The sequence below is a fragment of the Ignavibacteriales bacterium genome (assembly GCA_015709675.1).
Lineage (GTDB): Bacteria > Bacteroidota > Ignavibacteria > Ignavibacteriales > Ignavibacteriaceae > H2-BAC3.
Window position 1 is genome coordinate 461,371 of sequence record CP054182.1, and the last position, 461,373, is coordinate 922,743.

The 461,373-nt window shown below is 45.0% G+C and carries 350 protein-coding genes, 1 tRNA gene and 3 pseudogenes (1 of these 354 only partly in view); 180 read left to right on the top strand and 174 right to left on the bottom strand.

Going from position 1 to position 461,373, the window contains the following annotated elements; all coding sequences use genetic code 11:
* Positions 1-77: 77 nt before the first annotated feature.
* Positions 78-2,057, bottom strand: coding sequence for an acetate--CoA ligase (gene acs, locus HRU80_01570; GenBank protein QOJ27622.1), 1,980 nt, complete (start codon positions 2,055-2,057; stop codon positions 78-80).
* Positions 2,058-2,374: 317 nt separating this feature from the next.
* Between acs and HRU80_01575 the strand changes: the two genes are divergently transcribed.
* From HRU80_01575 to HRU80_01585, 3 genes are all read left to right on the top strand, one after another.
* Positions 2,375-3,421, top strand: a complete 1,047-nt coding sequence (locus HRU80_01575; GenBank protein QOJ27623.1) for a T9SS type A sorting domain-containing protein — start codon at positions 2,375-2,377, stop codon at positions 3,419-3,421.
* A 461-nt stretch (positions 3,422-3,882) separates the two neighbouring features.
* Entirely contained in the window at positions 3,883-5,172 is a 1,290-nt protein-coding gene (locus HRU80_01580) for an ATP-binding protein (protein QOJ27624.1), read from the top strand.
* Position 5,173: 1 nt separating this feature from the next.
* Positions 5,174-5,851 carry an RloB domain-containing protein gene (locus tag HRU80_01585; GenBank protein QOJ27625.1) on the top strand — a complete coding sequence of 226 codons (678 nt, stop codon included), beginning with the start codon at positions 5,174-5,176 and terminating at the stop codon, positions 5,849-5,851.
* A 341-nt stretch (positions 5,852-6,192) separates the two neighbouring features.
* Here HRU80_01585 and kynU read toward each other — a convergent pair whose 3' ends face one another.
* Together kynU and HRU80_01595 are read right to left on the bottom strand one after the other, a co-directional pair.
* Positions 6,193-7,467 carry a kynureninase gene (gene kynU, locus HRU80_01590; protein QOJ27626.1) on the bottom strand — a complete coding sequence of 425 codons (1,275 nt, stop codon included), beginning with the start codon at positions 7,465-7,467 and terminating at the stop codon, positions 6,193-6,195.
* Positions 7,464-8,147, bottom strand: a complete 684-nt coding sequence (locus HRU80_01595) for an SGNH/GDSL hydrolase family protein (GenBank protein QOJ30424.1) — start codon at positions 8,145-8,147, stop codon at positions 7,464-7,466. The genes kynU and HRU80_01595 overlap by 4 nt, the downstream gene beginning before the upstream one ends.
* 158 nt (positions 8,148-8,305) lie before the next feature.
* On the opposite strand from HRU80_01595, the gene HRU80_01600 reads away from it, so the two are divergent.
* The 5 genes from HRU80_01600 to HRU80_01620 all read left to right on the top strand — a co-directional run bounded on the left by HRU80_01600 (position 8,306) and on the right by HRU80_01620 (position 11,572).
* A complete protein-coding gene (locus HRU80_01600; protein ID QOJ27627.1) occupies positions 8,306-9,358 on the top strand; it encodes a hypothetical protein in 1,053 nt (350 codons plus the stop codon).
* Between the two features lie 89 nt (positions 9,359-9,447).
* The gene (locus HRU80_01605) at positions 9,448-10,179 is read left to right on the top strand and encodes an MgtC/SapB family protein (protein ID QOJ27628.1); all 732 of its coding nucleotides are present in this window, start codon (positions 9,448-9,450) and stop codon (positions 10,177-10,179) included.
* Positions 10,166-10,588, top strand: coding sequence for an META domain-containing protein (locus HRU80_01610; protein ID QOJ27629.1), 423 nt, complete (start codon positions 10,166-10,168; stop codon positions 10,586-10,588). The genes HRU80_01605 and HRU80_01610 overlap by 14 nt, the downstream gene beginning before the upstream one ends.
* A 33-nt stretch (positions 10,589-10,621) precedes the next feature.
* Positions 10,622-11,044 (top strand): DUF3293 domain-containing protein, encoded by a 423-nt coding sequence (locus HRU80_01615; protein QOJ27630.1) that lies wholly within the window; start codon positions 10,622-10,624, stop codon positions 11,042-11,044.
* A 9-nt stretch (positions 11,045-11,053) separates the two neighbouring features.
* Positions 11,054-11,572, top strand: coding sequence for an LOG family protein (locus tag HRU80_01620; protein QOJ27631.1), 519 nt, complete (start codon positions 11,054-11,056; stop codon positions 11,570-11,572).
* A gap of 229 nt (positions 11,573-11,801) precedes the next feature.
* Here HRU80_01620 and HRU80_01625 read toward each other — a convergent pair whose 3' ends face one another.
* A complete protein-coding gene (locus tag HRU80_01625) occupies positions 11,802-12,284 on the bottom strand; it encodes a DUF4920 domain-containing protein (protein ID QOJ27632.1) in 483 nt (160 codons plus the stop codon).
* Between the two features lie 42 nt (positions 12,285-12,326).
* Entirely contained in the window at positions 12,327-12,524 is a 198-nt protein-coding gene (locus tag HRU80_01630) for a hypothetical protein (protein ID QOJ27633.1), read from the bottom strand.
* Positions 12,525-12,560: 36 nt separating this feature from the next.
* On the opposite strand from HRU80_01630, the gene HRU80_01635 reads away from it, so the two are divergent.
* From HRU80_01635 to HRU80_01685, 11 genes are all read left to right on the top strand, one after another.
* Positions 12,561-15,023 (top strand): sigma 54-interacting transcriptional regulator, encoded by a 2,463-nt coding sequence (locus tag HRU80_01635; protein ID QOJ27634.1) that lies wholly within the window; start codon positions 12,561-12,563, stop codon positions 15,021-15,023.
* Positions 14,998-16,959 (top strand): T9SS type A sorting domain-containing protein, encoded by a 1,962-nt coding sequence (locus HRU80_01640; GenBank protein QOJ27635.1) that lies wholly within the window; start codon positions 14,998-15,000, stop codon positions 16,957-16,959. The genes HRU80_01635 and HRU80_01640 overlap by 26 nt, the downstream gene beginning before the upstream one ends.
* 481 nt (positions 16,960-17,440) lie before the next feature.
* On the top strand, positions 17,441-18,262 hold the full coding sequence (locus tag HRU80_01645) for an abortive infection family protein (GenBank protein QOJ27636.1): 822 nt from the start codon (positions 17,441-17,443) through the stop codon (positions 18,260-18,262).
* A 60-nt stretch (positions 18,263-18,322) separates the two neighbouring features.
* A complete protein-coding gene (locus HRU80_01650) occupies positions 18,323-19,900 on the top strand; it encodes an SAM-dependent DNA methyltransferase (protein QOJ27637.1) in 1,578 nt (525 codons plus the stop codon).
* A complete protein-coding gene (locus HRU80_01655) occupies positions 19,897-20,820 on the top strand; it encodes an ORF6N domain-containing protein (GenBank protein QOJ27638.1) in 924 nt (307 codons plus the stop codon). Before HRU80_01650 ends, HRU80_01655 begins: the two co-directional genes overlap by 4 nt.
* On the top strand, positions 20,817-22,085 hold the full coding sequence (locus HRU80_01660) for a restriction endonuclease subunit S (protein QOJ27639.1): 1,269 nt from the start codon (positions 20,817-20,819) through the stop codon (positions 22,083-22,085). Before HRU80_01655 ends, HRU80_01660 begins: the two co-directional genes overlap by 4 nt.
* Positions 22,086-22,099: 14 nt before the next feature.
* Entirely contained in the window at positions 22,100-22,555 is a 456-nt protein-coding gene (locus tag HRU80_01665) for a hypothetical protein (GenBank protein QOJ27640.1), read from the top strand.
* Positions 22,555-25,479 carry an HsdR family type I site-specific deoxyribonuclease gene (locus HRU80_01670; protein ID QOJ27641.1) on the top strand — a complete coding sequence of 975 codons (2,925 nt, stop codon included), beginning with the start codon at positions 22,555-22,557 and terminating at the stop codon, positions 25,477-25,479. The genes HRU80_01665 and HRU80_01670 overlap by 1 nt, the downstream gene beginning before the upstream one ends.
* 2 nt (positions 25,480-25,481) lie before the next feature.
* Positions 25,482-25,847, top strand: a complete 366-nt coding sequence (locus tag HRU80_01675) for a M48 family metallopeptidase (GenBank protein QOJ27642.1) — start codon at positions 25,482-25,484, stop codon at positions 25,845-25,847.
* Between the two features lie 163 nt (positions 25,848-26,010).
* Positions 26,011-27,081, top strand: a complete 1,071-nt coding sequence (locus tag HRU80_01680; protein QOJ27643.1) for a hypothetical protein — start codon at positions 26,011-26,013, stop codon at positions 27,079-27,081.
* A gap of 370 nt (positions 27,082-27,451) precedes the next feature.
* The gene (locus HRU80_01685; protein QOJ27644.1) at positions 27,452-29,503 is read left to right on the top strand and encodes a Type 1 glutamine amidotransferase-like domain-containing protein; all 2,052 of its coding nucleotides are present in this window, start codon (positions 27,452-27,454) and stop codon (positions 29,501-29,503) included.
* 55 nt (positions 29,504-29,558) lie between these two features.
* Here the strand turns inward: HRU80_01685 and HRU80_01690 are convergent, their stop codons facing one another.
* The 13 genes from HRU80_01690 to galE form a co-directional block, all read right to left on the bottom strand.
* Positions 29,559-31,565, bottom strand: coding sequence for a TonB-dependent receptor (locus HRU80_01690; protein ID QOJ27645.1), 2,007 nt, complete (start codon positions 31,563-31,565; stop codon positions 29,559-29,561).
* 48 nt (positions 31,566-31,613) lie between these two features.
* Positions 31,614-32,414, bottom strand: a complete 801-nt coding sequence (locus tag HRU80_01695; GenBank protein QOJ27646.1) for a FixH family protein — start codon at positions 32,412-32,414, stop codon at positions 31,614-31,616.
* Between the two features lie 717 nt (positions 32,415-33,131).
* Positions 33,132-35,006 carry a membrane protein insertase YidC gene (gene yidC / locus HRU80_01700; protein ID QOJ27647.1) on the bottom strand — a complete coding sequence of 625 codons (1,875 nt, stop codon included), beginning with the start codon at positions 35,004-35,006 and terminating at the stop codon, positions 33,132-33,134.
* Between the two features lie 42 nt (positions 35,007-35,048).
* A complete protein-coding gene (yidD, locus tag HRU80_01705; GenBank protein QOJ27648.1) occupies positions 35,049-35,261 on the bottom strand; it encodes a membrane protein insertion efficiency factor YidD in 213 nt (70 codons plus the stop codon).
* Complete coding sequence (gene rnpA, locus HRU80_01710) at positions 35,258-35,662, bottom strand: ribonuclease P protein component (GenBank protein QOJ27649.1); 405 nt, start codon at positions 35,660-35,662, stop codon at positions 35,258-35,260. The genes yidD and rnpA overlap by 4 nt, the downstream gene beginning before the upstream one ends.
* 2 nt (positions 35,663-35,664) lie before the next feature.
* Entirely contained in the window at positions 35,665-35,814 is a 150-nt protein-coding gene (gene rpmH, locus HRU80_01715) for a 50S ribosomal protein L34 (GenBank protein QOJ27650.1), read from the bottom strand.
* Between the two features lie 360 nt (positions 35,815-36,174).
* The gene (locus HRU80_01720; protein ID QOJ27651.1) at positions 36,175-37,500 is read right to left on the bottom strand and encodes a UDP-glucose/GDP-mannose dehydrogenase family protein; all 1,326 of its coding nucleotides are present in this window, start codon (positions 37,498-37,500) and stop codon (positions 36,175-36,177) included.
* A gap of 336 nt (positions 37,501-37,836) precedes the next feature.
* Positions 37,837-38,241 carry a type II toxin-antitoxin system VapC family toxin gene (locus HRU80_01725; GenBank protein ID QOJ27652.1) on the bottom strand — a complete coding sequence of 135 codons (405 nt, stop codon included), beginning with the start codon at positions 38,239-38,241 and terminating at the stop codon, positions 37,837-37,839.
* On the bottom strand, positions 38,238-38,477 hold the full coding sequence (locus tag HRU80_01730; protein QOJ30425.1) for an Arc family DNA-binding protein: 240 nt from the start codon (positions 38,475-38,477) through the stop codon (positions 38,238-38,240). The genes HRU80_01725 and HRU80_01730 overlap by 4 nt, the downstream gene beginning before the upstream one ends.
* A gap of 452 nt (positions 38,478-38,929) precedes the next feature.
* Complete coding sequence (locus HRU80_01735; GenBank protein QOJ27653.1) at positions 38,930-41,410, bottom strand: glycogen/starch/alpha-glucan phosphorylase; 2,481 nt, start codon at positions 41,408-41,410, stop codon at positions 38,930-38,932.
* 89 nt (positions 41,411-41,499) lie between these two features.
* Entirely contained in the window at positions 41,500-42,048 is a 549-nt protein-coding gene (gene rfbC / locus HRU80_01740) for a dTDP-4-dehydrorhamnose 3,5-epimerase (protein QOJ27654.1), read from the bottom strand.
* A 12-nt stretch (positions 42,049-42,060) separates the two neighbouring features.
* Positions 42,061-42,930 (bottom strand): glucose-1-phosphate thymidylyltransferase RfbA, encoded by an 870-nt coding sequence (gene rfbA / locus HRU80_01745; protein ID QOJ27655.1) that lies wholly within the window; start codon positions 42,928-42,930, stop codon positions 42,061-42,063.
* 18 nt (positions 42,931-42,948) lie between these two features.
* Positions 42,949-43,917 carry a UDP-glucose 4-epimerase GalE gene (gene galE, locus HRU80_01750; protein ID QOJ27656.1) on the bottom strand — a complete coding sequence of 323 codons (969 nt, stop codon included), beginning with the start codon at positions 43,915-43,917 and terminating at the stop codon, positions 42,949-42,951.
* Positions 43,918-44,643: 726 nt separating this feature from the next.
* Between galE and HRU80_01755 the strand changes: the two genes are divergently transcribed.
* From HRU80_01755 to HRU80_01765, 3 genes are all read left to right on the top strand, one after another.
* A complete protein-coding gene (locus HRU80_01755; protein QOJ27657.1) occupies positions 44,644-45,627 on the top strand; it encodes a site-specific DNA-methyltransferase in 984 nt (327 codons plus the stop codon).
* Positions 45,624-46,238 carry a restriction endonuclease gene (locus tag HRU80_01760; protein QOJ27658.1) on the top strand — a complete coding sequence of 205 codons (615 nt, stop codon included), beginning with the start codon at positions 45,624-45,626 and terminating at the stop codon, positions 46,236-46,238. The genes HRU80_01755 and HRU80_01760 overlap by 4 nt, the downstream gene beginning before the upstream one ends.
* A gap of 340 nt (positions 46,239-46,578) precedes the next feature.
* The gene (locus tag HRU80_01765; protein QOJ27659.1) at positions 46,579-46,944 is read left to right on the top strand and encodes a DUF2200 domain-containing protein; all 366 of its coding nucleotides are present in this window, start codon (positions 46,579-46,581) and stop codon (positions 46,942-46,944) included.
* 540 nt (positions 46,945-47,484) lie between these two features.
* On the opposite strand, the gene HRU80_01770 is transcribed toward HRU80_01765, so the two are convergent.
* The 5 genes from HRU80_01770 to recG all read right to left on the bottom strand — a co-directional run bounded on the left by HRU80_01770 (position 47,485) and on the right by recG (position 54,115).
* Positions 47,485-48,660 carry a KamA family radical SAM protein gene (locus HRU80_01770; GenBank protein ID QOJ27660.1) on the bottom strand — a complete coding sequence of 392 codons (1,176 nt, stop codon included), beginning with the start codon at positions 48,658-48,660 and terminating at the stop codon, positions 47,485-47,487.
* A gap of 9 nt (positions 48,661-48,669) precedes the next feature.
* On the bottom strand, positions 48,670-49,149 hold the full coding sequence (locus tag HRU80_01775) for a GNAT family N-acetyltransferase (GenBank protein ID QOJ27661.1): 480 nt from the start codon (positions 49,147-49,149) through the stop codon (positions 48,670-48,672).
* A complete protein-coding gene (locus HRU80_01780; GenBank protein QOJ27662.1) occupies positions 49,124-50,188 on the bottom strand; it encodes an ATP-grasp domain-containing protein in 1,065 nt (354 codons plus the stop codon). Before HRU80_01780 ends, HRU80_01775 begins: the two co-directional genes overlap by 26 nt.
* Entirely contained in the window at positions 50,185-51,057 is an 873-nt protein-coding gene (locus tag HRU80_01785; GenBank protein QOJ30426.1) for an ATP-grasp domain-containing protein, read from the bottom strand. Before HRU80_01785 ends, HRU80_01780 begins: the two co-directional genes overlap by 4 nt.
* A gap of 769 nt (positions 51,058-51,826) precedes the next feature.
* A complete protein-coding gene (recG, locus tag HRU80_01790; protein ID QOJ30427.1) occupies positions 51,827-54,115 on the bottom strand; it encodes an ATP-dependent DNA helicase RecG in 2,289 nt (762 codons plus the stop codon).
* A gap of 113 nt (positions 54,116-54,228) precedes the next feature.
* Here recG and HRU80_01795 point away from each other — a divergent pair, with 113 nt between their 5' ends.
* Positions 54,229-55,098: a hypothetical protein gene (locus tag HRU80_01795; GenBank protein QOJ27663.1), complete on the top strand. Its 870-nt coding sequence runs from the start codon at positions 54,229-54,231 to the stop codon at positions 55,096-55,098.
* Between the two features lie 149 nt (positions 55,099-55,247).
* Complete coding sequence (gene prfA, locus HRU80_01800; GenBank protein ID QOJ27664.1) at positions 55,248-56,327, top strand: peptide chain release factor 1; 1,080 nt, start codon at positions 55,248-55,250, stop codon at positions 56,325-56,327.
* Between the two features lie 518 nt (positions 56,328-56,845).
* Here prfA and rseP read toward each other — a convergent pair.
* The 3 genes from rseP to HRU80_01815 are packed head-to-tail and all read right to left on the bottom strand — an operon-like array spanning position 56,846 to position 59,864.
* Positions 56,846-58,207, bottom strand: a complete 1,362-nt coding sequence (gene rseP, locus HRU80_01805; GenBank protein ID QOJ27665.1) for an RIP metalloprotease RseP — start codon at positions 58,205-58,207, stop codon at positions 56,846-56,848.
* A 19-nt stretch (positions 58,208-58,226) separates the two neighbouring features.
* On the bottom strand, positions 58,227-59,369 hold the full coding sequence (locus tag HRU80_01810) for a 1-deoxy-D-xylulose-5-phosphate reductoisomerase (GenBank protein ID QOJ27666.1): 1,143 nt from the start codon (positions 59,367-59,369) through the stop codon (positions 58,227-58,229).
* Between the two features lie 9 nt (positions 59,370-59,378).
* Positions 59,379-59,864: a hypothetical protein gene (locus HRU80_01815; GenBank protein ID QOJ27667.1), complete on the bottom strand. Its 486-nt coding sequence runs from the start codon at positions 59,862-59,864 to the stop codon at positions 59,379-59,381.
* Between the two features lie 232 nt (positions 59,865-60,096).
* Between HRU80_01815 and HRU80_01820 the strand changes: the two genes are divergently transcribed.
* The 3 genes from HRU80_01820 (at position 60,097) to HRU80_01830 (ending at position 64,313) form a co-directional block, all read left to right on the top strand.
* Positions 60,097-60,690 (top strand): type IV toxin-antitoxin system AbiEi family antitoxin domain-containing protein, encoded by a 594-nt coding sequence (locus tag HRU80_01820; GenBank protein ID QOJ27668.1) that lies wholly within the window; start codon positions 60,097-60,099, stop codon positions 60,688-60,690.
* The gene (locus HRU80_01825) at positions 60,687-61,610 is read left to right on the top strand and encodes a nucleotidyl transferase AbiEii/AbiGii toxin family protein (protein ID QOJ27669.1); all 924 of its coding nucleotides are present in this window, start codon (positions 60,687-60,689) and stop codon (positions 61,608-61,610) included. The genes HRU80_01820 and HRU80_01825 overlap by 4 nt, the downstream gene beginning before the upstream one ends.
* A 624-nt stretch (positions 61,611-62,234) precedes the next feature.
* A complete protein-coding gene (locus HRU80_01830) occupies positions 62,235-64,313 on the top strand; it encodes a VWA domain-containing protein (protein ID QOJ27670.1) in 2,079 nt (692 codons plus the stop codon).
* 146 nt (positions 64,314-64,459) lie between these two features.
* Here the strand turns inward: HRU80_01830 and HRU80_01835 are convergent, their stop codons facing one another.
* The gene (locus HRU80_01835; protein ID QOJ27671.1) at positions 64,460-65,062 is read right to left on the bottom strand and encodes a hypothetical protein; all 603 of its coding nucleotides are present in this window, start codon (positions 65,060-65,062) and stop codon (positions 64,460-64,462) included.
* Between the two features lie 10 nt (positions 65,063-65,072).
* The gene (locus HRU80_01840) at positions 65,073-66,806 is read right to left on the bottom strand and encodes a hypothetical protein (GenBank protein ID QOJ27672.1); all 1,734 of its coding nucleotides are present in this window, start codon (positions 66,804-66,806) and stop codon (positions 65,073-65,075) included.
* A 134-nt stretch (positions 66,807-66,940) separates the two neighbouring features.
* Here HRU80_01840 and HRU80_01845 point away from each other — a divergent pair, with 134 nt between their 5' ends.
* Both HRU80_01845 and HRU80_01850 read left to right on the top strand, forming a co-directional pair.
* The gene (locus tag HRU80_01845) at positions 66,941-67,477 is read left to right on the top strand and encodes a hypothetical protein (GenBank protein ID QOJ27673.1); all 537 of its coding nucleotides are present in this window, start codon (positions 66,941-66,943) and stop codon (positions 67,475-67,477) included.
* Between the two features lie 111 nt (positions 67,478-67,588).
* Positions 67,589-68,350: a carboxypeptidase-like regulatory domain-containing protein gene (locus tag HRU80_01850; GenBank protein QOJ27674.1), complete on the top strand. Its 762-nt coding sequence runs from the start codon at positions 67,589-67,591 to the stop codon at positions 68,348-68,350.
* Between the two features lie 346 nt (positions 68,351-68,696).
* Here the strand turns inward: HRU80_01850 and HRU80_01855 are convergent, their stop codons facing one another.
* Together HRU80_01855 and aceE are read right to left on the bottom strand one after the other, a co-directional pair.
* Entirely contained in the window at positions 68,697-70,343 is a 1,647-nt protein-coding gene (locus HRU80_01855; GenBank protein QOJ27675.1) for a 2-oxo acid dehydrogenase subunit E2, read from the bottom strand.
* A gap of 145 nt (positions 70,344-70,488) precedes the next feature.
* Entirely contained in the window at positions 70,489-73,164 is a 2,676-nt protein-coding gene (aceE, locus tag HRU80_01860) for a pyruvate dehydrogenase (acetyl-transferring), homodimeric type (protein QOJ27676.1), read from the bottom strand.
* Between the two features lie 339 nt (positions 73,165-73,503).
* Between aceE and HRU80_01865 the strand changes: the two genes are divergently transcribed.
* Both HRU80_01865 and HRU80_01870 read left to right on the top strand, forming a co-directional pair.
* Positions 73,504-73,845 carry a type II toxin-antitoxin system RelE/ParE family toxin gene (locus HRU80_01865; protein ID QOJ27677.1) on the top strand — a complete coding sequence of 114 codons (342 nt, stop codon included), beginning with the start codon at positions 73,504-73,506 and terminating at the stop codon, positions 73,843-73,845.
* A gap of 3 nt (positions 73,846-73,848) precedes the next feature.
* Positions 73,849-74,175, top strand: coding sequence for a helix-turn-helix domain-containing protein (locus tag HRU80_01870; GenBank protein ID QOJ27678.1), 327 nt, complete (start codon positions 73,849-73,851; stop codon positions 74,173-74,175).
* 88 nt (positions 74,176-74,263) lie between these two features.
* Here HRU80_01870 and HRU80_01875 read toward each other — a convergent pair whose 3' ends face one another.
* The 9 genes from HRU80_01875 to HRU80_01915 all read right to left on the bottom strand — a co-directional run bounded on the left by HRU80_01875 (position 74,264) and on the right by HRU80_01915 (position 91,809).
* A complete protein-coding gene (locus HRU80_01875; protein ID QOJ27679.1) occupies positions 74,264-76,633 on the bottom strand; it encodes a PAS domain S-box protein in 2,370 nt (789 codons plus the stop codon).
* Between the two features lie 1,766 nt (positions 76,634-78,399).
* Positions 78,400-81,207 (bottom strand): PAS domain S-box protein, encoded by a 2,808-nt coding sequence (locus HRU80_01880; GenBank protein ID QOJ27680.1) that lies wholly within the window; start codon positions 81,205-81,207, stop codon positions 78,400-78,402.
* A gap of 176 nt (positions 81,208-81,383) precedes the next feature.
* Positions 81,384-82,379 (bottom strand): PorV/PorQ family protein, encoded by a 996-nt coding sequence (locus tag HRU80_01885; protein ID QOJ27681.1) that lies wholly within the window; start codon positions 82,377-82,379, stop codon positions 81,384-81,386.
* A 7-nt stretch (positions 82,380-82,386) separates the two neighbouring features.
* The gene (locus HRU80_01890; GenBank protein QOJ27682.1) at positions 82,387-85,158 is read right to left on the bottom strand and encodes a hypothetical protein; all 2,772 of its coding nucleotides are present in this window, start codon (positions 85,156-85,158) and stop codon (positions 82,387-82,389) included.
* A gap of 19 nt (positions 85,159-85,177) precedes the next feature.
* Positions 85,178-87,643 carry a TonB-dependent receptor gene (locus HRU80_01895; GenBank protein QOJ27683.1) on the bottom strand — a complete coding sequence of 822 codons (2,466 nt, stop codon included), beginning with the start codon at positions 87,641-87,643 and terminating at the stop codon, positions 85,178-85,180.
* 16 nt (positions 87,644-87,659) lie between these two features.
* The gene (locus HRU80_01900; protein ID QOJ27684.1) at positions 87,660-88,517 is read right to left on the bottom strand and encodes a MurR/RpiR family transcriptional regulator; all 858 of its coding nucleotides are present in this window, start codon (positions 88,515-88,517) and stop codon (positions 87,660-87,662) included.
* Between the two features lie 71 nt (positions 88,518-88,588).
* Positions 88,589-89,683: a T9SS type A sorting domain-containing protein gene (locus HRU80_01905; GenBank protein QOJ27685.1), complete on the bottom strand. Its 1,095-nt coding sequence runs from the start codon at positions 89,681-89,683 to the stop codon at positions 88,589-88,591.
* An 80-nt stretch (positions 89,684-89,763) separates the two neighbouring features.
* The gene (locus HRU80_01910; protein ID QOJ27686.1) at positions 89,764-90,612 is read right to left on the bottom strand and encodes a cyanophycinase; all 849 of its coding nucleotides are present in this window, start codon (positions 90,610-90,612) and stop codon (positions 89,764-89,766) included.
* A gap of 105 nt (positions 90,613-90,717) precedes the next feature.
* On the bottom strand, positions 90,718-91,809 hold the full coding sequence (locus HRU80_01915; protein QOJ27687.1) for a M20/M25/M40 family metallo-hydrolase: 1,092 nt from the start codon (positions 91,807-91,809) through the stop codon (positions 90,718-90,720).
* 312 nt (positions 91,810-92,121) lie between these two features.
* On the opposite strand from HRU80_01915, the gene yfcC reads away from it, so the two are divergent.
* A complete protein-coding gene (yfcC, locus tag HRU80_01920; GenBank protein QOJ27688.1) occupies positions 92,122-93,531 on the top strand; it encodes a putative basic amino acid antiporter YfcC in 1,410 nt (469 codons plus the stop codon).
* Positions 93,532-94,469: 938 nt separating this feature from the next.
* Positions 94,470-97,250: an excinuclease ABC subunit UvrA gene (gene uvrA, locus HRU80_01925; protein ID QOJ27689.1), complete on the top strand. Its 2,781-nt coding sequence runs from the start codon at positions 94,470-94,472 to the stop codon at positions 97,248-97,250.
* 95 nt (positions 97,251-97,345) lie between these two features.
* Here uvrA and HRU80_01930 read toward each other — a convergent pair.
* The 4 genes and pseudogenes from HRU80_01930 to HRU80_01945 form a co-directional block, all read right to left on the bottom strand.
* Positions 97,346-98,044, bottom strand: a pseudogene (locus tag HRU80_01930) (transposase).
* A gap of 183 nt (positions 98,045-98,227) precedes the next feature.
* Positions 98,228-99,625, bottom strand: coding sequence for an alpha/beta fold hydrolase (locus HRU80_01935; protein QOJ27690.1), 1,398 nt, complete (start codon positions 99,623-99,625; stop codon positions 98,228-98,230).
* Between the two features lie 32 nt (positions 99,626-99,657).
* The gene (locus HRU80_01940) at positions 99,658-101,820 is read right to left on the bottom strand and encodes an alkaline phosphatase D family protein (protein ID QOJ27691.1); all 2,163 of its coding nucleotides are present in this window, start codon (positions 101,818-101,820) and stop codon (positions 99,658-99,660) included.
* A 40-nt stretch (positions 101,821-101,860) separates the two neighbouring features.
* Positions 101,861-104,548 (bottom strand): immune inhibitor A, encoded by a 2,688-nt coding sequence (locus tag HRU80_01945; protein QOJ27692.1) that lies wholly within the window; start codon positions 104,546-104,548, stop codon positions 101,861-101,863.
* A 171-nt stretch (positions 104,549-104,719) separates the two neighbouring features.
* Between HRU80_01945 and HRU80_01950 the strand changes: the two genes are divergently transcribed.
* From HRU80_01950 to HRU80_01990, 9 genes are all read left to right on the top strand, one after another.
* The gene (locus HRU80_01950) at positions 104,720-105,172 is read left to right on the top strand and encodes a hypothetical protein (GenBank protein QOJ27693.1); all 453 of its coding nucleotides are present in this window, start codon (positions 104,720-104,722) and stop codon (positions 105,170-105,172) included.
* A gap of 15 nt (positions 105,173-105,187) precedes the next feature.
* Positions 105,188-105,820, top strand: a complete 633-nt coding sequence (locus HRU80_01955) for a M15 family metallopeptidase (protein ID QOJ27694.1) — start codon at positions 105,188-105,190, stop codon at positions 105,818-105,820.
* Positions 105,821-105,830: 10 nt separating this feature from the next.
* On the top strand, positions 105,831-108,110 hold the full coding sequence (locus HRU80_01960; protein QOJ27695.1) for a T9SS type A sorting domain-containing protein: 2,280 nt from the start codon (positions 105,831-105,833) through the stop codon (positions 108,108-108,110).
* Between the two features lie 606 nt (positions 108,111-108,716).
* A complete protein-coding gene (locus HRU80_01965; GenBank protein QOJ30428.1) occupies positions 108,717-109,955 on the top strand; it encodes an alkaline phosphatase family protein in 1,239 nt (412 codons plus the stop codon).
* A 146-nt stretch (positions 109,956-110,101) separates the two neighbouring features.
* Positions 110,102-111,931 carry a hypothetical protein gene (locus HRU80_01970; GenBank protein QOJ27696.1) on the top strand — a complete coding sequence of 610 codons (1,830 nt, stop codon included), beginning with the start codon at positions 110,102-110,104 and terminating at the stop codon, positions 111,929-111,931.
* Between the two features lie 16 nt (positions 111,932-111,947).
* Positions 111,948-112,553 (top strand): helix-turn-helix transcriptional regulator, encoded by a 606-nt coding sequence (locus HRU80_01975; GenBank protein QOJ30429.1) that lies wholly within the window; start codon positions 111,948-111,950, stop codon positions 112,551-112,553.
* A gap of 88 nt (positions 112,554-112,641) precedes the next feature.
* Complete coding sequence (locus HRU80_01980; protein QOJ27697.1) at positions 112,642-112,866, top strand: heavy-metal-associated domain-containing protein; 225 nt, start codon at positions 112,642-112,644, stop codon at positions 112,864-112,866.
* The gene (gene cadA / locus HRU80_01985) at positions 112,863-115,091 is read left to right on the top strand and encodes a cadmium-translocating P-type ATPase (protein QOJ27698.1); all 2,229 of its coding nucleotides are present in this window, start codon (positions 112,863-112,865) and stop codon (positions 115,089-115,091) included. Before HRU80_01980 ends, cadA begins: the two co-directional genes overlap by 4 nt.
* A 415-nt stretch (positions 115,092-115,506) precedes the next feature.
* A complete protein-coding gene (locus HRU80_01990; protein ID QOJ27699.1) occupies positions 115,507-115,884 on the top strand; it encodes a GxxExxY protein in 378 nt (125 codons plus the stop codon).
* A gap of 236 nt (positions 115,885-116,120) precedes the next feature.
* Here HRU80_01990 and HRU80_01995 read toward each other — a convergent pair whose 3' ends face one another.
* Positions 116,121-116,918, bottom strand: a complete 798-nt coding sequence (locus HRU80_01995; GenBank protein QOJ27700.1) for a class I SAM-dependent methyltransferase — start codon at positions 116,916-116,918, stop codon at positions 116,121-116,123.
* A 104-nt stretch (positions 116,919-117,022) separates the two neighbouring features.
* Positions 117,023-117,445 (bottom strand): hypothetical protein, encoded by a 423-nt coding sequence (locus tag HRU80_02000; protein ID QOJ27701.1) that lies wholly within the window; start codon positions 117,443-117,445, stop codon positions 117,023-117,025.
* Between the two features lie 114 nt (positions 117,446-117,559).
* Here HRU80_02000 and tkt point away from each other — a divergent pair, with 114 nt between their 5' ends.
* From tkt to HRU80_02030, 6 genes are read left to right on the top strand one after another with little or no spacing between them, the layout of a single operon-like run.
* Entirely contained in the window at positions 117,560-119,569 is a 2,010-nt protein-coding gene (gene tkt, locus HRU80_02005; GenBank protein ID QOJ27702.1) for a transketolase, read from the top strand.
* A gap of 51 nt (positions 119,570-119,620) precedes the next feature.
* Complete coding sequence (locus HRU80_02010) at positions 119,621-119,785, top strand: hypothetical protein (protein QOJ27703.1); 165 nt, start codon at positions 119,621-119,623, stop codon at positions 119,783-119,785.
* A 2-nt stretch (positions 119,786-119,787) separates the two neighbouring features.
* Complete coding sequence (locus HRU80_02015; GenBank protein ID QOJ27704.1) at positions 119,788-120,525, top strand: reverse transcriptase-like protein; 738 nt, start codon at positions 119,788-119,790, stop codon at positions 120,523-120,525.
* 29 nt (positions 120,526-120,554) lie between these two features.
* Entirely contained in the window at positions 120,555-121,817 is a 1,263-nt protein-coding gene (hflX, locus tag HRU80_02020; protein QOJ27705.1) for a GTPase HflX, read from the top strand.
* Positions 121,810-123,378: a histidine ammonia-lyase gene (gene hutH, locus HRU80_02025; protein QOJ27706.1), complete on the top strand. Its 1,569-nt coding sequence runs from the start codon at positions 121,810-121,812 to the stop codon at positions 123,376-123,378. The genes hflX and hutH overlap by 8 nt, the downstream gene beginning before the upstream one ends.
* Positions 123,379-123,389: 11 nt before the next feature.
* The gene (locus tag HRU80_02030; protein ID QOJ27707.1) at positions 123,390-123,881 is read left to right on the top strand and encodes a DUF1579 domain-containing protein; all 492 of its coding nucleotides are present in this window, start codon (positions 123,390-123,392) and stop codon (positions 123,879-123,881) included.
* Positions 123,882-124,008: 127 nt separating this feature from the next.
* Here HRU80_02030 and HRU80_02035 read toward each other — a convergent pair whose 3' ends face one another.
* A complete protein-coding gene (locus HRU80_02035) occupies positions 124,009-124,209 on the bottom strand; it encodes a hypothetical protein (GenBank protein ID QOJ27708.1) in 201 nt (66 codons plus the stop codon).
* A gap of 150 nt (positions 124,210-124,359) precedes the next feature.
* Positions 124,360-125,829 carry a glycogen synthase GlgA gene (glgA, locus tag HRU80_02040; GenBank protein ID QOJ27709.1) on the bottom strand — a complete coding sequence of 490 codons (1,470 nt, stop codon included), beginning with the start codon at positions 125,827-125,829 and terminating at the stop codon, positions 124,360-124,362.
* 275 nt (positions 125,830-126,104) lie between these two features.
* Here glgA and HRU80_02045 point away from each other — a divergent pair, with 275 nt between their 5' ends.
* Entirely contained in the window at positions 126,105-126,569 is a 465-nt protein-coding gene (locus tag HRU80_02045; GenBank protein QOJ27710.1) for a hypothetical protein, read from the top strand.
* A gap of 32 nt (positions 126,570-126,601) precedes the next feature.
* Here the strand turns inward: HRU80_02045 and HRU80_02050 are convergent, their stop codons facing one another.
* Positions 126,602-127,780 (bottom strand): carbohydrate porin, encoded by a 1,179-nt coding sequence (locus tag HRU80_02050; GenBank protein QOJ27711.1) that lies wholly within the window; start codon positions 127,778-127,780, stop codon positions 126,602-126,604.
* A gap of 410 nt (positions 127,781-128,190) precedes the next feature.
* Between HRU80_02050 and mfd the strand changes: the two genes are divergently transcribed.
* Positions 128,191-131,541 (top strand): transcription-repair coupling factor, encoded by a 3,351-nt coding sequence (gene mfd / locus HRU80_02055; protein QOJ27712.1) that lies wholly within the window; start codon positions 128,191-128,193, stop codon positions 131,539-131,541.
* 60 nt (positions 131,542-131,601) lie between these two features.
* Positions 131,602-132,819, top strand: coding sequence for a hypothetical protein (locus tag HRU80_02060; protein ID QOJ27713.1), 1,218 nt, complete (start codon positions 131,602-131,604; stop codon positions 132,817-132,819).
* 47 nt (positions 132,820-132,866) lie between these two features.
* Here the strand turns inward: HRU80_02060 and lpdA are convergent, their stop codons facing one another.
* Positions 132,867-134,282, bottom strand: a complete 1,416-nt coding sequence (gene lpdA, locus HRU80_02065; protein QOJ27714.1) for a dihydrolipoyl dehydrogenase — start codon at positions 134,280-134,282, stop codon at positions 132,867-132,869.
* Positions 134,283-134,339: 57 nt separating this feature from the next.
* Positions 134,340-135,617, bottom strand: a complete 1,278-nt coding sequence (serS, locus tag HRU80_02070; protein QOJ27715.1) for a serine--tRNA ligase — start codon at positions 135,615-135,617, stop codon at positions 134,340-134,342.
* A gap of 356 nt (positions 135,618-135,973) precedes the next feature.
* Here serS and HRU80_02075 point away from each other — a divergent pair, with 356 nt between their 5' ends.
* Together HRU80_02075 and HRU80_02080 are read left to right on the top strand one after the other, a co-directional pair.
* The gene (locus tag HRU80_02075) at positions 135,974-137,989 is read left to right on the top strand and encodes a RecQ family ATP-dependent DNA helicase (GenBank protein QOJ27716.1); all 2,016 of its coding nucleotides are present in this window, start codon (positions 135,974-135,976) and stop codon (positions 137,987-137,989) included.
* A 40-nt stretch (positions 137,990-138,029) separates the two neighbouring features.
* Entirely contained in the window at positions 138,030-138,953 is a 924-nt protein-coding gene (locus HRU80_02080; protein ID QOJ27717.1) for a DNA-processing protein DprA, read from the top strand.
* 208 nt (positions 138,954-139,161) lie between these two features.
* Here HRU80_02080 and HRU80_02085 read toward each other — a convergent pair whose 3' ends face one another.
* Positions 139,162-140,076, bottom strand: a complete 915-nt coding sequence (locus HRU80_02085) for a TIGR01777 family protein (GenBank protein ID QOJ27718.1) — start codon at positions 140,074-140,076, stop codon at positions 139,162-139,164.
* Between the two features lie 67 nt (positions 140,077-140,143).
* Between HRU80_02085 and HRU80_02090 the strand changes: the two genes are divergently transcribed.
* From HRU80_02090 to HRU80_02100, 3 genes are read left to right on the top strand one after another with little or no spacing between them, the layout of a single operon-like run.
* Positions 140,144-141,274, top strand: a complete 1,131-nt coding sequence (locus tag HRU80_02090; GenBank protein QOJ27719.1) for a DUF1624 domain-containing protein — start codon at positions 140,144-140,146, stop codon at positions 141,272-141,274.
* 20 nt (positions 141,275-141,294) lie between these two features.
* Positions 141,295-142,113, top strand: a complete 819-nt coding sequence (locus HRU80_02095; protein QOJ27720.1) for an SDR family NAD(P)-dependent oxidoreductase — start codon at positions 141,295-141,297, stop codon at positions 142,111-142,113.
* Positions 142,089-142,754: a phosphoribosylanthranilate isomerase gene (locus HRU80_02100; GenBank protein ID QOJ27721.1), complete on the top strand. Its 666-nt coding sequence runs from the start codon at positions 142,089-142,091 to the stop codon at positions 142,752-142,754. The genes HRU80_02095 and HRU80_02100 overlap by 25 nt, the downstream gene beginning before the upstream one ends.
* A gap of 529 nt (positions 142,755-143,283) precedes the next feature.
* Here HRU80_02100 and HRU80_02105 read toward each other — a convergent pair.
* Together HRU80_02105 and HRU80_02110 are read right to left on the bottom strand one after the other, a co-directional pair.
* Positions 143,284-146,325 (bottom strand): T9SS type A sorting domain-containing protein, encoded by a 3,042-nt coding sequence (locus HRU80_02105; protein ID QOJ27722.1) that lies wholly within the window; start codon positions 146,323-146,325, stop codon positions 143,284-143,286.
* 300 nt (positions 146,326-146,625) lie between these two features.
* Complete coding sequence (locus HRU80_02110; protein QOJ27723.1) at positions 146,626-148,353, bottom strand: T9SS type A sorting domain-containing protein; 1,728 nt, start codon at positions 148,351-148,353, stop codon at positions 146,626-146,628.
* A 403-nt stretch (positions 148,354-148,756) separates the two neighbouring features.
* Here HRU80_02110 and HRU80_02115 point away from each other — a divergent pair, with 403 nt between their 5' ends.
* The gene (locus HRU80_02115) at positions 148,757-149,881 is read left to right on the top strand and encodes an ATP-binding protein (protein QOJ27724.1); all 1,125 of its coding nucleotides are present in this window, start codon (positions 148,757-148,759) and stop codon (positions 149,879-149,881) included.
* Between the two features lie 190 nt (positions 149,882-150,071).
* Here HRU80_02115 and HRU80_02120 read toward each other — a convergent pair whose 3' ends face one another.
* The 3 genes from HRU80_02120 to HRU80_02130 all read right to left on the bottom strand — a co-directional run bounded on the left by HRU80_02120 (position 150,072) and on the right by HRU80_02130 (position 153,731).
* A complete protein-coding gene (locus HRU80_02120) occupies positions 150,072-151,418 on the bottom strand; it encodes an ATP-binding protein (GenBank protein QOJ27725.1) in 1,347 nt (448 codons plus the stop codon).
* Positions 151,419-151,857: 439 nt separating this feature from the next.
* Positions 151,858-152,202 carry a rhodanese-like domain-containing protein gene (locus HRU80_02125; protein QOJ27726.1) on the bottom strand — a complete coding sequence of 115 codons (345 nt, stop codon included), beginning with the start codon at positions 152,200-152,202 and terminating at the stop codon, positions 151,858-151,860.
* An 86-nt stretch (positions 152,203-152,288) separates the two neighbouring features.
* Positions 152,289-153,731, bottom strand: a complete 1,443-nt coding sequence (locus tag HRU80_02130) for a T9SS type A sorting domain-containing protein (GenBank protein ID QOJ27727.1) — start codon at positions 153,729-153,731, stop codon at positions 152,289-152,291.
* 644 nt (positions 153,732-154,375) lie between these two features.
* Here HRU80_02130 and HRU80_02135 point away from each other — a divergent pair.
* The 4 genes from HRU80_02135 to HRU80_02150 all read left to right on the top strand — a co-directional run bounded on the left by HRU80_02135 (position 154,376) and on the right by HRU80_02150 (position 159,266).
* Positions 154,376-155,344, top strand: coding sequence for a glycosyltransferase family 9 protein (locus HRU80_02135; protein QOJ27728.1), 969 nt, complete (start codon positions 154,376-154,378; stop codon positions 155,342-155,344).
* A complete protein-coding gene (locus HRU80_02140) occupies positions 155,344-156,633 on the top strand; it encodes a 3-deoxy-D-manno-octulosonic acid transferase (GenBank protein ID QOJ27729.1) in 1,290 nt (429 codons plus the stop codon). Before HRU80_02135 ends, HRU80_02140 begins: the two co-directional genes overlap by 1 nt.
* Before the next feature lie 617 nt (positions 156,634-157,250).
* The gene (locus HRU80_02145; protein ID QOJ27730.1) at positions 157,251-158,558 is read left to right on the top strand and encodes a cold shock domain-containing protein; all 1,308 of its coding nucleotides are present in this window, start codon (positions 157,251-157,253) and stop codon (positions 158,556-158,558) included.
* 120 nt (positions 158,559-158,678) lie between these two features.
* Positions 158,679-159,266 (top strand): RNAase, encoded by a 588-nt coding sequence (locus HRU80_02150; GenBank protein QOJ27731.1) that lies wholly within the window; start codon positions 158,679-158,681, stop codon positions 159,264-159,266.
* Positions 159,267-159,626: 360 nt separating this feature from the next.
* Here the strand turns inward: HRU80_02150 and HRU80_02155 are convergent, their stop codons facing one another.
* Positions 159,627-162,095, bottom strand: a complete 2,469-nt coding sequence (locus HRU80_02155) for a leucine--tRNA ligase (protein ID QOJ27732.1) — start codon at positions 162,093-162,095, stop codon at positions 159,627-159,629.
* A gap of 564 nt (positions 162,096-162,659) precedes the next feature.
* On the opposite strand from HRU80_02155, the gene HRU80_02160 reads away from it, so the two are divergent.
* On the top strand, positions 162,660-162,914 hold the full coding sequence (locus HRU80_02160) for a DUF2442 domain-containing protein (protein QOJ30430.1): 255 nt from the start codon (positions 162,660-162,662) through the stop codon (positions 162,912-162,914).
* A 467-nt stretch (positions 162,915-163,381) separates the two neighbouring features.
* On the opposite strand, the gene HRU80_02165 is transcribed toward HRU80_02160, so the two are convergent.
* The 4 genes from HRU80_02165 to HRU80_02180 form a co-directional block, all read right to left on the bottom strand.
* Entirely contained in the window at positions 163,382-165,718 is a 2,337-nt protein-coding gene (locus HRU80_02165) for a SpoIIE family protein phosphatase (GenBank protein QOJ27733.1), read from the bottom strand.
* 483 nt (positions 165,719-166,201) lie between these two features.
* Complete coding sequence (gene menC / locus HRU80_02170) at positions 166,202-167,338, bottom strand: o-succinylbenzoate synthase (GenBank protein ID QOJ27734.1); 1,137 nt, start codon at positions 167,336-167,338, stop codon at positions 166,202-166,204.
* The gene (locus HRU80_02175; GenBank protein ID QOJ27735.1) at positions 167,335-167,895 is read right to left on the bottom strand and encodes a hypothetical protein; all 561 of its coding nucleotides are present in this window, start codon (positions 167,893-167,895) and stop codon (positions 167,335-167,337) included. The genes menC and HRU80_02175 overlap by 4 nt, the downstream gene beginning before the upstream one ends.
* A 282-nt stretch (positions 167,896-168,177) precedes the next feature.
* On the bottom strand, positions 168,178-170,520 hold the full coding sequence (locus HRU80_02180) for a PIG-L family deacetylase (protein QOJ27736.1): 2,343 nt from the start codon (positions 170,518-170,520) through the stop codon (positions 168,178-168,180).
* Between the two features lie 283 nt (positions 170,521-170,803).
* Here HRU80_02180 and HRU80_02185 point away from each other — a divergent pair, with 283 nt between their 5' ends.
* Genes HRU80_02185 through HRU80_02195 form a run of 3 tightly spaced genes read left to right on the top strand, consistent with a single transcriptional unit; the run spans position 170,804 to position 173,627 of the window.
* Positions 170,804-172,363 (top strand): N-6 DNA methylase, encoded by a 1,560-nt coding sequence (locus HRU80_02185; protein QOJ27737.1) that lies wholly within the window; start codon positions 170,804-170,806, stop codon positions 172,361-172,363.
* A complete protein-coding gene (locus HRU80_02190) occupies positions 172,360-173,316 on the top strand; it encodes a restriction endonuclease (GenBank protein ID QOJ27738.1) in 957 nt (318 codons plus the stop codon). Before HRU80_02185 ends, HRU80_02190 begins: the two co-directional genes overlap by 4 nt.
* Positions 173,316-173,627, top strand: coding sequence for a nucleotidyltransferase domain-containing protein (locus HRU80_02195; GenBank protein QOJ27739.1), 312 nt, complete (start codon positions 173,316-173,318; stop codon positions 173,625-173,627). Before HRU80_02190 ends, HRU80_02195 begins: the two co-directional genes overlap by 1 nt.
* A gap of 152 nt (positions 173,628-173,779) precedes the next feature.
* On the opposite strand, the gene HRU80_02200 is transcribed toward HRU80_02195, so the two are convergent.
* From HRU80_02200 to mnmG, 6 genes are all read right to left on the bottom strand, one after another.
* On the bottom strand, positions 173,780-174,961 hold the full coding sequence (locus tag HRU80_02200; protein QOJ27740.1) for an MFS transporter: 1,182 nt from the start codon (positions 174,959-174,961) through the stop codon (positions 173,780-173,782).
* Positions 174,962-175,126: 165 nt separating this feature from the next.
* Positions 175,127-177,514 (bottom strand): T9SS type A sorting domain-containing protein, encoded by a 2,388-nt coding sequence (locus tag HRU80_02205; protein QOJ27741.1) that lies wholly within the window; start codon positions 177,512-177,514, stop codon positions 175,127-175,129.
* Positions 177,515-177,604: 90 nt separating this feature from the next.
* Positions 177,605-178,390, bottom strand: a complete 786-nt coding sequence (locus HRU80_02210; protein QOJ30431.1) for a hypothetical protein — start codon at positions 178,388-178,390, stop codon at positions 177,605-177,607.
* A gap of 45 nt (positions 178,391-178,435) precedes the next feature.
* Positions 178,436-178,792, bottom strand: coding sequence for a four helix bundle protein (locus HRU80_02215; protein QOJ27742.1), 357 nt, complete (start codon positions 178,790-178,792; stop codon positions 178,436-178,438).
* 50 nt (positions 178,793-178,842) lie between these two features.
* Positions 178,843-179,532: a 16S rRNA (guanine(527)-N(7))-methyltransferase RsmG gene (gene rsmG / locus HRU80_02220; protein QOJ27743.1), complete on the bottom strand. Its 690-nt coding sequence runs from the start codon at positions 179,530-179,532 to the stop codon at positions 178,843-178,845.
* Between the two features lie 25 nt (positions 179,533-179,557).
* Positions 179,558-181,432 carry a tRNA uridine-5-carboxymethylaminomethyl(34) synthesis enzyme MnmG gene (mnmG, locus tag HRU80_02225; protein ID QOJ27744.1) on the bottom strand — a complete coding sequence of 625 codons (1,875 nt, stop codon included), beginning with the start codon at positions 181,430-181,432 and terminating at the stop codon, positions 179,558-179,560.
* A gap of 659 nt (positions 181,433-182,091) precedes the next feature.
* On the opposite strand from mnmG, the gene HRU80_02230 reads away from it, so the two are divergent.
* The 3 genes from HRU80_02230 to HRU80_02240 all read left to right on the top strand — a co-directional run bounded on the left by HRU80_02230 (position 182,092) and on the right by HRU80_02240 (position 184,411).
* Positions 182,092-182,553, top strand: coding sequence for a hypothetical protein (locus HRU80_02230; protein QOJ27745.1), 462 nt, complete (start codon positions 182,092-182,094; stop codon positions 182,551-182,553).
* 137 nt (positions 182,554-182,690) lie between these two features.
* A complete protein-coding gene (locus HRU80_02235; protein QOJ27746.1) occupies positions 182,691-183,029 on the top strand; it encodes a GIY-YIG nuclease family protein in 339 nt (112 codons plus the stop codon).
* 479 nt (positions 183,030-183,508) lie between these two features.
* Positions 183,509-184,411: a T9SS type A sorting domain-containing protein gene (locus HRU80_02240; GenBank protein QOJ27747.1), complete on the top strand. Its 903-nt coding sequence runs from the start codon at positions 183,509-183,511 to the stop codon at positions 184,409-184,411.
* A 571-nt stretch (positions 184,412-184,982) separates the two neighbouring features.
* Here the strand turns inward: HRU80_02240 and HRU80_02245 are convergent.
* Positions 184,983-185,408: a DUF1801 domain-containing protein gene (locus HRU80_02245; GenBank protein QOJ27748.1), complete on the bottom strand. Its 426-nt coding sequence runs from the start codon at positions 185,406-185,408 to the stop codon at positions 184,983-184,985.
* A 68-nt stretch (positions 185,409-185,476) separates the two neighbouring features.
* The gene (locus HRU80_02250) at positions 185,477-187,204 is read right to left on the bottom strand and encodes an ATP-binding protein (protein ID QOJ27749.1); all 1,728 of its coding nucleotides are present in this window, start codon (positions 187,202-187,204) and stop codon (positions 185,477-185,479) included.
* Positions 187,205-187,348: 144 nt separating this feature from the next.
* On the opposite strand from HRU80_02250, the gene HRU80_02255 reads away from it, so the two are divergent.
* The 4 genes from HRU80_02255 to HRU80_02270 all read left to right on the top strand — a co-directional run bounded on the left by HRU80_02255 (position 187,349) and on the right by HRU80_02270 (position 191,436).
* The gene (locus HRU80_02255) at positions 187,349-188,158 is read left to right on the top strand and encodes a PhzF family phenazine biosynthesis protein (protein QOJ27750.1); all 810 of its coding nucleotides are present in this window, start codon (positions 187,349-187,351) and stop codon (positions 188,156-188,158) included.
* 366 nt (positions 188,159-188,524) lie between these two features.
* Positions 188,525-188,956: a DNA mismatch endonuclease Vsr gene (gene vsr, locus HRU80_02260; GenBank protein ID QOJ27751.1), complete on the top strand. Its 432-nt coding sequence runs from the start codon at positions 188,525-188,527 to the stop codon at positions 188,954-188,956.
* Positions 188,957-188,975: 19 nt separating this feature from the next.
* The gene (gene dcm, locus HRU80_02265; GenBank protein ID QOJ30432.1) at positions 188,976-190,166 is read left to right on the top strand and encodes a DNA (cytosine-5-)-methyltransferase; all 1,191 of its coding nucleotides are present in this window, start codon (positions 188,976-188,978) and stop codon (positions 190,164-190,166) included.
* Entirely contained in the window at positions 190,135-191,436 is a 1,302-nt protein-coding gene (locus HRU80_02270) for an MvaI/BcnI restriction endonuclease family protein (protein QOJ27752.1), read from the top strand. The genes dcm and HRU80_02270 overlap by 32 nt, the downstream gene beginning before the upstream one ends.
* Positions 191,437-191,496: 60 nt before the next feature.
* Here HRU80_02270 and HRU80_02275 read toward each other — a convergent pair whose 3' ends face one another.
* Positions 191,497-191,802, bottom strand: coding sequence for a hypothetical protein (locus HRU80_02275; GenBank protein ID QOJ27753.1), 306 nt, complete (start codon positions 191,800-191,802; stop codon positions 191,497-191,499).
* A 137-nt stretch (positions 191,803-191,939) separates the two neighbouring features.
* Between HRU80_02275 and HRU80_02280 the strand changes: the two are divergent.
* A pseudogene (locus HRU80_02280) lies at positions 191,940-192,402 on the top strand (SAM-dependent DNA methyltransferase).
* 74 nt (positions 192,403-192,476) lie between these two features.
* Here HRU80_02280 and HRU80_02285 read toward each other — a convergent pair.
* The 10 genes from HRU80_02285 to HRU80_02330 all read right to left on the bottom strand — a co-directional run bounded on the left by HRU80_02285 (position 192,477) and on the right by HRU80_02330 (position 203,959).
* Positions 192,477-193,064, bottom strand: a complete 588-nt coding sequence (locus HRU80_02285) for a hypothetical protein (protein QOJ27754.1) — start codon at positions 193,062-193,064, stop codon at positions 192,477-192,479.
* A 109-nt stretch (positions 193,065-193,173) separates the two neighbouring features.
* Positions 193,174-194,373: a hypothetical protein gene (locus HRU80_02290; GenBank protein ID QOJ27755.1), complete on the bottom strand. Its 1,200-nt coding sequence runs from the start codon at positions 194,371-194,373 to the stop codon at positions 193,174-193,176.
* Positions 194,361-194,771, bottom strand: a complete 411-nt coding sequence (locus HRU80_02295; protein QOJ27756.1) for a hypothetical protein — start codon at positions 194,769-194,771, stop codon at positions 194,361-194,363. Before HRU80_02295 ends, HRU80_02290 begins: the two co-directional genes overlap by 13 nt.
* Before the next feature lie 762 nt (positions 194,772-195,533).
* Entirely contained in the window at positions 195,534-198,725 is a 3,192-nt protein-coding gene (locus tag HRU80_02300; protein QOJ27757.1) for a PD40 domain-containing protein, read from the bottom strand.
* 323 nt (positions 198,726-199,048) lie between these two features.
* On the bottom strand, positions 199,049-199,663 hold the full coding sequence (locus HRU80_02305; GenBank protein QOJ27758.1) for a DUF2652 domain-containing protein: 615 nt from the start codon (positions 199,661-199,663) through the stop codon (positions 199,049-199,051).
* A 392-nt stretch (positions 199,664-200,055) separates the two neighbouring features.
* Positions 200,056-200,670, bottom strand: a complete 615-nt coding sequence (locus HRU80_02310) for an NAD(P)-binding domain-containing protein (GenBank protein QOJ27759.1) — start codon at positions 200,668-200,670, stop codon at positions 200,056-200,058.
* 35 nt (positions 200,671-200,705) lie between these two features.
* On the bottom strand, positions 200,706-201,356 hold the full coding sequence (locus HRU80_02315; protein ID QOJ27760.1) for a two pore domain potassium channel family protein: 651 nt from the start codon (positions 201,354-201,356) through the stop codon (positions 200,706-200,708).
* Entirely contained in the window at positions 201,356-202,291 is a 936-nt protein-coding gene (locus tag HRU80_02320) for a hydrogenase (protein QOJ27761.1), read from the bottom strand. The genes HRU80_02315 and HRU80_02320 overlap by 1 nt, the downstream gene beginning before the upstream one ends.
* 9 nt (positions 202,292-202,300) lie before the next feature.
* On the bottom strand, positions 202,301-203,083 hold the full coding sequence (locus HRU80_02325; GenBank protein ID QOJ27762.1) for a DUF481 domain-containing protein: 783 nt from the start codon (positions 203,081-203,083) through the stop codon (positions 202,301-202,303).
* A 114-nt stretch (positions 203,084-203,197) separates the two neighbouring features.
* Positions 203,198-203,959: a type 1 glutamine amidotransferase domain-containing protein gene (locus HRU80_02330; protein QOJ27763.1), complete on the bottom strand. Its 762-nt coding sequence runs from the start codon at positions 203,957-203,959 to the stop codon at positions 203,198-203,200.
* A 217-nt stretch (positions 203,960-204,176) separates the two neighbouring features.
* Here HRU80_02330 and HRU80_02335 point away from each other — a divergent pair, with 217 nt between their 5' ends.
* A complete protein-coding gene (locus HRU80_02335; protein QOJ27764.1) occupies positions 204,177-204,530 on the top strand; it encodes a helix-turn-helix transcriptional regulator in 354 nt (117 codons plus the stop codon).
* Positions 204,531-204,761: 231 nt separating this feature from the next.
* On the opposite strand, the gene HRU80_02340 is transcribed toward HRU80_02335, so the two are convergent.
* From HRU80_02340 to HRU80_02355, 4 genes are all read right to left on the bottom strand, one after another.
* On the bottom strand, positions 204,762-205,313 hold the full coding sequence (locus tag HRU80_02340) for a DUF1697 domain-containing protein (protein QOJ27765.1): 552 nt from the start codon (positions 205,311-205,313) through the stop codon (positions 204,762-204,764).
* Between the two features lie 24 nt (positions 205,314-205,337).
* On the bottom strand, positions 205,338-205,694 hold the full coding sequence (locus HRU80_02345) for a nuclear transport factor 2 family protein (GenBank protein ID QOJ27766.1): 357 nt from the start codon (positions 205,692-205,694) through the stop codon (positions 205,338-205,340).
* 126 nt (positions 205,695-205,820) lie between these two features.
* On the bottom strand, positions 205,821-207,179 hold the full coding sequence (gene mnmE / locus HRU80_02350; GenBank protein ID QOJ27767.1) for a tRNA uridine-5-carboxymethylaminomethyl(34) synthesis GTPase MnmE: 1,359 nt from the start codon (positions 207,177-207,179) through the stop codon (positions 205,821-205,823).
* 430 nt (positions 207,180-207,609) lie between these two features.
* Positions 207,610-207,849 carry a hypothetical protein gene (locus tag HRU80_02355; GenBank protein QOJ27768.1) on the bottom strand — a complete coding sequence of 80 codons (240 nt, stop codon included), beginning with the start codon at positions 207,847-207,849 and terminating at the stop codon, positions 207,610-207,612.
* Between the two features lie 124 nt (positions 207,850-207,973).
* Between HRU80_02355 and HRU80_02360 the strand changes: the two genes are divergently transcribed.
* Complete coding sequence (locus tag HRU80_02360) at positions 207,974-208,321, top strand: hypothetical protein (GenBank protein ID QOJ27769.1); 348 nt, start codon at positions 207,974-207,976, stop codon at positions 208,319-208,321.
* Between the two features lie 75 nt (positions 208,322-208,396).
* Complete coding sequence (locus HRU80_02365; GenBank protein ID QOJ27770.1) at positions 208,397-212,404, top strand: PAS domain S-box protein; 4,008 nt, start codon at positions 208,397-208,399, stop codon at positions 212,402-212,404.
* Positions 212,405-212,879: 475 nt separating this feature from the next.
* Here HRU80_02365 and HRU80_02370 read toward each other — a convergent pair whose 3' ends face one another.
* The 3 genes from HRU80_02370 to HRU80_02380 form a co-directional block, all read right to left on the bottom strand.
* Positions 212,880-213,278, bottom strand: a complete 399-nt coding sequence (locus HRU80_02370; GenBank protein ID QOJ27771.1) for a DUF1761 domain-containing protein — start codon at positions 213,276-213,278, stop codon at positions 212,880-212,882.
* Between the two features lie 351 nt (positions 213,279-213,629).
* Complete coding sequence (locus HRU80_02375) at positions 213,630-213,911, bottom strand: T9SS type A sorting domain-containing protein (protein QOJ27772.1); 282 nt, start codon at positions 213,909-213,911, stop codon at positions 213,630-213,632.
* A gap of 1 nt (position 213,912) precedes the next feature.
* Positions 213,913-214,053: a hypothetical protein gene (locus tag HRU80_02380; GenBank protein QOJ27773.1), complete on the bottom strand. Its 141-nt coding sequence runs from the start codon at positions 214,051-214,053 to the stop codon at positions 213,913-213,915.
* 231 nt (positions 214,054-214,284) lie between these two features.
* Here HRU80_02380 and HRU80_02385 point away from each other — a divergent pair, with 231 nt between their 5' ends.
* The 4 genes from HRU80_02385 (at position 214,285) to HRU80_02400 (ending at position 216,390) form a co-directional block, all read left to right on the top strand.
* Positions 214,285-215,118 (top strand): DUF3078 domain-containing protein, encoded by an 834-nt coding sequence (locus tag HRU80_02385; GenBank protein ID QOJ27774.1) that lies wholly within the window; start codon positions 214,285-214,287, stop codon positions 215,116-215,118.
* Positions 215,119-215,138: 20 nt separating this feature from the next.
* Positions 215,139-215,537, top strand: coding sequence for a large-conductance mechanosensitive channel protein MscL (gene mscL / locus HRU80_02390; protein QOJ27775.1), 399 nt, complete (start codon positions 215,139-215,141; stop codon positions 215,535-215,537).
* A 75-nt stretch (positions 215,538-215,612) separates the two neighbouring features.
* A complete protein-coding gene (locus tag HRU80_02395; protein ID QOJ27776.1) occupies positions 215,613-215,945 on the top strand; it encodes a helix-turn-helix transcriptional regulator in 333 nt (110 codons plus the stop codon).
* A gap of 76 nt (positions 215,946-216,021) precedes the next feature.
* Positions 216,022-216,390, top strand: coding sequence for a co-chaperone GroES (locus HRU80_02400; GenBank protein ID QOJ30433.1), 369 nt, complete (start codon positions 216,022-216,024; stop codon positions 216,388-216,390).
* A gap of 238 nt (positions 216,391-216,628) precedes the next feature.
* Here HRU80_02400 and pyk read toward each other — a convergent pair whose 3' ends face one another.
* The 9 genes from pyk to HRU80_02445 form a co-directional block, all read right to left on the bottom strand.
* Complete coding sequence (gene pyk / locus HRU80_02405) at positions 216,629-218,071, bottom strand: pyruvate kinase (GenBank protein ID QOJ27777.1); 1,443 nt, start codon at positions 218,069-218,071, stop codon at positions 216,629-216,631.
* Between the two features lie 182 nt (positions 218,072-218,253).
* Positions 218,254-218,910 carry a sugar transferase gene (locus HRU80_02410; GenBank protein ID QOJ27778.1) on the bottom strand — a complete coding sequence of 219 codons (657 nt, stop codon included), beginning with the start codon at positions 218,908-218,910 and terminating at the stop codon, positions 218,254-218,256.
* A 273-nt stretch (positions 218,911-219,183) separates the two neighbouring features.
* The gene (locus tag HRU80_02415; protein QOJ27779.1) at positions 219,184-219,681 is read right to left on the bottom strand and encodes a DUF4199 domain-containing protein; all 498 of its coding nucleotides are present in this window, start codon (positions 219,679-219,681) and stop codon (positions 219,184-219,186) included.
* Positions 219,682-219,719: 38 nt separating this feature from the next.
* Positions 219,720-220,364, bottom strand: a complete 645-nt coding sequence (locus HRU80_02420) for a carbonic anhydrase (protein ID QOJ27780.1) — start codon at positions 220,362-220,364, stop codon at positions 219,720-219,722.
* Positions 220,365-220,734: 370 nt separating this feature from the next.
* The gene (locus tag HRU80_02425) at positions 220,735-221,655 is read right to left on the bottom strand and encodes an NAD(P)-dependent alcohol dehydrogenase (protein ID QOJ27781.1); all 921 of its coding nucleotides are present in this window, start codon (positions 221,653-221,655) and stop codon (positions 220,735-220,737) included.
* A gap of 491 nt (positions 221,656-222,146) precedes the next feature.
* Positions 222,147-223,661, bottom strand: a complete 1,515-nt coding sequence (locus HRU80_02430) for a hypothetical protein (protein ID QOJ27782.1) — start codon at positions 223,659-223,661, stop codon at positions 222,147-222,149.
* A 59-nt stretch (positions 223,662-223,720) separates the two neighbouring features.
* Positions 223,721-224,164, bottom strand: a complete 444-nt coding sequence (locus tag HRU80_02435) for a hypothetical protein (GenBank protein ID QOJ27783.1) — start codon at positions 224,162-224,164, stop codon at positions 223,721-223,723.
* A 35-nt stretch (positions 224,165-224,199) separates the two neighbouring features.
* On the bottom strand, positions 224,200-224,904 hold the full coding sequence (locus tag HRU80_02440) for a hypothetical protein (protein ID QOJ27784.1): 705 nt from the start codon (positions 224,902-224,904) through the stop codon (positions 224,200-224,202).
* 4 nt (positions 224,905-224,908) lie between these two features.
* Positions 224,909-225,529 (bottom strand): hypothetical protein, encoded by a 621-nt coding sequence (locus tag HRU80_02445; protein QOJ27785.1) that lies wholly within the window; start codon positions 225,527-225,529, stop codon positions 224,909-224,911.
* 216 nt (positions 225,530-225,745) lie between these two features.
* Between HRU80_02445 and HRU80_02450 the strand changes: the two genes are divergently transcribed.
* The gene (locus HRU80_02450) at positions 225,746-227,023 is read left to right on the top strand and encodes an ATP-binding protein (GenBank protein ID QOJ27786.1); all 1,278 of its coding nucleotides are present in this window, start codon (positions 225,746-225,748) and stop codon (positions 227,021-227,023) included.
* A gap of 61 nt (positions 227,024-227,084) precedes the next feature.
* On the opposite strand, the pseudogene HRU80_02455 reads toward HRU80_02450, so the two are convergent.
* From HRU80_02455 to HRU80_02465, 3 genes and pseudogenes are all read right to left on the bottom strand, one after another.
* A pseudogene (locus HRU80_02455) lies at positions 227,085-227,996 on the bottom strand (restriction endonuclease).
* A 346-nt stretch (positions 227,997-228,342) separates the two neighbouring features.
* Entirely contained in the window at positions 228,343-228,996 is a 654-nt protein-coding gene (locus HRU80_02460) for a hypothetical protein (GenBank protein QOJ27787.1), read from the bottom strand.
* A gap of 157 nt (positions 228,997-229,153) precedes the next feature.
* Positions 229,154-229,444 (bottom strand): hypothetical protein, encoded by a 291-nt coding sequence (locus HRU80_02465; GenBank protein QOJ27788.1) that lies wholly within the window; start codon positions 229,442-229,444, stop codon positions 229,154-229,156.
* 206 nt (positions 229,445-229,650) lie between these two features.
* Here HRU80_02465 and HRU80_02470 point away from each other — a divergent pair, with 206 nt between their 5' ends.
* The 3 genes from HRU80_02470 to HRU80_02480 all read left to right on the top strand — a co-directional run bounded on the left by HRU80_02470 (position 229,651) and on the right by HRU80_02480 (position 232,443).
* Positions 229,651-231,114 carry an aminotransferase class I/II-fold pyridoxal phosphate-dependent enzyme gene (locus HRU80_02470; GenBank protein QOJ27789.1) on the top strand — a complete coding sequence of 488 codons (1,464 nt, stop codon included), beginning with the start codon at positions 229,651-229,653 and terminating at the stop codon, positions 231,112-231,114.
* Entirely contained in the window at positions 231,107-231,841 is a 735-nt protein-coding gene (locus HRU80_02475) for an ABC transporter ATP-binding protein (protein QOJ27790.1), read from the top strand. The genes HRU80_02470 and HRU80_02475 overlap by 8 nt, the downstream gene beginning before the upstream one ends.
* A 140-nt stretch (positions 231,842-231,981) precedes the next feature.
* Positions 231,982-232,443: a VOC family protein gene (locus tag HRU80_02480; GenBank protein ID QOJ27791.1), complete on the top strand. Its 462-nt coding sequence runs from the start codon at positions 231,982-231,984 to the stop codon at positions 232,441-232,443.
* 56 nt (positions 232,444-232,499) lie between these two features.
* Here HRU80_02480 and HRU80_02485 read toward each other — a convergent pair whose 3' ends face one another.
* The 3 genes from HRU80_02485 to HRU80_02495 all read right to left on the bottom strand — a co-directional run bounded on the left by HRU80_02485 (position 232,500) and on the right by HRU80_02495 (position 234,006).
* The gene (locus HRU80_02485) at positions 232,500-233,390 is read right to left on the bottom strand and encodes a HipA domain-containing protein (GenBank protein QOJ27792.1); all 891 of its coding nucleotides are present in this window, start codon (positions 233,388-233,390) and stop codon (positions 232,500-232,502) included.
* Positions 233,391-233,476: 86 nt separating this feature from the next.
* The gene (locus tag HRU80_02490) at positions 233,477-233,806 is read right to left on the bottom strand and encodes a HipA N-terminal domain-containing protein (protein ID QOJ27793.1); all 330 of its coding nucleotides are present in this window, start codon (positions 233,804-233,806) and stop codon (positions 233,477-233,479) included.
* The gene (locus tag HRU80_02495) at positions 233,803-234,006 is read right to left on the bottom strand and encodes a helix-turn-helix domain-containing protein (GenBank protein QOJ27794.1); all 204 of its coding nucleotides are present in this window, start codon (positions 234,004-234,006) and stop codon (positions 233,803-233,805) included. The genes HRU80_02490 and HRU80_02495 overlap by 4 nt, the downstream gene beginning before the upstream one ends.
* A 527-nt stretch (positions 234,007-234,533) precedes the next feature.
* Here HRU80_02495 and HRU80_02500 point away from each other — a divergent pair.
* The 10 genes from HRU80_02500 to HRU80_02545 all read left to right on the top strand — a co-directional run bounded on the left by HRU80_02500 (position 234,534) and on the right by HRU80_02545 (position 250,754).
* On the top strand, positions 234,534-236,318 hold the full coding sequence (locus HRU80_02500; GenBank protein QOJ27795.1) for an SAM-dependent DNA methyltransferase: 1,785 nt from the start codon (positions 234,534-234,536) through the stop codon (positions 236,316-236,318).
* Complete coding sequence (locus HRU80_02505; GenBank protein ID QOJ27796.1) at positions 236,318-238,180, top strand: putative DNA binding domain-containing protein; 1,863 nt, start codon at positions 236,318-236,320, stop codon at positions 238,178-238,180. The genes HRU80_02500 and HRU80_02505 overlap by 1 nt, the downstream gene beginning before the upstream one ends.
* Complete coding sequence (locus HRU80_02510) at positions 238,173-239,426, top strand: restriction endonuclease subunit S (GenBank protein QOJ27797.1); 1,254 nt, start codon at positions 238,173-238,175, stop codon at positions 239,424-239,426. Before HRU80_02505 ends, HRU80_02510 begins: the two co-directional genes overlap by 8 nt.
* Positions 239,417-240,451, top strand: a complete 1,035-nt coding sequence (locus HRU80_02515; GenBank protein ID QOJ27798.1) for an SIR2 family protein — start codon at positions 239,417-239,419, stop codon at positions 240,449-240,451. The genes HRU80_02510 and HRU80_02515 overlap by 10 nt, the downstream gene beginning before the upstream one ends.
* Before the next feature lie 18 nt (positions 240,452-240,469).
* The gene (locus HRU80_02520; GenBank protein QOJ27799.1) at positions 240,470-242,191 is read left to right on the top strand and encodes a DUF87 domain-containing protein; all 1,722 of its coding nucleotides are present in this window, start codon (positions 240,470-240,472) and stop codon (positions 242,189-242,191) included.
* Complete coding sequence (locus tag HRU80_02525) at positions 242,191-245,199, top strand: type I restriction endonuclease subunit R (GenBank protein QOJ27800.1); 3,009 nt, start codon at positions 242,191-242,193, stop codon at positions 245,197-245,199. Before HRU80_02520 ends, HRU80_02525 begins: the two co-directional genes overlap by 1 nt.
* Before the next feature lie 317 nt (positions 245,200-245,516).
* A complete protein-coding gene (gene fumC, locus HRU80_02530) occupies positions 245,517-246,911 on the top strand; it encodes a class II fumarate hydratase (protein QOJ27801.1) in 1,395 nt (464 codons plus the stop codon).
* A gap of 17 nt (positions 246,912-246,928) precedes the next feature.
* Positions 246,929-247,165 carry a CDGSH iron-sulfur domain-containing protein gene (locus HRU80_02535; protein QOJ27802.1) on the top strand — a complete coding sequence of 79 codons (237 nt, stop codon included), beginning with the start codon at positions 246,929-246,931 and terminating at the stop codon, positions 247,163-247,165.
* 273 nt (positions 247,166-247,438) lie between these two features.
* Positions 247,439-249,610, top strand: a complete 2,172-nt coding sequence (locus tag HRU80_02540; protein QOJ27803.1) for a TonB-dependent receptor — start codon at positions 247,439-247,441, stop codon at positions 249,608-249,610.
* 520 nt (positions 249,611-250,130) lie between these two features.
* Entirely contained in the window at positions 250,131-250,754 is a 624-nt protein-coding gene (locus HRU80_02545) for a nitroreductase family protein (GenBank protein ID QOJ27804.1), read from the top strand.
* A 20-nt stretch (positions 250,755-250,774) separates the two neighbouring features.
* On the opposite strand, the gene HRU80_02550 is transcribed toward HRU80_02545, so the two are convergent.
* The gene (locus HRU80_02550) at positions 250,775-251,302 is read right to left on the bottom strand and encodes a hypothetical protein (protein QOJ27805.1); all 528 of its coding nucleotides are present in this window, start codon (positions 251,300-251,302) and stop codon (positions 250,775-250,777) included.
* A 381-nt stretch (positions 251,303-251,683) separates the two neighbouring features.
* Between HRU80_02550 and HRU80_02555 the strand changes: the two genes are divergently transcribed.
* Positions 251,684-252,823 carry an OmpA family protein gene (locus HRU80_02555; protein ID QOJ27806.1) on the top strand — a complete coding sequence of 380 codons (1,140 nt, stop codon included), beginning with the start codon at positions 251,684-251,686 and terminating at the stop codon, positions 252,821-252,823.
* A 582-nt stretch (positions 252,824-253,405) separates the two neighbouring features.
* Here HRU80_02555 and HRU80_02560 read toward each other — a convergent pair.
* From HRU80_02560 to HRU80_02580, 5 genes are all read right to left on the bottom strand, one after another.
* A complete protein-coding gene (locus HRU80_02560; GenBank protein ID QOJ27807.1) occupies positions 253,406-254,098 on the bottom strand; it encodes a response regulator transcription factor in 693 nt (230 codons plus the stop codon).
* A complete protein-coding gene (locus tag HRU80_02565) occupies positions 254,095-255,243 on the bottom strand; it encodes a hypothetical protein (GenBank protein ID QOJ27808.1) in 1,149 nt (382 codons plus the stop codon). Before HRU80_02565 ends, HRU80_02560 begins: the two co-directional genes overlap by 4 nt.
* Positions 255,243-255,809, bottom strand: a complete 567-nt coding sequence (locus HRU80_02570) for a hypothetical protein (protein ID QOJ27809.1) — start codon at positions 255,807-255,809, stop codon at positions 255,243-255,245. Before HRU80_02570 ends, HRU80_02565 begins: the two co-directional genes overlap by 1 nt.
* A gap of 590 nt (positions 255,810-256,399) precedes the next feature.
* A complete protein-coding gene (locus HRU80_02575; GenBank protein ID QOJ27810.1) occupies positions 256,400-258,571 on the bottom strand; it encodes a TonB-dependent receptor in 2,172 nt (723 codons plus the stop codon).
* Between the two features lie 534 nt (positions 258,572-259,105).
* Positions 259,106-259,609, bottom strand: coding sequence for a hypothetical protein (locus HRU80_02580; protein ID QOJ27811.1), 504 nt, complete (start codon positions 259,607-259,609; stop codon positions 259,106-259,108).
* A 121-nt stretch (positions 259,610-259,730) separates the two neighbouring features.
* On the opposite strand from HRU80_02580, the gene HRU80_02585 reads away from it, so the two are divergent.
* Entirely contained in the window at positions 259,731-260,642 is a 912-nt protein-coding gene (locus HRU80_02585; protein QOJ27812.1) for a DUF4097 family beta strand repeat protein, read from the top strand.
* A 94-nt stretch (positions 260,643-260,736) separates the two neighbouring features.
* Here HRU80_02585 and HRU80_02590 read toward each other — a convergent pair whose 3' ends face one another.
* From HRU80_02590 to HRU80_02615, 6 genes are all read right to left on the bottom strand, one after another.
* Entirely contained in the window at positions 260,737-261,075 is a 339-nt protein-coding gene (locus HRU80_02590; GenBank protein ID QOJ27813.1) for a hypothetical protein, read from the bottom strand.
* A 29-nt stretch (positions 261,076-261,104) separates the two neighbouring features.
* Positions 261,105-261,524, bottom strand: coding sequence for an META domain-containing protein (locus HRU80_02595; protein ID QOJ27814.1), 420 nt, complete (start codon positions 261,522-261,524; stop codon positions 261,105-261,107).
* 16 nt (positions 261,525-261,540) lie between these two features.
* A complete protein-coding gene (locus tag HRU80_02600) occupies positions 261,541-262,653 on the bottom strand; it encodes a glycosyltransferase family 4 protein (GenBank protein QOJ27815.1) in 1,113 nt (370 codons plus the stop codon).
* A 3-nt stretch (positions 262,654-262,656) separates the two neighbouring features.
* Positions 262,657-263,937 carry a diaminopimelate decarboxylase gene (gene lysA, locus HRU80_02605; GenBank protein ID QOJ27816.1) on the bottom strand — a complete coding sequence of 427 codons (1,281 nt, stop codon included), beginning with the start codon at positions 263,935-263,937 and terminating at the stop codon, positions 262,657-262,659.
* Positions 263,938-263,997: 60 nt separating this feature from the next.
* Positions 263,998-265,179 carry an ATP-binding protein gene (locus tag HRU80_02610; GenBank protein ID QOJ27817.1) on the bottom strand — a complete coding sequence of 394 codons (1,182 nt, stop codon included), beginning with the start codon at positions 265,177-265,179 and terminating at the stop codon, positions 263,998-264,000.
* A gap of 174 nt (positions 265,180-265,353) precedes the next feature.
* Positions 265,354-265,851, bottom strand: coding sequence for a hypothetical protein (locus HRU80_02615; GenBank protein QOJ27818.1), 498 nt, complete (start codon positions 265,849-265,851; stop codon positions 265,354-265,356).
* Between the two features lie 57 nt (positions 265,852-265,908).
* Here HRU80_02615 and HRU80_02620 point away from each other — a divergent pair, with 57 nt between their 5' ends.
* From HRU80_02620 to HRU80_02635, 4 genes are all read left to right on the top strand, one after another.
* On the top strand, positions 265,909-266,877 hold the full coding sequence (locus HRU80_02620) for a hypothetical protein (GenBank protein QOJ27819.1): 969 nt from the start codon (positions 265,909-265,911) through the stop codon (positions 266,875-266,877).
* An 82-nt stretch (positions 266,878-266,959) separates the two neighbouring features.
* The gene (locus HRU80_02625; GenBank protein QOJ27820.1) at positions 266,960-268,189 is read left to right on the top strand and encodes a hypothetical protein; all 1,230 of its coding nucleotides are present in this window, start codon (positions 266,960-266,962) and stop codon (positions 268,187-268,189) included.
* Complete coding sequence (locus HRU80_02630; protein QOJ27821.1) at positions 268,173-269,060, top strand: hypothetical protein; 888 nt, start codon at positions 268,173-268,175, stop codon at positions 269,058-269,060. Before HRU80_02625 ends, HRU80_02630 begins: the two co-directional genes overlap by 17 nt.
* A gap of 137 nt (positions 269,061-269,197) precedes the next feature.
* Entirely contained in the window at positions 269,198-270,127 is a 930-nt protein-coding gene (locus HRU80_02635) for a hypothetical protein (GenBank protein QOJ27822.1), read from the top strand.
* Between the two features lie 531 nt (positions 270,128-270,658).
* On the opposite strand, the gene HRU80_02640 is transcribed toward HRU80_02635, so the two are convergent.
* Positions 270,659-271,177, bottom strand: coding sequence for a DUF1648 domain-containing protein (locus HRU80_02640; protein ID QOJ27823.1), 519 nt, complete (start codon positions 271,175-271,177; stop codon positions 270,659-270,661).
* 117 nt (positions 271,178-271,294) lie between these two features.
* On the opposite strand from HRU80_02640, the gene HRU80_02645 reads away from it, so the two are divergent.
* Positions 271,295-273,322 (top strand): acetate--CoA ligase family protein, encoded by a 2,028-nt coding sequence (locus HRU80_02645; protein ID QOJ27824.1) that lies wholly within the window; start codon positions 271,295-271,297, stop codon positions 273,320-273,322.
* A gap of 113 nt (positions 273,323-273,435) precedes the next feature.
* Here the strand turns inward: HRU80_02645 and HRU80_02650 are convergent, their stop codons facing one another.
* The 3 genes from HRU80_02650 to HRU80_02660 all read right to left on the bottom strand — a co-directional run bounded on the left by HRU80_02650 (position 273,436) and on the right by HRU80_02660 (position 274,939).
* Entirely contained in the window at positions 273,436-273,801 is a 366-nt protein-coding gene (locus tag HRU80_02650; GenBank protein QOJ27825.1) for a cyclic nucleotide-binding domain-containing protein, read from the bottom strand.
* 86 nt (positions 273,802-273,887) lie between these two features.
* Positions 273,888-274,259 (bottom strand): cyclic nucleotide-binding domain-containing protein, encoded by a 372-nt coding sequence (locus HRU80_02655; protein ID QOJ27826.1) that lies wholly within the window; start codon positions 274,257-274,259, stop codon positions 273,888-273,890.
* Between the two features lie 320 nt (positions 274,260-274,579).
* Positions 274,580-274,939, bottom strand: coding sequence for a cyclic nucleotide-binding domain-containing protein (locus tag HRU80_02660; protein QOJ27827.1), 360 nt, complete (start codon positions 274,937-274,939; stop codon positions 274,580-274,582).
* Positions 274,940-275,152: 213 nt separating this feature from the next.
* Between HRU80_02660 and HRU80_02665 the strand changes: the two genes are divergently transcribed.
* Positions 275,153-275,863: a YebC/PmpR family DNA-binding transcriptional regulator gene (locus HRU80_02665; GenBank protein QOJ27828.1), complete on the top strand. Its 711-nt coding sequence runs from the start codon at positions 275,153-275,155 to the stop codon at positions 275,861-275,863.
* Between the two features lie 58 nt (positions 275,864-275,921).
* Here HRU80_02665 and HRU80_02670 read toward each other — a convergent pair whose 3' ends face one another.
* The 4 genes from HRU80_02670 to HRU80_02685 all read right to left on the bottom strand — a co-directional run bounded on the left by HRU80_02670 (position 275,922) and on the right by HRU80_02685 (position 279,982).
* On the bottom strand, positions 275,922-277,442 hold the full coding sequence (locus HRU80_02670) for a MarR family transcriptional regulator (GenBank protein QOJ27829.1): 1,521 nt from the start codon (positions 277,440-277,442) through the stop codon (positions 275,922-275,924).
* 260 nt (positions 277,443-277,702) lie between these two features.
* Positions 277,703-278,542 carry a TonB family protein gene (locus HRU80_02675; GenBank protein QOJ27830.1) on the bottom strand — a complete coding sequence of 280 codons (840 nt, stop codon included), beginning with the start codon at positions 278,540-278,542 and terminating at the stop codon, positions 277,703-277,705.
* An 11-nt stretch (positions 278,543-278,553) separates the two neighbouring features.
* A complete protein-coding gene (locus HRU80_02680) occupies positions 278,554-279,132 on the bottom strand; it encodes a hypothetical protein (protein ID QOJ27831.1) in 579 nt (192 codons plus the stop codon).
* Complete coding sequence (locus tag HRU80_02685) at positions 279,092-279,982, bottom strand: rhodanese-related sulfurtransferase (GenBank protein ID QOJ27832.1); 891 nt, start codon at positions 279,980-279,982, stop codon at positions 279,092-279,094. The genes HRU80_02680 and HRU80_02685 overlap by 41 nt, the downstream gene beginning before the upstream one ends.
* 687 nt (positions 279,983-280,669) lie before the next feature.
* On the opposite strand from HRU80_02685, the gene HRU80_02690 reads away from it, so the two are divergent.
* Positions 280,670-282,961, top strand: coding sequence for a T9SS type A sorting domain-containing protein (locus HRU80_02690; GenBank protein QOJ27833.1), 2,292 nt, complete (start codon positions 280,670-280,672; stop codon positions 282,959-282,961).
* A gap of 308 nt (positions 282,962-283,269) precedes the next feature.
* Here HRU80_02690 and HRU80_02695 read toward each other — a convergent pair whose 3' ends face one another.
* The 10 genes from HRU80_02695 to HRU80_02740 all read right to left on the bottom strand — a co-directional run bounded on the left by HRU80_02695 (position 283,270) and on the right by HRU80_02740 (position 305,291).
* The gene (locus HRU80_02695; GenBank protein QOJ27834.1) at positions 283,270-283,767 is read right to left on the bottom strand and encodes a TlpA family protein disulfide reductase; all 498 of its coding nucleotides are present in this window, start codon (positions 283,765-283,767) and stop codon (positions 283,270-283,272) included.
* 83 nt (positions 283,768-283,850) lie between these two features.
* Entirely contained in the window at positions 283,851-284,432 is a 582-nt protein-coding gene (locus HRU80_02700) for a thioredoxin family protein (protein ID QOJ27835.1), read from the bottom strand.
* Between the two features lie 92 nt (positions 284,433-284,524).
* Positions 284,525-286,918, bottom strand: coding sequence for a PAS domain S-box protein (locus HRU80_02705; GenBank protein ID QOJ27836.1), 2,394 nt, complete (start codon positions 286,916-286,918; stop codon positions 284,525-284,527).
* 57 nt (positions 286,919-286,975) lie between these two features.
* Positions 286,976-288,172 (bottom strand): ATP-grasp domain-containing protein, encoded by a 1,197-nt coding sequence (locus HRU80_02710; GenBank protein ID QOJ30434.1) that lies wholly within the window; start codon positions 288,170-288,172, stop codon positions 286,976-286,978.
* A 1,223-nt stretch (positions 288,173-289,395) separates the two neighbouring features.
* Positions 289,396-292,122: a PAS domain S-box protein gene (locus HRU80_02715; GenBank protein QOJ27837.1), complete on the bottom strand. Its 2,727-nt coding sequence runs from the start codon at positions 292,120-292,122 to the stop codon at positions 289,396-289,398.
* 87 nt (positions 292,123-292,209) lie between these two features.
* Positions 292,210-297,084, bottom strand: coding sequence for a PAS domain S-box protein (locus HRU80_02720; GenBank protein QOJ27838.1), 4,875 nt, complete (start codon positions 297,082-297,084; stop codon positions 292,210-292,212).
* Between the two features lie 337 nt (positions 297,085-297,421).
* Entirely contained in the window at positions 297,422-298,456 is a 1,035-nt protein-coding gene (locus tag HRU80_02725; protein QOJ27839.1) for an LD-carboxypeptidase, read from the bottom strand.
* Between the two features lie 24 nt (positions 298,457-298,480).
* Positions 298,481-301,201, bottom strand: a complete 2,721-nt coding sequence (locus HRU80_02730; protein QOJ27840.1) for a patatin-like phospholipase family protein — start codon at positions 301,199-301,201, stop codon at positions 298,481-298,483.
* A 231-nt stretch (positions 301,202-301,432) separates the two neighbouring features.
* Positions 301,433-302,785 carry a sigma-54-dependent Fis family transcriptional regulator gene (locus HRU80_02735; protein ID QOJ27841.1) on the bottom strand — a complete coding sequence of 451 codons (1,353 nt, stop codon included), beginning with the start codon at positions 302,783-302,785 and terminating at the stop codon, positions 301,433-301,435.
* A complete protein-coding gene (locus HRU80_02740) occupies positions 302,778-305,291 on the bottom strand; it encodes a hypothetical protein (protein QOJ27842.1) in 2,514 nt (837 codons plus the stop codon). The genes HRU80_02735 and HRU80_02740 overlap by 8 nt, the downstream gene beginning before the upstream one ends.
* 306 nt (positions 305,292-305,597) lie before the next feature.
* Here HRU80_02740 and HRU80_02745 point away from each other — a divergent pair, with 306 nt between their 5' ends.
* From HRU80_02745 to HRU80_02765, 5 genes are all read left to right on the top strand, one after another.
* Positions 305,598-309,533, top strand: a complete 3,936-nt coding sequence (locus HRU80_02745; GenBank protein ID QOJ27843.1) for a T9SS type A sorting domain-containing protein — start codon at positions 305,598-305,600, stop codon at positions 309,531-309,533.
* Positions 309,534-310,071: 538 nt separating this feature from the next.
* Positions 310,072-311,244 (top strand): ATP-binding protein, encoded by a 1,173-nt coding sequence (locus HRU80_02750; GenBank protein ID QOJ30435.1) that lies wholly within the window; start codon positions 310,072-310,074, stop codon positions 311,242-311,244.
* A gap of 157 nt (positions 311,245-311,401) precedes the next feature.
* Positions 311,402-313,813 carry a signal peptide peptidase SppA gene (gene sppA / locus HRU80_02755; GenBank protein QOJ27844.1) on the top strand — a complete coding sequence of 804 codons (2,412 nt, stop codon included), beginning with the start codon at positions 311,402-311,404 and terminating at the stop codon, positions 313,811-313,813.
* Positions 313,814-314,360: 547 nt separating this feature from the next.
* Positions 314,361-315,491, top strand: coding sequence for a DNA recombination protein RmuC (gene rmuC, locus HRU80_02760; protein QOJ30436.1), 1,131 nt, complete (start codon positions 314,361-314,363; stop codon positions 315,489-315,491).
* Positions 315,492-316,124: 633 nt separating this feature from the next.
* On the top strand, positions 316,125-317,219 hold the full coding sequence (locus tag HRU80_02765; protein QOJ27845.1) for a T9SS type A sorting domain-containing protein: 1,095 nt from the start codon (positions 316,125-316,127) through the stop codon (positions 317,217-317,219).
* A gap of 501 nt (positions 317,220-317,720) precedes the next feature.
* On the opposite strand, the gene HRU80_02770 is transcribed toward HRU80_02765, so the two are convergent.
* Positions 317,721-319,988, bottom strand: coding sequence for a choice-of-anchor A family protein (locus HRU80_02770; GenBank protein QOJ27846.1), 2,268 nt, complete (start codon positions 319,986-319,988; stop codon positions 317,721-317,723).
* A gap of 714 nt (positions 319,989-320,702) precedes the next feature.
* On the opposite strand from HRU80_02770, the gene HRU80_02775 reads away from it, so the two are divergent.
* From HRU80_02775 to HRU80_02805, 7 genes are all read left to right on the top strand, one after another.
* The gene (locus HRU80_02775; GenBank protein QOJ27847.1) at positions 320,703-320,978 is read left to right on the top strand and encodes a DUF4160 domain-containing protein; all 276 of its coding nucleotides are present in this window, start codon (positions 320,703-320,705) and stop codon (positions 320,976-320,978) included.
* Positions 320,975-322,495 carry an ImmA/IrrE family metallo-endopeptidase gene (locus HRU80_02780; GenBank protein QOJ27848.1) on the top strand — a complete coding sequence of 507 codons (1,521 nt, stop codon included), beginning with the start codon at positions 320,975-320,977 and terminating at the stop codon, positions 322,493-322,495. The genes HRU80_02775 and HRU80_02780 overlap by 4 nt, the downstream gene beginning before the upstream one ends.
* Positions 322,496-322,507: 12 nt before the next feature.
* Positions 322,508-323,119: a DUF4186 family protein gene (locus HRU80_02785; protein QOJ27849.1), complete on the top strand. Its 612-nt coding sequence runs from the start codon at positions 322,508-322,510 to the stop codon at positions 323,117-323,119.
* On the top strand, positions 323,106-324,113 hold the full coding sequence (locus HRU80_02790) for a radical SAM protein (GenBank protein ID QOJ27850.1): 1,008 nt from the start codon (positions 323,106-323,108) through the stop codon (positions 324,111-324,113). The genes HRU80_02785 and HRU80_02790 overlap by 14 nt, the downstream gene beginning before the upstream one ends.
* Positions 324,114-324,274: 161 nt before the next feature.
* Positions 324,275-325,381 (top strand): hypothetical protein, encoded by a 1,107-nt coding sequence (locus HRU80_02795; protein QOJ27851.1) that lies wholly within the window; start codon positions 324,275-324,277, stop codon positions 325,379-325,381.
* Positions 325,356-325,883 (top strand): hypothetical protein, encoded by a 528-nt coding sequence (locus HRU80_02800; protein ID QOJ27852.1) that lies wholly within the window; start codon positions 325,356-325,358, stop codon positions 325,881-325,883. The genes HRU80_02795 and HRU80_02800 overlap by 26 nt, the downstream gene beginning before the upstream one ends.
* 62 nt (positions 325,884-325,945) lie before the next feature.
* A complete protein-coding gene (locus HRU80_02805; protein ID QOJ27853.1) occupies positions 325,946-326,431 on the top strand; it encodes a hypothetical protein in 486 nt (161 codons plus the stop codon).
* A gap of 81 nt (positions 326,432-326,512) precedes the next feature.
* On the opposite strand, the gene HRU80_02810 is transcribed toward HRU80_02805, so the two are convergent.
* The 11 genes from HRU80_02810 to HRU80_02860 form a co-directional block, all read right to left on the bottom strand.
* Entirely contained in the window at positions 326,513-327,079 is a 567-nt protein-coding gene (locus HRU80_02810; protein ID QOJ27854.1) for a hypothetical protein, read from the bottom strand.
* Between the two features lie 876 nt (positions 327,080-327,955).
* Positions 327,956-329,050 (bottom strand): magnesium/cobalt transporter CorA, encoded by a 1,095-nt coding sequence (gene corA / locus HRU80_02815; protein QOJ27855.1) that lies wholly within the window; start codon positions 329,048-329,050, stop codon positions 327,956-327,958.
* A 356-nt stretch (positions 329,051-329,406) separates the two neighbouring features.
* The gene (locus HRU80_02820) at positions 329,407-329,814 is read right to left on the bottom strand and encodes a (deoxy)nucleoside triphosphate pyrophosphohydrolase (protein ID QOJ27856.1); all 408 of its coding nucleotides are present in this window, start codon (positions 329,812-329,814) and stop codon (positions 329,407-329,409) included.
* Positions 329,815-329,865: 51 nt separating this feature from the next.
* Complete coding sequence (locus HRU80_02825) at positions 329,866-333,237, bottom strand: PAS domain S-box protein (GenBank protein ID QOJ27857.1); 3,372 nt, start codon at positions 333,235-333,237, stop codon at positions 329,866-329,868.
* 103 nt (positions 333,238-333,340) lie between these two features.
* Entirely contained in the window at positions 333,341-333,685 is a 345-nt protein-coding gene (locus tag HRU80_02830; GenBank protein QOJ27858.1) for an STAS domain-containing protein, read from the bottom strand.
* Between the two features lie 242 nt (positions 333,686-333,927).
* Positions 333,928-334,659, bottom strand: a complete 732-nt coding sequence (locus HRU80_02835; GenBank protein QOJ27859.1) for an SIMPL domain-containing protein — start codon at positions 334,657-334,659, stop codon at positions 333,928-333,930.
* A 548-nt stretch (positions 334,660-335,207) separates the two neighbouring features.
* Positions 335,208-336,479 carry a HipA domain-containing protein gene (locus tag HRU80_02840; protein ID QOJ27860.1) on the bottom strand — a complete coding sequence of 424 codons (1,272 nt, stop codon included), beginning with the start codon at positions 336,477-336,479 and terminating at the stop codon, positions 335,208-335,210.
* Positions 336,472-336,783 carry a helix-turn-helix transcriptional regulator gene (locus tag HRU80_02845; protein QOJ27861.1) on the bottom strand — a complete coding sequence of 104 codons (312 nt, stop codon included), beginning with the start codon at positions 336,781-336,783 and terminating at the stop codon, positions 336,472-336,474. Before HRU80_02845 ends, HRU80_02840 begins: the two co-directional genes overlap by 8 nt.
* 590 nt (positions 336,784-337,373) lie before the next feature.
* Positions 337,374-338,528, bottom strand: coding sequence for a hypothetical protein (locus HRU80_02850; GenBank protein QOJ27862.1), 1,155 nt, complete (start codon positions 338,526-338,528; stop codon positions 337,374-337,376).
* A gap of 16 nt (positions 338,529-338,544) precedes the next feature.
* On the bottom strand, positions 338,545-339,903 hold the full coding sequence (locus HRU80_02855; GenBank protein ID QOJ27863.1) for a hypothetical protein: 1,359 nt from the start codon (positions 339,901-339,903) through the stop codon (positions 338,545-338,547).
* A 215-nt stretch (positions 339,904-340,118) separates the two neighbouring features.
* Entirely contained in the window at positions 340,119-342,218 is a 2,100-nt protein-coding gene (locus HRU80_02860) for an RICIN domain-containing protein (GenBank protein ID QOJ27864.1), read from the bottom strand.
* Positions 342,219-342,929: 711 nt separating this feature from the next.
* Here HRU80_02860 and HRU80_02865 point away from each other — a divergent pair.
* Complete coding sequence (locus tag HRU80_02865; GenBank protein ID QOJ27865.1) at positions 342,930-343,937, top strand: cytochrome C; 1,008 nt, start codon at positions 342,930-342,932, stop codon at positions 343,935-343,937.
* A 228-nt stretch (positions 343,938-344,165) separates the two neighbouring features.
* On the top strand, positions 344,166-346,787 hold the full coding sequence (locus HRU80_02870; protein QOJ27866.1) for a glucosidase: 2,622 nt from the start codon (positions 344,166-344,168) through the stop codon (positions 346,785-346,787).
* A 5-nt stretch (positions 346,788-346,792) separates the two neighbouring features.
* On the opposite strand, the gene msrA is transcribed toward HRU80_02870, so the two are convergent.
* The 12 genes from msrA to HRU80_02930 all read right to left on the bottom strand — a co-directional run bounded on the left by msrA (position 346,793) and on the right by HRU80_02930 (position 358,188).
* Positions 346,793-347,443 carry a peptide-methionine (S)-S-oxide reductase MsrA gene (gene msrA, locus HRU80_02875; GenBank protein QOJ27867.1) on the bottom strand — a complete coding sequence of 217 codons (651 nt, stop codon included), beginning with the start codon at positions 347,441-347,443 and terminating at the stop codon, positions 346,793-346,795.
* 325 nt (positions 347,444-347,768) lie between these two features.
* Positions 347,769-348,209 carry an IS200/IS605 family transposase gene (gene tnpA, locus HRU80_02880; GenBank protein ID QOJ27868.1) on the bottom strand — a complete coding sequence of 147 codons (441 nt, stop codon included), beginning with the start codon at positions 348,207-348,209 and terminating at the stop codon, positions 347,769-347,771.
* A 4-nt stretch (positions 348,210-348,213) separates the two neighbouring features.
* Complete coding sequence (locus HRU80_02885; GenBank protein ID QOJ27869.1) at positions 348,214-348,792, bottom strand: GNAT family N-acetyltransferase; 579 nt, start codon at positions 348,790-348,792, stop codon at positions 348,214-348,216.
* Between the two features lie 194 nt (positions 348,793-348,986).
* Positions 348,987-350,135, bottom strand: a complete 1,149-nt coding sequence (locus tag HRU80_02890) for a lamin tail domain-containing protein (protein QOJ27870.1) — start codon at positions 350,133-350,135, stop codon at positions 348,987-348,989.
* Between the two features lie 32 nt (positions 350,136-350,167).
* Entirely contained in the window at positions 350,168-350,947 is a 780-nt protein-coding gene (locus tag HRU80_02895; GenBank protein ID QOJ27871.1) for an SdiA-regulated domain-containing protein, read from the bottom strand.
* A gap of 51 nt (positions 350,948-350,998) precedes the next feature.
* The gene (locus HRU80_02900; GenBank protein ID QOJ27872.1) at positions 350,999-351,922 is read right to left on the bottom strand and encodes a lamin tail domain-containing protein; all 924 of its coding nucleotides are present in this window, start codon (positions 351,920-351,922) and stop codon (positions 350,999-351,001) included.
* A gap of 18 nt (positions 351,923-351,940) precedes the next feature.
* Positions 351,941-353,239: a hypothetical protein gene (locus HRU80_02905; protein QOJ27873.1), complete on the bottom strand. Its 1,299-nt coding sequence runs from the start codon at positions 353,237-353,239 to the stop codon at positions 351,941-351,943.
* 17 nt (positions 353,240-353,256) lie between these two features.
* Positions 353,257-354,804, bottom strand: a complete 1,548-nt coding sequence (locus HRU80_02910; GenBank protein QOJ27874.1) for an inorganic phosphate transporter — start codon at positions 354,802-354,804, stop codon at positions 353,257-353,259.
* A gap of 2 nt (positions 354,805-354,806) precedes the next feature.
* The gene (locus tag HRU80_02915) at positions 354,807-355,451 is read right to left on the bottom strand and encodes a DUF47 family protein (protein ID QOJ27875.1); all 645 of its coding nucleotides are present in this window, start codon (positions 355,449-355,451) and stop codon (positions 354,807-354,809) included.
* Positions 355,452-355,483: 32 nt separating this feature from the next.
* The gene (locus HRU80_02920; protein QOJ27876.1) at positions 355,484-357,082 is read right to left on the bottom strand and encodes a DASS family sodium-coupled anion symporter; all 1,599 of its coding nucleotides are present in this window, start codon (positions 357,080-357,082) and stop codon (positions 355,484-355,486) included.
* A 44-nt stretch (positions 357,083-357,126) separates the two neighbouring features.
* Positions 357,127-357,594: a CYTH domain-containing protein gene (locus HRU80_02925; GenBank protein ID QOJ27877.1), complete on the bottom strand. Its 468-nt coding sequence runs from the start codon at positions 357,592-357,594 to the stop codon at positions 357,127-357,129.
* 9 nt (positions 357,595-357,603) lie between these two features.
* Positions 357,604-358,188: a hypothetical protein gene (locus HRU80_02930; protein QOJ27878.1), complete on the bottom strand. Its 585-nt coding sequence runs from the start codon at positions 358,186-358,188 to the stop codon at positions 357,604-357,606.
* 263 nt (positions 358,189-358,451) lie between these two features.
* On the opposite strand from HRU80_02930, the gene HRU80_02935 reads away from it, so the two are divergent.
* Genes HRU80_02935 through HRU80_02945 form a run of 3 tightly spaced genes read left to right on the top strand, consistent with a single transcriptional unit; the run spans position 358,452 to position 362,199 of the window.
* Positions 358,452-359,387, top strand: coding sequence for a phosphate/phosphite/phosphonate ABC transporter substrate-binding protein (locus HRU80_02935; protein QOJ27879.1), 936 nt, complete (start codon positions 358,452-358,454; stop codon positions 359,385-359,387).
* Between the two features lie 6 nt (positions 359,388-359,393).
* Complete coding sequence (locus tag HRU80_02940) at positions 359,394-360,881, top strand: hypothetical protein (GenBank protein QOJ27880.1); 1,488 nt, start codon at positions 359,394-359,396, stop codon at positions 360,879-360,881.
* On the top strand, positions 360,862-362,199 hold the full coding sequence (locus tag HRU80_02945; GenBank protein ID QOJ27881.1) for a sigma-54-dependent Fis family transcriptional regulator: 1,338 nt from the start codon (positions 360,862-360,864) through the stop codon (positions 362,197-362,199). The genes HRU80_02940 and HRU80_02945 overlap by 20 nt, the downstream gene beginning before the upstream one ends.
* Positions 362,200-363,104: 905 nt before the next feature.
* Here the strand turns inward: HRU80_02945 and HRU80_02950 are convergent.
* Complete coding sequence (locus HRU80_02950) at positions 363,105-363,734, bottom strand: LexA family transcriptional regulator (protein QOJ27882.1); 630 nt, start codon at positions 363,732-363,734, stop codon at positions 363,105-363,107.
* 105 nt (positions 363,735-363,839) lie between these two features.
* Between HRU80_02950 and HRU80_02955 the strand changes: the two genes are divergently transcribed.
* The 3 genes from HRU80_02955 (at position 363,840) to HRU80_02965 (ending at position 365,123) form a co-directional block, all read left to right on the top strand.
* Entirely contained in the window at positions 363,840-364,334 is a 495-nt protein-coding gene (locus tag HRU80_02955; GenBank protein ID QOJ27883.1) for a lytic transglycosylase domain-containing protein, read from the top strand.
* On the top strand, positions 364,324-364,587 hold the full coding sequence (locus tag HRU80_02960; protein ID QOJ27884.1) for a hypothetical protein: 264 nt from the start codon (positions 364,324-364,326) through the stop codon (positions 364,585-364,587). Before HRU80_02955 ends, HRU80_02960 begins: the two co-directional genes overlap by 11 nt.
* 62 nt (positions 364,588-364,649) lie before the next feature.
* Positions 364,650-365,123 (top strand): CoA-binding protein, encoded by a 474-nt coding sequence (locus tag HRU80_02965; GenBank protein ID QOJ27885.1) that lies wholly within the window; start codon positions 364,650-364,652, stop codon positions 365,121-365,123.
* Between the two features lie 56 nt (positions 365,124-365,179).
* Here HRU80_02965 and HRU80_02970 read toward each other — a convergent pair whose 3' ends face one another.
* The 5 genes from HRU80_02970 to HRU80_02990 all read right to left on the bottom strand — a co-directional run bounded on the left by HRU80_02970 (position 365,180) and on the right by HRU80_02990 (position 377,618).
* A complete protein-coding gene (locus HRU80_02970; protein ID QOJ27886.1) occupies positions 365,180-365,971 on the bottom strand; it encodes a LytTR family transcriptional regulator DNA-binding domain-containing protein in 792 nt (263 codons plus the stop codon).
* Positions 365,972-365,989: 18 nt separating this feature from the next.
* Positions 365,990-367,066, bottom strand: coding sequence for a response regulator (locus tag HRU80_02975; protein ID QOJ27887.1), 1,077 nt, complete (start codon positions 367,064-367,066; stop codon positions 365,990-365,992).
* A gap of 16 nt (positions 367,067-367,082) precedes the next feature.
* Complete coding sequence (locus HRU80_02980) at positions 367,083-370,604, bottom strand: PAS domain S-box protein (GenBank protein ID QOJ27888.1); 3,522 nt, start codon at positions 370,602-370,604, stop codon at positions 367,083-367,085.
* A gap of 323 nt (positions 370,605-370,927) precedes the next feature.
* A complete protein-coding gene (locus tag HRU80_02985; GenBank protein ID QOJ27889.1) occupies positions 370,928-373,402 on the bottom strand; it encodes a T9SS type A sorting domain-containing protein in 2,475 nt (824 codons plus the stop codon).
* A gap of 118 nt (positions 373,403-373,520) precedes the next feature.
* Complete coding sequence (locus HRU80_02990) at positions 373,521-377,618, bottom strand: response regulator (GenBank protein ID QOJ27890.1); 4,098 nt, start codon at positions 377,616-377,618, stop codon at positions 373,521-373,523.
* A 1,081-nt stretch (positions 377,619-378,699) separates the two neighbouring features.
* On the opposite strand from HRU80_02990, the gene HRU80_02995 reads away from it, so the two are divergent.
* A complete protein-coding gene (locus HRU80_02995; protein ID QOJ27891.1) occupies positions 378,700-379,077 on the top strand; it encodes an endonuclease domain-containing protein in 378 nt (125 codons plus the stop codon).
* Between the two features lie 288 nt (positions 379,078-379,365).
* On the opposite strand, the gene HRU80_03000 is transcribed toward HRU80_02995, so the two are convergent.
* Both HRU80_03000 and HRU80_03005 read right to left on the bottom strand, forming a co-directional pair.
* Positions 379,366-379,821 carry an SRPBCC domain-containing protein gene (locus HRU80_03000; GenBank protein ID QOJ27892.1) on the bottom strand — a complete coding sequence of 152 codons (456 nt, stop codon included), beginning with the start codon at positions 379,819-379,821 and terminating at the stop codon, positions 379,366-379,368.
* Positions 379,822-379,834: 13 nt separating this feature from the next.
* Positions 379,835-380,242, bottom strand: a complete 408-nt coding sequence (locus HRU80_03005; protein ID QOJ27893.1) for a VOC family protein — start codon at positions 380,240-380,242, stop codon at positions 379,835-379,837.
* 243 nt (positions 380,243-380,485) lie between these two features.
* Here HRU80_03005 and HRU80_03010 point away from each other — a divergent pair, with 243 nt between their 5' ends.
* The 13 genes from HRU80_03010 to HRU80_03070 all read left to right on the top strand — a co-directional run bounded on the left by HRU80_03010 (position 380,486) and on the right by HRU80_03070 (position 392,803).
* A complete protein-coding gene (locus HRU80_03010) occupies positions 380,486-381,226 on the top strand; it encodes a hypothetical protein (protein QOJ27894.1) in 741 nt (246 codons plus the stop codon).
* A 27-nt stretch (positions 381,227-381,253) separates the two neighbouring features.
* Positions 381,254-382,351, top strand: coding sequence for a nucleotidyl transferase AbiEii/AbiGii toxin family protein (locus HRU80_03015; GenBank protein ID QOJ27895.1), 1,098 nt, complete (start codon positions 381,254-381,256; stop codon positions 382,349-382,351).
* A 466-nt stretch (positions 382,352-382,817) separates the two neighbouring features.
* Positions 382,818-384,260, top strand: a complete 1,443-nt coding sequence (locus HRU80_03020) for an SDR family oxidoreductase (GenBank protein ID QOJ30437.1) — start codon at positions 382,818-382,820, stop codon at positions 384,258-384,260.
* Positions 384,261-384,579: 319 nt separating this feature from the next.
* Complete coding sequence (locus HRU80_03025; protein ID QOJ27896.1) at positions 384,580-385,311, top strand: class I SAM-dependent methyltransferase; 732 nt, start codon at positions 384,580-384,582, stop codon at positions 385,309-385,311.
* Positions 385,304-385,720, top strand: coding sequence for an acyl-CoA thioesterase (locus tag HRU80_03030; GenBank protein QOJ27897.1), 417 nt, complete (start codon positions 385,304-385,306; stop codon positions 385,718-385,720). The genes HRU80_03025 and HRU80_03030 overlap by 8 nt, the downstream gene beginning before the upstream one ends.
* Before the next feature lie 19 nt (positions 385,721-385,739).
* Positions 385,740-386,942: an aminotransferase class I/II-fold pyridoxal phosphate-dependent enzyme gene (locus tag HRU80_03035; GenBank protein QOJ27898.1), complete on the top strand. Its 1,203-nt coding sequence runs from the start codon at positions 385,740-385,742 to the stop codon at positions 386,940-386,942.
* Between the two features lie 98 nt (positions 386,943-387,040).
* Positions 387,041-387,502, top strand: a complete 462-nt coding sequence (locus HRU80_03040) for a PaaI family thioesterase (GenBank protein QOJ27899.1) — start codon at positions 387,041-387,043, stop codon at positions 387,500-387,502.
* 344 nt (positions 387,503-387,846) lie between these two features.
* Positions 387,847-388,677, top strand: coding sequence for a hypothetical protein (locus tag HRU80_03045; GenBank protein ID QOJ27900.1), 831 nt, complete (start codon positions 387,847-387,849; stop codon positions 388,675-388,677).
* Positions 388,678-389,001: 324 nt separating this feature from the next.
* A complete protein-coding gene (locus tag HRU80_03050; protein QOJ27901.1) occupies positions 389,002-389,898 on the top strand; it encodes a hypothetical protein in 897 nt (298 codons plus the stop codon).
* Between the two features lie 65 nt (positions 389,899-389,963).
* Entirely contained in the window at positions 389,964-390,776 is an 813-nt protein-coding gene (locus tag HRU80_03055) for a hypothetical protein (GenBank protein QOJ27902.1), read from the top strand.
* A 289-nt stretch (positions 390,777-391,065) separates the two neighbouring features.
* Positions 391,066-391,926, top strand: coding sequence for a hypothetical protein (locus tag HRU80_03060; GenBank protein ID QOJ27903.1), 861 nt, complete (start codon positions 391,066-391,068; stop codon positions 391,924-391,926).
* 101 nt (positions 391,927-392,027) lie between these two features.
* The gene (locus HRU80_03065; GenBank protein QOJ27904.1) at positions 392,028-392,483 is read left to right on the top strand and encodes a hypothetical protein; all 456 of its coding nucleotides are present in this window, start codon (positions 392,028-392,030) and stop codon (positions 392,481-392,483) included.
* An 11-nt stretch (positions 392,484-392,494) separates the two neighbouring features.
* A complete protein-coding gene (locus HRU80_03070; protein QOJ27905.1) occupies positions 392,495-392,803 on the top strand; it encodes a hypothetical protein in 309 nt (102 codons plus the stop codon).
* 146 nt (positions 392,804-392,949) lie between these two features.
* Here HRU80_03070 and HRU80_03075 read toward each other — a convergent pair whose 3' ends face one another.
* Entirely contained in the window at positions 392,950-394,893 is a 1,944-nt protein-coding gene (locus HRU80_03075; GenBank protein ID QOJ27906.1) for a tetratricopeptide repeat protein, read from the bottom strand.
* Positions 394,894-395,188: 295 nt separating this feature from the next.
* On the opposite strand from HRU80_03075, the gene HRU80_03080 reads away from it, so the two are divergent.
* The 7 genes from HRU80_03080 (at position 395,189) to HRU80_03110 (ending at position 399,718) form a co-directional block, all read left to right on the top strand.
* The gene (locus HRU80_03080; protein ID QOJ27907.1) at positions 395,189-395,755 is read left to right on the top strand and encodes a DNA-3-methyladenine glycosylase I; all 567 of its coding nucleotides are present in this window, start codon (positions 395,189-395,191) and stop codon (positions 395,753-395,755) included.
* Positions 395,756-395,790: 35 nt separating this feature from the next.
* Positions 395,791-396,213 carry a BLUF domain-containing protein gene (locus HRU80_03085; GenBank protein QOJ27908.1) on the top strand — a complete coding sequence of 141 codons (423 nt, stop codon included), beginning with the start codon at positions 395,791-395,793 and terminating at the stop codon, positions 396,211-396,213.
* 191 nt (positions 396,214-396,404) lie between these two features.
* Positions 396,405-397,208 (top strand): hypothetical protein, encoded by an 804-nt coding sequence (locus HRU80_03090; protein QOJ27909.1) that lies wholly within the window; start codon positions 396,405-396,407, stop codon positions 397,206-397,208.
* A 9-nt stretch (positions 397,209-397,217) separates the two neighbouring features.
* A complete protein-coding gene (locus tag HRU80_03095; protein ID QOJ27910.1) occupies positions 397,218-398,048 on the top strand; it encodes a hypothetical protein in 831 nt (276 codons plus the stop codon).
* A 160-nt stretch (positions 398,049-398,208) separates the two neighbouring features.
* Positions 398,209-399,030: a hypothetical protein gene (locus HRU80_03100; protein ID QOJ27911.1), complete on the top strand. Its 822-nt coding sequence runs from the start codon at positions 398,209-398,211 to the stop codon at positions 399,028-399,030.
* A gap of 12 nt (positions 399,031-399,042) precedes the next feature.
* Positions 399,043-399,228 carry a hypothetical protein gene (locus HRU80_03105; protein ID QOJ27912.1) on the top strand — a complete coding sequence of 62 codons (186 nt, stop codon included), beginning with the start codon at positions 399,043-399,045 and terminating at the stop codon, positions 399,226-399,228.
* Positions 399,164-399,718: a DUF4256 domain-containing protein gene (locus HRU80_03110; GenBank protein ID QOJ27913.1), complete on the top strand. Its 555-nt coding sequence runs from the start codon at positions 399,164-399,166 to the stop codon at positions 399,716-399,718. The genes HRU80_03105 and HRU80_03110 overlap by 65 nt, the downstream gene beginning before the upstream one ends.
* A 291-nt stretch (positions 399,719-400,009) precedes the next feature.
* On the opposite strand, the gene HRU80_03115 is transcribed toward HRU80_03110, so the two are convergent.
* Entirely contained in the window at positions 400,010-402,742 is a 2,733-nt protein-coding gene (locus HRU80_03115; protein QOJ27914.1) for a T9SS type A sorting domain-containing protein, read from the bottom strand.
* Positions 402,743-402,940: 198 nt separating this feature from the next.
* On the opposite strand from HRU80_03115, the gene HRU80_03120 reads away from it, so the two are divergent.
* The 5 genes from HRU80_03120 to HRU80_03140 all read left to right on the top strand — a co-directional run bounded on the left by HRU80_03120 (position 402,941) and on the right by HRU80_03140 (position 410,423).
* Complete coding sequence (locus HRU80_03120) at positions 402,941-404,164, top strand: U32 family peptidase (GenBank protein ID QOJ30438.1); 1,224 nt, start codon at positions 402,941-402,943, stop codon at positions 404,162-404,164.
* 449 nt (positions 404,165-404,613) lie between these two features.
* Positions 404,614-404,823: a hypothetical protein gene (locus HRU80_03125; protein ID QOJ27915.1), complete on the top strand. Its 210-nt coding sequence runs from the start codon at positions 404,614-404,616 to the stop codon at positions 404,821-404,823.
* 584 nt (positions 404,824-405,407) lie between these two features.
* Positions 405,408-407,003: an OmpA family protein gene (locus tag HRU80_03130; protein QOJ27916.1), complete on the top strand. Its 1,596-nt coding sequence runs from the start codon at positions 405,408-405,410 to the stop codon at positions 407,001-407,003.
* A gap of 696 nt (positions 407,004-407,699) precedes the next feature.
* The gene (locus HRU80_03135) at positions 407,700-409,961 is read left to right on the top strand and encodes an aconitate hydratase (protein ID QOJ27917.1); all 2,262 of its coding nucleotides are present in this window, start codon (positions 407,700-407,702) and stop codon (positions 409,959-409,961) included.
* A gap of 87 nt (positions 409,962-410,048) precedes the next feature.
* Complete coding sequence (locus HRU80_03140) at positions 410,049-410,423, top strand: DUF3127 domain-containing protein (protein QOJ27918.1); 375 nt, start codon at positions 410,049-410,051, stop codon at positions 410,421-410,423.
* 281 nt (positions 410,424-410,704) lie between these two features.
* Here the strand turns inward: HRU80_03140 and HRU80_03145 are convergent, their stop codons facing one another.
* Both HRU80_03145 and HRU80_03150 read right to left on the bottom strand, forming a co-directional pair.
* Positions 410,705-412,498 (bottom strand): patatin-like phospholipase family protein, encoded by a 1,794-nt coding sequence (locus tag HRU80_03145; GenBank protein QOJ27919.1) that lies wholly within the window; start codon positions 412,496-412,498, stop codon positions 410,705-410,707.
* A gap of 64 nt (positions 412,499-412,562) precedes the next feature.
* Positions 412,563-413,399, bottom strand: coding sequence for a hypothetical protein (locus tag HRU80_03150; protein QOJ27920.1), 837 nt, complete (start codon positions 413,397-413,399; stop codon positions 412,563-412,565).
* Positions 413,400-413,555: 156 nt separating this feature from the next.
* Between HRU80_03150 and HRU80_03155 the strand changes: the two genes are divergently transcribed.
* The gene (locus tag HRU80_03155) at positions 413,556-416,138 is read left to right on the top strand and encodes a T9SS type A sorting domain-containing protein (GenBank protein ID QOJ27921.1); all 2,583 of its coding nucleotides are present in this window, start codon (positions 413,556-413,558) and stop codon (positions 416,136-416,138) included.
* Between the two features lie 672 nt (positions 416,139-416,810).
* Here HRU80_03155 and HRU80_03160 read toward each other — a convergent pair.
* Positions 416,811-417,869, bottom strand: coding sequence for an IS110 family transposase (locus HRU80_03160; GenBank protein QOJ27922.1), 1,059 nt, complete (start codon positions 417,867-417,869; stop codon positions 416,811-416,813).
* 438 nt (positions 417,870-418,307) lie between these two features.
* Here HRU80_03160 and HRU80_03165 point away from each other — a divergent pair, with 438 nt between their 5' ends.
* From HRU80_03165 to HRU80_03180, 4 genes are all read left to right on the top strand, one after another.
* Entirely contained in the window at positions 418,308-418,556 is a 249-nt protein-coding gene (locus HRU80_03165) for a hypothetical protein (GenBank protein QOJ27923.1), read from the top strand.
* Positions 418,557-418,627: 71 nt separating this feature from the next.
* Positions 418,628-419,896, top strand: a complete 1,269-nt coding sequence (locus HRU80_03170) for a TolC family protein (protein QOJ27924.1) — start codon at positions 418,628-418,630, stop codon at positions 419,894-419,896.
* On the top strand, positions 419,893-421,062 hold the full coding sequence (locus HRU80_03175; protein QOJ27925.1) for an efflux RND transporter periplasmic adaptor subunit: 1,170 nt from the start codon (positions 419,893-419,895) through the stop codon (positions 421,060-421,062). Before HRU80_03170 ends, HRU80_03175 begins: the two co-directional genes overlap by 4 nt.
* Entirely contained in the window at positions 421,062-424,157 is a 3,096-nt protein-coding gene (locus HRU80_03180) for an efflux RND transporter permease subunit (protein ID QOJ27926.1), read from the top strand. The genes HRU80_03175 and HRU80_03180 overlap by 1 nt, the downstream gene beginning before the upstream one ends.
* An 83-nt stretch (positions 424,158-424,240) precedes the next feature.
* On the opposite strand, the gene HRU80_03185 is transcribed toward HRU80_03180, so the two are convergent.
* On the bottom strand, positions 424,241-426,112 hold the full coding sequence (locus HRU80_03185) for an ATP-binding cassette domain-containing protein (GenBank protein ID QOJ27927.1): 1,872 nt from the start codon (positions 426,110-426,112) through the stop codon (positions 424,241-424,243).
* Positions 426,113-426,342: 230 nt separating this feature from the next.
* On the opposite strand from HRU80_03185, the gene HRU80_03190 reads away from it, so the two are divergent.
* The 10 genes from HRU80_03190 (at position 426,343) to HRU80_03235 (ending at position 440,974) form a co-directional block, all read left to right on the top strand.
* Positions 426,343-427,047 (top strand): prephenate dehydrogenase, encoded by a 705-nt coding sequence (locus tag HRU80_03190; GenBank protein QOJ30439.1) that lies wholly within the window; start codon positions 426,343-426,345, stop codon positions 427,045-427,047.
* Positions 427,048-427,821: 774 nt separating this feature from the next.
* Entirely contained in the window at positions 427,822-431,046 is a 3,225-nt protein-coding gene (locus tag HRU80_03195; GenBank protein ID QOJ27928.1) for a T9SS type A sorting domain-containing protein, read from the top strand.
* Between the two features lie 706 nt (positions 431,047-431,752).
* Positions 431,753-433,315: a T9SS type A sorting domain-containing protein gene (locus HRU80_03200; protein ID QOJ27929.1), complete on the top strand. Its 1,563-nt coding sequence runs from the start codon at positions 431,753-431,755 to the stop codon at positions 433,313-433,315.
* 530 nt (positions 433,316-433,845) lie between these two features.
* Positions 433,846-435,876: a S9 family peptidase gene (locus HRU80_03205; GenBank protein ID QOJ27930.1), complete on the top strand. Its 2,031-nt coding sequence runs from the start codon at positions 433,846-433,848 to the stop codon at positions 435,874-435,876.
* A gap of 28 nt (positions 435,877-435,904) precedes the next feature.
* A complete protein-coding gene (locus HRU80_03210; GenBank protein ID QOJ27931.1) occupies positions 435,905-436,261 on the top strand; it encodes a DUF1232 domain-containing protein in 357 nt (118 codons plus the stop codon).
* A 31-nt stretch (positions 436,262-436,292) separates the two neighbouring features.
* Entirely contained in the window at positions 436,293-436,826 is a 534-nt protein-coding gene (locus HRU80_03215; GenBank protein QOJ27932.1) for an NUDIX hydrolase, read from the top strand.
* Positions 436,827-436,842: 16 nt separating this feature from the next.
* Positions 436,843-438,543: a DNA repair protein RecN gene (recN, locus tag HRU80_03220; protein ID QOJ27933.1), complete on the top strand. Its 1,701-nt coding sequence runs from the start codon at positions 436,843-436,845 to the stop codon at positions 438,541-438,543.
* Between the two features lie 27 nt (positions 438,544-438,570).
* Positions 438,571-438,789, top strand: a complete 219-nt coding sequence (locus tag HRU80_03225) for a hypothetical protein (protein QOJ27934.1) — start codon at positions 438,571-438,573, stop codon at positions 438,787-438,789.
* A gap of 100 nt (positions 438,790-438,889) precedes the next feature.
* Positions 438,890-439,243: a four helix bundle protein gene (locus tag HRU80_03230; GenBank protein QOJ27935.1), complete on the top strand. Its 354-nt coding sequence runs from the start codon at positions 438,890-438,892 to the stop codon at positions 439,241-439,243.
* Between the two features lie 126 nt (positions 439,244-439,369).
* On the top strand, positions 439,370-440,974 hold the full coding sequence (locus tag HRU80_03235; protein QOJ27936.1) for a peptide chain release factor 3: 1,605 nt from the start codon (positions 439,370-439,372) through the stop codon (positions 440,972-440,974).
* Between the two features lie 214 nt (positions 440,975-441,188).
* Here the strand turns inward: HRU80_03235 and HRU80_03240 are convergent, their stop codons facing one another.
* Positions 441,189-442,226, bottom strand: coding sequence for a PorV/PorQ family protein (locus tag HRU80_03240; GenBank protein ID QOJ27937.1), 1,038 nt, complete (start codon positions 442,224-442,226; stop codon positions 441,189-441,191).
* A 413-nt stretch (positions 442,227-442,639) separates the two neighbouring features.
* Between HRU80_03240 and HRU80_03245 the strand changes: the two genes are divergently transcribed.
* From HRU80_03245 to HRU80_03275, 7 genes are all read left to right on the top strand, one after another.
* A complete protein-coding gene (locus tag HRU80_03245) occupies positions 442,640-443,431 on the top strand; it encodes a hypothetical protein (GenBank protein QOJ27938.1) in 792 nt (263 codons plus the stop codon).
* Complete coding sequence (locus HRU80_03250; protein ID QOJ27939.1) at positions 443,403-444,863, top strand: sigma-54-dependent Fis family transcriptional regulator; 1,461 nt, start codon at positions 443,403-443,405, stop codon at positions 444,861-444,863. The genes HRU80_03245 and HRU80_03250 overlap by 29 nt, the downstream gene beginning before the upstream one ends.
* Positions 444,864-445,031: 168 nt before the next feature.
* A complete protein-coding gene (locus tag HRU80_03255; protein ID QOJ27940.1) occupies positions 445,032-445,187 on the top strand; it encodes a hypothetical protein in 156 nt (51 codons plus the stop codon).
* Positions 445,188-445,502: 315 nt separating this feature from the next.
* Positions 445,503-446,099: a class I SAM-dependent methyltransferase gene (locus HRU80_03260; GenBank protein ID QOJ27941.1), complete on the top strand. Its 597-nt coding sequence runs from the start codon at positions 445,503-445,505 to the stop codon at positions 446,097-446,099.
* On the top strand, positions 446,081-447,367 hold the full coding sequence (locus HRU80_03265; GenBank protein QOJ27942.1) for a glycosyltransferase: 1,287 nt from the start codon (positions 446,081-446,083) through the stop codon (positions 447,365-447,367). Before HRU80_03260 ends, HRU80_03265 begins: the two co-directional genes overlap by 19 nt.
* A 356-nt stretch (positions 447,368-447,723) precedes the next feature.
* On the top strand, positions 447,724-448,011 hold the full coding sequence (locus HRU80_03270; protein ID QOJ27943.1) for an HU family DNA-binding protein: 288 nt from the start codon (positions 447,724-447,726) through the stop codon (positions 448,009-448,011).
* A 115-nt stretch (positions 448,012-448,126) separates the two neighbouring features.
* Positions 448,127-449,317, top strand: coding sequence for a T9SS type A sorting domain-containing protein (locus HRU80_03275; GenBank protein QOJ27944.1), 1,191 nt, complete (start codon positions 448,127-448,129; stop codon positions 449,315-449,317).
* Between the two features lie 46 nt (positions 449,318-449,363).
* Here the strand turns inward: HRU80_03275 and HRU80_03280 are convergent, their stop codons facing one another.
* On the bottom strand, positions 449,364-449,867 hold the full coding sequence (locus tag HRU80_03280; GenBank protein ID QOJ27945.1) for a hypothetical protein: 504 nt from the start codon (positions 449,865-449,867) through the stop codon (positions 449,364-449,366).
* A 76-nt stretch (positions 449,868-449,943) separates the two neighbouring features.
* Here HRU80_03280 and HRU80_03285 point away from each other — a divergent pair, with 76 nt between their 5' ends.
* A complete protein-coding gene (locus HRU80_03285) occupies positions 449,944-450,681 on the top strand; it encodes an NRDE family protein (GenBank protein ID QOJ27946.1) in 738 nt (245 codons plus the stop codon).
* A gap of 224 nt (positions 450,682-450,905) precedes the next feature.
* On the opposite strand, the gene HRU80_03290 is transcribed toward HRU80_03285, so the two are convergent.
* The gene (locus HRU80_03290; GenBank protein ID QOJ27947.1) at positions 450,906-452,012 is read right to left on the bottom strand and encodes a response regulator; all 1,107 of its coding nucleotides are present in this window, start codon (positions 452,010-452,012) and stop codon (positions 450,906-450,908) included.
* Positions 452,013-452,220: 208 nt separating this feature from the next.
* On the opposite strand from HRU80_03290, the gene HRU80_03295 reads away from it, so the two are divergent.
* From HRU80_03295 to HRU80_03330, 8 genes are all read left to right on the top strand, one after another.
* Positions 452,221-452,294: transfer RNA gene (locus HRU80_03295), tRNA-Arg, on the top strand.
* Between the two features lie 202 nt (positions 452,295-452,496).
* On the top strand, positions 452,497-453,564 hold the full coding sequence (locus tag HRU80_03300) for a site-specific integrase (GenBank protein QOJ27948.1): 1,068 nt from the start codon (positions 452,497-452,499) through the stop codon (positions 453,562-453,564).
* On the top strand, positions 453,561-454,340 hold the full coding sequence (locus tag HRU80_03305) for a hypothetical protein (protein QOJ27949.1): 780 nt from the start codon (positions 453,561-453,563) through the stop codon (positions 454,338-454,340). The genes HRU80_03300 and HRU80_03305 overlap by 4 nt, the downstream gene beginning before the upstream one ends.
* A gap of 116 nt (positions 454,341-454,456) precedes the next feature.
* Positions 454,457-454,717 (top strand): helix-turn-helix domain-containing protein, encoded by a 261-nt coding sequence (locus HRU80_03310; protein ID QOJ27950.1) that lies wholly within the window; start codon positions 454,457-454,459, stop codon positions 454,715-454,717.
* A complete protein-coding gene (locus tag HRU80_03315) occupies positions 454,714-455,370 on the top strand; it encodes a hypothetical protein (protein QOJ27951.1) in 657 nt (218 codons plus the stop codon). Before HRU80_03310 ends, HRU80_03315 begins: the two co-directional genes overlap by 4 nt.
* A 72-nt stretch (positions 455,371-455,442) precedes the next feature.
* Complete coding sequence (locus HRU80_03320) at positions 455,443-456,363, top strand: hypothetical protein (GenBank protein ID QOJ27952.1); 921 nt, start codon at positions 455,443-455,445, stop codon at positions 456,361-456,363.
* A 992-nt stretch (positions 456,364-457,355) separates the two neighbouring features.
* Positions 457,356-459,731, top strand: a complete 2,376-nt coding sequence (locus HRU80_03325) for a T9SS type A sorting domain-containing protein (GenBank protein ID QOJ27953.1) — start codon at positions 457,356-457,358, stop codon at positions 459,729-459,731.
* 209 nt (positions 459,732-459,940) lie between these two features.
* Positions 459,941-460,621: a hypothetical protein gene (locus HRU80_03330; GenBank protein ID QOJ27954.1), complete on the top strand. Its 681-nt coding sequence runs from the start codon at positions 459,941-459,943 to the stop codon at positions 460,619-460,621.
* A 192-nt stretch (positions 460,622-460,813) separates the two neighbouring features.
* Here HRU80_03330 and HRU80_03335 read toward each other — a convergent pair whose 3' ends face one another.
* A protein-coding gene (locus HRU80_03335; protein QOJ27955.1) for an STAS domain-containing protein crosses the window boundary here: on the bottom strand, positions 460,814-461,373 show its 3' portion. It continues 370 nt past the right edge of the window; only the last 560 of its 930 coding nucleotides appear in the window; the start codon falls outside the window, past its right edge; its stop codon occupies positions 460,814-460,816.

Genomic DNA, 461,373 nt, shown 5'->3' on the forward strand with positions numbered 1-461,373 from the left:
ATCAATTCTGATCTAGAAATTTTCCAGACTTCGTAGCGACACGCCGCGGCGTGTCGTTACAAATTTAGTATGGTGTATTAATCCTCATCTCTAAGCTTTTCGAGCACGGAAAAATCCTCCAGCGTGGAGGTATCTCCCACAATGTTTCCGCTGGTAGCTATCTCACGCAGCAGACGCCGCATAATCTTTCCGCTCCGTGTCTTTGGCAGAGCATCAGAGAAACGTATCTCATCCGGTTTTGCAATGTGACCAATTTCACTTGCAACATGATTTCGCAGCTCTTCCTTCAGCAGCAGTGAGGGCACCTTGCCTCCTTCAAGAGAAACAAATGCCACGATAGCGCTTCCTTTAATTTCATCCGGACGAGCAACCACGGCAGCTTCTGCCACATCATGATGACTCACTAATGCACTCTCAATTTCAGCGGTACCAAGACGGTGGCCGGAAACGTTAATCACGTCATCAACACGCCCCATTACCCAGAAGTAGCCGTCTTTATCCCGCCGCGCGCCGTCACCGGTGAAGTAGAAGCCCTTATACTCAGACCAGTATTGCTTTTTGAACCGCGGTTTATCGCCGTATATAGTCCTGAGCATGGAAGGCCAGGTATCTTTTATGATAAGATAACCGCCGCTTCCGGGAGGAACGGGTTTGCCGGATTTATCCACCACCTCAGGCATCACTCCCGGCATGGGGAAGGTGCAGCTTCCGGGTTTGGTTTGAGTTGCGCCGGGCAGCGGTGAAATCATAATGGCGCCGGTTTCGGTCTGCCACCAGGTATCCACAATCGGGCAGTTCTGTTTGCCCACAATCTTATGATACCACATCCAGGCTTCCGGATTAATCGGCTCACCAACGGTACCAAGCAGGCGCAGCGATGAGAGATCATGCTTAAGCACCCACTGTTCACCCCAGCGGATGAATGCACGGATTGCGGTCGGGGCGGTATAAAATATATTAACTCGGTATTTATCAATAATGCGCCAGAAACGGTCCGGTTCAGGATGATTGGGCGCGCCTTCATACATCAGGGTAGTAGCACCGTTGAGCATCGGGCCGTAAATCACATAGGAGTGTCCTGTTATCCAGCCCACATCAGCCGTGCACCAGTATATATCCTCATCCTTCAGGTCAAACACCAGACGTGTGGTTAGATAGGTATTCACCATATATCCGCCGGTGGTGTGCATAATTCCTTTCGGCTTGCCGGTAGTGCCTGAGGTATAGAGGATAAACAGAGGATGTTCCGAATCAAGCTCTTCAGCGGGGCACTGGTCATTAACAGACTGCATAATTTCATGCCACCAGTGATCGCGTCCGGCGCTCATGGCTACTGTATGATCAGCAACACGTTTGTATACAATCACATTCTGCACGGTGGGGGTATGCTCCAGCGCTTTATCTACTGCGGGCTTAAGGGGAACAATGGAACCGCGGCGTATTGCTGCATCAGAGGTTACAACAAGCTTCGCCTGTGCATCGTTAATCCTGTCTTTAAGCGCCTCGGCAGAGAATCCTCCGAAGACCACCGTGTGCACCGCACCGAGCCGCGCGCAGGCAAGCACCGCTATGGCCAGCTCCGGAACCATGCCCATATATATGGCCACCCGGTCTCCTTTTTTGATGCCCATCTTTTTGAGCACATTGGCAAATTTGGATACTTCCCTGTGCAGCACCTGATAGGTAAGGATGCGGGTTTCCCCCGGCTCACCTTCCCAGATAATGGCTGCCTTGTTCCGGCGCCAGGAGGTAAGATGCCGGTCAACACAGTTATAAGCGATGTTGGTTTTGGCACCCACAAACCACTTTGCGTCGGGGGCTTTCCACTGCTTCACCTTGCTCCAGTGCTTAAACCAGTGAAGCTGATCGGCAACCTCGCCCCAGAATTTCTCGGGGTTCAGCAGCGACTCTTTGTACATTTTTTTGTACTGCTCGATGGATTTTACATGCGCCTGCTTTGAAAACTCCGGCGGGGGAGCAAAAACGCGGTGCTCTTCCATGACCGAATCGATGCTCTCATGGCTCTGATTTTCCGCTTTTTTGGTGATTTTCTTCATTAGTATCCTCTGAATTGATCTGATATTTATCCGGGCAAAATAGAAAAACCCCCTGTAACTACAAAAGAGGGACGCCAACAAATATCGGAGAATTTTAGCCGTTAGTGCAGCCATGGGACCCCTCCGGATGAGTGGTTTAATTCCCCCCGTTCCCTGGCCCGTTGCGGTCAGGAACAGAGAGGTAATGTCTTTCATACCGCCGTATCAATAATTCATCCCCCGGATTTGCCGTTCCTCCCGAAATTCCTGCACGGCGCACGCCCCCTCCGTAATTTTGCTCCTGTGATTGTATATTTTACCAGGAAAAAGGACACAGAATGAAGAAAAGCTTATATATATTCTTACTGCTCACGGCAGCGGCGTTCGCGCAGGTAACACTTGACTCACGGAAAATACCGGCGGCAGGTGACCGTGTGTATATCATTGAGGCCGATGAAAGCGGGGTTGACAGCATGGCCGGAGGAGCAAATAAACTCTGGGATTTCAGTTCGCTATATATCTCAGATAATTTTGTCACCATGAAATATGTTACCCCGGCTGAAACTCCTTTTAGTGATGAATTCCCCGGAGCAAACCTTGCGGCATATACCGAAGAACTCGCCGAGTTAGCCGGATATCTTTACTATTACGGAACCACCTCCAATCTTGACCTTATCGGCATCAGAAGCGTGCTCTATCCGGAACGCTACGAAGACGCAAGCAGGCTGTTAAACGCACCATTCGGTTACGGCTCATTGCTCTCCGACGAATACGCCACGGAAGCGGAGCTTGAAGGTGTTACCATTATTAAAAGAGGAACAAGAACTCTCACCGGTGATGCTTACGGCACACTCATCCTCCCCGGTAAGGAGCCTGTTGAAGTGCTCAGAGTAAAATCAGTTGATGAAGTAAAGACCATGTACTATTACGGTGAACTTGAAGTCGGTTCGGATAATCTGCTTTCAACCAGCTATACCTGGTATGATCAGAGCGGAAAATTCCCCCTCTTAAACGTTATCGAAACCGTAAGCTGGAATGATGAAGATACCCTTACTTCACGTTATGCTGAAGTATATACAGAAGATACCCCAACCAATGTAAAGGAGCCGGAATTGTTTCCGATGAAAGCTGAATTACGGCAGAATTATCCAAATCCGTTTAACCCCGCGACCGAGATCAGATTCTCTGTTGACCGTCCGGGCAATGTATCACTGCAGGTATATGATATACTGGGCAATAAAGTAGCAGATCTGGTGAACGGATACCATGAGGCTGGCAACCACAGCGTGCGCTTTGACGCAAGCGGCCTCAGCAGCGGAACCTACTTCTATGTTCTGAACGCAAGCGGTACCGTCCTCAGCCGCAAAATGGCGTTATTGAAGTAAGAATTATGAAGTATGAACGGGGGAAGTTTAATAAGCTGAGTTTGATTTAGTGGATTGATTGAACCCGAGAACCTCCGGGTTAGTGAATGATCGCCTCCGGGAAAGTTATCCTTCCCGGAGGTCTTTTGTTTTATAAACCAACGATGAGGATAACCCGCGGATTGTCATATCGTGTACCTTGTTTTCCCCAGCCGCATACATCTGGACGGGTCACGGCCTGAGCCAAATTGATCAGTGCAATAATCCTACCCAAAACCCAAGTTTTACCCAAAAAATCGTTCGTCAAACTCAATTTTCAAATGCCCAATGCTAAAATTTACTTGCCTTTTTTGAAAAAAAACATTATTTTTTGCCATGAATGTGAAAAAATCACATTAACAATCGTTAAATAAAGGCCTTTTGTGTTAATTCGATATACTATTGAGAATTTTTTGAGCTTTGGGGAGAAATGCTCTTTTTCAATGATTCCCGGACTGATTCGTTCGCATCCGTCCCATAAAACCAATTTTCCGAACAGAAATGAAATAGACATCCTCAAATTGGGGATTATTTATGGAGCGAATGCCTCAGGGAAATCAAATCTTATTAAGTCCTTGCGTTTCCTGCAACAACTTGTATTGGAGGGCACCAAACCAGAGCAGAGTATTAATCTGACTCCACATAAATTACATGCTGATTACATCAAAAAGCCCTCTCGTTTTGAGGTGGAATTTAGAAAGAACAGTAAAAACTATGCATACGGTGTAATTTTAAACTCAACGGGAATTATTGAAGAATGGTTGTATGAAATCAATAAAACTTCCGATATACCCATTTTCGAGAGAATAAAAACTGAAGATGATCTGTTTGAAACACATTTCAAGAGCATCAAATTTAAATCAAATAAAGAAAAGGAGTTTCTTAATTTTATAGCCCGGGGAACAAGAAGCAATCAATTGTTTTTAACTGAATGTTTTCAAAGAAATGTAAGCAAAAATGTTCAGGGCATTAAACCGATAACCGATGCAATATCATGGTTTAATAATAGTTTAACAATCATTTTTCCTTCGACAAAGTTTGGAGGACTTCTCTTTGAATTGGAAAGTAACGAAGATTTCAGATCAGCACTTCAAAAATATCTGAAGAATTTTGACACGGGAATAGATGGCATAGAATTAATGGAAGTGGATTTTTATTCGCTCAAGGATTTTCCTGGTGAATTAAAAAAAGAAATCGCAACTGAATTAAAACCCGGCTCACGAAGTCTGATTTCGAATCCTGAAAGACAAACCTATTCTTTAACAAAGAACAAGGATGGTACGGTTAATGCTAACAAGGTTATTATAAAACACAAAATAAGTAATTCAAATGAATCTATTCATTTTGAACTATCTGAAGAGTCAGACGGCACTCAGCGCCTGATTGATTTAATTCCCGCTTTAATTGATGTTTCAAAATCTGAAAGGGTATTCATCGTTGATGAGTTAGACAGAAGTCTTCACCCCAATCTATCGAGAAATTTTTTAGGGCTGTTCCTTGAATTATCAAAAGGGCTCGAGTCTCAGTTAATTGTAACAACACATGATGCCAACCTGCTTGACCTTAAATATTTCAGAAAAGATGAAATCTGGTTTGTTGAAAAAAGCACAGCCAATCAATCCAAGCTATTTTCATTAAATGACTTTAACATCAGATTTGATAAAAGAATTAGAAATGATTACTTGCTGGGAAGATTTGGCGCAACCCCTCATATCAAGCATGCAATAAAATAATATGGGGAGAGAGCGTGTAGAATACAAACGAACAGGCTTTAAGCGTGAGTATAAAAAGCTCTTTATTATTGCGACCGAAGGAGAAAAAACTGAAAAGGTTTATTTTTCCAATCTCTTTGATAGTGAACTCGTAAATTCAAATTCGTATTATATCGAAATTCTTCCGGCATCTGATGGCAAAAGCAGCCCAAGAAATGTAATAAAGCGTTTAGACAAGTTTAAGGAAGAATACAAATTATATCAGGAGGATGAACTCTGGATGTTAATTGATCGTGATTCCTGGGATGCAAAACAACTAAATGAAATTGCCAGGGAGTGTAGTCAAAAAAGCTATAATTTGGCAGTAAGCACACCTTGTTTTGAGTTATGGTTATTGCTTCACAAAAAAGATGTTTCAATGCTTTCCCGGGACGAAAAGCAAAAACTACTCGATAATAAAAAGGTGAATAAGAACAGGACTTACATTGAGACACAGATTATTGAGGAATTTGGAACATATAATAAATCAATGCCAAATTGTTCATTGTTCTTACCACATATTAATACTGCGGTTTCTAATTCAATCAAACTTATAACAAATCCAAAAGCAAGGTGGTCGGAGGAACTTAGCACCTATGTTTATAAATTGGTAGTTAAGCTCCTGAAAATACCAACTTCGGAAATTAACAGAACAATCTGAAATAGTTTCTAAAGTTCTTCCCATTTAAGGTGAATAGTACAGATTACGACATGACCCCATAAAATCATTATCGCTGTTGGGACAAACCGCGAGTTGTTCTATCCTATAAATTGTTTGCTCCAGCCTGCATTCATCAGGACAGGTCACGACCTGTCCCTACGGATTTGATATTCTTCTTTGCGTCTTGGCGCGAAATTTTTAGAGACGAATGTGTTTAAAGCTTTACGTTAAAATTCTTTTTCTGCAAGTTTAACCGGAACTCTTCGGCCACTGGGTTCTACTTAGAATCTTCCGGATATTATTCGGAAGGAATTAACGTACATTCAATATGTGTAAATGCTTTATGTTACCGCATCCTTCTGAAAAGGAATTTGTTCATAAAGCCGTTCCGAGATAATCTTTACCAGATTCTCGACTGTTACTACAAGTTCTTCATGCGTATTATAAAGCGGACTGATGCCAAAGCGGATGTTATCAGGCTCTCTGAAGTCAGGAATAATAACCTCCCCGCCCAGTCCCTGAATAAGCGCTTTGCAGATTCTGTAGCCTTCCGGATGACGAAGCGAAATATGGGAGCCCCGTTCATTTTCATTTTGCGGAAAACCGGCTGAAAAACCGAGCGGATACAGATACTTTTCACTGAGCGAAACCAGGAAGCCGCAAAGCGCTTTACTCTGTTTTCGTATCTGATTAATGCCCGCCCTGCTGATCATTTCAAGCGAAATCTCAAGCGGTATCAGAGAGAGCACCGGCGGAGTTCCGGTCATAAATTTGCGGATCCCCTGAGCCGGTTTATAAGAAAGCGAGAATGCAAAAGGATCAGCATGTCCGAACCATCCCTGAATGGGGGGCTCAAGTTCCGGCAGCAAATCTTGGCGTATATACAGGTACCCCGGCGCGCCGGGTCCTCCGTTCAGATATTTATAGGTGCACCCCACCGCCATGTGGGCGCCGCTCTCATTAAGACGGCATGGTACCGCGCCCGCGGCATGGCTCAGATCCCAGATAACAAGAGCTCCCTTGCTGCGTGCATACTCATTTACTCTTTTCATATCATACATGAATGCACTCTTAAACGCGACGAGTGATAAAACAACAAGAGCCGTATCTTCAGTTATCAGTTCAAAAAGATCATCATAGGATACCGAAATTCCGTCCCTGCTCCCGGCTATCCGGAGCGAATGATGTCCGCCGTGATTTCTCACCAGCCCTTCAAGGATATATATATCCGAAGGAAAGTTAAGGGAATCGGTAACAATAGTGCTTCTCCCTGATTTCATCCGCAGCGCGGCATCTGCAAGTTTATAGAGGTTTAATGACACCGTCCCCGTTATCAGTACCTCACCGGCTTCTGCGTCTATAACCGGAGCCAATTGAGCGGAAAGTTTTTCGGGCATGGTGTACCACCCCTCATTCCAGCCGCGTATAAGCCGTTCCCCCCATTCCCCTTTTACCGCGCGCTCCATTCTGCTGATGGTTTTAAGGGGAAGGCGTCCAAGCGAGTTGCCGTCCAGATAGATACATTCAGGAGTTCCATGAAAAAATTCTGCTCTGAATTCTTTCAGCGCGGAGTTACCGTCAAGTTCCCTGGCTTCAGTCTTTTCCGGTAAACTCATTGCAGTCTGGCCGCTATCTGCACAACCGCGGGCATCATACGCTCAACCCAGAGTGCATACATTGCACCCGATGGATGAAGTTTATCCCCCGCGAGCAGTGAGGGAACCTCCGCTGCCGCACGGCTGATATCCGTTATATAAAAATACGGGCAGCCGGCCTTTGTTGAAAGCTCCGCCTTGATTCTGTTATATATATCAATTTCCGCTGCAATACGCTCCCTGTTTCTTCCCGCGGCAAAGGGAGTAACGCCCCAGTCCGGTATTGAAACAATCAGCACACGGTCCGGTGAGCCGGCAAGTATCACCGCTCTTCTGATAAGCATTTCCAGTTCGCTGCGGTAAAGCGTGGTATCATATCCCCGGTATTGGTTGTTCACCCCGATCAGCAGAGTGACCAGGTCATACCGTTCTTTAAGCTCTGAGCGGTCCATCCCCGCGCTGAGATCGCCGGTAGTCCATCCGGTTACAGCTATAATCTGAGGCGGCGCCGGCGTGAAACCTCTCGCCCTTAGTGAATCAGCAAGCTGCTCAGGCCACCGTTCGGATGAGGCAACCCCTTCCCCTATTGTATATGAATCACCAAGCGCGAGAATGCTAATTTCCCTTTTTTCAGTCACGCGTGTTCCTTCCGGTTCTCCCGGTTTTGAACAGCCCTGAAGCCCGGCTGCTATATATATCATAATCAGTAAAACTTTCATCTGCCTTCTGTTGTTTTTCTGGTAAAACCATCTTTTCTGCCAAACCGTTCACAGAGAACATTTCTTTCATTTTTCCCAATATAGTCATTTCACCGTTTAAGAGACTTGCCTTGTGAGCAAAAGTTTATCATTTTGAGTTTATGAAAGAAAAAATATTGCAGCACCGCGCCTGGTATTTTATTCCGGGCATTTTGTTTCTGGTTTCCGGAATTTCAAAACTCTTTCCCATTCACTCTTTTGAACTGCTGATGGTTAATCAGGGACTTAGCACCTGGGAACTGGTTCCCTGGATGTCGCGCCTGATTATCCTTGCCGAACTTATCCTTGGTGCCGGATTCTTCATCGGCGGATATTACCGGAAATTTTATCTCCCCGTTTCATTTTTGATGCTGACAGGATTCAATATCCATCTTGTTTACAGCATTGTTACGGCAACCGGCGGAAGCAACTGCGGATGCTTTGGTGAGCTGATTCCCATGACACCGCTCGAGGCACTGATAAAAAATATCCTGCTGATGGCGCTGCTGGTATATCTCTGGTTCAGAAAGCAGGAGAAGAGCCGGCCGCTTCACTTTCATATAATTCCCCCGGTTCTGCTGGCCATAATGCTTTTTCTCCTCCTTCCGGTCACCCGGTACCAGAAGCCTGAACTCACAAAAAACATCGTTACGGAACCGGCGGAAAAGCCCGACCGGCCTCTTGATCCGGTGGTTGAAGCTGAAAAAACTCCTGATAAATACGCCCTTGAAACAGCTCCCCCGGAGGAAGTCACTCCATCAAAACCGGAACGGGCTGCTGACGATCTTCCGAAGAAGACCTCCGTTTTTGCAAAGTATAAAAACTTTAATGCCCATGGCACCACAGACCTTGATTCCGGAGCGAAACTGGTTGCTCTCTTCAGCCTTGACTGCGACCATTGCATGGAAACAGCCAAAACCTATCTGACTCTTAAGAATCAGGGAACAAAACTTCCGCCGGTTTTTATCCTCTTCTTCGGTGAGGAGTGGCAGGTTGCCCCTTTCTTTGAATATGCAGGAGGTGAGCTCCCCTGGTCAATCATTCCGGTTGAGGAGTTCTTTCCGATGCTCACAGCAAGCCCGCCCAGAATCGTCTTTATGAAGAACGGAAATATCATTAAAGACTGGGACAGCTCCGTTAACTTCAAGGATGAGTTCCTTAATCTGAAGTGGTAAAAGCAATCGGGTAAGGGTTTACTTCCGGTATCCTTCCCCGCGGACCCCGCAATAAATCTTTTGGAAATTAGCGGGATTTTATCTAAATCATGGTGAATAAAATTCAGATTACTATGGAATTCACCGAGTATTTTACCAACATCATGGCCGCCCTTATTTTCGGATCTCTCATCGGGCTTGAACGTCAGTTTCAGTTAAAGGAAGCAGGGCTGCGCACCAATGCGCTTGTTGCTCTTGGTTCCTCCATGTTTATTTCAATGACATTTTTATTTCCCGGCAATCCTGATGTCACGCGAATAGCGGCACAGATTGTTACCGGTATTGGTTTTCTTGGCGCGGGTATTATGTTTAAGGAAGGCGCAACCGTTAAAGGCCTTAACACTGCTGCCACCGTCTGGTGCACCGCGGCAATCGGCTCACTTGCAGGTGCGGGATTTATCCGCCATGCAGCAGCAGCAACCGGTCTGATTATCATCACGCATATTATTCTTCGCCCCCTTGCAAACAAAATAAAAGGAACACACGGTAAAGAGACCGGCGTGGGGTATCAGTATTTCATCAACACCCATTGCGTTAAAGCCCAGGAGATGTCCGTGCGCACCTTCCTGCTCCGCGCTGTGGTTGATCAGGATATACTGCTTCAGTCAATCGAAACCAAAAAAACTCCTGATCCCGGCACCATGGAAGTAAATGCAGTTGTGTATCTGCGTCACCGCAATGATGATGAGATTGAAAAACTGCTCGCAAAAATGATGATTGAGCCGGGTGTGGTCAGCGTGAAGTGGACTTCAGAGGAGATAGGGCAGAATGATGATATTTAGCAAATCCGGCGCGGCATTGCTGCTTCTTGCCGCGGCAGTATATATCACCGGCTGTATCTCATCCAGGCAAAACGAAACCCCCGTTCCTTTCGGAGGAAAATGGCTCCTGATAGAAATGAAAGAACGGGCGGAAATTCCGCAGGGTACCTTCCTCTTTGTAAATACAGAAAGCTCCTCATTTCAGCTGTCGGCGGGATGCAACTCCTTTAACGGAGGATATCAGACCGAAGGAGAAAAAATAACCTTTGAACCGCCGGCCGGCACAAAAAAATTCTGCGGAGAGCTTACGGAGTTTGAATCATTGTATGTGCGTCTGCTTACCAGCGCGGCCGAAGCCCAGATTAAACGGAACGTACTGCAGCTTTATCTGAACGGCGAACTGGTTCTTGCTTTCAGGAAAGATGATTAACGGATTAACCCGGCAGGAAAGGAATCAGTCCGCGTGACAGAAGAAAGAAAAAAATGGGAGGATATATACCGGGCCACTGATTACGTCTGCCCCGAAGCGGGCATCACCCTGATTCCGGGAGAGCCCTGCGCAATCCTCGGACAGCTCACCTCCGGCTTTGACGAAAAAGGGTATGCTTTTATTACCGCCTGGAATCCGGGTTCGGAGCCCGTTTCATCAGCACAAAACCGGAAGCAAAATTCTCTTCTTGAAGAAAGAATCACGCAGGGGCGGTATATATACTTTGAGGGAAAAGGCATTCCGCGTGAAGAAGGATGGGAGCCGGAAGACAGCTATCTGATACTCGGCATTAAAAAAAATGAAGCTCTGGCACTGGGAAAAGAGTTCGGTCAGAGAGCAATTCTCTGCGGCTATGGCAGCGGAAAAACCGAGCTGCTCTTTATCGAAGATTTTTGAGGAAAACACATGAGGTACATAACACTTTTTGGCAGCTCCCTTCCTTCCGAAGGGGATGAACAGTACACCATCGCTTATGAAACAGGACGGAGGATTGCTGAAGCGGGATTTGGAGTCTGTTCCGGCGGCAACAAAGGCATCATGGAAGCAGCCTCCCGCGGGGCTGTTGAGGCTGGAGGTGAAGCATTGGGTATAACAGTTTCAGCTTTTCCGAATTCAAACCCATATCTCACATCAAAGATTGAGTGCCCCTCCCTTTTTGAACGCATTACCAGACTTATAGAATATGGCGATGCATATATCATTCTGCAGGGGGGAACCGGCACCCTGCTTGAGCTTTCAGCCGTGTGGGAACTGATTAATAAAGGCCTCCTTCCGAGAAAACCCGCGGCGGCACATTCCCCTCTCTGGAGCAATATCATCCCCCTGATGGAAGAACAGATAATCCGCGAAGGCAGGTTAACAGGATTGGTCAGAACATTTGATGATCACCGCGCAATGACGGAATATATACTCGGTGAATTATGAAGTATGAAGTATGAATTATGAATTTCCGGGGTATCGTATTCTGCGATAGCTTCTTCCTCTGCGTTAATCTGCGAAATCTGCGGGAAAATTCTTCCTCTGCGTTAATCTGCTTTAAACTTCTGCCTCTGCTATACTCTGCAAAACAACCTGCTTACTCTGCATGTAATATCCCTAAAACAAAAAACCCCGGCTCTTTGGGAACCGGGGTTTTATCATAAATAATACGTTCTTATTTCAAATCAGCAATTTCAGCGCCGATACCTTTTATCTGATAGATAACCATCGGACCGGTAACGGTTGAAGGATCAAAATCTTTTCCTGCATCTTCAGCGAGGTGCTGCATATATTCAATTGCGGATTCATGGTCAAGGTCAATCTTATAGACAAGCCCTTCAACCAAAGCTTTTTTTCCTGCTGCTTCCATCGGGAAAACAATTTCACCGTCTTTTACTTTAATTTTAATTTTGCCGTCTTTGTCGCTTTTTAATTCCATCCAGCATCCGGCAGCTGAGCAGACATCAATTACTTCCCCTTCAACAAGAACTTTTTTTCCGACAAATGACTCAGGGTCAGCCAGAATATCAGAAATTTTTGTTTTTTCGGTCATGGTAATCTGTTCGCCGAATTTCTTGCTGTCTCCGGTTAAATTGCACGCGGTGGTAAAGGTGAAGGTGAGAATAAGAAAAGTAAAAAGAGAAAAAAGTGTTTTCATTGGTATTTCCTGAATTTTAGACTGGAAATATACCCAAATCCCCTAATATGGACAATGCCGGCAGCCGGAATTGCAGCATGCACCCCTCCGCCGGTGAAACAGCTCGGTGAAAACGCTGAATCCGGTTACCGGATCCTTATAGGTAATCTCCCCCTGCTCAACCGCCTCCCGGTGCAGCCGTTCTATTTCCTGCTGCCGGGTGTCCTGTTTCTTTTGTTGATCGCTGTTGTTCTTATCCATATCCTGAGGAAAAATAACTGATTTTTATAGTAAATTGTGAAAGTAATTTATAAAGAGATTCCGGAATTCTTCAGAGTGACGAATAATTTTTCTTCTGCCGGCAGTACTTCACTGCGGATTATTCCTGCTGTTATTATTACACTCTTTGTCCTTCTTTTCAGAACTTCATTTGAGCCGTCCGACCTCACTCTTTCCTCTTCCTTAACACCCGGCTTTATGAAAAATGTTCCCGATACCAATATCGTGGTCATAACCATCACCGGAACGGATATTGACGGACTCGGGGGATTTCCCCTCAAGCGCAGCTATTATGCACTCCTGACCCGCACCCTCAAGAAATATGAGGTGAAAACCATAGGATTTGAGCTGCTTTTCGCCCGGTCAGCCACAGAGACTGATTACTATGACCAGCTTTTTCAGCAGGAGATAACTGCCGCGGGGAATGTTGTTCTATCAGCTTTTGCCCCTGACAGCCGGATAAGCGGCGGAAAGGTTACCGCGGATTCACTCATCCTGCCGGCTTTTAAAGCAGCAGCTTCCGGACATCTGAATTACCAACAGGAACCCACCGCCTCCATTCCCGTGAATCTGATTTCAGGCAATATCCTTATCCCTTCTTTTTCCTCAGCTGTTACCGGAGCTGCGGACAAGGATGATATGCTGCAGGTAAATTTCTTCAATACGTTTTCCTCGTTCCGGCGGCTTTCATTGCTGGAGTTTTTCCGCCTTGATACCTCAAACCCCGACTCTCTTTCTTTTCTGAAAGACAAGATTATCCTGACCGGTGTTACCGATGAAAAGTTCACCGCTAAGATTCACTCCTGGCAGGAAGGGGATGTGCCGGGACTGGCGCTTCACGCATTCGCCGCCGACAATCTGCTGAACAGCAGGGCTCTGAACGGAAGTATATATATACCTCTGCTTATTCTCGCGGGCATTCTCTTCCCCGGCATCTGGTTCCTGAGCATGAACAGGAGTCTCCGCGTCCGGCTGGCCGTTCTCTTCGGTTCTGCCGCCATTCTTGCGGCCCTCTTTGTGATTCTGGCCTCATCCGTATATATTGTTCCCCTCACGGCATTAGTTATATATACCGTTACAGCGGCCGGAGGAGAACTGATTATCTCCCTGTTCCGCGAGAAGGAATCGGCCCGCGCGTCTTTGGGCGAGCTTGAAAGTCTGCGCCTGCTCCTTGACCGCAAAACCCGCCAGCTTGAGCAGCTTGAGGCCGGTTCTTCAGAAAAGCAGGATACCGGCAGCCATGAACTTATCGCTTCTCTTAAATCGGAAATCGAAAAACTCCGCTCTTCGGTCAGGGATGAAGAAATAGCCGAACCCGGCTCCGCGGATCAGCAGTATATATCATTTGAAGGAATGGTCTTCCGCTCCCAGGCGATGAAGCAGACGGTGAACCTGATTAAGAAATTCGCGCCGTCGGATGAAACGGTGCTGATTATCGGGGAAAGCGGAACGGGAAAAGAACTCACCGCAAAAGCACTGCATACTCTTTCCGCCCGAAGTTCGAAACCCTTTTTGGCGGTCAACTGCGGCGCGTTATCAGAATCCCTTCTGGAAAGTGAACTCTTCGGCCATGTGAAAGGGGCCTTCACCGGAGCCGCGGCTGATAAGCCGGGCAGGTTTGAAACAGCCGACCAGGGTACCATATTTCTTGATGAGATAGGCGAGATATCAGAAAATTTTCAGGTGAAACTTCTCCGTGTGCTTCAGGAAGGAACTCTTGAGCGGGTCGGCTCTTCAAAAACAATTAAAGTTGATGTCCGCGTAATAGCCGCCACCAATAAAAATCTTGAGCGGGCCGTTAAAGAAGGAAAATTCAGACAGGATTTGTATTACCGCCTGAACATCCTCCGGATAAATCTTCCGCCGCTGCGCGAAAGGAAGGAAGATATATATCCGCTGGTGCAGAACTTCATAGCGCAGTCAGGGCAGGAACTGAAGATCTCCGTTGCCGCCTCGGAAGCGCTTCAGGCAGGCGAATGGCACGGCAATGTGCGGGAGCTGGAATCCGTCATCAAACGCGCGCTGGTATTTGCCCGCGGAGAAAAGAAATCAGTAATTACTCTAGCTGATCTTCCGCCTGAATTAACAAAAAACTTTTCCCTAAGCTATGAGGAAATTGTTCTGCAGTCTCTGCGTGAAAAAGGATTCGGCCATTCATCATTCACGGAAACAGCAAAAGAACTGGGCACCGGCAGAACACTTATCAACGAACATTTCCGCGGAGTGGTCCTCAGAACGCTCTCAGAACAGCAGTATGATATTGGTAAAACAGCTTCTCTTGTTGCTGATACCCCGGATCAGGCAGTGATAGAAAAAGTCCGTGATAAAATTGATACTATTCTGGAAAACATCCGGCAGGATGCAGCCCCTCTGAAGGGTATGCACCTCTCGGAAGTTAAATCTAAGCTCAGCGCTAAATACCGGAATCTCCCGAAAAAATTCCATGAGTATCTGGATGAAACTGTTCAGCGGTATATATAGCGCCGGGCTGATACTTCTCCTGCTGCTGAGCCCCACTCTCTCCGCGCAGACACTCTCTGTAGGAGCGGGCGATATTCACTGCTTTAAATTACACCCCTCGCCTCCGGCCTCTGTGCCGCAGGGTGACCCTAATATTGACGCGGTCTATTACGCTATTAATATGGATATTGATTATCCCGCAAGAAGAATAACCGGTTCAACCAGTATCGGCTTTAAGGCGCTTGTTCCGGGACTTCAGGAGATATATATTAATCTGACGAATACTCTGGCGTGTGACTCTGTTATCTGGCAGAATACCTCGCTTCCTTTTACTCATAGTTCGGATAAAGTCAGTTTCACTCTTCCCTCACCCCTTTCCCTGAACGAACGGACTGATGTTACCATCTACTATGACGGCGTACCTTCTTCAACCGGATTCGGCAGTTTCACTTTCGGCAGTATGTATAATCATCCCTCAGTCTGGTCACTCAGCGAACCCTACGGCTCATCGGACTGGTGGGCTAATAAAAATTCCGTGGATGATAAGGCAGACTCGGCAGATATCATAATCATCTGCGATACATCCTTTACCGCGGTTTCAAACGGCCTGCTTATTTCAAAAACCATAACCGGCTCAAAAGCACGCTGGCACTGGAGCACACGCTACCCCATCGCTAATTATCTTATCTCTGTGGCTATCTCTAATTACTCTCTCTATCAGAACTGGTTCAGATATACTGCAAACGATTCACTCCCCATTGTTCACTATCTTGTCCCTGAGATCATTAATGACCTGATACCCCAGCTTGACAAAACCGTTGAGATGATGAAACTTTTCACCGGACTGTTTGGCGAGTACCCGTTCATCAGGGAGAAATATGGCCATGCACAGTTCGGCAGGGGCGGAGGCATGGAGCATCAGACCATCTCATCCATGGCGCGGTTTGATGACGGCATAATCGCCCACGAACTCGCGCATCAGTGGTATGGCGATAAAGTCACCAACCGGACCTGGCAGGATATCTGGCTGCATGAGGGTTTTGCCACCTACTCGGAAGGTCTCTGGTATGAATATCTAAACAAAGAATGGCTTAAGGAGTATATGTCTCTCAGGGCAGTGCCCGCCCGTGCGGCAGAAGGGACTATTCTTGTTCAGGATGTGCAGAATGTGTTTTCCATATTCGACTTCAACCGCACCTATGCAAAAGCATCATGGGTAGTTCACATGCTGCGCACTATCACCGGTGACAGCGCATTCTTTCAGATAATCAGAGAGTTCCACAATGCACCGGGACTGGCATACGGAAACGCATCCACTTCCGATCTTGAACAAATCGCCACTCGTATATACGGCTCATCACTTGCGTATTTCTTTGATCAATGGATAACCAAACCCGGCTACCCGAAATATCTTGTTACCTATAACACTTCCCGTCTGATGACCGGAGGATCTAAAACGAGCATCACCATAGACCAGACAGCCAATACCGCAGGCGTGGTATTCCGCATGCCGCTCGATATAACCCTCAGCACTGCCTTGGGAGATACAACCCTTACGATTGATAACAACACCGCCATCCAGAGCACAGATATTATAACTCCTGCAGAACCCTTTCTTGTTCAGATAGATCCTGAAGAGAAAATCCTGAAAGAAGTAAACATCACACGCCGCTACCCGGATGAACTCTTGCGTGACGGAATTCAGCTTTACAAGCCGTGGCCAAATCCGGCATCGGATAACATCAGCATCGGGTTTGAACTGATACAGACAAAGAAAATAACCGCGCGGATTTATTCACTGACGGGTGAACTGATCGCTGAATTAGCCAATGAAGAGCTCCCCGCCGGAGTATATACCTATCCGCTTACAGCCCGTACTATTTCGTCAGGAATATATATTATCCAGCTTTCCGCTGACGATAAGCAGTACCGCCAGAAAATAGCAATTATCAGATAATTTTGCCGCACCCGCAGAGACAGGGCTCGGTGAGTCTCGGATATAACCTGGGCAGCCGGTGACCAATCAAGAGAATATCAGTTCAATCATAATTCATGCAAACCCGCGCAGAGGGTGACCATTTAATTGGGAAATCCTTAACCTGAAACTCGGCAGCGGGTGCGCTGGAAGACTCTCCTACTATGCAGAGCATTATGGCAGTCGCGAACATATCCCATTTGATTCCCCCCCCCGACTATATTTATTAAACGAACCATCATCACAGCCGTAATAGCTGCTATCTTTTGCCGAAAAATCGGAATTTTTACTTATTTTTCATTACGGGTTTGAAGCCGGTTCTCAGAGTTCCTGCTTGGTTTGGCTGGGTGTTCCCCTGGTTAACCCTCAAAAAATAGTGGAACTTATCGCTGTTTGGACTCCCAATTGAACAGGTCTTCTTTACCAGATTTTCAGAAAAATCAACTTTTAAAAACAGTTTAGAATGTCCGATCTTACATTTATAGAAAAAAAGCATCTTGAAGATTTGCTCGTAATGCATTCAGGATATGTACTGGATTTCTCTGACCGGACATTTCGCGAATTCATTATTGATACTATTGGTTTGGATGTTTATGACGATAAATATTTGGGTGTCTCAGGGTCAAAGGCAAATCGGTTAAGACAATTAATTAAAATTGAACCGAATAATATTGTGGGAAAGTTACTCTCGGAATTATTAGACTACTGGTTGATACTAGCACAAAAGAATGTCTATGATTATGCTTCTAATGAGGCAACCTATAAGGAGTGTAAAAAAATTGCAGCTCGGCTAAAACAGGATAGTATAGTCGAGAATATTGACGCCATCCAACCCATAAATGATGACGGGGATTTTGACCTTCTTGCCAAATCCATCCGTGAAAGTATTGAAAACAATCAGCCCGAAGCAGCGCTTGACCGCCTGCACACGTACAATGTTAAATTTTTTCGCGGACTATGCGAAAAACACTCTATTTCTTACGAAAAGTCTGATTCCCTTAACGCTTTATATGGTAAATACATAAAGTTTATTAATAGCACTGGATTTATTGAATCTGAAATGGCTGAAAAAATCCTTAAATATTCTATTAATATAATGGACGCGTTCAATGACATCAGAAACTATAGGAGTTTTGCCCATGATAATCGGCTGCTTAATTATGAAGAAAGTCTTTTAATATGCAACAACGTTACAAGCACAATCAGATTTGTAAATTTTATTGAATCCTCTATTGAAAAGCAAAAACCAAAAGAAGAATTTAACATCAATGATTTACCTTTTTAACAAAGCTCTTAATATTAAATTTACATAAAGGAAAGAATTTTTTAACTCTTTACAAACTCTATGGCAAAACAAAACGGAAACGGTGAAAAAATAAAATCCATGGAAGCATGGATCTGGGATGCGGCATGCAGTATTCACGGCGTGGTTGATGCACCTAAATACAAAGATTATATCCTCCCCCTCATATTTGTAAAGCGGCTCTGCGATGTTTTTGATGATGAAGTTGACCGGATTGCTGAGAAAGTAAAGACAAGAACCAAAGCATTACAACTGGTTGAGAAAGATAAGTCTCTTGTCCGTTTTTATCTGCCATTACGGCCAGATGACCCGGAAAAGGAAACGACCTGGGATGTAATAAGAAAACTCAGCGATAAAATTGGCCAGCAGCTTACTGATATTATGCGGGCTGTTTCAAAAGAGAACAACAGCTTAAAAGGGATTATTGACCGGATTGATTTTAATGCTACCACCCATGGTCACCGGGATATTGATGATGATCGCCTGAGCAAACTGATTGAAAAAATCGCCGAAAAACGCCTCGGACTTAAAGATGTAGAGCCGGATATTATTGGAAGAAGTTATGAGTATCTTATCCGTAAGTTTGCCGAAGGAAGCGGTCAGAGCGCGGGTGAGTTTTACACTCCCGCTGAGGTTGGTATTATCATGGCGAAAGTTATGGATGCCGAGCCGGGTATGGAAATTTACGACCCCTGCTGCGGTAGCGGAGGGTTGCTCATAAAGTGTGAGCTGGTTATGGAAGAGAAAATGCGCTTAAAGAGTAAAAGCAAATATGCCCCGCTCAAACTCTTTGGACAGGAGGCAACCCCGACAACCTGGGCGATGAGCAAAATGAATATGGTTATCCATGATATGGAGGGGGAAATTGAAATTGGCGATACATTAAAAACTCCGAAATTCAGATCAAAGAACAATAAAAAGCTCCGCACCTTTGACCGCGTAGTGGCAAATCCGATGTGGAATCAGGGGCGCGACAGTCTCAACTACATTAATGATGATTTTTTTATTAATGATGAAATGGAGCGGTTCCCCGCCGGTAGCTGCGGAGGCAAAATTGACTGGGGCTGGATGCAGCATATATACAGCAGCTTAAAAGATGGCGGAAAAGCTGCAGTCATTTTAGATACCGGAGCCGCAAGCCGGGGAAGCGGCAATCAGGGAAACAACAAAGAAAAAGCATGCCGGAAATGGTTTGTTGATAACGACCTGATAGAAGGTGTTATTTACCTGCCAGAAAACCTCTTTTACAACACTACAGCCCCCGGAATTGTTATCTTTCTGAATAAAGTCAAAACTCATAAGGATAAAATTTTCCTGCTCCATGCAGGCAAAGAGTTTGAAAAAGGAGACCCGAAAAACTTTATTACCGAAAAAGGTATTGAACGCATTGCCGGTACATATAAAGCTTTTAAGGACACAGGAAAATTTTCCCGGTTAGTGGGCAGGGAGGAAATCATAAAGAATGATTACAACATAAGCCCCAGCCGTTACATTCAGGTTACCGAGGCGGAGACCTACCGCCCAATAAGCGAACTGGTGGATGAACTGAAAGAATTAGAAGCAGAATCAGTAAAAATTGATAAAGAGTTAAAAAATATTTTTAAGAAGCTGGGGATATGAACGAAAAATCAATTCAAAAATATCAGCAGCATATTATAAACCTGATTTTTACAATTCGGGGCCAGCAGGTGATGATAGATGAACATCTGGCAGAATTGTATGGCATTGAAACTAAATACCTGAACCGTGCTGTAAAGCGAAACCCCGACAGATTTCCGGAATCATTTATGTTTCAGCTTACAAAAGAAGAGTCCGAAGATTTAAGGTTCCAAAATGGCACCATAGACCCGGATGACTCTTTAAGGTTCCAAAATGGCACCTTACATACCGGAAGGGGAAAACACAGAAAATACCTCCCCTATGCCTTCACCGAACAAGGTGTGGCCATGCTTTCTGCAGTGCTTAATTCTGAAACGGCTGTGAAGGCAAGCGTGATGATTATGGATGCTTTTGTGCAGATGCGGCACGTTTTAATGGAAAATGCCGGTTTATTGAAACGAATTCAGATTGTTGAGTTTAAGCAGTTTGAAACAGACAGCAAGGTGAAACTGCTGTTTGATGCCATGGAAAAAAAGAATCTTAAACCACAGCAGGGTATTTTCTTCAACGGACAGGTGTTTGACGCCTGGTTATTTATCAGTGATTTGGTAAAAAAAGCAAGTAACAGTCTAATACTCATTGACAATTATGTGGACGAAACTGTGTTGTCTCTTTTTGTCAAAAAGAAAAAAGGCGTAAGCGTAAGCATATTTACAACAAACATAAGCCGGGCTTTAGAGGAAGATGCCAAAAAGTTCAATGCCCAACATGGTGGGCTTAGTTTGCATAATTTTAACGCATCACATGATAGGTTTTTGCTGATTGATAAAACAGAAGTATATCATATTGGCGCTTCGCTGAAAGATCTGGGCAAAAAATGGTTTGCCTTTTCAAAAATGGATAAGCATTCATTAGCAATTTTTGAGAGGTTGGGGATATGAATAATACGTGGAGAGATTTTGTACTACTACAAAATCTAAAATATTTTGAATTCGCAAATGGATTGTGGACTGGTAAAAAACCTCCATTCCAGGTTGTTACAGTAGTTCGCAACACCAATTTTACTAATAGCGGCAAAATAGACTATTCAAATGTTGCAATCTTAGCGGTAGAGGAAAAACAGTTCAGTCAGCGCCAACTAATCTTTGGTGATATAATCATTGAACGGTCAGGAGGAGGACCAAAACAACCTGTTGGCCGTGTGGTATATTTCGATAAAAAGGATGGCAATTTTAGTTTCTCTAATTTTACATCCAGAATCAGGGTGGTAAACGATAGCTTTGACACAAAATTCGTTTTCTATTTCTTAATGCATTTTTATGAAGGTGGAAATACTACTGAGATGCAATCTCAGACAACAGGAATCCGAAACCTCGATTTTGCTAAATATAAAAGCAGTGTCCATGTCCCCCTACTACCTCTCCAAGAGCAGCGTAAAATTGCTTATCTGTTAAGTACGGTGCAAAAAGCCATTGAGCAGCAGGAAAAACTCATACGCCACACAACCGATCTGAAAAAAGCCCTTATGCAAAAACTGTTTACAGAGGGCACCCTCGGAGAAAAGCAAAAGAAAACCGAGATTGGCATGGTTCCGGAGAGTTGGGAGGTTGTTGAGATAAAAAGTTTGTTTGAAATACTGCAGGGCAAACAGGTCTCTAAAACAAATCGAATAGGGAAAAATCAAAAACCGTTCTTAAGAACTGCAAATGTATTTTGGGGTAATATTGACTTTTCAGAACTGGATAAAATGAACTTCACAAAAGAAGAAGAAAAAAAATTCAGACTAATAAAAGATGATTTACTTGTCTGCGAGGGGGGTGATATTGGAAGAACTGCAATCTGGGAATATGATCATGAAGAAATTTATTATCAAAATCATTTGCACCGAATGAGAAGAAAGACTGAAAGCATAATCCCAAAATACTTCATGTATTGGATGAGCTTAATTGTACAGGAGACTAGTTACGTAAAGGATGCTGGTAATAGAACAACAATTCCAAATTTATCAAAATCAAGACTTGGCGGTCTCTATTTTCCACTGCCTGGTCTTAGTTATCAAGAAAAGGTTGTTACCACACTTGAAGGGTTAGATAAAAAAATCAATTTCCATGAAAAGAAAAGGAACAGCCTTACAAGTGTCTTTAAAGTTTTACTACATGAATTAATGACAGGCAAAAGAAGAGTTGACAAAATTAAATTTAACTAACCCAGGAGTAATAAATGATTAAAGAACGCGCAAAGAATACTGGACCTAAATCTGAAGTTGGGCAGGCAAGAAAAGAATTATATGCAAATGCTCATTTTAGAATAAAAGAATCCATCGAAAAAGGTTTTTACCTTGAGGCAATCGCTCTTTGTGAGAGTATAATATGTGACCGGTTGGAAGCAAGGATTGCATGGATATCGCCCCAGAAAAAAACAATTTTTAATAACATAGGTAATAACTTGGATTTTCTTGAGCCACGTGAACCGGATACACTACTGAATGATACGTATTTAGAGATTCGTAAATGGGCTAAAGATAGAAATAAAACTCTGCACGAAATGGTGAAACTGGAGTTAATTAATTACGAAGATTGGAATAAAAAGTATGACGAAGCAAAAAAGACTGCTATTCAAGGTTTGCGGATTGCAAAGAAAATCAGCAATCATGTAAAACGAGTCAATAAAATATAATGAGCAAGCCTTCTGAACATAAAAGTGTTCAGGCCCGTATTATTCGGTACGCTGAAGAAATCGGTTGGTCATTTGTTCCGCAGAATGAAGCAGAACAGCGGCGGGAGTTTGATTCTTCTGCCTACTCCCACAGGGAAAAAGCAGCCGGAGCCAGCCGCTTTTTTACTGAAACTTTGATTACTCAGGTAAAGAAGTTTAACCCCCGGTTTAAGGAAAGCAAAAAGGAATTACTCCGCAAACTGGAACTGCCCCTCCCTACTATTCATGGCAACAGAGAGTTTCTCTCCTACCTGAAAGGGGAAAAAACATTTTTCTGCAAAGAAGAAAACCGCGAACTGAATCTTATTCTTATAGATTATGAGAATCCCGCAAATAACATCTTTGAAGTAACTGAAGAATATTATTTTTTTAATGGTCATTATGCAATCCGTGAGGATGTTGTCTTTTTAATAAATGGCATCCCCGTTCTTGTTATTGAATGTAAAAACGCAACCAAGGATGAAGCCATTGCTATTGGCATTGACCAGCTACGCAGATACCACAGGGAAACCCCTGAGGTAATGGTGCCCCAGCAAATCTTTACCGCCACTGAAAGCATCGGGTTTTCATACGGCGTAACATGGAACACCATCCGCAGGAATATCTTTAACTGGAAAGATGAAGAAATTGGGAATCTTGAAGCAAAAGTAAAATCTTTTTGCGGCAGTCAGCACATACTTGATCTGATTCAGCGATTTATCCTTTTCACAGAACAAAACGAAGAGCTCAATAAAATTATCCTCCGGCAGCATCAGAAGAACGCAGTTGATCAGGTGGTTGCACGGGCACTGGATCCTGTTAAGACCAGAGGACTTATCTGGCACACCCAGGGGAGCGGTAAGACCTATACCATGATTAAAGCTGCCGAACTGCTCTTTAAGGCACCCCGTGCTGAAAAGCCCACCATTCTTCTGCTCATTGACCGGAACGAGCTCGAAGATCAGATGCTCAGAAATATGTTTTCACTCGGTATCACAAATGTTGAACCGGCGGATAGTATAAGAGATTTGCAGAAATTGTTAAAAAAAGAATTCAGGGGAATTATTGTGAGCATGGTCCATAAATTCAGAGATATGCCCGCTAATATAAGTGTAAGAAAAAACATCTATGTGCTTATTGATGAGGCACACCGGACCACAGGCGGTGATCTTGGCAACTATCTGATGGCTGCACTGCCAAATGCTACCTTTATCGGATTCTCCGGAACACCTGTTGATAAAACCGTCTATGGCAAAGGAACTTTTAAAACTTTCGGTACTGATGATGATCAGGGCTATTTGCATAAATACTCGATTGCTGACAGCATCCAGGATGGAACCACTCTCCCCCTCTTTTACGGGATGGCACCCAATGATCTGCTTGTTCCTAAAGAAATCCTTGAAGCAGAGTTCCTGCAGTTAGCCGAAGCATATGGCGTTAACGATATTGAAGAATTAAACAAAATACTTGAACGGGCAGTAAACACAAAAAATTTTCTGAAAAGCGCTTCGCGGGTTGAAAAGGTTGCTAAGTTCGTTGCGGAACACTATAAACAAAATGTTGAACCTCTTGGCTATAAAGCATTCTTAGTTGCTGTTGACCGCCCCGGCTGCGCGCTGTACAAAAAAGCATTAGATAAATATCTCCCGGCAGAATATTCAGAAGTAGTTTACACAGGCAACAACAACGATACTGAGGATCTGAAGGCCTTTCACATTGATCCCCGCCGGGAAAAAGAAATCAGGCGTAAATTTACCCGGATTAACGAACAGCCGAAAATCCTGATTGTCACAGAAAAACTTCTTACCGGTTTTGATGCCCCGGTTCTCTATGCCATGTATCTTGATAAACCGATGCGTGATCACACTCTGCTGCAGGCAATTGCGCGGGTGAATCGTCCTTATGAGAATGAAGAGCTCGAAATGGTAAAACCGCATGGCTTTATTCTGGATTTTGTTGGCATATTCGAAAATCTTGAAAAAGCGCTTGCCTTTGACAGTGATGAAATCCAGGCCGTTATTAAAGATATCGAGTTACTGAAACAGCTTTTTAAGTCGAAATTTGATAAAGATATCCCCGGTTATCTGAAGCTGATCAAACATAACTTCAACGATAAGGATACTGATAATCTCATTGAGCATTTCCGTGACAAATCAAAGCGACAAGAGTTTTTTAAGCTCTTCAAAGAAGTTGAGATGTTGTATGAAATCATTTCCCCGGACAAATTTCTTTCTCCTTATATTGATAATTATCATACGCTCACATCAATTTATAACATTGTCCGGAATGCTTACACGAGACGTATTCAGGTTGACAGAGAGTTTCAGCGCAAGACAAATGAATTAGTTCAGAGCAGAATAGACGGCACACAGCCGCAATATAGCGAAGAATATTTTGAGATAAATGAAGAAGCCATAGAGTATATTAAGCAAAAGAATAAGAACGACAACAATAAAGTTATCAATCTTATAAAGAGCATTGAGAGAATAGCTGACGAAAATTCAGATTATCCCTTTTTAATAGGTATAAAAGAGAGGGCAGAAGCTGTTCAGGAACTATACGAAGACAGACAGGTAAGCACACAGGAGGCGCTGGAGGAACTCCGGAAACTCTATGAAGGTGATATTCAGCGCAAGAAGGAACAGGAAGAAAAGGGCTTCGATGGTTTGACATTCTTCATCTACCGAATGCTTGTTGAAAAAGAAATAAACAATCCCGAAGCGATTACCGGACAAATAAAGGAACAGTTTATTAACCATCCGAACTGGAAAACCAGTGAGAAGGAATTGAGAGAACTGAGACGTTCAGTCTATTTCGCATTGCTTGCCGAGGAGGATGATTTTGATAAAGCCACCAATCTTGTTGAAGAATTTTTTAATCTTCTGTTTAAAATGTTTAATATGTAACCATGGCAAAATGGAAAGATAAAGCTGATTTCAAAGAATCGGTTTACAACTACGCAGTAAAGATGGAAATTAAAGTAAAATCTCTGGCTCTCCGACCCATGGCAAACAAATGGGCCTCTTGTTCAACGGACGGAAACCTGAACTTTAACAAAGAACTGCTTGACATTGATAAAAAACTGGGTGAATATGTAATTGTACATGAACTGCTTCACTTTAAGGTACCCAATCATGGAAAACTTTGGAAAAGTCTTATGAGGGCATATCTTGGTGAGTATGAAAAAATGGAAATAAAACTGAAGCAAATCGTTTCCAGACAACAGAGTTTAAACCAAAAACAGAAAACAAAAGCGCCCCATCAGAATAAATAAAAATCAAATTATGGGAAAAAGACATGATAAGGACTCTAAAATACTCTGACCTTGCTGAGAAAATACTGCATGCTAATAAACGGGTAATTTATTCATCAATAAATATTCAGACTGAGGTTGCAATCCCCCTTCTTGAGGCAAAAAAAAGGGTCTGCCGGTTGTTGTGATAATCAATCCTTCTGAAGATAGCTTCAGGAATGGTTATGGTGACATAAAATCCCTAAACGAACTTTTGGCTGCACGTATTGAAGTGCTCGAAATGAAGGGGTATAAAATCAGCTTCCTAATCACTGATGATTCCGGCTGGTTCCTCTTTCCCGAAAGCCATATTTTTCAGTCAGATACCACAGGCCCCAATGCTTTTGAAATGACGAGGGAGAGTATTAATTATATCGTTCAGCAATACTTAAATCCCGAGATTATTATTGAAACACCTCATCCAAAAAAGATCAATACCGAGGAAGTTAAAATTGTAGAGCGTAAGTTACAGGCAAATCCACCTGTCGCCCCCGATATGCGCAGAATTCTGAACATTTATAATGCAAAAATTCAGTTCGTAGAATTCAAATTTGAGGGAGCAAAGCTCTCTGAAAAAACCATAAAAATTCCGCAACAGGCATTACCCATTCATGACAAAAACCTGCAAAAGAGAATAGATTCAACCATTAAGCTGTTCCGTGAGGGTTTTGACAACGAAGTAATAAAGAGAATTTCGGATTTAAGTAACTTTGTTGATTATCTGCGTGCCGGTAAAGGGGATGGCTATCAATCAGGGTATCTGATACCAATCAAGTGCCGCGAAAAAAGCATAATTTTTAAGGATAAAAGAGAAGAGTTTGATAAACATGTAAGAGATATCAGAGAAGAAATAGATAAACTACGAAAAGATAATTCAACCTTATTGCAGGTTGAAGTCCTGAATACCAGGAAGAATTTCAGACAAGAACTCACAAACTATTACAATGAGAACAAAGAAAAATATTTACCAAATGGCGGAAGTGGCATCGAATTATTAATAGAAAAGAAAGTCGATGATATAATCGCTCAGATCCGGTTCCCCGATGACAAAAAGCTTCTATCTAAACTTTCCCTGACCTGTACCTATTACGATCTTACCTACGAAGATTTTAGTGATGAGGAACTTCTGAATGAATTCCTTGAAAAATCAGTAATTACCCAGGCAGATCATACGCAGATAGTTACCTTTATAAAAGGTGTAGAATTGTTTAAATAACATTTAATTTCGGAAAAAACTTTTGATCATATACTCCTAAACCCTCCCGGATTAACCACCGGCAGAATAGCATGATGCAGGCGGGTTCCCTTAAATGTCGCAAACATTATTCCGCGGGTTGTTGATAATACAAAAGAATTTCAATCATACAGCTTGTTTCTAGAAATCCCTCCTTCTTTGTGTTTTTGCACGAATTTGTTCTTTTAGAGTTTTCCGGAAAATGAAATTAAGACTTTATTATTCTGGTCCGTTCTCATCCGCTGCCCTGGCATCCGTAAAATCCGCGTACAAATTGGGTGGCGGGTCTGGATTCTTTTTTCCCCGCTTTTGTGTAAATTAAACAACTGATTCCACTAATTGCTTATACAGAATGTTCTCATGTTCAGCCGGATTTTTCCGGATTCTTTTCTTTTTTCTGCTCTTTTCCTCTGTTCAAAACAGAGCACAGGGCTATATTTGCGCAATCGGCGGAGGTTCGGAGAATTATAATTCCTGGAGTGATGCCCCTTACCGCTGGATAGTGGAAAAATCTGACAGCGGTAAAATTCTGGTGCTCTCCGTTAATGATGAGAGTAACTGGATTCCCGATTATTTCGTGTCTCTCGGCGCTTCACAGGCGCAAAACCTTAAAATCAATTCCCGCACGCTTGCCGACCAGCAGTCCGTCTATGATCAGCTTATTTCCGCAAAAGCAGTATTCATCAAAGGAGGCGATCAGTGGAATTACATAAACTACTGGAAGGGCACCAAAACCGAAGCCGGCATCCGATATATATTTGATAACGGCGGAGTGGTTGCCGGTACCAGCGCGGGACTCGCCATTCTCGGCGATGTTGATTTTACCGGCCGGTACGGCTCTGCTGTTTCACGCAGCAGTCTCATGAATCCTTTTATCTCCGCTATCAATCTGGAAGATAACTTCCTGAACCTGGTTCCTGATGTTTTGTTCGATTCCCATTTTATTGAACGGGGCAGATTCGGCCGGCTAATTGCCATGCTTTTTAATTACTATCATGCTTCCGGAAGAAACATACTGGGAGTCGGGGTTGATGACAGAACCGCTGTCTGCATTGATCAGAACGGCATCGGAACCGTGATGGGAAGCGGGGCAGCCGCGATATTCAGGAAAGATGACCGCACTGAGTATATTCGCTCTGGAAACAGTTATACGATCAATAATCTGCTTTGCGATCAGCTTACTCACGGCTGGCAGTATGATTTTGTTAACAGAAGAGTAAACTCGGTGCCTCCGACGGCAAAGCAGGTTGATACCTCCCGTGTGGCTGAATTCCCCCTCAGCGGTATTTGGCTCAGCGGAAGCAATAACATTCAGAGTCATACCGGCACAGCACTGGCTGATTTCCTTTCAGAAATACAGCCTTCAAAAATCGGTGTTATCTATAATCAGGGATATCAGTCATCCATAGCCCCGTTAACCACTGCTCTTGAGGCGGGAGGTTATGCTTACTACATATTTCCGCTCAACAGCGCGTCGGTCAGTCTTCAGGCCTATGCGGATTCAATCAATGGCAGTTCTGCTTTTATCATTCTGGGAGATTCCCTCACGGTTATCAGCCGCATTGCTGACACTTCAGTGACTGCCGGTCGGGCGTTTATGAATAAAACCCGCGCAGGTAATACACCCGTATATATGATCGGCAACAGCGGTAAAACCGCGGGAAGTTTTTTTATTGACCGAACCGAGGTAAACGCTTATATGTCCTACCGCGGTTTAATGACCAGCAATACCGGGCTCGGTCTTTTCCCTGACCTGATATTCCAGCCCCTTATCTTTGATAACGCTGATTATTATGAAAACCGCACTTCGGCTCTGCTATGGGGTATGATGCTACACAGGATACGGACAGGCATCTATCTTGATAACAGTGATTATATACGGATCAATCCAAACGGAAGCACCATTACCTCAAACGGACCAATGCCGGTTATGATTGTTGACGCTCGGAATACCACTTTGGTTGATTCTTCTGTATTCGTTGCCGGAGCGGGTTATAAAACCAGGCAGGTTGTGGCTATGAATAATCTCCGTTATTTTGTCTCCACTCTGAATAAAACCTATTCGCTTGCCTCAAACAACATACTTCTCCATTCGCAGGAGAAACCCGATAACCCTTCAGCACAATGGAGTTTCGCCATTGAAAATAATTACCCGAATCCCTTTAATGCAATGACACGCATACGATTTACTGCCATGCGGGAGTCTTTCATTGAAATTTCTGTGTTTAATGCTGTCGGGGCGAAAGTTAAAAACCTCTCGCGGGATATTTTCCCCGCCGGCCAGTATACGCTTCATTGGGATGGTACTGATGCAGAGGGAATGGTCATGCCCACAGGAGTGTATTTCTGCAGAATATCTTCACCCGGTCAGTCACAAACCATAAAGCTTCTGATGCTTAAATAACCGGAGACCTGATTCCCCTTTTTCTTAAAATGATGATTGGCCTTGGAAAGACCTGCTATTCATAACTCAGCCGGACTCCCAGCCGCGCATTCCTGCCCCTTGCGGGAAAGTTGTTTACGCTGAAACGGGTGACGTAATAAGCATCTGTCAGATTTTCGGCTGTTATATATATCATCAGCAGGTCAGACATGGTGTATGCGGCTTCCGCGCTTAAGATAAGATGTCCCGGCAGTTCTTTTTCATGGGAAAGTACCGAAGAAACTCTTTTCTGTCTGAGTGTTCCCGCTGACTGCAGTTTTACATACCATTTTTCTTCTGAGTAGCGGAGCGCCATTTCCGCGGTAACAGGTGCCATAAAAGGAAGATTGTCCTTAAAATATTCCGAATACCCCTCCTGCCATGTTACGGAAACAGCCCCGTCCAATGTATGATAATCAAATTCAGCAGAAGCAGTTATGCCGTTTGTGTAAGCGCTTCCTGCATTGATGTATTGCTTGAACGGAATGATTCCGACATTAAACTCTTTGTCCGGCAGAAGTTCACCCGCTATATAATCAAAAAATCTCAGATGAAATGCTTTTATTGATAGATCAAGATGTTCAAATGAACGGACGGTTTCTAATCCTATTCTTAAACTCTGTTCTTTCCTGAGGCGTGAGTTGCCGGCATAAAAAGCATTATCCAGCGGACTGAAAAGGAAGTAACCATAGCTCTCGGTAAAAAGAGGCGCGCGGGTGTTATAGGAAAGCTGCATCCCGGCAGTCAAGTCTGAGGAATAGATGTATTTCAGATCTGCCGAGGCCGAGGGAAGAAAATACTCCGCTTCCGGAGTAAAACCGGGTTCATAAATAGTGTTCAGGTCTGCCGCATCTTTGCGGGCCAGTTTCCTGAAAGTCTTTTCCGCGCTTCCGGAAAGAGTAATATATATATCCTCAAAGAACTCCCTGTTATAGGAAGCTGAAAGCAGGGCGCTCTGCTCGCGGGCATCCCCCAGATTCAGCAGATACATCTCCGGAATCCATGGTCCGGTGCTTATCATCTTCATATCCGCAAATGAAAACTGGCTGGCGAGCCCCAGATTAACCGAAAGCACCGACTGCGCATCCGTTATCACGGTTCCGTAAAGAAGTCCGGCTGTCTCAAACCGCCCGGTCATTGGCATATACATTCCGGGCATAACTATTCTGCTGTTGATTTCTGACAGAGGCCGGCTGAAGTCATCCATCACATGATTGACCGAATTGAAGTAGAGCCGGAATGAGTTCTTTCCCGGAAACGGAGACCAGCTTTCCCCGCTCAGGTCAATACTTACAAGCGATGCCTTTGCGGAACGGGCATCCATAATCAGGGCAGGGTAGCCAACATCACGGGCATCATCAGCCAGGTAACTGAGAGTAAGAATATCATCTTCCGAAATCCTGTACGCGGCATCCGCCTTGTAGTTCAGTTTGGTAAAAGATGAGTTACGTATATATATATTCTTCCCCGCGGAGTAGTCGGATGCCTGCCGCCAGGTAAAAGATGAGCGGAGCGCAAAATCTCCTTCAGAGAAATTCAGCACGGTACCGGTTTTGCTCCCATCTCCGTTTGATTCATAATAATTATCGCTGATAACTGAAAACGGTGTTGCGAAATCCGGCTTCAGCGTCACAAAGTTAATAGCGCCTGCTGTTCCTGATGCCGTCCCTGCCTGAGAGCCTGAAGTAACTGCTGCGATTTTTCCGAGATTTTCCGGCTCAATATACGATGAGACCGGATCCATTTTATCCACACATGCGCCGTGCATCTTCATGCCGTCAACCGTGACCGTTACGGGACCATCCCCGAAACCGTTAATCAAAGGTTCAAGCCCCAGAGGCCCCCTGGAAATCAGGTTAATCCCTGTCAGCTTTTCAAGTGCTGATTCAGGGCTGTGGTACGGTATTTTATCCTTCCGAGTATCACTTTTGCCGTAGATGATCACCTCATCCGTTTTATACTCAGGGACGTACGCCGTATCAGGATTGACAGACTGAGCCTGTATATATACCACGGCCAGGAAAAATATGGTCAGAATCTTCATATCCGGTCAGTTAGGAGCGGCCCATGGAAAGAGCCGCTCCAATATAAATCAGAAATTAATGTTAAAAGAAGATGTAAAGAGGGAGTCACTGCCGGAATTCACCTGACAGGTTATCCGCCACTCCCCGGTCATGGTGAAGTTGACTTTTCCTTTATATTCACCATTCTGTGCATGAACCGGATTCACGTTATTCGGAGAACCGTGCCCCATGGATGGCATATCCGGTGTCATAATAATCTGGGCATTGGTAACTGCAGGCCACTCCATCATCGTCTCACGTTTATGCAGGTAAAAAGATATATCATTTATTCCCACCTTCGGTGTTTTGATTGGCACATAGGTAAGCACATACGATGTTCCGTCACTTCCGGTTACCACCTTAACATTTGATGTATTAAGAACGGTAACAGGCATAGAACCTATTTCCGTGCGGTTAAGAGCGCGGTTAGTAAGCGTAAACCGCAGAGACCACTCTCCCATATCTCCTGACGGCATCTGGAAAACCCCGCCAAAGGGGGAGAGTCCGCACGTACAGATTTCCGGCTGAATTATTGGTGAGCTGTGCGTGTGCGTCATCATATGCATTACCGGGGTTACCTGAAGTTCCACATCACTTAGTATTGAGCCGCGGGCAGAATCAGCGATTTTTAGATATAATTTGTTATAGCCGGCCCGCAGAGAGTCATCTGCATATAATGTCAGCTTTGCACCCGCCAGAAACATTTCACCTGCCTTGAATGCCGGCAGCTGTTCTTCAATTACCGGCGGTACCGGGTTGGAGTCATCCTTGCATCCGGCTGCTGTCAGAATCAACAGCAGTATCAGCGTTGATGTAATAATTTTTTTCATGACTGTTCTTCCTTTCTGATTAAAGAAGCATAACAAAGGAATAATGTTTTTCAAAAACGGTGATATATATGATACCATTCCCTCCTGCAGGGTTCAGGTACTTTGTAAACCACAGTGAATGGTATCCTGGTGTTCCGGTATTCATACGGTGAGTGATCAGATTACAGGGGTAAGCAGACAGCAATAGCGATAAATTGCTTTGAATTATGATACATGTGAAATGCTTTTTCTGATGAACATGCGGGGGGATACAGAATTTATACATGACCGGTAGTGTACATATTCCACCTTCATCTGCTCGCTGAGCCGAAACTGGACGTGTGCTGAAATCTGAGGAAACAATCAGCACGCTGTAAACCGGGAAACCTGACCGTGGCAAATTTTTTCCTTTTTGCTTATACTAACTTACCCCTTTCCGCAGACGGAATCAATAAAAACAGCTTTAACAACCATAAAATGACTCTTTTGTCACAGTTTCCGCCTTTAAAAAGCCGTTTTACTACCTTTTCGAAGGTGTAATTCTTAATCTCATCGGGCTGAATAAGGAGCACCGCCAAATGGATGTTTAGCCGTAAACTGCCGGTTAAAAGAATTGGAATCAGGATAAATAAAAAAGGGACACCTGTTAAGATGTCCCTTAGAAAAAATGATGAATTTTATTTTACCGAAGTATTACCCAATTCATACTTCACAATTTATCATTCATAATTATTTAAGCTATTTCCTTTTTTTTGCTGCTGCCTGCTGCTGCTTGGCCTTTTGCTCTGCTGCGGTCATCAGTTTCTGGAAGAAACCTCCTTTTGCTTTCGGCGGTACAGGCACCAGTTCAACCGGCTTGCCGTATTTGGTAACATACCACTGCTGGCCGATTGAGAAAAGGTTAAAGAGGAAATAATAGAGGTTAAGTCCTGACGGAAAACTCATAAAAAGAATGGTGAGCATCACCGGCATGATATATAACAATGGCGCCTGTGAAGGGTCCTTTGCAGCGCCGGACATCTTCTGCTGCAGATAGGTGGTAATACCCATCAGTATTGCAAGACCGCTGATTTCCTGCACACCAAAAAGCGGTATCTTAAAACCAAGATCAAAAATCACATCCGGACGGGAAAGGTCAGTAATCCACCATACAAACGGCTGCTGACGAAGTTCAACCGCGGTCTGGAAGGTACCCCAGAGCGCAATAAAGATCGGCATCTGAAGCAGCAGCGGCAGACATCCTCCGAGAGGATTGATGCCGTAGGTACTGTAAAGTTTCATGGTTTCAGACTGCTGTTTCTGTGGATCGTCCTTGAACTTCTCCTTCATCTCATCAATTTTCGGCTTCAGCGCCTGCATTTTTTTCATTGAGTCCATGGTCTGCTTGGTGAGCGGATTCAGGAGCACCTTGATAATCAGGGAGAAGATGATAATAACCAGACCGTAATTCTTTATCAGATCATACAGAAAGTTAAAGAGAGGAAGCAGTATATATTCCGCGATGGGGCGGACAATCATCTTCAGGCCGAAAAAGCTTCCGAAATCAACAATGGTGGTCAGTCCGCGGTTATAGCTGTCCAGGATTTCATACTTCACCGGTCCGATATATACCATAAAGCTGCTGGTTTCTGCCTTGCCCCCCTTAAAAGGCATTTTCAGATGTGCTGAATAAAACTCCCTCACGCCCCCCTGCTCGTATCCGCCCGCCTTGCCTGATATATACGCGCCGTCAACCCCTTTTGGATTATCCGGCACCATAACGGCGGCGAAATATTTATTGCGGACGGTGATCCAGTCCACTCGTCCGTTAAAATCCTGCTCAACGGTTTCACCCGGGCTGGCAGCGTCCACGATTACCTGTTCGTCACCGTAATAAACGCTGGCGTTGGCCGCGGTTGCTTCATCCACGGAATTTTCCTCTACAAACCGGATACCGCCGCCCCATACGATATCATAAGCCCGATTTGAAATAACATCGTCTAGGTTGTTAAGCTCAAGCGTAAAGCGGCTGTCATAACGGTTGCCGTAAATAACAAAATTCTTTATAATGCTTCCTTTCCCGTCGGCGGTAGGAAGAGTATAACTCAGGACAAGAGAATCATTCCCCTTCAGCGTATAATTGCCCGGGGCAAGCGATGAAGCAAATCGTATATCGCCGGTGGAAATTTTTCTGCCGTCGGTGGTTATAAAGCTCAGGTCAAAACTGCTGCCGCGGTTGGTGTTAAGAAGCTGAATGTTTTTCTGATAATAGGGGGCATTCTCCGGAAGATCGTCTATATACCAGTTGTTAAACTCTTTCAGGAAGTACTTATAAAACTTTCCTCCCTTTTCGCTCATTTCGATATATAAAAGATCCGTCTCAATGCGGATAAGACCAGGGGTGCCGGAGTTGTTGGCGAAGTGCTTTCCGAAAGGCATTGAATCATTTTCAGCGGGAACCTGAGCCGTAACCGGTTTTTCCTTTTCTGCTGCTTTGGTGCCGTTGAGCGAATCAACCGTCTGTTCTTTTGACTGATCCTGAGGAGGCGGCTGCGGGGGAGGGGTCTGTATATAGAGCCACACCATCAGGATAAGTCCTATAAGCAGGAACGCTAAGGTGGTTTGTCTGTCCATAAGGGGTATTTCCGGAATTAAATCTTTTTTGGTAAAACTTGGTTATTTAACGGGATCATAGTAGTCACCCTTATAAAATGGATGACACCGAAGTATCCGCCTGACAGCAAGATAACTGCCCTTAAGAAATCCGTATTTAGTGAGTGCATCAACTGCATACTGCGAACAGGTAGGATAAAAGCGGCATGACGGGGGCAGCAGAGGTGATATCAGTTTACGGTATATCTGTATGATAAAGATTGCTATGGACTTCATGCAGCAGCCATTTGACTGAGTTTTTCCAGCACTGAGCGCACGGCGGGTTCTATCATCGCCAGCGTTACCTCTCTGTGCGTGCGGCTGTTATATGCATAAAGTGAAAATACCACGAGCAGCGGCCGCTCATTCTGCGATAATGCTTCCGTATATATATGCTTGTTGAGCCGGTATGCTTCCCTGATCAGCCGTTTTACCCTGTTTCGCCAGACAGCATTGCCTGATTTTTTAGAAACCGCGGCGGCAATCCGGACGTGCTCCCCTTCTCCGGCTTCTCCTGATATATAATACGCTTTTAATACCCTGTCCTGGGAAAACAGCGTTTTCCCTTCTTTAAATATTTTTTCAAATGTGGTTTTTCCCCTGAGCCTTTCATCTTTTGAAAGGGTAAACCTTGCCACATTTAGCGTCTTTCGTCGCTCACGGTTAACTTTTTTCTGCCTTTAGCTCTTCTTCTGGCAAGCACTTTTCTGCCGTTGGCGGTAGCCATTCTCTCACGGAAGCCGTGCTTATTCCTTCTTTTTCTTTTGCTCGGCTGATACGTTCTTTTCATCTTACTTCCTATTATTTAAAACAGACCCCAAAAATAACATTATACCGCCAAATTTCCAACGGGAAAACCAATTCCGGGGGGCTGACATGCTGATGGCAGCCCCCTTATGATAAAAGAGCAAAAATTGCCATTATTTGATAAAATAAGGTTTTTTTTTGCTGTTTTTTGCCATTTTTAGGCAAAAAATGCTAAAAAAGGCGTGGTTTTACCCCTTTTCCAGAAATCTGGGCTGGGCTGCTGTTCCCGCCATGGACATCAAAAACAAAAGGGACAATTAGGCCACTTTTGCAGGGAGAGCTTTACTTGCGTCCTTGAACGCTAGTAAAACCCCGGCAGCAGCCAATTGTTCATTGTAATTTGTTAATTAACCTTTGGTCTTCCGATGCTGTAATAGGTAAACCCGAGCTCCCTCATCTTGGAGGGCTCGTAAACATTCCTTCCGTCAAAGATCAGCTTGTTTTTCAGCCCGTCGTAAAGCTTTTTATAATCAGGGTTGCGGAACTCATTCCACTCCGTCAGTATCAGCAGGGCATCAGCATCCTTAAGCGCGTCATACTCATTCTCTGTATATATAACTGAGTCACCAAGGAAAAATTTCGCCTGCTCCATAGCAGCGGGATCGTATGCTTTAATCACCGCGCCCTCAGAGAGCAGTTTCTGAATAATCGGAATTGACGGAGCCTCGCGCATGTCATCGGTATTTGGTTTGAATGCCAGTCCCCATACAGCCAGCGTCTTACCCTGCAGAATACCGCCGAAGTGATCAAGCACTTTCTTTGGAAGAACCAGTTTCTGGGCATGGTTTACTTCATCCACCATGGTCAGTACTCTCAGCGGTACTTCATTATCACCCGCCGTTTTAATCAGAGCGTTTACATCCTTTGGAAAACATGATCCGCCGTAACCGATTCCGGGGAAAAGAAAACGCTTGCCGATGCGGTTATCGGTACCTATTCCCTTACGGACGTTATCCACATTAGCCCCGACTTTTTCGCAGAAATTCGCCATTTCATTCATGAAGGTAATACGCATTGCCAGGTAAGAGTTCGCCGCGTATTTTGTTACTTCAGAACTGCGGGTATCCATTTCAAGGATCGGGTTACCCTGACGTACGAATGGTTCATAAAGCTCCCGCATTACTTTCATTGCTTTCGGAGTGTTTGCGCCAATTACGATGCGGTCCGGTTTCATGAAGTCTTCAACAGCGTATCCCTCCCGCAGGAATTCCGGATTGGAAACCACTTCAAAATTTACAGCTCCCTGTTCCTTAATAGCGTTCGTTACCAGATCTGAAGTTCCGACCGGAACGGTGCTTTTATTTACAATTACCTTAAACTCCTTATCCCCGAGCTCTTTCAGGAAACGGCCAGTATCACCCGCGGCCTGAAGGACGTACTGCAGGTCGGCAGAACCATCCTCCCCCATCGGAGTGGGAAGACAGAAGAAAACAATATCGGAATTCTGCAGGGCATACTTCAGGTCATCGGTAAAGGCAAGGCGCTTTTTTTCAATATTCCGTTCAAAGAGAAGCTCAAGTCCGGGTTCATATATCGTGACCTGACCCGCGCGGAGCTTTTTCAGTTTTTCAGGATTATTATCAACGCAGATAACATCATTGCCCATTTCAGCAAAACAGGTTCCCGAAACAAGACCTACGTAACCGGTACCAATAACCGACAGTTTCATATAACAGAACTCCAGAATTTATATAATTTACTCATCAAATATACGAAAGGGGGAATTGTCCGGAGAAGAGAATCGGCGCTATTGCTGATTGAGTAAGAGCGAATGATACCGGGCGGCCGGGGCAGTTAGAAGTTAAAAGAGAAAAGTTAAAAGTTTATGGTGATGTATAACCCGGAACTCATTTCCGATCTGTGCTCATCCGCGGTGCTTTAGCATCCGTTTAAATCCGCGGGCGATTGGCGGGTACAAAGACAGCAAGGACAGCTTTTAAATAAAGACTATTATTAGCCCGTCTTTAAATCCGCAATATTTTTTAAAGTCACAGGACAGAAGATCTTAAACGGATAAAAAATCTGCTATTTTTATGGCCCTGGATGGAAACGCACGCAATAATTGCTTGTCATAAGTTATAAGCTTTGTTTTAAGGTATATTGCCGTCGCAGCATACTCACAGTCATATGCAGTACATCCGGACTCTTCGGCCAATTCAAGAACATTTTCTGAGTGTGGTGAAAACTCTTTATCCTTCATAAGATTCAGTGCAATACTCATAATAGCCTTGCTCTGCTTAAGATTAATTAGCTTTTTTCTCTGATGATTCACCAGAATGTTTCTTAATTCACTGCGCCATAAATATGGAGCCCACCAATCAGAATCTTTTTCGTAGAGCGCCTCAGCCTGCTCTTGATAATCTGAATTTAATAAAAAGTACGCCAGAATATTTGAGTCAACAACAATCATGGACGGCCAGATTTTTTGAAATCGTCGATTTCTTTAATGTTTTTAATCTTGGGAAGAGTTGCTCTTAATAAGCGTATGCTCTCAAGGATCTTTTTCTTATCCTGCCCTTCCGTTTTATCAGAATTCTCAAGAACATAGAGAATCTCACTATTAATACTGCGTTTGTTTTTCTTTGCTCTTTTTTTTACTTTACTATAGAGAGAGTCCGGTATGTTTTTTAAGGTTATTGTCGGCATAGCAATGGTTCCGTTTTGGTTTCTAACTGGAACCAAACTTATGAAATTCCTGCCTTAAATTCAAGGGGGCTTTTCGGTGGTAGCTAGGTTGGCTATAAATTAAAAGTTTGGGAAATGGCGGGGTCGTTCATTTCATTTTCGATCCGGTTTGCCTCAGCATCTCCTTTAAAATCTTTGGGGCATCTCTGTTTCTGCGTTAATCTGCGGGAAATTTCTTATCCGGCCTTGGCAAGGTGACAAAAAGTTCTTCCGATCCGTGCTCATCCGCGCTGTTTTAGCATCCGTTAAAATCCGCGGGCCATGTGCGGGTAGAAGGACTCGAAGGACAGCAAGGCCTTGAAGGTCAGAGTTTAATCTTTGGGATTCAGCTCCTTTGCACGAACCGCTAAGCTGGCAATATAAATAACATGAAGCATTCCCCCATTCATACTTCATAATTCAATATTCATACTTCAGACGATATCTATCTTAACCGGCTTAACCTTCCAGATATCGTTTGCATAATCCATAATAGAACGGTCGCTTGAGAATTTACCCACACGCGCCACATTCAGCACGGATTTCCTGGTCCACTCATCCTTGTTCTTATAGAGCTCGCTTACTCTGTCCTGGCAGTCTATATATGCACGGTAATCAGCAAAAAGCAGATAATAGTCAATGCTCATCAGACCGTCAATCATCGGCTTAAACAGTCCGGGTTCAAGACGGTTAAAGTAGTTGTGGGCTATCATATCAATCACACGCTTCAGCTCAGGATCTTTTTCATAATATTCACGCGGATTGTAGCCATTTTTCTTCATTGCCGCTACTTCATCAGAAAGCAGACCGAAAATGAAAATGTTATCATCACCAACTTCTTCGCGGATTTCAACATTCGCGCCGTCCATGGTGCCGATAGTCAGCGCACCGTTAAGCGCAAATTTCATGTTGCCCGTGCCTGATGCTTCAAGTCCTGCCGTGGAAATCTGTTCTGAAAGATCTGCCGCCGGAATTATTTTTTCAGCAAGCGTAACCGAATAGTTCTTCAGGAAGATTACTTTAAGCTTATCACCGATATCCGGATCATTGTTAACAACATCACTCACGCAGTTGATCAGCTTAATCACCTGCTTTGCCTGGAAGTAAGCCGGAGCGGCTTTACCGGCAAAGATTACCGTGCGCGGAACAATATCAAGATTCGGATTGTCTTTAATTCTGTTGTAAAGCGTTATAACATGCAGCACATTAAGGAGCTGGCGCTTATACTCGTGGAATCTCTTTACCTGAACATCAAACATTGAGTCAGGATTGATAACCACATAATGCTCCTTCTGTATATACTCAATAAGCTGCTGCTTGTTGCTCCATTTCACGCTTCTCCAGCTTTCGAGGAACTGCTTATCCTTTGTGAGTTTTTCAAGCTTCTTCAGCTGATCAAGATGGGTAATCCATTCATCCCCGATCTTTTCGGTGATTACCTGAGCCAGATACGGATTGGCGGTTTTAAGCCATCTTCTCGGAGTAATGCCGTTGGTAACATTCTTAAACTTCTCCGGGAAGAGAGCATAAAAATGGGCAAAGATGGTTTTCTTCAGAATTTCCGTATGCAGAGCCGCAACACCATTAATAGAATGGCTTCCCACAATTGCAAGGTTTGCCATGCGGACCCGCTTTTCATCCCCCTCTTTGATGATCGAAAGTGCCTTGATAATGTCATCATCCTGTGTATATCTCATTCTTACATCATCCAGGAAGCGCTGATTGATTTCGTAAATAATCTGCATATGCCGCGGCAGAAGATCCTGCATGATGGCAACTGACCACTCTTCAAGAGCTTCCGGAACCACAGTATGGTTTGTGTAGGCAAATACGTTTGTGGTGATTTTCCAGGCTTCATCCCAGCCAAGCCCCTCCTGATCAAGCAGAATGCGCATAAGTTCGGGTATGGCAATTACCGGATGCGTATCATTAAGCTGAATTGCCGTCTTTTCCGCAAACTGTCTGTAATCATTATGGTTAATCTTATACTTGCGGATTATATCCTGCAGCGAAGCTGATACGAAGAAATATTGCTGCTTCAGCCGGAGAAACTTTCCCTCAACATAGGTATCATTCGGATAAAGCACCTTTGATATATTTTCCGATTCATTCTTTGCTTCAACCGCTGCAAGATAATTACCCTGGTTAAAATCCTTAAAGTCAAATTCCTGTGTAGCCTTTGCAGCCCAGAGACGCAGGTTGTTTACGGTATTATTATTATATCCAGGAACCGGAACATCATACCCGACCGCAAGCACATCATCGGTATTAACCCAGTTGAAATGCAGTCTGCCATTTTCATCGGTGAAAACTTTAACCTCACCAAAGAACTGAACGCGGTAAGTAAGCTCCCGTCTTAAAATTTCCCACGGATTGCCGTAGCTAAGCCAGTTATCAGGATGCTCTACCTGATTGCCATTTTCAATGTCCTGGCGGAAGATACCGTACTCATACCGGATGCCGTATCCGAATGCCGGCAGTTCACGGGTTGCCATTGAATCAAGATAACACGCAGCGAGGCGGCCAAGACCTCCGTTGCCCAGAGCCATATCATGTTCAATTTCTATGATATCTTCAAGTTTGTTTTTATCCCGGAGCAGAATATCATGGCACTCATCATAAAAGCCCATGTTGATAAGCGCATTGCCCATCAGACGGCCCATCAGAAACTCAAGCGAAAGATAATAAACCCGCTTGGTATCCTGCTGTTTATATATATGCTGGGTACGGAGCCACTTTCTGATGAGACGATCGCGTATGGAAAGCGCTAATGAGTAGTAATAATCTTCTTTTGTGGCGGTAAAGCGGTCTTTAACGAGTATAAATTCGAGATGCTCTGCAAACTGGTTAGAAAGTGAGTAGCTTTCAAGCGTTTCACTGTCAGTAAAAAATATCGAGGTGTCTTCCTTCTTCATCGTAATCCTTTCTTACACTATGGATGATGTCCTGTTCCTGTAAATACAAAGTAACGCCCCCTAATTTAGTAATCTTTGACCTTTAAAAACTACCAGACAAAATCTTTTTCAATTTGCGAAAATGGCGTGGCTTCTTTATCTTTATCCGAAACCAGCGGCTCTTCAGCCTGCCAGTCTATTCCCAGATCCGGGTCAGAAAAAAGAATAGCCCTTTCATCCGGTTTACTATATCGTGCAGTGCATTTATAGTAAAAAACTGCCTCATCGCTCAGCACCGAAAAACCGTGGGCAAAACCGGGCGGTATCCAGAGCATGGTAGCGTTTTCAGCGGAAAGCTCCACCGCGGCATATTTTCCGAACGTCGGAGAACCAAAGCGGATATCCACCGCCACATCCATCACCTTTCCTTGAAGCACCTGGCAGAGTTTCCCCTGCGCATTCTGCCCCACCTGGTAATGGAGTCCGCGGACTGTCCCTTTTTTGGATTTAGATATATTATCCTGAAAAAACTGATCCGGAATACCGGCTGCTGCAAAACGTTCTTTATGAAAACATTCAAAAAAATAGCCGCGGCTGTCGTTATATACGGTATGCTTAATAACTTTAAGACCGCTGATTTCTAAATCGGTAACCTGCACTTCTTTTCCTTCTTATTCCGCTTCAGCGAGAACCCGCTCAAGATAGGAGCGGTACATACTCTTGGGGGTTGATTCAATTAATGCTGCGAATTCAGCTTTGGTAATAAATCCTTTATAGAATGCTATCTCTTCAATGCAGGCAATCTTGAGACCCTGACGTTCTTCAATAACACCAAAGAAATTTGATGCCTGCAGAAGCGCCTCCGGAGTTCCCGTGTCAAGCCATGCAACACCGCGCCCTATCTTTTCAACACGGAGCTCACCCATCTCCAGATAGGTTCTGTTTACATCCGTAATTTCAAGCTCTCCGCGTCCTGAGGGCTTCAGATTCTTTGATATATCAATAACCCGGTTATCATACACATAAAGGCCCGGTACCGCAAAGTTTGATTTCGGCTTAAGCGGCTTTTCTTCAATGGAAAGCACTTTGCCCGACTGGTCAAACTCAACAATACCATAGCGCTCAGGATCAGTAACCCTATATCCGAATACTGTTGCGCCGGGTGCTGTGTTTGCAATACCACGGTAAAAAAAGTCGAGGTAGCCATAAAAGATGTTGTCACCAAGAATCAGCGATACGGAATCTTTTCCGATAAACTTTTCTCCTATGATAAACGACTCCGCAATGCCGTTCGGTGCTGCCTGGCGGGCATATTCGATGTTAAGACCAAACTGGTTTCCATTGCCGAACAATTTCTGATACAGCGGTATTGTTTCATCGTTTGAAATAATCAGTATATCCTTGATTCCCCCGAGCATCAGCACGGAAAGGGGATAGTAAATCAGCGGCTTATCATAAATTATGGTAAGCTGCTTGCTGTAAACTTTGGTGATGGGATAAAGGCGTGATCCTGATCCGCCCGCGAGTATGATGCCTTTCATGTTCTTTCCTTATATATATTAATAGCGTTTATTTTGCAGCCAGTTCCAGGCGTGAGTGAGAATATCTTCGATGTTATATTGGGGTTTCCAGCCGAGTTCATTCACCGCGTTTTTGTTATCCGCAACCAGAACAGCCGGATCACCCGGTCTGCGCGGAGCGAGTTCCGCTTTAACCGCTCTGCCGGAAATTGCTTCACTGCGTGTGATAATTTCCTTTACTGAGTTCCCCGCTCCGGTTCCCAGATTGAGCACAAAATTCTTCTTTTCGTTAATCACTTTTTCAACCGCCAGTATATGCGCTGAAGCTAGATCATCAATGTGTATATAATCTCGGATGCAGGTACCGTCCGGTGTGGGATAGTCATCGCCGAAAATTTTAACGGAAGTGCCATTCTGTGCCGCCATAAGCACCAGCGGTATCAGGTGCGGTTCCGGGTCATGGCTTTCTCCCATTGAGCCGTCAGGGGCTGCTCCGGCTGCATTAAAATAGCGGAGCGCGGCATAGTTGAGCAGTCCGGCTGCTGAGCAATCCTCAAGCGCTTTTTCAATCTGTGCTTTGGTGACTGCATAGGTATTCATCGGCTTAACCGGTTCTGCTTCTGTGATGGGAACCGTGACGGGGTTGCCATAGAGTGAACAGGTTGATGAAAAGACGATATTCCGGACACCGGCCCGGGTCATGCTATCCAGAAACCGGATAGTAGCCGCGGTATTATTACAATAGTATAAGAGGGGCTGGGTATTGGACTCCCCAACATAAGCATAAGCCGCAAAATGGATGACTGCATCGGGGCGGTAGGTCGCAAAAACCTTATCCATAGCCGGATCTTCGATCGCCATCTCTACAAAATGAGCACCATCGGGAATAGCCGGCTTATTACCGCGGGAAAGATTATCCACCACAACCACATCATACCCCTTTTTCAGCAAAAAAAACACCGTCCGCGAGCCGATATAACCGGCACCACCCGTAACCAGAATTGTCATAAAAACTCGATTATTTTTCGATTTATACTGCTAAAATAGAGAAAAGAGGACTATTTTCAACTGTAATTGATAATGGAAAATGGGGAAAGAAGAAGGACGGATTTTGGTGGTCTCAATTCCTCTTTGCCCTTTTCACCTTTGCGGGAGTCTAATACGCATCCTATGTACGATGAATTAGCAAAAGGGAGTTGCCTCTTTAAGCTCTCACAAAACTTTATGTTATAGTTTCCTATTAAATGGATCTTGTTCTCTTTTCACCTCTCAAAACATGAACATCAGAAAAGCAAAAAACTTTAATGTGTTATTGGACGATAAATACTGAAAATAGGCACTGAAAAACGTGGAATGTTTAAGGAGAAGGTTTAATCTCAAATCGAGTATCCCTAAACAACCGCCACTAACAGAATATTTCCAGCACCCTTGGTTCACTTTCTGAAAGGGGACCATAAGTTGAGATGCTGGAAAAACTACCCGATGCCAAAACCCATTCCCATTAATTGTACAACATCTAAGTCTTTTGACGGTAAGCAATTGATCAATAACTTAGGTCAATTTCGGTTGGAATGTCTTTACGAAACAGACAACATATTTTGAGATAATTACTTATATTTGCGTAAAGACAATTGTTACCGTTAAAACTAACGGATAGAACAGTGAATAATTTGATCTTAATTTTAACGATTTCCTCAACACTATTAATTTAATTTGGATTACAATATTAGGACAATGAAAGTAAAAGAGCCATTATTTGACTATATTAGCCCAGGCACTAATTATCAAATTAAAAAGGGCGACTGCTTGACGGTTCTTCAAAAAGTTGAAGACGGTAAATTTGATCTAATTTTAACCTCACCGCCTTACAACGTTGGCAAGTCATACGAGACTAAGACGAGCATTGAAAAATATTTAGAAACACAGGAAGAAATCATTGCAGAACTTATTCGGACTCTTTCCGACAAAGGGAATATTTGCTGGCAAGTAGGAAACTATGTTAACAAAGGAGAAATCTTCCCCCTTGATATTTTTTATTACCAAATTTTCAAAAAACATGGATTAAAACTTCGCAATCGTATCATCTGGCATTTCGGACATGGACTGCACGCCAGTAACCGATTTAGTGGACGTTATGAAACATTATTATGGTTCAGCAAGACAGACAACTATATTTTTAATCTTGACGATGTAAGAGTTCCATCAAAGTATCCAGGTAAACTACATTTTAAAGGACCAAAAAAAGGACTACCTTCAGGTAATCCACTGGGAAAAAATCCAAGCGATGTTTGGGAAATTATTCAACAGGACTGGGAAAAAGGTATGTGGAACATTCCAAATGTAAAATCTAATCATCCTGAAAAAACAAATCACCCTTGCCAATTTCCAATAGAGCTTGTTGAGCGTTGTGTTCTTGCTTTAACGGATGAAAACAGTTGGGTTCTCGACCCATTCTCTGGTGTAGGTTCGACAGTTCTCGGAGCAATAAAAAATAATCGAAATGCATTGGGAATAGAAAAGGAAGAAGAGTATTGCAATATTGCTAAGCAGAGAATTAAAGATTACAATGAGGGTAATCTAAAGATCAGACCTATTAATAAACCAATCCATAAGCCCACAGGAAATGATAAAATTTCTCAAATCCCCAAAGAATGGTTGGAGTTTGAACAGCTTAAAAGCAATGCGAAATCAAACCGCTTAAATGGAAAACTCTTATGAAAATAGCACAAAAATATTCACATTTAAACGGTGAGGAATATCTAATTGTTCATCACAAGAAACTGTACAAAGAAATTATCGAAACTATTGAGTGTATTGATGCTTCAAAGTTTATGTCCAAAGAGAGCAAAGAGAAAACTATGAGCGGAAGAATGCTTTATAGTCCCATCGAACTGAATAAAGCATTCAATGCTATATTCAATAAACTTGGATGGAATGAAAGTCGCTATCAATATTACATAACGACAGACCAAAAATTATTGCCCGAATTGATTCTCTTACCTTATGAGGAACAGAAAAGATTTCTTATTTCAAAAGGTATTAAGTCTCCAATATCTTCTTACAAGCAAACAGATTTTGTAAAGAATCAAATTGCAGTAGAGGTTCAATTTGGCAAATATGCTTTTGTTGCATTTGACTTATTCGTGAAGCATTTACTTTTTTATTCTGGCGGTGTAATTAATCTTGGTATTGAAGTTTTGCCAACTAAGAAAATGCAAGCACAAATGAGTAGTGGTGTTGCCTACTATGAAGGTGAAGTTTATAATGTTTTGCGACACGGAAGAAATAATCCGCCCGTTCCTTTACTCATTCTAGGAATAGAACCATAACTAACAGATAGAAGTCTTGCCTTAAATATTTATTTGGCAAAATGGAGAACAACATGATTCTGTGACCGTTCAGTGGTTCATTAAATTTCTTTTTAATACTCATTAGCGCTTCAATATCATTCGCTGTTCATAGCAAAGACTACTAGTACCAATTGTATCCAACCACTCAATCTTACATTATGTAAAGTCCTCGGACTGTTCGCCAATGAACTTGATTTGCGAACAACCAAAATTTTGCACGACCACCATATATGGATTTTCAGATGCCGGCATAATAGTTGGCTGCTTCAAACAAAAGTGAGAAATATACTTTGAATCAAAAAACAATACGGAATTAAATATGATAACAACTCCCGAACATGATGAGAAAATGGCAAAAATGACTTTTGTTACGGTGTATCCGCACTATGTTACAAAGGTTGATAGAAAAGGCAGAACAAAGAAAGAATTATTTAAAGTAATTGAATGGCTCACCGGTCTTTATAACAAAATACTTCAAAAACTGATTGATGAAAAGGTGCTTTTTGAAACATTCTTTGACCATGCAAAACAAAACCCAAATGCCCAACTTATTAAGGGCGTTATATGCGGCTATCGGGTGGAGGAAATAACAAATCCGTTGACACAAAAAGTTCGATATTTAGATAAGCTGGTGGACGAACTGGCTAAATGGAAAAAGATGGAAAAGGTACTGAGGACTTATTAGAACAAATAAGGAACAAAAGAAACTTAATCTCACCAAAAGGTCTCACTCCAAATAGGCCAAGTGCCACTTTTCGACTAAAATCACATAAAATTACTTCTCAAAACCTTATCTATGGCTGGTCTTGGACTATTGGGGTAATAAACTAAGGACGGAAAAGCCAATAGTGGCAACAAGCACTTCCTCCGATATTCTTGGCGCATTTGCGCGAACTTATACTCCGCCCATGGACACGGATGATACAGATGCTTCGCAACGCGGATTTTCACTGATCAGAAAACTCTGCGCTCATCTGCGCAATTTGCGGGAAATTTCCTCCGGTGAGAAGGACTAAAATAGCCGTATAGCCAGAGCCCAATTGCCCTTTGCCCGATAAATATTCAAAAGCAACGGCACACAATTGCGCCCACTTGTACATTGTTCATTGTAAATTGTACATTCCCCTCTCCCCATTACTAATTACTAATTCCTCATTACTAATTAAAAAAATGCCCCTCCAAAGATAATCTCTCTGAAGGGGCAAATATTTCTAAGAAAGCTGATCTACACCGCTATATCTTCTATCTTCGGTGTTACGATCTTCCTTACCGAGGCGCGGGTTTTTTTGCGCGGGGGTTCCGGTTTGGGAAGCTCCTGCGGTATCTCGCCGCCGGTTTTGCGCACCGACTTGCTGTTCTTGTCCTTTACGTTCCGGTAGGTATATACCTTCTTCTTATAGTTGCGGAGGACAACCTTCTCTTCATCATGATGCAGCACATAGTTCGGCAGAACGGGAATCTTTCCGCCGCCGCCGGGAGCATCAATTACAAAGTGAGGTATTGCCAGTCCTGAGGTCCAGCCGCGCAGGTGTTCGATGATATCCAGACCCGTCTCAAGTGAGGTACGGAAATGGTTTGCGCCTTTGGTCTCGTCTGCCATATACATATAGTAGGGGCGGACTCTCATCTTCAGCAGTTTCTGCATCAGTTCTTTTACCACTGCCGGATCATCATTCACACCCTTCATCAGAACCATCTGATTTCCTACCGGGCATCCCGCATCCGCAAGCATGGTGCATGCCTTCATGCTTTCGGGGGTTATCTCCCATGGATGGTTAAAGTGGGTGTTTACATATACCGGATGATATTTCTTAATCATCTCAACAAGCTTTGGGGTGATGCGCTGAGGAAGCACGCATGGCATCTTGGTTCCAAGACGGATAATTTCGATATGGGGAATCTGACGGAGGCGCGCCAGTATTTTTTCCAGCATCACATCAGTAAGCATAAGCGGGTCACCGCCGGAAAGGATCACATCACGGATCTCTGTATGCTGCTCAAGATATCTGAATGCAGCTTCCAGTCCTTTCATGGAAATCTTTTCCGAATCACCGACTTTTCTTTTGCGGGTGCAGAATCTGCAGTAGAGGCCGCACTGGCTTGTTGTCAGAAATAACGCGCGGTCAGGATAGCGATGGGTGATATTAGGAACCGGACTCATTGCATCCTCCATCAGAGGATCTTCCGGACCGTCTATATCATCAAGCTCCTGAACATCAGGCACGCACTGAAGCCAGATCGGGTCACCCGGATATCTGATTAAACTCAGATAGTAGGGGTTTATCCGCACCTGGAAAAAATCATTTAACCGCTCGGCAACATTCCGATCTATATTGAACTTCTCCACAAGCTGGTCAACAGTATGAACACTGTCTCTCAGCATCTGTTGCCACATCTCCATAAATTCTCCTTAAGAATTTAACATAAAATATTTTCCGAACACCAGTAATGAGTCGTCCACTGCGTAGAAATGTTTTATTTCTGCTAACAAAGAATACTCATTCTTTTCATAAAAAGCACGCGTCCTGCCGTAATTTTCTTTTGAAGAAGTTTCAGCAAGAATCAGGCGCCCGCTCTGATCTTTAACAAACTCTTCAGCATGCTGAAGCAGTTCCTTTCCGAAGCCCTTACCCTTAACAGCAGCATCAACCACAATCCAGTAAAGATCAAACACGGCATCAGTCATCGGGCGTCTGCCTGTGCAGTAATAGCCCATTACCTGACGATCATGCTCCTTCACAAAGATGTGATAGTCCTGCTGACCGGGAATGTTGATTGTTATATCAATCAGTTCCATTGCCACGCTGACCTCCTCAGCAGTAAACTGCCCGGTGGCGTCTAATATCTCTTTCAGCCGTTCTCTGTCAGACGGCTTCAGTGTACGTATCAATGTTCCTTCTTTTGAGTGCAAGTGATATCAGCGTATGCAGCATTTTGGGATAATCAAGTCCGGAGGTTCTTGCGGCGCGGAAGAATCCTGAATCGGATGATATATCCGGATTCGGGTTCACTTCGATGACATAGGGCGTTCCCTCTTTGGAAAGCCGGATATCAACGCGTGCATAGTCCCTGCATTCAAGCGCTTTAAATGACTGCATTGCTGTTTCGGTGACTTTTTTCAGCGCGCGCTGCGAAAGTTTCGCCGGGCAGACACCCTGCGTTCCTTTGTAGTACACGCTCTCAGCCATCCATTTGCCTTCGTACGTAACAATCTTCGGAAGATCTGGCGGGAGCTTCTTAAAACTGATCTCAGATACCGGCAGCGCCTTATCACCCAGTATTGCCACGTTCAGTTCTCTGCCGTCAATATATTCCTCTACAAGAATATCCTGCTGATAGGTCTTGCGGAGGAAGTTTAACTGCCTGCGCAGAGCTGCAAAATCATGAACCACTGAGTTTTCGGAAATGCCGATGCTTGCATCCTCTTTAAGAAGCTTCGTTATGACCGGAAAACGTAATGTAAAACTTTTTTCAGTGACACGCTGACCAGGTTTAATAACCATGAATTCAGGTGTCTTTATGTTATGTGCTGAAAGAATTTTCTTCGTGAAAGATTTATCAAGGCAGTTGCCCAGCGTCTGCGGTGCATTTCCTGTATAGGGAATGCCCAGCAGAGGGTAAAGCCCTGCATGATATGCCTCAAACGAAGCAATTCCTTCTATGGATTCAACAAAATTTAAGATAACATCCGGCGATGCTTTGCGGATTGCCCTGATATTTTCATGAACATCCCGTCCAATCGCAAGCAGTTCAATGCGCGAATAGTATTTCTTAAGGGATGACTGAATCAGATGCATTTCTCTCAGCAGCGAGGTCTCAGAAAGATCTTCTCCTGCCACGGCTCCGCCTGCAAGCGGCTTTCCGCTGTAAACTTCATATACTGAAGCGGGACTGTTATAACAGACCAGCAATTTAATCGCTTTGCTCATGCAATGCCATATCTTTCAGCACCGAGCCATGCAACACGGTTAATCAGTGCACTGTAATTCATTCCGGCAGAGCGCGCTGCCTTAGGAAAGCATGAATTGTCCTCGGGATTCGGAAGAATGCCCGGAAGTGGATTGATTTCAATAATATTTGGCGTGCCTTCTGCATCAAGGCGGACATCAATGCGCGACCAGTCACGGCAGCGAAGCACCTTATATGCTTTTTTGCAGATGGTTTCAATTCTGTTTTTTAAATCATCATCAAGATGGGCCGGACAACTGAAGATATCAAGCGGATTTTCCTTTGTATCAAAGATCCACTTGGCTTCAAAGGAATAAACGGGCGCCAGATGAGAGGGGAGTTCCTGAAAATTTATTTCAACTATCGGAAGTACTTCCACGTTATCGCCATTGCCCATCAGAGCTACGGTAAACTCCCGGCCGCTCAGATATTGCTCAACCAAAGCCGGCTGATGATACTCATTGATGATTTTTGCAGCTGCTTTGGTCAGCTCTTCTGCATTATGCACCAGCGATGCATTAAATATTCCTTTACTGGAACCTTCTCCGTTGGGTTTCACGAATAAGGGGAATGAAAATTTTGAGGCATCAAGTTCATCAAGAGATGAAATCACCTGAAAATCTGCCGTGGGAATGCTGTGATACTTGAGAATTTCTTTTGTGCGGGCTTTATCTAAACAGATAGAGAGAGTAAGAGGATCTGATCCCGTGTAAGGAATCCGCAGCATATCAAGGATTGCAGGGATTTGTGCCTCGCGGCTAATGCCATGCATTCCCTCTGCAATATTAAAGACCAGATCGGGTTGTAACATCTTCAGTTTTTCAAATGCTTCAGTATTTGCCTCAATCATGTGAACCTGGTGATATTCCGCAAGAGCATCACGCACTGCGTTTATCGTTTCCCAGGTATCCCATTCCGCGTACTCATCAATCGAACTCTTATCATCCGGCACTGATTCAGAAGTAAGAGGAGATTCATTTTCATCGGCTGGTGCTTCCGGCTTTACATTAAAGACCAGAGCCAGTTTCAATTTCCTGCTGAATGAAAATGTTATAAAAAAATCTCCGTTGGTTGTTACTTCTTAAAGAAAAAACTTTTTTTTCTGCCCAAATATAATTAATAAAAACAAAAATACAATTTTCAAGAAAAATTATGAATTGATAATTGAGAAATGAAAGTTGAGAACTGAAAGGTTCCTCATTGAAATGATGAGGGATGAACTTACCGATTCTCCGGAGAGAACATGCTCTCGCAAAGAATTACATCGAAGTTTGAATTTTCCCGGATGTATTCTCAACCCCTAACCATCCATGATTCCAAAAATATTTTCCCCCGCTTCGAACAGACTGATGAAATTCCGTCTCAAAAGAAAATTCTGCCGGTTGAAGACAGATTGTGATTTGTCTCAACAAGAATTGATGAATTCGTACAGACTGATAACAATCCGTCTCAAAAGAAAATCCTGCCGATGGAAGACAGATTGTGATTTATCTCAACAAGAATTGATGAATTTGTACAGACTGATAACAATCCGTCTCACATGAAAATGCTGCTCAATGAAGACTGATTGTCATCTGTCTCTGCATTCACATTACTAATTACTAACTGCTAATTACTAATTAAGCAATGTGTGCATAACGCAGTGATTCAGAATAATGCGCGCGGAGGTGCGATTTTATTGGGTGAAACTGATGCTGCTGCAGATGCGGATCATGCGCAATAATTTCAAATGCATCACGCTGTGCGCTGATGAGTATCTCTGTGTCTTCGGTTAACACTGCATATTTCAATTCCGGATACCCGCTCTGTCTGATGCCGAATATATCTCCCGGCCCGCGGAGCTTCATATCAATATCCGCAATCTTAAATCCGTCCGTATGCTGAACCATTGCTTCAAGGCGGATTGCCGATTTAAATTTTTCCATCATCCAGGCAGGCATCCGGTCAAGCTGTCCGCGGAACCGTGAAGCTGATGCAGCAGTCTCATCCTTGGTGACCAGAATGCAGTACCCCTGCTTCTCGCTCCTGCCAACTCTTCCCCTTAGCTGATGAAGCTGAGAAAGTCCGAACCGGTGCGCTTCGTTGATGATGATGATATTAGCATCCGGAATATCAATCCCCACCTCAATGACCGTTGTGGCAAAAAGAATGTCAAACTCTTTGTCCGCAAATTTTTTCATAATGGATTCCTTTTCGCTCCACTTCATCCTGCCATGGACAAGTCCGGTCCGGCAATCCTGCAGATACGTTGCTGAAAGTTCTGCATAATTTTCCTCCGCGGCTTTCAGATCAAGTTTTTCTGATTCTTCCACCAGCGGATAAACAATAAATGTCTGATACCCGTCTTTAATTTTCTCTTTCGCGAATTCAAGTATTGCCGGAAGCCTGGATTCACCCCTCAATGAAGTTGTAATCGGGATTCTGTTCGCCGGCATTTCATCTATAACAGAGTTATCAAGGTCTCCGTACACGGTTAATGATAAAGTTCTTGGTATTGGTGTGGCGGACATCACAAGGACATCAGGATTTAATCCTTTATTCATGAGTCTTGCCCTCTGCACCACTCCGAAACGGTGCTGTTCATCAACTACAACCAGTCCCAGTTTGTTAAAGAGTACTTCCTCTTCAAATAATGCATGAGTTCCGATAACAATCTGCGATGATCCCGTTGCAATTGCATTCAGATGTTCAGTGCGGACAGATTTTTTTTGTCCCCCAATTAACAATGACACATTAACCATTCTTTCAGGAAATGTTTCGCAATATCTTTTTATGAGTTTGCTGATATTCAGGTAATGCTGATTGGCAAGAATTTCAGTCGGCGCCATCATTACTGCCTGATATCCGTTTTCAACAGCAAGAAGCATGGCGATAAGGGCAACAATGGTCTTTCCGCTGCCAACATCCCCCTGAAGCAGACGGTTCATAGGTTTTGGTGTAAGCATATCCCGGAAGATTTCACGCGAAACTTTTTTTTGTGCCTGTGTCAGTTCAAAAGGAAGCGTGGTCATAAATTCCCTGATCATTTCAGTCTTATTTTCAAACTGAATGCCCGGCAGTTCTTCCTTCACGTTCCTTTTTCTCATGGCAATCAGGATTTCCAGATAAAAGAGCTCCTCATATTTCAGCCGCCGATGGCATTCCTCTATTTCATCCATGGAAGCCGGATAATGCACCTTTCGCACAAGTTCGTTCAGAGGCAAAAATTTATATTTCCTGATAATTGAGTCCGGAAGCGTTTCGGGAATATATACAGCATACTGGTCAACCGCTGCCATTGCCATTCGCCTCAGACTCATATCTCCGATGTTTTTCTCCTTCAGCTCTTTGGGAAGCCGGTAAACGGGGAGTATTTTTCCTGTATTGTAAAACTGCTGAGTTTCATCTTCAGTAATCTTATCATAATCAGGATGAGGGAACTGCAGATTCCCAAATTTTGAAAACGCCGGCTTTCCTGATATGGCAAACGTTTCCCCGATAACAAACTTATTAATATGGTAACGGGCTCCCTGAAACCAAACTCCCTCAAAAAATCCCCCTTTATCCCGGAAGTTAACAATCAGAATTTCTCTTCCTCCGAATCGTTTGCTCTCTTTATTATACACCGTCCCGATGATGGTAACTTCAGAGTCATTCCCCTCACGGATAAACTGGGCTAACTGGCTGCTGTTTACAATAGTTGACCGGTCAAGATATCGTGCCGGAAAATAAAAAAGCATATCGCGGATCGTCTTAATCCCGATCTTTGCAAACGGAACCGCTCTTTTGGGACCGATGCCCGGAAGATATTGTATGGATGAATCTAAATTCGCGAAGGACATAATTCTGAACTTTTCATGATGCAATTTAAGAATTCCCTTATGCAAAACCGGAACGGCAGCTGCCGGGTTATTTCTTTCTTTAATCATCCTGGCTAATGTTGTTTCCTTTCCGTCTGTCATTTCTTTTGAAGAGTTTATCATCTTCCTTCCGGGTTCCTCAGCTGCACTCGTTAGATTGCATGCTTAACTAAAGAGGACTGATGAAAAGACTTTCACTTTTTCCGCTATTTCTGCTTCTGGGATTATTAACTACAGGATGCGGTATCATCTGGACTTCTCCTGCTTATTACACCCCGTCAGCAGAGGTTGAACTCCTCGCGCCCATTATGAGCAGGGAGGGATATGACTCTGTGCACGCTTATTTTACCCGCCCCTATATCGTATATATTGAGGGGGAGCGTTCCGCGCTTGTGTTCGGAGCGTCTCACACAAAAGACCCTGACGACCCCCAGTTTGCAAAAATTGACTCACTCTGGCATGCATTTAATCCTGATGCCGCTCTGGTTGAAGGAAGACTCGGTTTTTTACTCAAAGGACTGATGGACCCTGTTGTTAACCATGGGGAAGGGGGTTACGTATATAATCTTGCCAGGCAAAAAGGAATTGAAGTCTATTCATGGGATCCTGCAATTGACCAGGATGTAAAGAATACCCTGCGTTATTACACACCCCGGCAGACTGCCCTCTTTTATGTTCTTCGCCCGTATTTTTCCAATATCAGATTCGGTAAGCCGGATGACCCCGATGCTTTTGTTGAGGAGTTCAGAGCAAAGCGGACAAAAATTCCCGGACTTGAAGGATCACTTAACAGCATTGCGGAAATTGATTCGATATGGGCCGCAGATTTTAAGGGACTTCCTGACTGGCGCGAGACCTCAGATGCTTACGGGCTTCCTCTCTATCTTGGCTCTATTGCCGCGCTTTCAAATAACTACCGTGATGAGCATTTTGTAAAAACCATTGCCGATCTCACAAAAAAAGGTAAACGGGTATTTGCCGTTGCCGGATCAAGCCATGCGGTAAAAATCGAAAAAAGTCTGAAGGAAACCCTATCATCAAAACAGCCATAAATCATACGCGCTTTTTATTCTCCTGAAAAGTTTTCTCCCGCTTCCTCCGGATGCTGATTCCGGAGGAAGCCGGCTTTTACCACACCAGACCACTCCGGAAGGCACCCCCTTTTTTCGTATATTTGCATCAGTAAATTTATTATGAGTGCATGGATTTATTTAGCAAGATATCGAAGATTAAAGAGAAGTACGACCGCATAACCGAGCAGCTCTCCGATCCTCAGAACCTTAACAACAATGAAAAACTGATTCAGCTAAGCCGGGAGCGGAGTGATCTCACTCCCCTGATTGAATCGTTTGCCCGTTATACGAAAGTATTAAATGACATCACCGGCAATAAAGAACTGATTGACTCCGGAGATAAAGATTTTGCGGAAATTGCACAGGCAGAGCTGGCCTCCCTGAATGAGCAAAAAGAAAAACTTGAAGAAGAACTGAAAATCCTCCTTCTCCCTAAAGATCCCAACGACAGCAACGATGTAATCATGGAAATCCGTGCAGGCACCGGCGGTGATGAAGCCGCTTTGTTTGCCGGTGATCTTTTCAGAATGTATTCCCGTTACTTTGAAACCCGCGGATGGAGAACTGAAATAATTGACGTGAGCGATACCGGCATTGGAGGTTATAAAGAAATTGTCATGTCGGTAACCGGAGAAAATGTTTACGCCGACCTGAAGTTTGAAAGCGGCGTTCATCGTGTGCAGAGAGTTCCGGCCACTGAAGCAAACGGAAGAGTACACACTTCTGCTGCATCAGTAGCAGTACTGCCCGAAGTTGAAGAAGTGCAGGTGGATATAAATCCCGCCGATCTTAAAATTGATGTGTACCGGAGCGGCGGTGCGGGAGGGCAGAACGTAAATAAAGTTGAAACTGCAATCCGCATTACTCATTTGCCAACCGGATTGGTTGTACAGTGCCAGGATGAACGCTCACAGTTAAAGAACCGCCAGAAAGCAATGAAGGTATTGCGCGCTCGTCTTTATGAAGCAAAGATGAAAGAGCAGAACAGTGAAATAGCCGCGCAGAGAAAACTTATGGTGCGCAGCGGCGACAGAAGCGATAAGATAAGAACGTATAACTTTCCCCAGAACAGAATCACCGATCACCGGATAGGGCTTACCTTATATAACTTAGCCGGAGTAATCAACGGCGACTTAAACGAACTCATCGAGCAGCTTAAAATTGCCGACCGCGCAGAGCGGCTGAGGATGGATTTAGAACTGGCATAGTCCGGCGCTGGTTCGTTCCTTAAGAACTGCAAGGACAAAATAAGCTGATGCATATATCTTTCGTACCGACAGATGACAATCTGTCGTGCAGTAAAGTCCCAAATTTCTTTCAACTATCGAGTTGCGCCGGATAATCATCCGGCGGTACGAATCCTTAGATTCAATTCGTTTAATATCAATCTTTACTAAACATCCTTTGTTCCGACAGATCACAATCTGTCGTACAGTAAAGCCCCCACTTTCTTTGAATAACCGGGTACTCAGGATAATCATCCTGTGGTACGAATCATTAGGGTCAATTCATTTAATATCAGTATTTATTAAACATCCTTCGTACCGACAGATGACAATCTTCCGTGCAGTAAAGTCCCAAATTTCTTTCAACAACCGAGTTGCGCAGGATAATCATTCGGCCTAACGAATTATTTAAAATGAGTTAACTTCTTATTCCCCCTCTTTAAAACAAAAAACCGCTTCCCCTTTGAAAAGAGGAAGCGGTTTTAATTTTTAATTATGTATTAAAGACTAAGAATATCATTATATAAAATAAACGCCATCAGTACCAGAAGCAGCACAAAGCCGGCATTCTGGATAACAATCTTCGTCTTAAGCGGAATCTCACGCTTCATTGCACCTTCAATCAGAATCATCACCAGATGACCGCCGTCAAGTGCAGGGAAGGGGAGGATGTTCAGCAGTGCAAGACTTAAGCTGAGCAGCCCGAGGAACATGAGAAAACTCTGCAGGCCGCTATCCGCTGAGCGCGCCGCAAACTGCGCAATCTTAATCGGTCCGCCGAATGCACGCTTAAACTCAACATCTCCGGTTATCACACGCTTCAGCATGATGAAGGTGAGCGCCGACATATTGCCCATATCACGGAAGCCCAGCCCCACCGATTCAAAAAATCCGTAGGTGATATTCTCTGTTTCACCGAGGTATATATATCCGCCCAGAATGACGCCTATCTTGCCGTCACTGCCGGGATTGATGGTAAAGCCAAGTGTGTCCTTTTCACCGCGGAGCACCTTGAGGGTAATATCGCGGTCAGCAGCATTGGAGATCATCCCTATGGTCTGCTGAACAGTATATATGGAAGTATCGTTAATACTTAAGAGGATATCTCCGGTCTTAATGCCTCCCTTGTCAGCTTCCGCGTCTTTCAGCAGGTCGCTCACAACCGGCTTCAGATTCTCCGTAAGGAGAAAAGGCCCCTGCGACTCATCCTTCGGAACCTGGTTGCGCGGAACGGTAATCACTGTTTTTTCAGCATTGCGCTCAACATCAAACTTCAGATCAAGACCCATACCTGCAACAAACACTTCATTGCGAATATCTTCCCAGTATTTCATTTCTTTGCCGTTAATGGCAAGAATTTTATCTCCTGCCTGAAAGCCGAGTGAATCGGCCAGACTCTGTTCAGCTACATAGCCGACTGTGGTGGTCTTGCTGAACGTTTTTCCTTCAAAATAATTATTGCCCCAGAATACTGCCAGGGCAAGAAGCAGATTCATCAGCACACCGCCGGTGATAACAAATACTTTTGCAAGTGTTGACTTTGACCTGAACTCATGCGGCTGCGGCGGTTTTGAAGCAAAATCGGTATCCATGCTCTCATCAACCATGCCTGCTATCTTCACATATCCGCCAAGGGGGAGAAGATTAATCTTATAGTCAGTATGTCCCTGTAAATCGGTATCCTTTGGGAGCTCACCAAAAGTGAAGCCGGTTACCTTGTTCCATCCGAACAGGCGGTAGCCGAATCCGATAGCAAATGCATCCGTCTGTATTCCGCAGAGACGGGCAGCAGCAAAGTGCCCGAACTCATGGATAAAAACCAGAATGCCAACAGTGATGATAAAATAAAGTAGTGCGTCCATGCAGTATATATATCTATTATTAAACTAATGAAGCCGCGTAGCTGCGGGTTGTCTGATCACAATAAATAAGCGTTTCAAGATCCGGGCGGCTGGTGTTTTGAATGCTGTCCAGCGACCGGCTGATAATCTCCGGTATCTGCTGAAAGCCAATTTCGCCATTAAGGAATCTTGCCACTGCCACTTCATTAGATGCATTCAGGATGCAGGAAGTTGTGCCTCCGGTATCAAGTACATCAAACGCAAGTTTAAGGCAGCGGAATTTCTGATAATCAGGTTCAAAAAATGTCAGATTTCGTATTGAGGGCAGATGTGTGGTTACATACTTTGCCGGAAGCCGTTCCGGATAGGTCAGGGCAAGCTGAATCGGAATCTTCATATCCGGCGTGCTTAACTGTGCCTTAATTGATCCGTCAACAAATTCAACCATTGAATGAATCACCGACTGCGGATGAATCACCACTTCAATCTTTTCTTTCGGAAAATTAAAAAGCCAGTGCGCCTCAATCACTTCAAGACCCTTATTCATCATAGAAGCTGAATCAATCGTGATCTTTGATCCCATCTTCCATGTGGGGTGGTTAAGCGCCTGAGCAACCGTTACGGATGCAAGTTCGTCTGCTGAAAGATTCAGGAACGGTCCGCCGGATGCAGTGAGTATTAGTTTTTCAACTTCCTGAATATTCTCGCCAATAAGGCACTGGAAGATTGCGCTGTGTTCTGAGTCCACAGGCAGCAGTTCAGCATGATACTTCAGGCAAAGGTCTTTAACCAGTTCACCGGCAACAACAAGTGTCTCTTTATTAGCAAGAGCGATTCGCTTACCGCGTTTGATTGCCTCGATAGTCGGCTGAAGTCCGGCAAAGCCCACCATAGCACCGGTAAAAATATCATAGTCGGCCGTGCGTGCGGCTTCATTCAGCCCCTCATCCCCTTCAAGGACGGTCAGGCCGTATATATTGTCACCCCTCAGTTCTTTTGCTTTTGCGGGATCACGGACAACTGCAACTTTAGGACGGAATTCCGCAATCTGTTTCCTCAGCAGATCAATGCCGGTATTAACGCAGAGCACCTCCACGCTGAAGCGGTCAGGGTACTGCCTCACAACATCAAGCGTTGCTGTACCTATTGAGCCGGTTGATCCAAAAAGGGCTATCTTTTTCAATGAAATATCTTACTGCCCCATCAGGCGGCGTGAGTAAGCAAAAAGGAAGTTCAGCACAATCATAACGCCGGATATATATGACCACTTTACCAGCTTTGCCACCTGGCTCAGCACCTCATCTGATACTGAAGCGGCATTTGCTTCAAGGCCGGCCTTAATTTTTTTACTGGCGGGAATCACAACCGCAAATACAATAACCAGCAGGAATACCATCAGGAACTGCTTTGAGGTGAGCCAGTGGTTTCCGTCAAACTGGAAAAACGAGTAATAACCGAAGGTCAGCACCATGATGATTCCGGTAATCAGAACACCGTTACCGCCTATGTTACCGGCAAAGCCGATGAACTTAACCAGGGAGCGGATCAGTCCCGGAGCAGCCGGAGTTTTGGCTGATGCCTTAATCTCCTTATTCAGGATCATGGCAGCCGGAATGACGCTCAGCCAGAGCGCGGCAGAAATAACATGAAGTGCTATCCAAAGGGTATTTTGAAGCATGAAATCCTCAGAAAATCAAAAATAGTTGGTAAAAATACGAAAAAAAGCCCCCACGGTAAGTAACAATTCTTTCCCCCGGGAGGTTCAGTCTTAATTGAGAATTGATAGTGGAGAATGGAGAATTTGAGGGTTTTTAAGAGCAAATCTTCTTCACCACGGGTTCTGAAGGAAAGAGAATTTGGTTCATATTGTCTATATTATTGCTATATTTGCAGACATAATGAACCAGGTTATGCAAAAAATACTTACACTATTCAATAACAATCATGGCTATGCAAAGATGCAGGAATTGAAAGATGCCGGCATCCACACCCGCGATGTGGCCTCAGCGCTTCAAAGCGGAGTTATTGAAAAGTTCGCACCTGGAAAATATAAACTCATAAACTATCCCTGGGATGAATTCAGCAGTTTTACCGATATCGCCTTTGTCAGGACTGATGCGGTGGTGTGTCTTCAATCAGCTGCGGAATATCATGGGCTGACCACCTATAATCCTTCAGTGGTTGCGGTTGCGGTACCGAAGGGGAGCCGCGGAATTTCTCTAAGTCATCCTCCCGTGAGTGTTCATTTTTTTTCTCCGGATCAATACAAAACAGAAATTCTTACTGTTAAAGCTGCCGGTGGTGAGTTTTCAGTTTATTCAATGGAAAAAACTGTTGTTGATCTTTTTAGGTTTCGAAATAAGGCTGGTATGGATCTGGTACTTGAAGTCCTGAAAAGTTATCTTAGCAGAAAAGACCGGAACATAAATCTGCTGCTGCACTATGCCAGAAAATTCCGTGTTTACTCAATACTTAACGCTTCTGTGAAAGCCATGGTTGTATGAGTAACCGTGAATTAAACAATCTGCATGTTTCGGTGAGGCAAAGACTTTATACGGTTGCAAAGAAAAGAGGTGAGGATTTTAACTCACTCTTACGTAGATATTTTCAGGAACGATTTCTTTACAGAGTGTCGGTTTCAAATTATGCGAAATTTTTTATCCTTAAGGGTGCCCAGCTTATTATAGCCCATCAGATTGATCCTCTGAGAACAACAAAAGATATTGACTTTCTGGGAATCAACTTTCCCACCCGGAGGGAGGACATCTCCACCGCTATCAGAGAAATCGCAACCATTAGCTACCCGGACGGAGTTGTTTATTCACTTGATGAGCAGCGAACAGAAGATATTCTTGAGGGAAAAGCATATAAGGGGGTTCGTTTTCATCTGATTTGCCGCCTCGGCACAGCAAAAAGCAACATTCAAATTGATATCGGTTTTGGAGATGTAATAACCCCACATCCTGATATTCTTGATTTTCCTGTTGTATTGCCCTATGATAATCCGCGGCTATTCGTATATACACTTGAATCTGCAATCGCGGAAAAATTTGAAACAATTGTGGTTTTGGGGCTTGCAACCAGCCGTATTAAAGACTATTTTGATCTCTACTATCTTGCGAAAAACAAGCATTTCTCCATGAGCCGGCTTAAATCAGCCGTGGCAGAAACTTTTCAGAACAGGAACACACCTCTCACCGCCGCAACAGCGATTCTAACTCCGGAAATTGCTTCGGATGAAGAACTAATAAAATTGTGGAACTCGTATCTTAAGCGAAACCCACACATATCTTATCTGCCCTTTAGCGAAGCACATCATATCATTTCAAAATTTCTCTTCGGAATATTAGAGAATGCCGGCCAGCAAAAAGTAGAGCTGTTCTGGAATCCTGATGTGTTAGAGTGGCTTCCGGATATTGAATGAAATTCCTTAGAGATATTTTTCCCTGCTAAAACCAAAAAACCACTAAAAATTTCCTCAAGATCTGGGGTAGCTCTTAGCGGCTTTGCGCGAGGTGACCGTTTATAAGGACAAGAAGGATACCAAGGACAGGAAAGACAACCGCTATTGGGATGGTTTCATTAACATCGAAAATTTTAATCCGGTTTTCAATAGCCCGGGATTAATCCCGGGGCTATTGAAGCATAACCACCTCTAAACGACACGTTGTTTTCTGCGATAATCTGCGGGAGACCTTTGCCCCAACGAGCAATTCAAAGGACATTAAGGACAATAAGTGAAATCAGCGTATTTTTTAAACATTTTGGAGGTGTGTTTATTGATTTGCCATTCTTTCCCGAAATTCTTACTTTTCTAATGGTATAATTTTATGTTCTATCCGGCTTCTGTTATTTGAGAATCAGAGTCTCAGGATGATAAATACACACTTTAAAATAACCCCCTCTCGGAAGGGATTTTTCCGGAGTCTCAGAACTTCTTCTGATATTTATGCCTCTGCCTCATATTTTATTCATCAACTTCAAAACCTGCGTTCAGCTCTCCGCTACTTTATTGGGGAACTAAATACGCACAGGAGGAGAAATTACCATGAAAAGCTCATGCCTAACCTTGCTTGTATTTTTTCTTTTAACTTTAGCAGCGTACCCTGGCGGTGCGGCTATCATCAATGGTCCGAATAAAATCGTCCTGCATCTAGATTCAACAAAGACACAGGCAACTGTAGAAAGCCAGATTTCTACAACTATCACCACTCAATACTTCACCAATCAGCACCCGAATGCTCAGGTCACCTATGCTTTCCCGCTTAATGAAAATGCAAGTGCCGTGCGGCTAAGATGGTATATTAACGGTGACTGGCATACTGCTTCTGTAGCAGGGACTCCGCAGGATACCACACTTCCCGGGGGCGGCACACCTCATCCGGACATTGTTAATTATCTTGGGAAAACCCCGCTCTTCTTCTCAATACCTCAGCCGGTTTCGCACGACTCCACACTCATTGTTGAACTTACCTATGTTGAGCTTCTTCCTTATAAATATGGAAAGGTGACCTATGACTTTCCGGGGAACTATCAGTATATACAACCAGGAATGCTGCCGCTGCAGGAACTGCTCTTTAATCTTTCATCACCGCGTACTATAGACAGTATCTGGATGATAAGCGCCCATCCTGTTCAAAACATAACCAATAGCGGCAACAGCGCATCAGTTTCCATAAGAATGCATGAACAGCCGGCAGAACATAATTTCGCCATCGGTTATGCCCTGAATTCCTTACAACTCGGACTTTTCGGCTACAGTTCATTTCAGCCGGATACTCTTGTTCCTGATTCACTCGGCCGCGGATTCTTTACTTTTATAGCAGAACCGCCGCAGAGCAGTACTGCTGCATCCATTAACAAAGTATTTACTTTGATTATTGACAGATCAGGGAGTATGTATGGAAGCAAAATGGTTCAGGCAAAAAATGCTGCCAGCTTTATTGTGTCAAATCTGAACGAGGGGGATATGTTTAATCTGATAGATTTTGATAACATTATCACTTCTTTCAGACCGGCACATATTCCTTTCACCCCTACTAACCGGGATGCAGCACTGTCTTATATATCAACCCTTTCTGATCGCGGAATGACTAATATTTCAGGGGCATTCTCCGTGGCTGTCCCCCAGTTTGCTTCTGCAAATGACAGCACAGCAAATATTATTATCTTTTTTACCGACGGAGAGGCAACCGTAGGCATTACGAATACAGAGCAGCTTGTTAGTCATATTGACCAGCTTATTCAGTCAACAGAGACAAATATATTTCTCTTTTCATTCGGAATCGGATCGTCCGTGAACAATCAGCTCCTCACCCTTATTTCAAGCCATAACAACGGCATTGCCGAGTTCCTTGGCAATGATGAGCTGTATTCACGAATCACCGACTTCTATCTCACCATCCGGAATCCTGTTATGCTTAACAGTCAGGTTAATTTTAATCCTCCGGTTATCAGTCAGGTCTTTCCCGAATATCTTCCTAATCTCTACAAAGGAAAACAGATGATACTCGCCGGAAGATACAGCCAGCCGGCTTCGGTTCAGGTTACCTTAAGCGGAGAGGCATTTGGTCAGCCTGTTAGTTATCAGTACACACTTCCGTTAGCTGAAATTTATAATGAGCAATATCAGTTTCTGCCTAAAATCTGGGCAAAGAGAAAGATTGAAACTCTGCTGATACACTACTACTCATTTAATCCTTCATCTCCTGAAGCGCTGGCCCTTAAAAATGAAATCATTGCAATAAGCAAAGCGTACGGAGTGATTACTATCTTCACCAGTTTCAGCGGAGGCGGCGGAACGGGAGTTGAGTCAGATGAAAATAAATCCATCAACGGACCTGCTTCATTTGAACTGCTCGGTAATTATCCGAATCCATTCAACAGCAGAACCGTTATCAGCATAAGAATTCACGCCGCATATTCCGGACCTGTGAGCGTCAGGATATATAACAGTCTTGGACAGCTTGTCAGAATCCTTTACCTTAACGCAGAAGGAGTGGGAGTATATTCCTTGCCTTGGGATGGCATGGGTGAGGGAGGAATGACACTCTCCTCTGGTGTTTATTTTTATGGAATTGAAATTGAAAATATGGTTTTGGTCGGCAAGATGAATATGATAAAATAATTCAAGGTGAATTGATATTAATAGGTTTTCAATAGCCCCGGGAAAAGAATATCAGGATTTCAATAGCCCCGGGATTAATCCCGGGGCTATTGAAGTTGCGATAATCTGCGATCCGCGGCGGACAGCGAATGACTCTTAACCCGGGTTCAGAAATTGTTCATTGTACATTGTACATTAACTTCCGCCATTAATTCTCTTGTCTCTCCCCCGTCCCCGCTGCTGAGGTAGTAGCATTCAAGAGTAAAGGGCAATGTTTCGGGACGGGTAATAGAAAGCGCTTTGCCTAGAATTTCGGCTGGTATTTTCATAGACTCTTCGGAATAATGAAGCTGCGATTCAAAATACCAGTAATTGCTGCCGTCTCTGCCTTTCCCATGAAAAAGCTTTATGCGGTAATCTAAAAGCTTCTGTTCATGGTTCAGGAACGCTGCCACAAGATCACCCGCAATAAGATGAAGATACCGCGACAGAAAATCCCACTGATATTGCTCCGGAAAATGCGGTGTATGTTTTTTCAGAATCAGCCGCCAGATTTCAAGGGCTTCTTGATTCCTCGTTAACCCGAAAAGCGCCATGGTTTTTATATATAGCAGCGTCACCGTCGCGGGAGCGAAAGCATGATCAAGGGTAAGACCGGCATCGGCGCAAACCAATGCATCGGCAAACCGGTTTTGTTTAATGGTCTCCTCCGCCAGTTTTCGCAGTTTCGGCTGGCGCATGGTGTCTGTTATATATCGCAGAAGAGACATCGCGGTATGTTTAGTTAATCTTTTCTCCCGGTTTGACCGTTGTTAAAGCTTTATTCCAGTCAGCGTCAACGGATTTAGCAATACAGCGTTCTGATGCTTTGCGGTCATTAAACCAGGTCATCCATACCATTGCTAAGTTTTTTAAGTCCTCTGCATTTACTGCCAATTTCTCCCCTTTTCTAAGCGCTTTTTTTGCCTCTTCTTTCCTGTCCATCTCCATCCACGCACCGGCAATATTCAGAAGAGCATCAGCATCATCTGCCAGTTCATAAGCCGTGCGCAAATGGCTTTCAGCATATTTCGTTTTATGGTTTTGCGAAAGGAGGATTCCCAGATTCATATGGTCAATGTAATGCTCACATAATTCAGAAGCCTTTCGCAGTAATTCACCTGCTTCCCGCTCTTTTGACGGATCAGCCTCAAGCGCCCAGCGGGCAAGGGAGATAAAGTCTTCTGCTTCTTCAGCGCGTTCTTTTGCAGTATGATAAAAGATATCAAGATCATCAGCCAGGGTATTATAACTTATCAGCACCATGGCAATATCAATCAGGTCAAACGAGGGCATATCTGTTTTAACAAGTTCCTGAACGACACGGTTATATTCCGGCACATCACCCGAGAGATACTTTACATTACGCAGATACAGAGCTATATAAATATTGTTGTCCGATAAATACGGGGGATATTTTTTAGCGAGTCCGGCAGCAAATTCTCTTTCTTTTCCTGTCCGGGCTGCGTACCAGCTGAAGCTTACTGCCCAGTCCAGATTGTCTGCTTTTTCCTTCGCAGCGGAAAGCAGCTTATCCGCCGCGGATATATTTCCAAGGATAAACTCAGCATATATTGCCGCGGTCAGCACACTGATGGGCTGGGATAATTGTTTTACTCCTTTTTTCCACAGATCAGCCGCATAGTTCGTATCAAAATACATCGAAAGAAAAAGAAGATCATTAAGAAAAACTTCCTGATCCCCCGCGGAAGCAAAACATGCCTGAAGAATCTCAGCATTTTCCGTTTTTTTGCCAAGTATATATTTCTGCACCGCGGCACTTTCGGTATGATTTCTTCCGGCCCCTTCAGTTTGTGCGAGAAATTTAAAGAGTCTCTCCGCGGATTTTTTATCTCCGAGTATCAGAGCCGAGATTTTTACCATCTCGAGCAGTTCATCATAACTGAACGACTCATCAGCATCGGCAATAAGGTTTCCCATATACTTATCAGCAAAATCCTTATCCCCAATGCGCATGGAAATCAGTTTTACCACAGCAATGTGATGCTGAACTGTATAAGTTTCCATTTTCTCAAGATTTCGCTCAAAATCTTCCCCGTCATGCAATACATCCCGTTCAAGAAGTTCAAACAGAGAATTATCTCCTGTGAAAGGATCTTTTCTGAGGTGCGGGGCAGCTTTTATTGCTTCATACACCGACATGCTGACCGACTGCCTTCCAAGCATCATCATGTCATCAATGCAGACCCGGCAGTATATTTTTCCGTCAAAGAAATCAACATCACTGACCAGATAGTTATCAATGAAAATATCCCTGTCAATCCCCTCATCAAGCCGGATGTATTTTCCGTTTGTGCGGTCATGAAGGCAGATACCTTCCGCTACAGTTTTTTCACGAAGAAAATCCCGGAAAAGTTCGGTCACGGGGTACCATTTGAAAGGGAGTCCGCTGTTCAGTGTATTCAGATTATGGAAGTTGCTCATACGATGTAAGATGGTGAATTGATAAGTCAAATATACTAACTCCGGACCGGATGCGGGTACGGGAAAATGTTGTCCGCGGGGTGTTTTTCCTTCGCCAATCGTTCACCACCGCTCCCCCTTAGCTATATTTGTAATCAAAAACACCGGATTTTTAGCCAAATACCATGAATCTGCGCGATTTCAGTCTCTCCAATAAGGTGAGGATTCTCCTCTACCTGGCCGTGCTGCCTCTCCCCTGGCTTACGGAGGCAGTACTGCAGTTTCCCCTCTACTCTGCTTCGGGGGAAAACGGCGGGCAGTATGTTGTGGCAATCGAGGGAATGCGTTCAGCCCTGAACCACGAGCCGGTCTGTTCATGGGAAAACTGCGGGGGGAGAGAAAAAGGGGGCTCAGGCATGCTTTTAACAGCCAAATCTCTCATAGAAGTTCTTTTCCCCGTATCAATCGGTTTTCTGTTTTTTGCGGGGATCTCCCTGATAAAAGGAATCTCCATAAAATACCTTAAGGCCGTTAAGGGGATAATGCTTGCAATGCTGCTCACCGGCTACGGTCTGGCGCTGTACGGCATAAACCAGCTCCCTGAAAATCTCACCGGGATAACACTGACCGGCGGCGTCCGGACGGCTGATGCAGTGGTGATATATATAACGCTTATTCTTCTTGTCAGAATCATTTTCTTTAAGAAGCAGAGCGGAGACTGAATTTTAATGAATAATGAAGAATTAAGAATGGCTGAGATTCGAAGGGGATTTTTAGGGGTTTTGCCGGGCAGATAATTTTTCATAAGTTTCGGGAAACAATTCAGGTGAGCCATGTCCCTTCTGCGTATTCTCAGGGTCCGGGCAGCTGGCTTAATAGCAGCTGCTGTAATTCTTCCTCTTTTATCATCCTGCAATGATGATACGGTTATTCCTCCGTCAAAACCAGAAGTTCCTGTGCTGGTATCCATCTCAGGTACTGTTACCGATTCTCTTGCGGGGAATGTCCTTGATAAAACTGAAGTCATTGTTAACGGAACAGATTTTTCAGCAGTGACCTCCTCAGACGGTAGTTTTTCTCTTACCGGTATCCCAAAGCAGAGCAGTTACTCCCTTTCATTCAGAACAACCGGGTATGTATTAAAGCAGGTAACCATAAGCACTAAGGATACTGCTGTAAAAGATCTTCAGGTTAAAATGCACAGAAGAACTTTTAATTACGGCCTGCTTGATTTTTCTGAAATGCCCGATTTTAACGGGGTTGATCCCGATTTATATTACACCCAGGTTTTCTTTCATAAGAGACATTCTTTTGAATTTGGCGGTCCATATTGGGATTCGACAGAGGTCACCCGTTTTATTGATTCGGTAATGATCGCTGTTCTGCGCAGCGGTGCGAATCTTCATGCCCTTTGGTTTCAGTCATATATGTCGCAATGTTCACACCCTGCCATTAGTTATACCGTCACCATATCGCTTTTAATGAAGAGTAAGTCTTATTTGCCGTCATCCCTGGGGTTTGAACATTATAAACCAGGGTGGTCTGTTTGTCCTCAGAAGCCGATGCAGTATCGGATATATAGCAAATTTAATTAGGGGGCTGCTGTAGGGACAGGTCGCGACCTGTCCTAATGCCTGCTAGGTGTGGTATTGCCGTGGACGCGATAGGACAACTCACGAGTTGTCCCTACGAAACCCAAAATCCATTTTCCCAAAAAAACAAAAACCCTGGCTGCATATATACAACCAGAGTCGATTGTAATCTGTCTGTACGAAAACAATTTGTTTTACGTAGGGACAGGTCGCGACCTGTCCTTACGAAGTCAATTTGCGAATCTGTAGAGACGATGCATGCATCGTCTCTACGAAAAACCATTTACCCATAAAACAAAAAACCCCGGCTGTATATACAACCGGGGTTCTCTGCAAACAATTACTGCTTTTATCCCTCAACCAATAATTTCATTGGCTGTTCCAGCGCTTCAATCATCCAGCGGAGGAAACGGATTGCATCCGCGCCGTCAATCAGACGGTGATCGTACGAAAGGGAAAGCGGCAGCATCAGACGCGGGACAAACTCACCGTTCTTATATACCGGCTCATATGCTCCGCGGGAGACACCAAGGATCGCCACTTCCGGTGTGTTAACAATCGGAGTGAAATAGGTTCCGCCGATTCCGCCTAGATTGGATATGGTAAAGCACGCGCCGGAAAGATCATCCGGGCTTACCTTGCGCTGTTTTGCTTTATCGGCAATCACAGCCAGATCCTGCGCGATTTCGGTGATGTTCTTCGTATCAGCATCGCGGATAACCGGAACAATCAGTCCGCGGTCGGTATCAACAGCAACGCCGATGTTGAAGTACTTCTTATAGATAATCTCTTTCTTCTCCATATCAACCGATGCGTTGAACTGCGGGAAGTTTTTCATTGCTGACGCGGCTATTTTAATAAGGATTGCAGTAACGGTCAGCTTTGCGCCTTTAGCTTCAACTTTTGGTGAAAGGGCTTTTCTTACCGCCTCAAGATCGGTGATATCGGCTTTATCAAACTGTGTTACATGCGGTACCGATGCCCATGCATAACTGAGATGCTCTGCTGTCTTTGCGCGGACGTTGCTCATTGCAACGCGCTCAACCTGGCCGAACTTTGTAAAATCAGGAAGCGCTTCTGCTTTAATGCCGAAGAATCCTCCTGAAGAAGCACCGCCGCCTGCAGCACGCTCCGTGTTAATCTTCTTCATGTATGTTTTAATATCATCAATGGAGATTCTTCCGCCAGGACCGCTTCCCGGTACCAGATTGATATCAACGCCGATTTCACGTGCGAATCTTCTTGATGACGGAGCGGCAGGTGCAGGATTAGAAGATATAGCTGACTGCATATCAACAAGCACGCTCTTTGCTGATCCTGTTTCCTTCGGAGCCGGCGCTTCAGCCGGTTTAACAGGCTCCTGTTTAACTGCAGGAGCAGATACAGCAGCGGGTGCACTTTTAACCGGAGCCGGTACTGATGCAGTGCCTCCTTCTGCCTTAAATACCACCTGCCCAACGGAAACTTTATCCCCTTCCTTTATATATACGTCCAGAACTTTGCCCGCCACGGTGGAAGGCACTTCAATAGTCGCTTTATCAGTTTCAATTTCAAGAACAGGATCATCAATCTTCACTTCCTGTCCGGGGGCTACAAGCACTTTGAGCACTGATGCCGAGGCAATATTCTCGCCAAGATCAGGCACGGTGAACTCTTTTGAGCCGGGCACAGATGCTTTCGGCTCTTCAACTCTGAATTCAGGCGCCGGAGCTTTTACCGGTTCAGGTGCTGCGGGAGCGGGGGTTGCGGCAGATGCGCTTCCCTCTTCAACGGTAAAAGCAGCATCGCCGACTTTTACCTTTGATCCCTCTTTGATCATCACTTTGGTTACTTTACCCGCAACGGTGCTGGGTATTTCAATCGTAGCTTTATCTGTTTCAATCTCAATGACCGGCTGATCAACTTCAACCACATCGCCTTCTTTAATCAGGACTTTAAGGACATCGGCGCTGGCAATGTTTTCGCCCAAATCCGGTATGATAAAATCTTTTGTCATGGTCAATATTTACATTAATATATATAAAATTTTCATTATTCCCTGCAGAGACGATGTCTCGACAGGTATGGGTAGAGACGATGCATCCCGATTGCATCGGGACAAGTGCATCGTCTCTACGGTAAATCGTTTTTACAACTGATGACTACGCAATATGCGGATTCAGCTTATCCGGATTGATATCCAGATCTTTCATCGCTTTTTTAACATCCGCCATTTTGAAGCGGCCTTCTTTTGCGAGAGCATAAAGCGCGCCAAGAACGACATATCTTCTGTCAACTTCAAAGAAATCACGCAGTTCTTTTCTGCCTTCGCTTCTTCCGAATCCGTCCGTGCCGAGCGAAACAAGCTCTTTCGGCAGCCACTTGGAGACTGAATCCGGCAGTGCCTTCATATAGTCGGAGGATGCCACAAACACGCCGTCATCTTTGGTGAAGAGTGATGATATATACGGCACCTTCGGCTTATCGGAAGGATGCAGCAGATTCCAGCGTTCGGTCTCAAGTGCGTCACGGCGGAGCTCCTTGTAGCTTGTTACGCTGTATACATCAGCAGCCACTTTATATTCTTTTTCAAGAATTTCAGCGGCTTTAATTACTTCGTTCAGGATGGTTCCGCTTCCGAACAGATTTGCTTTCAGCTTCTTATCCTTCATGGTTGATGTCTTAAAGCGGTACATTCCTTTCAGAATACCCTCTTTCACTCCCTCAGGCATTTCCGGCTGAGGATAGTTTTCATTCATCACCGTGATATAATAGAAAATGTTTTCCTGCTCTTCATACATCCGGCGGATACCGTCGCGGATAATAACAGCAAGTTCATACGCAAACGCGGGATCATAGGTAACCAGATTCGGCACAGGATACGCAAGCAGATGCGTCTGGCCGTCCTGATGCTGCAGGCCTTCGCCGTTGAGCGTGGTTCTTCCCGCAGTACCGCCAACAAGGAATCCCTTGGTGCGCATATCAGCGGCAGCCCATATCAGATCGCCTATTCTCTGGAATCCGAACATGGAGTAATATATAAAGAACGGAATAGTGTTCACGCCGTGGGTCGCGTAAGCAGTACCGGCGGCAATGAATGAAGACATTGAACCGGCTTCGGTAATGCCTTCTTCAAAAATCTGTCCGTTGCGCGCTTCTTTGTAGTAGAGAAGCGAATCTTTATCAACCGGTTCATAGAGCTGACCCACGTGGCTGTATATACCAACCTGTCTGAAGAGCGCTTCCATACCAAAGGTACGGGCTTCATCGGGAACGATCGGCACAATAAGCTTTCCTATTTCCTTGTCACGCAGCAGTTTGGTAAGTATGCGCACGAAGACCATCGTGGTTGATACATCTCTGCCTTCTGAACTAGTGTAAAACTCTTTGAATACTTCTTCAGGAGGAGTTTTGATCGGGCGGACAACCACTCTTCTCTCAGGAACTGACCCTCCGAGCTGTGCACGTTTTTCTTTAAGATATTTTATTTCAGCAGAATCTTCATCCGGCCTGTAGAACGGTACTTTTTCAATTTCAGCATCGGAGACAGGAATACCAAAACGCGTTCTGAATTCCTTAAGCTCATCTTCATTCAGCTTTTTCTGCTGATGAGTTATGTTCTTTCCTTCACCGCTTTCACCAAGTCCGTAACCCTTAATGGTTTTTGCGAGGATAACTGTGGGCTGACCCTTATGTTCAACAGCGGCTTTCATAGCAGCATAGACTTTTTCAGGATCATGGCCTCCGCGCTTCATCTTTCGGAGCTGTTCATCGCTCAGATGTTCTGCCATTTCAAGCAGTTCGGGATCAACACCGAAGAAATCCTGACGGAAATAAGCGCCGGACTCAACCGAGTACTTCTGATACTGGCCGTCAACAATTTCGCTCATTCTTCTGACGAGCTTTCCTTTGCTGTCACGGGCAAGAACCGGATCCCAGTCGCTTCCCCACACCACTTTAATCACGTTCCATCCTGCACCGCGGAAAGCTGCTTCCAGCTCCTGAATAATTTTTCCGTTACCGCGAACCGGTCCGTCAAGGCGCTGCAGGTTACAGTTGATCACAAAGATCAGGTTGTCAAGTTTTTCACGGGAAGCAAGAGTAATAGCTCCCAGGGTTTCAGGCTCATCTGTTTCACCGTCACCGAGGAATGCCCAAACACGGCTGCTTCCGGTTTTCTTAAGGCCGCGGTCTTCCAGATAACGGTTAAAGCGCGCCTGATAAATTGCCATGATTGGTCCAAGACCCATGGATACCGTCGGGAATTCCCAGAAATTCGGCATCAGCCAGGGGTGCGGATATGAGGAAAGCCCTTTTCCATCTTTTAATTCTCTTCTGAAGTTATTCAGCTCTTCCAGACCGATTCTGCCTTCGAGGAATGCGCGGGCATAGATACCGGGAGAAGCGTGTCCCTGGAAGTAAATCTGATCGCCATCCATATCTTCACCTTTACCGCGGAAGAAGTGGTTGAACGCAACTTCATAAATGGTTGCCGCGGATGCATAGGTGGAGATGTGACCGCCGGGGGCTGCTTCATCCTTATTTGCTTTTACCACCATTGCCATAGCGTTCCAGCGGAGGATGGATTTTATCCTTCTTTCAATTTCACGGTCGCCGGGGTACGGGGGTTGCTTTTCGCGGGGAATGGTATTAATATAAGGGGTATTTGCGGTAAATGGGATTTCAACTCCGGCTTTCTGGGCGCGGATCTGGAGCTGCTGCAGGATTTCTATTACTCTGCGGGGGCCGCCGTTTTTGAGTACATAGTCTAATGAATACAGCCACTCTTCATTTTCTAATTCTTCAATTTGTCTTTGCGTCAGATTCTCTTCCGCCATAGAATTTCCTTACTTCTAAATATATTCGCTAAATATCATACACAACTAAGAAACAATTAACCCGTTTTTACTGATTGTCCGGGGTTTAGAGGACATTTTTGAGGAAAATTACAAATTTTCAGCATGCAAATCTACTTAAATTGAGGAAAATTAACAATTTTAGCGGTAAAACAGGCGGGTTGGGGGTGGATGTAACGAATAAGACCCGCGGGGGACTCTTCGTTGCGGCAGGTGTTAAAGAAAAATTTCACTTAGTTAAAAGATACAAACATTCATACAATATAAGTTTCCACATAAGGAAACTTTTCGTATTTTTGGCCATCCAATTGTTGCAATTGAATGAGATATTTTCAGACGATATTTTTAAAAGAAGCTGATATTTTTCTGGGTAGTCTTGATCCCAAAGCGGTCAGAAAAATTCTTTTTAACGTTGACCTTGCGGAGCAGACAAATGATCCGAGGCTATTCAAAAAACTTCGAAATGATATTTGGGAATTCAGAACGAATTTTATTGGTAACCAAATCCGGCTCCTGGCATTTTGGGATAAAGCAGGTCCAAAAGAAACTCTTGTTATTGCAACACATGAGTTTATTAAAAAGACAGATAAAACTCCGGATAGAGAAATTGAAAGGGCTGTCAGGTTGAGAAATAATTACTTTAAACAGAAAACCGGTGAATAAAACATGAAAACGAACAAAACGAAAACCTTTTCTCTTAATGAGATGAAAGACAAATATATCGGCAAGACCGGTTCAAAAGAACGGGAGTTATATGAGTATGAACTTCGGCTTGAACTCCTTGGTAAAATGATTAAAGCCGCAAGAGTGGAACGGAATCTGACACAGGAAGAACTTGGAAATCTTGTGGGCGTTCAAAAAGCACAGATCTCAAAAATTGAGAACAGTACCAACAGTGCCAGAATAGATACTATTATTAAAGTTTTTCAGGCACTCAAAGCAGAAATACATTTCAATGTAAAACTTGAAAATAACTTTGTGAAGCTTCCCTGACAAGGGCTGCTTCATACCAGAGCCCGCTTATATCGTACAGCAGCTTACCGGTATTTTAATTCTGAGGCACTCGCCTCATTGGGACAGATTATTCCGGCTGCCCGTGCGGTATGGTAACGATAAAGGTTGATCCTCCTCCGGGGGTGCTTTCGGCTCTGATTTCCCCTCCTGTGAGCATTAACATTCGCTGCGCTATGGAAAGACCAAGTCCGGTTCCCTCAAACATACGGCTGTAGCCCTCGCTCACCTGCCTGAAATCCAGAAATATGGTTTCCAGATGCTCATCCGGTATTCCGATGCCGGTATCCCTGATATATATTGCTGCTTTCTCCCCTGCAATTCGTTTTGCTTCAAGTGTAACTCCCCCCGTCCGGGTGAACTTAATTGCGTTATCAGCCAGATTACTCAGCGCCTGCATCAGCAGTTCTTCATCAGAATAAACCGTAAGCATATCATGGTCGGAAATCAGGGTAAAGCTGAGCCCTTTTTCCTCCGCTTCCGGACGGTATTTAGCTGCTATTGATTGAATCAGACGCTGAAGTGATATCTGCTTTTTCCGTGTTTTCATCTCACCGGATTCAAGAAGGGCAAGACTCATTATCGCGTTCAGCGTTGCCATAAGGCGGTTGCCTGACTTCAGAATACTGGCAGTTATCCTTTTCTGTTCCTCTGACAGCGCTTCCTCATGCATAATCTGCGCAAAGCCAAGTATGCCGTTCATAGGAGTGCGCAGCTCATGACTCATATTTTTCAGGAATGCTGATTTAAGCTGGCTGCTCTGTTCAGCATGCGCTTTTGCCCTCAGTAATTCCTGCTCCTGTTCCACCTTCTCCGTAATATCCTCCACGATGGACATTCCGGCAATCACCGTGCCGTCTGAATCGCGGAGAGGCGTGGTGCGCAGCCTCATGATAAACCTGACACGGCTGATAACCGATATATACTCCCCCTCAAATTCCCCCGCCACTCCCTGCAGTGTCTCTGTAAGTATTCTGAGAACTTCATTATGCCGGAGGGAGAGAATCGAAAATCCTGAAATAGTTTCCTGATTAATCTTAAGGATTTCACAAAACTTGTTGTTAGCCGAGATCACCTTCATGTTCCTGTCAAACTGAAGAATCCCCACAGGAGAGCTGTCAAACAGTCCCCGGTAACGGATTTCACTCTCTTCGATCATGGCTCTTGACTTTCTCCGTTCCGTTACATCACGGAAGTTCAGAATAATGCTTCGTACCACCGGATCTTTCAGGCGGTTGCTGAATGAGCACTCAATCCATATATATTCACCCGCCGCGGTCTTAATGCGGAACTCCTCATCCCTGACCTCTTCGCTGTTCTGAACCCTCTGAAGTATTCCGTCAACGCGGGCTGAATCCTCCGGAGCAGTTATATCAAGAAACGGAAAAGTAATGCAAGCGTATTCCTGAAATCCGGTTATCCTTACAAAAGCGGATGAATTAAAAATGATCCTCATGCCTGAGTCAAGCAGCATAATTACATCACTGCTGTTTTCAATAAGTTTCCTGAGCCACTCTTCACTTGCCTTAACGGCATCTTCCTTCTGTTTTCGTGCGGTTATATCCGCTGCCCTGATAAGAGTAAAGCTAACATCATCTGAATAAACATCTCTGACCACAATGGAAGCCCAGAATTCATCTCCCCCTGCTTTTGGCAGTTTGATCTCAACCACCACCGGAGACCGTTCTGCGGTCCTTCCTCTCATGGATTCGAAAAGTTCCCCGGGGATATATTGTATGATCTGCATTGCGTTCAGTTCCGCAAGAGATTTTACGCCGAAGATATTCAGCGCAAAACGGTTGCAGTTTTCAATCCTTCCGGTTATGGGAGAATAGATGAGCAGTGCGTCGGTTGATTCATCAAAAAGCGCCCGCATCGTTTTGTTTCTGAACCGGAGTGCTGAAAATATTTTCCGCAGATTGTTAAGCACCAGTTCAAATATGAGGAAAAGCAGCAGCATGTTCCAAACGAAAATATCCCCGCGGACACCGGAGGCTCCGGAATAGGCGAACCAGAACATGGTCGCCGCAGCCATCACTCCCATATATATACGGCGGAGCAGCGGCTCATGATAGCCCAGCACAACGGCCGAAATAATTGTAATATGTCCGGCTGCATACTCCAGGGAAAAATCATTCATGGTTGTCACCCGCAGCGACCAGAAACTGACCACATAAAACATCCCTTGCATAGCATGGCTGAAATATCGGCTGATGGGCGGCGAGGCTTTATATATGGCGATCAGAATTAACCCGAGCCCTGAAAGAACCATTCTCTCCCACAGGTTATCCTGTACGGCTTCGTTTGCGGCCTTATAAAGATATCCGAAAAGAGGCAGCCCCAGTATTCCTGCAAATAGAAGTGAAAGATAGACCCTTGAATAGCCCGTGGTCAGACTTTCTTCTTCACCGAACAAATTTTTAAGTTCTGATGTCTTCATACCGGATATGGAAAATTGGTTAAATGTGTTAATTATTCATCTCTTAACTTAATTTACATAATCTCTGAAATATAAAAAGTGATGAACTGAATACTGCTCCGGACCAAAGTGACTTATAAAGCTTTATTCTGTTTTCTGCTCAAACGGTGAAGTTTTGTAGCTTCAAAGCAAAACAGCTGAAATCAGGGTGAAATCGATGTTTTTTGCGCGTAATAGAGAGAGAAGAGAGTCCCCACGAAGAAGAAAGAATGTTTTAGAGCACAGGCGAACTCTTCATAAAAAAGACTCTGAAGCAACACGCCGCGGCGTATCGCGACAGACCTCAAATACCCTTAAAACTGAATTTCTTGCAGTGAATAAAATGATTCGTACCGCCGGATAACAATCCGGTGCAGCCGGGATTTTGAGATGGTTTTGCGCGACAGATTATCATCTGTCGGTACGAAATTTTGATCCCTCCCGGCCGATGTCAATTAATACCGCACAAATTTCTCTCTAATTACTTCCCAGATCTCTTATCTTTACAAGGCTTCTCGCTTCCGATTAAATCGCCGGTTGTTCATAACAGGTTCCTGCTCATGCTGAACGGCCTATGGTAAATACATTGCTGATTTTGTGTTTTGATAAATTTTTTTACAAATCAGGCATATATGTAAAATAGTACCGCATAAATACTGCTGTCGTACAAATTACGTTTATCGGAAGAGATGTTGTTTTGGGGCAAAATAAATAAACAATGTAGATTGCTCAATTCCGGAAGCCCCCTCTTTCCAATGCAGATACAACTAAACACTAAAATTACTCTCTGCAGAAACTTTAACGAAGTTAAATCCGGGATTGTCAGGAGAGAGGGGGTTGGGGGTGAGTCAAAAAAGCCCAATCAACGTACCAACCCTATGAACCTAACACAGTATCACAACATCTTGCCTGAAGGTAAAAACGAATTCTTCAATCGAGTTTAATAATCACACCCGGTATCTGTTAAATTCTCTGATTACATTATTACTGCTTTTCATGGCGGACAACAGTAAATACTCCATCTGGGAACATTAGTCACGTTATAGATGAGTAATTATAAAAATTACAAAATCTAAATGGCTTTCAAGACTTTTGCTGATCTGATATTTTTATCTGCATCCTGTTCTAGTGAGCATGTTCGCGATAAAAAAACTCACCCCCCAACCCCCTCTCTTCTGACAGACTGAATTTAACTGTATCCGGATTTTTCAGAGCGCTGTTATTGTGTTTATTGAGCTTTGTATTGAAAAGAGGGGGCTTTGCTCTATAACTTTCTTCTGTGAGATTGTTTGTATATATGAGCGTCGTTTTTCCTAATTAGATAACCCTTTTTAATATGTAATCGCAGATTTATTGATTTTGGTCAAATTATAACTGAAGTCATCAATAACACAGTTCTCTTGCGACACGCCGCGGCGTGGCTGGACAACTTGGTTGAGATTTTGATTTTCTGTTTTGATATGGGATTGTATTGGGAATTTCGCGGACTCATCTGGAACACGGCTCTCTTGCGACACGCCGCGGCGTGTCGGTACAACTTGTTTGAGTTTTCGATTTTCTGTTTAAGAAGATTTGCTTTCGGAATTACCCGGATTCATCAAGAGCACGACCCCGTAGCGACACGCCGCGGCGTGTCGGTACAACTTAGTTGAGATTTTGATTTTCTGTTTTGAAAGGGGATAACATCGGGAATTGCGCGGACTCATCTGAAACACGGCTCTGTTGCAAAACGCCGTGGCGGCATAAGATTAATTATGTTTTTTCTTTTCTTCTCTGCTTTTGCTTGCGGCGGCAACTATTTCGAGAAGCTGATCTTTTTTAAAGGGTTTGCTCAGGAAAAAATCAAAGCCGCCGGTAAGCAGAACTTCTCTTTCATGTTCACCCACATATCCGGTAATTGCAATAATCGGCACTGTTTCATACTCCGGCAGTCTGCGTATCTCTTCTTTTACATCAATGCCATTCATTCCCATGCCGAGATGGATATCCATCAGAACAAGTTCGTAGTTTCTTTTTCTGACTAATTTTACTGCTTCACTGCCGGTCTTTGCTGTATCAATCAGGTACTGATTCCTGAGAGCCCTGTTTACAATCTCGGCATTGATCATGTTATCTTCTACCAGAAGTATCTTCAGCTTCCCGGAATTATCCTCACCGGCTTCCTGCTTCTCATCATGATCATTTGCTTCTTCCACGCTTAATAACGGAAGTTTAATGATGAATGTGGTCCCCTGTCCGACCACGCTCTCCGCTTCAATCTCACAGTCAATAAGAGCAAGCATTCTCTGCACTATGGAAAGTCCGAGCCCTGTACCCTCAAAGTGACGGCTGTAACCCTCGCTCACCTGCCTGAAATCCTGGAAAATCAGTTCCAGATGTTCCTGCGGAATTCCCATGCCGGTATCCTTGATATATATTGCTGCTCTGGAGGCAGAAACAACTTCGAGACTAATTTCAACACCGCCTGATTTGGTGAACTTGATGGCATTATCCAGCAGATGGCTGATTGCCTGGCTCAGAAGTTTTTCATCGGCAAGTACGTCCAGTATATCCGATCCCGCACTCATCGAAAGGGAAAGCCCCTGATCAAGCGCAATGTCATAGTATTTATCCGTAACCATGCGGACTATATCCTGCAGCACAATGCGCTTTTTATTGACCACTACTTCTCCTGACTCCAGCAGCGCAAGATCAAGTATGGAGTTCAGCGTGGTCATCAGCCGCACGCCCGACTTAATAATACTCTCCGACATCTCTTTCTGTTCGGGTGATGATGCTTCCTCGCGGATAATCTGCGCAAAACCGAGTATTCCGTTCATCGGGGTACGCAGTTCATGGCTCATATTGGTGAGGAATGCTGACTTCAGCCGGCTGATCTGCTCAGCGTGTGCTTTTGCTTTTACCAGATCCTGCTCCGCCTGCACTTTCTGGGTAATATCTTCCACAATTGCTATTCCTGCCGCCACGCTTCCGTTTGCCTCGCGCAGCGGTGTGGTCTGCAGTTTCATAAAAAAACGCGCGCCTGAGTTTACCGATGTATATAATCCCTCATACTCTCCTTCAATGCCTTTCAGGGTGTTTGATATAACCGTCAGGACTTTCTGGTCTTCAAGGGTATGAAGCGAAAGACTGGTTATTTTTTGCGGAGGTATTTTCGTTATTTCACAGAATTTTTTATTTGCCGAAATAACGGTCAGATTCTTATCATAAAGCAGTATGCCAACAGGTGAACTGTCAAAGAGACTGCGGTACCGGGTTTCACTTTCGGCAATCATCGCCGTAGCAAGGCGTCTTTCGGTAATATCACGGAAATTGAGAATAATGCTTTTTACGACGGGATCTTTCAGACGGTTGGTAAAAGAGCACTCAATCCATATATACCCGCCCGAGGCTGTGATCAGACGGAACTCCTCATCTTTCACTACTTCATAATCCATCACACGGTCAAGCATTTCCTTCACGCGGAGGGCGTCTTCCGGGACGATAAGATCGGTGAAGGGAGACGTGGTAAACTCGTTTTCACTAAACCCGGTAAAGCGGGCAAAAGCGGCAGAGTTAAAAATAACTCGGGCGCCTGAGTCCAGCAGAGTTATCACATCACTGCTGTTCTCAATCAGTTTTCTCAGCCATTCTTCACTTGCTTTAACCGCATCCTCTTTTTGCTTCCTGGCGGTAATATCTACTATACGGATAAGCGAAAAGCTGATCGTATCAGAGTATATATTCCTCACTGCTACAGAGGCCCAGAACATTTCACCGCCGGATTTTGGTATTCTGCATTCCGCATGCAGCATCCCTTTCTCCGTGGTAAGTCCGGGAGAAAAAGATAACAGTTCCTGCGGTATCTGGCTCAGCAGATTAAGCGCCTCAAGTTCAGCGGGTGATCTGACTCCGAAAAGAGAAAGCGCCTGTTCATTGCAGTTTTCTATCTTTCCGGTTTTCATGGAAAGAATAATCAGCGCATCGGTGGATTCATGATAAAGGGTTCCCATCACCTTATTGCGGAACCGGAGGGCGGTAAACATGGACCGGAGATTGTTAAACACCAGATCAAATATCACGAACATAACAACCATATTCGAAACCAGAATATCTCCGCTGGTGGCGGGGTCCGGGGTAAAAATCATCCAGAGTGCTGTCAGTCCGGTCATAACCGCCATATATATCCTTCTGGCAGTCGGTTTATAATAACCAAGCACCACAGCGGAAATTACCACCAGATGACCTGTTACATAATCCATGCTGAAATTATTATTTGCCGTTACCCTGAGAGACCAGATGCTTACAAGGTAAAACATGAACTGCAGGAAAGGATCAAAATAGCGGCTGATATGAGGAGGAGATTTATAGATTGCAATGGCAATAAGGCCGAGCCCGGCAAGCGCGAACCGTTCCCACAGATTATCCGCTGCTCCCGGATTGGTGTTTTTTAACAGATAGCCGAATACCGGCAATGCGATCATGGCGCCAAACAGCAGATACAGATAAATCCGGGAGTAACCGGTATTTAGCTCCGGTTCGTCCTTAAAAAGGTTCTTCAGTTCTGCGGAAGACATGGAAATACAAATTTGTTACAGCTTTGATCTTGTTAAAATACATCAAATCATGAAATTTACGCAATTATAGAAATTAAAAAGGGGATGAAATTTTCAAAATATCACTGGCAGTGATATTTTTTGAATTCATCCCCGAAATTCGGGTTTTACCGAAAGAATTCTTTACCTGCCGGTTATCAGAATTCCATATTCAGCGAGATACGCTGAATATCAGGCAGAAGATCAAATACCGAATAAGCGTAGTCAAACCTGAGCAGCGCTTCACCAAGGAAGAAAGAGAACCCTGCTCCTAGCGCAACCTGCTCATCATCATAATTATACTTGTACCCAGCCCTCAGGTACAGGCGGTCATAAAAGCTGAATTCAGTGCCGGCCTGCAGCCGTTCGCTGTTGTCATTAGGATGCGTTGCGTCAATACCGCCCCGGATTTTCATAAAGTCTGCCTGATACAAATCCATCGCTAAACCAACCCTGAAGTGAAGCGGCAGAGCGTAGGGATCAGTCTTGAGTGATGCCGGAGCCAGACGGCTCAGCGGATAATTCTCATCACGGCTGAAGACCACGTTCAGATCAGGTCCGTCAAAACGGAGATCGGGGCCGAAGTTGGTCATCGCCATTGCAATGGTCAGATTGTTGAAGTCAAGCCGGTACTGTGTTCCTATATCAAACGCGATGCCGTCAGCCACTTCATTCCATATACGCTGGTATATATACTTCACGCTCACCCCCGCGCTGAATCGGTCCGTGAGGAAGCGGGAATAGGTGATACCCATAGCCAGATCCTGCGCGTCATAAAAGCGGCCGGTTCCGTTTGGTTCTTTTTCCGTGGTGATTTCCACCTTGCCGGAGGAAACCGAGACCAGACTGACTCCGAGCACACCGCTTTCACCAAGCGAATATCCAAGCCCCGCGCCGTTGATATCAAACATATCAAACATCTTCAGATAGGAAAAATGTATATCATATCCCTTAACTGAAGCCAGCCCCGCCGGATTATAAAACATGGAAGAAGCATCCTTCACCAGACCGGCAGCCACGCCCCCCATGCCCGCGGTTGCGGCGCTCAGAGGTATCTCAAGAAACTGTGCGCCTGAAGCACCCAGATTTGAATACTGCGGCAGAATCGCCGTCTGAAAGAGAACAATAAATACTACAATAAACTTTTTCATCATCCTCTCCTTACTTTATCACTGCAAAACGGTGAATATATTCCCCCGCGTCAGACTTGACCATGTAGATATACATGCCCGGGGCTATTTCGCGGCCTCCTTCGGCGCGCAGATCCCACGTTGCCGTGCCAGAAGGACCGTAATGATATATTGTCTTCACCAGATCAGCGTCAAGCGTAAAGATATATATAGTTGCCTCCGGGGGCAGATTAATGAACTGAATCTGCCTAAGCGGTTCCCGCCGCAGTTCGCCGAATTCAGGCTCAAAGAGCGATGAAACAATATACGGATTCGGAACTACTTTGATATTGCTCATGGCTGCTGCCGCGGTCTCTTTGCTGTAAGAGGAACCGGTGAGCGTTATCTGATACCGGTCACGCAGGTTCGGCAGCACGGGGCGCAGCACATCCACAGAGAATGCGTTCCCGACAGCGGGGGCTGTTGTGCTTCTGAAATCAACTCTGCCTCGTATGCCGTCAAACGAGAATACCGCCAGGTTTTCAAGCGTATCCACTCTCAGTACGGGTGTTGCATCGGCGGCATTTACCGAATCAACATATATTGAAACAAACGGATTTCCCGATGGAGTATATCCGCTTCCGGTTACACGAACCAGATACTGTACGGTCTTCAGAAGTGTTTCATCTTCCACACTGAATGCCATGTCAATTTTATCGGTGCCTCCCACGCGGGAAACATCACGGATAATATCCGGTTTTGATACGCTGAAGACAAGACCGTCAGTGGTGGACTGCGGACGGTCAAAAATCAGCGGCCGCGGGGGCGCTACGGTATCAACGCCGTTTTTAATCGCGTGAACAGAAAAGTTAATCTGTATATAGTCCCCTGCCTTTGGCTTCAGTTCAGCCGGAGCATTCGGATCCGGCTCAATAAGACGCAGGCGCATTCCCTGCCCGGCTATGGTAAAGGTGGCATTAGGGCCTGCTATATAACTCTGATTTTCGCGGAGGAAGTCTCCGGTATTCAGATCAATCAGATTAAACACAGTGGGTGACTTGAATTCAATACCCAGTCTTGCGGGAGTATTCCGTGCCGAATCAGTAACCTCTATACGGGCAATGGTATTCAGCTTTCCGCGGATGGTTGTCTGCTGAAATGAAAAACCCACTTCATAGACGTTGTCCTTAAGCTGATCATCATCACGGGGGGTTACTCTCACTTCATAGTTGGATATACCGTTTCCGGTATGGGTTACATTATTAACGCTTACCGGTGTTCTGCCCGCGGCATTGGTAGCCGGTATCAGAGCAATGGTATTTACGCTGGTAAGATTTTTGCCAAGCGGACTTTCGAGCGACTCAATAAGTGAATCGCCTCTGTCATACGCGGTCACCGTGTACCAGTATTCAAATCCGTTGTTAACGGTGGTGTCGCGGTAGCTGTACTGCAGCCCGCGGTCAAGTCCCCGCTGATTCAGCATATCGTAATCTGCAAGCAGGTCCCAGTTGACTCCTTTATCCAGACTGCGGTATATACGGTATCCTTCAAAATCATACTCTCCGGAGAAGTTGTCGCGTGATTTCTCCGCGGCGTTATCCCAGTAGAGAAAATTCTGTTTGTCGGAAGCATAACCCGCCAGTTTTGGAGTAGCCGGCGGTTTGCTTATTTCAAAATCGAACGCCAGAATTTTTTCCGCCTGAGTGAGCGTTGCCATTGCGTCCTGATACGTATCTCCCGCAATAATAGCCGTTACAAAGACTAATGAGTCTCCCGGATTCAGCGTATAAGGGCCGGAGGAAATCGTGGCAACCAGGTCCAGACCTCCCACCGGAATGGTGGCTGTATCGTCAAACCGGAGAGAGCTCTGCGACCCGAGATGGAAATATTTGCTTCCGAGTGATGAATTATACAGGCCCGGCGTGCTTGCCATAATGCCGTATTGTACTGAATCTATATCACGGTCATCGTCATACAAATTATAGTGCATATCGGTAACACCCGCCATAACGCCGTTGATGAGCGGTGTTTTCAGAAAGGCTACGCCAAAGTAACCAGACTCACCCCCCGGCCATTCTGAAGAAAATCCTTTTGCGTCATAGTAGTACACAAAATTCTTTTCGCGGTTATAGCCGAGTTTATCATCAAGATATTCGGGGGTTCCGCCGGAAACGTTTCCGACATCTATATCGGTATATAACCCGAAATAAACACTGTCCAGAAACTTTGTGCCTTCATTTTTCACAACAAAGGTATAGAATATCAGATTCTGCGCGAACTTGACTCCGTACGTATATCCGGTCTGCCCGACTGATACGCCAAGGACTTCCATCGTATTTTTTGCGTCATCATATTTGCAGTAGCTGTCCTGATCAGATTTTATGACCGGGTTGCCGTCCGCATCCTTAAACGGCCAGCCGTTCACCGGATGCCATGTAGCCGGCGCATCGCTGAAGGCAATCTTCGCGAGCTCGGTGTTGTTATAACCCGCAACTGCTTCCCATTCTTCGTTGGTGGTATATCTTCCCTGAATCACGTTTCCGGGAACTCCCACCATCGGGTTGATGCGATATATATAATGCTTTCCGCTGTTGATCGGATATTCACCCGACGGTCCCTGTGAAAGACGGCGGGGGTAAAGCTTTCCGCGGTTTTCAAAAAAGAGCCCGATATTGCTGGCGTTATGTGAGCCGCCCGCGCGGTCAATTATTCCAAATAGTTTTTCGAACGCGTCTTCACGGTAATCTCTGTCTTTTTCCCGCTCCTGAGCAAGAGCCAGAAGAGGAAGCATCAGGAAAACCAGTATGAATTTCTTATACGTCATTGCTTATCTCTGCTCCTTGCTAAAATTTAACTGATGCGCCAAGACGGATGCTTCTGGGCGGTCCGAAATAGGCGGGGTTTTTCATATATTCATCTGAGGCATTTCCCTCATTGGTGAAATCGGGTTCGCCGGTATCACTGTAAACAAACAGAATATTTCTTCTGTCCGTAAGGTTCAGCACCTCCGCAAAGATCCGGAGCCGTACTTCATCATAAAGCTTTATTTCTTTGCCGATCATCAGATCCATTTCATACGTGGCCGGCTGACGCAGCGAGTTTCGGGTTACAAATCCGATATCGCGGCCGCCCGGTGTATACGGATATCCTGATGATGCCTTAAAGATGATGCTGTAATCGGTTTCTTCCAGCCATTTGCTTCCGAAGAGAACCGGTCCTTCATCCTTGCCAAGCTGGAAAGCCAGAGAAGCATTCAGCACATGCGGCTTGTCAAAATCAAGATAGTACAGCTGGGTTGATTCCGAAGTGCCGGGATACTGTTCAGTCTCTGAAGATGCGCTTCCTTTTGCCACTGAATAGGTATAGGTAAGACCGCCGGAGAGATTTTTGTCCGGACGTATATCCAGATTCACTTCAAAACCTTTTATGTTGGCATAATCTTCATTCACATAAAGTGTATATCCTACATATCTTCCGTCAACAAAGGGGAAATAATAACGGGTGCCGATCAGTCCGGTTACATCTTTATAATAGGCAGTTGCGTGAAGCGCTGTCTGCTCGTTAAACTGATGGGAGATACCCACTTCATAAGCAATGGTTCTCTGCGCATCAAGATTTGCCTGCCCCAGCAGCGGTTCGCGCACGTTCATGTCGTACTGATTGTTTTCAAACAGATACTGGAAATCCGGATTCTGGAAAAAATGACCATAGGCAAAATGCAGTTTTGTCCGGTCGGTAATCGGATGCGCTATACCCACTCTCGGACTGAGCTGATAACGCGGTTTGGCTGTTATGATCGTAAGCGGATCAAGCGGATTTTCGCGGTACGTAACGTTTGCGTTTACATAATCAAACCGGAGCCCCAGATTGATAATCAGATACGGCAGTTCAATTTTATCCTGTATATATGCCGCGGCTTCAAACGGTGAGGTGTTGTAATCATTTTTATAGGGATAGTTCCGCTTGGGGTCATATACGTAGAAGAGGCGGAGTTTATGCTGCTGAAACTGGATACCCGCTTTCATTTCATTGTTCTGGCCTATCTGCCAGAGAGCGTCGGCTTTGATATCAACCGTAGCGGTGCGGCTGTCGGTAACTTCTTCAGGATCGGAGATGGCATAAAACTCAAATCCGTTGCCGATATCCTCAAAATAAACGCGCTGATTAATTGAAAGATAATTGGCCGTGTCTTTATTTATTCCTGAATAGTAACCCTGGTTGAAGTACGATACACGCAGGTCATAAAAGAAATTATTCGCTACCGTATGAGTCAGCGTAAAGGTATTCTGCCAGCTGTCCGTCTTGCGGCGCAGATACTGGTCTGGTATATATTTATATGAGTGGCTGTAACTCTGGCGCTCTCCCTGATTGCCCCGGGCGGAGAGGGAAAGTTTCATGTTAGGTAATTCGCTGCTGGAGATTTTAAGAAACCCGGTATGCGCGCGGTTATAGCCGAACGGAAGATAACTTCCGCGTTTATCCTGCTCCGCGGAAAGAAAGAAGCGTGAACGGCTGCTCCAGAGCGGACCTTCAAAACTTCCGTTCAAACGGAGCTCACGAAGCCTGCTGTAGCGCTCAACACCAAATTCACTTGATCGGAGCTCTATCTTTCCCTGATACTTTTCTGAACCGTCACGCGTTACGATATTAACCACTCCGCTGAGTGCATTTCCGTATTCGGCGTTAAAGGTACCGCTTAACAGTGACATTTCCTGAATTGCATCGTTATTGATTGATGCAGCAAGACCGCCTAACAGAGGGTCTTTCACATACATGCCGTCAATCAGATAGGCAACTTCATTTGACCTTCCGCCGCGTATGTGGAGATTGCTTCCGTCCCCAACAACGCCCGCCTGAAGGGAAAGAAGTTCGGTAAATGAGGCAACGGGGAGATTTTCTATCTTCTCTCTGGTTATCGTGCTGATGGTGCTGGTCAGGTCCTTCTGAATCAGCGGCGCTTTAGCCGTGACAACTACTTCATCAACCGTAATGGACTCCGTACTCAGCTCCACATTCAGCGTGGTGGTCTGGTCAACCTGTATTTTAACGTTTTCCACCGTTATGGTTTTATAACCAAGAAAGCTCACGCGCACGGTATATATACCCGGCGGGATATTCAGCAGGGTGTATTCACCCTTGAAATCCGCTGCTGCTCCGAGCGAATGCTTTTCGATAAGCACATTTGCTCCGGGGAGCGGTTCTCCTGTCTGCCGGTCGGTTATCTTACCGGAAAGCTTTCCGGTAACACCCGCAAGAGCGGGAAGGGTGACTATGATCAGTAAGACGAATATCTTTTTTATCATCTGCATTTGATTGATTCCTGTTTCATTCAAGAACGAGGTCAAGTGTTTTAGAAAATTTATCGAGCTTTTCCAGTATCTCATTGCTTTTCCGCTTGTTCTTCAGGGCGCACTCAGTTGCTATGGCATTAATCAGCACTGAAATGGCCGAGAAGGAATTGGTATAAAGCATATTCTCTGAATTAACGGTCAGAACCGTATCAGTATAAAAAGTAAAAGGAGCAGAGTGTTTGTCGGTGATCGCAGTAAATCCGATACCCTGTTCTCTGGCGCACTTTGCTGTTTCAATGGTCTCTTTCGAATACGGCGGAAAGGAGATAAGAATCATGTAGTCTTCCGCGCCTTTATACACAAGTGACTCAGGAAAACTGTTCCAGGTATGGTTCATCACCGAGGCATCCACCCCAACCTGTGTAAGCTGATAGGCCAGAATTTCTGCCAGCAGATATGAGATTCCCAGTCCGCCGGTATATACCCGCTTTGCTTTCAGAATACGGCTTGTGGTGCGGTTAAAGTGGTCACGGTCAATACGGGTGAGCGTATCACCGATATTTTTAATGTCAAGATTCGCAACCGCCGTAAGGGTATCATCCTTAAGATTTGCCGCGTCAAAAAGAGGAAAGATGGATTTGTTTTTAATCTTGTGCTGAAGCGAAAGAGAAATTTTTTCCCGCATTTCAATATAGCCGTCCATCCCGATTCTCTGCGCAAAGCGGGTTATGGAAGCAACACTGGAACTGGTCAGACGTGAAAGCTCATTCACATTGTGAAAGGGTATCTTGTCAAAATTTTCCAGGATATAGTCGGCTATCTTTTTCTGGCTTTTGGGAAGGTCATTGTAGCCTGCCGTAATCAGCTCTTTTACTGAAACTTCTGCGTTCATACGTTTAACAGATTATCAGGCCGCATGCCGCCCGGTTACTGCACACCGGACGGCAAGGGTCTGATAAAAAATTATTTCAGCAGGGACATTTTTTTAACGGCAACATTCTGTCCGGATACCAGGCGGTATACATACATGCCGGAAGAAAGTTTTGAAGCATCAAATTCTGCTTCATGATATCCTTTTTCCATCTGGCCGTTCACCAGAACCGCAACTTCGTTTCCGAGTACATCATAGATACGGAGTGAGGTTTCAGCGCTTTCTTCAAGATAGAAGGAAATTCTGGTTGAAGGGTTAAACGGATTCGGATAGTTCTGCTGCAGAGCAAAGGTATTGGCCGCGGTCATTTCTTCTTTCACACCGACAAGCGCGTTATATGCTGCAACTGCATCGCTCATCTGCTCAAGCATATCAGCTTTGGTCTGTCCGAATGCTATGGCAATATACATATTAAGAGTTGCGCCAGCAGGGAACGGAACTGCTGCCGCGCCTGCAACTGCTACTCCGCCGTCACCGCCGGTTACAACTGAATCTGTAAAGGTGCCGGTTGTCATATAATCGTAAAACAGGGTATCTGTATAGAAGGCATCATACCAGTCAAAAAGTTTTACTGAGGTAAGCGGATGTGAAAGTGATTTGAATCCGACATAGGAAGCGCCTTTGTATGAATAGAAAAGACTGTTGGCAGCATCATAAACAAGGGTTTCGTTTCCGTATGTGCCTTCATTGATCGGAATCATTTCAAATCCGGGAATAGCATCAAATGCCTCAGTGCCGTTATTGGTTACCGCAAATTTGGAAATGGTATATGCGGCATCTGTCCAGCCATAAGCGCTGACAACGGCAGAAACAACAGGAGGCCTGTTTGAATAAGAATTATCAATCCCGACATTGATTTCATGATTTCCCCAGGTTGCCGGAGTTACTGTTGCGGGAGCAGCAATGCCCTCTGCATCTTCCTGATAGTCAAAAACTTCAGTGCGGCTTTTTGCAAGCAGGAAAGAAAGGCGGTCAACCTGTCTTACTGATACATCCGGCGCGCTTACCCGCACACGGCCATATGTACCGAGAACAACATGCAATGCGCCTGTTGCAAATTCCTGTGCCTGAATTCCTGCCGGAAGCGCGAGCAGGACAGCTAAGGTAAAGAGGTAGAATTTCTTCATGGAGATATTCCTTTTTTTATATGGTTGATGTTAGTTTGTTTTCAATCTTATATATCCGGCTGTTATTCTCAGCCGCTGATTTATTTTATTCTCTGTTTTTTGCTGATGCTGTATTTGTCACCGTTTATCAGCAGGTCAATTACCATGCCTTCAGCAGCAAAGTTGCCGTGCTTGTCTGTACGGATATTTTTTGCCTTTGTTGCATTCATTACCATTACCTGGCTTTCACCCAGAACTTCAAACTTGTCACCGCCGGTTACCACTATTGCGGTAGCTTCGTCTATTGCAATGCCAAGCAGTTTCGGGTTTTCATACATGAGGGACATCAGGCGGTTATGGCGTTTCCGTTTTATAAAATGCTGGTCAACAATCACATTCTCAAGAAAGCCGAATCCTTCTTTGGTATCCACATTACCTTTTTCGATCGTGATAAACGCGCTGCTGGAGTCCTTGTTTTTCTTTTCATCTCCGGTGAGCATAATTTTGCTCATGACGGCTGCTCCCGCGCTTGTTCCGGAGATTACTCCCCCCTGCCTGTAAATTTCTTTTATCCTTGCGAGAAATTTTGTTCCGAGCAGATCACGTGTTAATACACTCTGATCACCGCCTGAAAAAAAGATACCGGTTACTCCGTCGAGTTTTGCAAGATTTTCGGGGGTATCCAGTTCTGCCTGTTTTCCGTATATATATGATATATTTTCATAACCGAGCCTGTTCAGCCCCTTTTTCTGGTATTCCGCGGTTTCAACCGGCTCACCGCTTGCGTTCGGGATGATGACCAGTTTCGCTTTTTTTCCCCCGGCCAGCTGCATGATTTTTTCCATGACATAATCAGGCCGGTCGCCGCCGCCGATGATGACAAGACTTCCTTTGGTCTGTGAGGAAACCAGTGAAGCAAAAAGCAGAACAAATGCAATGAAATAGTTCATATCAAAAACTGCAGAAAGATTGTTACGAAAAAAATTTTCCTGAATCCTCTTCCGCCGTTCACGGAAAGGGATAAAACAGAAACTCTACCCTAAAGAGGGTTTACGTTACGGCTGCACCAGCAGCGCCAGAGCAATACCGGTTGCTTTCATCAGGTCGGCCTCCATGATATACTCATCATCAGCGTGCGGGTTCTTCGCTCCGATACCGATATTCACCGAGGGAATGCCGTTCGCGTTAAGGGAGTTGGCATCGCTTCCGCCGAGTGATATAACCGGTTCCGGCTTCATGCCGGCCGCGCTTATTGCTGCTTCAATTGCCGGAATAGTATATACATTGCGGTCAACCGTATACGGAGTGAAATCCCACTCATCAGCAAAGATGAGCGAGCCGCCTGAGTTCAGGGTTTCTGTTTCAAAGACATCTTTCAGCCGTGCAACTTCCTCTTCAACGCGTTTGGTGTCAAAGGAGCGGACTTCACCGTGAAGCACAACGCGGTCGGGAACCACATTCACTGCGCTTCCGCCTTTAATAATGCCGAAGTTCATGGTTGTCTGCTCATCAAGCCGCCCCTGTTTAATCTGCGCAAGCGCTCTGGCGGCAATGGCAATAGCGTTTATTCCCTTCTCCGGTTCTATACCTGAGTGAGAAGCACGGCCGACAATCTCAATACGGATCATTTTTGCTCCGCAGGCGGAATAAATATATCTGCCGGGAAGGTTTGAGGAATCAAACACAAATCCGCCGGCAATAGCCGGATCAAGATTCAGATTTTTTGAGCCGCCGAGTGTGGTTTCTTCGCATACAGTAAAAGCGAGCGTGAAGCCGGGTGCATCGGGCTGATGTTTTATGATTTGTTCAGCGGAGGCAAGAAGAATGGCACATCCGGCGCGGTTATCCGCTCCGAGTATGGTTCCTCCTGATCCGTGGATTTTTCCGTTAGTAATTTGCGGGACAAGATCCCGTGTGGGTCTTGCTGTATCCATGTGTGAAAGAAGCACTTTCCTCCCCCCGTCCTTGTAGCGGGCTATCAGATTGCCGGTATTACTGCCGGTAATTGATGCGGTATCATCCTCGGTTACGCTCATACCCAGCGGTTCAAGAACCGAGCGGATATAGTCTGCCACCGGTTTTTCGTTGCAGGATAGGGCATCTATCCTGATGAGATCGAGAAATAACTCTACTGTCCGGGGTTCCACTGTGTAACCTTCTTTACCGTTTTAGGTGAAAGTGAAAATTCTTTACCTTAAAATTGTAAATTTTATTACCTTTGTCAAGAAAAATCGTTACTATTTTTACACTTTTTCCCGCTTCCCTTTTCCGGACTCACGAGCAGCAGAGCGGGAGGGGGCAGAGAATTTCCGGTTTTTCCCTATGTTGCGCCTCAGAATTCCCGTTCCGCCTGCCCTGAAGCAGGAGAGCCGGAGGCGGAACACTCCCCCGCCGGGGTCCCCCCGGCAGGCAGTATATATCAGTTATATATTATCAACTAACGAAAGCATGATTGCCCTATGAGCAGTACCAAAGCGTTCAGACTGAAGGTGCCCAACACCTATCTCCTCATTTTCCTTCTGCTGGTTTTTATCGCGGCGCTTACGTGGATTATTCCCGGCGGCGAATATGAACGGCAGGAAGTCAACGGCAGAATGGTGGTTGTTCAGAATTCGTTTAAGTTCGTTGATAATGAACCCCAGGGTCTGGTCGCTCTGTTTACTTCGCCCCTCAAGGGATTTGTTGAAGCAGCCATGATTATCGGCTTCATTCTGATAGTCGGCGGTGCGTTTAACGTCCTTGCCGCCACAAACGCCATCACTGCTTTTATAACAAAACTTGCCAAAGCTCATAAACACTCAAAAACGCTGCAGACATTTTTTATTCCCGTACTGCTGCTTATGTTCTCTCTCGGGGGGGCAACCTTTGGTATGAATGAGGAAATTATTCCGTTTGTGCTGATTACCGTTCCCATCTGTCTTGCGCTCGGATACGATTCCATTACCGGAGTGGCAATTCCCCTGGTCGGCGCGCATATTGGATTTGCAAGCGCGTTTCTGAATCCTTTTAACGTAGGTATTGCACAGGGCATCGCTGATGTTCCTCTCTTTTCAGGCATCGGCTACCGGGTTATCTGCTGGGCAATTTCAACTGCAGTGGCCATCTTTTTTCTGCTCTATTATGTAAAGAAACTTTCAAAGAATCCTGAAACCAGCCCGATGTACGCGGAAGATACCGAACTTCGCAAGAGCGGTCACATTGACAATATATACGAAAACCAGATTGAGCTGACCGGAAAACATAAGCTGGTTCTCGCCACCTTTGTTCTCTCACTCGTTATGCTTGTTGTCGGCGTGGTTAAGTTTAACTGGTATATAGAAGAGATTGCCGCAATGTTCTTTGTGATGGGAATAGCGACCGGCATCATTGGCGGACTGAATAGCGACAATCTCATTAAAGCTTTTATTGACGGCGCAAAAGATTTAGTCGGCACTGCACTGATTGTAGCTCTCGCCCGCGCAACACTGGTCATCTCACGCGACGGTCAGATTATTGACACCGTACTATACGGACTGGCTCCGTTTATCGAATCATCCTCCCCGATTTTTGCGTCACAGAAGATGTTCATCGTACAGGCGATAATCAACTTCTTTGTCCATTCCGGAAGCGGACAGGCAGCGCTCACCATGCCTATTATGGCGCCGCTTGCAGACCTGGCCGGAGTTTCCCGCCAGACAGCGATTCTTGCATTTCAGTTTGGTGAGTATACAAACATCATCATCCCAACCTCTGCGGTAACCATGGGTGCATTAGCAATGGCAAAAGTACCCTGGCAGAAATGGGCAAAATGGGTACTGCCCCTGCAGATAATTTTAATGATTCTTGGTCTTCTGCTTCTCATTCCGCCAAATCTGATGGGATGGAGTTAATTAGTAATTAGCAGTTAGTAATTAGTAATGTTAATGTACAATGTATAATTTACAATGTACAATTGATGGCGATATATAGAAGTTTTCTACAATAGTTTTAATGGATTTAATGGCTTCAATAGCTCCGGGCTTAAGCCCGGAGCTATTGATAAACATCTGACAACAAATCCAAAACCGCGTAGCGGTGACATATTAATAACATCACAACCAAACCAGAATCCCTAAACCGCGTAGCGGTGACATATTAATAACACAACATCCAAAGCCCAATCCCAAAACCGCGTAGCGGTGACATATTAATAACACCACAACCAAACCCGAATTCCCAAACCGCGTAGCGGTGACATATTAATAATAACACACAACCAAACCCTAATCCCCAAACCGCGTAGCGGTGGCCCGTTAATAAAACAGAACATAAAATAAATATCCCTGAACCCGCAGCGCGGGTGACCCGTTTTTTTATCTCCTATTGCTACATGGGTCATACGCTCCGCGCATTCAAGAGTTCTGTTCTTTAGGGCTTTCTATTATTGGGTCATACGCTCCGCGCATTTCTTTGAACCCGCAGTACAGATGACCAGTCATCAGTCATCGAACTTTTCTAAAAAGATACAAACCGACCAGCGGTGACATATTAATAACACCACAACCCATTCAACACCCGCCAGTACAATTGATTCAGATATATAAAAGCCTTACTGGCTTCAATAGCTCCGGGCTTAAGCCCGGAGCTATTGATAAAGCTATAAAAATTTGACCCCAAAGAGGGTTGTAACTTTTAGCACCGCAGTCACTTCATATCAATTAAACTCACTCCTTCGCAGACCGCACGAATTCATAATTCATACTTCACAACTCATAATTTTTCTCGATTCTTCATTTTTAATTCTTAATTATATTGATTATACTATCAGGTTTGATAAATCTCTGTATTCATGGCAGCCAAGAGTTCTAAAGAAAAAGTAATAATCATAAAAGGTGCCCGTCAGCATAACCTGAAGAATGTTGACCTCACCATCCCCCGTAATCAACTGATTGTGTTCACCGGAGTCAGTGGCAGCGGTAAATCATCGCTGGTCTTTGACACCATCTACGCCGAAGGACAGCGCCGGTATGTGGAATCCCTTTCCTCCTACGCCCGGCAATTTCTGGAGCGGATTGACAAGCCGGATGTTGACCTCATCCAGGGTATTTCCCCCGCGGTGGCGATAGAACAAAAGACCGGTTCCCGCAACAGCCGCTCAACCGTCGGTACCACCACCGAAGTGTATGACTATCTCCGCCTGCTCTACGCCCGGATAGGCAGAACGTACTGCTTCTCCTGCGCAAAAGAGGTAAAAAAGGCGTCAACCGGTGAAATCTGCGACTGGATTGAGTCACAGACCGAGGGCACGAAGTTCTACCTTACCTTTCCCCTTCATTCCCACGAGGGACGCAGTATGGCCGAGGAGATTGACCTCCTCAGAAAACGGGGCTTCTTCCGCATACTATATAAGAATGAACTGCTTGACCTGAACGAAAAACAGAAGCTGCCCGATGATAAAGCCGGCATAAGAATTCTGACCGAGCGCTTCAAATCTGCCGCAAGCGGCGTGAGGGAGAAGCTCGCCGATTCAATCGAGATCACCTTCAAAGAGGGGGAAAACCGGCTGATTATCATCAACAGTGAAACAGGGGAAGAGCATGAGTTTAACAAGTTTTATGAATGTTGCGGCATCAGGTATGAAGAACCGGAACCGAGATTCTTCTCATTCAACAATCCTTTCGGCGCATGTCCGGTTTGCCAGGGATTCAGCAAAGTAATGGGGATTGACTACGACCTGGTTATCCCTAATAAAAACATGACCCTGATGGAAGGCGCTATTGCACCGTTCCGTTCTCCCAAGTTCAGCCTGCATCAGCGGAATATGGTTGCTGAAGCGCCGAAGTATAAACTTCCGCTCAATGTTCCTTTCAAATCACTGACTGATGATCAGGTTGAACTGGTTAAACGCGGCTTCGGAAAATTCCATGGCATCAACGGATTTTTCTCCGATCTTGAAAAGGATACCTACAAGATGCACATCCGTATTCTGCTCGCGCGGTACCGCGGATATACCACATGCTACGTCTGCAAGGGGGCGCGTCTCCGTAAAGAAGCCCTGCAGGTAAAGGTCGGCGGCAGGAATATATACGAACTCGGGCTACTCCCCATAGCGCAGACACATGAGTTCTTCAAAACGCTTTCACTCAACGAGTATGAACTTGCCATTGCTGACCGCATCATGAAAGAGCTTGATAAACGGCTTTCATTCCTTACCGATGTCGGACTCGGCTATCTTACCCTTGACCGACTCAGTTCAACTCTTTCCGGAGGGGAAACACAACGGATAAACCTTGCAACCGCGCTTGGTTCTGCATTAACGGGAACGCTCTATGTCCTTGATGAACCGAGCATCGGCCTTCATCCGCGGGATAATGCAAAGCTGATTAAAATTCTTAAAAACCTGCGCGATATAGGCAACTCCGTTCTGGTTGTTGAACACGATCCCGAAATGATGCGCGAAGCAGATATACTGGTTGATATGGGTCCTAAAGCCGGACAGCACGGGGGTGAGATTATTGCATGCGGGCCGTATAGTGAACTGGTTAAAAAGTCAAAAAACTCGCTTACCATTCAGTATTTAAGCGGTGTCAAAAAAATTCCCGTTCCGCAAAAAAGGAGAACTCTTGAAACTCAGGTTATTCGTTTGGTGAACGCAACTCAGAACAACCTGAAAAATGTTACCGTTGAAATACCGCTGAAAAAGTTTGTCGTGGTAACCGGAGTCTCCGGCTCCGGAAAGAGCACGCTGGTGCATGATGTCATCTACGGGGGGCTTGCAAAGCAGCTCGGTCTTATTCCGGAGCATATCGGCAGCTTTGATGAGATAACCGGCAGCCAGTATATACAGGGAATCGAAATTGTTGATCAGTCTCCCATTGGAAAATCTCCCCGCTCTAATCCGGCAAGTTATATCAAAGTATTTGAACTGATTCGCGAACTGTTTGCCGGCACGCATCAGGCTAAGGCAAAGGGATATAAACCGGGATTCTTTTCATTCAACATCCCGGGCGGACGGTGTGATACCTGCGAAGGTGACGGTTTTATCAAGGTAGAGATGCAATTCCTTGCCGACCTGTATCTGGAGTGTGAAGACTGCAAAGGCACCCGTTATAAAAAAGAAGTGCGTGATATTACCTACAAAGGAAAAAATCTTGTTGACGTGCTGAACATGACGGCGGATGAGGCAATCGAATTTTTTGAGGGACACTCCAAAATCGTCCGGCTTATCCGGCTGCTTTCTGATGTGGGACTCGGATATATAAAGCTCGGGCAGCCCTCCAATACCCTCTCTGGCGGAGAGGCACAGCGTATCAAACTTGCACTGCATCTTGCCGCACAGCGGGAAGGGCAGCATACCTTCTTCATCTTTGACGAACCCACGACGGGGCTTCATTTTGATGATATATCCAAGCTGCTTAACTGTTTTAACATGCTGCTGGATAACGGCAACTCCGTTCTGATTATCGAACATAACCTGGATGTGATCAAATGCGCGGATTACATAATTGACATGGGTCCGGAGGCAGGTGACAAGGGAGGCGAAGTAGTAGCCACCGGAACCCCGGAAGAAATCGCGCAAATCCCCGCCAGCCACACAGGTTTTTACCTGAAGGATTATTTGGGAATGTAACCATTTTAACAACAATTAAAACAAACAACGACATCGTAGAGACAGGGCATGCCCTGTCTCTACCGCATGCCCTGTCTCTACCACACACCCCGTCTCTATTCGGATTTGTAGAATTTATCTTCCTGCCAGCGGAGAGGATTATTTTGTATATAATCGGAGATGGTTTGAAAGGATTTTTCATCACGGATGATGTGATCATAAAAACGGGTTTGCCATTCAAATGTAAATGCCAAACGGCGGGCGTGTCTGGTAACAGCCGATTTGTAAGATCCGACAATAGATGATATGGAATTATTTCCAATATGTTAAAATCGTTGTTGACCAATGGTTTGAATTGGTTTTCCGCCGGATTGGATTTTGTTGGATGATTCGTTGGATGATTGTAGAGACAGGGCATGCCCTGTCTCTACCGCATGCCCTGTCTCTACCGCATGCCCTGTCTCTACCGCATGCCCTGTCTCTACCACATGCCCTGTCTCTACGGTTCCCGCATTACCAACCCCAATATCGTTATTGTTGGTGTTTTTGGTAATAATCAATATGCCGTGTATATGATTGGGCATTACGACAAACGCGCCTAAATCTGCGTTTCGCGCGTGTTGTGGTATTTGATGCCATAGTATATCCGCAATTACTCCCGTGTGGGATAATTGCATTGCCCCATCAACAATTTCACCAAAATAATGTTTCCTGTTTTGTGTGCAGATGGTTATAAAATACGCACCCGCCCACCGGTAATCCCATTGTTGTAACCGGGTTGATGGTATCCGGTATTTGTTTTTGTATTTGTTCATTTTATGGTTGTAATTGTTGTGGTTATTGTGGTAGAGACAGGGCATGCCCTGTCTCAACGCATGCCCTGTCTCAACGCATGCCCCGTCTCAACGCATGCCCTGTCTCTACGCATGCCCTGTCTCTACGCATGCCCTGTCTCTACGCATGCCCTGTCTCTGTGGATATCCCCACCATAAAAATCGTTATCGTTTTAATATCCAATCTCTCATTATTTGCAATGCCTCCTCTGAAAATGTTTCCTCAATTACTGCGTACTCAGACGGTGCGCCGGTTTTGGCTGTCTGGAATAAATGATTCAGCCCTTTGAATTCCATCACTTTGAAATTTTTATTTCCTGCTTTTGTTAACGCGGCTTCTATTGCTGAAAGATTTTCCTTTGGCGGCACCTGCAAATCCAATTCACCGTTCAGCGCCAGAACCGGTTTAGTTATCTTTGCAAAATCATCAGCAGGGTTATAAACCAGGAAAAAACGGAACCAGTCCGTCCTCAATATCCGTATCTGCTGCTCAATCATCTGTTCGCTGAATTCTGGCTTTTTTCTTTCCTCTTCGCTTAATGTTGCCAGATATTCATCAAATACTTTGCGCAGTTTTTGCTCTGCTTCAGTTGTGTCCTTTGTGCCGGAGACTGCCTCAAAGAGTTTCCGGTTCATCTCAAGTTCTTTTTTAATTTCATCTTCTGAGACACCATTGGCGCGGGAAATAAGTTCACTCTGCAATAGAATAATATCCCGGCCATTCATTCCTGGCCCGGCCAGTGTAACAAGAAAATCCATTTCTTCTGAGCGCGCGCCTACTATCGCCCCGATCAGTCCTCCTTCACTGTGACCAACCAATCCGGTTTTGTTTTTGTTTACTTCCTTCCGGGATTCAAGATAGCGCAGAGCCGACTCAGCATCGGTGGCAAAATCCAATGACGTGGCTGTGCTGTGGTCACCGCCTGATTTTGCAATACCCCTGTCATCATACCGCAAAACAGCAATGCCATTACGGCTCAGGTAATCCGCAATGATCAAAAATGGTTTATGCCCCAGCAGAGACTCATCTCTGTCCTGACCGCCCGAACCGCTTACCAATATCACTGCCGGGAATGGTCCTTTGCCTTCCGGTATGGTTAACGTACCGGCCAGTGTTATGCCAGCATCGGGATTTTCAAACGTTACATCCTCCTGTATATACGGGAATGGGGGCTGCGGGGTCTGAGGCCGTTTCGGCATTTCCACTTTATCAATCCGGCTTATCAGCAGCGGAAAGTCCATTCCCCCTTGTGACCAGTTGCCAAAAATGGTTCCGTCTTTTGGGTCGTATGTCCCGTTAAACTCTGCCGCCAGCGCTTTAAGTTCAACACGCAGTTTATTGTTTTCGAATGTTGTTTTGGTGGTTGGTATTCCCATGGCTCCCTGGTCGGGACTATCCATGGTGGTGGTAATCATTCCGTCATCCGATGTTTTAAAGTGGAAAACAATACGAAGTTTTGCCGCACCCACATCAAGCACCCCCTGCCACATGCCGTCAAGGCGCGTCTCCTGCGCGGAAAGCATTGCTGACAGAAGAACTATATATAATAATATCCGTTTCACTGTTCATCTCCTTATTTTATTTACAAATAACATTACTTCATCAGTATCATCTTGCCGGTCAGGGTTTTACCCCTGGCGGCAATCTGATACATATATACTCCGGATGAAAGTTCGCCTGCATCAAACGGAACCGAATGGTAGCCGGCCTCCATTACTCCTGAAACAAGTTCCCTCACTTTCCTTCCGCTGATATCATACACAGCCGCCGAAACCTCACCGCTCAGCGGAAGCGCAAAACGGATAACCGTTGAAGGATTAAACGGGTTTGGATAATTACCGAGAAGTTCAAACTTCTCAGGCGCGGCATTGTTAAGCACAACCGGCCCGTAGTATGAGTAGGAACCGTCAAAATCAATCTGTTTTAAGCGGTACCTCATTGTGCCGGAGACCGCCATTTCAGTATACTGATATTCTCTGGATTCGGTAGTTGTTCCCGCACCTCGTATATATCCGGTCTGCTCCCAGGCAGTTCCATCTGTTGAACGCTCTACGGCAAATCCGGCATTATTCTGCTCCGTTGCTGTTGACCAGCGAAGCACTGCCTTTCCTCCGTTTATGCTGCCGGTAAATGAAGTAAGTTCAACCGGTATCGGTTCTGAATTTGTGACAGTATGTGTTGCAAAAACAATACCTGTTTCGTCAACCAGACTAAGCCGTACTGAATCGCCGCCAAAAACCTCAACCTTGCCGAATGCATTATTAAATACCTGCGTGGTAATTCCCTGCCCGCCCTTATTCCATATATGTACTCCGAAAGCTGAAAGCAGAGCTACCAGCTTGGAGTTTGTTATATCCAGCCCCCCTGCCATTATCTCCGGAAAACCGGCATTAGTGCCGTCATCAATAGCCGCGGTGTGGGAGTCTCCGCTAAGCACAATCACATTTTTAATCTGATTGTTATTTACAAAATTCAGCACCGTATCCAAATCTTCCGGAAAGCCAACCCATTTATCAGCAAGCTCCATCGCCGCAAAAATACCGCGAGTCCCCGGCGGAAGTTCCTGCAACCCGAGGATGGAATCCTGCAGTGTTATACCCATTTGTATTCCCTGTAACTGACCTTTATTAAACGGAACCGAACTCAATATAAATTTCCATTTAGCCGTGCTGTTCAGAAGCCCGTTCAAAAACCAGGTCAGCTGCGACTCCCCGGTGCCAGGTGCATTATCCCTGCCAAGTATTGAATGTCCCGCGGGAGGAGTAAACTCCCACAAACCTGTTGTTGTATTTTTGTTTATGGAATTCAGATTGGACGAGCGCTGTGCCCGCAAATCAAGTGCAAAAATCTCAACATTGCCGTAGGTGAATTTATGATAGATACCGCGCGACTCATTCACAAGAGGATATCCCGGCATATTCTCCTTATATCCGGTTATACTGTTGGTGCGTGCTCCGGCAGGATTGGTAAATTCAAATTTATAAAAATCATTGCTGAGCGGATTCGGTTTCCATGGAATAAAAAAACTTGAAGTCAATGCCCCGGAGTTGTCATTCATGAAATCATGATCGTCATATATATAATCAACCGGCATCATGCTAATGAGTGTATCCATCAGATAGTTTTTGTCATACTTCACATGGTATGCCCCCTGCACTAATTGCATATTTCCCGCAAAGAAATTGGGGTTAAAAGGGAGATTATCCGTGGTGTCCGGATATCCAAAATCACCTAACTGTAAAAAGAACCGGGGATTATGCTGAACTATCTGCCTGAAAATAGTACCGGGCGGTGTGCCTGAAGGAAGAAAGTTGCCGCTGTTAAGGCAGGAACCGAAAGCGAAGGTGAAGTTCTGACTCGTGCCGGGAACGGGGAAGGTTGAAAAACTCCGCTGCACGTTGTCAGGCGCACCATTGATAATTTTAACCCGGTAGTAATATCTGGTATCGGGCTGAAGTCCCTCTATCTCAACGATGCCGCGCATATATCTTAAACTATTGACGGAAACCGTGTTGGTTGTCAGGACAGAAGTGAAAGCAGGGTCAGTCGAAAGTTCAATATAAAAATCTCCCGGTTCGGTAAGCCGTGCCCAGAATCGGGCTTTGGTATGAGTAACACCCCCTGTCACAACGCTGTTCGCAAGAGCGGGAATACTCCCCTCTGAAACATTCCTTCGTGTATTGCTTTCCTGAGCCACCGGCTGCAGGAACGCTGCAGCCAGGATGAGCGGAAGAATCCGCAGTAATACATTTCTCATACCTTTTGCCTTCTTTTTGTAATCTGTTTATCTACGTTCGTTATCTCATCAGAATCATTTTTTTAACGGCAAGCGAGCTGCCTGAGGTTAATTTATATATATACACGCCTGAAGCCAGTCCGCCGGAGTTAAACGGCACCGAGTGATAACCTGCTTCCATTTTGCCTTCAATCAGTTTTTTAATCTCGTTCCCGTTCACATCATAGACAATCAGCGATACACTGCCTGCTTCCGGCAGACTGAACCGGATGGATGTTTCCGGATTAAACGGATTGGGATAGTTACCAAGAAGCTCAAACTTCTCCGGTGCGGATGCACTCAGGGTAACAGGTCCGTAATATGAGAAGGGGCCGTTATAGTCAATCTGTTTTAAGCGGTAATGTATCGTTCCGCCGGCAACAGGTTCTGTGAACTGATATTCCTTTTGTTCCGTGGTTGTTCCCGCACCGCGTATATAACCTGCCTGTTCCCAGGCAATTCCGTCTGACGAGCGTTCTACTGCAAATCCGGCGTTATTTTGTTCGGTTGCGGTTGTCCATCTCAGCAGTGCGTTGCCGCCGTTGTTTACCGCAGTAAATGAAGTAAGTTCAACCGGAACTATTCCGTAGTAGTATATACCAATATCATCAAGATACCAGCCGTCACGCACCTGAGAAGCGTCAGTTTTCAACTGAAATCTGATAAGGATATTCTGATTAGCAAACTGCTGCAAACTCATCTCCTCATCAAGCCATGAAGATGCTGTTCCGTCATAGATGGGAGTACCTGCCGGAATCTGTGTTCCGCTTCCTGATGCCGGTTTTGTATATTTACCTGTGAGTGCGGTCCAGGTACTGCCGTTATTTGTGCTGACCTGCACAATGGCACAATCCCATCTGGTTTCTATATCATAACGTGTTTTAAATGTTAACACAGGGTAAGATATCCCCTCAAGAGAAACTGGTGCGGATGACTGCAGCGTAACCGTTGCGCTGTTTGCATAACTGCCTGTGCGGCTGTCGGTGTAGGAATTGGGAGCAGAATAAAACAGCGAGGTGGTCGCTTCCCACTTCGGCGAGGTGCCCGGTGTGGCAGTAATGGTCCATAACTGTGCCGGATTATTCGTGGTATCGTTATATACAAACACCGGTGTTCCTATTCTGAATGATGCGGAATCTTTTATCGTATATGTGCCCGCTCCCTGCCCCATAAACAAATCCAAATAGATTTTACCCCTGTAGTCAACCGGCGCTGTCGGCAGCACAGTTATTCCAACTCCCGTTTCGGCAGTACCTCCTGGGGGAATTGCAGACATAAAGGTTGGTATGCCGCTCACAGAAATGTTCGGATCATTACTATGATAATAGTAGCCCCACGACTGTGTGAGTTCAGAAAGTCCGGTATTCTTTATCGTTCCGGTCAGTTCAACGCCGGAGCCGGGATTCAGATACTGCGGTGTAAAGTAATAATTTGAAAGCTGCGGATATCCGCCTGCTATCCATGCAAGATACAAATTAGGCCGTATGTTCTGCTGGGCAAGAGGAATAATTCTGCTCTGGGATGGCCAGAATCCGTCTCCGTCACCGCCGACCTCAAACACAAAACCAAACACTTTTGGTTTTTGTGTCTGCTCTCCGTACATCCAGTCGCGCCCGGTGCCGTTTGAATTATACGCAAGAGTCTGATAACTGGTGCCGTAGGTATATCCGTTGTGCTGCGCCATGGAAGCGGCGAAATCGCGGTACTGATTTGAGTCCGGCGTAAGCGCGTTCGTATATCCCCACGGATATATAATTGAGTTGTTATATGAGTGATAGTTAATATAAGACTTAAACCCTTTTGCAATTGCAAGGTCGCGTATCACCCTTGTTTCCGGTTCGGAAAACGCCGAGGGTCCGCGGTAGGTTTCTGACGACGGGGTACCGCTTGAACCGATATTATCATAAGCCCACATATAACCATAATTGCGGTTCAGGTCAACTCCGTAAACCGTACTACCCTGAGCGTAACGGTTCTTGCGCCACATCCCTCCTCCGTTTGGCGAATTTATCCGGTTCCATTCGTAACCGTCCGGATTAACCACCGGCACAAAATACATCTCCCGGTTATCCACCAGATATTTCACCTCCGGATTAGTGTTATAGTTCTCCAGCAGATAATACATATAATAGATAACGGTGGCCATTGCCTGGGGTTCCCGTGCGTGAATGAGTGCATCATAGAGCACCCTTGGCTCCGGTTCTTCAAGATTCGGGTTGTCGGAAATCTTTACCGCCCAGATCGTCCGCCCCTCTACCGAGGTTCCGATCGAAAATTTCTGGGTAATCAGATTGGGGAACTGTGCAAACAGCGTATCTAACTGGGAAACCACCTCTGCAAAGGTATAATAGCCCCCCATGCTGCCATATCCGAACCCGGTGACTCCGAAAGCATTCCGGCTTTGGGCAAGCTGTTCTGCTTTTTCCGCCTCAGTCATCGCCGGACGGGCATCGTAGTACTGCTTCCAATCCGGAATCAGCACCGAATAGCCAATACCGTTTTGGCTGAGCAGTTCCGCTTCGTCCATGCTGACAAACAGCTCTGCCGAGAGAGATTCTTTATCAATATGAGTGTGCTCTGTTTCTATGCCAAGGGCGGCAATTTTGCGTAAATCTTCATGAGAAGTCAGTGATACTGATATGAGCTGATACTGCTGTGCCTGGAGGGGGAGCATCAGTGCGAGCAGGATGAGGTAAATTTTCCGGATCATGGATATGCCTTTTGTTACATGGGTCAAAAATAAGGAGAATTAAGAAAATACTCCTCCTTCTCCCCCTTTTATTTCCCCCCCTGCCGGATTTTCCTTAATTTTATTCTTTAGAAATCCGATTCTTAAAGAACTGTTTAACATCCGCAGACAAAAAAAGGAGCCGCCAAATCTATGCTGCCAGAAGAACGCCCCCTGATTGAAAAAGAATTAAAGATGCTCGGTATCATCCACGTAGCCATGATGGGGGGAATATTTATTTTCGCCCTGATTATAACGCTTGTTGATGTTTTCCGCGAGGGGCCGCCCCCTGTTCCTCAATCATTCCCTGTTTTTCAGATTCTGGTTCCGGTTTACGGGCTGATGATGATTATTGCAGGCAACCTGGTATATAAAAAACTCATTTCCTCCATTCCTTCTGAGATTTCGATTCAGGAAAAGATGATGAAGTACCGCACCTTCAGTCTGGTGCAGTATGCCATGCTGGAAAGCGCCGCGCTGTTTTCTCTTGTGGTTTTCTTTCTGACAAAGGATTTACTCAGTTTTATTGTTGCAGGTGTTATTCTTCTTGCGTTCTTTTTTTCACGTCCTTCAACGGAAAAATGTTCTGCTGATCTCCGTCTTTGATATAAAGGTGTAATCATGAAACTGCTCGTCATTTGTATGATGTTAACATTCTCCGCCGCCGCACAGTCGGCGCAGGATGAAATTGTTCCCGTCAAAGACCTTATCCCCGATATTGTCTTTGATATACGATACGCCACGGTAAACAACTTTACCGCGCAGAAATTATATACAACAAACGAAGCGTATCTTTCGCTTGGCGCTGTAACTCGTCTGAAATTAGTTCACGACAGCCTGAAAAATATCACTTCGTTTAACGGTACAAACTATCCCGCCGGGCTTGGTCTTAAAATATTCGACGGCTACCGCCCCCGCTCGGTACAGTATCTGATGTTTGAGATTTTCCCCAATCCCATTTTTGTCGCAGACCCGGCCAGCGGTTCAGTGCATAACCGCGGCGGAGCGGTGGATTTATCTCTTGTGGATATGGCAACCGGTAATGAGCTTCAGATGCCGACGGAGTTTGACTGGTTCGGACCTGAGGCAGATCACGGATATATGAACCTTCCCGCTAACGTTATCGCCAACCGTCAGCTTCTGCGTGATATGATGGTTAACGTGGGAGGCTTTACCTTATATATGGCTGAATGGTGGCATTACTCCGCACCGGGAGCAAGCACCCTTCCCCTTTTAGACTTTCAGATGAAGTGAGGAGGATGAAATGAAGCAGATGATCTTCTTACTCATTACCGTATCCCTTTTTGCCCAGCAGGAGTTCCGCGTTAACACCACCACGGACAGCACACAGCGCCAGCCCGCAATTGCCGCGGATGGATCAGGAAATTATGCCGTTGTCTGGAAATCAGAAGCCGGCGCGACCTTCACCGGCAAAAGTGACATATATATTCAATTCTTTACTTCCGCGGATCAGAAATCCGGAGCTGAACAGCGGGTGAACACCACACTCCCCGGTGAGCAGGAGAAACCCGTTATCGCAATGAACGCTTCCGGTACCGCTGTTGTGGTCTGGAGTTCGTATACCGGCACCGCGAACAGTTATGATATATACGGGCGTCTTTATGTGAATAACCTCCCCGCGGGAGATGAATTTCTTATTAATACAACTACTCTTCATACGCAGACTAATCCCTCCGCGGCTTTTGCCAATGATGGTTCCGGCTTTACCGTTGCCTGGGACAGCTGGTATCAGGATGGCGGTGACCGCGGTATCTTCGCCCAGCGATTTCAGATTAACGGAACCAGTGCCGTTAAGTCCGGATCAGAATTCCAGGTAAACGCTGCTGCTGCATACAGCCAGGCTCGTCCTGCAGTCCGCTATCTTGCTGACGGCAGGATTCTTTTCATCTGGGAGTCTTTCCGTCCCGCGCCCCCGTCACCGGCGGGATATGATATATACGGACGGATTTTTTCAGCCGATGGTTCGAATCCCGGCAGTGAATTCATGCTTAACACCTACACTACTGACTATCAGTGGTTTGGCGATCTTACCGTGCTGGATGACGGCTCATTTGCGGCAGTCTGGTGCAGCTGGGAACAGGACGGCGATGACGGAGGTATCTATTATCAGCGCTTTAATTCTGACGGCACAAAACGGGGCGGTGAATTCCGCATTAATAAAAGTACTGCTTATTACCAGTGGCTCCCGAAGATCAGAAAAATAAGCGGAGAGAAATTCGCCGTTATCTGGTCAAGCTGGAAACAGGACGGTAACCGCGAGGGTGTATATACTACTTTTATAGATGAACAGGAAAACCGCTACACGCTCGAAGCCCCGGTTAACCTGACAACGGAATCATTCCAGTGGGAGCCCGATTTTCAGGTGAGCTCCGCCGGTGAAATAATCGCTGTCTGGAGCTCATATAGCAATGCATCCGGATATGATATCATTGCGCGCAGATTTACCCCTCCGCAGCCGGAAGGCGTGGTTAACCCAACCGGATATCTGCATACATCGGGAACAACCACCGGATCGTTTCTTGTGCAAGCAGTCAGTTCCGCGCAAATGACCGGCCATACCTATGAAGTATCGTTTGATACAACTATTAATAAAGATTCCCTGTATGCTACTATTAAGGATCTGAACACATCGCAGACCAAACTGCAGAACTTTCCTCTCAACCGGGGAGCAAATATCGTATATACTACTCCGGTCTTTGACGGAATAGCCGTTGAGTTTAATCCGGTGTACCGTCTTTCCCTCGATGTGCAGGGTTCTTACTTTCGCAATAATTCCGGTTCTACCGTATCGTTCACAGCAGGACTCCCTGCTGCCGGCAGCCGTATGCTTGCCCCGATTGATGTGGCTGTGGTCTGGGGTGTAACCGATACTCTTGCTAACGGTTCCTATGCTGTTCCCCTTGATACCGCACTCGGGCTTAATGGCGTCAGAGAGATTGTTACTCCTTTTTATGCAGTCAATCTGATGACCGGAAACCGCCTGACCATGCTGGTTCGTGAACCAAACACATCCAAGAATAAAAAATGGAACCTTGGCGAGGAAATTATTTTCATAACACCGCCCCCATATCAGGTAACAGCATTTAACACCCACGCGCAGATTGCATCATCAGCTCCGGCGGGTAATGTAGTTCTGCCAACAACCGGCGATACTGTATTTGTCTTAACAAAACGCCCGGTTACACCCAATGATAAATTTACCTTTACCGCTTCTCCGGCTTCTGTGGTAGCAGGCGGGGTTGCCAATCCATATATACCAGAGTCACCGGTACTCAGCCAGAACTACCCGAATCCGTTTAATCCGGAGACCACTATCAGTTTCACACTGCCAAAATCAGGCAGGGCTGTACTTACTGTTTATTCAGTTCTGGGTGAACAGATTGCTGTTCTGGTTAACGAAGTAAAAGATGCCGGTACTTACCGGATTCCTTTTAACGCAAAAAACTTTGCCTCCGGAGTGTATATTTACTCACTCCGTTTTGAAAACGTGGTGCTGGCAAATAAAATGCTTTACCTCCGATGAAGTATGAAATATGAATTATGAAGTATGAATTTTTTTAATATCCACCGGCTTCAGCCCAAAAGTCTGCGGTGTTCAATGCGTCTTTGTTGTCCTTGGCTTTAACTAGGCAATCTCGCGCAAAGACGTAAAGAAAATTCAAATTAATTTCCGGCCCCCTTCTCCTTTCCAAGGAGAAGGGTTGGGGATGAGGTTATTTGCAGAATATAATAAAACCGTGTTAAAACAAATTTCCAACTCCCTTCTCCTTTCTAAGAAGAAGGGTTAGGAATGAGGTTATTTGCAGAATATACAAAAGCCGTGTTAACAGAAATTTTCCAACCCCCTTCTCCTTTCAAGGAAGAAGAGTTGGGGATGAGGTTCTTTGACGAATATATTAAACCGGTATAACCAAAATTTTTCGGCCCCCTTCTCCTTTCCAAGGAGAAGGGCTGGGGATGAGGTTCTTCTGCTATACATAAGATAAGACTCTAAACTATCTTTATTACTAATTGCTAACTAATAACTACTAATTAAAATTTTGGATCAACTTTGAAACGCTACATTTTTCTCTTAGTAATACTATTAACTGCGGCGGCATTTGCTCAGCCCAAACTAAAATCCGGCCCCATGGTCGGCTACTCTGAAATGCGTGAGGTCGGACTCTGGGTGCAGACCACCGAGGCCGCCGATGTGCTTATCGAATACTGGGAGCAGGGCCAGCAGGGAAAGAAATTCCGCACCGATAAGTTCACCACTACCCGGCATAAACACTTCACCGCAAAGCTGATTGCAGATAACGTAGAGCCCGGCAAAAAATATGACTATGCTCTGTATATAAATAATAAAAAGGTAAGCATCAGTTATCCGCTCACATTCCAGACCCAGAAACTCTGGCAGTGGCGTGAAGATCCGCCGCCAGTCACATTTGTAATTGCAAGCTGTATGTATATCAACGAGGAGGTATATGACCGTCCCGGCAAACCATACGGCTCTGACTATGAAATCCTTGACGCGCTTTACAAAACCAAGCCGGATTTCATGCTGTGGATGGGCGACAATATCTACCTCCGCGAAGTTGACTGGAACAGCCGCACCGGTATATACAAACGATACTCCCACATGAGAGCGCTCCCTCAGCTACAGCCCCTGATGGGCTCAGTTCACCACTACGCCACCTGGGATGATCATGACTTCGGCCCGAATAATGCCGACAACAGCTTCACCCACAAGGATAAAACTCTTGAGGCGTTTCAGGATTTCTGGGTAAACCCCTCATTCGGTATCAACGGCAAGCCGGGTATTACCACCCGCTTCGAATGGGCGGATCTTGAGTTCTTCCTGCTTGACAACCGCTACTATCGCAGCCAGAATGAGCGCGTAACAGGAAAGCGCCAGATGTTCGGCGATGAGCAGATTGAATGGCTCATTGACGCACTTAAAAACAGCTTTGCACCGTTTAAGATTGTTGTTGCGGGAGGACAGATACTCAATCCTGTAGCCAAATGGGAAAGCTATTCTATCTTTCCGGAGGAAAAACAGAAACTGCTCAGTTTAATCGAAAAGGAAAAGATTCCGGGAGTTATCTTCTTCAGCGGTGATATACATTCATCGGAGATAACCCGGCTTGAGCGCGAAGGCACATATCCTCTGTATGAGTTTACCGTGTCATCCCTGACCGCCGGAGTATCAAAACCAAAGCCGGAGAACAATACCGCCCGTTTTGGAATTGAAAACCTTGCTGAACACAACTTCGGTCACTTCACCGTGACTGGTCCGCGCAAAGACCGTGTTCTTGAAATGAAACTGATTCTTAAAGACGGCACCGTTGCAAGAACCTTCACGCTTAAAGCAAGCGAGCTTCGATAATTAGTAGTTAGGAATTAGTAATGCCTAAATTCAATCCCGAGGGGATGGAATCTTTATAGAAAACGGTAACAAACACATACCGTAACCCCGCAAGGGTTACATTATAATTTGTACTGAAATGAAATTAATGAAACTGAGCTTAATGAATGTCCCTTATTAAAATTTTTAACGTTCTCTTCTTTGTCGCGGTTGGCGCCAACATACTGCTCGCACAAAATGTTGAACCCGCCGCAACGGTCGGAGGGAGCGCCATTACCAGGGAATATTTTGAAAACCGTTTTAAACTTTCTCCGCAGTTAACGCGTCTTCCCGGGGTTACGGCTGAAAAGGAGCGTTATAATTTTCTCTATACCCTGATCGCCGAAAAACTCTGGTCACGCCACGCATCCGAAATGGGTCTTGATACTGCCGCCCACATGCGGCGGAACTTTCTTCCGCTGGAGCGAATGTATATACGGGACGCACTCTGGCAGCAGGAAATCGCTTCCAACGTGACGGTAACACCGGTTGAAATACTGCAGACCTTCTCCAAAATACGTTATTCGTTAATAACAAAATTTGTTTTTACATCTGATTCTGTTGAGGCTATTTCCTTTTACTATCGTCTGAGCACCGGTGAGCCGATAGACTCCCTTCTTCGCGGCAGGCCTGAAGCTGATTTTCAGAGCGACGGTTTTGAAATTGCATATACCAGGAGTAATGATGCCGCTTTGGAAGAAAAGCTTTATACCCTGAAAAATCCGGGTGACGTCCTGAAACCTCATAAAGATAAAGAAGGATGGTTTGTTTTTCAGCTGCTTGGCATCAAAGATAATATATCCGCGGAAAACACTGCTGAAAAAATGCAGAAAACCGCCAAAGACCTGATCACTTCTATTAAAACTGATTCAGTCTATCAGGCGTTTTATAAAAAATTCTTCCCGGGCATCTCCGTTGAGTCTGATGGTGATCTCTTCTGGTCTCTTCATGCCAAAGTTATCTATATCATGACCCGCGACTCATCAAAGCGGAAAGATAACCGCTACTCAGTAGGTATGGAGTATCTTGACGAACTTGAGAAATCCTTCGGAGCTGATTCACTCCGGCTTCCGTTTCTTACACTCGGTAAAAGAACGGTTCCCTTTTCTGATTTTCTTACCTGGTTTCTCTTTGAACGCTTCTCCGTTTCAACACTTGATCCCCGGACTATCGGTGCATTCATGCAGGATCGCGTTAAATTCATCATTGAGCAGGATCTTCTTTACCATGAAGGCCTCCGGCGCGGTCTGGATAAAAATCCGCGGGTTCATGAAGAAATTACTATGTGGAAAGAATATTATCTTGCCATGAAAGCGAGGGAACTTTACACTGATTCCATCACAATAAGCGGGGATGATGTGCAGGAATATTACCATGATATATCATCAAATCCGCAAACATCCGTAAAGGTAGCGCTTGCACAGTTAATTACCGATTCGCTTGAGGTGGTTCAGTCTGTTCTTGATGCGGTAAAAAATTCGATGGATTTTGTCTCTGTTATTCAGAATCTGGAGAAAAAAGGCTCAGGCGATGCACTGATTAATGACCTGGCAGAAGCGGAGTCTCTCGGTGACGTCGGGTACGTAGCAAAAGTTCTTAATAAAGGAGATGTTTACGGTCCCCTCCGCATTAAAGAACGGTATATATTATTTAAGGTTCTTGATAAACAGGCAGATACCATTCCCCCCGCCGGATTTGATGAGGTGAAAGAAAAACTGACTCCTGCTGTTCTTAAGAAAAAACGTGACTCCGCTCTTGACAAACAAACTGCCGCTCTTGCTGACCGGTATGGTGTTCAAATAAATGAGTCATACATGAATTCTGCAGATGTGGAAAATCTGAAAATGTTCATCTTCCGCTTCATGGGTTTTGGCGGACGCATTGCCGCTTTTCCGGTCACACCGCCATACTCCAGATGGACTGATGAATGGAAACAAAAACCGCAGTCTCTGCCTTAGTCAAAAAAGAGCCATTATGCCGGCAGTAAAGAATAACGATATACCCAAAACAACCCATCTGTTTATCAAGAACATGGTTTGTCCCCGCTGCATAAAAGTAATCCGTGATGAGTTTACCGGGCTTGGTCTTGATATCAGAAGCATAAATCTGGGTGAGGTGGTTGTGAGTGGCAACATCTCCTCTGACGAAATGAACCGGGTGCAGAAAGTGCTTGAGGAAAACGGCTTTGAACTGCTTGAGGACAAACGCGCGCGGCTTATTGAGCAGATAAAACTCGAAATTATTCAAATGGTTAACGAAGACCACACCGAAGGACGTGAGTCACTCACTGCCCGGCTGAAAAAGGCAGTAAATCAGGACTACGTATATATAAGCACTCTTTTTTCATCGGTTGAAAATATCACCATTGAGCAGTTTTATATACTTCAAAAAATAGAAAAAGTTAAGGAACTGCTAAAATACAACGAACTTTCCCTGAGCGAAATTGCCTGGCGGCTTGGCTATAGCAGCGTTCAGCATCTTTCCTCCCAGTTCCGCAAGGTAACAGGGCTCACCCCGACACAGTTTAAATCCGCCGGAATGCGCTCCGGAGCAGGGGGGCACCACGATCATACCTCATAATAAAGTATAACTCTTTCCTAAAAATCTGTAACTCCGGCCCCTTCCCCCCTGCGTAATTTTGTATCACACAAATAAAGGATTACGTACCATGAAAACACTTGAATTCACCATCGAAGGAATGTCCTGCGGCCACTGCGTTATGGCTGTCAAAAAAGAACTCAGCGCGCTGGTTGGCGTTACGGTTAATGAGGTTGTTATCGGACGGGCAAAGGTCACCGCTGATGAAACCAAAGCCGGAGCCGAAAAGCTCACTCAGGCAATTGAAGAGGCCGGTTACTCGGTTTCAGCAGTAAAGCAAGAAGAATCAAAATGAACGCGGAAATAAAAACCCCAACAACCCTTTCCTTCCCCGTTGAGGGAATGACCTGCGCGAGCTGCGTTGCACGGGTTGAGAAAGTAATAAAAAAACTCGACGGCGTTGAATCCGTCTCCGTTAACCTTGCCACTGAAAAAGTTACCCTTAAGGCAGATACTTCCATGGTTTCTCCTGAAAAGATAGCTGAAGCAGTTGAAGGCGCGGGATACAAGCTCCTTCTCCCTGAACCGGAGGGCTCCTCAGCGGAGAACTCCGGCAACGCCCCGGCTGAAAATAGCCATCTGAAAAAAACCGCGCGGGAGTTTTATATCTCTGCCGCAATCTCCCTTCCCGTAATGCTGCTGAGCATGGGGATGATGATTGAAGGCGTGCAGGAATATATACCGCTCGGTTTTGAGCAGATGAATATGATATTCCTCCTGCTCACCACCTACGTTATCCTGGTACCGGGCAGCCGCTTTTTAACCGCTGCCGTTAAAGCCGCGCGCCACCTCACAGCGGATATGAATACCCTTGTGGCCGTTGGCACCTGGTCTGCGTATATATACAGCGCCGTTGGCGTCATTTTTCCCGAGTGGCTGGGACTGCATCATGCCGAACATCTCTACTTTGATACCACCGTGGTCATTATCACGCTCATCCTGATGGGTAAACTGCTTGAAGCCCGCGCAAAGAAACGCACCGGAGATGCAATCCGCAAACTGATGGGGCTTCAGCCCGATAAAGCAATAGTTATTGAAGAAGGTGAAGAGCGCGAGGTCCCGGTGAAATCGCTGGTTACCGGAGACGTAATTCGTATCCGTCCCGGAGAGCGGATTCCTGTTGACGGCATTATTGAATCAGGTTCAGCTTCGGTTGATGAATCCATGATCACCGGTGAAAGTATTCCCGTTGATAAAACCCCCGGCGAAAATGTCTCCGGCGGAACGGTAAACCTCACCGGCAGTTTCACCTTTCGTGCAACTGCAGTCGGGAGTGATACGGTTATTGCCCGTATTATCAGACTGGTTGAAGATGCACAGGGCTCAAAGGCACCTATTCAGGCTCTGGCTGATAAGATTGCTGCTGTTTTTGTTCCGGTTGTGATTTCTATTGCACTGATATCATTTATGGTCTGGTATTTCATTCTTGGCGTACCCTTCAGTGACGCGCTTATATACTTTATCGCAGTTCTGATTATTGCCTGCCCCTGTGCTATGGGACTGGCAACTCCTACCGCCATTATGGCCGGCACCGGACGCGGAGCGCAGCAGGGCATTCTTATCAAAAACGCCGAAAGTCTTGAGCGTGCGCATAAAGTAACCGCCGTGGTATTTGACAAAACCGGAACGGTTACCGAAGGAAAACCGTCTGTAACTGATATATATACCCATGATTCCTTTGAGGAAACGGAAGTTCTGCGGCTTGCCGCTTCAGTTGAAAATCTTTCGGAGCATCCTCTCAGCCGTGCTGTAACAGCTTACGCGCAGAGCAGAGGACTGACAATCCTTCCGGCGGAGAATTTCCGCTCCGTAACCGGTGAGGGCGTTTACGGGATGGTGAACGGTAAAGAAATTTATGCCGGAAAACCATCGACATCCCTTCAGGAGAAAGCCGCCGGACTGGAACAGCAATGGTCATCGGAAGGAAAAACCGTGATTGCTGTATATATAAACGGAGTGTCTGCGGGATTGATTGCAGCGGCGGATACCATGAAGCCGCATATTCCGGAAGTAATTGCTTCACTGCATCACCGCGGCATAAAAACGATTATGATGACAGGGGATAACCGGCATACGGCAGAGGCAATCGCCGCAAAAGCCGGCATACAGCAGTTTTTTTCAGGTATGAAGCCGGAAGAAAAAGCGCTTCAGATAAAAAACCTGCAGGAACAGGGTGAAACCGTGGCGATGGCCGGTGACGGCATTAACGATGCGCCTGCTCTTGCTCAGGCGGATGTAAGCATTGCTCTCGGCACAGGAACGGATATCGCAATGGAAACGGCCGATATTACTCTGACGGGAGGAAACCTTGGCGGTGTATATAAAGCCATTGTTCTCTCGGATAAAACCATCCGTACCATACGGCAGAATCTTTTCTGGGCGTATATATATAATACTATCGGCATCCCAGTCGCGGCTCTCGGACTGCTAAATCCGATGTTCGCGGCATTCGCCATGGCAATGAGCTCCGTAAGCGTTATCAGCAACTCCCTGCGGCTGAGGAAGGCGGAATTAAGCTAAAAATGCCGGTTCCGGCTGCTGCTGATTATCGCCGGGCCCGGCATTTTACCGTAAATTAAATCCTTTTTTCTCCCGCAGATTTCGCAGATAATCGCAGAAAACTTCGCGGAAATCTGCGTGATCTGCGGGAAACTTCCTGGTCCTCTTTATTTTCCTTCAAATGACACTGCCGTTAAACAAGACATCTTATCGTCTAAAGTTCCTTTTTCTCCTGCAAATTTCGCGGATTATCGCAAAAATTCCGCGGAAATCTGCGTAATCTGCGGGAAACTTCCTGGTCCCCTTTGTTGTGATTTCCTATCAAATTTCACAGATTATCGCAGAGAAAACAGGAAAACCCACCTCACAATAAAAACTTTTGTTCTCCGGATAAAAAGTTCCTTTTATATTTTAGCTGTATAATTTTGAGGACTCTATGACAGAAAACGACATTTCTTATAAAATAAGAGGTTCCATCTATAAAGTGTTCAATACATTGGGCCCCGGCCTGTTGGAATCCGCTTATGAAGCCGCTTTGTATTATGAACTGACAACTGTTGGATTGAAAGTCAGGTCTCAGGTAGAGCTTCCATTAATTTACGGGGATAAAAAACTTGAAGCCGGATATAGAATAGATTTACTTGTGGAAGATAAAGTGATAATTGAAATAAAATCCGTAGAGAATCTGGCGGAAGTACATCACAAGCAGTTGGTTACCTACCTTAAGCTTTCAGGAAAAAAACTTGGAATATTGGTAAATTTTAACTGCGTTGATATAAACACATCTATTTATAGAAAGGCCAATGGATTGTAGTTTTTATGAGTGCGAATTACTGCCCTATCGAGAGTTCCTCATATATCTTCAGAAAACCCTTCCCTTAAAAGGGGCGGTCTCCGGCTCCGCTCGGACACCGGGTTTTGAAAACTCATTCTTTTAGTCGGTCTCCGGGCCGGTCCCAGTGTTGGTCTCCTCGACTCCGCTCGGAGACCGGAGTGAAAACGAGAGCGGAATCCCGAGCCGGTCCCCGCTCCGACGTGTCGGAGGGGGGGCTACTTCCTCAGTACCACAAACATTGATTCACACTCCGGACCGGAACTTAACGGAGGTGCCGGGACGGTTATATCTCCAAGAAAATCTATTGACTCAAATGCACCTGATAGCTCAAACAGCATCTTAAACTCCTGTGCCAGATACCACCGGTGAAAACTTTTGCTCTCCGAGGTGACCATTTTCCTGTGCTTCTGCTTAATATCCAGCCGTGTTGTTACGTTCCATACCTGCGTAACCGGATCATATTCATCCTCCGGCAGCCCGAAGAGTATATCCACTTCCGTATCCCCCTCTCTCATGGTCCAGGTATTCGGAAGATTATCAGGAAAGAAAAACTTCGGGTGAGTCCCTTCAATGATATATACTCCCCCTTTCACCATTACGTTTGAGACCGCTCGAAGGTGAGTCACCATTCCCTCGTTGGTTAATATATGTGATATACTTTCAAGCGGATTTGAGACAATAAGCGCTTTTTCTTTTATGTGGAAATCCGTCATATCTTCGGCATAATACTGTATCTCAACTCCCGCTTCCTTATCTTTGCTCCGGGCATATTCAATCATGGATTCTGATAAATCCAGCCCGACAGCCTTCCACCCCTGCTCCGCAAATGTTCGCGCCTGATTTGCCGGTCCGCATGCCACTTCCAGAAATACCTTCTCATAGTTCCAGATGTTCTCAACTTTAGCGAAATTATTAAAACACCAGATCAGAAAATTATACTCGTCCTGATGATCCCTGTCAGAAAAAGCAATATCATACGCATGAGCAAAGCGGTAGAAGTCTTTATTGGCCATAAATCCGTGTATATCAGTAAATCAAAACAACAACGGATGTAAAAATAAGAAAAAGCTATGAGCCCTAAGACCAGCTCTGTTCGATCCTGGAATATTTCTTTTCCTCACCCCGCCCCGTTTACCAGTTTATATGCCTTTGCAACAGCCCGGATCAGAGCAGCGTTTATCTGCCTGCTCTCTGTTATTCTTACGTAATGAACATACTTCTTCTTTGATGCCTGAAAGATTTTTGTTATCCAGGGGTCATCCATTTTTGTATCAAGTGAGAACCAGACATCCAGAAACTTCCTGCGGGGGGAGATGACCAGAAATGACCTTCTGCTTTGAGAATAGAGTGTCACCGATTTCGTTGTCGCTGTTACAATCGTTCTCATTTTCTGCTCAACCCGGTCAAGCAGTATCAGATAAAGAACAAATACCTGCTCCTCTTTTCCGCTGAAAAGCTGCTGCGGATCCACATTTTCACAGATATGGCTCTGGCTTGTTTTGGCAAATTCTTTACTGCACCTGGGGCACTTCCAGAACATAGTCTCCTTTCACCGGTTCTGCTGCCGGAACTGTTTTAACTCGGAATTTCTCGCAAAATCACTGTATATTTAAAGCTAATTTACCAATATTTTAATTTTTCAGACGGAGCTTATTTGGAAAGTACACCGGCTCAATTGGATAATCTGGCAGTTAACACCATCCGCTTTCTTGCTGCAGAAGGAGTTCAGAAAGCCAATTCCGGACATCCCGGAATGCCCATGGGATGCGCCCCCATAGCATATTATCTCTATGCTAAGGAAATGAAGCATAACCCCGCCAACCCAAAATGGCTTAACCGCGACCGCTTTGTCCTTTCAGCCGGACATGGCAGTATGCTGCTTTACAGCATTCTCCACCTTACCGGATACAACCTCCCGATGGAACAGCTTAAACAGTTCCGGCAGTGGAATTCCATAACCCCCGGACACCCTGAATTTGGCGTTACCGACGGCGTGGAAACCACCACCGGCCCGCTCGGCCAGGGTTTTGCAAACGCTGTGGGCATGGCAATGGCTCAGGCTCATCTTGCCGCTATGTTTAACAAACCCGATATAAAACTGCTTGACCATTATATATACGGCATCTGCAGTGACGGCGATCTGATGGAGGGTGTTTCTCATGAAGCTGCTTCACTGGCAGGTCATCTGAAACTCGGTAAAATCATTTTCTTTTATGATGATAACGGCATCACCATTGACGGTGAAACGCATCTTGCTTTCTCAGAAAATATTGAACTCCGCTTTAAGGCATACGGCTGGCACACCGAACATATCAGTGATGTGAATGACTTCGGCCAGATTGAATCAGCTCTTAAAAAATGCCAGGCACAGGATAAACCCTCGCTCATTATTACCAAAACCCACATCGGCTATGGCAGTCCCAATAAGCAGGATACTGAATCCGCTCACGGCTCCCCGCTCGGTACCGATGAAATTAAACTCACCAAGCAGAATCTTGGCTGGCCGTATAAAGAAGAGTTTTATATACCAGAAGAAGTATCCGCGCTTTTTTCATCGCTTAAAAAGAAATATGAAGAGCATGAAAAGAAGTGGAACGTGATGCTCTCCCAGTACCGGGTGAACTACCCGCAGGAGGCTGAACTGTTTGAAAAAGTAATGAGCGGCAGCCACGGCACGGACTGGATGAACGACCTTCCCGTATATAAAGATGACGGCAAAAAGCTCGCCACACGCCAGGCCTCAGGCAACGCCATTAACGCAATTGCAAAAAAGCTCCCCGCGCTTTTCGGCGGCTCGGCTGATCTTGCCCCATCGAACAATACCATGATGAAGGGGGAAAGCGGTTTTTCAAAAGATAACTATGCGGGCAGAAATCTTCATTTCGGCATCCGCGAACATGCCATGGGCTCACTCATGAACGGCATGGCTTATTATGGCGGACTGATTGTGTACGGCGGCACCTTTCTGCAGTTTTCCGATTATCTCCGCCCTGTGCTCCGCCTTGCGGCTCTCAGCCACATCAAGAATATATATATATTTACTCATGACAGCATCGGTCTCGGCGAGGACGGCCCGACCCACCAGCCGGTTGAGCACCTTGCATCACTGCGCGCTATTCCGGGAGTAACGGTTATCCGCCCCGGTGACGCAAATGAAACCTCTGCCGCGTGGAAAGCCGCCATCCTTCATAAAGGAGGTCCGGTGTGCCTTATCCTTTCACGCCAGGGAATGCAGATTCTCGATCAGGAGATCTACCCCAAAGCAGACAATCTGCTTAAGGGAGCATATATACTGAAAGATACCTCCGGAAAACCGGATGTTATTCTGCTTGCCAGCGGCTCTGAAGTCGGTCTGGCGCTGGATTCTCTCGCCTCTCTTGAAAAGGAAGGCATTAAAGCCAGAGTGGTTAGTTTCCCCTGCTGGGAGTTTTTCGAGAAGCAGGATCAGCAATATAAAGATACCGTGCTTCCTCCCGACGTGAAGAACCGCATCGTTATTGAGGCGGGTATCTCTATGGGCTGGTCTAAGTATGCAGGAGATAAGGGTGAATTTATCACCATTGAAAAATTCGGCGCGTCAGCTCCCGAGAAAGTGCTTATGAAAGAATATGGCTTCGCGGTTGAAAATGTTGTTGCAAAAGCTAAAAAACTTACCGGTAAATAACACAATGCGTTTTATTCTGCCCGCGGATGTTTTTTTCATTGTTTCTGGGAAATGAGCAAGTTCCGTAAGAATTTTTCTGAAAAAAAGTGGAATAAGTGCTGCGGCAGCATGTGCAAAGACTGCGATATATATAATGCCTACAGGGAGGAATTTGGCAAAAAAGAAGGCGAAAAAAAATTCCTTAAGGACCATGCCAGAATGTCCGGGAAGAAATAATTATGAAATATAGTAACGAACATGAAATACGGCGCGGTGCGGAAATATGCATCCACGCCCTTAACAAAAACGGGTTCTCAGCTTTTCTGCTGGGAGACTCGCTGCGGGAGTATAGTATTAAAATCGGACTGGTTGCAGAACAGCCGCTCGGCAATATTATCGTTTATTACAGCCCTAAAAAGAAGAAATATTCTCTGGTTACTTCCGAGCTGAATTTTCCGGGTATCTCGGAAAAAGTAAACGATCTCTGCCTTCCGCTGCTTAATTCTGTTCTTTCATTTGAGTCACCACAGCTTGAAGAACCCGCCCACATGGCCCGGATTCCGGAACTCTATGTTGACGGCTCCTACCGCAACGGGCAGACCTCGTATGCTTTTGCACTCGTGCAGGAAAATCAGGTTACTCACTCGGCCAACGGACTTATGACTGCTGAGGATGCGAACGGCACCCATCAGATTGCAGGTGAACTAGAAGCTATCATTCAGGGTCTTGAGTGGTGCAAAAAACATCAGATACGGGAAGTACGTATCTGCCACGACCTTATCAATTCACAGAAATGGGCTACCGGTGAGTTTAAGGCCAATAATCCTGTTACCAGAAGGTATGTATCGTATATACAGCATACTCCGGTGCATATCCGCTGGAAAAAAGTGCTTGCCCACTCCGGAGTTCACTTTAACGAACTGGTTGACCGGCTTGCCTCCGAAGCATTTGCTGACAGCAGCAAAAAAGGTGCCTGACTATAACCCTCTGATACCTACACACCATCATGATTGAACTGCAGAAAGATCCGTTTGAAAAGGCTGTCCTTGTTGCGCTGAAAACCTCCCGGGTTACGCGCGATACCGTGGACGAACATCTTGACGAACTTGAGGAGCTTGCTTTAACTGCCGGAGCTGTTGCGGTTAAGAAATTCATTCAGGACCGCAGTGGTTATGACTCCGCGTACTTTATCGGTACCGGAAAAGTAGAAGAGATTAAACAGTATGTTGAAGATAACAACATTAATCTGGTAATTTTTGATGATGATCTCTCCCCCGTTCAGCTGCGTAATCTTGAAAAGGCGATTAATAAAAAAATAGTTGACCGCAGCGCTCTTATTCTGGATATCTTTGCAAAACATGCCAGCACTAACGAAGCTAAAACGCAGGTTGAACTCGCACAGCTTCTTTACTATCTGCCGCGCCTTACCCGTCAATGGACTCACCTTTCCAAGCAGTATGCAGGCGTGGGAACCAAAGGCCCCGGTGAAACGCAGATTGAAACCGACCGCCGGCTTGTCCGTGACCGTATAGCCATGCTTCGGCAGCGGCTTAAAAAAATCGAAGGCCAACGTGAAACGCAGACAGCGCGCCGCAAGGAACTGCTTCGTATATCACTAGTCGGATATACCAATGCGGGCAAATCCACCCTTTTTAACCTTCTTACCGGAGCCGGCATTCTTGCTGAAGATAAACTCTTCGCCACGCTTGACTCCACCACCCGCACGCTGCAGCTTGAAAACAGCGTTAACGCTATCATCAGCGATACGGTCGGATTCATCCGTAAACTGCCGCATCACCTTGTTGCTTCATTCCGCAGTACGCTGCGTGAGGTGCGTGAAGCTGATATTATCCTTCATATCATTGACGCTTCACACCCGTTTTTTGAAGATCATATTCAGGTGGTGGATGAAACGTTGAAAAGTCTTGAGTGCAATACAAAACCGGTTATAAAAGTCTTTAATAAGATTGACAAGCTGGACAACACCGCTGAACTTGAATATATACGGCAGAATTTTGATCTTTCCGTATCACTCTCCGCTGCTACCGGACTCAACGTTCATGCTCTTATTGAAATGATCTCCTCGCTTGCTACATCCGGATTTGCGGAAGAAACAGTAACACTCCCTATTGAAAAATCTTTTCTTATTGCGCGTATCCGGAATATCGCGGATATCCTGGAAGAAACATATCTTGATACCGGGGTAACTCTGCGGTACCGCGTGAGCAATGCCAATCTTGAAATTGCAAGGAATATACTCCATGGCTGACAAGCAGATCCAGCTTGACGGAAATTCTCTTTCGCTCAGCGACATAGAAAACCTTCTCAAAAAAAATCTTCACGCGGTTCTTACTCCGAAAGCGCTCTCCAAAATGAAAAAATCACGCGCGCTGATTGATAAGTGGATGAAGGAAGATAAGGTCATCTATGGTGTCACAACGGGATTCGGAGAGTTCAGCAATGTGAAAATCTCTCCCGATAAAATAAAAGAGCTTCAGCGAAATCTTATCTTCAGCCACTCAGCCGGAACAGGAAAGCCGCTTCCTCCTAAAATCGTTAAGATCATGATGCTGCTCCGGGTTAATGCTCTTGCCAAAGGGCACTCAGGCATTCGCCCCGAAACTGCCGAAGCGATGCTGGCAATGATGAACAGCGGCATTATACCTGTTGTTCCCTCTCAGGGCTCTGTTGGCTCTAGCGGTGACCTGGTTCAGCTTTCCCATCTGGTTCTTTCGCTGCTTGGCGAGGGCACTGCATATCTTATTAATGAACCGCTCTATACCTTTCAGAAACATACCAAGCCCGCTCCTTCTAAAAAGTATCTTAAGTCCGCGGGCATTACTCCGGTTATTCTTGATGCCAAAGAGGGGCTTGCCCTGATCAACGGAACCCAGATGATGACCTCCTTCGGGGCATATATATCAATCCGCGCGCAAAAACTTAAAAAAGTTGCTGATATTGCCGCCGCACTTTCACATGAAGCGCTCCGCGGAACCGACCGGGCTTACGATGAACGGATTCATAATCTGCGCCCGTATAAGGGACAGAAAGATACCGCGCGGAATATGCTTTCTCTCATACAGGACAGCGAAATCCGCTCCTCGCATCTAACCGGTGATACCCGTGTGCAGGATGCCTATTCTCTCCGCTGTGTGCCCCAGATTCACGGCGCCTCGCGTGATGCCATTGATTACGTGAGTAATATTATCACAACGGAAATTAATTCAGCCAACGATAATCCCCTCATCTTTGCTGATGAAAGTGATCATCTTGAAGGTGGAAACTTTCACGGGCAGCCGGTTGCTCTTGCTATGGATTATATGGCAATTGCGCTTTCTGAATTTGCCAATGTATCTGAGCGCCGGATAGAAAGGATGGTTAATGGTGCGCTCAGCTTCGGGCTTCCCCGCTTCCTTACTAAAGACGGAGGTCTTAACAGCGGCATGATGATTGCCCAGTATACCGCTGCTTCTCTGGTTTCCGAAAATAAAGTACTTGCCCATCCGGCAAGTGTGGATTCAATTCCCACTTCTGCAAATCAGGAAGATCATAACTCCATGGGCTCAATTGCCGCGCAGAAGTGTTATAAGATTCTTAAGAATCTGGAAAATGTTCTTACCATCGAAATACTCACCGCCTGCCAGGCAATTGATTTTCTGAAACCTCTTTCCTGCGGCAAAGGCACTGGCGCTGCGTACAACTTCATCCGTGAACGCATCCCTCATCTTGATAAAGACCGCATCCTGCATGACGATATCGCTAAAGCGCTGCAGTATATAAAGGATGACTCCCTTCTCGCCTCTGTTGAATCAGTTGTTACACTTCAGTAAAGGAAATTTCAATGAGCAAGTTCAAAGAGTCTCTGCAGTCAGGTCATCATAAAAAATTCGCTGATATGTGCGGAACGTGGAAAGGCACATCACGCACCTGGTTTGAGCCGGACAAACTGGCGGATGAGTCTCAGGTGCAGGGGAAGATCTATCAGGTGCTTGGCGGATTGTTTGTAATGCATGAATATACTTCTTCGCTTCAGGGGAAGGAGCATTCAGGGATCATGATTATCGGGGCATCGTTTCCTGAAGAAAAATTTCAGACTGCATGGATTGACAGTTTTCACAACGGAACCAGCATCCTGTTTTCAGAAGGGAAACTTGAGGATGGTGTATATTCTGTACTGGGCAGTTATGCGACAGGTTCCCCCGGTATCCGCTGGGGCTGGCGCACCGCTTTTGAGCAGCCTGATTCCGATACCTTAATAATGACAATGTTTAACATTCCGCCCGGAGAAAAAGAAGCTAAAGCAGTTGAATTTACTTATAAGCGGATAAAATAGCGTTTAATAGTCCGTAACTGACCTGGGGTGGAGAAAACCGCTGAGGATATTTTAGTGAGCCTTGCCGCTTAATGCTGTTTTCTTTGTGAAAGTTTCCCCTCTCCCATTCTCAATAATCAATTATTTTTTAATCTTTGAAAGTCGCGGCGTCATATACTGACCAGATATGAATAATCCAGCCAAGAAACAGAAACCAGAGCACTGAAGCAAGGACAAACTGAATAGCAGCTTTAATCAGTCTCCCCTGCAGCAGCTGCCCAAGTCCCGGAATAAAGAAACTTGCAAGCGCCGCAATAACATTACCCGTCGAACCTCTGCCCTGACTCATCTCTCTCCTTTGTAATTTCCTGTGTATTTAATAATGGTAAACTTTTTTGGTTTTTAGCTTTTTACTCTGAACCGTAATCTAAGTATTTTTATTGTTCATAGTCAATCAAACCCATTCATAATTCATAATTCATACTTCATAATTCATAATTCATCCACGCTTATTCTTCAGCGCATGATGATACAGTTCCTTGTATGTTCGCGCGGAATTCTCCCAGGAGAAATCCTTCAGCATACCGTTAAGGATTATTTTATTCCATAAATCTTTGTCATAATACGCATCCACCGCGCGGCGTACGGTTGAAACCAGCGCGTAGGGAGTGTAGTCATTGAAGGTGAATCCGGTTCCGTCATAGTTACCGCTATAATAGAGCTCATGCCAGTCCTTCACTGTATCCGCCAGACCGCCGGTCTTGCGGACAACGGGAACGGTGCCATATTTCAGACTGTATATCTGATTCAGTCCGCATGGCTCATAGTATGACGGCATCAGGAATATATCAGCGGCCGCCTCAATCAGATGAGAAAGATCATTATTAAATCCGATATAACTGAATACTTTCTGCGGATATACATAGGAAAGGGAGCGGAATAAATCTTCAAACTCATCTTCACCGGTACCGAGCACTGCCCACTGCACATCAAGCTGCATCAGTTCATTAATCCCCCTTGCTATCAGATCAAACCCCTTCTGCGAAACCATTCTGCTCACGATCCCGATCAGAGGAACATTCTCCCGGTAAGGAAGATGTACCGATTCAAGCAGGAACTTCTTGTTTGCTTCTTTTCCGCTCATGTCTGACAGGGAGTAGTGGAACGGCAGGTGTTTGTCCGTCGCCGGATTCCACACATGATAATCCACTCCGTTAAGAATTCCCCAGAAGTCGTTAATGCGGTGGCGGAGAACTCCTTCAAGCCCGGCGCCAAACTCGGAGGTGGTTATTTCGTGAGCGTATGTATAGCTTACGGTATTAATTGCATCAGCATACATCAGTCCCGCTTTCAGAAAACTGATATTGCCCCATACTTCAATCGAACTATTCTGATAAAACAGCTCCGGCCTGATTTCTGCTTTCTCAACGGTATGTTTGCCAAAACGCCCCTGATAGGCAATATTATGTATGGTCATAACCGTGGCAACTCCGTCAAAAAAACGGTCCCAGTTATAATTATCTTTCAGATAAAGCGGAATCAGACCTGTCTGCCAGTCATTGCAGTGAATCACATCCGGTTTCCACTGCAGCCGCTGAAGGGATTCCAGCACACCCTTGCAGAGCATAATAAAACGTTCATCCTCATCCCGGTCATTTGTGTAAATGGTTGAGCGGTTATAGTAATGAGGGCAGTCCAGAAAATAGACATCCACTTCTGAATCGGGCATTATGGAGTGGAAAACATTAACTTTGTGGACGGTTCCGTTAACGCGGATCGGCATTTCGCCTATGGGGTAGCAGTAATCAAGATCGTATTTGGAATGGTCAATTGTGGCATATTTTGGCAGGAAAACCTTGACATCAAAACCCTGTTTTTTAAGAATCTTGGGCAGGGCGCCAAGAACATCCCCAAGTCCCCCGGTTTTTGCGTAAGGAAAAACCTCCGCGGATGCAAACGCAATCCTCATAATCTCTTATCCGTCTGACAAAAATTCAAAATAAGGGGCAATTTACAACGGCAGTGGGAGACTAAAAAGCAAAAAAACAGCCGGCCGGTTAAGGCCGGAGAGGGTGTCTGCCGCGGGCGCCGGACCATATATATTGCCTGTTCCGATGTTCGCCGGCCGGAAAACAAATCAAAAAACCGCTGATACAGTGAATTTTCCGCTTATTCAGTTCTGCATGATTAGGGGGATACCGGGTTCTATTTTTGCACCGTCAAATATTATTATCAAAGGAACAGATGAAACAGATCAGAATGTATGTGTTAACCGTAATTTTTTCGACAGCGGTTTTTTTCAGCGGATGCGGCAAGGATCCCGCCCCCTCAGCACCGGCCGAACTGCCTGTCCGGACTGAGGTGCAGTTCGGTCTCTTTACCGGAAATACGTTTACCGACACCATATATAACAGCGCCGCCCTCTCCGTAACGCTGTTTATCAATAAATCACCCAAGAGCAATCCGGGTCAGACCATTCCGCTTTTTGACACCACGCTCACCATAACCGACATGAAGCAGCTGCCCGCTCTGGCACAGTCCTTCTTACTCACCAGAAGTTCCGGTGATATATACAGTTCATCGGAGATTCTGCGCGCAGGATATTCATTCCGCTATACGGTTCTGGGATACGTGATGCAGTATGGTACGTTTGAAGAAATTCCGGCCGGAACTGTTACCAAAATGGTTACCGTACCTCTTCATCTCTGATGAAGTAATTCGTAATCAGGAGGGGACAGATATCAAAGTGTTACCCCTGCGCGCAAAAGAACAACCACTGCATTATTCAGTTTTTCTGATGCGCTGCCGGGGTTAATTATATACTGCACATCAGGCTGAATAAAAACCTGTTCACTCAGCGAAATTCTCCATGCTAGTTCCAGAATGCTTTCGCTGATGGAATCCTCTGCACCGGCTGAAAAAGTATTCGCGAAACCGAAAGACAGAATATCATCCGGGCGTGCGGCCATAAGTCCGGCAATAGTTATTCCCCCTCCCAGATACGAAAATGACCGGGCGGATAACCGGGTATTTACCGCACCCTGCAAAAATACCCCTGCCGCAGTGCCACCCTGTGATGCATATATATTCTGGTCGGCTATCAGATAGACCGAGGATGTATTCCTGAACCCTTCTGCCTCATCCTCATGTCTTGATGAAGTATGATAGAAGTACCCTGCTTTAACGGACAAGCCTCCGCCATTTTCCGGTGAAACATAGTGGAGTTCGCTGACAGATGTATATCCGTCCTGTTTTGAAAGTTTCCAGTTAAGGTTGAAGCGTTTGTTTTCATAATCATCCGGGCATCCGTCATAAATTGCAGTCTGAATATGGAATGATTCGCTTATCCGGTGCTGTACCGCGGCTCCGAGAGTTGTATGCGGAAATATCGGCATTAAAGCAAGACCCGCAAGGGGAGCCGGTACCCCAAACGTGCTGTTAATGAGCAAACCGGCGTTATCACTGACCAGAAATTCCTTATTTAAATCCTGCAGGCCGGCGGTTATAATGGTACTGCCGAAACGGTGCTGATACCAGAGTTCGTGGATATATATTAACTTTCCCGCTTCAATATTTGAGAGTCCGTGAAAATCCCCCGTCAGGCTTCCGGCGGGAGTTCCCCCTAAGGTCATTGCGGCGTTCACAAAAAATCTGCCCTCTTTCCAGAGAGATGCATAATCGGGATTAATCATCAGACGCAGATTTGCCATCCCCAGGTGTTCGTTTCCCTTTTGCAGCCCCCCGCATAAGTTGGAAACAAATTCGTGCGCATAGGAGAGCTCATGCTGAAACGCGGAAGGTGCCTCCCCGCTCGTCTGGGGGGAGAGGGGACTTATCATACTTAAAGAAAGAATAATGATGAGATAACCGGGAAGAAAAGGATGTAATTGGGTAAGTCTGAAAATGAATTTCTTTTTCATGCAAACTGTCAGGGATATGATTGATGCGGAGAGGGGAGCCGGCTGTTCCGGATACAGAATATCTGAATCACAACATTTTGCCCTTGTCCTGCCGCGCCGGGTATTTCGAGCCCACAGGCCGGTACGGAGACATTACGAGAGAGGAACCACGGGGAAGAGGAAAAAACGGCCATTCTCATCTTAATTATTGTCAGATTTTCTATAACATTTACCTTAAATTTAATTATTATTAAGATTAAATCCAAATAAAGGGTAGGCGGAAATATTCATTCATTATCTTAAACTTGGAGATTTGTAGCTCATGAGCATCCGTTATTAGCTTTACTTTTTGAAATAGTAACCAGTTTCACATTTCTTACTTCACAATTCATAATTCATCATTAGTTTTGTATCGCATTTTATAGAAATTTATGATTCCCGGATTCAGCAAAGCTCTTTCCCCCGTTAAGCAGATTACCTCTCAAATTGCTCATAAACCGGATAAATTTGTCCGCATATCACCTATGTTTGGTGCAGCACGTTCACTGTTCCTCAGGCAGGCAGCATTACAGTTTGGTCACATTCTGGTACTGCTTCCCGATGCTCAGGCGGTGGCTGAGTCAGCAACCGAAATGCGGCTTTCAGACCCTGCCCGCCCGGTGATGGAGATTCCTTCAATTAAACCTGACGAACTGAGAGAAAAAATCACCTCGCTTCAGTCCCTGGAGCGGTGCGTTATCTATGCCGTATATGATATTCTTTTTTCCGGAGTGCCCGACAAAAAGCATCATGAGGAAAATCTCCTCCGCATCTCCATGGATGATAATCCCGGCTACGAGGGAATGGGTGAATACTTCAATCACTTTGTATATACGCGCCAGAAGTTTGTGGAAAACAAAGGCGAATTCTCGCGCCGCGGAGCTATTATTGATTTCTGGTCATGGAGTGAAAACAGCCCAGTGCGCATTGAGTTTGACGGTGATTTCATCGAGTCCATCCGCTACTTTGATCCTGAATCTCAGCGCTCAACCAGCAATGCAGAAATGGTCACCCTTGCGGGTCCTCTTGATGAAGATACAAATGTTCCCCTGATTCCATTTACCGAGTATCTTTCTAACCCGCTCATTCTTCTCAGAAGCGAGGAACTTGCACAGGTGCATCCTGATCTGACAGTCTCTGATTCTTCACGCCAGACGAGCGTTGTCTTTGATGAAGATACCGATATCCCCGTGGAAACCGTTACGGCAAGCGCGGCGGATCCGATTTCGCAGCAGGAGTTCAGCATTCTTAAACCCGAGGATATCTTCGGCTCCTTCAGCGGGAAAATCCTTATTGAAGAACCTTTCACCGGAGACCGCATTGAATCCGGCCTGAAGCCCGCCCCCGCTGTTCACTCGAATTATAAAACCCTTGCTCTTGTTATCAGTGAATATATACAAAAGAATTATTCCGTAGTTATCAGTGCCGAAAATGACATTCAGAAAGGACGGCTTGAGGATATCATCACCGGCCTACATGAAGATTTTGAATCGCTGCTTGATGAAGGGAAAATAAAGATTATCACCTGGCCGGTTAAGGCAGGATTTGTATCACAGGAGGATAACCTTCTGCTGATGACCGATTATGAAATTTTCGGGAAGCCCTACCGCACAAAAGTCAGTTCAAAGCAGCTTAAGAAAAAAGGAAAGAGCAAAGATCTTTCCACGCTTGTGCTCGGTGACTATGTTGTTCACGAGGATTATGGCATTGCCCGCTATCAGGGACTTGAGACCATTAAGATTGGCGACGCAGAGTTTGAAGCAATAAAGCTGATATATAAAAACGGCGGTACCGTTTATGTGAATCTGAACTACCTGAACAAGGTAAAAAAATATTCAGCTTCAGAAGGTGCTGTTCCGCAGCTTTCAACCCTCGGCGGCACTGACTGGGTAAGCGCAAAGAAGAAAGCAAAGAAGCGGATCAAAGAAGCCGCCCGCGAACTGATTCTCCTCTACGCACGCAGAAAAGCATCCAAAGGTTATTCCTTCAGCGCTGATACTATCTGGCAGAACGAACTTGAAGCATCGTTTATATACGAAGATACACCTGACCAGTCCAAAGTCACTGATGAAGTGAAAAACGACATGATGGGGGAAAGCCCGATGGACCGCCTCGTTTGCGGCGATGTTGGCTTCGGGAAAACGGAAATCGCTGTCCGGGCAGCTTTCAAGGCGGTGCAGGATCAGAAGCAGGTTGCTGTATTGGTCCCCACCACTATTCTGGCCGAGCAGCATTTTAACACCTTCCGTGACCGGCTGCAGCAGTTTCCCGTCCGCGTTGAACAGATGAGCCGATTTATGACCAGACAGCAGAATACCGCAGTGGTTAAGGGACTCAAAGAAGGTGTTGTTGATATTGTCATAGGAACACACCGCATTCTCTCCAAGGATGTTGAGTTTAAGGATCTCGGTCTGCTCATCATTGATGAAGAGCACCGTTTCGGCGTTGTGGCAAAGGACAAACTGAAGTTGGTAAAAGCAAATCTGGACACTCTTACACTTACAGCAACCCCCATACCGCGCACACTGAATCTTTCACTGCTCGGGGCCCGCGATCTGTCACTGGTTACCACGCCCCCTCCGAACCGTCAGCCGATATATACCAAAATTGAGGTCTTTGATATTCACAGGATTAAAGAGTGGGTGAATCACGAACTAAGCCGCGGAGGGCAGGTATATATCGTTCACGACCGCGTCCGCTCCATAGAAAACTTTGCCGCCTACCTTTTGCGCTATATGCCCGAGCTGAAGATAGGCATAGCACACGGTCAGATGAAACCGGCTGACCTTGAGGATGTCATCCATAAATTCCTCAATCGTGAGTATAAAGTCCTGATCTCAACCAAGATTATCGAAAGCGGTATTGACATCCCTAATGTGAACACCATGATTGTGAACCGGGCAGACCGTTTCGGGCTGGCCGAACTGCACCAGCTCCGCGGCCGCGTGGGGCGCTCTGACCGGCAGGCGTATGCCTATTTTCTTGTTCCCTCCAAAGAAGCGCTTAATGGCAAGTCGCTTAAACGGCTGCAGGCCATCGAGGAATATTCGGATATCGGAGCGGGATTCAACCTTGCCATGCGCGATCTTGAAATACGCGGTGCTGGGAACCTGCTCGGCACTGAACAGTCCGGAACAATCAATGATGTCGGCTTTGATCTATATATAAAGCTGATCAACGAAGCGGTAGAAGAGCTCAAAGCAGAAGAGTTCCGCGAAGTATTTAAAGACCTGCCTAAGGAGGAGAGGCGGTCAGACCCCGCTGTTGAAACATGGTTTGAAATCGGCATTCCCCATCACTATATGCCGGAGCAGAATGAGCGGTTATATTTTTATACCGGACTTTTCTCGGTTAAAACAGAAGAAGAACTGCGCGAGTATGAGCAGGAGTTTATTGACCGTTTCGGCAAGACTCCGGTCATGGTTAACAGGCTGCTTGCATGCGCGCTGCTAAAGCTGCGAGCATCAGAAGTATTGTTTGAGCGGATTAATATTCAGCGCAAGGTTATTGTAATCACTCTCCCGAAAGGAAAGGATGAGTTCTACGAGGGACAGTTCACTCTGCTGATGCAGTATGTTAACTCCCTTACCGATGAACGCTGCACCTTTAAGCAGGATAAGGAAATTTTGAAACTTATCATTGAAAACCGATTCGAAACCCCCGAGCGCAGCATTGATTTTCTGATGAAGTTTGTCGGCGACACAAAAGCATTGTATTCTCCAAAAACTTCAACTGCAGAATAAAATTGTTTTTACTGCCATTAATTTATATTTGATTTCAACTATGAACTACACCGGAGCATAATGACCGAGGAAATGAAGCGTGCAGTTTTAACTGCAATTGTACCAAGCGGAGCATTTAATAACTGGAATGAAGAAACTATTAACCTGTATCTTGAAGAGTTCAGGAATAAAGGAGCAGAAATTCCGAAGAATATTGACAAAGACCTTATTAAGGAGCATATACTAAACTGGGTGGAATGGTTTGATGATGACCTGACCCTGTTTAAGAGATACAACAAACTGTTTGAATCAACCAGAGTAAAAGTTATCAGTTTGTCTGAATTGGGAGAAGCGGGTGAAAAGATCTTACGGGCCACGGGCAAAAAGTTTGTGCCGGTTCCCTACGACCCTGTATCTGCCGGAACATGGGAAGAGCCTGCATTAGTATACGCCGAGGAGTTAAAAGAGCACTATGAGTTTTGGTTTGCCATAAAAGGGAACAAGGAAGTTTCGCACGCAATTGAGGGAAATGAACTAAGCAACGAAATCCGGACTCAATTAATCGAACAGGTTAAATTGAAGAATCTTGATTTTAAGCATCTTGACAAAATTGTGGTAAAGTATTTCAGCAGTTCAAGAATCATTAACATCGTAAAGATTGATAAAAATGAGGAGCGTATTTCCTTTGCCACAGATATTCCCGCGGTTTCCAATCCCGAAATTGAAAACAGTAAAAAAACGCGCGCTGAAGAAAGAATATACTATGTTCAGGATAAAATTATTGATCATCTCGGTCTGAAAGAAGAGCGAAATGAATTAAAATCCGACTGGAGCAGGGGTGTGCTGGTTAATCAGGAAACCGTTAAAAACATCACAAAACTGGCAACTGATGAGGTTTTAATTATCCCTCACAAACATGAAAGAAGCTTCGAAGAAATTGACGGGCTGAGTGAAAAAAACATAAACATCGGAAGCAGTTTAACGCTAAACGCAGTCAAAAGAGCAGCTAAACAATATTTTGATAAAGAGGGGACCTTCAGGAATTTCTTTAATGAGTATTCACATTTTGACCTGTCTGAGGGGAGAATTGAACAGGAAGTTTCCGCAATTGAGGATATTCAGCTCTCAGCAAAAGGATTTTATATCTGCCTGCTTGATGAAGAGGGACATATAGAGGTTAACAGAATTGATGTGAATTCTACTCTGGCTGTTCTGAAAGTTACAACCGCAAAAGGGGGCAAAAGAGTAGAAGCAGTAACCAGACAACTGAACGCGATATTTTCAAAACAAATTTCCTGATTTAGTAGAGACGATGCATGCATCGTCTCTACAAATCATAATATATATTACCCGCGTTTGGGGCGGTAAAAATGGGATGACTGTCCGAAAAATACTTCGGCCGCTTCCATCACCGTTTCGGACAATGTCGGATGCGGATGGATCGTCAGTTTCATATCTTCAACATTTGCACCCATTTCAATAGCCAGCGTACCTTCGGCAATCAGTTCGCCCGCACCCGGTCCGCAGATGCCAACACCAATCACACGCTGATCTTCCGAACGGACAATCAGTTTTGTAACACCGTCAAATCTGTCTAATGTGGTCGCACGTCCTGATGCCGCCCAGGGGAATTTTGCAACTTCATGCTTAATGCCCAGTTCACGCGCCTGAGTTTCAGTTAATCCAGCCCATGCAATTTCAGGATCGGTAAACACTACGGCCGGGATAGCAAGGGGAGCGAACTCAGCTTTGTGTCCGTTAATCACTTCAACCGCAACACGCGCTTCGTGTGATGCTTTGTGGGCCAGCATCGGCTCACCGGCTATATCACCGATAGCGAATATATTAGGATCGGCTGTGCGGCACTGTTTGTCAATTTCAATCCAGCCGCGTGGTGTTACCTTTACTTTGGTGTTTTCAAGGCCAAGTCCGGCGGTAACCGGTTTTCTTCCTATTGAAACAAGTACGTGGCTATATACGGTTTCTGTTTCGGTTCCATCCTGCGCCTGAATTTTAACAGCCAGACCGTTCTCAACTTCGCGGATACCAAGCACCTTGCTGTTGAGCATAATTTTTTCAAACTTCTTATCAAGCATCTTTGCAAGATGCGCAACCAGATCACGGTCAGCGCCGGGGAGAAGTCCGCCGGTCATTTCAACCACAGAAACCTTTGCGCCAAGCGCCTGATAGACGGAACCAAGTTCAAGCCCTATATATCCTCCGCCGACAACCAGAAGTGACTCCGGAATCTCTGGTAAATCAAGCGCTGAGGTTGAGTTCAACAAACGCTTGCTGTTAATCTCAAATGCCGGTATAGTAGCAATAACCGAACCTGTCGCAATGATGCAATTATCAAACTGCACTTCTTCAGTTCCCCCTTCTGCTTTTGCCACAGAAAGAGTATTGGAGCCGATGAACTGCGCGCGCCCCTGTATATAATTAATTTTTCTCTGCTTTGAAAGCACGCCGAGCCCTCCGGTCATTTTTCCGACCACGCTGGATTTCCAGTTCCGCAGCTTCTCAAGATTGATAACCGGCGGCTGAAACTCAACTCCCCAGTGTGCTGATTCTTTTGATTCATTAATCAGCTTTGCCACATGCAGCAGCGCTTTGGAGGGGATGCATCCCCGGTAGAGACACACTCCGCCCGGATTCTTTTCCATATCAATAAGCGTGACCTGCATTCCCAGGTCAGCAGCGTAAAATGCGGCAGCGTATCCGCCCGGACCCGCGCCAATAACCGTTAACTGTGCTTTTGTCATATATATCTTTTGCTTTGTAAATTAATCATTCTCTCTGAGTATATATAGATGTTCCTGTTACCCGATAATGCTGAAGCCGGTATATTTCTGCAGCGGCTTTGGTATCACAACGGTGCCTTCGGGAGTCTGGCAGTTTTCCAGCAGCGAAACCATCAGGCGGCTGGTGGCAAGCCCGGATCCGTTCAGCGTGTGTATATATTCCAGCTTCTTGTTTTCTTCCCTGCGGTATTTAATATTCGCTCTGCGCGCCTGGAATGCTTCAAAGTTTGAGCAGGAAGAGGCCTCAAGCCATTTCTGCTCGGCGGGTGACCATACTTCTATGTCATAACACTTGGCAGCGGAGAAACTCAGGTCTCCGGTGCAGAGCATCAGAATCCGGTAGGGGACTCTCAGCGCCTGCAGGATATCTTCGGCATCTTTTACCAGTTTTTCAAGCTCGTCATATGATGTATCGGGATGGGCAAACTTCACCATTTCAACTTTGTTGAACTGATGCACGCGAAGGAAGCCCTTGGAGTCTTTTCCATACGAACCCGCTTCACGGCGGAAGCAGGCTGAGTATCCTGCATACTTAACTGGTAAATCTTTTTCCGCAAGAACTTCATCTCTATATATATTGGTAATCGGTACTTCGGCGGTGGGGATAGGGTAGAGCCCGTCCTTTTCGATGAAGTACATATCCTCTTCCATCTTTGGAATCTGGCCGGTGCCTTTCATGGAGTCGCGGTTCACAAGGAACGGAGGGAAAATCTCTTCGTACCCGTGATCGTTAATGTGCATATCCAGGAAGAAGTTAATAAGCGCGCGTTCAAGCGTTGCCCCTTTTCCCTTATAAACCGGGAAACCGGAGCCGGTGACTTTCGCGCCCCGTTCAAAATCAAGGATATTCAGTTTTTTGCCAAGCTGAATATGGTCAAGCGGAGTGAATTCGTTTTCAAACTTGAATCCCTCCGGCAGCCATCTTCTCACCTCCACATTTTCCTCAGCCGACATACCAACCGGAACCGACTCATGCGGCAGGTTAGGTATATATGCCAGGATGTTGTTGATCGCTTCTTCGATTTCGGCTACACGTTTGTCCTTGGCGGTAATCTCATCGGAGACCCCTTTCATTTCAGCCAGCAGGGCGGAGGTGTCTTCACCGGCCTTTTTCATCTGGGGGATTTTAGCCGAGGCCTGATTCTTTTTGGCTTTCAGTTCCTCCACGGCAAAGATGAGGGAGCGGCGTTCTTCGTCCAGGGTGAGGATTTCACCGATGCGGTCCTTTTCCTTCTTTGCGGCAAGGCCTTTTCTTACAAAATCGGGGTTTTCACGTATGAGTTTAATATCGAGCATTGGGTCTTTAAGTAAAATTGCAAAAATGAAGCCCAAATTTAACGATGAAGTATGAATTATGGATTATGAAGTATGAATTTTGGGGTATTTATAGCTTTTTGCGGCTTTACAGCTACGGAGTTGGCTTCTGGAATTTCGGTCTGTAGCCCTTTGCGTATTATCATCTTTACGCAAACCCTTCCGGGGACACTGCTCTTAAAATTCAGCGTAAATCTGCGGAATCTGCGGGAAACCCTTTGCGCGGGGTGTTGGGGCTTTCAGGAGGGGAGCGTTCATGCGTCAGAAAAAACAACCATTAAATTTCGTTTTTCACCTTCTCTTTCATAATTTTCCCATCATTTTTTCCGGGCTCAATTATGACCAGACCTGAAGCGCAGCTGCTTCTAAAACAGCGTTTTGGAATACCCTCTTTTTACGACCGTCAGTGGGAAGCTGTCAGCCGTGTCCTTAAAGGTGAACGTGTCCTTCTGATCGAAAAAACCGGCTTCGGCAAATCACTCTGTTTTCAGTTTCCAGCAACGGTTTTTAGCGGAACCACAGTGATATTTTCCCCGCTTATTGCCCTGATGCGTGATCAGGTGAAAAAACTCTCTTCACTGGGCATTTCCGCGAGGTGTATCAACAGCGAACAGACAGAGGAAGAAAATACCGATATTATCCGGGAGGCAAAAGAAGGGAAAATTAAAATCCTTTACATAGCTCCGGAGCGTCAGGAAAACAGCGAGTGGATTGAAGCCGCGGTCAATATGAATCTTTCCATGGTGGTGGTTGATGAAGCACATTGTATATCCGTATGGGGACATGATTTCCGCCCCGCTTTCCGGCGTATTATCAATCTGGTTAAACTGCTGCCCCCGGGGCTTCCGGTTCTTGCGGTGACTGCTACTGCAACAAAGCGGGTTGAAAAAGATATCGCCGAACAGATCGGCGGTAACCTGACTATCCTGCGCGGTAATCTCCTCCGGGATAACTTTAAACTGTTCGTTGTGCCTGTTTCATCCGATGACGAAAAAATGATCTGGCTCGGCAAGAATATCGAAAAAATGCCCGGCACGGGAATTATATATACGGGTACCCGCACCGATACCGATCTTTATACCAAATGGCTTGAGCGCTGCGGAGTTTCAGTAAGAGGATATAATGCAGGACTTGATGCAGAGTCCCGCGTGGAAATTGAAAACGGGCTGATGTCAAACCGGTGGAAGTGCATTGTTTCCACTAACGCGCTCGGCATGGGTATAGACAAGCCGGATATACGGTTTATCATTCACACCCAGATGCCGCAGTCTCCGGTGCATTACTATCAGGAAATAGGAAGAGCCGGACGGGATGGTGAAACCTCATATATAATGCTCTTCCACGGCCCGGATGACCGCCGGCTGCCCGAATCATTTATAGAAAACGCCCGCCCGTCTGTTCAGAAGTACCAGAAAGTCATTCATGCACTTGAACAGGAAATGCTTACCGAAACGGATATCCTCCGCAAAGTGAATCTGAAACTCAATCAGATACGGGTGATTAAAGCTGACCTGATTGATCAGGGAATTATCCGTGAAGTGCAGTTCGGCAAGCAGAAAATGTATGAGTTGACTGGAAAATCAACCAAAATAGACACCACGTCCTTTGATGAACTCCGTAAAACCAAAATGCAGGATCTTGACCAGATGACCGCATATATACAAACCGGGGAAAGCCGCATGAAATTCCTGTGTGACTATCTGGGGGACAGCTATGATCACAACTACACTAATTGCGACAACACCGGAGAAAGGAAAGTACGTGTGCAGGTTACTCCTGAGTGGACTGAAAAACTTGCTGATTTCAAACTGAATTGCTTTCCGGTAATTGAAATCGAATTAAAAACCTCTAATCTGGTAAGCGGAGTTGCTGCTTCATTTTACGGCTTTTCTCAGGTTGGTAGTGTTCTCCACCGCTGCAAATATGAGCAGGGGGGAGAGTTCCCTGATTTTCTTGTGGAGATGTTCACCCGTGCGGTTAAGCAGCAGTTTGCCGGTACCCGTTTTGATCTTATTCTTTATGTTCCCCCGTCTAATCATGGTGATCTGGTGAAATCTTTTGCTGTGAGGGCTGGTTCAGCACTCCGGATTCCTGTTTATCATGAACTGGTTAAAACCCGCGTCACACAGCAGCAGAAAATCTTTGAAAGCGCAAAACTGAAGTCTGAAAATGTAAAAGATGCCTTTACTCTCATAGCGCCCGGACTGGTAAAAGGAAAGAAAATCCTGCTGATAGATGATATATACGACAGCGGCGCTACCGTAAAGGAGATCGGAAAAATGCTTACCCTGCAGGGGGCTGAACTTATTGCCCCGGCGGTTATTGCCAAAACGGTCGGGGGAGATACCCTCTAATTCACTATATTGCTCCCAATAATTTTTAATACCTGAACCGATGAAAGAAGCTCCTTACTGGATAGCCATTGCACACCTCCCCAGGTGGGGTTATCTTAAAACAAACTCGCTGATCGTGCAATTCCATCATGAAAAAAAGATCGGGATTGAGGAGTTCTTTGCGCTCTCCCCGGAGGAATGGCGCGCTGATTTTGGTCTGGATGAAAAACAAATCCTCGATCTCCGACAGGCAAAGGAGGAGCTTCCCGCTAATGCATTTCTTGCCGAAGCGTTTTTCAGCCAGGGTTATGAAATCATACCCATCACTTCGCCGGAATACTCAAAAACACTGAAGGCCAATCTTAAACTCAACCATGCACCGGCGGTGTTATATATAAAGGGAAATAAACAGATCTTCAGTGAAAAGTCCATTGCTGTTGTTGGCTCCCGTGATGCATCAGAAAAGGCACTGCAGTTTACTGATAACATCGCAAAAATTGCCGCCAAAGAATTCAGGGTAGTGGTCAGCGGATTTGCAAAAGGAGTGGATAAACAGGCGCTTGACTCATCAATCCTTCACAAGGGACAAAGCATTATCGTTCTGCCACAGGGCATTATGACCTTTGCATCCGGATTTAAGCAGTACTATAAACAGATTATTGACGGTGATGTGCTGGTTGTGAGCACGTTCTTTCCCAAGGCCCCATGGCGTTCTGAACTGGCTATGGCACGCAATCCTATTATATACGGTTTTGCGGAGGAGATATATGTTGCTGAGTCGGCTGCCAAAGGGGGAACCTGGTCAGGAGTTACAGACGGATTACGCAAAGGCAGAGTTGTCTACGTCCGCCAGCCCGAAGCCGGTGAAACAAACGCCAACCATCTCCTTATCGAAAAAGGAGCAATACCTGTTTCCTTTGACGGTGTGCCCATGAAACCTCTTCCCCAAAAAGATACCGGTCCGGTTCAGGAGAAGATGTTTTAGAAAATATCCCTTCCGCCCCTTAATTCTTTGCTTGTTCCCCTTTACATCTTAACCCTTTTACGCGGAATCACCCCGTAACAGAGAATTACTCTGCGGACTTTGCGCGAACCTTTGCTTACTTTGCGTTAAATCTTTCCCCTGCTCTGAATTTTCCCGGATACTGACATTTCAGCCATTGTGACAGGTTATAACAGGTCACGACCTGTCATTACTTGTTCAACAGATTCCGCAGCGCCCCGTCTATTTCCGGATAACGGAATTTATATCCTGCATTCAATATTGCTTTCGGTATCACTTTCTGGCTGGCAAGGGCCACGGCTGCTCCTTCGCCAAGTATAACCCGCAGGACAAATCCCGGTACGGGAAACAGCGAAGGCCTTCTCATTACCCTGCCAAGTGCAGAGGCAAACTCCTTCATCCGCAGCGGCTGAGGAGCGGCACCGTTATATGGACCGCGCATTCCGGGATGATCAATTGCGTATATAAACATTGCGGCAATATCCTCAGCGTGAATCCACGGGAACCACTGCCTGCCTGTGCCAAGCGGTCCCCCCACAAAAAGCTGAAACGGCAGCAGCAGTTTTTTCAGGGCTCCGTCTTCGGTGGAAAGCACTACACCAGTTCTTATCTGTACTGACCGCACTCCGGCCTCCTCTGACCGGGCAGCTTCCTTCTCCCATTGAACACATACATCTGCAAGAAAACTATCAGCCGGCTTCACATCTTCGGTCAGTTCCCTCTCACCCGGATCACCGTAATAACCCACCGCTGAGGAGCAGACAAACACTTCCGGTTTTTTCTTCAGATTTTTCATGGCTTCAACCAGCGCGCGGGTAGAGCCGATGCGGCTGTCATAAATTTCCTGTTTGTAAGCCTCATTCCACTTTTTACCGGCAACATTAGCTCCGGCAAGATGAATAACTGCATCCATCCCTTCCAGATCGGCTGTGTAGTCGGCATCATTACCCCGCCACTTCAGATAGCCCGCCGCGCCTGGAATCTTCTTTTTAGCTGATTCCGGATTCCGCGAAAAAAGATACACCTGATCCCCGCGCTGGCTGAACATCGTAAAAAGGATATTCCCGATGAGACCGGTTCCGCCTGTTATAACTATCTTTTTCATTTTCTTTTATCCGTTTTCCTGACAATACTTTAATTTGCACACTTAACTTAAATCATACTCCGGTAATTTGGAAAAAACTTCTCGCCTTGCTTTCATAGACCTTCACCGCGGACTGGTGCTTCTGCTGATGATTGAGGTCCATGTGTTTAACGCGTTCCTGCTGCAGTCCTACCGTCCATCCGGATGGTTCATGATTCTGAACTTCATCAACGGACTGGTTGCGCCGTCTTTCCTGTTTATTTCCGGCTTTGCATTTATCCTTGCAAGCCAAAAAAAGATAAAAGAGTTCCGCACCTTCGGATGGCAGTTTTACCGGCAGGTCGGGCGAATACTGCTTATCCTGCTGGCCGGCTACAGTCTTCATCTGCCGTATTTCAACCTGAGCAAGACGCTGCAAAAATCAACCCCGGAGCAGTGGCGTCATTTGTTTGCCATAGACGTTCTGCAGTGTATTGCCGTTTCTCTGCTTCTGCTCTTTTTGCTCCGGCTGGTGATAACCAATGACCGAGTATTTAAGTATATAACGGCATTCTTCACCCTGGCATTTATCCTTCCCGCGCCTCAGATCTGGGTGACGGATTTCAGCGGCATGCTTCATCCCGCGCTTGCCGCGTATATGAACAAAATGGGGGGTTCGTTGTTTCCTCTCTTCCCCTGGTCAGGGTTTCTTTTTCTCGGAGCGTTTCTTTCCATCATCTTCAGTGAATTCAGGCAGAAAGGCGAAGAGGCAAAATACTTCGGCGCGATGTTATATACCGGAATTATTTTTGTGCTTGCCGGTTCGCTGCTGTATATAGAAGAGTCTCCCCTGCATATGGCAATGATGAAGCCGGAGATCACCTTCTTCTTTCTGCGGGCAGGATATATATTCCTGATTTTCTACGCGTGCTGGCTTTTTGCTAAACAGGGGGAGAGGCCGGCTGTCAGGATTCTTTCCGGATTCGGAAAAGAATCACTGCTGGTTTACTGGCTGCATCTGCAGGTTATCTACCGGAAGATTGGCGGGGAGAGTCTGAACGGCAGTTTTAAATATACTCTGAACGTCATGGAATCCATAGCCGCAACCATACTTCTTGCGGCACTCATGTGGGGTGCTGCTTACGGCTGGTCTGCACTCAAGCAGAACTATCCAAAGGCGTTTCAGTACGGAACCCCGGCTGCAGTCGCGGCTCTAATCATTTTTTATATATCAACGTAACATAACCACGTACAATTATCATGAACAATACCGTTTTAATCACCGGCGGAGCAATGGGCATAGGCCTGGCAACCGCTAAACGATTTCTCAAAAAAGGGGATACTGTTATCCTGTGGGATATCAACAGTACCGCACTCGAAAAAGCCGCCTCTGAACTTGCTCCCCTTGGCAAAATCTACTCATTTTCCTGTGATGTTACAAAAAAGGATGAAGTCTATGAAACCGCACGCAAAACCCTGGAAGCCGCGGGCCGTGTGGATATTCTGGTGAATAACGCCGGATGGGTAATCGGCGGAGATTTCCTTGAACGGAGCGATGAGGAGTGGGAGAAAACCATTGCAATTAATTTTACATCGCTGATATATACAACGCGCGCTTTTCTGCCAGGTATGTATGAGCGCAACCGCGGTCATGTGGTTAATATCTCATCAGCTTCAAGTACGCTAGGTGTTGCCGGACTTGCGGTGTATGCCGGTACCAAATGGGCGGTGCACGGCTTTACCGAATCCCTCCGTTTTGAAGCTTACAATGCAGGCAAGACCGGTGTTAAGTTTTCGACCGTTCACCCGAGCTATATTGCAACCGGACTTTTTGAAGGAGCCGAACTCGGTTTCCCCGCTAAATATATAGCGCCACTGATTAAAAGCCACGATGTTATAGCAAAAGCGATTGTTGAAGATGCTGTGGGCAAAGGAAGGTATTCCCCCAAGCGTCCCATAACCGTGCATCTGAATCCCCGCCTGCGGGCACTGCTGCCGGATTCATGGTTTCAGCGGCTGATTATTCTGCTGGGCATTCATAACAGCATGAAATCATGGAAAGGAAGAAACAGGAACTGATTCCGCGCGTAAAAATCTGCTGTATCTCTTCACCAGAGGAAGCAGCACTTGCAGTTAAATACGGAGCTTCAGCTCTGGGTCTGGTGTCGGAAATGCCGAGCGGTCCGGGAGTAATCAGTCTGGAGCTTATCGCAGAGATTGCCGGCGGGGTTCCTCCGGGGGTTTCAACATTCCTGCTTTCCAGCAAAACCAGTACTGAGGAAATCCTTGCCCAGCAACAAATCTGCCGATGCAGCACAATTCAGTTAACTGATTATACAGCAGCGGAAGTGCATCACGAATTGCGGCGCGCTTTGCCAGGGATAAAAATCGTACAGGTGATTCATGTAACAGGGGAGGAGTCCATATATACTGCGCAAAAATATGCGGAGACCGCTGATGCCCTGCTGCTTGACTCAGGCAATACCAATCTTGCGGTAAAGGAGCTCGGCGGCACAGGCAGAACGCATGACTGGTCACTCAGCCGCCGCATCAGGGAGACGGTTTCCAAACCCTTATTTTTAGCCGGCGGACTCCGCCCGGAAAACGTACGCCAGGCCATTACCACAGTTTCCCCTTACGGATTAGACCTCTGCAGCGGGGTCAGAACAAACGGCTCACTTGATGAGGAAAAGTTAGCACAGTTTATAGCTGCTGTTTAAGCTGCTTTAATCTATATATATTCTCCAAGACTCATTCTCCCCAACACCTAGCGCTAAGACAGCTAAGACGCAAAGAGATTTCCCGCAGATCACGCAGATTAACGCAGAGTTTTAAACCAGCGCCCCAATTGTCCGCCGGAAAATCTCGTGCAAAGCTATAAGGCCGCCAGGAGCTTTCCGATCCGTTTAAATCAGCGCTGCTTGCATCCGTAAAATCTGCGTGCGTTTGCAGAGCCGAACCCCGCGCTTAGCCGCAAAGAGATTTCCCGCAGATCACGCAGATTAACGCAGAGTTTTAAACCAGCGTCCAAATTGTCCACAGGAAAATCTCGTGCAAAGCTATAAGGCCGCCAGGAGCTTTCCGATCCGCGCTAATCAGCGCTGCTTGCATCCGTAAAATCCGCGTGCGTTTGCAGAGCCAAACCCCGCGCTTTGACGCCAAGCCGCAAAGGGCTCCCTCCTGTGCATTGTAAATTATTCATTGTACATTGCTCCTCCCCATTACTAATTACTAACTGCTAATTACTAATTATTTAAGAATGATCATCTTTTTGACGTTTCTGTAGCTGCCGGTCTCAAGAGAATAAAGATATATACCTCCGCCGACACTCTGACCAGCGGAATTTCTCCCGTTCCAGACGAGTGTGTGGTGCCCGGGTTTCAGAATTCCTTTATGCAATGTAACCACGAGCTCACCAAGCAGGTTATACACTTTAACAGAAACAACCGTTTCTTCCGGAATGCCAAACTTAATGGTGGTTTCAGGATTAAACGGATTCGGGTAGTTCTGCTCAAGCGAATATTCAACGGGAATATCATTGAGCATTACTTCCGTCTCGCCGATGATTCTCTCTGTTCCGTCATAATCACTCTGCCGTAGTATATATCGGACCGATCGCGCACCGGATGAAGGAAGATCACCGTCAAAAAATGAATACATAAAGGGGGTCAGGGCTGTGCCGCGGCCGGACACCATTCCAATGATTTCTTCATGATCACCCGCGATGCGCACCAGAGTAAACCGGGCATTGTTTACCTCCGATGCCACATGCCAGAAAAGTTGTACTCCGCCAGAGTCCACAACCGCACTGAACGAAGTAAGTTCAACCGGCACCAGCCCGCTTTCATCAAACGGATTTATAATCGGATGAATAGTATCATTCGGTTCAAGACAAAGCAGGGCTGTATAGTTGCTCACCAGATTATTCTCAACCGCTTTGCTTACGATGCCTGCGGTATCAGTAGGGGTGTTTGCAAACATATACTTCAGTTCTTCATTCCCGATCATTGTTGGAATGATGTTCACCTTAAGCGTTGTATCAAAATAGGGCGTATACGCCATGCTTTTCTGAAACACCTGTGAACTTCCCGTAAACCGGGCTGTTATGTTAGCTGTAATCTGGCTTGAGACTTCCATCTGTCCCATGTAGATAACAGGCTGATCGGGGTTATAAAGGAAATTATTAACCGGCTTAACTGAAATAAGCGAGTCATTAGGCCCGTCAAAAGTAAAATGTAAACTAAGACTGTCAACCATTGGTTTGGTGCCTGGCGCAAGCAGATTGTTAATAGTTGTCCAGTCAGTTATATGAGATTCAAAATGAGCTCCGTACGTTCTTGCGGCAAGCCGGTGCATCAGATAACCGCTGCCGTAAAACTCTTTATCATCTGCATAATAAGCAGGCGGAATAACCTCAACCCCGTCAAGCAGATTAACAGATTTAACAGATAACCTCTCGGTGGTAAGAGGGGTCAGAAATTCGTTTATCCACTCTTCGGTGCCGCTTCCGTTAACCAGAGAGTCAGAGTTCGAATAGACAAGCAGACGGGTTGTGGTATCACCAAGTGCCGCGTTGCGCAGCGTATAAAGCAGGTCCTTCAGCAGATAATTAACTTCAATTGCAGAAGAATTAAGCCCAAGCATCGGAATAGCCATCATTTTTCTCAGCGAAGCATCATCATTAAAAGGCCAGATACCGGTGACCACAAGCAGTCCGCCGTTGCCCATTCTTTTTGATATTACCATTGCATCACCGGTACTGTTCACTAATTCTTTTTTAACCGTTGAATCATTGAACGATAAGAAATACCCTCCATTCCGGTCATGTACCGGCGGAAAACCCCAGCTTATGTTACCATCTTCAGTTCTGAATAAAGTAACAGCATTGTTGGTATTATAAGCAACTCCCAAAGTTGGTATATAATATTTTGCGAGTTTTTCATGCCAGAGTCTGTTCCGGTCATAGTAGGTAAGAAACCTTCCTCCCGCAAGAAAAACAGAATCCAGCCGGACCCGAATTTGCTGTGCCTCATTGTCGGTTAATACATCTTCAAAACCATGATTATACGCGGCAACAGCATCCGCCCAGGTGAGATGATTCAATGCATCCGGTAAATAACTGAAATACATAATATCTGCTACCGAATCAATACCCGGATAACTCCAGATACTTTTCGCCTTAGGGTCACCATACAAAACTCTGCTGCGCGAGCTTACAAATACAGAGTCACCAAAATCACTGTTCACAAACCTGTTAAGCAGCGAGTCAACTTCATCAGGCATGTATGTAACCCAGTTTTCGGTAAGCTCTTTTATTTTTCCCGCACCGGAAACAAATAATCTGAACTGGTCATTGGCGGCAAGAGAAGATTTAATTGAGGCCTTAAGTCTGGGAATTATCAAATAAGAATGTTTCGAAAAATCACCGCTCAGATCAATTCCTATAGCTGTCTTTACTGGCAGCCGTGGAAAACTGTCCACCCCCATCACTTGCCAGGGGATAAACCCAAACTGAAAAAAGTTGCCTTTATCCGGCAGATTGTTGTTATCAAAAAATGCGCCGTTGCTAAAAGAAGTACCGTACTTAATCCGGAACGAACTAAGAGCTTTTACATTTTGCACCGTGTAGCGCTGATATATATAACCCATCGTGTCAGCGAGCGGATTAAATACCGCCTCTGGAATTTCAGGTATGCCGGGCGTACCCCACTGAGGCAGACGCTGTCTGAAAAGAAGGTCTGCGGGAAGCGTAGCTCCTCCGGAAGCAGTCAGATATTTAAGCGGCAGTTCGGCGAAGGCATTTGCAGAGTCCCACCGGGTCGGGATGATGATATTCATCTTAATTTTTCGGGTATGGCCTGAGATAAGCGGATAAATTTTTAATTCATACTGATTACCACGCTTGGTCAGAAAGGCCGGGTCACGCTTCATGGCAACAATACTGTCATAAATTCCGCGGGCAGTCCAGGTGTCCAGTATTATTCCCTTCATAACATCGCTGCCCACCCAAAGCCAGAGGTCATTAACGACCGCTCCTTCAGGAAGCTCAAATCTGTGGATAATTTCAACACTATTTATACCAGGGAAGACTCCGTTATCAGTGTATTCGAGGTATAATGACTGTTCGGTGTAGGCGCCATGAGGTTCAGCAACAATGACAAGGTTTTTTATGTATCCTGGTTTTTGCTGGGTGGTATTAGGCACACGGGTGACGAGAGTGTTATCTGCATGAAGGTGTAGCGAAGTAAGCAAAAAAACACTAATAACAATGAGCACAATTCGCGTGGTCATAGTATTAACTTTCTAATAGGTCCCTGAAGCAGAGCAACTAAAAAATCTGCTTTACAAATTTAAGAATAAAAATTAAAAAAACAGGAGTCCTCAGCATCTCGCGCAAAGAGGCAAAACCGCAAAGAGGTTTCGCAAAGAATTTTCCGATCCGTGAAAATCAGCGCTCCTTGCATCCGTAGAATCCGGGTGCCGTTACAGAACCGAACCTCACGCAAAGCCGCAAAGGGCTCCCTCGTGTACATTGTAAATTATTCATTGTACATTGCTCCCCATTACTAATTACTAACTGCTAATTACTAATTATTTAAGAATGATCATCTTCCTGCTCTGTGTATATACACCGGCAGCAGAAGTTACGGTGATCCGGTACAGATATGTTCCGCTGGCAAGCCCGCTGCCGTTAAAGCTAATCTGATAACTGCCTGCCTCCTGAATTTCATTCACCAGTGCGGCAACTTCTTCTCCGGTTGTATTATAGATTTTTAGCTGAACTATTCCTGATGAAGGCAGGGTATAGCTGATCATAGTCACAGGATTAAACGGATTAGGGAAGTTCTGTTTAAGCTCAAATGATGCTGGCGCACCGGCGGACACATACAGTTCTCCCGAATAACTGAAACTGCCGTCCGAGTCAACCTGTTTGAGGCGGTAGATATAGCCCTGATTGGCTCTGCTGTTATTGTCCCTGTATATATACTGCTTTGGTGAATTGCTGTTGCCGTGACCAGGTACAAAATCAATATTCTCCCAATTGCGGTTTTGTAGAGACGGTGCATGCATTGTTTCTACAGCAGACGCGCGTTCAATTTCAAAGCCGTAGTTGTTCACTTCTGTTGCAGTCGCCCAGCGCAGTTCCACCCCGCCCGAAACCCGCTTTGCGGAAAATGAGGTTAGCTCAACGGGGAGGGGGTTATCAGTGTCGGTAAATTTTGCAATTCTGTTTGCTGTGTTGCCGCCCGCAGATGTGAATGCCCCTCCAACATACATTTCTCCCGCCGTAGTATTTAAAGCAAGCGCAAAAACAGATGAACCAGTACCCGTTCCAACTGTTGACCAGGTTCCACCTGAAAATTTTTTCATTGTTGTATTAGTACCCGCGTATATATCATTTCCTGAGACTTTTATTGCGTAAACAACATCATCGGGTCCGGTTCCTAAGGATGACCAGGATGAACCATTCCACTTTGATATATAACCTGAAAAACTCCCGCCGGCATAAATGTCACTGCCTGATATTTCAATGGCATTTACCGTTCCCCCAAGACCCGAACCCAAAGCAGACCAAGAGGTGCCGTTCCACCTTGCAACATAATCCGCATTAATCCCGCCAGCCTGAGTAAAATTTCCACCAGCATAGATAATTCCTTCTGATGCTGCAATAGTATTAACCTCTTCATTTGTACCGGTTCCAAGTGCAGACCAAGCTGATCCATTCCATTTGGCAATACGGCTTGCTGAGTTTCCTCCTGCCGTAGAAAAAGTTCCACCTGCATACAAATCACCTCCATCCACCACCAGGGCATTTACTTCTCCATTAACTCCGCTTCCAATAGCGGACCACGCTTCTCCGTTCCATTGTGCTATGTTCGCAATAATACTATTACCCCCCGCCTCACTAAATATTCCTCCGGCAATGATTTTACCGTCATAGTAAGCAAGTGCATTCACCGTATTATTAACGCCAACTCCAAGAGAGGAAAATACGGAACCGTTCCATTTTACAATATTATTAACAGTACTTCCTCCCGCACTTTGAAATTTACCTCCAATATAAACATCGCTGCCAATAACAAGTACGGCGTTTACTCTAATACCAGAGCCGCCTGATACACCATTATAATCACCTTGCACCAATGCACTCCACGTTATCGCTTCAGTTTCATTTGGTGTGTTTGCGTATTTAATGCGGGGATTTTCAGAAGTGTTTGTAACTGCGGGTACAGTATTATCCTGACTGCCGGCTTTTTGTGGAAAGAGGGTAACGGCAGAAAAAATTACAGCGAACAGAACCGGCAACATGAATTTCATGTTTCCTCCAATTTGGTTGATGTTGGAAATTTATTTACCGGAAGGAGTCAGAGTTTCCCGCTGGGCCCCATCTATCAGAGCAACCTCAGCACAGCCGTGTGCGAAAAAAATTTGGTTGACGACCAATCCGGTCCCCGCAAAAATAGATAGTTCGCCGCAAAAGGACAAATAAAATTTATAAAAATTGAGACGTTTAATAATAGCGGCATTAGTAAAAAAGCTCTCGCAAAGCCGCAAATAAACCAGGAAAAATTTAACGCAAAGGAGGTAAAGTCAGACGCAAAGCCCCGCAGAGTTTTAGATCGCCATTTACTCATTTCTGATTACTAACTCCTAATTACAAATAACTAATTATATTATTTTGCTAATTTGTTATTATTAATCTGACTAAAATTGGCTGAATATGCTTGAAATAGAACGCCAGCTTCATACTATTGCCAGCAGGTATCTTGGTTCCCGGCGGGTTCTGGTACTTCTCGGTCCGCGGGGAGCGGGGAAGTCTCACCTTCTCCGGCTTTGGGCAGATGAACGGGAGTATGAGGCGCTATTCCTTAACGGTGAAGACCTTCGTGTGCAGGAACTGCTTGACCCGGCAAACTCCGGCCGGTTCATGACCATGCTTGGCAGCAGCCGTTTCTTTATCCTTGATGAAGCCCGCAAGATTCCCGATATAACCGAAACGGTGCTGCGCCTGCTGGATGATGCCGAGGCAGTTAAGATTATCCTTGCCGCTTCCTCTTCCGATGCGTTTGGTGATGACCCCGATGATCCGCTCCGCGGACAAAAATATACCTTCCACCTTTTTCCCCTGGCTGAAAAAGAACTTCCTCCCGGTGATCAGAGCGCTCCTCTTATGGAACGGCTTATCTACGGCTGTTACCCCGCGCTCTTTTCCCTGACAGGCCCAAAAGAGAAAGAGGACTATCTCCGCTCCGTGGTGAATGACTGCATATATAAAGATATTCCCGCTGCCGAAGGGATACGCGTATCAGAAAAAATCGGGCGGCTGATGCTGCTTCTGGCTGAACGTGCCGGAAATGAACTGAGTATGAATGAACTGGGGAAGGAGCTTTCCATCAGCAAAAACACCGCTGAAAAGTATCTTGAGGTGCTCAGCCGTCTCTTTATTATCCATCCGGTTGCGCCTTATGCCGAAGCGGGGAAACGGCACCTTGCCGGGCAGCGGCGCTGGTACTTTCTTGATAACGGGCTCCGCAATTCCCTGCTGAATAATTTTTCTGCTGCCGATAAACGGGATGATATATATATCCTCTGGGAAAACTACCTTATTTCTCAGCGTCTCAAGCAGCAGAGAAATCAGCGCCGTGCAGTTACAAATTATTTCCTGCGCACTTATGACGGACTAAGCATTCCCTGGCTGGAAGACTCCGGCGGAAAGCTGACCGGATATAAATTCACTCTTCGCTCCGCAAAAAAGAAATCTCCCGCGGCATGGCACAAAGCCCTGCCTCAGGCATCGTTCCGTGTGATTACGCCGTCAAACTACAAAGAGTGGCTCGTGGAATAATTAGGAATTAGTAATGAGTAATTAGTAATGAAAGGTGAGTTTAATCTGCGATATACATATTAATGTATAATTTACAATGAACACTTTACAATGGGGAGCACTTTTAGTGCTTTATCTAATTCTGCAAATGTTTTCCTTATGTAACATACAGCCGGGTTACAGCGGATGTACAAACCCCCGATTTTTATACCTATCGGGAGTCTGCCCATCGTAAATAATTGCGCAACTCTCCGGCAAGAAACAGAGGAAGATTCAGCAGCCGGAAACTTTTACCTGCCGGCGTGGTTACTTTTGTATCTGAAAATTCTCCTGAATAAAATCTGACCGCCAGATCATGCGGAGCCTCCTCCATAAACTGATGCAGCGAACGCAGCTTGCCGGACGGACCGGATTTCACTTCAACCGGAATTAGTCTGCCTTCATCAGGAAATATATAATCTACCTCAGCCTGCGATGATTTTTTCTCCCTGGTCCAGAATCCCAGTGTGCTTAATGCGCTTCTTTCGGGAGCAATCATTTCCTGGCCTGTCATGTGTTCAACCGCTTTTCCTCCATATATATGATGTAAATCCGGTGAAAAGAGTATATCCTTCTGTATTCCCAGAAAATAATTCATAAGCCCGGTATCCAAAAGCTGCAGTTTAGGTTTTTTTCTGAGATTTGGCATCAGCGGAAGTGAGGCAGCCGGGTTCGGATATATCAATGAAATAAAAAATGCCTTCTCCAGAGTTCTAAGTGCCTCGCCAATCTCCCGTGAATTGTATGATGAATTGCCAAATCCTTCAAACGTGATTCTGCTTCCTGCCACAGCAAAAGATGATCGTATAACATGACGCAAAATCTCCGTTTTTGAAGGCGAGTGTGCATATTTTTCAACATCATCAATGTAGGAAATAATCAGACTGTCATAAACCGGTTTAAGCTTTACCAAATCTCTTTCTGCTGCGTAAGAGGCAACTATTTCGGGCATTCCACCTATCAGCAGATAAATGGTATATAAATTATTCAATTTTGGGATTACATAATCACGGATAGGAATCTCTTTAAGCTCCTCAAGAGCTGATGTTTCCCCAAGCGCTCCCAGAAATTCCGCAAATGAAACAGGACGAAGCACCATATACTCAACTCTTCCGACCGGAAAGCTTACATTCTTAGTAAAGAGACTTTCCAGCATTGAGCCTGCTGCAATGATGTGAATATCAGGAGCATTCTCATAGAAATACCGGAGCATTCTAAGCGCTTCGGGTACCTGCTGAATTTCGTCAATAAAGATGAGAGTTCGCCTGGTTCTGTCATATTGCTGATTTTTAACAAAGAACATTCCTTTTATCAAATCCTCAATGGTCTTGAAGGTTGAAAACAGTTCTTTGTCCCGTACTGACTCCAGATTAAAGTAGAGGTACGTTTCATAATTACGGGAGAATTGTTTGACAACCGTTGTTTTGCCAACCTGCCGGGCTCCGCGAATTACAAGTGGCTTTCTATCCGGTTTTTTAGACCATGCCTTAAGGTCAGACAGAATAGCTCTTTCAAACATTAGAAATCCTTTAAATATGGTCCAAAGTTACAAATAATCTGCACAAAGTCAGGGCATTTTTGCCTCAAGCTTGCACAAAGTCAGGGCATTTTTGGTAAAAATTTGCACAAAGGAAGGGCAATTTTGGTTTTAACCTGCACAAAGGAAGGGCAATTTGGGGTAAGTTCTGCACAAAGTAAGGGCATTTGCCTGAGAGGGGGCCGAAATTGAGGATTTTTTGGGGTTTTTATAAACCGGCAGAAACCCGGGTTAAGGGGGTCTCTGCCTTAAAGAGAAACTATATCAGAGGGAACTTCTCTGCAGGTCTAAGTCCTGTACGATCCTCTGATGGTGAATTCATTGTGAATCAAACCTACATTGTAAATAGTACATTGTTCATTGTACATTGATATATATCCCCCATTACTAATTACTAACTCCTCATTACTAATTGTTTTTTTTATCTTCCGCTTTCGGTTTTACCGTGCCAGCGGCCGATTCCTGTTGCAAGGTTATAGACATTCTCAAAGCCCATCTGCTTCATGAATTTGGTTGCCTGTCCGCTTCTGCTTCCGCTCTGGCAGTAAACATAGTAGGTCTTTGATTTGTCCAGCTTTTCAATTTTTTCCTTAAAGCTGCGGTCATAAATATCAATCAGTTTTGAGCCGGGTATCCGGATTGCCTGATACTCTTCTTTGGTGCGGACGTCAATCAGAACGCCGTTTTTATCGCTGTTTAATTTTTCTTCGAATGATTTAGAATCCAGATTATTAGAGGAACCTCCTCCGAATAAAGAACCGAACATGTATCTCCTGTTATTAATGAATTTTCAGTCTCGTATGATGCAGTCGGCTGATTGTGGATTCATTCTTTCTCTGCCGGGACTTTCGGCTATTTGAGCAGCATTATTTTAAGGGTCTTCGTGCTGTTTTGTGTCCTTAAAGCTGCAAAATATGTCCCCGAGGGAAGGTTTTCCGCATTAAACCGGATGTTCGTTGTACCCGCCTCCGCCTCTCCTCTGAAGAGAACCTTTACCTGCTCGCCGGCAAGATTATAAACCGAAAGAGTAACAAAGCTTTTCTGACCGAGAGTAATCCCCACGGTGGTTTCCGGGTTAAAAGGATTCGGGTACGCTGACAGAGTAAATAGCCCCGGTGCGGTAATATCTTCCTCTGCTGAAGAGGGGGCCGGAGGGAAAAAATATTCCAGAAGAAAATCTATATTCGCGCGCCAGAGTCCCCAGCTGTGCCCCTCCGGCAGTTCACTCCAGATCAGTTCATTCCCCTTTGCGGTCATCTGATCACGGAAGTTCCGCATATTGGTAAAGAGGGACTCATACGTGCCCCATACCGCCGCAAACTTCACCGGCTTAAAAGGAGCGTTGATAAAAAGATTATATACTTCATAGCTGTTGGGCCAGAACGCACCGGAGTGAAGTCCGCAGAGGCCAAACACTTCCGGGTAGTGGAATGATATATATCCGGAGATATTGCCGCCGAAGGAGTCCCCCGCGGTCATGCGTTTGTTTGCCTGCGCCTGAGTGCGGTACTGGGCATCTATATAGGGGACAAGCTGCTGTGCAAAGAACTCTGCATACTGCGCCCGTTTGCTGCCTGCGTATTCATCGTTCCGGTTATTGGGCCTTACAAAAACCCCGACCAGCGGTTCTATTTTTCCCGCGGCAGTAAGGTTATCCATCACATGTACCGCTGAGGCAAGATCTATATATTCAAATCCGTCATGGAAATAAGCTGCCTGATAGCGTTTCTGCGGGTTATCTCCGTATCCCGGCGGCAGGTAGATCTTTATCTGGAACGTGCCGGCGCCGTTTGAAGCCGTTAACTGTGTTGTGAGCACTGTTCCGTGCGGGATGGCGCTGTTATAGATAATCTCCGGCGGCTGTATATATCCCGGCATGGCAAGCTCCGAGTTCGGCCCGAACCCGCCGGTCACGGTTCTTGGATTATGCGGATCAAGTATCCATGATGACCCGTTACGGACATATTTGTAATCAAGCCGTGCATTATTTTCAAATGCTTTTTTGTAGTAGTAAAGCGTGGAACTGCTCACCCGGGTCATGGTATAACCTGGTGACCACCCGTTAAAATCACCCGCTATCTGTATGGTGTTTGCCGTTCCCCGGTAGATAAAAACCGCGGTATCATTTTCAATGTAGGGTAACTGGCCGCTGTTGGCAGTCATAAAGGAATCAATTGATGCATCGCGCACGGATGAGGGGGCTATATTAAGATAGGTAATCCATTTGCTGAACTGCTGCTGCGCTGAAATCTGGCTGGCGGCAAGCAAAACAAAAAGTAATAGTTTTTGTTTCAAGTAATTTCTCTGTAAATGATATACAAACTTAACCACTTTTCCCTTCCGGTTTCAGATGGTACTCAGAATTCCCCCGGTAAGGCAAAAGTTCGCGCTAAGCCGCAAAGAATTTCCCGCAGATTTCGCAGATTAACGCAGAGAAATATTTCACATAAAACAAACCGTATTCTTCAGCCCCCTCTTTTTCCGAACAGATTATTACTTTTGCACATACATCATAACTCACAAAACAGAAAATAACACAAGATCCGCCAATGACGGAAAGAGAGGGGGTTTGGGGGTGAGTCATGTAATCCACGTCCCGCGCAAAAAACTTTCCCACAGATTTCGCAGATGACCGCAGACAGTTTCCGATCCGTGAAAATCAGCGCTGCGAAGCATCCGTAAAATCCGCGTGCGATTGCTGGGTCGAACCTCAAGCAAAACCACAAATAGCTTTCCCGCAGATTTCGCAGATGAGCACGGAAATCCGCAATTCATACTTCATACCTCATAATTCATACTTCCTTTGTGCGGTTGCAGTACCAAAATTCTCTCTATGCGGTAAAATTACAAATCTCTTATCTCCAAAAAATAATTCATAATTCAACCTTCATACTTCTTAATTCAGGAAGTATCTTTAGGGAAATGAAATTAAAGAATTTTTGAAATCCATACTCATCATCCGGTTCAGCTCTCTCGGTGATATCCTCCTCACCACACCGCTGCTGAGGGTGCTTAGGAAAAAGTACCCGGATGCTCAGGCAGACTATGTCGTAAAGCCGGAATACGCCTCCCTGATCTCGGGTTCTCCTTATATAAACCGGGTTATCCGTTTCAGTAAAGAGACAGCCAGTGATCTGAAGCAGCAGATTGCCGCCGCCGGATATGATATGATAATTGACCTGCAGAACAACCCGAGAAGCAGAAGACTAACCTCAGGACTTTCAGCGCCCGTTCACCGGTTTAAAAAACATAGTCTTAAAAAATGGCTTCTGGTAAACTTTAAATTAAACCGGCTTGACGGACTGCCCCCCATTCCTGAACGGTATATCTTCTCAGTACCCGGACTTGAGCCGGATGAACAGGGTCTGGAATTCCGGTTCACCCCCGTTGATGTCCCGCTCGAAAGAGGTAAGAAATATATCGCCGTTGCACCCGGCTCCAGGCATTTCACAAAAATGTGGGGGGAGAACCGCTTTATTGAGCTAAATAGAGCGTTGGTGCGTGACGGTTTTACGCCTGTTTTGCTTGGCGGTAAGGACGATTTCCCTCTATGCTGCAGAATAGCCAATGCAGTTCCTGAGTCGGTGAATCTCTCCGGCGATCACCCCATTGAGTATGCAGCCACTGCTCTTACTTATTGCCGGGCTGCGGTGTGCAATGATTCCGGTCTGATGCATCTTTCCTGTTCGGTGCAAGTTCCGGTTTTAGTATTTTTCGGTAGTACAGTCCGTCACTTCGGATTTATCCCTTATAAAAACAAATCGGTTATCATGGAAAACAACACGCTTGCATGCAGGCCCTGCTCTCATATTGGACGCGCCTCCTGTCCCAAAGGGCATTTTCTGTGTATGACTGAGTTGAAGCCCTCCGACGCGCTCGCTCACCTGAAACATCTCGCAGAGGCATAATGCAGGCAGTTTACCGGATTATCTATAATCTTCTCATTCCCGTTATCTATCTTCTTTTTAACGCGGCAGCGCTGTTCAATAAAAAGATCAGAAAAGGGCAGAAGGGGAGAAAACGTTTGTTTGAAGAACTGATTCTTAATTCCGCACGGCTGGATAAAACCCGCCCCCTGCTCTGGTTCCACTCCGCGTCACTCGGGGAGTTTGAACAGGCAAAACCAATCATCGAAGAACTGCGGAAACAGAATATCTATAATATCCTGGTGACCTTCTTTTCTCCTTCCGGATATGACAACTCCAGGAAATATAAATTCGCCGATCTGATTTCATATATACCGTTCGACACCGCCTCATCTGCTGAGCGCTTTATTACCATGACTCGTCCCGCGCTGGCGGTTATTATGCGCTATGACTTCTGGCCGAATCATATCTGGGAACTCTCCCGCCGGAATATCCCTATTCTGATTGCTGATGCAACCATGAAGGACGGAAGCAAGCGGGGGATGCCGGGGCTCAGGTCATTTCATGCCGCTCTGTTCAGAAATTTCACAAGAATTCTTACGGTTTCAGAGCGGGACCGTGAGAACTTCCGCCGCTTCGGATGCACGGATAAGCAGCTTGCCCTCGGCGGTGATACCCGCTTCGACCGCGTATATATGCGTTCCCTCGGAGCAAAAGAGCAGAATATCCTCCGCCCCGAAATCACCGCGGGGAAAAAAGTAATCGTCCTTGGCAGTTCATGGGAGGAAGATGAAGAAGTAATGATACCCGCTCTCCTTAAATTGCTCAAATATCATCATGATCTTTTTATTATTATTGCACCTCACGAGCCCGCAATAGAGCACCTCGAAAAGCTTGAAGCTGATTTCACCGGACACACCACCATCCGGTTCAGCCGTCAGAACAGTTATGCCGGTGAACGTATTCTGCTTATTGACGGCATCGGACTTCTGCTCACGCTTTACAGTTACGCTGATATCACGTTTGTCGGCGGGAGCTTTAAGAGCAATGTTCACAACGTTCTTGAAGCCGCGGTTTACAGCGTGCCGGTGCTTTACGGTCCGAAGATATATAACTCCCAGGAAGCCGGGCGCCTTGCCTCTTCCGGCGGAGGCATCATCATCCGCACAAAGAAGGATGCATATATACAACTGAGCCGCCTCCTTAATAACGACGCGGCAAGAAAGGAAAGAGGCCGGGCAGCGGGTGAGTTTGTGCAGTCAAATCTCGGGGCAACGAGCAATATTATTTCTGCCATCGGGGAAATACTTAATAAGAATTATGAAGTATGAAGTATGAATTATGAATTGTGAATGATTTAAGAGTTTGCGGCTTTTAACTAAAATACTGCGGCAAATAAACACAATCAACTGGCTTATAAACAGAATAACCTGCCTTTTTCCCCAATCTCCGGCCGCTGCCAGTTCTGCTCCTTACAGCTTTTTACTTCGATAAGGTATGAGCCTACTGCTCATTATGTATCCTGTTATTGTCTTATTTGAAACGTATTCCGGATTATTTATGCAATTCATGCGGATTTTTGATGCCAGAAACGCTGATTATTCGATTATAATCAGGTTTTTATGATAAACGGCAAAACTTCAGTACAAGAGAAACTTGCTTTCTTTATATTATTTTGTAAATTTATGAAGAGGATTTCCGGCATCTGCCGTTTAACGGCAAATGAGCATTCCGGTTTCTGGCTTAAGAGGGCATTTTGAGTCAGACAGGAAGTGTTTTTTGCCTTAGTCCCCGCTTGATCGCCTCCGTGGCTCCGCGGTTACAGTAATTGTACAGCGAATGCAATAAAAACTCCCGGCATTTTTATGCTCGTTCAACGTGTGTAATTTTTTTGTTTATCTGTTCGCGTCCTTTATTTGGCAAAGGAACGACTAATAGAAGAAGTCTCATGAACACTCATACCCAGGATAGTGATTTCGTTCATCAGCTTAAAACCCTCTCAAGAGAAGGAAAGCATGATGATATCATCCGGATGGTCTCCCCAGTCTGGAATAACGGCGCAACCGACCCGTGGACGGGCTACTACTATGCAGTCTCCCTGAACCGGAAGGGGAATACCAGGAAGGCCTACGATATCGCCTCCTCAATTCTTCACAGCCACCCCGATTTTGAAGATATCATTTCCCCCTATCTTTACTCCTGCTACAAGGTGATGATAGAACCGTTCCGCGAGGCCGGCTCTTCACCTGATCTTGCGCAGCTTGAAGAAACCGTTCAAAGGCTGCTTAAAATTTCCGAACAGCGCCCCACTGAGTTTTTCCGGACCAAATCCATTCTCTGCCTTGCCAGTATATATATACGCCATGCCGAGGCGGATAAAGCGCTTGAGTATCTTGAGCTGATCAATCCTTTTACGCTTGATAAAGAGCACTATAAGTTCGAAAATCAGCGGCATAAAGAAGTGGTGCTCCAATCAGACTTTGAAAAGTTTTACGGCTTTAAGGCAAAAGCATACGAGATGAAAAAGGAGTGGGAAAACTGCCTTCTCATCTGTGAAGAAGCGCTTAAGCAGGGAGTTACCGATATCTGGATCCGGCGCAGGCTGGCTCTCTCCAAAATCAATACCGGCAAAGTGCAGGAGGGGCTTGATGAACTGAAAGAACTTTCGCGTCTTAAAAAAGAGTGGTATATACTCATTGATATCGCCGAAACCAGTTACGCTGCCGGCAAAAATGATGAGGCCCTTGAATATGCAGTCACCGGTCTGATGAGAGGGTGCGGCGGAAGCCATGATGAGTTTATCGTCCGCGGACTTTCTCTGGTATCACAAATCCTCCGTTCCGTCGGAAAACATGAAAACGCCGCGCTTCACGATGCGTATGAAGTGCATGTCCGCCTTTCAAAGGGAATGCCTGTCTCTGATGAACTTTCACTCTCTGCTGCTTCGGCAGGATATCCGGCAAATGAAGAGTGTGATATAACCGGTCTTCTCAGGAAGCTGAACAGTCTCTGGTTTAACATTCTCGGCATCAACGATGAAATTAAAGCCGGAGCTGTCTCAAAAATCCCCGACGGAAAGAAATACGGCTTTATTAAAGGGGAAGATGGTGTGGATTATTTCTTTCTCTTCTCAGAGTTTTTTGACAATCCAAACCGCCTGAAACCCGGCCTTAAAGTGATGTTTCAGGGACGTCACGGCTACGACCCCGTCAAAAAGCGTAAAACCATCGAAGCACTCAAGATTAAGGTTTTATAACAATCCCCATTATTGCGGACTGGTGAAAATCGTGACAGTTCACCTTTCCGCATCTTGCTTTCTTCCTCCTTTTTAAGTAAGATTACTGCCATTCTTTTTATTATTGGATAAGCAGAAACCATGAGCACCGTTTTAACCCGTAATACCTTCTTCGTTAAAGAACATCCCGCCGTTTTTAAGGCAGCCAAATTCTACGATATATACAACCCCGACAGCGGCGAAATGATTATGACCTGCCGCGAGCAGAACCTCAGCTTACTCACCAAATTTTTCCGCTTTTCTGATGCCAGACGCATGACTCCGTTCCATCTTCAGGTAGAAGATAACAGAGGCAACCGTGTTGTAAGTGTTAAGAGGGGTGTCTCCCTGTTTGTTTCAACCGTTGAAGTCTTTGACGGCAAAGATGTGCTGATCGGGCGCTTCAGACAAAAGTTCTTTTCCATCGGGGGGCGTTTTGAATTGTTTGACGCGCAGGATAATCATGTCCTCACCCTGCAGGGGAAGTTTACCAGCTGGGAGTTTAAACTGCTGCGTGACGGGATTGAGTTTGCAACCATATCAAAGCAGTGGGCCGGTCTGGCAAAAGAGCTGTTCACTAGCGCCGATAATTACATGATCCAGATAAGCGACCGCATTCCGCCAGAAAGCCCCCTCCGCCCGCTGATAATAGCAGCTGCGATGTGTATTGATTTGGTTTTTAAAGAATAGAAAGACAATGTACAGTTTACAATGTACAATGAACAATTTTTATCCGTGAGCTGATTCGTGCATTCGTGGCAAGTTGCTAAAGGACATTAAGGACACTAACGTTAAGAAGAACTGCCAAGGACTTAACACTTCGTGTAATTCGTGTTCTTAAATTCGAGTAATTCGTGTTACTGTATTTTTAACTTATGCTTCGCGATATTTAACACGAATTAACACTAATTGTTTCACGAATTCTCACGAATGATAAAATCATTCTTCGTGTAATTCGTGTTCTTAAATTCGTGCAATTCGTGTTACTGTGTTTGTGGCAAACGGTTGACCCGTAAGGACAGGTCGCGACCTGTCCCTACAGTCTGAAATTTACTTCACTACAATATTCAGAATCTTCCCCTTCACAAAAATTTCCTTTACTATTTCTTTACCCGCGATGAACTTTGCCACGCGCTCGTCTGCTTTTGATACTGATTTCACTTCTTCCTCAGCAGCATCTACAGCAAAGGGAATGGTTGCGCGCAGTTTTCCGTTTACCTGTACCGCATAAAGTATAGTATCCTCAGCAATGGCACTCTCGTCCACCTGAGACCAAACCGGTTTCTGGAATAAAGAAGTATCATTGCCGATCATTGCCCATGCTTCCTCCCCAAAATGCGGAGCAAGGGGAGCCAGCATCTGTATATACCGCTCAAGTGTGTATTTGCGCAGTTCCGGTGATACTCCGCCGAGCGCTTCTTTGATCTCGTTCAGCAGTTCCATTAAAGAAGCAATTGCCGTGTTAAACCGGAAGTGCTCAAGCTCAACTTCATATTTTTTAAGAGTCTGGTTCAGCTTGCGGTATATATTCTTTTCAGTCCCCTGAAGCTGTGTTATATCAAACTTAGCCGGAGCTGATATACTCTTAACTGAATCAGCGTGTTCGGAGACCATGTCAAACGAACGCTGCAGGAACCGGTCGGTACCGGTTATGCCTTTGTCGCTCCAGTCGCCTCCCATATCGTAGGGACCCATGAACATCAGATACATTCTGAAAACATCAGAGCCGTATTTCACGATGAACTCATCCGGGTTCACCACGTTCCCTTTGGACTTTGACATTTTCGCGCCGTTATTGGTAATGGTTCCCTGATGCCGCAGCGTCTGGAACGGCTCATCGGAATTAGTCATCCCGATATCACGCAAAAACTTATGAATGAATCGGGCATACAGCAGATGCATGGTTGCATGCTCTGCTCCGCCGACATACATATCAACCGGAGCCCATTTGTTGCCAAGCTCCGTGTTAAATGCCTTATCTGAAAACTTCGGATCAAGATAGCGGAAGTAATACCAGGAGGAATCCACAAAAGTATCCATGGTATCCGGATCGCGCTTTGCATCTGTACCGCACTTCGGACATTTGGTGTTTATATATCCGTGATGCGAGGCAAGGGGAGACTCACCCGCCGGCTTAAACTCAATATCATACGGCAGTTCAACCGGAAGCTGATCTTCCGGAACAGGTACCTCTCCGCATGAAAGACAGTGCACAACCGGAATCGGAGTGCCCCAGTATCTCTGGCGGGAGATAAGCCAGTCACGCAGGCGGTAAGTAGTGCGCTTCTTGCCTGCCTGAAGTGATTCAAGATGGTCGATTATTTTAATCTTAAAATCATCAGAGTTCATACCATTAAACTGAGCAGAGTTAACCATCACACCGGTTTCTGTATATGCCGCGGTCAGTTCATCTGCTTCCTGCGTTCCTTCCTGCAGAATGACTTTTCTTATAGGAAGATTAAACTTCTTCGCGAAATCAAAATCCCGCTCGTCATGTCCGGGCACAGCCATCACACAGCCGGTGCCGTAAGAGAGAAGTGCGTAGTCGGCAATCCATACCGGTATCTTTTCACCATTAACAGGATTTACCGCAAATGCGCCAATCGGTACTCCTGTTTTTTCACGCACGGTTGAGGTTCTGTCAATCTCATTCAGCTTTGCGGCTTCTTCGCGGTATATACGGATTGCCTCAAGCTGGCTTTCAGCGGCAATTTTATCCACCAGCGGATGTTCCGGAGCAAGCACCACATAGGTAACTCCGTAAATGGTGTCAGGCCGTGTTGTAAAGACGGTAATCTTCTCATCGCTTCCTTCAACCTTGAAATGAATTTCTGCACCCTGGCTTTTGCCGATCCAGTTGCGCTGCATCAGCTTGGTTTTTTCCGGCCAGTTAATGGTATCAAGTCCGCTCAGCAGTTCTTCTGCATAGTCGGTAATGCGGAAGAACCACTGTGTTAAATTCTTCTGAATAACGGTAGTACCGCAGCGTTCGCAGGTGCCGTCCGCCTGAACCTGTTCGTTGGCAAGCACCGTGTGGCAAGAAGGGCACCAGTTAACGGGGGCATTTTTCCGGTAGGCGAGTCCCTTTTTGTAAAGCTGCAGGAAGAGCCACTGATTCCACTTGTAATACTCCGGCACGCAGGTCATCAGTTCGGCATCCCAGTCATACATGCATCCGATGCGCTTCAGCTGGGTGCGGATATCGGCTATGTTGGTCATAGTGCTGTCCTGAGGGTGAACTCCGGTCTTTATCGCGTAGTTTTCAGCCGGAAGCCCGAAAGCATCATAGCCCATCGGTTCAAACACATTGTAGCCCCGGAGCTTCTTATAGCGTGCCCAGGAGTCGGTCGGACCGTAGTTATACCAGTGGCCGCAGTGCAGTTTAGCGCCTGAGGGGTAAATGAACATGACAAGGGTATACAGTTTTTCCGCGGTATTGGAAAAATCGGTTTTGTTTACTTTGTTTTTTTCCCAGTATTCCTGCCACCTGGGTTCAATTTCAGCAAAGGGATAACGCATGAAAATCAGTCAAAATTAATAAAAATTCAGCCCTAAAGTTACGAATCTATTAATTGATAGTTGATAATGGAGAATTGAGAATGGGCTTTTTCTCTGGGAAACTCTTGGCGGTTTAGATGTTGGGCGCAAGGTTTAGCAATGCAATAGCACGCAGATTTTACGGATTCTGCCACGGCAGATCGTAGCGCTGATTTTTACGGATCGGAACCTTTTGCGTTAATCTGCGAAATCTGCGGGAAAGTTCTTTGCGGTTTAGCGGCTTTGCGCGGGGCGTGGATTTCATGACTCACCCCCAAACCCCCTCTCTTTCCGTTATTAGCGGATCTTGTGTTATTATTTGTTTTGCGAGTTACGATGTTTGTGCAAAAGTAATAATCTGTTCGGAAAAAGAGGGGGCTTAAGATTACGGTTTGTTTTAGGTGAAATATTTTTCTGCGGTACTTCGCGTTAAAAACTTCTTTGCGTCCCTGCTTGGGTGCGGGGTAATAATTGAATTCTTTATGAGAATTTTTTACTTTTACTGTTGCTGTAAAAAAAGTTACTATTATTTAATAGCGTATGCACCTGATTAAAAATATAATTGAGATCAAACCATATAAACTCTTACTTGAGTTTACTAATGGTGAAATTCGCTCTGTGGATCTCGAACAGAGAATAATGAAGCGCAGCCAGAGCCCTGATAGTAAATACAAAGACCTTATAGATAAAGAATATTTTTCTTCTGTAAAACTTCACCCGGAGTGGGAAACCATTTACTGGGAGAACGGTATAGATTTTTGTCCGGATGTGTTATATATGGAAGGTGAGCCGGTAAATTAACTAATTATAAGGGGCATTACATTTTTTCTTCTTGGAACACAGACAAGTCGTGACCTACGCTGGTCTTTGAGCTGTGTTCTTACTCAAGGCAAACGGCACACGGATTTTACCGATGCTTCGCAACGCTGATTTTCACGGATCGGAAAATTCTGCGCTTATTTGCGAAATCTGGAGGAAGGTTTTTTGTCTTTGCGGCCTGGCTGCTTTGCGCGGAGCGTGGATTTCACAACTCACCCCAAAACCCCCTCTCTTTCCGTCATTAGCGGATCTTGTGTTATTATCTGTTTTGTGAGTTGCGATGTTTATGTAAAAGTAATAATCTGCTTGGAAAAAGAGGGGGCTTAAGAATACGGTTTATTTTATGTGAAATGTTTTTCTGCGCTCATCTGCGAAATCTGCGGGAAAGTTCTTTGCGGATTAGCGTCTTTGCGTTGATGCTCTTGATTTCAATTTTCCATTATTCACTATCAATTTTTTCCTTTGTATTCCAGTATCATCACCGTGATATCATCATTAAGCTGGCCGTTTCCCCATTTTTTTATTTCTTCAAACAGCCGGTCAAGGAAGTGTTCCGTAGGATTGGCTGCGAGTATCGTGTTTATCACCTCCGCGGTGCGCTCAATGCCGAATATCTCCTGCTGCTTATTAAACAGTTCGGTCAGTCCATCCGTGACAAAAATAACACAGTCCCCCCCATCAAGATCAATGTTTTGTATTGAATACTGGAAATCCGCAAAAGCTCCGAGCGGCATACTCTTAGAAATTACCGTATCGGTTGTTCTTTCCTTTTTTCTGTAAACAAACACCGGGGGCATCCCCGCAGATATATACCGGATGCCCCTCTCACCAAGCTCGGCGGCAAGCAGTGACATATAAAGTGAGTGAAGCCCGATTGACTTAATACTTTTGTTCAACTGGATAATTGTCTCAGCCAGTCCTTTGCGGAGGTCAAGCACCGCAAGCAGACTCTTGGTGATTGTAACCATAATGCCGGCCTTTGCGCCGTGGCCTGTTGCATCCCCCACGATGACAAAATTATCATGCTTTGTATACTGCCTGATATCATAATAATCACCGCCAACCTCCGCCGCTGTTTCCATCCGGACGCGCGCTGTGTAGCAGTCAATCTGCGGCAGTGATTTCGGCAGCATGGATATCTGCAGCTTTCGGGCATCCTCAAGCTCGGCTGATTTGCGTTCATACTCCGCTGCTATCAGTTTCCTCTCCGTTTCCGCCTGAAGCGCTTCACGTTCTTTGCTGATTTTCTCTTCAGTAAGTAGCTCAATCGTCTGAATCCGCTGTGAAAGATCTTTGTTGGTTTTAGCAAACTCATACGAAAGATACGTGGTCATGGAAAGCATCAGCCCGAGGAAACCGTAATTCACCAGAAGATAATATCCTCCCGGATGCTCAAACCATCCAAAATCAATAAGAAGCTGCCAGGCGATAAAAAAGATGAGAACCGTGATGCCTGATACCATGATAATCCGTGCGTTTTTGTCGCGGATGGTGGTGGTGACACTGATATATATCAGCTCGCTCACGGTTATCAGAAGAAATCCGAAGGTAAAATAATTGAACGGCTCGCCGGAAAAATACATTCCCGTAAGCAGCAGCACAACCCCTACCGCGAAAAATACCCGTATTCTGTTTAAGCTTTCCGGTTTCAGGATGGTGTACATCGTAAGCAGCCCGAACACCTGCGAAACAAAGTTGCTGGCTCCGGCAAGTTTTGCGTAGTAGAATATCTGGTAGATATCCGTTTCCGTTCCCATCAGTTCATAGTAATACACCAGCCCAGCGTAGCCGGTAAGGCAGACCGCGTAAAAAAGATTTTCGCGGAACTGCGGGAAAAACAAAAACAGCGTAAAGTGGAAAAAAGCCATCGCAAGAGGCAGAAGAGTAAAAAGCTGCTGATAATAGATATGCATCTGCGCTTCATCCCCCTGCCGCATCATCACGGTGCTCAGGTCATTCAGTGAGATAATAAATCCAGCGTCAAGGTTGCGCCGCTGTATATCCTCATAGTGGGGCGCTGCATAGCGGACTGCTATCACCTGATGAGACATGGTATCAAGCCGGAGGGGAAAGTAATCATGATTCTGACGGGGAATAAACTCATCATTCTTCATGCTTACCGTACCAAAACTGAATTCCCGCTTTCCGTTGATATATATCTCAGACGCTCCGAGCTGGCTGATATGAAAAGCCACAGTCCTGCCCCAGAGTGAGGAATCAACCCAGAGATGCAGCCGGAACCACCCGAGGCCGTTCCAGGCTTTTTTCTCGGATTCATGTTTGCCCAGATAGCTGTCTGAAAGCTGCCAGCCGCTGTCATCATAGCGTAATTCCGGAAAGTGGGCGCTGTCTGAGGGAGTATATCTCCAGTGGTAATTCATGATTACCGGACTTGAGTTGGGAAAAATGGAGTGTTCATCCAGCAGAAGAGACGCGGTTGTGTGGTCAACCCTCCAACCTTTTATCTGATGGAGGACGGTCGTATCACCCAGGGGGAGGATTTGTTTGTTGATGGAGATATTGCCGTATTCGTCCGTCTGCTCACGTGCCCAGTCTCCCAGGGTGAATTTGTAGTCCACCAACTCCCCTTTTTTCATCCGGATGGATTTCTGCCAGATATTGCCGGTAATACGGAGGAGGGGAATCCGGTTCGGGTACCATTCTGCCAATTCCGGAGTGCTTCCCGCGATAAAAATGGTATCTCCGGAGGAGATTTTTGCCTCTACCCGGAAGGTAACGCGGACGTACTCATCCTCCGCTCCGCACGAGGCAAAAAGCAATGCCAATAACAAAATAGCAGATAAACGGCCTGCCGCTCTGATAGATAATCCTGGAAATCTGATATCAAAAAATAGGCAAACAATTATGAATTATGAAGTTTGAAGTATGAATTGAACGCTGGCCTTCCGAACCGCGGAAATCCGCAGGCAAAACCGCACCGCTTTATGGACAGGTCGAGACCTGTCCTATGGTGGTAAAAGCAAGATGCTATATAAGAAAAAACATTTGTGTCGTTAGGACAGCTCACGAGCTGTCCCTACAATTTTTAATAACCCTCTGTACTTTGCTCATTAATTTTTCAATCCGTTGAAATCCGCGCTGCTCAGGCATCCGTAAAATCCGCGGGGATTGAGTAGGGACAGGTCGAGACCTGTCCTATGGTAGTAAAAGCAAGATGCTATTTAAGAAAAAACATTTGTGTCGTTAGGACTGTTTTCCGGCTCCCCTCTCCTTTCCAAGGAGAGGGGCTGGGGGTGAGGTTATTCTTATTAATATACTAATTCTTTTGCAACCGTAAACTTACCCATGCTATCATTATTTATTGACACCCCCGCCCCATTTCCATCCGGCAGCGATATATATCCTTCCGCATCAAGCACCACCGGCTCATTGATAATATCCTCGTTAAAATAGCGGCTGGTTTCGGAGGTGTCGCCGGGGAGAGTGAATCCGGGATGTGTCTGCAGATGGAGATTAAACGCCCGTCCGATTCCCGTTTCATCCATTCCGCCGCTCCAGACCGGCACACGGTGATGCTGTGCATATTCAGCTATGGCAAGCGCCTCGAGCATCCCTCCAACACGCCCCTGTTTGATGTTTATGACACGGCATGCGTTTAACGCTATTGCGGTGCGGGCATCCGCTATGGAGTGGATTGACTCATCCAGACACAGGTCGGTGGTAATACGGGTCTGTAATATCGAGTGCTCGTATATATCATCGTACCCCAGCGGCTGCTCGATCATCATCAGGTTAAAGCGGTCAAGTTTCTGCAGGTGTTCCCACTCTGACTGCAGATAGGCACCGTTTGCATCCGCCATGAGAGGGAGTATCAGATAATGCTTCCTTATATCACGGATTACGGAGAGGTCTTTTCCTTTAGTTATTTTCACTTTCACCCGGTGATAGTTCTTTTCTACGGCTTCATCAACTTCATACAGCACATCGTAAGTTTTCTCTTTAATACCGATGCTAATGCCTGATTTTATCTTAACCGGCTTATAACCGAGATATGTATATAATGGAAGTCCCTTCTGCTTTGCTGCGAGATCAAGCAAGGCATTTTCAACCGCGGCTTTTGCCATCCGGTTGCCCCGGACTTTTCCGAAATAATCATACAACTGGCCGAATGTCTTTATATTCTTCAGCTCCGGAAGGATGAATTCCTTTATGATAAACCGGCTTGAGGTAACCGTTTCCGGACTATAAAAGGGGTCAGGGTCGGCAACACATTCACCCCATCCGGTCAGTTCACCGGAGGTTATTTTAACCAGTAGTGCTTCTTTGCCCGTCCATGTATAATTGCTTGTTGAGAATGGTTTTTTGAAGGGGACATTCACCAGTATCAGTTCGACTGCGTCTATTGATTCCGGCAGGGCGAGGTTATCGTGTTGATTGAGTATCATTGCTTCTTCTTATTTCTTGTAACCGGCTTTGCATCTTTTTTCTCAAGCTGTGCCAGCATTCTTTTTCCTACATTAATTTCACCGGCTGATCCGGTTTTAAGTACTTCGTTAATCGCTTTTACTGTTTCTTTCTTATACCTTTGATGCTGAAGAGCAATGGTTGTCATCGCTTCCATACATCCGGCCCGGAGTGCTATTTTAGGTGTTTTTATAAACCCTTTCAGACGCCTGAACGCCCTGGCTGCTTCCTCAGCGGTATATATCAGGTCCGCCATCATCCGTGCGGTCATCCAGTTCACCTGAAGATGGTCAAGCAGCAGCAGTTCATCCAGTATCCTGCTTTTCCTCTCCCGGAGCAGTAGCTTTTGTTTTCTTCCGGTTTTAAGGACCACCGTGGCGGCACGCATCCGTGTTTCATCCTCATCGCTGAACATCAGATCGAAGACTGTATCAAAATACTCCGGATGCAGTGCAAGTATCCGGCAGACCTCATCGGTCACCGCCTGGCTTTTCATCTCCCCCTGCATCAGCAGCCGTTCGATCATTTCGGGTGTCATTCAATGATTCCGCAGTTATCAACCATGTGGAAAGCTTGTTGATAACTTCTTTGTATCATGTTAATAAGTTGTGAGTTATACAGTGTTGTTAACAACTGCTGTATAATCCAGAAGTTATCAAGGCGCTCTCCAGATGCTGCAGGGCTATAAGTCATTATGCTGTATGGGTTTACGGGGTTTTCCACATATCAACAGTATTATTATTAAGTATAATATATTTATAAATGATTAGTTGTTGATTATTAAACTGTGGATTTCTCATTTTTCTGGTTATCCTGTACCTTACTTCTGCTCTATCAGGTTCACAAAGAGCCGCAGAGCACCGGGAACTCCAGCCGGCAGCTGACGGAAGAAGGAGAGTCCCGTGTAGATGAATATTCCTTTTCCGTAGCGGGTCCAGATCAGGGAAGTTTCCTTAGCGGTCTCGCCTTTATCACTCATGCTCAGTACGGTCTTATATTCTGCTGAGAGTTCTGACGGGAAGTAGAGCCCCCGCTCCTGCACCCAGCCGGTGAAGTCTTCAGAGGTTATGGTATCAGGATAGCTCAGCAGTGGACTGGTTTTATCCGTCACCGTTACCGGAGCATTCTCATCGGTCACCCGGTCACGGGAGATCTTAAAGGGAAACGGTCCGGGATACGGCAGTTTCAGTTCACCCGAGGTGTTATACTGCACAACCAGCGTTCCCCCCTGCTTTACATAAGCAAGCAGAGTTTCCAGAAGATGCGCTGCGTTCTTCCTGGTATTAAAAAACCTGACTCCGGTTACGATGCTCTCGTAAGACAAAAGCTGATCCGGAGTTATATCTTTTTCCTGAAGGGAAGTTACCTGATATCCTGCTGACTCCAGCACCTCAGCAACTTTGTCTCCGGCACCCTCAATATATCCGATCTGCTGTTTCTGCCGGGTAATTCCGGTAAACAGAATCTTTGTTTCTGCTGGGGGCTGAACAATCTGCAGCGGTATGTGAGGGTAATTAATTTCGTAGTATGATCTGTCTGCTGTAATATCACCAGAGGTAAATAAGAATCCCACTGAGCCGGAAGAGTTACCCTTATTCTGCCTTACAGTAAAGGTAAAAATCCGTTCTTCCCCTTCTATAAGATTATCCACAGAGTAATCAACAGGTGTTGATAACCAACCTTCAGGCAGCCGGAGAGTGAGTCTGCCGGATAAGGAAGACTTGTTAGCCCGGAGTGTTACACGAATCTCTTTCTCTTCAGTATTATTAGCTATATATAATTCTTCTTCAGGAATCAGTGATACAACCGGAAGCACAGCCGGAGCGCGCCAGGTCTCTCCTTCAACCGGATCATTCTTCCGGTAGAAGATAGGGATATCCGCAGTGAATATAGTTCCGGCCAGATCAACGGTAATCTGAGAAAAGAGATAGTTATCAGTTTCCGGCAGTATCCGTTTCTTCTGATTAGAAATAGTAAAGAGATTACCCTGCATCGGCTCATCAGTCCAGAACGGATTTGAAAGGCGTGCATTCTGCGGAACAATCAGTTTGTGTTCAGTAACCTCCGGTTTGTTGCTGCCGGCAGTTTTATTGACCGGAATATCATTAACGGAAAGAATCTGAAACGGTATCCCTTTCCGGTTAATAACTGTTGTTTTTACTGAAACCGTATCACCCCTTGTATAACGGTCTTTGGATGAAACGGACTCAATCCAGACTCCGCTCATTGCAATGATAAGATTCCGGAGTTCTGAAATTTTATCTGACGCTGCTTCCGAATTTTTCTGAGAAAGTACTCTATTATATATCTCAGCCAGCAGGGGGAGAGATTTTTCAGGAGCAGTATAGTCATACTCCCGGATTGCTTTTGCAAACAGATTATCTATCTCTTCAGAAAATCCATATCTGCTCCATCCGCTGTTGATACCGCTGAAGATATCCTGCTTTGTGTATTCACCATCCAGATGCAGGAAGTGCTGAATCTGTTCTCCACGCTGCGGAGAGGAACCGAAACCCTGGCTCTTGTGCATAGTCCGGCTGATGGCGGCAATTTCGTTGAATGACATTCCCGCCGGTGTGTAAAACTCTCCGATATCAATTGTTGAGAGTGTATCGGGATTGATCCCTCTGCTCTTAAAAACCGGACCCCAGCCGTTCCAGAGCAGGCGCTTTGGCTGCCAGGGGGCAGCAAATTGTAGCTGCTCGGGATATATATCACTCCTTCCTGCCAGACGGAAAGCTTCTTCAGCAAGCAGGGCAGATGCAGTATGATGACCGTGCCCCCCCTCGCCCGTGGAAGGGAAACGGGTGATGATAACATCAGGCCTGAAATGACGGATAACAAAAACCACATCAGAAAGAACGGAGTCTTTATTCCAGAGGGTGAAAGTCTCAGCGGGTGATTTCGAGTAACCGAAGTCATACGCCCGGGTGAAGAACTGCCGGGCGCCATCGGTGCGGCGGGCGGCCAGCAGCTCCTGAGTACGGATGATACCCAGATCAATACCCTGCTCATCCCCGATGATATTCTGCCCCCCGTCACCCCGGGTAAGGGAGAGGTAAGCTGTTTCAAAACCAAGTTTATTGGCGCAGTAGGCAAGGACTGCAGTATTTTCATCATCCGGATGAGCTGCCACATAAAGCACTCTGCCAGTCCGGCTCACCTGCTTAAGCTCCTCCAGAAGCTGCACAGGACTTTTAAAACCAGGTGCCGGTTGGGATATGAGCGCAGAAGAGCAGAAGACAAACATCAAAAAAAACAAAACACAGCGGTACACTGGCATCAAGGGGAAAAATCCGTTAAAAATCGTAAAGAAAGCCTCAAAATAAGAATTCTAAACGAGGTAGATGAGGGATAAAAAGAGATAGAGAAAAGATACAATAATTGAAAAACACTGAAAAAAAATCTCTATTTTTGCAGAAAATATAGTTTTGCCTAAATCCATAATGATACTTTTACAGTCACCAACAAGTTTTGCAGACATAATGGGTATTGAATACTCAAAAACTGTGAATCAGCAGCATAAGAAAGCTCACGGTCAGTTTTTTACTCCTATTGAGATAGCAGAATTAATGGGACGGCTGATATCTTATAATAAGGAAACTTGTTCAATTCTTGATCCAGGTTGTGGCACTGGAATATTGTCTTGTGCATTAATAGAAAATTTAGTTTACACTAATAAGTCATTAAAACAAATTTCTCTAACTGTATATGAGACAGATACTGAAATTCTCCCTTATTTAAGAAAAACAATTGAGTATTTAACTAACTGGCTCTCTGATTTAAATATTGAGTTTTCTTTTTTCACAAAAACGAGTGATTTTATTCTGGATAATGCACACTATTTCAGTACGAGCGATGAACTATTCACAGAACATACTGATTGGTTTGATATTGTAATTTCTAATCCACCTTATTTCAAACTTCCTATTAACGATAAAAGAGCTATTGCATCAAAAGTTATCGTCAGCGGTCACCCTAATATATATGCAATGTTTATGGCCCTTTCAGCTAAAATGCTAAAAGAAGGCGGTCAGTTGGTTCTAATTACTCCACGAAGTTATGCTTCCGGAGGATATTTTAAATTATTCAGAAAATATTTCTTTAATCTTATTTCTATTGAGAAAGTACATCTTTTTGTTTCGCGCAAAGAAACCTTTAACAGAGATAAAGTCTTACAGGAAACCGTTATAATTCAAGGCATAAAAGCCGAACCAAAAAATAAATTAAAGGTTGAAATCAGATCATCTGTTGGTATAAACGATATCCGGGAACCTTTTGTTAAAACGTTTGACCGTGAGGAAATACTAAATTTAAAATCGGACGACAAAATTCTTTATCTGCCAACTACTGATAATGACGAAGCAATATTGAAGATATTCAAGAGATGGAACGGAACACTTACTAAATATAATATTGGAATTTCAACAGGTCCGGTTGTTGCTTTCCGCGCATGGAAATATATTCACGAGGTTTATGAAAATGGTAAAACTTTGCTAGCACCTCTTTTATGGCTTCATAATATAAAAAAAATGGAAGTATTGTGGCCAGATCATAAACCTGAACGGGGTCAATTTATACGAGTTGAAAATCAGTCAAAATCTTTACTAGTACCAAACAAGAATTATATATTTCTGAGAAGATTCAGTGCAAAAGATGACAAGAATAGATTAATTGCCGCACCTCACTTTAGCGATAATCTTGACACAGAATTTATTGGAATTGAAAACAAGGTTAACTATATCTACAAGAAGATTGGGTATTTTGAAAAATCTGAAATTATAGGAATTTGTGCCCTTTTAAACAGCAAGCTTTTTGACCAATATTTCAGAATGTTCAATGGTAATGTAAACGTAAGCGCAACAGAACTTAGAGAAATTCCGTTTCCTCCTCTTGAGGACATTAGAGAACTTGGTGATTCTCTTATTCTTTCAAAAGATTTTTCAGAAGCAAATATTAACAATACCGTAAGTAGATTTACCGAATATCAAGAAGCCCCTGCATGAAAAAAATTGACGAAGCAAAACAAATTTTGAGAGAATTAGGCCTGCCTGAGGAACAGCAGAATGAAATTTCAGCACTTACTTTGTTAGCTTTGTGCCGAATAAAACCTAAATCTAAGTGGAATACCGCTACACGAAGCAGTCTGAAAATTACAAAAGGAATAATGGCTTTTGTTTCTGAAGTGTATGGTAGAAACTATGCCCCAAACACACGCGAAACGTTCAGAAGGCAGGTTATGCATCAGTTCGTGCAGGCGAAAATTGCTGATTACAACCCGGACAATCCTGGCCTTGCAGTAAACAGCCCGAAGGCTCATTATGCCATTAGTGAGGCAGCATTAAGGGCGATAAAGAGTTTTGGGACGCCTCTCTGGAAACAGAACATCACCGAGTTTGTTAAACAATCAGGCAAATTAAAAAGTAGATATTCAAGTCGCAGAGAATTATCGTTAATACCTGTAACTCTGAGCAATGGCAAAAAATTAAAATTATCTCCAGGTAAGCACAATGAAGTTCAAGCTGCCGTTATCCACTTTTTTGCTTCCAGATTTGCAAAAGGAGGGAAAGTACTTTATCTTGGTGATACAGCAAACAAAGATCTATATTTAGACAAGTCATTTTTAACTAAACTAAAAATACCGATAGACAAACACAGTAAATTACCTGACATAATAATTTACAGCGAAAAACAAGATTGGCTCTATCTGATTGAAGCGGTTACTTCCCACGGACCTGTTTCCCCTAAGCGAATAGTTGAACTAGAGGAACTTTTAATAGAAAATAAGTCAGGGAAAATTTATATTACCGCTTTTCCCTCTATGGAAGAATTCAGGAAACATTCCATGAATATTGCCTGGGAAACCGAGGTTTGGATTATGGATATTCCCGACCACTTAATCCACTTTAATGGGGACAAATTTCTTGGACCTAGAAAAAATACGTATAAAACAGAATAATGCTGCTTCGTGAAAAAGATAAACAGACTCTTGAATCAATCTTTAAAGAGATTACAGGAGATTTTGAAGTCTGGGCTTACGGCAGCCGCGTTAACGGAACTGCTCACGAAGGGAGCGATCTTGATCTGGTAATTAAAAGGAATGATTCTCAGCCGGTTCCCTATGAGGTTATGGATCAGTTGAGAGAAAATTTAACTGAAAGCAATATTCCAATACTGGTGGAAATACGCGACTGGGTAAGAATACCAGAAAGTTTCAGGAAGAATATCCTTGATAAATATGAGGTGCTTTACAGAAGCGGGAAATTATAATCAGAATCAAGAATAACTAAACGCAGAGTATCCCGCAGAGTCGCGCAAAGTTATAAACTCACTTTCCACCGCTGTCGCCATTGTCCCCAGAGCTCGCTTAAATGCGGTAAGTTTTATAATGCACCCCATTACTAATTACGAATTTCTAACTGCTAATTATTTTCCCGCGGATCTTTCACCTTAAACATAAGCACCAAAAACGATCCAGCCGCAAGAACAGCACTCATTACAAAATAAACAGGATATCCGAACGATTCAACAATATACCCCGCGGCCAACCCGGTCAGAAAAGCCGGTGCAGTCATTGAGTTGAGCAAAACAAGATAATCCCTTCGCTCCCGCTCCGTGGTCATTTCCGCCACTATAGAAAGCCGGCTGATGCCGTGTATGGTTAATGCTATCCCCATAAAAAAGAACACCACTCCGTAAAGCTCCGGACTAAATGCCGCAACAGCCATCAAGGAAGCAGCAGCATACGCAACATTCAGAAGCCGCAGATTGACCAGATGCCCCTTCCGGTCGGCAAGCAGCCCGAAGAGCACATTCCCCGCGCTCATACTCGCCATCAGAACGATGGTATATATACCGGTATAGGAAGACTGGAGTGAAAACTTCTGCAGGCCGTACACAGAATAAAATGAAGCAGCACTCGCCGAGGCAAGCATCATGAAATCAGCGACCAGGTACCAGCGGAAATTCTTGTTCTTCTTGAGCAGTTTTCTCATATAATCCCTTGAGCCGGCATGGCGGTGTTCCTCTTCATGTGCTGATCCGCTTTCCTGCGAGACCTCAACAATGCTCTTTATATATCCGAACGACACAATCATAAAGAAAAACGCGGTCAGAAAAAGAATGGAAAAATCATACGGAAAAGCAACAGATGCCAGAACGAAAGTAACCGCCGAGCCGCCTCCTACACCAAGAAGAGCACCAAAGAGCTGCCTGAGAGCAAGCAAACGCCCCCGGAGGGTTACCGGAGTGGTTTTTGAAAGCAGTTGATACCAGTTCGGCACAGCAAAAGCCCCGGAAAGAGCCATCAGCAGTATCACAAATAATACCGAACCAATTTTCACTTCACGGGGGAGATGTTCAACCACAAAAAGCAGGAAAAGCCCCATTACCAGAAAAAGTATCCGGTGATAGAGTGCATATCTGAGGAAAACAGGTTTGATGTTGGTGTGCTCTTCGCGCCGGCGGATAAGCAGAATCTGGGGCAGGTTTAACCCCAGATTCCATAAAACGGGGATGAGTCCCACAGCAACAGCAGTACCTCCGAGTTCAGTAATCAGAACAGGAAACACCGTCTGCACCGCCACAAAACTCATTGCGAACATGAATATGACACCGTCCCAGAAGTGCATAAGAAAATTATGCCTCAGGATGGCGGTGTCATATCCGGGATATTCTAGTTTTTTAAACCACAAAGTGATAAAGCATAAAAATCAGTATCTCAAATTAGGGAAATATCTGACTGCCAATACCACACGACCGGTTGATTTTTATTTCAGGATAACCATTTTTCTGGTCATGCTGTAACCGCCTGAACTCAGCGTATAGAAGTAAGTACCGCTTTCCAGTTGCGTGACATCAAATGAAGCATGGTGCTCTCCAGGTGTAAGATTTCCGCTTACGAGCGTGAGCACTTCCTGACCGAGGATGTTATAAAGCCGGAGCGATACAGGAACCTCACCTGAAGCACCCTGAGCGGGAACGGTAAAAAGAATACGGGTTTCACCATTAACCGGGTTTGGGTAGTTCTGCTTCAGACTAAACTCATCCGGTCCGCCGATCGTTACCGTTTCTGTAAAATAAAAAATCCTGCTGCTTCCGTCAAAATCCCTCTGGCGCAGCCGGTATATATACGATCCGGCATTCAGGTTTCTGTCAGTATATATATAATTGCGGGGTACGGCAGAGTTTCCGCTGCCCGGCAGACTGCCGGCCGGTGACCAGGCACCGAGTTTTGCATCCGCGCGTTCAATATCAAATCCTGCATTGTTGGTTTCTGTTGCGGTTACCCATCTCAGTTCAGCGGTAATTCCGTTTACTGATGCACTCATAGAAGCAAGCTCAACCGGTACAACGACCGGGGTTACACGGAATATAGAACCCGCAGCACCGGCCACCCAGCCGTCATCTCCGGGGGAAAGTGCCAGACCATAGAATGAATTAGCTGTAGGCAGATACATCCTTTTCCACTCAGCGCCGCCGTTGGTTGTTTTATAGAACTTGCCTGCTCCGCCAACCGCATAAGCGTTGTTTTCATCAAAGAAGATACCGTTATATAAACGCAGACCGCTTCCATTTGCCTGATTTGCCCAGGTTGTGCCGCCGTCGGTTGTGTGATAGATTCTCCAGGTGGTTAATCCTCCTCCAAAGAGCCATCCTTTATTTCCTGAGAAATAAACATATCTGAATTCATCGGTAACGCTGGTTGTAATAGCTGACCAGGTTGCACCGCCGTCAGTGGTTTTTCTCAGATTGCCGCTTGCGCCCGTTATCCATCCGTTATTGCTGTCAGAAAAATAAACACCGAATATATTTGTTGTCAGGCCGGTTGACTGCGGAGTCCAGGTCGCACCGCCATCGGTAGTTTTAAGAAGATTTCCGCTGTTGCCTGCAAGCCATCCTGTTGAAGTGTTAAGGAAAAAGAAACTGTTCAGATGTGCAGTAACGCCGATTGGTTGCGAAGTCCAGCTTTCTCCTCCGTTTGTAGTTTTTATAAAAGTACCTGAGTCACCGGCGGCATAACCATTCTGCTGATCAAGGAACCAAAGTGCTTTAAGGTCTTTATTCACCCCGCTTGTTTTAGTTACCCATGATCCGCCGCCATCTGTGGTTTTTGCGATAAGACCGCGTGTTCCGGTTGTCACCAGGGTATTCTCACCGGTTTTCCGGATGGTATATAATAAATTGGTAAAACCGCTGCTCTGATAGGTCCATGCGGCACCGCTTACACCGGAGCGTAATATCAGCCCCTCATTACCGCCGACAAAAATTACATTCATCGTTACATAACTGGCAGTCCTGGGTGCGATATCCGGAGTTCTTGTGCGGAGAGTCCAGGTGCCGCCTCCGTTGATGGTGGTCATAATAAATCCGTCACCGGTAAGCGCGTAGCCGACTGCAATGCCGATCTGGTCATTAAAGAATGAAATATCTTCAAGATCAATACTGACCGGTGTTGTCTGCAGGGTCCATGCAGCGCCCCCATTTGTAGTTTTATATACCCGGCCTGAAGCCCCCCCGGCAAATCCTTCCAGTTCATTAAAGAAATGGAGAGTATATATAGAGCCGGTTGTCCCCGCGGAGATTGAAGTCCAGGTTGCTCCTCCGTCCGTGGTTTTACTGAGCAGGGTTCCACCTCCCAGAACAGAACCGGCGATATATCCGACCTGTCCGTTCAGGAAATGAATATCACTGGGGATGTTGCTTGAGGCAAGACTTTGTGAAACCCAGCTTTCACCGCCGTCCGTGCTTTTGAAAAGTTTTCCGGAAGAACCGGTAACCCAGCCGGTATCTGCGTTTACAAACTGAATTGCAATAAAGTACCCTGTAGCTGTTACCGGTTTAATACTCCAGGTTTCACCGCCGTCGGTGGTTTTCAGGATTTTAGCACTGTCACCGGCTGCCCACCCTACCGATTCGTTAATGAAGTGAATTGAGTAAAGAAACGCCAGAGTGCCGGACTCTTTCCTGACCCACGACTCCCCGCCATTGGTGGTTTTCAGGATTGTGCCTCCCAGCCCTGTCATAAAGCCGGTTGTACTGTTAAAAAAATGGGAACCTGTAAGTGAATTCCCCTGAGGAAGAGGATTCAGCCACTGCCAGTTATGCTGGGCAAAAGAAAAGAAAGAAAGGAGAAGAACAACGCCAATTGTTTTCATAATTATCCTTTATAAGTGAACGAGCTTATGGATTATAACCGGATTTCCCTTCCGGTATTTTTCAAAACAAAAATAAGTAAAAATATTTGATTAGTATAAATTCTCCTTAGGTACTCCTGTCAGATACATAATCCCCCGTGGACCGGGCCGTGTTACCCCTGTCTGCCAGAGAAAGTTTTCAGATCCGTCCGTTTCAGATATCATCTGTTCCATTTCTTTAATTGTGTAGGTTCTAAATACTGATACAATGCCATCCCACATAATGGTTACAAGAAGAACAGGGAGGATATAAGTAAAAAACAAACGCCCCGCGCGGAACGGCCTGATAAAAGGTGTTACCAGAAGTGTGCTGAGCGGAGAAAGTATCATCGGCAGCAGATGAAACAGAGTCCGCTGCTGCGCTTCAAAAATTGCGATTGGTTGTTTACGGTCAACAGCATCCTGCAGAATCTTTTTTGCATCCTCATACCGGAAGTGATGAAACGAAAGAAACATGGTTCTGATACCGGTAAGATCTTCCGGGACGTTCATTGCATCAACGGGTGTTGTCACAGCTGAATATATATCAGGGTATTGCGAAACCGTTTTTTCATTAGCGCTGCTGTTGGGGTAAAGATCGGTGAGATAAACCTTCAGATTGGGAAACTCCCTTTTCAGCCGTGCAGCCACCGGGGGAAGTCCGCCCCCGCCTCCTGAGGCAAGATCAAGTACGGTTGTTACGCCTGAGGTTCTGATAACACCGGCGAGCACATCATAACTGTCATCGAAAAGCTTTGTCATCCGTGCCGCCTGTGAGAGGAAATCAGTCATGTAGTTCCGCAGAATCTTCGGGAACCAGGGGAGGTCTTCGAATTCGAAGAGGTGAAATCTTGGCAACATTATTTCAGTTAAAAGTTAAAAATTAAAAGTGAAAAGTTGCTTTTAATTAGAGTTTTTTGCTTTTGAGGTTTTAAGTATGGCGGTTAACATTTTTTGAATTTCCTTCAGGTCACTGTCTATAGAGCTGTATTCTTTTAATGTAATGTTATCAGTATCTTTCAGTAACCGAAGCCAATAAGATGTTTCCCTTGATTCATTATAGGTGATGGAGAGTTTGGAAATGAAATCCTTTTTGCTTTGTCCTCCCAGAGCTTCTTCAACATTAGCCCCGATAGATGTTCCCGAACGGAGAATCTGTTTTGAAAGAACGAATTCTTTCTTCTTTTCAGTTAAATATTTAAATAGTTTATAAATCCTGATGGCAAATTTGTAGCTTTTTTCCCCAACAATACCAGCCACATCTAGTCCAGTTCTTTTTCAACTTTTAACTGTTCACTTTTACCTTTTAACTATTTAACCAGCTCCACAACTATCAGTTTTTTCTCTTTAATATTCTTGATATTCGTCGGCTTATAATGCAGCTCGTAGGTGGTGATCTTCTTAATATGGGTTGAGTATTTCACCTGAGCGGTGGTAAATTCATTGGTCAGATCGCCGCCTTTGATGGCCATGATATATGCTTTCTTTTCAAAGAGGGGGAGTGCATATTTTACCAGCATGATCAGGGGTACGGTCGCACGGCTGACAATCAGGTCAAACTTGCCGCGGTATTTCTCAATAAATTCAGGTGATTCAACGCGGGCGTTTTCAACGGTGACATTCTTCAGACGGAGCTTTTCGATGAACTCCGCAACAGCATTCGTTTTTTTGGCAATGGAATCAACCAGTACACCCTTGAGCATCGGATTCATAATAGCCAGAGGAATTCCGGGGAATCCGCCGCCGGTGCCAAGATCAAGAAAATTTGAACATTTTTCAGGAATAAACTTGGATATATACGAAGAGATAAATACATGGTTTTCGATGATGGATTCAACATCCTTGCGGGAAATAAGATTGACCGCTTCGTTCTTCTCCACAACCAGCTCTGCAAAAAATGCAAGCCGCTCCAGCAGCGTGCTGTCGGGATTCTGCCCGTTCTCCCAGTAGAAGGAAGTAAGTTCTTTAAGGTAGGATTCCTGTGTATGGTGCTGTATCATGCCACGATAATCAAAAAAAATGAAATTACTTTTTCAAATATACCAATAAAACGGATATATCGGAAGGGGTTAAGCCCGATATTCGCGATGCCTGCCCGACGGATCTCGGTCTGAATTTGTTCAGCCGGTCCCTCGCCTCAAGAGACAGATTCTTAAGTCCTGAATATTCAAAATCTGAAGGAATTCTCATATCCTCGTACTTGTCAAGCTTCTCAACATGTTCTCCCTGCCGCTTGATATAGCCCTCATATTTTATCTCAATTTCTATTTGCATCTGAATCGCAGGGTCGGTGTAGTCCTGATGCTCTCCGTTCAGATAATCCTTAGCGTGTTCAGCAATCTCAGCCAGAGTGAGTTCCGGGCGCTTGGTCAGTTTGGCTACGGTTTCGGAGTTGTCCAGAAGTCCTAGTTCTTTCTTCTCCAAAAGCGGATTAATCTGGGGGGGGGTGAGCCGCACCGAGTTATAAAAACTGATACCTTTGCGGATGATTTCCTTTTGCTCTTCAAAGTACCTGAGCTCGTCATCGGTGATGAGTCCATAACGGTGGCCGTAAGTAGAAAGTCTGAACTCAGCATTATCAGCTCTCAGCAAAAGCCGGTGTTCAGCGCGGGAGGTGAACATCCGGTAGGGCTCATCGGTGGATTTATTCACCAAATCATCAATCAGCACACCGATATATGCCTCACTGCGTTTCAGAACCATCTCTGGTTTGCCGGTTATCTTTGCTGCCGCGTTAATGCCCGCTACAAGTCCCTGGGCAGCAGCTTCTTCATATCCTGAGGTTCCGTTAATTTGTCCGGCGAAGTAGAGTCCGGAAATCTTTTTTGTCTCAAGGGTAAGATCCACCTGATGCGGGGGAAAGAAGTCATACTCAACTGCATATCCGGGGCGGATCATAACTGCTTCCTCAAGTCCCCGTATCATGTGGATAGCTTTTAGCTGGACCTCAGCAGGCAGAGAAGTTGAAAACCCGTTCAAGTATATCAGATCGGTATCCAGCCCTTCCGGCTCTAGGAAAAGCTGATGCCGTTCCTTGTCGGAAAATCTTACAATCTTATCCTCAATAGACGGACAGTATCTGGGTCCCGCGCCTTTAATCAGTCCGGTGAACATTGGGGACTCCTTAAATCCGGTCTCAAGAATCTTATGCACTTCCTGGCTGGTGTAAGTCAGATGACAGGGAAGCTGAGGAAGATAGGGAAATTCATTCCGCGGGGTTCTGAAAGAAAAAGGGAGGGGAATATCATCACCCGGATGTATCTCAAGGATTTCCCAGTTGATGCTTTTCTTATCCAGGCGGGGAGGAGTTCCGGTTTTGAGACGCCCGGTTTCAAACCCCATCCGGACGAGAGATTCCGTAATACCTGTTGCCGGCTGTTCACCGAATCTTCCGCCCGATACAGCTTTCAGGCCTGTGTGCATCAAGCCGTTCAGAAAAGTACCCGAACAAAGAATCACTGCTTTTGCCGGAAAGAATTTTCCCTCGATTGAGTTTACTCCTGTTACAATACCATTTTCCTGATTTATTGCTGTGATGTTTTCCTGGAGGATAGTGAGGTTTGGTTCGTTTTCAACGATTTTCAGGGCCTCGAGTGAGTAGAGAGTTCTGTCGTTCTGAGAGCGGGGAGACCAGACAGCGGGGCCCTTAGAGCGGTTTAGGGTACGGAACTGAATACCTGAGCGGTCTGCGATCTGCCCCATCACTCCTCCGAGAGCATCAATTTCCCTCACCAGATGACCCTTTGCGGTACCTCCTATCGCCGGATTGCATGACATCCGACCAATTCCGTTTTTTTCCATCGTAACTAAAGCAACGGAGACCCCCATCCTGGCAACTGAAACCGCTGCTTCAATCCCGGCATGTCCGCCGCCAATAACTATAACATCGAAACTAAGCAAAAATCCTCGTATCTCGTTTCACGTGAAACGGGTAAAATCAATTAAAAAATGCAGTGCAAAAATAACCTTATTTTGTCCGGAATTCAACCGGGCGAAATGTCCTGCGTGGTGCAGGGAATGTTTCACGTGAAACGGAGTTCTTCTCTGGCGTGTTGGAGCGGAGACCGGAGCGCACTGGAGTTGGTCCCCGAGCGAAGTCGAGGGGTAGTCCGGATTGCAGAAGAGCTGGTCCCCGAAATGGTCTCCTCGACTCCGCTCGGAGACCGGAGCGCACTGGAGTTGGTCCCCGAGCGTAGTCGAGGGGTAGTCCGGATTACAGAAGAGCTGGTCCCAGAACTGGTCTCCTCGACTCCGCTCGGAGACCGGAGCGCACTGGAGTTGGTCCCCGAGCGTAGTCGAGGGGGAGGGGTAGCCGAGGGGGAGTCCGTATTACAGAAGAGCTGATCCCCGAACTGGTCTCCTCGACTCCGCTCGGAGACCAGAGTAGAAGCCAGCCCCCGAGCTGCTCCCCGCTCCGACGTGTCGGAGGAGGGGTAGCCGAGGGGAAGCGACCGCTGATACTCAACAAATAATCACTGAATTCTGTCACATAAAATCATAATATGATACTATCCACTATATTCGCATCATATTTTATCAACATCACCGGAAGCTATCATATGAAGTCACTTTTTTCTTTGCTGTTTGCTCTTTGCATCATTGTGCCGCTGAGTGCTCAGAGGCCAAATCCAGACTACGATTCCACCCTGGCTAAAAAGCTCGGGGCTGATGACATCGGAATGAAGGGATACACTCTCGTGATTCTTAAAACAGGTACAAATACCAATACGGACAAAGCATTCACTGACAGCTGCTTTAAGAGTCATTTCAGCAATATGCGGGAGATGACCAAAATGGGTAAACTTGTGGTGGCGGGCCCTCTTGGAAAAAATGATAATACCTACAGGGGAATTTTCATTATGAACACCACAGATTTTGATGAGGTGCATCAGCTTCTGCAGGGAGATCTTACGGTTAAGGAAAAGATATTTGATGTAGAGTTATACAAATGGTACGGCTCGGCCGCACTGCCATTGTATCTGGATTCAACGGAAAAAATAAGCAAAAAGCTGTTTGATTAGGTCTCCTCGACTCCGCACGGAGACCGGAGTAGATTCGGTCCCCGAGCCGGACCCCGAGCGTAGTCGAGGGGGTGTGATATTTTCTACTGTGAAAATTAACTGCCGATAATTAAGTTTCAGATAAAAAAGAGAGCTATATGCCCAAGGGATATATGTATATACTCCGGTGTGCAGACGGAACGTATTACACCGGAAGCACAACCGATTTGGAGCTGAGATTACTTCAGCATCAGCAGGGTGAAGGCGCGAATTACACCAGAAAAAACCTGCCGGTAGAACTTGTATATTATGAAGAGTATGAACGGATAGACGAAGCTTTCGTAAGGGAAAAACAGGTTCAGCGCTGGTCACAGAAAAAGAAAGAAGCGCTGATGAATTCGGATATCGAATCAGTAAAAAAGCTTTCTGAGTGTCATAACAAGACACATTATCGGTATTATAAAAATGGTGATGACGGTAAGGAGAAAGAGCAATAGTTACAACGGTCTCCTCGACTCCGCTCGGAGGCCACAAAAGAGTCGGTCCCCGAGCGTAGTCGAGGGGTAGCCGAGGTGAGAAGTAATAGTTCCCCCCTCCGACAAGTCGGAGCGGAGACCGGAGTAGAACTGGTTCCCGAGATGGTCTCCTCGACTCCGCTCGGAGACCACAAAAGAGTCGGTCCCCGAGCTGTTCCCCGATCCGGTCCCCGAGCTGTTCCCCGATCCGGTCCCCGAGCGGAGTCGAGGGGTAGTCGAGGGGAAATCGAAAAAGAACTTACAGCAAAGGAATTTATTTAACTTCCGTATTTTTCAAAACTTAATATATATTAAAACCAGGCACATTTCTCTCAGCCAACAGCCCCGCATAAGGGAGTGATGTTTATTTCCTTTTTGTTATCTTGCATATAAGGGTACCGGTCAGACGGTACATTCCTTCGTGTTCAAATTATTTAACTATCAAATATTTCAGAGGGCAGATGAAACGTTACGTACTCGTTTTTTTTCTTTTGGCAGCCGTATCAGTTAAGCCGCAGACGGTTGATACTTTTTTCTATGGTGACACCCGCGCCGTGCTTCCGAATCCATACGGAGCAGGTTATATAGCTGGCACCAATGCTTACCTTGATATCGGCAAATATCAGCGCATTGATGTATATGCTGAAGCACTCATCCGCGGGACGGTTATCCACATGGGTTTTAAACAGATTGTAGATACTCCTGATACTATTTATATTGTATTCAGGGAAATGGCCGCGGACAGCTCTCCCGGCACTTTGCTCGCCTCAATCACCACTACGCTTGATCAGTTTGATACTACAAACGGACTTTCCTTCATGCTTCCTAATCCGCTGCCGATGCCGGGCGGTCCTTTTGTTCCGGTGCATTTTTACATCGGGCTTGAGTGGGATGTTGCGGTAAATGATACCTTCGCTCTTGCAACAGACGTGCAGGGGGAGGGAGAATACCAGAACCGCGCATGGGAGAAATTCTCCGATGGCACCTATCAGCGGTTTAATCAGGACAGTGACTTCAGCTGGCGCCTGAACGCCGATATCTGGATCGGAGCTTTATATACGGAAGGTCTGACCAGCACTGAAGATGCAGAAGCATCTCCCTCAGTATATATACTGCGGCAGAATTACCCCAACCCGTTCAACCCGTCAACAAGGATCGGATTTACCTTGCCGGAGAGCGGTGAAGTTTCGCTTAGAGTATATGATCTGCTCGGTAATACAATTGCGGTACTGGCAGAAGGATTCCGCGAAGCAGGCTCTCATTCCGTAAAGTTTGACGCAAAGGATTTAAGCGGAGGTGTGTATTTCTATGAACTGAATGCAGGCAGCTTCCGTGATGTGAAGAAACTTACTCTCATCAAATAATCACGCATAAAGGAGATTAACCGGATTTTGATTTGAGGGTTTAACGGAGATCCGGCAATGGTCATAATTCGGTGAATCGAAATATGCAGGAGAGAGTAATTATTATTTGGCGGCAATCTTTGTTAAAAAGGTTGCCGTTTTTGTTTTGTAATGCCCTCCCCCTCGACTTCGCTCGGGGACCAGCTCGGGGGCCGGTATCAGGTACCAACTCGGGTTGTCACTCCGGTCTCCGTTCCGACTGGTCGGAAGAGGAGACCAGTCACGGCTTCCCCCTCGACTTCGCTCGGGGAATGGTATCGGGGATTGGATCGGATTCCACTCCCCTCGACTACGCTCGGGGACCAGCCTCAAACACGCTCGGGGACCGGCTCGGAGACCGGAGACTGACCAAAGGAATGAGTTTTCAAAACCCGGTGTCCGAGCGGAGCCGAGGACACCGGTATTCGGGGATCGACCACGGCTCTGCTCGGAGACCGTCCTATCTGTTCATCTGACCGAGGATAAATCAGGGTATAAGCACTCGTGCGTAAAAAACGAATTCATAACTCATACTTCAAAATTCATAATTCACTTACGGCCATTTTTTGGCAGTGATGTAATTGTATGATTTTTTAATCAGTTCGGCGAGCACCTTCCGGTCTATATCATCAAGTGTTTTAATATATAAACAGGAAACACCGGTTTTGTATTTGCCGAGCTTTTCCATAAGTTCTGCATTCCTCGGAAAGCCGGCCATGATGTAAACTGACAGAGCATCCTTGCGCGGAGAAAATCCTGCGGCCGGAGCATCCCCCTCGCGTCCGGTTGCGTATTTGTAATGATAGGAACCAAACCCGATAATGGAGGGACCCCACATCACCGGGGGCTGCCCGGTCGCTTTTTGCATCATTTCAAGCAGTTCGAATGATTCTCTCCTTTTCTTTTCATCGGAGACTTTGTTAATAAATTCAGCCGGACTGGTTTTTTCCGGTTTGGTTTTATTTTCCGATTTAGCCATAGGCAGAGTTACTCCTCTAAAATTTGCGAAACATAAAAAAGACTTAAAGCTAAATAAGAAGAGGTTGTTCAGGTGACAGGAAGCGTGATAGTAAAGGTGCTTCCTTTACCAAGTTCGCTCTCAGCGCGGATGGTTCCGCCGTTCTTTTCAATGAAATCTTTGCAGAGAATCAGTCCCAGACCGGAGCCCCTTTCTCCTTTGGTACCGGCGGTCTTTGGCTTTTCAGCAGGAGAAAAAATCTTTTCAAGGGCAGCTTTATTCATTCCAACACCCTGGTCTGAGATACTAATGGAACAGGTTTTTCCGGGAAGTTCAGTAAGATCAACCGTGATAACCGAACCCTCGCGGGAAAATTTAACTGCGTTCGAGAGCAGATTGCGCAGGACAGTTTCAATCATATATTTATCGGCGGTAACCAGCACTGTATGGCTTACGTTATTCCGGATGACGATGCCCTTGCTCTTTGCAATCTGATTTAGTGAATGAAGCGCGGTAATAAGAGAATCTCTGATCGAAAAGAGTTCCGGATGAAACGAAATCTGATTAGTCTGCTGTCGTGACCAGTCAAGCAGGTTATCCAGAAGCTGATGGGTATTCACCGAAAGAAGATTAATCTCACTGATAAGCATCTTTTTATACTCATCATCAGTGGTGTCATAGTCCTGCATCAGGATCTCAGAAAGCCCGATCAGTCCGAAAAATGGATTCTTCAGGTCATGGGCGATAATGGAAAAGAGCCGGTCCTTTGACTGGTTCAGCTCGTTCAGTTTCTGCTCGGTTTCCTTAAGCCGTGTTACATCATGGAGCGTGAGTATATATCCGGACTGTTTCATCCCCTCGGAAAGCCGTGCCGACGCGATCTGATATATATTACCATGTTTCTCCGTCTGGAAGATTTTCCCGTTAAGCAGTTCATCAGCGTTTATCTCAGTTTCATTCAGAAGCTGCTCAACCGGAGTACCGGTGCGTGAAGCAAGGGGGAAGACCTGAAGCGCGGAGTTATTGCAGTCCACCACACGCCGGCTTGCATCAGCAACAATGATTCCGGCTTCAAGGGACTCAAACACACGGTCGCGGGCTGCGGGCACGATATCAAACAGGCGGTATTTCTGCACGGCAAAACCCATTACAACAGCGCTATAGGTAAAGGCGATGTTGGTGAAATCCAGCCGCATAAAACTGTTCATCCCCGCCACATAGATAACGCTTACAATAACGGGGACAAGAAATCCGCCCAGCAGAAGACCAGCCTGTCCGCGGAACATCACGCTCTGGTTTTTCACAAAATAAATAAGATAAACCGCGCTAGCAAACAGGATCAGGTAAGAGTAATAGACATGAACATAAAACCAGGGGCCCCAGTCCTTGGTAATCAGAAGAAAAGAGCCCGATTCAATAAGGCGCGTATTCCGGTAAAGAAGCTCGTGGGATTCCATCGCAAGCGCAAAGATCATCGTAAGGAAAGGGATGATGCACAGCAAAACAGCAACCGGATAAAATGATTTCCGCCGGAAGTTGGTATAATCCAGTACGGCCAGAAACCAGAATACACCGGTAAAAGGAATACCCAGGAAATATTGAATCTTTACGCCGGTCATCTTGAAGGAGAGAGTCTCGGCCGCTATTTCTATAAAATAACCGATGTTCCAGAAGAGCGCTGAAATTTCCGATAAGGAAAGAAAAAGAGCACCCGGCACACTTCTTTTGGTAAAGAAATACACCGCTGCCCAAAAAGCAAAAAGCGAAGAGAGCGCAATTAACAGGAGAAAAAGTGTAACCTCAGAAATATCCGGCACTCACATCTGGTTAAAAAGAAATACAGCTAAAACTTTATTATGTTAATATAATTCAATTCGGCGGAATTTGAAGAGAGCGAAATCATAACACCGGGAATCCGGTATGAGGAAAATCCGGTACAATAAAACAGAATCAAAAAACCTATGGAAAAAGAGATAGCCATCATTGATGCGTTTACGAGTGAACCATTCAGCGGAAATCCGGCTGCGGTCTGCCTGAGTTCATCCCCCCTGAACGATGATGAGATGCAGAAGATAGCGGCGGAGTTTAATCTTTCTGAAACCGCATTTCTGGTAAAACGGGAGGGGCATGAAAATATTTACAGCATCAGATACTTTACCCCAACTACCGAGATTAAATTCTGCGGACACGCCACACTCGGCTCATTCCGATTTATCTTCAGCAAAAGCAGTATCTCTGAAGCTGCATTTTTAACCGCTCACGGACTCCGCCTTACCGGAAAGAAACAGGGAGATGAAATTCAGATGGAATTCCCTCTTTACGAGACAGAGCTTGCAGCGGTACCGGAGGGAATGAAGGAAGCACTGGGCATCAGCCGGATAAACGAATGCGGCTTTTGCCGGGAAACCGGAATGCTCCTGATAGAGATAAGCAATCCGCTTGAACTGAGACAGCTAAGCCCCGACCCCCGAAGCCTAAAAGCCACAACAGAAAAATGTAACTCGGTGATAGTAACCAGTCTCTCTGATAAAAAGGAGTATGATTTTCTCTCCCGCTGCTTTGCTCCGTGGGTGGGGATAGATGAGGATCCGGTCACCGGTTCGGCTCACTCGGTACTGGCGAAGTGGTGGTCAGACCGGCTGGGAAAGGAAGAGCTCCGCGCGTACCAGGCCAGCCGCCGGGGCGGAGAGATGAAACTCCGGATAACCGGAACCGGCAGCCTGGAAGTAACCGCCAGTGCAGTGGTGGTGGTTGAGGGGAAGATGAGATAATAGGTGATTTCCTTTTGCGGCTTATTGCAGAAGGAAAACGAAGAATTTTAACACGAAGTAGCGAAGGGTGAAGAATTATAAAAAATGGTTCTCATGCGGTTCTGATCCCCTGAAAGTTCGGGGGTAACAAGATGAAAACTGTGGCAGAGAGTCGCGGAATCTTCGGGAGAAAACAACCTTCTGTCTGAGAATACGATACACATCACTGTTAGTTGGAACAAAAACTGCAACTCAGGGTAGCAGTTTTGCTTTTGCAGATTTTTTAATTTTATTGATTAAGATTGACGAGAGCATCATTTGTAAGAAGGAAATAATATTCTGGAAAAAGAGTATAGATATTTGATTTAAAATACGTACCGAACGGATATGGATGTTTTAACAAAGGAACAAAGAAGAAAAAACATGCAGGCAATCAGGGGAACCGGCACAAAACAGGAAGGAAGACTTGCAAAAGCCCTGTGGAACCGGGGATATCGTTATAGAAAGAATGACAAAACGGTTTTTGGGAAACCGGACCTGACCTTTAAGCGGTGGAAAATTGCTATATTTGTTGATAGTGAATTCTTTCATGGCTGGAAATGGGATAGCGAAAAATATCGAATTAAAACCAACAGAGATTTCTGGTGGAAGAAGATTGAAAACAACATCAAAAGAGACAAACAGGTAAACAGATTTTTAAGATACCGGGGATGGAAAGTGATTCGTTTCTGGACAAAGAAAGTCGAAAAAAATCTCGAATTTTGTGTACATAAAACCGTTAAGATAATTGAAGAAAACAGTCCAAAAAAAATACAGTAAGGTAAAAGAAAAACTTAAACTGGAAGTTGATCGAAAAACAACAAATGAACAGGCGTGTTTAACACATTATTTGCAAAATGCCGATACGGGCTGTTCTGAAGTATATAGAAAACCAGCTTTTAGTTACCTTAAAGCTTTACATGAGGAACTGGAATTTGTTGAAGATCCTGATTTTCAATATTACCTTCCTATAAAATGGGATATACCCTTTCCTCCGGTTACAGAGGCAAAATTTACCTGCGTTGATCTTTTTGCAGGCATAGGCGGGACACGGCTCGCTTTTCAGAACCTGGGGGGTAAATGTGTTTTCTCCTCTGAATGGGATGGATTCGCTAAAAAAACCTATGAAGCAAATTTTGGGGAAATACCTTTTGGCGATATTACTGAAATAGAGGCTGATGAAATACCCGATCATGATATACTGCTTGCCGGTTTTCCCTGTCAGCCGTTTTCTATTGCGGGAGTAAGCAAGAAGAATTCTCTGGGAAGAAAACACGGATTTCTGGATGAAACACAGGGAACACTTTTTTTTGATATAGCCAGAATACTTAAATCCAAGAGACCAAAGACGTTTTTACTGGAGAATGTTAAAAATCTGGTTTCTCACGATAAGGGAAAAACTTTCTTTATAATTTCTGAAACACTTAAAGAACTTAATTACACCATTTATTACAAAGTATTAGACAGTAAATATTTTGTTCCGCAGCACAGGGAAAGAATTCTTATAATAGGATTCGACAATACAGTTTTTAAGGGAAGACAAAAATTCAGATTTCCCGAACTGGAAGACCCGGGATTAAAAATCAGAGATATTCTGGAGCCGGACCCCGATCCAAAATATACATTGACGGATAATCTGTGGAATTATTTGCAGGAGTATGCAAAGAAACACAAAGAAAAAGGTAATGGTTTTGGTTTTGGGTTAACGGATTTAAATGGAATATCCAGAACTTTAAGTGCGCGATATTATAAAGACGGATCCGAAATACTTATACCGCAAAGAAACAAAAATCCAAGAAGGCTAACACCAAGAGAATGTGCAAGACTTCAGGGTTTTCCTGATAAATTTGTAATTCCTGTTTCTGATAATCAGGCATACAGACAATTTGGAAATTCTGTTACCGTACCTCTGATACAATCGGTTGGAAAAAATCTTATTAAGGAACTTCGGTTAATTCATGAATCTGGAAAATCTGCTATCGCTGTTTAGAGACAAAGGCTGCTCCAAGGTCTATGTAAAAGAACTCAGCCCCAATGATAATTCAAAGAACCAGGTGTATCTGGGTGGAAGTTATGATGTTCTGAATATTCTGCCGTTCAATGAGATAAAAGCAGAAGGAATTGGGGACTGGAAAAGGGAGAGATTTAAGGCGACTGTTAATTTCGGTTGGATAGGTGAGGATGGAAACATTTTTAATGCACCATTTGCTCAATTAATTCTGTACCCTAAATATCCCGAAGTGCGTTTTTCCGGATTTCTTAAAAAATGCGATAACCCTCCATCGGAAATTATGTCTGGTAGAGAAGCCGGAAGGCTTTTGTTTTTGGGCGTGGCTGATGGAGGAAAGTTACTCGGAAAAGCTGTTTTTCCGGATTCAGAAGTGGCTCAGGAGTTTGTAAACTACTCCCCAAAAGAGGAAACCGGCTTATTTAAAGTTCTGTATACGAAGCGCATCGAAGATCATCGGGCGCAGCTTTTGACCGAACTGAGAAGAATTACTTCGCTTGGATGGATCGATTCGAAACGATTAGACAGGACAGGGAATATATTACCATGCAACAGTTCGAACTGCGGAGGATATACACTTGAAGCAGAACTTGGAATAACACCAAATGGTTATTCTGAACCCGATTACCTGGGGTGGGAAATAAAGCAGTTTGGAGTCAAAGATCTTAACAAAACCTCATCAGCCGTGGTAACTCTGATGACCCCGGAGCCGGATTCAGGATACTATCATGAGTACGGAGCATCGGATTTTGTCAGAAAGTATGGATATTCGGACCTGAGAGGCAGAATTGACAGATTGAATTTCGGAGGAATATTCAAAGCCGGTCTTACAAACGTCAGGACCGGACTTAAACTTGAAATTTCAGGATTTGATAAAACAGAAAAACAAATTACCAGTACCGGTGGAAAAATTATATTACTGGATAATCAGGAAAATGAAGCCGCTGCATGGACCTTCTCGTCTGTTATATCACACTGGAAAAGAAAGCATACCAACGCATGTTATATACCATCGCTTCTGAAACAAAATGGTTCACGAAAGTATAAATACGGCAACAACATATTATTGGGGCTTGGAACTGATTTTGTCCTGTTTTTAGCTCAGCTAAGCCTTGGCAATATTTATTATGATCCAGGCATAAAAATTGAAAACGCATCAACAAATCCCAGAACAAAACAAAGAAGTCAGTTTAGGATAAAATCCCGGTTTTTATCAGAACTTTACAGGAACAGTGAATGGGTTACACTTTAGTAATGGAAGTCAAAATAAATTATGAGCGTTCTCGCGAGGTTTGGTCTTTAAATTGCTGTCTCACAACGTAAACAGCGTATCCACCGTAGTACTGTCACTCTGCCAAAAACGGAAGGTGTAGCTGCCGGTGGGGAGGTTGGGGATTGAGATACCGGTCAGATACCTGATGAAGCCCTGAGTGCAGACGGCCCCCTCCGGCTGCTGTCCGTAAACCGTAATGAAGCGGACTGAGTCAGCGCTGAACATTTCATAATGAGAATATCTTCCGCAGCCGTTAAGCCAGCTCGCCCAGACCCATGCGGTAACAATCGTTCCCGTTCTCGTTACATCCACTATGGAAGTTACGGGAGATTTGGCTGTAATCATCTTGGGGTTCTCTTCCGGTTCCTGGCAGGAAAGGAAGATTAGGGAGAAAAATAAGATTACCAGGGGTTTCATAACAATTGTTTTTTGTTTACTGTATAAAATAAGTATAAAAAACAAGAATGTAAAGATTTTTGCAAATGAGGCGATTTTCAATTGGCACTAAAAACACTGTCACCTCCTCAAGGTTTGGGGTAGGTCGGCGGATTGAATGGTTTCTGTTTTTCTCAAGGGGGGTACCGCTTTGTATTCTGGTCTCAAAAAAGTGTAAAAAGTTTGATGATGTATTGTTTGTGAATGCAGTTGATCACTTTAACAGCGGCAAACGCCAAAACAACTTAGCCCCCGAGCACACTGACAAAAAGTAGAAACTTACAAAACCGCAAAGAAGAAAACCGATTCTCCCGCAGAGTATCAATGGCGGAAATTGAGAAAAACGAATATAATCTTAACATCTCTAGATATGAAAGCACATCATTAGACGAAGAAATTATTGATTTAAAAGAAGATAATAAGAAGCTGGTAGGGCCTGAAAAAGAAATCGCCCAAGCCCGCGCAACTCACAACCAATTCCTTAAAGAGCTGGGTCTGCCGGAGATATAGGGGAGTACAAAAGCTCAAAATGTTTATGGCAAGAATATCTAATATCCCCAAGAATATATAAATTATTACTTTATTTACTCGTTACCAATATCTTTTCGCATTTGCAATTCTAACTTTCTTCTTATGTTATTTAATTCCATAAGATTGTCGGTATAACTTTGAAGAACTGACATATCAAAATTGCCTGGAACAGAAGTTGTATGCATAAAAATATTTTTAGCATTCGCTTCCAAAAATTCTTTTGACTTATTTTGATAATCATCCAGAATGGATAATATTTCCAAACTGCCAACAAGCCGTAATTCATTTAATTCATCTAAATATTTGTTATATTTTCTCATCCATTCGAAAAGTATTTCTGCTTGAAATTGCATAACATTATAATATCCAGAAAGGTTATATGGATTTATTTTGACCTCTTCAAAGAGCGCAAATATCTTTTTCATGGACTCTTCTCCATATTGTTTGTTGTACAACTCTGAATTCATCAAGTCAAGATTAGACAAGAAACTTCTATAAATAATAAATCTTTTATCTCTAATCGAAGCGAGATTTTCATACTCCTTTCTTTTATTTATCTCGTATCGAATCTTGATTAAAGAATAAATTGCACCTAGAATAAAAAGAACATAACCGGTATATTTAATTAAAAATTCACTCATTATTTAAAGTACAGCTCTTATTAAGAAACACTTCACAAGAAAAGAATACCAGCCGTTGAAATGTTAAGGGATGAAACAAATTTCGGCTCACACAAAAAGAACTGTCGTCTTAATCTTCATGTATTAAAAAATTTTGCCTTATTTTGAACTTATAATACTGAGAGCCAATTTTTTTCATTCTTTGATCAACAAAATAATCTTGATTAAAAGAATAAATTGATAACTTATCACTATTTATTACATGCAACTGATTTTCATAACGTTTTGAGGCCGGAAACACTCTCCAATTTACCGGTTCGTTATGAATGTTAAATATATCTCCGTCACTTAACTTCACAATAATTGCGTTTTCGCATTCAACTAAAATACCAAATAGTGCGTTTTTCGCAGAAACAAAATTCCCTTTCCAATTTTCAAGTTGAATTTCACCAAGTTTCCCGTACTCCCTATTATCTTTACTGTGCCATGGAGAATACTTTATAATTGATATTTTATCATTCTTTACCAGATAAATTTTATCTTGCATTCCCCAGGAATATCCTGTTTCATTAAAAATACTACCGCTATACTTAATTTCTTTGAATTCTCTATGAACATGGTTGTTATCAGACTTTTTTTCGAAAGCGGCATGATAGCCATCAGACAAGTGTGAAGAGGCAAAAATACTGTAAAATGTCCAACCACAATCAGAACAATTGGATGAAGAAAGTTGCTTTGGCTCCCTAAAGTTACTTTCATCATTGAAATACTTGGATTCTAATCCTATTTGGTAAAGACCTTCATCACCGGCAGCTATTGCCAGGCTTCTATAGTTAGCGGAGATTGATAGCGAGGGAGCGTCCCATTTTCTTTCTTTTTTTGTACTAACTACGTATTTGTTTTTACGACGGTTACATGTTGCACGATGAATTCCATCCTTTGAACTTGTATAAATACTATTACGGTAAATGATTGAATCTGAATGGGGAAATGGAAATGGATTATTTTGTTTAGTTAAAGTGCATCTCTCTATTTGGCTTTTGGAAATAAATAACTCCTTGTTTGAGAGATCTGAAAATTTACTAATTATTACTTGCTTGACTTCAGGATCATTAAATAATAAAGAAAATTCTGTGTTATATAAATAATCACTTCGCGAAAAGGAACACGTTAAAGCTAATTTCAAATAATCTTCAATATTTAATTCATCAAGAAGTCTATCCCAATTGACAGAAATAATTTCACCATTCAATGTGAATAAATATAGAATGCCGGAATAAATTTGTGAATCCCAAAATTGACCTTCTATGTCCAGTTTTATAGGCTGCATGGCTGACCTTTAGTTATTTTTCTAATTTTAGTCGGTGGGAATATTGATAAATTTAACCATTTATTAAGAATTTCAGTATCAGGAATATCATCTGTGCAGCGTTGATAATCAATTGGATATCCATGCCAGTTTTGACCACCAACAAATTTTGCTATAAATAATTGTTTGGTACCATTTTGATCGATACCCAGATACTGAACTGACGATGTATCGCTAAAGTGTAACCCCCAGCCAATCTGCTCTTTAATCCAATTCTCTGTAAGGCATCGTCTAAAACATTCAAATTCCTGCATCGCCGTAATAGTCCATTGGGATTTATTATTAGCTCCGTTTCTATGGTGCGGATGTGACCGATAACAAATGTTTGAAAATATAACAGTTTCATTAATTCGGGACAAAATATTCTCCTGTTTTTTTCTCTTAAATATAATGTACTTATTACAATCTGTAAAATGTCACCTCTTCGAGGTTCTGGGGCAATGGCGGATTGATTAGTTTCTACAGTAATGTCATCACTTCGTGATTTTGGCTGGTGTGTGTCTTTGCGGTTTTCTACCAATCTTCGACTCCTCCGGAGTCGGGTTGGGATTTTGGGGATGCGTAATTTTCTACCAATTTGCGACTCCGCTGGAGTCAGAGGTTTCATGTCATCGGATTTCTACCAATGTACAATTCCTCCGGAATTGAATCGGGTTTTGAATCCGGAGGATTCACATCTTGGTAGTTATGATAAATGCCCCGCATAAGAACGAATCCGGAGGATTCGAATATCTCAGGAGAGAATCACCAGATTGTTCAAAAATCTGCGACTACTCTGAGTCGGGTTGGGATTTTGGGTATGCGCAATTTTCTTTCAAAATGCGATTCCGCTGGAGTCGGATGGAAAATTAATAATTCATCATTCAGATTTCAGAATTGTTTGCGACTCCTCCGGGGTCGGGGGGAATTTCATGTCATTGGATTTTCTACTAACCCCAACTTAACCATCAGTGTGCTTAAAGCACTAATCCCCTTACGAATAATTGAGCTCAAACCTCCAGTTGCTGGTTCCCGTTTGCCGGTATAGGGCGGCTCGCGAGCCGCCCCTGCAGTTTTTTAACACCACTCAGCCGGGTGTTGGTTTCTGAATCAATTCACAATTTACAATTCACCATTCACAATTATTTCAGCAGTTCTTCAACTGCGCGTTTGAGTTGTTCATCCACGCCTTTTGCTTTGCTGTCAGGGTAGGTGTCAACTAAGATGTGCGGTATGGCGGGACCGGTTACTTCCTGGTTTTTGTCGTCAGCCAGGGTGTACCAGCCGCGGAACGGGAGCCGGACAAAGGAGCCGTCCATCAGTCCCCTGCCTCCGGTGGAGATGACGGAGCCGTTGGTTGGCTTGCCGACAAGTGTTCCGATGCCGAGGTTCTTATAAGCATGTGAAAAGATTTCTGCATTGGAGTAACTTGACTCATTGCAAAGCGTTATGCTCGGCTTCAGCCATGCAGTATATACAAGCCGCTCTCCGGTCGGATAGTAAGGACGGAATTTTGTTTTTTCTTTTTCTAGATCTTCTGCCGCGCCACGCGGTATGGTGTATGCGTGCTGTTTGTAGTTGAGTATTGCCATCAGAAGGTCAGTGGTTGAACCGCCGCCGTTATAACGCACATCTATAACCAGCCCATCCTTGCCATAACCGGCAGCGGTTAGTTCGCGTTCAAATTCTTCAAAGCTGACCATATCCATGCCGCGGATGTGTATATATCCGAGCTTTCCGCCGGAGTATTTGTCAGTGAGTGCTTTGCGGTCGGCAACCCACTCTTTATATATCTGTGTGCGGAGTGATGCTGCGGGACGTATAACCACATCGCGGGTTTTACCTTCTTTTCCTTCAACGGTCAGGAGTACCTGCTCATCAGCGGTGCCGGCGAAGAGTGAGTATATATTAACATCATCGGTAATCTTAACTGAACCGACCGAGCGGATGATATCCCCTTTCATCAGACGGCTTGCGGTGCGGTCTGCGGGTGAGCCGGGGATGACACGCAAAACCTCAACGCCGTTCTTAACGGGTTTCAGTTCAGCGCCAAGCAGCCCGGTTGCTTCTTTCTGTGTTTCAGCACGGTCATTGCCTGAAAGCCCCATGTGGCTTGAGTTCAGTTCGCCGAGCATCCAGTTAAACATTTCGCGGAAATCACTTTCGGTTGAGGCCGCCATGCAAAGGGGGAGATATTTCGAGCGAAGGGCTTCCCAGTCCTTGCCGTGGAAATCAGGATCATAAAATCCGTCACGCAGGGTGCGCCATGCCTCGGCAAAGACCTGCTGCTTTTCCTGTTCGTAATCAATCTTCATCTTTAGTATATACGGAAGCGCTTCTGCCTTGTCGGTCTTCAGATCGTGACGGCTGAGTGAGCCGCCGGTTCTGAAGTAGTATAAATAAGCGCCGTCAGCTCCGCCTGATACTGCCATCGGGTTCTGTCCCCCTTTGGTCAGCTCTTTCAAATCTTTGCCGTCCCATTTGATGCTGTAAAGGTCATTCCCCTTTGCGCTGCTTGAAGAACCGGTGTAATAAAACGTTTCGCCGTCTTTTGAAATGCGCGCGTTCCCCTCGTTGCCGGGGAATGTGGTAACCTGTGTGAGGCGCTCGTGAATGTTTTCAAAGTCAATCACAACCGGAGTAACCTTCGCGCTGTCTTTTTTGCCTGCGGGCTTGTCATCCTTCTTTGCGGGTTCTTTGTCTTCCCAGTCCTGTTTGGTGCGCTCCCAGTCTTCTTTTTTCAGCCAGGCAAACCAGACATCGTTGTTGCGGCCATTGCGGGCAGAGATGAATCCGAGCTTTGAGCCGTCCGGCGACCAGACGGGGTTTGAGTCACCGCGCGGGTGCATGCTCACATTAACCGGCGGCTGTGAGTTGTCGGCGGCGTGTATATATACTTCGTCATTAAAATAGAGGTCGCTCATGCTGTAGGCAATCCAGCGGCTGTCAGGGCTCCAGGCGGCGTCATCAGCGGAAGCCCAGCCCTCGTGAAGAATGGTTTCTTTACCGAGTGAGCCCTCTTTGCTGATTTCAGCAACGATGAATGTACCGCGTCCACGCATAAAGGCAACTTTTTTGCCGTCCGGGGAAACGACCGGACGGGATTCATCCTCATCGGTTTTGGTAATGCGTATGACCTCATGGCGCAGCGAGCGGAACGGATTTGGCTGTGATTTATCAGCGCTGCGGAGTATATATAAATCAAAATTGTCATCCTCCCGGTCTGAAACAAAGAGGAGTGTGCTGTCATTAAGCCACGCGGGGTTCATATCGCGGAAAGGATGATTAGAAACATTAACGCTGCGTGATTTATCCTTATCAACCTCCTTGATAAAAATCTCACCGCGGTTCACCAGTGCAACCAGTTTTCCGTTTGGTGAAACTTCATATTCGCTGGCATCTTTGCTGAAGGATTTCAGTTCTTCCGGGTCGAAGCGGTTATCAGCCGGGACGGTTATATTCAGCTTTTCCGGTTTGGAAAAATTTTTCATAATCCAGAGTGATGTTCCCTGCTCAATCACTGCATGTTTTCCGTCACCTGAGACGGTGAAATAGCGGACTGCGTAGTCCTTAAAATTCGTAAGCTGTTCGGGCCTCCCCTGCGGCTGTCCTTCCTCGCTGAGGGTGATGCGGTATATATTATACTTTCCGTCAGCGGAGCTTATATACGCAAGAGTACGGCTGCCGGTCCATTGGGGCATCAGTTCGTTGCCGTTGGAAGGGGTGATATTGGTATAGGTGTTTTTCTTTGAATCGTAAAGCCAGATATTCTTATTTGCCGCACCGGTATATCCTTCGCGGGTAACAGGGTTTGATCCGCCGATGGTAATGGCAATAAAGCGGCCGTCGGGCGACTGCACCGCATCAGAGCCGAGAGCGTCAAGCAGGCGGTACTCTGTTCCCCCCGTGGGACTGATCGTATATACTTCCGGATCCCGTTCAACATGATTGAACTCCCTCACGGTTGCAAAGAGGATATTCCCCTGCTTAGTCCATGAAGTTACCATGTCACCGGAAGAGTTCCAGGTAAGGCGTCGTGCCTGTCCGCCGGATGCAGGGATGATGAAAATATCACTGTTGCCGAAGCGAGCGCCTGAGAAAACAATCTGGCTGCCGTCAGGACTGAAACGCGGATGTCCCTCGTTTCCCTCATGCACCGTCAGACGGAGTGCAGTACCGCCCGAGGAGGAGACTTTCCAGATATCCCCCTGGTAGGAAAAAGCCAGCTCACTGCCATCGTGGTTGAGCGCCGGATGGCGGAGCAGTTTTGCTTCACTCTGCGGAAAGAGTGATACGGTTGCAAAAAGGAGCAGTGCAGAAACTAATTTCAGCATGGGAAGTTTTCTTTCTTGATATTACCGGGAAACAAAAACGCAAAATAATTATGAATTATGAAGTATGAAGGATGAATTGATGAACGGCGGAAAAAAGAAGGTAAAAGTTGCCAGGGCGTAAGGTTAAACGCATAGGGCGCGGAGTTTAGTACGAAGTAACGCAGAGGTTTTATGGACGGTGCCCCCAGAAGAGTTCGCGCAAAGGCGCAAAGGTTTTCCGCAGATTTCGCAGATTAACGCAGAACATTATTGCTCAATGTCCCGAGAGTCCCCATTTTCCCCGGAAGAGCTCGCGCAAAGGGGGTGAGGAGCAAAGGGGAAATTTAGCTGATGGTTACATCTGAGGGGAAATAGGCCAGCGTATGCACTTCGCCAATGTCTGAGTAGTGCTCGGTTCCGCGGGTGATGCAGATAATCTGCGGGAACATGATTTCCTTAAAGCCCTCTTCGGTCATGAGGATATATTCGTTTGCTTTGAGTGTGTTCTTTAATAAGCGGTGAACCAGGATAACATCTATGCCTGAGATTTCTTTGAACTCCCCTATTTCAATTACATCAGCATTGCCGAAATGCACGATGATTTTAACACGGAGGCGGTCAATGATTTTGCAGGAGTCCCCTTCGCAGAGGATGGAGTTTGAAAGCTCCTGTATTCTTTCAGAGAAAATGTCAAAAAAGGAAATCAGTTTTTCACCGATGCAGCAGCGGAGGGAATCCCATTCCTTGTCATCGGTATCTTTTAGTGCGTAAAGAAAAACAGCATCCCCCTCCAGCTTTGCTATTTTGAGGGGCATGTGCAGATGTTCGATGATGGTTTTGATAAGCTCCACAATAATCATCTGACTGCGGCTGATGGTGCTTTTGTTGGCAATCATAAACTTGGTATAACCGCTTATATCGGCGATGATAAAAAGAGCTTTTCCTGAGAACCGGTGCATAAAAAAGGTGTTTGTAAGATTTAGGCTGCTAATATAATACGTATAGTAGTAAATCTGGCGGAAAAGGGTCACTGGGGAAAGGTTATAGGCAAAGTAACGCAGAGTTTAACAGGGTAATGACTCCCGGAAGAGCTCTCGCTAAGGGCATGAGGCGCAAATAGTCTCCCGCAGATTAACACAGAACATTATTGCCCTCTGTCCCCCGGAAAACCCCGAGCAAACAGGCAAAGGCACAAAGGTTTCCCGTAGTGTAACGCATCCCGGTGTCCCCCGCAAATCCTGCGCAAAGACACCAGGAAGCTAAGAAAGAACTGCTTTTTAAAAACTGTTAAAACAGGCTGCTCAGCGTTCAATGTACATTGTTAATTGTACATTATACATTGATCCGGTTTTTATGTTCTTCTGATAAACCGCAGTGCTATATCTCTGCCGTGCCCCTGCATAATGGCAAGGTTAATCCATGAGAGGGCAAATTTTTCGAGAAGTTCAACTTTGTCCTCTTTGCCGAAATCCCAGCAGGTGCCGAATCCGCAGTCCAGTGCAAGCTGCCGGGCGGTATCTTTTGCCTTCTGGCTGCTGCCGGCCATGAACATATCTATCCCCTCTCCGTTATATACAGGATTCAGCATGTTCTCGTATCCGGTGGAGTTGAAGCACTTGACCACTTCCGCTTTGGTTTTATCCGAAAGGCAGTGGTAAACCGTTGCGTAAGGTTCCGGGCGCTTCATGACTGCGTTGGTTGAGTCAATTATGATTTTGCCTGAGACATCTCCCATCATCTCCAGCAGATCAAAAATCACCGCGGGGGGTGTTGCGATAAGAATGACTTCCGAGATTTTCACCGCCTCTGCAATCGTATATACACGTGTATTCCGGTTGCCAAGCAGCGCTTTTCCCTTAAAATTGTTTACATCCTTTACTCCAAGATTGATCGTATGGCCTGCCTTAGCCCAGTTTGCGGCAAGCGCTCCGCCGACGTTTCCGGTGCCGATAATTGCGATATTCATGCTTTTTCTCCGATTGAATAGTGAATAATAAAAAGTTACTTTGCTGAAAATTTAGAAATAATAATACCAACAATTCCAACCATATAAAACTGGCCAGCCACACCCCAGAAAGCGGTGAGGAGCCGGGCGTTATCCGTTAGGGGAAGAATATCCCCGAACCCGATGGAGGTGAGGGTAATCATGCTGAAATAGGAAATCTGATAGTAAATCTCCGGTATGATGCTTCCTTCAATCCCCGTAAACGAGCCCGGTGCCAGATGGTTTTGCAGAAGGAACATAAATGATGCGATAATAACCAGCAGCAGATATCCGCTCAGGGAGCCGTATATAATGCTCTCGGTTACCTCGGTTTTCCGGGTAATCTGCCTGAGCACATCATAAAACAGGAAGCTGTAAAACACGATGTATACCAGAAGTGCCGCAATACTGAGTTCCCGGCTCCGGAAAATCATCTGCGGAGTAAGCGGTACAGCAAGCACCGGCAGCAGAAGGAAAAACGCCGGCGTGAAGATGAATTTCTTTTCACTGAGCAGCACCGCGGAAGCAAGCCCCAGCAGAAGCATATTCAGCGGCCATATATATGTGCTGAAAAATGAAGAGGAACTGAAAAACAACCGGTTAAAGATAACCATCATCAGGGCAAAAAGGAGCAGCTCAAACCGGTATTTGCTCAGCAGATACTTCATCAGCGCAGAATGCCCTCAGCGGGGGTTATGGCCGGTGGAAGATTGGTTTCTCCGAGCATCTCGCGCAGATCCCGTTCAATATTGGTGCAGATGTAGAGCAGGGGTACATCGGTAATCCTGTTTTCAAACGGATCCTCATTTACCTCCCCCACTTTTCCGATAATGGAAAATACAAAAGCAATAATCACCGAAACAGGAGCCATCAGGGCAGCAATATTCATTTTGCTGAAATCACCAATCAGCGCAAAGGGAAGCACCAGGATGAATACATATAAAAACACCCGCGTGAAATAGTGATACTGCCTGAGAAGCGGAGTGCTTTTAATGCGCTCGCAGTTCCCTTGCGCGTTTGCAAGAGCAAGAAGCTGCCCCTCCAGCTGAAAACTGTCAAACCCGCCAAGGGTGCCGTTAGCCATTGCCTGATAAATCTTCTGCCCGAGAAGCAGATGCAGAAACGAGGGCTTGTTTTGCGCGGCTTCTGTTTTCTGAAAATCACTTTCCGTTAGCAGATGCTTCACCTCTGAGGTGCTTCCATGCCCGAGGAGCCTGACGCGGAGCAGATGCGCCCATGCAATGAGTGTATATATCAGCTCTTTCTTAAAATTTTCGCTGCGGGCTTTGTCATAATTCTGCTGATGAGAGTGGCTGTCTGCAAAAGTGATAATCAGTCTGCCGAAAACCTGGCATGCATTAGAGATACCTGACCAGTGAGTTCGGGCCTCCCACCACCGGGCATAGGAGCTGTTATTGCGGAATGCTATAAAGATAGCCAGCGCGCTGCCGAGAATAGCCGCAACGGAAAAGGGGAGCGCTGCTGTAAGGATACCGCTGCTGAACAGCCAGTACACCAGAGCTGACGAGGCAACCGAAAGAAGCAGTTCCGTTCTGACATACTGGACCACTTTTAATGGATTAAAATTTCTTTTTACTATCATGGTGCTGCATTATTGAGTGAATTGATAACTAAAACCGAAAGTGAGAAGATGATCCTGCTGCTGAACGCGGACGGGAGTTATCTCCTCATGGCTGAATGTATATACAGCCTGCATATTTAGTCCCCGCCAGAGGGGAAGAGAAAGGCTGATATCCGCCTGAAAGCGTTTATTGGGAATCTCATCTTGCCCCGGCTGCCAGTAGGCGGAATAGTTTATCCGCAGAGCGCTTTCAGGAAACCTTATCCAGCCGGATGTATATACCGTACCGCGCCACAGACGGATATCGTTCCTGCCGTCATAATATTCTTGGGTGAATTGTGATGAGAGAAACTGTGTCTCCTCTCTTACCATCGCGGCAGAGAGTTTAAGAACAGCATAATCATTTTGCAGAAACTGCCAGGTTGCACCGGCTCCGGCAAACCAGCGGAAGTCAATCTTCCGGCGGATATTGGTCTGCAGGAAGATCATCGCAAAGGGATAGACGGTTTCCCCGGGCTCCCAATACAGAAAATTACGGCTGTATATATCATTATCAGCTTTACGCGCGGAAAACTCCTGATAGAGCGTGGTATTCTGGCTTTTGAATACCAGGGCTTCACGGCCGCTGGTAACCAGTTCAATCCGTCCTCTCAGGGAAAGAAGTTCAACGTTCCCCTGCTGCCAGGCGCCCGAGAGTCCTGCCTGCAGCCGGAATCCCGCGGTGTCGCTTTCATTTATCTGCCCGTATATACCGCCGCCAGAAAGGAGAAGCAGAACAAAAGATATTCGGATAATTTGAAAATGAAGAGTCATTATTTTCACGGATAAGGTAATTTTCCGGATAACTGCAGGAGATTCCGGCTATGCAGGGACGGACAATAACCCGGCTGCCCGTCCTGCATATATAACCGGAACAATCTGCCGTGATTATTTACTGTTTAACTGCTGTACTAACAGCTCTGCTGCTGCCGCACCGGAGTTCTGCTGCTGGCCGGTAATCAGATTGCCGTCTGCAATAGCATAAGAACTGAATGGAGCTGCAACCTTAAAAGTGGTTCCCTGCAGTTTGCGTGCTTCCTCTTCAATGCGGTAAGGCTGAATCTTTGTACCGACAGCCTGGTCAGCAAACTCTTCTTCAGCATCAGCAAATCCGGTCCAGGTTTTGTTCTTAACCAGAAGATCGCCATTGCTCAGTTTTGCTTCAAGCAGAAGTGTGGTTGAGTGGCACACAGCAGCGCTTGGCTTGCCTGCTTCATAAAATGCGACAAACAGTTTTTCCAGCTCTTTATTGCCTCTGAATGTATACATCGGACCCTGACCGCCGACAAGGAATATTGCATCATAATCAGCGGTATTCACTTCGGTAAGCTTTCTGGTGTTTTCAAGCATCGCGGTGAATTCCGGCTTCTGCAGATATCCGAGCGAAATTACATCGTGGGCTGAGTATCCGCTGGCATCGGCCGGATTTGAATATCCGTCCATCTCAAGTTTACCTCCTTCGGTTGAAACCAGCTCAACCTCATAACCTGCTTCCTGAAAAACACGCATCGGGTGGGTGAGCTCGGCAGCCCAGAAGCCAATCGGCCATCCGGTCTGCTTGCTTACTGAGGGGGAACTTGCCACCATCAGGATTTTTCCCTTAGAGGGAGCTCCGTGAAAATGAACATAACTGCTTACTTCTCTAACCATCTTTTTCCTTATTTGTTTATTGGTAAAATCTTTGACAAAACAACACATCAAAACGGGTGGGGAGGAGGCATTCCGGAATATATTCCGCTTAAGTGTGGATATATTTTTCAGAACGCTTTGCGAAACTACAGCGGGATTACTATCTTTGACAAGTATATAACCCAAAAGTATGATACATACTTTTAGGAAAGCATGTGAAAATAAAGGAAAAACGAAGATGCCGGACTTTATCTATAATGGAAAAGTATATTATAATCCTGTTCAGCTGGTAATGGAGCAGATAGGCGGAGTATGGAAAGCCCCTATCCTCTGGCGGCTGAGGGAGACATCAAGGCGTTACAGCGAATTGCGGAAGGATATTCCCCACATTACGGACAAGATGCTCACTACACAGCTGCGGGAGCTTGAGTCAGACGGCTATATCACCCGGAAGGTATATCCCGTAGTTCCACCGAAGACGGAATACTCTCTGACCGATAAAGGCAGGGATATCATGGAGCTTATCGTGATTATCCGCAACTACGGACTGAAGATGATTGAGGAGTATAAGAAGAAGAATTCGGAGGGGTGATCCCCCTCGACTCCGCTCGGGGACCACCCTCGACTTCCCATCGACTTCGCTCGGGGACCAGCTCGGGGGCCAGCTCGGGGTTCCGCTCTCGTTTTCACTCCGGTCTCCGAGCGGAGTCGAGGAGACCAGTTTTGAAACCTAAGGAACCCGGTAAATCCTAAAACGTTCTCAGCTCAGTGTCCCCGGAGTCACCACTGTCCCCCGTAAACGGGCCAAAGACACAAACAACCATCACCCGGAAAACAGCTCTCTCATCTTAACAATCGTATTCCAGTTGCGGGTGGTAACATCTTTGCCAAATATCCTTTCAAGCTCATCCATTCCTTTCGGAGTTTTAGTCACAGCCAGATCAAGCACACTGAACACACAGCGGTTGTCCGTCATCAGAATTTTAAAGCTGCCATCGGATGAAACTCGCGGCAGCTTCAGCGGGGCAGGGGGAGATTTTCTGATAAGCGTTACATAGAGGCGGATATCTTTGGTCACTTTTATTTTCTCGAACGGATTCATTTCCGCCATCCGGTATATATCACTGCTTTCGCGCAGCATCACGGGAACGGGAAAGCCAAACACTCCGGCAAGGTGCTGCTCAATCTGTTTTTCCAGTTTATCCGTTTTTGATTCCGGATGTGTAAACAAAGCGTTGCCGGAGTTCAGCAGAGTTTTCACGTCAGAAGCACCAAGTTTTGCCAGCTCAGCGCGCAGCCCCGCCATAGGCAGCTTATGATGTCCGCCAACGTTTATTCCCCTCAAAAACGCCATATAGCTTTTGGATGATTTCATAAAAGATTTATGCTCTTGTATATATTATTCCGGCAGCGGCAGATTCTGCAGGCGGAGGAATGAGAGTTTGTCCCAATAACCGCGCTGAAAAACTATCTGATCACCCTGCACGTGGAAAAATCCGCAGCCGCGGAGTCCGTTTGGGTCTTTCCATTCCAGCATTGCCCACTCCCCGTCCTGAAAGAGATTTTCTTTAATGCAGACCATCTCTGCCTGAGCGAACTCCGCTTCAAACATTTGCCTGATGGCTTCTCTGCCGACTAATGGCTCGTTCATCACCTGATGATTCACAGCGTTTTCGGCATAAAGTTTTGCAAGGGCATCGGTATCGGCTCGGTTAAACGCCTCAATCCATTTTAGTACAACTTCTTTTGGGGACATGGGTTACCTGAATAGTTGATGATGGCAAATATAGTAAGATTTTGAAAAGTTTTTAACGCAAAGGGAAGTCTGCCGCGGCGAATTTACGCTGAGTCTCGCAGAGGAATAAATTCATAATTCAAAAAATTATTTCCCTATACAAAACTTCGAGAATATATTGTTCAGAATATCATCTTCGGTTACATCGCCGATGATTTCGCCGAGGGAGTCGCTGGCGTTGCGCAGGTCAACGGAGATGAATTCACCGCTCATCCTGCTGCGGACTGAACCGAGCGCAAACTCAAGCTGCTCTTTTGCTTTGGTGAGCGCGTTATAGTGCCGCTGTGTGGTTATGATGACGGTCTTTTCAGTATATACTGAGCCGCCAATGGCTTTTTCGCGCAGGGTTTTAAGGAGGTTATCCATCCCCTGGCCGGTTTTGGCTGAAAGGGCAAGAACGATATCGGAAAGGGTGCCGTGGTATATATCAGCTTTGTTAAAAACCGTGATTATTTTATCTTCCGTAGTGAGCTGCAGCAGTTCGGCAAAAAGCTCCTGATTAAGACCGAGATTGATGTCATTCATAAAAAGAACCAGATCGGCCGAGCGGATGGTCTCGCGGCTGCGGGCAACTCCTTCTTTTTCTATAACATCATCAGTCGGACGGATACCGGCAGTGTCATACAGCCGGAAGAGGAATCCGTCTATAATCATTTCCTCACGGATGACATCACGCGTGGTGCCGGCTATTTCGCTCACAATGGCGCGGCTTTCTTTAAGCAGATAATTCAGCAGCGATGACTTCCCCACATTCGGCATCCCCACAAGCGCAACATTCACCCCCTCCCGCATAACGCGGCCGAAACTGTATGTGGCAAGCAGGGCTGATATATCATCAATGATTTCCTGAATGAGACGGATGAGACCGGAGTTATCAATAAATTCAACATCCTCTTCTGCGAAATCAAGCTCAAGTTCAACAAGAGAGGAGGCATTAACTAATTTAGTTCTCAGCTCGTGCACTTTGGCTGAAAGAAGACCGTCTAGCTGATTGCGTCCCCCGCGCAGCGCGGACTGGCTTCTGGCGTTGATAATCTCAGCAACGGCTTCTGCCTGGCTCAGGTCAAGACGTCCGTTAAGGTAAGCACGTTTGGTGAACTCCCCCGGCTCAGCATCTCGCGCGCCGTTAAGCAGAAGGGTGTTAAGAATAGCGCTTACGATGAGGGGATTTCCGTGGCAACTTATTTCAACGGTATCTTCTCCGGTGTAGGACTTTGGCGCTTTGAATGCAGTAACAAGAACGTCATCAATAAAATCTTCCGTGCCTGTCTTTATATATCCGTAGTGAACCCTGAAGGGCTTAAGGGTGCGGCTCTTTCCTTTTGGGGAAAAGCATCGCTCCGCAATGGCAAAGGCATCACTGCCGCTCAGGCGGATGACTGCCAGCGCTCCGGCTCCTGGAGGAGTAGCAAGGGCAGCGATAGTTTGGTCGGTAGGGAGTTTCATGGTAAATGCAGGTTTCTCATGCACAAATATAAATTATAATGGAGAATGGATAATGGACAGTGGATAATTTAGGACCTCGCGCTAAACCGAAACGGTTTCCCGCAGATTTCGCAGATAAACGCAGAAATTCTTAAACCCAACCAACTCAAACTCTTAAACCCCCTCTTTCCAATACAGATTAATTTTAAAAAAAATCAGATACTCAATAATGCCTCAACTTAAGAAAAATTTGAGCTGTCAGGAGAGAGGGGGAGTTGGGCAATTGCTCCGACTTGTCGGAGGGTGAGTCCTGTAAGCAACAAAAACGAAAGAGCTATATCATAGCGCTATAAATCACCATTGTCCCAGCCCTCGCACAAAGCCGCAAAGAACTTTCCCGCAGATTTCGCAGATTAACGCAGAAATTTTATAACCCAACAAACTGCACTTCTTAAGCCCCCTCTTTTTCCGAACAGATTTGAACTGAATAAAAATCATCACTATTATTAAAACTTTCAATAACACAAAACTTGCCTTTAACGGAAAGAGAGGGGGTAGGAGGGTGAGTCCAGAAGTCAGCAAACAAAGAAGACTTTAACCCAGCATCACCATCATCCCCTGCCCTCTCACAAAACCGCCAGTCCTTAAAGCGGATTATTTTTGCAGCGGGTGACTCAAAGCGTTCAAACACAGCGGTTTTGCCCGTTAAGATAGTAAATCATACTTCATTCTTCATCATTCATAATTGTTTCGTTTCTTTGTAACTTTACAAAGAAGAGATTCCGCATTAACAAAGCAAAGGGTCCGGGCAGGTAATGCCGGTTAAAAAGTTAACGATATTTCTTATAATCGTCAGTATTGCTGTGATTGCAGCAGTTCTGGGAATATTTTATTACCAGAACGAAAAAGCAGTAGTTTTAAGCGAACATAGTGAAAAACTTCAGGCAATTTCTGAACTGAAAGCCAGCCAGATAGAAACCTGGCATACCGAAAGAATAGCCGATGCTAAAGTACTAACCAGAGATAAGAGTTTTATCCGTCTGGTTAAAAGCTGGGTGGAAAATCCCCAAAATCCCCAGTTACTCAGACAGATATCAGACCGGCTTGAGCTTCCCCTCAGAGAATACGGTTATCTTGCTATAAAAATCGCCTCCCCCGAATGAAAAATTCTCTATTCCACCCGGGATCAGGGTAAGGTACTTTCCCCTGCTTCCCTTGAAGCATTACGGCTTTCGGTTATGAATTCTACGGTCGAGGCCTCAGATTTTTATGATGATTCGGGCCAGCAGTATATTGGTTATGATGTTACTGCTCCGCTCAGTCTTAATGGTCAGAAACCCTTCGCAGTACTTCTTCTTCGTATTAATACGGATGTTCTGATTCACCCGGTGCTTAACTGGTGGCCGGAGGCAAGCCCGACATCGGAGACCATTCTTGGCACCGTAACCGGAGACAGCGTTTTTCTGGTCAGCCGTCTGCGCAAACAGAATGAGGACCCGGGCGGATTATATATATCACGCAGTGATACAGCGGTTCTGATGGTGCAGGCCTCGTTTGGACGGCGCGGAAGCGTTTACGGCATAGATTATCAGGGAACCCCGGTTTATGGATATATAGCATCACCGGGAAAAAACAACTGGTTTCTTATTACCAAGACCGATACTGACGAAATACTTGCTGGCATGCATTTGCGGGTATTTCTCCTCAGCCTGATCTCCGCCCTGATGCTCATGTTTCTCACTGCTCTGGGGCTTTATATATACAGCCGCCGCCAGCGGAACATCTACCGGGATCTCTGGCAGGCAGAGCAGGAGTTCCGCACCACGCTTTACAGCATCGGGGACGCGGTTATTACTACTGATATACGCGGCCGCGTGAAGCATATGAACCCGGTCGCGGAGATTCTGACCGGATGGAAAGAAAAGGAAGCATACGGCAAACCCTCTGAAGAAGTGTTTAAGATTATCAATGAAGAAACCCGTCAGCCCGTAGAAAGCCCTGTTCACAGGGTTCTCCGTGAGGGATTTACTGTCGGGTTAGCAAATCATACTCTGCTGATTTCAAAAAACGGAAAAGAGTATCCTATAGCCGACAGCGGGGCCCCGATTAAAAATACCAAAAGCAGCCTTACCGGTGTTGTCCTGGTTTTCCGTGATCAGACTGCTGAACGCGCGGCCCGCATTGCTCTGGAAACAAGTGAACAGCGCTACTCACGCACGCTCAGTCTGGTAGATGATGCTGTCTGGGAATGGGATATTCCGACCGGAAACGTTTACGCTTCTGATAACCTCTTTAAAATGCTTGGCTACTATGACCGGCCAAACCTGAAGTTTGATGACTGGATAGCGCTTGTTCAGCCGGATGACCGTAATCAGTTACTGGAAAACCTGAATAATGCCATTAACCGCTCAAGGAGTTTCATCATGGATGTGCGGGTGCGCAATAATTCAGGTGAGTATATATGGCTTGAGATTCGTTCAGCCGTGGCAGAAACAACTTCCGCGGGGAGAGTAACACGTCTGGCCGGAACCGTTATTAATGTTCATGAACGGAAAGAAGCAGAATATAAAGTTCTGCTGCTTAATCAGCGGCTTGAACGTGCCGAACTGAGCGCCGGACTGGGAAGCTGGGAGTTTAACCTGGAGTCCGGAACCGGATACTGGTCTCCCATGATGTTCCGCCTGTTTGATCTTGCGCCGGCGGTAAATCCTCCGTCAAATGAAGAGTATTATTCACTTATCCATCCTGAAGACCGGCATATGGTGGAAACCGCCATGTCAGCGCTGATGAGCGGCGGTACTCCGGTAATTCAGGCTTACCGGACCAATCCGGAAAAGTGCAGACTCCGTTATCTGATGCCTACCTGGAGGTTTGTTGCAGGCAGTGAAGGAAAAATCATCCGCTTTGAAGGTACACTGCAGGATATTACCAACCTACGTCTTGCCCAGAAGAATTATGAAAAACTTTTCTCTGAAATGACCGAGGGCTTTTCGCTCCATAAAATTATCAGAGACGAGCATGGAACACCGGTTAACTTTACTACTGAATCCATAAACCCTGCTTTTGAAAAGATGACCGGAGTTAAACCTGCTGATATTATCGGCAAACCGATTACCGAGGTTATGCCGGGCATTGCACCTCTCAGAGTTAAGCAGTTGTGTGATGTGGCTGTGACGGGAAATCCAGCCTCCATTGAAGATTTTAACATTCAGCAGCAGCGCTATTTCCTCCTCTCCGCGTTCAAGCCGTTTGATGAGCACTTCGCGATAATCATAAACGATATAACCGAAGAAAAAACCGCTGATACCATCAAAAAAATACAGCTTCTGATTGCCAACGATGCTCTTATATCCAAAAGTACCCGCGAGATGGTTGAGCGGCTGCGCGAAGACCTGAGTCAGTATATAGACACTGATAATTTCCTCTTTGCCGAGTATAACGAAGAGCAGTCGCGTTTTACGGCTGTTTACTACAAAGATGAATTTGATACGTATACAACCTGGCGCGGCGAGGGGTCTTTATCCGGACATGTGCTCAGGCAGGATAAAATCTGCATATTCGGCCAGAAAGAAATTATGAAACTTGGCGGCATAGGGCTGATCAAACTCAGCGGACGGCTGGCCATGCAGTGGGTAGGGGTGCCCCTCAAAGCAGGAAAAAACAAACTGGGCATCCTTATTCTGCAGAGTTATCACAGCGAAGAGCTGTACTCTCCACAGCAAAGAATACTGCTCGAGGTTATCGGGAGAGAACTGAGCATCTACCTTGAACGGAAGGAGTATGAACAGAAAATTCTGGAAAGCGAAATGCACTTCCGGCAGATGTTTGAGAACCATACGGCCATCAAGTTTTTTATACACTCCGAAACGGGAAGTATTCTTGATGCGAATAAAGCAGCCATCAATTTTTACGGATATACAATTGACGAACTGAAGAAGATGAAAATCACCCATCTTAACGCAGCAACGGGTCCGGTAATAAAAGACAGGATGAAACTGGTGCGCGAGGGAAAGATGAACAGGTTTGAAGCCAGTCACCGTCTCCGATCAGGCGAGATTCGTGATGTGGAGGTTTTCAGCACGCCGATTAAACAGGGAGAGAGAGTTTTTCTCTACTCCATTATTCATGATATAACCGAACGGAAAAAAGCCGAAGAACAGAATAAGCTGCTGATTGAATCCATCGAACACAGTCCGGTGAGCGTGGTAATTACCGACCCTGCCGGCTCAATTGCCTATGTCAATAATAAATTCACACAGGTTACCGGATATACAAAGGAAGAAGCGCTGGGGAATAATCCGCGCATTCTTAAATCCGGCCGGCAGACAAAAGAAGTATATCAGGAAATGTGGGACAAAATCCTTAGCGGCCAGAGCTGGCGCGGGGAACTCCAGAACAAACGGAAAAACGGAGAGCTTTACTGGGAAGATGCTATTATCACTCCGCTGATGAATGAAGAAGGCAGGGTTACTCACTTTGTGGCGGTAAAGGAAGATATTACCGAAAAGAAACGGATGCTGGAAGAGCTGATAAAAGCAAAAGAAGAAGCAGAGGAGATGAACAAGATAAAATCCAACTTCTTTGCCAATATGAGCCATGAGCTCCGCACTCCTCTGATCGGGATTCTCGGTTTCTCAGAAATTCTTCAGGCAGAACTTGAGGATAATCCCGAACTGGTATATATGGCAGAGACCATCAACAAGGGGGGCAACCGGCTGCTTGAAACGCTCAACCTGATTCTCGGACTTTCCAAACTCGAAGCCGGCAAGCTGGAATACCATAACAAGAAAACCGATATAGTTCCGGTTATCGGAGAGACCTGTGCACTATTCCGTCCGGCCGCATTAGCCAAGGGGCTGGAGATGCACTTTAAGGCTGATCCGGATATAATATACTGCTCACTGGATAAAATACTACTCGGCAACGTTCTGAATAATCTTATTAACAACGCAGTGAAGTTTACCGAAAAAGGGGAGATTAACGTAAAAGCAGAAGCAAAAAACGGCAGCGCGGTAATCAGCATCGCGGATACCGGCATCGGCATTGCTGATGAGCAGAAAGGCATCGTCTGGGAAGAGTTCCGTCAGGGCAGTGAGGGTTTAAGCCGCAGCTATGAAGGGACCGGACTCGGGCTTACCATCGCGAAAAAATATACCGAGATTATGGGGGGCAGCATTACCATGCAGAGCGAAAAAGGAAAGGGAACAACGTTTACGATTATGTTTGGGTTAATGAAAAATGAATAATGAATAATGAAGAATGAAAAAGAGGAGCTATATATAATTCTTCCGGCTTGCACAAATTAGCAGGCATTATCTTCTTCTGAAATTCTAAAGAGAGGGGGAATTGGGCTTGCTACGGCGTGCAGGAGGGTGATACAAACGAACAAAGTATTATGCTCAATTCCGAAAGCCCCCTCTTTCCAATACAGATACAGCTAAACACCAAAATTGTTCTCTGTATAAACTTTTACGAAGAAAAATCATGGATTGTCAGGAGAGAGGGGGTTGGGGGTGAGTCCAAAAGCCCCCGCTTTTTTCACAGACCGGGTTTATCTGAATCCGGATTTTTACAGATCACTGATATGGTGTGTGTTTAGCTTTGTGATGGAAAGAAGGGGCAGAAAAAACTGGTATATATAGAAATCTATATATACCAATCATCGCAGGCGGCAAGTATCGGTCTGGTAATTACCAACTACCAACCACTAATTACTAATTTTTACTTCCAGGCCCCAAGGATACTCCCCATAAGCGTAAGGCTGATTACCTGATAACCGGCATGGATGAGCATATATTTCCATGACCTTCTTTCAAAAAGGGAGAGAATAAAGGTTGACATGGCAACCCAGCCGAAGCCAGTGAGGAATCCGTAAAAAGCACCCATCGCCAGGTCAATGGAGGGGTCGGCAGTGAAGTAAGCCAGATTAACTGCCATAACGAGGGAATAAACAAAGGTAAGCCCGAAGATTTTGGCCATGTTGGCATCCTTCAGGTCTTCCTCTTTAAGACCGGCTTCTTTCATCCACACTCCGGCAAAAAGCAGCTGTGAATACCACAATCCCCCGACAAGAAACGATGAGAGCGCTGCCACAATAACAGCAATCCAGTTGATTTCCATTCCATTACTCCTGTAATGATTAATGATGTTGTTGGTTTATTGATGTGCTAAAATAAGCACAGGGGCGGCAGCGGTGTGAGTTACCATGCCGGCCTGAACAGAAATTGTGCGTGAAGATGGTGCGATTTACCACAATTTTCGAAAGAAAGCAAATAAAAAATAGCGATGGGGGATTGTGGTCTTCCCTATACCGGAGTGGTGTTCTCCCCCGCCATTGAATATATATCTGCCCTTTATGAACAAGCCCGTGAAGTATCCTGTTGGGCCACAGGCATTACGGCAGGTATTTTATTGGACAGGCCGCGGGCTCTCCCTGCTGGAGTTTCGTTTGCTAACGGATAACCAGTTTCTTCATAGCTCTAACGCTCCTGCTGCTGCTGCTCTGTGCCGTATGCGTAAGAAGTATATACCAGAGGATAAGCCGGAATCACCAGTGTTAAGCCGGCTGATATGGCAGCATGCCTCAGGCAAAGTATTCATAAATGTTAGAATCTTTTTACCGGTAAAGTAATAAAGTTTAAGGGTAATCAATGCTTCATCCGGCAAGCCGGATTTGATGGTGGTCTCAGGATGAAAAGGATTAGGGAGGTTCAGGAAAAGCATTAAACCGGAAGGGAGAACATCTGCAGTCACCTTAACCGGATCTGAACAGCAGAACGCATCGTAAGTATCCAGCTGTTTCAGAAGGCAGTTCCGGCTCCGCGCGCATATGCCTGACTGACAGCAGAATTTTACGCATCACACCTGCAGCTTCAGCTAAAACATAATAAGCCATCAGCCATTTTCCTTGGTCTGTTCAGCCGGGATGATATGGTTAAGACAATCCTGATAAAGGATTTCTGAAAGTCTTCCGGACTCAGAAGCAGTTTACGAACATCAACCCTTCACGTACAAACCGGTTGTGACACAGATCCGCAGGTTAAATTACCGTTTGGGTAATAGCATATAAATAAATACTTTAAGTGCATCACAAATATTTTTTTTACAGGTAATTAAGAAAAATCTTATGAAACAACTGTTTACCATTTTTATACTAAGCACCATTATGATGACCGGGCAGGATAGTATTCCCCCCTCATGGAATTATTCCGCGGTCACATCACTGAATATCAATCAGGTCTCGCTTACCAACTGGGCTCAGGGGGGTGATAATACCTTTGCGTGGACCGTTATCGGCAACTTTGGCGCCGAATATAAGGGGAGCCAGTGGAGCAGCCGCAACAGTCTGAAACTCGCTTTCGGCCGGACCAAGCAGGGAGAATCTGATTTCAGAACCAACGACAATGAGTTCTATCTGGAAAATCTGATTGCGTACAATGTGGGGTGGAAGATTGACCCGTTCTTCTCAAATACCGTGAGGACTTCTCTGACCGATGGTTTTGATTATAAAAATCCGCTGGCCCCGCGCATAGCCGGATTTTTTGACCCCGGATATATAACACAGTCACTCGGATTTGCCTATAATCCGAACGGCGGTTTTGATACCCGTCTTGGAGTGGCGTTTCAGGAGGTGTTCACCAACAAGTTCAGAAACTATTCTGACGACCCTCTCACTACTGATAAGACGGAAGCATTCAGATTTGATACCGGTCTTGAATCAGTAACCAATGCCAAGTATAATCTGGATGAAAACCTGCTGCTGGACAGCAAGCTGCGCCTGTTCACCCGCTTTAAGTCGCTTGATGTGTGGGATATCCGCTGGGATAACACCATCACCGCGAAAGTGAGCAAATATATCAACGTGAACCTGAATGTGCTGCTGCTGTACGAAAAGAACATCTCACCCAAAACCCAGCTGAAGCAGGCGCTGCAGCTCGGCATTACCTATGCATTTATTTAATTTAACGGAGTATATATACCATGAGTCTTCTGAAAGAATTTAAGGAGTTTGCCAACCGGGGAAGCATTGTTGATCTTGCAACGGGCGTTATCATCGGCGGAGCGTTCGGCAAAATAGTCAGCTCACTGGTGAACGATATCATTATGCCCCCGATCGGGCTGCTGCTGGGTGACCTGCCGCTTAAGGATCTGAAGTTCGTCCTGAAGCAGGGCGCCGAAGCAAATCCCGTCACACTGAACTATGGAAACTTTCTCCTTGCAACGGTGGATTTCCTCATCATAGCGTGGGTTATTTTCCTGATGCTTAAAGGACTCAATAAGCTGAAACGGAAAGAAGAGGAAAAACCTGCTGCACCTCCACCGGTTCCTGAAGATGTGGTGCTGCTCAGGGAAATACGCGATCTTCTGAAAAAGCAGTAACAGTTATAGAACAAGCAGTGAATCCGGTTAATACATACCAAACGGTTTACTTTATTACAAAACTGAGAGGTTTATATGTCTGATGAGAATAAAAACGGACCAGCCAGAAAATCAAACGAGGAACTGGTGACTGCGGTCTGCCATGCTCTGCGTGATCTGAGAAAAGGGCAGGGCATCTCACAGGAGGAACTTTCACGCCGTTCCGGGGTGGACAGGGTTACCATCAGCCGTACCGAAAAGGGAAGACCGGCTTCACTGCTTACTATAATTCAGCTCCTCAGAGGTCTGGAACGCCTTGATATGCTTAATATGCTGTTGTTCCATGACAAAATTACGCCTGAAACGGCAAGCCCGCATCAGGTTAATGAAAAGATTGAACCGCCCAAAACTGAATATCCGGACTGGTAGCCCCTGCGGAATAATTGAAATTAGCGGAACAAAAAGCTACATTTGAACAGTTGATTCTATGATTTACTAACAGCAGATTTTTGTGAAGGACACCAAGAAACTAATCGTCGTTGGCGACCGGGTACTGATACGGCCCGGAGAGCAGAATGAAAAAACCGCAAGCGGGCTTTATCTCCCCCCCGGTGTTGCCGAGAAGGAAAAGATTCAGACCGGATATGTCATCAAGGCAGGACCTGGTTACCCTATTCCCGCAGTGGTGGAAGATGAGCCATGGAAAGAGACCAAGGATGCGGTGAAGTATATTCCGCTTCAGGCAAAGGAAGGGGATTTTGCAATATTCCTCCGCAAGGACGCTTTTGAGATTGAATACGACGGAGAGAAGTATCTCATCCTCTCCCAGTCATCCATCCTTCTGCTTATACGGGAAGACTACCTGGATTTTTAATTAGGAATTAGTAATGAGTAATTAGTAATGTTTGTTTCAGGCAGAAAACAAAAAGATAAAGCTCATTTTTAAGTATTACAACCAATTCCGATCCGTAAAAATCCGCGTCGCCCCGGCATCCGTAAAATCAGCGTCCCATTACCGGACCGCTTCTTAGTTGTCACTGAAAGAACCTTATATATATCTCCGCAATTAGCACAACAGATTACTAATTAATAATTACTAACTGCTAATTGTTTTATTCCATTGTCTCAAACTTCATCCAGTTAAGGCGGCTCTTTTCTGAGTAGGGCGCTGCCGCGGTAAAGATTACCAGATCACCTTTTTTCACATGACCGCTTTCAAGCAGGAGCCGTTTGGCGGTTTCGATCGCCGCACTCTCCTTTTTGATATCCGAACTGAATATGGAAGTAACTCCCCACTTTAAGCAGAGATTATTCATCGTTTCAAAACTGTCTGAGACGGCAATAATGCGCGCCTTAGGTTTGAACTTTGAAAGGGAACGGGCAGTGCGCCCATGATGCGTGAAGACAACAATTGCCGCAGCGTGGATCTGCTCTGATACCTGCACAATCGAACGGTTAACAGCATCAAACACATTGGATTCAACAGACTCCGGTATATCATAGTCCACCTTTCTCAGCGGGGGACCATCAGTCTCGGCTTTCTTCAGAATATTATTCATGATCTCAACCGCTCGTACCGGGAACTTACCCACCGAAGTCTCACCGCTAAGCATCACCACATCGGTTCCGTCCCAGACTGCATTGGCAACATCTGAGGCTTCCGCCCGGGTGGGAACAGGATTGCTGATCATACTTTCAAGCATCTGAGTTGCAGTGATAACCATCTTGCCAGCTTCATTGCAGCGGCGGATAATCATTTTTTGCACAACGGGAACATCCTGCGGCTCCATCTCAACTCCGAGGTCACCGCGGGCAACCATGATGCCGTCTGATGCTGCCAGAATTTCCTCAAAATTTGCAACCGCTTCCGGTTTTTCAATTTTCGCGATAATGGGAAGATCCGAGTTCTTTGATCTGAGCCAGTTCCGGAGATCTGATATATCCTTTGCGTCACGGACAAATGAGAGCGCCACAAAATCAATCTTGAACTTAATTGCGAATTCCAGATCGCGCAGATCTTTTTCCGTCATTGCAGGAGTGGAAAGTTTCATCCCCGGCAGATTCATCCCCTTCTTCGGTTTCAGAATTCCGCCGTTTATAATCAGACATCTGACAGAATTTGGTGTTTTTGACTCAATTTTTAATTTTAACAGACCATCATCAATCAGAATAATATCACCAATCTGTGCATCCTGCGGAAGAGGGGTATAAGAGGTAGAGACTTTTTCTCTGGTTCCCTTCATTTTTTCGGTGGTTATTTCAAGGTAATCACCGTTTTTGATTTCAAAAGAGGGTTCTTCCAGTTCACCAATGCGGATTTTTGGTCCCTGCAGGTCAAGCAGAACACCGAGCGGTGCATTCTGTTTCACCCGGGTTTCGTGGATGGTGGAGAATATCTTTTCGTAAAACTCATAGTCACCGTGCGAGAAGTTCAGCCGTACGCCGTCAATTCCCGCATCCATAAGTTGCCGGATAGTTTCAATTGATGAAGTTGCCGGGCCGAGGGTGGCAAGGATTTTGGTCTTAGCAAATATTCTGCTGTCTTCCTGGTACATGGGGAGCTTGTCCTCTTTTGAATGAATGAATTGCCCAAAAATAGGGAAAAGAATGATGAGTTGTGAAATATGAAATGAGAATTGATGAATGAGAATTGTGAAGGATAACTAAAAATTAATCCTTCAATCAGATGATTGAATTAACAGTCAGCAGCCGCCCCGGGCATGAGGGGATGTTTACTTCAGCTGTTATGTGATGGTAAGGTGATTGTTTGTTTGGTTTCAGATTCAGGAATGCTCTGCAAAGCATCAAGGTGGTAGCCCTGAAGCATCTTTACTGCAGTCAGCCCCATTAGTTTCCAGTCAAAAAGGATGCTTCTTTTAGAGGCATAATCAAGATCATACGTATGAAGCTCATCATAACTGACAGCGCTGCTTCGTTTAAGCTGCCAGAGTCCTGAAATGCCGGGGAGACATTTCATTTTGCTCCTGTGCTCCATCAGTCCGGGATATTTTTCAGCAATCATGGCAATATCATCCAGCATGAGAGGGCGCGGCCCGATGATGCTCATCTTTCCGGAAAGAACCAGTAAAAGCTGCGGGAGTTCGTCCACTCCGGTGCGGCGGAGGATTCTGCCCAGCGGGAGGAAATCTGAACTTGAAACAAGACGTGAGTCACGGAATTTAAATACTTCCGCCCCGGGCTTAAGCGTGCGTATTTTCATAATGCTGAAAGAGCCGCCTCTGAGACCAACTGCACGTTCCTGGATAAAAAAGGGATTAGTTTTCCAGAAGAGCAGAACTGCCAGAGAATAGATCAATACAAACGGCAGAGTTGCCGCAAGCAGAATAGCGGAAAGCGTTACATCAGAAATGCGTTTTAAAATGCGATAGAGCATCGGCTTCGGGACGACTTTTTTTTAGCGATTTATAGTGATAGCTATTAGCGCCCCCGAAATCCGGCTCGTTTACAACCTCTCTGAGCGGATCATCTGACAGACTTACAAATTTACGAATTAAAAATAGAGACTAAGGGTGTAACAGGCAAGTTAAAAAATAATGATTAAGCCCCGGCAGAGAAAATGCCCTGCTTCCTGAGAATTGTTCCGCCGGAAAAGATTATGGTACCTTCTCTTCCGGCGGTGTAACAACAAAAACTGAGGTAAATGATATCAGGCCGAATGATCGGGCGGAGGATTTTTCCTGACAAAAAATGCAACGATAAGGGTGGTTATAAGCCCCATCAGCGGAGTGGCAATTACCACCTGCATCAGATAGCTTTTCAGGTTGAAATACTCTTCTGCCTGCTGCTGCGTCATCATTCCTGATTCAACCGAGTGGCGGATAACGTTAGAAAAATACTCAGGAGAGATTACCTCGGAGGTAAGATATTGTGTAAGCGGGCTTAGCAGCGTAACCACGAGCGTTATGAACAATCCCGAGATAAAACCCTGCCTGAAGGTCATATAACCGCCGTAGAATGACCTCCGTTTATCCAGCAGGGCAAACACATACACCGCGATGGCGGGGATGGCTACAAAGTTGCTGTATATATGATGCTGGGCTATATGGACGTCATGCAGACCGGCAAGCCGTTCGGCGATCATCCAGGCAAGCTGCATCAGGACAAACAGAATTCCCCACTTGATTTCAATGGAATACGTACTCATGTTGGCCTCTTTTTTTTATGATGTGGCTGATTAGGTAATTATTGACTGAGCAGGGGCCTCAGGTCATATATACTTTTTACGTCACGGAAGATTTTTTTCATGTCCAGCCCAAGATCTTTCAGCCGTCCGGTTCTCACGTCAAAGACCCAGCCGTGAATATGCGGGAATCCGGAGGTGTACCATGCGCGCTGCACATGGTCAATTTTTATAATGTTTATGCACTGTTCCCTCACGTTAAGCTCAACCAGCCGGTCATACCGTTCAACCTCATCTTCGATGGCATCAAGCTGTTCCCGGTGAAAGCGGTAAACATCCCTCAGACTCTGAAGCCAGCTGTTTAGCTGCCCGAGATCCCGGGGATTCATTGCTGCCTTCACGCCGCCGCACTCATAATGCCCGCAGACGATAATATGCTTCACTTTAAGCTCATTAACCGCATACTGCATAACCGCGTTCAGGTTATTATCGGTGCTGATGACCAGGTTCGCCACATTCCGGTGTACAAACACTTCACCGGGCTTTGCTCCCATAAGTTCTTCTGCCGTAACACGGCTGTCAGAACAGCCGATGTAGAGTATTTCAGGGTTCTGGCCTTTGGCCATATTTTTGAAGAAATCCGGGTCGGCAGCCAGCTTGGAAGCTACCCACTCCTGATTATTCCGGAAAATTGTCTTAAAATCCATTCATCTCTTGATTGGTTGAGCTGAGAATAATGCCCCGCAAAATACGATAAGAATTATGAATTATGAAAGATGAAGTAAGAACTGATAATTGATAATTGATAATTGAGAATTGAGAATGGAGAATAGTGCCTTTCTCGAAGTAAAGGATTCTCAGTTTTCCTAAGGATGCGGTCAAGCGGGGTTCTGGCAGAGCAGGGTTCCCGGAGTCTGATCAGAAAACCGGATCGTTATAAATCAGTGCATGGAACTATGTGTATTACCGACAACAGGCACAGAGAGAGAAAATTACAAAATCAGAACCCCTTACACCATATGACTAACTAATATATATAATTATCCCTTATGACTTCCAATTACTAATTACTAACTCCTAATTACTAATTAACAAAACCGCGTTTCCTTTTTTACGCCCGGTATCAACATAACGGTGGGCAGAAACGATATCCTCCAGAGAAAAGACTTTATCAATCACCGCCTGATAACTTCCTTCCTCGAACAGCTTTTTGAGGAAGAGAAGCTGTTCGCGGCTTTCCTTAGCGTAATTCATGCCGCCGACGGTAGTATATATACCGCCTGAGGAAAGCAGGCGGGAGCAGAGTTTTTCCGGAGCTTTATCCACCGCGTCAAAGATAATATCGAACCGTTCTCCGGATTTTGTAAAATCCTCTTTGTCATACGGAATAACTTTTTCTGCTCCCAGATTATGTGCCAGAGCTGCTCCCGCTGATGAACAGACAGCAGTTACCCGGGCGTTGTAATATCTGGCTATCTGCACTGCGGCTGAACCAACAGAGCCCGTTGCTCCGATGATCAGAACGGAGGGACTTTTCATTTGTTCAATGCCGGCTTTGTGAAGAAAAAAATGAGCGGTCTGACCGCCGAATAAAATAGCGGCAGATTCAGCAAACGAAGCATTTACGGGCTTTTTTACCACAATGCTTTTTGCGGGAACGGATATATATTCCGCGTGACCGCCGAACCGGAATCCGGTCAGTCCGTACACATGATCACCGGGTTTGAACTCAGTGACCTTCGCGCCGGTTTCTTCAACCGTTCCGGCAAAAACCACCCCGAGAACCGGTTTACGAGGTCTGGTAAAACCAACGGCCAGGTGCATTATTATCCGGAGAAAACCGGTGACGGCAAGTCCCCGTACACGCACATCGCCTGAGTTAACCGCGGAGGCGGCAACCTTAACCAGGATATCTCCTCCTCCCGGAACCGGTTTGGAAATATCTTTTATGACTACAACTTCCGGCGGACCGTAAGCAGTGCAGACAGCAGCTTTCATAATTGCATCTCTCTAATGAATGTCATGACATAAACCTCAAATCTATAGAAAACGCTGATTAATAAAACTTATGATTATATGAGCGGTTTTGGCGGGCGGGTGAAAGGTAATAATCGGCCAAAAGAACACGATTTAAGGATGTACAGGATTGACAGGATTATTGTGAGGGGATCCCTCCGTACATTTTACATTGTTCATCGTGCATTGAATTTCCGATCCGTGTTCATCAGCGTTGTTTTGACAGCCGTTTAAAATCCGCCGGCAAATGGGGAGAACATGATTAAAGGATGTACAGGATTAACAGGATTATTGTGAGGGGATCCCTCCGTACATTTTACATTGTTCATCCTACATTGAATTTCCGATCCGTGTTCATCAGCGTTGTTTTGACATCTGTTTAAAATTCGCGTGCAAACGGGGAGAACATTATTAAAGGATGTACAGGATTGACAGGATTATGGTGCGAGAACCAGTAAAAATTTTTTACTTCTTCATTTTTCATTATTCATTAACGCAACTTTGCTAATGCCCCTGAGCACAACTCCTGCTTTATGCCGCTTTGAAACCTCTTTTCGCTCATAGGTAATATCAGCCCAGATTTCAGGGGGGACTGCGGCTGCCGGGCCGAATTTCTCCGTCCGTTTCTCCTTAACAAATTGGTCAATTCGTAAAATTTCATCTTCGGTCAGTCCCTCATTGGAGCGCGCAATAACCACGGTCTCCTCACCTTGCCTGATTCCCCAGCTGTATTCAGAATAGATTCCGGTAAAACGTCCCGTGCCCTGCTGTGCATAGACCAGAACGGCTTTAATAATCCGGGGTCCGGGCCTGAGAAGAAAACCGCCGCCATATATACTTCCCGAATTTTGCAGGAGCACACCATAAGGAAACGAAGCAAAGAGGGAACCGGGATTTGTGGCAGAGTCTTTAATATCTGCGAGTGGTTTCCTTTCGGCAAAACCGATGAGATCACCCGGAGATGAGAGCGCAGCATTATGAGCATAGGTAAGACGCTCTGAAAGCGGCAGGTTCATCAGCCCGGCAGTGTTATATATAAGGCAGTCCCTTGCAAGAAAGCGCACGCGGTATTCAGAAATAGTTTTGGTATCGGGTTTCCTTTTATTAATACGTTTTTCAAGAATGGAAGCAGATTCTTTTTCAGGAAATCCTGTCAGCTCACCTTCAAGAAGAGTAAACGGAGGCAGATCATAACCGGCCGATACGATTTCGGGGAAATGAGAATTCATCAGGCGCCAATCTTCAGCCCAGAGGAATACACCGTCATCATTTGATTCAAGCAAAACGCGGAGTCCGCTGCCAAAGCCGCAGAGAAGCCAGCTGTTATCACCGGATGGTAATTCATTGATATCTGTTATGATTTCAGGAGCGAATAGCGGGAATTCATCCGTAAAATTTTCCCGGTTAAGTGCCGGCGTAAAGAGATCCGCGCTCAGCAGATCTTTTTCAGTGTGGTGACTGCTCAGGAGTATATATACCTGCCTAACCGGAATGCGGTAATATTCCGCGAGAGCTTTTACTACCGTATGCTCATCTGCGGGGGAGCGGAATTTACCGGTAAGAAAGCGGTTTAAAAGCATTCTCTCATCTGAGGGAAGTGATCTCCACAGACGGAATAGCTTTTCCTGAATAATTTCCGGTGCTGCCTGTTTCAATGCGGGAAGAATGTTATTCAGCAGATCATGGAGAGAAAAAGAAGCATCAGAATCCGAATTGCCGGTAATCAGCGAAACCGTCTCTGTAAGATCTCCTGTTATCGCCTGAGATTCCTCAAACAGATAGTCAGGATAACCCGTATATATCAGTGCTAATTCTTTGAGCTTTTCAGGAGTGAGAAGTTTAGTGGGTTTATAACCAAGCAGAAGACTTACACCGGCGAGTGCATCCTGTTTAGGAGAACTCCTGAGCCAGTGAAGAATGGCATCAATAATTACGGGAGTATTTTTATTCCCCTCAATTTCACCTGAAAGTTTTGCAAAATTTTTCAAAGATGGCTGGGTTCTTAGTTCTTGGTGGTTAGTTCTTAGTTTTGAGCTACTTTTACCTTTTAATTATTACCTGTTAACTTAAATCTCAGCCGCATCACACCATCCTCAAACGAAGAGCTGATAATTTTAAATCCGCCAATTTCTCTTGTATTACTTACATGCTGGCCGATGCAGGGGCAGGCATCATAGTCACCGACTTTAATAATTCGGATTTCATCACCGGCATATTCGGGAAGACGTTCCAGCTTATAGAGCCGCTCTGCTTCCGCTCTGGGGATGAACTCTTCCGTTACATCAAGTTCTGAGGTGATGACAGCATTCACACGGCTTTCAAGTTCGGATCTTTCATCGGGAGTGAGATCGCGGTCAAAGCGGTAGTCGCACTTGCTTTTCTTCTTTTCGATGTGTGCAGAAAATGACCTGCCGCGGCCAAACATCTTAACCATCGTGCCGTTCAGAATATGCTCCGCCGTATGCATCTCAGGAGGATAGGATTTGTTCATAGAGAATTCTCTTTTGTTAGGGAATCAGGAAAAGTTCACTTCTGCTCTCCGCTTACCGGGAGCTGTTCGTAGATGATCTGGCTGTTGTTGTTTATGACCCGTGCATCAAAGGTGTAAAGATCGTCCCGGCTGATAGCGGTGAAGCTGATGCTGGTATCGTTCAGGCCGGAAATCATGATTTTATCCAGCGCTGCGAATGATGCATTACCGAGTATCTTTTTAAGCAGTCCGGTTTCTTTTCCTGCGTAAACGGAGAAATTTTTTCCGATGCCTCCCAGTGAATCAGGCAGAAGCATTTTCTCCCGGGTGAGAAAGCAGACTTCGTTCAGTTCAAGCAGCAGAACATCCCGCATGACCGACTGCTGCATTTTCTCCCGGGTCTGCTGATGCTCTGTTATCATCGCCGCGGCAGAGGAGGACTGCCAGAGGAACAGGAAAATTATATATATACTCAGCAGCATTGACCAGGTGCTGACCGAGAGGGCATATGCTGAGGTTTTAGCACCCGCATGCCTGAGCCGCAGCAATCCGCGCAGGGAGACAGCAAAAAGCACGGGGAGAAGGATTCCGTAAAACAGCACCGGAAGAAGATGCACCGGTCTGCCTGCTTCCGCAGTATATATATCACCGCTCCAGGGGAGCATGGTTAGTCCCCTCAGCCGCTCCAGACCGGCAAACTCACCGGTAATAAGGAGCAGGGTCACAAGCATGATAACAAGCAGCTGCCGTTCTGTAGTCACGAGGTTAATTCACCCTTTCTACCGAGATCCCTGCCGGGGTAAGCCGTGCACGGAACTCCAGGCATCCGGTATATCCGCCTGAATTGACGAACTCCGGATTCTTTCCCCCGATTCTTGAAGAAAGTCCGCTGATGACCATGGACTCCTCCCCCGCATATTCAAGGAACAGATATATACCGGTTCCGTTATAGGGGGTCTCAATGCTTTTTCCGATAAGGGCATATCCGTTCACGGTATCCTGCGCCTCGGGGATCAGGAGACTATCCGCTCCGGAGGAGTGGCGCTCCAGCGATCTGAGGCTGACTGTATAAAGTGCATCCTTAATCATTCCGGAGGTGATCATCAGCTCATTTTCTGCCCGGAGGGAGTCATCCCGCGCCGGATCGGTTGTCTGAGCATACCAGCCAAGCGCCCCCACTCCGGTCATAAACAGAAACAGCGGAATAATAATCAGCGTAATCAGATACCGGTCCTGCCGTTCCGCAAGAGTAAGCTGGCTCAGGAGTGAATAGGCACCCGCGGCCAGAACCGTAATCCCAAGCCGGAAGGCCGGATTGGCAGGGGAGAGGAGAAAATAGACCACCAACACGGCAAGAGCGCCTGTTACGATCTGCAGAAGAATCATAATTCTCCGCCGGACTGACTGATGAGAGAACAGCTAAACATGGCGTAAATATACGAAAGCGGGGGATATTTGCAGGAAAACCGGAATTGTTCATTCAGAATGAACAATTTTACAGGAAATTGTGCATTTAGAATGAACGATTTTAGCGGAAATTGTGCATTCAGAATGAACGATTTTCTTATATTGATCTATCAAAAACCAATTTGCTTTCAAAGTATGAGCTTAACCGACCGTAATTCAATAGCCTCTGTCCTCCTTGAGCAGAGGACCTCTTTTTTAAGAAAATCCGGAGGTGTTACCAGAACTGTTCTGCAAAAAGTAGAACGCTATAAGCCATTGCCGCATACGGTTGTAATTACTGGTCTGCGGCGTACCGGCAAATCAACCTTACTCCGTCAGATCGCATCCGCTTATTATCATAATGAGGATTTCCACTACATAAATTTTGAAGATGAACGCCTGATAGGTTTTCCGGCAGAGCGATTCAATGAACTTTATGAGATTTTAACAGGCCAGTTTGGTCAGAGGAGAACCTTTCTGATTGATGAGATTCAGAACGTTCCGGGATTTGAACGTTTTGTCAGAAGATTTCTGGATGACGGATATAAATTCTATATAACCGGTTCAAGCGCAAATCTGCTCAGCCGTGAAATTGGCACAAAACTTACCGGACGCCACGCAGATGTAACTGTTTACCCGTTTTCCTTTCCGGAATATCTGAAATTTTCCGGTATCAGTGAAGGCATGGGCACTGTATATACAACAAAGGAAAGGGCCGTGCTGAAATCAGCCTTTGACAGTTATCTGACGGAAGGAGGCATGCCGGAATTTATGACATATAAAGAGTATGATATTCTCACCCGGACTTATGAGGATGTTGTTATTAAGGATATCGCCCTCAGATACGGACTTTCGAATCCGATGGAGCTTCGGGAGCTCTTTCAGTATTTGATTACCAATTTTGGAAGCCGTTTCAGTTATACAAGATTAAAAAACTCTCTGGGCTTCGGAAGCGTGAATACCGTTAAATCCTATATACACTCACTCACCGAAACCTACTTTGCGGCGGTCATTAGCAAATTCGATTACAGCATCAGGAAGCAGATCAGCAACGAAAAGAAACTCTATGTTGCAGACAATGGATTTATCCCCCGTATATCTCTTAAAGTAACCAGGGATTACGGACGGCTTCTTGAAAATCTTGTTCATAATGAACTGGCAAGAAGGGGCAGCGTATATTATTTTGCAGATGGAAAAAGTGAATGCGACTTTATTCTTCAGCAGGAGGGGAGTATAAACGGATGTTTTCAGGTAAGCTGGAATATTACTCCGGACAATCAGGAACGGGAATATAACGGACTAATCAATGCGCTTGAGTTTTTTGGACACTCAGAGGGAACAATACTTACTTCTGATCAGGAGTACGAATACAGTCAGAATGGAAAAACGATACATGTTTATCCGGTTTGGAAATGGCTGCTGAGTGAACGATGAAGATTTAATCAGCTGATACGAAAGTCAGATGAATTACTTTTAGAAAGTTACCTTTCTATAATTATTCCTCTTCGAAATAGTCATTATCAATTTTCTTTAGTTCAAAAGTTCTCTCTACTGAGCATCCGATATTGTAGTCAATCATTAGTTGTGAAAGCTTCTCCCCGTCAATAAGAACGATCTTGGTCTCATTTTTAGGGTTATAATCAACAGCATCTTTTGAGAATTGAGAGGTTGTAATGAATATGCCCTTCTTCGCGCCCTGACCCGCAAGAGCTCCAACGAACTTTTGAATTTCTGGTCTTCCGACTACTGTGCCCGGCTTCCAGCGTTTTGCCTGAATATATATAATGTCGAGTCCGAGTTTATCTTCTTTTATGATGCCGTCAATGCCTTCGTCACCGCTCTTGCCTACTGCTTTCCCCGCATCGGTAATCGAACCGCCATAGCCCATGGCCACAAGTAAATCAATAACCAGTCTTTCAAAAAACTGAGGGGAAAGACTTAAAACTTTTTCGAGAAGTTCTTCCGCAAGGGCTGATCTTAGTGAGCCATAAGCAGATTCAAGGTCTTCTTCCGGAGTACTTTGGTTATTCTCAGTTGGTTCTCCGGCAGGGGGTTTAACGATATGGCTGCTCTTTTGAAATTATCGAAACGATGGATAATTTTTCAAGAATGCGATATCAATTTTTTCAGGATTCGACTTTAGAGCAGTCATGCCTTCTTCAGTAATAACAAAAAATGCCCGTTTAGGGGAAGAAATCAAACCTGCTTTTTTTAGATAGGTAGTCGCCCAACCCACTCGATTTTTAAAGACTTCCTGAGTCCCGCTCGGAAGCATTTCACTTTTTTCTTCTTCAGTAAGTTTGAAATCATTAGCAAGTGTTTCAATTATCTGCTTAAGGCTGTGCTCTTTTTTATTAGAGAGCAACATCAAAATGGGTAACATAAATGACTGAAAACCGGGAATCATATTCTCACCATTTGACAAAATTTATACTGTTTAGTGTAAATATAAAATTTTCTGTTAAGCAATCATACTGTTACCGGGTTGCTGAGAGAAGTTAATCCCAGATTCTTGGGACCGGTTTATTATACCCTTTGTGCTGAGTTCACCCTTTAAGCCTTAACTGGTCTTCGCCGGGGGACAATAAGGACACTTCGGACGATGGCGTTAATTTGACAAACCAATATTAGCTTAAATTACTGCTCGCATCTTAACGCCAGATTCGCTGGAGACTCAGGGGTTAACCCGATAATATTACTCTGCGTTTAGAGTTATTTACAAAAAACAATTATCCACTCTCCATTTTCCATTATCAATTTAAATTGTTTTTCCCGAACTTTGCCTGGTGTGCCTTTAACTGCCCGTCCAGTTTTTCATATGCTGTTCTTGCCTCTGGAAGCAGGGTAAAGCAGTCGCCGCGGACTCCGCCATACATTTCACTCTGGCTGAACATAAGGTTTGCTGCCTTGCGGAGATTTGAGTTGTTAATTCGCTGCAGTGTTTCATCGGTATTTTGCATCGCAACAGCATTTCGGCTTGCGCCGTCTGTAAAATAAAAGTAGATAGTGCCCGATTTATCAGAATTCTCACGCAGCGCTATATCAACAAATTTTGCGTACTCGTATGAAAAAAACTTCTTTCTTAGCTGCTTATAGGTTATAATAACACGGCGGTTTGTGATGGCATATATAGCCGAAGCCCGGGTCCGGTTATCAAAGTAAAATTTACCAAAGATGAGGTAAAGTCCCACCAGAAGGAAAGGAAGTCCGAACATGGCAAACCAGATTGCCGCTTCCGATGCTGCATATATCCATCCGACAACTCCAGAGGTCCATATCAGCCCGAAAATGACAGCCCAGAGATCAAATGCGGAAAACATCATCCCCTGCTTTGGCTGTCCGGTCCAGATGATCTTTTCACCGGCTTCAAGGTATTGTTCTATTTCTCTGTCTAAGTTAAAATACATGTTTCTGAATTATGAGTTATTAATTATGAAGTATGAATTTAATTGCTAAGTATCACGTTCTACGCAATGGGCCGGGGATTTTAACGGATGCTAAAGCAGCAAGGATTAAGACGGATCGGAATATCAATGTACAATGAACAATGTAAAATGTACAGTCTCAAGTATCAACTCTCAATTCCTTTAGTATCTCTTCTGCTTCCTCGTCAAGTCCTCCGGCAAAGGGCTTCACTCCGGCTCTGCGGTACCAGTATTCCGCATTCCACTGATCCCCCTCTTTCCGGTGAAGATACGCGTGAACTCTCGCTGCCGTCTTTCCTTCTATTTCCTGGGTGATGGTATGCGCGCGATCCCAGTTTCCGTTCAGGTCGTACCACATCGCTCTCAGCAGAGGGTTTGAGATTCCGGATACATCCTTCTCACTCAAAGAAAGCAGTTTCTCTATATTCATTATAATTTCTGCATAAGAAAAAGTTCCGGTGCGTAAGTTACGGGTTCTTTTTTGATGGGCAAGTTCCTATCCGGTTTTACTTCTTCAAAAGTCAGGAAAACGGAAACGGTAAAAAGAGTATAGAGACCGGTACCCTTTCATAAGATATCAGGGTAATACTTCAGACTACTTTTATCTATTTTAGTAATTAAAAACCGCGATTTTATATGATTCCTGAAGCATTTTCCGCATTTCTTGGTCCGCAGGCAGAGAACGCCGCATCGTTTACCGATCTGGTAAACCGTGTCCTAAAACATCACATAGAAAAAAGGCAGAAGACCTTTAATGAAGACTCCTCTATGTATCCCTCAAGCCTCAACAGCAATACCCTCGAAAGGGAACTTGAGGCTTTTTTGCTGCGGGTTGAGGGGAATCCACCCTATTTTCACCCCCGGTACAGTGCTCAGATGCTTAAAGACCCTGCGCTTACCGTTCCGCTCGGGTATCTGGCTTTTATACTGAGCAATCCGAACAATCATGCTTATGAGGGGGGTCCGGTCACCACAGAGATGGAAATGGAAGTCACTGATCTGCTCCTGAAAATGTGCGGATTCAAAACCGGGTGGGGACATCTTGCCTCCGGCGGTTCTCTCGCGAATCTTGAGGCGCTCTGGGCTGTACGCGATACATACCCGGATGGCGGCTCGGTGCTCTTCAGCGAGGTTTCGCACTACTCCTGGAAGCGCATCTGCCAGATTCTCGGGATAAAGAACTTTGCTGAGATTCCGGTGGATACCGCCTTCAGGATGAATCTGAACGCTCTTGAAGACCGGCTGAAAGAAGAGAAAGTGCTCTGTGTGGTTGCCAATATCGGTTCAACAGGAACGGGAAGCATTGATGATATCGGCGCTATCCTTAAACTCCGCGACCGCTACGGATTCCACCTTCACATAGATGCTGCTTACGGAGGATTCTTCCGGTCGGTGATTCTGGATGATATATATAATCCGCACCCGTTTGAGGAAACAGCAGGCATTTCAGAATATGTGTATAATGCTCTGAGGGATATGCAGGAAGCAGACTCCATTACTATTGACCCTCATAAACAGGGTTCAGTCTCCTATGGCGCCGGTGCGGTGGTATATAAGGATGAAAAACTGCGCGAGGCAATACTTAATACTGCGCCTTATACGTATCATATAACCGATAAGCCGAATATAGGAATGTTCGCGCTTGAGGGCTCGCGTCCCGGTGCGATGGCGGCTGCCTGCTATCTGACCTACAAAGTGCTGCCCCCACACTCCGGCGGACTCGGTTCCCTGCTGCAATCCACGCTGGACTCCGCCCAATATTTCTGGCGGAAGATTGAAAAGAGCAGCAAATACCAGAACCTGACCAACCCCGATCTTGATATATGCTGCTTCTGGAAAACCGCAGGCAGTGGAACCGCGGCAGAGGTAAGCAGTGCCTCACTCCGGGTCTATCATGAAAACTCCCTTGAGGCTCAGGAGCCGGAGTTCATCCTGTCAAAGTTTATCGTACCCCCCTCGGTTACGAGGAAAATCTTTACCGGGGCTGAAGAGGGGACTTCTCTGGTAACTCTGCGCTCCGTTTTTATGAAGCACTGGTATTCGCTTCATGATTTTCACTATATTAATGCCCTGCTAAAAAAATTAGAATCATATGATTGAAATTAAAGGACTCAAAAAAGCGTTCGGCTCAAAACAGGTGCTCACCGGTGTTGATCTGACCATACCGGATAACGAAACGCTCGTGATAGTTGGCCGGAGCGGCTGCGGTAAAAGTGTAATGCTCAAGCATATTGTCGGACTCCTTACTCCGGATGAGGGGGATGTGTTTGTGCAGGGTAAACTTATCCGTGAGCTAAAGGAAAAAGAGCTGTATGGGATACGCAAGATGTTTGGCTTTCTTTTTCAGGGAGCGGCTCTGTTTGACTCGATGACGGTGGAAGAAAATGTGATGCTGCCGATTGTGGAATCCGGCGAGAAGTTCAGCAAAACCGAGATGGATAAAGCGGTTGCTGAAAAGCTGGAGATGGTCGGGCTTCCGGGAATTCAGAAGAATAAACCGAGCGAACTTTCCGGCGGTATGAGAAAACGTGTAGGCCTCGCCCGCGCCCTTATTACCAATCCACAGTATATACTCTATGATGAACCGACAACAGGGCTTGACCCGATCATGTCTGACAATATTGACGACCTGATTAAAGAGCTTGCCGGCCGCCTTAAAGTAACCTCCGTTGTTGTTACGCACGATATGTTCAGCGTGAAAAATGTTGCCGACCGTGTTGCCATGATGCACGAGGGGAAAGTCTATTTCACCGGCACGCCGGATGAACTGCTGAACTCCAAAGATCAGACGATTTATGACTTCATCAAAAGAACGGAGACGATATAGGGGAATTAGTAGTTAGGAATTAGTAATTTGTAATGGGGAAAATGTACAATGTACAATTAACAATGCACCCGAGTGGTTTGTAATATATACTGCTGTAACACATCTGTTGACTCTATCACAATATATAAGGATTCAATAGCATGAAAAATCTTGTTCCCTGTCTCTGGTTTGAGAACAATGCCGAAGAGGCGGTTAATTTTTATACGTCGGTATTTAAAGACGGACGGATTTTGCAGACCACCCGGTACGATAAAACAGGCCCGCTTGAAGAAGGTACCGTGCTTACCATATCATTTATCATAAACGGAACTGAGTTCCTCGCTCTTAACGGCGGTCCCCATTTCACGTTTAATCCCGCTGTATCATTTATCGTAAACTGCAAAGACCAGAATGAAATTGATTACTACTGGGATAAACTCTCTTCCTCTTCCGCTGATGAACAGTGCGGCTGGCTGAAGGATAAATTCGGACTCTCCTGGCAGATAGTGCCGCATAATATAAGCGAACTGCTGCATAACCCCGATCCGGCAAAATCAGCCCGGGCAATGAAGGCGCTTCTTGCCATGAAGAAAATTGAGATTGATAAGCTGGTTACGGCGTGATGATTGTACTGCTCTGCCCGTGAAAACTCTCCCGTGCTGCCGTCCGGATAACAGCGTTACATGAACCGGCGTACTTTTTCGTTATAGAGTGAGATATACTGTTTCTTCAATTCAGCGGGAAGGAAAGATTTTTCCGTAAGATCTTTCAGATCTTCTGATTTGTGTATATAATCGTTAATAATCGTCTGAACACTATCTTCATGCAGACCGAGCCGCCTTCCCAGTTCTTCAAAATCCTCCCGAAGATATTTTGAGCCCGCTTTGTATCCTTCGCTTTCATAACCGTCAGCGAACAGATCAAGCGCGGTATCGGATTCATTAGGCAGATGAAGCCGGGTGCAGAGAAGGTCGTAAGCCGGCGAAAGCAGATAATCACCGAACTCATCGTTGCGCAAAAGAGAGAAGTTTTTCAAATGAGCATCGCCGTTGCTAATCAGATAGTTGAAGAGAACCAGCCGGAAAAACTTTTCCAGCTCGAGCTCCGGAGCCGAGACATATTTCCTGATCAGGTTGCCGATCTCCTCATAACTGCTGTTGTATTTGAAATCCGGACCGCCTGTTTCGCTGCTCTTCCCGGCAATCTGCGCAAAGTCTTCGACGGGGAGAGGAGTCCCTGTACTGGTCCGGTCAAAGCGCTTTGTTATATATGCGGGGGAGTTGTCCGAGAGGAGCATGAAAGCATTCGGGGCTGTCTTGAGATCGAACACCTGAGAAGCCGCCTGCATGGTAAGATGTTCGTTTGCGGCTAATAATTCAGGAAAGAGAAAACTTCCCGAACCTGCGGGTTTGAGTATATATCCTCCTCCGGAGGCGGCAAGCTCAAACCGGTTCTTCTGCAGGCGCAGCAGATGTTTGATCTGCACGCCGGAAACGGAAATGCGGCTTCCGGACTGCAGTTTTGCTTCCATAAATCCGTTTCTGCTGAAAGGAAGAATGTGGCTTACCATCCTCCCGTTAAAAAGAAGTCTTCTGCATGATCGGCAGAAAGAATCAACGCACTCCTTCAGACAACTGTGGCAGCGGTTCTCTCCGGTCATGATATACTTCTCACGGTGACTGCTCCGATAGATTCTTTATACGCTGAGGAAAGAAGAATCGCCAGATAATCTTCCGGATCAATCTTCTGTGTCCGGCAGAGAATTGCTTTGTTTTCCCCTTCCGGAAGCATGCCAAAAAAGAAAGGAAATAGCTGCGGAGAAGAGAACTCTTCTTTCTGCCGGGGGAGCGAAAGACTCACCGGCGGAAGATCTCTGCCAGCAAGATAGCTTTCATAATATCTGAAAATATATCCCTCTGCGGTTTTTATCAGCTCACCGGCCGGTATATCTCTTACCAGCACCTCCGCTTTATATATATTGCTCATCTGATGACCGCATGCAGTTTCATGCCGAGCAGATTAAGGATTCTGGTCAGCAGCAGAAAGGAGGGGTTCCCTTCTGCCGACTCAACGGACTTTAGACTTCTGAGAGAGACCCCGGCCCTGAGAGCAAGTGCCTGCTGCGTTAAGCCGAGGAACTTCCTCCGCCTGACAATGAGATCGGAAATTTGTTTGTAATCTTCCATAAAAGTGCAGTAAAATGCATTAATGGCTGCTAAATTAAAGAAAAATCAGTTAAAGGTCAATAGAAGTGCGGTATAATGCACTTTTATGTGTCGCGGCTGCTTCGCCTCGCACTGGTCTGCTCGGCTCCCTCTCGACTCCGCTCGAGGACAACTCGGACACTGGTGGTCCTCGACTCCGCTCGGACACCGGGTGGTCCCCGAGCCGTTCCCCGAGCGAAGTCGAGGGGAAGTCGAAGGGCGGTCCTCGCTCCGACTTGTCGGAGGAGGGGGGATGTAACTTCAGTTTCTTTTCTTATTTTTGTATGAAATGATATGGTAGTAATTAATGATTGTTTGCCTTTGAGAATCAATGTTTGGGAAAGAATGCTGATGCCCGGATGTAGCAGTTTTGTTTACAACCTAAATCCCCGAAATTGCTGAATAATGGACAACATACAGAATTACATTCCTATTTAAGGAACCGGAAAATTTTGAACTACAGGTAAAACTGTAAAAACTTACAACTGGGAAAGAAAAACACATAACCTATGGCACTAAATACTCAATCACTTCAGCCAATAATCAACTTTTTGTGGACTGTGGCAGATGATGTTCTGGTAAATACTTATCAAAAGGGTAAATACAAAGATGTTATCCTGCCAATGATTGTCATCCGGCGGCTGGATTTACTTCTGGAGCCCACCAAAGACCGGGTTCTTAAAACATTCTCCGAGTATAAGAAGAAACTGAATAATCTGGACTCCCTGCTCACCAGCAGCAAACATGGTTCCGGACTGGCTTTTTATAACACCTCACCATTCACACTTAAAAAGCTGATGCAGGACCCCAAAAATCTGCGGTCTAATTTTGAAAACTATCTCAACGGATTTTCTGATAATGTTCAGGATATTATAAAGCAGTTCAAATTCCGTAATGAAATTGAAACCCTGGATGAAGCTCAGATATTGTTTGCCCTGATTGAAAAATTCTGCTCTCCGAAAGTTGAACTGCACCCTGATAAACTGCCTCCTTTGGCGATGGGGTATGTGTATGAAGATTTAGTCCGCCGCTTTAATGAAGAAAATAATGAAGAGGCAGGGGAACACTTCACGCCAAGGGAAATTATTGACTTAATGACCCATCTTGTTTTCATTCCCGTAAAAGATAAAATTAAACAGGGAACCTATCTTGTTTATGACCCCTGTGTCGGCTCAGGCGGTATGCTCACCATTGCAAAAAAATTTATCCTGAATCCTGAAGGCCCTGTGCAAAGTAATGCAACCGTTCACTTATACGGGCAGGAAAGCACGCCCTTTATATACGCAACCTGCAAAAGTGATATGCTCATTAAAGGTGAAGACCCGAACAAGATTGCGTTCGGCAGCACCCTGAGCGCTTACGGATTTCCTCCAGAGCTAAAATTTGACTTTATGCTAACCAACCCTCCATATGGTAAGACGTGGGCAGCAGACAAAAAAGCCCTTGGGGTAGGAGAAAAAGGAAAGATCCTTGACAAGCGGTTCATACTTAATAACGGATATAAGAGCGAAGCAGTAACAAGCCGTGTAAACGATGGTCAGCTGATGTTTGTTCTGCACATGCTCAGCAAAATGAAAAACACAGAACTTGGCAGCCGTATTGCTTCCATTCATAATGGTTCAGCGCTTTTTACCGGTGATGCCGGCCAGGGTGAGAGCGAAATAAGAAAGCATATTATTTCAAATGACCTGCTTGAAGCCATTATTGCTCTCCCAAATGATATGTTTTATAATACCGGAATTCCAACCTATATTTTTCTGATGACCAACCGTAAAGCAGAGCACAGGAGAGGAAAAGTCCAGTTAATAAACGCTACATCAGAAAAGTTTTATACCAAGATGCGCAAGCCGCTTGGTAAAAAAAGAGTTGAATTTTCTGAAAGCCATATTCCCGTTATTGAAAAAATGTATCTGGAGTTTGAAGAAAATGAATACAGCAAAATATTTGACAATGATGACTTTGGCTATACGCAGATAATTGTGAACAGACCAGAGCGGGATGAAAACGGAAATATTCTCTATGCCGCCAAAGGAAAACCCAAAGCAGATATCAAACTGAAAGACACAGAGAATATTCCTCTGAAAGAAAATATACAGGAGTTTTTTGAGCGTGAAGTGCTCCCTTTTACCCCCGATGCCTGGTGGGATGAAAAGGAAAGTAAAATCGGTTACGAAATTAATTTCGCAAAATATTTTTATAAACACCAGCCGCCGCGGCCATTGACTGAAATAGCAAAAGATATTTTAGCCATTGAGCAGGAAACTGAGGGGCTGCTCAAAGAAATTATTGCGTGATGGAATCAGTCCGAGAACTTTTGGACAAACTAAATCTTAGCGATGAATGTTCAAATACGGAAGCTAAAAGAGGAACACAGATTGACCGTTCAATTATGGAAACGGTCTGTGCATTTTCCAATGAACCGGGGTTAGGAGGAGGCACCCTTCTGCTTGGTGTTGATCAGAATGAACTTCCTGCATCTCCCGCTTACCGGGTCTTTGGTGTTGAAAATCCCGACAAACTCCAGCTTGACTTCAGCACAAAATGTGCATCTATGTTCAATCACACCGTGCGGCCAGAAATAGCAACAGAAATAATTAATGGCAGGGTTGTGCTGATGATATATATACCCGAGCTTCCGCAGTCCCGGAAACCTCTTTATTTCAAATCGGAAGGATTACCAAGAGGTGCATTCAGGCGGATTGGCTCAAGTGATCAGCGCTGCACTGATGATGATTTATTTGTTTTTTACAATAAAGAAGATTCTCTTGACGGAAGTATTATTAAAGATACTGGTTTAGAGGACATCAGCGAAGAAGCCGTTAATCTTTACCGCGGTCTGAGAACCAAAGCAAATCCTTATGCAGAAGAACTTCAGTATAATGACACTGATCTTCTTAAGTCACTTGGCTGTATAAAAATGGAACAAGACTCCTGGCGGCTTACCTATGCCGGATTGTTGATTTTTGGAAAACGCCAGTCACTCCGGCGACTGCTTCCGATGGTGAGGGTTGATTATATACGGGTGCCGGGTAATGAGTGGATTTCTGATCCTGAAAACAGATTCACTACCATTGATATGCGCGGCCCGCTTATTGAACTGGTACAAAGAACGTTCAGCGCGATTGCCGATGACCTGCCAAAGGGGTTTCTGCTGCCTGAGGGTAAAATTCAGGCCGATAGTATCGGTTTACCTTCCCGCGTACTTCGTGAAGCCCTCGTTAACGCATTTATTCACAGAACATATCGCGAAAATCAGCCCATTCAGGTTATACGGTATGGAAACCGTCTGGAAATAAAGAACCCTGGTTTTTCACTTAAACCTGAGGAACAGCTTGGTGAACCGGGCTCACGAAACCGGAATCCTTTTATTGCCGCCATTTTTCATGACACAAATCTTGCTGAGACCAAGGGCAGCGGCATCAGAACAATGCGGAACCTGATGGAGCAGGCAGCTCTTATGCCGCCAACTTTTGAAAGCGACCATAGCAACAATCTGTTTACTGCCCGGCTGCTATTGCACCACTTCCTGAATGAAGATGATGTAAAATGGCTGGCAAAGATTAATCATTATAATCTTGGAGATAACCAAAAAAGAGCATTAATTTTTGTAAAAGAGGTCGGGGCCATTGATAATGCCGCTTACCGACAGCTCAACGGAATGGATACTCTGCACGCGAGTGCTGATTTGAGGGGGCTAAGAGACAAAGACATTCTTCTTCAGAAAGGAAAAGGACGCAACACCTACTATACCCCAAGTCGGGTTTTCCCATTTTGGACGGATACCCCGGCTGATGCTGAAACTGCACCGGTTCAGGACCCTAATGCACCAGTGGAAGACCTTAGTGCACCAGTTGAAGACCTTAGTGCACCAGTTAACACGAGCTTAGTGCACCAGCTTCCCCCTGCCCTTAAGTCAGCGGTGGAAAAGTTACCTTTGCGAATTGCAGATCCGGCAGTGCTGGAAGCCGTAGTTCTGGAATTATGTGCTTGGAGGACATTGAAATCCTCAGAATTAAGCGGGATATTGGGAAGAAGTGAAAAATATTTGTTAAGAAATTTCCTCACCCCTCTGCGGGAGTCCGGCAAACTTGCGTATGGTTTTCCGGAAATGCCCAACCACCCGCAGCAGGCATATAAAACGGTAATTAATGAATAAAATGACAACCGCCGAAGAAACCAATAAAACCGCATGGCTGGGTGAGTTCCCTCCTCACTGGCAGGTGCTCCGTATTAAAAACCTGTTCCGGGAAATTGATAACCGGAGCGAATCAGGCGCAGAAGAACTGCTCTCCGTTTCCCATTACACCGGAGTTACCTTAAAGCGTGAAAGTCTTGAAAACGAAGACGACCATTTAACCAATGCAGAAAGTCTTGAGGGTTATAAACTGGTTGAGCCAGGGGACCTTGTTGTGAACATTATGCTTGCATGGAACGGCAGTATGGGTATATCACCATACAAAGGCATCACTAGTCCGGCATATTGTGTTTACCGTATAAGGGAGGGCAACAACCCTGAATATTTTGGTTACTTGTTTACAACAGCTTTATTTAAAGCTGAATTTCGCAGAAACAGCACAGGCATTATTGACAGCCGGCTTCGTTTATACTCTGATAAATTCTTCAGTATTTTTACTGTTGTGCCCCCAAAAGAAGAACAGGACAAAATAGTTGAATTCATTAAAGCTAAAGAAGAAAAGATAAACCTGTTCATCGAAAAGAAGAAGCGGTTAATTGAGCTGCTGAAGGAGCAGAGGCAGCGAGTTATTGATGAATTATTGAAAATTAACGCAGAGACAATAAGATTAAAATTTTGTGTCACAAAAGTAGGTAGTGGAATCACTCCAAGAGGAGGTGCAGAGGTTTATCAGGATGAGGGTGTGATTTTCCTTCGAAGTCAAAACATACATAATGAAGGACTTCGATTAGAGAGCGTTTCTTTCATATCTGAAGAAATAAACGCTGACATGGAAAACTCGCAAGTAAGATTCAATGATGTTTTAATAAATCTTACAGGAGCTTCAATAGGAAGATGCCAAATTTATAACTTTGATGCACCGGCAAATGTCAACCAACATGTTTGCATTATTCGGCCGATCCCGGATGTTATTAATTCTGAATTTTTAATGCTTCAAATTCAATCCGATAGGATTCAGACCTTAATAAACACCGTTGAAGGGGCGTCAAGAGAGGGATTAACTATTGATGAGATAAAGAACTTTGTTCTATTTATACCCCCAATAGACGAACAAAAAATAATAATATCACTAATAAAAAACGAAACCACCTCCATTGATATTACCATAGCAAAAGCCGAACGGGAAATAGAACTTGTTCGGGAGTACAAAGAAGCAATGATAGTAGAAGCGGTGATGGGGAAAGGGAAAGAAATAAAATGGACATAACTCTTTCAGAACTATTTCCCAATTCAAACATGGGGCTTAGTCAAATTGGTTTCTTTTTTGGTGCGGGCTCATCTTTTGCTGCTGGGTATCCTCTTACTTCTAAATTGACGACCCATGTCTTAAAGAAACTATCTTCGCCAGAAATTGAATTAATTGAAAAGATTTTAAAGAAGAAGGGACAAATACTCGATGTTGAGAAAGGAGAGCCCGATATTGAAATTCTCTCTGATTTTATCAATCGTGCAAGTACAACTGGAGGATACAAAGATATTGATTCACTGACCGATTCGATTAGAAAGTATATTGTAGATGTAATAAATGAAGTAGCAGCTCCTAATCTTGAGTATCATATCAAATTCCTAAAAGGTTTAAAAAGTCGCTTGCAGAATAGGAATGAACCCATTTGGATATTCACAACCAACTATGATTTATGCTTTGAAATGGCAGCGGCAAAAGCACATATTCCTGTACACAATGGTTTTGAAGGAATTGCAAATAGATATTTTGACATCGAAAGATTAGATCTGAAATATGGAAAAGTCGATTATCATACAAGGAAATTTGAACCTTTTAAAGAACCGCATATTATACTTGTGAAACTTCACGGTTCTATTTCATGGTTCAAAGATGATGTAAACACTTTCGAATCCTTTTTAAGTGAAAATGCACCAAATAGATGCATGATTCTTCCCAGACGAACTAAAGTCATAGAAACACTTGAAGCGCCATACGACAAATTATTCCGATACGCTTCATCTATAATTGGAAATCAATGCAAGTTTATTGTATCCTGTGGATATAGTTACCGTGATGAGCATATTAATGATATTTTGTTTGTTCCCAAACTAAACAATAGATCTCTTAGACTCTTTGCTTTGTCAAAAGATGAAACTCCCGAAATGTCAAATTTGAAAGAACATCCAAGTTTTCATTACCTGGTTAACGATAAAGTTTATTACAACAAGAATGAACAAAGCGCAAGTTTTAATCTCTGGGATTTTAAAAAGTTTGCAGACTTATTTTAACTAATCAGATAGGAAAAAATGATGGATTACAAAATTGGAAAAGTATTATCGGTATCAGGAGAGGAAATAAATATTTCACTCTTTGATTATTCTTCTACTGGAGAAGTCATTTATGGTGTCCAAGAGAATATGAGTGTAACTATAAATACACATGAGGGTCCGATTCCGGTTTTAGTTGGTCAGCCTGGTACTTTTGTACTGATTGCAATTCCAAATGGAAAGCTGTTGGCAATGATTTCAGATATCTCTATGAGAGATACACCTGTTTCCAGCGGTGAGATAAAGAAACTCCAAATTACAGATCAATACATAATAAGTAGTTCAATTAGAATTTTATCAGTAATTCCGGTTGGAACAATTGATGCTTCTGGAAATTTCGAGAGAGGAACCGATATTTTACCGACAGTAAACAATGACGTCTTTGCTGTTTTACCGAATGTTATTGACAGAATTTATGAATCGTTTGCTGAAGGAAATTTTTCAATCGGGGAACTTTCCTTAATTAGGGATCAAGAGGCAAAAATTAATTTTGATGCTTTTCTATCACGACATGCTGCGATTTTAGGGCAAACGGGTGGCGGAAAATCCTGGACAGTAGCTTCACTGCTGCAAAACATTTCACGATTCCCTAAATCAACGGTTGTTCTTTTTGATTTACATGGGGAATACAAACAAAGCGTTGATGGCACAAGTGTATTTGGCGATGATGCTGAATACATCAATGCGGGTGATTTGGAGTTCCCTTACTGGCTTATGAAAAGCGATGAACTTCTAGGTTTGATGGTTGATAGAACTGAGGCGGCAGCACCTAATCAAATTGCAAAATTTAAGGAACTATTACAAGCTGCTAAAGTAAGTCATTCAGAGAATCAATCATTAGGTATTCCCAAAATTACTATAGATACACCTGTGTATTTCAATTTCGATTCTATTATTACCGAGTTTCGTCGACTTGATGTTGAAATGGTACAAGGCTCTACAAAACTAGTTAAAGGTCCATTAAATGGTGATTTCACAAGACTTTTAATGCGAATTGATTCAAGATTAAACGACAAACGTTATGATTTAATCTTCAATCCAACAACATACAACAGTTCCGCATCAATGGAAGAATTATTTCGAAAGATATTAGGTGAGGAATCTAATCCCAAAAAATTAGTAATTGTTGACATGAGTGCGATTCCATTCGATGTTCGCAATTCCGTTATTTCTCTTTTGTTACGCTGCCTTTTTGATTTCTCCTATTGGTATAAAAAGGTGAACTCGACATCATATCCTATTTCTGTATTTTGTGATGAAGCACATATTTACTTCAACGAGAAAGACCTTAATTCGGAGGCGGCAAGATTATCAGCCGAAAGAATTGCAAAAGAAGGACGCAAGTATGGAATAAGTTTAACCGTAATCAGTCAAAGACCACGAGAGGTTTCTGCAACTATTTTATCGCAATGTAACTCATTTCTTTGTTTAAGAATTTCTAATCCCGAAGACCAGTCATACGTTAAAAGTTTGTTGCCAGATTCAATACGAGGAATAGTAAGTATGTTTTCCAATCTCAGGCGTGGTGAGTGTATTTTGCTTGGTGATTCTGTCATGATGCCAACAAGGATTAAAATTCGCAGACCAGAACCTGCACCAAATAGTGCAGATACTTCATTCTATAAAGAATGGAATAAACCACATGAAGAAATCCAGTTTGCACCAGTTCTGGACGCTTGGCGTAAACAGCAAGTAAGTTAATGACAACCGACACCTCAGAAAAGGGATTTGAAGCGCACATCACGCAGCACCTGTGTCTGGTGAATGCTTTTGAGGAGAGGCATTTCAGCCAGTATAACCGGGCGGAGTGTGCGGATGAGGATCTGCTTTTCCGGTTTCTTGAGAGCACGCAGGAAAAAGAGATTGCCAAACTAAAGACGGTTCACGGAAGTAATTTCAGGAGCAAACTGCTTTACCGTATTAACAGCCAGATAAAAACTTTCGGCATTATTGAGGTATTGCGAAAAGGCATTACCGACAACAATGTAAAGCTGAAACTGTTTTATGATAAGCCCGTCTCCTCTCTGAATGAAAAGGATGTGGCACTTTATAACAAAAATATTTTTTCTGTTACCCGTCAGGTGCATTACAGCATGCAGAATGAAAACAGTCTTGATATGGTTGTTTTCATTAACGGGCTTCCAATTATAACATTTGAACTGAAAAATGAGCTGACCAAGCAGACCGTTAAAGATGCCATAAAGCAATATAAAACCAACCGTGACAGCCGTGAGGAGCTCTTCCGCCTTGGCAGGTGCATGGTTCATTTTGCCGTTGATACCGAACAGGTTTGGATGACAACGCATCTGCGCAACGGCAGCACCCAGTTTCTTCCTTTTAATAGGGGCTATAACAACGGGGCTGGTAACCCTCCAAGCCCGGAGGGAATTAAGACAGATTATCTCTGGAGGGAAGTTCTTACCAAAGATTCCCTAACCAACATAATTTTTAATTATGTTCAGTTGTTCGAAGATGATACCGAAAGAATATTGCCTGATGGCACGGTTAAAAAAGAGAAGGTAAAAAAACTTATATTTCCCCGTTATCATCAGTTAAGCGCGGTAACATCGCTCCTGCAGGATGCAAAGCAAAATGGTCCCGGACGCCGGTACCTGATTCAGCACTCTGCCGGCTCAGGCAAAAGTAATTCCATAAGCTGGCTGGCTCATCAGTTAGTGGGGCTCTTTGACCATACAAACACCACAGCGGTATTTGATTCTGTAATTGTTGTTACCGACCGGAAAGTGCTTGATGCCCAGATACGGAGAAACATCAAAAATTTTGAACAGGTGCGCGGAGTTGTGGAAGCAATTACCGAAGGGTCTAAACAGTTAAAAACCGCGCTTGAAGAGGGAAAGAAAATAATCATAACTACCATTCAAAAGTTTCCCTACATCGTAAACGAGATTGGAGAACTCCCCGGCAGTAAATTTGCTATCATCATAGACGAAGCCCACAGCAGCCAGAGCGGCAACATGGGGGGCAAGCTGAATGAAACTTTGGCACAGGATTTTGAAAAAGTGCGGGTTGACGGTAATGAATATATATTTGTTGATAAAGACCAGTATGATGAGTTAACATCCGAAGACCTGGTGGCGGATATTGTAAGGGGAAGAAAAATGCTCCCCAATGCAAGTTACTTTGCATTCACTGCAACACCAAAGAATAAAACCCTTGAGCTCTTCGGTGAAAAATTCATGGACGGCGATAAAGAAAAATTCCGGGCATTTCATCTTTATTCGATGAAACAGGCGATTGAAGAAGGATTTATCCGTAATGTTCTGGAAAATTATACTACCTATCAGAGTTTTTACAGTCTGCACAAACGGATTCAGGACGATCCCCTGTTTGATAAGGTTAAAGCCCGGAAAAAACTGCGCGTCTATGTAGAGAGCCATCATCTTTCCATTCAAAAAAAGACCGCGATTATTATTGAGCATTTTATGAATGCGGTTATTAAACAGAAAAAGATCAACGGACTTGCAAAAGCCATGCTGGTCACAAGCAGCAGGAAGAATGCCGTAAAGTATAAACGGGCATTTGATTCTTATCTTTCGTCTGCAGGCATTCCATTTAAAGCAATCGTTGCGTTTTCTGGTGAAATGGAAGGCGAATCCGAATCATCCCTAAACGGATTTTCCAGTTCTGCAATAGCCGATGAGTTCAAAAAATCTGAATACCGTTTTCTGATCGCGGCAAATAAATTCCAGACCGGTTTTGATCAGCCCCTGCTTCACACCATGTATGTTGATAAGAAACTCGGCGGTGTTAATGCCGTGCAGACCCTTTCCCGGCTCAATAGAACTCTGGCTGGTAAAACAGATACCTTTGTGATGGACTTTGCCAATAAAGCAGATGACATAAAAAAATCATTTGAACCCTTTTACGAAACCACCATATTAGGTGAGGCAACCGACCCGAATAAACTGTTTGATCTGCAGTCTGCTCTTGATGCGTTTCAGGTATATACCCGGGAACAGGTTGAGGATTTTTCGCAGAGGCTTATCACAGATACGCCTGTTGACCAATTGCACAGCATTCTTGACTCAGCCGCTGCAGTTTTCAGAACCGAACTTAATGAGGAACAGAGGGAGGATTTCAGGGTTAAATGCAAATCGTATGTCAGGTTATATGTTTTTCTTGCGCAGATAGTACCTTTTGTTAACACCTATCTGGAAAGATTATATCTCTTCTTAAATCATCTTCAGAATAAACTTGGGCGCCGGCAGGAAGTAGATCTGGCTCAGGGAATACTGGACAGTATTGATATTGAAAGTCTCCGTTATCAGTTAGAAGGCACTTCCGATATTCCGCTTGAACAGGGGAAGGAACTGAAACCCATACCAGGTGAAATGGGAGGCGGTTTAACTGAACCGCAAATGGATTATCTTTCAAATATCGTAAAAGAATTTAACGAACACTTTGGCACCACATTCACCAACGAAGACAAAGTAAGAAAGATGACTGAAGATTTAATGCAGGATGTGGCTAATGATGATGAATTTGTAAGTGCATTCAGGCATTCTGATATGCAAAATGCCAGAATTACCTTTGAAGAGGTACTTTCAAGAAAACTTACCGACCACATTGAAAACAACTTTGAGGTTTATAAAGAGTTTCAGGACAACAAAGAGTTCCGTGATTTCTTTACCGGAACCATGTTTCAGATAATGCAGAGAGATTTTAGGAAACTAACAGCTAATCAGTAGGACAGCTCGGACACCGGATAGTGTCGAGGGCGGTCCCTGAGCGGTCCTCGACTCCGCTTGAGGACAACTCGGACGCCGGTGGTCCTCGGCTACGCTCGGACACCGGTGGTCCCCGAGCCGTTCCCCGAGCGGTCCTCGACTACGCTCGGACACCGGTTGGTCCCCGAGCCGTTCCCCGAGCTGTCCTCGACTACGCTCGGACACCGCTGGTCCCCGAGCGGAGCCGAGGGGGGGAATTCATACTTCATAATTCATACTTCGTACTTCTTTTCTTAGTTTTGTGGAAGTATTTCTAAACTATTTCAGGCTAAAACACTATGTCATCTTTCCGTATTGAATCAGATACCATGGGACACATCGAAGTCCCCAGTGATAAATATTATGGCGCGCAGACCGCCCGCTCTCTTATGAATTTCAAAATCGGCGGTGAAAAAATGCCGGCCGAGCTTATCCGTGCTTTCGGCTTTCTGAAAAAAGCTGCTGCTCTGGTGAATGCTGAGCTTGGCATTCTGGCGAAAAACAAAGCTGATCTCATCGTCCGCGCTGCTGATGAGGTAATTGAAGGTAAACTTGCTGATCACTTTCCGCTGGTTGTCTGGCAGACCGGAAGCGGTACGCAGAGCAACATGAATGTGAATGAGGTAATCTCCAACCGCGCCATCGAAATGGCCGAAGGAGAGATGGGAAGCAAAAAACCGATTCATCCGAATGATGATGTTAATAAGGCACAGTCCTCAAACGATACCTTCCCGACAGCAATGCACATCGCAGCCGTTGAGCAGATTCATGTTAAGCTGATTCCGATGGTGACCATGCTGCGCGATGCTCTGGCCGAAAAATCAGAGCAGTTTAAGGAAGTCATCAAAATAGGCAGAACCCATCTGATGGATGCAACACCGCTTACGCTCGGTCAGGAGTTCTCAGGCTACGTTCAGCAGCTTACCAACGGTCTGGAAAGAATTCATGCCGCGCTGCCGCGTCTTTATGAACTGGCTCTCGGCGGAACAGCAGTCGGAACCGGACTGAACACCCACCCGGAATTTGCCGAACGTTCAGCTAAGAAGATAGCCGAACTCACCGGTTTTCCCTTTGTTACCGCACGCAATAAGTTTGAAGCACTTGCCACTCACGATGCACTTGTTGAGTTCCATGGTGTGCTTAAGACTCTCGCTGCTTCTCTGATGAAGATTGCAAATGATATACGCTGGCTTGGTTCAGGTCCCCGCTCTGGTATCGGAGAACTGCTTCTGCCTGAAAATGAACCAGGCAGCTCAATCATGCCGGGCAAGGTAAACCCCACTCAGTCAGAAGCCATGACTATGGTCTGCGCTCAGGTAATGGGCAATGATGTTGCGGTAAACTTCGGCGGTGCCATGGGCAACTTTGAGCTGAATGTTTTTAAGCCGGTGATTATATATAACGTGCTGCAGTCAACCCGTCTGATCGCGGATGCGTGTGAATCATTCACCGAACACTGTGTGGTCGGCATCGAGGCAAATACTCTGGCAATTCAGAAACATCTTGAAAACTCCCTCATGCTGGTAACCGCGCTGAATCCGCATATCGGTTATGACAATGCTGCCAAAGTCGCCAAGAAAGCGCATAAAGAAAATAAAACGCTGAAGGAAGTGGCTGTTGAACTCGGGCTTCTGACCGCGGGACAGTTTGATATATACGTCCGCCCCGAGGACATGATCAAACCGGGTCTGTAAGAAAGGAACGGATATATATGGAAAAGCCGGAATCCCCGCAAAAGGAGCCTTACGAGGTAACCGTTGAACCGGGTACATACCGCTGGTGTTCATGCGGACTCTCCATGACGCAGCCCTTTTGCGATGACGCACACATCGGCACTGATTTTCAGCCGGTGATTGTCACCTTCGAAAAGGAGGAAACGGTGTGGTTTTGCGGATGCAAACATACCTCAACACAGCCGTTTTGCGACAGCACCCACAGAAAACTCTGATATACAGACATCTTTATTTCTGATAAAGAACGATGAGCAGAGATGATGAATCCCGGTGATGCCGGGAAAAGGGCATCATCTCTGCCTGCATCGGTTTTGCGGGAACTATGGTTGTAGTCCTGCTTAAGCACTCTGGTTATATTTTAGCAACCTTTATTTTGAATTACGGAAAAGCAGAACCTTATAAAAAAGGAAAGCCTCCGTAATTGCATCACCACTCCTGGTACATCCGCACGAAACAGCGGTATTGCTAATAACCACTGAGCATAATTTATGAAAACAGTATTACTGGCTGCAATTATTATAACATATTCAGCCATTACCTTTGCGCAAAACAGTTTTACCGCGGTTATAAGGGACAGTGAAAGCGGAGAACCCCTTGCCGCGGCTACGGTGCTGATACAGGGAACCACAATCGGGGGAACAACCGATGACGCTGGTTTTGTTGAAATTAAAAACATTCCGGACGGAACGCATACTATTCTTTTCCGTTATATCGGCTTCGCGGATTTTGAGAAGACGTATATATTCCCGCTGCGGCAGACTGAACCGGAAGAAGTGTATCTCTCGCACGAAGAAGAGGAGATTGAAGAAGTGATTGTAACGGCAACACGCTCCGGCCGGACGATTGCCGATCTGCCTACCCGCGTTGAGGCTATCTCGGGGGAAGAACTTGAAGAAAAGGGAAATATGAAACCGGGGGATATAAGGATGCTGCTGAATGAAAGCACGGGAATTCAGACTCAGCAGACCTCCGCAACTTCCTATAACTCAAGTATCCGCATTCAGGGGCTGGACGGTAAATATACCCAGATTCTGCGTGACGGATATCCCCTTTATTCTGGATTTTCCGGCGGACTTGGCCTGCTGCAGATTGTGCCTCTTGATCTTAAGCAGGCGGAGGTGATAAAAGGAGCTTCATCAACACTGTATGGCGGGGGAGCTATTGCCGGTTTGGTAAATCTTGTTTCTAAGAAGCCGGGGGATGAAAGGGAGCTGAGTTTTCTGCTGAATGGTACTTCGGCCGCGGGTCTGGATATAAGCGGATATTATGGAGAAAAATATGAAAAGACTGGAGCAACAGTATTTGCTTCGTACAATGCCGGAGCCCCGTATGACCCATCTGATATCGGATTCACCGCAATACCCCGGTTCAGCCGCTTTACGCTGAATCCGTCGTTGTTTATATATATCAGTCCCGGAACCACACTCGAAGCGGGGCTGATGGGAACCACGGAAGAAAGAACCGGAGGGGATATACGGTATATTGAGGGAAACGGAGACAGCACTCACTCCTACTATGAAAAGAATCTTACCGGCAGATTTAGTACGCGACTTGGTCTGATTCATAAGGCAGGTGAAGATGCAGAGTTCAGAGTGAAGAACAGCTTTGGTTATTATGACAGATCAGTTGAAATTCCAGGTTACCGTTTTTCGGGAGAGCAGTTTTCCTCCTTTACTGAAGCAACCTATGCCGCGGAGCAAAATGATCAGGAGTGGATTTTTGGCGTGAATCTCTGGACGGAAAAATTCAGTCAGGAGAAAACCGACACTGCCCGGCTTGTGGATTACAGTCACGTAACAGCCGGTGCGTTTATTCAGAATACGTGGAAAATTTCAGAACTGATCGCGCTTGAAACAGGTCTCCGCGGAGATTATCAGAATATATACGGCTTTCATCTGCTCCCAAGGATTTCAGTGCTGTTTAAGTTTAACAGTCATCTTACGGCACGCCTTGGGGGAGGCCTCGGTTATAAATCCCCCACGGTATTCACTGAAGATGCTGAAAGGATTCATTTTAAGAGTGTTTTACCGATTGATGAAGACAGGGCAAAATCAGAACGCTCCGCCGGAGGCAATCTGGATATTAATTTCCGCGCGGCTTTTGCGCATGAGTTAACGCTGAGCATGAATGTGTTATTATTTTACACACAGATCACTGACCCGCTCCTGCTCACTCCTCTTTCAGGGGGATACTATGAATATCAGCAGCCCGGCGGAAGCATTGATACCCGCGGAACGGAAGTAAACATAAAACTTACCTATGATCATCTGAAGCTTTTTACCGGATATACCATTGCCGATGTTCATCAGTCGCTGAACGGAATAACCTCGGAACTTCCGCTTGTTGCCCGTCACCGGGTAAATAATGTTCTGATGTATGAAATTCATGATGAACTGAAGATCGGCTTTGAAGCATATTACTACAGTCCGCAGAAACTGCAGGATGGCAGCATGGCCAGAGATTTCTGGATTTGCGGCCTTATGGCGGAAAAAATCTGGGAGGGCTACTCCGTATTTATCAATTTCGAAAATCTGCTCGATACACGGCAGACCAGGTTCGGCAGTATATACAGCGGTCCGGTCTCTGATCCGGTGTTTGCCGATATCTATGCACCCGTGGACGGTTTTGTAATAAACGGCGGGGTTAAGATCAGCTTGTAGGAAGAAATACTGCCGGAAGTATCCGGTTAACCCGGTCTATGAAAATTAGTACAACACTATTTTCTGCTGAAATTCTAAAATTGACTCAGACCCCGGGGGAGATCAGCAGCATTAGTTAAACGCCAGACCAGGAACCAGTTCCTCTATAATAACTTTCCTGATCGCTTATGTAACACTGGTTCTTTTTCTGATTGAACCACCGGTTGTTCATTTCAGGTTCCTGCTCATCATGAGGCGCTTACAGTAAAGATATTACTGATTTAGTGTTTTGTTACTAATTGCAGCGTTCAAAAACTATAATGAACGATGCACAATGTTCAATTCCGGAAGTCCCCTCTTTCCTGACGGACTGAATTTAACTGAATCGGGATTTTGCTGAACGAGGGTATGGTTTTTATTTAGCTTTGATTGAAAAGAGGGGGCTTTGTTTTTGTAATTTTTTTCTGGTTTTGGCGCCCGATCTGAACTTTTATTGACAATTATATGTTGCTACATATAATTAAACAAGAACCAAACACTTATGTATTACGACACGAAAGATCATATTTCAGAAGATTTTCTGAAAGCAGATGAAATTAAAACAGGGGAAACATCCACGGAAGTAATTGAGCCGATAAGAAAACGGTGGAGCATCCGGGCGTTTTCTGATGAAATGATAGCAAATGACACCCTTGAGACGCTTTTTGAGGCGGCTTCATGGTCACCCAGCAGTATGAATGAGCAGCCCTGGCGCTACATCTGTGCCAAAAAGGGGTCAGAGGAGTTTGACATGCTTGCCTCCACTCTGGCACCTTCAAACAAAATGTGGGCAGAGCAGGCACCGGTTCTGGTCCTCAGTATTGCCGAAAAGAACTTTGCTGCCAATGGCAGGGAAAACCATTATGCTTTGTATGATACAGGAGCGGCAAACTACGGACTGCTGCTGCAGGCACAAAGCATGAATATCTACGGACATATTATGGGTGGATTTGACAGATCAGCGGCTGCACGTCTGCTTGGACTCAGCGATCAGCAGGTTCCGGTTGTGGTTATTGCGCTTGGATATCCGGGTTCACCGGATGAACTGCCTGAACAGTTAAAAATAAGAGAATACACGCCCCGCAAAAGAAAACCGGTCTCAGAGATTGTAAAAATAACCGGCTGACCAGTTCAGCCGGTTTGCGGTTAAAAATTATAGAAGAAGTACGCTCCCACACCCATCCCGATATTGGTGCCGGAGTTGTTGAAATAGATAGCCGGGTAGTAAAGGGTTAGCCCAACGGTCATATTTCTAAATATAGATGAACCAAGGAATGGATATTCAAACCCAACCCCAACGCCCAGGTGGAAGTCTGTATCCATACTGGTAACCGGCTCCGGCGAGAACCCGTCGTAAACCTCATCTTCAGTATAATAAAGCCCGCCTCCAATTGCCAGATAGTACCGGAGGTCTTCCCGTTCAGAAATTTCGTACTGATATTCGGCACCAAGAGAAGCGGCAACCCAGTCATTAGATGAAACAATGCCTCCTGACAGCATAACCAGATTAGGCCCTACTGCATGATACCGGTAGGAAAGCCCCAGCCCTGATACTGAACTTGCATTAAACCCGAAAGAGTTGAACTTCTGCCATTTGTAGATTTCCAATGAATCTCCGTTACCTGCCAAAGCGCCTGAGAAAAGCATCAGGCAAAACAAAACAACATACCTCATCACGCGTTCCATAGTGGTAAACCTCAAAAATAACACTTGAAAGATAGCGAAAAAGGGGATTTCCGGAAGTTCAATTAATAGTGAATATACCCGGAGGATAAGGGTTAACCATACCTTTGCTCTTCAAGTGTTTCTGCCGGAGTCAGGGAATGAAAAAAGAGAGCTATATCAACTTAAACCGCCGAATTTTACGGAATAAAAAGGGTTATTTTGGCAAATGAAATGAAAAATATGTAATTTTCCATAGTAAAAGCAAAAAGACTAGTCAGGGTCACTATTGCTTTTCCAGTATAGCTAACTACCCGTGCCCTATATGACCGTTAGCAGAAATATGGTTTTACGGTCAGGCCGGGATCATTTTTAATTTTATGAGGTATTACGATGGGTAAGCACACACAACTTTTTGCTTTTCTCTTCCTTATTGCGTTCACTTTACAGGCTCAGAACTATGAAAACGGCTGGTCACTTGGCGGCGGTATGACATCACCAAGATATATGTCAGACGTTACAACAGAATTCTGGGATTTTGGCGGACATATATTTGTACAGCGGGATTTTGATCCCACCAACTCTCTCCGCTTCGTCGTTGAATTCATTGAATTCAGAGCTCAGGATAGTCCTGTAGAAAACTTTTCAACATTCTTCGGTTTTGAATATCTGTTCAGATTTAAAACTTCCGATAAATTCGGCGTATATGCCGGTGTGGGCGGTTACGGATATGTGCAGGATATGAAAGGTTCGGCCATCAAGAAAGACGGTATATCCTATATGGATGTAAGCGCTTCCTTCCTTATCGGCGGACAGTATTTTCTGAATGATGAATTCGAAATTCATGCTCAGGTAAAGCAGTCAACTCTTTCAACCGACAAGTTTGACGGAGTGAAGGGTCCCGTAGGAGGATTCTTTGGCGGCACGCTTGATTCATATATATCAACCGCAATCGGCATTAACTATTACTGGGAAAGAGGCAAGCCGGTTGTTCCGCAGCTGCCTTCAGGACTGGTAAAAGCTGAAATTGATTATGAAAAAATTCAGAAAATGATTGACGCGGCCCAAAAACCGGGTACCGAAGTAGACTACAGCAAATTTAATGTTGATTACGACCGCATTGAGGAAATGGTTGACCGCAAGCTTAAAGGCATGAAGAATGACCCGACGGTTATCTATCAGTCTGGTGATAATGCTCCGAAGCAGCTGGTGAGCATCAACTTTGATTCCAACAGCTCAACTCTCCGTTCCGATGCATACGTTCTGCTCGCACAGAACGCGCTGGTGCTTCTCAGCAATCCTGATATGAAGGTTGAAATCGGCGGATATACCGACGGCCGCGGCAATTCCGGCTCGAATTCAAAACTCTCTCAGGAACGTGCTGATGCAGTAAAGAAATACCTGGTATCCAAAGGTATCAGCGCTTCACGCCTGACCGTTAAAGCATACGGTTCAGCAAATCCGATTTCAGACAATGATACTGAAAGCGGCAGAGCTCTTAACAGAAGAGTTGAACTGAAGATTATTAAATAAACAGCAGTTTTTATAACTTTTGCAAAGCCATGCAATCCGCCTGAAAAAGGCGGAGCGCATGGCTTTTGCATTTTAAACCAAACAGGGGAAGGATTTTAACGCAAAGGATACAAAGTTCACGCGAAGCACCGCAGAGGTTTATACCTGACGTAATCGAAATATCCAGCGCAAAGACGCTAAGGCGCAAAAAGAAATTAAACCATCGCGGGCGGGGTCGAGACCTCTTCTTATGAATGCCGGTTGTTTACCCCAAAAACTCATCCGGAAGATGTAACGCAAAGGAAGAAACGTTCACGTGAAGTAACGCAGGGTTTAATACCTGACGCACTCCAAAGAACCGCACAAAGGGGACAAGCAATATATACTGCGGGAGGTAAAGAGAGTATGGTATATATAGTTTCGTGCCGGCAGGTATTTAAAATGAAAAAGGTCATGTGCCCAAATGGCAGGCGCATGACCTTTTTTATGTAATGGGTTCCGGGTCTTTGCTCGTTCATAAAGACCCGGATGAGCACCGGTTATTGGCGTTCCGGCACCCGTAACTTTTATTAAAACCTTTTCAGGCTCAGAAAAATCTGCCGGCTATTTTATCTCCCCTATCTTTCGCAAAAGATAATCATTTGAACGTGCAAGATATAATAATTCCTGGACATTTTTACAACCATATTTGGTAAGAAGATTGGTCCGGTAAACTTCAATGGTTCTGGGGCTCAGGTTCATCTCATTAGCTGCTTCTTCTATAGTCCGTCCCAGATATAACTTATAAAACACTTCCCGCTCCCTGTTCGTGAGGATAACTCTTTCAAGCATGAGAGTCTCCTTATATTCTTCATCATAGTTTGCGATAAAGGAGCGGAGTGATTCGCGGTTCATATTCTTTACATAAAATTCAATACCGCCAAGAATAGCATACAGGGCTTTTTCAAGTTCTTCTTTGTCTGAAGATTTATGCAGAAAGCCTGAAGCGCCGGCTTTATAACAGCGGTAAATATATTCTTCCTCATCGTGTATGGTCAGAACCAGGATATGCCCGCTGTAGCCGGTATCGCGGAGCTGCTGAATAAGTTCGGTGCCAAGGGTGTCAGGAAGACTGATATCCACAAAGAGAAAATCGGGTTTAAATTCCGAAACAAGTTTCAGGGTTTCAGCTCCGTTTGATGCTTCCCGGTATTCACTAAACAGATTCAGATCCTGAATCAGACTCCACATACCTTTGCGCACCATCAGGTGGTCATCAACAATAAGAAGTTTTCTTTTGTTTACAGTACTGCTCATTTGATTTGTTCAAGTAGTTCAATAATAACATCGGTTCCATCTCCGTGAGAAGAAATAACCTCAAGCCGTCCGTTAAAAAAGGTAACCTGCTCCTTCAGGTTAAAAAGTCCAAATCCGCGCAGGGATGATGAATTTTTGTAGGATGTGTAATCAAACCCAATGCCGTCATCGGAAACCAGAAGAATAACGCGGTTGCTTTTTCTGCTGATCTGAACGGAAAAACTTTTTGCTTTTGCATGTTTAACAATATTATTCAGCAGCTCCTGAGTCATCCGGTAAAGAGTTGATTCAAGTTTCCAGTCAAGGCGTGTTTCAAGACCGAGTGACTGGTACTCCCCTTCCATGCCCGAAGCAAGGGAAACTCTTTTTACCAGAGAGCGGAGTGTGGCATCAAGACCAAACTCATTAAGCATTTTCGGCCGCAGGTTCAGCGCGATATCCTTAAGGCTGACAATGGTGAGATCAAGCTCCTTGGTCAGTTCATCAAAAACCGGAGTAAGCCGGGGGGAATCTTTAGCGGCGGAAATCTGCGCGGCAAGCATTTTGGCTGAGGTAAGGGACTGGCTGAGGCCGTCATGCAGTTCCCGCGAAATACGTTCCCGCTCATGTTCCTGCAAAAAACTCATATGCTCGGTGAGTTCCTTTACTTTCAGCTCGTTTGTTTTAAGCGCGTGAATATTGTTAAAATAAATCTGAAGCAGATTAAGCCTCGCAAGCCCGCGGAAATACACCAGGTAATACTCGCCGTAAATATTCAGCTCCATTGCCTCATTGCGGTTTTCTTGTATATACTGGCTCACGTCAATACGCGGAATTTCAGGGAGCAGGTCAAAGAGCAGCCCCCCCTGTTCAGCGGGCAGCCGGAGCACCTCCTGGGCGCGCTGATTGCTTAAAAGTATATATCCCGCCGGATCAAGCTGCACCACGGGATTGGGATCCAGGTCGCTGAAGAGTGAGCGGAGTTCGTCTTTTTCACGCTCAAGCTGTTTTTTTTCTTCCGCGTGTTTTTGTTCAAGCGGAATAAGCCCCCGCTTGATGGTAACGTAAAACGTACCGTAAATGACAGCTACCAGCAGAATAGAATACGTGACCGGGCTGAAAATAAGATCAACTAAAGTCAGCGTGAATTCTGCATCATCATACATCAGATCTTAAATCCGAGCTTTGGCCTGTCGTACCGGAAAATGGTGAACCAGAGGGCAATGGCCGTTCCTGCCATAACCTGCAATTGAGAAACGTCGCTCAGCACGCCCGATGAAAAACGCAGACTCAGGTACATAAAAATGAAATTAATTTCATTCAGCAACATAAACACATAAAACAAATTTATCTCCATCGAGTTTTGCATATCGGCAAAAGCATCCCTGAGCAGGATGATAAAAATGACCGCGTGCTGAAAAACAATAAGAGAAAAACCGGCCCGTAAATCAGGAAGAAGCAGAAGTGAAACAAGCGAGGTGACAAGGAGTACTACTCCGGGGGATTTAAGACTGCTGTTCCGGCTGGTTATCAGGATAAAAATGGCCGCAAACCCAAGGGATGCGGTAAGCAGATAATCATAACGGTTAAGCACAAAATACCCGACCAGCTGAACCAGTTCAATTACCGCGTAGGTAATGAACAGATAATTATAACGCCCGTTCAACTGACGCAGTGAAACAACAACCCACACAAATACGTTAACGCTAAAAAGAAAAACCGAAAGAGGCATAACGGACTCCCTTCTGAATAAAGTGCAGGCGGACAAAAAAATTAAACTCAGGGAGTCTCAAACCCAGACACAGACGAATACTACCCCGCTACTCTGTCTGTGTAAATTTTTGTGCCCGCCAGGATGTAAGTAATATGAACGCCACCCCCTGAATAAACAGGTTCCGGGCGGAGTTCTTTTCGGCATAACGGCAGAACTACTATTCCGTTTCCGCTTCCTGAGTTGAAGGACTGATCTGACAGTTCCGGTCTTAACCAGGATACGCAGCCAGAGAGTTACCTGCTCCCTTACGGGTAAACTAAAGCTGTGATTCAGAGAAAACCAGCGAAAACGGTATCCGCATACCGGTCATCCGGAAAATTCCGGTTAACGATTGTAAAATTACGGGATTAGAACAGTGTGCGAAATCCGTGTAAACACGTAAAATTCGGACAAAACTACGTGTTTTCCGCAGAAATGGGGGGTGAACTACGTGTTTTCCGCAGTTTAGAGAGGCGGACTGCGTGTTTTTTGAAGCGGACACGTACAAAAAACCCCGGCAGAAAAGCTTTTCCGCCGGGGTTAAAGGGTATTCTGACTAATAAATGGAATCAGAGAGTGGTTTCAATGCCGGCGGTAATCATTCGCGGAATGCCGGCTTTGATGCCCTGAGGTCTTCTGCCCGCAATGTATCTCAGGTCGCCTGCGTTTTTAACGGAGACATAGATGCTGCCGAGTGAAGCGACAGAGTAACGAGCGGTGAAATCAAGAAGCGTATAAGCGGGAATGAGACCCGTTTCACCGGTGGGATCGGGAGCGGATGAATTCAGCTCATCTGCGTACTGTTCACCGGTATAGACAATACCCGCGTTAAGGAGGAGGCCGTTTCTGAACTGGAAGCCGATATTAAGATTTCCGATAACCTCCGGGGAATAGGGAAGGCGGTTGCCGTTAACGTTATATACGGTTCCGCCGCTGGTAACAAAACGGTCAGAGCTGTAAAGCGCGCTGCTGTAAAGCGCATTAAGGGTAGTAGTAATGCTGAATAAATTACCAAGCAGATAAGGGGAACGGTGGGAGAGACTGAACTCCACACCCGAGTGCTCGGTTTTTCCGCCGTTTACAAATCCGGTGCCTGCTCCGCCCGATGACTGTGAAACCGGGATAACCTGATTAGAGAAATCAAGCAGATAATAGGTAAGTTCAATATCAAGAGAAGCTGACTGCCAGCGCATACCAGCTTCAGAATTGATGCTTTCCTCGGCATCAAGTTTAAGAGAGGTGCCGGAGTTAGAAATTGCGTCTTTTACGCGGGGCGGGGCATAACCTTTATGCACACCGGCAAAGAAAGACACCGCGTCATTCAGGCGGTAATTTGCACCGATGCCGGGAATAATGGTGACCAGATTATCCTCACCTTTAAGCGAGGTATCTTTTGAACTGATGCGGTATATATCTCGGATGAAGGAAAATGTTTCAAGCCTTGCACCGGGGGTAACGGTAAGATTCTGTGAAACATGAAAACGGTTCTGAAGAAAAACGCTGAAGGCACGGCCGGTACGGATTTCATCCTCAGCGAGATCGCCCGAAACCGCGTTAAATTTCTTTCCGTTAATGCGCTGTTCATAGGCTTTTTCCCAGAGGAAGCGGACTCCCGCATCAAGATCATTGCTGATGCCGGCAAACTGATAAACTGTGCTGAAACGGCTTTCAGCGCCGAGGACTTCAAACTGCCGGTCGCGGTTGCCGGTGCTGTTGCGCATATATACTGCTCCGCCGCTCACGGTTGTATCGCCAAAGACAGCGACCGGATTGGAGATTTTATTCCGGCTGAAATCCTGCCTCAGCCAGTTGCGTGACGTGGTATATGCGTAAACATTGGTTCTGATAAATGAAGAACCGCTGAGAATATAGTTATGGCTGATGCTTCCGGCATAACGGCGGACTTTCAGTTTATCATTCGGGGCCATGATGGTATAATACTCACCTGCGTCATACATGGACTGGGTAAGCCCGAGATAGGTGGAGTTTGATACTTCATCGTAAAAGCTCAGTTTTACGCCGAGCTGTGATTTATCATCCAGGCGGAATTTCAGCTTTGCGGTAATATCATCCACGTTAATGCTGGTGGTTCCGATGCGGTCTGCCTGTTTGTGCAGAATACCCAGCTGCATGCCGGCGCCTTCAAACTGGGTTCCGTATGAGCCGTATATACTGAAAAGACCGGAGCCGCCGCCGCGGAGATTAATATATGATGAAGGTTCCACCGGTGGATCTGCGGTTTTATAGTTAAGAACGCCGCCGATGGTCTGGGGTCCCCAGAGAATAGATCCGCTGCCTTTGAGCAGTTCTAGACCGGTCATCCGTTCGATTGCGGGAGTGTAATAGAGTTCGGGTTCACCATAAGGAGCAAGGGCAACTGGTATGCCGTCTTCGAGGACCAGGAGTGTGCGTGAGCGGTCGGGGTCCAGCCCTCTCACACCCATATTCAGACGGAGACCGGTACCCTCTTCATCTACCACATTAACACCAGCCATGGTGCGGATGATTTCGTTACCGGAAAGGGGCTGGAAGGCAAGCATGGTTTCGTTAGAGACCAGGGCTGCCGAGCCGGGAATTTTACTGGTTAAGCGTTCTTTTACACCGATTACGTCAAGCTGGGGGAAGTCGAAATGAAGCGAAACAGAATCCTGAGCCTGCTTGCCGGAAGTGTTCTTATTATCATTTTCCTTAGCCGCCGCGGTAGAAAAGGCAGCCAGAAGAAGCAAAAGGAAGATTTTCATGTAAGTAAGTGTCCGTATTATTAAGATGAGTGCTATTTAAGAAAACTATAACTTATTAAGACTAAATCTAAATAAGAATAACATAAAAAGCAAGAAATAATTGAGAATGGAGAGTGGAAAATTGAGAACTGAGAATTGAAAAGGAGTGAGCGGGGGTCAATAGCGGTTTTTCTGCATGACGGGTCACGTTTTTCGGCGGAGACAAATGAACATCTGTAAACCGGAAACGGTGAGGACTGCTTTAATGGGAATTCTTCAATGTGTTTCGGGTTTCGAAGGTTCCGCAGCAGATGAATGCCCCGCTCCGGGTACCAGTCACAGCTTCATTGCGGGGATATCCAGCCGCGGTTTTAGCTCAATTGAGAATGTTTTCCTGATAAGAATCCGCAGAATGGAAGGGCGGCTGATCCCTGAAAACTATCAGCTATGCCGGTTAAGGCAGAATACTGCCGGAGCATAAATAAAGAAATTTCTTAAGAGAGTATGGGATTTACGTGATCACAGCAGCCGTCATTATATATTGAACATTACACATCACCTCTGCAGCAGAGTATAAATCTCCTCTTCTACTACCTCCCCCTGCAGATCGATTATGAAAGGGAGAAAACGGCCCTTGAGCCGGAGCGATATATACGGGGCAACAATATGGAATTTTCCGTTATAATATTCACCGCTATCCTCGCGCCAGCCCTTGATATCCTGATAGCTGAAGGAATGCACACGGCGGCCAATGAGCGATTCTGTGGCGAGGGTGAAAAGACCAGTGGTTTTGTCCTGCCGAAGGCTGGTTACATAGCAGTCCTGATAAACAAGAATTCCCGCGGCAATGGCGGCTGACATCATCATAAAAAGCGTTCCCCAGAAATACTGATGCGCCGGGGATGACTGCTCCTGCACGTTGTAAACATAGGGATCGCCTATGACCAGTGTGCCGGCCCAGAAAAGCACGGGGGCAAGCAGCAGTAATCCATAGACCACAAACCGGACCTTTATGACCTGCCTGCCGGCAGAAAAGATGGTTTTTGACTCAGAATCCATAAAAATCCCCTGAAAACCAACCTTTAAGCCCGAAAATTAACCGCTTGTACAAATGAGCGTGCCTTTGTTTGTTTATGTTCTTAAAATAGGGCAGAAAATTAAGAAAGATAAGGAGAATAACATGACTGCATTACAAAACCGGCTTTCATTACTGCTGATGGCAGGACTGCTTTTTGCTTTTTCCGGTCTGGCGATGGCTGATGACCTTCGTCTTATCACAGAAAAAAGTTTTGCCGTAAGTAAAGGGGAAAAACTGAAAGCAGAATCGTATTCAGGAGATATAAAAGTATCTGCCTGGGAGAAAGATGAAGTAGCTGTTAAAATCTATGGTGATGAAAGAGCCGAAAAAATCATGGAATTCTACATCGAAAAATCAAATGGCGGGGTGATGGTTAAGATTAAGAAGGAAGGAAAATCCAATAACTGGTTTGGAAAAACCGGAACCATACGGGTTGAGATACGCGTACCCGCTTCTTTTGATGTTACGGCCACCACCGCGGGGGGAGATATCAGCATCAACGGAGTATCAGGCGAACTGCGTCTTAATACTGCCGGCGGCGATATCAAGACTACCGGAGGCACCGGCGAACTGAAGGCCAATACTGCCGGAGGAGATATCATCGTGAAGGAGTTTAACGGCGATGTAAAAATGAGCACCGCGGGAGGTGATATACGCAGCGAAAAAGTACGGGGAGATGTTGATGCTTCAACCGCGGGGGGAGATATTAATCTCCAGTGCGCTGACGGCAAAGTAAACGCAAGCACTTCAGGCGGAGATATCCGGATTGACTTTTCAGGCAATTACTACGGAATAAAAGCCAGTACTACCGGAGGCGATGTAGCTGTGCGGGTACCCAAAAGCATCAGGGCTGATATATATGCTTCAACATTCTCAGGCGATATTGACTGTGAATTTGATATCAGCAACACCAATAAATACGGAAACGCTAAAGCTGAAGGCTCCGTTAACGGCGGAGGCGAGAAACTGAAATGCACCACTACCGGCGGTGATATCAAAATTGCGGTGAAGTAAGTTTTTGCAAACCGCAGTGAAGATGAATTTGTAGAGACGATCCTCTGTAGAGACGATGCACGCCGATTGCATCGTCTCTGCAGATATTAATACATTATTTTAACAAATCGGAATTCTTGTCTATATAGCCGTCACGCACCAGTGATTCATATGACCGGTAGGTAACAACGGTCACTTCCTCACCTTCAGAAAATCCCTTTGCTTCAATTTTTACACCGCCGATCTCCTTGCTGATTTTCACTTCCGCAAGAAGCCGGTCTGTTTCAATAAGTTTATATTCATCCCTGCTCCGTTTTTCTTTCAGATTCGAAAGGCCATACTGCAGTCCCTTCTTTGCGTTGGCATAGGCCTTATCCAGCTGCTCCGTACCGGAAGCAGAAAGGGTAAATGAAATGAGAATAACGAGAAAAAGGGATAAGATTATATGTTTCATGGTTCCGCCCGCCTGAAGTTAAATGAAAGTTAATCTTTTTTCCGGAATACACCGATCAGTGTGGATTTATAGTAGAGATATAATTTCTCTTCCCTGATCTCCCAGAAAAAAGCTGATTTAAGCATATGGACAAGCTTTTGCTCCGTTTCAAAAGACCCTTCGCAGAAATCAACCGGCTGGCTGAAATTATTAAAGAAAATCTTATTGCCGGTTATGCGGTAGTCCCCTGTGATATCATTGCAGCCGCCGGTAGCATAGAATTTATCGTTAGTGCGGTCCATGCGCAGACTCGGGGGAGCAGCAGCTTTGGAATAATCCACCGTATATACGGTATCGGCAAGCCATTCGTAGCGGGTGAGCGCATCAAGAGAATCAACCGGCTCGCGGTCACATGCCTGCAGCAGCATTACTACGGAAAGCAGTGTAAAAAGATATCTGAGTGAAATCATCCGGGAAACTTTATCCTTACTTTTTTACGTCTTTGTTATAAAAATCAATTACTCTGCCGGTTAGTACGCTAAGATCAAAATGTGTAACTGCCCGGGCGCGCGAAGCTGTGCTCATACGGCTCCGCAGTTCTTTGTCATCAACAAGCCGGCTGATTTTAGCGGCAAGATCATCACCATCCTTCACCTGGAAAAGGAGAGAGGTTTCTCCATCAACTGCTATATCAAGAATACCGTCGCTGTTAGAACAGACCGAGGGTACGCCCATTGAAAGCGCCTCAGCAAGAGCGATGCCGAATGCTTCGTTATGTGAAGGAAAGACGAATATATCCAGCGCTGCCAGTACGGTGCGCACATCTTTCCGGAAGCCGGTGAATATCATATTCTGAAGCTCAGCATCACGGGCAAGTTTTTTAATTCCTTCAGCGTAATCATCCTCTCCTTTGCTTGCTTCTCCTACAATGAGATATTTTATGCCGCGGTGTTTTTTATTCAGAATGCCGGCAGCGTGTATCATCTCTTCATGTCCCTTGCCCTTGCTGAACCGTGCTAACATGCCGATGAGAATTTCATCATCGGCGATGCTGAACTCTTTACGCAGCAGAGAGCGGTCGGCTTTTGCCGGATCAAAATGAGCAGTATCAATTGCATTATGAAGCAGATCAATCCGTTCCGGATTAACCGGAGTGGTATCAGCCAGATTTTTTTCAATCACCCTGCTGATAGCAAAAGCACGGGTTACCCGGCTGTAAATCCAGCGGTGAAGCGCATCCTTTTTTACAATAAAGGAGCCAACCTGTTTGGTAAGATACAGAGGGGAAGAAATTCCGGCAATGCGTAAAGCAGGTACCAGTACCCAAAGGTCTTTTGAGGCCTGGGTATGCAGAAGATCATAGCGGTTCTTTTTAAGAAGCCGGGTGAGTTTAAAGATTTCAGCGGGATGAAAATAACCGGATGCTTTAACGGGATAGACGGAAAGTTTCTGTTGCCCGGCTTCATGAAAAAGTTTGGAATCAGGATACGCCAGCAGATCAACCTGATGACCGCGTGCTATAAGCTGATGCATACAGGTAAGGGTGTACATTTCCATCCCTCCCCAGCTTCGCGACAGGCATGAATAGAGGATTCTCATCGGTTACGGGCTGTTTTTTTCCAGCAGTTCCGCTTCATCATACAACAGATGATCATACGTCTCACGGCTGCGGATGAGGCGGAAGGAGTTTCCCTCAACAATCACTTCGGGGACTCTCCTGCGGGCGTTATAGTTTGAGGACATAACCATGCCATAGGCACCGGCAGACATTACCGCAAGCAGATCATCGTGTTCGGGTGACTGCAATGCCCGGCGGCGGGTGAAGAAGTCACCGCTCTCACAGACCGGACCGACCACATCAGTAACCACTTCGGGAATATCCTCACGAAGGATAAGGGGCTGCACATGGTGATAGGCATCGTATATACTGGGGCGCAGCAGGTCATTCATCGCGCCGTCGGTAACAATAAAGTGTTTGTCGTCAGCTTCTTTGATATATAATACCTTTACCACAAGAATACCGCCGTTGCCGGTGAGGTAGCGGCCGGGTTCAAAGAAGATATCACAATCAAGCTCCTTAAGTGCCGGGCTGATAACGGATGCCAGTTCATCGGGGGTGAACGGAGTTTCATCTTCATAGCGGATGCCGATGCCGCCGCCAATGTCAAAATGCTCCAGATGAAGACCGCTTCTCTTTACTTCAAAATAAACTTCAGCGAGTTTTTCAACCGCTTCCTTAAAGGGTGCGGTGGTGGTAATCTGCGAGCCTATGTGCATATCAATGCCGGTAAAACGGACGTGCGGGAACTCAGCGGGATTTTTATATATATTTAAAGCCAGCGGTTTGCTGATGCCGAATTTGTTTTCGCTTAAGCCGGTGGATATATAGGGATGCGTCTGCGGATTAACATCGGGGTTGACGCGGACTGCCACGGGTGCGGTTATGCCCATCTCACCGGCGATGCGGTTAATGAGAGCGATTTCATCCTTTGACTCCGCCTTAATCATGATGACCCCCTGCTCAAGTCCGGCACGGATTTCAGCGGCGGTTTTGCCGACTCCGGTCAGAATCATCTCGCTTCCCTTAACTCCTGCTTTCATGGCACGGAGCATCTCTCCTTCGGAGTTGACATCCATTCCCGCGCCCAGTTTGTGAAATTCTCTGATTACCGACAGGTTGGCATTGGACTTCACCGCATAGAAAATCCGGTGCCTGACATCCTTGAATGCGCGGGCGAAAGAGGTGTACTGATCGCGGAAGTGAGCCGCGCTGTAAATATAAACCGGGGTGCCATACCGATTCGCGATATCCTCAACACAAACATCACCGCAGAAAAGTTTCTGACCGCGGTAATGAAAATCACCGAAAGACTCCTGAGACATGAGCTGCTTAGTTACTGAAAGAAAGGGTGCAATTTACGAAAAAATAACAGGTTCTTTTCCTCAAATGTATTGCGGGGAAATAACCGGAGCGGAATCACTATTCTTGAGGCTGATCAGATAATTCCTGCCAATACCCAAAGAGGCGGAGAGCTTTACTAGTTTATCATACTCCTGACGACTTCCGTTGAGTTTTACTTCTATGGCTGCTTCTTTATTAAGAATGAAATCTATTTCAGCGCTGTTTCTTTTATTGTAATAACTGAGCTCGCCATAACGGGCAAGTTGATTTGCAACTGCGTTTTCAAACAACTGGCCGTCATTCACTCTTCCGATGGTATTAAGAATACCGTTATCCGCGAAATACACCTTTTTGCCTCCGGCAACTGCGCGATCCACACTACTGCTGAATTTAGGAACCAGCCGGATAAAAAATATTCCCTGCAGAAACTCAAGGTAGTTATACACCTTTTGACGGGTAATACCAAGCGCAGAAGAGAGTTTAGTAATTTCTATAATGTTGCCTGTTCTTGGCACCAGTAAAAGAATCAGATCACGAAGTTCGCGCACATCGGTGATATCAGCAAGCAGGCGGAGATCTTTCTGAAAAAAGGATGTAAAAATATTATTAAGAACTTCCTTTTTCGTTTTTACATCCGGAGTCAGAACCACTTCAGGCAGACCGCCGAACTCCAGATATTCATTGTAATCCCCCTCGAACCGTTTATAATCAATCATGTTGTTGGGAGCGGGGTCAAATGTGTTCTCTTCCCGCTGTATATATCCGGCTTTATCTTTGAAATACAGAATTTCCTGAAAATCCATAGGCGGGAGGACAAACAGAAATTTCCTGCCGCTCAGGGATTCTGGAAAAAGATTTCGCAGGTAATAGTTGGATGAGCCGGTTACGATAAACTTCACGCCGTATTTGTCCAGCAGATATTTAATGACACGGGTGATCTGAGGCAGATTCTGAATTTCATCAATGAACACAAACAACCGCTCTCTTTCAGGAACTGCCGTCCGCCTGAGAAGCTCCTGATAAATGCCGTCATAGTCAATATTCTCAAAGATTTTCATTTCGAGCGGATTTTCCAGATCGAACCAAAGTTTGGGACCGGAAACAGTCTCAAAAAGCTGTTTCATGAGGGTGGTCTTGCCTACCTGCCGCATACCGGTAATCACCAGTGCGTTTTTGTGGTCAAGATACCGGGCAATTTCGTTAAAAAGATAGCGTTTTTTCATATTTGTATAATTTTCATTACAAATATACGCATATTTGTCCAAATTTCATTACAAATCTGTAATATAATCCAGATGATTGAACACGATTGAGGGATGGACAGGATTAACAGGATGATGATTAAGAGGAGGGGGAATTCGGGAGCACAGATGGTGGGTAATGTCATACGAACGCGATTAAGGCAGGACAGGAGTGAGAGGATGATTGTTAATAAGGGGCAGGTCTTCCAAAACGCCAGCGGCGTGAGATATTACTAACAGCAGTCTACACAGAACCCACCAAAGCGCCGTAGGTGCGGCATAGATTCGGAACAAGATTTTAGGATGGACAGGATGAACAGGATAATGAATAGAAACGAAAAGGCTTTCCGGAACGAAGGTGTTTGAAGAAGTCAAAAGCACAAAAAAACTAACCATACCAGCACCACAGGACTTTTCACCGCGGGTCAGAGACGACGCAATCGCATGGGTTTTGTGTTTATGAAAAATCGTGGTAGCGATTGCATCGTCTTTACGGATGGGGAAAATTTTTCCAAAACGCCAGCGGCGTGAGATATTAATAACAGAAGAATACTTGCGGCTATCCAAGCACCGTAGGTGCGGCATGGAAAGAGAACACGATTTTGGAATGAGCAGGAATAACAGGAAGCCAATTTCCTCTAAATCATGAACCATTGAACCGTTATCTCACAGGAAATCCCTAAATTTACATCAAACAAAATCCTTTACGATATGCAGGGATCATCAAAACCTTTTAAGAAAATCCTCTTCAGTTTTACCGGATATAACGATGCCGGAACCCTCATCAACCAGCAGGAAGGTGCGGTTTATACTGCGTTAAAAAATGAATCCTTTGACTCAGTTTATCTGCTCTTTAACCCAGGCGGCAGCAAAAAACCTGCATTCGAGGAAATCACCGAACGGCTCGCTAAAATCATAAAGAAAGAAAAGCTCGCAAAATCAGTAACATTAATCCCATTCCCCCTGAAAGATGTTACAGACCATAACGAAGTTTACACCCGTCTGAAGGAATTTACTGATTCAATAGAAAAGCCGGATGGCTGCTATTTTTATGCAGCAATCTCCTCAGGCACTCCGGCTATGCAGACGGCCTGGATTCTGCTTGCTGAGTCGGGGGAGTTCTCAGAACAGCACCCTCTTAATTTATTCAAGGTGAAAGATCCGAAATTCGGAGAGAGCAAAAATATCCCAGTAAAACTTGAAGCTGCCCTCCCCCGCATTACTGCGCTGAAAAAAGAGGTACACTCATTTCTTCCCCCGGTTAATATATACATAGATGCCGGAGAGCTGAAAATCGGCAGTCAGATCATTCCCCTGGCTCCGGTGGAGTTCTGCTATTACCGCTATTTTTGCGAAATAAAAAAGCAGGGGCGCGAAAAGATAAAATTCTCAGGACTGACCACTCCGGAGGAATTTCTAAAAACAGTTTATGCTTATCATGAGGAAAGTTTCCCCGTGCTTGACCTCGGGCGGGAGGAACTGCGGAAGATGATAAAGTCAGGTACGGGCTTGAGTGCCGCAACCTTCAGGGGAAACATAAGCAAGCTGAATAAAAAGATTGAACTCACTCTGCAGAACGAACAGCAGGCAAAATACTGCAAAATTACTGCAACCGGACAGCGCGGAGCAAAGTTTTACGGCATTCCGGCTCCCCCAGAAAAAATCACGATTCACCCCTGAGAATTGCCGCAACGTTGCCGGAATAATTAAAGAATAACTATTGCGTAAGTTTGGATAAAGAAAAAAGGAAAAAAATCAGAAAATGGCTACAGTAGAAGATGTAATTAAAGTGTTAGAGGAATATGGGGTGCCGATGAGTTTTGAACAGATCGAACAATCAATTTTACTGAATCCCGAGGATAAACTTTCGAGGATATTATGTGATGAAGAAATTGTAAAATTACGGGTGGAAATATTCACAGAGAATAAAACGGGCAAACATATCAATAATTTTTATGAATTGTATTGGACAAAAAATGATTTTGAGTTATATTTTTTAACAATGCTCAAAACATTTAATTTATCCAGAGCATCTAAATATCGTATTGAAAACATTAAATTATTCTTTATGCCAAACCTATCAACGCTAATTGGCGCGAGTAGTTTGACAAAATATAAATGGGAAAAAACTAACACTGAAGTATATTATTGTGCTAAATCAGCAAGTGGCGTTTTATCTTGGGAGAAACTCAATTACAATCAACTTTTGAAAATTTTAAAGGACTCTAGCAGGTTTACAATTTATATTCCATCAAAATTAAGCTCAGTAGAAGATTACATTATTTATGAGACACAAAACGATGAATATAAAGATTCTATTGAAAGATTCAGACTTCAGACAATTAGGATCCTTCGTGGTAATCCAGAAACAACGTTTAAAGAACTTGTCTTTAAATTAAACAGTAAAGAAATACACTCTATTTTCCCTAAGCCGTATTCTAAAAAGACCATACTCGAAATTATTAAGGCAAACGAAAAGTACTTTAATGTTGAAGGGGATCAAATTAGTTTGAAAGTTAATGTTGATTTTGTTCTGAATGAGCTTAAGTCTGATCCTGTTAAAATCAACCTCAACCAAGAACTTCCTGAAGGTTATAGTGGAATAATCGCCTTAAAATTTATCGGCACAGATTTTCCCCTGCAAACCGCCGTTGAATATGTAAAAATACGTAAAATAGTGTCAATTGTAAAAACGACAGTGCCAAACACATTCTTTGCAAGAAAAAGAAACATAATGGAGATTTTAAGAAATTCAGAAATGTTTCGGTTTTTAAGTAGCTTCCTTGGTGACTCGGATAAGGCAACTGAATGGATGACGAAAAACTTAGAAGTTACTTTTTATTCTGATACCGAAGAATACATAGAAAGAATTTTTCCTGAAATACTTGAAAAACTTTCTCCTGTCTTCAACTTAGAAAACAATCCGGGTAATCTTTTCGCCACGACTCTGAGAGAGTTTGTTAAGGAAACAGACAATGCAGCAAACAAATGAATTAGAATACTTGCGCAGCGAAAATGAACGATTAAAAAATGAAATTCGGTCAAAAGAGCAAAACCTTAATAACCTGCTAAAAGAAAAAGAATTTGAAGTTAAGAAAGCTGTATCGGTAAGTCAAAATAGTATCCTGCAAGACAAGCAGATAGCCGTAAACACCGAAACCTGGACCGAAGCCATGGATGAACTTGCCCATGCAATAAATACCAGCATCATGGTTGCGACAAGCGCAATTAAGGAACTTCCGGAAAGCCCTGAAAGAAGCAAGGCTTTTACCCATATAAGGCAAATTAAAAATTATACCGAACTTGTATTGTGGGATCTTCACATACGAAAAGGAGAGTTTTTAAATTCAAACGCAGAACCGGTTGAAATTGACCTTGTGCCGATTTTCACTGAAAATATCACTGCGATTAAGGATGAGCCATCTGTTCTCAGACCAAGAAATAAAAACCGTGCTGCACAATACAGTGAAATGAAGGTGGCTACCGATTTTCCACAGAAGTGTCTTGTGATGATTCCGTCTGAATTAAAAAATGTTTTTGATTTACTTTTCTTAGAACTGCTCAAGAATTCCTTTATCAACACAAATGCGGAAAACCCGCATGTGAGAGTGCATGTTAAAGAATTACCCAGAAGTTTTGAGGTTCTTTTTGAGAACAATAAAATCATGGATGAGAAATACCGAAACTGGTTTATGGGGAAAAGTGCAGACAGCTCATTCGACATTGCGAAATCGATAAAAGTAGGACTGCGGCTTGTGATGCGGTGGACTGAAATACTTAAAGTATCCCGCGATGTTACTATAGTTACGGAAGAAGAACTTACCAGAATTACCCTAACCATCCCTAAGGTTATTCAACTATGAAACCAATTTCTGTCTTTATTGCTGATGATTATGAAGATCCCCGTGAAATTCTGAAGAAAAGTCTTATTGATTTTGGAAAACAAGAAAATCTGGAGTTTAGTATTACCGAAGCAGACACATATTCTTCAGCTATCCAGGTGCTTGAAGAAAAAGCCAGGCAAAAGGAATATTTTGATATTCAGTTTATAGATATTGATTTTACCGGTGATGAAAACCGGGGCAAGGCAGACTCCGGTTTTTCCATTATTGAAAAAGCATTCCAAATTTGCCAACTCTCAATAATATTAACTTTCAGTGCGCAGTTTAAGTCCATTAAGCTGCATCCTGTGTTTGTTGACCTGGTTAAGCGTGGTTTGGTAGCGGATGCATTTGATAAAAATGCGTCAATCGACAATCCGGAGCAATGGTTTGAGATTCACTTCAGGCGGATTATTAAAGATTTTAAGGAAAACCTTTTTCTTTGGGACATTTGGGAAAACAACAAAACTATTCAAAACTATCTTAAAGATCATCCGGTTGCCAAAGACCAGATCGCAAACCTGCAAATATTCTCTGAGATAGAAAATTATCTTGATACAACACTGATGCTTCTTATGAACCGGGGAAAGATAGGCGCGGAGCATATCCTAAACCGGTCGCTTTTGCAGATGTATCACCGTGCGCTTGAGATTTTTTGCGAGGGAGATAAGTCAGAAAAAGAAATCAGAGAGATTGCAGATAAGAATGTTCGTGCGGTTGCAGCCATTATCAACAAAAATGATTTAAAATTTACCAGGGACGATAGATTGTCTGCTCTTCATAAGATTGTGGCTCATTCAGCATCTCCCATTTCAAAATTTGGCTACAAGGTAAATAATTATCGAAATAATGCCATGCATCAGAGCAAGAAGTTTGATGTTGATACGGCGAACATTTTATTTGGTTCTCTAGCTCTGCACTTATACATGGTTCCCGGAGTAAAACCAAAGATTGAGCGAATCCGGGAATTTTACAACAATAATAGCAAATTATCCGGCGCGAAGGATTTGAAAGAGTTGATGGGTTATGTGAGTTTTCAAATTAATTGATGTGTGAAAGCATGCGGGAGATTTTCCTTGACGTGCTATCATTATGTCACCCCTACGGGGTTTTGGGGATGGTTAGGTTTGTGTTGTTATTAATATGTCACCCCTGCGGGGTTGGAAACGGGATGGTGGGGAATATATACGATAATTGTATTGTGTGGGTTTCAGACGACGCAATCGCAAAGGTTTTGTATTTATGAAAAATCGTGTTGGCGATTGCATCGTCTTTACGGATGGGGATATATCATCACAATTAATATGTATACCTGTGGGGTTGGGGTTCGGTGTAGAGACGATGCAAACACTTTTCGGATTTTTATTGTAAAGGGATTGTTGTGTTTGCGTCGTCTCAGGGAAGAATATGCTGGTGTGCGCGGTCCTGGATGATGGATGTAATTTATAAGGGCCTGAGACGACGCAATCGCACGGGTTTTGTGTTTGCTAAAAATAGTGGTGGCGATTGCATCGTCTCTACAGGTTTAATATATTGATATATATTTAGCTGTACATTGTAAATTGTTCATTGTACATTGATTATTTCCCCTGTCCTGATTTGATCAGATAAACAATCAGTATCACCAGGTTTCCGAGCATAGCGAAGATCATGGTGTACATATCCAGTCCCTCGCTCTGCCCGAAGGCTACCTGTATGGTGCTGTGCTGAATGAGGGAAAACAGGAGGTTTATAAAAATGGTGAGCCAGTATAACAGCATCCTTGCCAGGCGGTACTGGTACTCCGCGTTTTCAGGCGTGATGGTTATCAGATAGTTAAAGGTGTGGGGATACCGCGTGAGCAGAGTCAGCATTGCCGTAAGCAGAAATGCTATCAGGGGCATTATCCAGATGGACCACTTGCCGCCAAAATCATCCGGTGTGCCCGAAGGCCCAAAGTGGGTGGGGATGCTCTCCGGCAGTGATCCGAAACTCACCCCGGTATAAACCAGCATGCCGGTCAGCATCAGCCATCCGGCTATTGCCGTAAACTTCTCTTTCTCGTTTATCGGAAGATCAAGCTTCGGCTGATTACTTTTGGAAAAGATATTTTTTAGCATAATACCCGAAATCTGCACAAAAAAGGGTTATTTTTCAATAAAAATCGGATGACCGGCCCGAAATTCCTCTGGCATAAAAGATGAATATATTTTCCTTTTATCCATTAATCAGAAACTATGTTTACCAGATTCTTTTATCCCCGCACTCTCTGTGTGGCAGGCGCCTCCTCAAAGGAAAAATCCATCGGCTATGAACTCCTCCGCTCCATTAAGGAATATAACTACACCGGCACCCTCTATCCGGTTAACCCGAAGGCGGATGAGATCCTCGGCTATAAGTGCTTCCCCTCAATTGAAGCTATACCTGAGGCGGTTGACCTTGCCATCATCGTGGTGCCGAAGGCCTTCGTGAGGGAAACAATTGCCTCGCTGGCGGCCAAAGGAGTGAAGAGCATTATTCTGATTACCGCAGGATTTAAGGAAACCGGTGAAGCGGGACAGCAGGCAGAAAAAGAATTAGTGGAGTATATCCGTTCTCAGGGAATGAGAATGGTTGGTCCGAACTGTATGGGTATCATCAACACCTCAGCGGAGATAAAACTGAACGCAACGTTTGTCGCAGAAAAACCGCGTGAAGCCAGGGCGGGATTTCTTTCGCAGTCCGGCGCGCTCGGAGCCGCGGTGCTGAACGGTCTGAGGGAGAGCGGTATTTCCTTCGGGCACTTCATCAGCGTGGGGAATAAAGCCGATGTGAATGAAAATGATTTGCTTGAATACTGGCTTGAAGAAAAGAGCATTTCTGCCGTAGCCATGTATCTGGAGAGTTTTGTGGACGGCGCGCGGTTTCTTGATATATACCGGAAAACAAAAAGCCGCAAGCCGGTCGTGGTGGTTAAGGCGGGAAGAACCGGAAGCGGAATGAAAGCTGCTTCCTCTCACACCGGAGCGCTCGGCAGCAGTGAGCGGGTGGTGGACGCACTGCTGAAACAGTTTGGTTTCCTGCGGGCTGATACCGTGCAGGAGATGTTTAATACGGTGAGTATATATGAGCGGTTCCCCCTGCCGGCGGGTAACCGGGTTGCGGTACTTACCAATGCCGGAGGTCCGGCCATCCTTTGCGTTGATGAACTGGAAAAGCAGGGACTCACACTCGCCCGTCTGACCGAGCCCACAAAAGAAAAACTGCGGGGGTTTGTCCACCCTGAAGGAAGCGTAAATAATCCCGTCGATCTTCTTCCGGGGGGCACGGCAGAACAGTATACCCGCGCAGCAGATCTGCTGGCGCAGGATGAAGAAGTTGACGCGGTGGTCTCAATTTTTGTGGAGCCGGTCATGGTACCCGCGCTGCCGGTGGTGAGTTCGGTATATACGGTTAACTCCCCAAAGCCGGTGGTACAGGTTGTGATGCCTCTGCCTGAGTTCCATCAGAATTATAAAAATGCGTATCCGGAGGGCAAGCCCTATTTCAGAACCGCAGAAGAGCCGGCCAGAGTGCTTGCGAATCTGCTCAGCTATAACAGGTTCAGCGAGGCTGAACGGCTTGAGGGGAAAGTGAAAAAGATAGCAGAGCCGGAAAGATGGCTGTCTCCGGAGAAGACAGCATCTCTTGCAAAGGAGTACGGACTGCCGGTGATTTCATCAGCGTGGATAGCGCCGGGGGCTTCAATTCCCGAGTATATATCATATCCTCTGGTGATAAAAGGAATTGCACCGGGAGAGACGCATAAATCGGAAAAAAATCTGGTACGGCTTAATATCCGTACAGAGGAAGAAGCTGTTTCCGTGATGAAGGAAATGAAAGCCACGGCGCCCGGCATTGTATCATTTGAAATTCAGCCGTATCTGCAGACACGGTTTGAGCTGCTGATTGGCGGCTTCCGGGACCCTTCATTCGGGCCGGTGATCATGTTCGGCAGCGGCGGCAAGTATGTTGAGGTTTATAACGATACAGCTTTGCGTCATGCCTGCCTGAGCGGCGAAGATATCACCGCAATGATGGAGGAGACTAAAATATGCAGGCTTCTTAAGGGAGTTCGGGGAGAAAAGCCGGCGGATTTGCAGGCGGTTGCCGCAGTCATCAAAAACGCAGCCCAAATGCTGCTTGACTATCCGCAGATTCAGGAGTTCGATCTCAATCCGCTTATCGTCACCCCGGAGGGAAAAAACGTAGTTGTTGATATGAGAATAAGGATTGCGGGGGAATAAGCCAGAGAGACAGGGGAAAAACGCTTTGCCCGTCAGGTCAGATCATCCGGGTAAGAAGCAGCAGCCTTGTTCTAAGGTAATGCTGCCGGGGTGTGGTCTGTCCGGTAAAAGTGCTATCGCTGCTTTTTACTTACGAACTCAAAAACTTCGCTGTATTCAGCCAGTTTTTGGGTGGTGGAGGTAAGCCGCTCGGCCATGTGGTAGAGGATTTTTTTAGTGAGAACGGGATTTTCTCTGATGAGCTGATCAAGATCAGCGGTAACTTCGAGGATTGTGGAATCCTCAAGTGCCATGACAGTCGCGGTTCTGGGCATAGAAAGGATGCCGCTCAGCTCACCGATTGTTGAACCCTCGGCTGAAATTTCAGCCAGTTTTTTGCCGTTTTTAAACACTCCGACCCTTCCGGAAACCAGTATATAAAACTCATCTCCGACCTCACCCTCCTTAACAATTACTCTTCCTTCAGCGAATTCCTTCATAAAACCTTCATACTATGCAACACAAAAATACAATGAATCCGAATACGCAAAACAGCAGAGGGGAGGAGAGATAAAATAACCGCGGTTCATCTTCTGGAAAAAACGGGGACTGCCTCGGTGTGCTGTTCGCTCCGGGCAAAGCGGGCGGTGGTGTTTTCCAGCCGTTCGGCAAGATTAAACACAAGAGTTGCTGCCAGTTCGGGGTTCTTTTTCACGATTACATTTGCATCCCCCTCAACTCTGGTAACGGAAACTTCACTCAGCGCAATAACGGTAGCCGTGCGGGGTTTGCGCAGAATACCGCTCAGTTCCCCGATGATGGAGCCCGGCTTCGTGATTTCTGTGACGTATTTTCCGTTTTTAAAAATGGCGAGCGTTCCTGAATTGAGTATATATAAGTCTTTCTCAAGCGCGCCTTCGCGGATGAGAATATCTCCGGTCTTAAAGCTGAGATTCATACGGCAGTGCAGTAATGTTAAAAGTATACCTGTTGATGAAGTGTGTTTTGCGTACGGTGCGGAGTAAAAAAGAGGCGCAGCATCCATACACTACAATGCAATATACAGATGAAACCCAAAGGCGTGACAAAAATATGATGAGCAGAAAAAATAATTACAGGGCTGTAAATCGCTTAACCGGAAGAGTAATCGTTCACCGAAGCCGGGGGAGGAGGACTGATGGTCAGAGCAACAAACGGTGCGGGAAACTATCGGAGAGAAAAGATGTGCCCGGCCTGGCAGTCAGCCGGGCAAAAAGATAAATGCTGTATATATACCGGCTATTTACGGAGCGTATATTCGAAAACTTCGGTCAGCTCGGCGTATTTTTCCGTAGTGGCAAGCACGCGCTTTGCCAGATCAAGCATGATGCCCATGGCAATATCCGGATGTTCTTTCATCAGTCTTTCCGGTTCAGCGTCAATATCAATTACGGTGGATTCTTCCAGCGCGATGACCGTAGCGCTGCGGGGCGTCTGAAGAATGCCGCTCAGTTCTCCGATGGTTGATCCTTCCGTGTCTATCTGAAGAAGCTCTTTGCCGTTTTTATAGACGCCGAATCTTCCTCTCATAACTACATAAAACTGCTTTTCAACGGCGCCTTCCTTTATGAGGATCTGGCCTTTGTCCAGTTTCTTCATCCTGGTTTCCTAGAATAATTATAAAAAGGTGGCAAAATAAGCAATTCAGATTTCAGTATTAAGGGGAATAATTAGTCATTTACCTATCGTGTGTGGTCAGGCGTGCCCCCGTCACATCCTGATCCGCCCTCAAAAAACGACGTTTACGGAAAAATTCAGGCGTTTTCCGTATCTTTGCACCATATTTTTCAGAAATTAAGACAAGATTACCCAATGGGCCGCATATTCGAAAAAAGAAAATATAAGATGTTTGCACGCTTTGCCAAGATGTCCAAAGCGTTTAACCGGATCAGAAAAGAAATTGAAATAGCTGTTAAAGCCGGCGGGCCGGACGTCAAGGGAAACCCCCGCCTCCGCATTGCCATGCAGAACGCTAAGTCAGTGAATATGCCCAAAGACCGTGTTGAAGCGGCAATCAAACGGGCAATGAGCAAGGATACCTCCGGCTATCAGGAAGTGGTTTATGAAGGATACGGTCCACACGGCATAGCCGTCATTGTTGAAACTGCAACCGACAACACCACCAGAACCGTTGCCAATGTGCGCCATCATTTCAGGGAATATGAAGGAACTCTGGGTAACTCCGGCTCAATAGCATTTATGTTTGAGCGCAAGGGACTCTTTACCATCAAGCAGAGCGTTATAAAGGATATTGACGAATTTGAACTGGAAATGATTGACCACGGACTGGATGATCTGACCGGGGACGAGGAGAATCTCTATCTCTACTGCGCGTTCCAGGATTTCGGAAACATGCAGAAAGCTCTGGAAGAAAAAGGCATTGAAGTAAGCAGCACAGAACTGCAGTATATACCGGGAAACACCAAGGAACTCACCGAAGAACAGCAGAAGGACGTAAACGACCTGATTGAAGCCCTCGAAGAGGATGATGATGTTCAGGCGGTGTATCACAATATGGCGTGATGAATTATTAGATAACGAGTAAAATTCTTCGCAAAAGTGAAAGAAAAATTATATGAGTTTAGGCAACTTTACTGAGAATAGCCGGTAACTCTAATTCGCGTATATAAAGACCACAAGGAATAGTGCTGAGTCCCAGTTTTGTTAAATGGTAACAATGGGTATTCGGCACTTTTTCTATAAGGTTGTGTTTTCTCAGTCGAGTTAGTATACGTGATACTTTTGCAGAACTGTAGTTATCACCGAGATTCTTACGCAAGGTTTTGTTTCTGATTCCATTGAGGGTATTACTCCCACAATGAACAGCAATAAGCACATCCTGTTCCTGCTTGTCAAAGAAGTTTATCCCTTTAACTGAGCGGCCATTATCTTTGAGGGGATTGCTGAGTTGTTCTAAATTCATTCTACCGGCTGAGGTATCATCGAAGGAGGCAAGAAAATCAAGGTATCTGCTGTTTACCGCTGTACACTCTTTCCTGAGCGGATGGATACTGTAAATACTCTTTTTCATCTCTGCTTTTTTCCAGGTGATTGTTCCTTGACAGGTTTTCACCATGCGATAGATTCTAAATGCTTTGATATTATTCACCGTCGTCTCAATGCGGAGAACTCCTGGAGCTTTATCATACATTTTAACACTATTTGCACCAATAGCGTGCTTAACGCGAGTTCCATGAATCATTTTATTATAATGAGTAGTGACTTCCTGTTCATAATGAGCAGCAAGCGACCGGTTAAAAAAGGTAGCTATGTTACCTGGTTTGACCAAATGAATACATCTGAGGATTAATTCGTCGTAAAGATGTTTCATTCGATGCTTGTCCTTGAAGACAATATCGGTGGCATATTCTGCCTGAGTAAAAGTCCACTCCGGCCACTGGCGATATTCGGCAAAAACCGGGAGATATCGCCGCATAAATGCTTTCAGCCCGGAGTGTAAATTACCTGCACTGATTTTATCACTGAGTTTTTGTGCTTTCTGAAAATCACTTAGGTAGGTAAAGACATTATCCTGAAGAATATACATGATCCGGTTCTTACGGAGTTTATAAGCCAGAAGATTATGACCGTTAAAATACAACTGAACTTTGCAAGGCAGCCAGGTAGGAATACGAATAAAGCAAAGTCCAAGATATTTATCTAAGAAATACAAATAATAATGCAGGCATTTTGAGGATCGCGCACGAACATCTCCGGTATGAGTGATCTTGTTCCAGGTGGTCTGATATCCGTCGCAAGATTCCATAATTGAGAAAATCGCAACAATGCCTTGCTTGAGGTTCTTTTCAGAAATGATTTTTTTGACTGTATTTTCTTTGTTGACCAGTCTCGGACTCCTGATATAGACAATAGGAACCCGGGTTTTTGCACTAAGAGTCTCCATTTGTGCATTAATTTTATCACGGACGGATTTAGCAAATTTCGTATAGTCCACAAACTTGATCTTGTGTTTGAGCAAAAAAAATTTCATTGCTCCCGGATATCTCCAGCCTGGCATTGTTCCACTGATAATAATCCGGTCAAAACAACTTACAACACCGAGAATATTGTCTTTATATTTTTCCAGAAAAGCCGAGAACATGAGAATCCTTTTGCAATTGAGTTCTCTATATTACGAAAATTCCCATGAATTTGTTCGCTTACCATTTTGGTTCTGGCTACGCCAGCGTATGAATTATGAAGTATGAATTATGAATTGGGCCGGGTTTGACTTTAACCCAGCCCTTTGAGGGGTTTTAAGAATAGCAGGGATATAAAGAACATAAAGACCAGCAGAGAAAAGAGGGACAAAAAGTTAAGAATCAGATGCTAAGAATTATTCATTATTAATTCTTCATTACATTAAAATTCTACCGGTATAATCATCAATGAATTAACCGGCTTTTCGTTAATGCGTGCCGGGAGGTAGCGGGCATAATAAACTGCAATCTGCGCTGCCTCATCACATCCGCCGCCAATTCCCTTTATGACCTCAGCATGCACGGCTTCTCCATTCCGGTCTATCAGTACGCGTACCTCAACCGTTCCGGTAATGCCTTTCTTCTTTGCCGATTCCGGATATACGCGCTTGTTCTGTATGGCATATATACCGCCGACCGGTTCGGGAGGAACATCAGCAGTCAGGAAAAATGCGGGATCATCTTCGGCGACCAGGTTAAAACGGTGAGTAAGCGAGGGTGTATTATGCACAGGGCGGGTTTCAATCTGCCGGACAGGGGGAATAACCGTTCCTTCTTTTAAGACGGGGATGGTTACCTCATCCTCCGTTACGGAGGGCTCCTCTGCTATATATACCGGTTCATCTTTCTGCCTGACTCCCTCACTGTAAAAATAATCATAGATGATTTTTCCGGTGCTGTCAAACGCGGTTTTTGGCCCCTCAAGTTTCCCTTTCTGAATGTTAAAAAACTCCTTTAGCTGTCCGTTTTCATAATAGCGGTTAACAGCCCCTTCCACTCGACCTGCCTGATAGGTGACGCTTTCCCTGATACGTCCTCCGGGGTAGTAGAACACCGCTTCCCCTTCGCGCAATCCGTTAGTCAGGATTATACGGGAGGAAACAGTGCCGTCTTCAAACCAGGTATATACGGTATCTGACTGGGCGTGAAGAACACCCGTGAACAAAAGGAGACAAAAGAAGGAGAAGCCGGTTATACGGCCGGTGAAAATCCTGAGAGACAATAAAAAAACCATCAGTCGTTTATATAGAGGGGAGCAAGTACCGTTAATATGAATGCAATTACTGCCATAACGGTAAAGAAGAGGGCAATTTCAGGAGCATAATCCAAAACATCAAAATAGCGGAGAATCCAGTTCCAGTCATGCTGAACATTCGGCGGGCCGAAGAGTTCAAGTTTCATTGTTTTAGCATCAGCGGCATAAATGCTGATATTGATGAATGAATGCCCGAGCAGAAACATGGAAACCTGAAATAGCACCCGCATATAGTTAACATAGAAAAAGATAATCAGCAGCAGGGGGACGATAATCTGCATAAGGGTGCCGCCAAGAAACATAACCAGATCGCCGAAAAAGCCAAGCAAAACATGTCCCGCTTCATGCACGATCAGATGGAAATAGTCTATGTACGTATAAGAGCGTTCTGAAAGAAAATAGATAGCCGCTGGAAGGAACAGCAGCGAAGGGATCCAGCGCTTTATTTCATCCCACCCGGTGTGTGTTTTTGAACCTTCAGTTATCATGGTCTTCCGCTCTTCTGTTGCGTATATATCAGTCGTATTTGCGGGGCCGTTTGTGCGGTGATGCTTCACACTCAGGGGAGCAGCAGTGATGGTGTTCATCCCGGCAGGATTTGCACACCACAAAAATTTTATCGCAGGCAAGGTTGTGGCAGTTAATATAATACGCTGTCGGGGTGCCGCAATGGTGGCAGACTGCAGTATATTTTAATTCTTCCTTTGAGTTTGGCTCAACCACTTTTCTGTCATCAAAAACAAACATTCCCCCCTGCCAGTAGGTATCAGGGTACTGCTGAATAAAATTGAGGATACCGCCGTCAATCTGATAAACATTCTTAAAACCCTTCTGCACCATATACGCGGTTGCTTTTTCGCAGCGGATGCCTCCGGTGCAATAAGTCACGATAGCTTTATCTTTATACTGCTCAAGCTCCTCAACCACCCGGGGCCATTCACGGAAGTTTTCCATTTCCGGAATGATTGCGTTTTTAAAGTGGCCAATGCGCGCCTCGTAGGTATTGCGGGTATCCACGATAATGAAATCCTCCCCGCGGTCATACATGGCTACCAGTTCTGACGGTTTGAGGCGTTTGCCCCCTTCAGCCGGATTGATGTCATCAACTCCCATGTGAATCAGCTCTTTTTTAAGCCGGACGTGCATTTTTTTGAAGGCATAATCCCGGCACTCAGACTCCTTAAACCAGATGTCATGGAACTGAGGAAAGTGTTTCAGGTAGGCTTTGTAGTTTTCCACGGCGGAAACGCGTCCGGTGATATTGCCATTAATACCCTCGTGAGAAACATAGACCTTTCCTTTAAGACCGTGGTAATGGCAATACTGAAGATGGTCTTCAAGAAAACTTTCGGGATTATCCAGCCGGGCGAATTTATAAAAGGAAATTATGCGGAAATTGTTGCTCATTCAGGGAAAATTATAACACAGAAAGCCCAAAATTACGAAAAGCAGGCATAATTATATGTACAATTAGCAATGGACAATTTGCAATGTAGAGGAAGGAGGTGTCCTCGACTCCGCTCGGACACCGGAAGAGAGCCGAGGGATGGTTCCCGAGCGGAGTCGAGGGAACGGGGGATGTGTCCTTGACTTTGCTTGGACAACAGAAGGGGTGTCCTCGACTGCGCTCGGACACCGGGGGGACCGGAGAGATGTGTCCTCGACTCCGCTCGGACACTAGGGGAGATCGGAGAGATGTGTTCTCGACTGCACTCGGACACCGGGGGGACCGGAGAGATGTGTCTTTGACTTCGCTTGGACACCGGGGAGGGGGGACGCGGATTAAGACGGATCGGATAAATAGTGCACCATTGAAAAAGTACTGTAGAGAGAACTCCCGTTCTGACCATATTAAAACTCATCTGCATCATCCGTTTGTTAACAGCTTTTTCAGATGAGGGAAGTAATACGAAGGGGATTAAGTTTTTTGGGTGTTCATTGGTGCTAAGGAGAAGAGATGACCACGGAATCACCGCAAATAGCAAGCGGATATTCCAATAGGTTTTTTCAGGATAATTTGATAATTTTTAGCCGGAATTGTAGAATTATTAAACAGCATAAAACTATTTTCATCAACTAATCCAGGAAAGATGTATGGACAAAAAGATACTTCTCCTCTTTGTGGTTTTCTTCTCTTTTGCTTCTGCTGGTTTTTCGCAGGCACTTACCGGCGACAAAATAATCAAAGCATCTAAGGACGAAAATCCGACCATCCAGACCTCTACAACAGGTCTCAACTCAAATGGTTCATTAGTGGCAAGCCATTCACAAAACGAGGTCCCCTTGGCTAATCTGCAGGGTATATATTATGTTGGCGCTGCCGGTTCAGGTCCGGGCGGAAGTGACCCGCATTTCCCGTCATTCAGAGCCGCTCTTGATACCATCAGCTCAAACCCGATTGCAGGAGACTGTATCTTCTACATAACCAGCAATATCACTGAGCCCTATAGTGACAACCGCGGTATCGGACTTGCCGTTGACCCGGGTCCATATACCATTACCTTTAAGCCCTATACCGGTGTTCAGCCCGTTATTACCTTCAATTATCCGACTGACCTTAACAGCGGCCCATCAGGCGCGTTTGTTATAGGAATCCCCGGCCGCGGAAATATTTCATGGGACAGCATGAGAACCACACGCAATATCATTATTGACGGTTCAAATACTGCCGGCGGAACAACCCGCGACCTCACATTGCAGTCTGCCACAAACTCACAGCGTAATGCTATACCGCTGGTTATTGTGGGCGATGTTTCAGATGTGATAATTAAAAATACCAACATCCATTATAAAACACAGACCGTAAGCACTGTCGGCAACCTTTTTGCAGGCGCTGTTATGGTACGTCATCGCAATTACCTTGGCGCTGACCGCGTTCCGCACGATATCCTGTTCGAAAATAACCACATAAGCGCTAATTTTGACGGCGTTGCTCAAAACGTGCAGGCATACGGTGTTTATCAGACGGGAACCCCGCTTCCGGTAACGTATCCGTATAACATCACTCTTAAGAACAACCTGATTGAAGGCAAAAGAAGAGCAATCGCTCTCTACCGCGCGGGAAGCCACGATATCATCGGTAACAACATTGTTCTGAATCAGAATATTGCTGCCAATACCACGAACGAGGCAATCTATGCAGTGGATGTTGACACGAACTCAGTAGTAAACATCTACAATAATAAAATCTCCAAAGTATCATCAATGACCAACGGCACCGGCTTCGGCAATACCGCCATCAGCATTGAATCCTTCGGAACCTATAACGTCTATAACAACTTCATTTACGGATTTGAGCTCACTGCTGCAAATCCCGTTGCGTATGTACGCGGCATCAGAAACGGTTCTGCAAACGCCACCCTGAATGCTTCATTCAACTCAATATATATGACTGACATTCTGGCAGGCGGAACGGTTTCCTACAGCGGTATGTATTTCACGGACGGCAATAACACGGTAAAGAACAACATTGTTCACAATGCAGTGGTTGATTTTGCCGCTTACTGCATTAGCAGAGTCGGCGCACTCGGAACGCTGACCTCAGACAATAACGACTTCTACTATGCGGATGCCACAAACGGAAACGTCGGGTTCTGGAACACTGCAGCAACGCAGACTCTGGCACAGTGGCAGACTGCTTCTTCGCAGGATGCAAACAGTATCAGCGCTAACCCGTTGTTTGTTTCATCAACGGATCTGCACCTTTCCGCTAACACGTCACCAGTGGTTGGCAAAGGAACAGCACTGGCCGGAATTACCATGGATATTGACGGCAATATGCGTGATACCATTCCGGAAATCGGAGCACACGAGTTCCCTGGTTTTATTCCGGTTGAACTGGTTTCTTTCAAAGCAGCTGCCAGCGGTAACTCTGTTATCCTTAGCTGGGAAACCAAAACCGAAACCAACAACTCATACTTTGAGGTTGAAAAGAGAACGGAAAACACTTCGTTTGAATCAATCGCACGTCTCACCGGTGCAGGCACCTCTGCTCAACCGGTTCAGTACAGCTATACCGATATCAATGCAGGTACCGGTACGGTTTACTACCGTCTGAAACAGGTTGACTTTGACGGTAGCGTAAATTATTCTTCTGAAGTTTCAGCTGATTTAAGTGTTCCGACTGAGTTCTCACTGAGCCAGAACTATCCGAATCCGTTTAACCCGAGCACAACTATTAAATTCGGCATTCCGGCTGACGCACGAGTTCTGCTTGAGCTTTACTCGGTAACCGGAGAAAAAGTTGCAACTCTTATTGACGGTGATCTTTCAGCCGGATATCATCAGTATCTGCTGAATGCATCAAACCTTGCAACTGGAGTATATCTCTACCGCCTGTCAGCAGGTGAATTCAGCTCAGTTAAAAAACTGATGCTGGTTAAGTAAGAGAAAACCTCTAAAAATAAAAGGCCGTTATCTGCAGCAATGCAGGTGGCGGCCTTTTTTAATTAGTAGTTAGTAATTAGGAATTAGTAATGGGGGAAATATATATTGCTTAACTTATCCTTTGTGCTATTGCGCGGGTTATTCTTCCTGGCGACAATGGGGACAGTGGCGACAAGGGGTTTTTAATTTTCAATTCTCAACTTTCAACTCTCAATTAATTTGCGGCTTAGCGCAAGACCTCTGGGGACAGTGGCGACAATGGGTTTTTAATTCTCAACTCTCAACTTTCAATTTTCAACTCTCAAGTATCAACTTTTGCTTTTTAACTTCTTCAGTGCTGCTTCAAATTCTTCATAGCTCTTTTTCCCCTCAAGCACTGCCTGAAGCTTTCCTTTGGTGTCGTATATAAACGTTGCAGGAATTGCCCCTCCCCAGTCAGGGCTTAGGAAGTTTATCAGCTTTTCGTCACTGGTTTCCGTGTTTACCAGAATGCGGAACTTAACCGGCTGCTTTTTAAGGAAAGGTTTTATCTTTGATTCAATCTCATCCGGGTAATCAATGCTGAGCCCTACCACTTCGATGTTTTTATTCTTTTCCGCAAGTTTATTCAGGTCAGGCATCTCTTCCTTGCAGGGGATGCACCAGGTTGCCCAGACGTTTAGCACAAGGATTTTATCTTTCCGTTCTTTAATCAGTTTCTGCAGATCTTTAATCCCGGCGGTGCTTATGGCATCTTTCGCCGGATGAGCCGCAGGCGGAGGAACGGTATATATCAGCAGAAACGCAAGGATAAGAGTATGTATCATGGGGAATTTTTCCTGATGAGTTTAAAACCAGGGAGGCGCAGGAGAAGGGTGTCCTTTGCCTCCCCTCGGGGTAAGATGAACTGCTAATTTACTCTTTTTATGGTACATCCAAAAGCTTTTGTTTTGGCTACCGAAACTTTTTTTCCGTCCAGGATTTCATCCAGAGCGGCGCTCAGATCGCGCTTGGTAATGCCCGACTCCCGGCGGCTGTCATCTATGCGGCCATGGTAAAGCAGATCAAGACCTCCGTTAAGGACATATACCTCCGGAGTAAAGGATGCCGCAAATTTATCAGCGATAACATTGCCCGGATCTTTAAGGATGGTGAAACGGAGATTATTCTCTTCAGCGTGGGTTTTTATTTCTTCTATGCTTTCAGCTTTATTGGAGTTGATGCCCAGAAAAATAATTCCCTTATCTTTATACTGCTCGTAGAGTGCTGCCATTCTGGTATTATAATCATTAGATACAGGACACTGCGTTGATACCCAGATCAGGACGATTGCTTTTGCATCCTTATACTGCTCAAGGGAATGTGCCTTGCCGTCAAGATCATTAAGCGTAAAGTTTTCTGCTTTTTTCATTTCTTCGGCTGCTGCCTGGCGGTGATCTCCGCAGTTAAATAAAATAAAAGCGGTAAAAACGATGAAGAGAATTCTGCGCATGGGTTTTCCTTAGTTAATGAATAACCGCAAGATATGATTTTACAGCAACCGGGGCAATACCATTTACCGCACCAGTTGAGAAGGGCGTAAACTCAGGTCTGTGGTGAGAGAGGAATAGTATAACAGAAAGTGGTGCCCTGCCCCGGCTGACTGACAACCGAAAGCGTGCCCTGATTAAGTTTTACGAACTCCTGCGTGATGATAAGCCCGAGACCGGTACCCTTAGCTTTATGGCTGCCCCCGATTTCGGAATTTTTTACATCACTCCGGAAAAGTTTGCTGATATCCTCTCCGGTCATCCCGATACCATGATCGGAGATGCAGACTTTTGCAGAGCCGCCGGTAATTTCTGCGGAGACTTCCACGGAGGACTCATTCGGGCTGAACTTAATTGCGTTAGCAAGCAGGTTTCTGAATATAGTGCGCTGCATATTCAGGTCGGCAAAAACCATAAGCTTTTCAGGGCAGGAGATGTTAATGTCTATCTTTCTGTTGTTCAGATCAAGCGTGAAAGCATGCACACCCTGGGTAAAGAGATCATGCAGGTTCACGTCAGCGGGATGATAGGTAACTCTGCCGGCATTCAGGATGGACCACTCAAGCAGATTTTCAACTAGTTTATATACTTTGGATGCTGCATCAAAAAGGTTGTCAATAAACCTCTGCCGTTCTTCGTTGCTCAGCTCATCCTGACTGTCGCGCAGAATACTGATGCTGCCGAGCAGCACGCTAAAGGGGCTTTTAAGATCATGCCCGATGATGGAAATAAGCCGGTCTTTGGCGCGGTTGCTGTCTTCAAGCTCCCGGTTATATTCCTGCAGCTGCTTTTCGGCTTCCTTGATAGGGGTGATATCGCGTATATATTCAATAACCCTGATAACCTTGCCGAGCTGATCATAAACCGGGTAGTTGGCCACTTCAAAATGACTTACCGTGCCGTCCGGGTTTTTATCTTCAAACTGCCGGAGCAGATATTGTTTTCCGCTCTGCAGTTCATTTAGAATGGTATTAATGTTGCCCGTAAAAAACAGTTTTTCCCCCTCTTTTCTGATTTTTTTAAGAGAGTGGAGATCTTCTGCTGCTGTATGGTTATAATACTCAATCTCTTTTGATTCGGTATTAATAACGTAGAACGGATAACGCAGGGAGTTGATGAGCGTCCGCAGGAATTTTAGAATGCTGTTATCCAGTTTATATTTTCTGTAGTAGAAGTAAAGGAAAAACAGTGCCAGTACCGAGAATGCGATCAGGATGATATTGGTTAATGACTGTATAAACAGTTCCTGCTCTTTTTCCGAAACCAGAGCCTGCATTTCTGCATCCTGCCGCTCAAGTGCCTCTTTTTCACTGATATTCAGCAGTTCGGAGCTTATTCTGTCGGCGTTAACGGAGTCGGCAAGCAGTGTATATGCACGGTAATTTCTGAGAGCCGCGGTGCTGTTGCCGGTTTTATCATACAGGAGGGCCTGCTTAAGCAGCAGCTTCATGGTAACGGGGCTGTAATTAAGGGGTCTTCCCGCATTGATGGATTTTTCAAGCCAGAGGAGCGCTTCGCGTTCTTTCCCCCGTTCGGAGAGGAAATCAGCGTACTGCTCATAAAGCCGCTGGGCGGTGGAATTGGTTCCGGTAATAATCTGGTCATCCAGCAGTTCAAGAAAAAGCTTTTGCAGCTTTTCTTCATCCGGCATTTTCCGGTATATATCAATCATTACCGAATAAATATCAAAGCTGAACTCTTTAATTTCTCCGGTGAAGGAGCCGTCATCAAAATATGGCTGCAGATACTCACGGGAAATATTGAGATAATGAAGAGCGGAATCAAAGAGGCCACGCTCCTGAAAAACGCGTCCGAAATAGTAATAGGCATGAGAAACATAAAACGGTGTGGCATTCCGTTTTCTCAGCTCAAGCGCCCGCCCGAAATAGCTGTATGAACTGTCGTAGTTCCTCAGCTTCAGATTAACCAGACCGAGATTGATCAGGCAGACAGAAGCGCCGTGCCAGGTTGCATCCGACCCTTTCCACAGCGCGAGACCGCGCCGGTAATAATTCGCGGCGATATCATACATCCCCTTTTCGTAATAGATATTGCCGATATCACTCAGGGTAAAAATATTAAAAGAGATATGAAAGGCTTCCGCGTACTCCTTAAGCGAGGAATTATATGATTTGAGAGCAAGATTATATATACCCATCCGGCGGTACATATGGCCGAGCAGGGTATAGGCCTGCCCGGTAATAAGAGGGGCGCGGTTTTCGGTGCCAAGCTCAAGCGCAAGAGAAGTATAGGTAAAAAATTTCGGGGAAGAGGTATGCAGGTACTCCGAGGCGGCCAGAAGGGCTGCGTTGCCTGTTACGGTATCGCGCATTCCGGCCTCAAGGCGAACCGTAATAACCTTCTCAAGCGAATCGGCAAGCTGCTGAGTATATACTGTGCAGCACACCCCCTGAATGAGGAAAACAAGAAGAAACCAGCCTTTAAACAAAAAAACCCGTACGTTTTGTTAATGAATACCGGCAGAGCCGGCGTAATACTAATGCCATCAGTTACCGGGCTTGTCGGGCACGGGCTGTGAGGTGAAAAAATCTATATAGAATCTGCTGACATACGAAGAAGTTAGTTCGCTAATCCGCTCGTAGTTTTCGGATGAGAAAATCAGTCCCGCATGATACTGCTTCTTCATTCTCCAGACGATTTCCGGATCATTGTAAGAGGAGAGATCAGGCCACTCCTGTTTGGAAAGTGAAATAAGGATGCCGGCGTATTTTCCGGAATCCTTTGGGGGCTGATAAACCGCGCCGGGCTTTGAGACCTCAAGTTTTGCCCACTCAGCCCAGAGATTCACTCCGGTTGCGGCTTCAATCATATCAGCCAGATGCGCGCCGCCAACCCGCGCTGAGGTTTCGAGGAAGTATATACTGCCATCTTCGTGCGCTTTTATAAACTCCGTATGAGAAACTCCGTGCAGAATACCGAGGGCGGGGAGCACTTCGGAGTTGGTTTTCTTAAGCGCCAGTTCATCCTCTGAACCGCGAATCATATTCCGGCTGTTAAAGACCCGCCCCTGATGGGCTACTTCCATCGGCGGAAGTGAATACTGACTGGCAACCGAGAAGATTACTTTTTTATCAAGGATGATTGAATCAACATGGAAGACATCACCGGGGACGAAACGCTCCATCACATAAAATGACTGCTTGTCATCAAGAGAGTTAATAACCGACCACATCTCATCAGTGTTGTAAACTTTTTTGATGCCGATAGCGCCCGCCTGAAGCCGCGGCTTGATAACATAAGGGAACGGAACCCGCTTTGAAAACTGATTGATGGCATCGTGATTGAGGACGTGGATAAACTCAGGGACTTTAATGCCCGACTCCTTAGCTTTCATGCGCATGGCGAGTTTATCGCGGAAGTAGCGCGCCGTGGTATCACCCATGCCGGGGATGCGGAGATGTTCGCGCAACGAGGCGGCTTTTTCCACATCAAAATCATCCAGGGCGATGATCTTATCAATCCGTTCGGTGCGGGCAAGAAAACTCACACCGCTGATAACATCGGCCATATTCCAGTCTTTGTTCACGTCAGGGATGTAGAAGATTTCATCCAGACTTTCGCGGGGCCAGTCAGCGGTATCAAGGCTTTTTGAGGTAAGAAGGATAACGCGGCACCCCTGGCGCTTGCACTCCCGCATAAATTCAGCACCTTTTTCGTAGCTGGCAACACATAAAACCGTCATCTGATCGCGCATGTGAATAATCCTCTCTTATCTGTGAAGTCCTTGAAAATCAATAGCATTTTGCACGTTAATATGCGAAAGAATTATGAATTATGATGTACGAAGTATGAATTTTATGGAACTGCATAGGGCGGTGTTTTGGGGTTTGCGGGGGACGGTGGGTTATAAAATTCTTCCCTTTTTTTTGAGCTTACAGAACTCACCCCCCAACCCCCTCTCTCCTGACAGTTCAAGTTTTACTAAATTGTGGCGTCGTTTAGTGTGTGAGTTTTTTGTTATTCTTAGTCTGTATTGGAAAGAGGGGGCTTTAGAAAAAGGGGTTTGCCGGCTTTATAATTTTCTGCGTTAAAACTCTTCTCTTTTTTGAAGCTTACAGAACTCACCCCCCAACCCCCTCTCTCCTGACAGTTCAAGTTTTACTAAATTGTGGTGTCGTTTAGTGTGTGAGTTTTTTGTTATTCTTAGTCTGTATTGGAAAGAGGGGGCTTTAGAGAAAGGAGTTTGCCGGCTATTAAATTCTCTGCGTTAAAACTCTTCCCTTTTTTGAAGCTTTCAGAACTCACCCTCCGACAAGTCGGAGCAAGCCCAATTCCCCCTCTCTCCTTACAGTTCAAGTTTTACTAAATTGTGGCGTTGTTTAGTGTGTGAGTTTTTTGTTATTCTTAGTCTGTATTGGAAAGAGGGGGCTTTAGAAAAAGGAGTTTGCCGGCTATTAAATTTTCTGCGTTAAAACTCTTCTCTTTTTTGAGCTTGCAGAACTCACCCCCCAACCCCCTCTCTCCTGACAGTTCAAGTTTTACTAAATTGTGGCGTCGTTTAGTGTGTGAGTTTTTGTTATTCTTAGTCTGTATTGGAAAGAGGGGGCTTTAGAAAAAGGGGTTTGCAGGCTTTTAAATTTTCTGCGTTAGAACTCTTCTCTTTTTTGAAGCTTACAGAACTCACCCTCCCACAAGTCGGAGCAAGCCCAATTCCCCCTCTCTCCTGACAGTTCAAGTTTACTAAATTGTGGCGTCTTTTAGTGTGTGAGTTTTTTGTTATTCTTAGTCTGTATTGGAAAGAGGGGGCTTTAGAAAAAGGGGTTTGTTAGCTTTTAATTTTCTGCGTTAATCTGCGAAATCTGCGGGAAACTTTTGTGGCTTAGCGGTAGATAGGAAGCCTGTACTAGAGCTTAAGAACTACCTACCACCGGTATGAAGTATTGCCCCCAATTCATACTTCAAACTTCATACTTTTCCTTCGCTTATTTCTTTCAATAGTGAGAGGAGCTGATTCCGGTTAAAGGGTTTTGAAAGATAGTGAGTGCAGCCTGCGGCAAGGAACTCCTCACGGTCTCCCATTAAAGCAAAAGCGGTGAGGGCTACTATGGGGGTGTCTTTATATGAAGGAATCTGCCTGAGCTTTTTGGTCACTTCTACTCCGCTCCCCCCCTTGCCCAGGTTGATATCCATGAAGATGATGTCATAGTTTTTTGAACCTGCTTTTTGCAGGGCTTCATCTGAGGTGCGAGCGTGGTCAACAATATATATTTCTTTGGTAATCATCGTGACCAGGTTAACGGCGTTTATGTCATCTTCAACCATGAGTATGACGGGAAGTTCGGAAGCGGACTCAAAAATAACTGGGGTCTGATGATCTTCATGCTCCGTATAGGGGAGTATGCTCTGATGAACGCCTTCTTCCCACAGGGGAAACGTTACAGTAAAAACGGTACCGTTGTTCAGCTGGCTTTTTACGGATATATCACCGCCGAGCTTAGTAACAAATTTGCGCGTGATAGTGAGGCCGAGTCCGGTGCCCTCAAAGTTTCTGTTATATCCTTCGCTCACCTGGCGGAATTCTTCCCAGATAATCTGCTGGTCTTCTTCGGAGATTCCGATACCGGTATCTATAACACTGACGGATAATCCCGATCCGGTATTTTCCGTTTTAACGGTAACCCCTCCACCGGAGGTAAACTTAATGGCATTATTAATCAGATTATTAAAAATCTGTGAGAAAATCTGTTTATCAGTGAGGAGGCGGGAGTATCGGGCGTTGAACTGCCTTTGCAGAGTGAGATTCTTTTTTGCTGCCATAGCACTGAAAAGCTGAACCACATCTTCGAGCACTGCGTGGGAATCAACTATTTCCTTTTTGATATCCAGCTTGTTTGCCTCAATAGCGGAGAGGTTAAGAATCAGATTGAGAGTCTCAAGCAGGCGGATGCCTCCTTTATGTATCATCTCGGACATTTCCCTGCTGTAGTCGTCCCTGGATTCATCCATAAGAATTTCAGAGAAGCCGAGGATAGCAATAAGCGGAGTGCGGAGCTCATGGCTCATGTTTGCAAGGAAGCTGGATTTAAGCCGGCTCATTTGTTCGGCTTTATCCTTGGCGGCTATCAGCTCTTCGACCATTTGCTTCTGTCCGGTGATATCTTCTTTTATGGCAAAGAAGTTGATGATTTCACCCCGTGAATTGACAACAGGTGATATAATGGCGTTTTCCCAGAAGAGTTCGCCGCTTTTCTTTCTATTCAGGAATTCCCCCTGCCATGTATTTCCGGAAAGAATGGTATCCCAGAGCTCGTGATAGAGCACCGGACTTGTTTCTCCCGACTGAAGAATGCGCGGATATTTACCTTTTACTTCTTCAAAGGTATAACCCGTCGTCTGGGTAAAAAACGGGTTTATATATTCAATCCTGCCCGAACGGTCTGTGATAATAATGCTTACCGGGCTCTGCTCAATTGCTTTGGTGAGCTTAAAGGCAAGCTCCTGCGCGTGATTCTTTTCAATAAACAGCAGAAGTTCATGAGCAACAATTTCCAGAACCTCAAGAGCAAAAGCATCAAACGCATCCGGTGCATCATAGCTTTGAACAACCACTGCTCCTTTTTTATTCTTTCCGGAGATCATGGGCACACCGAGCCAGAGCTCCGGCATGGTGCCCACTACCTCAACGTCTCCTGCTTCTTCAAGCTGAAGTATATCCTGCCTGGTAAGAAACAGAGGAATACCATGGGCAAGAAGATAGCCGGTGAGGGATTTTTCAGCACTCCACTCTTCAATGGAGTCCATCTGATCCTGCCCGTATATATCACGCAGCATGCCGGTTTCTTCATTATAAGCGGCAAAGAAAAAATTCTCCGTGTTAATCATTGTTTTTGCTTCGGAGAGGATGATTTCCAGCAGCTCGCTTACGGTTTCGGAACTGGCAACAGCCACTGCTATATTGTGCTGGAGCATGTTGATGCGCTGTATGCGTTTACGCTCGGTAACATCCACAATAATTTCATGGATCAAATATTCATTCTGTACTTTTAGCCTGCTGGCAAAAACCTCTACATCCCGCACGGAACCGTCAGCTCGGCGGTGTTTGTAGTCAATGTGATATTTAGAATTGGCCGCAACTTTTCTAAGGTCTTCCATGAGTTCTTCTGCGGAAAGAGTGTTCAGGTCAAAGACAGTCTTACTGAGCATCTCTTCTTTTTTCCAGCCATAAAACTCCACGGCTGCCTTGTTTACGTCAAGAATCCTGCCGTTTGATGCATCTATCATAAGCATTACTGCCAGGTTATCTTCAAAGAGACTTCTGAAACGTTCTTCACTCTGACTGAGTGCCTCTTCAAACTGTTTCCGTTCGGCAATTTCACTGGTCAGGCTTGCGTTAAGTTTTTCAGCGATGCTTTTTGCCTCAACAGCATCCTGCATCATGTTTAAAGCGGCGAGCCGGGAGTTATTGAGTTCAGCATTAATCCGCTCAAGCTCGTTCGCGCGTTCATTAATATGCTGTTGAAGTTCCGAGTTAGCTCTGGAAAGCTCATCTTCTGATGCTGAAGAAGGGGCGGCGGCATCTTCCTGCTGATGCTGAGAGGGCCGGGGGGAATTTTTTTCCCGGAGTTTTTCCTCAAGGAGACGTATCTGTTCTCTGAGACGCTGGTTCTCTTTTTCTAATTCTTCTGTTTTCAAAATATCAGACTGATTCCTGTTTCTTTTTTGAAATCTTTACAAATGAATATCAGAGATTGTTCATGTACGTGAAACTGATGTCCGGCTCTAAGGACTGGTCTTTATGTGAGCAGAATCTGTTCCTGAGGTTTCAGAGCTTCCGCCGGTGATAAAATCGAGATTATATACCGGCTCCTGCCCGAGCATTCCGGAGAGTTCATTAATTTTCTTTTTTAATTCAATCATCCTGAGCTCTCTGCCTACGGAGAGTTTGTTAAACTGCTCGAGTTCCTGGATTTTTGCCTGCAGTGCATTTTCATAGCGCAGCCGCTCGGTTATATCACGAACAACAACAAGGATTGCAGTTCCATTCTCATAAGCAAAAGGAGTTGCTGTTGCTTCTATGTCTATTACGGTGCCGTCCAGACGGACAAGCCTCCGTCTTGCTGCGGGAGCATATTCACCGGATGAAAGAGAGCTGGACACTCTGTTTTTGATATCCTCATGATCATCTGGATGGAAAAACTCAAAGGGCGCTTTACCGAGAATCTGATCCGAGTTCCGGGCGCCAACCATTTTCATCATTCCGGGGTTGCAATAAACAATTTCATTATTAAAATTAATATATATTGCATCCTGGGAAACTTCAATCAGTTTCCGGTAGCGTTCTTCACTTTCCTTAAGCGAATCCTGCATCAGTTTACGGTTGGTTATATCATGAGCTACTGCAAAGGAAATCTGTTCCTCAGGGTAGGGGTGCGAGACCCATGAAAGCCATCTGACAGAACCGTCCCTGCACAGATACCGGTTTTCAAACTCAAAAACCTCTCTGCCGTCAATGATAGAGCGGTTGGCCTGATTGGTTCGTTCCCTGTCATCCGGATGGATAAATTCATTCCATGGCTTTGAAAGCATTTCTTCAATTGACCACCCTAAGGTTTTTTCCCACGCCGGATTAAGCATTTTGAAATAGCCGTCATAACCGGCAACGCAGAGCAGATCAAGAGAGTGGCTCACTATTCTTCCGCTGAGCCGGAGCTGTTCTTCGGCTTTAATTCTTTCGGTAATATCCATAATCATGGCAACAAACACCTGGTCTGTGCCAAAGGGATGAAGCTGCAGATGAACCTCAACATCATACACGGAACCGTCTTTACGCCGATGGCGGGTAGTAAACGTAATCAGTTCTTTCTGCCCGCTGGTGAGCGGACTGATTGCCTGCATGAAGGTTTCCAATGTATAATCCGGCTTAATATCAACCGGCGTCATCCGGGTTATCTCATCGGAAGTATAACCGAGATTCCTGAGTGCTCCCTCGTTCACAAACCTGAATTTCAGGTCGGAGCGGTTGAAGATATATATTTCATTCAGACTGGTCTTCAGGATTTCCCACAGGCGCTTTTCTTCGGCTTCGAGCTGCTTCTGTGCGGTGATATCACGCCAGACGGAGCGGCTTCGGATAATGCTTCCCGCGTCGTCATAAACGGCGGAAGAATTCAGCAGTATATATATCAGGGTGCCGTCTTTTCTGACCACTTCCATTTCGGCATTTACGATTTTGCCCTCCCTGCGGAACTTTTCGAGATTACGCTTAAAATCTTCATAAGAGCGGGGATGGTAAAGCTCATTCACCGGCTTGCCGATCAGTTCCTCTTTTGTATATCCCGTAAGGATTGTGGCGGTATGGTTACACTCGATAATTCTGGCGGTCCCGGGATCAATGGAAACAAACATATCAGGGGAATACTCGTAAAGATCGGAATATTTCCGTTCGCTTTCAATAAGGCGCTTTTCAGATTCGGATCTCTGCAGTTCTTTCTGATAATTTCCGATGGCGAAAGTGATATCCAGCGCGATCTCTTCAAGAAGATTCAGTTCTTTCTGGCGGAAGAAATTTACTTCAGAGGAAAAAACGGAGAGCACATATTTTGCTTTTCCGTTCCGGAGCACGGGTGCTGAGGCCAGTGACTGTAACCGCCCCATCTCCGGGTATATCTTAAGGAAATCCTCATTAAAGAGTGAGTGAAGATTGTTCTGCACTATAATCCGGTTTTCTTTAACTGCCGCAAAGCAGGGTTTTTTACGAAGTTCTTCCTCAGTGGCGGCAGGCAGTTTTTCAAGAATAACATCAGACCCTGTTCCCAGAGCATAAAGGGGAATAAGTTTTTCGCCGTTATCATCAAGCTCCCCGACCCATGCAAGTGCAAATTCGCCGGTTTCTACTGCAATGCGGCAGATATCCCTGAACAGAGTTTCGGGCGGGGGTAGTTTTGCCACGGTTTTATTTGTCTGGCTGAGCATGGCGTAAAGGCGGTTCAGGTGACGAATTTCATTTTCCGCTGTCTTAACCAGGGTAATATCCGAAATAAAGCCCTCAAGCGCGGTGAGCGTGCCGCCGGTATATATGCCGGTTCCCCGCTCCCACACCCATTTGGTTTCACCCAGCGCGGTGATGATGCGGTATTCAATAACATACGGAACTTCTATCTCAAGTGCCGACTGAATTTTCTGCCAGACCATTTCCTGATCATCCGGATGAATAAGGGAAGCAAACGTCCGCACGGAGCTGGCGATGAAGTCAGCTTTCGGGTAACCGCTAAGCAGGTTAATGCCGTCGCTTATATATTCCATGGTCCAGTCGCGGTCATTTTTGCACCGGTACACCACGCCGCTGAGGTTATCTATCATGGTATTAAAAGCCCGGGCACTTTCACGGAACGCCAGATCAGCTTTTTTCCATTCAGTAAGATCCTGAAAACTGGTGGCGAAACGGTTCTCCCCCGTCCTGAAGGCAGAGATTAAAAAATATTTATCCAGCGGGGCATAATAGGTTTCGAAGACCCCGGGCTTACCGCTGAGGGCAACTTCTTTGTATATATCAAAATAGGGGCTTTCATCCGCTGAATATGCCTGGCGTGCAGGTTTGCCTTTCACCTGCTGAGCGGTTAGCCCTGTCATTTTTTCGTAAGCCGGATTCACATCCAGAATCAGGTAATCAACCGGGGTATTGTTTTCATCAAAGATAAGTTCGTGCAGGGCAACGCCTTCATTCATTGAAGAAAACAGCGCTACAAACTTACGTTCACGTTCTTCGGTTTCAGCCTGAAATCGTTTCTTTTCGATGATTTCCCAGATGATATCGGAAAAATAAGACGCTATAAGCACATCCGGGCCGGTATATTCTTCCGGTTTATTGCCCAGCCCGATAATAGCAACCACCAAACCGTTTCTGATAACGGGAATTACAAGCTCGCGAAGCAGTTCTGCGTGCCCATCGGGCAGTCCTTTTTTGCCAGGCACCTTTGAGTAGTCGTTATGGATAACGGGAGCTTTGGTATATATACACTCCGTCCAGATGCCTGCCTGGCTTACATTATAATGCAGCCCTTCCCCCTCGGCTTTGCAGTAGTGATTCCGGGTGTTTGTTGACCATGCCTGCAGCGAAATGGTTTCCTGATCTTCAAACACAAAATGAAGGAAACCAATGGTGCTTCCGGTAAGTTTTTCCATCTCATCCAGAGCACGGGTGAGGATTTCATTCTGGGAGTGATCGGCTGCGTAATTCAAAAGATTAAAATGTGCCTGAATCATTTTAGACCTCAGGCGGCTGGTGCTCTGGTCTCTGAAGACAATAACTGACCCTGCTACTTCGCCTTTTTCATTAACTATCGGAGCACAGCTGTCAGCAATAGGAATGTAAGAACCTCCGCGGGTTTTAAGAAGCATGGATGCATCAATATTTACCGGTTTTCCGGAAGAAAGCACTTCGGCAACGGGAGCGGGTTTATGTTCAAGGGTATTTTCATCAAGCAGCCAGAAGATGTTATCAGCCGGTTTGCCGGATGCATCATGCAGACTCCATCCCGTCAGTTTTTCGGCTGCGGGGTTAAGAAAACTGACGACGCCCCTGCTATCCGTGGTGATTACCGCATCACCGATACTGCGCAGAACGGTTTTGTGAGTCTGTTCTTTCTCCCAGTTCTGCCGGTATATATTGCGCTGGTTCAGGTGATAAAGCCAGAGCAGGCCGAGCACGATGGCAAGAAGCATAAAAACGATAAACCCTGCAGCAAGCCAGGTGATGAAAGTGATTTCCTGATATAACTCATCTTTATCAATCTTAGCAACAAAGAACCAGTCAGTGCCGGGTACTGATCCGAGATAGGCAAGAACAGCTTTACCTCTGTAGTCATCAGATTCCAAAAAGCCGGTATATCCTTTTACGGCTTTAATCGCTGCAACATCATTCCGGCTGAGAGGAATGTGCATTTGTAACGCGGTATTCCGGAGATGGCGCACCTCATTCAGGAACACAACGCTATCCCTCTCCTTTCTGATAAGGAGAGTTTCCGCGGTCCTGCTTTTTCCGGGCCACGTCTGAATATATGGATAGAGATATTGGTGAGGATCAATCCTGAATACCATAACCGCAAACACGGCATCGTCAGATTTTTTTACCGGTGCAATAACATCATAGTGGATCTGCTGATGGATACTGCAGAAATAAAAATCAGTGTGGATAATTTCTTTTTTTTGAAAAGACTCTTTTATGATCTCTTTGGCATAAGAATCCATGACAGCCGGGGTATCGGGTATGGCCAGGAAAGGGGAGCCGGTGCTGTCGGTGAAGAAAACCGAAATATACTCAGTGTTTGAAAACAGCCGGCTCATGCGCAGATTGATTTCGGCGGTAACGGCCGGTGCGGGCTTTTCTATATATTCGCTTATGAGTGAGGCTGTCATGGAAGAGCTGCTGAAAACATACGCGTCAAAGGTGCGCTCCTTGCGCCAGTTGACAAGCTGTCCGGTTTTAAGGCCGGCAACGGATCGGAGTTCTTCTGACTTTTGCTGTTGGAATGTGAAGGTCACCTGCCGGTAATAGAGGAAGACGGCAGTAAGGAGGGGAATACTGAGTATCAGTGCGGCAACAAGAATATGGGATTTCTTTGCCAGAAGACGGGCTGAAGCATTCAGGAGCTTCATATCTCAGAATCCTCAAATTCCAATCTGTGCCTACGCAAAGGGTGTTCCTGGTAATCTAAAAGTACAAGTTACAAAAACGGTAAATGATAACAAAACACGGTAAAAAATCAATGAATAATGTACAGGGGGAATTAGTAATTAGAACGGAGTAATTAGTAATGCTGACTCAGGAATTCCTTTGCGGCCTGGTGCGGGGTTGATGGGCCGCGGATGAAACGGATGCTGAAGCAGCGCTGATGAGCACGGATCGGAGAATTCTTTGCGGCTTAGAGCCTTTGCTCGATGTTATTGGAGAATGACTACTTTACATTTTCCATTATCCTCTATCCGTAATCATTTACTTTACTGCTGGTTCGGTCAGTTTGAGCAGGCGGGAGTCTGCATCCAGCTCTGCCTGAGTGCCGAAGGGGAGTGTATATTTGTTTGCTATGTGACCGAAGCTAAGGCCGTAACAGACCGGAATGCCAAGCCCGCCAAGGCGGTCGAACAAGACTTCCTTCAGCGTGAGGGATGAGGTAATGCCTGATTCGCTTTCTTTAGGATTGCACTTTGAAAATACTCCGAGTGCTATTCCTTTGCATTTCTCAATCGCGCCGGACTGAATAAGCTGTGTGAGCATCCGGTCAATGCGGTAGGGCTCTTCACGCACTTCTTCAAGAAAGATGATGGAATCAGTATAATCAGGATTATACGGGGTGCCGATAACGGAGACAACAAGCGAGAGATTTCCGCCAATCAGTTTACCGCGTGCAGTTCCGCCGGAGATGGTGTAAAGCTCGTAATCGGGATTGGCCGGATCGGCCGGGGCGTTATCAAGCGTATATACCGGCTGAGGGTTTATCAGCACATTGCGCAGATGGTTAACGCTGTATTCATTAAACGTGGAGATGCCGACGGGTCCGTGGAATCCGGTTAAACCGGTTTTTGCGTATATACCGTAAAAGAGCGCGGTGATATCGCTGTAGCCCATCAGCACTTTGGGGTTTTGTTCAATGAGAGGGTAATCAAGCATGGGGAGTATTCTTCCGCATCCGTAACCGCCGCGGGTGCAGATGATTCCTTTTACGGATGTATCGCCAAACGCCCAATTGATGTCATCGGCGCGTTCTTTATCGCTGCCGCCAAGGTAGCCGTATTTGCTTACCACTGCCTTCCCCTCAGCCACTTCGAAACCAAGCGCTTCGATATTGGCGCGGGACTCCTGCAATTCTTCCGGAGTGATAAATCCACCGGGAGATACCAGCGCGACGCGGTCCCCCTGGTTCAGGCGGGGAGGTATGATGGTTTTTTTAGATACGCTGCCTGCTTCCGAGCGGATAAATGGAGTGAGGGAAAGCAGAAGTGAAGAGGCGAGGAACTGCGAGCGTTTCATGAATAGTCCGTATATATGAGCGTATCAGTAATAATATCCGATGGAAAAATAGAGATAGATCGGGCCTGAACGGATGGGGGTATCGGTCAGGTTTTTGGTGAAGCGGAAACTTCTCCCGATGGAGAAATCAGCCGGGCCGATCGGGGTATTCAGCGAAAGGGTCATGCCGATGCCATGGCGCAGATCGTTAAAGCGGATCTGGTCTTTTACCTCCCACATAGAGCCCAGGTCATATCTGAAGAGGGCATAGCTTTCAAAGTATATATCAAACGGCAGCCGGACGCGGTAATCAACCGACGTGAGGAAAATCTGACGCCCGCGGAATTCATCTTCCCTCATCCCGAAGAAACTGTTCTGCCCCCCGAGCGAATAATGATACGGCAGAGGCATGGTAGCATCGGCAAACCCGACCTTTGCCCCGGTGCCGAGAACATGGCTTTCGGTAAGCGGTATATATCCTTTGTACTCAAAGCCAAGATTGGTAAACGCGATATCCGAGCCCAGTGCTTTTAACGCGGTTTCGTAATAGGCATGAAAACGGACTCCCCGCTCAGGGAACGGGTATTTATCCTGCGTGTCTATGGCGGAGGATATCTTTACGGTGGAAATATGGTCATGCAGTTCGCTCACGGAATTATCCCGCAGGTTTGAGGTCTGTATGGTCTCATATTTGCCTGTGATAATCAGATTGCCGAACCGCTTCACCTGTGAGCCGAGTGAAAGAGATATACCGGTAAAGCTCTGGCGGTACTCCCCCGAAATGGTTTTATTAAAATTCGCGGAGCTGATGGCATTCTCCCGGTATATATAAATATCATCCCAGGAGTAATAGGCATTTATGCGGTAGGTGAAATAGGTATCAAAAATCCGGTTAGCCCGGTGTTCTGCCCCGAGAATACCCGCGCGCGGAGAAAGAAAAAGAAGCAGGCCGAGCTCGCTGCCGCTGCCAAAGACGTTGTTATCACGGATATCAAAGCTGATCTGAGGGTTGTTTTCGTTTTCCAGCTTAAGACCGATGCGCATCAGGTTGGTTTCTTTTTCAAAGACTTCCATAATAAGCCGGTTGCGTCCGCTATCCTTGCTGACAGAAACGATGATATTTTCAAACAGATTTGTAGAGCGCAGATTGGTAAGCCCCTGCTGAAAACTGTCATAGATAAACAGATCGCCGGGGCGGAGCGGGAACTCCCGGGTGATAATGGTCTCCAGCGTGGAAGTATTTCCGATAATATCAATATCGCTGATGAGGCCTTCCTTAACGGATATATAGAGCACTCCGGTCTGGTGCGAGAACTGCAGGGTATCAATTTCAGCAAGAGAATAGCCGGCAGAGCGGTACATTTTAAGAATTTCTTTTGCGCCGTCCAGAATGCGGTGTGGAGTAAAGGGCTTGTTCAGCAGCCTTTTAAGCCGGGCGTTAACTGCAGCGGTATCAATCCTTTCAATGCCGCCATAGCTGATGCTTCTGATAAGGGGAGCACGCCTGCCGTGGATTGATATATATGAGGCATCTTCCCCTGAACGGATAACCGCGTAAAGAGAATCATACTCATTGCTGCGGTTAAGCTGGTAGAGGTCGTAAAGAATCCGGGCAGTTGAGAGAGAATCCGCGCCTATATATGAAAGAAGAATTTCGCGCCCGGCGGTAGAGCTTTCATCAATGGTAACCCGTCTGAGATACTGCTCGTTTTTCCGGAGATTGTCATAAAACCGTTTGTTATATACCTCTTCGAGGGAATCCAGAATGGGGAGTGTGCCCTCATAACCGAGATCAATCATGCCGGCAACTTCAGAAAAATCAGCCAGAGTGCTTGCTGAAACTCCGCTGGTGATAACAAAATCCGCGTTCTCAAGCTGCCTGCTGTTAAGGAGCTTAACCGGAATGCTGATTACCTGATCTGCCACAATCCAGGGAAGATCAAACCGGTCAGGGGAGTGAAGGTCACCCGTGGCATCAATGGCTAAAACAAAGTCAGCCCCTTCCTGACGGGCTATATCAACGGGGATATTGGCAACCAGTCCGCCATCCACCAGCAGTGTGGTATCATAGCGCACCGGTGAAAGAAGAAACGAAACGCTTGAACTTGCGCGCATGGCCTGGGTGAGAGAACCGCCGCGGAGTATATACGGCTCACCCGTAATCAGATTAGTAGCAACAGCGCGGAAAGGAATTTCAAACGCGTTAAAATCATCAATCAGCCGGACCGGTGCCTGAAAGGAAAGAAGATTCAGATAATTGGTAAGCCGCTGCCCGTCGTTAATGGCAGTGGGAAGAATTGGCTTGAGGCCGTCAAGCTGCAGAGTGAGAACGGCTTTATCCTCGCTGAGTTTCTGGTCAATAAAAAGCTCACGCCGGTTCTGCTTTGCCTCGCCGCCGAGCAGATCATCCCACTTGGTAAAGGAAGCAACGGAATCAATATCCTCAACCGAGTAGCCGATGGAGTAAAGTCCGCCGATGATGCTCCCCATGCTTGTGCCGACGACCAGATCAATCGGGAAACCGCGTTCGGTAAGAGCCCGGAGAACACCGATCTGAGCCAATGCACGCGCCCCGCCGCCACTAAGGGCAAGTCCCACTTTCGGACGGGGAACAGCTACTTTCTGCTTCAGTCCGAAGGGGAGGGACTTTTCAGCATACTCGGTCATCAGGATAAAGGTGGTATCCTGTGACTGAACGAAGCCGAAAGCCGGTAAAAGAAGAGCGATAATGAGAAGCAGTTTTATGATACTAATCCGGGAAAACAAAAAAAATCTGAACCACAAATTTAGGCAATCAGGGAGGAATAATTTGGGGGAAATGTGCCCCTCGACCCCCCCTCGACTTCGCTCGGGGACCGCCCTCGCCCCTCGACTCCGCTCGGGAACCTCCAGCCCGGTGTCCGAGCGGAGTCGAGGAAACCTCACCCTCCGAGCAAAGCCAATTAACTCCGGTTTCCGAGCGGAGCCGAGGAAATCCTACCAATATTAATTGTTTAGTTATTCCTTTTTCTTTATTCCCAATTTCCTCATTTTTTTAAACAGTGCAGAGCGGTCAATCCCAAGCTTTCGAGCAGTATAACTCATCTTCCAGTCATTACTTTCAAGATGATTAATGATGAAATCACGTTCAAATTTGTCTCTCGCCTGGTTTATTGAGGTAATTTGATCGCGTTCGTCTTCCGGAATACTTTCGAGCCCAAGAACATTTAATATATCCTTTGTGTTTATAATTGAGTTTTCGGTAAAAACAGCAATATTTTCAATGACGTTCTTAAGTTCACGAACATTACCAGGCCAGTGGTGTTCAGTTAATAAGTTAATCACCTGAGGAGTAAAATCAATAAGACGCTTATTGTAACTTTCAGCAAAGCTTTTGAGAAAGTAGCGGGCAAGAAGGGGGATATCATTTTTTCTTTCGCGAAGAGAAGGAACCGTAACCTTGACGGTATTAATTCTATGGAGTAAATCCCTTCTGAAACTGCCATCAGAAACCATCAAATCCAGATTTTTATTGGAAGCAGACACAACTCTTACATCAACCTTAACGGTCTTGTTGCTGCCGAGTGCATCAAGTTCAAAATCCTGCAAAACCCTTAGCAGTTTTGCCTGTAGTTTAAGATCAAGATCGCCTATCTCATCAAGAAAAAGTGTGCCTCCGTCTGCCTTAAATATTTTTCCCTCGTAATCACGGTCAGCGCCGGTATATGCCCCTTTTTTATGACCGAAGAGTTCACTTTCGAGCAGATCGCCGGGAATGGCCGCACAGTTGATTTTGACAAATGGTTTACCATTTCTCTTGCTTCGGTAATGGAGAGCGCGGGCAACAAGCTCCTTACCCACACCGCTTTCCCCCATAATGAGCACTTTAACATCGGTTGCGGCACATGCATAAATCTGATTAAGTAAATACATGAAAGAGGCACTCTCACCAATCATTGTAGAAACCGAATCAAGCTGTGAAAGCAGTTCTGCCTTTTCAGATCCGAGTTTCTGCTTTTCTGCTGCATTTTTAATGGTAATCAGAAGCCTGTCAACTTCAACCGGTTTTTCAAGAAAATCAAAAGCACCCTTCTTAAGCGCCTCTACAGCATGTGAGATACTGCTCTGACCGGAGAGCATAATAATAGGAGTGAAGCAATGTATTTTATCAAGTTCGCTGAGCAGATCAATGCCGCCAAGTTCAGGCATCACAACATCACTTATGATACAATGAAAACCCTGCTCTTTAGCCATCTGAAGGGCTTCGGCAGCAGAGTTGACGGATACCACTTCCATACCCCGGTTTGAAAGCATTCGCTCCATTGACTGCAGATGAACAGCATCATCATCAACCAGTAGAATTTTAAACATCAGCGACTCCGTTGTTTCCGGTTGGCAACATTACACGTACTATGGTGCTGTAAGCGGTACTTTCAGTAATATATATCTGGCCATGGTGCTCAAGAATAATTTTCTTTGCGATGGAAAGCCCAAGCCCGGAACCATCTGTTTTGGTAGTAAAAAACGGTTCAAAGAGTTTACTCCGGTGTTCATCATTTATACCGCATCCGTTATCACAGACATCTATCGTGCACATATCTAAAGAATCAGTTTTCAAGTTTTGTGCCAGATACGATTTAATAAGAATTTCCCCTGAACCTGACAGGGCTTCAATCGCATTTTTGATAAGAATTTGCATCACCTGCTGAAGCTGGAGTGCATCACCAAGTATGGTTATTTCCTCTTTTTCAGCAAGATTAGTAATGGTTATACCGGGAGTAATAAGTGAATAGAGCTCATCAAGTGCATTGCGTACAATCAGGGCAACAGAAACGCGGCTAAAATGGGCATTCTGAAAATCGGAAAACTGCGCGAATCGCTTGGTCATTTTTTTAAGACGGGTAATCTCTCCGGTAAAGTATTTCAAATCTGTCAGCATCTGCCGGTGAATCTCCTTAGGGTATTCTTCAATCTTTTGCTGAAGATTATCAGCCATAAGAAAAAGAGAGGAAAGCGGGGTTTTAAGATCATGCGCAAAGCGCTTAACGGTATCGCTCCACATATTCATCCGCTCTTTATGTATCGGATCAGAATAATCGAGAATCTCAATTAAATAACCAACAGGATCAGAATTTTCCTTATGAAGAGGATAGCCGTTTATCTGAAGGCGGAGTGTTTCATCTTTGTGCTGCAGGGTAAAATCTCTGACAACGGTCTTTTTATTCAGCACCATTGATGAAAAGGTATCCCGGAGAACGGGAAAAGAAGCGAACTCAGTTGAAAATCTGGCACCCCGATGCATCGAGTGATTCATCTTGAGCAGATCCTTAATAGCCGAATTAATTTTTACTATTTTACCTTTATGATCGAGCAGGATGATTCCCCGCTGTGCGTTCAGAAAAAGCTGATCAGAAAAATGATGAAAGAAGATACGCCGTTTAATATACCAATATCCCGAAAAAACAAAACCAAAACAGACAACAAATAACCCGGCGGGGTAGATGTAACGGTAGGGATACCAGGGGTTGGGTTTGTAATTAACGAAATAAATACCGTCTGAGGTTTCAATGGCAAGGTTAGCGCCGTTATAATAACCTTGTATTGAGTGAACTTTGTAACGAAGTGGGTCAAAGTGCATATCAATTTTGGTAAATTCTGAGAGGGTTGTGTCTGTAATCCAATAGTGAGTCAGATCTAAGAACAACAGTTTCTTCTCAGAATCGCTGCCCAACTTTATCTCAGCCGTAAACTCAAACAGAGCAGGTACCGACTTAAAGAAATGGAGAGAGAGGTTTTGATCAACAATAAATAAAGAGTCGTTAGTACAGAGAAAATTAGTATTTGGAAACAAATCTGGAATCTGAAACAGTGTGTAATTATTTGAAACCGGCAGCCGCATGGTCTGCAGGATATTTCCACCGGCAGTGATTGTATATAAAGTGGATTTTTTGATATCGGTTCCATAATTAGTGCTAATCAGGGTAAACAATAAACTATCACCAGAAGTGGTGGCAAAAGTAGTAAGTCCGGAGAACTCCTTACCAAACGGAATTGGTTGAAATAAAGGATTCAGGTTTTTGTCTAAGGTTACGAACCAGGTTTTGTCATCTTTATATTTTATATCACCATGAATGTTAAAGGAGCTAACAGACAGGCGGAAGTAAAATAGTGAATCACCCCGGTCGGTTGTAACAAAATTCGGATAACCAAGAGGCATTCCCCATCGGGGGGTTTGTGCAACTATTTTTAGTTTAACAAGGTCATAGACAATTGTTTTGCGCGGAAATTGTGAAAACCCGCTGTGAATAGATAAGACTAATTCATTGATTCCGTCTTGGTTAAGATCTGTAAATAAAGCACCATGAAAATAAACATCCCACTTACCAACTGGATTAAGAAAAACGTTCTCGGCCTTTGCCATAAAAAGCCGTTTTTTATAAAAATGGGGTTTTAACAGAGGGTCTATTATGTAAAGAAATAAAGAATCTTCCTTCTGAGTAAAAACATAATACTCTTTATCACCATCATTATTATAATCACCAGAAAAGGAAAACTTGGGAAGCCAACGCTCAGAGAAGTTCCATTGATCAATGATGTTTCCCTTCCCATTGAAGAGAACTAATGAGCTCTGCTTAAGGAGGAGATCGTAACCGAGAAAAACCCTCTCGGTTATACCATCACCCTCAAAATCAATAAATGCAGATTCAAAATCAGGAGCAAAGTACATATTGGAGAGGTCAACAACAATGTACTTATCTGATTTATATGGGAAAAGAGCGAGCAGAGAAAAGCACAAAAGAATAGAAGCGGTAATCTGAAAAAAGAAAACCCTGTGTTTTTTTATAAAGGAACCCAAGAACAAAGCCAACCGCCGCATGAATGCATCCTTTTATTGGAGGAAAAATAAACAAACCAGAGCAAATGGAAAAGAAAAAAGAAATAACGATGCAAAAAATCAACAAAAATGGGGGGGGGTGATTCCAAATGGAAACAGAAGAAGTTTTAAAGAACCACAAAACCGCTTTTAAATATCACAACCAATTTTTGAAGTATGGCATATAATTTGAATAAGTCGGACATGAGGTGGTGATTATACCGGTTTGCCAAAAGCCAGTAAAATATACTTAAACATTTTTCAGCAGACAAACTCAATAATCTATTCACAAAATCAATTGGAGTCAGTATGCACAGGCAACTACTTTTTTTATTTTTTCTTTTGTTTTTATCAGAAGGGCTGATACCGCAGACAAAGGAGAATCTCATTCAATCCACTAGCACTAGTGCTCTTACGATGTCCGAAGTCAAGAAAAATATTGAGGATATTACAGAGCTTTCACAAGTTGCTTATACTAATGCAAATGAGAAGGCACCCGTCATAGTAGGTACATCTAGTTACCTTTATGCTATTTATGAGTATAAGTTAGGTTCAAGCAATAGGGCAATTAAAATAAGGATTTCTACTAACAACGGTACAAGCTGGAATGATTGGGATTTGATTTCAAACACCACATATAATCTTGGCACCCCTTATGCATACATAGCAGGTTCCAAGTTGTATATCGTCTGGCAAGTTGAGTATTCGACCACAGATTATGATATTGAATTCTGCTCATATAATGTGGGGGCCACCCCATCAGGGTTAAGCGTTACCTGGGTAGAACAGAGCGGTAACAATACTTTCCGACCGGTTGTGGCTGTAACTTCTTCTGATATTTATGTTGGGTATGTCAACGGAGGAACCGGCAAGTTTCAAATCAGAAGAAGCAGTAACAACGGCAGCTCCTGGTCTGATATTTTTACTTCCTCAACTAACTTTGTTTATCCAAGCACTTTGTTAAGGGTTGATGGTACGGCAAGTGGGACAAATATGTTTGTATTCAACACAAAAATTTCAAATGTAGATCAAATAGTAGTTGTATCAAGAATGGGTTCAACCACCTGGAGTGAAACGTATGTATCTACTTCATCCGGTAACAAGAGCGGACCATCCATAGGCACCTATGGAAATAACTGGATTGTTGCATTTCAGGGAACAAGTAGTAATGTCAAGTATTTTTATAAGTCTTCAACTGCCTCATCGCCTACGGAATATACATTGGCAACAAGCGCAACATTTCCAACGGTTGAAATGACTGACAACCCAAGCGGCTTTGTAGTGTGTACATTCGTTAAAAATCAAAAAGTTTATAAAGTTACCTCCGGCGTTGCTCAATTACCAACATGGTCTTCGGAAGCAGCACTTTATACTGATGATATGCCGCCAAGCACCGATGATTTTATGGGTTTGCATCCGTCAGGCTCCAATGCCGGTGTAGTTTTTGCAAATCCATATCAGGGTAGCACAAGCGACTATGATGTTTATTACGCAGGGCTCGCTACTTCTGGCAATTGTACGCTTTCTATTCAGCCGACCACAAAGAATATTGGAGCTGAAGGGGGCAGTTTTACTATTTCTGTAACGGCAACTTGTAACTGGACCGCATCTGAAAGTGCCAACTGGATTACTATTACTCCCTCCTCTGGGAACGGAAATGGTTCAATAAATGTGACAGTTGATCCAAACACCAGTTTTAATAGCCGATCTGATATTATAGCTATTGCGAGTGGAACAACGGGGTTGATTTGTACAATAACCCAGAGCGGAGCGTCACAATCACTAATGATAAGTCCAGAAGAATATAGCGCGCCATCTGCAAATGCGGGGAGTTTCACAATTACTGTTAGCTCCAATTTAAATTGGACTGCCTCGAGTAATCAATCCTGGATAACAGTAAGTCCTCAAAATGGAAGTAATAATGGCACGATAACGGTAAACTACACGGCAAACACTACATCAAGTCAAAGAACTGGAATGGTTACTGTTCAGGGTGGTTTGATTTCCGTTTTTTGTGAAATTTCTCAACCTCCAGCAACAACGAATCAATTAAATATTAACCCAACCACTTATACTGCGTCTTCCAGTGCTGCGGGTAGTTTTCCGATAACAGTTACATCCAATGTTAGTTGGACTGCATCTGATGACCAGACATGGATAACAGTCACGCCAACCAGCGGAAGCAACAATGGAAGTGTTACGGTCAGCTATTCTGAAAACACATCCCCAACACAGAGGACTGGAACAGTTACCATTACAGGTGGAGGAATTACCAAGACATGTCCTGTAACTCAGCCCGGTCCGCCAACTGGTAGCATTGTATGGCAATTTAATATTACGGTGGCATCGGGAGCTGATAATGGCGCACTTACTATTGGTCAGGGTGAGGGAGCTACTGACGGGCTTGATGCACAGTTTGGAGAGGCTGAGCTGCCTCCTATGCCGCCAACAGGTATCTTTGACGGAAGAATGGAACTGCCGACTACTCCATTCGCTACCCCTTCCTTGAAAGATTTCAGAAGCAGCACTATAACTACAGCTCTATATACAATGCGATTCCAGCCGGGCTCCGGAGGTTATCCCATGAATTTTTCCTGGAATCCAGCTTCATTGCCCGCAAATGGAATGTTTACGCTTAAAGGTGTACTGTCCAACGGTACGCTCATTAATATAAACATGAGAACACAAAGCTCATATAGTCTTAGCGATCCTGATGTCAGCCGACTTCGGATAGAATATGCACAAGGGATACAATCAACGGTAAGCTATTCATCTGGTTGGAATCTTTTATCAGTGCCGGTAAATTCATCAAACATGACTAGATCTGCAATTTTCCCGGCCTCCGATTTAGTTTATAAATACTCAACGGGATATACTTCGATACCTCCTACCGGCTTAATGGAAAACAAAATAGGGTATTGGGTAAAGTTTACTTCCGGCGGTTCGGTTAGTTTGCAGGGACAGATGGTAATAGGAAATATACCTGTTGTTAGTGGTTGGAATATTATTGGTCCTTTCCATTATTCAGTTCCGGTTTCAGGAATCACAACTAATCCGGCGGGAATACTTACAACGGGTTTTTATGGATATAATAACGGATACACAACCCCAACCACGCTTGAGTCCGGAAAGGGATATTGGGTAAAAGCAAGTCAGGCGGGAAATATTATACTTCCTCCTCCGGCAGAAGAGGGATCGCAGGGGGGTGGAAAAGAAAAAGATACTCCATTAGCAGCGCTTCACGAAATTTCACTTACGATTTCTGATGGTGCCGGCGGATCACAAATCTTAAAAGTTGGAATTGATCCAAGTGCTACCGATGGTCTTGATCCGGCATTAGGTGAACAAGAATTGCCTCCTGCTCCACCAACTGGAGTTTTTGACGTAAGATTAAATTTACCAGTTAACCCATCAATTCCATCCTTTGTTGATTATCGGCAAGGGACATCAAGCGGTGGATTTACCAAAATATATACAATTAAAGTTCAAGCTGGGAGTGGCCCGTGGATGACCTTAAATTACAATTTTACTCCGTACTCTACTGGCCAGATTTCTGGTAGACTACAAGCCCAAAGTTTTGATTCGACTCTCGATGCAAACATTAGTGGTGTGGGAAGTCTTATCTTTAGCGCGACAGAATATTCTCAGTTAAGATTAACATTAACCTTCGGCAGCCCCGTCCCTGTTGAACTCACCTCCTTCACTGGTACTGCTGTAAACGGTAAGGTTTTGCTTAATTGGGCTACAGCAACAGAGATGAATAATAAGGGATTTGAAGTTGAGAGAAGAGCTGCCGGTGCTGCGTGGCAGAATATCGGATATGTTCAAGGTAACGGAACAACAACCGAACCACGGCGGTATTCTTTCACTGATGCTTCTCTGACAAAAGACGGTGATTATGAATACCGTCTTAAACAGGTGGATCACAACGGTGATTATGAATATTCTAAAGTCATTGCGGTAAATGTTTCTGTTACACCGGAAAACTTTGTTTTGCATCAGAATTATCCGAATCCGTTTAACCCATCAACTCAGATTTCTTATTCACTTCCTTCAGGAAGTTATGTGAAACTGGTTCTCTATGATGTTATCGGAAATGTAGCCGGATATATATATGACGGTTATCAGGATGCGGGTCATCATTCAGTAAACTATGATGCTTCCCATCTGACAAACGGAGTATATTATTATCAGATAACAGCGGGTGATTTCAGGGCAGTGAAAAAACTCATTCTTATGAAGTGATATAATATCCTCTCATTCATTCGGGCTGCCCGTCTTTGTCAGACGGGCAGCCCTTTTTTTTCTTGATGGCTTCCCCCCTCGACTTCGCTCGGGAACCGACCCTCGACTCCGCTCGGGAACCGACCCTCGACTCCGCTCGGGAACCGACCCTCGACTTCGCTCGGGGACCCCCCTCGACTTCGCTCGGGGACCGGCTTAGGGAGCGGTTTAGGGGGCAAAGGACGGGAAGGACAGCAAGGACAGGAAGGACGGGAAGGACAGCAAGGACAGGAAGGACAGGAAGGACAGCAAGGTTAAGATGGACAGTAAAATATAGAAGGACAGCAAGATTTAGAAGGACAGCAAGGACAATAAGACAGCCAAACCTCTTTGGAGAGCACGGGCTGCCCAGCCGGGCAAATCTATACGATAGTATCGTATAAAAATTGCCTATTCTATTTGGCAGTATCGAATAAAAAAGGCTATTTCCATTTGGCAATATCGAATACTTTTTCTAATTTTGGGAAAAAGACGGAAAATTGTTCTGAAAATGGATCAGATCAGAGAAGACCTTTATAATTATAATCCCTGGTGGGAGGGGGAGTATGCCCCACAATATCACCCGCGGGAGAGATATCTTCGCGTGCTGAGAAATTCACTCAACCGGAGAGAGGTTGAGATTCTGACCGGACTGCGCAGAGTTGGCAAGACTTCCATTATGAAGCTTTTTATCTCTGAACTTTGCCGGTCAGTTGAACCAGGGAAAATTTTCTACGCATCGCTGGATTCCATTTCGCTTGAAAAATTTCAGATAGCCGAACTGGTGAGGGAATTTAGAAAAATTCATCAGCACAGGCGGGAAGAAAAAATCTATCTCTTCTTTGATGAGCCCGCCTACCGTGAGAATCTTCATCTGGAACTGAAGAATCTTTATGATTCAGAGAATGTTAAAGTCTTTGTTTCCGGTTCATCTTCCGCTGTTCTCAGAGACAAGGGGGCATTACTGACAGGAAGGGCAAGGGTTACTGAAATTAACCCGCTGAGCTTTTCTGAATATCTTGAGTTCAGAAACATTACTATAAAGAACTCAGAGCTTTACCTTACCGAGAAGTACTTCGAGGAGTATATGCAGGATGGCGGGATGCCGGAGTATATACTTACCAAAGATGTGGAGTATCTGAACGCGCTGATCGATTCAATTATCTATAAAGACATTGCCTTTTACAGGGGTGTAAGGGATACTTCATCACTGAAAGAGTTTTTCCGGCTGTTAATGGAACGTGCGGGAAAACAGCTGTCGATTAATAAAATATCCAAAGTAACAGGCATATCGCCAGAAACCGCCGCCCGGTATTTTGAATATTTCCAGAGTACTTACCTGATTTATGCCATTGAGCGCTGCGGTAAGCTGAATGAGCGGGTGAGGGCCCCAAAAAAAATATATGCTGCCGATACCGGCATAAGAAATTTTATCACCGGATTCAGGGATAAAGGCGCGGTTTTTGAAAATCTGTTTTATCTGCTGATCAGAGAAAAGTCCCCATGCTATATTTATAAAAACACCATCGAACTTGATTTCTTCTGCCAAAATACGCTCTATGAGATTAAGTATAGCAGAGAACTCCCTAAAAATCAGGAGGAGCTGTTTAACAGTTTTCCGGCAGCAAACAAATACTTAATTTCAGGTATTCAGGATTATATGAGTTTTGTGGAGGGAAAAGCAGAGAAATAGTTCTGCCAGCGAAGCGGGTTTTTCAACCGATCATCATAATTTTTTGCTTTGCACGGCAGCATTTTTCAGCAAAAGTAATTTATTCCTTAAGTTTCCTGATCACTTTAGAGCAAGACCGTACAATATATTTTCAATCTATTTCACTATGAGAGCTCCAATGAAAAACCTACTGTTTCTCCTCCTCCTTTCCGCGGCTGTTTTCGGGCAGGGCGCAAGGGAATCCTTCTATGATATGAATGCCTTTTCTTTTACCTCCCCCGGTGCCATGAAATACGGGCTTTACGGGTTTGACAACCCCGCACTGCTGGCCACCGTGACAGCGCCTGATTTAATGGTGAACTGGACAACTTTTAAGAAGAAGTGGGATGATGTCCGCCGCGTGGGTGTATATACCGCTTCTCCGGGATTCGGTTTTGCGGTGAATGATCAGAAAGTATTTAACAACAAGGTTACCGACTACCGCGTGTCATTCGGCGGGGGCTCGGCGGCTTACGGATTTGGTTTCGGATACGGCTGGTCTAACGGCGACCGTGATGTATTCGGGCGTTCATCACTCTGGACATTGGGTATCCTCAGCCGCCCGTCTCAGTATTTTTCAATTGGCTCGGTGATGTATATACCTGAGAAAGCCGAAACCGAAGCATCCATTGACGCTGCATACCGCCCCTTCGGCAATGAAAAAGTTTCATTGTTTGCCGATGCGGTTTTCAGAAAAAATGCTCCTGATGATCTGAGCAAATGGAGCGCGGGAATTGCAGTTGAAGCGCTGCCGGGTTTCAGGGTAACAGGAAGATATTTCGAAAAGAAAGCGTTCACGGTAGGCGTGCAGCTTGAACTTGGGGCGGCGGGATTTTCCTCACAGTCCTATTTTAACACCAACAGCGATTATGCTTTTAACTCTTACGGCATAAGACTCGGCGCGTACGACCGCAATCTTGCCGAGCAGTTCCAGAAGCCTGAGGGATATCTCTATCTGAAGATGAGCAGCGGAGTCAAGTATCAGCGCTACCGCCTGTTTGATAACGCAAACACGCTTAAAGAACTGCTTGAGAATCTTGAACACGCTAAAAACGATCCGGCAATCGGCGGTGTTGTTATTAACACGGTTGATTTTTATACCAATAAAGTAATGTATTGGGAGATCCGTGAAAAGCTGAAAGAAGTGAAAGCCGCCGGGAAGAAAGTAATTGTTTATCTGGAGCGCGCGTCTCTTGACCTTTACCGCTTTGCAACCGTGGCTGATGAAATATATATGGAACCGCTCGGCTCCATGACCATGGAAGGATATATACTCGGCCGCAGTTATCTGAAAGGCACGCTGGAAAAACTCGGGATCGGGTATGATGAGTGGAGATTCTTCAAGTATAAATCAGCAGCAGAGGGACTTTCCCGCGAATCAATGAGTGAAGCTGACCGCGAACAGCGTCAGGCACTGGTTGATGACTGGTATGATGAGGTGAAGGGTGAAATCACACAGGCGCGGAATCTGACCGGCGAAAAATATGATGAACTGGTTAACAAAAAAGTATTCTTTACCGCTCAGGAAGCACTTGATAATAAACTGATTGATAAAATTGCCCGCTGGGATTCTCTTGATGCTGCCATCCGTGAGAATGACGGCTATTTTGTTTCAACAGCCGGTCTCAAAGGCAATAAAGCACCGAAAGATAACCGCTGGGGTGTAAAGCCGAATGTTGCGGTTATCTACGCAATAGGCGCCTGCGCAATGGATGAAGGTATCAACGCACGTTCATTAGTGAACTTTGTAAATAAGGCGGTTAAGGATGATAATGTAAAAGCAATCGTCCTCCGTGTTGATTCTCCCGGCGGTGATGCACTTGCTTCCGACTATATATCAGAAGCACTGCTGAAAGCAAAGGGAAAGAAACCGGTTATCGTTTCACAGGGAAGCGTTGCCGCATCAGGCGGTTACTGGCTTTCGATGTATGCTGATACCATCATCGCGGCACCGGCCACCATCACCGGATCTATCGGCGTTATTGGCGGATGGTTCTATAATAAGAATCTTCTTCAGGATGCCGGAATCACGCTTGATCATGTGAAGAAAGGGGATCATGCTGATCTCGGATTCGGATTTACTTTCCCGCTGATCAACTTTCCTCTTGCACAGCGCAACATGAATGAAAATGAGCGGAAGATGATGGAAACCATGATCACAGGTTTTTATAAAGACTTTGTTAATAAGGTTGCAAAAGGCCGCAACAGTACATACGATAAAATCCACGAAGTTGCACAGGGCAGAGTGTGGACCGGTACCGATGGTCTGGGACTCGGTCTGATTGATCAGCTCGGCGGCCTTGAACTGGCAATCAACATTGCTGCCGATAAAGCCGGCTTGAAGAAGGGTGACTATAATGTCATCGAAATGCCGGATGCTCCGCTGCTTGATTTCGGTATGTTTATGCCGTCGTTAATCAGTACTCAGGTAATAAATGTTCCGCTGCTTAAGGATGCCCGTTTCAGAGCGCAGCATAACGGAAAGCCGCTGATGATGCTTCCGCTTGATCTTGCACCGGATACGGATTTTGACGCACTGATGCCGGAATAATAGACAATGAACAATGAATAATGAAAAATTATTTTATCTGATTAATGTTTAATAATTAAAGTTGAGGCGGTGTATGTTTGATATATGTGCACCGCCTTGGTTTTCATAATATATAGGGACTAACATGGAAATTCTGATCGTAATACTGCTGGCAGTTTTGCTGGGATTAGTTGTACTTCTTTTGATACGCAAAAACACCCCGGTGGTTCCGCCTCAGCTTGAGCAGACGCTAAACGGTATATCTTCAGCACTGCAAAAGCTTGAGACCGGACTTAAAGATGATTTCCGCATTAACCGCGAGGAGTCATCCAGAATAGCACGCGAGAACCGTGAGGATCTCCGGCTGCTCCTTTCTCAGATTCAGACTGATATCACCACAACGCTTAACAATGCCGCGCAGGGGAATCAGGCTATTCTGAAAGAACTTACCGTTACACTGAACAATAGTCTTGCCGAACTTTCAAAGAAAAACGAAAATCAGTTTGCGGCTCACCGGCAGGATTTAATAAGCGGTCTAAAAACTTTTTCCGAAAGCAATATTATACAGATGGGTGAGGCACGAAAAACCATCGAGGCAAATCTGCGCACACTGCTTGAACAGGCAAAGAGCGAAAGCAGCGCGACCCGCGAGGCGCTTGCAAAATCGCTGAAAGATTTTCAGGAGGGCTTTGCTGCAAATGTTGAATCATTCAATGCTCTGCAAAGAGAAAAATTCACAGCACTGGAGAAAAAGCAGGATGAACTGATCTCCGGCACAGAAAAGAAACTCGAACAGATGCGCGAAACAGTTGATGAAAAACTGCAGAAGACGCTGAACGAACGCCTCACGCAGTCATTTGAAACTGTTGGCAAGCAGCTTTCAGCCGTGCAGGAAGGGCTGGGTGAAATGCGCAACCTTGCACAGGATGTTGGCGGGCTGAAAAAAGTTCTGGCAAATGTTAAACAGCGCGGCTCATTCGGAGAAGTGCAGCTTTCGATGCTTCTTGAGCAGATACTGGCGCCTGATCAGTATGATGCAAATGTAAAAACCAAATCCGGTTCATCTGATATCGTTGAGTTTGCGGTAAAACTCCCGGGTAAGGACAATGACCGGAAGTATATATACCTTCCTATTGACGCAAAGTTTCCTAAGGATGCATATTCATCGCTGCAGGATGCATACGAGCGGGGAGATCAGCCGGCGGTTGAAGAAGCGCAGAAGCAGCTCTACTCAACAATCAGGAAAATGGCAAAAGATATCAGCGAAAAATATCTTGATCCGCCAAATACTACCGACTTCGGTATTATGTTCCTTCCGTTTGAGGGTATTTATGCAGAAGTAGTCAGAAAAGCATCTTTGCTTGAAGAACTCCAGAGGGATGCCAAGGTAATAGTAACCGGCCCGACTACGCTGGCGGCGATTCTGAACAGTCTTCAGATGGGATTCCGTACGCTTACCATACAAAAGCGGTCGAGTGAGGTCTGGGATATACTCCGTGAAGTAAAGAAAGAATTCGATACCTTCGGCGGACTGCTTGACAAGGCACAGGAGAATATTCAGAAAGGATTGAACACTCTTGATGAGGTAAAAGGAAAACGCACCCGCGCAATCCAAAGACGGTTAAAAAATGTACAAAGCGGGGAAACAAAACTGCTGCCAGGAACAGAAGAACTGTTTGAGGAAGAAGAGAACAGTTAAAAATTATGAAATTTGAATTTTGAAGTATGAATTAGGCGTGTTTCAAGCAGATTAACGCAGAAACCATTACTAATTTCTTCCTGTACATTGTACACGGATTCGTTTCCCGCAGTCTGTCGCGGCAGACCGCAGATTAGCGAAAAAAACGGTCTTATCGTAAACGAAAACCCGCTCAAAGGTGCCAAGCCGCAAAGGAGAAATTAATGCAGAGTTTCCGGCCCCCTTCTCCCTTTCTGGGTAGATGGGCTTGGGATGATGGTTCTTATTTAGGGAAGCAGGAATGCTAAAACATACCGGCAATCTCAGAAATAATGTCACCACTTCGTGGTTTGGGTTGACCAGATTAATTCCTTTGCTAAAATAATACCACCACTTCGTGGTTCCTCACAAGTGGTTTCCCGCAGATTCCGCAGATTAACGAAGAAACCATTACTAATTACTCCTTACTAATTACTAATTTATTCCTGTGCATTGTAAATTGTTCATTGTACATTGATTTGTTTCCCGCAGATTAGCGCAGATTTGCCCCCTTCCCATTACTAATTACTCATTCCTCATTACCAATTATTTTTGTCCCTTTTTTCTGACCCGGGTTACTATTCACCTATCATTCATCATCACAAAGGAGTCCCCATGTTCCAAAGGCTACGGATTACCCCGAAGCAGCATACAGCCTTCCTCTTGGCTGTGGTTTCCATCAGTTTCTTTCTTTATGCGTATTCATCCGGTATTACGGGAATGACCCAGCTTAATGGCGCGGGATGCACCTGCCATGGTGATCTTTCCGCCGGAGTAACCGTCAGCATCGAAGGACCGGATACACTGAGTCCCGGTCAGGTTGCCTCGTACACTGTTTCCATCTCAGGCGGACCTCTCACCCGCGGCGGGACGAATATCGCGGTATCAGGCGGATCTCTGGCCACGCTTCTTGGCTCAGGATTACAGAAAATCGGGAACGAACTGACCCACACTTCACCAAAGCAGCCGGTCTCAGGCGCTGTAACGTTTGCTTTTAATTACACAGCACCGAACACAACCGGTAATGTAACGATGCATGCAAACGGAAACAGTGTGAATTTCAACGGCGGTAATGACGGAGATCAGTGGAATTTTGCTCCTTCAAAAACCATCACCGTGGCAAACATTGTTCCGGTTGAGCTGACCTCATTCACTGCGTCGGTATCCGACGGTGAAGTTGCGCTGACCTGGTCAACCGCAACCGAAATGAACAACAAGGGCTTTGAAGTTGAGCGCGCTGAGGTCACCGGCGGAATTAAGCAGGAGTTCACCTCCCTTACCTTTATTCAGGGTTCAGGCACTACCACCGAACAGCGTGTATATAACTATACCGACCGTCCCGGCAAAGCGGGCCTGTATCAGTACCGCATCAAGCAGACCGATTTTGACGGATCATTCACTTATTACAATCTTTCCGCTGAGACTGAGGTAACCATGCCGGAGCTATTTACGTTAGAGCAGAATTATCCGAATCCGTTTAACCCATCAACCCAGATACGATTCTCGCTGGCCTCGGAGTCATTTGTAACCATGAAGATATACTCCATCACCGGTCAGGAAGTAGCCACACTGCTTCAGAAGCAGATGGAAAAAGGAAGCCACAGCATCAGCTTCACGCCTGATGACTACGGCCTTACCAGCGGTGTGTATATATACACTCTTGATGCCGGTGACTATAAAGCTGCAAGAAAAATGGCGCTGACGAAATAATTGATAGCGGATAATGGAGAATTGATAATTATTCAATATCAAAATAATTGAAATCCGTAGGGACAGGCCGCGACCTGTCCTAATGCGGCAAATGCCTGCCAGTTATTACCACAAAACAAATCCTCCGGAAGAGAAATTCTTTTGGAGGATTTTTTATTTATAGTATAACCTGCTTTGTACATGCCGTGAAGAAGTTTAACGAAGAGTAGGCAGAGTTTTGGACACGGTGTCCTCAGACGAGATCGCGCAAAGAAGCATCAAGCAAATGTTCGGACAGGTCGTGACCTGTCCTAATGAATACCGGGTTGGGGAATCCATGTACACAATAGGACAACTCGCGTGTTGTCACAAGGAAGGGTTAATAAAAAAATCCTCCGGGAAAACTGTTGTCTTTACCCGGAGGAGTTCATTCACCAATACATGGGGGTATGCAGAAGAATTACGAATTTTGAAGAATGAATTGAAAACATTTCATAACTCATAATTCACACCTCATAATTCTTACTTCAACAACGCCATTTTCCGGCTGAGCACGGTGCCATTTGCTTTAAGAACATAGAAGTAGGTTCCGCTGCTGAGACCGCTTGCGTTAAAGTTTACAGAGTGGCTTCCGGCTTCGCGGTATCCGTTTACTAAATCAGCTACTTTATTGCCGAGCACGTCATAAACCTGAAGCGTTACGCTTCCAGGGTTACCAACAGAGAATCTGATTTCAGTTGACGGGTTAAACGGATTCGGGTAATTCTGATCCAGATTGTATTCACCCGGTGAGGCAGCTTCAGAATTTATTCCGGTAACGCCGGATGAGAATAACATCGCCATTGAGCCGGGTGCATTAAAGAAGCCAGGCATGTTACCCTGTGAAGCTGAGATTACTTCAGCAAAATTTGCGATGGTGGTATCACGCGTAAGGTTTCCGGTAAAAGGAGCTAAATTAAACTGACCTGAACCATACATGCAGCGAACCATTGTCTGACCCGTAATTATTCCAGCCGGAAAATCTAAGGCTGCAAAAGGAGCAAGTACTGATCCGGTTACATTGATACCTGAAATATGGAGTTTTTCTGCTTCATAAAAATTGAATAATATATTTTCCTGCACTGCTCCGGTAAGAAAAATTCCGCCAAACATACGGGTGCTGTCACCGCTTACGTTAACCAGCACGGTAGAATTTACGGGAACATCTATGTTTAACTGATTTGAACCAAGCAATAAACTGCCATCCAGATAAAATACATTCAGATCAGGATTGGTGCCAACCAGACTTATCTGCATTCCGGTATGATAAACAGAACCTGATTGCGAAAGAGTGGCAAGCTGAACCGAAAGATTTTGTAAATGCAGCTTTGCGGCGGGGAAGTTTATGACGCTGTCCTGAAAAATGCCGCCATCAGCCGAGAATCCAATTGTTGAAGTAATATAATTCTGATAGACAGCTCTTCCGTTATATACACGTCCGATCATATAGGTAAGATGATTACCCACAACAAGCACATCACCTGAATTTGGAGGAAGCTGATCACCAACACTATAGCCGGTCAGGTTTGCGATTCCGCCTACGGCAAGTTTACCCTGAGTGTCAGCAGAGGGCTGAATTAAGGTATCAAGAACAAAAAGATTAAATAGGGCTGCGGCGCCAAAATTAAATGAAGCGGCCGCAACATTTGAATAATCTACCTGCACCTGAAGAAGAAGCACTGCGGAATCACCCGCGCTGATGTTGCCGGCAGTCCAGATACCTGTGGCCGGATTATATACACCTGAAGGCACGGCTGAAACGAAATCAAAAATATCAGCCAGCTGATCTGATACTTCAACACCTTCAGCATTAGCAGAGCCGGTGTTTTTTACGGTGATTCTATAGCTGATGATATCTCCGTTGTTTGCGACAATCTGATCAACAGCTTTGTTAACAACCAGATCAATCTGATTGAACCAGGTGATGGTTCTGTGGATGGTACGTGCGGCAATAGTTGGAGTTGCCAGAATAAGTTTCTGCTTTCCGTTTGGGTCTGCTACATGATAATATTTTGTACCGGCCGGAATTCCAACCGTACCTGAAACGGAAATAGTTGCATTGGTGACTCCGACGCCTGGGATTATCGTAAGAACTGGTGAAACACCAGTGGGTCCCGTTACGGTTGTTGTGCTGCTAAGCGTACCCGAAGTAGTTGAAAGCGTAATGGTAACGTTCGGCATTGCAATACCCATGTTGTCAAACGCCTGTACGGTAAAACTGATGGGGCTCCCTATTGCAAATGACTGAGCAGGAATATCAACAAAAAATGATTGAAGACTAAGCACATGTGCGTGAAGATTTGCGTCTGCAATAATATCAAGCGCCCTGGTTCTTACATCATTAGCGCCTGTAACTCCCGCAACATTCAAACCATCAGCATAATGCCATAAAGCGAGCTGAACCGCCGCAGCTTCTTTTTCCACGGTTGAGGCAGAACCCGTGTAGGGGTAGGGTTTGAAGGGATAATAATTGTTGAGAATGTAGGTAAGCATACTGTCCGTAGATGACACATCCTGATATTGCTGATTATACGCTATCAGGTTTGCGAGATCTATGCAGTATAAGTTTGTTGGATTGCCGTCAATGGTGGCATTAAAAGTGCCGGCAAACACTGTCTTGCTAAAAGGAGCCGGCAGCGTAACATTCACCCCTTTATGAGTGCCGGATACCGTTGCAATGCTTTGCACATCAGCAAACGAATGAACGCTAATTAAAGCGAATAACACAAAAGAAATAAATGAGTTGTTCATGGCTGACAGACCATTTAAATAAGTGAATAATCAATTGTTCAACAAAAGATGTGCCATATAAAGATGCCACAATTAAAGAAGTTATGGACTTGTCATACGATCCCCCTCGTCTCAAACTGAGACTTTTAGCCAAATGTATCAAATTGGTTCAGTTAAGGCGGGGATGAGTTGGAAAGGTGTTTGGGGTGTTGGCTATGTGGGGTTTGGAGGAGGGGGTGGGACAATATGATAGAATAGTCGGGTTTAAGAGGGGGTCTGAAGGTGGATTAGAAATTTAGGAATGGTGTGAAGGAGGTGATTAAGTGGGGTTGGTTGAAATCAGTTAAGTGAGAAGGCACTTAAAGGGCTTTTGCAGCAGCCTTACGGGGAGTGTAATTATAAAATAAGTTCTTCCCGAAACAGTTGTTTTTGATGCTAATTATTACTTTTTGAGGTAATTTTATAATATTATCAGTTCCTTTCAGAGACTTCCATTTTTGCCTCCAACGGATTCAATCTATTCTTCTTCGCACCAGTATGCCACGATTTAGTTTCACTTTTTAATGGAAATTTCCTGATAACCGATTGAAATAATAGCATTTATAGGTATAAAATTCCCAATACTTAACTGAATTTCGAGCAATACGCACCAAATCGACAATACATACCATAATCCTCAATAAATTGCACTTTTCTAAACATATATGTTAATTTCTGTTTGTTTTATTCCTGAATATGTGTATATTTGCACCCATGAGTATAATTAATACACCAAATTTTAGCATTCATGTATGGGGGTTTGATCATCCCCCGCCGCATTGCCACGTCCGTTTTAAGGATGGTTCAAGTGTATGTGTGACTATACCTTTTATTGAACCAATGTATGGGGCTACAATAAGTTATGCAGTGAGAAAAGCAATTGAAGATAATCTTGACGAGATTGTGGATTACTGGGATGCCTTACATCCAATTAGACAACCGAAGAGAAAAAATAAAACGAAACTAAAATGATACGCTGGACCAATACCTCATACCAAAAAATCAGGCATGCAAAATTTGCCAACGAAAATGTTGTTGTGATTTTTGAAAATGGAGACATTATTGAAGTTCCTATAGAAACTTTAATTCCGTTCGATGTTAGGAACATTGAATGGAATAAATTGCATTATAATCCATTTGAAATTATTATTCCTGCAAGCCCACATAGTTTAGAAATTCCTTGGGATAAACTAAGAGTAATGACGGACAAAGATTTTGCAAAATATCTAGCTAATAAGTCTGAAGAGCAGGCGAAACTTATAGGAGTTAAAATTAAACGTCTTCGTGAACGAAATAACCTAAGCAGTAAAAATCTTGCAGAAAGAGCTGGTGTTTCAGCACAAACAATTTCGAGAATTGAAAAGGGACACACTGATGTAAGCTTTGGAACTCTTCGTAAAATACTTGCCGCAATGGGTTTTTCATTAAAAGATTTAGCAAATCAGGAAATAGAACTAGAAATGGAAAAAACTCAAAAGAGCTTCAATGTGCTTCTGAAAAGATTGAGTTATGCAGGGATTGATTCAAATTTTCTGACACGTAAAATTATTCCAGCAAGAATACAATTTGCATTGAATGCCCAACCGCAAAGCGAACCCGCAATGTTACTTGATGAAGCCGCAAGTTATGTTTCTACTATTTATGGTTGGACACTAAACGAAATTTGGGGTAAAGAAAACTTAGTATTAGGACCCGAACCTGCTGAAATGGCTTTCTTTAAGAAACCAACAAATGCTAATGAAAATCAAGTAAAAGCATACTCTCATTATGCGTTTTACTTAGCAAAAGTTGTTTTGAAAGCATTTAACCAAAAGAACAGTATTGAATATCCTTACAGTATAGAAGAATTTAAGAATGAATATTTCAAGAATTATCAAAACATTGATTTAATTGCACTTTTAGAATTTGTTTGGAATATGGGAATATGTGTTTTGCCGTTAAGCGATTCTGGCGTGTTTCATGGTGCATCTTGGAATATAGAAGGAAGGCATGTTGTTGTTTTAAAACAAAACACACAATCACATGCTAGGTGGATTTTTGATCTGTTGCATGAGTTGTATCATGTGTTTATGCACCTAGATAAAGTAAACACATCAGTTGTTGAAGTTCAAGAAATGAATCCATTTTCGAATAATGAGTCAATGGAAGAACTTGAAGCAAACTCATTTGCAAATCAAGTGATATTTGGAGGTCGAGCGGAAGTTCTTACCGAAAAATGTGTGACCCTTGCGAAATACGACATCAAAAATTTAGCAAAAGCAGTTTCACATATTGCCAAAAGAGAAAGGGTAAGAGAAGATTTTCTTTCAAATTATTTAGCTTTTAGATTGAGTTATCAAGGTGAAAATTGGTGGAGTACTGCAAATAAAATGCAAGTGACAGAACCAAATCCATTTACTGTTGCATCAGATTTTTTGAAAGAGAAAATACAAATACAAAAACTCACCCCTATGGACTTTAGTTTATTGAACTCAGCACTTGCAAACTAAAACAACAATATTATGGCAAAGAAATTTAAAAGAGTTCCTCCAGATATTCCAGTTTCAGATTTAAGTCCACTGAATATATCGTGTGGCAGCACAAAATGTGATGACGGACTTCACTGTTTTAAAACCAGCGAAAGAACCGCAAAAAAATTTGGCAGTCACGGAGTTTGCAAAGAATGTGGTACAAGTTTGATTGATTGGAAAAGAGTCCATCTAAATGATATCAATGATGCTAAATTCATTTTCGAATCTATGAAAAATGAATTGATAAGACATATTTACTGGCATACTCCAATAGAACAAGATGCTATTACAAATGCTCTGAAATCAACTAGAAATGAACTAAGAACACATGCAAAGAGAATATTAAAATCAAAGATTGGCAGTTCTAAGAATGCTTGGGATGGCAGACAAACGCCAATGACAGGCAACGAAATCGTGCATTATGCTCAACACGCAACGGCAACTTGTTGCAGAAAATGTTTAGAGTATTGGCATAACATAAAAAAAGACGAAGATCTAACAGATGAGCAGTTGGAATTTTGCACTGAGCTTGCAATGCTCTATATAGAAGAAAGAGTGCCGAATATTGATGATAAAAGATCAGAGGAAAATGGCAAATCTTGATACTGAAGTTATGTCCTCAAGTCTGAGAGATAAAGCAATTGATATTGATCGAAGAGCAATATTGATTACTAATTTTTCAGGCTCAGAACAAGAAAAAGATTTAACTGAACCGGCTAATTGTAATGGCTTTGGGAGGGTTCGTCATTTTAAACTTGATGCGGGAAATGATTGGATAAAAAACCCGTTACCCATTTTACCGGCAGCAAAAGCATTAGGTTTAAAACCAGATTCACAAATTCGAGCTCAAGTTTTTCAAAATTCAGTTTGCAATTGGCGTTGTTGGTATTGTTTCGTTGATTATAAACTGTTGAAAGGTGATACAAAGCATGCTTCATTTCTAAGTTGTGATGAAATGGTGGATTTGTATTTAAAAGAAGAGAATCCTGCCTCAGTGATCGATTTAACGGGTGGACAACCTGACTTGACGCCTGAGTGGGTTCCCTGGATGATGCAAACATTAAAAGAGAGAGGATTGAATGAAAAAATATTCTTATGGTCAGATGATAATTTAAGTAATGACTACTTATGGAAATATTTAAGTAATAAGCAAATTGATTTAATGTCTAACTATAAAATGTATTCAAGGGTCTGTTGTTTCAAGGGGATTGATGAAAAGTCTTTTTCACTTAACACAAAGGCAGAGCCAAAATTGTTTTTAAAACAATTTTATTTATGCCAACGTTTATTGCAAATTAATCTAGATTTATATTGCTACATCACACTGACTGCAAACACGGACACAAAGTTTGACATGGTTGTTCCAAAATTACTGGATATTGTACAAAATATTGACGAAGCACTACCATTACGAGTTTTGCCTTTAAGAATATTTAATACGTTTACACCTATTGTAAAAAGAATGGATGATGGGTTTAACGATATGTTGCAAGGTCAATATATTGCACTAGCCGTTTGGAAAAAAGAAATGGCGAAAAGGTTTACCGCGGAACAATTAAACCAACCTATTACGGAAATTAAATTAAAAAAATATTAGCTATGCATAATGAATACATCAATAGTTTGATTTTACGGCTTTGTAAGCAACCTCGAACTTTTGAATTCATTTCAAAGAATTTCAGTGGACACGACCCAATCCAACTAAGGGATGCCCTTGAAATATTAGAGAACAAAGGATCGTTATATAAGCAAAGCGATATGTGGTCCGTAAAAGAGGATAAGAAAACACCCACTTTTGATTTACTTTCAGAAGACCCACAACTTTACCTAAAAAAGTACATGGGGTACTTTGATTTTCTAAAAATTCCACATCCTTTAGATTTTGAGTGGAGAAATTCTACTGCAAGTTTGAATTATTTGATTAATGAAATTCAAGAGATAAATTCTGTAAACGACAGAATTTTATTATTGGGAATGCCAACACTGTTTGCGACTGCGTGTATAAAAGATATCCCTCAAAAAATTACTTTGGTTGAAAGAAACAAACCCATTGTGCGAGGTTTATCGAAATTAAGCGCTGATAAGGTTAGATTTCGAATTCTTGAAGCAGATATTTTTGAAGTTTCACCCAAAGCTATTGGTAAATTTTACAGTGTAATAATGGATCCACCTTGGTATTCACCTCACTTTTATCAATTCATGTGGTTGGCTGCTCAATGTGTTGAATTGGGTGGGGTTATTGGTATAAGTTTGCCACCTATCAATACTCGACCTAAAATTGAAAAGGAAAGAATTGATTGGTTTTCGTTTTGTCAGCAACAGGGCTTGTGTTTAGAAAATTTGTTTGCTCAGAAGTTGCACTATGCAATGCCATTCTTTGAGTTTAATGCTTTTCGTTCAGCCGGGGTAACAAATATTTCCCCTTTTTGGCGTAAAGGTGATTTTGCGTTATTCCGCAAGGTTCATTCTGCTGCCATTGAAAGACCTGAATTTAATGAAACAAAACCTAAATGGGTTGAAAGGGATATTGATACTGTCCGAATAAGGGTTAAGGTTGATGAGTGTTCTGTAACTAATGATTTGGAAATACTGAGCCTAATAAAAGGTGATATACTTCCAACGGTGAGTACCAGAGATAAACGAAGGGACCTGGCGAATGTTTGGACTTCGGGGAACAGAATATTTAAAGTGAATAACACAAAGAAATTTGTTAAGTTGCTTGACGATTTTAAAACTGGTAAACGAATAACGAAAGAACTAAAACTCGTTGCAGATTTTGTAAATGCAATTACAGGATTTGAGAAAGGAGAATACAATAACTATCTAGACTGGCTATATCATGAAATGGAAAGGCAAACTAATTAATTACTTGATTGAACAACTGAAGGAAGATTCTCAATGGGGAAATACTATTGAGCACTTGCTGTTTGATCTGTCTATTGGAATTCACTTGGCAATTTTTAATGAGCCGTTTTTATCTCTTGTTTATAAAAAGGAAAAGAAAATTGAATCAAGGTTTTCGGTAAATCGAAGAATTCCATTTGAAAGAGTAAAAAAGGGTGATGTGATTATTCTGAAAGAATCCGGTAGTTTTGTTACTGGTGTTTTTGTTGCAGGTGAGGTAAATTTTTTTCATTTGGCAGATAAAGAGACTCTCAAATATATTGAAGCGAATTTTGGAAAAGCAATTTGTGCAGATTATGATACTAACTTTTGGAAAAACAGAGCAAAGTCAAAGTATGCCACTTTAATTGAAGTAAAAAAGATAAAAAAGATAGCACCATATAAAAGTGAAAAGAAAGATAGAAGCGGGTGGTCAATTTTGAGAGAAGGAATTTCGGAAGACCTGTTTACACAATCAAAATGAAGTTAAAGTCTATAATCACAATAAGTGGTCGTATCTGTTCGGGAAAGTCGTATATTGCAAAATTGATTCAAGCCGAATATGGATTCCCAATAGCTTCATTCGGCGTTTACTTGAAATATTATTGCGTGAAAAATGGTTTGCCTACTGACAGGAAAGCACTTCAAGATACTGGTGAAGCATTTGTGAAGGAAAGTCCTAAGAGGTTTTTGAGTGATGTGCTTTCACATTTTATTGGCTTTTCAAATATAATTGTATTGGAAGGAGTAAGACATAGATCAATCCTTGAAGAAGTATATCAGCTAACCGAAAACCACTTGACGATTTTCGCTGAAGCTGATTTTGAAACTCGTTTTAAAAGATATTATTCAAGAAATAAAGATACAGATGAAGTAAAAACCCTTGAGTACTTTAAAGAAGCAGATAATCATCCCGTTGAACATGATATAGCATTCTTAAAATTTCTTTGCAATCTTTCAGTTGATTCTACATCAGACAAAGATATTTCACCAGAGTTATTTACATTCCTTTCACATAAACTAAAAAGGTAAATAGGATTTAAAAAGGCTTTGCCAAAAATGTCTCTTTTGGCTTTGATTGAGCAATTTGTTGAGCATGTTTATATCTAAAAGCTAATCTCTACGAAGTTCCCATATTTTCCAAAGTGCATAATCAATAACTTGAACTTCAATATTTTGCTCACTTGCGTATGGTCTGATATTGGTCAAATAATTCAGATAATCACCAATTGAAAAGTTATGGGTTATAGAAGGTAAAACCGGATCTCTTTCGTTAATTTCATCCCAGGTACGAAAATCAATTATTCCATACAACTCTGGATAATATAGTGTTAGTATTGCTGATGCAATTCCGAGACCAACCCCAGGTAAAGACCTTAAAATATTAATTCTAACTCTTGTTAAAATATTGTAATCGTGGTGATTTAAGATTAGTGCGGTTTTCGTAACCTCGTTTATCATTTGCTTGTTTAAATATTGCAAATGATGATTGACTCTATGTATTTGGTCGCCAAGTTTCCATTGAATAATTTGGTTAAATAGACCCTCTGATAAACCTTGATTTGGAAAATGAATCCGATAGGTCTGAATACTGCTTTTGAGTAAATTCGTTTGTTGCCATTCTTGACTATTTTGCCAATTGTCGTTTAATAAAAATTCAGTTACTCTATCTTGCCACATAGTTTAAGTGCCAAACCATTGCCTAACTGGAAACAAATCAGCAGTGTTTCGTAACAATATGGAAGAATTGTTTTTTTCGAAAACTCCCGAATTTTCACGGTTCATCGGACTTAACTCATTAATGCGAATTTTTTTGAAAAAACTTCTATGGTTGTGTGGTTTCTCACCCATTTCCATAATCTCTGAAAGGTACCGTCTAAAAACTATTTATTTATTTGGCCAAATGCAAGTAAAATTTACCATTGGGCTGGGGTGCTCAAATCTGTAAGAAGATGGGATTTAGGGGGCTGGGTGGCGTTTATCTGTGGGAAAAGGAGTTTAAAAGCAGAGGGAGCATAATAATTGAGAGTGGATAATGCAGAATGGAAAACCCTGTGGCAAAGTATGGCCACTAAAGCCCGAACAAGGAAGGGTTTAACGCAAAGGGAGCAAAGTTGGCGTGAAGTAGCTAAGAGTTTTAATGCCGTTGTCCCCTGAAGAACACATGCGAGGGAAGTTTCCCGCAGATCTCGCAGATTAGCGCAGAAACCGCTACGATTTCCCTCCCGTACATTGTAAATTGTTCATTGTGCATTGGTTTGTTTCCCGCAGATCAGCGCAGAGACTGCTACTAATTCCCTCCTGTACATTGTAAATTGTTCATTGTGCATTGATTTGTTTCCCGCAGATTTCGCAGATTAGCGCAGAGACCGCTGCTAATTCCCTCCTGTACATTGTTAATTGTGCATTGGTTTGTTTCCCGCAGATTACGCAGATCAGCGCAGAAACCGCTGCTAATTCCCTCATGTAAATTGTTCATTGTACATTGATTTGTTTCCCGCAGATTAGCGTAGATCAGTCCCCAATTCCATTACTAATTGCTCATTACTAATTATCTCAGAGCCACTGCTTTTTTCTGAAGATATACAACATCACTAAACTGACGGCGGTCATTAGAAACAGAACAAGGGGATAACCCCAGCGCCATTGCAGTTCAGGCATAAAATGAAAATTCATGCCATAAACTCCCGCGATAAAGCTGAGCGGTATGAAAATAGTAGTGATAATGGTGAGCACTTTCATGATTTCGTTCATCCGGTTGCTCAGGCTTGAGTGGTAAAGGTCCTGAAGACTGGAGAGCATATCACGGTACATTTCTATGGTCTCAATTGCCTGGAAGATATGATCGTATATATCACGCACATAGATGCGGTTCTGATCGTCAAAGAAGTTTCCTTCATCACGTTCAAGCCGGCTGACAATTTCCCGCATCGGCCAGACAAGTTTCCGGAGTTCCATCAGTTCGGTTTTCAGGTTGTGGATTTCTCCAAGAACGGATTTTTGCGGGGAGGCGAGTATTTTTGCTTCAGCAAGTTCAAGTTTATCCCCTGTTTTTTCGATGATAATAAAATAATTATCAATCACGGAATCAAGCAGCTCATAAAGCAGGTAATCGGTTCTCATGCGGCGCAGGCGACCTTTTCCTTTGTCAAGACGTTCCCGCACCCGTTCAAACACATCCCCCTGCAATCCTTCCTGAAAAGTGATAAGAAAATTCCTGCCAAGAACAAAGCTGACCTGTTCGGCTATTACTCTCCCGGAGTCATTATCAAAGGAAAGCATTTTAACCGTGAGAAAAAGTTTATCTTCGTATATCTCTGTTTTTGGTCTCAGGTCAGTATTAAGAATATCTTCAAGAAGCAGGGTGTGCAGACCGAAGACCTCTCCGGTTTTTTCAATCAGTTCGGTGTCGTGCAGACCGTCAATATTCAGCCAGGTCATCTGATGCTTAGGAAGAACATTCATCAGATCGCTGGCGGACTCAATAATCCTTTGGCTGCATTCATGCTGATTATAGGTGAAAACGGTGACCAGGGCTTTATCCAGTTTTTTTTCACCCAGGAAGAGCAGAGTTTCCGGCGGCATTCCGGCTCTCTGTGAAAGGCGTGTTCTTTCCTTAAACCGCGATAATGGCGGGGTAAATCTTCGCATTGATAAATCCTTACTGTGGTTCCTGTTTGCTCTGCTGAGTTCTTCGTTTATGCGAAAATAGTAAAAAGGAGATTATGAATACTATTCCTTACCGGCCAAATGATATCAGACAGGGTCTCGCCCGCAGGCTGGATGCCTCCCGATCATCGCTCTGAAAAAAATCTGTTGATTACTAAATCCGGAGTTCCTCTGTTTGCGTATTACACCGTATGATTAACAAACTAATAAGGAAATTCAATTGACAACCGGCGGTGTAGTATTTATGGTTCTTGCGTGGGGATGTGTTATTGCTCTCACGGCGATTACGTTTTATAAAATTATGAGAGGGAATACTAAGCAGCCGGAATAAGACCCGGTTACATTTCGTTTCTGTCCAGATATGCCCGGGCAACCGGGATGTCAGCTTCCGCCAGATCGTAACTAAAAATTTCTTCCGGGGTGATCCAGCGTACCTCAGCATGATCCCGCAACAGAAGCTCACCCCCGGTCACAACACAGACGCAGGGGAAAAGGTGAATACCAGCATATTCATAGGAGTGATAGTTTTCTTTCATCCGGTAAAGCACCGCTATATCCAGATTAAGCTCTTCTTTTATTTCTCTGACGATACACTCTTCAACTGACTCCCCCTCTTCAAGTTTGCCGCCGGGGAACTCCCATTTTAGTCCGAGTTTCATTCCCTCTTTTCTCTGAGCGAGCAGAATACGCCCCTCCTTTTCAATCAGAGCGCAGGCCACCAGATGTTTAACTGAAGATGAATTCATAAGGGAGGTTTTCCGGAGTTAAAAAATTAGTATATACAAGGTTTTTGCGCGTTATTTGAGAAGTTTTTTCAGGCACTTCTCAACAGCATCCTTAAAGCGCGCGAGGTTAACCGGCTTGCTGAATACATATTCAACGCCCAGATCATTATAAGCAAGAGTTTCGCTCTGCCCCACATCACCGCTGAGAATAATGACCGGAGGTTTCCCCTTGATGGTGGAGTATTGCAGGGTGCGGACAAAATCCAGACCGTTCATCACCGGCATGATATGATCCATAATCACCAGAGCCGGTGCGGCGGTTTCAACTATCTTGAGTGCTTCTTTTCCGTTGGATGCCGTAATCACTTCATAATCATGCGTAACGTTACGGATGATTTTTGAGTAAAGAATGCGGTCGGTGTTACTGTCATCAACCAGCAGAATAGAAGCTGAAGCTTTGGGGAGTGTAAAGATGAAAGATGATCCTTCATTCTTTTTGCTCTCAGCCCAGATTCTGCCTCCGTGCCGGTTAATAATCTCCCAGACCAGCGTAAGGCCGAGTCCGGTTCCTTTTTCTCCCGCGGTTCCTTCGGTAGTGAGTTTAGAATCCAGTTTAAAAAGTTTCTGCAGGTTTTCCTCACTCATTCCCACACCGTTATCCCTTACGGTTATCTGCAGGAAGCGTGGATGCTCGGAGTGTTCTGCCAGAATCTCAATTCTTCCGCCGGGGCGGGTGAATTTCAGCGCGTTGGAAAGCAGATTGTTAAACACCTGCATCAGCAGTCCTTCATCAACAAAGACGTATATATCGTTATCTATATGACTGATGATCTCAATTTCTTTTTTCATTGCAACCCCCTGAACGGTCGAGATAATCTTTGAAGCAATGTCGGCAAGGTCATGCCGGTTTGGTTCAAAGTTTATTCTTCCGGTCTGAATCTTTGTCCAGTCAAGCAGGGAGTTCACCAGCGTGAGCATGCTCTGCGCGGAGTCGCGAATAAACCCGACGTAGCTGCGCATATCATCGGTTGTCAGATCGTTCTCATTCATCAGGATATCGGTAAAGCCCATGATGGAACTGAACGGAGTGCGCAGGTCGTGGGAGATTATGGAAATAAAACGGTCTTTGGCTTCATTAAGTTTGGAAAGATTTTCAGCTGACTCCTGCAGCACCTGCTCAGCGTGTTTCTGAGCGGATATATCACTCACCAGGCCGTACATTTTGATAATCTCCCCTTTGCGGTCACGGATAGCGGTCAGTTTATTTCTCACCCACACCACATTCCCCTGTTTATGCAGAATACGGAAGACCAGTTCGGTGGATTTCTTGTAAAAGTTCTGATAGAATCTTTTCAGGTCATCCTTAACATCGGGGAAATCATCAGGATGAATCATCTTCAGGAAGAGTTTTGAATCTTCCAGAAGTTCGGTCTGCGAGTAGCCGGTCATCTTTTCAACCGCGGCTGAGTAAAAGATGGTTTTCATCTGTCCCTTGAAGCGCTCGGCGGTCCAGAAGAAATCATCAAGGTTTTCGGTAATGCTGCGGTAGCGTTCTTCAGACTCTTTAATTGCCTGCTGGGTGCGTTTGCGTTCGGATATATCGCGGACGATAATAACGGTAAATTCCTGCTTCTGAAACATAAAGTGCGTCACAGAGGCCTCAATGTGAAAGCGGGCGCCGTCTTTTTTAATGCCGAGGAACTCAAGACGGTTTGTCCCCGCTGTTCCTGCCGCCCGGGAGTGTATATACTGTTCAAACAGGTTTTTTTCTTCGGGGGAAACGATGGTGAAGTAATCCGTGCGGGTTAGTTCATCAAAAGAGCGGTAGCCGAACATGGCTATGAATGCATCGTTGGCAAGTATATATTTCCCTTCGCTTTCAATAGCGATGCCGTCTTCACTGGTCGCAAAAACCGACTGCATCAGGGAGAGTTCTTTTTCAAAAACAAGCTGAGCGGTGATATCCCTGATAACCGCGGTAAAGGAGGGGTTTCCTTTTTCGTCGGGTATATCTTCAGAAACGCGCACCTGAGCCGTAAATGGTTTGCCGCCGGCTGTAAGAAATTCGGAGACAAACTCTTTGCCGGTGCTGGCGGTGGTCATCTCAGAAACCAGGCGGGTTTCAGTAACAAAATCATAGAGGGAAACGCCTCCGGAGGCAGGCGTGAAGCCAGCGGTTTTTTCAAATGCCTGGTTCCAGGTGAGCAAACGTCCTGCCGCGTTATATCTGATAACCATGTCGGGCAGCGTGTTATATACTTCATGCAGGCGTTTTACCTGTTCATCAGCGCGGGCAAAGAGCCGGGTCCGTTCCGTGATATCCGAGCAGAGCAGCAGAATTTCCTCTTTTCCTTCAGCAGGGAAGAGGAGGGAAAAGATAAGCTGAACAACAATTTCGCGCTCCTGCAGATAATAGCGGACCTCCCGCTGAACCGGCTCATCAACGGTAATGTTTCTGATCAGGGAGTTAAATTCATCCTGTTCAAAAATCCTTAGTGTGCGGTTAAAATTCTTTCCGTATATCTGAGATCTGCTCAGGCCGAAGAGTTCTGCAGCAGCGGTATTCCAAAACAGAACATCACCTCTGCGGCTCAGGGTGATCACAGCATCGGCTGAAGCTTCGGTAATCTGTTCGTAGTGGCGGAGTTCTTCAATCTGCATCCTCAGTTCCTCGCTTTCACCAAGGAGACCGGTAACATCATGCAGGTGGATCAGGTGAAGCATCTTTCCCGGAAGGTCAGCATATATACTTGTAACGGAAGTCTCAATTTTTTTTGGTATTCCGTCCTGATATGCAGTAAAAAGGAAATGCCCCTTTTTGTTTTCTCCGTGAAGAATCAGATTTCTGCTGTCAAGTTCATCAAGCAGTTCCTGGGTGAATGCATCGCGGAAGTAGGTTTCGCCCGGGTGAATTTTTTTCAGGAGCCAGCCGCATTCTCCCTGCCTGCCTGAAACGGTAAGAGCTTTTCCGTTTCCGTCAAAAGTGATAATGGTATCTGCAATTGCATTAAGAATGAGAGAACCCTGTCCACCCGAATCGTGGGAGTCAGCAGCCGGCTGGGCTTTTATTTTAAGGTCTTCAATCAGGATAACTCCGCCGGCAAAGTTTTCTCCTTCAAAGAGAGGTGTGGCTTTAAGCATGACGGAGATTTCATCACCGCTGAGTGTTTCAGAGGAATGCAGCTCCCGTTCTATTACATCGCCAAGGGGAAGCCTCTGCAGTTCTTCCTCAATGCCGGATGCCGCGGTGAAAATGCCGGAAAGAAGCGAAACACCCGGAGCGGGTTCGCTTTCCGGACTGATAACGTTAAAGCGGTATATATTATCGTTGAGGAAAGTAATGATGAAATTGCGGTCGAACGCAAGAATCCCCGCCGGAATGGATTCCAGCAGTTTAGCCGGAGAAGAAGTCTCCTGAATATTTGGATTGCCCGTTTCGTCCATACGTACTGTTATTGCTCAAAAAAATTCCTGCATGAAAAACTGACATCATGCAGGAGACAACTCACCGGCCCCGGTATATATGAATCCGCCCGTGGGGGCGGGTTCAGGCCTCTGAAAAACTTGCTTCTGCCTGGGAAGCATCATCAAAAATTTTAAATACATCATTCAGATGCATCAGATTAAAGATCGGGGTTATGGTCTGGTTAAGCCCTGAAATACGGAGATCTCCCCCCTTGAGCCGGATTTTTTTGGTGCAGGAAACCATAGCGCCAAGGAAAAAACTGTCAATAAAAATGACCTGCGAAAAGTCAACAACAATTTTTCTGATATCCTGATCTTCAATCAGTTTAGTGAGCAAATCTTTAAACTCATGAGCGATATCAGCGGTTGCTCTTTTCGGTTTTATGTTCAGCAGGAGGAAACCCTCCTTTAATACTGTTTCAAACATAACCCAAAACTCCTGTTTTACCTGGTCCTGGCGTAAAGGAGGTTAACTTAGAAACCTTTACTGCCGGCCGTAAAATATCACTTTCAGGGGTGGAATCCAAAGAAAAACAGGACTTTGAGCGCTAACCGGCATCAGAAGGAGATAAATGACCCCGGAACGGGTTTTCCGCTCCGGGGGTAAATTCAGACAAACCGCCGGTCAAAAGAGGGGCGGTTAAGCAGCGGGGTGAAAAACCTGAATGCTTAGTAAATCACAAAAGAAGCATTTACCACGGCTGTGATTTCCTTCTCGATGGAATATTCATCATTTATGCCATAGTCGGAAATCTGGTTGGAGTTCTTCGGAGTAATCTGCAGTACTCCCATGCGGGCATTGCGCAGCTCTCCCAGCGTGCGGTCGGTTGCTGATGCCACCCGGTTAGCCCGGTTCATGGCATCTTTGGCAGCTTCTGACTGCACTTCAATCTTCACATCCGCGAGCTTTGTATATATGAAGCGGGGCGGTTCGGTAACCACGTTTACTCCTTTTTCGATCAGCGAGACAATTTCCAGAGAAATTGACTGTATGAGCTGAACGTCGGCGGATTTAATTTCAAACCGCTGAGAGTAGTTCCGGCCGATGACCCTCTGTGTGGTATAGCCGCTGGCGGAGACTTCGAAGATGTCATAACTGGACGGCGGTGAAAGTGATACAGCATCCTTCTTAAAGCCCTTTCCCTCAAGATAAACAAGTACCTGACTGAGCTGGCTTTTCATCTGACGGTAGGCCTCCTGCGGAGAGGATGACTGTGAGGAAACCGTTGCGGCAAGGAATCCGAGGTCGGATACGATATCCATCTTGGCCGAGCCGGTCACATTGATGGTCTGGCTGTCCTTATTGCGGTCTCTTAGTGTATCGTTGATAATCAACACTGCAATAAGCAGAAAAATACCGCCTACAGCCGTGGCGATAATACCTTTGTTTATGTCGTTCATGTTTAATAAAGATAATTTGATGGTGATGAAATATAGGTAAAAAAATAATGTACAATGAACAATGTACAATTTACAGAACGGTCAATCCTGTTACTCCTGTCCATCCTTTGATCGCGTTCAACTCCCGGATGGGCCGCGGATGATACGGATGCAAGCAGCGCGGATTAAAACGGATCGGAAAATACAATGAACACTGTACAATGGCGGGGCGGTTTATCTTGTTAATCCTATCTATCCTTTAATTGTGTACAACTGCCCGATGGTCCGCGGATGATACGGATGCAAGCAGCGCGGATTAAAGAGGATCGGAAAACACAATGAACAATTTCAGAAATGGATTAACCTTCGTACAGACAGATACAAACTGTCTAAGAAGTTTTAAGTTTGAAAGGCATCTTCTATACCTTTGTTAAGGCTGATAATAGACTGTCTTCTCCAGTGTTCTATGGAAAGCATAAAAATCCTGTTAATCTTTTAATCCGGTTTTAACCAATTTGCGGCGCGTAACAAATTCGCAGGCTTCTACCCGTCTGTCTATATATGATAATTCAGGGTTTAAATCTAAAAGCGGGTTCCATTTCTTCAATTTCATATTTTGGAATTCCTGTCCGGGCGGCTATATGGTGCCAGTTGCTTACTGCTTCACGTATTTTTTTTATCAGAACGTTCGCTCTTTTCTGTTCAACCTTATAATATGGCGCGGTTTCAAGTACAAGATCGAAACTGAGGGTATTATCATTTTCAGAAATATTGAGACTCAAGCCGTTCCCTGCCGGGTTTGCATTCACATCATACATTGGTGAAAGTATCCATCCATCGGCGGTAAGGAGAAAACCGTGATTTCTCAAGTGATCATCCGTGTTTGCGACAGCAACGGAGAATACAATTCTTTTCCAGAGTTCTTCAAGATTAAAATTGACCTGAGCGCCAAATCGCTTAATAAAATCAGCCATTTCAAGATAGCTTGCTCCTGCTGAAAAATTATCACCGTCTTTGTACCCAAGCAATGTCATAGCCGATGTGAAATGAATCCTCTTGTTATCCGCTCTGTCAAACCGTTTTACCAGAAAAGTATGATGCACATTGCTGAAAGGAATAGCTTGTGCCGGAGGCAACAATATACCAGCCTGTTCTGCAAGCCGGTGAATAACCATCTCCCAGCCACCGATATTTTTTGTATCCTGAGAGCTTGGGAATTTGGCAATCCAAAGGTTTCCCTCAGCATCAGCCACATTGGCCTTGGGGCGGGCTCCGCCAAGTGAAGAACCCGGAGCAATAAGCCGGAGAAGCCATTTTTTGTATTCCAGACTTTCATATTCATCAGATTGTTCAATCATAAAACTTGCGTGCTGCAATTCCGCGAGCGAAGACCAGGGAGGAACAGCAAGTTGATGATCTGAATTGATAAACTCACCGTCTTCGCTCAATTTAAATCGAAGCCCTCCCATTCTGCTTTGATCATAAACACCAAGTAAAAAATCCGATTCAGATAATGTATTGGGAGTTCTTGCTTCTTCACGGGCGGTAATCGCTTCGCGGCGTTTCATTAAAAGGCGGCCCCAGCGATCTGGCGACGAATCAAGAAAAACTCCAAAGTTCGAGTGTCCGGACTGAGGATATTGAGTTCCTGAATAGTTTTGCAATTGTGGATCCAGGTAAAGTGCAGAGTTGTTTTTTAGCCACCCTGCTGAATATTCAAACGAGAATATCTCACTACCTCTTACAATCTCAGCATAGAGATATCCCACTAATTCTGGTTTTTTGAAGGGTATCCAGTCAGCATACACCAGAATTTCTTTTCTTCTCCGTGATTTAGCCATTATCAGACCTTCTCTTCCCGGGAGCACGTTTTTTAACAATAATTCCCGCATCCTGTAGTTTTCTGCCAAACACATCATCGCGGGCAACGGCGGTGAGATCATCAAGCAATCCGAGTATAAAAAGCACCATTGCATAATTACCGATGCTTACGTTGGGTTTACCCGCTTCGATAGCAGTAAGTGTCGGACGGCTTATTCCGGCTCTTTCAGCAATCTGTGCCATGCTGAGCCGTCTGCGAAGACGGGCGAGCTGAATATTTTCACCCAGGAGTTTAAGAGTTTTGGAAACTTTGAGAGGGAGCATTTTTCACACACCTAATGTAAATTATGTTTTACAAATATAGGCAATTTGGCAAATATAATTTACATTATTACCTGATTGCTTGCACATTTTACTATGGGGGGCGGTTAATCCTGTCTATCCTTAAATCGTGTTCAACTGCCCGATGGGCCGCGGATTATACGGATGCAAGCAGCGCGGATTAAAACGGATCGAAAAATACAATGTACAATGGCGGGGCGGTTCATCCTGTTAATCCTGCCTATCCTTAAATCGTGTTCAACTGCCCGATGGGCCGCGGATGATACGGATGCAAGCAGCGCGGATTAAAGCGGATCGGAAAATACAATGAACAATGTACAATGGCGGGGCGGTTCATCCTGTTAATCCTGCCTATCCCTTAAATTGTGTCAACTTCCCGTACATCGCCCGCGGATTAAAGAGGATCGGAAAACACAATGAACAATGTACAATGAACAATGGCGGGGCGGTTCATCCTGTTAATCCTGCCTATCCCCTAATCGTGTTCAACGATGCATTCATTTCCCCTGGATTTACTGGCTTTGTAGATACACGCCGCGGCGTGTATCTACGCAACCATGTATTGTGAAATACTAAAACGCGGAAACAAATCCCATACTGAATGAAGGATACTTATGCGTGAAGTTGTATCCGTATTCCGCAACAAGACGGATGTTTCTGCGGGTAACATGTCCGAAGTGAAGGGCAGCACTGCGGTGGTTCTGCCAGGTTTCGTCTGATTCAATCCAGTTGAATACTGCGACGCCGTAAAAACGGCTGTCATCACCGTTTGGCATATATATCAGTTCAGCCATTGCGCCCTGTGTTTTTATTTCTTTTACAGAACCGCCGGACATGGTGGCATCATCTGTTCTGCTCAGATACATCGTATTCAGTTCAAAATTACCAGCATTGAGCGTAAGATCAGGGCCGAACATAGTGATGCCATTATCAGAGAAACGCTGACGCTCGGCACCGAGATAGGTGAATCCGCCGATTCTTACTCCCTCAAACAGATCCTGTGAAATGCGGCCGATAAAGTTCTTAAAAGGATCTGAGTCAAACGTCCCGGCAGGACCCGGAACGCCGATACCCGTACCATTCACCAGTTCAACAAAAATATCCGTTCCTGTCGGGAGCGAATAATTAACCATGATGCCCCGGTCATAAGTGAGATTTATCTGCGATGCAGAAGGAGCAAATTTTAATATCTGATAATCTTCTCTCGTTAAACGAACTTCCCGTTTGAACAGAGGATCGGATACCTGGAACTGTCCGAGATATATATCAAGCTCGAGCCCCGCGATGTTATTGAACATCAGATAGGCATCCTCAATTTTTCCGGTGTGCCCTTCTTCCAGTATATAATAAAAATAATACGACATATATTTGGAAAGTGCGCCTCCCGAAAGCAGTTTAACTACTGAGGGAGCATAAAAATCCGACTGTTTTGACTGGTCCTGATTATAGGTCACATGCCCCTCTAAGCGCATGGCCAGGGGAAAATCGCGGATAAGAGAGACCTGATCATCGCCGGTATCCTGATAGTAACGGGGTGCTTCCTTGTCCTTCAGTTCAAAACCGTTTGCAGCAAACTCTTCGCCATAGTCTTTGAGTTTGGGAGCGGGTGCATGGCAGGTTTTGCATGACATGCTGTATTTACGGGCGAAGGCAGGAATGGCGTGAGTTTCAGCCAGCAGGCCTGCGAGAAAGACCAGTCCGGTCAGGAAGTATATATAATGTTTCATAAGTGTTCCTTTGGTGTTATGGTAAAACCTGAATCTGTGTTGCGTGTTTGTTGACCATCACGATTTCCGCTTCATCGGGGACTCCGAGAAAATCAGCTACCGGCCTCACTAATTTCTGATAATTCAGCACTGCTGTAACCTTCAGCGTTCCGGGAGGTATATTATCAGGCAGATTAAATGTAAGAGTCTCAAGCTTGGTTTCTCTCGGGCCGAAACGGTAATCTACGCCGAGCGATGCTGTGTTCCACTGCTGAATGGTCATGCGTCCCTGCGGATCAAAATAGGCCATGCGGAAAATACGGTCGCCAACCGGAATACCGTCCCGCTGCAATCCCCTGAAGTTTGGATCATTAAGCGCGATACCCATATCCTGGTATGCAAGCACATCCGCTCCGATGGTATATTCCTCGCCGGGGAATCCTTTTTTGTCAACCTTCAGGTGATATATATTGCCGTTCGCGTCAACGGCTTCTACATGCATCCAGACGATGCGGTCTTCAACAGAGCCGCTGGGGAACTTGTGTCCGGTTTTCTGATTAAAAAGCGCTACCGTGAATTTTACTTTATCACCCGGTTCAGCTTCATTGATATCAGGGTGGATGCGCAGTTCGATGGTACCGGCTATTTTTCCGTTATCATGCGCGCCGTGGAACAGATGCTGGCGAACATCGGGATAGGTCTTGCCCATTGAAGCGGATTTCCCCTCAGCATAAGTCATGTGGCACTGCTGACAGGTAACTCCCTGCTTTGCATACGGGCCTTCCTTCCATTCAAGATGAGTGGATTTAACCCATACACCGTATGGACTTTTCTCATTGTGGCAGGTGCCGCAGAACTCACCTGTTGCAAGGAAGTCAGATTTCACGGTCTGATGTTCGGGTGAGTTGGTGCCGCCGCGAGGGCCGTATTTTATTTTTCCGGGGGAAGAGATAAAGTTAAAATTATAGGGAGTATCTCCTTCATATCCGGTAACCGTATGGCAGACATCGCAAGAGACACCTTCGTTGGCACGGCTGTTGAATTCCGGTTTGGGAGGGGGCACATCACCTGCCAGGAAAGAAACAGGTGCGTGGCAGCCGTTGCAGCCGGCTTTCACACCGGCAACCTTTGCATCTTTTTCTGCATGAGGAACAGCCAGTTTGAAATACTCAACCTCATCCCAGTCATGCGTGTAGGACTGGGACATCATGGACTGTTTCCACTGCTGGTAGATATCAGTGTGGCAGGAGGTGCCGCAAAACTGGGGAGTCTGATAATCCTCATATTTGCGTGTGCCGAGTGCCGCTTCTCCGGCGGTCTGCGGTAGTATATATTGCGGTAAAGTGAATAAAATCAGGGTAAGAACGAAAAACGGAAGAGGTACAGGTGTTTTCATGAGAGTACAAAATTGTATTATGAATACACAAAAATACGACATGCATATTCAGGCACAAGAAGTTTAAGCTTAATTAAGATTAAGTATAAGTAATAATTCAAACTGACAATCTGACCAGAGTGCGCTTCAGAATATCTGAGCACCGGTAAACAAACCGATATCCAATAATATAACAAAAACCCCGCCGGAGCGGGGTTTTAAAGATCAGAAAATTATCAGTTGGCCATTTGAACCGGTTTGTAAGCAATAAGAGAGGCAATCTTTGCGCTGTAATCATCAAGTGAAGCACTTTCACCTCTGATTTTTTTAGTAACTTCAACACTTTCAGTCAGAAGATTTTTGAATTCATCAGCGCCGGGTACTTCAGGCATTTTAATTTTAAGTTTTTTCAGTACCGGTTTAAGTGCATCTTCAACAAAGTCGCCCACATATTTTTCCGCTATTTTACCGACTTTGCCTCCCTCAAGCACATCTCTCACGCTGATATTAATTTTCACTTTTGCTATTTCTTTTTTGAAGCGTTTATCAAGCACTTTGTTAATCTCGTCGGCTATTTTATCAACCTGCTTGATGGACTTATCAAATCCCTTCACACCTTTTACAATTTTTTCGGCAGGGGCATCAATCTTGTTAATGAGTTTACAGTTCTTTTCTGTTTCAGAAAGACTTTTATTAAGCGCAGAGAATGAAAGAGTCAGCTCAGAAATTTTCTGACGCATTACCGCGAAATCATTCTTTGAATATGATATGCCGTCTTTTGAAAGACCTGAAATCTGCTGTTTTACTCCAACGAGATATTGTTTCAGATACCTGATCTGGGAATTAAGAAGAATGTTTTGCCTCATGGCGGTCTGCATGTTAGTCACGGAGGGCTCTATAACGTTATCTTTAATTGCTCCGAGTGCCGCATCAACTCTTTCCAGCTGCTTGCCGGAATAATCAAGTGATGTTGACATTACTTTTACAGCGGGGCCGATAAACGGGAGCCGTTCAAAAACAACTATTGCATCATTAATGTCATTCACTTTAGAATTGAGCGAACTGACCTTAATCGAAACATTTCGGGCATCACTGAGCGCGTTACCTGACTTAAGAAGATTCTTAACAACCGAAGCTGATTTGCCTTCAACACCGCCGATTTCACGGTACATATTATCTATCTCAGCAGCGAGTGATGCAGCATCCGGATCACTTCCGGGAGAAAGCACAACGGAAGAGATATCAGGATCGCCCCCTTTTTGTTGTTTGGGAAGATACGGCTGATTGGTATTTACATCAATCAGATACCATTCAGTCCATGCGCCGGACTCATCCACACCTGTTTGTATATTGCTGCTGTTGGCATCGGTCCGGTTTGCAAGGGAAATCACTTTTCCGTTTTGGGCGACAATTTTATATCGTCCGTTCCCCAGGTGTCTGAAAGAAAAGTTCTGACCCTCACTGTTGTTCATGTCAACAAGCGAGATATTTGTGCCGGCAGGGGAGGAGGGATTTCCTGCATCAACCAGCAGGGTATTGTTTTCAGCGAGAGCGATGCTGTAATATTGTATGTTTGAGTTTGACGGAATAATCTGATACTTCCGGTCATCATTAAAATCACTGAGCCAGTAAACCTGCAGATTATTGCCGTTCACAGCCTCCGCAACACCGGGAACGTCAAAGTAGCCGTTCAGATTTTTTCCGTAGCTGAGAGCTGACTGTATATATACGATTCCGGCATCCTCAATCTTGTCTCCTGTGCCGCCGGCGAGTTTGTTGATTTCAGCATCAAGGTTGAGCGGCTTTCCTGTTTCAACATTAATCAGCAGCCATTCGGTGAAGAGCCCTTCGTGGTCCTCCCACATCACCAGATCGCTGCCGTTGGAGGATTTTCTTCCGGCAAGAGTAATCAGTGATCCGTTCTGGTTATATATTTTAAATCTTCCGTTCCCCACATAGCGGAACGTAAAGTTCTGTTCAGGAAAGGAAGAAGGCTGGGCAAGAGCAAGTTTGGTGCCGTTTTTTGAAGAGTTCCCCTTAACGCAGATATTTCCGGCGACACCTGCTATATGGATGTTTACATATCCCGGGGTCTGCGAATTTTTTACTGCATAGCGCCGGTCCTTTTCATTTTTCTCGAGATTATATACCTGAATTTCAGCGCCGGTACGGATTTTATCTTCACCGCCGCTTATATCCCAGTATCCGCCCGGCTTTCCTTCATTCTGAGCGGACTGAATGAAGAATGCCGTTCCTTTTGGAATCAGATCGTTAATGCTCTGGGGGTAAAGAACAGAAAAAAAGATGAGAAGAAAAATTGAAATGCGTAGCAACATAGTATTGTTCCTGGATTATTATGAAATAAGAAAGGAGCCGGCTTGCAGAATAAGATATTTGCTGAATGTAAGGCCGGCAGTACTGATGCGGCTGAGATATGAGTAACAGCGGAACATTAAACCCTGATGCATCTGATTGCAGAACCGTGGCAATACCTGAGTGTGATGGTATTGCCGCTGATTGTCCGCCCGGATGAATCAACGCTCTCTTCCCGAAAGAATATGTAACGCAGTCTCTGTCATTTTTTATAGCCGTACGGCAAATTATAAAATTCCGCGGTAAGTTCAAATAATAAACCGCGGAAAAACTGGCTTTTAGAGTCTGACGATTTCAGCATTATATATATTGTTGAAAATATATATATGTTCTGTAAAAATATTCTACAGCTTCCGGGCAGTCTGCGTTGCCTGCTGTATGCGCAGAATACTGTATCGGGTGAAAAGCAGCCCTCGAAAACCGGAGCGGTTAGTTCCGGTATGAAGAGATTGTCTGCATTTCCGGCGTGCAAGCAGGGGAGGAATGAAATACCGCTTGTCACGCATTTTTTCCGGTCAACAGACCGATTGCTCTGATTCAGAAGAATTCTTGCCAGGTTCCTGAAAAACCCGTATGTTTTCCTCCGGATTTCATGGGTTTTCCATCTGTCTTCCTGAACAACTTCTTTCTTATTTCGTCTTTAAAAAACACTCATCAAATAAAAGGGCATAACCATGAAAGTACTAAAGATACTTGGTATCAGCGTTCTCGTTTTAGTTGTTCTTGCCGGAGCATTTTTGCTCTGGTTTAATTCCGCCTATCCAAAGGTCAGCGAGCCGGTTAAACTGAAAGTTCAGATGACTCCGGAGCAGATTGCACGGGGCAAATATCTTGCTAACCATGTAACCGTTTGTATGGACTGCCACTCATCGCGTGACTGGTCGAAGTATTCCGGTCCGATGGTCAAGGGTACTGAAGGCAAAGGTGGGGATATGTTTAATGAGCAGATCGGCGGAGTGCCGGGGACCATTTACGCGCCGAATATTACTCCCGCCGGCATAGGCAGCTATACTGACGGAGAACTGCTCAGAGCATTTACTCAGGGCGTTACCGCCTCACACCGCGCGCTTTTTCCGCTGATGCCTTATACCTCATATAGTAAACTTTCCATGAGCGATGCTGAAGCAATTATTGCGTATATACGCTCGCTTGAGCCGATTGAGAATGCTGTTCCGGTATCGGAACTGAACTTCCCGATGAACCTGATTGTAAAAACCATTCCGCTGGAAAAGTATAATCCGTCTCCGGAGCAGGATACCGCTGATATCGTGGCTTACGGAAAATATCTGACCACCATAGCTGCCTGCGGCGACTGCCACACTCCTGCAGATAAAGGAACACCGCTCCCCGGTATGGAATTTGCCGGCGGATTTACGTTCCAGATGCCGGGCGGATTGCTTGCATCAGCCAATATAACACCCGACAAAGAAACCGGAATCGGGAGCTGGACCAAAGAACAGTTTGTAGCCCGCTTCAAATCATTCTCAACCGACAGCGCCATGAATATTGCAGTCAATGGTATATATGACTTTAATACCGTGATGCCCTGGACAATGTACGGAGGCATGACCGAGCATGATCTCGGAGCCATTTATGAATACCTTGCAACCCTGAAACCGGTATCAAATAAGGTAACCCGGTGGGATAACAGCAAACAGCTCCCGGGCATGGTAATTAAATAAACGGAACTTATATACTCTTCTCAGCAGCCGGAGGACCCCCCTCCGGCTGTTTTATGTTCGGGGAATACTGCTGCTGCCGGCAGAGGGAAAATCACCTGTGAAATCAGCCGACTTGCCCCGGCATCATGGAAAAATCAAAAATTTGAGTATCTTGCAGAAGTGCAGGAAAGCTCCTGTATCGGTTCCTTCTCCCGGTTAACTTTTTCACAATAATAAGAGCGGCAGTTAATGAACGAAGAAAAAATCCGTCTGCTTCCGGAAAACAGAAAACAATGGCTATTATGGGGTCCTTATCTTTCTGACCGGCAATGGGGCACTGTCAGGGAAGATTACAGCCGGGGAGGTGATGCCTGGTCATATTGCACTCATGATCATGCCCGCAGCAAAGCCTACCGCTGGGGTGAAGAGGGTATCGGCGGCATCTCTGATGCAAAGCAGCGGTTATGTTTTTCCCTGGCGATGTGGAACGGTAAAGATCCTTTTATCAAAGAGAGATTCTTCGGGCTTGCCGGTCCGGAAGGGAATCATGGTGAGGATGTAAAGGAGATGTATTACTATCTGGATTCGCTCCCTTCGCACGCCTATATGAAAATGCTTTATAAATATCCGCAAAACAGATTTCCATACGAAGACCTTCTTGATACCAACCGCAGGCGCAACCGCTCCGAACGGGAATATGAGCTGATGGATACCGGCATATTCGATAATGATGAATATTTCGATGTATTCATCGAGTATGCAAAAGCCGGACCGGTTGACATTTGTATCCGCATAACTGCTGAAAACAGGGGAAAGCAGGATGCTCCACTGTATCTGATTCCGCAGCTCTGGTTCCGCAACCGCTGGTCATGGGGGCAGGATGAATACAAGCCTGAAATGCAGCTTCAGAATGACGGGGATATATATATACATCACCGCTCCATGGGAGAAAAACATCTGTATTATGAAGGTGAGGCGGTGCCCGCGTTTTGTGAGAATGAGACAAATATTAAGCGGCTGTACGGGGTGAAGAAGGATGGATTTTTTAAGGATGGCATAAATGATTATGTTATCTCAGGGAATAATGAGACGGTAAATCCGCAGCAGCGTGGGAGCAAAGCGGGGCTGATATATACAGTAACCGTGCCCGCGGGCGGAAAAAAAGAACTCCGGCTGCGGCTTACTTCAGGCACGGTAAAGAAGCCGTTTGCGCAGTTTAACGCGGTTTTTACCAAACGGATAAAAGAGGCAGACCAGTTTTACCGTGAACTGCAGACTCATACCTCAGGCAGGGATGCACGCAATATACAGCGGCAGGCATGGGGGGGGATGCTCTGGACAAAACAGTTTTATTATTATGATGTGTCCCAGTGGCTCCGGGGTGATCCGGGTCAGCCTCCTCCTCCCCCGGAGCGGAACTTCGGAAGAAACAATACCTGGTTTAATCTGAATAATGCCGATATAATTTCCATGCCCGATAAGTGGGAGTACCCGTGGTATGCCGCCTGGGACCTTGCATTTCACTGCATTCCTCTTGCAATGATAGATCCGCAGTTTGCAAAGGATCAGCTAAAGCTCCTTACGCGTGAATGGTATATGCATCCGAACGGACAGCTTCCGGCGTATGAGTGGAACTTCTCGGATGTTAATCCTCCTGTGCATGCATGGGCTGCCTGGCGTGTATATAAAATAGACCAGAAACTGAATGGCGGCAAGGGCGATACTGATTTTCTTGAAAGTATTCTCCATAAGATGCTGCTCAATTTTACCTGGTGGGTGAACCGGAAAGATGAAAACAACAGGAACGTATTTCAGGGGGGATTCCTTGGGCTGGATAACATCGGTGTTTTTGACCGCAGTTCGGATCTGCCGACAGGAGGACATCTTGAGCAGGCGGACGGCACCAGCTGGATGGCAATGTTCTCCCTTAATCTGCTCAGAATCTCGCTTGAGCTTGCAGGCAAAAATCCTGTTTATGAAGACATTGCCTCAAAATTTCTTGAGCACTTTTTATATATAGCAGGAGCAATGACCAATATAGCCGGAGAAGGAATCAGTCTTTGGGATGATGACGATGCGTTCTTTTATGATGTACTGCACATGCCGGGGGACCGCGTGATGCCGCTCAAGGTCCGTTCCATGGTTGGACTGATACCGCTCTTCGCTGTTGAAGTAATTGAACCGGAGATTATCAGTCATGCACCGGGGTTCGCAAGCCGCATGGAGTGGTTTCTTAATTACCGGAAAGATCTGGCGGGATTAGTGAGCAGATGGACTGTTGAGGGGAAAGGGGAAAGACGGCTTTTCTCGCTGCTGAGAGGACACCGTCTTAAGAAACTGCTGGTGAGGATGCTTGATGAAACGGAATTTCTCTCTGATTACGGCGTGCGTGCACTCTCAAAACATCACGAGAAGCATCCGTATATACTCCACGCCGGAGGAGGCTCATTTTCGGTGAAATATATACCGGCCGAATCGGATACGGGGCTTTTCGGCGGAAACTCTAACTGGCGGGGACCCATCTGGTTTCCGGTGAATTTTCTTATTATTGAATCGCTGCAGAGGTTTCATCACTATTTTGGCGATGAATTTAAAATAGAATATCCGGCGGGCTCCGGTACGTTTATTACTATCGAGCAGGCGGCAAGTGAGCTTTCAGAACGGCTCGCGCGTATCTTTCTCCGCGATAAAAACGGAAGAAGGGCAGTATTTGGAGATAACCGGAAACTGCAGGAGGATCCTCATTTCCGGGATTATATACTCTTTTATGAATATTTCAACGGGGATACCGGCGAGGGGCTTGGCGCTTCACATCAGACCGGATGGACCGGCCTGATAGCGAAGCTGCTGACTCTTCACCGAGATCACTGAGGAGGTTATTTCAGTTTGTCCTTAAAGACTTTTCTGAACTTCTCCAGTTTCGGGGTAATCACAAAAGCACAGTAGGGCTGCATACCGTTCTGGCTGTAATAATCCTGATGATAGTTTTCAGCAGGATAAAACTTTGTGAGAGGCTCAATTTCGGTGACGATGGGGTTCGTCCAGATTTTTGCTTCGTCCAGTTTCTTTTTATACCCTTCAGCCAGCTGTTTTTGCTCATCATTGTGATAATATATAACTGAGCGGTATTGGGTGCCAACGTCGTTCCCCTGACGGTTGAGTGTGGTGGGATCGTGAGTTTTCCAGAAAATTTCAAGCAGCTGATCATAGCTGATAACCGCGGGATCATAATGAATCTGGCATACTTCGGCATGGCCGGTGGTACCATCGCAGACCTCGTTGTAAGTCGGGTTTTCTTTATGGCCGCCCGCATATCCGGATATAACGGAATGAACGCCTTTTACTTCTTCGAATACCGCTTCCACACACCAGAAGCATCCGCCTCCGAATGTAGCTGTTTGTAATGAATCTGACACTGCATCTCCTTGTGTTGATATATTGTTTTTCTTTGCCTCATTTGAGCATGAGCTCAAAAGAAAGAGAAGGATGATAAAAAATAAATTATTAACGATTTGTTTGTTGAACATAATATATGTAACAGGTAATTTCGGTAAATTTGATCAGTTTTGCTCAATAGCTCCCGGCTTAAGCCGGGAGCTATTGAATGTAAATAATTTAATTGATTTTATCCGGTTGCATTTATTAGGTGCCCGGTAAAACCCGTGAAATACATTTGATCGGACAAGCTCCCGGTTAAAACCGGGAGACAAGCTCCCGGTTAAAACCGGGAGCTATTGAATGCAAATAATTCAATAGCCACCAGCTTTAGCTGGTGGATCTGTAATGTTAAAATTAAAATCAATCAACCCCAAATGCCACAAATAAAAAATTCCAATCATGATTTGGAATAAATCATAGATTTTCGGATCCTTGAAATCCGTGATATTTTATGAATCTGTCATATTCCGCGTCAAAGGTCTCGCGGGTATGATGGATTTCCTGATTCTGTATATATTTGCGGACCCGGTCAAGATGGTCCTGTGCTACCGATGCGGCAAAATATTCCTCCTGCCAGCGGAAATGACCTTTTACCAGTTTTTGCTCGTTAATCCATCTGGATGATTCTCCTTTAATCAACCGTACAATCTCTGATATATTTTGTGTCGGTTTAAGCGATACCAGACAGTGGCAATGTTCCGAGTAGCCGTTGACGTGATCAAGGTGAATCTCTTTAGCCCGGGCATTGCAGAGAATGTGATTCCATACCGCGGTGCGTAATTCAGGCGTATCGAGAAATTTTTCCCTGAATTTTGTGCTCCAGACTATGTGAATATATACTGAAATTAACGACATTAGTTCACACCTTTGCCCGGTAAATAGGCCGTGCCTCAGAAAACCGTGCTGCTTCCTTATAACCCGCCCTGAGATATGCGCTGCTCAGGCCGGTCCAGACAAAAGCGCCGGGGAGTTTTCCTTTTGGCTCATAGGGGTAGCCCTCAACAATATTGCCGCCCCGTTCCTTTACAAATTTCTTTACGGCTTTTAGTAATTGGACGCTTAACCCCTTTTCTCGGCAGTCTTTTCTGATAAAGAGACAGCTTACTGACCAGACCGGTTTGTCATCAACCGGTTTCAGAACTCTGCTCCGGCTGAGGTAATCATAGTCCAGCCGCGGGGCAGCGGCAATCCAGCCGACCGGCTCATCGTTGTAATATGCCAGGAGACCGGGCTCTTTACCCGAGCGCACTAAGCGTCTCATCCGGTTGCGATTAGTGCTCCCTTTCCCTTCATTAAACTCCTTTTTACCAATCAGCCAGTTCATGCACCAGCATCCTCCGCATGCGCCGTTGCTGCCGAAGAGGGTTTCAAAATCCTCAAGCGTTTCGGGGGTCAGCGGCTTAAATATGAGATTTCGTGCTGTTAGTCGTATAATCATAAAACATCTGCCTTTTCAGGATTGTTCCTCTTTGGTTTGAAGTGTAAGCAAAAAATAAGGAAAAAGGGGGAAAGAAAACAGAGCGGGTTCAGTAACCGGTGGCGGGTGCCGCAATACCCACGCCGGAGGAAGAGGTATATATAAAGAAGGGAGGCGGGTACAATCCGCCTCCCTGTATCAAGAGAGGAAAGAACTTATTTTAGGAGATTCAGTTTCCTGGTTTCGGTATAATTCTCTGATGTGAGCTGATAAAAATAAACACCGCTTGAAAGTCCGGCGGCATTAAAGGTAACCTGATGTGCTCCTGCATTCATGGTTTCACTGATAAGGGTACTTACTTCCACGCCAAGGATGTTATAAATCTTCAGGGTGACAAAGCCGGCTGATTTCAGCGTGAATCTGATGGTTGTTGAGGGATTAAACGGGTTTGGATAGTTCTGGCTTAGTGAATAGTTATCAACAACGGTTTCATCTTCAATGCTGGTAATGATATTAGCAGAGCCTCTGGTAATGGTATTCAGGAGCTGCCAGAAAGGGGAACCGTCGGGATATCTGCCATATGACTGTGTTTCGGTCATAGCGGTGAAAGCAACTGAATCAAGAAGCAGTCCTGTTGCGTCTTCAATCCAGACTTTTTCTCCGCCGCTGGAAAGTCCGAATCCGCTTGCAGTGGTGTCATCAGTTACGATTACCAGGAATCCGTTCGCGGGAATAATGCTTCCGGCAGGGAATTCCTTCTTTGGCTTTGTTCCGGTCATGCCGCCGTTGTCATAAATTTTGAATCCGGTGATATCAACCGGAGCTGCTGATGAGTTATATATTTCAATCCAGTCAGGAGCTTCGGTAGTTCCGCGGGAATAAATTTCATTCATCTTAAACAGAACATTTGATGTGCCTCTGGTGATGGTATTCAGCAGTTTAAAGTTAGCAGAACCATCAGGATATCTGCCGTACGTTTGAGTAACATCCATTGCAGAGAAAGTAACCGTATCAATCACGGTACCGGTTGCGTTTTCGAGCCAGACTTTCTCACCGCCGCTTGAGAGTCCGAATCCGCTTGCCGCAGTATCGTCAGTTACAATTACCAGGAATCCGTTTGCGGGAATGATGCTTCCTGCAGGGAATTCCTTTTTTGGTTTGGTTCCGGCCTGTCCGCCGCTGTCATAAATCTTAAAGCCGGTAATATCAATCTGAGTCTGACCGGGGTTATATATTTCAATCCAGTCGGGGGCTTCTGTTGTTCCCCGTGAATAAATTTCATTCATCACGGCAGTCTGTGAAAAGCCCGTCTGAATCATAAGCACTGCTGCAAAGAGTGCTGAACGGAGTAGTGAATGTTTCATTGTTGTTATCCTTAATAAGGTACGTTTTATAGTTAATTAACTGGTTTGGAAAAAAGGTACATCCTGTTTTCCTGATCATTTACGATATAAATTTTATCCCCCGCAATGGCTATACCCTCCCCTTTCGAAAATGGAATATTCCATGATGCGATGAGTTCACCAGTGAGTGTAAGTTTCAGAACTTTTCTTGATTCATCACTGACTATCCAGAGAGCGCCAGTGGTTTCGTCATAACAAATACCGGAAATATCAGAAGTAAAACTAAGCGGTTTCCGCCACAACTCGGTGGTATCATTATAACAAAACAGCATAACAGGGTCTTTTTCGTTAATAATGTATAAATGGCCGGTTGCGGTATTAACCGTAATGCCTTCGAGTCCGCTGTTGCCAGGGGAACCGGCGTTGATGGTAAAACTTCTGAGAAGGGAACCGCTGCGGGTAATTGCGGAGACTCTTCTTATCCGCTCTTCTGCAAAATAAAGAGTATCTCCCGTGACGGAAAGTGCTACCCCTTCCATATCGGTGCCGTTTGCCGGGATGGTGCCGTATGTGCTGCCGGTAAGGGAAATTTCATAAATATCCGGCTGACTGTCTGAAACGGTGAGAAGAGTATTGGTGTGTTTGTTATATACCAGCCCTGATGGTTCAGATACGGTGAGTGAGTAGAACGTTTCCGGTTTCATTTCAGAGGAAACCGGAGGAGCAGGTGCCGCGGTTGTGGGCTCTTTGCGTCCGCAGTTCCAGGCTGTGAGAATGAAAAGAATAATGACAATAATTGTCAGGATATACAGTTTCGCGATGCGTTTTTTCATAGTAAATAAACAGGGAACCAGACTTTGCCCGGTTCCCGTAAAGTATATAGATCAGGGCTGATTAGCTGCACCCTTAGTTATGGTATTTGAAATCACCCAGTTTGCGCTTCCGTCAGGAATCCGGCAATAGGATGTAGTTGCAACCGGCATTGCGGGAACAACCTGATGGTCAATTACCGTACCGCTGGCATTTTCGAACCAGACCTCATCTCCGCCGCTGCCGATGCCAAATCCCGCAGCTTCCTGAACATCAACGATAATAACATAGAAACCGTTTGCCGGAACGGAGGCTCCAGCCGGGAATTCCAGCTTTGGCTTTGTGCCGGCATTGCCGCCGCCATCATAGATCTTATAACCTGAGAGATCTATGCTTACCGGATTGGGATTATAGATTTCGATAAAGTCGAAATTCGGATCAGCGCCTCGTGAGAAGATTTCATTCATTACTACCGGCTGAAGGGTGACATTTCCTGTACCATTGGTTACACCTTTGGTTGAAGGGAAAATAACTTCCCAGTTGGCAGTTCCGTCACTTCTTCTGCCCCATGATGAATCAACACCCAGTGCGGGGAATGTTACTGTGTCAATAACGGTGCCGGATGCCTTTTCGAGCCATACTTTTTCACCGCTGCTTGAAAGGCCAAAGCCCGCTGATGTTGTATCATCCACAACAATTACCAGAAAACCGTTTGCTGCAATGGATGTTCCGGCAGGAAGAGTCATTTTAGGTTTTGCGCCGGTCTCTCCGCCGCTGTCATATATCTTGTAACCGGAAACATCAACCGATGCGGTACCGGTGTTATAGAGTTCAATCCAGTCAGGTGCCGCAGTTGTTCCGCGGGAATACACTTCGTTGATCTTAATGGTCTCTACCACAGGAACCGGCGGCACAACCGGCAGTGAAGGTTCATCCCTTGAGCAGGCAGTAAATACCAGCGGAAGAATGATGATAAAAGCTGATAAAAGGTTTTTCATTATTTATTTCTCCTGTTATTATAATGATGCCTGGAAGCGGATCTGAATAAAGGCATGGTCATCATCACCTTTCAGGTTGCCCTTACGGGTTGCGTATTCATCCAGGTTTACATAGGAATAATTGAACTGAATTTTAATGTTTGGATTGGGCATAAAATTGATTCCAAACATATACTGATTTGCCATACCGCCCTTTACGCCGGCTTCGCTGTCATTAAGGTTTGTATGAGTGTAACGTGCTGCAATTTCGAGCGCGCCCCATGAGTTTTTGGGTTTTTCAACCGGACCAACTTCTCCCTCATCCACATAGTAATAGCGGGTTTCACCGGTAAGAAGATAAGCTGCGGTGATATATCCTCCGCCGAGAGTAACCTGCGGTTTGCCGAAAAATCTTTCAATTGATGTACCCATCACTTCAGTCTGAAGATAGAGAGGACCGTTGATATACATCAGTTCGGTACCGCCGCGGAGATAATAATTTACATCAGCAATGTCACCGGTATGGAGGAATTTTGGATTGAATACATAAGATTCGGTTCTTGAGCTGAGTTCAATGGTATTGGCACGAAGTTCTGAAGTTGCATCGGGTATCTTATATGAACCGGCGAGACCGAAGTGGAAATTTTTGCCAAACTCGTTCACCGGAGCGATGGAAGCTCTGATGTTTGTTGAGTAACCTTCGTCTCTCTGACCTTTGTCAATACGGGTTCCGGGTTCATGTCCCATGATTGCGCCGGTTATCTGATACCAGTCTGACCAGGTGCGGACTGAAGCGCCGACTCTTCTGCCCATAGGCAGTGCACTTGAAATAGATGATCTTTCAAGAAAGGTAAGCAGACGTGAGCTGTTTAATCTTTCCATACCGAAAGGCTCTTTGAAGTGACCGACCATAAAGGACAGGTTTTTATTCGGGACATTGTATTTTATCCACATATCACGGAGTTCGTTTTGTTCGTCAACATCCGTGTCTTCTCTCATATCAATATCAAACTCTGCTTCCCAGTCCCTATAGAGGGTTGCTTTAAGAGCGAATGTTAATCTTCTGAAGTGGAAACCATTGCTCATGCCGTTCTTGGTCTCTGATACAAAATCAGGAGCGAAATACATAGCTCCGTCAAACTGAATACGTGAATCAATCCACCAGCGGAAGTTACCGTCGGCTGATTCAAACACTAATTTTCCGTTTTTTACATCAACTGACATGGGAACTTTCTGGTCACCGCCCGGCACTTTAGCATCCTGTGCTAAAACAGCCGGCGCTGCAAACAGAAATACCGCAAGCTGAACAATTGCGTATATATGGGTAAGTTTTCTCATTATGGCACCTTTATTTGTTATGGTTGAGTTTTATCTGGAAATAGTTTGTTTCTTTGGATGTTCCTGTTTTTGCCGGGTGTTTCCCGGAGATCCGTTTCGGCACGAAACAGGTTCTCAATAAAAAGCAGTTTCTCTTTTACAATTTTGTTATGCAGGAGGTCGCCGTTTTCTTTCCATTCGGGAAGCAGGCTGCTGATAACAGCTTCAAAATCAATGCGGTGACTGAAGGCCCTGCCATGCAGCGGTTTTAAGAGGTCTATTTCCGCCTGAGTAAAGAGATCAGTATTCATCTTTTCATTAATCAGCAGTGAGTCTACTTTAAAGCTATCAACTATTGCATAGGTAAAGATTGCATAGAGCTGCTGATTATTAAACTCATAGCGGCTCAGTAGTTCATTACGGAATACCTTTTTATTGGTAAAGCGTTTTCCTTTCAGATCTTTAATCAGTTTAGTATTAATATTTTCCGATTCAAGTTTTTGAATGACTGATGTGGTTATCTGATACGGCACTGGATGAATTACTTTTTGTTCAAAGACATTCTGTACAAAGAACAGCATAATGAACGCGAGAACACCTGCAGTAACAGGGGCAATAATCCACCCCAGACTTATTTTTCCGAATACTTTGAAGTTTATGGACTGCGGATCCTTTGCAAGCCCGACACCAATGACCGCACCAACAAATGACTGCATTGCTGAAAGCGGAACAAGCGGAATTGCAGGAAGTCCGATTGATAGCAGAACGCTTTCCAGGGTTTGTGAAGTAAAGAGGAAAAGCACAATTGACTCAGCCAAAACCACAGCGAATCCGGTTATGGGGGAAATCTTATAGAGATCATTTCCAACCGTGTTCATAACCTTATGGCCATAAGTGATAATACCAAGAGCAATAGAGAGTCCGCCGATAAAGAAAAGCTGCTCTATTCCACTGATGACAAAATTTTCAGTTAATGGTATATCGTTAAACGGCGTAGCCGAAGCGAACATACCCATAACATTTGCTATATTATTTGCCCCCATTGAGTATGATGCAAGGGCTCCTACTAAAATCAGACCGATCCTGGTATAATTATCAAGCTCAAGCATATGAATCTTCCACTTCAGTACCGTATTCTTGATAAGCTTAAATATCAGAAAACCGATAGCAGCGGAGATAAGCGGGCTTGCTATCCAGCTGCTGAAGATTTTTGTAAGGGATTCCAAATCGGTTGGTGATCCGGTAAATATATTCCATCCGATGATTGCACCAACCACAGCTTGAGAAGTGGAGACGGGTAGTTCTGCTTTTGTCATCCAGGTAATTGCAATAGCAACCGAGAGCGCCACAGTAAAGCTGCCAGCTATCGCATTGATGCCGCCAAGATTGGTGAGCGTTGAAGTAGTTCCCGCACCGCTGATTACAGCACCGAGCAGCGTAAAGATTCCCCCGATAATGGCGGCAACCTTAAAGCGCACCATTTTGGAAGATACTGCCGTACCGAAGAGTCCCACAGCGTGATTGGCGCCAAGAGACCATCCGAGAAAGAGGCCGCTGCTGATGAAAAACCAGACCGATATATCCAATGTTATTCGAACCTTTTAACGATTGCTATTGAAAGGCGGTCGCAGACATCCTCAGACTGCTCCGCGATTCTTTCAACATGGAAGGTGAAATAACGGATATGGATCTTGCGGCTGAGCTCAAGATCAGACCTGAATACCATGCGCTTGATCCTCTCAGCGATTTTGTTTGTCTCCTTTTTATAAAACTGCACTTTGGTGACATAGTCACGCACAGCATCGATGTTTTTAAAGTATGCCCTGATGCCGCTTACGGTATTCTCCAGGCAGGAAATTGAATTGTCTGATATATAGAGGAAATCCTGTTTCAGTTCAGGCAGGATTTCCGGAATCTCAACTGAGAACTCAAGCAGTGTTTCAGTGGTGATATTCAGCACCTTATCGCAGCTTTCAAGAAGCCCGAGCACATCGCCGCGCGCTTCAGGTATGAGTGTGCGGGTGTAGAGCTTAATTTCGATATTACGGCGCAGGTCATCCGCGCGGTCTTCCATTTTTCTCAGGTCGCGCAGATGATGTTCAAACTCTTCAATCTGTCCGTCCATATAGCATTTAATCCCCAGCTTAAAAATAAGCCCGCCCTTGATCACCAGATCAAGGTATTCATCCATTTCGGATTCAAGCTTTTTTGTTTTCTTAAAAAATAATGACATTCAGTCCTCGTAAATCAGAAAAATAGATACAGTCAGAATAAACCGAAAACACCGTTAGGCGTAATGCCGAGATACCGGAACCAGGTTTCACCGAGAATAATATTCAGCACCCACGCGCAGGTCATCAGCGTGATGCCCAGCTTAAAGGTATCACCGAGCGAATACTGATTTGTCTCGTAGAGCAGTGCCGCCGGTTTTGAATTAAACGGGAGCACATACACATGTTCAATCATAAAGGCAACCGGAAGCGCAAGGCTGATTACCGGGAAACCAAATTTGTTAGCAACACCAATTGCAATCGGAATAAAAATCATGGCGCGCATGGTCTTTGACTGAAACAGAAGAGCGCTATATATCATTACACCGGTCAGGAAAAGATAAAGAACCCAGAAATGCGCTTCGTTACTGATGCCCAGTGAATCAAAGACGGCGGTGACCACATGAAGGGGAAGATCGGTTGTATCTAGTCCCGCGCCGAGTGTATATGCACCGGCCGAGAAGAGCATCAGGTGCCAGGGAATATCAACATCATTCCACTTGACTATGCCAAACCGCGGCAGCAGCGCGATGATTGCGCCAAAGAACGCAACGGCGGTTGGGCTTATTCCATGCAGCTTATCAGTTGTCCACAGGGCAAGAATTGCAATAAAGATAATTGCGGCACGGATTTCAAGCAGGGTGATTTTGCCGAGTTTCTGGTACTCTTCCCTGAGGCGCTCCATACCCCCTTCAATCTGCGGGAGACGTTCTTCAGGCGTGAGCGGAAAGAAAACTTTCATGGCGAGTATATATCCAGTCAGCATGAGGATAATCATGGTAGGAAGCATGGCAAACATCCAGTCGGCAAAAAAGATATTGCCGCCGATTGCACCGCCGATAATGCCGGCAGCCAGAAGATTAGCCCCGGACCCGGTGACAAATGCACCCGCGCCAAGATTGATATTAAGAAGATTCTGCAGGACAATACTACGCCCGAAGTTATTTTTATTCTCTCCTCCGGTTGCACCATAGATAGCGGCGATAACCATAAAGATCGGGAGCAGAATAGCTGCTTTTGCCGTTGTAGCTGAAATAAACGCTGAGAGAATGAGATTGATTATAAGAAACGTTAGAAATATTGTGCTGGCATTTTTACCGAAACGGATAATAAGCCAGAGAGCAAAGCGCTTTGCAAGGCCGGTTACGACCAGCATGCTTGCGAGCACGAAGGACATGATATTAAGCCACATCACCGGATGCCCGAGCTGTGCATACGCTGTTTTTTCTGTGAGCACTCCGGTCAGCACCAGAGATATAATGAGCATGAGCGAAGTGAGATAATTCGGTATCGCCTGAGTCATCCAGAGAATGATACCTGCGGCAAAGATGCCAAGCATATATTCATTGTTTCTGGTGAAGGCCTCAGGACCGATTTTTTCAAAAGCTTTTTTTGCCGCATCAGAGACCAGATGATCAGGCTGAATGGCATAGAGGAAATCAAATTTGATGACAAAGCTGAAAAGAATAAAAGCAGCAAGCGCCAGAAAAGGGCCGCTTGCCGCAAGTATTCCTTCAAACCTGGATTTTTCCCGCTTGGGAAGTTTCTCGATACGGTAGTGGTGCATATCGAGCGGATCAAAGCTGGTTTTCATGGGTTCAGGTTTCGTTGATCGTTATATATGTATATAATGTAAAGTTACCACCTGGTGAAGGGGTTTTTCATGAGCATGGAGTTATAGTACTTTGTATCACCGGTAACTTCATCGCCAAGCCAGTCAGGTTTCTGGAATGACTCGTCCTCTGAGCTGAGTTCAATTTCAGCAAGGGTGAGTCCCTGATTTTCACCATAGAACTCATCAACCTCAAAAGTGTGATTTCCTGATTTTACGAGGTAACGGGTTTTGTCAATTACGCCCGGTTCGCAGATCTTAAGCAGCTCTTCAACCTCTGAGGCGGGAATTTCTTTTTCCCACTCAAAGCGGGTTGCGCCTGATGCACTGCCGATTCCTTTAATGGTGATATATCCTTTATCACCTTTTATTCTTACTCTCACGGTTCGTTCAGGAACCGAGGAAAGGTAACCCTGCACGATGCGGGTTTCTTTGCTGGCGAACTTTTTGAACTCACCCTTTACCAGAAACTTCCGTTCTATTTCATTTGCCATGGTAATGCCTCACTTCATTCCGACCAGGTTTTTAAGCCCGCGCAGATAGTTGATATTCGGGAACTTATCAAGTTCAAGTTCTCTGACAGTTTTTATGACCAGTGCAGGGTCCTCCATTTCAACAGCAGCAGTTTTAATCACTTTGCCGTCAACGGTAACTTCTGCAATTTCCACGATAGTGTTATTGATGGTAAAGCCGGTTCTTTTCTTATGAACGTTAACGGCTTTGAGGAGTGTTGAAGGTTTAATCACTTCATCCAGATACTGCTGGAAGGTGTATTCAACCCTGGCAAAATTCGGGAGGGCTACACGGAAGCACTTGAAAACTTTTTTGATTTCAGAGACCGGGAGAGGAAATTGGCCTTTCATGATCGGGAGCCAGAGCTCAAGACGGTCCTCGTTTACCTGCTGAAGAGTTTTGATATCCATTAGTCCGTCACGAACTTTGGTATTATCCATACTGACTTCCGAGAGAATGTAAACCTCATCGCTCTCGCGGGTTTTGCCCTCAGGATGCCTGCGGATGTTTTCTTCGGCTTTGCCGAGATCGTTTGAAAAAGTGCGCCATTCCCAGCGGGGTATGATTTCGCTCATGAGTGAACTTCCTTCTATGTTAGTGTAAGATGAAATTGAATTACTGCCCTGGTTATCCAATTTCCATACCAGTAAAAGCCGGTTAAAAAATGCCCAAATCCTTTGAAATCAGGGGAAATACTGCTATCGTTACTGAGAAAAATGACGAAATTTAGTCACCCCCTCCTGAAACTCCCGGTTTTCAGGAGAAAAATCTGCCCGAGACACCTGTTTAAGGGCCTCCGGGATTGGTATAAAATTTTATTATGGAATGAGACGGCAATATGTCCGGTGATAAAAAAGTAATGCAAAAAAAGAAACTGATATACTCATTTCTCTTCCTGCTGGCAGGGGGGACTGCCCTGACGGTATTTTTCTACGGATACTTTCTGGATATTTCAGGGGTATATACACCCGCACGGGCAGAGTATGAGCAGGTTTCAGCCCGGCCGGAGAAACCGGTTGTTTATATTGGTGTAATCTCCCGGTATCCCCCGAATATCATTTACCGGGGTTATCAGCCGATGCTGGAGTATCTTACCGCCAATACCCCGTATCACTTTGAACTGAAGCTGAGCACGGATTACAACGAAGCAGTGCAGATGCTGGTTAAAGGGGAAACTGCCGCCGCGTTTCTCGGTTCTTATGTATATATAAAAGCGAGAGAAAAGTACCGGGTTATTCCCATTCTTAAACCGCTGAATGAGAATTATCAGCCCTACTCACGATCGGTGCTGATCACCCATAAATCATCCGGGCTTAAGGAACTGAAAGATCTTAAAGGAAAGCGGCTTGCGCTCCCCTCACAGGAATCGTTTTCAGGCAACTGGCTGATCTCTTATGAACTGGGCAGGCAGGGTATAAAAGTATCCGATATCGCTGAAATTCAGCATTTTCCTCACCATCAGAGCGTTATCTATCAGGTTGCAAGCCGTTATTTTGATGCCGGTGTAACCAGGGAGTTCCTGGTGAACAGTCTGCAGAACAGGGATTCAATCAGGATTATTCTCTATTCAGAAAAGATACCCACCTCTCCCCTTGTTGCCGCGGTGGGGTATGATCAGAATATTATAAACGCGATCTCTGCCGCGCTGCTGATGCTGAACCGTTCTAATCAGAACCTTACTCAGATAACACGCAACTGGGACAGTGAATTTAAATACGGATTCGAAAAAGCAAATGATTCCGATTATGATTTTATCAGACTGATTGAGAGGTAACGAAATATGGTTGCTGTGAAATCGAGCCTGAAAACCAAAATCATCATGACCACGGGCGTGATGATTGTCGCTCTGATGCTGCTGATCTCCGTTGTGATGCTTGTTCAGTGGAGAAAGAATATTATTCATAAACACGCAGAGAATGTTTACGCGGTTACAAGAACTTTTTCAGTGACCATTGTTGATGCTCTGATCTTTGAGGAGAAGAGTGTCTTTCAGAAAGAAAATATTCTGCAGACCTATATTGATAATTTTATCAATTATCTTGGAAACGTAAAATACGTTACGGTGTATGATAAAAACGCAACCCCTATTGCCTGGCGGATTAACAATGGAGGGAGACTGAAAACCCCTTCCGGATATGCCGGAATTCAGGCGGATATATCATCCCAGTCAGAAAATAATATACTTATCAGCCAGAGCGCAGAACATGGCTGGGTGATTACATGCACAGCGCCGATGAACATGGCGGGAAATAACTGGGGTTATCTACAGGTGGGCTTTGACGCGGAACCAATCCGGCAGGAGATTGCTTCTCTTTTTCTGATGCTGGTGAGTGCCACGGTAATCATCACCTCAGGGGTTCTTCTTCTATTATATCTGCTGATAAACAGACTGACCGGTTCGCTGGGGCGGCTGGTTCATGAAATTGACAAGATTGATCTGGTGCCGCAGCAGGATATATCGCTGCCGGAAAAGGATGATGAAATAGGATTTTTGTATCATCATTTTGGGCTGCTGCAAAAACGCCTTGATACATCGCGCAGGGAGCTTGAGTCAGCGCAGAAGCAGATTTATCAGGCGGAAAAACTTGCTTCCATCGGGCGCCTTGCCTCGGGGGTGGCGCATCAGGTGAATAATCCCCTTAACGGCATAAAATCATGCCTGTACGCGATAAAGAAAGACCCCGCTAATATATACCAGACAAAAGAGTACCTTGATCTGATCAGCGAAGGCATTGATAATATTGAAACCGTGGTGAAAAAGCTGCTTGGATTTGCACGGCAGCAGTCTAAATCGCAGACCAGCATTGACGTTAATGAGTCAATTCAGAAAGTGGTTCAGCTAACGGAATACCGCCTCAGGGAAAACCAGATCCGGGTTACAACCGGACTGCAGTCCGATCTCCCCCGCGTGATGATTGATTACCATCTCTTCCAGGAGGTCATTATGAATCTGCTGCTTAACAGTTTTGATGCTCTCCAGCGGAATGGGGAGATATCTATATATACCCGCACCGGAACCAGGGGGGATGTTATTATTGAGATCAGCGATACCGGCTCCGGAATGGATGCTGAAACCATGAAAAAGATTTTTGACCCGTTTTTTACCACAAAGGATATCGGCATCGGAACCGGGCTCGGACTTTCGGTATGTCTTGGTATCATAGAATCACACAATGGAAAAATTGAGGTGAAGAGCACTCCCGGCGAAGGGACCAGATTCACCATATCACTGCCAATTGCAAAAGAACATGAAACTGTTAATAATTGAAGATGAAAAAATAACGCGCATTACCCTTGCCAACACGCTGCGCGGTGAGGGGTTTGAGGTCTTTACCGCCGAAGACGGTGAAGAGGGACTGGATATATTCAGAAAAGAACTTCCCGATATCGTGATCACCGATCTGCGGCTGCCTAAAACCGGAGGACTTGAAATTCTTGAAGAAATTATCAGAACAAAGCCGGACTGCAAAGTGGTTTTGATTACCGCTTACGCGACGGTTGAAACAGCAGTTAAAGCACTGAAAATGGGGGCGTATGATTATCTGACAAAGCCTTTCTCGCCTGAGGAACTGCTTTCAATCCTGAGGAATATACGGCAGCTTCATTTTGTCATTAAAGAAAACAGAGAGCTGAGGCAGAGGATAAAGCAGCTTGAAAACAGAACCCTGATTGGAAACTCAGCCCCGGTAAAGAAGCTGCGTGATGTTATTAATCATATTGCAAATAATGATGCATCAGTCCTGATAGAAGGGGAAAGCGGAACCGGTAAGGAGCTTGTCGCGCGGATGATACATCTCTCCGGAAACCGTGGCAAGGAAAAGTTTGTCGCGGTAAGCTGCTCCAGCATTCCTGAAACGCTGCTTGAAAGTGAGCTTTTCGGACATGAGAAAGGTGCTTTCACCGGCGCCGCGAAACGGCATATCGGCTATTTTGAAAGTGCCGATAAAGGAACACTCTTTATTGATGATGTGGATGATATACCGCTCCAGCTTCAGGTTAAACTGCTGCGTGTATTGCAAGAGCATACCGTCATCCGTGTTGGCGGCACTGAACCTGTTCCGTTTGATGTAAGAGTGATTGCCGCCTCAAAAACCGACCTGCGCGCAAAAGCCGACCTGAAAGAGTTCAGGGAAGATCTCTATTACCGGCTTAATATCGTGACCCTTAAAGTTCCGCCCCTAAGGCAGAGGAAGGAAGATATACCGGAGCTTATTGAACATTTTTTTCGCAAGTATGACGCAGCAGATAAATTAGCGGTAATAAATGATCAGCTGCTTTCATCACTGCTTGCGCATGAGTGGCCGGGGAATGTGCGGGAGCTGGAGAATATCTGCCAGAGAATCATCGTTCTTTCCAATCTTGGCAGTATTGATCCGGCGCTGCTTGATTTCAGCAGTCCGCACGCGCTTCCGAAACCGAATATATCATTTAACGGCGATTTTCCTTCACTTGAGGAATATATGGAGATGACGGAGAAGGAAGTAATAGAGCAGGCACTCAGGCAGAGCGGTAATAACATAACCCGCGCGGCAAGACTGCTGCAGATTCCGCGCACCACTCTTAACAGCAAGCTGAAACAGTTGTAGTAAAAAGGTGAGATAATCAGCCGCGGAATTTGAGCGGAGGCAATCAACTGTGGTGATAACTCGCGAGTTGTTCTATTGTATGGTAAGATTTTACAAGGCATACATTAGGACGGGTCACGACCCGTCCCTACGAAATTCAAAATTCTAGCGTAGGGATAACTCGTGAGTTATCCTGTTGTGTATATAATTTTCCAACCCCGGCATGCATTAGGACAGGTCACGACCTGTCCCTACGAAATTCAAAATTCTAGCGTAGGGATAACTCGTGAGTTATCCTGTTGTGTATATATTTTCCCAATCTGCATGCATTAGGACAGGTCGCGACCTGTCCCTACGAATTTGTGTTTCAACTGTAGGGACAACTCGAGAGTTGTCCTATCCTCATTAATGGTTTTCCAACCCGGCATTCATTAGGACAGGTCACGACCTGTCCCTACGAAATTTGTTTCATCTGCAGGGATAACTCGAGAGTTGTCCTATCCCCGTTTATGGTTTTCTAACCCGACATGCGTTAGGACAGGTCACGATCCGTCCCTAAAAAATTCAAAATTCTTGCGTAGGGACAACTCGTGAGTTATCCTATTGTGTATATATTATCCCAATCTGCATGCATTAAAACGGATCACGACCTGTTCCTACGAAATTTGTTTCATCTGCAGAGATAATTCGTGAGTTGTCCTATCCCCGTTAATGGTTTTCCAACCCCGGCATATGTTAGGACAGGTCACGACCCGTCCCTGTGAAATTCAAAATTCTTGCGTAGGGACAAATCGAGAGTTGTCCTGTTGTGTATATATTTTCCTAAACCCGGCATGCATTAGGACAGGTCACGACCTGTCCCTACGAAATATTATATATGATTTGCGGAAAACAATTCATAATTCATACTTCATATTTCATAATTCTTATCGTTCTTTTTTGATCAGCACTACTTTATACATTCTTACTTCCCTTTTATTAAAAACCATCGGGGCTACGATGGGGTTGAATGAGAGAAGGGCTACTTTGTGAGGATCATTAACAGGAAGACTGCAGAGTTTAATTGCGCCCCGGGTGTTATCCCACCGTGCGGCTACGATATCATTATTGGCGACCGGTGCTGTTGAACTTACCAGAAGCATATCCCCCGGCTGAATGAACGGCATCATACTGTAGCCGTTTTCCTCATCCACCTTAAGAAAAAAATGATCTTCCGGTTTGAAGTTCAGCACTTCAGACTGCATCCACTCGCTCATGTCGTATATATCACCCCTTCCGGCGGGAACGGCTGCCTCAACGCGGTACTGAGGATATCCCGGATGAGTTTCGTTATGCTCATTTTCACCGGATCCGAAGAGAAGCCAGTCTATACTGCATCCCATATTTTTAAGCCGCTCGGTAAATGTTGCTCCGGGGAGGCTCTGTCCGTTCAGGTAACTGTTGCGGATGGAATCAGCGGTGGTGCCCAGCGCTTCAGCCGCTTCATTCATGGTAGGATAGCGGTTCAGAAGAAATCTCTTCAGACGCGCTCCCACAGCTTTTTTATCAATTTTCATCTTTTTATGCATTTCCGGCTTGACATGACAGAAAAAATCTAATAAGTTAATATAAGTAAATTACTTAGAATTATCAATTATTAACGAAGTAGAAATGGAGGATAGATGAACCGGGAGAACCGTTATGATTCACTTTTCAGATATTACGGGGAGTTAAACGGAGTTGACTGGCTGCTGTTGAAGGCACAGGTCAGGGCAGAGAGCGGATTCAACCCGGACGCGGTCAGTCCGGCCGGGGCGGTTGGTTTAAGCCAGTTTATGAAAAATACCTGGAAAGAATGGGGGGACGGCAAGCCGGGGGTGAATCCGGTTCCGCCTGATGTCAGTTACGATCCCCGTGATCCGGAGGATGCAATCAGAGCGCAGGCGGCCTATATGTCCTGGCTGAAGCGTCAGTTCGGGGGAGATATCCGGCTTTCGCTTGCGGCTTATAACTGCGGCATCGGCCGGGTAATGAAACTTGCTGCCGACAAAACCTACCGCTCCATTCAGCTCAAACTGCCAAGGGAGACCAAGGATTACATAGCACGTGTATCGGCTTTTTATGAGGAATATATACAGGAACAGACTAAAAGAAGGGAGAGCACGCATGCAGTATGACTGGCTCAGAGAAGTTGACATAAAACATCTTACCGGAGATATGAGGGAGGTGGCGGAGATAACAGGAATGGAAAAATTCATTCTTCTCTTTCATGCATTCAATAAATCCGAACTCTACTTTTCAGAGAATCAGCTTGAAAACGCCGCGGCTGCCTACGTGAAGCGCCATCCCGATACCGATCACAAGGTCCTTGCCAGAAAGCTGGGGATAAGCGTCCGCAAGGTAAAGAAGCTGCTAAACGGGGAAAGGTAAGTTGTACGTATTTTTGCGGTATCACATTAACAAATAAAGGCAGATACCCTATGCCCGGGACGATGTCACTTAAAGATGCAGCAGCAGAATTCCTTTCTTATAAGAGAATAGCTGTTGCAGGTGTTTCACGAACGAAGAAAGACGCAGCCAATCTGATTTACACAACTCTCAGAAAGAGAGGATATCAGGTTTATGCTGTTAATCCGCATGCTGAACAAATTGAGGGGGATTACTGTTTCTCTTCACTTGCAGATATTCCGGGCGGAGCAGAAGCGCTGGTAATAGCTCTCTCACCAGAGAAGACTGATACCGTTGCACGTGAGGCAGTGAACTGCGGTATAAAAGCAGTATGGATGCATAAATCTTTCGGAGACAGTGTCTCGGAAAGTGCCGCGGCGTATTGCAGAGAGAAGGGGCTGCTGGTGATTCCGGGAGGATGCCCTATGATGTTCAGCAAGCCGGTTGATTTTGGTCATCTCTGCATCAGGGGAATCCTTGGTGCAATTGGACGTATCCCGGGAAGGATTCCGGTTTAAAAAGAAAAAGGGACGGCCAAACACGCCGTCCCTTTTCTTTATATATAAGGGTAAAATTACTTAAGCTGGCTGCGCAGTTTACGGCTGTATCGCTGGCTCACGGTAATGGGTTCCGGTATTTCATTCATGGTCAGTTTGTAGGTATAGTTATACCAACGGTCAAATCTGAGCACATGATCTGTGTTAATGATATACGAGCGGTGAACCCGCATGAATTTTTCTTCCGGAAGAATCTCTTCCCACTTCTTCATGGTTTTACGGAGCACATAGGAAGTGGATGTGGTGGTGACCACCGTATAATCATCATTAGCTTTTATGAGAACAATGTCCGCCAGTTTAACCATACCGGGCGCATCAGCATCATCAATAAAAATCTTTCCGCTGTAACTGAGACGTGATTTCGGCTGATCATCGGATTCAACCATTGATGCCCCCCCTTTAACCTGTACAAAGTGAATATCTTTAAGCAGTTCATTCCGCTTGGCTGTCTGAATCTCAATAGCTTTAAGCAGTTCAGCGCGGGTGAAGGGTTTGGTGATATAGTCGTCCGCGCCGAGTTCCATACCATGTCTGACATCCTGACGGTCAACCCGTGCGGTCAGAAAGATAAACGGCGGAATTTTTGGAAAGTTGAGCGTTCCCCTGATCTCTTCAAAGATTTCAAACCCGGATTTCACAGGAAGTGATATATCGCAGATAACCAGGGAAAACTTGTTATCATTTATCTGCTGAAGCACTCCGCTTCCGTCAACGTTAACGCTGACCTGAAACCCTTCATTGGTGAGCAGCTCCACGATATCTTCTCTCACTCTGAAATCGTCTTCTATTAATAAGATTTTCTTGTTCATGCGGCCTCCAAATATATGTTAATTTACTCGCTTAAATGTACATGTTACGCTCACGGATTCTTCCGTGCTTGAGATGACCAGTCCGGCATTTATCAGTCCGCAGATATTCTTAACGATGCCGAGCCCAAGTCCCATACCCTTACGTTCTTTGATATGTTTTTTAAATTTGACAAATTCATCAGTTGCGGCAATTTCTTCCATGCTCATTGAACTGCCCAGGTTATGCACCGTGAGGATATAATCGGATCCGGAAACTGTGCCGGTGACCATGACCTTATCTCCTTTTTTGGAAAACTTCAGTGCGTTTTCCGTCAGTTCGGAAACCAGGCGGGTGAAGTGTTCGTATTTGATGGCAAGGTCGGTATCCTCGGCGTATATACCAAGATCTTCAGGGCGGTTAAGCAATCTTGCAACCGATTCGGCTGTTGACTGCAGGGTCTTGTTTGCCGCAGGTGTAATCTCTTTTTTTAGCTGTGCAATCTGATCGGGATCACTTTTTATCATCATCAGATCAATAAGGAAAAAATATTTATCAATCGTCATCTTCAGAGTATCCGCCGAGCGGTTGATAATTCTGACAAAATCATACGTCTGCTGAGTTTCCATTTTCCCTTCCTCTTCCAGAATAATCTGAGAAGCCGCAAGGATGGCGCTCAGCGGAGTAAGAAACTCATGAGGGAGGGCATATTTAACGTTTGATTTCAGACGGATATATTTATCCTCATACAACTGTCCCCGCTTCAGGCGGCTTTTAATTGCGTTAAGCAGCTCGGTCCGGGTGAAGGGCTTGGTAAGATAGTCATCAGCGCCGGACTCCATTCCCGTGCGGTAATCTTCGCGGGAGGTTTTTGCGGTGAGGAATATAAACGGACTGTGATGAGACCCTTCGCTGCGGATAGTGTTCAGGACGTCATAGCCGCTGAGCCCCGGCATTGAGATATCGCAAAGTATCAGATCGGGGTTTTGTGCCTTAATAAGCTGCAGTCCTTTGATGCCGTCAGGGGCTTCAATCACCGTGTAACCCTCCGCGGAAAGCAGTTCAACAACATTTTCTCTGATATTGCTGTCGTCTTCTATAACTAATATTTTTTCCATGGCCTGTTTGTATATATTATTCAGTTACCGGAATGGTAATGGTAAACGTAGTGCCTTTTTGCAGTTCGCTCTGCACATTGATAATGCCGCCGTGAAACTGCACGGCATTTTTCATTATGGGAAGCCCGAGTCCCGTACCTTCGATACCGGCGGTATTATTGCCGCGGAAGAACCTGGTAAAGAGGCGCTGTATATCTTCGGGTGAAATGCCGATACCCTGATCCGACACTTCTATAATCAGGATATTATCTGATTCGGTAACGGAGAGCCGTATGTGTCCTCCGCTGGGAGAATACTTAAACGCGTTGCTTATAAGATTGCGGAATATCTGCCCGCTTAGTTTCTCATCGAGACGGTAATACTCACGCGGGCAGTCGTATATAAACTCAAGAGTGAAGATATCACTTTTATACAGGGAGAACTCCTCAATGATATCACTGACAAAGGACTTGAGACGGATGGGCTGAGGATTAAACTGCAGCTTACCGCTTTCCACCTTGTCAATCAGGAGAATGTCATCAAGCAGCCCTTTCAGCTGAGTAACCACGCGCTGTATTTTCTTATAGTAATAGTTCCGCTTTTCATCATCCCACTTATGACCATAATGCTCCAGCAGTTCCGCAGATGAGAAGATGGAAGTAAGCGGCGTCCGGAACTCATGAGAAGTGGTTGAGATGAAGCGGGACTTCAGTTCATTCAGCTCTTTCTCTTTAATGAGTGCCTGCTGAGTTGCCATTTCAATATTCTTTGATTCAGTTATGTCGGTTGCAATACCTTCAACGCGGATGGGATTACCCTGCTGATCGTGCACTACCCAGTTTCTGTCCCACAGCCAGCGGACAGCGCCGTTCTTATCAATGATGCGGTACTGGAATGAAGCCTTTTTGTGCTGGAAGGTCTTGCCTGAGAATGTGTTAAAACCCTCACGATCATCCGGATGAACCACATGATTAATCCAGTAATCATTGTGGTCAATGATCAGTTTCGGATCCATGCCGATTACTTTTTCGTAAAAATCATTCGCGAAGGAAGACCGTTTGGTTTTGAAATCATAGAAATAGATAAGATCATTGATTGCAGTGAAGTAATTATCGAAGCGCTCCTGATTTTCAGCAAGCTGTTTAATCATCTCCTTAATCTTGCTCATATCAACGCAATAGGTAATCACTTCATCATCATCAAGCAATGAAGCCACCATGTTCACTTCGGTTTTGCTGCCGAACTTACCCTGGATGAGCATTTCGTCAGCTTTGGTGCCAAGGCGCAGCACATCAAGGAAGTGCCTGGTGTGAACCGCTTTGCTTTCATCGGGAATAAGATCGCTGATAAGCATGTGTGAAAGATCATCATAGGTAAAGCCGGTCAGAGAGCAGGCTGCTTTATTCGCGTGCAGAATGCTGCCGTTGCCTTTAATGATAAATACGGCAATAGGCGACTGATCTATATACTTTCTGTATTTACGTTCACTGTTTTCAAGAGCTATTTCAGCAAGACGCCGGCGGGTAATATCAAGCATGGTGCCGTGCAGAACCGGCATCTCTGATCCGTTCCGGGACTCCTTATTGATCTGCACTTCAACATATGTAATGGTGCCGTTGGGCAGCATAAGCCGGAGTGTTACCTCGTGCTGAGTGCCGGTTGTGCTTACTTCAGTGAGAATGGTCTGCAGCAGCTTTTTATCGCCGGGATGGATAATCTGCATGATAACATCAACAGAGGGCTCAACTTCATTGGCATCATAGCCAAGCAGTTCAAACATCTTGTTGGAAAAGAAGGTGCGGCCGGTATTCAGATCCACATTCCAGTATCCGAACTGGGCAATGCGCTGTGCTTCTTCAAGGTTTGCCTGGCTTTCGAGCAGTTTATTCTGCGCGCGGGCGCGCTCGGTATCATCGCGGATGATTGCAAGAATTTTGTCGTCCGAGATGGCGTATATACGGGCCTCAAAAACAAACTCAAGTTCATCAATGTGCACCGAGTAGTAAAAGCTGACAACGTCTTTCTTTTCTTTTGCTTCCACAAACTTATCCATAAAGGCGTCAACCTGATCCTGCGGGAAGAAATCCCCGAGCGATTTTCCTATGATGGATGACTGATCCGCAACAAGAAGACCGGGCTGATTAGCATAGAGCTCAAGATACACACCATCGGCGGAGAAAATAAAGATATTATCCGGCAGTGAGGTAAGCAGACTGCGCAGTTTGGCTTCGTTCTGTTTAATGATTTCGGTTTGCGCGCGCTCTTCAGTAATATCGGTATGCGTTCCGATCATGCGGAAAGGTATGCCATCTGCAGTTCTTTCAATAACGCGGCCCTGATCCAGCACCCACACGGGCTCACCGGTTTTAGAGATTAGCCGGTATTCACACCGGTAGTATTCAAGTTCACCGTCAAGATGCCTGCGAAGAGTATCAAGCGGAATCCGGACATCATCAGGGTGGAGCAGTTTTACGAAATGATCAATCTCATTTTTAATCTCATGATCCTGATATCCGATCATTTTTTTCCATTCAGGAGAAAGATAAAGTTTGTTTGTGGGGATTTCGAGATCCCACAGACCGATGCCGGTTGCTTCAAGCGCGAATTTATAACGCAGCTCGGCGGTGCGTACCTGCTTTTCGAGCTCCATTTTTTTGAGTTTGGAGCCGAGAGCATTAGCGGCGGTTTTAAGGAAGTGTATATCAATCTCCAGCCATTCACGCTCGTTAGTGCAGTCATCAAACCCGATAAAACCCCAGAGGGCATTATTCACAAAAATAGGGATAAGAATGATGGAGATGATTCCCTGCATTTCAAGAACTTCTTTAAGAACAGGGTCTCCTTCAATATTTTTAACCAGTCCGTAAAAGGATTTGTTCTGCAGGAAGTGAGAGTGATATACTCCCATTTCTTCTATCGGGGATTCAACCAGCTCAGGGTTGTCTATCTGGGCCTCAATATTTGCCTTGGTCCATTCAAAACGCTGCGTGGCAACATTAGTGCCGGCTGATTCGCTGTAATATATATCAAAAATATAGGTGCGGTCAACATTGGCGGCGGTGCCCAGCATTCTGAGAGCTTCGGTAATGGCCTGCTGGTAATCATCATTTACCAGAAGACTCTGCGTGCCGAGCGCTATATATTCAAGAAGGGTCTGCGTGCGGTGAAGATGTTCCTGCGTTGTTTTTTCATCGGTGATATCACGGCCAAATGAACGGATTTCAACAAAGTCATCTTTCTCATCAAACACGGAGATATTATCCCACCGGATCCAGCGGTAGCCGCGGATAGTCATCTGGCGCATATCCACTTTCAGGCGGGCAGGCAGGGTAAAGAGTTTCTCGGCATGCTCTCTTGCCGCGGGAAGATCGTCAGGATGAATAAACTGATGAAAAGAACTTCTCATTAACTCGTCAGGAGATTTGCCGGTTAAATTGCAGAAGGCCGGGTTTACATAAAGGTATTCGCCTTTGCTGTTTACCCGCACGATCAAGTCCTCGTGGGACTCTACGAGCTGGCGAAAGCCGGTTACATCTGTGTTATCGTTTGCTATACCCAATGGAAAAGTCCGTGATAATAAAAATCAGTCTAAATCAGGAATAAAAATAACAGAAACTCCGTCCAATTAAAACAACCCCCGGCGGGTTAACGCTGAAAATTTGCGGTTTTTGCCAAAAAAACGGGGTGAAATTAAAAAAAATTGTAAAAAAAGAGGGGATTTCTGCTGTGATAAACTAACGGACTGACAGGGGAAACTTACCGGAAACCGGCACGCACTACCCTGCCGTAAAATGAATTACGGCAGGGTTACAGGCGTGGAACGAGCCTTCATGTGACTCAGGGAATCTTTCGTTCCCCCGGGTCTCTCTGCCTGAGAGACTGTTATTTCATCAGCGTCATCTTGCGGGACTGGCTGAAAGAACCGGCTGTGATGGTATATATATAAACTCCGCTCGGCAGGCTGCTGCCGCTGAAGCCGACGGTATAGCTGCCTGCTTCTTTGGTTTCATTGAGAACAGAAGCAACCTGTTTGCCAAGAATATCATAGACGCTTATCGAAACATGCTCTTTCTGAGGTATGGCAAATCTGATGGTTGTTTCCGGGTTAAACGGATTAGGGTAGTTCTGCATTAGAGCAAACTCAGCAGGAATGCCAATGGTTACGTTTTCGGCAAGGTTATATACCGTGACGGTTCCATCGTAATCAAGCTGCTTTATCCGGTAGCTGTATGAGCCGGAAGAGAGGTTATAATCAGTGAAGGAATAGGAATTCATCTCCGCGCTTGAACCTCTTCCCTCTGTATATCCCGCGGGCACCCAGTCAGATGAACCTGCCAGAGCGCGTTCAATTTCAAAACCGCGGTTGTTGGTTTCGCTCGCGGTTACCCAGTTAAGGGTAACATCACTGCCGGAAACGGACGCGGTAAATGAGGTGAGTTCAACCGGAATCTGTGAAGGCATAACAAACTTCACCACATAACCGCCGGCACCGGCAACGATGCAGGTATCAGGATGGGGGAAAGCAGCGCCGAGAATCTGACCATTGAGCTGCACGCGCATTCCGAAATTATATGAAGCCCATGAGGTGCCGCCATTGCTGGTGTAAAAGATATTTCCTTCAGAACCGACAATAACAAAATCATTCAGGCCTCTTAATGCCATGCTGTAAAGGCGTGTTGTGGCGAACGGGAAATTCGTGTTTTCCCAGGTAAGGCCGCCGTCGGTGGTTTTGTGCAAAAAGCCAACCGCGGTAACACCGGTCGCGCCGATGATATAGCCGTTATTTTCATCTGTGAATTTAATGTCGCTGATGCTGGCGGGAGTTGTTCCTATTGTAGGGAGCAGAAACCATGAGGTGCCGCCGTCAGTTGTTTTATATACTCCGCCGTTGATGAATGATCCGGCAATATAGGTTGACGGATTCAGAATAGCCGCGGCGTTAATACCTCCGGTCAGTCCTGTGCCGTTAATGGATGCCCAGGTTACGCCGCCGTCGGTGGTTTTATACATACTGCCGCCGTTGCCGACTGTAATTCCGAGATTCTCATTATAAAAATAGATGCGGGAAAGCGCCTGAATGGACGTGGTATATATAGAATCCCATGAAGCGCCGCCGTTAGTGGTTTTGTAAATCTTTCCTCCGCTGCCGCAGGCATATCCCGTTGTTGAGTTAATCATGGATAAACCGCGGATATCATTGGATGAAGAGGAAAGACTCACACCGTTCCAGGTATTTCCGTAATCGGAAGAATACATAAACTGGGCAATGCCTATGGGGTTTGTTGCGCCTTCTGCTGTGCCGCCGGCAATAATTCTGCCGTTGCCGTCAGCCCAGAGCGCCTGAATAAATCCGGCTTTTGCAATCTGTGTGGGAGTGGTCCAGGTTGATCCGTTGTCGGTTGATTTGTAGAACGCACCGTTATCACCCGAGATATATACCGTATTGCCTGAGGAGGAAACCCCTCTCATAATAATATCGGGAATGTTTGCGGGTCTGAACTGCACCGCGCTAAAGGTTGCGCCGCCATCGGTGGAGCGGACAACAAAGGTGCGGTCACCAACCAGAAAGATATTTGAACCGCTGATGTGCATTCCGAATATTGATGACGCGGAGGCGGCAGCAGAAGGAAGTTCAGCCCAGGTATAGCCGCCGTCTGTAGATTTAAACGATTTGCCTGAAGCGCCGGCAGCATACGCTGTGAGAGAATCAGTGAACTCAAGCGCGTAGAGGGTGCCTGTACCCGCAGCCGCTCCGGTCCAGGTAGCACCGCCATCGGTGGTTATTCTGACATTAAAGCCGCCGTTAGCGCTGCCGGCAACAATTATCTTATTAGTGCTGAATGCATGAACAGCATAGTACGTAGTTGAAGGAAGATTAGAATTCATCACCCATGTCTGCCCGCCGTCCGTGGTTGATGACATTCTGAAAGTGGAGGTGCCAGCCAGAAATCCGTTATTGGCATCAATAAACTGAATATCTCTTCCTGTTCCGTTAATAGCGAGAGTGGGCATGCTTGTCCAGGTCTGTCCGCCGTCTGTGGATTTTGTTCCGCCTCCGGCACCAGCCGTATAGACCAGATTATTATCTACCCAATACATAGCATAGATATCATATCCGAAGTTATTTGCCGGGCCATAAGCCACGCCTGCCTGAAGATTGGCGGCAAAGGACTGCCCGCCATCAGTAGTTTTCAAAAAAGTACCGTTTTGGCCAGCCATATAAATGGTGTTTTCGCTGAATGCCTTCATCCAGCCGATTCCCTGGCCAAAGGGTTTGGGATTCAGCCAGGTATAACTGGGTGTTATCTGGGAAAACGAGATGGTGTTCAGAAGAAGTAAAAGGAACAATTTTTTCATGGTCCGGGCTCTCTCTTTGTGTACGAGAATAATTAATTACGTACCGAAAAATAAAGGGATCAATAGGGGAGAGTGTTTGCCGGATTGCGCAAAGCTTGTGCAGATTTGCGCAAAATTATCAGTTTTGGGTGAATTCGCCCGGGGCTTTGCCAAAATAACGTGAAAAGGCTCTTGTAAAGGTTGACTGGTCACTGAAGCCAACCATAAGGGCAATTTCCTTAATGGGGTAATCCCCCTTTTGAAGCAAAAGAGCTGCCTTTTCCATCCGGGCAGAGCGGATAAGCTGACCTGCCGGCTGACCGATCAAGCCCTTAAGTTTTCTGTTCAGCTGCGATACGCTGACTGAACATTTTGAGGCAAGAATTTCAGCGGAGAAGTTTTCATCAGCCAAGGAAGAGGTGATTTCAGACTGCACCTTTTCAAGAAATCTCCGGTCAATATCTGAAGCGCTCACTTCGGAAGGATTAAATGAGGCGGTGCGGCTGAATTTCTCGATAATCTTTTTTCTGCCGGCAATCAGATTTCTGGTTCTGAGGAGGAGTTCTTTTGTGCTGAAGGGTTTAACCAGATAATCATCCGCACCGGTTTCAAGTCCGGTCAGCCGGTCTTCCTCTTCAGACTTTGCGGTCAGAATAATAACCGGGATGTGGCTGGTAAGCGGATCCTCTTTAAGTTTTTTGCTCAGGGTGAAGCCGTCCATACCGGGCATGCGGACATCAGTGATAATCAGGTTCGGTATTGATTCCCTTGCGCTGTCAAACCCCTGCAGGCCGTCATGAGCTTCAAGCACGGAAAAGGAGTCTTCAAGCTGCTCTCTGATAAACTGCCGGATATCGGAGTTATCATCCACAACCAGAACAAGATCGCGGTCGGCATCGTGATGCTGATGCGGGGCATAAAAGAGGGACGGGGAGGTATATATATCAATTTCCCGGGTGAGGGAAGCTTCTTCGCCGGAGAGTTCCTCCTGAACGGACTGTGAGGAAACCAGCGGAAGGGTTACGGAGAAAACACTTCCCCTGCCTTCAGTGCTTTCGACGGAGATGCTGCCGCCGTGCAGATCAACCAGTTCTTTCACCAGAGAAAGCCCGATGCCGGTCCCTTCCAGCTCGCTCCGGCCGGTCCGCTCCACCTGATAAAAACGGTCGAATATATACGGCAGCCGGTCAGCCGGAATTCCGATGCCGGTATCTTCAACGGATATTTTAACCTGCTCCTGTTCATCAATGCTGAGGGAACGGATGCGGCTGATATGGAGCTGAACACTTCCTCCGGATGAGGTGAACTTGACAGCGTTGCCGAGCAGATTCACCATCACTTTTTCCATTTTTTCAGGATCAAAGGGAATACGCAGCGACTCATCTTCGGAGGTGAAGCGGAGGGTGATTCCCTGATTGTCTGCGTACGATTCAAAATTATAAAACAGATGACGGCAGAAAGCGACAATATCTTTACTGACAAGTTTCAGCTTCTGCTCCTGCGATTCAAGCCGGGTAATCTCAAGAATCTGGTTTACCAGTTTGAGCAGTTTTTTCGCGTTGCGGAAGCTCATTTCAAGTTTTTGTTTAAGCCCCCGTTCGGAAGTTGATTCCATGACTGACTCAATCTGTCCGAGCGTTAAGGTAAGCGGAGTGCGGAACTCGTGTGATATATTAGCAAAGAAGCGTGATTTAATTTCATCAAGATGGCGGAGTTTTTCTGCCTGTTCACTGATGATTTTGGTCCTGTCCGCTATGATTGCCTCAAGCCGCAGATTGCGTCTGATGAGATAATCAGTTGTCCAGCGGAGCAGCCCCGCGACGGCGAGCACAGCCAGGAGCAGGTAGAAAAGGTACATATACCACGACGAATACCAGGGATGCAGAATGGTAAAGGTAAAAGTGGATTCAGCGCCGGTAAGACCGGAGGCAGAAACCGCCCGTACTCTGAATATATAGCTCCCCGGAGGCAGGCTGGTATAATCACGGGAGGTTTCATCGGTCCGGGGAGACCAGGATTCCTCCAGCCCTTCGAGTATATACTGATAACGGGTGAGTCCGGCATCGAACGTGAGTCCTGAATAGCTGAAGCGGATTGAATTTTCTTCATGCGAAAGAATGAAGCCGTCACCTTCTTGAAGTGAAGCACGCAGAAGGTCATCACCGGCAAAAAGAAGCGAATCTCCGCGCAGGGACACTTTTCTGATAACCGCGGCGGGCGGGGTATGCAGAGTGTCTATTGGGCTGAACTCCGGTTTATAACTCACAATACCGTCAGCGCCGCACAGCCAGATTACCCGGTTCTTTTCATCGGGATATATACGAAAAACAGCGTTGTTGTTTGAAAAATCAATAATGCCGCGGAGCGCTGAGGGTTCACTCCACTGATATGTGCCTCCGGTCTTCCGTGCCGTGCCGATACGGAGCTCTGATGAGGGAGTAACCGCTGCCGCCCAGAGAGTTCCGGACGATTCTTTTAGCTCGGTTATAACATCCGAGCCGCGGGTCCATGCACTGAAGTTATATATATCATCCGGAATAAGCTGCCCGGTTTTGTAATCATAGCGTAACATACGCGCTCCGGTACTGACCAGAAGGTCGTTCCCGATTCTGAAGACCCGCACCTCGCCGGAACGGGGGATTTCCTCCTCAGGGAAATGCCTGATTGACGGGGAAGAAAAGCCGCCGGGGGAGGTGAGGGAAATGCGGAAAAGCCCGTAGTAAGCAGTGCCAAGCCAGATATTACCGAGCGAATCCTCAGCAAGGTTGCGCACCGCTGTAGTGATGCCGGGTATTTTTCCGCGGTCAAACCATTTTCCGGCGCGGTTCTCAATAACCGCCACGCCGTCTTCAAGCCCTGCATATACGCGCTCAGGAAAGCGGACTGACTGATACAGAAAGTAAATCCGGCTCCAGGATACGGGAACCACTGCCACCCGGTTTCCATCAGCGCGGAGCAGATTATCGGATGTGGCAACAAGCAGTGAGTTCCCGGTCTCAAGCAGCGACCAGCATTCTGCATCCGCGACGGTTATGCGCCGGATATCATTCTGGCTAAGATAACGGTTTTTTAATTCCACGGAGAAAAGCCCGGCGGTAGTTGCCGCATAGAGATTGCCGCCGCTGACCAGAACATCACTCACGGAGCCCTCAAGTCCGGTAGTCTGGTTTATATATGCCGCTGGTGAGGGGAGCTCAACGGCTGAGATGCCGTTTTGCAGAGCGAGCCAGAGTATATTGCCGTATTGCTGGGCAAAGAGAACGCCGTTATCGGGAATGCCGTTTGATTTATTCACCCGGTGGACAACATCTCCGTTTTTATCAATGATGATAATGCCTCCCCGTGTAGTGGTGAACACAAAACTGCCGTCGGTCAGACGGAGGCGGGATATATACATATTTTCCTTCAGGAGAAAACCGGCTGCCTCAGATCGGAAAGGGGTAAAGGTACTGCCGTCAAAAAGATGCAGCCCGACCTCACGCGTTCCTAAAAGAATGCGCCCCTGATCATCAAAGGGAATCATGGCGGCAATCATTTTATCGGCAAACTGTTCACTGCCGGGAATAAGCCGGAGCGAACCGCCGGAGAATTTTTTAAGTCCGGCACCCGTTTCAAGAACATATATATCATTGCCAATCTGATGGGCAGCCCTGAAACGCTCCCGCGGTTTCCAGGATTCAACCTGCGGTTTGCTCCCGGCTCCCGAGGGGAAGGTATAGCGGAAGATATAATTATTGGATATAAAATAAACGGAGCTGTCGGAGGCAAAGGTGTACCAGATGTGCCCAACGGGCCCGGAAACACCGGTGTGGGAAAGGAGCGACGTATATACCAGCCGTCCGTCCCGCTCTCGTTTGAGATAACCAAAGTCATCGGCGGAGCCGGCGTAAATGGTGCCGTCATCAGCGCAGGCAAGGGAGCGGACTATCTGATTAGGCACTCTGATCAGATTCCAGGTGATGCCGTCATACTCAAGAACTCCGTAGGAATTTCCGAAATACATGACGCCGCGCTTGTCCCGGGTGATAGCCCAGTTCTGGCTGTGGGCTTTATAATCCCGCGGCATAAAGTTTCTGATAACAGGAAAACCAAATTTACCGGAGCCGTCTGAGCCATGAAGAAGGTTTTCCGCAGAAAACAGAATCAGAAACAGAGCCGCAAAGAAAACCCTGATCACGGAGTCACACCCGCGGGGAAGATTTCTGCCAAGCCATGAGGGAACACCTGATTGCTGCACATTTTTGCCATGTGCTAATATAACAATTCAGGGGGAGATGGGAGATGATCAATGTACAATGTACGATTTACAATGTACAATTAACAATGATGAGGCGGCTGAGACGAATGGACACAAACCGAGGGCAAACAGAACTCACCCTCCGACAAGTCGGAGCAATTGCCCAACTCCCCCTCTCTTTCCGTAAAATGATGGTTTTGCGTTACTGTGGCTTTTGTGGATGATGATACTATTTCAGTGGTAAAAATCCGTTCGGAAAAAGAGGGGGCTTCCGGAAAAGGGAGCTTGGAGGAAAGAGACGGCTTCCGGGAAAATTGTTCGCTGTGGATTGGATTTGCATATATATAATCATTTTCGTTGTTGGGCAAACAGAACTCACCCCCCAACCCCCTCTCTTTCCGTCAAATGATGGTTTTGCGTTACTGTTGCTTTTGTGGATTATGATACCATTTCAGCGATAAAAATCCGTTCGGAAAAAGAGGGGGCTTCCGGAAAAAGAGGGGTCTTTCGCAAAAAGTGGGGCTTTGAAATAAATAGACGGCTTCCGGGAAAATTGTTTGTTGTGGATTGGATTTGCATATATATAATCATTTTCGTTGTTGGGCAAACAGAACTCACCCTCCGACAAGTCGGAGCAATTGCCCAACTCCCCCTCTCTTTCCGTCAAATGATGGTTTTGCGTTACTGTTGCTTTTGTGGATTATGAAACCATTTCAGCGATAAAAATCCGTTCGGAAAAAGAGGGGGCTTCCGGAAATGTTGAGGCTTTGAAAGAAAAATAAGGCTTCCCGGAAATAAAGATTGGGTTTGCTTTGTATAAAAAATCATTTTCATTGTCGGGCAAACAGAACTCACCCTCCGACAAGTCGGAGCAATTGCCCAACTCCCCCTCTCTTTCCGTCAAATGATGGTTTTGTGTTACTATAGCTTTTGTGAATTATGATACTATTTCAGAAATAAAAATCCGTTCGGAAAAAGAGGGGGCTTCCGGAAAAGGGAGGCTTCCAGGAAAAAGGGGCTTTAATATTTGTAAAACTTTAAGAATGACTATATTTTATAGGATGAAATATCAAGGTGCTTTATGTCAAGTCAAAGATTAATCATAGTGCGTCGCTGCAGGGAGTTGCGTAAAAGAATAACTCCTGCTGAATCAGCGGTGTGGGAAATTGTGAGAAACAGGAAATTCAATAATCTGAAATTTTTACGCCAGCCTCCAATAATTCATAATCTGATTAATGGTCAGCTATATTATTTTATTGCGGATTTTTATTGTGCAAAACTGAAACTTGTCATTGAGATAGACGGAGCATCGCATAATGAATCCAAGGATTACGATCTGATGCGGGACACTATTCTTACAGAATATGGCTTAACAACTCTCAGAATAAAAAATGATGACGCGGTGAATGAAAAAACTCTGATCCAAATACTCAGCGAGGCCATAAAACAGAAGGGGTGATTAAATCATCAGCTTTTACAACAACATGAAAGCAATGTACACTTTTTAATCCATCCCGTGTTTCTGTCCTGAATTAATTATCCAAGTAAGCCACAATTCTTAAGCCCCCTCTCTTCAAAACAGTTTTGAATAAATGAAGAACGTTGGTTCTGTCAGAATCTCTATCGCTTACAAACTTGATTTGTCGGAAGAGAGGGGGTTTGGGGGTGAGTTCGAAGACCGCGTACAAGCTCACCCCACAGCCCGCCGTTTATTAACAGGGGTTTGGAGTATGTGTAATTCTTTACGTCACTTTGCCTCGGCAATCGCCTTCAGTTTTTGGAGAGCTTTACCCCACAGTTCGGTAAAATTTACATGGTGCTGATCTTCAATATCCATATCAACGCTGAACTTAGTAGTATGTTCATTAATTTTTTCAAAAGAGTAATTCTCAAACGAAGGCACCCATGCTTTAACTGCATCGCTGGTTCTGTCTTCAACGCCGTCTAAAATAAAACCAAGGTGCTGAATGGAAATGAATTCAGGATATATACTTTCCGCAATCTCTGAAATCATGCCTTCTTTTTTGCCATTTTGATTAACAACTAAAAATTGAATACTATCTCCCTTGTTCCAGCCCCCTTCAAAGAAGGAGCCTTCCATGAAAGCTGCTGCCCAGCCCCGGTATTTTGCATCGCTGACAATTGCATCCCACACTTTTTCGCGCGGTGCATTGATTGTTATATCAAGATTGATTTTTTTCATGGTATCCTTATGATTATTGTTGTGATTTTCCGGAATTTAAATACATAACTTCCCACTGGTGCCCGTCAATATCTTCAAAAGTATCATAATACATCCAGCCATGGTCTGCTGCTTCTCTGTACCGCTTGCCTCCGTTTTTTAGCGCGGCTGCAACTATTTCATCAACTTTTTCCCTGCTTTCAACTTCAATGGCCAGCAGAACCTGAGTGGTGGAACCATCAGCAATTGGTTTATTGGTAAAGGTTTTGAAATACTCGCGCGAGATAAGCATCGAATAAATAGCTCCTTCATTCATAACTAAGCAGAGAGCTTTATGATCACTGAACTGCTCGTTAAAGGTGAATCCCAGTTTAGTCCAGAATTCTCTTGTCGCTTTAAGATCATGTACCGGCAGATTAATATAAACTGATGTAACGGGCATAACAACTCCTTATAAAGTAAAATACAATACGTGGAAAAAACAGGTGAGGCGGACAATCAGTAAGGCGGATTATCCCGGTAAAAACAGAGGCCAATAATACAAAAAAAACTTAAAATACCAGCAAATCGGGCCGGCAGGGGTCTGGAGTTTTCATTTTTTGAAAAATCTAAATATCGGCAGTAAATAGGTTTTACTGCCGGAATATGGAAATTTTGTATTTTTGCAGTAAACCAAGAGAAAGTTATGGCCGCAGAAAAATTACTGATTGATAAAATTGAGCACCGGTTCAGCGGAAAGCCCTTCTTCGAAGCTCGTGAAATAGCCGCTTTCTACAGGATGAAAGAGAAGGAAATTTCCCCGGCAGCGATAAACTGGAGAATTCATTTTCTTGTCAGATCGGGAGTTTTTCAGAGAATCGGAAAGGGAAAATATGTTCTCGGAAAAGGCAGGAGCTACTTCCCTGAAATCTCAGGAACGCTGAAAACGCTTTTCCTGAGAGTTACTGAAGAGTTTCCTTACAGCGATGTTTGTATCTGGAACACCTCCTCGTTCAATGAATTTATGCTGCACCAGCCCGCCAGGTTTTTTACTATTATTGAAATAAGCAAAGAAACATCTGAAGCGGCTTTTTATTTTCTGAAGGATTTGAAGAAACAGGTGTTTCTGGAACCCGACGAAGAGATTCTCGAAAAATATCTCTCGGGTGACAGAGAAGCATTTGTCGTAAAGCCGCTGGTCACCGAAGCACCGACACAAATTATTAAAGGGGTTACAACAGTCACATTGGAAAAAATGCTGGTTGACATATTTTGCGGTGAAGATATATTTGCTGTGCAGCAGGGAACTGAATTAAAAACGATTTTCAGAGAAGCACTTGTAAAATACACCGTTAACCGGAGCAGAATGATGCGTTATGCCGACCGGAGGGGAAAGAAAGAACAGCTTGGGCGGTTTTTAAAATCGTTTTCTAATTTACGGCAGTAAATCAAGTTTATTGCCGAATTATAGATTATGATTAATCAGCGTGACGTAACACCAGAGTGGCTGACTCAGAAAGCAAAACAGCATAACGGTACAGATAAAATACTAATTGAAAAAGTCATCCGGGCATTCCTGCTCCTTGAAGGAATTGTAAAGGTGAACATTCCCTTTATCTTCAAAGGAGGGACATCACTCATGCTTCTTTTTGACACCCCCAAGCGATTATCTATTGATATTGATGTTATTCTGGAGAAAAAACCAGAAATGTTTGAGGAGCAGCTGACCAGGGTGGCAAGAGAACAGGGTTTTTTCAAATGGGAGAAACAGCAGAGGAACACCAACTCAAAGATTGTAAAGGAGCATTACAGGTTTTTCTATGAACCGCTTCACAGGACGTTACAAACGGAAGAGTATATTCTTTTGGATGTACTGTATGAAAAATCCCCTTATACCCGGCTTATTTCTCTTCCAATTCAATCACCGGTTGTTCCTAATAAAGGTTTGCCACTTAGTGTAACCATTCCAAGCCAGGAAGATCTGCTCGGTGATAAACTAACCGCCTTTGCCCCAAACACAACGGGAATTCCTTATCAAAAAAAGGGGATAAGCATGAGTATGGAGATTATTAAGCAGCTTTATGACATTGGTAATTTATTTGAGACGGTTACTGATTTGGACGTCGTTACATCAACGTTTCGCCGGATAGCCAATTTGGAATTAAACTACAGGGGCCTGACTCATATTTCAATTAATGAGGTTCTGGAAGATATATATAACAAATCTCTCTGCCTGATAACAAGGGGTAAGGATGGAAAAGGTGATTTTGAAATACTGCAAAAAGGAGTAAGAAGAGCAGCCGGTTATATTTTTTCTGAGAGTTATCATGTAGAAAAAGCAGTTAAGCATGCATCAAGAGCAGCATATCTTGCAGTACTAATCCAAAATAGCATTGCAGCTTTGGAAAAATATCACAGTCCGATCCAAATTGAAAATCAGCTGATAACTGAACCGGGCAGTTCAAAATTAAACAAGCTCAGGAAATCCGATCCAGAATCGTTTTACTATTGGTATAAAATCGTTAAAATAATACGCTCCTCATCCGGACGAAAAAAACCCAAAGGTAATTGAAAGAAGGAAATTGCTGACTCAATAAGCCGACGGGGGTGTTACTTTTCCAAACTAAAATATCGTGAGTAAATGCGTTCAAATACCGAAACACAGGAAGTGGCTGATGCAAAGTGATGAAGAAGTTAACACGAATTGACACGAATTGAGAGCACGAATTATCACTAATCAGGATACCCCTAAAATGGAATGCATTCTTTTTCAACAGGTCACCCGCTCTGCGGGCTCAGGGAGGGTCTAGTCAAACCAGATATTATTAACAGGTCACCCCCGACGGGTCGGGGGTTCAGAGGGATCCGGTTATGATCTGTTTTGGCGATTTTCGAAATTTTTTGATGGGTGTCTAGTAACAGGTCACCGCGATGCGGTTCAAGGGGTTGTTTATTTTGAGATTCTCAAGAATTTCACCTGGCCGCCCGATTAAGCTGCGACCAGGAACACTTTATCTCCGGAATTGGTTTACACTATTATGAAAATCCTCCTCACCGGTGCCACCGGTTATATTGGCAAACGGCTTCTGCCGGCTTTGATTGACAAGGGGCATCAGGTTGTCTGCTGCGTCCGTGATAAAAACCGCTTTCCCGCAGAGGGCATCTATGCTCATCAGAATGTCTCCGTATTTGAAGCTGACTTCACCAAAGAGATTACCGGGGCTGATCAGATAGCTGACATTGACGCCGCGTATTATCTGATTCACTCGATGAGTTCAAATGTAACTGACTTTGAAAAGCTGGAGGAAACTTCAGCACGGAACTTTAACAAGCTCATAGCACAGACCTCAGCCCGGCAGGTGATCTATCTGGGGGGTATTGCCAACGAAGATCATCTTTCCAAACATCTTGCCTCACGGAAGAAAGTAGAAGAAATCCTGCATGAAGGAGCGGCTCCTTTGACCGCACTCAGGGCCGGGATTATTGTCGGTTCAGGCAGCGCATCATTTGAAATCATCCGCGATCTTGTTGAGAAACTTCCGGTGATGATTACGCCGAAGTGGCTGAACACACCGCATCAGCCGATAGCAATACGCAATGTGATTAATTATCTGACCGGTGTTCTGATGCGGGAAGATACCTTTAACCGCTCATTTGACATTGGAGGGCCGGATATATTAACCTACCGCGAGATGCTCCTGCAGTTTGCCGGAGTGCGCGGGCTGAAGCGGTATATATTCACCGTTCCGGTCATGACGCCGCGGCTCTCTTCTTACTGGCTCTATTTTGTGACCTCAACATCATATAAGCTGGCGGTTAATCTGGTGAACAGCATGAAGATTGAAGTGGTCGCGAAAGACAATGAACTTGAAAAGATGCTGAATATATCCCCGCTCACCTACCGGGAGGCGGTTGAACTGGCATTCCAGAAGATTATGCAGAATGATGTGATCTCAAGCTGGAAAGATTCGCTCAGCTCAAGTTATGATGATAACTCCCTGCTTGACCATATACACGTTCCGGTCTTCGGGTGTTATAAAGATATCCGTGAGAAAGAAATAACCGGGAGCGCTGAAAAGGTACTGGAGAATATCTGGTCAATCGGCGGTGATAAGGGGTGGTATTACGGTGACTGGCTATGGCATATTCGCGGTTTTATAGATAAGCTTGCCGGAGGCGTGGGCTTAAGAAGGGGGAGGACAAATCCTGTTTCAATTCATACCGGTGATACGCTGGATTTCTGGCGGGTGCTTGCGGCAGACCGGAAAAATATGCGGCTGCTGCTTTATGCTGAAATGAAACTTCCCGGCGAAGCATGGCTTGAGTTCAGTATTATTAAAAAGCAGGGGCGTTTTTTTCTGCGGCAAATTGCGACCTACCGTCCGAAAGGACTTCTGGGAAGGGCTTACTGGTACGCGGTGCTGCCATTCCACTTTTTCGTTTTTGAGGGGATGGCAACAAATATAATTAATGAAAAATGAAGAATTAGTTTTCAGCAGCGAATAACACGAATTTTAACGAATCAAATAATCCCCCCACAAAAAAGAATCTCCCCCAAAAGTAATCCGCTGAATCCTTTAATCCGATTAATCCGTGATGAAGATTCTGGCTCGGTATTTGAAGAATACACAGCGATAACCTTGTAAATCCGGAATTTCCGCCTTAAAATTGCCTTAAAACAGCATAAAAAGCCGGATTTAGCCGTTGAATTTTTCATCAATCTCTTTTTTGAGAATTCAGACGTGGTTTCTGTCAATTTTGTAATTAATTCATGAGTAAATCATCGTGTTTCATCCGGAATTGTTCCGGGGACATAGTGAGGGAAGAAAACAGGCGCCAAAGCGCAGGCCTGGCTCTGTTGTTCTGCCCGAACGGCCTCAGGAGGGTCAGCGGATGACACCGGACTTCTTTAAGAAGATTCCGAAGTCGCAGAGTGATTTGCTTCTGAATCACTGGGGCTACGACGTGATGGAAGAATACACGGAGATGATCTCAGGCGCCGGCTTTCCGGATGGATGCCAGATACTTGATGTGGCAACCGGAACGGGGCGTGCCGTTTCCATCCTGGTGCGGCTTGGCTACAGGGTGGTAACCGGTGATATCAGCTTTGACGGGAAGCATGATGCCGATAAACGGGTGACCCCGATGTATTATCACCGTGTGCAGTATGTGAAGCTTAATCTGGAGCAGGCACCTTTTGGTGATGACAGCGTCCGGAATATCGTCTGCATGAATACACTGCACGAACTTGAAAACCCCAATGCATGCTTAGATGAAATCTTCAGAATCCACTCCCCCAACGGAACGCTGCTGATTGCAGACTTTAACGCCGAAGGGATGGATATTATGGATAAGCTGCATATCATTAAGTTCGGCGAGCGGCACCCGAAGGGGAAAAGTTCACTCCGGGAGCTTGAGTGCTGGCTGAAGAGCAGATATACGAACATCAGGGAGTTCCACACACGCATGAACCGGGGATTTATCGTCACAGGAAAAAAAGACCCCTCGGCCGAACCTCTTCAGGATGGATAACCTCTTTCCCGTAAAAGCGGCGCTCCGCTTTACCGTTCACACTTATGATATAGACGCTGCCGGACATGTAAACAATGTTGTATATATACGCTGGCTTGAAGACCTGCGCAACATGATTGTGGAAAGCACGTTTACCTTTAAACATCTGCTTGAGCGGAATCATTATCTGGTGGTGATTTCAACCGAGGCAAAATACCGGAAGCAGATAAGCCTTTTTGACAGCCCCGAGGGGGAGATGACTCTTACCGGAATGAAGCACGGCATATTTGAGCTGCATGCGAAAATTATCCTGAACGGAAAGCTTTCATTCAGCGCGGTGCAGAAGTGCGTGCTGATGAACACCAGGACCGGCACGATGTTTACCGGCAAACTGAACGATTTTACCATTCCCAAGGATATACCTCTTTAATAATTGAAAAGGAAGCAGTATGGATACAAAGAATAAAGGTTTTAACACAAAGCTGATTCACAGCGGAGAGATACGCGATCAGTTCGGAAGCGCAACCGTGCCTATCTATCAGACTTCCACATTCCGTTTTGAAAGCGCTCAGCACGGGGCAGACTGCTTTGCCGGAGTGAGCAACGGATTTATATACAGCCGCATCGGCAACCCAACCATCCGCTCGTTTGAACAGAGCATAGCCGAACTTGAAAACGGTTATGACGGCATTGCAACCAGCAGCGGCATGGGAGCCATCACCAGTGTGTATATGGCACTGCTCGGGGCGGGGAGCCATTTAATAGGGACATCCTCGGTTTACGGTCCGGCCCGCGCGGTGCTCGAAAAAGATTTCAGCCGTTTCGGGGTAGAGTCCGATTTCTGCCATACTTCCGATCTTGATGCAATAAGAAAGCTGATACGCCCGAACACGAAGGTGTTATATATCGAAACACCTGCCAACCCGACCATGGAGATTTCCGATATCGCTGCCTGTGCTGCCCTTGCGCATGAGCATGGAATGATTCTGGTGGTGGACAACACTTTTGCAACACCGCTCTACCAGCGCCCGCTTGACCTCGGGGCTGATGTGGTGCTGCATTCGGTCACCAAATATATAAACGGACACGCGGATATTGTCGGGGGTATTGTGGTCACCCGCGATAAAAAAACCTATGACAGCATCCGCCACACAATGGTATATATGGGGTGCAACATGGATCCTCATCAGGCGTATCTGGCAATCCGCGGCATGAAAACGCTGGCACTGCGGGTTGAGCGGAATCAGGAAAACGCGATGAGGGTTGCAGAGTTTCTGGAGAATCATCCTAAAGTGGCGTGGGTGCGGTATCCGGGGCTGAAATCGCATCCGCAGTATGAACTCGCGAAAAAGCAGATGGGGGGACCCGGTTCAATGATTTCCTTCGGCGTGAAGGGAACGGAGAAATCAGGTGGATGCGGCTTTGTTGCCGGCAAAACACTTATGGACTCAGTAAAAGTAGCAATGCTTGCCGTATCACTCGGAGGAGTTGAAACACTGATACAGCATCCGGCTTCGATGACTCATGCAGCAGTGGGACAGGAAGACAAATTAAAAGCTGGTATTACGGACGATCTGGTGCGCCTTTCTGTCGGAATCGAGGATGTGGAGGACATTATTGATGATCTTGCACAGGCGCTGGAAAAAGTCTGAACTTAATTGTGAATTGTGAATTGTGAATTGTAAATTGTAAATTGATAGTCATAAATTATACGTTGATTACTAATTACTAATTACTCTTTACTAATTATATGAATGCTGTTCAGGATTTTTATCCCGATGATGCCGCGCATTGTTATGGCTGCGGTAAACTGAATGAACATGGCCACCAGATAAAAAGCATCTGGGAAGGGGAGGAAACAGTTGCCAGGTTTACTCCGAAGGAATATCATACTGCTATTCCGGGGTTTGTTTATGGCGGGCTGATTGCTTCACTGATTGACTGCCACGGTACCGGCTCGGCTGCGCTTCAGGCATATAAAAATGAAAACAGGGAATTGGGCACCGAACCCGCATTCAGATTTGTAACTGCTTCGCTGCAGGTAGATTATCTGAAACCAACTCCGCTTGGTCCGGTTCTGGAACTGCGCGGTACTATTGTTGAAAACAAAGGAAAGAAAATCACTACCGAAATCACCCTGGGCGCGAATGGCGTGGTAACCGCAAAAGGAAAAGTGATTGCGATAATGCTGCCGGAAAACTTCGGGAAATAATTAGCAGTTAGTAATTAGTAATTAGTAGTTAGTAGTTAGTAATTGGGGATATATATTGTTACTAGAAATTTCTAATTGACCTAAGAGTTTTCTTCAGACTGCTGATTGATACGGAAGTTATCCGGCTATTACTTATCATTTCTCTAAGTTTCAGATATTTTCTTCTCACCTTTGCTGATAACACATTCTCCCCCGATGGCAATAATATAACTGCCTTCCAACTTTTTCTGCCTTAATAACCAGTCAAGTTTTTACAATTCTGTGACAACTCAGGAGGGTGCACCTTCTAATTTTGCTTTTAAAACAACAAAGTTCTTAATAGCCATCATCAATGAGGTGCGGAAATGAAAAAAAAGTCATTATTCAGGCTGCTGCCTGTGCGGCTGACAGCGCTTATTACCGGATTTTTTCTTTATGGCTGCGCGGGGGGTTATACGGAAATACTTACACTGTCTGAAGCCGAGCAGGATCCCGGGGATGTATCATCGGTTTTTCTTAAGGACAGTACTGAAATCCGTCTTGAAGGGAGTGCAGAGTTTGATTTCCGCCCTATAGGTATTACTGGAACCACCTCTCACGGAAATGATACGCTCATAGCATGGGAAGAAATTGCCGAGCTGCAGGTGAAGGTCCCTGATACCGTTACATTTTCTCCGGACAGGGTTCATCTGTATAAAGAGATTAATCTTAAGAATCATATGGCAGTAAGGCCGGACAATAATGGATTTTTCTTTGACCCCTTGTCGGGTTATATCAACGGGAAAACAGAAAACGGACTGCTGATAAAACTGCGGCGTGATAATATAACTGCGTGGTTTACAGACCTTCCGGAAACCGTAACAAAAGAACAAATGTATGCGGACACCACTATACGTATTCAAAGACTGATGCTTCATCCGGATAATATGCTGGTGAGCTTTTATGATCAGATGGCGGGTATATCCCCCCGGGTAAAACTACTGACGGGAATTAACTCAAAGAATAAGCAAAAGGTAACGCTTGAAACAAAGGATATACAATATTACTCGGCTGACAGAGTGAATATAGGAGGGGTAATAAAAGATGTTGCCACGGTGACATTGGTTACCGGAGCAGTAGTAGGAGTGATTATGCTTATAAAATTTTTTAACCGTCCGAGTTCTACTAACTGGTCCGGAGGCAAAAAAATTATGTAGATTATTCCGTAAGGCGGCAGTTGTAAACCGCTTTTTCTCCAAAAGATCTGAGGGTATTAAAGAGCTGTCTTTTATAGAAGTATCTGCATAACAGTTTATAAAATGCCGGACAGTAATACTATGATCCGGTGTATTACATTCAGACACCAGTTAAGGGAATGACTGCCGGGGGAATAGGTTTAGTATCGATAATCTCATTTCAAGAATATTCTAAAACACCAAAAGAATCTGAAAACATTCTCTCTGCAAAACTTTTACATTTCCGTGACAACTCGGGGATTCAAACAGGATAATTTTAAGCTGAAGATTTGAAAGGACAAGGTGATGAAACGGACAATTTTTGCAATTTTTAAAATAAAACCTCATATACCGGCAATATCAAAGTGTGATTGGCGCCTGTTTCTTGTTTCAGGATTATTCCTGAGTCATGCGGTTACCGGCTGTTATTATAAAACCGTTGAGTTCACTTCACTTGAGGATCCGGTTCTGGAGGATTGTAAAATCATTTCAGCTGAGGATAAACACAGAGGCAGAGTCACATTTAACTATTACGGAGCCCGGTACCACAGAGACGGGGGCGGCATTACAGTTCTCTCTGCTGAAGGAGATACTTTTAATCTTGCGGAAGATCAAATTGATAAACTGATTACCTCTGAGGTGCAGGGTCAGCAGTTTGTCCCGGATAGTCTGCCAAACCTTGCTTCAGTTTTGCTTAACAACAGCAGGTTGATTTTTGCAGGAGACCGGGGTTTTTATTTTGAAGAAAGCAACAAGGAACTGATCTGCTTCACTGACCGGGATAATTCCTTTTCCGCAAATCTTTCCGAAATCAAAGAGTTCTATTATGCAAAACACTCGTTCATCACACCGCAACAACTCACTGAACAAACTGTTCCGGCTGTGAAAAAAGTAATTCTTAAGGATTCGGATTTGGCGATACCGGTCAAGATGATACTGCATGACAGGGGTAATGAATATATTGCCGGAGTAAGCAATACATCTGAAAAAATTATTATACCAGGAGACGATCTGATTTCATTAGAAGCAGAAATGCTAGATGAAGAGGCAACAACGCTTGTATGGGTGCTTAGCGGGATAACAACAGCAGTTCTTGTGGTTCTATTTGTACAGCAAATGGATAAAGCTTTTTCCGGGATGGGCAGAGATATCAGATTTTCCGCGGCTTTTGATGAGCACGCAATCAGCGGAAGCGGAAGATAATTGACCGGAGAAATGGCTGGTGAAATTAGAGTTACTGAACGTCTGCTTTTAAAAGGAATACGGAGATGAAACACCTATATAACAAAATACAACCATTCGTACATGTTATTATAATTCTTTCCGCCATGTTTTATCATGGCTGCGCGATGTATTATTCAAGAATCATGACCAGGGATGAAGTTTACGCTAACCCTGTGGAGGTTGGCTGGGTTAAACTGATGGATTCAAGTGAAGTCTTGTTCAACGGAGGAGTAACGATAAATAATTTGTCTGCCGGGGTTACCGGTGTGACTGCTGACGGCGCTGAAACGTATATACCTGGAGAGAAAATCAAAGAACTGCAGACAGCCCTTCCTGATGCGGTGCTTTTTGATAAAGAAAAAGTTGGTGACCTGAAAGAGATTCACCTTAAAAACAATATTTCCGTAAGGCCAGATGATTCGGGATTTGCTTATGATGCCCATACCGGTCGGCTTTCATGCAGGACTGAAGACGGAAAACCATTTTCTTCCCAGGCAGAGAGCGTTGCAAAATATTTTACGGAACTTCCGGACACGGTAAGCATTGAGAGATTTTTTGCCGATACTACGATTAGTGTAAAAAGTGTCCTTATGAAACCGGTGAATCTGGTCTTAACATTTAATGAGCCGGGTGCCGGGAGACTGCCTGCAGGAGATATGGCAATGGGTTATACAACTGCCGGCGATCTTGTTACCATACCAATGGATCAGATTGCCTTTTTCATAAAAATGGAAGGGAGTGCAGCGGGTGTTGCCGGAAATGTCGGGATAGTTCTGGGTGTATTGGTTGTAATAGCGATTATTGACCTTATGACAAATATGGACGCTGATATTAAGCTCGATTTACAGTTAAAATGAAACAAACGATACTGAAGAATGTGATTTTTTTATTCAATATGTGGTTAATTAATAGATTGTTGTTTGTATGCTGAGAGAAAAACAAGCTCTCAATCAAAAAACAGGTTCAAAATTACTTCGCGGGCGGATAGTGGTTATCAAAAAAGAAAGTTATTATCATGGATTATAGGAGGGAATATAATGATCTTAATGAGATAAAACCTGCGTCACCTGACTCAAATTTTACAATTCAATGACAATTCTAAAGGTGTGGTAAAGTAGTTTTACTTCAGTTATTTACCGGAGCAAGATGATGGAACAGAAATATCTTCCTATGGTGAGAGTCAGCCGTGTCGCAAGGCAATGGGCAAAAACGAAGTTTATCATAATAATACTATTAATAAGCACGGCTTCTCTTTTTGTTTCAGGATGTATGCTCAAAACTATTGAACTTAAAACAAAAGAAGCTGTTATCACCAATCATACTAAACTGAGCACCGTTACGGATAAAACCAGAGGAGAAATTCGTTTTGATATTATGGGTACAAGATACAAGAAGGGGGAAGTTGTTTTCATCTGTCATTTAACGAGGGGTGATACTCTTCAGTTAACGGCGGATAAGATTGATGAGATTCGCACCGCAATTCAGGAAGGGGAGGAATTCTCTGAAGAGAGAGTAGCAGAGTTAAAATCCGTTCTGCTCACAAGAAACATTCTGATAAAACCTAACGCTAAGGGCTTCAGGTTTTACGGGGAGAGCGGTGAACTCGCCTGTTCAACCATTGATAATCTTACCTTCAGGAAAAAACTGTCTGATATTAAGCAATTTTATTATTCAATGCCGGAAACGGTTTCAGCTGATGAGCTGAAACGAAATCCTTCCTTAAAGGTAAAGCAAATAGTAAAAAAGGGAAATCCGGTTCTGCTTGACGTAAAATATATGTACAGTATGCAAAAAAGCAACTACCTAATCGGGAGAACATCGGAATCTGAAGATGTTATTATACAGGAGGAGAATATTGTTTCCGGAACTATCGAAGTTATTGATGTTGAAAGCGATCTCTATGTGTACGGAACCAGACTTGCTGCCGTTGGGGCCGTAGTTGGACTTATTTATCTCTTTTATGATTCCATAATTTTCGACAGGCCACACAGATCCGGCGGAAGATGAGACAGATGAACTGATAAGAGAGATAAATACAAATACAACTCAGTATGAGTAAACCTTTTCACGAATTGCTGACTTATATACAATGCAGAGAAAAGATTATTATGAACAGAACTTTTTACAGGTCTGCCTGGCTTATAAAAACCCTTGTTGCAGCTCAAATGTTGCATATTTGGGGATGTTATACCGTTAAAACGCAGATTTATGATCAAAAACTTCAATCACTCAGAAACAAGCAGTTTGAAAGCATTGTCCTGACTAACGGGGACTCTCTTTTTTTCGGAGACAATAAGGCATCTTTGGTAACTCTTCCAAAGATGTTAAAGGGAAAGACGCCTTTCGGAAAAGAGATCGCTGTGAAATTGTCTGACTGCAATGAACTGATGATAAAATATTCTGATGTACAAACGTTCAGTCCGGAAAATATTGGTGATGCTAAAGAAGTTCACCTGAAGAACGGACTGCTGATCCGATGCGATGAAGAGGGATTCACTTACAGTCCGCAGGATTCCGCTGTTCGCTGCCTTACATCTGCAGGAAAAAGTATGCCTTCCCCGTAAAATACATTGAGATGATATACAACAGCCTTCCTGATACTACGGACCCGCATCTTCTTTCAGAAAATACATCTTATCAGATTAAGGCTGTTCTTCTCACATCAAACATAGTAATCAGATTTAGTGATGAAGAAGTAACTCTGCTTCCTGAGAAAATTTGTATAACAGGAGAGACGAAAAACAACCATGTGGAAATTACCCCGGAAAATCTGGAATCGTATACAACCATTGATTTCAGTCTTCGCAGAACACTTAATACGGTAATAATTAGTGCGGCGCTGCTGTATTTGGGATTTATCTATGCGTGGGCCTCAAATAACTAACCAGAATAATGACCAGGAAGACCTGAAAACTTATTCTTTTCCGACATAAACCCCTGCGTGAGGGGGCGGATACAGTAATTGGATTTCACTTTCCTAAGAGGGTTGAAAAGACATTCATACTTCACACTTCATAATTTTGAGAGAGATTATTCTTTAACCGGCAGAGTGAATTTCACGCGGGTATATTTTTCCTCTTCGCTTTCAACACTGATGGTGCCGCCGTGAGCCGTGACAAAATCGTGACAGATGATGAGTCCCAGTCCGCTGCTTTTAACACCGGCGGAATCATGTCCCACCACTTTCTGATGATGTGAGAAGAGGAAGGGAATGAGTTCCTGGTTAATCCCGGGTCCCGTATCTTCCACGGTAATGGTGTGGAATGTGCCTGTTTGCTGAGCGGTCAGTTTGATTTCACCATCCAGATAAGCGAACTTAACCGCGTTTGAAAGCAGGTTCCTGATGATTGCTTTAAGCATATCAGTATCTGCGAATACCATCATGTCGGCCGGTACTGACAGGTGAAGCCGCAGGTTTTTGTTCTTAAGAGCGTTTTCCTGCAGGATGCGTATTTCCTGCACCAGGGGATACAGCGGCTGCTTTTTAGGCTGGAACTTAATGTTCCCCTGCTGGCTGCGGGACCAGGTGAGGAGATTGTCCAGCAATGTATATATAGATGTTGTCGAGTTGGCGAACATATCAATAATCTCCCGTCTCTCCCTGTCGGTCATCTCAAAATATTCGTTCTTCAGGATTTCAAGAGTGCCTATCATGCCCTGAAAGGGGGATTTAAGGTCGTGCGCGATGATGTTAAAGAACTTGTTTTTTATATCGTTAATTTTTTCAAGTTCAGCCGAGAGCCGCTTTTTTTCCTGATAGCGGTAAATAAAAAGAGCCGTGAGAGCAACAAGAATGAAGCTGATCACGATATATATTGTCAGGAGAAAGTTCCGGTCCTCCAGTTCTTTTTCGAGCTGTTTGTTCGCCAGTTCGGTACGTTCAAGCGCCACAAAATTATCAAGATCAACAAACTTTGAACGCTGCTTCAGGATTGCAAGCGAGTCTTCCACGGTATCATATTCTTTTAAATAAGCAAAAGCTTTGCGGAAGTCGCCTGCTTTTTCGTAAAGCCGGTACCGCGCTTCATAAGCATCTTTAAGCAGTGCAAGACTTCCGGAGGGGCGGATTAACTGAAGGCTCGAATCAAGATATTCGGCGGCAAGGGTGAGATTGTTCGCGGTGGTATATATAGAAGAGAGCAGAATCAGCTGGCTGATTTCTCCTTCCTGATTCGGAATACTCCGGTGTATTTGCAGAGATTTAACTGCTGAAGAGGAAGCGCTTTTGTAATCTCCCGCTTTCAGGTAAACACGGGCCATACCGCTGAGTGTTTCGGCCAGTCCTTTTTTGTAATTGCTGAGAGTGTAGAGTTCATTCAAATGGCTGTAGTTTTTCAGCGCTTCTTCATACTCTCCTGTTTCCAGCCGTAATTTGGCAATATCAAGCAGGATGCGGGCATACATTGTGGAATCGGGAATCTCGATTGAACGGCTGAGTGCTTTCTGGAAATATGCAAGTCCGTCTTTATAATTGCCCTGCTTCAGATAAACTCGTCCGAGGAGAATTTCCGTATAGGCAAGGCCTCTCTTGTGGCCAATTTTATTAAAGAGAACGATTGCTTTTCCGATGCTTTCAATTGCTTCAGGGAACTGCTCCAGACTGGTATATATATCCCCGCGGGTATTATACGCGTAGGCAATGATCACGGTATCGCCTATCTGCTCACCGGCTGCAAGGCATTTGGTGATGGTGTTCATCGCAAGCTGATAGGCGCCAAGATTGTTGTAGGCAACCGAAAGATACCCGAGTCCCTGTGCCTGGCTCCACTGATCATCATAGGATTCCGCTGTCTTAATGCCCTCAAGAGCAAATTTGATAGAGACAGAAGGATTATTGCTGCGGTTTACCCAGGCGGAGTCAAGAAGTCCGGCCACCCGGGCTGAGTCCTCAGGAGCCGGATAATTCCCCCGGAAAGAATGAATCGGCTGCTGGGAATATATATAATTTTCCTCCAGCGGAATCAAAGCCGCCATGAGAATCATTACAGGGATCAAAAAACGGTAATAGCAACGCATTTGTACGCTTAAGTGAACCTCTTATGCAGCGAAGGAGTGTTTAACTCCCTCCAGATCAGTTAATAAAAATACAGCTAATAAAAATACAAAGTAAAACGGAAATAGCATCAGGAAAAGATTCAGGACTCCCGTAGGCGATAAGGTTACATATTCCTTGCCTGGTCCTGGCCGGCGGAACAATCTGAGGTACGATTAACTATATTTGACAGGTAAATCATTTGCATTTATAAAAACAGGAAGCATAACAAAGGCAATGCCCAAGGATAAACCCAGGACCTACTGCGAGTATACTGAGACCCTTGCTCCCGGAGACCCTCACCGTATGTATCATGATACTGCATACGGATTCCCCATTGAAAATGACAATGAGCTTTTTGAACGGCTCGTGCTTGAGATTAATCAGGCGGGACTGAGCTGGACAACCATTCTTAACAAGCAGACAAATTTCAGAAAAGCATATAATCGTTTTTCCATAAGGAAGGTTGCCTCCTACGGGGCCGGGGATTTTAACCGCCTGATGAATGATGCCGGCATCATCCGCAACCGTCTGAAGATAGAAGCGGCTATTCACAATGCCGGAGTGATTCTTGAGCTTCAGAAGGAGTACGGGTCATTTAAGAACTGGCTGGATGTGCATCATCCCCTGAGCAGGGAGGAATGGACTAAGCTTTTTAAGAAAACTTTCCGGTTCACCGGCGGGGAGATTGTTAATGAGTTTTTAATGAGCACCGGTTATCTGCCGGGTGCACACGGCGCTGATTGTCCGGTTTATAAAACGATTCTGAAACAAAAACCGGCCTGGAACCGGAAAAAGAAATAACAGTAATACATACTTATAAAACACATGAGCTCTTTATGTTCTATTTTTTAGTTTATGTCAGTTCAGCAACAGTTCCATTTGCACAAAAAGACCTTGAGGATCTTCTGGAAGTAAGCAGGCGCAATAATAAAAAGCTGAATATAAGCGGAATTCTTCTTTATAAAGACGGTAACTTTATGCAGATGCTTGAGGGGGAGGAAGAAGCAGTAAAACAGTTGTATGACAAAATATCGCTTGATATACGCCACGGGGGAACTATTGTAATCCTCGATGGATATGAAGAAGAGCGGCAGTTCGCGGACTGGTCAATGGGTTTCCGCAGCCTGAACTCCCCCGAAGTGCTTGCACTTCCGGGATATAATAAGTTCCTCAATACTCCGCTGACAGGGCGTGAATTTTCAGAAAATCCCTCGGAAGCACAGGAACTGCTGCTGATGTTTAAGGAGAAGAACCGTTAAGAAGTATTAAGACAAAGTTCCATCTGAGGAGTGTGTAAGAATACTAGATATGAGGAGAGAATAGTCTAAGCCTGTTTACAACTGAAATTTTACAATTCTGTGACAACTCACTTTCCGGGGTACCATAGATTTGCGGTAAAAATAATCCGCTCTTATGCGGTTAGTTCATGGAAACTCCGGAAAGGATTGTGATGAATTTCAGGATCGGAAGAAAGAGGGAGAGTCTCAGCCGGATTCTTACTGCTGTGCTGCTATTACTGACGGGATGCAGTTCCTCCTATGAGACAGTACTTCAGGGGGAGCAGCTGAGTAAGGACGAAGGGAAGGTTGCATCACTGATTTTAAAAACAGGGAAGAAGGTTGTATTCAACTACGAAGGGGGGAGGGTACGTTATAACTCAGCACGCATCAGCGGAATACTGGAAGATGGCACTCCCGTTAGAATTCCTCTGACCCTAATCCGCGAACTACATACCAGCAGACCTGCCTCACATGACTTTTCGCCCGGACTGATCAGCAGTATAAAAGAAATAGAACTCACCAACAATATTCTGGTCAGGCCCGACACAGCCGGGTTTATTTACAATCAGAAAACAGGCGGTATTACCGGCCGGACCGATGACGGGCAGTTCTTTAGCATGAGTCCGGCAATGATACGCAAGGTATATATCACTGCCGCGGATACTGCTGCTTTAGAGAAAATTATAAACCAGGGGGAAAGAAATGTTAAAAGAGTTCTCGTACTGCCTGATAACAGGCTTTATACATTGAACGATCAGGGAATCAGCATTTCCGAAAGCGGACTAACAGTTGAGGGAATAACCGAAAGCGGAAGATACCACACGATAAATATTTCCGATGTAAGTTCTGCGGTAATAACTGAAGAAAGCGGGATGCCGGATGTGTTGTTCTACAGCGGGGTTACCCTGGGAGTTTTGACGCTCATATATCTGGCCGGGTCTTCCGGCGCATTATTGCCTGATGGTATCTTCTGAAAGGAGTTCATGATGAAGCATGCTGATAAACCTGCATTGCCGAGGCGGATACTGATTATGCTGCTTGCCGCGGCGCATTTGAATCTTGCGGGGTGTCAGACAGTAACATTGGTAGTATATAATGCTGATTCGGATACGTATGATGAAGAGTTGATTCATTTCCTCAGACTGAAATCCGGCGAAATTGTAGTATTTAACAATGAAAAAGGAATGCATCAGAATGTGGAGGCGCGGCTGAAAGGAAAAACCGTCAAAGAGAAGGATTTTACCGCTAATATTGCTTCGGTCAGGGAAATGATTGCTTACTATCCCGAAGGAAAAGCTTTTAGCAAGGAGAAAATCGTTCTAGCCAAAGAAGTGCATCTGCTGAACGGACTTTACGCGCGATGCAATCAGGAGGGATTCCGATTTGACGAAAGAACGGGGAAGGTATCCGGTGTCTCCTGGCAGGGAAGAGAATATATCATAAACCCAGACAGCATTGAGCTGATGTACTTTTCGTTTCCGGAGGTAATAAATATGGATACGCTGAAGAACAATACTGTGTATTATCCGCAGGCATTGCTGATGATGAGTAATCTGGTGGTAAGAACGGGTCAGGAGGGAGTGCGATACCTTGAGCAGGAGAAGAAAATTACCGGAACCACAGTTGATAATATTCAGGCAGAAATTGATATCAATGAAGTGGAATCAATTGCTGTATACCAGTATGATCTGGTCAAAAGTGCTATATATGGATTATCCTGGATTCTGGGGGCGGTTCTGATTGCTGTTCTGGTTGATATTTTTGAGCATGATCACAGCGACCCGAGTAATACAGGTGTGCGGGTTAAACCTTAAAGTTGCTGAGATTCCATTGTTTCAAGGCAGTAAAAATACCAAAGATGTATCTGTGATAAGATGGTGCCGGAACCGGTTGATCAGCATAAACAGAGTTATAAGATTTTACATTCACCGCTGAACAGCGGCAAAGTGAAAGAATTAACAGGAGAAAATTGTCATGAACAACGTATGTAAACCCTCAGTGCTACGCCGGACACTGATTATACTGCTTGCCGCGGCGCATCTGAATCTGACGGCTTGTTTTTCGCTTGAGTCGGCGGCTTTCAATCCGGAGGAAAACTACTCCGATGGTTTTCGGATGAATTCGGTAACACTTGAAACAGGCGAGACGATTATATTTAATACATCAAAGGGGATGCTTAAGGTGATACCGGCACATCTGAAGGGTAAAAGCAAAGAAGGGAGGGAATTTGTTCTCTATATGCAATTACTGAAGGAAATGATAAGAGCATATCCGGAAGGGAAACCATTCAGCCCTGAAGAAATAAGCCTTGCAAAAGAAATTCATCTGAGTAATGGCCTGTCGCTCAGATGCAATGAAGGGGGTTTTCGCTATGATGAAAAGACAAAGAAAGTTTCCTGCATAACTACAGAAGGAAAACTTTATACCGTGAATCCGGACAGTATAAAACTGTTGTACCGTTCCCTTCCGGCAGTTATTCCGGCTGATACGCTGAAATATAACACAATATATTATCCTGAAGCACTGTTGCTTAAAAACAATATATTGATACAGACAGATAAGGAGGGAGTTATCTATCTGGCTCCGGTGAAGAAAGTTATTGGCGTAACGGAAAATAATAAACCGGAGGAAATAGATGCGTACCAGATAAAATCCTATACTATATACGAGTTTGACTTTTTGCAGACTGCAGCTTATCTTCTCGGAGGGGTGTTATTTCTAGCCGCCCTCTACTTTGTGCTTATGCTGCTTTTCTTTAAAAGTTTATTTACACAGATGAACAAATCCGGGAAATAAAAATCCGGAGGAGTGATACAGGCAGACATACGGAAGCGGTATGGGGAAAATGCCTGTCTGTTTGACGCAAAGCGGAATCTTTTTATTTTCGCGGTAGTAATAATTCATCAGAAATTAACCCAGGAGCATGAGCATGAAGAAATCACTCACCGCATCGCAGCAGAAAGAATTGCTGCTGATACTGAACAAACGGTTTGAAGATAACATGAAGCGCCACAAGACGGTGCTTTGGGCACATGCCGAAAAAAAGCTGAAAGCACATCCGGACAAACTCGTCTCTCTGTTCAGAATGGAAGAAACCGGTGGAGAACCGGATATAACAGGCTATGATGCCAAAACCGGAGAGTATATATTCATGGACTGCTCGGCGGAGTCCCCGATGCGGAGGAGTCTCTGCTATGACCAGGAAGCGCTTGATTCGAGAAAGGAAAATAAACCTTCAGGCAGTGCAGTTGGGATGGCAGAGGAAATGGGAATTGAACTGCTGACCGAGGCGGATTACTATGATTTGCAAAAATTGGGAAGTTTTGATACAAAAACTTCAAGCTGGCTAAAAACATCAGAAGAGGTAAGAAAGCTTGGCGGGGCGATTTTTGGTGACAGGCGATATAACCGGGTGTTTATTTATCATAACGGGGTGCAGTCATATTATGCAGCAAGGGGCTTCAGAGGAAAACTGATTATATAATTAGTAGTTAGTAATTAGGAATTAGTAATTGGGGATAAAAATGTACAATGTACAAGTTACGGGATTAAAAATTAATGATTCGTGTTGTAAAATATATAACCCTGCAGAGACACGCCGCGGCGTGTCTGTACAAAGGCCAAATCCCGGAAACAACATTGTGGGGACAGGTCGTGACCTGTCCTCGGGAAGCATAGGTGCTCCCGCTCTTCAGTATATGCATAATGTGACTGTTTTGAAGTCGTAGCACATCGGTAGAGACACGCCGCGGCGTGTCTCTGCATTCGTCGTGAATTATTTAAGCAAAATCATCTTTTTTGAAAGCTTCATATTGCCAGCGGTAAGCTGATAAAGATAGACACCGCTGTTTAATGAGCCGCGTCCTTTTATATCATCAGTGCTGAAATTAACCGAATAATCACCTGCGCTGCGTTCATCATTAATCAAAAGCGCCACTTCTTTTCCTGTAATATCAAATACTTTCAGGGTTGTTTTAACCCGCTCACTCCCTTGCCGGGGAGGGATGGTAAACCGAATCCTTGTTGTCCCGTTAAAGGGGTTCGGATAATTCTGGCTGAGTGTAAAATCAGAAACGGTGCCGTTTTCAGATCGTACATCCGAAGGCAGCAGAGGATAAGTAACGGTAAAGACTCCGCGTCCGTGAGTTCCGACAGCAAGGGTTCTGTCAGACTCCCGGTAATCCAGATATGCAATAGGCACATTTCCGATTTCGTTATATGCAGCATGAACCCACTGAGTGGCTGAGCCCTGAAGCTGGGTTGTCATGAGAAGTCCGATGCTTGTGCCGATAAAGACGTGCAGTTCGCTTCCGCTGTAAACAAACGTTGCCCAGCGGACAGAAGGACCATCCTCGCCGGATATATTACCCTCGACATCAGTCCAGCTGAGCCCGCCGTCGGTGGTGAGCCAGAGACTCTTGAAATTATAATTACCGAATGCAGCAAGCGCGCGCATGGAGTTTTTCGGGTCAACTGCGATGCAGCGGACAAATCCACCCTGAGCAGTTCCTCCGTTCAGATCAGGAGGAGTAACCAGGAAGGCCCCGGGAGCGGCAGAGTGAGCGTTATCAATGCGTTTGATGATGCCGTCAGTTGAACCGATATATACGGTATGGGGGGTGTTCTCTTTCGAAACACCGATGGCACTCACGCGGCGGGTCCAGCCGCTTACGTTTCCGACATCACTTACACTAATAGCCGTCCACCCGCTGGTAGTTGTACCCTGTGTGATATTGGAATTCCTCCATATACCGCTGTAAATAACCGGAGAACTGGTTTTGCCGGCTCCGTAGTATAGGATATCTGAGTTGGATGGATCAAGCGCAATTGGGTTTACAAAAAGCGCCCGGGTGCTTCCGCTCGGAGTCAGTGTAGTGACTTCAGTCTGCTGGCGGGTCTGCCGGTGAAATGGACCGTTCTGATACTGAGTATACATGCGGTTATCAGCCAGCGGCGGTAGTTCAAGTACAGTACCGTCTCCGCCATATATAAGATACCAGAGGCCGGAAGAGTCTGTAGCCAGCGAACCGTTATCCTGAGCTCCGGCTACAATCATATTATCGCCGCTGTCAGGAGAGATTGCCACGGAATAGACCTGCGTTACGTTGTAACCGTTATTAAGTGAAGTCCACACCATGGAGCCGGGCATGGAAATGTTATCCGCGCGGTGAAGTCCGCCGTCGGTAGCGGAGTAATATATATTAGTGTTTGTTGGTTTAAACATTCCTCCCTGTATATCGGGGTGATGATTTCCTTCCGGATAATAAGGATAACCTCCTATAACATCAGTGTTCGCGGTTGAAGTAAATCCGTCAGTGGAGCGGTAAAGATTTGTGCCGCCGATCAGAATGAAGTTCGGATTATCGGGCTTGATATGAATGGTCATATCATAGCCAGTCTGAGTGGAAAGGTCTGAAGGCAGGTTTTGCGCGCGGTTTTCCCATGTTCCGCCTCCTGCAGCGTGTGTATATTTCCAGAGCTGATGACCAGCCACGACGGGGGTATTATCAGGCCCCTGCACAAAGACATATATAATATTTTCATCAGAGGGAGCATAAGCCATGACCACTCTGCCGCTGGCGGAAGGGAAATTTGCCGGTGCGATTGATGACCAGTTCACACCATCTTCGGAGCGCCAGAGTTTCAGAACGCCGCTTTCGCGGGTGTGCGCGTAAATCACACCTGACGGGGTAACAATAACATCGGTAGTGACCGTTGGAGTGTTTACCGTTCCGGGGTCGGAGGCTTTTGCAACACTCCAGGTTTCACCGCCGTTAACAGAGCGGTATATACCGCGCCAGGTTGCGGCAAAAACCTCATCCTGAAGGGTATTGGCGGGATTAACAGCCACATTCCAGATAAAATCAAATGCATCGGGGATATGCGGGGTGCCGCTCGAGGTTGAGGGGAGAATTTCCCACGTCTCACCGTTATTGGTTGATTTATATATACCGTCACCGTGATAAAAGGAGCCCCACCGGGTGTTGTTTGTGGTTGAGCCCCGGAACTCACCGGTGCCTACATACCAGATATTGGTTTTTCCGTCACGGGTATCCTGGGCAATGCAGCTTGTTGAGTGGGACTGTTCGGGGCGGAGTTTAAGGCGCCAGCTTGCGCCGTCATCGGTTGATTTCCAGATGCCTCCGGCAACCCCTCCGGCGATAAGTACACCGGTATTTTCAATATCAGCGGCAAAGACACGGCTTCTTCCTCCGATGTTATCAGGACCGCGTTCTGCCCAGTTCAAAGAAAAAACCTGTACTCCCTTAGCCAGATGGAATGACTCATAGGTCTCAAGCCGGCGGCTGAGGCTGGTTTCTCTTTTGCGGATGCCGGAGGGAATCTCATCCCGCACAGGATCGCGCATGACAAGGTAGTCATATTCAGCACGTGAGTTTGGATTATTCAGGTCTCCGATGCTGACAGGAGGAAGGATTTCCCTCTCATTAAGCAGCGGAATAATGCTGAGAGTGATGAGAAAGGCCAGTAAAGGAATGAGTTTTTTCATGAAGTCTGCTCTTGATATCTGAAGTGTGATGCTCTATGAGAAATTATTAACAGGATTAATTTATGAAACTTAGAGAAAAAGAAGAAGAGGACAAAGGCGGAAATTTTTGATTCAGTGATTCCGGGAGATCAGCTTAATGTTGGCAAGAAGCGCTACTTTCATCTTTTTGCACGGGGACTGATTGCGTATTTTTGGAACATGAATTTACCATTACAAAAACCTGAACTGCTCGCTCCGGCGGGAAACATGACTATGCTGAATGCTGTGCTTAATGCCGGCGCTGACGCGGTGTATCTTGGCATCGAAAAACTTAACATGAGAGCAACCGCGGCAAATTTTACCGCTGATATGCTGCCGGAGATAGTTTCTCTCTGCCATAGCAAGGGCTCGGAGGTGCATCTTACGGTTAACAGTATTGTCATGGAAGAGGAGATAAGCGAACTTGACGGCGTTATGCAGGCGGCAAAGCAGTCGGGGGTTGATCTGATTATCTGCTGGGATACCGCGGTAATTCAGAAGTGCATAGAACATGAGATGCCGTTTTGTATATCCACGCAGGCAAGTATATCCAATTCGGGTTCAGCAAAGTTTTATAAAAATCTGGGGGCCAGGAGGATCGTCCTTGCACGGGAGTGCACGCTTGAAGAGATCATCAAAATAAAAGAAAGTGTTGATGTAGAAATAGAAACCTTTATTCATGGGGCCATGTGCGTTGCTGTGAGCGGAAGATGTTTCATGAGCCATGAGCTGTTTGGGCGCAGCGCTAACCAGGGGGACTGTATGCAGCCCTGCCGGAGGGAGTATGAGATTTATGACGGCAAAAAGGATTATTCGCTTCTTTTGGGTGAGGATTATGTGATGTCAGCAAAGGATATGAATACACTTCCGTTTATTGAAAAGCTGATAGAGGCGGGCATTCATGCATTTAAGATTGAGGGGAGAAAGCGGAGCCCTGAATATGCGGCAAAAGTAACCTCCGTGTACCGCCGTGCTATTGACGCATATTTTGACGGAACACTTACTGAGGGAATGAAATCATCACTGGGAGAAGAACTCCTTACCGTATATAACAGGGGATACTCAAACGGGTTTTATTTCGGGCTGCCGGACGGCGGTGATATCTCAAAAGTTGCCGGAAGTGAATCGGAATACCAGAAACAGTATCTCGGGAGGGTGCTCAACTACTATAAGTCACCGAAGATTGCATATATACAAATGGAAGCCGGAGAACTTGCCGCGGGCGATACTGTGCTGGTTATTGGTGAGACGACCGGTGTGGTGGAGGCAGCTGTTGCAGAAATGCGGGTGAATGAACAGGCCGGAGCTTCAGCGGGGAAGGGGGATCTCGTAACATTTTATTCAGAGGAGCGGGTCCGTGAGGGAGACAAAGTATATATCTTAAGAAAAAAGCAGAATACGTAAACCGGACTCCAATATAATCTGCCGTCGCGGGTTATTATAACCTCTGTTATAATGAATGGGTTAATGTTTCCGGCGGTATTTTCATTTCCGGATATTCGAAGAAAAATTATTGTTCTTAGAAACTCTGCACAAAAAAATTCTCACCAATAAACTCTTTTGCCACGTATACAAAGCATTCACCGTCTGATTTAAGAGCCCGCTGAAAACTTTTTAATTATTCCGTCCCTGCGTTGTATATTGCGGATAATTCATGATGAAAAGGATTGGTTTATTATAAGACCAGCATTCTGCGCGTGAATGAGTTTCCCGGCTTAAAGAAATGGTGAGCATATGTTTCTTCTCAGAGATACGCGATAACGCGTATCTGCTTCAGACGGGTTACTGCGGACAAAAGATTTCCTTACCGGCATTCCGGGGAGGTTGTTTACAATTTTTATTAATGGTGAGAGATGGGTGAAAAACAGAACAACAAAAAGACCAACAAGTCACACTGGCAAATTTCAGATGGCGATTATCAGCGCCGGAGTGATCATATTGATGAGGCATATAAGAATAAACTGAGAAGGGACTCTCTGGTGAATCGCATTGCGCTGGGTGTCGGGATAGTTGTTGCCGGGGGTCTGATCTCATTAATAATAATCCTCATCGGCAGGTTGTAAAAATACCGGGCCCTCGTGTCATAGGAAAGCGGCTCTCAATTTTCTTCCGAACGGGCCTGTTTGCCTTAGTTTGTGAACAGACTCGGGTGCCGGCTACTGCCGTTTTGGGTGAATTATATCCTCATTCTGTATTGGTTACAGTCCTCATAAACCGTAAAATTTTACTTTTTTACCCCTCCGATGTTTTAGATTACCCCTTCAGATTGTATTTTACCCTTCAAGTTTCTATTTTTAGGTAAACATTTGCGATGAGAGTGGGTATAGCGCCATTGTAATCAGCTCGTAATGGTTTACAATCATTTTTTCCTGAAATCACTGTCAGAATTCTTAAAACCGCTCTGGTTTTGCCGGGATGGTTTTGAGTCCTTGGTATTAATATGCCGGGACGGAAAAAATGAAATTCTCTGCTCCCAGAATCATTATAACACGTTCCGCCATCAGGCGGGAAGGATAATGTATGACGGGAATGAAAATGGTTCATGGTATTATCACAACCGGCTGACCGGCAGTTTTGGAGTCCACTGTGGATGAACAAGCCCGTCCGGATGCCACATTTACTAAACACATAATGAAAGGAGCATATCTTGAAAAGGATAGCTTTATTGTTATTTATTTCCATGATAGTGAGCAATACAAACGCCCAGGAAGAAAAATCTTTTTGGGATAAAATTGCCACAGGTGCACACGCCAGCTATGTTCTTCCAATGAACGACTTTGAAGAGCATACATTTTCCTACTTCCTCCGTGCTTATGGCAGATATTCCCTCGGTGCATATCTGCACGGTGATGTTGGTCTCGGATTTGGCACCAACTCCGGTAAAGATTTTGACGGAGGTGAATACTCATCATTCATGATTCCGATTGACTACCGCCTGATGTTTGCACCGGAATTTCACCGTTCAATACAGCCCTATCTTTTCGCGGGTATTGGTCTGATGTATTATAACAATACAAAGGATATCAATTCCGGCTGGAGAATGGTGCTTAACGGAAAATCATCCGATAAAAGCGGAATATCCGGTATTATTCCTCTCGGAGCAGGTTCCATGTTTAAGATTAATGACTGGTGGTCAGTTGATGTTCAGGCTGCGTTTAATCAGTCACTTACCGATAACCTCAACTATTATATAGACGGCTCACCAAAAGATGCTTATCTGACCCTGAGCGCCGGCGTTACCTACAATCATAAATGGTATGATCCGGATGATGATAATGACGGTCTTTTTGACAGCGAAGAAGCTGCTTACGGAACCGATCCTAATAATCCTGATACCGACGGTGACGGTCTTAATGACAATGAAGAAATTAATGTATATAAAACCAATCCGCTCAACGGCGATACTGACGGTGACAAACTCGGCGATAACGGCGAAGTTAAACAGTATAAGACTAATCCTTTGAATCCTGATTCAGACGGTGACGGACTGAGTGACGGTGATGAGGTAAATGTATATAAGACTGATCCTCTGAAGGCAGACACCGACGGTGATGGCCTGAATGATTTTGCTGAAGTAAAAACCTATATGAGCAGCCCGCTTGAAAAAGATACTGACGGCGACAAGCTGAGCGATTATGACGAAGTAATGACTCATAAGACCAGCCCGATTAAAGCTGACTCCGACGGTGATAAGCTGAATGATTATGACGAAATTAAAACCCATAAGACCGATCCGCTTAAAGCAGATACCGACGGTGATTCACTCTCTGATTACGATGAAGTGATGACTCACAAGACCAACCCGCTGAACCGTGATACCGACGGCGGCTCTGTTTCTGATGATGAAGAAATCAGAAGAACCTCTGATCCGCTTGATAAGAATGATGATGTGGTAACTGTTGGTGTTGCATTAGTGCTTGAAGGCATTACCTTTGCAACCGGTAAAGCAGACATCACTCCTGAATCAGAAGCAACCCTTCAGAAGGCGCTGAAAACCTTCAGTCTGTTCCCGGAAATTTCTGTTGAAATTGCCGGACACACAGACAACAAAGGAAGCAAAGCAGCAAACGTGAAACTCTCACAGAGAAGAGCAGATGCTGTACGCGACTGGCTGATCAGCAAGGGTGTTGATAAGAACCGCATCACCGCAAAAGGATACGGTCCGAACAAGCCGATTGCCGATAACGCAACTGAAGAAGGACGCGCGAAGAACAGAAGAATAGAGTTCATCCGCACGAAATAAATATTTACCGACGTAGAGACGATGCATTCCGATTGCATCGGAACAAGTGCATCGTCTCTACCGGACAAATGAAACAATTATAAAAGGACGGTCAATATGACCGTCCTTTTTTTATATATACAGTTCCCTGCACGGCGGATTTAGTGTTGTGAATCTGTGTTGTGTGAAGTTTTCGTATTCCCCCTCGACTCCGCTCGGGGACCGCCCTCGGCTCCGCTCGGGGACCGCCCTCGGCTCCGCTCGGGGACCGCCCTCGGCTCCGCTCGGGGACCGCCCTCGGCTCCGCTCGGGGACCGCCCTCGACTTCCCCTCGACTACGCTCGGGGACCGGCTCGGGGATCGGCTCGGGGACCAGCTCGGGGACCGGCCCGGAATTCCGTACGAGGATTTGTCAGAATAATGTGTGTTTTTTGCTTTATTTAAAATGATGAACACTCCGCCGGACACAGAACCGGCTATTACCCGCCTTACAAACTTGTAAGTTACATGGATGTAAGTTTTATTTGTAACCAGTTTGGCAGTTCCTGCTGGAAGACTTCCCAACCCGGTGTCCGGGCGGAGTCGAGGACACCGATACCCAGCCGAGGAAACCAACACAGCCAGGGGAATCATCAGGAAAGCCACAGCCAAAATCCCGTCAATTTTTCGTAATTTCCGAATTATTAAAATTAACTTTATTGCAACTGAGGAAACCAAATGACAGCCAATCTTGACATGATTAAAACGGTTTATGCCGGTCTGAAAGCGAAAGTTGAAACAGCCAGAAAAGTGCTCGGCAGACCGCTTACCTATACCGAAAAGATTCTTTACGCTCACCTTTTTGATCCCGTTACCAAAGAACTGACACGCGGAAAAGACTACGCTGATCTGGCACCAGACCGCGTTGCCATGCAGGATGCTACCGCTCAGATGGCTCTGCTGCAGTTTATGTCAGCCGGCAAGAAAACTACCGCGGTTCCCTCCACAGTTCACTGCGATCACCTGATCCAGGCAATGACCGGAGCCCGCGAAGATCTTGACCGTGCAAACTCAGAGAACAAAGAAGTGTATGATTTCCTCGAGAGTGTCAGCCAGAAATATGGCATCGGCTTCTGGAAACCGGGTGCAGGTATCATCCATCAGGTGGTGCTTGAAAACTATGCTTTTCCGGGCGGAATGATGATTGGTACTGACAGCCACACCCCTAATGCCGGCGGCCTGGGTATGATCGCAATCGGCGTAGGCGGAGCGGATGCGGTTGACGTTATGGCAGGAATGCCGTGGGAACTCAAATGGCCCAAACTCATCGGTGTTAAACTGACGGGTAAACTTTCCGGATGGGCATCACCAAAAGATGTAATTCTTAAAGTTGCAGGCATCCTCACCGTAAAAGGAGGGACGGGAGCAATTGTTCAGTATTTCGGAGAAGGTGCTTACAGTATATCCGCCACCGGAAAAGGAACTATCTGCAACATGGGTGCTGAAATCGGAGCTACCACATCAGTATTCCCATATGACGCAAAGATGGCTGCATATCTGAAATCAACCGGAAGAGCAGATGTCGCCGCAATTGCAGATGAACTTTGCCATGAACTTAACGATGATCCGGAAGTGGTTAAAGACCCCGCAAAATATTTTGATCAGGTCATTGAAATTAACTTAAGCGAACTTGAGCCGCATGTTAACGGACCATTCACACCTGATCTCGCATGGCCTATTTCAAAACTGAAAGAAGCAGTAAAAGAAAAAGGATATCCAGATAAAATAAGCGTAGCACTCATCGGAAGCTGCACCAACTCAAGTTATGAAGATATAGACCGCTCGGCAAGTCTTGCCAAGCAGGCAGTAGCTAAAGGGCTGAAGACTCAGGCACAGTTCACCATTACTCCGGGCTCCGAGCAGGTTCGCGCTACTATTGAACGTGACGGACAGCTTCAGGCACTTGAAGGTATTGGCGGTGTGATACTTGCTAACGCATGCGGACCATGTATTGGTATGTGGAAACGCATGGATGTAAAGACTGGTGAAAAGAACACCATCGTAACATCATTCAACAGAAACTTTGCAAAGCGGAATGACGGAAATCCGGAAACACTCGCTTTTGTTGCAAGTCCTGAAATCACTACCGCATTTGCTATTGCAGGATCACTTTCATTCAACCCGATGACTGATGAACTGGTAAACGAAAAAGGAGAGAAAGTAAAACTTGATCCGCCAACCGGCGCGGAACTTCCTTCAAAAGGATTTGACGGCGGCGAGAGCGGATATATAGCACCGGCTGAAGACGGATCTAAAGTAGATGTGAAGGTCAGCCCTGCAAGCGACCGCCTGCAGCTTCTTGCTCCGTTTGCTCCGTGGGAAGGAAAAGACCTTGAAGATATGACTGTGCTGCTTAAAGCTAAAGGCAAGTGCACAACGGATCATATATCCATGGCCGGTCCGTGGCTTAAGTACCGCGGACATCTGGATAATATATCCAACAACATGTTCATCGGCGCAATAAACGCCTACAGCGGTGAAGCAGGAAAAGTAAAGAATTTCTTCACCGGTGAAACAAAGTCAGTTCCTGAAGTTGCGCGTGACTACAAAGCACGCCGTCAGAACTGGGTTGTTGTGGGTGATGAGAACTATGGAGAAGGTTCAAGCCGTGAGCATGCAGCGTTAGAGCCGAGATTCCTTGGCGGAAGAGCTATCATTGTGAAGTCATTCGCGCGTATTCACGAAACCAACCTGAAGAAACAGGGAATGCTGCCTCTGACTTTTGCTAATCCGGCTGATTATGATAAAATCAGAGAGGACGACAAAGTAAGTCTGAAAGGCCTTACTGAATTCGCTCCGGGCAAACAGGTTACGTTAGTTGTGAAGCACAGCGACGGAACAACCGACGAAATAAAACTGAACCACACATTTAACGAACGTCAGTTCGACTGGTTCAAGGCGGGCAGCGCACTCAACCTGATAGCAAAACAGAACGCTTAAAACAAGTATATACTGAGCAATATAAGCTCCCCGGTGCACGTTATGAGCCGGGGAGCCTTTTTATTTTTATAAAAACAAGGAAGAAGAATGAATCAGATAGTTAGATTGGTGCAGGTTAATCCGGCGCAGACAGGCGAAGGAAAAAACGGCCCATGGAAGAAACAGGAAGTAATTGTCGAAACTGAAGGACAGTATCCCAGAAAAATCTGTGTGCTGGTCTGGGGTGATAAAATTGACATCAACAGGTTTAAGCCGGGTGATATGATAGATGTATATTTTGATGTTGAAAGCCGTGAGTACAACGGAAAATGGTACACCGATGCCAAAGCATGGAAAATAGAGCCGGCCGGACAGTCAGGCGCTATTGACGGGGAATATACTGCATCTGCTCCGTCACGTTCATTCTCACCGCCCCCGCCTCCGCCGCTCCCGATGCCGGAAGACAAAGACCTGCCATTTTAAGTATGAATTATGAGGTATGAATTATGAAGTGCTATTCATGGTTCATACCTTAATTATATCACCGCCTGCATATCTCTCGCGCAAAGGTGCAAAGAGTAATGTAACACACACTAATACTTTAATTTTCTGTGTGCGATGCAGACAGGAAGTTTCCCGCAGATTTCGCAGATAAACGCTGAAATTAAACAGTAAACTTATTTTAACCGGATGCAAAAGCAGCGCAGACTTTAACAGATTGAAAATTAATGCAGAGAGAATAATTCTTCATTATTAATTATTCATTAATAAAGTACTGCTTTTTTAATCTCCTCTATTCGGGATATTGTATATTCATATCCCACTTTCATAATCTCATCCAGTTTATCGGTCTCCATCATATCATATTTTTCTACGGGGGGATGAAGGACAATCTCGGCAAGGTGGTAGTCTTTTTCGAACTTGCTGCTGCTGGCAATAGTGGTCAGTTTAGAGATAATATCAAAGAATCCGGGATAAGAACCGGTTTCTTTTCCGATTAGACGTTTGAATTTATATTTCAAGGGTCCGGGGAATTCATCATGTATGATTGAATACTCCGGCGATGCGCTTACGTTTACTGCAATCACCCTGCACTTGAAGAAATTTTTCATCATATCAATCGGTACATTGTTGAATATCCCTCCGTCAACCAGAATTTCTTTATTGCTGATAACCGGCGGCAGAAGAGCAGGGAGGGATAGCGATGCACGGATAGCTTTCCAGATAGGGCCGCTCATGATTGCCTCTGGACTGATCTTGGATATATTGCTCGCTACAGTAAAGAAATTTATCCAGGTATCATCCATTTGGGTTTCATTAAAGATTTCTTTAAGCGCTGTGTTTACTCTCCTGCCCGCGAGAACAGAAAATACCGGAAGGGTAATATCAATAAAGGGTTTGCGTTTAATAAAGTAACTTGAAAGCCGGTAACGTGTGTCAGCATCCATATCAAGCGCCACACCGGAGGCGATGGTTGAGCCCGCACTGGTGCCGCAGACCAGATCAACAGGGATGTTATGTTCTTCAAGCGCTTTTACCGCACCGAGGTGAGAAAGACCGCGTGCTCCCCCTCCGCCAAGCACAAGCGCAATGGCATTGCCGGAGACAATACGGGCAAGCCGCGCGAAATCTTTATCTTCCTGCAGACGTATATGATAATGATCTGCGTTGCCCCGGAGCTTTTTATAGAAAGAAGTTTTTTCAGGTTTCTTTCCGGTGCGGTGGCAGAAGACAATTTCTATCTTGGTGTATTCCTGATTTATATACGCAAGCACTTCATGTTCAAAGCGGGTAACGGTTTCCGCGCTGTCAAAATCAACAAGAAGATAAACCCGGTCAGCAATCTGCCCCGCCATCTTTAGCCATCCGGTATCGCCGTAAGGGCAGCTAACCAGAACGTGCTGATACTTGCGTTCAAGTTTGTTCATGGTATTGAGAAGATTTCTCAGCTCTTCATCATTGAATTCAGAAACGGGTTTTTTGAGAGACTTAGGAGTAACCAGCCGGGTAGCCGCGTAGGGCCTGAGCTTGCCGGTAAAGTTTTGCAGAAACGCATCTATATCAATATCCTGGCTTCCCTGAATAAAAAGGATATTATTCGGCGTGAAGTTCTGGCTGAGCGCGAGGTTGGATTTTCTGAGCCGTCCGATAATATCGCGCGTGATGTTATACAACAGTTCGGGATATTTGTGCACCAGTCCCTTAAAATCATCAGCCTGAATTTTAATCAGGAGAGAAGAACGCATCGCGCGGACGGTAGCGGAGCGGGGTTCGTTGGCAATGAGGGCCATTTCACCCACACTTTCTCCCTGAAGGATATACCCGTGCAGTTTGTGCTGTTTACCCTTCCCGCTGTAAACCTGAAGCCGGCCGCTGAAAAGTATATACATGCTGTCACCGGGATCCCCCTCGTTAAAGAGAATCTGATCGCGTTCAACACGGAGCCACTGAATATGACGGCTGATTTCTGTGAATACCTCCGCCGATATTTCACCGAAATATTCCGGCAGATGTTTTTTCAGATATTCAATCTGTACGCTTGCGTCTGATTTTGACATAAAGAAAGTTTGTTAGGGATTCCGCAATATACTAACCAAACCGCTTTAGCGGGGAGTTATCGTATTAAATTTTGCCGAATTTATCCATAAATGCCTGCCGTGCATTCAGATTTTTTCGTCTGATTTCTTCATCACTTTCGGAGGGTATCCGGCTGAGCGCATCAAGTTTATCGCTGAGCGCTGTGCTGCCGCTGATGAGCGAAAAGAGTTTCTCCGTTAGCTCCTGAAGAGTAAAACCGGGGAACCAGGCATTGGGAAGGGATTCAGCCAGAGACGCAATCCGGCCGGCATTAATATTAGTTATGCGCTGTAAAAACTGATCGGGCTGAATTTGCTCATGCCAGAAAATATGCCGTTTAAGCAGGGGGAGCAGTTTTTCAGGTGAAGCGGCTGAGGGTTCAAAGATACTTCGTACCGACATTGAAAGAGCATAATCATAGCAGAAAGCAGAAGAGCTGCCGCAGAGAATATTCGGATTTTTACTGGTGCGGTCTATATTCATAAGCAGCAGATCGGTGAGAAAAATCATGTCTTTTTCTTCACGGCTGAAAACATTCATCGTTTCAGTAAACGGTTTTGCGTCAGGCAGAAAGCGGGTTGCGGTGTTAATGCCTCCGCTTCTTGCGGCAAGGTCAATAATTTCCGGATCAGCTTCAGTCGGGATGATGGCAGGGTTAAAGTCAATCAGCAGTTCGGGCAGAACCGGAATGCCCAGCAGACCGGCAATCCGTGATGCAGCCATTCCGGTAATCATGGAGAGTTTTCCTTCACCGGCGCCATGAAGTTTAACTACATAACTCATTCCGTCATCTGCTTCAATCAGAAACGGAAGCGATGAACCGGTTCGGAATTCTTTGACGAACCGCACTGCACGGGGGATGGAGTTTTTCTGTGTATTCATTTATTTTGTCAGCAAATTTACAGAAAGGAGGACTAACCGGTGTGATTTCCAACAGAATAATAATCACGAAATCCGCATATAAATACAAGTTATCGGGATATTGACTATTTTTGTGTATGCATCACATTCCATACTGAAAAAACGAAAGCTGCTGCCATGAAACTGCTCACCCTGTTTATCATTCCCGTAATTATCTGCGGATTCACCATACTCGGTATTGAGTACGGACTGTATTATAAAAATTTCAATCCATTTAAGCATATCAAACAGTCCGGCGCGATGAAAGCGATGCATTCCTGGCAGCGGGAGCGGGCTTATCCTGAGGATGATATACCGGAAGCTGCTTACTACCGCGCATACGAGCAGATACAGGCTGAGTTTTCAAAACAGAGCATGATCCTGAACAACCAATGGCAGGATATAGGCCCGAAGAATATCGGCGGCAGAACCATCTCCATTGCCATTGATCCGGTGAATCCGGATATAATCTACGCGGGTGCTGCCAGCGGCGGATTATGGAGAAGCACCACCGGAGGAGCCGGCGTGCAGGCATGGGAATATATTGAAACAGGATATCCGGTAAATGGTGTTGGTGCAATAGCGATAAACTATGACAATCCTGAAATTATATATATCGGAACCGGCGAGGTGTACGCGTACCAGAATTCAATCGGCGGGCTGAGCATCAGGGCAACAAGGGGCAGTTACGGAATTGGCATTCTGAAGACCACGGACGGAGGAGATACCTGGACGAAGTCACTTGACTGGAGCTATAATCAGAAGCGGGGCGTGCAGATGATACGGATACATCCGGTGAACCCGGAAATCCTCTTTGCGGCAACCACGGAGGGTATATATAAATCAACCAACGCGGGCGGTGCGTGGACTCTGGTGCATCCGGTCATCATGGCTACCGATCTGCTGATACATCCCAACAGCCCGGATACCATAATCTCAGCACACGGAAACCTGAACTCCTCGGGCAACGGTATATACCGTTCAACCAACGGCGGAGCCACCTGGCTGAAAATAACATCAGGTCTGCCGGCTTCCTACGGCGGGAAGACTCTTCTGGCCGGGTTCGAGTCTGATCCGGATATTGTGTGGGCAAGCATCGGTTTCGGTGAAACATCAGGCGCGGGAACGAATCTCGCGAAATCAACAGACTTTGGCGCGACATGGACGGTGGTTAATACCGATGACTATGCCACTTATCAGGGATGGTTCTCTCACTTTGTGGTTCCGCATCCGACCGACCCATCAAAAATTCTTACTGCCGGAGTTGATGTATATAAATCCACAGACGGCGGTACAAACTTTTCACAAAAATCATACTGGTACCTGTGGGATTTTGGTGTTCCTCCCGTTGGCGGACCGGAAGGCCCTCCCGATTATTCTCATGCTGACCATCATGCGTATGCTATACATCCAACTAATCCGAACATTGTTTACTTCGGCAATGACGGGGGAGTTTTCAGAACGACAGATTTTGGTGAAACGTTTTCAGGACTGAACGGAGGATATCAGAGCACGCAGTTTTATAAACGTTTCGGTGTTTCGAAGGCAGATACCACGCGCGCAATAGGCGGCATGCAGGATAATGCAACTGCAATATGGGAAGGCACGGTTGCATGGCGGAGAGTTCTCGGCGGTGACGGCTGCTGCACGCAGATAAGCCATACCAATACCGATACCATGTATGGCTCTTCGCAGTATTTATCAATACGAAGATCCACAAATAAAGGGTTAAACTGGTCAGGCATTGCACCTCCTTCTTCAAATCCGGCGTTTAACGGACAGTTTCTTGTTGCACCGTCGAACGGTAAAATACTCTATGGCGGCGGCGAATATTTTTATAAGTCAACCAATGCAGGCAATAACTGGACGGCGCTTAACAGCGGTGCGCCGGTTAACGGTGATCCTGTGCTTTCAATAGCTATCTCTTACACTAATCCTGATACGGTATATATAACAACAGCGCCGTATGTCAGACGGGCAGAGGTTTTCCGCAGTACCAACGGCGGAACTACATTCACGAACATAACCTCATCACTGCCTGACCGCTACCCGGTGGATATATCAGTTGATCCGGCGGATTCAAGGATTGTATACGTAACATTTTCGGGATACGGTACTCCGCACCTATATAAGTCGACAGACGCGGGAGCATCCTGGACTGATATCAGCGGAAATCTCCCCGATGTCCCAACCTCAGCGGTTATTATTGATCCGGAAAACCGAGATCACCTGTTTGTGGGAAATGATCTTGGTGTGTTTGTTTCTTTCAACGGGGGAGCAAACTGGAATCTGCTGAACAATGGCATTCCCGGATCGTTCCTGGTTATGGATCTTGCATACTCGCCAGTTGACAGAATGCTTTTCGCAGCAACACACGGCCGCGGAGTTTACCGGATTCCTCTCACAGGATTGACCTCTGCCGGAACAGCAGGAAACGAAAACACTGTTACAGATTTTGCGCTTGGACAGAATTATCCGAATCCTTTTAACGCGGGGACACAGTTCAGCTTTACCATACCGCAGGAAGGGGACGCAGCTGTGAGGTTATATGATGTCACCGGCAAGCAGATAGCAGAACTGCTGAGCGGAACAATCTCAGCAGGAACTCACTTCGTGCGGTTAGGTGCTTCACAGTTGAATGCTCTGGCCAGCGGTGTATATTATTATTCGGTTGAGTGGAAGGGAAGAAAGCAGACGAAGAAGCTGATATATATGAAATAGAAGTATGAATTATGAAGTATGAAGTATGAATTGGGGAAGGTGAAGCATGGTAAGCGAAGATCATACTCTTCGTCAATGGTCCGCGGATTTTAAACGGATGCTGAAGCAGCGCGAATTAAAACGGATCCGGAAAACAAATTTTTTCGTACAGACAGATGACAATCTGTCTTTGAATTATGAAGTATGAATTATGAAGTATGAAGTATGAATTGGGGAAGGAGAAGCAAAGTAAGCGGAGATCATTTTATTCGTTAATGGCCCGTCTATAGAAAAGAAAGTCAAGAGAAAACAGTAATCCTGTAAAGAATTTTACAAAATTCAGTCTCTGACTTGGGGTTTCACAAGCCACGTTCTTGAAAATGCCAACCAAAATGTACCAACTCAGAGTTTCCCCCTTGGGTTCATGGGTTCTTCAACTGCTTTCTTTATTCGCTTTTACTTTATAAGTTTTTCTATGCGTCTATTTGAGCCATGCCAATGTTTCAGGCTGCTACGATAAATTCCAGAATTAAACCGGAAGAGGATTAATCGCGGATATGTGCTATAAAGAAATTATTCTTTTGCAACGGGCCATTGTGAATGCTCTCTTCCTTAATACTCTAGTAAGCGTGTTTACTGTCTCCATGAGAATGTTCTTTGCCGGTAAACAGAATGGTATCTAATTGGATATGTTTACTTCTTGGATTTCACCTTTGTTTTTTTACTGATAAATGGTTTTTCTGTTTTGAGAATGCCAAAAGTAACCCTTGCAACATACCGTGCTACAGCATTCCTTGCATTGTGCTGGCTTACACCTCTTTTTAGCAGATCCTTGTAAAGAGCCGATAATTCATTCTCACCGTTAATGCAAGTTGAAGCAGCAACCTTAAATGCCTGTTTGAGGATTCTGCTGTATCGACCTTTCCTGTGCCCGTAAGTCTTTCCTCCGCTCTGTTTAACGTGAGTAACCAATCCGGAGTAGGCAAGAAATTTTCCAACACTGTCGAAGCGTTTAACATCTATAACCGTTCCGAGGATGGTTACTGCACCAATTATACCGATACCAGGTATGCTCATCAGGTTTTTCAGAGTTTTGTTTTTCTTACACAGCCCGGTGAAGAGAACTTCAAAATCCTTCTTCTGCTTCTCATACTGCTGAATATCTTCTTCCAGTTGGTTGAGGATAAACTTTGTACTTTCTTTCTCTGCTTTAGAAAGATTCCGGGTTTTCCGGGAAAGTCCGTCCTGCCCAAGAAATGCTGTTTTCTGATTCTGGAGCCTTACCCCTCGTTTTATCAGATCACTGTAAGCGCTGATATATTTTCGCAACTCAAATTCTTCTTTCTTTGCATGGTAAGTTTCCTTGAGCATGCCGTTATAAAGCAAGGTGCTGAGTTTTTGAGCATCAATAGGATCAGTCTTTGGCCCCTGGGTTAACAGTCGGTTCTGATAAGGATCACAGATAACCACTTTTGCAGCGTAATCGTACAAATTGACAAAGAGCCAGTGAGCCGGAGAGCTTTCCTCTAAGGCAATAATGGTTTTACCGGACAGACTCTTGAGCAGTTGCTGAAGCTGCTTCAGAGAGCTTGGGTGCTCGGTTACCCGGATACGGTTCTGATAGGGTGCTCTTATCATTGCAATTGCCATGGTGCTTTGCGACCAGTCAACGGCAAGATAATTATCGTATCCTGCATATTTGTTGACCACTGAATAACTTTTGCCGGTCAGTTGTTTTTTTATAAGTTTCATGAGCGGTTTCCTTAGTTTAATGAGATGTCAACTGTTATGGTGAATAAAATTCACTTTTACTACACCTTAAATTAAGTGAAACCGCTTTTCTAATTTATCGCGGATCTTAAACGGATGCCAAAGCAGCACGGATTAAAACGGATCGGAACTCACTTCGGACAGAAAGATGACAATCGATCTCATTCTTGCTTAATACTGTGAGGCGGGGAATAACCATGGTTTCAGTATTTTCAATTTCTAATTAGAAAAGAAGCGAATTCCTGAAGTAGTACCATTTTTTATCTCTAACATAAAAGGAGTTGCCCTATCATTTTTTTTCAAGAAAGATAGTGTTATCTTTGGATTATGTTTTCAAATAAACTTTCTTCCAGTAATCGTAAACTTCTCCTTTATTTGCTTCTGGCATGGTCATTCTCATTTGCCCATTCAGAATTAGGAATGTTTGAGTTCGATGGTCCAGACCACGAGCAGCATGATTATTGTGAAATAGTACAAAACGCTTATCCAAAAAGTTCAGCAATAAGAGATTTTGACTTTTCAATATCTTTTGCGCCTGCTTCAAGTGATGCCTTCACAGCAGTTGTTGATTATTCCCCCACATTTCGCTTTTCCTCTTTATTTGAAGCCCCACCTATTAGGTTTGGGGCAGTTAAATCAAACATAATAAACTCCATTTTTCGTATTTAAAATTTCTTTAAACCGTTTTTTTAACATTCCCCTTTAATGGGGATTAGTAAAACCATTTTAAAGGAATTTTCATGAAAATGTTATTTGGAGCATTCTTTGTATTACTCTGTCATTGGGTAAGCTTTGGACAAAGCTCTCCCTATATTCTCACTTTAGAGCAAGCCGTTCAGGCAGCTCTTGAAAACAACCCCAGATACCTGGAAGCCAAATATGAGGTGGCGGCTTCTAAAGCCTCCTATTGGAGTGCTATTTCTCTTCCGCAGCCATCTTTTGAAATTAGTTATAATTTTGTTCCGCAAGGCGCCGGACTATCTCAATATGATGAAAATAACATAGGGGTAAGTCAGAGTTTTGATTTTCCAACGCTTTATTTTCTCCGCGCATCCGTGGCTGATTATACGACTGATCAAAAAATCAATCGGTTAGAATTGGTTAGAAATAAACTTATTCATAAGGTCAAACAGTCATATAACAAACTACTCATGTTAAAGTATAAGGTAATGTTTACCGAACAAATTCTGTCAGTAGCCCAAGAGTTGCATACAAAAATTGAACGCAAAACTATTCTGGGAGAAAGTTCAAAACTTGAAAGTTTAACAGCTTCTGTTCAGTATACAGAAGCTGTAAACAATTTGGCTATCGCCAAAAATGATTTACAATTAGCTAAGGCGGAATTAATAAACATACTTGGACCAGAAAAATTCAAAAATAGCGGAATTCTCTTGGTGGATTCCTTATATGTGGATGCTTCACCGCTTGATTTCTCTGAGTTGTTGGATGCGGTTAATAAAACAAATCCACAAATAAGTGAAGCAAATGTGTTAAAAGAATTAGCGGCAACTGAGAAGAAAATTTCATGGCATTCACTTTTGCCAGCTTTTACGTTATCATGGTATAAACAATCCCGCGGGGGAAACACTAACTTTTACGGAGCTTCATTAGGTTTATCTTTTCCTCTTTGGTTCATGTTTGAAAACAGAGGAAAAATAGCTGAGGCCACTGCAAAATATTCTATTGCAGAACAGCAAGTAAGGACGGTGAACAATGATCTTGTCTTACAACTTGAAGAAGCTTATGCTATATTCAAAAATGCAGATAAACAAAAAGCACTTTATTCGAACACACTGATTCCGCAATCTCAGACAGTATTTGAAATAGCTCTTAAAAGTTATATTGAAGGTGAGGCATCATACCTGGATTTTTTGCAGGCGAACAGATTGTTACATGACACACGCAATGGATATATCCAGTCAATACTCAATCAAATAAGTGCTGCTCTTACTTTAGAAGAACTTAGCAGTATCACAATGGTAAAAACAAGGCAACAGGAATTGAAATGAAAAAATTACGGTTAATAGCATACATACTCTTAGTCTCGGCAGTTCTGATATCCGGATGTAAATCAGAACCAAATGAAACCACTGAAGAACATCACGAAGAAACCACAGATACAGTGACTCTGTCAGATTCAGCCATAGGAGAAATTAATCTGCAAACCTTTAAGGTGAAGTCGAAAATATTCACCGGATCGTTTTCGCTTACAGCAGAAGTTAAAGCAGATCAAAATAATGAGGCCTTGGTTGGTCCACTTCTATCAGGACGAGTGCAAAAAGTTTTTGTAAACACAGGACAGTATGTGCGAAAGGGGGATTTGTTAATGACAGCAGAGGGATTGGAAATTGGTGAATTAAAAGCAACTTATTTAAAAACAAAAGCAGCATTGGAATTTGCTAAGGCCAACTATGAAAGAACAAAAAAGCTCTTCTCAGAAAATATTGGTTCACAAAAAGAATTGCTCATAGCTCAGGCAGACTATGAAAAAGCCAACGCTGAATTCAAGGCGGAGGATAAAAAAATTCATTCCATCGGGTTAAGTGATAAAGACATTGAAGAAAGTATCAATGAGGATCACACATCGGGTACTCTAAACATAAGAGCACCAATCAGCGGGGTTATAGTTGAAAGGAATGTAGTCACGGGGCAGTTTGTAGAACCTTCTGAAAATGCATTCAGAATACTGAATGTTTCTTCGGTTTGGGTGGATGGTCAGGTATTCGAAAAAGATATTGCGCGGTTAGATGCAAAAGCAGTTATTTTCTTTGCTTCCTCTGCTTACCCAGGCGAAAAGTTTGAAGGAAGAATCTCCTTTGTTGGTCAAATGTTAGATGAACAAACAAGAACACTTACCGTTAGGGCAACGCTTCAGAACCCAAAAGGAAAACTGAAACCTCATCTTTTTGGCGAAATGCATATACCTGTTTCGGGAAACAAAACTGCGATATTTGTTCCTGAATCAGCAGTTTTTTCACTAGACGGAAATGATTTTGTGTTCGTTAAGGTGAGTGCTGATTCATTTATCAAAAGGATGGTTAAAATCCGGAAGTACTCAGCTTCTGAAATTGAAATAATAGAGGGGATTATTGAAGACGAAGAGGTTGTTAGTCAGGGAGTGTATTATTTAGTAAGCGTATTACAAAAAGACCAGATTGAAGGGGATGAACATTAATGTTAGCAAGGATTATTGAATATACACTAAACCAAAAAGCGCTTATTATAATTGCTTCTTTGTTTATCATTTCTTTAGGCATCTATTCATACGTAACATTGCCAATTGATGCTTTCCCTGATGTTACTAATATTCAGGTTGAGATAGTAAGTCATGCGAATACGCTTTCGGCTGAAGAAATTGAAAGAAAAGTAACCTATCCGATTGAAATGGCCATGCGCGGATTGCCGGATATCGAGCAAATCAGGTCAGTAACTAAGTTTGGACTTTCAATAGTTACCATCATCTTTAAGGATGGTGTGGATATCTATTTTGCGCGGCAACTTGTTTTTGAGCGTCTGGCCGAAGCCCGGGAGAATGTTCCCGCTGGTGTTGAGGTTGCTCTTGGACCAGTGGCTACGGTAATGGGAGAGATCTATCAATATACATTAGAAGGAACGTTTCCAACTGACTCTTTAGAGAGGGTCTCATTTCTTTCTGAATTGAGAACAATTCAGGAATGGGTTGTAACTCCTCTTCTCAAGAATATACAAGGTGTTAACGAAATCAATTCATTTGGGGGATATTTTAAGCAGTATCAGGTGCTGCTAAAACCGGAACAACTGCTCACTTATTCACTTTCACCAGAGGAAGTATTTTCCGCTCTGGAAAACAACAACCAGAATGTGGGAGGCAGCATTATTGAGAGAAATTCTTTTCAGTACATTGTCAGAGGGTTGGGTCTTATCAAAGAGATTCGGGATATTGAGAATATCGTCCTGAAACAAAACAACGGTACTCCGGTATATCTAAAGCAGGTTGCTGAAATCAAGGAGGGACAAGCTGTAAGAATGGGGGCGGCTATGAAAGACGGAAAATATGAAGCTGTTGGTGGTATAGTAATGATGCTGCGCGGTGAAAACAGTAAAGCGGTTGTGAGCCGGGTCAAGGAAAAAGTTCACGAGATAAATGAAAACAATATTCTGCCTGCCGGAATAAAAATTGTTCCCTATTACGACAGGACTGAAATAGTGAATGCCAGTGTCCAAACAGTTAACAAGGCATTAATTGAAGGAGCCATTTTAGTATTAATTATTCTTTACATTCTCCTTCGAAGTTTCAGAGGCAGTTTTGTTGTGCTAATCGCTCTACCGCTGTCACTGCTTGCAACTTTTATCGTAATGCGATTTACCGGATTGAGTGCAAATCTAATGTCCTTGGGGGGGCTTGCAATATCAATCGGAATGATAATAGATGCAACAATTATTCAGGTTGAGAATGTGCAGCGCCATCTCGGTGAAGCTCCGAAAGAGGAAACAAAAATAAGAACAGTTCTAAAAGCTGTACTTGAAGTAAGAAAACCAAGTATTTTCGGGGAGTTAATCATAGCTATCACCTTTATACCCATTCTTTCGTTAGAAGGAATAGAGGGTAAGATGTTTGGTCCGTTAGCACAGACTGTAGCCGTTGCACTTATAGCTTCGATGCTGCTTTCAATTTTGGTTATTCCGGCATTATGTTATATGTTTCTTAAACCGGCAAAGGAGAAACCTAACCCGGTAATGCAATTTGCAGGAAGCATATATATAAAAATGCTGGACTGGACAATTGATAAAAAAGGGGTATTACTGAGTATGGCCGCAATTTTGTTACTTGTTTCAATTTTTCTTATCTCCAGACTGGGAACCGAGTTTATACCGGTAATGGATGAAGGGGCCTTCGATGCAGATGTAGCGTTATTGCCCGGGGTTTCACTTGATAAAGCGATAGAAATAAATCAATTAGTTTCAAAAAAACTAAAAACGTTTCCTGAATTGGATGTTCTTGTAAGCCGCACGGGTCAAACAGGTGTTTCGCTGGACACCAGGGGAGTGGACAAAACCGGCTATGTCGGAATACTAAAGCCATCAGATGAATGGCGGGAGAATTTAAGCAGAGAAGAACTCACCGAAGAAATGCGAAAATCATTAGAAACTATTCCCGGAATTACTTTTGGCTTTAGCCAGCCGATACAGTGCCGAATTGATGAGTTGGTGGCCGGAACCAGAGCCCAGTTGATAATTAAACTATTTGGTGATGATCTGAATCTCCTGCTTTCTCATGCTGAAAAAATTGCAAGAATTCTTTCTTCAATTAACGGAGCGACGGATGTGATGTCTGAAAAAATAGCCGGACAACCATATATAAACATTTCCATAGACCGAGAGAAAATTGCCCGCTACGGTATAAATATGAGTGATGTTCAAAATATTATCGGAATTGCAGTAGCAGGTAAAACAGCCACAAAATTTTATGAGGGCAATAGGAACTTTGATATTACCGTGCGTTTTCAGGAAGACAAGCGTAATTCGATAGAGGCATTAGAGAAGATTCTCGTTCCGGTTAGCAAAGGGCTAAATGTTCCACTTGCACAGGTGGCGCAGATTTCAATGATTCAAGGTCCATTACAAATCAGCCGTCAGGATGGTATGAGACGGATTGGAGTTGAACTAAATATAACAGGACGAGATATCGGAGGTTTTGTTGCAGAAGCTAAACAAAAAATTGCCCAGGAGATAACACTGCCGCCCGGATATTTTCTTACCTGGGGGGGGCAGTTTGAAAATCAGGAAAGAGCTATGAATAGATTGCTTCTTATCGGTCCGTTAGTTATAGCTGTGATTCTGGTTCTTTTGTTTATTACCTTTAACTCAATAAAGCTTGCATTACTTGTTATTGCAAATTTACCATTTGCATTAATAGGTGGAGTGTTTTCACTTTATATATCCGGAATGTACTTGTCTGTTCCAGCGTCAGTGGGGTTCATTGTCCTTTTTGGTGTAGCAGTACTAAACGGAGTTGTTCTGGTAGCACGAATTTCTCAGCTTAGGGAAGAGGGGGTTCCTCTTTCTCAGGCGATTCGAATGGGCAGTATCAGCAGATTAAGGCCCGTCCTCATGACCGCATCAATAGCAGTATTTAGTCTGATTCCTATGCTCTTTGCATCTGGTGCCGGATCAGAAATACAAAAACCTCTTGCGACGGTAGTTGTTGGTGGATTAATCACCTCCACCATTTTAACGCTTCTGGTTATTCCTGCGGTTTATAGTTGGTTTGATAAAGGCGAGAAAGTATAATTTTTGTATAAAGCCGGCAAATATTTATTGAGCCGGCTTTTTTTTGTGCTGAACGACTGTTACTAAGCTCAGAAAAGCAAATCTTATTGCTGTGTTTTCATTTCTAATTCACTCCAGCGACGATAAAGTCTCTCAGATTCTGCTTTTGCCGCATCGAGCTGAGCTTGAAGTTCTTTAGTTTGAGCGGCATACTTTTCGTAAAAATCGGGGGAGGAAAAAAGCGATTCAATTCTTTCTGCTTCCGCCTCGGCAGCAAGAATTTTTTCTTCGATTGCGTTAAGCTCCCGCTGTTCATGGTAACTCAGCTTAACCGGCTTTTGTTTTACGCGCGTGTCTTCTTTCTTCTCCTTAGGTGAAGATATATCTTCAGTAACTCGCGCTTTTCTTTTTTCAACATAGTAGTCATAATCCCCCTCGCTGAAGTGAAGATATTTATTTCCTTCAAAAGCAAGGATTCCGTTGCAGACACGGTTCAGGAAATAGCGGTCGTGGCTTACTATAACGAGGCATCCTTCAAAGGCAATAAGCGCTTCTTCAAGGATGCGCAGGGTAGGAAGATCAAGGTCGTTTGTTGGTTCATCAAACATAAGGAAGTTGCCGCCGTTTTTAAGAATACGAGCCAGAAGAAGACGGCTTCGCTCACCGCCGGAAAGGCGGTTTACTTTAGTATTCATTCGGTCATCAGTAAAAAGAAAGCGGCGTAAGTAAGTCCACACCGGCATCTTCTCTTTACCGAACTGAATTACTTCCATCCCTTCGCCGATTGACTCAAAAACGGTTTCTTCCTCATTAAGAATCAGACGTTCCTGATCTATATAATTATATATCGTCTTTTCGCCCGAGTCAGCTTTACCCATGAAGGGCTCCTGCTGACCGAGAATCATTTTCAGCAGAGTTGTTTTACCGGTGCCGTTTCTGCCCACGATGCCGAGTTTGCGCCCTGGTTCAAAGATGAAGTTGAGTGATTCAAACAAAACGCGGTCACTAATTTTCATTCCGCAGTTTTTGAGCTCGAGTATTTTATTACCAAGCCGGTCTGCCGGAGGAATGATAAGTTCTACATCAAGTTCTGTCTCAGGTCCCTTCTGAGCAGCAACTTCATAATACTGATCAAGACGGCTTTTGGCTTTTGTGCGGCGGGCCTTGGGTCCGCGCATCACCCAGTCGAGCTCACGCCTGAGGAAATTCTGCCGTTTCTTTTCTTCTGTCTCCTGAATTGCCTGCCGCTCTGATTTATTTATAAGATAATCAGTATAGTTGCCAGTGTGCGAATAAAACACACCATGCGAAAGCTCAACAATGCGTGTTGCGATTGAGTCAAGAAAATAGCGGTCGTGCGTAACAAAAATGCAGGTGCCTTTATATACAGCGAGATAATTTTCAATCCATTCAATTGATTCAGTATCAAGATGGTTGGTCGGTTCATCAAGCATCAGCAGATCGGGTTTTGAGATAAGCGCGCGGCAGAGTGCAACCCGGCGCTTCTCCCCTCCGGAGAGTCTTTTTATATCTGCCTCGGGGGGAGGTGCATGAAGTTCTTTGATGAGGATACCAATTTCGCGCTCAAGATTCCATCCGTCAAGACGGAGGATTTTTTCTTCCAATATATGCTTTTGCGGATGATCGTAGGGAAGCTCTTCGTAAGCACGGAGCAGATCGAGGATGCGTCCCGCACCGCTCATGATGTTTTCCAGGACGGTCAGATTCTCGTTCAGGGTGAAATCCTGCGAAAGATATCCTGCGACCAGATCCTTGCGCTTTGCGATATCGCCAGAGTCGGCGGACATCACGCCGGCAATAATCTTCAGGAACGAAGACTTACCCGCGCCGTTACGTCCGACCAGACCGATCCGGTCTCCCTCATGAATAGTGAGCGAAGCACCATCAAGAATGACCTGAGGGCCGTAAGCAAGCCGCAGTTCAGCAGCAGTGAGAATTACAGGAGAAACAAACAATTCTTAATTAGTAATGAGTAGTTAGTAATTAGTAATAAATGTACAATGTACAATTAACGATGAAATTCGGCCTTAAAGAACTAAGCATTATAAACAGAGAACCACGAACTAAAAACCAGGCACTAAGAACCGAATTTCGACCTGCAATATAAGGGTTTTCAGGGGATGAGGGTTGGAGTTTTACGGGAGGGGATGTATTTTGCACGTGTTTAATTTAATGAGGTAACACCATTTCTTCAGTACTGTTCGGATACGGACGATTCGGCCGGCTTTTTGTAAAGCACTTTGGCGCCGAACTTGCTCTTAAAGTCCTGGATAAAAACGCTGCAGTTCCGGCTGAACTGAAAGTCCGTGATTATTCGGAGCTGCGGGAGGCAGAGTATATCTTTTTTGCAGTACCGATATCTGGGCTTGAGCCGCTACTCATGGAGATTCAGCAGTATATATCAGGCTCCGCGGTTCTTGCGGATGTCTGCTCCGTTAAGGAGTATCCGCTTGAGGTAATGAAAAAATACTTTCCGCGGAATGAGATTATCGGAACGCATCCTTTGTTCGGACCGGACAGCACAGCCGATGGTCTGGCTGGACGGCAGATGGTGATGACTCCCTCAGCGCAAACCCCGGCATATATACAGCTGAGCAGTATATTCAGATCAGCCGGACTTGAAATTATTACAATGACCGCTGAAGAACATGACCGCCAGATGGCATGGACTCTGTGTCTCACCCAGTTCATAGGCCGGGGACTTGGGTCACTTCCTCTGCCGCGGAACAGCATCGGAACCAGAGGATATTTTGATCTGCTGGATATAGTCACCCGCTCTAATGCAGACACTATGCAGCTCTATATTGATATGAATAAGTATAACCGCTTTGCCGGTGAGATGAGAGAAAGTGTAATTAAAGGACTTGCGGATATACATAAACAATTATGAATTTCCAATTCTCCGCCGATTTAAGACGGATGCTGAAGCAGCGTGGATTAACACGGATCGGAAAATCAATGTACAATTAACAATAAACAATGTACAATTTTATCTCAAAAATAAATTCCGTCCATGGTCCGGGGATTTTTGTTTCGTCCCTCTGAGGCTTTTGGGAGATATTGGAATTCATATACAACCATAGGTCACCCGCGCTGCGGGTTCAGGGATTTGGAGGTTTTATCTGACTAGCTATTAACAGGTCACCGCTAACGCGGTTTATGGAGTATCGGTAATGACCTGTTTGGGGTATTCCCTGGATTATCCCGTTGTTGCCAGTTAATATTTCGCTCCTGTGGAGCTGTTTATTGTAATCCTGTCAATCATGTTCATCCTTTAATCGTGTGCTGATACCCTAATCCCGCGCAAAGTCGCCAAGACGCAAAGAGAATTCAAAGGATAATTTCTCAGTATGCCTGTTCATTGTACATTGTAAACTGTACATTGATTACTAATTACTAATTCCTCATTACTAATTATCTAGGTGCTGGCCCCTATATCCCCAAAAAAATGAGAGCCAGCCCCTATTTTATGCTCCTTAACCTCCCGGTAATTTGCTCCCCTGAAAAATCCCAATCCCGTCCGGTCCGTTTTCTGTCAGTCCGGCCGGGTTGCAGTTTAGTGTGTGTAGTGAAAAACGTTATCTCTCCTGAACCATGGAGGGATTCCGCCGGATCACAACTGCAAAGAGGGCAGGAAGAATTTATCAAAAAACCTAAGGATACAATGAAGCAATTGTTTTTTCTTTTTTCATTTTTGCTCCTGGCGGCAGGCACGCTGCAGGCGCAGAACTATCAGGTATCAGGGGCGGGAACAGCCGGTGTAAACGGTGTATATGTTAATGACGGCACTCTTAACGGAAAACCGCATTATACTCTGAGCGGATCACCTTCATATTACATGTATTTTCATTCAGATACCGAGCGGTGGGTGATATCCGATGTTGATAACGGAATGTTCCATCAGTCTCTCTATTTTAATTTCGGGACGGATGCTACCCCTCCGGCAGCTAACTGGTATACCAATCAAGGAAGCAATCCGGCACCTTCTGTTGCCATAGCAGCACCGAAATTAACCTATAGCGGAGCGGGATTTTCTGAATCAATGTCTAATGATGGTTCAATCGAAAATACTCTGACGATTACCCATAATAATTTTGACGGGGCAACCTTCACCGGATCAAACGGTGATAATTTCGTTTCAGGAGGAAAAGCAACAGTAACGAATCTGCCCTCAGGTCTGACGGCAGTAATTACCAGAACTTCTGCAACCACTCTTTCTGTATCACTCAGCGGTAATGCTTCCGCGCACGGTAACGCAAACGATGTAAGTAATCTTACTATTGCATTTCAGAACTCTGCTTTTTCAGGAGGTGATGCTTCGGCGGTGGTGAATGCAGCAAAAAGTGATCTGACCATCAATTTTTCTGAACTGGTGGAAGTTGGCACCGGTCAGACTTACACTACTATTGCCTCAGCAATCGCAGCAGCATCAGATGGTGATATACTTAACCTTGCTGCCCAGACTTTCACTGAAAACGCACTCACGCTTTTAAATAAATCGCTCCGCTTTAAGGGGCAGGGTGCAGCAAACACCATCATTCAGGGAGCTGCTTCGTATAACACAGCATCTGACCGTATTATGACCGTCAGTTTTGATTCATACGCAGCATCAAACACGCTGCAGTTTGAAGGGCTTACTCTCCGTTATGGAAAAAAAGCACAGCCGTATGAAGTTTCAGGTTCAACCGGGGGCGCGGTAAAGGTTACTAACGCAAATGTAATCATAAGAGACTGCGAACTTTACGGAAATATAGCTTCAGTTCAGCCTCCGCACGGATGGTACGGCGAAGGCGGCGGTGCACTCGCTCTCTTTAGCAGCAACCTTACAGCAGAAAACACTACTTTTGCAGACAATGTATTCTCTTCAGCATGGAGGCCGGGTGACTGGATGGGCGGCGGTGCAATTTTATTCATGCAGGATAACAGTGATTCCTATACCATGACTTTAACAAACTGCACCTTTTCGGGCAATACTTCAAGTGTATATGGCGGTGCAATCTTTATGAGACCATCCAATGTAGTTGCAACCACCATAACCAACTGTACTTTCGCGAATAATGCAGGAGGCAACGGCGGTGCATTCTCTTCTGACAACTCAAGCGGAAATCCGCAGCCGGTTACATTCAGAAATACTATTTTTCACGGCAACACAGCTTCAAATCAGGGCCCGCAGATGTGGGCAGGCAGTTCAACTGCATATACATTTGAAAACTGCATGAATCAGAACAGCGGGTTTTATAATATATCAGGCAACTTCACAAACTGCTTAACGGGCCAGGATCCGCTGCTTTCAGCTCTTGCTGATAATGGCGGGCCGACAAGAACCATGGCTCTGCAGACCGGAAGTCCGGCTATTGACGCAGGCACCTCAACAGGTGCACCTGCTCAGGATCAGCGCGGTTACTACCGCTCAGGAGCCGCAGATATCGGTTCGTATGAGTTCGGAGGTACGGTTTCGCTGTTTGATGTGGCCGTATATCTTACCCGCAATAACAATGAGGTTAGCGAGAACATCTTATATCCGAAAGTCGGATTTGGTTCGCCAATAACTTCACCGTTCAGCTGGACTCCAGCGAGCCCTGACTGGACCTATAACGCACCAAAGTGCACCATCTATGTTGTACCAACAGGAAGCGAAGGAATGGTTGCTTCCAGTTTTGTTGTAAACTTTGATGCAACCAAAGCAACTCTTTCCGCAGCAGCAGGTGATAATAATCTTTTTGACAGCGGCATCTTTTATACACAGGTAACCGGAACCGGCCGCCTGAAGGTTAACGCATCGAATATATCATCTGCAATCAACATGACCCCCGGCTCAGGCAAATATCTTGCACGTCTTATATTTACCATGCTGAAACCAGGTCATCTTGAGGTATCACTTGATTCTCTTGACTTCCGTCAGTATGATATTGCTGCAAATGAACAGGTATCACTCGTTACCGAAGACCACGGCGCTGAAGTAAAGTTTTATCTCGGTGACTTTGCAAGTGCATCTGTTGAAACCACCGGTGACGGTCTTATCAACATTAACGACCTCAGTTTATTTGCATCTGCATACTGGAGCAATCACGCTCAGGTTAGCACACTCTATAAATCAAAATTTGACGTTGGTCCTACCAATGCATCAGGAAACTACTTTGCGCTTCCTACCGCTGACGGCAACATCAACTTTGAAGATCTGATTATCTTCTCAGTTGGTTATGGTAAATCAGCCGGCAACGAACTGCCGAAAGTAAAAGTAAATCCGATCGATGTAACACTCGGCGAAGAGATTGTTGGAAACACCGTTCGTGTTCCTGTCTATCTCTCAGGAAGTGTTGAAGATGTAAGAGGACTTTCCTTCAGCTTCAGAACCGGAATGACACTCAAAGGTGTTGAAAAAGCTGGTGAACTGAATAATGAAAACGGTTTTGTAATCTTCCGTCAGGAAGGTGATCTCGCACAGATTGACGCAGCGGTAATCGGTGGTGATAAAAAAGCAATCTCCGCTGAGGGAATTGTTGCGTATCTGGTATTTGAGAACAAGTCATCACTTGAACTTGAAGCGGTAATCGCAAGAAACAGCTTTAACCAGGATATCCCTGTTCTGATGAAGGGAAATTCTGCTCTGAGCATCACACCTGACGCATATGCTCTTTCACAGAACTACCCGAATCCGTTCAACCCGTCAACAGCGATCTCTTTTGCACTGCCGCAGGCATCAGAAGTAACGCTGAAGATCTACAACACACTCGGCCAGGAGGTGGCAGTACTGATCAATGGCGAGACCATGGAAGCCGGAGTTCATACCAAAGCATTTGACGCGGGTAATCTGACCAGCGGAGTTTATATATATAAACTTACTGCGGGAAGTTTTTCGTCCGTTAAAAAGATGAATCTTCTGAAGTAAGAGTCAGACAGATTTTTAGGAGGTACCCCGTCTTCTGAAAAGGAGGCGGGGTTTTTTATTTTATGCCAGTCTGCATCGCACAAGGACTATCTGCATGTTCTTCTCCAATGTCCGCGGATTAAACGGATGCAGGGCAGCACGGATTAACACGGATCGGAAAATCAATGTACAATTAACAATTAACAATGAACAATGTACGATTTTATCTCAAAAAATAAATTCCGTCCATGGTCCGGGGATTTTTGTTTCGTTCTTCCATGTCTTTTGGGAGTAGTTGGAAATCATATGCTATTAATATATCGCTCCTCCGGAGCTGATTTGGTATAATCCTGTGCATCGTGTGTATCCTTTAATCGTGTTCTAATACCTTACCCTCGCGCAAAGGTGCTAAGACGCAGAGAGGAATTTTCATCGCAAAGAAAGCAAAGTAATCCGCAGAGCAGCGCAGAGTTTTGATTCATCCCCCGGTTTCGCTATTATTCCCTATCCCGCGCAAAACCGCTAGGTTGCAAAGATTACTAACTCCTCAATTCTAATGATCCCCTCCTGTATTCTTCCAAAAAATGAGGGCCAGCCCCTATATAATTTTGATAAAATTAAAGCCATATTGTTTTACTGTTCACCGTTGTTTCTCTTAGCTCGCACGATAATAGTATGAGCAGCAGAGGTTCATTTTTTTACGTAGTTAATGTGAGGTTTTTTGAGAGTGGTTCATTTTTACTTTGTTTTCGTACTTTTTCTTGCGGCATCACTTACTGTCTCAGCCCAGTTTGCCGGTGGCGACGGTACATCAGGGAATCCTTATCAGGTTGCCACAGCTGCACATCTTAATAATGTGCGTGATTATCGGACTTCCCATTTTATCCAGACTGCTGATATTGATCTGAGCTATGAAACCGGAAATTCCGGCGGTGCTTATTGGAATGGCGGTTTGGGATGGAATCCTATCGGAGCTACCGATGCAACTTCGTTTTTGGGGAGCTACAATGGTCAGGGGTACAGTATTACCGGATTAACCATAAACAGACCCGGCCAGCATTATATCGGGCTGTTTGCCTATGTCGGAAATGATATTGTTACACCGGTTATATCAAATGTTAAACTTGTTTCTGTCTCAATCACCTCAAACTGGGTGTGCGGTGCGCTTGCAGGAAAAATAACTAAAACTACTATCAGTAAATGTTCTTCAACTGGTTCGGTTACAGGGGTAGAGTATATGGGAGGATTGATAGGATGGACGCCTTCCAACAGTACGATTTCTGAAAGTTATTCTTCATGTACAGTTACTACGACTGGGTTATATACAGGCGGGTTTATAGGCATCACTGGTTCAAATACCTCTATCACTAACTGTTATGCAACCGGAAATGTAACTTCCACATCAGGGCAGACGGGGGGATTTGCAGGTCGTATTATATCAACAAATCTCGTTAACTGCTATTCAACCGGTGCTGTCAGTGGTTCGTCTTCAGTGGGAGGTCTTATTGGCACTATTATGACTGCATCAGCAACCAACTGCTTTTGGGATACACAAACTTCCGGTCAGGCATCTTCAGCAGGAGGCACAGGAAAAACCACCGCACAAATGAAAACCAATCAGACTTTTTCGGATGCCGGATGGAATCTGGCAATCTGGAACCGTGATGACAGTTTTAATAATGGCTACCCGTATCTTGACTGGGAGAATCCCTCAGGCACTCCTCTTCCGGTTGAACTTACCTCATTTATCGGCAGAGCCACAGGCAGCAACGTTACCCTGCAGTGGAAAACTGCGACTGAGGTAAATAATTCCGGATTTAATGTGGAACGCTCTTCCGACAGAAGTAATTGGCAAACACTCGGGTTTATAACCGGGCACGGCAACTCTAACGCAGAAAAAGCATATTCCTTTACGGATAAGAATCTTGCTCCTGGCAAATACCACTACCGCTTGAAGCAAATAGACACAGACGGGCAGTATGAATACTCTGATATAGTTGAACTTGCTGTTAGCAATGCCCCTGATGCATACGCTCTTTCACAGAACTATCCGAATCCGTTCAACCCGTCAACAGCGATCAGCTTCGCGCTGCCACAGGCATCAGAAGTAACGCTGAAGATCTACAACACACTCGGCCAGGAGGTGGCAGTACTGATCAATGGCGAGACCATGGAAGCGGGAGTTCACACCAAAGCATTTGACGCGGGTAATCTGACCAGCGGAGTTTATATATATAAACTTACCGCAGGAAGTTTTTCGGCTGTTAAAAAGATGAATCTTCTGAAGTAAGAGTCAGACAGATTTTTAGGAGGTACCCCGTCATCTGAAAAGGAGGCGGGGTTTTTTATTTTATGCCAGGCTGCATCGCACAAGGACGATTTGCATGTCCTTCGCCAATGGCCGCGGATTAAACGGATGCAGGGCAGCGCGGATCGAAAAATCAATGTACAATTAACAATGAACAATGTACAATTTTATCTCAAAAAAATAAATTCCGTCCATGGTCCGAGGATTTTTGATTCGTCTTTCCAGGGCTTTTGGGAATAGTTGGAAATCATATGCTATTAATATTTCGTCCCCTACGGGACTGAATTAATCCTGTGCATCGTGTTCATCCATTAATCGTGTTCTCATACCCTAACCGCTAAAGCGCAAAGAAAAAGTTGAACTCATGCCGTCCTTGCTGTCCCTGAACACTCAACCCAAACTGCAAGACCCGCCCAAAAACCTGGTTTTCATTCCAAATAACTGCCCGCTAATTTCTCCGGAAATTTCCCCTTTTCTGGTTATTTTTAAAACTGAATTTTTCCGAGGTATTGATGTACAAACTTCTATCATTTTTCTTATTCTTATCAGTAATGATGAACGCACAAAACGGACGCCAGCTTAATTTTGACGATCTCTGGGCTATGCAGAGGATTGGCACGGCCGATCTTTCTCCCGACGGCTCTAAAATAACCTTCGCGCTCACTTCCTTTTCCTACGATCTGAACAAGGGAAACAGTGACGTTTATGTTATCAATACGGACGGAACCGGCCTGAAAGCCCTGAAAAACACCGAAAAAGGGGAGAGCGGTCCTAAATTTTCTCCCGATGGCAAGAAAATCGCCTATGTGACGGGCAACCAGATCTGGCTGACCAACGCTGACGGAAGCGGTGAAGAGCAGATTACCACTCACCACACCGGCGCCTCAGGAGTGGTATGGTCTCAGGATGGCAAAAAGATGCTCTTTGTTTCAAGTGTTTATCCTGACTGCGCAGATCAGGAGTGCAATAAGAAAAAAGATGAAGATGCTGAAAACAGCAAAGTAAAAGCCTCGGTATTTACGGAGCTGATGTACCGCCACTGGGACGACTGGCGCGGTGACAAACGCAGCCACCTTTTTCTGCTTGATCTGGCAACAAAAGAGATTACCGATCTCACCCCCTTCAGCAAATTTGATGTGCCGCCGATTGCATTAGGAAGTGCAAAAGATTATACCTTCTCTCCGGACGGCAACTGGGTTGCGTTTACCATGAACACGGATGAGGTTCTGGCAACCAGCACGAATAATGATATATTCCTCCTTGACCTGCGCACACTGCAGAAAGGAAAAAAACCGGAACACAAAAAGATATCACTCAGCAAGGGGAATGACAATCAACCGGTATTTTCTCCCGACGGAAAACTGCTTGCCTATACCTCCATGGAGCGTGCCGGATTTGAAGCAGACCGCCTGCGGCTGATGATTTATGATGTGGAGAGCGGCAAAACCCGCCAGCTTTTTCCGAAGCAGGATATATCCGTCAGCGAATTCATCTGGAGTCCGGACGGGAAGCATATATATTTCACCGCGGCTAAAGAGATTTATGAATCAGTTTACCGGGTAAGTCTGAGCGGAGACAAAGCTGAAGTAATCATTGAGAAGCACATGAGCTCTACTCTGATGATCTCCCCTGACGGGACAAAGCTTTACTTTAAACAGCAGAAATCCACACAGCCGCATGAGTTCTTTTCTGCCGATGCTGACGGAAAGAACGTAAAACAGATCTCCTTCATTAACGCTGAGCGTCTGAAGGATGTGGTTATGAATGAAGTTGAGACTTTCTGGGTAAAAGGAGCAGGCGGAACCCCGGTTCAGTCAATCATGGTAAAGCCGCCGTTTTTTGACGAGACGCAGAAATATCCGATGATTTTCCTTATACACGGCGGACCGCAGGGGCACTGGTCAGATGACTTTCATTACCGCTGGAATATACAGATGTTTGCCGCAGACGGTTATGTGGTTATTGCGCCGAATCCCAGAGGCAGCACCGGCTATGGTCAGAAGTTTACCGATGAAATCTCCGGTGACTGGGCAGGCAAGGTATATACCGACCTGATGAATGTGTATGACGAAGCCGTTAAGAAATATAAATTTATTGACAAAAAGAACACTTTTGCGGCGGGAGCTTCCTATGGCGGATATATGATCAACTGGATTGCCGGGCACACCGACCGCTTTAACGCGCTGGTTTCTCACGCGGGAGTGTTTAATCTTGAAAGTATGTTCGGTACCACCGAGGAACTCTGGTTTCCTGAGTGGGAATTCAAAGGCACTCCGTGGCAGAACCGGAAGATGTATGAAAAATGGTCTCCGCACCGGTATATACACAACTGCAAGACTCCGGTTCTGGTTGTGCACGGCGCGAAGGATTTCCGCGTAACCGAAGACCAGGCATTTCAGCTTTATACCTCGCTGCAGCGGCTGGGTGTGCCGAGCAAGTTCCTCTACTTCCCGGACGAAACCCACTTTGTGGCAAAACCGCAGAACAGCCGCCTCTGGTGGAAAACGGTTCTGGACTGGTTTGATAAGAATAAAAAACTCTGATTATCTGTAAAGAAACACTAAACGGCGGATGAGAAGCATGGAAAATGACAATATAGACTGGCGTGAAGTTGATTACGGTGACAACCGTGAGAAGTTTGAACAGGATAAAAAAACCGTGGAAGAGGGGCTGTGGGAGACCCTTGAACGTTCCGGCAAAAAGATTTCCTTTCTTAAGGATGTGATCGCCCTGTTTAAATATATGAGCGACGGCCGCGTGCAATGGTACAGAAAAAGCATAGTGGTCGGAGCGCTGATTTATTTTATAACGCCGGTTGATGCCATTCCTGATATTGCTCCGCTGATAGGATATCTTGATGATCTGGGAGTGATAACCGCCACGCTGAAATATCTCGGCAGTGAACTGATACCCTACTACGACAGATAACAACAGCGGAAGCGGATATATATAACTGTTCATGAATTTTAAGATAGTTAAAAGCGAAATTGTGCACCGCGGCATCGTGTTTGATCTGAAGGTGGATCAGATTGAGTATGACAGCGGCAACCCCGGAGTGCGCGAAACCGCACTGCATGACGGCGGCGCGGTGGTGGTGCCTGTGACTTCTCAGGGAAAGGCGGTTCTGATTACGCAGTTCCGATACCCGCTTATGCAATGGCTGACCGAGCTCCCCGCGGGCAAACTTGGCAAAGGAGAAGATCCGTATATATGTGCGGTGCGTGAGCTGAAAGAGGAAACCGGATATGAAGCAGAACTTGTCGAAAAACTCGGAGCCATCTGCACCACACCCGGTTTCTGCACGGAGATACTGCATATCTATATAGCAACAGGACTAAAAGCCGGAAGCCATAATCGTGAAGAGGGAGAACAGGGCATGCAGGTGCACGAATATACATTTGAAGAAACGGACGCAATGATCAGGGAGGGAAAAATTATTGACGCGAAGACGATTTCCGGCCTGACGATGGCTAAACTGAAACTGGGAAAGTAATCCTTACCACAACCGTATGTTGAAAACACTTCAGATAAAAGACTATGCCCTGATTGAAAATATCACCGTGAGTTTTCACTCCGGCCTGAATATTATTACCGGAGAAACCGGTGCAGGTAAATCAATTCTGATTGATGCACTGGGACTGCTCCTTGGTGAGCGGGCCTCAACGGAAGTGGTGCGCCGCGGCACTCAGAAAGCAGTGGTGGAAGGGGTTTTTGACGTAAGCGGCAACAAAAAAATGAAAGCCCTGCTTAAAGAGCTTGATATAGAGTTTCAGGATGAGCTTATAATCAGGAGAGAGATATCTCTTAAGGGATCCGGCAGAAGTTTTCTTAATGATACTCCGGCACCGCTCACCGCTCTGAAAGATGCAGGTTTTCTTCTTGTTGATCTTCACGGGCAGCATGAGCATCAGTCGCTTCTGCGCAAAGAAACCCATATTGAAATGCTGGATGAGGCCGCAGGGCTTGAGAAGCTGCGTGACAGTTATGAAACAGAGTACCGCAAACTCCGTGCTCTGATAAGTGAATATACTGAACTGATGAATAAAGAAGAGCTGCTTCATCAGAAAAAAGATTTGTATGAATTTCAGGTGAGGGAGATAACGGCTGTTAATCCGCAGCCGGGGGAAGATGAAAAGCTGGCTGATGAGCTGAAAGTGCTTGAGAATACTGAGCGGCTTGCCGGTTCTGCCACAATGATTTATGACCTGCTTAATGACGGTGAGGTTCCGGCCTTTGATATATTAAACAAAGCCCGCACTGAACTGCATCAGATAGCACAGATTGACAAGTCACTTCAGGGGCTTGATGAAATGCTCTCCAATGTGATAGCTCAGGCAAAAGAAATAAGCAGCGAGCTCCGGACATATAAGGAGCATCTTGAACTTGACCCGGAGCGTCTGGAAGAGATGAGGCAGCGCCTTAATCTGATTTCTCTGCTGAAGAAAAAATACGGCGGGAGTGTGGATGCAGTTCTGAAATACTGCGATGAGATAAGCCGTGAACTGGAACTTGCAACCGGATTTGAGGAAGAAACGGCAAAGCTGAAAGCAAACATCGAGGCACAGCGGAAAATCTGCGGTGAACAGGCGGTAAAGCTTTCCGAAGAACGCCGCAAAGCGGGAAGTAAAATAAGCAAAAGCATTATCGGGGAGCTGGTGAACCTTGGCATCGTGAATGCGCAGTTTGTAATCCGCCAGGAACAGCCGGCAGCCCAGGGGGATGATTATATATACGCCGGCGAAAAGAAAGTGCGCTATAGCAGTTCGGGAATTGATGATGTGGAGTTTCTGATGTCAGCCAATGCCGGGGAAGAAGTAAAGCCTCTTGCAAAGGTTGCCTCCGGCGGAGAGGTTTCGCGTATTATGCTTTCGCTGAAAACCATACTGGCAAAAAATGACCGGCTTCCGCTGCTGATCTTTGATGAAATTGATACCGGGGTGAGCGGCCGCATCGCGCAGAAAGTGGGTAATGCATTAAAGAATTTATCATCCTATCATCAGATAATCGCTATAACCCATTTGCCGCAGATCGCGGGGCTCTCCGATCATCACTATTCGGTTGAGAAGCGGGAAGAAGACGGCAGGGCATTCAGTCACATACGGGAACTCACGCTTGAGGAGAAAGTGGTTGAAGTGGCAAAACTGATGAGCGGTGAACTGGTTACCGAAGCAAGTCTTAAAGGAGCGAGGGAACTGATGGGGATTCAATAACAAATATATACCAAACGGAGACGCAACATGAAAGCTTATGAAATATCATTCAGAATAGATAAACGCAACAAAGTATTATTCCCGGAAAATCTGATTAAAGTCCTCCCGAAAGAAGAAGATATCCGCGCTATCGTCCTGCTGAACGAACCTAACGAAAAAGAATTCCGCACCGAAATGCAGAATATACAGAGCCAGGAATACGGTTATTCGTATATCAATACGGACGCGGTCTATGATGATTTTTGATAATTAGTAATTAGTAGTTAGTAATTAGTAATGGGAGCGGGGTCGGAGGAAAAGTATGAATCGTGAAATTATTTAAAAGACAAAAATAAATGGAGGCAGGGTGAAAGAGAATGTCATAAGAGATAAGAGTCTGCAGTTTGCCATAAGGATGGTAAAGCTTGCAAACTTTCTCAGGGAGGAAAAACGAGAATATGTTCTCTCAAAACAGATTGTCAGATCAGGTACTGCTATCGGAGCATTAGTCAGAGAAGCCAGGTATGGTGAATCAACTAATGATTTTTTACACAAGCTGACAATAGCACTCAAAGAAGCCGGTGAAACAGAGTACTGGATAGAACTGCTTTTCAGGACGGATTATATCTCAAAAGAAGAGTATAATTCAGTGATAAACGACATTCATGAAATAATAAAGATTCTAACTGCAATAACCAAAACAATAAAATCCTCAAGATAATAACTGAAGGTTTTAAATTAATTACCAATTAAAACTATAAATTATTACTAAGTACTAACTCCTAATTTCTAATTAGTTTTACTAATTACTAATTTCTCAAGTTAACACGATACTGATTTAAGATTAATGAGCCTAAATAAAGAAATTGCCAAACGAAAAACTTTTGCTATTATAAGTCATCCCGATGCGGGGAAGACGACTCTTACGGAGAAGCTGCTGCTTTATTCCGGAGCGATTCAGATTGCCGGAGCGGTGAAGTCCAATAAGATTAAAAAGACAGCTGCGTCTGACTTTCTTGAGATTGAAAAGCAGAGGGGCATTTCAGTCGCGACTTCTGTTCTTTCATTTGAGTATGATGATAAAAAAATTAATCTGCTTGATACCCCCGGCCACAAAGATTTTGCCGAGGATACGTACCGCACACTGACCGCGGTTGACTCCGTCATCCTGGTGATTGACAGCGTGAAAGGTGTTGAGGAGCAGACGGAAAAACTGATGGGAGTCTGCCGTATGCGGAAGACTCCGGTGATTATCTTCATAAACAAAATGGACCGTGAGGGGCAGCCTCCGGTTGATCTGCTTGATGAGGTTGAGGCAAAGCTTGATATCCGCGTGCGACCGCTGACCTGGCCCGTGGGTTACGGACAGAGTTTTAAGGGAGTGTATAATATATATAAGCACTCTTTTGCCTTTTTTACCTCCAACAAGACAACCATTGAGGATGATATACAGACCTTTAAGGATCTTGATGATCCCGCTCTTGCTGAAGTGCTTGGGAGCAGTGTGGGCAAACTCAAGGAAGATCTTGAACTGATTAACGGCGTGTATGAGGAGTTCACTCCTGAACTCTATCTGAGCGGTGAGGTCGCGCCGGTATTCTTCGGCAGCGCGCTCAATAACTTCGGCATCAAAGAATTGCTTGAAACCTTTTGTGAACTTGCCCCGGTGCCTGCTCCGCGTGAAGCAACGCACGGTCTGGTTAAACCCGATGAAGAGAAGTTCAGCGGATTTGTCTTTAAGATACACGCCAATCTTGACCCCAAGCACCGCGATCGCATTGCGTTTCTGAGAGTCTGCTCAGGAAAGTTTGAGCGGAATAAGTTTTATCATCACGTGCGGCTGAACCGTGATATGAAGTTCCCCAGCCCTGCTACATTTATGGCATCAACCAAGAATGTGATTGATGATGCATTCCCCGGTGATGTGATAGGATTGTATGATTCCGGAACGTTTAAGATTGGTGATACCTTAACGGAAGGGGAGAACTTCATGTTTAAGGGAATACCCCGCTTCTCACCGGAGATCTTCCGTGAAGTGCGCATTACTGATCCGTTTAAATCAAAGCAGCTTGAAAAAGGAATTCGCTATTTAACAGATGAAGGACTTGCGCAGCTTTTTACGCAGAACCTCGGCACCAAAAAAGTTGTGGGAGTTGTGGGTGAATTGCAGTTTGATGTAATGAAGTTCCGTCTGTTTCATGAGTTCGGCGCAAGCTGCGACTTTTATCCCTTAAGTTTTCATAAAGCGCTGTGGGTTAAATTTAATGATCCTTCCGAGATAGATGAACTGAAGCGCATCAGATATAACAATCTCTATTATGATAAAAATGATAATCTGGTATATCTGGCTGAATCGGAGTTCTCGCTGAGAATGGCTCAGCAGAATAACCCGAAGGCACAATTCCTCACCAGTGTTGAGCATAATGATCAGACAGTGGAACTTGAATTATGAATTATGAAGTATGAATTATGAAGTATGAATTATGAAGTATGAAATTTTGATACACCGTTCTTCGTGTTCTTAATGTCTTTGCTGTCCTTGGCCGCATCAGCAGTTTGTGCGCAAAGTCGCTAAGCCGCAAAGTGTTACACGCAAAGTTCTTTAAAATAAAAAAAGCCGCACAAGTGATGCGGCTTTTTTATCAATCATTGTAAATTGTAAATTGTTAATTGTTCACTGATCTCAGGAATCTTGCTTCTTCAAGGGTGAGAATCAGAGATATACGGTGTGTATCGGGCAGGCGGTCTTCCTCTGACATGGTGAAGCGCGCGAATGAGTAATCTATATTTAGCTTTGGCAGGCGCACTCCGGCTCCCATGGTGAACTGCTTCACATCATTATATCCTCCGCGCACGGCAAAAAGATTTTTATAGCTGAGTTCTCCTCCGAAATGAGGATCAATGCTCACGGGTCCCATATTAAACTGTGCTGCGTATTCTCTTCCTTCAAAGCGGACATCAAAATCAAGCGCGGGGGAGAATGCAAGACCAAATACTTCAAGTTTATATGCAGCGCCCAGTTTAAGTGTGGGGCTGATCAGTTCATTCCGTCCGGTGCTCCATCCTACCAGGGTAGTGGTAACATCCTGCACATTTGCTCCGAGTGAAAGATTTTCAGCGGGGAAATACATCACGCCTGCGTCAAACCCGATTCCTGTCGCGCTGAACTCGGCTATCTTCCGGTAGATCAGCTTCATGTTTATACCGAAGTATAAATCTTTTGAGTGCCTCTTGGCTCCGGTGAGATATATTGCCCAGTCCTGATTGCTGAACTCCTTAACAAGAGATGGGTCAAGTTTTGCCGCAGGGGAGTTGATATCATAAATCACCTGTCCGGTGGAGCGGTCAATCAGGGCGTTGCGGGTATCAGGGATGCCATCCACTCCGAGCCGCATAACGCTCAGCCCGAATGAGTATTCAGAGCCGTAGGGGAGAGCAAAAGCCGCGTAGTTATAATTAACCAGATTGCCGTAACGCTCATCGTGCATCAGGGAGATCTGGGGGTAGTTCAGATTGGCGAGACCGGCGGGGTTATAATATCCTGCGGTGACATCATTGGCAATAGCCGTATAGGCGCCTCCCATGCCGAGCGGGCGTCCGCCCACCCCAATGGCAAGAAATTCTCCGGCGTATTTACTCAGAACAGTCTGGGGGAAAATTGCGCTGCTCCCCAGAATCAGCACCAAAACAAGCTTTTTCAGCATGAAATAAAATCTCGGTTTAATTGTATGCAAAGTTTCACAAATGGCGCTATAAAGTCAAGGGCAATTTTTGGGTTAATGGCTGAATTGCAGGTGACTGCTTAATGCAGCTCTGTGTCACGGAGGAAGTGGCCCCGATGTAAATGGTACAGACGGTCTCTGCGAAGATATGCAGAGAGAAATTGGCCAAAGATTCAGAAACCCCACGCAAAGACGCAAAGGAGGATTTACGGAAAACCACCACAGTTTCGGGCAAAAACACTCTTAAAATCCCATTTCCGGTGACAAGTGACCAATTCATCATTCATACTTCGTACTTTCGGGATATGTGACCAATTCATCATTCATACTTCAAACCTCACAATTCATTGCCCATAATTCCTTAAATTTGATATTAGTTTTTCAGAAAGAGACCCGTGAAACCTGTTTCCCTTTACATTGTCATGTTTTTTGTATCACTCTTCTTTTTGACCGGCTGCGGGCAGAAGGAGGAGTCCCGGACTCCGGCGGAGCTGAATGATGAGGTTCTGCTGAATGGCACGTACACCTTTTCTGACGGCAGCCAGGCGGCTATGACCGATGGGAAAAATGAGTCCGGCCAGGGAGTCTATTTTGAGGTGCGCTCAGCAGGTCTCTATGATGTTACCGGTGATGCTAAACCGGACGGAATTGTGCTTGTGAGAAAAAAGAGCGGGGCAGATTTCCTGTATGAACTGATTGTGGCCGAGGATGATTCAGGCAGCATCCGCCAGATAGCCGCGGCCCGGGTCACGCAGAATCTGGAGGTTACCGGTATCACGTATGACTCAGTGTTTATTCATGCTGAAGTGCAGAACTCCGCCGGAGCCAAAGAGCTGTATATATACGCTCTGGAGGGGGGTGCGCTCGTCCGCACCAATACCCCTGAAAAGATGAACTTCCGCTGTATCGGCACGGAGCCATTCTGGTCTATCGTCATTAAAAACGGCTCCATCCTCTTTCTCACACCGGATAATGCAGACGGCGAGGAGTGGAAATTCACACCGCCGGCGGTCTCTCCGGGCAAGTGGGTATATACCACAACTGACGCAAAAAACCGTGCAGTGACCATTACGATCACCGAAGGGAAGTGCTCTGACGGCATGTCCGAAATGGAATTTGCCTACCGTGCCGCGGTTAAACTTGGTACCATCAATCTGAATGGCTGTGCAAGAGACCTCAGCGAGTAGCACTGCCCCGGCGGCAACAGAGCTTTTTAACGGAAGCACTCCGGTACGGAATGTTTCCCTGCTGATTGTGGATGACGAGCTGTCATTCCTCAGGTCCCTTAGGCGGCTGCTGTGGGAGCAGGGTTACGAGGATGTGACCATTGAGCAGAATCCGGACGCGGTGATTCCACTGCTTGCTGAAAAACCGTTCGATTTGATTATATTGGACGTTAATATGCCGGGATTAGACGGACTGAGTCTGCTTGAGAGAATTGTGCAGCAGAGTCCTGAAATTCCGGTTATCATGCTCACGGCTATTGAGAATGTTAAGACCGCGTTTAACGCAATAAAGACCGGCGCTTATGATTACATCATTAAGCCGCCCGATCTTGACCGCCTCTTTATTACCATGCAGCGCGCGCTTGAAAAATCGCTGCTGCAAAAGGAGCGGGACTGGCTCAGGAGTGAGACCTATAAATCCGGGAAGGAAAAAGAAAGCATTGATGCTGATTTTTCCGACATCATTACCGGCGCTCCGCAGATGAAGCGGGTTTTTCAGCTTATTAAAATTTTCGCGCCGACTAATGAAACGATTCTAATTACGGGGGAGACAGGTACCGGCAAGGATTTAATAGCGCGGAAGATTCATGATCTTTCACCCCGGTCTAAACAGCCGTTTGTTCCGGTGAATCTGGCTTCAATATCGCCATCGCTGTTTGAGTCAGAACTCTTCGGGCATGAAAAGGGCTCATTCACCGGTGCGCACGGTGATAAAACAGGTTTTTTTGAATCAGCCAATAACGGCACGCTCTTTCTTGATGAAATAGGAGAACTGCCAAAGGATCTGCAGGGCAAACTGCTTAGGGTGATTCAGTATAATGAAATTTACCGGATCGGAAGCACCCGCCCGGTCAAACTGAATACGCGAATCATAGCGGCCACCAATAAGGAGCTGCTGAGCGAAGTGCAGAAGAATGAGTTCCGGGCAGATCTCTATTACCGGCTGAACCGCGGATATATCCATCTGCCGCCGCTGCGCGAGCGGGGGAATGATCCGGTTCTGCTGGCAAGACATTTTCTTTCAGTGGGAGAGCGTATATATAACAAGATCCTGCGGGGCTTTACCCCCGAGGCACAGGCAAAGCTGCAGAACTATTCCTTCCCCGGAAATATCCGGGAGCTTGAAAACGTAGTTCTGAACGCAGCCGCTCAGGCGCCTTCGGGAGGGATGGTATCGGAACTGATGATACCCGCGGCAGGGCATCAGGAGCCGTCGCAGCAGCGCGGCGAGCAGTTAAGCAGATTTTTACCACTGGAGGAAGCAATGGATGAGTATATCCGGCAGGTATTGCAGGCTTTCGGGGGAAATCAGCAAAAGGCAGCGTTCGTCCTTGGCATCAGTGAAAGAACGCTGCAAAGAAAAATTAAAAAATCAAAGGAGCTAAACGGCTAAATAAAAGACGGCATTCTGCGGTTAGTAATAAGCAGCAGAGGCGGTTTAACAAAATTGTCAGAGGGCATGGTCGGGTTGTGTCAGTAGACGGATTGCATTGTAATTTTGCAGCTTTTCCGTCTGTAATTTATTAGTTTATTATTCAGTAACTAATGTGAGATTATTCTGATGCTGCAATCAATTGCTGCCCTGATCGTTGCGCTTTATGCTGTTAAAAAAAGCGCCGTTAAAAACACGTTCCGTTATAACCTGATCATCAGACGGCTGGAGCATTTTAAAAAACGCGAAACCCTCCGCCTGCAGAAAAACGGTTATCAAGTATGAATTATGAAGTATGAATGGTGAATTGTGAATTGTGAATGGTGAATTGTGAATTATTCCGGGTATATATTTAACCTCTTCCTCTGAGGTAAACTCTTTATTGTTCACTTTAAAACGTTGTAGTTCATAAATCGTCCGGGTTCATAAACCATCTTAGTTTATACATCATTTTATTGATAACCACCGAATTTCATAAATCCCATTAGTTCGTTAATCATATTGATAAAGCATATTCATGAGTAATTCATATTTTATATTTCGTACTTCACACTTCATACCTGCAATTCATAATTCATACCTCATAATTCATAATTAATCATGATTGAGTTCTGGAATTCCCGCTATTCTTCGGAAGAGTATGTTTACGGCACCGGGCCGAATGAGTTTTTTAAGGAACGGTTAGACCTTCTTCAGCCGGGGCGGATTCTGCTACCGGGGGAAGGGGAGGGGAGAAATGCTTTTTATGCACTGCAGAAAGGATGGCAGCCGGAAGCGTTTGACTGGAGCACTGCCGCAAAAGAAAAAGCCCAGAAACTTGCCTCAGGCAGCGGTTATGAGTTTGCCTACAACATCAGTACCTTTGAGGAGTTTGAACCGCGGCCGGAGACGTTTGATGCCGCGGCACTTATATATATTCATCTGCCTGAAGAGCAGCGCCGTCTGCTGCATCAAAAGGTGGTGGAGTCACTCAGGCCGGGCGGTGTGGTGATTCTTGAAGCGTTTGACAAGGAGCAGCTTGGCAAATCATCCGGCGGACCGCAGGATACCGATCTTCTCTACTCTCTGGCTGAGCTGGTTGAAGATTTTATTGATCTTGATTTTGAAGTGCTTACCCGCGCCGCTGTTCATCTGCGTGAGGGAAAATTCCATGAAGGGGAAGCATCCGTTGTCCGTTTTTGCGGAGTAAAGCGCTGAAAAAAGTTCTTTTTATTTCCTATTACTGGCCTCCTTCAGGTAAAGCTTCGCTGCATCTTCCGCTGCGGCTGGTAAAGCATCTTCCCGCATCCGGATGGCAGCCGGTTGTGCTTACGGTAAAGGAGGACGGCTTCTCAGAGCGGGATGAATCCATGCTGAAGGAGGTTGATCCTTCGCTTCCGGTTTACCGCACGGATGTGCTTGAGCCGTTTGATATATACCGTGCATTTACGGGGAAGAAAAAAGGGGAGCGGCTTGTTGCATCTGAAACCATTTCTAAGGAGAACCGCTCGCCCGCCCATCGTATATCCGTCTGGATACGGATGAACCTGTTTGTGCCTGACGCGCGTGCCGGGTGGTATCCTTATGCAAAAAAGGAGATTAAAAAAATCCTCCGCGAGCATGATATACACGCCATGGTATGTGTTGCTCCTCCGCACTCTTCCCATCTAGCCCCCTGGCGAATTTCACTTAAGCATGGAATTCCGTTCATTCCGCTGTTTATTGATCCCTGGGTGGATATTGTCTATTACCGTGGCATGAAGCGGAGCAGGCTTACGCTGGCGGCTGACAATTATCTGGAGAAACGCGTGCTGCAGGATTCAGCCGCGGCAGTTTTTGTGACCTCATCCATGAAGGATGATTATATACACAAATATCCCTCCATTGCCCAGAAGAGCAGCGTAATCCACTGGGGTTATAATGAAGAAAACTTTTCGGATCTGCAGCCCCCGTCTGAAAAAAAGGAGGGTCCGGTAACGGTTCTTCACGCGGGAAACATATTTGATTATCAGAATATTCCGCCGTTCTGGGAATATATAAAGAATAAACTCGCGGCAGGGATGGATATACGTCTGCGTTTTACCGGCAGTGTTTCCCCCGGCATCCGCGCCGCCATCAGCAGCTGCGGTCTTGACGGCATAACCGAATATACCGGATTTCTTCCTTACAGCGAGGTGATCGGCGAGATGATGCGGGCCGACTATCTGCTGGTCTGCGCCACTGAAAAGCGGCATCTTCCCGGCAAACTGTTTGAATATATACGCACCGGCAGGCCGGTCATTGCATTCGGTGATGATAACCAAGAGATCAGCGACATCCTCCTTAAAACCGGTAGCGGACGTCTCTTCGGGTATCAGGCGAGGGGGTGGGAATATTTTACCGCGGTTTCGGGGCTTAAGAAAGATTTTTCAAAAGTAATGCAATATGACCGTAAACATGCCGCGGGGCAGCTTGCTGAAATTCTTGACCGGGTTCAGGTGAAATAGCGCCGGTATATCCGGCTCCGTTACAGTTCAGCCTGTATATATTACTGTCTGAAAACAAACAAACATTCTCTTCCGGATTTCCACAGAGAAGGGGGAAACCTCCTGCCGGCACCCGTGCCGGAATCTCCCGTTTAGAGCAGTTGATACCGCGGCAGGCATCCCGTTTTAAGCCGGACCACACGCTGCTGAGCGTTCACCGTCCCTCCCCTTGCCCTTACTGAATGCCCCGGAACCACCATAAAATAAGGGTGAAACGCTTCCAAAATAATTTTTCCGTATGACATAAATCTTTTTTGTTTTGTAAAATAATTAGTATGTTTCGGCACACTTATAAACATAATCGGAGAGAAATCCCTATGGCAAAAGCAAAACCAATGACAAAGTCAGAAATACTGGCAAGCCTGTCCGCTAAAACCGGACTGACCAAAAAAGATTGCGCTGGTTTCCTGGATACCCTCGTTCAGATGGCATACAAAGAAGCAAAGAAAAGCTTTGTATTCCCTGGCCTCGGTAAACTGGTTGTTGTTCAGAGAAAGAAAAGAAAAGGAAGAAATCCTGCAACCGGTGAAACCATCACCATTCCGGCTAAAAAAGTTCTGAAGTTCAGAATAGCCAAAGCCGCAAAAGACGCTATCTTAGGATAATTCTTTTTGTAAAAAGCTCATAACCTCCTGTTGTGGGCTTTTTCTTTTTTAAACTCAGGTATTAAAAAGGGTTAGTTACAACCCGCGTACCTTATAACTACAAAGGAACAGCCACATGCTTAATAAATTACTTCTCTTTATTTTCGTTTCTTCCGGAGTGTTATTCCCACAGACGATAATCATTGATGATTTTGAAACGGGCCTTGGAAGATTTAATCTGGCGACCACCTTTTCCGGATCCACCGTTGGAATTTTACCTTCTGCCCCAACACTCGATTCCTCCTTTGCTGCGGTAAGCGGCACTAAATTCATTAAAGTTCAGCTTATTGATAACCCCGCAGATACCCTTAACTGGTTTGTCCGCTTTCTTTCAGGCACGGGAAGCCCGGCTAATAATCTGGTTCTGAATGACACCGGTTTTGTTGGCTACTGGATTAAGACGGATCGTCCGTATCTTTCAGCTTCGCTGATCATTGATGACCTTAACGCAAGCGGAAGCGGCGTTGGCACCAATGAAATTGCCGTTCCGATTCCTGTTATCGGTGACGGCGGATGGTATCTCTACTCATGGGATATGACCGACACCAACAGCTGGGATCCGTTTATTTCTTCCGGCAACGGGATGATTCAGGATCCTGTCACCATTGATGCTATTGTCTTCAGAGCCCCGTATCCGGCTAATCATAACGATACTGCAACTATTTATCTTGATAAAGTAAGCTTCAACGCAACAGAACCGCTTCCGGTTGAACTGGTATCATTTATGGCCACCTCAGAGCAGAATGAAGTCTGGCTGAAATGGATTACCGTATCAGAGCTGAATAACCGCGGATTTGAAATTGAGCGGAAATCAGCAGCCGGCTCCTCATGGGAGAAAATCGGATTTGTTGAAGGGCGCGGTACCGTGCAGGGCATGACCGGATATACCTTTACCGACAGGCCTTCGGTTCCCGGTACATATCACTACCGCCTGAAACAGGTTGATTTCTCTGGTGAGTTTGAGTATTCACAGACCGCTGAGGTTCTTTTTGCAGGACTGCCGTCAGAGTATTCACTCGGTCAGAATTATCCGAATCCCTTTAACCCCGGCACCAAAATTTCTTATTATTTGCCGGAAAAAGGTTTGGTAAATTTGTCTGTGTTTAATATGTTAGGCCAGAAGGTTGTTGAAATTATGTCAGGCCTTCAGGAAGCAGGCGAGCACACGATTGACTTTAATGCTGATGGATTAAACAGCGGTGTTTATATCTACACGCTTCAGGTTAACGGACGCAGCTTCTCGCAAAAAATGACCCTCCTAAAATAATACAGCTATACCCTTGGGCAGGTGTAAACCCCGCATCTGCCCATTTTTATTTTAAATCACTTCTCTTGTGCCCGAACCTGCCCAGCACCGCGTCATACAGTTCCCGTGAAACCTGTGAGAGTATATACGCGAGCAGATTTTTTCCGTCCGTGATGGAGTGAAAAAACGCAATTTCATTATCGGCTGAAATAATCCGCATCATTCCGCGGTTTTTTCCGTCAAAAACTCCCCCTTGCAGCTTTACCACATCGCTTACTCTGAAAGAAACCGTTTTTTTGCTGAAAAAATAATTGCTGCCGGTAATTACTCCGTCCTTAACGGTGATGGTAAAAGGCAATGTTTTCCAGATGCGGAAGAACCAGAGGTTAAACATCAGAATCATCCCTGCCAGAAGGATGGAATAAAAATACTCAAACAGACGGCCGGTCATCCCCCCGAGCATCGGGATAAGATACATCAGAAGAATTACTGTTATCAGAACATTCCCCCAGGAATAGAGCAGTCTGAAAAAGAGATTATAGGTGTATGTTTTGTTAAAATCATTATTCATTTGAGTGTGCATATCTTGTTATTATGCAATATAACATTTTTACACTTTATCCTCCGGAGCAGTTGACTGATCTGATATGTGTCTTATAGTTTTTGCGTACAAAACCCTCCCCGGGCAGAAATTGCTGCTTGCTGCCAACCGGGATGAATTCTATAACCGTCCGGCAGAACCGGCACGGCAGCGGGGTGATATCCTCTGCGGAATTGATCTTAAAGGCGGGGGCACCTGGCTTGGCATCACCCGTTCGGGCAGATTTGCTGCGCTCACCAATTACCGTGATCTGAAGAACATCAGGCCGGATGCTCCCAGCCGCGGGGCACTGGTCATGGATTTTCTGCGGGGTAGTATGTCCGCCGCGGAATATACTCTGCAGCTAACCGGAAAGAGCGCACAGTATAACGGGTTTAATCTTCTGGTAATGGATAACCATGAGATGCTCTGCTACTCAAATATCACCGATAAAGCCATCCTGCTTTCGCCCGGTATATACGGGCTGAGCAACGCGCTGCTGGACACGCCCTGGCGCAAAAATCTGACGGCAAAGCAGGGGCTTGCAGAACTGATATCCCGCGGTGAAACCGATGAGGAGCATCTGCTGAAGCTTATGCAGGATGAAACACATGCTCCCGATGATGAACTGCCTGATACGGGTGCCGGCTTTGCGCTGGAAAAAATACTTTCACCGGTATTTATAAAAAGTCCGGGCTACGGAACCCGCTGCACAACCATTCTTAAGATATCAGATGAGGGTATATATCAGTTTACCGAGGTGAGCTATGATGAGAAAGGGAAGACAATGAACAATTTACGATGAATTATGAAGTATGAATTATGAAGTATGAATTATGAAGTATGAATTATGAAGTATGAAGTATGAAGTATGAAAAATGAAAAATCAGTTATCAATCAAAGTCATTGTACCTGCCCATTGTCCGCGGATTTTAACGGATGCTGAAGCAGCGCTGATTACCACGGATTTGTATATTGCCCCGGCGGGTCTGTTAAACTCTTAACTTTTAATTTTTAACTTTTAACTGTCTAAAACTCCTGCGGCGGGCTGATTTTAAGATTCAGGGTTACGTTAAGACCCTGTTTTTCAGCGGGGGAGATGCTTATCCCCGCGGCAAAGATATCAGCACAGAGGTGCACACTTGCCAGCCCCAGTCCGCTTCCCTGCTGCTCCTGACGGCTCCGGTTAAACTGCACAAAAGCGCCTACGGAGGCAATCTGCTCGGCTGACATGCCGATGCCGGAGTCACGTATGGTCAGGTGATATATATCTTCATCTTTTCTGCCGGTGATGAGAACCTTCTGCCCAGGGCGTGAAAATTTAAATGCGTTATCCGTGAGCTCCGTAATCATCATCAGGAGATAGTCATACTGCAGTGCTATTTCGGCTGAGTCTGCCTCAACGGAAAGATCCTTCTCGCGTATATATTTCTTGCTGCAGCTTTTTACCATACTCTCAATCGTGCTTTTGCTGATAGGGCAGGTGCGGCCGCGGAGGCGCTGTTTTTCCTCATCGTTTTCGGCAAGAATCTGCAGATGGGTGAACATCAGGAATTTTTTTATTGTTTCACGCAGCCGGGCGGCTGAGTCAATGATATATCCTGCCATCTCGCTTATATCATCATGCGAGAGCAGAGCGTGGTCAGATTTGATGGTCTCGGCGAATCCGAGAATTGCGGCAAGGGGAGTATTCAGTTCATGAGGCATACTGAACCCGATACTATCCCGCAGGGCATTCATCCTCATTTCGCTGCGCTGCCGGAGCGCCTCGTTCTTTTTAAGTCGCAGCTGAATAGCGGAAAGAAGTTCGTCAGCCGAAAATGGTTTATAGAGATAATCATCCGCGCCAAGATTCATACCGCGCCGGATATCATCCGGCTCTGATTTTCCTGTGAGAAAGACAAAGGGAATAGTATCGGTAAGGGTATTTTCCCTGAGGCGGCTGATAACCTCATAGCCGTCCATACCCGGCATTACCACATCACAGAGGATAATATCGGGCTGAAGTGAGATTGCTTTTTCTACACCGGAGTTACCGTCCGGAGCTGATTCCACCATGAAACCCTCCGTTTCCAGTATCTGGCAGATACCCTCCCTGATACCGGAATCATCTTCAATAACGAGTATTTTTTTCATGATGACCGGAGAAAGAATTAAAAAATTGTTCATTCAAGATTGAAAAAGAACGGTAAAAAAAAAAGCAAAGAAGATACAAACCCGGATTTTGCTCAAAAAAAAACCCGATGCGGGACTGCAAACGGGAGATGAATGCACGAATAACCCGCAGGAAAATTGAAAAACCGGGGGTAATTGAGTAAATTTGGAGTTCTGAAAAGAAATAATTGCCCCTGTAGCTCAGCAGGATAGAGCAGCAGTTTCCTAAACTGTTGGTCGGAGGTTCGACTCCTCTCGGGGGCACAAAGCCCGAAAAACAAGGGAAATTGAGTGAAAACATGAATCACATAAAACCCTTAATATTAAGTACTTAGAAGCACTCATTCAATTTTCCCTTTCTGATTATTTCCTGTTTCTTCTTATTTTTGCACTCAATCGGTGGCGAATTGGTGCTGAATTTAAAACCGGAAGGAAATAGTTTCAGTTTTGAAAAAGGAACAGAACCATGAATGTAGCAAAAAGACTTGTTCACCTGAGGGAGCTCTCCCGGAAACATGGGATTCATTTTCAGATGTACTATCGGGATAGCGGGGGGAAAAGAAAATTTATTGTGCTGCCGAAGGGGATTGTCCTGACAGAAAAGAATAAGCAATATCACAGAGAGATTAGAGCAAAAGCCGAACTTCTGAGAGCTCAAAAGGAAAGAGAGCTTCTTCAGGGGGAATACGATATTCAGATCAAACAGAAGAATATCCTCTTTACCCCTTACATGATTAAAATAGGGGAGACAAAACCTAATAACAGGCGGAACTTTATAGGAGCTGCAAACCTCATTGAGGAACATGAACCCGGAATCCAGATTCAAAGTATTACCGCTGAATTCCTTCAGGGGTTCCGGAAGTTTCTTGAAGAGAGGAAACTTAAAGAGAACACTATCAAAACATACCTCAGTAAGGTCAGAGTCACCCTCAGAACCGCTCTCAGGGAAAAGATCATTTTCAAATATCCGGCAGAGGGGTTCAAAGTTGGGAAGTATGAACCGAAAACAATTTTTCTGACAGAAGAAGAAGTTAAGACCTTACTGAGAACACCTTGCAAAAGTGAAAAGGTGAAAGGGATATTCCTTTTTCAGTTATTGACCGCCCTCAGAATATCCGATGTTAGAAAACTCACAAGGGGAGATATTCAGGGAGACCGGATAAAATTCCGGCAGAGTAAAACAAAAGGACTGCATGAAATTGTAATAAGCCCCCAGATAGCAGAACTACTCAAAATAGAAGCGGGAATCATTCCGCTAAACAAAACAGAACCCCTATTTGATGTACCCTCAATGAGCTACCTGAATAAGATTCTTAAACAATGGGGGCAAGCTGCCGGACTCTCAAAAGTTGTAACAACCCATGTAGCCAGGCACACCGCAGCAACACACCTCTTAAGCACCGGAACAGATATAAAAACGGTTTCGGGAACTTTGGGGCACAAAGATTTAACCTCTACAATGGTATATATCCATGCGATTGATAAAGAGAGAGAAAAAGCAGCAAACAAATTAGGAGAACTGATTTCAGTATGAATGAAGAAATGATTATTGAATTATTGGAGCCGTTTCAGACAGACAAATTCAATGAGGGAATCAGAAAACTTCCGGCAGAAGAATTGGAGAGAGCTTTAATTCAGATTGAAGAAGAGATTTCCAAAATTAGCGGGAACGGTGAGAGCTTAAATATTACAAATCCTTATGATGATGAAGCTCTTTTTAAGCTTATTTTTGAGCTCTACACGGAAGAGGAAACCCCTCTGATTAAGAGAGCCGTAGAAGATTATATTTCAAGAGGTATATTAAAAAGGGAAGTATTAGAACCGGGAGAAAGATTTGCTAATTTACTCTTCAAAGAAAGAGAGAAGGTAAAACCTGAGGGAAAAGATAATCTTGAGGGGTATTTGACATATGTAAATGAAATCAAGAATGGAAATCAAAGATTGAGGGATTCTTATAATTATTACATCAAGATTCTTCTTCCTCTTATTGAGACCCTCAGAGCGGAACATATATCAAAACAGGCGAAAGAACCCGATACCCAAATAAGCGGAATTGAGCCAATTGAATGGAAAAAGGAAATTACAGACCTTTACTATTTTTTGAACAAATTGTATGAAAATGGGTATATCAATAATGAATGGAGGAAAATTTCAAAATTTTTTACTTTTCAGGGGAAACCAATCAAAGCAAAGAACATATCTCAGGGAATTTCTAAACTGAATAATTATAGGTCATCTGGATTAAAAGGATCAGAAACTATCTCTAAGATTATGAATTCTTCCAACAATGCATCTGAAGAAAAAAGTTGAGTGCTTAAAATAAATGGGATGCCAATAAACCGTTGCAACCTTGCAACGATGTTGCAAACTCCCCTACCTTAGCCCACCTAAATTGATTCATAGAATTTCAAATAATCAGAAAGGATATGAATCAAATGGTAACAACAACCCACTTACAGGAAGGATATTTAGGAGCGGAAGAAGCTGCCGAATTCCTGAATATTTCAAAATCACACCTCTATAAACTGACATTCAAAAACCGGATTCCATACTACAAACCCGGCGGGAAGCTGATCTATTTCAAGAGAGAGGAACTTTCGGAATGGGTAAAAAGGGGAAGAGTAAAAACCCTTGAAGAACTTGAAGCGGAAGTTGACTCTCTACCGGGAAAGGGCAAGAGAAAATGAAAACTTCAGTAACAGGATATTTACTCTTCACAAAAGATTTATTCAGCAGTACCAAATATACCAAAACTTCACAGGCGGGAGAGATTCCTAAGGGTATTTCTACTGATGTACTTTATCTAATTGACAGGACAAGCCAAGCAGTTAGGAATATGATTCATAAAATGAAGGGGGATTATTTACTGAGATCAAAGGGTAAAGAATTTCAAACTTCCCTCTTTATTTGTGATTCTTCTCAGTCTTACCTGATTGCAAGCGGAGATATTAAGGGAACTGAAACATTACTTATTCTCTTTCTTAAGCCGGGAGAGCAGATTGAAATATTTATTGCACCCGGAAAGAAGAAAATGAGAGGGGTTCTTCTGAAGCAGATTCAGGAAGGAAAGTTTTCTAAAGAGATCACCTCTCTTAGAAAAATGGCAGCCAAAAGCAGCGGAGATATTTTCAATGATTCTCTCAATTTTGATATATCTCTTCCGGAAATTGATCTGTCTTTTGATCTTGAAGAACAGCTAAATTTTGATATTCCAGACCCAATGGCAAACCTGAGAGCCCTTGATTCAGATTACTCAGAGACTCAAAAACCGATAAAGAAGAGAGCTTCAGGGAACCGGAAAAAACAGCGGGGGAGAAGTGAAAAAACTCATTCTCTTTAATATGTGTATTTCGGCACTATTTATTGCCGTTCAATATTCTGTTTACTCTGAAACACAAGCCGGAATAAAGGAATGATTGATTTACTCAAATTTCGGATTGAAGGATATATGAAACCGCCCTCTTGTTTGGAGATCAGAAAGGAATATCAAAACAACCGGAAGGAAATTCAAACTGAGGGAGCTATCAGAAATATGAAACTTACCTATACAGAAAGAGGGGTTTTTGGTAATGGCAGTCTTGCAAAGCTTTTTTTCGGTAATAACATAGCGGACTTAAACTACTCTGATCTGACTGAAGGTGCGGAAGAACTCTCTGATTCACTTGAAACCCCATTGAGTGATATTCATATTTATTCAATGGAAGTAGGGTTCACTACCTTGATGAAAAATCCCTCAAAAGAATATCTTTCCAAGATTATGGGGGCAAAAGGTTTGTTGACTCAGGAATATGAAACCGGGAAGCGGTTCTTAAACAAGGGGAGCAGAGCCATAAAGTTTTATGATAAGGGGAAGGAAATTCAGGCGAAGAAGAAAACAGAAAATATTCCCGAAATTAGGGGATTGAATTTTCTGAGAACTGAAATAAAATTGAACCGATTGAACACCCTGAAACTACCTTCACCGGGAAAGCAGACTTTGAAAAGTATTATTCAGGCAGATCAGTTAATGAAGTTATCAGAGATATTTGATTCACAGATTAAAGAGATAATCTTTATGAGACATATAGCCGACATTCCAGAAAAGATAAAGACTCAGAAGGACTTAGAGAAACTCTTCAGGCAAACAGGAATAGAATCATTCCGAAAAAAGGGAATTGATATTGAATCCCTTATTTCCTCTCTCCCGGTTAAGGAACGGCAGAAGAGGAACCTCAGGAAGAAATATTTGCTGCCGGATTATTCCTCAGATATTTATGAGCCCTCTGAAGAAGAAAAGGAATTCCGGGAAAAGCTGAATGAGAAAATTTCTGTTTTCAGGGAATCAGTTTATTAAGCCCCCTCTCAGATATACCCTCAGGGAGAGAACCTCTCTCATAAGAGCCCTAATTGATAAATTCAGGGGTTATCTATAATGGATTAAAATAGATTCCCCTCTGATCTGAATCCTTAATAAAAATGAGCCGGAGAGCACACTTCCCGGCTTATCCTCCCGGTAAACTAATTCCTCTACATTAGAGGCAAAATAGCGGAATATAGCGGAACATAGTGCAAGGCGGAGCTTCAAAACAATTGAAAGAAAATTGATTGAAGAGATATTCCCTTTACTGAAACATTAAAAAAAGGAAGAGATTCCCTCTCTCCGAAAAACCCACTTTCCAGAACCCACACCCGGCACCAGTCAATTGATTAGAGTTAAATACCAAGCTGTGAATTGAAAGAAAATTGAATGATTAGGCAGCAGAACCAGAAGAATAAGGGAGTCGGGAACTCATAATTTATCTTCATTCAATGAGATCAGTTTTCCGGGTTTTTGCCTATTATTTGCTCAATCGGTGGCGAATTGGTGCTTTTTTAAGTGTATATACTGACTGAACCCCTTTTATATCAATTGTTTATGAGGATTAGTCTTGTGCCTCTCGGGGGCACAATGCCATAAAAACAGGGGAAATTCTTTGTGCCTTAGCGTCTTTGAGCGGGTTGTGCTGTGTCATCCTAAAGCCGGAAAGGTCTCCCGCAGATTCCGCAGATAAACGCAGAAGCATCTTCATCAGAACGATATTTTCCAGGATTCTAAAAAACAAGCCCCCTCATTTATGTTTATCAACAAACCTTACAGCCATATATATAGGTGTGTTGGCATTAGTTGCCAATTAGCAACTAATTCTCTTTTTTAATAGGAACTTCTCTCATTGTAGAAAAACAAAAAGTGTCAAAACAGGCCAAAAACAGGGTTTTTTTGCTTATCTGTTAGCAATAGATATGGCACAGATATTGACCTGCGGAAAGGGTATTCTGTAACTAATTTATTCAATGCAGAGGTTCTCTATGAAATCTAAATTACTCTTCGTGCTCGCAGTGCTGATGCTGGTAACAACAGCAGATGCACAGCGCGCAAAAATCAAGCTTGAAAGAGTTACGTATCGCACCGAATTGCCAAATGTCGGAACAAACTCCGTTGCAACAGGAATGTATGTTATCCCTAACGGACAGTATGCATATTTCGTTGCACAAAATATTGGCAATACCGAACCGATTCTTACCAAAACTTTCACGCTTGAATCAAAACCCGCAGGTTCAGCAGCAGTCATCAATCAGATGCCTGATTCTGTTCAGGGCGGCGGATGGTATAACTTCAAGTCAGATGTAAAAGGCGAATACAAGGTAAAACTTGTTATTACCACCGCATCTGGCACCGATGATACCACCATTTCAGTTTTTTCAGGAAACTATGTTGGCGTTGGCGGATTTGAAGGCACCACAGCGGCTTATCCTCAGTGTATGAGCTGCCACGGCTCAATGCCTGCTTTCCAGACCATCTTCAGTGAATGGAACACTTCCATGCACGCTCAGGGTCTAAAGCTTCTTCTTTCCTACGATAACGGCGCTACTCATCACTTCCGCGCAAACTGTATTAAATGTCACGCCACCGGACCAGACCTGTTTATCGAATCAGCCAATAACGGATTTAATGATCTGGCTACCCAGCTCGGATGGGCATTTACAGCAGTTCCAAGCCCGGCTAAATGGGACAGTTTAAAGACCGGTTTCCCTGGTCTTATTAACCATGCAACCATCGGCTGCGAAAACTGCCACGGTGCAGGCAGCGAACACGCTCAGGCAGGAGACAAGAAGAAAATTCAAATCTCCCTTAATGAAGGTGTCTGCATGCAGTGCCACGACCGTCATAGCGGCGGAACTCAGTACAATTCTTCAAAGCACTCCATAGCGGTGTGGAGCAGTTCTTTTGCACAGACAGCATCAAGCCAGAACAATAATCTTCAGAACTGTATCCGCTGCCACGATGCAAAAGGATTCATCAACTATACCAAAGGATTTACGACCAATACCACCGGTATGCTGGAAGCAGATCACGAAGTTATCTCATGCCAGACCTGCCACGATCCTCACAAGGGCGGACTCCGCACTTCACCGGTTGCAGGTGATACACTTGGTAACGGCTTTAAATACAGCGTAGCCGGAAGTGATTTCGGCGGCGAAGGTAAGCTTTGCATGAGCTGTCATAAGTCAAGAAGAGACAATGTGTCGTATGTAGCTACAAACGTTACTTCATCACACTGGGGTCCTCACTATAATGCTCAGACTGATATTCTTTTAGGTCAGAATGCTGCAGAATTTGATGCCCCTTATGCTCAGTCTAATCATAAATATGCAGTTGCAAATTCATGCGTTGACTGTCATATGGTTGCTGGTCCTGAATCTTCATCAGATCCAAACAGAAACACCGTTGGTGAACACACCTTCGGACTCCGCAATCCTGCAAATAACTTTGAATATACTGCCGGCTGCGTAAGCTGCCACGGTCCAAAAACCAGCTTTGCTGATTTCGTAGCTGCAATGGACTATGACAATGACGGTACCATTGAAGGTATTCAGGACGAAGTTAAAGGCCTGAAAAAATGGCTCGTTTACTGGCTCCCACCTGCAGGTGTTGACTCTGTCAGCTGGCAGCTGATCGGCAGCACACCAAACAACACCAATCTGAAAAAAGCTTACTGGAACTATAAGCTTATTGACGGCGACGCAAGCTATGGAATGCACAATACCAAGTACACCATCAGCGTACTCCTGAAATCAATCTATATGATTGGCGGAGACGTTCCTGTTGAACTGCTTTCATTCACCGGTGCTCTTGACAATAACGTTGTTAATCTGAAATGGGAAACCGGTTCAGAAGTTAACAATAAGGGCTTCAATGTTGAAAGAAAAGTAAACGGCGAATGGAAATCCATCAGCTTTATTAACGGTAAAGGAACAACTACTGAAGCTACAAGCTACAGCTACAGTGATGATCTGCGCAATGCAAACGTCAACGGTACGGTTGTTTACCGCCTGAAACAGGTTGATATGGACGGATCATACACCTATACAAAAGAAATTGAATTCAGCCTTGGACAGGTTCCGCAGGAATTTGCTCTCGAGCAGAACTTCCCGAACCCGTTCAACCCAAGCACCACCATCAAGTTTGCAGTTCCGGTTAACGGAAATGTAAAACTGGCTGTTTATGACGCAATGGGTAATCTCGTAAAAGTTCTTGTTGACGAAACAAAGGCAGCAGGAAAATATGAAGTTACCTGGAACGGCGACAATAACAGCGGAGCAAAAGTAGCAAGCGGCGTTTACTTCTATAAGGTAAGTGCAGGCACCTACACAATGACCAAGAAAATGGTTATGATGAAGTAATATATACTTCACCGCACACGAACATACTTCTTATAAAAGGCACCCCGGAAGGGGTGCCTTTGTTTTATGAAGTATGACTTTCCACTCCCACTCTCAGTTCTTCCTGTCCCGGATTTGATCACCCCGCGAAAAGATTCAACTTTTCTGAGTATTTTTCCCTGCAGTTAATTGTAAATTATACATTGTACATTCTTTGTAAGGTTCCGGTCATGGAAAAGGTTTTGCTGCTGATTGTTTTGCATTGTATGGTTATTCTTCCTCAGGTCAGGGTGCAGGACCTTATGAAAGATCCCGTAACAGATCTTTCCCCCTTCAGCTATAACTCATATGAAAAACTATTCTCTCCCCCGGAAGTTTACATAATGGATGTAATGCTGCGGGACAGTTCAGAAATTTCTTATGATTCACTTTATCGCGCGTATGATACGGTACGTACTGTTTATGACAGGGTATTTTCCGGAATCGGGTTCGGGCTGTATTTTGAAAAGGATGAAAAAGGAGAGCTTGATGTTTGGTACACCATTGATCTGCCGTTTGGGTTCAGCGTTAATCCGTTCAGTTTTTATGCAGTGCTGCGTTTAATGCGGAGGCCTGAATACCCGCAGGAAAACTATGATGTTCCGGAACCGCCGATGATTTTTGATCTCTCCTATCTGCTCGGGGCTTCGGTCCGGATTGATATATATAAAAAAATCTCACTTCAGCCGGTAGTGCGGAAAGTGATCAGAAAGGGAAAATCAGATGAATATAATCTCGGGCTGCAGATCAGGGCTGGAAATCAGCTGGGCGGCTTCTATGCTGATTATCATTATGCTCTCTCATCCTTTGATGATTACGTAAGCATCGGTATGGTACTGCCCGTGAGTGTGTTGTTCCTTCAGGAGTGGTAAGAAACGTATGGGGCTAAAAGGTTAACAGCTTCCGGTCTTAAAAGAAATTTCGTAATAAGACGCAGAAAAGTTTTACAACACAATTCGCCGCGGCGAAAAGTAAAGGTCAATGAAAAGTAACAGGGAGGAAGAATTCGCGCTAAGCCGCAAGGAAGAAGTCTGAATCAATTCATAATTCACACTTCGTAATTCTTAGGACATAATATCTTTTCTGATAGCGAAGACGTCTTCGTTTTCGTTTCGCTGCCAGGAGGCCTCGGAGGAGAGTTCGGTAATCAGCAGAAGACCATAATGCTCCGGCACTTCAAAATTCCCCTGATCACGCTGGGGATTTTCGCGGCGCGAAAGTGATACACTGTAGGGGGACTCAGCATGGCAGACCACTTCGTTCACGTTATCCTGATAAACCACATAGTTTTTTCCGACCACATCCGGCCCGTAGGGAGGCGGTATAAGAACATCCCCCTGCTGGGTGAGGGTATCACGGTCAACCGGCTTGATAAAGAAACCGTTGCCCGTGGTGATGGTCTTAACGTAAAAATGGAAGGGATGCAGTTCAAAGAGAAATTTTACAATATTGCTGCGTGAGTGCTTTACGCAGTTTGAAAAGAGCTCGTATATAAGCACCTGTATTTCGTGGATGATCTTTTCCATCTCCTGCGGATTGGGGTGATCATAATGATGCTGAATAAGCGCGCGGGCTGAATCACTGATGAAGTGTATATACTTCATTTCCCCCGGAAGAGTGATGA

Coding starts and splice junctions, on each gene's coding strand:
- acs (QOJ27622.1), bottom strand. CDS start 2,057: ATGAAGAAAATCACCAAAAAAGCGGAAAATCAGAGCCATGAGAGCATC.
- HRU80_01575 (QOJ27623.1), top strand. CDS start 2,375: ATGAAGAAAAGCTTATATATATTCTTACTGCTCACGGCAGCGGCGTTC.
- HRU80_01580 (QOJ27624.1), top strand. CDS start 3,883: ATGATTCCCGGACTGATTCGTTCGCATCCGTCCCATAAAACCAATTTT.
- HRU80_01585 (QOJ27625.1), top strand. CDS start 5,174: ATGGGGAGAGAGCGTGTAGAATACAAACGAACAGGCTTTAAGCGTGAG.
- kynU (QOJ27626.1), bottom strand. CDS start 7,467: ATGAGTTTACCGGAAAAGACTGAAGCCAGGGAACTTGACGGTAACTCC.
- HRU80_01595 (QOJ30424.1), bottom strand. CDS start 8,147: ATGATATATATAGCAGCCGGGCTTCAGGGCTGTTCAAAACCGGGAGAA.
- HRU80_01600 (QOJ27627.1), top strand. CDS start 8,306: ATGAAAGAAAAAATATTGCAGCACCGCGCCTGGTATTTTATTCCGGGC.
- HRU80_01605 (QOJ27628.1), top strand. CDS start 9,448: ATGGTGAATAAAATTCAGATTACTATGGAATTCACCGAGTATTTTACC.
- HRU80_01610 (QOJ27629.1), top strand. CDS start 10,166: ATGATGATATTTAGCAAATCCGGCGCGGCATTGCTGCTTCTTGCCGCG.
- HRU80_01620 (QOJ27631.1), top strand. CDS start 11,054: ATGAGGTACATAACACTTTTTGGCAGCTCCCTTCCTTCCGAAGGGGAT.
- HRU80_01625 (QOJ27632.1), bottom strand. CDS start 12,284: ATGAAAACACTTTTTTCTCTTTTTACTTTTCTTATTCTCACCTTCACC.
- HRU80_01630 (QOJ27633.1), bottom strand. CDS start 12,524: ATGGATAAGAACAACAGCGATCAACAAAAGAAACAGGACACCCGGCAG.
- HRU80_01640 (QOJ27635.1), top strand. CDS start 14,998: ATGAAACTGTTCAGCGGTATATATAGCGCCGGGCTGATACTTCTCCTG.
- HRU80_01645 (QOJ27636.1), top strand. CDS start 17,441: ATGTCCGATCTTACATTTATAGAAAAAAAGCATCTTGAAGATTTGCTC.
- HRU80_01650 (QOJ27637.1), top strand. CDS start 18,323: ATGGCAAAACAAAACGGAAACGGTGAAAAAATAAAATCCATGGAAGCA.
- HRU80_01655 (QOJ27638.1), top strand. CDS start 19,897: ATGAACGAAAAATCAATTCAAAAATATCAGCAGCATATTATAAACCTG.
- HRU80_01660 (QOJ27639.1), top strand. CDS start 20,817: ATGAATAATACGTGGAGAGATTTTGTACTACTACAAAATCTAAAATAT.
- HRU80_01665 (QOJ27640.1), top strand. CDS start 22,100: ATGATTAAAGAACGCGCAAAGAATACTGGACCTAAATCTGAAGTTGGG.
- HRU80_01670 (QOJ27641.1), top strand. CDS start 22,555: ATGAGCAAGCCTTCTGAACATAAAAGTGTTCAGGCCCGTATTATTCGG.
- HRU80_01675 (QOJ27642.1), top strand. CDS start 25,482: ATGGCAAAATGGAAAGATAAAGCTGATTTCAAAGAATCGGTTTACAAC.
- HRU80_01685 (QOJ27644.1), top strand. CDS start 27,452: ATGTTCTCATGTTCAGCCGGATTTTTCCGGATTCTTTTCTTTTTTCTG.
- HRU80_01690 (QOJ27645.1), bottom strand. CDS start 31,565: ATGAAGATTCTGACCATATTTTTCCTGGCCGTGGTATATATACAGGCT.
- HRU80_01695 (QOJ27646.1), bottom strand. CDS start 32,414: ATGAAAAAAATTATTACATCAACGCTGATACTGCTGTTGATTCTGACA.
- yidC (QOJ27647.1), bottom strand. CDS start 35,006: ATGGACAGACAAACCACCTTAGCGTTCCTGCTTATAGGACTTATCCTG.
- yidD (QOJ27648.1), bottom strand. CDS start 35,261: ATGAAGTCCATAGCAATCTTTATCATACAGATATACCGTAAACTGATA.
- rpmH (QOJ27650.1), bottom strand. CDS start 35,814: ATGAAAAGAACGTATCAGCCGAGCAAAAGAAAAAGAAGGAATAAGCAC.
- HRU80_01720 (QOJ27651.1), bottom strand. CDS start 37,500: ATGAAACTGTCGGTTATTGGTACCGGTTACGTAGGTCTTGTTTCGGGA.
- HRU80_01725 (QOJ27652.1), bottom strand. CDS start 38,241: ATGATTGTTGTTGACTCAAATATTCTGGCGTACTTTTTATTAAATTCA.
- HRU80_01730 (QOJ30425.1), bottom strand. CDS start 38,477: ATGCCGACAATAACCTTAAAAAACATACCGGACTCTCTCTATAGTAAA.
- HRU80_01735 (QOJ27653.1), bottom strand. CDS start 41,410: ATGAAGAAGGAAGACACCTCGATATTTTTTACTGACAGTGAAACGCTT.
- rfbA (QOJ27655.1), bottom strand. CDS start 42,930: ATGAAAGGCATCATACTCGCGGGCGGATCAGGATCACGCCTTTATCCC.
- galE (QOJ27656.1), bottom strand. CDS start 43,917: ATGACAATTCTGGTTACGGGTGGTGCCGGTTATATCGGCTCGCGGACG.
- HRU80_01755 (QOJ27657.1), top strand. CDS start 44,644: ATGAAAGTAAAAGAGCCATTATTTGACTATATTAGCCCAGGCACTAAT.
- HRU80_01760 (QOJ27658.1), top strand. CDS start 45,624: ATGAAAATAGCACAAAAATATTCACATTTAAACGGTGAGGAATATCTA.
- HRU80_01765 (QOJ27659.1), top strand. CDS start 46,579: ATGATAACAACTCCCGAACATGATGAGAAAATGGCAAAAATGACTTTT.
- HRU80_01770 (QOJ27660.1), bottom strand. CDS start 48,660: ATGGAGATGTGGCAACAGATGCTGAGAGACAGTGTTCATACTGTTGAC.
- HRU80_01780 (QOJ27662.1), bottom strand. CDS start 50,188: ATGAGCAAAGCGATTAAATTGCTGGTCTGTTATAACAGTCCCGCTTCA.
- HRU80_01785 (QOJ30426.1), bottom strand. CDS start 51,057: ATGATTGAGGCAAATACTGAAGCATTTGAAAAACTGAAGATGTTACAA.
- recG (QOJ30427.1), bottom strand. CDS start 54,115: ATGATTAAAGAAAGAAATAACCCGGCAGCTGCCGTTCCGGTTTTGCAT.
- HRU80_01795 (QOJ27663.1), top strand. CDS start 54,229: ATGAAAAGACTTTCACTTTTTCCGCTATTTCTGCTTCTGGGATTATTA.
- prfA (QOJ27664.1), top strand. CDS start 55,248: ATGGATTTATTTAGCAAGATATCGAAGATTAAAGAGAAGTACGACCGC.
- rseP (QOJ27665.1), bottom strand. CDS start 58,207: ATGGACGCACTACTTTATTTTATCATCACTGTTGGCATTCTGGTTTTT.
- HRU80_01815 (QOJ27667.1), bottom strand. CDS start 59,864: ATGCTTCAAAATACCCTTTGGATAGCACTTCATGTTATTTCTGCCGCG.
- HRU80_01820 (QOJ27668.1), top strand. CDS start 60,097: ATGCAAAAAATACTTACACTATTCAATAACAATCATGGCTATGCAAAG.
- HRU80_01825 (QOJ27669.1), top strand. CDS start 60,687: ATGAGTAACCGTGAATTAAACAATCTGCATGTTTCGGTGAGGCAAAGA.
- HRU80_01830 (QOJ27670.1), top strand. CDS start 62,235: ATGAAAAGCTCATGCCTAACCTTGCTTGTATTTTTTCTTTTAACTTTA.
- HRU80_01835 (QOJ27671.1), bottom strand. CDS start 65,062: ATGTCTCTTCTGCGATATATAACAGACACCATGCGCCAGCCGAAACTG.
- HRU80_01845 (QOJ27673.1), top strand. CDS start 66,941: ATGAATCTGCGCGATTTCAGTCTCTCCAATAAGGTGAGGATTCTCCTC.
- HRU80_01850 (QOJ27674.1), top strand. CDS start 67,589: ATGTCCCTTCTGCGTATTCTCAGGGTCCGGGCAGCTGGCTTAATAGCA.
- HRU80_01855 (QOJ27675.1), bottom strand. CDS start 70,343: ATGACAAAAGATTTTATCATACCGGATTTGGGCGAAAACATTGCCAGC.
- aceE (QOJ27676.1), bottom strand. CDS start 73,164: ATGGCGGAAGAGAATCTGACGCAAAGACAAATTGAAGAATTAGAAAAT.
- HRU80_01865 (QOJ27677.1), top strand. CDS start 73,504: ATGAGATATTTTCAGACGATATTTTTAAAAGAAGCTGATATTTTTCTG.
- HRU80_01870 (QOJ27678.1), top strand. CDS start 73,849: ATGAAAACGAACAAAACGAAAACCTTTTCTCTTAATGAGATGAAAGAC.
- HRU80_01875 (QOJ27679.1), bottom strand. CDS start 76,633: ATGAAGACATCAGAACTTAAAAATTTGTTCGGTGAAGAAGAAAGTCTG.
- HRU80_01880 (QOJ27680.1), bottom strand. CDS start 81,207: ATGTCTTCCGCAGAACTGAAGAACCTTTTTAAGGACGAACCGGAGCTA.
- HRU80_01885 (QOJ27681.1), bottom strand. CDS start 82,379: ATGATGAAAAAGTTTATTGTAGTATTTATTGTTCTCTTTCAGACGGCG.
- HRU80_01890 (QOJ27682.1), bottom strand. CDS start 85,158: ATGACGTATAAGAAATTCATACTGGTTTTCCTGATGCTTCCTCTTCTG.
- HRU80_01895 (QOJ27683.1), bottom strand. CDS start 87,643: ATGCAGATGATAAAAAAGATATTCGTCTTACTGATCATAGTCACCCTT.
- HRU80_01900 (QOJ27684.1), bottom strand. CDS start 88,517: ATGAACGCAGAAGTTTCAGTAAAAGAGCTGATTACGGCAGGCTACAAT.
- HRU80_01905 (QOJ27685.1), bottom strand. CDS start 89,683: ATGAAGAAATTCTACCTCTTTACCTTAGCTGTCCTGCTCGCGCTTCCG.
- HRU80_01910 (QOJ27686.1), bottom strand. CDS start 90,612: ATGAACTATTTCATTGCATTTGTTCTGCTTTTTGCTTCACTGGTTTCC.
- yfcC (QOJ27688.1), top strand. CDS start 92,122: ATGAGCAGTACCAAAGCGTTCAGACTGAAGGTGCCCAACACCTATCTC.
- uvrA (QOJ27689.1), top strand. CDS start 94,470: ATGGCAGCCAAGAGTTCTAAAGAAAAAGTAATAATCATAAAAGGTGCC.
- HRU80_01940 (QOJ27691.1), bottom strand. CDS start 101,820: ATGAGAAATGTATTACTGCGGATTCTTCCGCTCATCCTGGCTGCAGCG.
- HRU80_01945 (QOJ27692.1), bottom strand. CDS start 104,548: ATGATCCGGAAAATTTACCTCATCCTGCTCGCACTGATGCTCCCCCTC.
- HRU80_01950 (QOJ27693.1), top strand. CDS start 104,720: ATGCTGCCAGAAGAACGCCCCCTGATTGAAAAAGAATTAAAGATGCTC.
- HRU80_01955 (QOJ27694.1), top strand. CDS start 105,188: ATGAAACTGCTCGTCATTTGTATGATGTTAACATTCTCCGCCGCCGCA.
- HRU80_01960 (QOJ27695.1), top strand. CDS start 105,831: ATGAAGCAGATGATCTTCTTACTCATTACCGTATCCCTTTTTGCCCAG.
- HRU80_01965 (QOJ30428.1), top strand. CDS start 108,717: ATGGTCGGCTACTCTGAAATGCGTGAGGTCGGACTCTGGGTGCAGACC.
- HRU80_01970 (QOJ27696.1), top strand. CDS start 110,102: ATGTCCCTTATTAAAATTTTTAACGTTCTCTTCTTTGTCGCGGTTGGC.
- HRU80_01975 (QOJ30429.1), top strand. CDS start 111,948: ATGCCGGCAGTAAAGAATAACGATATACCCAAAACAACCCATCTGTTT.
- HRU80_01980 (QOJ27697.1), top strand. CDS start 112,642: ATGAAAACACTTGAATTCACCATCGAAGGAATGTCCTGCGGCCACTGC.
- cadA (QOJ27698.1), top strand. CDS start 112,863: ATGAACGCGGAAATAAAAACCCCAACAACCCTTTCCTTCCCCGTTGAG.
- HRU80_01990 (QOJ27699.1), top strand. CDS start 115,507: ATGACAGAAAACGACATTTCTTATAAAATAAGAGGTTCCATCTATAAA.
- HRU80_01995 (QOJ27700.1), bottom strand. CDS start 116,918: ATGGCCAATAAAGACTTCTACCGCTTTGCTCATGCGTATGATATTGCT.
- HRU80_02000 (QOJ27701.1), bottom strand. CDS start 117,445: ATGTTCTGGAAGTGCCCCAGGTGCAGTAAAGAATTTGCCAAAACAAGC.
- HRU80_02010 (QOJ27703.1), top strand. CDS start 119,621: ATGAGCAAGTTCCGTAAGAATTTTTCTGAAAAAAAGTGGAATAAGTGC.
- HRU80_02015 (QOJ27704.1), top strand. CDS start 119,788: ATGAAATATAGTAACGAACATGAAATACGGCGCGGTGCGGAAATATGC.
- hflX (QOJ27705.1), top strand. CDS start 120,555: ATGATTGAACTGCAGAAAGATCCGTTTGAAAAGGCTGTCCTTGTTGCG.
- hutH (QOJ27706.1), top strand. CDS start 121,810: ATGGCTGACAAGCAGATCCAGCTTGACGGAAATTCTCTTTCGCTCAGC.
- HRU80_02030 (QOJ27707.1), top strand. CDS start 123,390: ATGAGCAAGTTCAAAGAGTCTCTGCAGTCAGGTCATCATAAAAAATTC.
- HRU80_02035 (QOJ27708.1), bottom strand. CDS start 124,209: ATGAGTCAGGGCAGAGGTTCGACGGGTAATGTTATTGCGGCGCTTGCA.
- glgA (QOJ27709.1), bottom strand. CDS start 125,829: ATGAGGATTGCGTTTGCATCCGCGGAGGTTTTTCCTTACGCAAAAACC.
- HRU80_02045 (QOJ27710.1), top strand. CDS start 126,105: ATGAAACAGATCAGAATGTATGTGTTAACCGTAATTTTTTCGACAGCG.
- HRU80_02050 (QOJ27711.1), bottom strand. CDS start 127,780: ATGAAAAAGAAATTCATTTTCAGACTTACCCAATTACATCCTTTTCTT.
- mfd (QOJ27712.1), top strand. CDS start 128,191: ATGATTCCCGGATTCAGCAAAGCTCTTTCCCCCGTTAAGCAGATTACC.
- HRU80_02060 (QOJ27713.1), top strand. CDS start 131,602: ATGACCGAGGAAATGAAGCGTGCAGTTTTAACTGCAATTGTACCAAGC.
- lpdA (QOJ27714.1), bottom strand. CDS start 134,282: ATGACAAAAGCACAGTTAACGGTTATTGGCGCGGGTCCGGGCGGATAC.
- serS (QOJ27715.1), bottom strand. CDS start 135,617: ATGCTCGATATTAAACTCATACGTGAAAACCCCGATTTTGTAAGAAAA.
- HRU80_02075 (QOJ27716.1), top strand. CDS start 135,974: ATGACCAGACCTGAAGCGCAGCTGCTTCTAAAACAGCGTTTTGGAATA.
- HRU80_02080 (QOJ27717.1), top strand. CDS start 138,030: ATGAAAGAAGCTCCTTACTGGATAGCCATTGCACACCTCCCCAGGTGG.
- HRU80_02085 (QOJ27718.1), bottom strand. CDS start 140,076: ATGAAAAAGATAGTTATAACAGGCGGAACCGGTCTCATCGGGAATATC.
- HRU80_02095 (QOJ27720.1), top strand. CDS start 141,295: ATGAACAATACCGTTTTAATCACCGGCGGAGCAATGGGCATAGGCCTG.
- HRU80_02100 (QOJ27721.1), top strand. CDS start 142,089: ATGGAAAGGAAGAAACAGGAACTGATTCCGCGCGTAAAAATCTGCTGT.
- HRU80_02105 (QOJ27722.1), bottom strand. CDS start 146,325: ATGACCACGCGAATTGTGCTCATTGTTATTAGTGTTTTTTTGCTTACT.
- HRU80_02110 (QOJ27723.1), bottom strand. CDS start 148,353: ATGAAATTCATGTTGCCGGTTCTGTTCGCTGTAATTTTTTCTGCCGTT.
- HRU80_02115 (QOJ27724.1), top strand. CDS start 148,757: ATGCTTGAAATAGAACGCCAGCTTCATACTATTGCCAGCAGGTATCTT.
- HRU80_02120 (QOJ27725.1), bottom strand. CDS start 151,418: ATGTTTGAAAGAGCTATTCTGTCTGACCTTAAGGCATGGTCTAAAAAA.
- HRU80_02125 (QOJ27726.1), bottom strand. CDS start 152,202: ATGTTCGGTTCTTTATTCGGAGGAGGTTCCTCTAATAATCTGGATTCT.
- HRU80_02140 (QOJ27729.1), top strand. CDS start 155,344: ATGCAGGCAGTTTACCGGATTATCTATAATCTTCTCATTCCCGTTATC.
- HRU80_02145 (QOJ27730.1), top strand. CDS start 157,251: ATGAACACTCATACCCAGGATAGTGATTTCGTTCATCAGCTTAAAACC.
- HRU80_02150 (QOJ27731.1), top strand. CDS start 158,679: ATGAGCACCGTTTTAACCCGTAATACCTTCTTCGTTAAAGAACATCCC.
- HRU80_02155 (QOJ27732.1), bottom strand. CDS start 162,095: ATGCGTTATCCCTTTGCTGAAATTGAACCCAGGTGGCAGGAATACTGG.
- menC (QOJ27734.1), bottom strand. CDS start 167,338: ATGATACTCAATCAACACGATAACCTCGCCCTGCCGGAATCAATAGAC.
- HRU80_02175 (QOJ27735.1), bottom strand. CDS start 167,895: ATGACACCCGAAATGATCGAACGGCTGCTGATGCAGGGGGAGATGAAA.
- HRU80_02185 (QOJ27737.1), top strand. CDS start 170,804: ATGATACTTTTACAGTCACCAACAAGTTTTGCAGACATAATGGGTATT.
- HRU80_02190 (QOJ27738.1), top strand. CDS start 172,360: ATGAAAAAAATTGACGAAGCAAAACAAATTTTGAGAGAATTAGGCCTG.
- HRU80_02195 (QOJ27739.1), top strand. CDS start 173,316: ATGCTGCTTCGTGAAAAAGATAAACAGACTCTTGAATCAATCTTTAAA.
- HRU80_02200 (QOJ27740.1), bottom strand. CDS start 174,961: ATGTTCGCAATGAGTTTTGTGGCGGTGCAGACGGTGTTTCCTGTTCTG.
- HRU80_02205 (QOJ27741.1), bottom strand. CDS start 177,514: ATGAAAACAATTGGCGTTGTTCTTCTCCTTTCTTTCTTTTCTTTTGCC.
- rsmG (QOJ27743.1), bottom strand. CDS start 179,532: ATGATACAGCACCATACACAGGAATCCTACCTTAAAGAACTTACTTCC.
- HRU80_02230 (QOJ27745.1), top strand. CDS start 182,092: ATGAAGTCACTTTTTTCTTTGCTGTTTGCTCTTTGCATCATTGTGCCG.
- HRU80_02235 (QOJ27746.1), top strand. CDS start 182,691: ATGCCCAAGGGATATATGTATATACTCCGGTGTGCAGACGGAACGTAT.
- HRU80_02240 (QOJ27747.1), top strand. CDS start 183,509: ATGAAACGTTACGTACTCGTTTTTTTTCTTTTGGCAGCCGTATCAGTT.
- HRU80_02245 (QOJ27748.1), bottom strand. CDS start 185,408: ATGGCTAAATCGGAAAATAAAACCAAACCGGAAAAAACCAGTCCGGCT.
- HRU80_02255 (QOJ27750.1), top strand. CDS start 187,349: ATGGAAAAAGAGATAGCCATCATTGATGCGTTTACGAGTGAACCATTC.
- vsr (QOJ27751.1), top strand. CDS start 188,525: ATGGATGTTTTAACAAAGGAACAAAGAAGAAAAAACATGCAGGCAATC.
- HRU80_02270 (QOJ27752.1), top strand. CDS start 190,135: ATGAATCTGGAAAATCTGCTATCGCTGTTTAGAGACAAAGGCTGCTCC.
- HRU80_02275 (QOJ27753.1), bottom strand. CDS start 191,802: ATGATTACAGCCAAATCTCCCGTAACTTCCATAGTGGATGTAACGAGA.
- HRU80_02285 (QOJ27754.1), bottom strand. CDS start 193,064: ATGAGTGAATTTTTAATTAAATATACCGGTTATGTTCTTTTTATTCTA.
- HRU80_02290 (QOJ27755.1), bottom strand. CDS start 194,373: ATGCAGCCTATAAAACTGGACATAGAAGGTCAATTTTGGGATTCACAA.
- HRU80_02300 (QOJ27757.1), bottom strand. CDS start 198,725: ATGCTGAAATTAGTTTCTGCACTGCTCCTTTTTGCAACCGTATCACTC.
- HRU80_02305 (QOJ27758.1), bottom strand. CDS start 199,663: ATGCACCGGTTCTCAGGAAAAGCTCTTTTTATCATCGCCGATATAAGC.
- HRU80_02310 (QOJ27759.1), bottom strand. CDS start 200,670: ATGAATATCGCAATTATCGGCACCGGAAACGTCGGCGGAGCGCTTGCC.
- HRU80_02315 (QOJ27760.1), bottom strand. CDS start 201,356: ATGAAGTATCTGCTGAGCAAATACCGGTTTGAGCTGCTCCTTTTTGCC.
- HRU80_02320 (QOJ27761.1), bottom strand. CDS start 202,291: ATGATAGTAAAAAGAAATTTTAATCCATTAAAAGTGGTCCAGTATGTC.
- HRU80_02325 (QOJ27762.1), bottom strand. CDS start 203,083: ATGACTCTTCATTTTCAAATTATCCGAATATCTTTTGTTCTGCTTCTC.
- HRU80_02330 (QOJ27763.1), bottom strand. CDS start 203,959: ATGGTTAGAGAAGTAAGCAGTTATGTTCATTTTCACGGAGCTCCCTCT.
- HRU80_02335 (QOJ27764.1), top strand. CDS start 204,177: ATGCCGGACTTTATCTATAATGGAAAAGTATATTATAATCCTGTTCAG.
- HRU80_02340 (QOJ27765.1), bottom strand. CDS start 205,313: ATGAAATCATCCAAAAGCTATATGGCGTTTTTGAGGGGAATAAACGTT.
- HRU80_02345 (QOJ27766.1), bottom strand. CDS start 205,694: ATGTCCCCAAAAGAAGTTGTACTAAAATGGATTGAGGCGTTTAACCGA.
- mnmE (QOJ27767.1), bottom strand. CDS start 207,179: ATGAAACTCCCTACCGACCAAACTATCGCTGCCCTTGCTACTCCTCCA.
- HRU80_02360 (QOJ27769.1), top strand. CDS start 207,974: ATGCCGGTTAAAAAGTTAACGATATTTCTTATAATCGTCAGTATTGCT.
- HRU80_02365 (QOJ27770.1), top strand. CDS start 208,397: ATGAATTCTACGGTCGAGGCCTCAGATTTTTATGATGATTCGGGCCAG.
- HRU80_02370 (QOJ27771.1), bottom strand. CDS start 213,278: ATGGAAATCAACTGGATTGCTGTTATTGTGGCAGCGCTCTCATCGTTT.
- HRU80_02380 (QOJ27773.1), bottom strand. CDS start 214,053: ATGGCTTATTATGTTTTAGCTGAAGCTGCAGGTGTGATGCGTAAAATT.
- HRU80_02385 (QOJ27774.1), top strand. CDS start 214,285: ATGAAACAACTGTTTACCATTTTTATACTAAGCACCATTATGATGACC.
- mscL (QOJ27775.1), top strand. CDS start 215,139: ATGAGTCTTCTGAAAGAATTTAAGGAGTTTGCCAACCGGGGAAGCATT.
- HRU80_02395 (QOJ27776.1), top strand. CDS start 215,613: ATGTCTGATGAGAATAAAAACGGACCAGCCAGAAAATCAAACGAGGAA.
- pyk (QOJ27777.1), bottom strand. CDS start 218,071: ATGTACCAGGAAGACAGCAGAATATTTGCTAAGACCAAAATCCTTGCC.
- HRU80_02410 (QOJ27778.1), bottom strand. CDS start 218,910: ATGCTCTATCGCATTTTAAAACGCATTTCTGATGTAACGCTTTCCGCT.
- HRU80_02415 (QOJ27779.1), bottom strand. CDS start 219,681: ATGAGTACGTATTCCATTGAAATCAAGTGGGGAATTCTGTTTGTCCTG.
- HRU80_02420 (QOJ27780.1), bottom strand. CDS start 220,364: ATGGATTTTAAGACAATTTTCCGGAATAATCAGGAGTGGGTAGCTTCC.
- HRU80_02425 (QOJ27781.1), bottom strand. CDS start 221,655: ATGAAAGCTGCTGTCTGCACTGCTTACGGTCCGCCGGAAGTTGTAGTC.
- HRU80_02435 (QOJ27783.1), bottom strand. CDS start 224,164: ATGAACAAATCCTATCCTCCTGAGATGCATACGGCGGAGCATATTCTG.
- HRU80_02445 (QOJ27785.1), bottom strand. CDS start 225,529: ATGATTCTTCTGCAGATCGTAACAGGCGCTCTTGCCGTGTTGGTGGTC.
- HRU80_02450 (QOJ27786.1), top strand. CDS start 225,746: ATGAGCTTAACCGACCGTAATTCAATAGCCTCTGTCCTCCTTGAGCAG.
- HRU80_02460 (QOJ27787.1), bottom strand. CDS start 228,996: ATGTATTTTAACTTAGACAGAGAAATAGAACAATACCTTGAAGCCGGT.
- HRU80_02465 (QOJ27788.1), bottom strand. CDS start 229,444: ATGAATATAGAGAAACTGCTTTCTTTGAGTGAGAAGGATGTATCCGGA.
- HRU80_02470 (QOJ27789.1), top strand. CDS start 229,651: ATGATTCCTGAAGCATTTTCCGCATTTCTTGGTCCGCAGGCAGAGAAC.
- HRU80_02475 (QOJ27790.1), top strand. CDS start 231,107: ATGATTGAAATTAAAGGACTCAAAAAAGCGTTCGGCTCAAAACAGGTG.
- HRU80_02480 (QOJ27791.1), top strand. CDS start 231,982: ATGAAAAATCTTGTTCCCTGTCTCTGGTTTGAGAACAATGCCGAAGAG.
- HRU80_02485 (QOJ27792.1), bottom strand. CDS start 233,390: ATGGTAAGCCACATTCTTCCTTTCAGCAGAAACGGATTTATGGAAGCA.
- HRU80_02490 (QOJ27793.1), bottom strand. CDS start 233,806: ATGAGCAATATATATAAAGCGGAGGTGCTGGTAAGAGATATACCGGCC.
- HRU80_02495 (QOJ27794.1), bottom strand. CDS start 234,006: ATGGAAGATTACAAACAAATTTCCGATCTCATTGTCAGGCGGAGGAAG.
- HRU80_02500 (QOJ27795.1), top strand. CDS start 234,534: ATGGCACTAAATACTCAATCACTTCAGCCAATAATCAACTTTTTGTGG.
- HRU80_02505 (QOJ27796.1), top strand. CDS start 236,318: ATGGAATCAGTCCGAGAACTTTTGGACAAACTAAATCTTAGCGATGAA.
- HRU80_02510 (QOJ27797.1), top strand. CDS start 238,173: ATGAATAAAATGACAACCGCCGAAGAAACCAATAAAACCGCATGGCTG.
- HRU80_02515 (QOJ27798.1), top strand. CDS start 239,417: ATGGACATAACTCTTTCAGAACTATTTCCCAATTCAAACATGGGGCTT.
- HRU80_02520 (QOJ27799.1), top strand. CDS start 240,470: ATGATGGATTACAAAATTGGAAAAGTATTATCGGTATCAGGAGAGGAA.
- HRU80_02525 (QOJ27800.1), top strand. CDS start 242,191: ATGACAACCGACACCTCAGAAAAGGGATTTGAAGCGCACATCACGCAG.
- fumC (QOJ27801.1), top strand. CDS start 245,517: ATGTCATCTTTCCGTATTGAATCAGATACCATGGGACACATCGAAGTC.
- HRU80_02535 (QOJ27802.1), top strand. CDS start 246,929: ATGGAAAAGCCGGAATCCCCGCAAAAGGAGCCTTACGAGGTAACCGTT.
- HRU80_02540 (QOJ27803.1), top strand. CDS start 247,439: ATGAAAACAGTATTACTGGCTGCAATTATTATAACATATTCAGCCATT.
- HRU80_02545 (QOJ27804.1), top strand. CDS start 250,131: ATGTATTACGACACGAAAGATCATATTTCAGAAGATTTTCTGAAAGCA.
- HRU80_02550 (QOJ27805.1), bottom strand. CDS start 251,302: ATGAGGTATGTTGTTTTGTTTTGCCTGATGCTTTTCTCAGGCGCTTTG.
- HRU80_02555 (QOJ27806.1), top strand. CDS start 251,684: ATGGGTAAGCACACACAACTTTTTGCTTTTCTCTTCCTTATTGCGTTC.
- HRU80_02560 (QOJ27807.1), bottom strand. CDS start 254,098: ATGAGCAGTACTGTAAACAAAAGAAAACTTCTTATTGTTGATGACCAC.
- HRU80_02565 (QOJ27808.1), bottom strand. CDS start 255,243: ATGTATGATGATGCAGAATTCACGCTGACTTTAGTTGATCTTATTTTC.
- HRU80_02570 (QOJ27809.1), bottom strand. CDS start 255,809: ATGCCTCTTTCGGTTTTTCTTTTTAGCGTTAACGTATTTGTGTGGGTT.
- HRU80_02575 (QOJ27810.1), bottom strand. CDS start 258,571: ATGAAAATCTTCCTTTTGCTTCTTCTGGCTGCCTTTTCTACCGCGGCG.
- HRU80_02580 (QOJ27811.1), bottom strand. CDS start 259,609: ATGGATTCTGAGTCAAAAACCATCTTTTCTGCCGGCAGGCAGGTCATA.
- HRU80_02585 (QOJ27812.1), top strand. CDS start 259,731: ATGACTGCATTACAAAACCGGCTTTCATTACTGCTGATGGCAGGACTG.
- HRU80_02590 (QOJ27813.1), bottom strand. CDS start 261,075: ATGAAACATATAATCTTATCCCTTTTTCTCGTTATTCTCATTTCATTT.
- HRU80_02595 (QOJ27814.1), bottom strand. CDS start 261,524: ATGATTTCACTCAGATATCTTTTTACACTGCTTTCCGTAGTAATGCTG.
- HRU80_02600 (QOJ27815.1), bottom strand. CDS start 262,653: ATGAGAATCCTCTATTCATGCCTGTCGCGAAGCTGGGGAGGGATGGAA.
- lysA (QOJ27816.1), bottom strand. CDS start 263,937: ATGTCTCAGGAGTCTTTCGGTGATTTTCATTACCGCGGTCAGAAACTT.
- HRU80_02610 (QOJ27817.1), bottom strand. CDS start 265,179: ATGAAAAAACGCTATCTTTTTAACGAAATTGCCCGGTATCTTGACCAC.
- HRU80_02615 (QOJ27818.1), bottom strand. CDS start 265,851: ATGGTTCATGATTTAGAGGAAATTGGCTTCCTGTTATTCCTGCTCATT.
- HRU80_02620 (QOJ27819.1), top strand. CDS start 265,909: ATGCAGGGATCATCAAAACCTTTTAAGAAAATCCTCTTCAGTTTTACC.
- HRU80_02625 (QOJ27820.1), top strand. CDS start 266,960: ATGGCTACAGTAGAAGATGTAATTAAAGTGTTAGAGGAATATGGGGTG.
- HRU80_02630 (QOJ27821.1), top strand. CDS start 268,173: ATGCAGCAAACAAATGAATTAGAATACTTGCGCAGCGAAAATGAACGA.
- HRU80_02640 (QOJ27823.1), bottom strand. CDS start 271,177: ATGCTAAAAAATATCTTTTCCAAAAGTAATCAGCCGAAGCTTGATCTT.
- HRU80_02645 (QOJ27824.1), top strand. CDS start 271,295: ATGTTTACCAGATTCTTTTATCCCCGCACTCTCTGTGTGGCAGGCGCC.
- HRU80_02650 (QOJ27825.1), bottom strand. CDS start 273,801: ATGAAGGAATTCGCTGAAGGAAGAGTAATTGTTAAGGAGGGTGAGGTC.
- HRU80_02655 (QOJ27826.1), bottom strand. CDS start 274,259: ATGAATCTCAGCTTTAAGACCGGAGATATTCTCATCCGCGAAGGCGCG.
- HRU80_02660 (QOJ27827.1), bottom strand. CDS start 274,939: ATGAAGAAACTGGACAAAGGCCAGATCCTCATAAAGGAAGGCGCCGTT.
- HRU80_02665 (QOJ27828.1), top strand. CDS start 275,153: ATGGGCCGCATATTCGAAAAAAGAAAATATAAGATGTTTGCACGCTTT.
- HRU80_02670 (QOJ27829.1), bottom strand. CDS start 277,442: ATGTTCTCGGCTTTTCTGGAAAAATATAAAGACAATATTCTCGGTGTT.
- HRU80_02685 (QOJ27832.1), bottom strand. CDS start 279,982: ATGAGCAACAATTTCCGCATAATTTCCTTTTATAAATTCGCCCGGCTG.
- HRU80_02690 (QOJ27833.1), top strand. CDS start 280,670: ATGGACAAAAAGATACTTCTCCTCTTTGTGGTTTTCTTCTCTTTTGCT.
- HRU80_02695 (QOJ27834.1), bottom strand. CDS start 283,767: ATGATACATACTCTTATCCTTGCGTTTCTGCTGATATATACCGTTCCT.
- HRU80_02700 (QOJ27835.1), bottom strand. CDS start 284,432: ATGCGCAGAATTCTCTTCATCGTTTTTACCGCTTTTATTTTATTTAAC.
- HRU80_02710 (QOJ30434.1), bottom strand. CDS start 288,172: ATGACGGTTTTATGTGTTGCCAGCTACGAAAAAGGTGCTGAATTTATG.
- HRU80_02720 (QOJ27838.1), bottom strand. CDS start 297,084: ATGAAGCTCCTGAATGCTTCAGCCCGTCTTCTGGCAAAGAAATCCCAT.
- HRU80_02725 (QOJ27839.1), bottom strand. CDS start 298,456: ATGAAACGCTCGCAGTTCCTCGCCTCTTCACTTCTGCTTTCCCTCACT.
- HRU80_02735 (QOJ27841.1), bottom strand. CDS start 302,785: ATGTTTAAAATTCTACTGGTTGATGATGATGCTGTTCATCTGCAGTCA.
- HRU80_02740 (QOJ27842.1), bottom strand. CDS start 305,291: ATGCGGCGGTTGGCTTTGTTCTTGGGTTCCTTTATAAAAAAACACAGG.
- HRU80_02745 (QOJ27843.1), top strand. CDS start 305,598: ATGCACAGGCAACTACTTTTTTTATTTTTTCTTTTGTTTTTATCAGAA.
- sppA (QOJ27844.1), top strand. CDS start 311,402: ATGAAAAACCTACTGTTTCTCCTCCTCCTTTCCGCGGCTGTTTTCGGG.
- rmuC (QOJ30436.1), top strand. CDS start 314,361: ATGGGTGAGGCACGAAAAACCATCGAGGCAAATCTGCGCACACTGCTT.
- HRU80_02765 (QOJ27845.1), top strand. CDS start 316,125: ATGTTCCAAAGGCTACGGATTACCCCGAAGCAGCATACAGCCTTCCTC.
- HRU80_02770 (QOJ27846.1), bottom strand. CDS start 319,988: ATGAACAACTCATTTATTTCTTTTGTGTTATTCGCTTTAATTAGCGTT.
- HRU80_02775 (QOJ27847.1), top strand. CDS start 320,703: ATGTGTATATTTGCACCCATGAGTATAATTAATACACCAAATTTTAGC.
- HRU80_02780 (QOJ27848.1), top strand. CDS start 320,975: ATGATACGCTGGACCAATACCTCATACCAAAAAATCAGGCATGCAAAA.
- HRU80_02785 (QOJ27849.1), top strand. CDS start 322,508: ATGGCAAAGAAATTTAAAAGAGTTCCTCCAGATATTCCAGTTTCAGAT.
- HRU80_02790 (QOJ27850.1), top strand. CDS start 323,106: ATGGCAAATCTTGATACTGAAGTTATGTCCTCAAGTCTGAGAGATAAA.
- HRU80_02795 (QOJ27851.1), top strand. CDS start 324,275: ATGTGGTCCGTAAAAGAGGATAAGAAAACACCCACTTTTGATTTACTT.
- HRU80_02800 (QOJ27852.1), top strand. CDS start 325,356: ATGAAATGGAAAGGCAAACTAATTAATTACTTGATTGAACAACTGAAG.
- HRU80_02810 (QOJ27854.1), bottom strand. CDS start 327,079: ATGTGGCAAGATAGAGTAACTGAATTTTTATTAAACGACAATTGGCAA.
- corA (QOJ27855.1), bottom strand. CDS start 329,050: ATGCGAAGATTTACCCCGCCATTATCGCGGTTTAAGGAAAGAACACGC.
- HRU80_02820 (QOJ27856.1), bottom strand. CDS start 329,814: ATGAATTCATCTTCAGTTAAACATCTGGTGGCCTGCGCTCTGATTGAA.
- HRU80_02825 (QOJ27857.1), bottom strand. CDS start 333,237: ATGGACGAAACGGGCAATCCAAATATTCAGGAGACTTCTTCTCCGGCT.
- HRU80_02830 (QOJ27858.1), bottom strand. CDS start 333,685: ATGTTTGAAACAGTATTAAAGGAGGGTTTCCTCCTGCTGAACATAAAA.
- HRU80_02835 (QOJ27859.1), bottom strand. CDS start 334,659: ATGAACGACATAAACAAAGGTATTATCGCCACGGCTGTAGGCGGTATT.
- HRU80_02840 (QOJ27860.1), bottom strand. CDS start 336,479: ATGGCTAAATCACGGAGAAGAAAAGAAATTCTGGTGTATGCTGACTGG.
- HRU80_02845 (QOJ27861.1), bottom strand. CDS start 336,783: ATGCTCCCTCTCAAAGTTTCCAAAACTCTTAAACTCCTGGGTGAAAAT.
- HRU80_02850 (QOJ27862.1), bottom strand. CDS start 338,528: ATGAAACATTATATATACTTCCTGACCGGACTGGTCTTTCTCGCAGGC.
- HRU80_02855 (QOJ27863.1), bottom strand. CDS start 339,903: ATGAAAACACCTGTACCTCTTCCGTTTTTCGTTCTTACCCTGATTTTA.
- HRU80_02860 (QOJ27864.1), bottom strand. CDS start 342,218: ATGTTGCTACGCATTTCAATTTTTCTTCTCATCTTTTTTTCTGTTCTT.
- HRU80_02865 (QOJ27865.1), top strand. CDS start 342,930: ATGAAAGTACTAAAGATACTTGGTATCAGCGTTCTCGTTTTAGTTGTT.
- HRU80_02870 (QOJ27866.1), top strand. CDS start 344,166: ATGAACGAAGAAAAAATCCGTCTGCTTCCGGAAAACAGAAAACAATGG.
- msrA (QOJ27867.1), bottom strand. CDS start 347,443: ATGTTCAACAAACAAATCGTTAATAATTTATTTTTTATCATCCTTCTC.
- tnpA (QOJ27868.1), bottom strand. CDS start 348,209: ATGTCGTTAATTTCAGTATATATTCACATAGTCTGGAGCACAAAATTC.
- HRU80_02885 (QOJ27869.1), bottom strand. CDS start 348,792: ATGATTATACGACTAACAGCACGAAATCTCATATTTAAGCCGCTGACC.
- HRU80_02890 (QOJ27870.1), bottom strand. CDS start 350,135: ATGAAACATTCACTACTCCGTTCAGCACTCTTTGCAGCAGTGCTTATG.
- HRU80_02895 (QOJ27871.1), bottom strand. CDS start 350,947: ATGAAAAAACGCATCGCGAAACTGTATATCCTGACAATTATTGTCATT.
- HRU80_02900 (QOJ27872.1), bottom strand. CDS start 351,922: ATGAAAAACCTTTTATCAGCTTTTATCATCATTCTTCCGCTGGTATTT.
- HRU80_02905 (QOJ27873.1), bottom strand. CDS start 353,239: ATGAGAAAACTTACCCATATATACGCAATTGTTCAGCTTGCGGTATTT.
- HRU80_02915 (QOJ27875.1), bottom strand. CDS start 355,451: ATGTCATTATTTTTTAAGAAAACAAAAAAGCTTGAATCCGAAATGGAT.
- HRU80_02920 (QOJ27876.1), bottom strand. CDS start 357,082: ATGAAAACCAGCTTTGATCCGCTCGATATGCACCACTACCGTATCGAG.
- HRU80_02925 (QOJ27877.1), bottom strand. CDS start 357,594: ATGGCAAATGAAATAGAACGGAAGTTTCTGGTAAAGGGTGAGTTCAAA.
- HRU80_02930 (QOJ27878.1), bottom strand. CDS start 358,188: ATGAGCGAAATCATACCCCGCTGGGAATGGCGCACTTTTTCAAACGAT.
- HRU80_02935 (QOJ27879.1), top strand. CDS start 358,452: ATGTCCGGTGATAAAAAAGTAATGCAAAAAAAGAAACTGATATACTCA.
- HRU80_02940 (QOJ27880.1), top strand. CDS start 359,394: ATGGTTGCTGTGAAATCGAGCCTGAAAACCAAAATCATCATGACCACG.
- HRU80_02945 (QOJ27881.1), top strand. CDS start 360,862: ATGAAACTGTTAATAATTGAAGATGAAAAAATAACGCGCATTACCCTT.
- HRU80_02950 (QOJ27882.1), bottom strand. CDS start 363,734: ATGAAAATTGATAAAAAAGCTGTGGGAGCGCGTCTGAAGAGATTTCTT.
- HRU80_02955 (QOJ27883.1), top strand. CDS start 363,840: ATGAACCGGGAGAACCGTTATGATTCACTTTTCAGATATTACGGGGAG.
- HRU80_02960 (QOJ27884.1), top strand. CDS start 364,324: ATGCAGTATGACTGGCTCAGAGAAGTTGACATAAAACATCTTACCGGA.
- HRU80_02965 (QOJ27885.1), top strand. CDS start 364,650: ATGTCACTTAAAGATGCAGCAGCAGAATTCCTTTCTTATAAGAGAATA.
- HRU80_02970 (QOJ27886.1), bottom strand. CDS start 365,971: ATGAACAAGAAAATCTTATTAATAGAAGACGATTTCAGAGTGAGAGAA.
- HRU80_02975 (QOJ27887.1), bottom strand. CDS start 367,066: ATGGAAAAAATATTAGTTATAGAAGACGACAGCAATATCAGAGAAAAT.
- HRU80_02985 (QOJ27889.1), bottom strand. CDS start 373,402: ATGAAAAAATTGTTCCTTTTACTTCTTCTGAACACCATCTCGTTTTCC.
- HRU80_02995 (QOJ27891.1), top strand. CDS start 378,700: ATGTCAAGTCAAAGATTAATCATAGTGCGTCGCTGCAGGGAGTTGCGT.
- HRU80_03000 (QOJ27892.1), bottom strand. CDS start 379,821: ATGAAAAAAATCAATCTTGATATAACAATCAATGCACCGCGCGAAAAA.
- HRU80_03005 (QOJ27893.1), bottom strand. CDS start 380,242: ATGCCCGTTACATCAGTTTATATTAATCTGCCGGTACATGATCTTAAA.
- HRU80_03010 (QOJ27894.1), top strand. CDS start 380,486: ATGGCCGCAGAAAAATTACTGATTGATAAAATTGAGCACCGGTTCAGC.
- HRU80_03015 (QOJ27895.1), top strand. CDS start 381,254: ATGATTAATCAGCGTGACGTAACACCAGAGTGGCTGACTCAGAAAGCA.
- HRU80_03020 (QOJ30437.1), top strand. CDS start 382,818: ATGAAAATCCTCCTCACCGGTGCCACCGGTTATATTGGCAAACGGCTT.
- HRU80_03030 (QOJ27897.1), top strand. CDS start 385,304: ATGGATAACCTCTTTCCCGTAAAAGCGGCGCTCCGCTTTACCGTTCAC.
- HRU80_03035 (QOJ27898.1), top strand. CDS start 385,740: ATGGATACAAAGAATAAAGGTTTTAACACAAAGCTGATTCACAGCGGA.
- HRU80_03040 (QOJ27899.1), top strand. CDS start 387,041: ATGAATGCTGTTCAGGATTTTTATCCCGATGATGCCGCGCATTGTTAT.
- HRU80_03045 (QOJ27900.1), top strand. CDS start 387,847: ATGAAAAAAAAGTCATTATTCAGGCTGCTGCCTGTGCGGCTGACAGCG.
- HRU80_03050 (QOJ27901.1), top strand. CDS start 389,002: ATGAAACGGACAATTTTTGCAATTTTTAAAATAAAACCTCATATACCG.
- HRU80_03055 (QOJ27902.1), top strand. CDS start 389,964: ATGAAACACCTATATAACAAAATACAACCATTCGTACATGTTATTATA.
- HRU80_03060 (QOJ27903.1), top strand. CDS start 391,066: ATGATGGAACAGAAATATCTTCCTATGGTGAGAGTCAGCCGTGTCGCA.
- HRU80_03065 (QOJ27904.1), top strand. CDS start 392,028: ATGAACAGAACTTTTTACAGGTCTGCCTGGCTTATAAAAACCCTTGTT.
- HRU80_03070 (QOJ27905.1), top strand. CDS start 392,495: ATGATATACAACAGCCTTCCTGATACTACGGACCCGCATCTTCTTTCA.
- HRU80_03075 (QOJ27906.1), bottom strand. CDS start 394,893: ATGGCGGCTTTGATTCCGCTGGAGGAAAATTATATATATTCCCAGCAG.
- HRU80_03080 (QOJ27907.1), top strand. CDS start 395,189: ATGCCCAAGGATAAACCCAGGACCTACTGCGAGTATACTGAGACCCTT.
- HRU80_03085 (QOJ27908.1), top strand. CDS start 395,791: ATGTTCTATTTTTTAGTTTATGTCAGTTCAGCAACAGTTCCATTTGCA.
- HRU80_03090 (QOJ27909.1), top strand. CDS start 396,405: ATGAATTTCAGGATCGGAAGAAAGAGGGAGAGTCTCAGCCGGATTCTT.
- HRU80_03095 (QOJ27910.1), top strand. CDS start 397,218: ATGATGAAGCATGCTGATAAACCTGCATTGCCGAGGCGGATACTGATT.
- HRU80_03100 (QOJ27911.1), top strand. CDS start 398,209: ATGAACAACGTATGTAAACCCTCAGTGCTACGCCGGACACTGATTATA.
- HRU80_03110 (QOJ27913.1), top strand. CDS start 399,164: ATGAAGAAATCACTCACCGCATCGCAGCAGAAAGAATTGCTGCTGATA.
- HRU80_03115 (QOJ27914.1), bottom strand. CDS start 402,742: ATGAAAAAACTCATTCCTTTACTGGCCTTTCTCATCACTCTCAGCATT.
- HRU80_03120 (QOJ30438.1), top strand. CDS start 402,941: ATGAATTTACCATTACAAAAACCTGAACTGCTCGCTCCGGCGGGAAAC.
- HRU80_03125 (QOJ27915.1), top strand. CDS start 404,614: ATGGGTGAAAAACAGAACAACAAAAAGACCAACAAGTCACACTGGCAA.
- HRU80_03135 (QOJ27917.1), top strand. CDS start 407,700: ATGACAGCCAATCTTGACATGATTAAAACGGTTTATGCCGGTCTGAAA.
- HRU80_03140 (QOJ27918.1), top strand. CDS start 410,049: ATGAATCAGATAGTTAGATTGGTGCAGGTTAATCCGGCGCAGACAGGC.
- HRU80_03145 (QOJ27919.1), bottom strand. CDS start 412,498: ATGTCAAAATCAGACGCAAGCGTACAGATTGAATATCTGAAAAAACAT.
- HRU80_03150 (QOJ27920.1), bottom strand. CDS start 413,399: ATGAATACACAGAAAAACTCCATCCCCCGTGCAGTGCGGTTCGTCAAA.
- HRU80_03155 (QOJ27921.1), top strand. CDS start 413,556: ATGAAACTGCTCACCCTGTTTATCATTCCCGTAATTATCTGCGGATTC.
- HRU80_03160 (QOJ27922.1), bottom strand. CDS start 417,869: ATGAAACTTATAAAAAAACAACTGACCGGCAAAAGTTATTCAGTGGTC.
- HRU80_03165 (QOJ27923.1), top strand. CDS start 418,308: ATGTTTGAGTTCGATGGTCCAGACCACGAGCAGCATGATTATTGTGAA.
- HRU80_03170 (QOJ27924.1), top strand. CDS start 418,628: ATGAAAATGTTATTTGGAGCATTCTTTGTATTACTCTGTCATTGGGTA.
- HRU80_03175 (QOJ27925.1), top strand. CDS start 419,893: ATGAAAAAATTACGGTTAATAGCATACATACTCTTAGTCTCGGCAGTT.
- HRU80_03180 (QOJ27926.1), top strand. CDS start 421,062: ATGTTAGCAAGGATTATTGAATATACACTAAACCAAAAAGCGCTTATT.
- HRU80_03195 (QOJ27928.1), top strand. CDS start 427,822: ATGAAGCAATTGTTTTTTCTTTTTTCATTTTTGCTCCTGGCGGCAGGC.
- HRU80_03205 (QOJ27930.1), top strand. CDS start 433,846: ATGTACAAACTTCTATCATTTTTCTTATTCTTATCAGTAATGATGAAC.
- HRU80_03210 (QOJ27931.1), top strand. CDS start 435,905: ATGAGAAGCATGGAAAATGACAATATAGACTGGCGTGAAGTTGATTAC.
- HRU80_03215 (QOJ27932.1), top strand. CDS start 436,293: ATGAATTTTAAGATAGTTAAAAGCGAAATTGTGCACCGCGGCATCGTG.
- recN (QOJ27933.1), top strand. CDS start 436,843: ATGTTGAAAACACTTCAGATAAAAGACTATGCCCTGATTGAAAATATC.
- HRU80_03225 (QOJ27934.1), top strand. CDS start 438,571: ATGAAAGCTTATGAAATATCATTCAGAATAGATAAACGCAACAAAGTA.
- HRU80_03235 (QOJ27936.1), top strand. CDS start 439,370: ATGAGCCTAAATAAAGAAATTGCCAAACGAAAAACTTTTGCTATTATA.
- HRU80_03240 (QOJ27937.1), bottom strand. CDS start 442,226: ATGCTGAAAAAGCTTGTTTTGGTGCTGATTCTGGGGAGCAGCGCAATT.
- HRU80_03250 (QOJ27939.1), top strand. CDS start 443,403: ATGGCTGTGCAAGAGACCTCAGCGAGTAGCACTGCCCCGGCGGCAACA.
- HRU80_03255 (QOJ27940.1), top strand. CDS start 445,032: ATGCTGCAATCAATTGCTGCCCTGATCGTTGCGCTTTATGCTGTTAAA.
- HRU80_03260 (QOJ27941.1), top strand. CDS start 445,503: ATGATTGAGTTCTGGAATTCCCGCTATTCTTCGGAAGAGTATGTTTAC.
- HRU80_03270 (QOJ27943.1), top strand. CDS start 447,724: ATGGCAAAAGCAAAACCAATGACAAAGTCAGAAATACTGGCAAGCCTG.
- HRU80_03275 (QOJ27944.1), top strand. CDS start 448,127: ATGCTTAATAAATTACTTCTCTTTATTTTCGTTTCTTCCGGAGTGTTA.
- HRU80_03280 (QOJ27945.1), bottom strand. CDS start 449,867: ATGAATAATGATTTTAACAAAACATACACCTATAATCTCTTTTTCAGA.
- HRU80_03285 (QOJ27946.1), top strand. CDS start 449,944: ATGTGTCTTATAGTTTTTGCGTACAAAACCCTCCCCGGGCAGAAATTG.
- HRU80_03290 (QOJ27947.1), bottom strand. CDS start 452,012: ATGAAAAAAATACTCGTTATTGAAGATGATTCCGGTATCAGGGAGGGT.
- HRU80_03300 (QOJ27948.1), top strand. CDS start 452,497: ATGAATGTAGCAAAAAGACTTGTTCACCTGAGGGAGCTCTCCCGGAAA.
- HRU80_03305 (QOJ27949.1), top strand. CDS start 453,561: ATGAATGAAGAAATGATTATTGAATTATTGGAGCCGTTTCAGACAGAC.
- HRU80_03310 (QOJ27950.1), top strand. CDS start 454,457: ATGAATCAAATGGTAACAACAACCCACTTACAGGAAGGATATTTAGGA.
- HRU80_03315 (QOJ27951.1), top strand. CDS start 454,714: ATGAAAACTTCAGTAACAGGATATTTACTCTTCACAAAAGATTTATTC.
- HRU80_03320 (QOJ27952.1), top strand. CDS start 455,443: ATGATTGATTTACTCAAATTTCGGATTGAAGGATATATGAAACCGCCC.
- HRU80_03325 (QOJ27953.1), top strand. CDS start 457,356: ATGAAATCTAAATTACTCTTCGTGCTCGCAGTGCTGATGCTGGTAACA.
- HRU80_03330 (QOJ27954.1), top strand. CDS start 459,941: ATGGAAAAGGTTTTGCTGCTGATTGTTTTGCATTGTATGGTTATTCTT.